This window comes from Nonomuraea sp. 3-1Str (assembly GCF_031570565.1).
Taxonomy (GTDB): domain Bacteria; phylum Actinomycetota; class Actinomycetes; order Streptosporangiales; family Streptosporangiaceae; genus Nonomuraea.
On the sequence record NZ_JALHBK010000002.1, the window covers coordinates 280,447 to 656,177 of the forward strand.

The window sequence follows — 375,731 nt, forward strand, 5'->3', positions numbered from 1 at the left end:
GTACACCGCGCGGCTCGGCGAGGGGCGCGCTGCTGCCGCCCTGCCAGGTGGGCACGGTGAGCCGGTCGTCCGGCACGACGACGACGGGAGCGGCGGCGTAGCGCTGCGGGCCCCGGTCGGGGGAGCCGCTGGTGGTCGCGAGCACCTGGCCGAGCGCGGCGATCAGGGCGGCGCCGAGGGCCAGCGCGGCGAAGGTGCCGGCGAACGAGACCCACCGCGTCCGCAGGGTGGCCAGGGCGATCCTCAGCACGACGCCTCCAGTTGCAGCATGCGGGTGGCGACGAGTTCGGCCGTGGGATCGGCCAGCTCGCCGTACACGCGCCCGTCCGTCAGGAACACCACCCGGTCGGCGTACGAGGCGGCGACCGGGTCGTGCGTGACCATCACGATGGTCTGCGCGTGCCGGTCCACCAGCGTGCGCAGGAGCTGGAGCACCTCCCGGCTGGTGTTGGCGTCGAGGGCGCCGGTCGGCTCGTCGGCGAACAGCACGGCGGGCCTGGTGACCAGGGCCCGCGCGATCGCGACGCGCTGCTGCTGGCCGCCCGACATCTCGGCGGGCCGGTGCCCGGCGCGGCCGGCCAGGCCGACGGCCGCCAGGCTCTGCCGTACGAGCTCGGGGTCGGGGCGGCGGCCGGCCAGGCGCAGCGGGAGGCCGACGTTCTGCTCGGCGGTGAGCGACGGCAGCAGGTTGAACGCCTGGAAGACGAACCCGATCCGGTCGCGCCGCAGCAGCGTGAGCTGCTTGTCGGTGAGCCGGGCCAGGTCACGGCCGTCGACCGTCACCTGTCCGGACGTGGGGCGGTCCAACCCGGCGGCGCACTGCAGCATCGTCGACTTGCCCGAGCCGGACGGCCCCATCACGGCCGTGAACGTACCGGTCCTGAAGCCGATCGTCACGTCGTCGAGCGCGGTGACGCCGTGCGCGTACTGCTTGGTGACCGAGGTCAGATCGACCCCTTGCATGAAATCCACGATGCGAACGCTATGGGCGCCCCACGAGGCGGGGTACCGGACGAGTGACTAGGATTCCGCAGGTGCTTGAGGGACGCGCCCACGACCAGGCGAGGCTGGACACGCTGCTCAGCGGGGCCCGTGAGGGCCGCAGCGCCGTGCTGGTGATCCGCGGGGAGCCGGGCATCGGCAAGACCTCGCTCCTCGCCTACGCGGGCGAGCGGGCCCGGGACATGGCCGTACTGCGCGGCACCGGCATCGAGACCGAGGCGGAGATCCCGTTCTCCTCGCTGCACCTGCTGCTGCGCCCCGTCCTGGCCCGCGTGGACACGCTGCCGGAGCGGCAGGCGGCGGCGCTGAGCGGCGCCCTCGGCATCGGGCCCGCCGGCCGGGACGACGAGTTCCTGGTCGGCCTGGCCGTGCTGTCCCTGCTGTCGGACCTGGCCGACGACGGCCCCCTGCTGTGTCTCGTGGACGACGCGCACTGGCTGGACAGGGCCTCGGCGGCGGCGCTGCGGTTCGCGGCTCACCGCCTGCACGCGGAGGGGGTCGTGCTGCTGTTCGGCGCCCGTGACGGCTTCGACGCCGCGGGGCTGCCCGAGCATCTGCTCGGCGGCCTGGACAGGGAGAGCTCCGAGCGGCTGCTGACAGGGCGTGCGCCCGGTCTCGCCGCTCCCATGCGCGAGCGGATCATCGAGGAGAGCGGCGGCAACCCTCTCGCCCTGCTCGAACTCCAGGAGAGCGCGCCCGCCCAGGGTCCCCTTCCGCTGCCGCGCCGCATCCAGGAGGCGTACGCCGCGCGCATCGCCCGGCTGCCGGCGGACGCCGCGACCGTGCTCGTGCTGGCCGCGGTCGAGGACGGCGGGGAGCTGCCCGTCATCGTGCGGGCCGCCGCGGAGCTCGGCGTCGCCCCGGCGGCCCTCGACACGGCGGAGCGGTCCGGGCTGATCAGGATCGACGGTGCCCACGTGACGTTCGCCCACCCGCTCATGCGCGCCGCCGCGTTCCGGCACGGCACGTACGCCGCGCGGCTGGAGATGCACCGCGTCCTCGCGCGGCTCCTCGGCGGCCGGCCGGACCGGCAGGCGTGGCACCTGGCCGCGGCGGCGACGGGCCCGGACGAGACGGCCGCGCTGGCGCTGGAGCAGGCCGCGGAGCGGGCCAGGGAGCGCAGCGGCAACGCGGGCGCGTCCGCCGCGCTGGAGCGCGCCGCCGAGCTGACGGAGGAGACGGCCGTACGGGCACGCCGGTTGACCTCCGCGGCGGTCGCGGCGGCGGACGCCGGCCAGCCGGGCCGGGCGAAGGACCTGATCGACCGGGCCGGCCACCTGCTGACGGATCCCCGGTCGCTCGCCCGGCTGTCCGAGCTGCGCGCCCGCGTCGCCTTCGACGAGGGGGCGCCCCACCTGGCCCACGACCTGCTCCTGTCGGGCGCGGACCTGATCGTCGGGCAGAGGGTGACCGGGCGGAGGGCCGCCGGGGACGCGGTGACGGGAGACACGGCCACCGGAGAGATGGCCGCCGGAGACGCGGCCGATGGAGACATGGCCGATGGAGGGGGGATCGCCGCGGCCGATCGGGTCATGGCCGGGCTGATGCTCATCGACGCCGCCCGCAACGCCTGGCAGCTCAGCGACCCCGGCCGGGTCGCGGAGGCGGCCGGCCGGTTGCACGCGCTCGGCCTCCAGCCGGAGGACGGTCTCGGCCCCGCCGTGGACGCCGTCACGGGCGCGGCCGAGTTCCTGGCCAAGGGACCGGCCGGGGCCCTGGCCACCATGCGCGGCCTGGTCGCCGACGGCGGCCGGATCCGTGAGGGAGCGCACGCGCTGCGCGTCAACGCCGCCTTCGTCGCCGGCCTGGTCGGCGACTTCCAGGCCGGCCGTGACATCTCCGCGGCCGTCGCCGCCGAGTGCCGGGCGCGCGGCGACATCGGCAAGCTCCCGCTGGCCCTCCTGACGCTCACGGCCTGCGACCTCTACCTCGGCCGGTTCAACGACGCCGTAGCCGGCGCCGCCGAAGGGCTGCGGCTGGCCGCCGACACCGGCCAGCCGAACCGGGCCGGCTACCTCGAAGGCATGCTCGCCTGGATCGCCGCCGTACGGGGCGAGGACGCCGAGTGCTCCAGGCTGGCGACCCGGTGCCTCGACCGGTTCGAGGCCAACCGGATCGCCAACGGGCCCGCCTGGGCCGAATGGGCGCTGGCCCTGCTGGAGCTCGGCCGGGGCCGTTTCGCCGAGGCGCTGGACCGGCTCGACGCCGCCCTGGAGGGGCCGGTGCGCCACCAGATCCAGGCGGTGTACTTCGCACCCGACCAGATCGAGGCGGCCGTACGGCTGGGCGCCCCGGCGGGCGAGCCGTTGCGGCGGTTCGAGGAGTGGGCGGACGCCGCGGGCCACGACTGGGCCGGCGGGGTGCTCCACCGCTGTCGCGCCCTGCTCGAACCCGACTGGGACACCGCGCACGAGCACTTCCGCGCCGCCGTACGGCTGCACGCCGACAGCGGCCGCCCGTGGGAGGCCGCGCGGACCCGCCTGGCCTTCGGGGAGCGGCTGCGCAGGGAGCGGCACAAGGGCAGCGCCCGGCCGCACCTGCGTGCGGCGCTGGAGACGTTCGAGCGGCTGGGAGCCCGGCCGTGGGCCGAGCGCGCCCGGACGGAGCTGCGGGCCGCGGGAGACACCAGCGCTCCGGCCGGGCATGACGAGGCCGTCTCCGCGCTGTCACCGCAGGAGCTGCAGATCGTCCGGCTGGCGGCGGCCGGGCTGACGAACCGGGAGATCGGGGCGCAGCTCTTCCTCAGCCCCAAGACGGTCAGCTACCACCTCTACCGGGCCTTCCCCAAGCTCAACGTGGCCAGCCGCGCCCAGCTCGCCGGCCTCGACCTGTCCTGACCGGTGTGACGCACCAGACAGGCCGGACAGGAATCCTGGCTGATCAACGCGGTGCTGCACAGGAGGAGAGCAGTTCGAAGGGAGCAGGCCATGTCCATTCTGATCGCCTATGACGGTTCGGCCGACTCGCGTTCCGCGATCGAGTTCGCGGCCAAGCATCTGGCCCCCGAGCCCGTCGTCGTCGTGACCGTATGGGAGCCGTTGCTGGTGCAGCTCAGGAGGTATCCGCTGGCGGACCTCGCGGCGGTCACGGACGGCACCGACGAGTGGCGCGAGCTGGCCGAGCGGCACGCCGAGGAGGGCGCCGACCTGGTGCGGGCCTCCGGGATCACCGAGGTGACCCACCGGGCCGTGGCCGATCGGGAGTCGATCTGGAAGACGATCGTGGACGTGGCCGACGAGCTGGACGCCTCGCTGATCGTCACCGGCTCGCGCGGCCTGTCGGAGACCCGTTCGGTGCTGCTGGGCAGCGTCTCCAACCACGTGCTGCACCACGCGCGCCGGCCGACGCTGATCGTCCCGCCGCCCGCGAAGGACGGCGGCCGCTAGCCGGCCTGTCACGCAATGCCGGCCGGACGACCGGTCCGGCCGCTGATACCCATCCCGTCTCGATACTCAGGGCATTCGATCACTGACTGAGAATAGTCTCGGTGCTCGATCGGGCAGCACGAAGCATCCCGCCTCTCGCGGGAGGGCGGTCAGATACAGCACTCTCCCGCGGGGGACGTCTTGGCCGCGGCGGGCCCGGCATGGATCAGGTGGGTGTCGATGCGCCTGGCGCCCGGCCCCTCCTCGCCCAGCCGGTCGTACGGGTTGGCCAGGGCGCACCGGTCGAGCGACAGGCAGCCGCAGCCGATGCAGTCGGTCAGGTCGTCGCGCAGCCGCTGGAGCTGCTCGATGCGGTCCTCCAGCTCGCCGCGCCAGGCGGCCGACAGCCGGGCCCAGTCCCCGCGCGTGGGGGTGCGCTCCTCCGGCAGCTCGCCGAGCGCGTCCCTGATCGTCTTGAGCGGGATGCCGATGCGCTGGGCCAGCCGGATGAAGGCCACCCGGCGGAGCGTGTCGCGGGTGTAGCGGCGCTGGTTGCCGGCGGTGCGGCGGCTGGTGATGAGCCCCTTGGTCTCGTAGAAGTGCAGTGCCGACACGGCGACTCCGCTGCGCTCGGCGAGCTGCCCGACGGTCAGCTCCTTGGTGTTCCACGGGGCCCTGGTCATACCTGGACTATAGTTCAGGATCGCTCGGCCGCTCGAGGAGCGTCTCCAGCACCTCGACCGGCCGGGCGCTCATTCCCAGCGGAACAGGCGCACGGCCAGCCAGCCGAAGACCAGCACGCCGGCCGCCATCACCGCCAGGTGCAGCGGCTGCGGCCAGTCGCCCGCCCAGGTGGCGCGCATGGCCTGGGCGAACGGGCCGGCCACCGAGAAGTCGCTGAAGACGCGCAGCGCGCCCGGCATGAACTCGCGCGGGATCCACATGCCCGCCACGAACATCAGCGGGAACATCACCACCGACCCGATCCCGGAAGCGGCCTTCCCGGTGCGCGCCAGCGCGGCGATCACCAGCCCCATGGCCATCAGCGCGGCCGTGCCCAGCAGGAAGACCAGCACGAACCCGACCGGCTGCCGGGGCATGGCCGTCCCCAGCACGAGCCGGCCGAGCACGATGACCAGGGCGGTGGACACGGCGCCGACGGCCACGTTGATGAGGAGCTGGCCGGCCAGCATCCGCGCGGGGTGGACGGGCGTGGTCGACATCCGCCGCAGCACGCCCCGTTCGCGGTACGTGGTCAGCACGGTGGGCAGCACCGTGAACGCCAGCGTGAGCATCGCCAGCAGCGTCATCATGGCCGGCAAGTGGGTGTCGGTGATCCGCTGCCCGCCGAGCGCGGGGTCGGCCTTGCCCATGTCGGGGATGCTGCCCAGCACCAGCAGCAGCCCGACCGGCAGCACGATGGAGAACAGCATGGCCGGCCACTCGCGCAGGTAGAGCTTCGTCTCGACGGCGAGGATCTTCCTCATGACAGTGTCCTTCCGGTGAGGGCGAGGAACGCGTCGTCGAGCGTGGACTGCTCGATGCGCAGGTCGGTGGGCACGATCCGGTGCTCGGCGAGCGCGAGCGTGACAGCGGGCGCCAGGTCGCCGACGCCGGTGACCTCCAGGTGATCGCCGCTGCCGGTGACCGAACGCACCTCGGGCAGCGCCAGCAGCAGCGCGTGGTCCACGGGCGCCGACGGCCGGAACCTGAGCCGCTGCTCCCCGCCCGCCTGGGCGACGAGCGCGGCCGGGGTGCCGGTGGCCACGACGCGGCCCCGGTCGATGAGGGTGAGCCGGTCGCAGAGCCGTTCGGCCTCCTCCATGAAGTGGGTGACCAGCACGATCGTGACGCCCGAGTCGCGCACCTGCTCCACCAGCTCCCAGGTGTCGCGGCGGGCCTGCGGGTCGAGACCGGTGGTGAGCTCGTCGAGCACGGCCACGCGCGGCCGGCCGACCAGGGCCAGGGCGACCGACAGCCGCTGGCGCTGCCCGCCGGAGAGCTTGCCGAACGCGGTGTCGCGCTTGTCGTGGAGCCCGACCCGGCGCATCAGCTCCTCCCAGTCGGCGGGGTGCGGGTAGAAGGAGGCGTACAGGTCCAGGGCCTCCCAGACCTTGATCTTCTCCGGCAGCGCGGCGCTCTGGAGCTGCGCTCCGAGCACGCGGCGCAGCTCGTCGCGGTCGTGGTGCGGGTCGAGCCCGGCCACCCGTACGGTGCCGGAGTCGGGCACCCGCAGACCGGCGACGCACTCGACGGTGGTCGTCTTGCCGGCGCCGTTGGGTCCGAGGATGCCGAAGATCTCTCCCTCGGCCACCTCGAACGACACGTCCTCCACCGCCACGTGACGGGGGTAGCTCTTGCGGAGGTTTCTCACCTCGATGACCTTCATGCCTCGACGGTAGGAATCGGGGCCGGTGGCGGGAATCGGGTTGGGTGCCCGGTAACGGTGTACCTAGGTACAGTGCGAGTGCTGTCGTTGTTCGCGCACACTGGTGACATGCTCCGACGACTGACCGGGACGGCCCGGGTGTCCGCGCTGCTCGGAATGATCATCGTCCAGATCGGCATCCTGCTGTTCGCGTTGCCGGCGGTGATCATGACGTTCACGCTGGGGCTGGTCTTCCTCTACCCGCCGGCCGTGCGCATGGTGCGGGGGACGGCGGAGGAGACCCGGCGCCGGATCGGCGCCTGGTCCGGGATCCGGATCGCCTCGCCGTACCTCCCGGAGCCGCCGCCGCCGCAGCCTCTGACGGACGGGATGTACCGTCACGAGCGGACGCTGTACAAGTCGCCCCGCGTCCCCGCCTGGAACGCCCGGTGGAAGTGGCTGACCACCGACCCGGCGAGCTGGCGCGACCTGCTGTGGCTGGGCCTGGACCCGCTGATCAAGATCGCTCTGCTGCCGATGCTGCTCGTGACGCCCACCAGGGGCCTGCGGGTGTACGGCCAGTGGTGCGCCCTGCTGCTGTCCCCCACCCGCACGAGCCTGCTGCGCGGTCAGCTCACCCACCTCCACCAGTCACGCAGCATCGCCGCGGACTCCCAGGCGGCCGAGATGCGGCGCATCGAGCGCGACCTGCACGACGGCACCCAGGCCAGGCTCATCGCGATCGGCATGACCCTGGGCGCGGCCGAGGAGCTGATGGACTCGGACCCGGCCGCGGCGAAGGCGCTGATGACCAAGGCCCGCGACGCCTCCGCCGACACGCTGACCGAGCTGCGGCGGCTCATCCGCGGCATCCACCCCCCGGTGCTGGCGGAGCGGGGGCTCGCCGACGCCGTGCGCGCCCTCGCGATGGACACCGCGCTGCGGGTGGAGGTGGAGGTGGACCTGCCGCACCGGCCGGAGCCTCCGGTGGAGGCCGCGGCCTACTTCGCGGTCAGCGAGCTGCTGGCCAACGCCGCCCGGCACGGCGACGCCCGCTCGGCGAGCGTGGACATCAGCTCCGACGGGTCGGCCCTGCGCATCACGGTCACGGACGACGGCCTGGGCGGCGCGGACCAGGCCAAGGGCAGCGGCCTGCGCGGGATCGAGCGGCGGCTGGCCGCCTTCGACGGCGTGATGGCGATCAACAGCCCGCCGGGCGGCCCGACGGGCGTCATGATGGTGCTGCCCAAGGTGCTCCCGGTCCACTGGGCGGAGGGCAACAAGCTGCCGCGCTGGAAGACCGCCGTGGTGGCGCTGTGCTGGTCGCTGGCCTGGTGTCCGCTGTTCCCGCAGGGGATGGTCGCCGCCGTGTTCAAGACCTTCGCGTTCCCCGAGAAGTCGTGGTTCCTCGCCCTGTACGCCCCCGAGCCCCTCCAGTGGCCGGTCATCCTCTTCATGATCGCTCTGGGTCTCGGCATGTACGCGACCGCCATCGCGATCCCCGCCAAGCACAACCGGGACCGCTGGATGGCCGAGGCGCCGCGCCGGCTGGGGATGTGCTGATGGGCGACCGGGTGCTGATCGCCGAGGACCTCTACCTGCTCAGGGACGGGCTGGTCCACCTGCTCCAGGCTCACGGGTTCACCGTCGTGGCCGCAGTGGAGAGCGGTCCCGAGCTGCTGAAGGGGCTGGTCGAGCTGCGGCCCGACGTGTCGGTCGTGGACGTGCGGCTGCCGCCGACGTTCACGGACGAGGGGCTCCAGGCGGCGCTGGAGGCCCGCCGGCAGGTGCCTGGCCTGCCGATCCTCGTGCTGTCGCAGCACGTCGAGCAGCTCTACGCCCGCGAGCTGCTGGCCGACGGCTCCGGCGCGATCGGCTACCTGCTGAAGGACCGGGTGCTGAACGCCGGGCAGTTCGTCGACGCCGTGCGCCGGGTGGCCGGTGGCGGCACGGCCATGGACCCCGAGGTCATCGCCAAGCTGCTGGCCAGCAACGCCCGGAACGAGCCGCTGGCCGCGCTGACGCCGCGCGAGCGGCAGGTGTTGGAGGCCATGGCCGAGGGCCGCTCCAACGCCGCCATCTCGCAGCGGCTCTACCTGAGCGAGAGCGCGGTGGCCAAGCACACCGCGAGCATCTTCGCCAAGCTGGGTCTGGCCCCCTCCGACGACGACAATCGCAGGGTGCTCGCAGTGCTCGCCTACCTCAACAGCCGCTGACTCCCGCCTGGTCGACAAGCTGCACGGGATTGTCGGTGGGACCGGCTACCTTCATAGGAGGCAGGCGAGCGAAAGGGCCGAATCAGGTGAAAATCCGGGTTAACCGCGATCTTCTGGCGGATGCCGTGGCATGGGCCGCCCGGGTCCTCCCCAACCGGCCCGTGATGCCCGTGCTCTCCGGCTTGCTGCTGGTGGCCGGCGAGGAGCTGAGCCTGTCCGCGTTCGACTACGACGTCTCCGCCCAGGCGCGGATCGACGCCGATGTGGCCGAAGCCGGCGGCGTGCTCATTCCCGGCCGGCTGCTGGCCGAGATCACTCGCAGCCTGCCCGGCGACGAGGTGCAGATCGTCACCGAGGGCGCCGAGGCGGTTCTGACCTGCGGCAGCGCCGAGTTCGGCCTGATCACGATGCCGGTCGAGGACTTCCCGACCATGCCGACGATGCCGCCCGCCATCGGAGCCGTCGGCGGCGGCGTGTTCGCCTCGGCGGTCGGCCAGGCCGCGCCCGCCTCCAGCCGTGACGACACCCTGCCGATGCTCACCGGCATCCGGGTCGACATCGACGGCGAGACGGTCACGATGGCCGCCACCGACCGCTACCGGATCGCGGCCCGCGAGTTCGGCTGGCGGCCCGTGCGGCCCGACATCGCCGTCTCGGCCATGGTGCCCGCGCGGGTGCTGGTCGAGGTGGCCAGGTCGCTGCGCGGCGGCGAGGTGCAGATCGCGATGGGCGACGGGGTGGCCGGCTTCGAGAGCGTCGGACGCAGCACCACGGTGCGGCTGCTCGACGAGCAGTTCATCGACTACCGCACCCGGCTCGCCTCCGACTGGTCGATCCGGGCCGACGTGCGGGTGGGCCCGTTCGTCGACGCCATCAAGCGGGTCGCCCTGGTGGCCGAGCGCAACACCGCGATCCGGCTGTCGTTCACCCAGGGGCAGGTGACGCTCCAGGCGGGCGGCGGCGACATCGGGCGCGGCATCGAGGTGCTGGAGTGCGAGCTGCGGGGCGACGACATCGAGATCGCCTTCCAGTCGCAGTTCCTCCTCGACGGCCTGACCGGCATCGAGACGGAGCTGGCCCGCCTCAACATGGAGTCCCCGACGCGGCCGGCGCTGATCCAGGACGTGCCCGGAGACGCCGACCCCGCCTTCCGCTACCTCGTGATGTCCCTGCGCCTCGGCGCCTGATCCCGCCCCGGCGCCGCCGGGGAGCGGGGCGTCACTGCGGTCTGCGGGCCGACTGCCGGTCGGCGACCAGCTTGAAGACGCGCTTGAACTCCGCGTACGCCTCCTCGCCCACGGTCGAGGCCAGCTCGGCCTCGATGGCGGCCATGGCGGCGTCCGACTTGGCCATCTCGTCCAGCCCCTTGGCCGTGGGCACGATCAACTTGGCCCGGCGGTCGGCCGGGTCGGGCTGCCGCTCGACGTAGCCAAGCTCGACCAGTTCGTCCACCAGCGTGCCGATGACCTGCTTGTGCTGCCCCGACTGCGTGGCCAGGTCGGTGGCCCGGCTGCCCTCCTCGTCGAGGTAGGCCAGCACCGCGCCGTGCCGCGGCCGGAGCTCCCGATGTCCCTGCTCGGCGACCGCCCCGAACAGCTCCCGCTGCACCGAGAACAGCGTCCGCCCGGCCAGGATGCCGAGGTCGGGGTTGTCCTGCTTGCGCTGGCTCCTACGCACCGCCACGCCTCCATTTGGTCACTAATCTTGATAGTCACTGAATTTTACTATATGGTCGTCCTCATGACCACAACGATGGAACTCACCCGGTTCCGCGTGGCTCCGGACAACGCCGAGCGGCTCCTCGCCGCCCGTCCCGGAATGCTCGCGGACTTCCGCGCCGACCGCGCGGGCTTCCTCGGCGCACGCCTGGTGCGCCTGCCCCGTGACGAGTGGCTCGACATCGTCGAGTGGCGCTCGCCCGAGGACCGCGCCGCCTCCGCCGCCAAGGGCGGCAACCTGCCCGGCATCCGGGCCTTCTTCGAGTTGATCGACGAGCTGGTGTCCGCCGAAGACGGCACCACGGAAGGAAGCGAGGGCTGACCATGACGATCCTCATCACCGGAGCCACCGGCACCGTCTCCGGCGCCGTGCTCGACGCGCTGCCCGGCAAGGACGGGGTGCGGGTGCTGGTACGAGACCCGGCCAAGGCGCCGGCCGGGTACGAGGTGGCCGTCGGCGACCTCGACGACCCGGCGACGCTCGGCGACGCGTTCGACGGCGTGGAGACGCTCTGGCTGCTCACCGCGATGGGCCCGCAGGCGCCGCACGCCAGCATGAATGCGCTCTGGGCGGCCCGCCGGGCGGGGGTGCGACACGTGGTCCGGATGTCGGCGATCGGCGCAGCGCACGACGCGCCCACACGCAACGGCCGCCTGCACGCCCTGTCCGACGTCGAGCTCCAGGCGTCCGGCCTCGGCTGGACCATCATCCGCCCGGCCTTCTTCATGCAGAACCTGTTCGGCTCCGTCACCGGGGACACCCTGTACGGCGCCACCGGGCACGGCCGGTTCGGCCTCATCGACGTGAGGGACATCGGCGAGTTCGCCGCCACCCTGCTGACCGACCCCCGACCGCACACAGGCAAGGTCTACACCCTCACCGGCCCGGCCAGCATCTCCCTGGCCGAGGCGGCGGAGGCGCTCGGCGAGGTGTACGGCCGTCCGATCGCCTACCAGCCGGTGGCGCCGGAGCAGGCCCACGCCGCCATGCTGGAAGCGGGACTGCCCGCCTGGAACGCCGCGGTCAACACGGAGTACATGCGGGCCTACGCGGACGGGTGGGGCGACTACACGACCCCGGACTACCGCGAGGTGACGGGCAAGGACGCCCACACCTTCACGGACTTCGCCAGGGCTCACGCGGACCAGCTTCTGTCCGGCCAGGGATGACACCGGAGGAGCAACGGGGCAAGGCGCGGACGGAGGCCATGGCCCACATGACGCGCGTGTCGGCGACCGGCCCCGTGCGGGCTCAGCGGCCGTATCCCTGGAGGCCCCCAGCCCCGTACGGCGACTGGGGCCTGCCAGGCTGTGCCGTAACAGCAGGAAAAAGGGGTTACGCGTCCGTCAGGGCGATGAGGATGTGCTCCATGCAGGCGTGGCTGGCGCGCTCGGCGGCGGTCGCGTCGCCGGCCGCGATGGCGCGGGCGATCGCGTCGTGCGGGATGTAGCTCTTGTTGAGCGACGTGCCCGCGGCGGTGATGCTGGCTCGCAGCGCGGCCGAGAAGTCCTCGAACAGGTCGATCAGCACGAGGTTGTGCGTGGCGTGCGCGACGGCCATGTGGAAGGCCAGGTCGGCCTCCACGAAGAAGTCGGGGTCGTCGAGGTCCCAGGCCCGCTCCCGCTCGGCGAGAGCGGCCTCGATGCGCAGGATGTCCTCGTCGGTGCGCCTGGTGGCGGCCAACCGCGCCGACTCGACCTCCAGGGCGCGCCGCACCTCCAGGATCTCCAGCTGCTCCGCCTGCCGGAGGCGGCGGAGCATGGCGCCGGAGAGCTCGCTCGTCGCGCGGACGTAGGTGCCGTCCCCCTGACGGCACTCCAGGAGTCCCGCGTGAGTCAGCGCGCGTACGGCCTCGCGAACGGTGTTGCGCCCCACCCCGAGTTGCTCGGCGAGCACCGTCTCGGTCGGGATCTTGCCGTTCATCCGCCACGACCCTGATGTGATCTGCTCCTTGAGCTGATCGATCACCTGGTCCACGAGCGAAGCCCGCTGCGCCGTACGCAGACTCACAGTCCGCCTCCTCCGGGGAAACCAATCATCCTATGAGTCAATGACTGGTAGACCCTAATTATTCCAGACCCAAGAACACAAATCTGGAACTCCCGGGAGGCGTTTTCCGATCAGCCGGAGACCGCGGCGTTAACCGGCAGACCCGCCAGCGCGGAGCGAACCCCGGCCGCTTCCAGCGCCTTACGATACGCGGCGGTCTGCTGCGCCCGGCCACCGGCCCGGCCGTACAGGTCGCCCAGCTCGCGCCAGCAACGGGCCGCCTGACGGTCGGAGCCGAACATGGGCCCGCTGAGCGACTGCAGCAGGTCCCGAGCCGTGGCGAGGTGCCCCATGGCGTCGCCGCCCAGGTCGAGCGCCACGGTCGCGAGCACCAGCCGCGCCTCGGCCGGAGTGGTGCGCGACGCGTCGGGCGCCGCCTCCAGTGCCGCGGTCGCCAGCTCACCGGCACGTGCCAGGTCGCCGGCGCGCAGCCGGACCCGGGCGTGCGCGATCAGCGCCTCGCTGCGCTCCCGGCCGGTGCCCGGGGCCGTCGCGAACGCCTTGGCCGCGGCCTCCACCAGCCGCTCGGCCTCGGCGACCGGCGTACCGGCGAGCCGGGCCCAGTGCACGGCCACCCGGGCGAGCTGGAGCGCGAGCCGCGCCGAACGGCCCGCCGTGATGGCGTCGTCGGCCAGCCGCACCGCCAGCGCCGAGTCGTCGCCCGCCGCGGCGGAGACACTCGCCTGCCACAGAGCGTCGATCTCAGCGGAACGGTCCACCACGTCAGGAACGCCGTTGACGTCGAGCACCCGGCGCACGTAGGCGAGCTCGGCGGAGCCGCTCTCCATCTCCTCGCGCGCCTCGACGATCGCCGCGGCGAGGTCGATGGCGATCTCACCCTGCGTGATCTCCAGCCGCTCCGCCTGCCGCAGCGCGTGGGCGGCGAGATCGCGGGCCCGCAGCCGGTCACCGGCGTGCTGGTAGCAGCGGCTCAGCGCCACGGCCAGCGGCAGATCGGCCAGCCGCTCCGGGTGGGCCGAGGCCTCCCTGCGCAGCCGCTCGAACGCCTCGACGGCCTGACCCAGCCGGCCCTGCGCCTCCAGCGCGCGCGCCCGGCCGAAGCGGGCGTGCGCCGTGAGCATGGCGTTCTCCTCGTCGGCGGCCTTCACGATCTCCGTGAAGCGCTCCGCCGCGAGGGCCGCGTCGCCGTGCTGCAACTCCAGCTCGGCGTGGCGCAGCCCCAGCTCGGTGTCGATGCGCTGGCGAGGCTCGATGCCGTGCAGCAAGAACTCGGTGGTACATCCCAGCCGCTCCGCCAGGAGCCGGGCCACCACCGGAGTCGGAGTGCGCTTACCCGACTCGATGAGGGAGACATAACTGTCAGACAGGTCGGGCCCGGCCAGCTGGGCCTGGGACATCCGCCTGTTCAGCCGCAGTCCACGGACGCGGTCACCGATGGTTCCCTGACTCGGCATCTCATCTCTCAAGGCGGGGAAGGGTCAACAACACGCAATGATTGCATGAAGTAGCCGAATCTGGTATCCCCAGGTGAAGAAATCCCTGCCCCGGGATTTAATCGTCCCCGCCGTCCTTGCTCGGGAAAAGCATCTGGCACACCTCGAGGTACAGCGTCTCGGGGTAAGGAATGTACTCGACAGTGGACAGTGCCTGATCCTGGCCGGCGGACTCAAGGATGAACTCGCCGTAGCCGAGCATGCGCCCCAGCAGGGATCGCTTGAAGCTCATGTCGGTGACCTTGGACAGGGGCATCATCGCGACCTTGCGCGTGACCAGGCCGGTGGTCGACAACATCCGCTTGGAAGTCACCACAAAGTAATCGACTGACCACTCCGCGACTTTCCATACAAAACGGATCAGTAGCAACAGCCAGAGCCACCAGACGACCACGAGAGCCGTGCCGCCCCCCGAGTCGCCGAAGAACTTGCTGAGCAGTCCGGCGATGATCAGGCCGCCGAAGACCTCGGCGACGGGGCGGAGCAGCACGGCCGGGTGACGCCGCACCATGATGACCTGTTGTTCGTCGGGGAGCAGGTAACGGTTGACCGACGACGGGGCCGAGTCCCCGTGGGTCACAAGTCTCATGCCAGGTTGTTCACGAATTGCGCCAGGGAGTCAGCCGCGTTGACCACCGAGTCGAAGGCACCTTTGACCGCCGTCGCCGCGTCGGTCGGTCGTGCCAACAGGTAGTACGCCGCAAAACCTATCCCGCCGTATGAGAGGACTTTTTTGACCTGCACTGTGGCCTCCGTACCCTTACCCACTGCACCCGCCGTATACATTACCCACCCGGCAGCCCGGGTAAAGGTAGGTTCACGGCTTAGCTGAGATCTTGCTTAGCCGCGCTCGCTCGCCACGAGCGCGAGGACGTGAAGATGCTTGCGCGCGATCCGCTCCACGAGGCTCGGATGCGCGTAGCCGGTGACTTCCAGCGCGCCGTAGTGCGCCGCTTCCACGCAACGCGTTACGGTGGTCGCCGAGTGGACGCCGGCGAATTCGTCACGCAGCGTGATCTCGACATCCGCGTACGGAGTCGGGACGTCCGCGTACGGACTCGGATCCGCCTCGGTGTGCTCGCTCACGAGAGCACCCCTGCCAACTCGTTCATCGCGCCCCCTCGCGCCCATGCGGAAGTTGCCTTCTTCTCGCTACGTACCCATGCAACCACAGTATGTAACGAAGAGACCACTCCGCGTGACGGAAGGGTGATTTCTCGGTCCGGTCCGACCGACTCGGCCGGTCCCGGAGTGATCAGGTCAGACGACGCCGTACAGCCGGTCGCCCGCGTCGCCCAGACCCGGCACGATGTAGCCGTTCTCGTTGAGCCGCTCGTCCAGCGCCGCGGTGACCACCCGGATCGGCTTGCCCGAGCCGGCGAACACCTCGTCCATGTGCGCCAGCCCCTCCGGCGCCGCCAGCAGGCAGATCGCCGTGACGTCCTCCGCGCCGCGGTCGAACAGGAACTGCACGGCCGCCGCCAGCGTGCCGCCGGTGGCCAGCATCGGGTCCACCACGTAGCACTGCCGGCCGGACAGGTCGTCGGGCAGCCTCGTGGCGTACGTCTCGGCCTGCAGGGTCGACTCGTTGCGGATCATGCCGAGGAAGCCCACCTCGGCCGTGGGCAGCAGCCGCGTCATGCCGTCGAGCATGCCCAGCCCGGCCCGCAGGATCGGGACCACCAGGGGGTAGGGCTTCGCCATCCGGACGCCGTGGGCCTCGGCCACGGGAGTCCGCACCGTCACGTCCGCCACGCGGACGTCGCGGGTCGCCTCGTACGCCAGAAGTGTGACCAACTCGTCCGCGAGCCTGCGGAACGTGGGAGAGTCAGTGCGGACATCGCGCAACGTGGTGAGCTTGTGGGCCACGAGCGGATGGTCGACGACGAGGGTTTCCATAACGGATAACGCTATCTTGTGTGGGACGTACCGGCACGTCGTGCCTCGGTTTGACCACGATTTGGTCGGAGCGGCACACGGGTGCCGGTGGCGTCTGGAACGATTGGGAGCCCGTACGGGCCGCATCGGGTGGGGTGGACGATGACAGACGAGGACGCGTTCGACTTCGCCATCGTGGTCTATCGCGAGGACGAATGCTGGGACGCCGAGATGCTGCCGGTGGCGCTCACGTCGGACCTGCACGGTCTGATCAAGGCCATTCGCCAGCAGCCGAGCGAGAGCGGCACCATCGGCCTGGTCGCGGTGGGTGACGAGTTCTTCGTGGCGTTGCGGGTGCTGGGGGAGCGCGTCGACGTGTTCCTCTCCGACATCGCCGCCTCCTGGGACTTCCCCCTGGCCCGCCAGGTGCTGGAGTACCTCGACGTGCCGGTCCCCGACGAGGACGAGCTGGACGAGATCCTCCAGGACGAGGAGGTCGCGCTCCCCGCGGGAGATCTGTCGATCTTCGCCGATCTGGGTCTGGACGAGATGGAGCTGGGCATCCTGTCGGGTGACATTGACCTGCTGCCCGAGGACGTGCTGTCGAGCATCGCCGCGCGGCTCGGCTTCTCCGAGCCGTTCGAGCGCGCCATCGAATCCGTCTTCGGCTGACCCCTGGAGCTTGCACACATGGCCAACACGTTCGCCGCGGCTTTCGTCAGGACCCCGGACGGCTGGAGCGGGGCCGAGGTCGACCTGAGCGAGGCCGAGATCGTCGACGACTTCGGCGACGCCGTGACCGAGGCGCTCAGCCTGTCCGGTGACGAGATGGCGCTGCTCTGCGTCGAGGTCGAGGACGAGTGGTTCGCCATCGTGCGCTACCTCGGCGACGAGGAGCCGCGGGTGTTCCTCTCCGACGCCCACGCGATCGCGCCGGGCAGCCTCGGCGAGCTGTTCGCCGAGTTCGCGGGCGTGAGCGTCGACAAGGAGAGCAACGCGCTGGGCGTACGGCCGGCGGGCGACTTCGAGCTGCTGAGAGACCTCGGCCTGAGCTCGGAGGAGTTGCTGGAGCTCAGCATGGAGGAGGGCGTGCTGCCGGCCGACATCCTGTCCGTGATCGCCGAGCGGCTGTCGTTCGCCGACGAGCTCGACCGGCTGCGGTGACCCCGCGCGGGACGCGGTGACGTCCGGGTACGACGGGGCGATGCGGCTGGCGCTGGCCGAGGCCGCGAGCGCCGGCGCGCGCGGCGAGGTTCCCGTGGGCGCGGTCGTCCTCGGTCCGGCCGGTCGCGCAGTCCCTGGCGGCTCAGGCGGGACGGGTGACTTGGGCGGGTCGGGTGGCTTGGGCGGGCCGGGTGGCGCGGTGCTGGCCGCCGCCGGGAACGACCGCGAGTCCGCGTCCGACCCCACCGCGCACGCGGAGATCCTCGCGCTGCGCGAGGCCGCGCGCGTCCGCGGCGGCTGGCGGCTGGACGGCTGCACCCTCGTGGTCACCCTGGAGCCCTGCACGATGTGCGCGGGCGCCGCGGTGCTCGCCCGGGTCGACCGGATCGTCTACGGCGCGGTGGACGAGAAGGGCGGCGCCGTGGGCTCCCTCTGGGACGTCGTCCGGGACCGCCGGCTCAACCACCGGCCGGAGGTCGTCATGGGTGTGATGGCCGAGGAGTGCGCCGGCGTCCTTTCCGAGTTCTTCGCCACTCGGCGGATCCGGTAAGCTCGTCCGCGGTGGTGTCGCCTAGTGGCCGAGGGCGCACGCCTCGAAAGCGTGTGATGGGGCAACTCATCCGTGGGTTCAAATCCCACCACCACCGCCGCCGATCGGGCCCCTGACCAGTTCAGGGGCCCGACGCGTTTTCCGGCTTCGGAGGTCAGGCGGGCAGGTCCAGCACTCTGGCGTGCAGGATGGAGCGCTGGTGCAGCGCGGCCCGCAGCGCCCGGTGCAGACCGTCCTCCAGGTAGAGCTCGCCCTGCCACTGCACCACGTGCGGGAACAGGTCGCCGTAGAAGGTGGAGTCGGCGGCGAGCAGGGAGTGCAGGTCCAGCATCGCCTTCGTGGTGATCAGGGAGTCGAGCCGGACCTGGCGCGGCGGGATCTGGGCCCACTCTCGGTGGGTCAGACCATGTTCGGGATAGGGGCGTCCGTCGCCGACCAGCTTGAAGATCACCCCCCCGATTTTAGGAGAGATTCAGCCTCGTTGTGCTGTTTGCGAGAATTATCGGTGCCGGCGGGCCCGCGACGACCCGGGCCGGGACCTCCGCTCAGCCGAGCTGACCAGCGGCGCACGACTTCGGCTGACCCGAGCCGTATCCCTGCTTGAAGGCGTTGACGCGCTGCTCCGAGGAGCCGTGCGTGAACGAGTCGGGATCGACCCGGCCCTGCGTGCGCTGCTGGATCCGATCGTCGCCCACCGCGGCCGCCGCGTCCAGCGCCTCGGCGATGTCCGTGTCGGTGAACGGCTTGTCGTAGAAGCCGGTGTCGATGGCGTTCTTGGCCCACACGCCCGCGTAGCAGTCGGCCTGCAACTCCGTGGCCACCGAGCCGCCGCCCTCCAGCGCGCCGGTCAGGTTCTGCACGTGGTGCCCGTACTCGTGGGCGATCACGTACGCCTGGGCGAACGGGCCGCCCTTGGCGCCGAACCGGCTGTGCAGGTCGTCGAAAAAGCTCAGGTCGAGGTAGACCCGCTGGTCGCCGGGGCAGTAGAAGGGGCCGACAGACGAGTCCGCCGCGCCGCACGCCGTGCGGACGCCGCCCGAGTACAGGATGGTCTTGGCGGACCGGTAACCCGAGACCTCGTCCTTCCAGTAGTCCTGGATGCTGTTGACCACGCCGATCACCCGGCACTTCTCCGACTGGTCGGCGTCCTTGCCGGTCTTGCACTCCTGCGAGAGGTTCGAGGCCGGCTGCCGCTGGGCGGGCTCTCCGCCGCCGCCACCTCCGCCGGCGTTGTTCAGCAGGAACACCACGACCGCCACGATCAGGGTGACGATGCCGCCGCCACCCAGGACCATCCCGCCGGGGAACCCCCCGCCCCCGCCACCACCGCCGCTGCCGCCGACGTCCTCCACCTGGGAGGAATCGAGATTGACGTCGTCTCGGAAGTCCATCGCCAACGTCCCTTCTCCATGCGCCCGCATGCCGCGTGCTCGGTGTGCCCGCATGACAGCTTCCCGAAAGGGGGCGGGAGATTCCACGCCGGGTGGCGGTCTCGTGGTCGGGACGCTCGGGCAGGCCCCCGAATTCTCCGTGGACACGTCCGATAATCTCGGGAAATGACCGCAGGCTTGATCGGGATCGCGCTCGTGTCCCTCGGCATGGTTCTCACGCCCGGACCGAACATGATCTACCTTGTGTCCCGTTCCATCACCCAGGGCCGCAAGGCGGGCCTGATCTCCCTCACCGGCGTCGCGCTGGGCTTCACGATCTACCTGACCGCCACGTGCCTGGGCCTGACCGCGATCTTCGCGTACGTGCCCGCCGCGTACACGGCGCTCAAGCTGGGCGGCGCCGCGTACCTGCTCTGGCTCGCCTGGAACGCCGTCAAGCCGGGCGGCACCTCGGCCTTCGAGCCGCGCGAGCTGCCGGTCGAGCCGCCGCGCAAGCTGTTCGCCATGGGTCTGCTGACCTGCCTGCTCAACCCCAAGATCGCAATCCTGTACCTGTCGCTGCTGCCGCAGTTCATCGACCAGGACATGGGCCACGTCCTGCTCCAGAGCCTCGCGCTCGGGTCGGTGCAGATCGCCATCGGCACGCTGGTCAACGGCATCATCGCGGTCAGCGCGGGCAGCCTGGCCGTGTTCCTGGCCCGCCGGCCGCTGTGGCTGCGCGTCCAGCGGTACTTCATGGGCGCCGTGCTCGGCGGCATCGCCATCCGCCTGGCCACCGACCGGTCGAAGGTGCTGCTGACGGCCTGACCCGCCTGCGGGTCAGGCGGGGGTCCTCGCCGGGACGGGCTCGGCGAGCCCCCGCGCCCGGCGGCGCTCCGGCAGCAGGGCCAGCAGTCCCAGTACGGCCAGCGCCGCGCCCAGCCAGAGCGGGGCCCGCAGGCCGTACGCGTCGATGGCCAGGCCGCCGGCCGAGGAGCCGATGACCACGCCCAGCGTGATGAACGACGAGTGGATCGTGTTGACCAGCGGTCCCGCGTTCCCGGCGCGCTGGACGCGGGTGACCATGGCCGGGTTCATGGTGACGCCGACCAGGCCGACGCCCAGCATGAAGACCAGCGCCGCCGCGCTCACGTGGGCCAGCAGCGCGAACCCGGTCAGGAACGCCGCGTTCAGCGCCAGGCCGTACACCTGGACCGCGATCGTGTGCCGGTCGGCGAGGCGTCCGACGACGTGGTTGCCGGCCACCGTCGCGGCGCCGTACGCGACGAGCAGGTACGGGACGCTCCCGGTGGAGAAGCCGGCCAGGCCGGTGAGGATCGGGTTGAGGTAGCTGAACGCGGAGAACGTGGCGCCGATGATCAGCGTGCTGGTGATGAGCGCCAGCAGCAGGCGGCGGCTGCGGAACACCGCCGTCTGCCCGCGCAGGCCGTCGCCGTCGCCCTCGGCGCGTTCGAGACGCGGCACGCCCGCGAGCGTGGCCGGCGCGGCGACCAGCGTGAGCACGCCGACGGCCCAGAACGCCGCCCGCCAGCCGAACCGCTCGCCGATCATCGTGGACAGCGGAAGACCGAGCAGGGTGCCGACCATGAGCCCGTTCATCACCACGGCGATGGCCCGGCCGCGCACCTCGGGCCGCGCCATCCGCACGGCCAGGGAGACGGTGACGCCGAAGAACGCCTGGGAGGCGACGCCGGTGATGATCCGCGCCGCCATCATGACCGGGTAGGACGGGGCCACGGCGGCCAGCAGGTTGCCCGCGAGGAAGACGGCGAACAACGTCATCAGGGCGGCCCTGGGTCGCAGCCGCGTCACGGCCACGGTCATGAACGGCCCGCCGACGGCCATGGCGACCGCGAAGGCGGTGATGAGGTACCCGATCTGGGGGATGGTGGCGCCGAGGCCCCGCGCCATCTGGGGCATCAGCCCGGCGACGGCGAACTCGCTGGTGACCATGGCGAAGATGCCGAAGGCCAGGACGTACACGGATCTGGGCAAGGAGTGCTCCTCGGGTTTTGCATCGAGCGGTGCAGAATCTGGGCATGGCAGGCATGGCAGGCATGGGAACGGGACGGCGGGCCGGTGACCCGCCGGATGCAGGACAGTCGGATCAGGGCAGGGTGAGGGCGTCCATCGCGGTCTCGGCGAGGGACTCCAGGGTGGCCCGGTCGGCTCCTCCCTGGGCGGCGACGCGGATGCCGGCGGTCACGGCGTTGAGGTAACGGGCCAGCGAGGCCGAGTCGCGGGCGGAGCGGACGTCGCCGTCGCGCCGCCCGGCCTCGACGGCCGCGCGCAACGACTCCAGGCGGATGGTCGCGTCGCGTTCGAGGAGCCCGGCTATCTCGGGGTCGCGTCCCCGGAACTCCACGGTCGTGTTCACGCCGAGGCAGCCGATGCTGGGCGCGTCGCCCCGGTACGTGAACTCGTCGTCGATGATCTTGGCGAACAGGGCGCGGATCCGCTCGACGGCGGGGCGGTCACCGCTCTCCAGGATCTCCAGCTGGGCGGCCGTCATGGCCTCGGTGTAGCGGGCCAGCGCCCGCCTGAACAGCTCGTGCTTGCTGGTGAACGCGTTGTAGACGCTGCTGCGGTCGAGTCCCGTGGCCTCGCACAGGTCGCGCGTGGAGGTGCCCTCGTACCCGTGCCGCCAGAAGGCGCGCATCGCCTGGTCGAGCACCCGGTCCTCGTCGAAGGTTCGCGGTCGGGCCATGCGCCGAAGCTACACGTTTTGCGGCGCTTGGTGCAAAATTCCACCACATGCTCTGTCGCCACGTCAGAATTCCTACTTCTTTGATAATCTCGGCCCATGGCAGAGGACTACAGCATTGGCGAAGGGCCCTCGACCCGGGTGAGTCTCTCCTTGCCCGAAGGGACGGCCGAGGCGATCCGCCGTCGCGTCGGGAAGCGGGAGTTCTCCTCGTTCATCACCGCAGCGGTTGAGCGCGAGCTGCGCGGTCAGATCCTGGACGAGTATCTGACCGACTACGAACGACGTAACGGGCCTGTGCCGGCCTCCGATCGGGACCAGGCTCGTCAGGTCTTCGACGATGTGTTCGCCGAGGAGGAGGATTGGCGCGCCGCGGGCTGATGCGCCAGGGCACCCTCGTTCTCGACTGCGAGGGATTGTCGGGCTTCGTCAACGATCAGCCGCCTGTCGTCGCTCTGGTCGCGGAGGCGCGCAGCCGCGGCATGGAGGTAGTGACCAGTTCACTCACCCTCGTCGAAGCGACTCACCGCCGGACGAACCAGGCTCGGCTCGCCTGGCTCTTGTCCGGCATGCGAATCGTCCACGTGGGCGAGGAGGAAGCGAGAGCCGCGTCCACGATGCTGGTCGCGGCGGGGCTCCATGGTCACAAGTACGCGATCGACGCCGTAGTCGCGGAGATGGCCGTACGGCAACAGCGGCCGGTTGTCATGCTCACGTCTGACATCGACGACATGGCGAGGTTCTGCGGCGACCGGGTGCGGCTCGTCGCCGTCTAGATCTTGAGCAGCCACGCCGGGGCAGACCACTCGACGCCCTCGTCACGAGCGGATGCCGAGTCCGGTGGCCGGAATCTTCCCGACCCGGGACGGAGCTTCGCGCGTTGACCTTGACGCCCAGGTCAGCCTTTAGCGTCACGTCCACTCACCTGCGGACAGAGGGGACACTCATGGGCGACATCTCGGGCAGCCTGGCAGGCAAGGGCGTGGTCATCACCGGAGGCGGCACGGGGATCGGCCGCGCCACGGCTCATCGGTTCGCCGCCGAAGGCGCGCAGGTGCTCGTCGTCGGCCGCACCGCGGCGCGCCTGGAGGAGACCGCAGCCGCTCACTCCTCGATCAGTGTCTTCGCCGCTGACGGCGCGGCGGTCGATGGGCCCGAGCGGATCGTCGAGGCGGCGGTGCAGCGGCTGGGCCGGATCGATGTCCTGGTCAACAATGCCGCGATCACTCGGCCGGCCGCGCTCGGGACGATCGATCGCCGTACCGCCGAAGAGCAGATCGCCACCAACCTGCTCACTCCCATCTTCCTGACCCAGGCCGCCCTGCCGCACCTGGCCTCCGCGAAGGGGACGATCGTGAACGTGTCGTCCAACCCGCCCTGGGGCGGCTGGCCGGACAACTCGGTCTACGGCTCCACCAAGGTCGCCCTCGACTTCCTGACGGCCACCTGGGCGGTCGAGCTCGCCCCCAAGGGCGTGCGGGTCGTGTCCGTGGCGCCCGGCATCACCGCCACACCCGTGCTGGCGCACGCCGGGTTCACCGAGGAGCAGATCGCCGCCGCAGGCAAGGGACTCGTCGGACGCATCCCGCTCGGCCGCGTGGCCCAGCCCGGCGAGATCGCCTGGTGGATCGTGAACGTGGCGCGGCCCGAGGCCGGCTACCTCACCGGCACGGTGGTTCGCGTCGACGGCGGCCTCTCCGTGGCAGCGGGGCAGCAGGCATAAGCTGGGACAGTGCTGATCGGGGAGCTGGCGCGAGCGAGCGGCGTCACCGTCCGGGCCTTGCGCTATTACGAGCAGCAGGGTCTGCTGCAGCCGGAACGGACCTCCAACGGCTACCGGCAGTACGACGGCAGAGCGGTGACCAAGGTCCGCAACATCCGGCTCCTGCTGTCGAACGGCTTCACCGCTCAGGACGTACGAAACTTCTTGCCCTGCCTGGACGATGGCGATGTCTCGCTGGGACCGGCCTGCCCGCCCGGTGTGGAAGCGGTGAGCAGGAAGGTCGCGGTTCTGGACGAGCGGATCGCGGAGCTGAGCGCCGTACGAGACCGGCTCGTGGAGGCCCTGATCGGCAACGCGACACCGCAGCAACCCGGCACCATCGCTAGCCACCCCGCCTACAGCCGCCCCGTTCACGATTAGAAACTCGAGGCCGCCGGTCTACGCGGAGGAGCACGTCTTCGCGACGTTCGTCACGGGGGTTGCTCATCCTCGGCGTGCCGGAGCGCACGGGCATGGCGGGCGCGGTAGCGGCATGTGAGAGGCGGCATCCGGTGGACCGTGGCCCCTGAAGAGCCGACCGAGACCCAAAGCCAGAGGGGTCATGCCGTTGATCACGGCATGACCCCTCTGAGCTGGCGGAGGATGGGGGATTTGAACCCCCGAAAGGTTGCCCTTTACACGCTTTCCAAGCGTGCGCCCTCGGCCACTAGGCGAATCCTCCGCCGACGAGCTTACCGGACTTCCGGCGGTGCGGAGACCACGATTTCACAGGTGGATTTCGCTGCAGCGAGCACTGCCGTATCCCGCTAGACTGTCCAAGGACCCCTCGCGCGGCGTCATCCTGTGAACCTCCCCAGGGCCGGAAGGCAGCAAGGATAAGCGGGCTCTGGCGGGTGTGCGAGGGGTTCTCTTCGTTTGGGCCCCTCGCAGGCGGGATGGTCGCATGAGCCTTGCGCTTTATCGCAAGTACCGACCCGGGACCTTCGCCGAGGTCAAGGGACAGGAGCACGTCACCGATCCGCTGCGGCAGGCGTTGCGCACGGGGCGCATCAACCACGCTTACCTGTTCAGCGGCCCCCGGGGATGCGGCAAGACGTCCAGCGCCCGCATCCTGGCCCGCTCCCTCAACTGTGAGAAGGGCCCCACGCCCGACCCCTGCGGCGTCTGCGAGTCCTGCGTCGCGCTGGCCCCCACCGGCCCCGGCCACCTCGACGTCATCGAGATCGACGCGGCCTCCCACGGCGGCGTGGACGACGCGCGCGACCTGCGCGAGCGGGCCTTCTTCGCCCCGGTCTCCGCCCGCTACAAGATCTACATCATCGACGAGGCGCACATGGTGACCCGCGAGGGTTTCAACGCGCTGCTCAAGCTCGTCGAGGAGCCCCCGCCGCACCTGAAGTTCATCTTCGCGACGACGGAGCCCGAGAAGGTCATCGGCACCATCAAGTCGCGCACCCACCACTACCCGTTCCGGCTGATGCCTCCGGCCACGCTGCGCGCGCTGCTGGAGGAGATCCTCAGCTCCGAGAGCGTCCCCTACGAGCCCAACGCCCTGCCGCTGGTCGTGCGGGCCGGCGCGGGCTCCGCGCGTGACTCGCTGTCGATCCTCGACCAGCTCCTCGCGGGCGCCGACGACGACGGCATCACGTACGCCAAGGCCGTCTCCCTGCTCGGCTACACCGACGGCGACCTGCTCGACGAGGTCGTCAACGCGTTCGCCGCCCGCGACGGCGCCCGGGTCTTCCACACGGTCAACCGCGTCATCGAGGGCGGCCACGACCCGCGCCGCTTCGCCTCCGACCTGCTGGAGCGCTTCCGCGACCTGGTCATCCTGGCCAACGTCCCCGAGGCGGCCTCCAGCGGCCTGCTCGACCGACCCGCCGACGAGCTGGAGCGCCTGGTTCAGCAGGCCGCCTCGATGGGGCCCGCCGAGCTGACGCGGGCGGCCGAGGTGTTCAACGCGGGGCTGACGGAGATGCGCGGCGCGACCGCGCCCCGGCTGCTGCTGGAGCTGATGTGCGCGCGCGTCCTGCTGCCCGGTGCCGCGCAGGGCGAGGAAGCGCTGCTCGCGCGGCTCGAACGTCTGGAGCGCGGCGGGGCGGTCGCCGCGATGGTCACCCGCTCGGGAGCATCGGCCATGGCGGGTACGGGTCCGACCGCCGGCGGAGCGCCCGGACCCGGTGTCGCAGCCGCTCCTGCCGTTCCCGTCGCCCAGGTCGCCCAGCCGGTCCAGCACGTTCAGCCCGTCCAGGCCGTTCCGGTCCGTGAGGCGTCCGGCGCCGGCGGCCAGGCCGCCGAGGCTGCGGGGGGCCAGGCGGCGGGCGCGCCGCGAGCCGCGCAGGAGGACGACGGCTGGCCCGAGCCCGCCCGTCCCGGCGCCCCGGCGCAGAGCGGTTCAGGGTACGCGCAAGGCGCCCAAGGACTCGGGCAGGGCACTCACGGTCAGGCGCAGGACGTGCCCGGCCACGCTTCGGCTGGTCAGGCCGGTCAGGCTGGTCAGGCCGGTGGAGCCACCGCCGGAGGGTCGGGGCTGGGGCTCATGCAACAGCAGTGGCCCGCCGTGCTCGCGGCGCTCAAGCAGCGCAGCATCGTCGTCTGGGCCAACGTCAGCACCAACGCGCAGGTCGTCGGCGTCGAGGGCAACCTCGTCACGCTCGGCTTCAGCCAGGTCGGCGCGATGAAGAACTTCACCGGCGGCGGCAAGGACGCGGTCGTGGCCGCCGCGCTGGGCGACGTCCTCGGCAACACGTGGCGGGTGGAGGCCGTGGTCGGCGGCTCCCCGGTCTCGGCCGGACCGCGGGCGACACAGGGCGGACCTCCGCCGGGCCCGGCGAGGCCGCAGTCCCAGTCGGTGCCGCAGCAGTCCGCCACCCAGACATCCCAGGCGCCCGGGGGTGCCGCAGCGCACGCGCCGTCCGGCCGTACGGGCTCGCACGGCTCGTCCCACGACGGGACCGGTGCCCAGGAGGCGGGCGAGCCAGGCGCCCCGGCCCACCCGGGCAGCGGGCCGCAACCTGGTGGTCAGACGGGCCAGGGATCTCCGGGCGGTCATGGAGTCGAGGACGGTCAGGCAGCTCAGGCCGGTCATGGAGTTGAGCCCGGCCAGGGACCACAGGGCGGCCAGGGACCACAGGGCGGTCAAGGACCTCAGGGTGGTCAGGGACCTCAGGGTGGTCAGGGACTTCAGGGTGGTCAGGGACCTCAGGGGGGTCAGGCGTCCGCCGGCGGCAGGCCGACGACCGACGAGTCGTGGCCCGACGCTCCGGATGATCCCGGACTCGGCTCACCGCCGTCCCCCGACCCCACGCAGACCAGCCCCGGCAGGGGCGGCGCGTCGTGGGACGCGGGGGAGCCGGGCTCGCAGGGAGGCGCCCTGGCGGCGGCCGGCCTGGCGAGCGGAGGCACGGCGAACGGGGGTCCGGCAGGCCCCGGGGCGGTCGGCCCTGGGCTGGCCGCCGCCCGGTCCGCCGCCAAGGCCGCCGCCCAGGCGGGCCCCCGCGCTCCGGGCTCCCGCGCCTCGGTCTCCCGCCCAGCGGCCACGTCCGCCTGGCCTGAGACGGTGCCGGGCCGTGGCAGGGCGTTCGACTCCGACGAGGTCGACCCCCTGAACGACGCCAACGCCGACGTGGACGAGCTGAGCGGCATGGCCCTGCTCCAACGCGAGCTGGGCGCCACGGTCATCGGCGAGCTCGACCAAACCTGACGGTAAGGCGGAGAACACCCCGCCGCCCCGCCCCGCACTGCCTTGGCCTGCCCGGTCTCGTCGGGCTGGAGCGGCTCGGGAGTCGAGCAGGGCCGGTGGCCTGGCTGTCGGGCTTCTGCGCCGCACGTGCGTGGGTGTCGGGCTTCTGCGCGGATCTACCCGGCTGTCGGGCTTCTGTGCCGGACCTGCGCGGGTGTCGGGACTCTGCGCTGACCTGCCCGGGTGTGGGCTTCTGCGCTGGTACGGGCCGCGTGTCGGGCGTGTGCGCCGGGACGGGCCTGAGGGGGCTGCTCGGGTGGAGGCGTCGGGGCCCGTGGGACTGGGCGGGCGACGGCCTCAAGGGGGCGGTCCGCGAAGGGGCGGTCCGCGAGGAAGACGCGGGGGTGTCGAGAGAGGCGGGAGGGTGGCTGGGCAGGGTCAGCAGGTGTAGAGGCGGGCTCGGGCCGCTGCGGCGCGGTGGTCGGTGAAGGGTAAGGACTCCGCCAGTCGTTCGAGGATCTGCAGGTCGTCCCGGCCGTTGGCCGTCTGGGCGTAGGTCCACAGGTCGTCCGGCGAGCCGTGCAGCAGCAGGCAGGCGCGCACCTGGACCTCCAGCTCGTCGCGTTCGCGGCGGATCTCCGGCGACTCCGAGCGCGGCAGCAGCGGCCCGTTGTACGTGCGTGCCAGGGCCGCCGGGTTGTTGGCCGCCAGCAGGTGTCTCAGCTCCAGGAAGTCCGCCTCCACGGAGGAGGTGAGCCGGTACGGCTTGGCGCCGATGGTGCCGCGGAGCTGGGCGCGCAGCCGGTGGATCTCGGCCCGGATGGTGACCGGGTTGCCCGCGTCGCCGTACAGGTGGAAGGAGAGCTGCTCGGCGCTGAGGCCGCGCGGGTGGAGCGCGAGCAGGGCGAGGATCTCGGCGTGGCGGAGGGAGAGCGGCAGGCGGCGGTCGCTCACCGTGGCCGTCGGGACTCCCTCGCCGAGGAAGCCGAGGCGGAGCGGTGGCGGCGCGGGGGTCGTCGTGGCCGTCGTCGTGGCCGCCGTTGTGGCCCGTACCAGGTAGCCGCCGCAGAACGGCTCCATCGTCGCCACCCTGCCGTCGCGCAGCAGCAGGCGCTCGCCTCCGTTCGGGAGCTGCACGCGGTAGCCGAGGGCGCCGCCCGGGTCGCCGGCGATGACGCGGCCGGTGGCCGACAGCAGGACGGCGGGGCGGCCGCGCAGCGCCTCGTACCGGCGCAGGAGGCGCTCGTCGCGTTCGTACATGCGCAGCGCGAGCTCCGACTCGGCGAGCCGCGCGGCGGCGCCGACCAGGGCGGCGGTGGCCGGGTGCAGGCTGAGCGCGGTGCCGCTGACGTCGACGCAGCCGAGCAGCTCGCCCGAGTCGGGGTCGAGGATGGGGGCGGCGCTGCACGACCAGATGTGCAGCAGGCGCAGCAGGTGCTCGGCGGAGTAGACGTTGACCGGGCGCCTGACCCTCAGGGCGGTGCCGATGCCGTTGGTGCCCATGCGCTCCTCGGACCAGCCGTGGCCGTCGGTCAGGCCGATGGTGTCGGCGCGGCGCATGACGCCCGGGTTGCCGTCGCGCCACAGCACCCGGCCCTCCCTGTCGGTGATGACCACGACGTGCTGCGACTCGTCGGCCGTCCGCGCGAGCGTCTCGGTGAGCAGGGGGAGCACGGGGCGCAGGGGGTGGGATTCGCGCAGGTCGCCGAGGCGGGACAGGTCGAGGGCGAGCGGGGCGGGGCCGTCCTCCGGGTCCACGCCGGCCTGGATGGAGCGGCGCCAGGAGGCGGAGATGAGCCCGCGTGTCCCGTCGCTCGCCGCGCCCCCGCTGCCGGACCTGCTCCCGTCGCTCGGCGCACCCCCGCTGCCGGCCCGGCCCCCGTCGCTCGCAGCGCTCCCGTGAGCTCCGGGGGCGCCCCCGGAGGCTGCGGTGGCCGCGGCGGTCCCGGTGGTCGAGGTGGGCGTCGCGGGCCTGTCCGGGACCGCCGTGGTGGGCTCGGTCCTCCTGCGCCCGTCACGCGGTCGAGCGTCACCCGGCACGGCGTCACCCAGGTCGGCGTCACCCAGCAGGGAGTCACTCAGTGCGGCGTCGTGGGCGGCGTGCAGGCGGCGGGAGTACGCGTCGCGGTGGGCGTAACTCATCGGCCACTCCAAGTAGTCGACCCGTATGGCGAGCATCCGCGTTCAGGGTGGCCGGCGCAAGTGCTTCGACGGATCGCGCACAGTGATGACCCGATCGCAACGTGTGTGCAACGTGAGGAAGTCTACGGTCGGTCCTCGAACGCCGGCTCGGCGCGGCTGCTCCGGCCGGCGTGCCGGCCGGGTCTCGGACACTGGAGGGGGGCCGGGACCCGGCCGAACAAAACCCCCCGAGGGCGAAACACTGGTAAGCCCCCAGTACATGACGGGCCCCAAACACCGTAGGCTCGTGGCAGTCAAGAACGCGGAGCCACGAGGAGCGCACGACGGTGAACCCAGGGGATGTCAACCTGCAGCAGCTGCTGGAGCAGGCTCAGCTCATGCAGCAGCAGCTTGTGAGCGCCCAGCAGGAGCTCAACGACGCGCAGATCGAGGGCTCGGCCGGGGGCGGCCTGGTCACGGCGGTCGTCAACGGCTCGGGAGAGCTGCTGGAGCTGAAGATCAATCCGAGTGTCGTCGACACCGGCGACCCGCAGGACACGGCCGACACCATCGCCGACCTGGTGATCGCAGCCGTCCGCGACGCGGTCCGGGCGGCGGCCGACCTGCAGCAGGAGAAGCTCGGGCCGCTCGCGCAGGGGCTCGGCGGCGGCGGTCTCGGTCAGTTGCCAGGGTTCTAGACCATGTACGAAGGCGTCGTCCAGAACCTCATCGACGAGCTCGGGCTGCTGCCGGGGGTCGGGCCGAAGAGCGCGCAGCGCATCGCGTTCCACCTGCTGGCGGCAGATCCGGCCGACGTCAAGCGGCTGGCGCACGCTCTGTTGGAGGTCAAGGAGAAAGCCCGGTTCTGCCGGGTCTGCGGCAACGTGGCGTCCGAGGAGGAATGCCGCATCTGCCGCGACCCGCGCCGCGACACCCACGTGATCTGCGTGGTGGAGGAGTCGAAGGACGTCGTCGCGATCGAGAAGACGCGCGAGTTCCGCGGCACCTACCACGTGCTCGGCGGAGCGATCAGCCCGATCGACGGCATCGGGCCCGACGATCTGCGCATCCGCGAGCTCATGACGCGCCTGGCCGACGGCCGGGTCACGGAGCTGATCCTCGCCACGGACCCCAACCTGGAGGGCGAGGCGACGGCGACCTACCTGGCCAGGCTGGTCAAGCCGATGGGCATGAAGGTGACACGATTGGCCAGCGGCCTGCCCGTGGGCGGTGACCTGGAGTACGCCGACGAGGTGACGCTGGGCCGGGCGTTCGAAGGACGGAGGCTGTTGGATGTCTGACCAGTGGAGCGCGCTGGCCGAGGAGATCGCGGCGCACGCGCAGAACTACGTGGACGGCCTGACCAGGGTCGCGGGCGGCGAGGGCGGCGACGCGATCTGGTCGCTGTTGCTGGTCGAGGTGGCCCAGATGAGTCTGGCGGGAGCCAAGCTCGGCGCGAACGAGGACGTGATCCTCTCGGGGAACAACGAGCCCCCGCTGAGCGAGGACCCGGACATCGACGGCGTCCGCACCGCGCTGGCCGAGCGGCTGGGGGCGGTGGACGACTACGCCGAGGTGTTCGACCCGTACAAGGACACCAACGTCACGCCGTACCGGCTGTCCGACGACCTGACCGCGGTCGCCGCCGACCTGATCCACGGGCTGCGCCACTACCAGGCGGGCCGGCCGCACGAGGCGCTGTGGTGGTGGCAGTACTCCTACTTCAACACCTGGGGCAACCACGCGGGCGCGGCCATGAGGGCCCTCCAGGCGCTGGCCGCCCACTCCCGTCTCGACGTCGCGGAGGAGACCACGGCGGTCTGATCCGGTAGTCCACGGAGAGGACCTGGGCGTCCCACATAGTGGTATGAGCCAGCGGCCGCATGAGAAGCCCCCAGTAGACTGACAGCTCACAGTCCGAATCGGGAGACTCTCGTGGCGCTCGTTGTGCAAAAGTACGGTGGTTCGTCCGTCGCCGACGCGTCCTGCATCAAGCGGGTCGCGCAGCGGATCGTCGCGACGAAAAAAGCCGGCAACGACGTCGTCGTCATCGTCTCAGCGATGGGCGACACGACGGACGAGCTGCTCGACCTGGCCGAGCAGGTGTCGCCGCTGCCCCCGGGCCGCGAGCTCGACATGCTGCTGACCTCCGGCGAGCGCATCTCGATGGCCCTGCTGGCGATGGCGATCGCCAACCTGGGCCACGAGGCGCGGTCGTTCACGGGCTCGCAGGCGGGCGTGATCACCGACTCCACGCACGGCAAGGCGCGCATCATCGACGTGACGCCGAGCCGCATCCGCGAGGCGCTCGACCTCGGCCACATCGCGATCGTGGCCGGGTTCCAGGGCGTCTCGCAGGACACCAAGGACATCACCACGCTGGGCCGGGGCGGCTCCGACACGACCGCGGTGGCGCTCGCGGCGGCTCTGCAGGCCGACGTGTGCGAGATCTACACCGACGTGGACGGCATCTTCACCGCCGACCCGCGCATCGTGCCCCCGGCACGCAAGATCCCCAGGATCTCGTACGACGAGATGATGGAGATGGCGGCCTGCGGGGCCAAGATCCTCCACCTGCGGTGCGTCGAGTACGCGCGCCGGTTCGACCTGCCGATCCACGTCCGCAGTTCGTTCAGCACCAAGGAAGGCACCTGGGTCGTCTCCGACCCTTACACCGAAGGAACCGAGATGGAGCAGCCGATCATCTCCGGCGTCGCGCACGACCGGAGCGAGGCCAAGATCACCGTTGTCGGGGTGCCCGACAAGGTCGGCGAGGCTGCCGCGATCTTCAAAACTCTGGCCGACGCCGAGATCAACATTGACATGATCGTGCAGAACGTCTCGGCCGCGGCGACGGGCCGCACCGACATCTCCTTCACGCTGCCCACGGCCGACAGCTCGACCGCGTTGACGGCGCTGAAGAAGATCCAGGGTGACATCGCCTACGAGTCGCTGCTGTTCGACGACCAGATCGGCAAGGTTTCGCTGATCGGCGCGGGCATGCGGTCGCACCCCGGCGTCACCGCGACGTTCTTCGCGGCGCTCGCCGACGCGGGGGTCAACATCGAGATGATCTCCACCTCGGAGATCCGCATCTCAGTGGTCGTCGGGCAGGACGGCGTCGACGCGGCCGTGGCGGCCGCGCACAGCGCCTTCGACCTCGACGCCGACCAGGTCGAAGCCGTGGTGTACGGAGGTACCGGACGATGAGCAGGCCCAACCTCGCCCTGATCGGCGCCACCGGCGCCGTGGGAACCGTCATGCGCGACATCGTGTCGACCCGTGACGACATCTGGGGCGAGATCCGTCTCGTCGCCTCCCCGCGCTCCGCGGGCAAGACGCTGAAGGTGCGCGGCGAGGACGTCGTCGTCCAGGCCCTCGCGCCCGAGGTGTTCGACGGCATCGACATCGCCATCTTCGACGTCCCGGACGAGGTGGCGGCCGAGTGGGTGCCGATCGCGGCCCAGCGCGGCGCCATCGCGATCGACAAGTCCGGCACGTTCCGCATGGAGCCGGACGTCCCGCTGGTCGTGCCCGAGGTCAACCCGCAGGACGCGCGTCAGCGCCCCCGGGGCATCATCTCCACGCCCAACTGCACCACGCTGTCGATGATGGCGGCCATGGGCGCCCTGCACGCCGAGTACGGCCTGCAGGAGCTCGTCGTCGCGTCGTACCAGGCGGTCTCGGGCGCGGGCGTGGTGGGCCCGGCCCGGCTGTACGACGAGGTCGAGGCGCTGGCCGGCGACCGCTCCATCGGCCAGACGGCCGGCGACGTGCGCAAGGTCCTGGCCAACAAGCTGCCCGGCGACTCGCCGTTCCCGGCGCCCATCGCGTTCAACGTGGTGCCGTGGGCGGGCTCGCTGAAGGACGGCGGCTGGGCCTCCGAGGAGATCAAGCTCCGCAACGAGTCCCGCAAGATCCTCGGCATCCCCGGCCTCAAGGTCTCCGCGACCTGCGTCAGGGTGCCCGTGGTGACCACGCACTCGCTGGCCGTCCACGCCCGCTTCGAGCGGGAGATCACGGTCGCCGACGCCCACCGGGTGCTGGAGGCGGCGCCGACCGTGGTGCTCATGGACGACCCGGCCAACGGGGTCTACCCGACGCCGCTGGACGTGGTCGGCAACGACCCCACCTATGTGGGGCGGATCCGGCAGGCGATCGACTTCCCCAACACGCTCGACCTGTTCGTGTGCGGCGACAACCTGCGCAAGGGCGCCGCCCTCAACGCGGCGGAGATCGCCGAGCTGGTCGCGCGCGAGCTGTAGGGCCTGCTCCGCTCGTCGGGCCGCGGCTTCTGGCCGCGGCCCGTCGAGGTTTTCTGGGGCTCCTCACACCCGTTCGTGGGCGTGGCGCACAGGGCCGTGGGCGTGTGCTGCCGCGGGCCGTGGGCGTGTGTGCGGTGCCGGCTCTTCGGATGGCGCTGCGCGTGCGGGCTCAGTACGCGTGCAGGCTCAGTACGCATGCACGCTCAGTACGCGTACCGGTGCGGTGGCGCGTGTGTACCAGTGGGTGGCGCGGTGGCGCCCGATGCTGGCGTGGTGGCCCGGATTCTGCCGGGCGGGGGACGTTCGTCGGTGTGACCGGATGCAAGGCGTCCCCTGGTCGCGCGGTGGAGCCGTCAGCGGAACAGGATGTCCCAGTGGTCCGGCTCGTCGGCGAAGATGGTGCCGGCCTCCGAGCGGTACAGAGGCGAGCCGTCGCCCCGGGTCTCGGTGCGCGGGTAGTGGTCGGTGATGTACCGGTCGATGCAGCGGTTGTGTGCGATGTCGAGCTTGTAGCCGGCGCCGTGGCTGTAGCGGCCGGGCGCGTGGCCCACCTCGGTGCCGCCGGTCACCGTGATCCGGCAGTCGCTCTCCTCCTTGAGCTCGATGATCCGGCTGATCGTCCCGGTTCGGACGGACTCCAGCGACGTACAGGTGAAGACCTGCCGGTTCGTGCAGTGTCCGGAGGACTTGTAGCGCATCCCCGCCTCCTCCAGGAAGCCGGCGGCGAGGTCGTGCGACATCCGCACCATCGGCGCGTTGCGGGCGCGGACCTGCTCCAGGTCCGGCGTCTGCGATGCCCGGTGCTTGGCGGAGCCCCGTCGCGGGAGGATGACGGAGTACGACCTGATGATCACTGGCGGTGTCATCCGCTGCTCCCCGTCACGTGTCATGGGAGCGGCCGCAGCAGCGGACGCCAGCGCGATTATGGAGATCTCAATGCCGAGGAACGCGGCCAGCAGAGGCCGCACTCTTCCACGTATCCACATGTCGGTGCCTTTTCGCGGAAATAGCCCTTCCGCCTGAAAACATCAATCCCATGCTTCACACCGGATAACTCCCGTCGCTCAGGGATTTTGCCTTGTGGCGGCGATCACCGTGCGGCTCCATGACCTGACCCGGTACGAACCCGTAAAGTGACCAGCGTGTCCGAAGCCCGAAACCGAGGATCGGAGAGCACCCGAGAGGTCATCGTCGAGACGGCATTGCGACTGTTCCGGGAGCGCGGCTTCGACGCGACGACCATGCGCGCCATCGCGACCGAGGCCGGGGTGTCCGTGGGTAACGCCTACTACTACTTCGAGAGCAAGGAGGCGTTGATCCAGGCGTACTACGACCGCGCCCAGACCGAGCACGAGGTCGCCTGCCGCGAGCTGCTCGACACGGAGACCTCCTTCGCCGCGCGGCTCAGCGGCGTGCTGCGCGAGTGGGTGCGCGTGTCGGAGCCGTACCACGAGTTCGCGGTGAAGTTCTTCAAGCACGCGGCGGAGCCCACCAACCCGCTGAGCCCGTTCAGCGCGCAGACCTCGCCGGCGCGTGAGGCGTCGATCGCCATCTACCGGCAGGTCGTCGAGGGCTCGCGCGACCGCATGAACCAGGACCTGCGCGAGGAGCTGCCCGAGCTGCTGTGGCTGCTGTCGATGGGCATGGTGCTGTTCTGGGTGCATGACACCTCGCCGGGCTGTGAGCGCACGTACCGGCTGATCGACGTGACCGTGCCGCTGGTGGACCGGCTGGTGGGGCTGTCGCACCTGCCGGGGCTGCGGGGGATCACCAAGGACTTCATCGCGGCGGTGCACGAGCTGCGGGCGTGAGCCTCTCCGCGACGGCATACCGCCCGGTTGGTATGGTCGCCGGAACACGGATGCCGAGCCGGAGGCCGCGATGACGGAGCAGACCACTCAGCACACGACGGGGCACACGACCGGGCAGACCACCCAGCAGAGCTGGGGCATGACCCTTCCCTTCCAGGATCGCTCGCTGGCGGACTCGCGCGAGCTGGTCGAGGGGCTGCCCGCCCTCGGCTACACCGATGTCTGGTCGGCCGAGGTGAGCGGGGTGGACGGGTTCGTGCCGCTGGCGCTGACCGCGCAGTGGGCGCCCCAGGTGCGGCTGGGCACGGCGATCGTGCCCGTCTCGACGCGCGGGCCGGGCCTGCTGGCCATGTCCGCCGCCACGCTGGCCGACCTGGCTCCCGGCCGGTTCGTGCTCGGCATCGGGTCGTCCTCGCCGGCGATCGTCGAGCGCTGGAACGCGGGCACGTTCACCAAGCCGTACGCCCGGACCCGGGACACCCTGCGCTTCCTCAGGAGGGCGCTGGCGGGCGAGAAGGTGACCGAGACGTACGAGACGTTCGAGATCAGCGGGTTCAAGCTGGAGCGAGCACCCGTGGAGCCGCCCAGGATCGTGCTGGCGGCGCTGCGGCCCCGCATGCTGGGGCTGGCGGCCGAGGAGGCGGACGGGGCCATCACGAACTGGCTCTCGCCCGAGGACGTGCAGAAGGTGCGCGCCGAGATCGGGCCGGACACGGAGCTGATCGCGCGGCTGTTCGTGTGCGTGAGCGAGGACGCGGACCGGGTGCGGGCGCTGGCTCGCCGGATGCTCGCCGCGTATCTGACCGTGCCGGTGTACGCGGCCTTCCACGAGTGGCTGGGGCGTGGCGAGGTGCTGCGGCCCATGCGGGAGGCATGGGCGGTGGGCGACCGGCAGGCGGCGCTCAAGGCCATCCCCGACGAGGTGGTGGACGCGCTGGTGGTGCACGGGGACGCGGCGACGTGCCGGGCCCGGATCCGCGAGTACGTGGCCAACGGGCTGGACACGCCCGTCCTCGCGCCCGTCCCCGGCGGTGAGGTGCCGCTGGAGCAGGCCGTACGGGATCTCGCCCCCACCGCCTGACCTCCCGGGGAACTCCGGGCGCCGGCTAACGCGTTATGTCGTGAGAGGCCGGGGTAGAGGGGGCGCATGATGGCGAAAGCAGCACGGGCCGCAGCGGCCTGGCGGGTGTACCGGGACGTCAAGAAGCCCGGCACCCCCGGCGTGATGGCGCGCCTGCGGGCGATCCCGCGACTGATCGGCGCGGTGATGAGCGGCCGGTACGCGGGCATGGGCAAGGGCAAGCTGGCCATGATGGGCCTCGGCGTGCTCTACCTGATCTCCCCGATCGATCTCGTGCCGGACTTCCTCGTCCTGATCGGCGTCGCGGACGACTTCGGGGTCTTCCTCTGGCTGATGGCGTCCCTGCTCGGCGAGAGCGGCCGCTACCTCGACCACGAGCGCAAGGTCGTGCACGGCACGCTCGACGCCTAGACGAGCGGGTCCCGAGCCGTCTAGATCTCCTCCATGCGGAGCCAGGCGCGTGACGGCAGCGGGTGTCCGAACAGCCGGGCCGCGTTGCCGTACGCGACCCTGGCGATGTCGGCGGGTGGCAGCGCTCCCAAACTGCGCGCGACGGACTTCTGCGTGTCGGGCCAGGTCGAGTCGGAGTGCGGGTAGCCGCTCTCCTGGAGCACGTGGTCGAGCCCGACCGCCAGCCGTACCCCCGACAGCGCGTGGTCGTTCAGCGTGCCGAAGAAGAAGTTGCGGCGCAGCACCTCGCTGGGCTTGAGGCCGCCGTCCCACTGCGCCTCGCCCGCCACGGGGTGGTCGAGCGCGTAGTCGGCCCGCTCGGCGAGCAGCGGCAGCCAGCCCACGCCGCCCTCGACGATGAGGACGCGCAGGTCGGGGAAGCGCAGCGGGACGCCGGACCACAGCCAGTCGGCGCAGGCGAACATCGCGCTCGTCGGGATCAGCGTGGTGATGGCCTCGATGGGCGTGTCGGGCGAGGGCACGGGCGACCAGCTCGACGCCCCGGTGTGCAGGGCGACGACCGTGCCGGTCTCCTCGCAGGCGGCGAAGAACGGGTCCCAGTGGCCGCTGTGGATCGACGGCAGCCGCAGCCGCGTCGGGAACTCGGGGAACACCACGGCCTTGAACCCGCGCGAGGCGTTGGCCCGGATCTCCTTGGCGGCGACGTCGGGGTCCGGCAGCCAGGGCAGCTGCAGGCCGATGATCCGCTCGGGGTAGGTGCCGGCCCAGACGTCGATGTGCCAGTCGTTCCACGCGCGGACGAGGGCGAGGCCGAGCTCCTGGTCGCGGGTCTTGGCGAACGGCATGCCGGCCTGGTTGGCCAGCATGCCGGGGAAGCACAGGGCCGCCCAGACACCGGCCAGGTCCATGTCCTCGATGCGCGCCTCGATGTCGTGGCAGCCGGGGCGCATGCTCTCGAAGCGGATGGGGTCCAGGGTCCACTGCTCGCGGGGGAGGCCGGCGCCGACGTCCATACCCGCGCACGGGTAGGTGGCGCCGCCGTAGCGCCAGACCTGGTGACCGGCCTCCGTCTCCACGACCTTGGGCGCGACTTCGGCATATTTCTCCGCGAGCCGGCCCTCGAAGAGGTCAGGGGGCTCGATCAGGTGATCGTCGGCGGAGATGATCACATAGTCGCGCCGCCTCGGATCCGGATCGGGGAGCAGCGGCGTAGTCACGCAGGTAACCGTACGACGGCGGGATAACGTCGAACAAGCTGCGACGTCTCCGTTGGATATCCACCGCGGCTCCGCCGGACGCCCGGCACGGCTCGGTCCCCGAGGCCCGGGACCGCCTGGAGGGGGATGACGGACGATCCCGGACCGTGCGGGGTCCGCTCCGTGAGGGTGCCGCTCACGCGAACCCCGGTGCGCCCCCTACCCACCGGAGATCGACTCAGTCCGGCTCGCCGGGCCGGCCGCGGGATCGTCCGGGGAGCCGGCGCCTTCGCGGCTCCTCAGGTCGGCCGCCTCGCGCCGGATCAGCAGGATCCAGCCGCCGATGGCCACGCCGATGAACAGCCACCACTGCACGCCGTAGGCCAGGTTGAGGCCGCCTCCGGCGCCCACGTCCGGCTCGGGGACAGGCTCGGGCGCGGGGTCGGTGGCCGGTTTCTGCTGCGTGAGCTCGACGTATCCGTCCACCAGCCGGTACGGCAGGCCCTTGCCGATCGAGGCCGCGTTGATGAGCAGGACCTGGCCGGGCGGCAGGCCGGGGCGGTCCCTGATGCCGCTGGACTCCTCGGTCTCGCTCAGCCGTAGCCGTCCGGTGACAGTTACCTGACCTGCCGGTGGCGGGGGCACGTCCGGCGGGGTGTCGGCGGTCGCGCCGGCCTTCACCCAGCCGCGGTTGACGATCACGGCCCGGCCGTCGCCCAGCACCAGGGGCGTGAGCACGTAGAAGCCCGCCCGGCCGTCCTGGGGGCGCCGGCGCACCGCCAGCCCGTGGGTGGCGTCATAGGTGCCGGCCGCGGTCACGGTGCGGTAGCGGTCGGACTCCTTGACGGCCTGGCCGGCCAGGCTCTCCAGGGGCACCGGAGCGGCCTCGAGGTTGGCGGTGACCTGGTGGCTGTTGGCCGAGCGCTCCTCGAACCGTCCGAACTGCCAGCGTCCCAGGAACACGAAGGCGGGGATCACGAGCAGCACCACGACGTGGAGCGCGACCCAGCGGGGCGTCAGCAGGAACCGGTACACCCTTCAAGGGTAGGCACCGCCCCCTGTGCCTCCTCACCTGCCTGGCCTCGCCTCGCGCGACGCGACGGGGGCGCACCGTACCCCATCCGCCGTGGCGCGGGCGTGACCTTATCGCAATCTGGTCGAAACCCTTACCGAAAGCCAGTTGATCGCGTACGGTCGTGATTCGTGCCGCGCGGCCCGCACGGGAACCGCGGACTCCCCTCAGCCGAGCCCCCCGAGAGGCCCTCCAGCAGCCCCATGACCGTGCTTGCCGCGCCCCCCGAAGGGCACGTGTTCGAGCTGCCCAAGCTCGCCGCCCTGCTCCGCCACGCCGTTCCGCGGGTGGTCGAGGGCATGATCCTCCCGGTCGCCGTCTTCTACGTGGGTCTGGTCGTCTCCGGGTTCGCCGGCGGCGTGGTGGTGGCCGTGGCGTGGGTGTACGGCGGAGTGCTCTACCGGCTCGTCCGGGGCAGGAGCGTGCCGGGCGCGGTGCTGCTGGCCGCCGGCATGGTGACCGTGCGGGCGGTGCTGGCGTTGCTGGCGGACAGCCCGGTGCTGTTCTTCCTCCAGCCGACCCTGGGCGTGTTCTGCGCGAGCGCGGGCTTCCTGGGGACCGCGCGGGTGCGCAGGCCGCTGGCCCGGCGGGTGGCGGAGGACCTCGTGCCGCTGCCGGCGCATGTGATGGAGGAGCCGGTCATGCGGCGCTTCTTCACGCGTCAGTCGCTCGTCTGGGGCTGCGCCCAGCTCGGCAACGCGACGCTGAGCCTGTGGCTGCTGCTGAGCCAGACGATCGAGACGTACCTGCTCGTCCGGACGTCGGCGGTCGCGGTGCTGCTGTCGGGGGCGGCGCTGCTGACGCTGCTGGACTTCCGTCGCTGCCTGCGCGCCCTCCGCTCCACCTCCTGAGCCGCGAAGGCCGCTCCACCTCCTGAGCCGCGAACGGCCGCTTCACCTCATGAGTCGCCGAGGCCGCACGGCTAGGCCGTCCGGAGGCGGGTCCCCGGGCCGGGCAGGGCGGTGACCTGGCGGGGGCCCTCGACGTCGTGACCCTCCTCGCAGCGCAGGTGCAGCTCGATCGCGGCGCCGCAGTCGCGGTGCGTCAGCAGGACCGGGGGGCCGGCGGCGTCGGTGGGGTACTTGTCGCCCCAGTGCATGAGCGCCACCAGCAGCGGATAGAGGTCGCGGCCCTTGTCGGTCAGCCGGTACTCGTCGCGCTGGCGCTGGCCGGGCTCGCGGTACGGCTCCTTCCGCAACAGGCCCTCCTCGACCAGCCGGGCGAGCCGGGCGCTCAGGACTTGACGGGGTGCGCCGGTGGCGGCCTGCATGTCGGCGAAACGGCGTACCCCTCGGAACGCCTCACGCAGCACCAGGAACGTCCATTTCTCCCCGACGACTTCCAGGGTGCGCTCGATGGAGCAGTTTTCAACCCGGAAAGGCAGGATCATGCGTCATATCATACCTGAGTTCAATTGACAGACTCAGACGTCACGCGGGAAGCTGAGTCCATGTTGGGAACTCAGATCCGTCCCGCCCGCCCCGACGACGTGGAGCGGATCGGGCGCTTCCTGTCCGGGCTCTCGCTGCAGACCCGGACGCTGCGCTTCTTCACCGGCTTCAGCCGGCCGGCCGCGAGCATGGTGCGCACGCTCCTCGCGCTGGACGAGCGGCGGGACGCCCTGGTGGCCACGCTCGACGGCGAGATCGTCGGCCACGCCATGAGCTACCGGGGCGGCACGGCCGACGTGGAGATCGCCGTGGTGGTGACCGACCAGTGGCAGGGCCTCGGGCTCGGGCCGCGGCTGATCGACACGCTGCTGCTCAGGGCCGCCGTACGCGGCGCGACGACGGTCGGGATGGACGTCCTCGGGGAGAACCGGCGGGCGCTGAGGATGATCCGCCGGCAGTGGCCCGACGCCACGATGAAGGTCGCTTCCGGGTCCGTCGAGGTGACGGCTATGATCAATCGGACGCCCGTATTTGCGGAATAACGTTCTGGTGCCTCACCATTGACAACGTGAAGAGTGCCAAGAACGGACGCGACGGGCGTACCCGGATCATCGAGGGAGCCCTGCGCCGATTCAGCCAGGACGGGGTCTCGGCCACCACGCTGGCCAGCCTCCGCGAGGAGAGCGGCGTCAGCGTCGGCAGCTTCTACCACCACTTCGCCAGCAAGGAGCACGTCTTCGGCGTGCTGTACGCCGAGATCCTGGAGGCCTACCAGGAGGCGTTCATCGCCGAGCTGGAGAAGCACGAGTCGGCCCGCGACGGCATCGAGGCCGTCGTCGCCCTCCACATGCGCTGGGCGGGCGAGCACCCCGAGCGTGCCAGGCTCCTCGTGAGCGAGCGCCCGCCGCGCAAGCACGAGCCGGGCGGCGCCGAGGTCGCCGAGCAGCGCAGGGGCTTCTTCCGCCGCGTCTCCGACTGGTGGCGGCCGCACATGCACAACGGCCTGCTCCAGCCCGTGCACCCGACCATGTGCTACGTCCTGTGGCTCGGCCCGGCGCAGGAGATGTGCCGGCTGTGGTTCGCCGGCGCTCACACGCCGACGGACGAGGAGATCAGGGGGCTGGGCGAGGCCGCCTGGCAGAGCCTGCGCCAGCGCGCCGAGAGCTGATCGGGCAGGGAGCGCAGCAGACCTCAGGCGACCTGGCGGACCCGGGTGGCCACCCGCCAGCACGCCTTGTCGAGTGAGATGTCGAGCCGCAGGTCGCCGCGCTGCCTGCGCAGGCCGGGCACCCGCACGCGGGCGTGCACGTCGTACCGCCCCCTGTGCGGGTAGCCGAAGCCGAGCTCGCCGGGCAGCACCCGGAGGTCGTCGCGGTTGCCGCAGCGCGGGCAGGTCCACGACACCAGGTCCAGGCCGCGGTTGTAGTCGGAGCAGGCGCGGAAGTACTCGTCCGGCACGAACCGGGACTCGCAGGCCAGGCACGGGATGAGCATGGGTTCCGCTCCTCTTTCGAACGGCGAGCTGGGTCCCTAAGAGATATCGCGCCCGGCTTGTCCCGCGCTTGCAGAACGCTTGGGTATCTCGGTCACAGTACGGTCACTGTGGGTATCGGATCATGCGCGGGCCTTTGCGATGAAAGGATGGACCCTGTGGAACTGGCACGACTGCGCGACCACCTGCTGGAGAACGGCTACACGATCGACGGCGTCCGCGACCGCCTGGGTGACGTGGCGGCCTCGGCGCTGGCGCGTGAGGAGCTGGTGCCGGCGCTGCGCGCGACGGCGGACGGCGATCCGCTGGGCACGTTGATCAGGCTGTGGTGGCTCGGTGTGCCGGTTCCGGCCGACCGGCTGCCGGCGGTGGTGCGCGAGTGCGGGCTGGTCGGCGCGGACGGCGGCGCCGGCGACGGCATGGTGCGGGCCGAGGTGCATCTCCAGCCGTGGGAGACCGGCGGTTACGTGGTCTCCGACCGCAAGGTGCGCCCCGGCGACCCGGCCCTGCGCCCCGGCCACGTGGTGGGCGCGGGCGGCGCCTCGGCGAACCTCGCCCAGCTCGCCACCCGCCGCCCCGTGGGCCGGGCCCTGGATCTCGGCACGGGCTGCGGCGTGCAGGTGCTGCACCTGGCGGACCGGGCCGGGGAGATCACCGCCACGGACGTCAACCCGCGCGCCGTCGAGCTGGCGCGGCTCAGCTGGGAGCTGTCGGGGATCACGGGGGTGGACGCCCGCACGGGGTCGATGTTCGAGCCGGTCGAGGACGAGCTGTTCGACCTGGTCGTGTCCAACCCGCCGTTCGTCATCTCGCCCGGCGGCCACCTGACGTACCGCGAGACGGGCGGCGACGGCGACGACTTCTGCCGCGACCTCGTACGGCGGGCGCCCCGCCACCTCAGCCCCGGCGGACAGGCGCACTTCCTGGCCAACTGGATGCACGTCGAGGGCGATGACTGGCGCGACCGCGTGGGCGGCTGGCTGGCGGGCACCGGCTGCGACGCCTGGGTGGTGGAGCGCGACGTCCAGGACCCCGCCGAGTACGTCGAGCTGTGGCTGCGCGACGCGGCCGAGCAGGGCACCCCCGGCTACACGGAGCACTACGACCGCTGGCTGTCGTGGTTCGACGAGCGGAAGGTGGAGGCGGTCGGCTTCGGCTGGATCTCCATGCGCAACTCCGGCACGCTCGACCCCGTCGTACGCCTGGAGCGGCTCACCCACCAGGTCTCGCTGCCGGTGGGCGACTACGTCGACCGCGTGCTCGACGCCATCGCGACGGCCCACCGCGTCGAGGACCTCCAGACGGCGCGGCTGCGCACGGCCGAGGGACTGCTGGACGAGCGCGTCGGACTGCCCGGGGCCGAGGACCCGATGCGGATCGTGCTGCGCCAGACGGACGGCCTGCGCCGCAGCAGGGAGGTCGGCACGGTGGAGGCGGCGCTGGCCGGGGTGTGCGACGGGGACCTGGCGCTGGGCCCGCTGCTCAACGTGATCGCCGAGCTGGTCGGCGACGGCCAGGTGCTGGGCGCCGACGCCCTTCGCCCCCTCATCGCCGAGGGCTACTTCACGCTTTGACTCCGCGAGTCACAACGGCGTTGACCGGTGTGGCAATCCGGTGTTGATCCGATGTTGAGCCCTCGGGTGGAGGCTCTGGAGCACGACACCGGCCCCGGGGGGTTCGAGGCCGGTGCCGGGTCCGGCCGGTCGTCTGTGTGAGGCGGCTGGCCGTCGCGCGGAGCAACCCGACATCCGGGCCCCCTGGCGACGCGCGGCGACCGAGATGGCCGGCCGGGCTGCACCACTCCTCAGACGAACGGTCACGGGGGCTCGTGACTCCCTAAGGACAGCCTTGATCAACCATGTGTGGATGACACGACTGGACGACACGCTGTACTCAGGACTCGACGAGGGGCCCCTCGACGGCCTCGACCACGGAGGCGGGGGCGGCGGAGTCCAGGAGGACCTTGAGGTCTCCGGCCTCGGGAGCGCCGAGCCTGGAGAAGATGTCGAAGGCCTGCCGTAGGCAGTCGGTGCTGCGCGTGGTGCTGCCCAGGCCCTTGAGCGCCTTGCCCAGCACGGCCAGCGAAAGCGCCTCGCCGTACGGGTGGCCGATCTCCCGCGACACGACCAGCGCCTGCTCGGCGTGGCGCACGGCCTCCGGGTAGCGCTTGGCGGCGATGAAGGTCTCGGCCAGCCGCGAGCACACCCGCTGCTCCCACACGCGCTGCTTGCTCGCCCGGAAGAACGCCAGGCACTCGGCGTGGTGGTGGACGGCCTCGGTGAGGCGGCCGACGCGGGACAGCACGATGCCGAGGTGGTAGCGGGCACGGGCGGTGCCGGCCCCGCTGCCGATCTCCGTGAAGATCGCCAGGCCCTTCTCGGCGGCGGCGATCGCGTCCTCCGGCCGGTTGAGGCCGAGATGGTCGCGCGCGGAGTAGCTGAGCACCAGCGCCTCGCCGGCGGGCACGCCGCTCTCCCGGTACCAGCGCATGGCCGAGTCGAACCACGACAGGGCCTCGGTGTGGCGCCGCTGCCGCCCGACGACGACGGCGAGCGCGTTCTTGACCTCGCCCGTGACGATCTTCTCGCCGCGCTCCACGGACAGCTCGTGGACCGTCCTGAACTGCTCCTCGGCCTCCGTCAGCCGGTTGCCGGCGAACAGCACCCGGCCGAGCACGTAGCGGGAGCGCAGCTCGCTGCCGGCGTCGCCGATGCGCAGCGCCGCGGCCAGGACCGCCCGGGTGCCGTGGTCGAACTCGCGGGTGTGGGTGCCCGACTCCATCAGCGGCTCCATGGCCACCAGCAGGTCGGCCGCGGGCAGCAGCTCCTCGGCGGTACGCGAGTCGGACGCCGCCTGGTTGATCGCGGCGAACAGCGAGTCACCCTCGGCGATCAGCCAGGCCACGGCCTCGTCGGCCGCCCCGAACGCCCGGCCCGTGCCGACCACGACGAGGTTGTCGGCGATCATGCTGCCCTCGTAGGCCAGCCGGTGCGCCGACTGGGCCGAGGCCAGGTAGAAGCCGAGCAGCCGGCGCAGCGCCAGCGTCTTGGCCTGCTGCCGCTCGGTCCTGTCGAGGATGCGCCGGGCGAACAGCTTCAGCAGGTCGTGGAAGCGGTAGCGGCCCGGCGCGGGCGCCTCCAGCAGGCTGGCGTCGACCAGCGACTCCAGCAGGTCCTCGGCCTCGAACGGGCTCAGCGACAGCACCGCGGCGGCGGCGCCGGCGGAGATGTCGGGGCCGTTGGGCAGCGACAGCAGCCGGAACGCGCGCTGCTGGGCGGGGTCGAGCTGGCCGTAGCCGAGGGCGAACGTGGCCTCCACGGCGAGGTTGCCGACGCGGAGCTCGTCGAGGCGGCGCTGCTCGTCGGCGAGCCGGGGCACGAGCGAGGCGACCGTCCAGGACGGCCGGGCGGCCAGCCGCGCCGCGACGATCCGCACGGCCAGGGGCAGGAACCCGCACGCGGCCACCACGTCCATGGCCGCCCCGTGCTCGGCGGCGACCCGCTCCGGCCCGGCCACGGACGCGAACAGCGACAGCGCCTCGTCCGGCTCCATCACGTCGAGGTCGAACAGCCGCGCCCCCGGCAGGTCGGCCAGCTTGACCCGGCTGGTGACGATGGCGGCGCAGCCGGGGGAGCCCGGCAACAGCGGGATGACCTGCTCGGCGTCTCGGGCGTTGTCGAGCAGGACGAGGATGCGGCGGTCGGCCAGCAGCGACCGGAACAGCGCCGACCGCTCGGCCGGCACCTCGGGGATCACGTCGGGCGGGATGCCGAGCGCCCGCAGGAACGCGCCCAGAGCCGACTCGGGCGCGGTCGCCTCGCCGGTGTAGCCGCGCAGGTCGGCGTAGAGCTGTCCGTCGGGGAAGAGGTCGTCGGCGGCGTGGGCCACGTGGACGGCCAGCGTGGTCTTGCCGACGCCGCCGATGCCGCAGATCACGGCCACCGGCACGCCTTCGGCCGTGTGCGACGAGAGCGCGCCCGTGTGCGATCCGAGCATCGTGCGCAGCCGCCTGGAGATCTCCTTGCGGCCGGTGAAGTCGCTCACCGTGGCCGGGAGCTGCGCCGGGCGGGGCAGCTCGTGGACCGGCTCCTCCTCGCGCGGCTCCGGCTCCTCCGCGGGCTCCGGGGCGACCGTGACGGCCGGCTGAGCGGCGGCGGCGAGCGACGGGTCGGCGGCCAGGATGCGCTGGTGCAGCGCGGACAGGTCGGGGCCGGGCTCGATGCCCAGCTCGTCGATCAGGGCATGGCGGGGCTCGGGGGAGACGGCCCGCGCGGCGCCCCGCCGCCCGCCCCGGTACAGCGCCAGCATGAGCTGGGCCCGCAGCCGCTCGCGCAGCGGGTGGTCGGCGGTCAGCGCGATCAGCTCGGACACCACGTCGGCGTGGCGGCCCAGCTCCAGGTCCACGTCCATGAGCGTCTCGATGGCGCTCAGCCGGCACTCGACGAGGCGGTCGCGCTGGTGCTCGGCGTAGGGGCCGACGGCGCCGGCCAGCGGCTCGCCCTCGAACAGGGCGAGGGCGGCGCGCAGCGCCCCGGCCGCGGCGGAGGGCCGCCCGGTCTTGCGGGCCGCCTCCGCCTCCTGCAGGCCGCGCTCGAAGCGGACGAGATCGAGCGCGCCGTCGGACAGGCGCAGCGCGTAGCCGCGTCCCACCGAGGTGAGGATCTCGGGGCGCGACCGGGCGGGCCGGTCGGGTTCGAGGACCGTGCGCAGCCGGGAGACGTACGTGCGCAGGGCGCCGAGGGCTCTGGGCGGCGAGTCGTCCCCCCAGACGGCGTCGATCATCTCGGCAGGGGTGACCGCGCGACCCTCGCGGAGGAGCAGCATGCCGAGAATGGACCGCTGCAGGGGCGTGCCCAGGTCGAGTTCCTCGCCATCACGCCACGCGCGCACGGGACCGAGCACGGCGAACCGTAGGCCGCCTTCGACGCTCTGACCAGCCATGCCGTATGTCTCCAGGGCAATGGAACGATTTGTTACCAAATCATAGAGCGAACCTTGCCTGACACATAGGCATGCCCCTCTGCCGGGAAAACTTCCGGCGCATCGCGATCTTCGCCGAAAGGGGCTCTAGCGGGATTCTCTTCGTATTTTCGGGTTAAGGCGTTGATTCGGTGTTGATCGGGCGTTGAGTACCGGAGCGGATGCTGAGCAGCAAGCGAGGCATGGCCCCGGAACGAAGCGGGGGCGGTCATGCCTCCCGGAACGGAATACGGGCCCCGCCCTGATCACCCGGGCGGGGCCTTGGCGGACATGGTTTCTACGCGGCCTCCACCAGCCCGAGTCTTCGCGCCAGCCGTTCACGGACGGCCGGCCACTCGGAGTGGAGGATCGAATAGAACGCCGTATCTCGGACCGTGTCGTCGGCGCCCCGGCTTTCCGCTCGCCGCACCCCGTCGAAGTGTGCGCCGAGAGCCTCGATGGCGGCCCTGGATCGGACGTTGCGTACGTCAGCCTTGAGCGTGATGCGGTGGACGTTCCAGGTCTCGAAGGCGTGTGAGAGCAGCAGGAACTTGCTCTCCCGGTTGACACCCGTGCCCTGGGCTGAGGCGCCCAGCCAGGTGTAGCCGATGTCCGCCACGGACGGGACCTCGCCCACCACGCTCTGTGCGCCCGGAGGCCAGGGCATGGGGCCCTGCCAGTACTCCAGGTTCATGAGACGGGTGGCACCGATCAGGCGATCGGTGTGCAGCCACCGGATGGCGAAGGGCAGCGTGCGGCCCTCCGCCTGCTCAGCCAGCGCGGCCTCCACGTAGGAGACCATCTCGTCCCGGCCGTTCGGGACGCGAGTGAAGGCATAGGTGGAGCGGTCTTCACTCGCCGCGGCGACGAGGTCGTCGATCGCCGCGGGGCTGAGAGGTTCCAGGCGCACGAGGCGCCCGGACAGGGTGACAAGAGCGGGCATGAGCACATGATGAGGGCTGACCGGGCCCGTTGTGACCAGGCCGCGAGCACCTTCTTCGGCGGGTTTCGGGCAACATGGTGTTTGCCCAGGTCAGCGGGGGGATTCCGGGTTTCGGACGGGCCCGCTGGGCGAAGATTTCGCCTAACCGTGACATGCGGTCGGCACAAGCGCCGGCCGTCGTTCACGCGCCGCCTCCGGGCGGCCCTTCGCGAGCCCCGACAGGCCGTCCGAGAGCTGGTCCAGGGCGGCCGAGATCCACGGCAGCGTGACGGGGTTCGCGGCGTCCAGGGCGGCCAGCCGCTGCTCGGCCGTCTCGCCGTACAGGAGGCTGACCGCGACGCGCACGCGGGCGGCGGAGGGGTCGTCGCCGAACGCGTGACCGGGCAGGACGCCGATGCCGTGCTCGTCCAGCAGCAGGCGGGTGACGGCGGCCGAGCCGCCGAGGCGGAGGTGACCGAGGTCCGGGTAGAGGTAGAAGCCGCCCTGCGGCTCCGGCGTCCGGGCGCCGACCGCGGCGAAGCGGGCGTGGACCGCCCGCGCGACCGCGCCGTGCAGGCGGCGGCTCAGCGCGACGCGTTCGGCCAGCTCGGGCGGCTCGGTGAACGCCCAGGCCGCCGCCTGCTGCACCGGCGCGGCCGGTGAGGACCAGATCTCGCTGGCCACCGCGAGCAGCCTCTCGCGCAGGTCGTGCGCGTTCTCGGGCAGCCGCGTCACGCCGATCCGCCAGCCGCCCAGCGCGAGGCTCTTGCTCAGCCCGGTGGTCACGACCGTGCGCTCGGGCGCGAGGTCGGCGGGTGAGGTGTAGGGCGGGGCGGGGTCGTGCATCAGATCGCGGTAGATCTCGTCGGAGATGATCACGAGGTCCAGCTCGCGGGCCACGTCCACCAGACGGCCGATGGTCTCGACGGTGGCGAGGCGGCCGGTCGGGTTGTCCGGCAGCGTCACGAGGAGGGAGCTCACGGTACGGCCCCGCGCGCGGGCGTGGCGGACCGCCTCTGCGACCCGGCCGGGGTCCGGCACGCCGCCCTCGCCGGCGGGCGGGGGCACCAGGATGGACCGGGAGCCGACGAGGTCCGCCTGCGCGGCGTAGCTGACCCAGCTCGGCGCGGGCAGGACGATGTCGCCGCCGATCGCGAGGAGCAGCGCGTACAGGAGGGGCTTGCTGCCCGGTCCGCAGACGACCAGGTCGGGGTCGGTGGGGAGTTCGCGCCGGGCCCAGTAGCCCGCCGCGGCGGCGCGCAGCTCGGGGGCGCCCGCGACGGGGCCGTAGCCGTTGCGGCCGGACGCGGCGACCAGCCGGTCGCGCAGCGCCGGGTGGACGGGCAGACCTGCCTCCCCGAAAGCCAGGTGCAGCACGCGCTCCCCGGCGCGCCGTCTTCGCTCGATGTCCTCGTTGGCCGCCAGTGTGGCGGAGAGGGTGATGCTCATGTTTGTCACGTTCCCAGCCTGCTTAAAGTATTGCATCAGGACAAGCGAGGCTTTTTGTGGGTAGGCGAAAGAAGGTCCGATGCTCGATTTGCGGCGATTGACGTTGATCTGCGAGTTCGCTCGACGGGGCAGCATCGCCGCCACCGCCGCGTCGCTCGGCTACAGCCCGTCGGCGGTCTCGCAGCAACTCGTCGCCCTGGAGCGCGAGACCGGCACGGCCCTGCTCGACCGGACCGCGCGCAGCGCCGAGCTGACCGACGCGGGCCGCCGGCTCGTGGCGCACGCCGAGCGCATCCTGTCCATGGTGGAGGAGGCGGAGTCGGACCTGTCCGCGCACGCGGGCACGCCCTCGGGGCGGGTCGTGGTGACGGCCTTCCCGACGGGTGCCGTGGCGTTCGCGCCCGCGCTCGCCCGCTCGCTGCGCCGCCACACCGAGCTGACCCTCCGGCTCCGGCAGAGCCGCTCCGGCCGGGGCATGCGCGAGGTGCAGTCGGGCGAGGTGGACATCGCGCTGGTCGACGACTGGTACGGCCGCGCGCGCGACAGCGAGCACCTGCGCGTCTTCCCGCTGCTGCGCGACCCGCTCGTGCTGGTGGTGCCGCGCAAGCACCGGCTGGCCGACCCGGACGTGCCGATCGACCTGCGCGAGCTGCGCGACGAGCCGTGGATGGCCACCCCGGACGGCGAGCCGTCGCGGCTGGCCGTGGACCGGCTCCTCTCCGACGTGGGCGGCACGCGGCCGACGCCGTGGGAGTTCGAGGGGCTGGGCGCGATCCTGTCGCTGGTGGCCAAGGGGCTGGGCATCGCCGCCGTGCCGGCGCTCGCGCTCGCGGCGGGGGTACGGGGGGTGGCCGTGCGCCAGTTCCCGGGCGACCCGGTGGGGCGGGAGATCCACGCGGTCGCCCGCGGGTCGAGCGTCCACCGGCCGTCGGTGTCGGTGACGCTGCGGGCCGTGCACGTGGCGGCCCGCTACATCGCCGCCGACCTGGACCCGATACGGCTCGCCGACCGGTAGCGTGTGCGGCTATGCCGCCGACGTACGACATCGAGCGCCTCCTGCTCTCCCAGCCCAGCGTCAGCACGGTGGCCGGAGTGGACGAGGTGGGCCGGGGCGCCTGGGCCGGGCCCGTGACCGTCTGCGCGGTCGTCACCGACCTGTCCGAGCCGCCCGCCGGGCTGACCGACTCCAAGCAGCTCACGGCCGCCCGGCGCGAGGCGCTGGCCGCCGAGCTGCCGTCGTGGGCCGCGGGCATCGGCTACGGCGAGGCCACGCACGAGGAGATCGACGCGCTGGGCATGACCGAGGCGCTGCGCCGGGCCGCCCGCCGCGCCCTCGACGCCCTCCCGGTACGGCCGGGGGCGGTCATCCTCGACGGCTCCCACGACTACATCGGCCCGCCCTGGCCGGTGCGCCTGGAGGTCAGGGGCGACGCGGCCAGCGTCTCGGTGGCCGCCGCGTCCGTGCTGGCCAAGGTGCGGCGCGACGCGCACATGGCGACGCTCGGCTACGACGACTACGGCTTCGCCGACAACGCCGGCTACCCCTCGCCCGTGCACCAGGAGGCGCTGGCCCGGCTCGGACCCACCGAGCACCACCGCGTGTCCTGGTCCTACCTCGACGACCTGCCGCAGTGGCGCCACCTCAAGCGCCACCGCGATCCGGCGGCGAGCGAGGGCCAGGTCAGCCTGTTCGGATAGGGGAGGTCCGGTGCGCGTCGGCGTCTTCCTGGTGGCGGCCGGTTTCCCCGGGCGGGACCCGGGGCGGGTGCTGGCCGACACGGTCGAGCTGGTGGTGGCGGCCGAGGAGGCCGGGTTCGACGACGCCTGGATCGCCGAGCACCACTTCATGACGTACGGGGTGTGCCCGTCGGCGACGACGCTGGCCGCCGTGGCCGTCGGGCGCACCTCGCGGATCGGCATCGGCACCGCGGTGAGCGTGCTGTCCACCTGGCATCCCGTGGCGCTGGCCGAGCAGGCGGCCATGCTGCACCACCTGTCGGGCGGCCGGTTCACGCTGGGGGTCGGGCGGGGCGGGCCGTGGGTGGACCTGGAGGTGTTCGGGACCGGGCCGGAGCGGTTCGAGCGCGGTTTCGGGGAGTCGCTGGACCTGCTCGTACGGGCGCTGTCGGGCGGCCGGGTGTCGGCCGAGGGGGAGTTCTTCCGGTTCCGGGAGGTGGCCATGGTGCCCGCGGCGACGCTGCGGCCGGTGGTGGCCTGCACGTCGGAGGCGACGCTGGCGCTGGCCGCCGAACGGGGGCTGCCGATGCTGCTCGGGATGCACGTGGACGACCGGGAGAAGGCCGCCGCCGTGGCCGCGTACGACGCCCTGCGTGAGCACCGGCCGGGGGAGGCCGGGCATGTGGCGGCGGCCGTGGGGCATGTGGCGGACTCGACGCGGCAGGCCGTCCGGGAGCTCAGGGAGGCGATGCCGCGCTGGCTGGAGCCCGGCCTGGCCGGCTACCTGCCGGTGGACGAGCGGCCCAGGCCCCGCCGGGACGTGGCCGCGTACGCCGGCTTCCTGACCCGGGTGCATCCGGTCGGGTCGGCGGACCGGTGCGTGGAGGCGATCCTCGGCACGGCCGAGGCCACGGGGGTGCGGCGGCTGATCCTCATGGTCGAGGGGATCGGCGACCACCGGCGGGCCGTGGAGAACGTCCGCCGCCTGGGCGCCGAGGTGCTGCCCCGCGTCCGGGCGGCGACCCTGTGATCCCGCTAGGCCACGCGCCCGCCGTCGATCCCGCCGGGCCCCGCGCCCGCCGTCGTCGTGCGGGCGGGCGCGCGGCCGGTGCGCCGGTCAGCAGTCGACCAGCTCGGGCTTCTGGTTGAGGATCTGCGCGCGAGGCGTGACGAACGCGCTCAGCGCCTCGGTCGCCGCCGGGTCGAAGACCGCGACCCGGTGGCAGTTCTGGAACGCGAGCCGTACCCCGAAGTGGCGCTCCAGCGCGCCGCGCATGGCGTCGCTCGCCAGGCACCGCAGGAGCTGGCCGCGCGCCTCCTCCGACGGAGGGGGCACCTCGTTGTCGGCGAACTCGGCTCCGTCGCGCTCCCGCTGCTGGACCAGCTCGCTGATCACCGACCACGCGTAGGGCAGGGAGTCGCGGACGCACGCGACGAACGCCGCGTCCTCGATCTCGCCGGTCCTGGCCTGGTCGAGCAGGTCGTTCGGAACGGTCAGCGACATGCTGTCTCCTCTCGAAGGGGATCGAACCGACGCTATGAGCCGTCGGCGTGGGACTCCAGATGGCTGGAGGGGGACACTCGTGTGCTCACCGGCGGCCGTAGGTGAACCCCGGGTCGATCTGCAGGGACAGGTCGAGGCCGGTGCGCGCGTCGGCCCAGGCACGGGCGTTGCGCAGGTGGAACTCCTCGGCCTGGCGGCCGAACGTCGTCCAGTCCTTCTCCTGCGCGTCCACGTGCTTGAGCAGCGTGGCGAGCGTGTCGGAGTTGGCCGGCTCCAGGTCGTCGAGGGCCAGCGGCCGGCCCTGCTCCATGGCGCGGACGGCGGCCGAGTGCTCCATCCAGGCCACGAGGTCCTCGCCCACCTCCGCGCGCAGGAAGTCGACGTCGGCCGGCCCGTGGACCTTGTTGCCGACGACGGCCACGCGGACGCCGAACCCGGCGGCGTGCTCGGCGTACTGCCGGTGGACGCCCACGCCCTGCCGCGTCGGCTCGGCCACGAGGAACGTCAGGTCGAACCGGGTGAACAGTCCCGAGGCGAAGGAGTCGGCCCCGGCCGTCATGTCCACCACGACGTACTCGCCGGGCCCGTCGACCAGGTGGTTGAGCAGCAGCTCCACCGCGCCCACCTTGGAGTGGTAGCAGGCGACGCCCAGGTCCTCCTCGCCGAACGAGCCGGTGGCCAGCAGCCTGACGCCGTCGGGCGTCGTCACCGCGTACGGCGAGGCGGCGAGGTCGTCGAAGCCGAGCAGCCGGGACCCGCGTCCCGGCGGCGTCGTCTTGACCATGGCCTCGGCCGACGGGATGCGGGGGTTGTCGCCGCGCAGGTGCTCCTTGATCTCGGGGAGGCGGGCGCCGAGCGGCTCGGGCCGCTCCTCCGCGCCGAGGACCAGGGCCAGGTGCTGGTTGATGTCGGCGTCGATGGCGACCACCGGGCCGCCCTGGCTCGCCACGTGCCGCGCGAACAGCGCCGACATCGTGGTCTTGCCGCTGCCGCCCTTGCCGACGAAGGCCACCCTCACGATAGCTCCAGATGATGATGAAAACCGTTGTCGTTTTCGATGGCGCCCATCATGCCACACTGACCCCATGCGCGACGACGAATTGGCGCGAGCCGTGCGGCTGCGGGAAGAGGGCAGCCGTGAGGAGGCCCGCGAGCTGCTTCTCGGCCTGGCGGAGCGGCACCCGGAGGACGCCGAGGTGGCCTACCAGACGGCGTGGGTCCACGACGTGCTCGGCCTGGAGAAGGAGGCGGCGCCCTTCTACGAGCGCGCGCTGGCGGGCGAGGGGCTCAAGCCCGAGGACCGGCTGGGCGCGTTCACCGGCTACGGCAGCACGCTCAGGGTGCTCGGGCGGTACGACGAGGCGCTGGCGGCGTTCCGGCGCGGGCTGGCCGAGTTCCCGGAGGACCCGGGGCTGCGGACGTTCATGTCCATGGCGCTGTACAACGCCGGCCGGGCGCGCGAGGCGGTGTCCACGCTGCTCAAGGTGCTGGCCGGCACCGAGGCGGCCGGCCAGTACCAGCGGGCGGTCACCTACTACGCCGACCACCTGGACGAGACGGTCTGACCGCCCGTCCGGGCCGGGCTCGTCCTAGTGGCAGGCGGTGTCCAGCGCGATCGGCCGGTCGTAGCCCTGGACGGTCGCGCCGGCCCTGGGCTGTCCCGGGGCGCGCACGGCGGGCCGGTCGGCCAGCGCCTTGGCGACCTTGGTCCGGATGAGGCTCCAGTCGGGGGCGGCGGTGTTGATCAGCGGGGGCACGAAGCTCAGGCTCCTGATCCGCGCGTGCTTCACCCGGTCCGACAGCTCGATGAACGGCGGCAGCAGGTTCTGCGGGACGTCGGTGGAGATGGCGCGCTTGGTCGCCGCGGCCAGCTTCTCGAAGCTGTTGAGCACGGTCACCGGGTCGGCCTGCTTGGCGACGGCGTAGAGCAGGCACTTCTGGCGTCCCATGCGCACGTAGTCGTCGCTGTCGGTACGGGAGCGGCCGAACCACAGCGCCTCCTGGCCGGAGAGCTTGCGGGTGCCGGCGGACAGGAGCCCCTCGCGGTACTTGCCGTACACGATGGGCTGCTTGATGGTGACCTTCACCCCGCCCATGGCGTCGATGATCTGGGCGAAGCCCTTCATGTCGACCATCGCGTAGTAGGTCACCGGGATGCCGAGGATGTCGCTGACGGTCCGCTTGAGCAGGTCGGGTCCGCGCTGGCCGCGGCGCACGCCGGGCACCGTCTCCGGGTAGTCCTCGGCGTACTGGAAGACCTCGTTGAGCAGGCCGGGCGTGTCGGGGCCGTCGCCGGTGAAGCCCTGCGGGAAGCGCCGGCGGGCCGGGCCGCGCGGCATCTGGACGTGCTCCAGGTTGCGCGGCAGGCCGAACAGGGTGGTGTTGCCGGTCGCGGTGTCGACACTGGCCACGGTCATGCTGTCGGTCCGCACGCCGGGACGGCCGGGCGCGGAGTCGGCGCCGATGAGCAGGACGTTGATCCGCGCGGCCCCGTTCCACGGGTCGTCGGCGACGATCGGGGTCATGTCGGCCGTGAAGATCGAGTCAACCACGTCGTGTGACACGTAGGCGAGCCGGGCCGCGTACGCGGTGGGCACCAGGACGAGCGCGCACAGCCCGGCGGTGATGGCCGCGGTGAGGCCGCGCCCCACGGCGTTGGACCGGCGGGGCCGGACGAGCACGAACGACCGGACGATCACGGCCGACCAGGCGAGGGCGAGCGCGGCCAGCGCGACCGAGAAGACCGTGAGCCAGAGGGGCTGCACGGCCAGGGCCAGCACCTTGGTGCCGAAGGCGGTCACCGCGGTGATGATCACGGCCAGCACCAGCACGTGCGTCACCATGAGCGCGAAGCCGGTCTTACGGCGATCCGTGGCGACATGTGCCACGCCCCACAGGAGTGCCGATCCCAGGGTCAGCGCGATCGCCGCACCGGGACCGAAGTCACGGTCTCTGCTCGTCATCCCTGGTCAACCCCCTGTTTTGCGCAGCTGTCCTCCACGTTAGTGATGGTTTGATGTCGAATAAGGGCGGCTTAGGGGAAGTGTCGTACCAATTCCCGGTCAACTGATACTTGCGATATAACGTGAGTATGAGACGTGGACGCTACGGGTTCGACGCCCCGATGGCCCTGCTCGGTCTCGTGGCCGGGGCCGTCATCCTGCTCGTCCTGGCGGTGACGTCCTTCGGCCAGGACGTCCCGGCGGCCGGGATCGCCTTCCTCCTCGGCGGTCTCTACACGCTGGCCAGCGCGGCCAGCTACCTCTACACGACCCGGCGCGGCAAGTTCGCCGTGTGGGCGGCCGAGCTGGAGCGGCTCAAGGGCGACGAGCGGCTGCTCGACCTCGGCTGCGGGCGGGGCGCGGTGCTGCTGCTCGCCGCGCGGCGGCTGCCCGAGGGCCGGGCCACCGGCGTGGACCTGTGGCGCTCGCGCGACCAGTTGGGCAACGACGAGAGCGTCACCCGGGCCAACGCCGAGGCCGAGGGCGTCTCGGTCGACCTCGTCACCGGCGACATGCGCGAGCTGACGTTCGACGACGAGTCGTTCGACGTGGTGGTGTCGAGCCTGGCCATCCACAACATCCCGGACGCCGCGGGCCGGGAGAAGGCCGTCCGGGAGGCGCACCGCGTGCTGCGGCCCGGCGGGCTCATGCTGGTCGCGGACTTCCAGCACACGCCCGCCTACGAGGACACGCTGCGCGAGCTCGGCGTCGTGGACGTCCGCCGGCGCGACCTGGGCTGGCGATTCTGGTACGGCGGGCCGTGGTTCAGGACCTGGATGCTGGAGGCCCGAAAGCCCCGCACCGTCGGGTGAGGCGACGTTTGCGATCCGCCGCCCGGGTACCAGGTTCTCTTCATGAGGGACGTGGATACCGGCACAATCACCACCAAGGTGCCTGCACGGCTGGACCGGCTGCCGTGGTCACGCTGGCACTGGATGATCGTCATCGGACTCGGCACCGTCTGGATCCTCGACGGCCTCGAAGTCACCATCGTCGGAAACCTGTCGGCCCAGCTCGCCAAGCCCGGCAGCGGCATCGACATCACCCAGGGCCAGGTGGCCGGGACCGCCGCCGCCCTGTACGTGGCCGGAGCCTGTCTGGGTGCCCTGTTCTTCGGCTGGCTGACCGACAAGTACGGGCGTAAGAAGCTGTTCATCATCACGCTCGTCGTGTACCTGGTGGCGACGGCGATGACGGCCTTCTCCTTCAACGCCTGGTGGTTCTTCCTCTTCAGGTTCATGACCGGATTCGGCATCGGCGGCGAGTACGCGGCCATCAACTCGGCCATCGACGAGCTCATCCCGAGCCGCCACCGGGGCCGCATCGACATCATCATCAACGGCAGCTACTGGCTCGGCGCGGCGGGCGGCGCCCTGCTGACCGTGCCGCTGCTCAACGACCTGCCGGTCAACATCGGCTGGCGGGTCGCCTTCGGCCTCGGCGTGGTGCTCGGCCTGGCCATCCTGCTCGTACGCCGGCACGTGCCGGAGAGCCCGCGCTGGCTGTTCATCCACGGCCGGGGCAAGGAGGCCGAGCAGCTCGTCGGCGAGATCGAGGAGCAGGTGGGCGGCGACCTGCCGGAGCCGAAGAGCTCGGTCACCATCCACCAGCGCAAGTCGATCGGCTTCGGCCGGATCGCGCACACCATGGTGGCGCTCTACCCCAAGCGCACGATCCTCGGGCTGTCGCTGTTCATCGGGCAGGCGTTCCTCTACAACGCCATCACTTTCGGGTACGCGCAGATCCTGTCCACGTTCTACAAGATCGACACGCACACCGGGTACTACTTCGCCGTGATCGCGGTCGGCAACTTCCTCGGCCCGCTGCTGCTCGGGAAGCTGTTCGACACGGTCGGCCGGGTGCCGATGATTTCGGCGACGTACATCGGCTCGGGCCTGCTGCTGCTCGGCACCGCGTGGCTGTTCAGCCAGGGCATGCTCACCGCCGTCACGCTGACCGCCTGCTGGTGCGCGGTGCTGTTCGTCGCCTCGGCGGGCGCCAGCTCGGCCTACCTGACGGTCAGCGAGATCTTCCCCATGGAGACCAGGGCGATGGCGATCGCGTTCTTCTTCGCGATCGGCACCGCGGCGGGCGGCATCGCCGGTCCGCTGGTCTTCGCCGGGCTGGTCTCCACCGGCGTGCCGGGCGACACGGCGCTGGCGTTCAGCATCGGCGCCGTCATCATGATCGCCGCGGGGATCGTGGAGCTGTTCCTCGGGGTCAAGGCCGAGCAGAAGGGCCTGGAGGAGATCGCCGCGCCGCTCACGGCAGCTTCGGTGGACACGGCCGCATGACCCTCAGCACCTGCGTGCTGTCGGACAGGTAGAGGTGCGGCACGTCGACGAACACCCGCATCGGACCGCAGTCCAGGCCGAGGCTCCGCGCGACCCCGGTCTGGACGTCCGACAGCGGCACGTAGTTCAGGTAGCTGGTGAACGCGTTCTGCGACCGGAACGCCGCCGTCATCACCAGCCCGCCGTCGCGGATCCGGAAGGCCAGCCCGCTCAGGCACGGCACCGAGTCGTACGGCTCACCCGGCCCGGTCAGCGAGATCCAGGCGCTCTTGCTGTACGGCTTGGTGCGCAGCAGGTCCACGGCCCACCCGAGCTGTCCCCGGATCCGGGCCCCGTAGCTGTACTTGAACGGGGACACGACCGTGTCCTGGGTGAACTTGCGGCAGTAGAGCGCGAGCCGGTCGGCGTCGCCGTACCTCTCCAGCAGCGGGTCGTCCCGCCGCACCTGCGCCATCTCGAAGAGCACGGGCGGCCCCTCCATGACGGGGCCGCGGTCGTCGTCGCCGAGCGCGCCCTCCGTCCACACGTGGCGCATCATCCAGATCCACGCCTCCCCACATGACGCCCACATCGCAGGGCCGGGCATTCAGGTCTCCACGTTCGGGAACTCGTACGGATTGCGGGGCAGGCGGCGCCGCCTCGTGACGTTGCAGCGCACGTAGTAGACCGAGTAGTGGACCAGCGCCACCAGCGCGATGCTGGTGCTCAGCAGCACCGCATCGGGCGCCTGGCCGCTGAGGCCGGTGACGCCGACCACCAGGTAGGCGCTGTCGGCGACGGCCAGCATCATGACGTTGATCCCCGGCCAGGCGAGCGGCGCGAACGTCTCCGGGTAGCGCGGGTCCACCGGCAGGTTCGGCGACCAGGCCAACTCGTCCTTGAGCCGGGTCGCGTACAGGAGGCGGAAGTTGTTGATCGCCCGCGCGGTGCGGGCGTGCGCGTCGACCGCCTCGATCAGCCGCAGGAACGGCAGCCCGGTCAGCAGCCCGAACGCCGTCACCAGGGCGAACAGGTACCACGGCACGGTGTGCCAGGAGGTGAGGGCGCGCGGGTCCACCACCTTGGCGCTGATGAGCGCGATGGTCGCCAGGAAGGGGCCGGACAGCAGGCTCATCCCGAGTCTGGTCATCTTCAGCCGCTCGTCCTTGGCGGCGAGGTGGACGGCGTAGATGCCGGTGAAGTCGACTGCGGCGAGTTGGAGGAACTGGGTCGCAGACAGCTCCTCCTCCGGCGTCATGCGAGGGGGCGTCTTCCGCATGAGGTGCTCCTGTAGAGGGCCAGCTGCCTCCAGTATGAGCACAATTTCGGGGATCTGTCGGGTTATTCCTTCCAATCATTCCAACAAATCGCAGCCGACGCTCGTCGACCCGACGATCTCGCCCACCTGCCGGAGGTACGCGGTCGGCAGGCCGTACAGCAGGGCCGCGGCCTCGCCGTGGCGCAGCACCGGGAGCGCGGCGACCGCGTCGGCGGCCAGCCCGCGGCAGTACTCCAGCGTGAGCTCCACCATCCCCGCCGTCCGCAGTTCCCGGATCACCTCCTCCACCTGCTCGCCGGTCAGCTTCCCGCCCAGCGACCCGGTCGCCCCGGCGTCCCGGGTCAGCAGCAGCGGCAGCGTGTAGACGCCGTGGCGCAGGTCCTGGCCCGCCGGCTTGCCCAGCAGGCCGCTCGGCGCGGTCAGGTCGAGCAGGTCGTCGAGGATCTGGAAGATCAGCCCGAACCGCTCCCCGTACGCCGCCATCCCGGCCCGCTCCTCGGCGGTGGCCCGCGCGCAGATCGCCGCCACCAGACATCCGGCGCGGAACAGCGCGGCCGTCTTGCCGCGGATCGAGGCCAGCGCCGCCTCGACGGTGCGGTCGGGGTCGTACAGGGAGGTCGTCTCCAGGTACTGCCCCTCGGCCAGCTCCACCACGGTCGCGGCCAGCACCTCGGCCACCGGCCGGGACACCGCGGTGATCGCCGCCAGCCCCGCCCTGGCCAGCATGAAGTCGCCGATGACCAGCGCCTTGCCGTCGCCCAGCTCGGCGTTGAGCGTGCGCGCGCCGCGCCGCTCGGTCGCGCCGTCCATGAGGTCGTCATGGACCAGCGATCCGGCGTGTATCAGCTCCACGCAGGCGGCGGCCGTGACGACCCGGCGGTTGGGCGTCCGGCCCAGGGCCAGCGCGGTGGCCAGGGTCAGCGCCGGCCGCAGCCGCTTGCCGCCGGCGCTGATGATCCGGCCGGCGCCCGCGTTGATGCCCGGCAGCGCGGAGGAGCCGCCGAGCCGGCCGATCCGGTCCTCGACGTCGCGCAGGCCCCGGGCGATGGCGGGGGAGCCGATGAGCTGATCCATGCGCCCAGCCTGCCTGGTGCTCGCTGAGCCGTCCCTGAGAGACGCTGAGAGGAGCCTCAGGCCGCTCGGCGACACGGGGGTGGAGTCTGACACCGTGTCAGGCTGTACGCCTGTTCTCGTGACGACGGCTACGGAGGAGGAACGCATGGGCATCGCCGAGCGGGTCGACGGGTTGCTGGCGGCCGGGAAGGCGCCGGGCCTGCACGGGCTCGTCGTGGTCCGGGACGGGCGGGTGGTCCTGGAGCGGTACGGCGACGGGGAGGACTTCCGGCTGGGCGAGCCGCTGGGGCACGTGAGGTTCGGGCCGGACGTGCTGCACGACGTCCGGTCCGTGACCAAGAGCGTGGTCGCCCTCCTGTACGGCATGGCCCTGGGCGACGGCCTGGTGCCCGGTCCCGGCGAGCCGCTGCTGCCGGCCTTCCCCGCGTACGCGGACCTGGCGGAGGGCAGGGAGGGCCTCACGGTGGAACACGCGCTGACCATGACCCTCGGCCTGGACTGGAACGAGAACGTGCCGTACACCAGCACCGCCAACAGCGAGCTGGCCATGGAGGCGGCGCCCGACCGCTACCGGTACGTCCTGGAGCGTCCCGTCGTGGAGGAGCCCGGGAAGCGGTGGCACTACTGCGGCGGGGCGTCCGCGCTGCTCGGCGGACTCATCGCCGACGGGGCGGGCGTGCCGCTGGAGGAGTTCGCGCGGGAGCGGCTGTTCGGGCCGCTCGGGATGCCGTTCGAGTGGACCGCCAACCGCGGGGTCGTGCTCGCCGCCGCCGGGCTGCGGCTGCGCCCGCGCGACCTGGCCGGGCTGGGGTCGCTGGTGCTCGACGGCGGGCGCGGGCTGGTGCCGGAGTGGTGGATCGGCGAGATGCTGCGGCCCCGGGTCGAGATCTCGGAGGGGTTCGCCTACGGGTACCAGTGGTACGTGAGCCCGGGGCGGTGGGTGGGCGCGACCGGCAACGGCGGCCAGCGGATCGTGGTGGTCCCCGAGCGGCGGCTGGTGGTGGCCCTCACTGCCGGCGAGTACGACGCCGCCGAGCAGTCGAGCGCCGCGGTGGCGCTGGAGGAGGTGCTCAGGGAGGACTGACACCGGCTCACGGACCGACACCCGCCTCACAGACTGACACCGCCTCACAGAGGGAGGCGGCCGATCGCGGCGCGGAACGCGGCCACGGCCGCCCCGATCGCCGGGTGGCCGCCGTACCCTCTGCGGAAGGCCGCCAGCGTGCGGCGGCTCAGCGGCAGCTCGGTGAGCGTCACGCCCGGCGGCGGGGCGAGCGCGGCCAGGCGCGGCACCAGCGCGACGCCCTGCCCGGCCGCCGCGAACGCGAGGACCGTGTCGAAGTCATCCACCTGGTGACGCACCCGCGGCTCGAACCCCGCCGCCTGGCAGGCCCGGATCGTCATGGCGTGGCAGAGCGTGCCGGGCTTGCCGGTGATCCACGGCTCGTCGCGGGCCTCGGCGAGCGCCGTCCGGCCGGTCAGGTACATGGACTCGGCGAACAGCGGCTCCGTGGCCAGCGCGGGGTCCGCCTCCGGCGGCACGAAGTCGTACTCGTGGACCAGGGCGACGTCCAGCTCGCCCGCCCGCAGCGCGCCGGAGACGTCGGCGGGGTCGATCTCCGACACCATCGGCTCCAGCGCCGGGCAGGCGCGGGCCAGCTCGGCGAGCGCGGCGGGCATCAGCGCGCGGGCCGCCGTCGGGAACGCGCCGATCCGCACGGGCCCCGACGGCTCGCCCCGGACGGCCGCCAGCGCCGCCGACGCGCGCTCCAGCTCCTCCAGTACGGCCTGTGCGTGCTCCACCAGCAGGCGACCCGCCGGGGTCAGCGTGACGGCGCGGCCGGTCCGCCGCAGCAGCGGCACGCCCGCCTCCCGCTCCAGCGCGCTGAGCTGCTGCGACACCGCCGACGGGGTGAACATGACGGCTTCGGCGACGGCGGCGATCGTGCCGCGCCTGGCCAGCTCCCGAAGCAGGCGCAGCTTCCGAGGGTCGAGCATCAGTCCAGCTTAGGCTCAACCGCACGAATCCGAACTGGACCTGACGTACGCGCCCGGGCCAGGCTCGAAGCATGCTGAAGGGAATCCACGTACCGCTCGTCACGCCGTTCGCCTCCACCGGGGAGGTGGCCGCCGGGGCGCTGGACAAGCTCGCCCGCCGCGTGCTCGACGAGGGCGCGTCCGGCCTGGTGGCGCTCGGCACCACCGGTGAGGTCGCGGCGCTGACGCCGGCCGAGCGCGCACAGGTGGTCGAGGTGTGCGCCGAGGTCTGCCGGGAGCGCGGGGCGCCGCTGACCGTGGGCGTCAACGGCAACGACACCCGCTCGGTGCTCGCAGCGCTGGAGGAGCTGCCGCCGGACGTCACGGCCGCGCTGGTGACCGTTCCGTACTTCCTGCGCCCCTCCGAGCGGGGCGTCGTCGCGCACTTCGAGGCGCTGGCCGACGGGACGCCCGTGCCGCTGGTGATCTACCACATCCCCTACCGCACCGGTCAGGCCGTGGGCGCCGCCACGCTGCGCCGTCTGGGCGGGCACCCGATGATCGCGGGGGTGAAGTACGCGACCGGCGGCGTGGACCAGGACGTCCTGGACCTGCTGGGCGACCTGCCCGACGGCTTCGACGTGCTGGGTGGCGACGACGCGGTCATCTCACCGCTGCTCGCCGCGGGCGCCTCCGGCGGCATCATGGCCTCGGCGAACCTCGCCCCCGCGGACTTCGCCGACCTCGCCGCGGCCTGGAGCGCGGGCGACGTGGCGCGGGCACGGGACCTCGGCCGTCGCCTGACCCGGCTGTCGGCCGCCCTGTTCGCCGAGCCGAACCCGGTCGTCACCAAGGGCGTCCTGCACGCCCAGGGCCTCATCCCGACACCCGACGTCCGACTGCCCCTGCTGCCCGCGAGCGAGCCCTCGATCACGACGGCCCTGACCCTGCTGGGCTGAGAGCTGGTTACCCTCGGACGGATGATCACGAACCGCCCCACGGCGCGCGTCATCCTCGCCGCCCCCGGCGACCGCGTGCTGCTGTTCCGCTTCGTCCCACCCGACCCCTGGCCACGCGAGCCCGCATGGCACCTGCCCGGAGGCGGGATCGAGCCAGGCGAATCGGTGGCGGACGCGGCTCGCCGAGAGGTTCACGAGGAGACCGGCTTCGTCCTCGGGCCCGAAGACCTGGGCGAGCCGGTGGCCATCAACGCGGGACAGTGGTCCGTCCAGGGAAGCCACTACTACACCGTGCACACGTACTTCTTCGCCCGGGTCCCGACGGCGGAAGTTCGCGGAACCGGAGACGACGGGTTCGGGCACCGATGGTGGACCCCGGCCGAGCTCGGCGCGACCACGGAGCGGGTCTTCCCACCCGGGCTGGCCGTGCTGCTGAAAGACCTGCTCCGAGGAGTCCGGCCCGAGCGGCCCGTCGCTCTCGACTGGTGAGGACGGCCGGGTGACCGGTTCGCCGGTGCGCGTCCGGAGCTGCCCGGAGCATGTTTCACGTAAAACATCGCTTGACCTCAAGCGCGGTTGAGGCGGCACGCTCGGCGCATGAGTCAGGCAACGATGAGAGCAGCGGCGTTCGCGACCCCCGGCGGCCCCGAGGTGCTCCAGGTCATGGAGGTGCCCCTGCCCGAGCCCGGGCCCGGGCAGGTGCGGGTACGGGTGCGGGCGGCGGGCGTGCAGCCGTTCGACACGGCGGTCCGTCGGGGCTGGACCCCTCCGGGCGTCACCGGCGGGCTGCCGCGCGTGCCCGGCAATGAGTTCGCGGGTGTCGTGGACGAGGTGGGCGAGGGTGCGTCAGGTGTCGAGCCGGGGACCGAGGTGCTCGGGTTCTCGTTGCTCAACGCGTACGCGGAGTACGTCGTCGTGCCGGCCGCCCACGTGACCCCCAAGCCCGGCGGGGTCCCGTGGGAGGTGGCGGGCGCGCTGACCGCGGCCGTGCAGACGGCGGAGCTGGCGCTGGACGGGCTCGCGGTGGGCGAGGGCGACACGCTGCTCGTCCACGGCGCGGCCGGCGCGGTGGGCACGGCGGCGGTGCAGATCGCCCGGTGGCGGGGGGCCACGGTGATCGGCACGGCCCGCGAGGAGAACCACGAGCACCTGCGCGCCCTCGGGGCCGTTCCCGTCGTGTACGGCGACGGCCTGGCGGACCGGGTCCGCGCGCTCGCGCCCGGCGGCGTGGACGCGGCCCTCGACGGGGCCGGCGGGGTGGCGGTGGACGTCTCGCTGGAGCTGGTCAAGGATCGCGCCCGCGTCCTCACGCTGGTCGAGCACGGCAAGGCCGCCGAGCTGGGCATCAAGGTGACGCGGGGTGAGCGCACGGCCGAGCGCCTCGGCCGGTACGCGGCGGAGTACGCCTCGGGCCGGCTGCTCTTCCCGATCCGGCGGACGTACCGGCTGGAGGAGGCGGCGGACGCGCACCGGGAGATCGAGACCGGCCACGGCCGCGGCAAGATCGCCCTCATCGTCGGCTGATCCCCGGCAGGGGCCGGTCAGCCGGTGGGCCTGTGCCGCTGGTTGAACCGGCCCACCTTCGCGCGGTTGCCGCAGCCCTCCATGGAGCACCAGCGGCGGCTGCCGTTCTTGCTCACGTCGAGGAACCACAGGATGCAGTCGGGGTGCGCGCACCTGCGCACCCGCGACGGCCGCTCGCCCATCATCCGCACGAACGCCGCCGCCGCCGTCCACGCCGGCAGCCAGGCCGGCTCGTCCACGACGACCAGCTCGCCCGGCTCGCCGTCACGCATCACCGGCCGGACCGCGCCATGGCCGAGCACGTCGTTCAGGCCCGTGTGGCCGCGCCCTTCGAGCGCGTCCCGTACGGCCTCGCGGGCCGGCACGAGCCGGTCGCGCACCGCCTCCAGATCGGAGTCCGGGCCGGCGGCCATCGCGTGGTCGGACAGCCAGGCACGAACCCCGTCGAGGTCGTCGAGCTGGTCGGCCCGCACGCCGTGCTCCACCCACACCGTGTTGACCAGGTCCAACGCCACGGGCTCCCCGCGAAGCGGGCGGACTCTCACTTGGCTAACCTCTCAAATCGGTTTGACCGGTTATCTTTCGCCATGCTATCACTTAACCGGTCAAAGCGATTTAGCCGGTTGGCGGCCTCCCCCGTCCTCTCGGCCGCCACGTCTGGAGCCTCGATGCCCCACCGCCCGCGCAAGCGCCGCCACGCCGACCATCCCGCCGGCCCGTCCCACCCGGCCCCGTCACCCGACCACCCGGCGGCCAACCCGGGCCGCGTACGGGGGACGGCACCGGTGGACGTCCGGCGCCCCCTCCATCCCGGCGACGCGACGGCCCCCGAGGCGGCGGACCTCAAGGGCGGCCCACGACCGCTCGCCGGGCCGTCGTCCCCCGGCTCGCGCGGGGAGCGGACCGGTGGACACCGGGGCCTCCTGGCCCTCCGCCCGATCGTGTCGGGGGCTCCCGCCCGGGTGCCGGTCCGGACGGTGGTGACGGCGACCGGGGCGGCGCTCGCGGCGCTGCTCGTGCTCGCCGGTGTGGCCAGAGTGAGCGGGCTGGCGCTGTTCGCGCTGCCGTTCGTGGCCAGCGCCGCCATCGTGGCCCTGGCCCCGGCCGCGCCGTTCGCGCAGCCCCGCAGCGTCGTCCTCGGGCACGCGGGCGCGACCGTGGTGGCTCTGGCCGTGACCGCGGTGGGCGGGCCGTCGATCTGGACGGCGGCCGTCGCCGCGGCGCTCACCACGGCTCCGATGCTGCTGCTGCGCGCCCCGCACCCGCCGGCCGCCGCCACCGCAGCCCTCATCGGCCTCACCGCGCCCGCCCCGTGGTACCTGCTGACCCCGGTGGCCGTGGCCAGCGCCGTCGTGATCGCCAGCGGCGTGCTGCTCGGCCGGCTGCTGCCCGCCCACCGGTACCCGGCCTACTGGCTGTGACGGTTAGACGCGCTCGCGCACGGCCCGGGCGATGGCGAGCTGCACCTCGTTCATCCGGCCGGAGCCGTCCTGGACGTCCCAGATCGTGTTCTGCAGGGCCCGGCCGAGCGTCCAGCGGGCCGCCCGCGGCCGGTCCAGCCCGAGCAGGTCCGTCATCAGGTCGAAGCGCCTCAACACCGCCCGCCGCACGTCTCCTGACGCCACGACCTCGTCCCACCGGTTGTGGAGCGCGGGCATGAGGTCGAACCCGGGGTCGCCCGCGAGCGGCTTCGGGTCGATGGCCAGCCACGGCTCGCGGTCGCCGGCGAGCACGTTGTCGTAGTGCAGGTCCCAGTGGAGCAGCCGGTCGCCCGGCTCGCCCGCCACCTCGGCGACGGCCGCCGCGCAGGTGTCCACCCATTCCCGGTCGCCGTCGCGGCCCAGCCCGTCCACGGTCGCGGGCACGTCGTCCAGCATGCCGCGGGCGATGTCGCCCAGCCGCCGCGTCCCCGGCGGCGCGGGCAGGGCCACCAGCCGCCCGAGCAGTCCCGTCAGGATCCGCAGCGCCTCCATGTCGTCGGGCACGGACGAGAGCGACCGGTCCGCGTCGAGCCGTTCGAGCAGGAGCGTGCCCGTGCCCGGGTCGTCCTCCAGCAGCCGTACGACGCCGCGCCCGGCCCAGGCGCGCAGGCCGGGACCCTCGCCGGCGTTCTCGTCGGTCACCGGCTGGAGCTTGAGCGCGGCCCGCGTGCCGTCGGCGCGCACCACGGGCAGCACCAGCGAGACCATGCCGTGCCACGGCCCGCCGTCGAGGCGCAGCTGCCACTCCTCCAGGTAGCGCTCGGCCAGCGCGGGCAGCCCCGCCGACCAGGCCCGCCCGGCCTCACCGTCGAGCTGCACGTGCCGCGCGGTCAGCGCCGCCGGCACCACGATCTCCATCGTGGGAGATCTCAGTAGTGCCAGGGGTACGGCGACCAGTCGGGCGCCCGCTTCTCCAGGAACGAGTCGCGCCCCTCGGCCGCCTCGTCCGTCATGTACGCGAGCCGGGTCGCCTCGCCCGCGAAGACCTGCTGCCCCACGAGCCCGTCGTCGATCATGTTGAAGGCGAACTTCAGCATCCGCTGCGCCGTCGGCGACTTGCCGTTGATCTTGCGGGCCCACTCGAGGGCCGTGGCCTCCAGCTCGGCGTGCGGCACCACGGCGTTGACCATGCCCATCCGGTGCGCGTCGGCCGCCGAGTAGGTGTCGCCGAGGAAGAAGATCTCGCGGGCGAACTTCTGGCCCACCTGCCGGGCCAGGTACGCCGAGCCGAAGCCGCCGTCGAAGCTGGCCACGTCGGCGTCGGTCTGCTTGAAGCGGGCGTGCTCCTCGCTGGCCAGTGTGAGATCGCTCACGACGTGCAGGCTGTGCCCGCCGCCGGCCGCCCAGCCGGGGACCACGCAGATCACGATCTTCGGCATGAACCGGATGAGCCGTTGCACCTCCAGGATGTGCAGGCGGCCCGTGGAGGGTGAGCCGTCGGCGTACTGGTAGCCGTGCTTGCCCCTGATGCGCTGGTCGCCGCCCGAGCAGAACGCCCAGCCGCCGTCCTTGGGCGACGGGCCGTTGCCGGTGAGCAGGACGCAGCCGACGTCGGCGGTCTGCCGGGCGTGGTCGAGCGCGCGGTGGAGCTCGTCGACCGTCTGCGGCCGGAAGGCGTTGCGCACCTCCGGGCGGTTGAACGCGACGCGGACCGTGCCCTGGTCGACCGCCCGGTGGTAGGTGATGTCGGTGAAGTCGAATCCCTCGACCGCCTGCCACGCCTTGGGATCGAACAGCTCGGAGACCATGCGCCAGAGCCTAACCGAACCCCTTCGCGCCGCCCCGATCAGGTGAGCTCGTCAGGTGACCTCGGCTCGCAGCTCCGCCAGCAGCTCACCCTGGTCGGCGAGCATGTCGGTGAGGATGCGCCGGGCGGTGTCGAGGAGCTGGGACAGCTCGGGGGTCGCGAGTGTGTAGACGACCGTGCTGCCCTCGCGGATGGCGCTCACGATCCCGGCCCTGCGCAGCACCGCGAGCTGCTGGGACAGGCTCGACGCCTCGATGTCGATCTGGGCCAGGAGATCCCTTACGGGGAGCGGTCCTTCCTGCAGCAGCTCCAGCACTCGGACGCGAGCGGGGTGGCCGAGAGTGCGGAAGAAGTCGGCCTTGGCCTGGTAGACCTCCACGTGCATAGTGACAGACTAATCCAGTTCACTTGCATAATTCTTCAAGTCGTAACGTTGTTGGCTAGGATGACAGCGGGGACTAGGGAGTTGCCATGGGCCGAGGAAGAGCCAAGGCGAAGCAGACAAAGGTCGCTCGCCAGCTGAAGTACACCAGCCACACCATCGACTACGACCGGCTGCGCGAGGAGCTCGGCGTCGACTCGAGGCGTGACGACTTGCATCCGGTGACGTCGTCCGAGCAGGAGTCCGAGCCCGCCCGTTGAGGCGGGTCCGGGCTGCTCAGTCGCGGCGGGTCACGAGGTGTGCGCACGGGCACGGGCCCGCGCGGTGACGCGGGCGTGCCTGGCCGGCGCGAGCGTGACGTTCTTGAGCCGCCTGGCCTCCGGGGCCGGATCGGTCACCGACAGGTCCAGGCGGCGCAGCACCTCGCGGATGACGACGCGCATCTCCAGCAGGGCGAGCTGCGCCCCGACGCAGAACCTCCTGCCGCCGCCGAACGGCATCCACGACCGCGTGTGCTGGTGTCCGCCGAGGAAACGCTCGGGTCTGAACTCCTCGGGCTCGTCCCAGGCCGCCGGGTCGTGGTGCACGAGCGGGATGCCGGGTCCGGCGTACCATCCGGCGGGCACCTCGTAGCCGCCCAGTCGTAGCGGGGCGTCGAGCACCCTCGGCGCCTCGTACACCACCGGCCGCACGCGCAGGACCTCCTTGACGACCGCGTCGAGGTACTCCTCGTCGTCCGGCAGGCGCTCCAGCACCGCGGGCAGGCGCAGCAGGCGCTCGAAGGCCCAGGCGAGGCCGGTGGCCGTCGTCTCGTGCCCGGCGAGCAGCATGGTGATCAGCTCGTCGCGGATCTCCGCGTCGCCCAGCTCCGTCTCCAGGAGGCGGCCGAGCACGTCGGTGCCGCCGGGTTCGGCGCGCCGGCGGGCGATCTCGTCGTACAGGATCGCGTCGACGGCGGCCCGCAGCCGGAGGAACCGCCCGTACGGGAGGAACGGCACGCGCCCCATGGCGGGCCGCAGCCGGGGCGGCGCCATCGCGACCGTCATCGAGCTGCTCACGTGCAGCAGCTCGGGCAGCAGCCGCCGCAGCCGGTCCAGGCGCGCGGCGTCGCGGATGCCGAAGACCAGCCGCAGGATCACCTCCAGCGTGATCTCCTGCATGCGCCCGCGCAGCGTGAACGGCCGGCCGAGCGGCCAGGCGGCGATGCGCTCGGCGGCGATCTCGGTGATCTCGTCGTGGTAGCCCGCCACCTGCCTGGCGCGCAGCGGCGGGGTCAGCAGCTTACGGTGGGACCACCAGGGGTCGCCGTCCAGTGTGAGCACCGAGTGGGCGCCGACCAGGGGTTCGAGGAAGTCACGCCGGGCCTCGCCGGCCCGCCCGCCGCCGAGGTCGGTCCGGTAGACCTGCTCGGCCAGCTCCCCGGTGGCGACGTACACCTCGGGCGGGAAGCCGAGGTAGCGCGCGGTGAAGACCGGGCCGTGGCGGCGATGGCAGCTCTCGAAGAACCCCACGGGGTCGGCCATGAACCAGGCGGTCTGGGCGGCGGCCGGGAGCCGGGGTCCGGGTGGGATCATGTCGCACCTCCATGTACATATACGTACGTCATAGACGCTCGTATACATCAGTAGCATGGATCCCGTGTCACGAACAGGGGCCGGCGGATACCGGGAACGACTGCTGGCCGCCGCGGTGAGCTGCCTGCGCGACAAGGGCTACGCCCGCACGACCGCCCGCGACCTGGTCGCGGCGTCCGGCACCAACCTCGCGTCCATCGGCTACCACTTCGGCGGCAAGGACGCGCTGCTCAACGAGGCCATCATCGGCTGCTTCGAGCAGTGGACCGACCGGGTCGAGGAGGCGATCTTCGGCGCCGAGGCGGGCACGCCGCGCGAGGTGCTGGAGCGCGCCATGGTCGCCCTGGTCGACGTGTTCGAGGAGCTGCGGCCCCAGCTCGTGGTGTGCGTGGAGGGGTACCCGGCGGCGCTACGGGAGGGCGCGCTGCGGGAGAAGCTGGCGGGGGCCTACGCGCGGGCCCGCCAGGCGGGCGTGGACATGCTGCGGCGGGCGGGCGCGGCGGGCGCCGCCACGCCCGCCGGGTCGCCGGTCCCGCCGGAGGTGCTGGTGTCCGTGCTCATCGCGGTCTCCGACGGCCTCATGCTCCAGTGGCTGCTCGACCCGGAGAGCACGCCCGACGCCCGCCAGGTCGTGGACGCGCTCGCCGCCCTGTCCGCGTTCGCGAGCTGAGGCGACCTGCCGTGGTGCGGGCCGAGCCGCGCCGGGGTCATGTCCGGGTGGCGGTGTGGGCGAGGATGGCGCCGGCCAGTTCGTCGTGCGTCTCGGGCGGGAGGGTGTGCCCCATGCCCTCGACCATGAGCAGCCGCGCCCCGGGGATCCGCTCCGCGATGATCGCGCCGTGCCCCGGCTTGGCCGGCTCGTGCGTGCCCTCGACGACCAGCGTCGGCGCCTTCACCTGGTGCAGCACGCCCTCCGGCTCGAAGTCGGGCTTGGCGGCGAAGGCCAGCCGGTGGTTCGCGGCGGCGGCGAGGTCGCGCGCCCGCTCGTGGACGCGCTCCTGGAGCCGCCGCTCGGCGTCCTCGTCGAACGGCAGCGCGGTGCCGTGCAGCACCCGCGCCTCCTCGATCATCGCGTCGATCCGCTCGCGCCGGCCCTCGGGCGGCGGGCTCGCGATCACCTTCCGGTAGTGATCGACGAACTCGGGCCTGGGCGGCGGCAGGCTGCCCTCCGGCTGCGGCTCGCCCATGAGCGCCCGCATGATCACCTCGCCCTCGTGCCCGCCGAGCGGGGAGGAGCCGATCACGGTGAGCGTCCTGACCCGCTCCGGGTGCCGGACGGCGATGAGCTGGCCGAGCAGGCCGCCCGCCGAATGGCCGACGAGGTGCGCGCTGTCCAGGCCGTACGCGTCCATGACCCGCAGCACGTCGTCGGTGACGTCCTCCCACGTGTACGGGTGCTCGGCGAAGTCGAAGGTGGACGAGCGGCCCGTGTCGCGGTGGTCGTAGCGGATCACCCGCCGGCCGCCGGCCGCGAGCCGGCCCACGAACGCGTCGGGCCACAGGACCCCCTGCGTCATCGAGCCCATGATGAGCAGGATCGGCGTGTGTGCCGGGTCGCCGAACTCCTCGGTGTGGAGCTGGACGCCGTCGATGTCGATCAGGTTCGTTTGCATGCCGCAACTCTGCCGGGCCGGGGCCCGTACGCCTTCCGTAGGACTACTGGGCTTCACAGCAGCCGGGCCAGCTCAGTACGTGAGGTGATGCCGAGCTTCGGATACACCTTGTACAGGTGGTACTCGACGGTGCGCGGGCTGAGGAAGAGCTGGGCGGCCACCTCCTTGCTGGACGCGCCGGCCGCCACCAGCCGCGCGATGCGCAGCTCCTGCGGCGTGAGCGCCGCGAGCGCGTCGCTCTGCGGCCGGGCCGCCGTCTCGCCCGCCGCCCGCAGCTCGCCGTGCGCCCGCCGCGCCCACGGCTCGGCGCCCAGCCGCTGGAACGTCTCCCTCGCCGCCCGCAGGTGCGCCCGCGCCTGTCCGGGCCGTTGGGTCCGGCGCAGCCGCTCGCCGTACAGCAGGGCCGTGCGCGCCCCCTCGAACGGCTCCCCGTGCAGCCGCAGCGCCTCCTCGAACAGCTCGTCGCCGCCCCCGGCCAGGGCGCGGCACCGGGCGAGCAGCGCCCTGGACTCGGGGGTCGTCGCGCCGGCCGCCCACCGCTCCAGCCCCTCGACCGCCTCGCGCGCCGCGTCCGGATCGCCCGCCGCCACGGCCGCCTCCACCCGGTCCGGGGTCGAGCGCCACACCACGGTCGGGTGCCCCGCGCCCGGCCCCGCCGTGGTGATCGACACGAACCGGGCGTGCGCGGCCTCGAACCTGCCGAGCCCGAGATCCAGCATGGCCAGCGCGTACGAGGCGACGGCCGCCCGCAGGCCGACCCGGTGCGGGATCGCGATGGCCAGCGCCTCGGCGGCGTACCGCCGGCAGGTCTCCTCCTCGCCGCGCAGGGCGGCCACGACGGCGAGGTTCGCCAGGTGGGCGCCGACCGAGTTCGTGTAGCCGGCCTCCTGGGCCAGGGCCAGGCCCTCCTCGGCGATGGCGGCGCTCTCCGCCAGCCGGCCCCTGATGCGCTCGGCCGTCGAGACGAACTCCAGCACGACCGGGAGCTGCCCCGCGATGCCCGACATCCTGGCCACGGCGCCCGCCCGGCCGGCCAGCTCGGCCGACACGTCCGCCTCGCCGAGGTAGCTGGCCGCCGCGCACGCCCACAGGAACTCGGCGGCCTCCCGCAGCTCCCCGGTACGGGCCAGCGCCGCCCGCAGCAGCTCCTTGCCGTCGCCGCCGCCGGGGTCGAGCATGGCGCCGATGCCCGCCACGGTGTCGCGCAGGAAGCCCCTGGGGTGGGCCCGTGCCCGGCGCCCCAGCTCCACGATGGCGTCCACGTCGCCCACGTAGCTCGCCGCCTCGGACGCGTCGGCCAGCGCCTCCAGCGAGTCGCCGGCGCCCAGGATGCGCACGGCCTCGGCCGCGTCGCCCCCGTTCAGCTCGAACCGGCCCCGCAACCGCGCGATCTCCCCGACCAGCCCCGCCACCGTCCGCAGCCCGCCCTGGGATGCGGGGCGCCCGGTCTCGTCGTACGGGGTGCCGCCGGGGTCCGTGGGATGACCGGGCAGGGTTTCGGCGAGTTCGCGGGCCTCCGCCAGGTGGGTCTCGGCCTGTCCCGGGCGGCCGGCGAGCCAGGCGGCCGTGGCGGCCTCCACCAGGCGCTCGGCGCGGCGGCCGGGGTCGGGGGTGAGCTCGGCGGACCGGGCCAGGGCGGTGGCCGCGTCGCCGTACCCGCCGCGCGCCCGTGCCCGCCCGGCCGACGCGGCCAGGGCGGCGGCCACCTCCTCGTCCGGCGCCAGGGCGACGGCGGCCAGGTGCCACGCTCGCCTGTCACCCTCGACCAGCCCCGCGAGGACCGCGTGCGCCTGCCGCAGCCGCGCCGAGCCGGCCCACGCGTGGACCGCCGACCGGACCAGCGGATGCCGGAACCGCACCCGCGTGCCCTCCACCGCCACCAGACCGGCCGCCTCCGCCTCCACCAATCCGTTCCCGGGCCCGTCCCCGGGCCCGTTCCCGGGCCCGTCCCCGGGCCCGTTCCCGGGCCCGTTCCCGGGCCCGTTCCCGGGGTCGTTCCCGGGGTCCGGGAGGGTGCCGTTCAGACGGAACGAGGCGCGCAGGACGACGTCGAGATCGCTCTCCAGCGAGGCGGCCAGCAGCACCAGGCGGGCCGCCTCGCCCAGCCCCGCCACCTGGTCGCCGAAGAGCTGCTCGCCTCCCGGCAGCGGGTCCGGGAGCGGCGCGCGTCCCGCGAGCTGCCCCGCCGTCAGCCGCGCCGCCGTCTCCCTCAGCACGAGCGGGTTGCCGCCCGACAGCGCCACCAGCCGATCCCGTACGACCGGTGCCACCTCGGCGCCGGACCCGAGCGTCACGGCCACCCGCGACCCGAGCAGGTCGCCCGCGCTGGCCGCGTCGAGCCCGCCCACTCGCAGCTCCGGCACCCCTTTCACGGGCATGTCACCCCGTACGGCCAGCAGCATCGCCACGCCCTCGGTGCGCAGTCGCCGGGCCGCGAACAGCAACGCGTCCGCCGACGCCCGGTCGAGCCACTGCACGTCGTCCACCAGGCACAGCAGCCCGTCCGGTACGGCCGCCTCGGCCAGCAGCGACAGCACCCCGGCCGACACCAGGAACCGGTCCGAGCTGGGCGCGGCCAGACCGAGCGCCCCGGCGACCGCGTCGCGCTGCGGCCCGGGGAGCGCGTCCAGCAGGCCGGTCACGGGCCGCAGGAGCTGGTGCAGCGCGGCGAACGCGAGGTCCGCCTCCGGCTCCACCCCACCGGCCCGCAGCACCCGCATGGCGCCGTCTCCCGAGGAGGCTTCTCCCAGCGAGGCGGCCAGGGACAGGAGGGCGGACTTGCCGACCCCGGCCTCGCCGCGCAGCACCAGGGCCCCGCCCTCCCCGGCGGCGGCCGAGGCGAGGAGGCCGGTGATCGCGGTGGTCTCCGAGACTCTGCCGTACAGCATGAGAAAGGACTGTATACGGCGATATGTCGGACTCTGAGTCACGCCCGCAGGATCTCGGACCGGGGCGACGGCACGCGGATGAGCGAGGCGTTCTGCCGCCCGTTCAGGGTGGCCAGCGCCGGCACCCGGTCGAACAGCCGGAAGACGAACGGCGGCGCGGTCGTCCCCTTGGCCAGCCGGGCCGCCGCCGCGCGCTCGGCGCGCCGCTGACTCCGCTGCTCCCTGTCCGTCGGCGGGCGGCGGACGGCCTCCACCTCGCGGCAGGCCGCGTCCAGCGCGGCGGCCGGCGAGGCGGGGTCGAGCAGGCAGGGCAGGAGTGCGTTGGCGGTGGCCGCGGCGTCGGCGATGGCGAGGTTGATGCCGTTCCCCCCGACCGGGGAGATCACGTGGGCGGCGTCGCCGATGAGCAGCAGCCCCGGGCGGTACCAGGTGTCGACCGTGGTGATCCGCACCGGGAGCAGCGTGAGCTGGTTGACGTCGGTCAGCGAGAAGAGCCGGTCGCGCAGCCACGGCAGCTCCCGCGTGAACGCCTCCACGACGGCCCCGACGCCCCTCTCCCGGACGCGGCCGTGGCCGCCCGCGGCGATCAGGTATCCGAGCTGCCAGCTCGTGTCCTGGTTCAGCACGGCCAGCAGGGCGCCGGGGGCGGTGACCAGTTGCAGGCCCGACAGGGGCGGGTCCTCCGGCGTCCTCGGCACCGCGTACCACAGCACGTCGAGGCCGGCGCCCAGCTCGGTCGCCGTGAAGCCGCCGAGGCCGCGCAGCTTCGAGTTGCGGCCGTCGGCGGCCACCACCACGCGGGCCCGCAGCTCGCGCGTGACGCCGCCCTCCGTGTACGCGACCCCGTTCACCCGGCCGCCGTCCCCGTCGCGCAGGAGCCGGCCGACACGGGCCCCCATCCGCAGCTCGAACCCGGGATAGGCGGCGGCCTTCTCCGCCATGAACGGGAGGAACCGGGCCTGGGGGATGAGGGCGTAGTAGGGGTAGCGGCGGCTGGCGCGGCGGTAGTCGGCCAGGACGTAGGCGCGGCCCCCGGCCCGCCAGACGAACTCCCCGGCCACGGTGTGGGGCAGCGTCTCCAGCATCTCGTCGGCCAGCCCGAGCGTGTGCAGGTAGTCGAGAACCGCGGGCGCGATCGAGTCGCCGCGGAAGCGGCGGTTGAAGTCGCCGTGCGACTCCAGCAGCGTCACCCGCGCCCCGCCGCGCGCCAGCAGGTACGCGAGCACCACGCCCCCCGGCCCGCCTCCGACGACGACACAGCCGGTGTCGTACGCCTCGCCGGCCCGGGGCCGCCCACCGCCATGGTCTGTGGTCATGGCCACCTCCTGCCCCCGCCTTCGGCGGCCATGAGGCGCTCGGTTGCACCCCGGCCGGACGGGTCAGGTGGCGGCGCAGGTGTCGTGGGTGGCGTCGAAGCCCGCGATCGCCTCCGTGTCGTCCGGCGGCAGCGGCTTCAGACCCTTCCAGTCGTCGCCGATGACGAGGATCAGCCGGCTCGTCCTGGCCTTGGGCACGGAGCGCGGCGTCACGGCCGGCAGGTCCTTGCTCAGTGTGGGGACACTGGTCTCGCCGCTCGGCGAGTAGAAGACCGAGGTCTTCGGGTACGGCTTGCGGGCCGTGTCGCCGACCTTGGTGATGTGGTAGCCGCGCTGTTCGAGGGCGGCGGCGACCTGGGTGCCGAGGCCGCCGCGGTACGTGCCGTTGCGCAGCTCGATCTGGACCTTGGAGCGGGCCACCTTGGTCTGGCCGCCCTTGACGCCCTCCGGGCTGCGGTCCTTGGCCACGATCTGGAACAGCCTGGCGGCCTGCGGCTGCACCCATTCGACCCGGCCGGGCTGGGTCAGCGAGTAGTGCCAGGGCGTGGTGATGAAGCGGATCTTCCCGGCGTTCAGCCCCTGAAGGTTGGTCGCCAGATCCTTCATCACGGACGGGGTGAGGCCGGGGTCGGTGGTGACGGCCTTGGTGCCCGCGTCGAGGAACCCGAGCAGCTTGGCCGGGTCGGTCAGGGTCTGGCCGCTCATCACCTTCTTGACCATCGAGGCGATGAACATCTGCTGCCGCTGGATCCGGCCGATGTCGGAGCCGTCGCCGAGGCTGTAGCGGGCGCGCACGTAGCCGAGCGCCTGCTCGCCGTTGAGGCTCTGGCGGCCGGCGGGCAGGTGGAGCAGGGCCTTCTTGTCGTTCACGGCCTGGGGCAGGCACACCTCGACGCCCCCGATGGCGTCCACCATGCCCTTGAACCCCGTGAAGTCCACCTTGACGAAGTGGTCGATGTGGATGCCGGTGAGCGACTCGACGGTCCGCCACGTGCAGGCGATGCCGCCGGAGTTGAACGACTCGTTGATCATGCCGAGGTGGGCCTGCTGGCCGGGCAGGCCGCCCTTGGCGCGGCAGGCGGGGAGCTGGACCAGCGAGTCGCGGGGGAAGCTGACGACCATCGCGTTGTTCCGGTCGGACGACAGGTGGGCGAGCATGATGGTGTCGGTGCGCTCGCCGGCCACGCGGCCGTACTTGGCGTTCTTGCCGTTGCGCTGGTCGGAGCCGACGATCAGCACGTTGAGCGCCGTGCCCGCGACCTTGGGCGGGCGGGTCGGGCCGAGGTCCTCGGAGCTCACGTCGGTGTGCTTGACGTTGCCGGTCAGCCGGGCGTACACGGCGACCGCGCCGCCCGCGATCAGGAGGACGACCGTGACGGCGACCACCAGGACCCACCGCGTCCAGCGTCGCCGGCCGCGCCGGGACGTGCCGGTCGGGGGGGACGGCGGCGCGTCGACAAGCCCGCTGCTCACATGACTCCCAAAGACGGGGCCGAGGGGGACCGCCCGTGGCCAGAGCCTGGTGGCGCAGATGTTCGGCCGGTTGAACCACGCCGAGTGTACTTATCTCGCGTATGGGGGACGTAAGGATGGCGAAATATCCGGTTGGCCGGACTTGATGGTCAGTCCGGCAGCGGCACCCGGAGCGACAGGGCGCCGCGCAGGTCCAGCCAGGCGCTGCCGGGGCCGCGCACCACCCGCAGCACGACCTCCTCGCACCCCGGGCAGCGGCCCACCAGTCCCGGCTCGGGGCCGTACACGTGCAGCGCGGCGATCGGCCCCGCCAGGCCGCAGCTCGCGCACCGGCCGGTCGCCGCGGTGACGTCCACGGCGAACAGCTCGGCTAGCGGGCCGGCCAGCGCGTTCCCGTCGAGGTGTTCAGCGGTCATGCCTGTCCCCTGATGGTCCGGTCAGCCTGGTGTGAGGCCGAGGTGTCTGGTGTCCGGTCAGCCCCCGGTGGGGCCGAAGCGTTCGGTGCGGATGCGCTCGGGGGCGTGGCCGAGCGCGAGCAGCAGGTCGGCGGCGGCCTCCACGAACCCCGTCGGGCCGCACACGTAGCAGTCGGGCTCGAAGGAGGAGGGCCAGCCGCCCTCGGCGAGGTCGTCCAGCATGACGCGCCCGGCCGGCCGGGGCCAGGGGACGGGCGTGGAGCGCGTGTACAGGAAGGTCACGTCGACGCCGGGCTCGGGCCGGCGCAGCTCCTCGGCGTAGTAGCGGCTGCCGGGCCCGCGCAGCGAGTACAGCAGCCGGAACGGCACGCGGCTGCCCACACGGCGGCGCTCGCGGAGCATCGCCATCAGCGGCACGATGCCGGACCCGCCGGCGACCAGCAGCACCGGCGCGGCGCTCTCCGGCCGCCACACGAACCACCCGCCGACCGGCCCGCGCAGCTCAACCTCGTCGCCGATCTCCATGATCTCGGTCAGGTACGGCGAGACCTCCCCGCCGGGCACGCTCTCGACGGTCAGCTCGACCGTCCCACCGTCGGAGGGCGCGGCCAGGGAGTAGCTGCGCTGTGTGCTGTAACCGTCGTCGGCCGTCAGCCGCACGTCCACGTGCTGGCCCGCGAGGTGGCCGGACCACCCGGGCACCTCGAAGCGCAGCGTGCGGGCGCTGGGCGTCTCGTCGCGGACCTCGGTCAGCCGGGCGGGCCGCCAGCTCACGCGGCGGGTCGCCGGCCGCCCCACTAGTCGCCCTCGTAGCGCTGCTCGCGCCACGGGTCACCGTAGTTGTGGTAGCCGGCCGTCTCCCAGAAGCCGGGCCAGTCCTCGTTCACCAGCCGGATGCCGCGCACCCACTTGGCCGACTTCCAGAAGTACAGGTGAGGCACCAGCAGCCGGGCCGGACCGCCGTGGACGGGCGCCAGCTCCTCGCCGTCGAAGGTGTGGACGATCCACGCCTTGCCGTCGAGCAGGTCCTCGACCGGCAGGTTGGTGGTGTAGCCGCCGTACGAGTGGACCAGCGCGTACTCGGCGGCGCTCTCCACGTTCTCGAAGAGCACGTCGAGCGAGACGCCCTCCCACTGGGTGCCGAGCTTGGTCCACTTGGTGACGCAGTGGATGTCGACGGTCGGCCGCTCGCCGGGCAGCGCCATGAGCTCCTGCCACGACCAGCGGTGGGTCTCGCCGGCCTCGGTGTCGATGGTGAACTCCCACCGGTCGAGCGGCACCCGCGGCGTCGGCCCGGCCGACAGCACGGGGAAGTCCTCGACGAGGTACTGGCCGGGCGGCAGCCGGTCGCCGCCCTCTCTGGGGCGGCCGCGAAAGCCGCGCGAGACGATGGCCACGGGGCCTCCTTCAGCGACACCTGTCCCGCCATTCCATCACGGCACCATTCCATGATCCCCATGGGGCACGTAGCCTGGCAGGAGGGGCCGTCGTCATCCGGGGAGCCGCATCTTGAGCGACCGCAAGCCGTACGGAGTGAACTTCGAGTCGTGGATCGACCGGCAGATCCGCGAGGCGGAGGAGCGGGGCGAGTTCGACGACCTGCCGGGCAAGGGCAAGCCGCTGTCCGACCTCGACAAGCCGCACGACGACATGTGGTGGATCAAGCAGAAGCTGCGCAGCGAGGGCCTGTCCATGCCGCTGCCGCCGACGCTCGCCCTGCGCAAGGACGCCGAGGAGGCGCTGGCCGAGGCGCGCGCCGCCCGCTCCGAGCGCGAGGCGCGGCAGATCGTCGAGGAGATCAACGCGAGGATCCGCGAGGCCATCCGCACCGGCCTGTCCGGCCCGCCGCTCAACCTGCTGCCGTTCGACGTGGAGCGCGTCGTCGCGGAGTGGCGCGCCTCCCACTGAACGCGCGTCTCACCGAACGCGCGTCCCACCGAACGCGTCTCCCACCGAACGCGCCTCCGACCGAACGCGCCTCCCGCTGTGCGCGTTGTGTATGGACCCGCCGGGGGACGGCGCTCACAATCAGGCCATGAGCGATGGTGCCGTTACTGATGGGGGCACGGGCGGGCACGTGGGCGCGCGGGCGCCGCGCCGGGAGGACGCCCGGCTGCTGACCGGCCGGGCCAGGTACGCCGGCAACGTGCGGCTGCCCGGGACGGCCCACGCCGTCGTCGTGCGCAGCCCCGTCGCGCACGGGCGGCTGACCGGGTGCGACGCCAAGGCCGCGTGGACGGTCGAGGGCGTGCTCGACGTCATCACGCCCGCCGACGCCGTCGACGTGCGGCTGCCGTGCGTGACGCTCGCCGCCGGGCAGCGCGACACCTCCTACCCGGTCCTGGAGGAGACCATCCGGTACGTGGGCCAGCCGCTCGCCGTGGTCGTCGCCGAGACGCCCGAGGCCGCCGCCGACGCCGCCGCGCTGCTGGACCTCGACCTGCACGAGCTGCCCCCGGTCGTCGGCGTGGAGCGGGCGATGGAGCCGGACGCCCCTCTCCTCCACCCCGACTGGGGCTCCAACGTGCTCACCGACTCGGTCCTCGGCGACGCGGACTGCGAGGAGGCCATCGCCGGCGCCGAGCACGTGGTGGAGCTGGCCTTCCGGTACGGCAGGGCGTCGCCGTACCCGATGGAGCCGCGCGCGCTCGTCGCCACGTTCATCGACGGGGAGCTGACCATCCGCATCTCGACGCAGGCGCCGCACCACGTGCGCGACCACGCCGCCGACGCGCTCGGGCTCACCCACGACCGGGTGCGCGTCGTCAGCGGCGACACCGGCGGCGGGTTCGGCGGCAAGGAGCACATCTACCCCGACGAGACGCTGGTCTGCCTGGCCGCGATGCGTCTGGGCGGCCGGCCCGTGCGCTGGACGGAGTCGCCCGGCGACCGGCTGGTCGCCACCCTGCCCGCCCGGGCCGCCGTCCACCGGGCGCGGCTGGCGCTGGACGCCGACGGCCGGTTCGTGGCGCTGCACGCCGACGTCGTCGGCGACCTCGGGGCGCACCCGTCGAACGTCGGCATCTCGCCGTTCGCGGTGACCGCCATCATGCTGCCCGGCCCGTACCGCTTCGACCGGGCAGGGGTACGGCTGCGCGGCGTCGTCACGACGACCACGCCGACCGGCTCGTACCGGGGCTTCGGCCAGCCGGAGGCGACGTACACGCGGGAGCGGCTGATCGACGAGGCGGCGCGGCGGCTCGGGCTCGACCCGGTGGAGCTGCGGCTGCGCAACCTGCTGGGGCCGGAGGAGCTGCCGTGCGTGACGCGGATCTGGCAGCCGTACGACTCGGGCGACTACCCGCGCGCCCTGCGCACGCTCAGGGACATGGTCAGGGTGTTCCCCGGCGGCGACGGGCGCCGGCGGGGCGTCGGGTTCTCGTGCCACGTGGAGGCGACCGGGCTGGGGCCGTCGCAGGACATGAAGGCCGCGGGGCAGCAGGTCGGCGGGTACGAGATCGCGGTGCTGCGCATGGAGCCGGACGCCTCGGTCGTCGTCGCCTCCGGCCTGGCCGCGATCGGGCAGGGCATCGAGACGACGCTGGCCCAGCTCGCCGCCGACCGGATGGGCGTCGATCCCGGCCGGGTCCGGGTGGTGCTGGGCGACACCGCGGCGACGCCCTACTCGCCGATCGGCTCCATCGCCAGCCGGGCGCTCGCCGTCGGCGGGGGAGCGCTGGTCCAGGCCGCGGCCCGGCTGCGCGACAAGATCCTGACCATCGCCGCGCACCGGCTGGAGGCCGCGCCGGAGGACCTGGAGATCACCGACGGGGCCGTACGGGTGAAGGGCGACCCGCGCGCCTCGCTGACGCTGCGGGAGGTCGCCACGTCGGCGTGGCGCGGCTGGGACCTGCCCGAGGGCGCGTCGCCCGGCCTGGAGGAGCGGGCCGTCTACGACCCGGCCGCCTACACCTACGCCTACGGCGCCCACGCCGCGGCCGTCGCCGTGGACCCGGAGACCGGGGCGGTCGAGGTGGAGGGCTACTGGGCGGTCAACGACGCCGGTGTGCTGGTGAACCCGGCGATCGTCGAGGGCCAGCTCAGCGGCGGCATCGCGCAGGGCATCGGCATGGCCCTGACCGAGGAGGTCGTCCACACCGCCGACGGCCAGCCGGTCATCGACTACCTGCTGCCCACGACCAGGGAGGTGCCCGCGATCGAGCTGGCGACGCTGGTGACGCCCTCGCCCATCACGCCCGGGGGCATGAAGGGCGTCGGCGAGGCCGGCACCATCGGGCCGCCCGCCGCCATCGGCAACGCGGTCGCCGCCGCCCTGCCGGAGGTCGCCGGCGAGATCACGGTCACGCCGCTGACGCCCGAGCGGTTGTGGAGGCTGCTGACGCATGCCCGCACGCCCACCGGGTAGCCGTAGCCGAATGGACTTCGCGGACTGGTTCCTCACCCAGGACGAACGCGACAACCCGGCCACCCGGCTGGGCGCCTGGACGACGGGCAACCTGGTGCGCCCCCTCATCCACGGGGCGACCTACTTCGCCGAGCTCAAGACGTGCCTGGACAGCGTGCGGGCGCACGATCTGGTGCTGTTCGCCGACTGGCGCGGCGACCCCGACGAGCGGCTCGCCGACGGCGGACCGCAGATCTCCGAGGCGCTGTCGGGGGCGGCCGCCAGGGGAGCGCTGGTCAACGGGCTGATCTGGCGCTCGCACCTGGACGCGCTGCGCTTCAGCGCCGAGGAGAACCGGCACCTCGGCGAGAAGATCGAGGCGGCCGGCGGCCAGGCCGTGCTCGACACCCGGGTACGGCCCGGCGGCGCGCACCACCAGAAGTTCGTCGTCATCCGGCGACGCGACGACCCTGACCACGATGTGACGTTCGTCGGCGGCGTCGACCTGTGCCACAGCCGCCGCGACGACGCCGCCCACCACGGCGACCCGCAGGCCGCGCCCATGCCCGACGTGTACGGCGACAGCCCGCCGTGGCACGACGTGCAGGTGGCGATCCACGGGCCGGCGGTCGCGGAGGTGGAGACCGTGTTCCGCGAGCGGTGGGAGGACCCGGCCCCGGAGACGCGGCAGCCGTTCAGGAGGCTGCGCGACCATCTGGAGCGGATGGACGACGTGCCCGCGCTGCCGCCGCCGGGCCCGGCTCCCGGACCGGCGGGGACGCACGCCGTGCAGCTGCTGCGCACCTACCCCTACCGGCGCCGCCCGTACCCGTTCGCCCCGCGCGGCGAGCGGAGCGTGGCCCGCGCCTACCAGAAGGTCCTGCGCAGGGCCCGCTCGCTCGTGTACCTGGAGGACCAGTACCTGTGGTCCACCGAGGTGATCGAGCCGTTCGCGGAGGCGCTGGAGCGCGAGGAAGAACTCCGCATGATCATCGTGGTGCCGCGCCATCCCGACCAGGACGGCTGGCTGGCCGGCCCGGCCAGCCTCATCGGCCGCAGCGAGGCGCTGCGCCGGCTGAAGCAGGCGGGCGGCGACCGGGTCGCGGTGTACGACCTGGAGAACCACGCGGGCACCCCGGTCTACGTCCACGCCAAGGTCTGCGTGGTGGACGACGTGTGGGCGTCGGTCGGGTCCGACAACGTCAACCTGCGGTCGTGGACGTACGACTCGGAGCTGAGCTGCGCGGTCGTGGACGAGGAGCCCGACCCCCGCCCGCCCGCCGGTGGCCGCCGGTTCGCCCGGGAGCTGCGGCTCACGCTGGCCGCCGAGCACCTGGACCGCGACCCGGACGACGTGGACGACCTGTGCGACCCGAAGGCGGCCTTCGAGGCGCTGGCGGAGTCGGCGCGGCGCCTGGACGCCTGGCACCGGGACGGGCGCCGGGGCCCGCGTCCGCCCGGCCGCCTGCGGCCGCACCCGGCTCCGGAGCTGGGGCGGGTGCGCAAGCTGCTGGCCATGCCGCTGTACCGGGTCGCGGTCGACCCGGACGGCCGTCCCTCGGACATGCGCCGCTCCCGCCGCTTCTGACCGCCTCGTCCGTCAGGCGGGACGGGCGGACGCGGCACTGTCCAGGACGGCCTGGAGCTGCGCCGGCTCGGAGGTGCCTCCGGCGGCGAGGACGACGCCGTGGCGGTCCGTGACGACCGCGTACGGCGGCCACGGGATGTCGTTGCGCTCGTACACGTCCGGGTCCACCACCCGGGGCAGCCCGTCCAGCCCGTCGGCCCCGTCCTTGGGCGCCGCGGTGACCAGGACGACCTCCATCCGGGCGGCCATGGCCACGAAGTGGGGGAGCATCGTGGTGCACAGCCCGCACCCGGGCGAGACCAGCGCGTACAGGACCCGGTCCGAGGCCCGCTCCGGCGCCCCTTCCAGCGCGAACGGCGTGCCGGGCCGCGGCCCGTGCTCGGTGCGTCCCGTGGTGTAGGTACGACCGGACGTATCGGTACGCCCGCCGGACGAGCCGTGACGTCCGGCACCGGGCAGCAGGATCGGGAGCACGAACGCGAGCCCGAGCAGCGCGGCGGCCACCGCCACCTGAGCCGGAGCGAACGGCGACGGCCCCGCCGCGACCGCCATGAGCGCCAGCGCCAGGAGCACCCCCGTCCGCACCATCGTCCCGGGCCCGACCAGGTCGCGGCCGCCGAAGCAGCCGCAGCCGACCCGCAGGCCGCGCCGCAGCACCGAGCCCATCGCCGCGAGGAACACCGCGAACAGCAGCGCCGCGACCACGGCCCCCAGCCGGCGCAGGCCCGGCGCCAGCAGCAGCCCCGCGGCCGCCACCTCGACGGCCAGCACGGTCACCGCCGCGGGCAGGGCCAACGGAGCGGGCAGCACCCGGTAGCCGTCGATGGCCGCCGCGAACCCGCGCACGTCGCGGACCTTGCCGAGGGCCGCCCCCAGCAGCACCGCCGCCACCGCCAGGTACGCGGACGCGAGGACGATCACGGCACCCCCTGGTAGGCGGACGCCTGCAACTCGTAGAGGTCGGCGTAGAGCCCGTCGCGCGCCATCAGCTCCTCGTGTGTGCCGTGCTCGGCCACGCGCCCGTGATCGAGCACGTAGACCCGGTCGGCGTAGCGGACGCTGGCCAGCCGGTGGGTGATGAGCACGATCGTACGGCCGTCGGCGTGCTTCCTGATCCGCTCGAACAGGGCGTGCTCGGCCCGCGCGTCCAGCGCCGAGGTGGGCTCGTCGAAGATGACCAGCGCCGCGTCGCGGTAGAAGCCGCGCGCCACGGCGATGCGCTGCCACTGCCCGCCCGACAGGTCGTGCCCCCCGCGGAAGCGGCGGTCGAGCAGGGCGTCGTACCCGTCCGGCAGCGCGGCCACCACCTCGTGCGCGCCCGACGCCTCCGCGGCGGCGGCCAGCCGGTGCTCGTCCACGGGCTCACCCATGACGATGTTCTCCCGGACGGTGAGCGGCCAGCGCGTGTGGTCCTGGGCGATCACGGAGACGTGCCGGCGCAGCGTGTCGGCGTCGAGCGTGCCGAGGTCGGCGCCGTCCCAGCGGATCGCGCCCTGGTCCGGCCGGTAGAGCCCGGCCAGGAGCTTGGCCAGCGTGGTCTTGCCCGAGCCGTTCTCGCCGACGAGGGCGACGACCTCGCCGCGGTTCACGGTCACGCTGACGCCCGACAGCGCGGGGCGGTCGGCTCCCGGGTAGGTGAAGGTCACGTCGTCGGCGGTCAGCCGGCGGAACGGCGCGGGCGGGAGTGCGCCGTCCGTGCGGGCGACGCGATCCTCGGCCAGCTCGCGGAAGGCCAGGTAGTCGCCGAAGTACAGGCCGGCCTCGTACAGCCGGTTCATGGCCTGGACCAGGCCCGTCAGCGAGCCCTGGCCGGTCCTGACGGCGAGCACGGCCGCCCCGGCCACTGCCAGCGGGACGATCCCGGCCGCGAGCAGCCCGCCGAGGGCCGCGTACACGCCGGCCGTGGCGACCCCGGTCAGCAGGTCGCCGGCCGCCTTGGCGGCGGTGCGCCGGCGGGCCACGTCGAGCTGCACCTCCTGCTCCAGGTCCGCCACCTTGGCGTACTGGCCGAGCAGGAAGTCGCGCAGCCCGTAGGCCCGCACCTCGGCGGCGGGTAACCGCTCGGCCATCAGGTCGGACAGCATGAACTTGCGCCGCCGCGCGGCGGAGAGCCGGTAGAACCCCTGGTAGCCGAGGCGGGCGGCGCGTACGGCCGCCCAGCCGGCGGGCACGGCCGTGACCAGCAGCAGCGGCATGAGAACCGGGTGCAGCAGGCCGAGCGCGGCGGCGGAGGCCAGCACGCCGACGGCGGCGGTGAGCACGGCGATGGCCGTCTCGACCACGGTCGCGCTGTCGGGCACGCCGCTGTCGCGGGCGCGCCGCATCCCGTTGTGGAAGTCGTGGTCGTCGAACGCGGTGAGGTCGACGCGGGTGGTCAGCTCGAACAGCCTGGTCTCCGCGAGCCGTTCGACCAGCGGCTTCAGCCGGGCCTGCGCCCAGCCCGCGCCCGTCAGCAGCGCGCCGCGCAGCCCGGCCGCGGCGGCGACGAGCACCAGTGAGGGCAGCGCGGCCCGCACCCGCTCGGGGGTGGGCCCGGCGGCGAACAGGGAGGCGAGCACGTCGGAGGTCGCCACCAGGCCGAAGACCGTGAACACGCCGGCCGCGAGGCTGCCCGCCACGGCCACCGCCGTGTCTCGGCGGCTCGCCTGCCAGGCCAGCCGCAGCGCGGCGGCGACGAGCGAGGGGAGGCGGCGGGCGATGGTGCCGAGCGTCGTGGTCAGGAGGTGCTCGTCGTGGCTCTCCCAGTAGGCGACCACCAGCCCGGACCTGTCGTCCGGGACGTCGGGCCCCCGCCTGCGCCACAGCCTCACGCGGGGAGGCCCTCTCGTGACAGCCGGCACGGCGGAGTTCCCCGAATCACGGAGTCAATCTAAGTGACCATCGCGGCAGTGTAAAGGACGAAGTAAATGCCTTTTTGGCAATCCGCGATGCCTCTGGACATGCGTCCGGATATCTGCCCATAATGCGACCGTTTGTGCGTCGCCTTGGTCGTGAACGCGATTCTCGACGGCGCACAGGGCACGGGAAAAGGCGCTTACCAGCGTCATCCCGAGGCTCAGATCCCTACAGCGGCCGTCCATCGACGGCCAAGGAAGGAGCCCCCATGTCCGTGCTGGCCCTTGAGCCCCGCGACGCAGGCGTCATCGAGTTCGAAGACCTCATGGTCGACTTCGAAGGTGAGCTGGGCAAGCTGCTCCACGGCCCCCAGGCCTGCGTCAACACCTGCAAGCGCACGGTCTGCAGCAGCTTCCCCTGCTGCCCGTCCATCGTGTAGCTCCATCCGGTAACCCGCTCGCGGCCACGCGGGGACGCGTGGCCGTGCAAAGCGCTGTGGAAAGGCCATCGGCGCAGTTCCGGTGGCCTTTTCTTTCATCGGCATAAGCGCTCCGCGATCGAAGGGTCACGATGGACGTAAATGTGCGCGACCGCCTTACCCGATTTGCCGATTCGTATGGTAGGGAAATCTACGAGGACGACACGTGGATCAGCGTTCACGACCCTGAGGCGGAAACCCCGGTCCAAGGCTGGAAGCTCCACGTCTCGGCACGTCCCGGAACCCTCGCCGACACCCTCGACCGGGCCCTGCCCGTCCTCGCCGCCGCCGGGTGCGCCTTCAAGGTGGCCCGCTCGGCGCACACGCTCATGGAGCTCAACTCGGGCGACCTCGACCCCGGCGCCGTGGGCAAGGCCATGACGGTCTACCCGGCGCAGAACGCGGTGGTGGAGATCGGGCACGCCCTCGCGAGCGCGCTCGCCGGGATGGCCGCGCCGCGCATCGTCAGCGACCGGCGGATCCGCAGCGACGCGCCGGTCTACTACCGGTACGCGCCCTTCGCCCCGCAGTACCGCGTGGACGACAACGGGGACTTCGAGCTGGTGGTGGTCGGGCCGGACGGGGAGCGGCTGCCGGGGGCGGCGGGCCCGGAGTACTCCTGCCCGCCGTGGACCACCGACCCGTTCCGGCCCGGCGACCCCTCACCCGCCGGCGAGGCCGGTTCCGGCTCGTCCGCCGCGGAGGCCGGCTCCGGAGGCAGGCTGATCGGCGGGCGATACCGCGTGACCTCCGGCGTCGTGCGCGGCCCCCGGGGCAACGTCTACCGGGCCACCGACGCGGCCGGCCGGCCCGTCGTGGTCAAGGAGGCCCGCGCGTACGTCGGCGAGAACACCCAGGGCTGGGACCTGCGGATGTACCTGCGCAACGAGCTGCGCGTCCTCCAGGCACTCAAGGGCGTGCCCGGCGTGCCCGAGCCGATCGACCACTTCCGCCACGGCGACGACGAGTTCCTCGTCATGACCGACGCGGGCAGCCGCGACCTCAACCGGTTCGTGGCCGAGAACGGCCTGTTCACCGACCGGCCCGCCGGGGCCGGGCCATGGGACCGCGACCTCGGCGCGCTGGCCGCGCGCCTGCTGGAGGTGCTGGACGCCGTGCACGCGCGCGGGGTGGTGGTCCGGGACCTGTCGCCCAAGAACGTCGTGCTGGGCGAGGACGGCCGCTGCACGCTCATCGACTTCGGCAACAGCCGGTACGACGGCCTCCAGCTCCCGGGCTGGAGCCGCGGCTACAGCGTGCCCGACCAGCACACCGACCGGGAGTCCGGGCCCGCCGACGACTACTTCTCGCTCGGCGCCACCCTGTTCTTCGCCACCACCGGCATGAACCCCGTCATGATCGACCCCGACCCGGTCCGCAACCTGGAGCGCACGCTGATGTGCCTCGCGCGGATGTCCCCCGGCGCTCCAGGGGGCGTGCGCGGCCTGCTGCCGTCGCTGCTCAGCCTGGACCCGGAGGAGCGCACCGAGGCCGCCGCGGCGCTGAGGTCGGGCCTGGGCGGGGCGTCCGCGTTCCCCGCCCGGACGCGGCCCGTGCCGCCGAGGCTGACCGGAGACCTGCTGGCGAGCGTCCTCGACCACACGACCCGCGAGTGCGTCGCCTTCGCCGAGCGCCTCATGGCCGCCCCCGGGGCCGCGCGCCGGGCGAGCCCGCCGGTCACGAACGTCTACGGCGGCTGCGCCGGCGTCGGCATGGAGCTGCTGCACCACCCCGAGGCCAAGGCCGTCGCCGCCGACCCGGCCCGCCGGACGGCCCGCGTCATGCCGCCCGCCGCGCTCCCCCCGTCCCTGTACTTCGGCCGCACCGGGCCGGCGCTGTTCCTGCCCGCCGCCCGGCTGCCCGCCGTGCCGGAGCTGGCCGTGCCCGAGCCGGTCACGCTCGACGGCCCCCAGCGCGCCGACCAGGCGCACGGCGTCGCCGGCATCGGAGCCGGCCACCTGGCGCTGGCCGCGATCGGCGACGACCCCCGGCATCTGAAGGTCGCCGCGGAGTGCGCCAGGCGCCTGCTCGCCGGGGAGGTCACCGCGCCCGAGGAGGACGTGCCGCCGCCGCCCGGGTCGGGGGTGGCCGTGGACGCCGCGTTCGCCCACGGCGAGGCCGGCTGCGCGGACTTCCTGCTCTCCTACCACGAGGCCACCGGCGACCCGGCGGCCGGCGAGGCGGCCAGGGAGCGGTTCGCGGGCCTGGCCGTACGGGCCGAGGCCATGCTGGCCGAGCTGGCGGGGCCGGAGGCGCGGCCGATGGGCGCGTCCTGGTGCCAGGGCGTGTCGGGCATCGCGAGCGCGCTGGCGCACGCCGCGGCGGCGTACGGCGACGACGGCTACCTGGCGCTGGCCGAACGCGGCGCGCTGGCCGGGCTGACGGTCGCCCCGCAGGCGTGGGTGGTCTCGCAGTGCTGCGGCCTGGCCGGCATGGGCGAGGCGCTGATCGACCTGGCCCTGGTCACGGGCGACGACCGCCACTGGCGCGGGGCGGAGCAGATCGCCGAGCTCATGCTGGTGCGCGCCGGAGGAGAGCCGGAGCGGCCGGTGTTCCCGGGCAACGACCTGGACAAGGCCGGGTACACCTGGGCCACGGGGACCGCCGGGGTGCTGTCGTTCCTGCGCCGGCTGGACCGCCGCTCGGGCACGCGCCTGTGGACGGCCGCCTGGCGCCTGCCCGGGTAGGGGCCCGGCGGCCTACGCCCTGGTCGCGTGGTACAGGCCGTTGACGGCCAGGGCGTAGCCGTACACGCCGAAGCCGACCACGATGCCGCGCGCGACCGGCGACAGGTACGAGTGGTGCCGGAACTCCTCGCGCCGGTGGACGTTCGAGATGTGCACCTCCACCACGGGCAGCTCGGCGCCCTCGATGGCGTCGTGCAGCGCGACCGAGGTGTGGGTGTAGGCGCCGGCGTTGAGGACGGCGCCGATGCACCGGCCCGCCTTGACCTCCGCGCCGGCCTCCTGGATCCAGTCGACCAGCTGCCCCTCGTGGTTGGACTGCCGGAAGACCGTGTCGAGGCCGAGCTTGCCGGCCTCCTGCCGGCACAGCTCCTCCACGTCGGCGAGCGTGGCCGATCCGTAGATCTCCGGCCTGCGGGTGCCGAGGAGGTTGAGGTTGGGGCCGTTGAGAATCAGAACCGAGGTCACAGCGGGAGACTAACCCGAGGGGTGAACCGGTGGGGCGAGGGGCGCGTACCTGGGAACGAGCCCGAACTCCCGAACCCACCGATCCCCGAGGAGCGAGCATGCCCCAGAAGCGCGTCGTGGCCGTCCTGGCCGTGCTGGGTGTCCAGCTCGTCGCCGGATGCGCAGCCGCCTCCCAGGCCCAGCCCGCCCCGCCCGCCGCGATGGCCGGGGCGGCGACGCAGGACGGCCACGCGGAGGCCGACGTCTCGTTCTCGCAGGAGATGATCACGCACCACCGGCTGACGATCCGGCTGGCCGCGCTGGCGCCGGACCGCAGCGACACGGCGTACGTGCGCGACCTCGCCGGGAAGCTGGTCGCCGCCGAGCAGAAGGACATCACGCAGATGACGTCGTGGCTGCGCTCGTGGAAGGCCGAGGTGCCGGACGAGAGCCACGCCGGTCATGACATGCCGGGTATGGAGTCGGGCACGAACATGGCCGGGATGGTGTCGGCCGACGACCTGGCGGCGCTGAAGAAGCTGTCCGGGCCCGCGTTCGACCGGGCGTGGCTGAAGGCGCTGGCCGACCACTTGGACGCCGGCGTGAAGATGGCCGAGGTGGCACAGGCCCTCGGCAAGCACGCGCCCACGGTCAAGCTCGCTCGCAGGCTCGTCGAGGAGCAGCGCGAGGAGGTCGCCGCCCTCAGGCAGCACCTCGCCTGACCGGAAGGGTCGCGGGGGTGGCAGATCTTGCCGCCCGCTCGACCGAGCCGCAGGTCAGCACCATGCCCGCCACCTGTGAGGTGGCGCAATCCGGCTGTTATCCCATCTTCCCTACCTGATTGATAGGTTAAACGGGAAATGAGGAGCGAGCCGGGAGGAGAGGCATGGACCGGCCGGTGGCCGCACCCGACACCCGACGACGCCGCGCCGACCGCGCCAGGCAGGTGGCCGACCTGCTGCGCCGGCAGATCGTGCACGGCAACCTGCCACGCGGCCGGCTCCCCCTGGAAGGGGTGCTGGCCCGCGAGTTCGGCATCTCGCGCAACACCGTGCGCGAGGCCCTGGACCTGCTGCGCGAGGAGGGCCTGGTCGAGCGCTGCCCCGGCGTGGGCACGACCGTCGCGGCCGAGAAGTACCCGCACGGCCTGCACCAGCTCCTCGGCCTGGCCGAGACCCTGCACGAGCACGGCGAGGTGACCAACGCGGTCCGCACGATGAGTCTCATCGAGCCGCCCGCCCCCGTCAGCCACCGGCTCGGCCTGCCGCCCGGCGAGCAGGTCGTCTACCTGGAGCGGCTGCGCAGCCTCAACGGCCTGCCGCTCTCCCTCGACCTGACCTACCTCGTACGGGACGTGGGCGAGCCGCTGTTCGACGCCGACCTCGTCCACAACGACATCTTCGTGCTGCTCGAACAGGTCGCCGGGCAGCCCCTCGGCATGGCGGAGCTGACCGTCGAGGCGGTCAACGCCGACACCCACACCGCCGCCGCCCTCGGCGCCCCGCGCGGGGCCGCCCTGCTCATGGTGGAGCGGCTCACCCACCTGTCCGACGGCCGCCCGGTGGACCTGGAGTTCGTCCGGTTCCGGGGCGACCGGCTGACCATGCGCGGCCATCTGCGCCGCGAGCACCCCATCCCCCCGGGCGTCCCCCCAGGCGCCCTCCCGGGCATCCCATCGGGCATCCCATCAGGCGAGGAGTGACAGGCATGGCCCTGGTCAACCAGCGGGTCGAGGTCCCCGTGACCGTCGACGAGGCGCTCTGCATCGACGGCTGCACGCTCTGCGTCGAGGCGTGCCCGCTCGACTCGCTCGCGATCAGCGACGAGACCGGCAAGGCGTACATGCACGTGGACGAGTGCTGGTACTGCGGCCCCTGCGCCGCTCGCTGCCCCGTGGACGCCATCACCATCGACATCCCCTACCTGCTGCGATGAAGGGACCCGACATGCGCAAGGCTCTGGCCGCCGCGCTGGTGCTCGCCCTGGCCGGCTGCTCGGTGTCCCAGGCGGCGGGCGGCGGCGACGGGAAGGTCAAGGTCGTCGTCGGCTACCAGTCCAAGACCATCAACACGGTGACCGCCGGGACGCTGCTGCGCTCGCTCGGCTACCTGGAGAAGCGGCTCGGCGACCGCTACACGGTCGAGTGGCAGGACTACGACACCGGCGCCCCCATCACCGCCAAGATGGTCGCCGGAAAGATCGACATAGGCTCGATGGGCGACTACCCGCTGCTCATCAACGCCTCCCGCACCCAGGCCGTCGAGACGGCCCGCACCGAGCTGGTCTCCGTCACCGGCTACAACCTGCGCGGCGGCCTCAACATGGTGGTCGTGCCGCCCGGGTCGAAGGCGAGGACGCTGACCGACCTGAAGGGCGCGAAGATCTCCGCCAGCGTCGGCTCCGCCGGCCACGGCACGCTGGTCCAGGCGCTGGAGAAGGCCGGCCTCGACCCCGCCAAGGACGTCGAGGTGGTCAACCACCAACCGGCCGTCGGCGCCGCCCAGCTCGAATCGGGCGGTGTGCAGGGGTACGCCCAGTTCGTCGCCTGGCCGGGGCTGCTGGTCTTCCAGGGCAAGGGCCGGCTGGTCTACGACGGCTCGGCGCTCGACGTGCCGACCTTCCACGGCGTCGTGCTGCGCCAGGCGTACGCCAAGGAGCACCCCGACGTGGTGAAGGCGTTCCTCCAGGCGCAGATCGACGCCACCCGCTACCTGCACGAGCACCCCCTGGCCGCCGCCGAGTCGGTCGCGAAGGTCACGGGGCTGCCGCCCGAGGTCGTCTACCTCTACAACGGCCCGGGCGGCATCTCCACCTTCGACGTCACGCTCAAGCAGCCGCTCCAGGCCGCGCACGAGCACGACGTGGCCTACCTCAAGCGGATCAGCCCCGACTTCGGGGGCGTGAACGTCTCCTCCTTCGTCGACGACCGCTACCTGCGTGAGGCGTACGGGCCGTCGTACGACTCCGACCGGGCCTCGACGGTGAACCAGGCCCGCGTCACCGGCACCGACGCCGCCTGCGGCGGGACCGTGTCCGACCCCGCCACCGCCTCGGAGCTCTGGCTGGCAGGGGAGAGCGCGACCCACCCGGCGGAGACGCCGACGTGCCTGCTGCGCCAGATCGCGACGGCCAAGGGCGCCGTGCGGGCCGCCTACGTGCCGGACACCACGACCGGGACCCGGTGGTTCGCCGACAAGTCGATCTGGCTGCGCGACCGTACCGCCCTTGAGAAGGCCCGGCTGCTGCCCTTCACCACCCAGGACGGCGCGGACGCCTACCGCGAGCGCCACCCGAAGGCCGAGCCGGTCACGTACGAGCAGGCGGTCCAGGCGGCCAAGGGCGGGGGTGACGCCTGATGAGTGCCGAGACCGACCTCAAGACCCAGCCGGTGACCCCCTCCGAGCCCCTGTCGACCGGTCCCGTGTCGGCGGGCGTGAGCGGTGGGGCGGCGGCTCCGCGTGAGCGGCGCGGGCGGCGCGGGGCGGCGTGGGCCGTCAGGGCGGCGTCGCTGCTGGCCGCCGCCGCTCTGTGGCAGGTCCTCACCGCCAACGACGTGCGGCTGTGGCTGCGGTTCGACCGGCTGCCCACGCTGGTCGAGATCGGCCGGCAGGCCGCCCGCCAGCTCACCACCCAGCTCTACTACCTGGACCTGCTGCAGAGCCTGGTCAGGATCCTCACCGGGTTCGGGCTCGCCGCCGTGGCGGGCGTCGCCGTGGGGATCGTGGTGGCCAGGTCCCGGCGGAGCGGGTACGTGCTGCTGCCGCTGCTCGAAGCGGTGCGGCCGATCCCGGCCATCGCGCTGGTGCCCGTGGCGATCCTGCTCTTCCCGGCGGATGAGCAGGGGATCGTGTTCATCACGTTCGCCGCCGCCTTCTTCCCGATCATGGTGAGCACCCGGCACGCCGCGCGGGCGCTGCCGACGCTGTGGGAGGACGCGGTCAGGACCCTCGGCGGCGGGCGGCGGCACGTGCTGTGGCACGTGGTGCTGCCCGGCATCCTGCCCGGGGTGTTCGGCGGGCTGTCGGTCGGCATGGGCGTGGCGTGGATCTGCGTCATCTCGGCCGAGATGATCTCCGGCGAGTTCGGCGTCGGCTACCGGACGTGGAGCTCGTACACGATCGTCGACTACCCGGCCGTGATCGTCGGCATGATCACCATCGGGCTGCTGGGCTGGCTCACCTCGGCGGGGGTCGAGCTGGTCGGCCGGCGGGTCACCCGCTGGCTGCCCCGCGCGGAAGGGAGCGGCGCATGAGCGCGACGACAGCGGAGACCGCAGGGGAGATCGTCCAGGTAGGGCTCGGGTTCACGCTCGACGGGTTGTCCCTGGGATACGGCGGCGGCCTGGTGCTGCGTGATGTGGACCTGGAGGTGCGGCCCGGCGAGGTGCTCGTCATCGTGGGAGCGTCCGGGTCGGGCAAGTCCACGCTGCTGCGGGCACTGGCCGGGCTGCTCAGGCCGTACGACGGGAAGATCGTCGCAGGTGACGCCGCGTCGACCGGCCACGGAGACGCCGGCCACCGTGACGCCGACCACCGTGACGCCGACCACCGTGATGCCCACCACCGTGATGCCCACCACCGTGATGCCCACCACCGGGCCATGGTGTTCCAGGACGACGCGCTGCTCCCGTGGCGCAGCGTGCGGCGCAACGTCGAGCTGCCGCTGCGGCTGCGCGGGGTGCCCCGGCGCGAGCGCCGCCCCGCCGCCGACCGGTGGCTTGCGCGGGTCGGCCTGGCCGGGTTCGAGGAGCGGCTGCCGCGTGAGCTGTCCGGCGGGATGCGCCAGCGCGTTCAGCTCGCCCGCGCCCTGGTCGCCGCGCCGCGCGCCGTCCTGATGGACGAGCCGTTCGGCGCGCTCGACGCCCAGACCCGCGCCGGGATGCAGCGCCTCCTGCTGGACGTGCTGCGCGACACCCGGGCCACCGTCGTCTTCGTCACCCACGACGTGGACGAGGCGCTGCTGCTCGCCGACCGCGTCGTGGTGCTCGGGCGGGGCGGCGTCCGCTCGCTGATCGACGTGCCCACGCCGCGCGAGCCCGCCGCCGACCGCGGCGCGCTGCGCGCCAGGATCCTGGAGGAGCTGTAGATGGACGTCCCCGCGATCGAGGACCGCCTGCACCTGGAGTGCGAGGTGCTGGTCGTCGGCGGCGGCACCGCCGGCACGATGGCCGCGATCACCGCCGCCGAGCGCGGCGCCCGCGTGCTGCTGCTGGAGAAGGCGCACGTACGGCACAGCGGCGCCCTGGCCATGGGCATGGACGGCGTCAACAACGCGGTCATCCCCGGCAAGGCCACGCCGGAGGACTACGTCGCCGAGATCACCCGGGCCAACGACGGCGTCGTCAACCAGAAGACGATCTACCAGACCGCCACCCGGGGCCACGCCATGGTGCGCCGCCTCGAACGGTACGGCGTGAAGTTCGAGAAGGACGAGCACGGCGAGTACGCGGTGCGCAAGGTGCACCGCTCGGGCAGCTACGTGCTGCCCATGCCCGAGGGCAAGGACGTCAAGAAGGTCCTCTACCGGGTGCTGCGCCACCGCGACCTGCGCGAGCGGGTGCGCATCGAGAACCGGGTCATGCCCGTGAGGGTGCTCACCGAGGGCGGCCGGGCCGTGGGGATCGCCGGGTTCGACACCCGTTCCGGGCGGTTCGTCACGGTGTCGGCCGGGGCGGTCATCCTCGCCACCGGCGCGTGCGGCAGGCTCGGGCTGCCCGCCAGCGGCTACCTGTACGGGACGTACGAGAACCCGACGAACGCCGGCGACGGCTACGCCATGGCCTACCACGCGGGCGCCGAGCTGAGCGGCATCGAGTGCTTCCAGATCAACCCGCTGATCAAGGACTACAACGGCCCGGCCTGCGCGTACGTGGCCAACCCGTTCGGCGGCTACCAGGTCAACAACCGCGGCGAGCGGTTCGTCGACTCCGACTACTGGTCGGGGCAGATGATGTCCGAGGTGGCCGCCGAGATCGCCTCCGCGCGCGGCCCCATCTACCTCAAGCTCACGCACCTGCCCGAGGAGACGATCGCGGCGGTGGAGGGCATCCTGCACTCGACCGAGCGGCCCACCCGTGGCACGTTCCACGCGGGGCGCGGCCACGACTACCGCACGCACGACGTGGAGATGCACATCTCCGAGATCGGGCTCTGCGGCGGGCACTCCGCGTCGGGCGTGTGGGTGGACGAGCACGGTGCGACGACCGTGCCCGGCCTGTACGCGGTGGGCGACCTGGCGTGCGTGCCGCACAACTACATGATCGGCGCGTTCGTCTTCGGCGACCTGGCCGGCGCCCACGCCACCGAGCACCGGGCCGCCCCCGGCGGTGCGCCGCCCGAGGACCAGGTGGCCGCCGCGCACGAGCTGGTCTACCGCCCGCTGCGCAACCCCGACGGCCCGCCGCACGCCCAGGTGGAGTACAAGCTGCGCCGCTTCGTCAACGACTACGTCGCCCCGCCAAAGACCGGCGCGAAGCTGGAGATCGCCCTGGAGTCGTTCGAGCGGATGCGCGGCGAGATCGCCGCGATGGGCGCGCGCACCCCGCACGAGCTGATGCGCTGCGCCGAGGTGGACTTCATCCGCGACTGCGCCGAGATGGCCGCCCGCGCCTCGATCACCCGCACCGAGAGCCGCTGGGGCCTCTACCACGAGCGTGCCGACCAGCCGCGGCGCGACGACGGGGAGTGGCTGTTCCACCTGAACCTGCGCCGCCGGGCCGACGGCGCCATGGAGTTCGTCAAGCGGCCGGTGGAGCCGTACCTGGTGCCGGTCGAGGGGTTCGAGCCGGTCGCCGCCGAGCCGGTGCTGCTCGGGGCGCACACCTCCACGGCGGTGCGGCGGGCCCCCGCGCACGGCCGCGCCGAGCGGGCCTCGGTCGGCCGCTCGCCCCGCATCCTGGAGCTGCACCGGCTGGCGGAGGAGCAGCCCACGGTCGAGCGCCTCACCCCGTACCTCGACGACCCCGACCCCAAGGTGCGGCGCGCCGCCATCGCCACCCTCACCGAGACCGTGCCCGCGGGCACGGGGGCGGCCCTCGTGGCCGCTCTGGGTGACGCGCACGGCACGGTACGGCGGGCCGCCGCCCCCCGCCTGCGGGGGCTGGTCGGGGTGCTGCCCGCCACGCCCGAGCTGGGGACGGCCCTGACCGCGAGGTTGTCCGGCGCGGACGCGCTCGTGCGTGCCACGGTGCTGGACGTGCTGCGGAGCCTGCGGCTCGGCGGCCGCGAGGTGTTCGAGGCGGGGCTGGGCGACGCCGACCACCGGGTGCGCATCGAGGCCGTCCGGGGGCTCGTGTCGCTGGACGAGACCGACGTGCTCGCCGCCGCCGTGGCCGACCCGTCCCGGGAGGTGCGGGTGTGGGCGGCCAAGGGCATCGGGCTCGTCGGCAAGCCGTCGGCCGCCCTGGAGACGCTGGCCGAGGATGCGGACCCGCTGGTCAGAGCGGCGGCGCTGGAGTCGTCGGGCACGGTCGGCACGCCGCTGGAGGCCCTCGCCGTACGAGGGCTGGCCGACCCGGCATGGGAGGTGCGGGTGGGCGCGGCGCGCTGCCTCGCGGCGGCGGGCCCCGAGACGGCGGCGGCCCCGCTCATCGTGGCGCTGTCGGACGCCAACCTCGACGTGCGCAAGGCGGCCGTGCTGGCGCTGACCCGCTGGGCGGAGCGGGCCGAGGTGGCCGCCGCGCTGCGTGACGCCCTCACCGACGCCGACGCCGACGTCCGCGCCTACGCCCGCCGAGCCCTGACGCCGTGATCAGGCTTTCCGGCACTCGGTGCGGAAGCCGCCGGCCGGCCGGTTTCGCAGCCCCGTCGCGGTGAGGACGGCGTTGCCCCGCGGGGGATGCGCGGGACGGGAGGCGGGCGGAGGCACCCCAGTCCTCCACCCGCCGTTCGCCGATCCCGTCAGCGGCCTCGATCATGCGCTATATTTCCTATGAAAGCAATAGGAATTGTTGGAATGGTCAAGGGGTCTTGATCTCGACACCAATGAAGGGCGAATCTTCATGAATCTCCCGGTCCGGACGCCTACCCTCGTGCCCATGCTGATCGAAGACGGGAGCGCCCCGGCCGTGGAGGCACTGATCCCCGCCCCGGAGCGCTCGGTGGCCGCGGTCGTGCCCGAGTCGTCCGGAGCCGGGCACTGGGTGGGCGCGCCCAGCGCGGTCGCCCACGACGGAGTGATCCACCTGGCGTACCGGTTGCGCCGGCCCATCGGGGAGGGGCGCGGCCACGCCGTCGTCGTGGCCCGCTCCACCGACGGCGAGCGGTTCGAGCCGCTGCTGACGATCACGCGTGCGGAGATGGACGCCGAGTCCCTGGAGCGTCCCACGCTCGTCCGCCTGCCCGGCGGGCGCTGGCGCCTCTACCTGAGCTGCGCCACGTACGGGACCAAGCACTGGCGCGTCGAGGTCCTCGAAGCGGACGACCCCGGCTCCTTCGACCCGGCCGCGCGTGCCACCGTCCTGCCCGGCGACCCCAAGACGGGCGTCAAGGACCCGGTCATCGTCCGGCGGGGCGGCACCTGGCACCTGTGGGCCTCCTGCCACCCGCTGGCCGACCCCGACGAGGCCGACCAGATGGTCACCGACTACGCGACCAGTGACGACGGCCTGTCCTGGACGTGGCAGGGCACGGCCCTGAGCGGCCGCCCCGGCACGTGGGACTCGCGCGGCACCCGGGTGAGCGCCGTGCGCTTCACCCCGGCCGGCGTGCTGGCCTTCTACGACGGCCGGGCGAGCGCCGCCGAGAACTATGAGGAGCGCACCGGGATCGCGACCGGGACGGACCCGGCGGCGCTGACGCCCCTGGGCGACGCCCCGGCCGCCTCGTCCCCGCACGGGGGCGGCGGGCTGCGCTACCTGGACGTGGTGGACCTGCCGGAGGGCGGGGTGCGCCTGTACTACGAGTACACCTGCGCCGACGGCAGCCACGAGCTGCGCACCGAGCTCCGCCCCGCCTGAGCGCCGCCCCGGCCCACGCCTCGCATGAGCCCGCGCCTCGTCGTCGGGGCGCGGGCGGGGACGGCGAGTGGGTCAGCCCTGCTTCGGGCGGCCGTTGCGGGCCTGTCGCTGGCCCGGCGGGCGGGCGCCCACCAGGCCGCCGGAGCGCTCCCGTGGCTGCAGCCAGTCGCTGAAGTCCGCCCCCGTGACCTGTTGCAGCAGCTCGACGTCCTTGGCGAAGTACGGGATCAGCGCCCGCCGCTGCTCCCAGGTGAGCGGCCGGCGAGACTTGCCGCGACGCTGGATCAGGTGCTCCAGGCGGCCGTTCAGCGCCCGCTCCAGCCCGTGCGGCAGGAAGCGCGCCGTGCGGGTCGCCGCCGCCAGCAGGCGGTGCCGCCCGTCCTGCTCGGGGTGGGCCGTGACGTTCTCGCGGGGCACCTCGGTGACCAGGCCCCGCTCGACCCCGAGGAAGCCGGTGATCCGGTCGAGGGTCTCGGCGGGCCGGTCGACGAGGTCGCGGTAACGGAAGACGAGGACCTGGTCGCGGGGGAAGAGGGTGTAGAGGTGCGCGAGCTGCTCGCCGTACCGGCCGAGGCCGACGTAGTGCCAGAAGTGCGCCCACCCGGCCGCGATCCGGCGGCGCTCGTCGGCGCAGGCGCGCACCACGTCGCCGACGGGTTCGAGCCCGGCCGACCACAGGTGCGTCCAGTTGGAGTGGGCCCGCTCGACGGGGTCGCGCAGGATGGCGATCAGCTTCGCGTGCGGGACGAGGGCATGGATGCGCCGCTGCGCGTCCAGGTCGTACAGGTAGAACGGGGTGGCCTCCCCGAGCAGGGCGCCGGGCGGCGCGCCGGCGAAGAGGGCTTCGTAGTCGGCTCTGCGCCAGACGTGCTCCCGGTAGGTGGGCGCGTCGCCGGGGCCGCCGCGGGTGGGGGGCGGTCCGTCGGTCAGGAAGAACTTCGGCTCCTTCACGTGCGGCAGGTGGAGTCCGGGGTGCTGCTGGAGCGCGGCGTGCAGGGCCGTGGTGCCGGCCTTGGGGGCGCCGATCACCAGGAAGTGGGGCAGCGGCATCGTCCTCGTCCTTCCTTCTCTCCATGCTCCGTCAATCCTTATTTTCCTACCAAATGTGTGGGATAATCTAGTCATGAGTCTGGACAGGACCCGCTCACCGAGCGCCCGCGCGGAATCCCCACTGACCGCCGCGATCCTGGCCGGCAGGTGGATCAGGTCGGCGGCGGTGGACGACGCGCAGGGCCGGCACTGGCGGGCGAACCCCGATCTCCGCGGCCGGCCGGCGGCCACCCCCGAGGAGCCCTGGTCGTTGTACTCCGGCGGCGCGGGCATCGTGCTGTTCTTCCTGGAGCTCGCCGCCGCCACCGGCCACGAGGCGTACCTCGACGACGCCCGGGCCGGAGCCCGCCGCCTGGCCGCCACCTGGCGTGACCAGGGCGACCTTTCTCTCTACCATGGCCTGACCGGCGTCATGATCGCACTCATGGAGGCCGGCTGGGCTCTCGGCGACGCCGGTTTCGAGTCCGAGGCCAGGGCCATCGCCGACCTGATCGTCAGCAGGGGGCGCACGGCCGACGGCGAGGCCGGCTGGTCGCCCGACCCGGCGCAGCGCGGCGACGGCGGCATCGTGCTCGGCCTGCTGAGGGCCGGGGCCCACCTGGGCGTGCCGGCCTACGAGGAGTTCGCCGTCGAGGCCGGTCTGCGCATCGCGCGGCTGCCCGTGCCGGGCCACCTGTTCGGCGACTGCGCCGACCTGCCGGTGGACGCGGTGACGCCGGGCTTCCTCGCCGGTACGGCCGGCACGGCGTTCCTGCTCGCCCGCCTGTACGGCGTCAGCGGCGACGACCGCTTCCTGCGCGCGGCGCGCAGCGGGGCGGACTTCGTGCGCGAGGTCAGCATCGTGAGCGGTGACTCCGCGGTGGTGCCCCACCACGTGCCGCACGCCCGCGGCCTGCACTACCTGGGCTTCTGCTCCGGCTCGGCCGGGGTGGCGCGGATGTTCTACGAGCTGCACCAGGTGGCCGGCGACCCGGGCGACCTCGACTGGGTGGAGCGCCTGGCGCGGGGCATCACGAGCAGCGGCGTGCCGTACCGGCAGACCGAGGGCTACTGGAACGTGGCCTGCCAGTGCTGCGGCGCGGCCGGGCTGATCGAGCTGTTCGTCGGGCTGTGGGCGGCGACCGGGCGCGTGGCCCACCTGGACTTCGCCCGCACGCTGGCCGGCAACCTCATCGGCCGGGCCAGCGACCACGACGGTCACGGCTACCGGTGGTACCAGGCGTACCGGCGGCTGCGGCCGGAGGAGGTCAGCGCGGACACCGGTTACATGGTCGGCGCGGCCGGCATCGGCGCCGCGCTGCTCCACCTCGACGCCGCGGGCCAGGCCGCCCGGGCACGCCGGGTGATCCTGCTGCCCGACAACCCGTTCCCCGCCATCCCGCTGCCGCCCACCGCCCTGGCCCCGCCCGGCTGACACGCATCCGTGTCGAGGCCCATCCGTGTGCCTATTTCCGACTGTTCCTACTGGTTTTACATGTGAGGAGCCTCTGATGACCGCGACCACGGACGCGCCCGCCTACGCCAGTGTGGCCGATCTTGAGACCCACGGCCCGTACGGCCCCGGCCGCCTGCACACCTCCCCGATGTGGAACCGCCCGATCTACCCCTTCCAGGACCGGGTGACCGCCGACGGCTCCAGCGGCTACCGGGCCGAGCCCGGCCGCTATCACCTCTACGTCGCCTGGGTCTGCCCTTGGGCGCAGCGCGCCGCGATCGCGCGGAAGCTGGCCGGGCTGGAGGACGTGGTGTCGCTGTCGTACGTGGACGACGACCGCGACGGCCGCGGCTGGGCCTTCCGCGAGCGCCGCGGCCCCGACCCGGTCAACGGCTTCACGCTGCTGGAGCAGGCATACGAGGCCACGGAGCCGGGCTACCGCGGCCACATCTCCGTGCCCGTGCTCTGGGACCGGCGTACCGGCCGGATCGTCAGCAACCACTTCCCGGACATCACCCTCGACCTCGGCACCCAGTTCCGGGAGTGGGCCGACCCGTCCGTGGACCTCTACCCCGAGGACCGGCGGGAGGAGATCGACGCGCTCAACGAGGAGATCCTCCAGGAGGTCAACCACGCGCCCGGCAGGGTGGCCGCCGCCGGGACGCAGGACGAGTACGAGGAGTCGCGCCACCGCGCGGTCGCCGCGCTGGAGCGCCTGGAGGAGCGGCTGGCGACGCGGCGGTTCCTGCTCGGCGACCGGATCACCGAGGCGGACGTGCGGCTGTGGCCGACGCTGGCCCGGTTCGACCTCCTCCACAACCCGCAGGCGCGGATCAGCGAGCGGGCCCTGACCGACTTCCCTGCCCTGTGGGGGTACGCCCGCGACCTCTACCAGCGGCCCGCCTTCCGGGAGACGACCGACTTCGCCACGATCCGCACGAGCCCGTCCGGAGGGGACGGGCTCGTGCGGACCGCCGTCGAGCCGGTGGAGGCTGACTGGGGCGCCCCGCACGACCGCGACCGCCTGGCCGCCTCCTGATCGGTTGTTACCCTTTGCTGCGCGCGCCGGGGCGTACCGGCGCGCCTCCCCTGGAGGAGTCCTCCGTGACCACGACCAGACCCGCCCACGACGCCGCCGGCGCGCACGGCTCGGGCGAGCCGGAGGAGTTCCCCGGCGACGTCCACTGGTACGACCTGCCCGACGACGACGCCGAGCCCGACGAGGGGCCCGGGGTCCCGTAGCGGCGAACCCGACGCCCTGACGCAGGGCCGTCTCAGCATGCGGGCGTGCCTAATGCCTATAAAACAGGTAGGTTAATATGGATTAGGCGCCGGGCTGGGACCCGGCGGCCTGTCCCCCTGTTCCCCGAAGGGCATTCGCATGTCATCGTCCACACCCCGCCCGGTCCTCGCGTCCCTCGCCGCCGCCGTCGCCGCCTGCCTGCTCAGCGCCTGTGGCGGCGGCGGGGCCCCGGCCGCCGGCGCCGCCGCGGCGGCCGGCAAGCCGGTGTACGGGGGGACGCTGACGTACCTCGAACACCAGGCGCCGACCTGCCTCTACCTGCCGGCGGCCGGCTTCTATCCGAACGGCGGCGTGCTCAACCAGCTCACCGACAAGCTCACCTGGCAGAACCCGGAGACGCTGGAGATCGAGCCGTGGATCGCCACCTCGTGGGAGGTGAACAAGGACGCCACGCAGTACACCTTCCACCTGCGTGACGGCGTGACCTTCAGCGACGGCACGCCGCTCGACGCCGACGCCGTCGCGGCCAACTTCGACGTGTACGGCAAGGGCGACCCCGCGCTCAAGCTGCCCGTCGCCGAGTTCGTCAACAACTACGAGCGCAGCGAGGTCCTCGACAGGAAGACCGTGCGCTTCCACTTCGGCAAGCCCTCGCCCGGCTTCCTCCAGGGCACCTCCGTCATCGGCGCCGGCCTGGTGTCGAAGAAGACGATCTCCCTGCCGTACGAGGAGCAGTGCCAGCTCAAGAACGTCGTCGGCTCCGGCCCGTTCACGCTCGCCGGTCAGGTCGTGGACAAGGAGATCGACCTGGCCGCCCGCAAGGACTACGACTGGGCGCCCAAGTCCAGCGCCCACCAGGGCCGCGCGTACCTCGACCAGATCAAGATCATTGTGACGCCCGAGGACAACGTCCGCGTCGGCGCGCTCACCTCCGGCCAGGCCGACTACGTCCGCTACGTGCAGGCGTACGACGAGCAGACCGTCAAGGACGCCGGGTTCACCATCCGCGCCGAGCCCACCCGGGGCGTCAACAACGGCCTCTACCTGCGTCCGGCCAACAGCATCCTGCGGGACATCAAGGTCCGGAGAGCGCTCCAGAAGGGCACGAACGCCAAGGAGGTCGTCGACACCCTCTTCACCGCGAGCTATCCGGTCGCGACGTCGGTCCTCAGCCACCTCGCGCAGGGCTACGTCGACCTGTCCAAGGAGCTGGCCTACGACCCCGACGCCGCGGCGAAGCTGCTCGACGAGGCCGGCTGGGCGAAGGGCGCCGACGGCGTCCGCGAGAAGGACGGCAGGAAGCTCCAGCTCGGCGTCTTCGTCTCCGGCCCCCAGCCGCTGTCGAAGCAGACCCTCGAGCTCGTCGGCCAGCAGTGGGCCAAGCTCGGCGTGAAGCTGGAGATCCGGCCCGCCGACGCCGGCACGCAGGCCGTGGACATCAAGAACGCGGAGAAGACCGCCATCGCGCACAGCATGGTCGGCCGCGCCGACCAGGACGTCATCAAGAGCCACTTCCACACGAAGAACCGCGACGTCATCCTGTCGAACGACAAGACGCTCGACCGGCTGCTGGAGGAGGAGGCGGCCCTCGCCGACGTGGCCAAGCGCAACGCCAAGGTCGCCGAGATCCAGCGCTACGTGATCGACCAGGCGTACGCCATCCCGCTGTTCGAGGAGCCGCAGGTGTACGGCGTGGCGCCGAACGTCCACGGCGTCGCCTTCGAGGCGGTGGCCCGGCCGAGCTTCTACTCGGTCTGGAAGTCATGAGCGGATCCGCCAGGTACCTCCTGTCGCGGGCGGGGCAGGCGGCGCTCGTCCTGTGGGCCGCCTTCACCGCCGGCTATGTGCTCCTCCAGCTCCTGCCCGGTGACGCGATCCTCATCAAGTTCCAGAACCCGGAGCTCGGCCTGTCACCCGAGCAGATCGCCGAGATCCGCGCCTACTACGGCACGAACGGCCCCGGCGCCTACCTGCACACGCTGATCGGCTTCCTGCGGGCGGACTTCGGCTACTCGATCGACACCGGGACGCCCGTGGCCGAGCGGCTGGCCGAGGGCCTGCCGGCCACCGCGAGGCTGGCGGGCTCGGCGTTCGCGCTGGCCGTGCTGATCGCCGTGGCCGTCGCGTTCGCCTCCTGCCACGCCCGGCTCGGCTGGATCCGGGGGGCGCTCCAGGCGGTGCCGTCGCTGTTCATCTCGGTCCCGGCGTTCTGGCTCGGCATCGTGCTCATCCAGGTGTTCTCGTTCCGGCTGCGGCTGGTGCCGGTGATCGGCGGCAGCGAGGCGCAGCAGCTCCTGCTGCCGGTGCTCACGCTCGCCGTGCCGATCTCGGCGCCCATCGCGCAGATCCTCGCGCGCAGCCTCGACCAGGTGCGGGCCCAGGCGTTCGTGCCCGTCGTCGCCGCCAAGGGGGCCTCGCCCGGGTGGATCCTGTGGCGGCACGTGGCGCGCAACGCCCTCCCGCCCACCCTCACCGTGGCGGGGCTGACGTTCGGCGAGCTCATCGCCGGGTCGGTGGTCACCGAGACGGTCTTCGGCCGCAACGGCGTGGGCCGGCTCACCGAGCAGGCGGTCAACGCCCAGGACACGCCGGTGCTGCTGGCCGTCGTCGTGCTCGCCGCGACGGTGTTCGTGCTCGTCAACCTGGTCGTGGACCTGCTGTACCCGGTGCTCGACCCGAGACTGAGGAGGGCCGTCGCATGAGGCCCGGCCTGATCCTTTCGTGGGCGCTGGTCGTGCTGGTCGCCCTGTGGGCGCTCGCGCCCGGCCTGTTCACCGGGTACGACCCGATCGCCGGGGTCCCGGCGGAGAAGCTGACCGCACCCGGCCCCGGCCACCTGTTCGGCACCGACGCCGTGGGCCGTGACGTGTTCGCCCGGGTGGTGCACGGCGCCGTCCACTCGCTGTCCGGCGCGTTCGTCGCCGTCGCGGTCGGCCTGGTGCTCGGCACGCTGCTCGGCCTGCTCGCCGGCTCGGCCGGCGGGGCGCTGGACGAGGTCGTCATGCGGGTCGTGGACGTGCTGCTCTCCGTGCCGGGGCTGCTCCTCGCGCTCACGGTGATCATCCTGCTCGGGCCCGGCACGGTCAACGTGGCGATCGCCGTGGGAGTGGGATCCGTCGCCTCGTTCGCCCGCCTGGCGCGCTCGGAGGTGGTGCGGGTACGGCGTACCGACTACGTGGAGGCGGCGTTCGGCAGCGGCGGCCGGTTCCTCGCGGTGCTGTGGCGGCACGTGCTGCCCAACTCGCTCGTCCCGGTCGTCGCGCTGGCCGCCCTCCAGTTCGGCGTCGCGATCCTGGCCATCTCCACGCTCGGGTTCCTCGGGTACGGCGCGGAGCCCCCCACGCCGGAGTGGGGACTGCTCATCGCCGAGGGGCGCAACTACCTGGCCACGGCGTGGTGGCTCACCACACTGCCGGGAACGGTGGTGGTGGCGGTCGTGCTCGCGGCCAGCCGGATCAGCCGGTCCATCGGGAGGGAGAGCGGATGAGCCTGCTGGAGGTCCGCGACCTCACCGTGTCGTACACGCGGAAGGGACGCCGGGGACGGGCACAGCCCCGCCCGGCGGTCCGCGGGGTGTCGTTCACCGTGGACCCCGGCGAGGTGGTCGCCGTCGTCGGGGAGTCGGGCTCGGGCAAGACCACCACGGCCCAGGCCGTCATCGGCCTGCTCCCGCCGAACGGGCGGGTGGAGAGCGGCGGCATCCTGCTCGGCGGCACCGACATCGCCGGCTGGTCGCAGCGCCGCCTCCAGGCGGTGCGCGGCGCCCAGATCGGCCTGGTGCCGCAGGACCCGGCCAACTCCCTCAACCCGGTCAAGCCCGTCGGCGCCCAGATCGGCGAGGCGCTGCGCATCCACCGGCGCGGCGACCGGCGCACGATCGCCCGCCGGGTCGTCGAGCTGCTGGAGCGGGTCGGGCTGCCCGATCCGGAGGTGCGCGCCCGGCAGTACCCGCACGAGCTGTCGGGCGGCATGCGGCAGCGGGTGCTGATCGCCATCGCCGTGGCGCTCGAACCCCGGCTCATCATCGCCGACGAGCCCACCAGCGCCCTGGACGTGACCGTGCAGCGGCGCATCCTCGACCTGATCGACGACCTGCGCGCCGAGTCGGGCACGGCGGTGCTGCTCGTCACCCACGACCTGGGCGTGGCCATGGACCGCTCCGACCGGCTGGTCGTGATGAAGGACGGGCGGATCGAGGAGCGGGGCGCCACCCGCACCGTGCTCGGGGCGCCCCGGGCCGCGTACACGGCCCGGCCGCTGCGGGACGCGCCGGCGCTGAGAGCACCGGATTTCCTCGTCGCGGACGGGCCGCGCGAGCCGGCCATCGTGGTGCGCGACCTGGTCAAGGAGTTCCGCTCCGGCGGGCGGCCGTTCCGCGCCGTGGACGAGGTCTCCTTCGAGGTGCCGCGGGGCACCACGCACGCACTGGTCGGCGAGTCCGGTTCGGGCAAGACCACCACCGCCCGCATGGTCATGCGGCTGGCCGAGCCCACCTCCGGCTCGGTGGCCATCGGCGGCGTCGAGACGGCCGGGCTGCGCGGCGCGCGGCTGCGGGCGCTGCGCCGGGACGTCCAGCTCGTCTACCAGAACCCGTACGGCTCGCTCGACCCCCGGCAGAGCATCGCCGACATCGTCGAGGAGCCGCTGCGCAACTTCGGCCTCGGCGACCGGCGGGCCCGCCGCGACCGGGTGCGCGACCTGCTCGACCGGGTCGCGCTGCCCGCCGACGTGCTCGGCCGCCGGGCCGGGGAGCTGTCCGGCGGGCAGCGCCAGCGCGTCGCCATCGCCCGCGCGCTCGCGCCGGACCCCCAGGTGGTGGTGCTCGACGAGGCGGTCTCGGCCCTGGACGTCAGCGTCCAGGCGCAGATCCTCGACCTGCTCGGCGACCTGCAACGCGACCTCGGACTCACCTACCTGTTCATCTCGCACGACCTGGCGGTGGTGCGGCAGATCTCGCACACCGTCTCCGTCATGAGCAAAGGACGCATCGTGGAAACCGGAACGACCCGGCGGCTCTTCGAGAACCCGAGCCACGCCTACACCCGCGCGCTGCTGGCCGCCGTGCCGGGCACGGCCGCCCAGGAGGCGGCCCGATGACAGAGCACCCGGTCACCGGCCGCCGGCTCGGATTCTTCACCCGCCTCCTCGACGACGCGCCGCCCGCCGAGCGCTACCGCCTGGCCGCCGAGCAGATCGCGCACGCGGAGCGCCACGGCTTCGACACGGCGTGGGTCGCGCAGCACCACTTCAGCGCGACCGAGGGCGGCCTGCCCGCCCCGCTCGTCCTCCTGGCCCACGTCGCAGCCAAGACCAGCCGCATCCGGCTCGGCACCGGCATCATCACGCTGCCCCTGGAGCACCCGGTACGCGTGGCCGAGGACACCGCCGTGCTCGACCAGCTCTCCGGCGGGCGGCTGGAGGTGGGCGTGGGCAGCGGCGGCACTCCGTCGTCGTTCGCCGCCTTCGGCCGCGAGAGCGCCGAACGCGCCGCCCTGTACGCCGAACACCTCGCCGTGCTGGTCAACGCCTGGTCGGGCGGCGACCTCGGCGGCGGCAATCGGCTCTACCCGGCGGCCCCCCGGCTGCTCGGGGCCGTGTGGGAGGCCACGTTCTCGGTCGGCGGGGGCGAGCGGGCCGGGCGGGCGGGCAACGGGCTCATGCTGTCGCGCACGCAGCCGCGGCCCAAGGACGCGCCCGGCCTGACGCTGGCCGAGATCCAGCGGCCCATCGTGGACGCCTACTACGAGCACCTGCCGGCCGGGGCGGCACCCAGGATCATGGCCTCCCGCACGGCGTTCGTGGCCGACACGCGGGAGGAGGCGCTGCGGTACGCGGAGACGGGCCTGGCGCGGGCCGTACGGCACTTCGAGCTGAGCGGCTTCCCCGTGCCGGCGGACGGCGGGATCGAGCGGCTCATCGCGGCGTTCGACGTCCACGTGGGCACGCCCGACGACGTGATCGCGAGCCTGCGCGCCGATCCCACGCTCGACCGGGTCACCGACCTGGTCTTCCAGGTCCACTCCGTCGATCCGCCGCACCCGCGCATCCTGCGCTCCATCGAGCTGCTCGCGACCGAGGTCGCGCCCGCCCTCGGCTGGGCGCCCCCCTCCCCGGACGGGCTCTCACCGGCGAACACGTCCCCGTCCCCGTCCCTTCACCGAAGGAACTGAGTACGCCATGAGCACCGACATCATCGACCGGCTGGCGGGCATCGAGCCCGGCTCCCCGCTCGACCGGCTCCGGCGCCGCCGCCCGGACGCCCGCGACCACGCCCAGCGCGGCTACCTCGCCCTCTTCCCCGAGTCCCCGGCCCCAGTCTCGGCTCCCGCCCCAGTCTCGGCCCCGGCCCCGGCCTCAGCCTCAGCCCCGGACACCGGCACGGGGGAGGTGAGCCGGGTGGAGCGGCACGCGGTGGCGGCGTTCGTCGCGGGGCTGCACCAGGACGCCCCGGCGGTCGAGCACTACGCCGGGCTGCTCGCGGCCGACGCCCCCGAGCTGGCGGCGGCCGTGGCGGCCGAGGTCGAGGCAGCCACCACCACCGGACCGTACGGCATCTACCCCGAGGGCCCGCTGGCGGGCGAGAGCGTCCCCGGCCCCGTCCACCGGGTCGGCGACCGCACCGCGCTCGGTGAGCGGCTCGCCGCCGCTCTTGAGCACGCGCACCTCCTCGTGTTCCGGCCGCGCGAGGCGGACAGGGAGGCGCTGCGGGCGCTGGCCCGCGCGGGCTGGAGCACGACCGGGATCGTGACCCTCTCGCAGCTCGTCTCGTTCCTGACCTTCCAGATCCGGGTCGCCACCGGCCTGCGCCTGCTCGGCGCCACCACGCAGACCTCGCACGAGTACCAGGAGGCCCGTCCTTGACCGCCGCACCACTCGCCTTCACCACGGACCGGCTCGGCTGGGAGCCGTGGCTGGAGCCGCTCGCCGAGGCCGAGCTGACCGACGCCCACCGCGAGGCGCTGATCGACCAGGCGCGCGTCGACTCGCCGTACTTCCGCCTGCTCGCCCGCGACCCCGCCGTCCTGCACGCGCGCACCAAGACCGACCTCGACATCTTCCACAACGCCGACGGCGGACTGCCGCGCGCCGAGCGGGAGCTGGCGGCCACCGCGACCTCGCGCCACAACGGCTGCGTCTTCTGCGCCTCCGTGCACGCCCGCTTCGCCGCCCACTGGTCCAAGCGGCCCGACGACGTCGAGCGGCTGCTGGACGAGGGGGTCGGGGCGGAGCAGGACCGGGTGTGGCGGGCGGTCGTGGACGCGTCCGTGGCGCTCGCCGCCACCCCGTCGGCGCTCACCGGCGGGCACCTCGACGCGTTGCGCGCCGCCGGTCTGGACGACCTGGCGATCAGCGACGTGCTGCACGCGGCGGCGTTCTTCAACTGGGCCAACCGGCTCATGCTGTCCCTCGGCGAGCCGACCGCCCCACCCGCGCCGACCGGCCCGAACGGCCCGAACGGCTCGAAAGGCCCAAGCGGTCCGAACGGCTCGAACGGCTCCAACAGCTCGAACAAGGAGTAGGTCATGACCCATCTCGAACTGGACCACCTGGTCTACGCCGTGCCCGACCTGCTCGCCGGCGTGAAGGAGTTCGCCGAGCGCACCGGCGTGCAGCCGGTCCCCGGCGGCAGCCACCCGGGCGGCACCGCCAATCACCTCGTCGGGCTCGGCCCCGGCGCGTACCTGGAGATCATCGGCCCCGACCCGGCCGCCGGCCCGGGCGCGCGGCCCCGGGCGTTCGGGCTGGAGACGCTCACCGAGCCCCGGCTGACCGCGTGGGCGGTGCGCGGCGACGACCTGGAGGCACGCGTACGGCGGGCGCGCGAGCGCGGCTACGACCCGGGGAAGGTCGAGCCGCTCTCCCGGGTCCGGCCGGACGGGGTCAGGCTCGACTGGGTGCTCACCCGCCGGGACGACCCGGCGGCGGTGCGGCTGGTGCCGTTCCTCATCGACTGGGGCGACGCGCCGCACCCGGCCGCCTCGGGACTGCCGCAGCTCGCCCTGGTGTCGTTCACCGCGTCCCACCCGGACCCGGAGTCCGTACGGGCGGACCTGGCGGCGCTGGAGGCCGGGCTGGAGGTCACCGAGGGCCCGGAGCCGGCGCTGCGCGCCCACCTCGACACCCCGCGCGGCCCAGTGACCCTCACCTGACCGCCCCTCCCGGAAAGACCACCCCTCCGGAAAGACAACCCGGAAAGACCACCCCTCCGGAAAGACCGCCCGCCCTGGAAAGCAGGACATCTCCCGCAATGACCACTCTTCGCGAATACCTGTCCCACAAGCGCGAGGCGCTGCTGGCCCGGCGCGCCGCGCCGTCGGGCGGCCCCGTGCCGCTGCACGCCCACGTCACCGCCGAGGGCCGCAGCGGCGTGCGCCGCATCAGGATCAGAGACTTCCAGATCATCAGCGACAGCGGCCCCGACCTGGCGGGTTACAGCCTCGGTCCGGGCTCGCCGGAGCTCCAGGCCGGCGTGCTGGGAAGCTGCGTCACCCACATCTTCCTCATCAAGGCGGCGGAGCTGGAGATCCCGCTCGACTCGCTCGAAGTCGACGTCCAGGCCCAGTACGACCCGCGCGCCCAGGCGCCGGACGCCACGGGCATCCCCGTCCACCCGTACGACTTCCGGTACGAGGTGCGCCTGTCCTCGCCCGCGCCGGACGAGGAGCTGGCCCGGCTGCACGCCGAGGTGGAGCGGGTCTGCCCGATCCTCAACCTGATCAGGAACCCGGTGGCGATCAGCGGCTCCCTCACCCGGGTGGAGGCAGCCGCCTGACCGGCCAGGGCCGGACGGCCGGGAGGGCAGCGGCGCCCGTCACCTGGGCACAGGCGACCAACCGATCAGGAATCAAGAAGCGCCGGGCATGGGGCTCTCCGTAGCGTTGTCTCCACGGGGATCACCCCCGAAGAACGAAGGAGACAAGGCATGAAGGCGCACGTCAGTTCCATCCTCCTCGCCGTCCGGGACATGGACCGGGCCAAGCAGTTCTACACGGAGGGGCTCGGCTGGAAGATCAAGAACGACTACGGCATCTCGGTGTTCTTCGAGTCGGACGGAGCCTCGCCCGTCGGCTTCTACGGCCGTGAGGGCCTGGCCGACCAGGTGGGCACGAGCCCGGAAGGCAGCGGCTTCAGCGGGCTGGTGCTCACGTACGTCGTCCGCAGTGAGGCGCGGGTCGACGAGATCATCGCGGAGGCCGAGAAGGCCGGCGCCACGATCCTCAAGCCCGCCGGCGCCCTGCCGTGGGGCGGGTACGGCGGCTCCTTCGCGGACCCGGACGGCTACGTCTGGAGCCTCGGCTACAGCGCCCAGGGAGCGGACCAGCCCTACGCCGAGTAGCCGATCCCTCGGCCTCGAAGGCAGGGGTCATGACATTCCGCCTCGTCAACATGGGTCCTCACACCTTGACCGGGAGGCAGGTCATACCGGGGCACATCCGGATGTCACCACAGTGGCACCCGGCGTGATTGAAAGGCTTCGGACGCGGGAGAATGGTCGTGCCGGCATGGTCGCGCCGCGCATCGTCGTCGTGAGCATTCCCGTGATGTCACCGCCCCCCGCAGGGTCGGCGTCCCCGTCGATCCGCTTGTTGCTGGTCGAGGATCACGACATGGTGGCCGAGGCGATCGGCCTGGCCCTGGGACAGACGGACGGGGTGGAGGTCGTGGGGCGGTCCGCGTCGATCGCGGCGGCGGTGGCCGACACGGCGCGGTTCAAGCCGGACGTGGTGCTGCTGGACCGGCGGCTGCCGGACGGCGACGGGATCTCCGCGATCGGCCGGCTCATGGCCGCCGCTCCGGAGGCGCGGGTGCTGATCCTGACGGGCGAGGCGTCCGCGTCGGCCGCCACCCGGGTGGCCGAGGCCGGCGGGGTGGGCCTCGTGCTGAAGTCGTCGGCGCTGCACGAGCTGGAGGCGGCGGTGCGGCAGGTGGCCGAGGGCGGGGTGGCGTTCGCGCCGGAGTTGCTGGCCGGCGTGCTGGACCGGCTCACCGGCAGGATCCGGCTCGCGGGGGCGGGGCTGACGGCGCGGGAGCGGGAGACGCTGCTCCTGCTGGCCGAGGGGGCGAGCACGGCGCAGATCAGCGAGCGGCTCGGCGTGGCGCACAACACCGCCCGCAACCACATCCAGCGCGTCCTGGAGAAGCTGGGCGCGGGCTCCAAGCTGGAGGCGGTCGCGATCGCCCGTCGCGAGGGCCTCATCGACTGACGCAGATGCACTACTCGGGACGCCGCGACTGCACCAGACCAGATGGAGCCGGTGACTCTCGTGACACCGGCGTACACCGGCGATCCTGAGAGGATGGGTACAGAGGGTTCGGTGTATGCGGTTGAGCACCATCTGACGCAAGAGCTCGACAGCATCACGACGGCCCGCGACCTGACCCGGCGGGCGCTGGCCGAGAGCGGATACACCGGCCTGCACGACGACGCGCTCCTGGTCGTCTCCGAGCTGGTGACCAACGCGCTGGTGCACGGCGCCGGCGCGCCGGTGCTCCACCTGGTCGTCGGCCTCTCCCGGGTGCGCATCGAGGTCCGCGACTCCAGTCCCCGGCTGCCCGAGCCGCGCGAGCCGGGGCCGAGGAGCGGTTGGGGCCTCAACGTCATCGAGCGCCTGTCCATCCGCTGGGGGTCCATTCCCCAAGGGGACGGCAAGGTCGTCTGGTGCGAGCTGGCCGCCGTTCCCGCCCCCGTCTGGGCCAACTGACATCTGGGCGTGCGAAGCTGCACTATGCCCGAGTCAAGCCCCCCCGAGATCACCCAGACCGACTACCGGCTGCTGGTGCAGAACATCGTCGACTACGCGATCTTCATGCTGGATCCGCGAGGCCGGATCGTGAGCTGGAACGCGGGCGCGGAGCGGATCAAGGGGTACCGGGCGGAAGAGATCATCGGGCGTCACTTCTCGGTGTTCTACCCGCCTGAGGACGTGGCGGCGGGCAAGCCGGCTCATGGGCTGGTGGTGGCCGCGGCGGAGGGGCGGCTGGAGGACGAGGGCTGGCGGGTGCGGGCCGACGGCACGCGGTTCTGGGCGAACGTGGTGATCACGGCGCTGTACGACGACACCGGCGAGCTGCGCGGGTTCGGCAAGGTGACCCGCGACATGACCGAGCGGCGCATCGCCGAGCGGGCCCTGCGGGAGAGCGAGGAGCGCTTCAGGCTGATCGTTCAGAACGTCGTCGACTACGCGATCTTCATGCTGGACCCGCAGGGCCGGATCGTGAGCTGGAACGCGGGCGCGGAGCGGATCAAGGGGTACCGGGCGGAAGAGATCATCGGGCGTCACTTCTCGGCCTTCTACCCGCCTGAGGACGTGGCGGCGGGCAAGCCGGCCCGTGAGCTGGTGGTGGCCGCGGCGGAGGGGCGGCTGGAGGACGAGGGCTGGCGGGTGCGGGCCGACGGCACCCGGTTCTGGGCGAACGTGGTGATCACGGCGCTGTACGACGACACCGGCGAGCTGCGCGGGTTCGGCAAGGTGACCCGCGACATGACCGAGCGGCGCACCGCCGAGCGGGCCCTGGACGAGCGCAGCAGGCTGCTGACCCACCTCGTCCACGCGCAGGAGATGGAGCGGCGCCGCATCGCCTGGGACGTGCACGACGACACGATCCAGTCGATGGTGGCCGTCGGGATGCGCCTGCAACTGCTCGCCGACCAGTTGGAGGGTGAGCACGCCGTGGGGGCCCTGCAGCTCAACGAGACCGTGTCGGCGGCCGTCCACCGGCTGCGCGACCTCACCTTCCGCCTCCGGCCGCCCGGCCTCGACCGGGACGGGCTGGTCGAGGGGCTGACCTCGTACCTGGACCAGGTGGTGACCGGCGCCGGGCTGACGTACTCGTTGCGGCACGAGCTCGACCGGGAGCCACCCGCCGAGACAGCGATCACGATATTTCGGATATGTCAGGAGGCGCTGAATAATGTCCGCAAGCACGCACAGGCGAAGGCGGTGACCGTGTCCCTGGCCTCCAGCGGCCACGGCGTGCTGACGCGGGTGGCCGACGACGGCGTCGGCGTCAGTGACCCCGCCGGCCTCCTCGCCGTGCCCGACCACTTCGGCCTCATCGAGATGCGCGAGCGCGCCGAGATGGCGGGCGGCTGGTGGAGCATCCGCGGCCGGCCGGACGACGGCACGACGGTCGAGTTCTGGGTGCCCGCACTGGCCTCGGGCGGTGAGGACGGTCGCGTATGACCGGGCGGGACGGTCGTACGCCGGCGGGCGCGCGGCTGACCGTGCTCATCGGCGACGACGAGCCCATGATCCGTGACGTGCTCAGTGAGGTGCTCCAGGCCGAGCCCGACCTCAGTGTCGTCGCGCTCGCCCAGGACGCCGAGGAGGCCATCGCCCTGGCCGAGCGCCACACGCCCCGCGTCGCCATCCTCGACGTGCGGATGCCCGGCGGCGGCGCCCACGCGGCCCGGGTGATCCGCGACCGCTGCCCGGGCACGCGCGTCATGGCGTTCTCCGCCTACGGCGACTCCGGCGCCGTCGAGGAGATGCGCCGGGCAGGCGTCACCGAGTACCTCCTCAAGGGCCTGCCCAACATCGACATCGTGGCGGCCGTGCGCCGCGTCGCGGCGGACCGCTGAAGCCCCGCCACGGGGGCGGATCGCCCGCGCGCCGCGACCTGTCGTGTCCGGCCTGTCGTGCCGGGGCGGCCGGTCCGGGCCGCCGCCCGGCGACACGCGCCGCTGTCACGGGCAGCCTCGGAGGGTCCGTGGGGGATTTGGACATGAGATATCCCTGTCGTACCTTGGTGAGCGGAGGGGAGTACCCGAAACCGTCAGGGTCGTCAATACGGCGAGCCCCGAGGCCCGCCCGGTCCTGACGCCGTCTCGCGCGCGAGAGCCGTGGGAGGGCGGGGAGACCTCCGGCCGACGACATCGGACCGGAGGTATCTCGTTGGACGTCCCCTTCTGGGCCTGGCCTGCCGTGCTGGGCGTGATCGCCGTCATGCTGGCGATCGACCTGTTCTCCCATCGGCGTGCGCACGCGGTCGGCGTGCGCGAGGCCGCGTTCTGGTCGACGATCTGGATCGCGCTCGGCCTGGCCTTCGGCGCCGTGATCTGGTGGCTGTGGGGAGCCGAGCTCGCCGGGCAGTACTACGCCGGCTACCTCATCGAGAAGTCGCTGGCGGTCGACAACGTCTTCGTCTTCGCGATCATCTTCAGCTACTTCGCGGTCCCGGCGCGCTACCAGCACCGCGTGCTGTTCTTCGGGGTGCTGGGCGCGCTGGTGTTCCGCGGCGTGTTCATCGCCGCCGGGTCCGTGCTCATCGCCAGCTTCTCGTGGGTCCTGTACGTGTTCGGCGCCTTCCTGGTGCTGACCGGGATCCGGATGGCCCGTCACCGGGACGAGAGCATCGATCCGGGCAGCAGCAGGACGCTGCGCCTGTTCCGCAGGCTGATCCCCGTCACCGACGACTACCACGGTCAGCGGTTCCTGGTGCGCCGGAGCGGCCGCTGGGTGGCCACGCCGCTGCTGGCGGTGCTCGTGCTGGTCGAGGTCAGCGACATCGTCTTCGCGGTGGACTCGATCCCGGCCGTCTTCGCGGTCACCTCGGAGCCGTTCCTCGTCTTCACCTCCAACGCCTTCGCCATCCTCGGCCTGCGGGCGATGTACTTCATGCTCGCCGGCCTGATGCACCGGTTCGCCTACCTCAAGCTGGGCCTGGCGCTGGTGCTGGTCTGGGTGGGCGTGAAGATGCTGCTCCTGGAGGTGTACAAGATTCCGACGGCTCTCTCGCTGGGGGTGGTCGCCGCGATCCTCGTCACCGCGGTCACGGCGAGCTTGCTGCGCTCCCGCGGTCAGGACAAGGGTCAGGAGGAGCGGGAGGAGGCGGTCAGCGAGGCTGTGGAAAGGTGATCGGCTCGCCGCTCATCATGCGCTCGAACGTCTGCCGCATCGAGTCGGCGTCGTTGAGGTGCGGGAACGGCTCCGCGGGCGCCTCGACGCCGAGGAAGCCGCACAGCGGCTCCCACCCCTCGCGCACGTCGAACACGAGCAGGCGCTTCGCGGGCACGTCCGCCTTGACGGCGGCCACGTGCCGCTCGAACGCCTCGACGGCGTACTCCTCGTCGGGTACGCCCTGCCCGAAGCTCCAGCCGGGGCCGAAGTACGACCGCCCGATGGCCTCCAGGACCGGCCCCATCCGGCCCATGCCGGTGAGCATCGCGCGTACGGGCTCAGGAAGCTCCTCGAACGGCTGGCCGTTCATGGTCGCCGCGGCGGCCCCGGGACCGGACAGGAGCATGTTGATGCTCGGATACCAGGAGCGCGGGTCGCGGACGGTCAGCACCACCTTCGCGTCGGGATAGACCTCGGCCAGCTCGCGCCAGTAGTGGCTGGCCGGCCAGTCCTGCGCCGACCGGTACCCTCCCGCGAACACCCGGTCCCACCCTTCCCGGTCGCGGACCTCGCCGGCCGTGACCGAGTGCCACCGGTCCACGTGGTCGGGATGGGTCATGACCTCGAACATGTGATAGCACGGGCCGAAGCCGAGGCGCTCCAGCGCCGCCTTCATCGAGGTCGTCCCGGTACGCGGCAGACCCGCGCCGATGACTTCGAGCATGTCCCTCTCCCTCACCGTGGTCGTCGGCATGACGACCTCACGCTAGGTCGGCGCCCGCCAGAATTCAACGCCCGTAGATTTTCGGCCGACCTGAAACTTTCAACCACCGGGCACCCCGCGCCGACCCCGCCGAACAGGACAAACACCCGCGATCTCCCCGGCCGCCGCATGGCCGGGACGGGCACGTTCCTACAGCTCAGAGCACCCACGTTGATACCTTGCCCCCGATCGCGCGCCCCCCGCCGGCACGCCTCCCGCGATCCCCCCACCGGCTCATTCGGAACCCGAAAGGCCACCACCGTGAAGTTGCTCCCGCGCCCGCTCCGCGGACGTGCCGCCCTCGCGATCGGCGCCGTCGCCGCGCTCACCCTCGGAGGAGTGGCGGTCACCCCCGCCGTCACCGCCGCCGCCACCACCGGCTGCGCCGTCACCTACACGGCCAGCACCTGGCAGGGCGGCTTCAGCGCCAACATCTCCATCAAGAACCTCGGCGACCCCGTCAACGGCTGGACCCTCGGCTTCACCTTCCCGGACTCCGGCCAGAAGGTCGTCCAGGGCTGGTCGGCCACGTACGGACAGAACGGCGCCGCCGTGACCGCGCGCAGCCTGAGCTACAACGGCTCGCTCGCCACCAACGCCTCGACCACCATCGGCTTCAACGGGAGCTGGACGGGCGCCAACCCGGCGCCCACCTCGTTCACGCTCAACGGCGTCACCTGCACCGGCTCCACGACCCCCGGCCCGACCCCCACCGTGACCCCGACCGTCCCGCCGCCCACGGACGGCACCCCCGTCGGCATCAACGGGCAACTGCGCGTCTGCGGCGTCAACCTCTGCAACCAGTACAACAAGCCCATCCAGTTACGCGGGATGAGCACGCACGGCCTGCAGTGGTTCGCCAAGTGCTACAACACCGCCTCCCTCGACGCGCTGGCCAACGACTGGAAGGCCGACCTGCTCCGGATCTCCATGTACGTCCAGGAGGACGGCTACGAGACCAACCCGCCGGCCTTCACCGCCCAGGTCAACAACCTCGTCGACATGGCCGAGGCGCGCGGGATGTACGCCCTGATCGACTTCCACACGCTGACGCCCGGCGACCCCATGTACAACCTCGACCGCGCCAAGACGTTCTTCGCCGCCGTCTCCACCCGCAACGCCGCCAAGAAGAACGTCATCTACGAGATCGCCAACGAGCCCAACGGCGTGAGCTGGTCGACCATCAAGAGCTACGCCGAGCAGGTCATCCCCGTCATCCGCGCCAACGACCCGGACGCCGTCGTCGTGGTCGGCACCCGCGGCTGGTCGTCGCTGGGCGTGTCGGAGGGCGGCAACGAGAGCGAGGTCGTCAACAACCCGGTCAACGCCGCCAACGTCATGTACACCTTCCACTTCTACGCCGCCTCCCACGGGGACTCCTACCGGGCGGCGGTCAGCCGGGCAGCCACCCGCATCCCGCTGTTCGTCACGGAGTTCGGCACGGTCACCTACACCGGCGGTGGCACGGTGGACCTCGCCAGCACCACGACCTGGCTGAACCTGCTGGACCAGTACAAGATCAGCTACGCCGACTGGACGTACTCCGACGCCGACGAGAGCAGCGCCGCCTTCAAGCCGGGCACCTGCTCCGGCAACACGTACGCGGGCACGGCCGTCCTGACGCAGTCGGGCACGTACATGCGTGACCGCATCCGCACCCCGGACGCCTTCCCGACCGGCTGACCCCGCGGCCGCGAACGGGCCCGCGGAGACTCGGCTACGCGCCGAGAGCCGTCTCCGGCGGGCCCGTGTGGCCGACGCGGCGATACCACTCGTTGGCCAGCATCTGGGCGCGTGCCTGCTCGGGCAGGCCGGTCAGCAGGGTCATCGACGCGCCGCGTCCCACCTCCGACGCGTGCGCGTGCATGGCCTCCCACTTGCGCTCGGCCCATCGGCCGACGTCGAGCCGCGTGGTGACCTGGTCGTCCGGGACGCCCGGGAGCGTCTGGCCCGGCTCCGGGTCCGTCCCGAACACCGACCGCCAGTGCGACACCACGACGGAGCGCGGAACGGTGGACAGGTAGAGGGCCCGGGGCCGCCACGGCTCGCCCGTGCCGGGGTGGAGCTGGTCGTACCCGGCCGCCTCCACCGCGGCCATGGTGACCCGGTGCGCGTGGACATGGTCGGGATGCCCGTAGGAGCCGTACGCGTCGTAGGTGAGCACCACGTCCGGCCTGAACCGCCTGATGTGCCCGACGACCCGTCCCACCGCCTCGTCGAACGGCACGTCCAGGAACCGCGGGGCGCCGGGAGCCGACTCGGGCTTGTTCGCGTCGGCGTAGCCCAGCAGCCTCGGCTCGCCCGCGCCGAGGACGCCGAGCGAGCGCTCCAGCTCCCCGGCCCGCACGGTCCCCTCGGCCCAGGTGCACGTGACGACGGCCGTCCTGGCGCCCTCGTCGGCGTACCTGGCCAGCGTGCCGCCGGTCCAGATGGCCTCGTCGTCGGGATGGGCATGGACGCACAGCACTCCGAAGCCCGCCACGGCACCCTCCTTGATGATCACGGGCGGCCATCGTAGCGCCGGGACTCAGCGGAGGCGGGCGATCAGGGGAGCGTGGACCACTGACAGGCGCGTTCGAGCGTGCCGTAGGGCGGGAACTGGTCGACGAGCTGGGTGATGACCAGCAGCCGGGCCATGATGCCGTGCACGCCGATCAGGCGTAGCCCGCCGCCGCGGGCCTCGGCCTGGCGCTGGCAGTTGATGAGCTGCCAGAGCCCGCTGGAGTCGCAGAAGCTCAGCCCGGCCATGTCCACCACGATCCTGGGCCGCTCGGCGGACAGCGGCTCGCCGAGGGCATCGGCCAGCAGGTGCTGCGTGCTCATGTCGAGCTCGCCCGTCAGGTGGACCACCGCGACATCGCCGTGCCGCTCCGTCCCGATCGCAAGGCGTGTCATGTCGCCGCCTCTCCGTCGCTGCGTCGATGCCGTCGCCGTCGCGACGGGCACCAGCGGGGATCCTGTCCAGCGTATCCGCACGTCCGAGCCGCGCTCCAGGTCGTGGCCCAACTGAGACGGTCGCCGCCCTGGAACTTCAGCATTTCGGTACGTTTGGCGACATGTCACTCGCCCCAGCCACCCCCTCCGAGGCGATCCGGCCGGTGACCCGCAGGCTCGCCTGGCTGGACGCGCTGCGTGGCGTCGGCGCGCTGGCCGTGGTGGGTGAGCACCTGCTCACCTGGTCCATGCCGTGGCTGCGGCCCACGCAGTTCAACCTCGGCGTCTACGGCGTGCTGGTCTTCTTCATGGTGAGCGGGTACATCATCCCGGTCTCGCTGGAGCGCGGCGGCGACGTGCGGGCCTTCTGGATCGGCCGCTTCTTCCGGCTCTACCCGCTCTACCTCGCCGTCCTGGGGCTGATGCTGGCCCTGTCATGGTGGATTCCGGTCCGCCAGGAGGTGCCGCGCGAGCCGCACGCGGCCGCCGCCCACGCCACGATGCTGCTGGACGTGGTCGGTGTCGGCGGCGTCGTCAACACCATGTGGACGCTGTCGTACGAGATGGTCTTCTACCTGGTGGTCGCCGCTCTGTTCGCCACCGGGGCGCACGCGGGCCGTGGCCTGATCGCGGTGGCGCTGGGCGCGGCGGCGCTGGTGGCCGGCGTCACCATGTCCTCGGCGCCGCTGTCGGGAGCGTGGCCGGCGTGGATCTCGCTCGGCGTGTTCGCCGCCGGCATGGCGTGCGTGCTCACGGGGCGGCTGTCCACGCTCGCCTCCTGCGTCCTGGGGGTGATGGGGCTGGCGCTGCCGCTGCTGAGCAGCCGGGTGCCGTGGTTCGGGCTGGCGATGCTGGCGGTGATGTTCGCCGGCACCGCGATCCACCGGTGGGAGCGCGGCTCGGGCTCCCTGTGGCCGGTCGCGCTCACCCTGGCCGCCGTGGCCGCCGTCCCGATCTGGGCGATCAGCGCCGGCTGGTGGTGGGTGCGACCGGACGTGTGGATCACCACGATCGCCCTGGCCGCCGCCACCTTCGCCGGCGGCATGGCGTTACGCGCCCGCCGCCTGCCCGGCCCCCTGACCTGGCTCGGGGGCATCAGCTACTCGCTCTACCTGACGCATCTCCCGATCCTCCTCGTGATGATGGAGATCCTGGGGGAGCGGCGCTGGTCCCCCCTGCCGCACCAACTGGCCACCGTGGCGGCCGCCCTGCTCCTGATCCTGCCGGCCAGCCGCCTCACCCATCGCCTCATCGAGCAGCCCATGCAGCGTCTCGGCCGGCGCCTGGCACGCGGGGGCTCGTCAGAGCCGGCCCGCTGAGGATTCGAGCGGGCCGGCCCCGTCGAAGATCTCCTCGCGGGCGGCGACCGCGGACAGGTCGTCGGGCTGCAGCTCCGCCGACATCTCGGCGTGCACCGTCGTCCGGTAGCGGTCCGTCTCCCGCCTGATGTCCTCCTCGTCCCAGCCGAGCACGGGCGCGATGAGCTCCGCCACCTCGGACGCGACGCCGATGCCCCGGTCACGCTCCTCGATGGAGATGCGGGTACGGCGCACCAGCACGTCCTCCAGGTGCAACGCGCCCTCGTGGGTGACCGCGTACACCGCCTCCGCCCGGAGGTAGTCCGCCGCCCCGGTCAGGGGCTCGCCGAGCGAGGCGTCCGCCTCGATCAGCTCGATGAGGTCCTCGACGGCCGAGCCGTAGCGCCCGAGCAGGTGCTCGACGCGGGCGACGTCGATGCCGGCGCGCGCGGCGAGCCGGGTGCGGCCGTTCCGCAGCGCCTCGTACCCCTCCGCCCCCAGGAGCGGCAGCCGGTCCGTCACCGACGGCGGCACGGCCGCGTCCAGCTCCCGTACGGCCACGTCCACGGCGTCCTTGGCCATGACCCGGTAGGTGGTGTACTTCCCGCCGGCGATGACGACGAGGCCGGGCGCGGGCCGGGCGACCGTGTGCTCCCTGGACAGCTTGGCGGTGTCGGAGGCGTCCCCGGCCAGCAGCGGCCGCAGGCCCGTGTACACGCCGTCGATGTCCTCGTGCGTGAGCGGCGTGCCCAGCACCTGGTTGACGTGGTCGAGCAGGTAGTCGATGTCGGCCCGGCTGGCCACGGGACGGCCCTTGTCGAGGTTCCAGTCGGTGTCGGTGGTGCCGATGATCCAGTGCCGTCCCCACGGGATGGTGAACAGCACGCTCTTCTCCGTACGGAGGATCAGGCCGGTGTGGAGGGTGATCCGGTCGCGCGGAACGGTGATGTGGACGCCCTTGGACGCCCGGACGCGCAGGCCGCCCTCGTTGCCCGCCAGCTGGGCGGTCTCGTCGGTCCAGACGCCGGTGGCGTTGATCACCTGGCGGGCGCGCACGACGATCTCGCGGTCGCTCTCCAGGTCGCGCACCCGGGCGCCGGTGACCCGAGCCCCGTCGCGCTCCAGCGCCGTCATGCGCGTCCGGGTCGCGACGGCCGCCCCGTACCCGGCGGCGGTGCGCGCCAGCGTCATCGCGAACCGCGCGTCGTCGACCTGCGCGTCGTAGTACTGCACCGCGCCGATGAGCGCCTCCGGGTGCAGGGAGGGCGCGGCGGCCAGCGCGCGGCGCCGGCTCATGTGGCGGTGGCGGGGCAGGACGTGCCCGCCGTCGAGCATGTCGTAGAGGGCGATCCCCGCGCCGACGTAGAACCGCTCCCACAGCCGGTGCCGCAGCGGGAACAGGAACGGCACCGGGCGCACCAGGTGGGGCGCGAGCCTGGTCAGCAACAGGCCGCGTTCCTTGAGGGCCTCCCTGACCAGCTTGAAGTCGAGCTGCTCCAGGTAGCGCAGACCGCCGTGGACGAGCTTGCTCGACCGGCTCGACGTGCCCGCCGCCCAGTCCTGGGCCTCCACGAGCGCGACGGAAAGGCCACGGGACACCGCGTCGAGCGCCGCGCCGGCGCCCACGACGCCGCCGCCCACGACCAGGACGTCGAACTCGTCGTCGCCCATCCGTCGCAGCGTCTCCGCGCGGTACGCCGGTCCCAGCGGTACAGATGTCACAGTAAAGCTCCTCATCTCAGAGAATCGTGCGGGCCCGGGGCCGCGGCCCCGCATGGGCGTGCGGGACCACGGTCCGGGCGGTCGTGCGGCTCAGCCGACGTCGACCCAGTCGAGGGTGCGGGTGACGGCCTTCTTCCAGGTGGCGTAGCCCGCGTCGCGCTGCTCCTGCGACCAGGTGGGCTCCCAGCGGCGGTCTTCCTGCCAGTTCTGCTTGAGCTCCTCGGTGGACTTCCAGAAGCCCACGGCGAGCCCGGCGGCGTAGGCGGCGCCGAGCGCGGTCGTCTCCGCCACCACGGGCTTGGAGACGGGGACGCCGAGGACGTCGGCCTGGATCTGCATGCACAGGTCGTTGGCGGTGACGCCGCCGTCCACCCGCAGCACGTCGAGGGTGACGCCGGAGTCCTGGCGCATCGCCTCGACCACGTCCCGGCTCTGGTAGCAGATGGACTCCAGGGTGGCCCGGGCGATGTGCGCGTTGTTGTTGTAGCGCGACAGGCCGACGATCGCGCCGCGGGCGTCGGAGCGCCAGTACGGGGCGAACAGGCCGGAGAAGGCGGGCACGAAGTACACCCCGCCGTTGTCCTCGACCTGCCGGGCCAGGGACTCGCTCTGCTCGGCGCCCGAGATGATGCCGAGCTGGTCGCGCAGCCACTGGACGGCCGAGCCGGTCACCGCGATGGAGCCCTCCAGCGCGTACACCGGAGCCTCCTGGCCGAACTGGTAGCACACCGTGGTGAGCAGCCCGTGCTTGGAGTGGACCGGGGTGGTGCCGGTGTTGAGCAGCAGGAAGTTGCCGGTGCCGTAGGTGTTCTTGGCCTCGCCGACCCCGAAGCAGACCTGCCCCACGGTGGCGGCCTGCTGGTCGCCGAGGACGCCGCCGAGCGTGATCTCAGCGCGCAGCGGGCCGTCGGCGCGGGTGTGCCCGAACCCCTCGGCGTGGGAGGAGGGCACGATCTTCGGCAGCATCTGCCGCGGGATGCCGAAGAACGACAGCAGCTCGTCGTCCCAGTCGAGGGTCTCGAGGTTCATGAGCATGGTGCGGCTGGCGTTGGTCACGTCGGTGACGTGCCGCCCGCCGTCGGTGCCGCCGGTCAGGTTCCACAGCAGCCACGTGTCGGTGGTGCCGAAGATCGCCTCGCCGGCCTCGGCCGCCTCGCGCACCCCTTCGACGTTCTCCAGGATCCACTGGATCTTGCCGCCGGCGAAGTACGTCGCGGGCGGCAGACCGGCCTTGGCGCGGATGACGTCGCCCCTGCCGTCGCGGTCCAGCGCCGAGGCGATCCTGTCCGTGCGGGTGTCCTGCCAGACGATGGCGTTGTAGTACGGCCGGCCGGTGGCGCGGTTCCACACCACGGAGGTCTCGCGCTGGTTGGTGATGCCGAGCGCGGCCAGGTCGGAGGCCACGAGATTCGCCTTGGTGAGCGTGGTCTCGATCACCGCCCGGGTGCGCTCCCAGATCTCCGTGGGGTTGTGCTCGACCCAGCCGGCGCGCGGCAGGATCTGCTCGTGTTCGAGCTGGTGGCGGGCGATCTCGTTGCCGCCGTGATCGAAGATCATGAAGCGGGTGCTCGTCGTTCCCTGGTCGACGGCTCCGACGAAGTCCGGCATGGAATCGTGCCTCCTCAACGGGATGGGGTGGTGGTCAGGCGTTCTCGAACGAGTCCTTCTCCGGAACCCGGCCGGGCTCGGGGCCCTCCGCGATCGGCAGGAACCGTCCCACCAGGAGCTGGTAGAGGCCGGCGCCGAGCAGACCGCCGATGATGGGGCCCACGATGGGCACCCAGAAATAGAGCTGCCCGTACTGGTCTCGCCAAGCCGTGTGATACCCGGTGATGAACGACGCCAGACGTGGCCCCAGGTCGCGGGCCGGGTTGATGGCGTACCCGGCGTTGGTGCCCCAGGCCATGCCGATGGCGACGACGATCAGGCCGATGATGAACGGCGCGAGGTTGGCGAGCGGCGGGGTGCTGTGGACGTCGGTGACGGCCAGGATCAGGAACAGCAGGATCGCGGTGCCGATCACCTGGTCGCGGAAGGCGCCCCAGGTCCCGACCGGAAGCACGCCGTTGCCGGGCAGGGTGGAGAAGACGCCCTGCGTCTTGACGGTGTGGCCGGGATCGACCTTGGCCAGCACCTCGGCGTAGTTGAAGCGGACGATGAGTGCTGCCACGAACGCCCCCGCGATCTGTGCCAGCGCGAACGGCGCCACCTTCCGCCATTCGAAGCCCTTGAACACGGCCATGGCGATGGTGACGGCCGGGTTGAGGTGCGCGCCGCTGATCCGCGCCGCGACGTAGACGCCCAGGGTCACGCCGAGCCCCCAGGCCCACGCGATGCTGTCGTGGTCCCCGAAGCCGCCCGCGACGACCTGGGCCACCACACCGACGCCGAACAGGATGAGGATCAGGGTGCCCGCGAACTCGGCGGCCAGCTCGCCGAGCATGCTACGGGCCTTCAACCGTTCCGCCATGTCTCCTCCTCGAAGTGCCCGGCCACATCGCCGTCCTCGGGCAGGAACGGATGCCGCCGAAGGCATGAAGTCCGGTGAGGCGACCACCACCTCACGGATGACTTGGAAGCTAAGTGAGGAAAACCACAGCGTCAACGACATGGTGCCGACAATGTCGAACACTAGTCAGCTATGACATGCGGGATTATGGTCTGATGCTATGGGGCAGCGCACATCGCGCCCTGTATGAGGTGATATGTGTAATTTTTTTCTTGACCCGTGCCGACATTGTCGAACGTCGGCCGCAGAGGGCTAGGCTCGATGCCGTGCCTGGTCCAGTGCAGTCCATCCAGCGAGGAGCCGCCATCCTCCGCCTCCTCGCGCGCAGCTCGGGAAGACTCGGCGTGGGAGAGATCGCCACCTCGCTCGGTCTGCCCCGCGGCACCGCCCACGGCCTGCTCCGCACCCTGCAACTGGTCGGCTTCGTGGAGCAGGACGGGGCGACGGGCAAGTACCAGCTCGGCGCGGCCCTGCTCCACCTCGGCACGAGCTACCTGGACGTCAACGAGCTCCGCTCACGCGCGATCAACTGGGCGGACGCGCTCGCGGCGCGGAGCTGCGAATCCGTCAAGATCGGCACCGTCCTCGACGGCCAGGTCCTCGTGGTGCACCACGTCTTCCGTCCCGACGACACCCTGCAGACCCTCGACGTCGGCTCGCTGATGCCGATGCACGCCACCGCCCTGGGAAAGGTGCTGCTGGCCTTCGACTCCGGCGCGAGCGCCGCCCTCGGCAACGGACCGCTGGAGGCGTACACCCGCCGGACCATCGTCGCCCCCCGGGATCTGGCCCGGAGCCTGGCGGGCATCCGCGAGGTCGGGTGGGCCTCGCAGGTGGAGGAGATGGCCGTCGGCGAGGCCGCCATCGCCGCTCCCATCCGCGGTCACGGCGGACTCGTCGTCGGAGCCATCGGGATCTCGGGCGCCGTCGAACGGATATGCGACGCCAAAGGCCAGCCCAACACCGTCCTGGTGACGTTCGTGCGCGACGCCGCACGCGCGGTCTCCCGGGACCTCGGTGCCTCGCGCTGGTGACACCTAACTCATACATACCGAGGTGAACGCCATGGCCGCGCGCTACGTAATGTCCATCGACCAAGGTACGACGTCGACCCGGTGCATCATCTTCGACCAGCAGGGACGCCTGGTGTCGGTGACCCAGCGCGAGCATCGCCAGCACTTCCCGCACCCCGGGTGGGTGGAGCACGACGCCGTCGAGATCTGGCGCAACCTGGAGCGCATCGCCCCCGCGGCGCTCCGGCAGGCGGGGGTCGGCCTGGACCAGCTCGCGGCCGTCGGCATCGCGAACCAGCGGGAGACCACCCTCCTGTGGGACCGGAGCACCGGCCTGCCCCTCCATCGGGCGATCGTGTGGCAGGACACCCGGACGAACGCGCTGGTCGACGACCTGGCCGCCCGTCCCGACTCCTCGATGGTGCAGAAACGCTGCGGCCTGCCGCTGGCCACCTACTTCTCCGCCCCGCGCGTGCGCTGGCTGCTCGACGAGACCCCCGGGCTGAGGGAGCGCGCCGAGCGGGGCGAGGTGCTGTTCGGCACCATGGAGACCTGGCTCATCTGGAACCTCACCGGCGGCCCCGACGGCGGCCTGCACCTCACCGACGTCACCAACGCCAGCCGCACCCTGCTGATGGACCTGACCACGCTGGAGTGGGACGACGACCTGCTCGACTTCTTCGGCGTCCCGCGCGCCATGCTGCCGCAGATCCGGCCCTCGACCGAGACGTACGGGGTGGCCAGCCGCATCCTGCCCGGCGTCCGCATCGGCGCCGCGCTGGGCGACCAGCAGGCGGCGCTGTTCGGCCAGACCTGCTTCGCGCCGGGCGAGGCGAAGTGCACCTACGGCACCGGCGGCTTCCTGCTGCTCAACACCGGCGACGAGCCGGTCCGCTCCACCCACGGGCTGCTCACGACCGTCGGCTACCAGGTCGGCGCCGAGCCGGCGGTGTACGCCCTGGAGGCGCCGATCGCCGTCACGGGCGCGCTGGTGCAGTGGTTCCGCGACGGCCTCGGCCTGATCAACAGCGCTCCGGAGATCGAGACGCTGGCCAAGACGGTGGACGACAACGGCGGGTGCTACATCGTGCCGGCGTTCGCCGGGCTGTTCGCCCCGCACTGGCGGAGCGAGGCCCGCGGCGTCATCGTCGGCCTCACGTCCTACATCACCAAGGGGCACCTCGCGCGGGCGGTCCTGGAGGCCACCGCCTGGCAGACCCGCGAGGTCGTCGACGCCATGAACGCGGACTCCGGGCTCGACCTGCGCGGTCTCAAGGTCGATGGCGGCATGACCGCCGACAACCTCCTCATGCAGTACATCGCCGACGTCCTGGACGTCCCGGTCGTCCGCCCCATGGTGGCCGAGACCGTCTCACTCGGGGCCGCGTACGCCGCCGGGCTGGCCGTCGGCTACTGGCCCGACCTGGAGGGCCTGCGCCGCAACTGGCACCGCGCCGCCCAGTGGCTGCCGGCCATGGACCCGAAGCGCCGCGACGAGGAGTACGACAACTGGCGCCGGGCCGTGGAGCGGACGTTCGGCTGGATGCGCCCGCACCACTGACGCCCGGTCACCCGGCCTGCTCACCCGGCCTGCTCACCCGGCCTGCTCACCCGGCCTGCTCACCTGGCGGGCGCCTCCTGGAGCGGGAAGTGGCAGGCGGCCGCGTGCAGCGGCTCGCCCAGGGACGGCTCCAGCGGCGGCACGTCCTGGGCGCAGACGTCCTCCGCCTTCCAGCAGCGGGTCCGGAACCGGCACCCCGACGGCGGGTCGAGCGGGGAGGGCACCTCGCCCTTGAGCAGGATCCGCTCCCGCCGCGCCCCCTGGCTGACGTCGAGCACCGGCGCCGCGGACATCAGCGCGGCGGTGTAGGGATGGCGGGGCCGGTCGAAGACCTGCTCCGTCGGGCCGGTCTCGACGATCTTGCCGAGGTACATGACCGTGACGCGGTCCGCGACGTGGCGGACCACGGACAGGTCGTGGGAGATGAAGACGTACGACACCCCGAGCCGGGCCTGGAGGTCGGTGAGGAGGTTGAGCACCTGCGCCTGGACCGACAGGTCCAGCGCCGACACCGGCTCGTCGCACACGATGACGTCCGGTTCGAGCGCCAGCGCGCGAGCGATCCCGAGCCGCTGGCGCTGGCCTCCGGAGAACTCCTGCGGATAACGGCGCGCGTCGCCGGCCCGCAGCCCCACCATGTCGAGCAGCTCGGCCACCCGCTTGCCGCGCTCCTTGACCGGCACCAGGTCACGGTGCGTGCGCCACGGCTCACCGACGATGTCCTCGGCGCACAGCCGGGCGTTCAGCGACGCGAACGGATCCTGGAAGACCATCTGCACCCGGCGCCGCCACTTCAGCAGCTCCTTGCCGCGCAGCGCGAACGGGTCCACGCCCTCGAACCGGACGGTGCCCTGGTCAGGGCGTTCCAGCATGAGCAGCACCCGGGCGAGGGTCGACTTGCCGCAGCCGGACTCCCCGACCAGGCCCAGCGTCTCGCCGTGCCCGAGCCGCAGGTCCACCCCGTCGAGCGCGCGCAGCCGGTTGCGGCCGGAGGCGCCGCGGGCCACGTGGAAGGACTTGCTGACCCCTGTCACCTCCAGCAGGGGAACGGCCGTCTCCTTCGCCGCGAGGGTGGGCGTGGCGGGCTCAGTCATCGGTCAGCTCCCTCCAGTGGTGGCACGCCGACAGACGGCCGGGGCCGGTCTCGACGAGGACAGGGCGCTGCTCCGCGCACACGTCGCCGGCCATCGGGCAGCGCGCGCGGAAGGCGCATCCCGAGGGCACGGAGTGCAGGTCGGGCGGGCTGCCCGGGATGGACTTCAGGGTGGTGCCGCGCGCCACCTCGGCCGGCACCGAGTCCAGCAGGCCGCGGGTGTAGGGGTGGCGGGGGCTGGAGAAGACGTCCGCCACCCGGCCGGTCTCGACGACGGCGCCCGCGTACATGACGGCCACGTGGTCGGCCTGCTCGGCCACCACCGCGAGGTCATGGGTGATCAGGATCAGCGCCGTCTGCTGCTCGGTGCGCAGCTCACGCAGCAGCTCCATGATCTGGGCCTGCACGGTGACGTCGAGGGCGGTGGTGGGCTCGTCGGCCAGCAGTACCTTGGGGTGGAGGGCCACCGCCAGCGCGATGAGCAGCCGCTGGCGCATGCCGCCGGAGAACTGGTGCGGATAGGCGCTCACGCGGGCGCCCGGCTCGGGGATGCCGACCCGTTCCATCAGCTCGACGGCCCGCTGCCGCGCCGCGCGGCGCGACAGGCCCTGGTGGATCCGGAACGGCTCGGCGAGCTGGGCGCCGACCGTCTGCACGGGGTTCAGCGCGGTCAGCGCGTCCTGGAACACGATGGACAGGCCGGGACCGGCCAGCTTGCGGCGCTGTGCCGGCGACAGGGTGAGGATGTCGGTCCCGTCCAGGCGCACGGCGCCGCCGGCGACGTGCGCCACCGGGTCGAGGAGGCCGACGATGGCCTGCGCCGTCATGCTCTTGCCGCAGCCCGACTCGCCCAGGAGCGCCAGCGTCTCGCCGGAGCGGACGGAGAAGCTGACCTCGCGCACGGCGCGGACCGTCCCGGCGGGGGTCCTGATGTCGACGGCCAGCTCGTCGACCTCCAGCACCGGCCGTCCCGGCTTCGCGGCGGCGATCGCCGTGCCGTTCGACTCGCTCACGCCCGCACCTCCTTGATCTTGCGCCGGGAGCGGGGCAGGGTGAGCCGCCACCGCTGTCCGGGGTCCATGGCCAGCCGCGCCCACGAGGCGAGGACGGTCGCCGAGACGGTGGTCACCACGATGGCGAGACCGGGGAAGACGGCGATCCACCAGGCGCTCTGGAGGACCTGCCGGCCCTGGGCGACCATCAGGCCCCAGCTCATGTCCGGCGGCTGGATGCCGATGCCGAGGAAGCTCAGCGACGATTCGGTCAGCATCACGAAACAGAAGTCCAGGGTCGCGACGGTGAACAGGGTCGGCAGCACGGTCGGCGCCACGTGCCGGCCGATGATGGCCCAGCTGCCGGTGCCGAAGGTCCGCGCCGCGTCGACGAACAGCCTGCTCTGCAGCTCGGCCGACTCCGCCCGCGCGGCCCGCAGGTAGATCGGGATCCGGGCGACGGCCAGGACCAGGACGATGTTCATGGCACTGGGCGAGAAGACGTACAGCACGACCACGGCCAGCAGCAGCGAGGGGAAGCTGAGGATGACGTCGGCGATCCGCATGGAGACGTTCTCGCGCCGGCCGCGGTGGTAACCGGCCCACATGCCCCAGACCGACCCGATGACCAGCGAGATCAGGACGGCCGGGACCGAGACGGAGAGCGTCGTGCGGCTGGCCACGATGAGCCGGGCCAGCACGCTGCGCCCGAGCGAGTCGCTGCCGAGCAGGAACGCGAAGCCGTCGTCGAGGCTGAAGGGCGGCCGGTTGACCGCCCGCAGGTTCTGCCGGGTGGCAAGGTCGCCGAGCAGGATCGGCCCGATGAGGGCGCAGGCGGCCACGACCAGCAGGATCACCACCGCCACGCAGGCGAACCGGTCCCGCAGCAGCAGCCGCCACCAGGTGACCCGCCGGACGGCGGCGGGCCCCGCGGCGGGGGTCTCGCCGGGCCGCTCCGGCCCGGCCTGAGTCGTGGACATGAGGTCTCCGTTGGTCATGTCGTCACGCCCTGGCGGACACGGGAGTCCAGGGTCGCGTAGCAGGCGTCGATGACGATGTTGAGCGCGAAGATCGTGAGCGCGGTCACCAGGACCGCGGCCTGCAGCACCGCGAAGTCACGCTGCAGGATCGAGGTGATCATCAGCTTGCCGATGCCCGGCCAGCCGAAGATCGTCTCGACGACCACGGCCCCGTTGACCAGCCCGACCGTGAGGTCTCCGGCCACGGTCAGCGCCGGAGGCGCGGCGTTGCGCAGCGCGTGGCCGAACACCACCCGGATCTCGCCCGCGCCCTTGCTCCGCGCCACCTTGATGTACGGCGCGGACAGCGCGGTGACCATCGCCCCGCGCACCACCTGCACGAGCACGCCGAACGGCCGGATCAGCAGGGTGAGCACAGGCAGCACCCACGCCGGCGCGCCCTCCGTGCCCGAGGTGGGCAGCCAGCCGAGGGCCACGGCGAAGACCAGGACGCCCATGATGGCGAACCAGAAGTCCGGCATGCTCGCCGCGGTGGTCGAGGTGAAGCTGGCGACCCGGTCCGCGACGGAGTTGGGACGGTAGGCCGCCCAGCTCCCGACGACGACGGCGCCCAGGATCGCCAGGATCATGGTCGCCCCCGCGAGCTGGAGCGTCGCCGGGAACGCCCGCAGCACGGCCTCGGCCGCCGGCTGCGCGGTCCGCAGCGACTCGCCGAAGTCCAGCCGTACGACCTGGCCCAGGTACTCGCCGAACTGGACGAGCAGCGGCTGGTCGAACCCGTGCCGGGCGGAGAACTCGGCCCGCATCTCCGGCGTGGCGCTGAGCGGCAGGTAGAGGTTCGCCGGGTCGCCGGTGAGACGCGCCAGGCAGAACACCCCGAGGACCACGATGACCAGCGGGATCGCGCTGGAGACGATGCGACGCCGCAGGAAGGTCAGCACACGCGTTCCTCTCAGCCGGCCGGGTGCATGTCGGCGAGGCGCATCTCGTCGTTCGTGGCCGCGTTGGGCTTGTAGGAGACCTTGGGCGACAGGGCGAGGATGCCGGTCATGTGCGCCATGACCGCGTCCCGCACGACCTCCTTGTTCTGGTACTCCAGCGCCTTGGCGAACGCCGCCTGGCGCTCCTCCGCGGAGGCCTGCTCGGCAGTGTTGATCAGGTTGTCCAGCTCGGCGGTGCCGTAGCTGCTCTGGGCGCCCTTGCTGCCGTAGATCTGGCCCATCGTGAAGGCCGCGTCACCGGCCTGGTTGCCGTGCTGGGCCTGGAGCAGGGTGGGGCCGGGGTCCTTGGGGAACGGGCGCAGCAGGTACTCCAGCCAGGCGTTCACGTCGAGCATCTCGATCTTCACCGACAGCCCGGCCTCGATCAGCGAGTTCTGCACGACCTCCATCGCCTCGGCGGCCTTGGGGTAGATCCCGTTCCGGCCAATGATCTTGATGGGGGTGTCCGTGGGGACGCCGGCCGCCTTGGCCTCCGCGATCAGCTTCTTGGCCTGGGCCATGTCGTACGGCCACGGCTGGATGGCGGTGCTGTGTCCGGTCACGCCTTCGGGGACGAGCTGTCCCGCCGGCTTGCCCAGCCCGGCGAAGACCGAGGCGACGAGGCCGCTCCGGTCGATGGCGTAGTTGATCGCCTGGCGTACGCGGATGTCGTTCAGCGGCGGCCTGGTGGCGTCGATGCGCAGGTAGGAGGTCTCGTTGTTGGGGAACTGCACGGCCGAGTCGCCGGCGCCGTCCTCCGGGGCGAGGCCGATGGCCACGTCCGCCTCGTCGCTCTTGACCATGGCCGCGCGGATGCTGCCCTCGGTACGCCAGACGTACTCGGCGGCGGCGAACTCGGGCGCCTTGCCCCAGTAGCCGGCGAACCGCTCCAGGCGGAGGCTGCGGCCGGTGTCCCACTTCGCGAGCTTGAACGGGCCGGTGCCGACGGGCTCGCGGACCTTGCCGGTCGTGCTCGTGGTGGTCGGCACGACCTCGACGAACGACAGCCGCAGCGGCAGGATCGGGTCGGGCTTGGCGGTCTTGACCTTGAGCGTCGCGTCGTCCACGGCCGTCGCCGTGAGCTTGATGCCGCCGAAGACGTAGCCGTTCACGTTGCAGTCGATCTTGGAGCCGAGGGTGCGGTCGATGGAGAAGGCCGCCGCCTTGGCGTCGAACGCGGTGCCGTCGTGGAACTTCACGCCCTTGCGCAGGGTGAAGGTCCACTCGGTCGGCGAGTCCTGCTTCCACTCCGTGGCCAGCGCCGGCTGGAGCGCCCCGGTGCTGGGGTCGCGCTCGGTGAGCGCCTCGGTGATGTTGGCCCGGGTGACGCGCCCGGTGGCGGTGAGGGAGGCGTCACACGGCTCCAGCGTCGGGGGCTCCTCGGGCAGCACGATGCGGACGGTGGCCGCCGCCGCTCCGGACGAGGGCTCCGGGTCGCTGTTCGCGACCGAGCAGGCGCCGGCCGACAGGATCGTGCCCAGTGCCAGGAGGGCTGAGGCCGCCTGACGGCGGTGAGGGGTGTTGAACACGCGCGGTGTTGTGGTCATGGTTCCTCCGAAAACGCCTGCTGCCGGGTACCGGGCAGGCGACGTGCTATGCGACGGGCGTCGCGCTGAGGGCGGCGAGCCCGCGGTCGATGATGCGGGCGAGCTGCTCGCGGTGCTGCGGGGTGACCTGGGCCAGCGGCGCGCGGACGGGTCCCGCGGAGCGGCCGCGGATCTCCAGCCCGGCCTTGACCAGGGAGACGGCGTAGCCGGGAGTGGTCTGGCGCAGCTCGGCGAGGGGGGCGTAGAACTCGCGCAGCAGGAGGTCCTGGGTCGCCTCGTCGCCCTTCTCGAACGCCTGGAAGAACGCGACGGCGACCTCCGGGAGGAACGCCAGCACCGCCGAGGAGTAGGCGCGGGCGCCGAGACCGACATAGGAGCGGGCGAACACCTCGGCGGTGGGCATGCCGTTGAGCAGGGGGAGGCGTCCGCCGGTGGCGACCTGGATGAGCTGGAGCAGCTCCATGTCGCCGTGCCCGTCCTTCAGCGCGACGATGTTGTCCACCTCGGCGAGCTCGGCCACCGCCTCGGGCGAGAAGATCGCGGTGCCGCGCTGGTAGAGGATCACGTCCAGGTCCGTGGCGGCGGCCACCTCGCGGTAGTGGGACACGAGCCCGGCCTGCGGCCCGACCTGGAGGTACGGCGGAAGCGCGAGCACGCCGTCGGCCCCGGCGGCCTGCGCGGCACGGGCGAACTCGGCGGCCGTCCGGGTGCCGCCGCCGACGCCGGCGAGCACGGGGGTGGCGCCGGCGACGTGCTCGACGGCCGCGCTGACCACCGCCTGGTGCTCGGTGGCGGTCAGGGATGCCAGCTCACCGGTCCCGCAGGCGACGAAGATCGCACCCGGCTTCGTGTCGAGCACGTCGGTCAGGTGGGATCTGAAACGGGACAGGTCCACGTCCCCCGACTCCGTGAACGGAGTGACGGGGAAGGCGAGCAGACCGGTCAGCGTGGCGGCGACCCGCGGGACGGTGGAGGACATCAACGGCTACCTCTTGTCTACATATGGAGACCGCATCTATATTTGTAGCCGAGACATTAAGTTGGTGTTTCCATAAACGTCAAGAGGGGTGTAGATGGGGATCATGTCCCCCAATGCATCGACCGGCCCCCCCGAGACCGGAGGAGGCGTCCGCAGCGTCAAATCGGCCGAGCGGACCATCGCCGTGCTCGAATACCTCAGCTCCGCCAAGGAGGCGTGCTCGCTGCGCGACGTGTCCACCGCGCTGGGCATGCCCCGGGCCAGCGGTTACGCGCTCCTCACCACCCTGGTCAACACGGGATGGCTGGAGACCGACGGCGTCGGCCGTTACCAGATCGGCATCCGAGCGCTGCGCGCCGGGGCGGCGTACGTCGAGCGGGACGACGTCGTCCAGCGGGCGCAGCCGGTGATGAACGAGCTGAACGCCGAGCTCGACGAGACCGTGCACCTGGCACGCCTCGACGGATCCGAGGTCGTCTACCTGGCCACCAACATCTCCCGGCACTCCCTGGCCGTCGTCTCCCGGCCCGGCCGGCGGCTGCCGTCATGGGCGACCGGCCTCGGCAAGGCCATCCTCGCCGAGCGTCCCTGGGAGGAGGTGGACGAGCTCCTGCCGGAGACCCTGGAGCCGCGCACCACCCACACGATCACCGACCGGGCGGCGCTGTGCGGCGAGCTCCAGGAGATCCGGCGCCGCGGCTACGCCGTGGACGAGCAGGAGTCCACCATCGGCCTGCGCTGCTTCGCCGTCGCGCTGCACTTCGGCTCCGCCGTCCCCAACGAGGCTCTGAGCTGCTCCATCCCCCTCGTCCGCCTCAGCCCGGAGCGGGAGGAGGTGATCGTGGCCTCCCTGCTCCGTGCCCGGACGCGCATCACCAGCTGATCGCTGGTCGCGGCGCCCCTGCTGAGCGTCGCCTCCGGGGCCGGTGGGGGCGGATCCAGCCGGTCCCGGAGGGGACGCGGACCTAGTCGGCGGCGGTGAGTCCTTCGGCGATCTTTTTCAGCTCGCGGTCGACGGCCTCGGGGCCGTCGAGCTTCTTGACGTACATCGGGCTGAACATGATCTCGGCCCGCCGCCGCTCGCCCATGTTCAGGAAGAGCGTGGGGGTACCCTTCCCGCCGTCCTCGCCGACCCCCTGGACGACCGTGTAGCCCGTCCGGTCGCCGACGGTCACCTCTTCGCCCTCGCCCTCGTCACGGTGCGCCTTCACCCGGTCGTCGATCTCCTGGACGGCCTGGTCCTCGTACACGTAGATCTGGACGCAGTAGAAGCCGTTCTTGTCGCCGTCGTAGTTCCACGAGGTCGTGTACGCGTCACCGTTGTCCACGGACCAGTGGGACCACTGCAGGCCGTCGGGCAGGTACCCCACCTTGACACGCCCGAACGCCTTCCCGTCGCCCAGGTCACCGAGGCTCGGGGGCTCGGACGGCGCGGGCGGGGTGTCGTCGATGGCGGGCTCGGCCGGCGCCTCCGAGGCCGAGGCCGTTTCGTGGGCGGCGGGCGCCTGCGTGGCGCCCGGGGCCACCGTCAGGTAGAGGGGCGCCGCCGCGGCGACGGCCAGCGACGTGGCCACCGCCGCGATCCTGCCCCGTCCCCGTCTCCGCCGGGAGGACCGCATGACCCGCCAGGCGAGGTCCGGTGCGGCGTGCAGTTTCGCGGTCTCGTCCGCCATGATCTGGCGGAGCTGGTCCTCAAGCGCGGGCATTGCCGATCACTCCTTCCATGGATTCCTCGCCAAGCGCCGTACGGAGCTTGGCCAGTGCCTTCGACGCCTGACTCTTGACCGTGCCGACCGAGCAGCCGAGCACCTCCGCGGCCTGCGCCTCGCTGAGGTCCTCCCAGTAGCGCAGGACGACCACCGCGCGCTGCCGGGGAGGCAGGTCGCGCAGCGCGTCCATGAGCACGTGGCGCAGGTCGACGTCGGCCGAGCGCGCCGGCGTCTCCGGCAGGACGCGCGTCGGGATGATGCTCAGGATCTTCCGGCGGCGGGCCCGGCTGATGGCGGTGTTGACGATGACGCGGCGTACGTAGGGCTCGGGGCTGTCGGCCCGTACCCGGTCCCAGTTCTTGTAGGTGCGCTCCAGCGCCGTCTGGAGGAGATCCTCTGCCTCCGTCTCGTTTCCGCAGGCGAGATAGGCCACTCGCAGCAGACTCGTGGCTCTCGCGGCCACGAACTCGCCGAAACTGTGCTCCGCGCCGCTCACGGCTGTCTGTCCCGTTTCACGCCTCCTAATACGCCTCGGTGGCCCTGACCGTTGCCCTCCGCCTCGGGCAACCTCCGAGAGGGCCCAGGCGTATTGAGGTTCGTCACTTCTGATCTCTGGAGGAACGCATGAAGTTCGCGACCGCACCGGTCCGTCGGCTGATCGCCCTCAGCGCCGGCCTGGCCGCGCTGGGCGCCGCCGCCCTGGTGGGCCTGCCCGGCCCCGCCAGGGCACCGGAGATGCGACTCACGGCCGCCACGTCGGCTCCCCCTGGAGGGGCTTACTGGCACAGGAAGGTGCTGTGGAAGGAGACGCATCAGCGCCAACTGGGCAGCGCAGGGAACCGCTACTCGGTGGTGGAGCAGGGGCTCCTCGAGCGGTGGACGGCTCCCGACGGCAGATCCTGGGTGGGGTCCAGGACGCTGGGGACGTATCCGCAGAGCGCGGCGGACCGGAAGGCGTGGCGCCGCGACGGCTCGCCGGCCAGGTGGGCCCGTGCGGCAGACGGTCAGACCGTGTCGCTGTCCACCCAACCGGGCAAGGGCCACGTGAGCCCCGAACGGGGAGACAACACCTTCAACCTGGCGGGGCAGAAGCTGACGTACGACGAGGTCCAGCGACTGCCCGCGGACCCGAACAGGTTGAAGTCCTGGCTCGCCGAGGCCGCACGAGCCGCACGGGAGATGAACGTGGACATGTCCGTCACCGAGGCGCTGCCCGAGCTGCTCTACCTGATTCCGGCGCCCAAGGAGGTGCGCGCCGCGGCCTACCAGGCCCTGCTGACGACGCCCGGCGTCAAGTCCCGGGGCAAGGCGACGGACGGCATGGGCAGAGCCGGTGCGGCCCTCTCGTACGGCTACCCGGACACTGTCGAGAAGGGCAAGACCATGGGGCTCAGAACCGACCTGATCGTCGACACCGGCACGATGCTGCTGCTGTCGAAGGCTCACACGACTTTGATCGACGGCAAGCCGTTCCCGGACAAGACCAGCACCGAGACCGTGCTCCAGGCCGGCTGGACCGACGCCCAGCCGGCAGTGCCCAGCGTGCCGTAACACGCGGGGAGAGGGGGAGCGCCTATCCCTTGAGCCCGCCGGCCAGCAGGTCGGCGCGCCAGAAGCGCTGCAGGACCAGGACGAGAACGATCAGCGGGACGACCGACACGGCCGAGCCCATGATGACCAGCGAGTACAGGTCGCCGTCGCCCGCGCCCTTGCCCAGGAACGTGTACAGGCCGAGAGTGATCGGGTATTTGTCCTGGTCCGACAGCATGATGAACGGCAGCAGGAAGTTGTTCCAGATGCCGACGAACTGCAACAGGAACACCGTCACCAGCCCCTGCGTCATCATGGGCAGCACGATGTGGCCGAAGATGCGGACCTCGCCGGCCCCGTCCAGGCGTGCCGCCTCCAGCGTGCTCTGCGGGACCGCGGCATTGGCGAAGACCCGGCACAGGAAGATGCCGAACGGGTTGATGATGACCGGCAGGAGCACCGACCAGTAGGTCCCGGCCAGGCCCACACCGGCCAGCAGCAGGTACTGCGGGACGGCCAGGACGATGCCGGGCACCAGCACGCCGGCCAGGATCACGGAGAACAGCACCTCGCGGCCGCGGAAGCGGAACTTGGCCAGGGCGTAACCCGCCATGGCCGACACCAGGGTCGACAGGATCGCGCCCACGCCGGCGTACAGCAGCGAGTTGAGCCCCCACTGCCAGAACTGGCCGTCGCCATACTCGCTGAGGTTGGCGAGGTTGTCGGCGAATCCGCTGCCGGGCGCGAAGGAGAAGGTGGTGAACAGCTCGCGCGGGGTCTTGGAGGCGGCGGTGACCACCCAGAGCACGGGGGTCAGGCAGTACAGCGCGCCGAGCAGCAGGACGATCAGCGGCAGCCGCGGCCGCCTGCGGGCGGCGGGGCGGTGGCGGTGGTCGAACTGGCGGTCGCCGGTGCGGGGCGAGGTCTGCAGGGCGGCGCTCATGCGTTGTCCCCGAAGGTCCTGCGCTGGAAGAAGCGCAGCAGGAGCAGCGAGAGGACGAGGATGCCCAGGGCGAGCACGACGGAGGCGGCGGCGGCCCCGCCGAGATTGTCGTTCATGAACGCCTCCTGGTAGATCTTCATCAGCGGCACCCAGGTGGAGGAGATGGTGGTCGTCATCGGGCGCAGCGTGGCGGGTTCGCTGTACAGCTGCAGGGTGCCGATCACGGAGAACAGGCCGGTGAGCACGAGGGCGGGGGCCACCAGTGGGATCTTGATGCGCCAGGCGATCTGCAGCTCACTGGCTCCGTCGATCCGGGCCGCCTCGTAGATGGAGGTGGGGATGGCCCGCAGCGACGTGAAGATGATGATCATGTTGAAGCCGACGCCGGACCACAGCGCGATGTTGGCCAGCGAGAAGTACAGGGCGGGGAAGCCGAAGAAGTCCAGCGGCCCGGCGTGCAGCCGCTCGGCGAGGTAGGTGAGCGGGCTGGTGCTGGGCAGGTAGAGGAAGCCCCACAGGAGGCTGGCGATCACACCGGGCACCGCGTACGGCAGGAAGATCGCGGTTCGGGTGAAGCCGCGCGCCCGCACCCGGGGGGTGTCGAGCAGCAGCGCGAACAGCAGGGCCAGGCCCAGCACGCTGGGGATGGCGATGACGCCGTAGAGCAGGACCCGGCCGAGCCCGGCGACGTACCCCGGGTCGCCGAGCGCGGCGAGGTAGTTGTCGAAGCCGACGAAGGTCTGCACGCGCCGCCCGAACGCGCCACCGCCTTCGACGCGGAAGCCGCGGAAGCTCAGATAGATCGCGTAACCGATCGGGACGATCAGGAACAGGGTGAAGAGCACGATCGCCGGCGTGGCGAACAGCCATGGGGTGGCGACGGCGCGGATACGCGTGCGCCGTCCGGTCGGTGCGGGGGCCGTGGAGCCAGTGGCGGCCGGGGCGGCCGAGGTGGAGGTGGCGGGCATGAGGCGTCCAGGGTGGGTCGAGAGGCCGACGCTGCGGGCCCGGCCGGTCGCCGGGCCCGCGAACGGCTACTTGGTCACGGTATAGCCAGACTTCTGCAGGTCAGCGACGACGGCCTGCTGCGTGGCCTTGTACACCTCGCGGAAGGAGGTCTTGTTGAGCGCGGCGGTGTTCAGGGCGTCGCCGAAGGCGGTCTGCGCCACGTTGACGTTGGGTCCCCAGGTCACCGGGATGGTCGTGTTCTTGATCACCTGATCGGCGACCTGGTAGAAGTCCTTCTGCTGCGGCATCAGCCGCGGCGGCTCGTGGGTCAGCGTCGCCTGGCGTCCCGCGTTGCCGCCGGGGAAGATGTCGAGGCCGAGCGTCAGCTTGGAGCCCTCGTCGGACGCGCCGAGCCAGGCGGCGAAGGCCGCGGCCTCCTTGGCGTGCTTGGACTTGGCCGGCACCAGATACGTGGAGCCGCCCAGGAACGGGACGGCCGGGTCGCCGGGCGTCCACTGCGGCAGCGGCGCGGACTCCCACTTGCCGGAGGTGTCCGGCGCCACCGAGTGGATCACGTTGGGCGCCCACGCGGCGGCGGCCCAGCTCAGAATCCTGCCGTCGTTGACCTGCGCGTTCCATTCGGGGGTGAGCAGGGGCTCGACCTTGACCAGGTCGCGCTTCACCAGGTCCTCCCAGAAGTCGGCGGTCTTCAGCGACGCCTCGCCGTCGATGCCGACCTTCCAGGCGTCGCCGTCGTTGCTCCACCACCGGGCGCCGGCCTGGGCTGCCTGGGCGGCGAAGAACTCGATCTGGTTGGCCGCGAAGCTGGCGATGTAGACCTTGGGGTCCTTCTTGTGGATCTGCTCGGCGGCCTTGGCGTACTCGGCCCAGGTGGTGGGCACCTTGGCGCCGTACTTGGCGAACAGGTCCTTGCGGTAGGTGAACATCATCGGCCCGATGTCCTGGGGCACGCCGTAGACCTGGTTGTTGAAGGTGGTCAGGGCCCAGATGTTGGGCTCGATGCCGGACTTGGCGCCGGCCACGTCGGCGGTGATGTCCTTGACGGCTCCGGCCACCACCAGGGCGGGCAGACCTCGGTACTCCACCTGCACCACGTCGGGGGTGTCGCCGGCCTGGTCGGCGGCCAGCAGCTTGGAGGCGGTGTCGGCGGTCCCGCCGACCTCCGACAGCTTGATCGTGACGTTCGGGTGTTCCTGGTGGTACTTGTCGGCGATCGCCGTGGCGCGCGGATCGTTGCCCTTGAGGTTCCAGGTCCAGACCTGCAGCGTGACCGGTCCGTCGGCGGCCGCGGTGCCCGAGGAGGCGCCCGAGGAGGAGGTGTCGCCGGACGAGCAGGCGGTCAGCGACGCCGCCAGGGCGACCGTCAGGGCGGCGGCCGGCATCATCCCGCGGCGGCGGCGACGGGGCGGCGGGAGGGTCGGTGGGGTCATGACGGTCTCCTCGGACAGGTGGTGCATCACGGCGGGATGCCGGGTTCGTGCGTTGGGATCTAACCTGATGTTAACGTTGTCATCCTGTCAAGCCCCTGCTCGTAACAGAGCCGACATCGCTTCGGAGCTCACCCCCGTGCTCACCTTCCGCAACCCGGTCCTGCCCGGCTGCTATCCGGACCCGTCGATCTGCCGAGCCGGCGAGGACTTCTACCTGGTCACCTCTTCGTTCGCCTACTATCCGGGCATTCCCCTCTTCCACAGCCGTGACCTGGTCCGTTGGCGTCAGCTCACGCACGTGCTGAACCGGCCGGGTTGCCCCTCCCTGGAGGGGCTGGACGTCTCCGACGGCGTCTGGGCGCCGACCATCCGCCACCACGACGGCACGTTCTACGTGGTCTCCACCGTGGCGAGCGGACGGCGGGGGAGCCTCACCTTCGTCGTCACCGCCGACGACCCCGCCGGGCCGTGGTCTGACCCCGTCCCGCTGGAGGCCGAAGGCATCGACCCGTCGCTGTTCTTCGACGACGACGGCCGCTGCTGGTTCACCGCCTGCCGGGACGCCGCCCAGCCGAACGGCGGCGGCCCCGGCGAGCTGTGGATGCGCGAGCTCGACCTGCGGACCCTCGAACTCGTCGGGCCCACCCACGTGCTCTGGCACGGCGCCGTACGCGGGGCGTGGGTGGAGGCGCCGCACCTGTACAAACGCGACGGCGTGTACTACCTGATCGCCGCCGAAGGGGGCACCGAAGGCAATCACAGCGTCACCGCGGCGCGCTCCGGCGTCGTCACCGGTCCCTACGTCACCGATCCGCGCAGCCCGCTGCTGACGCACCGGCATCGCGGCCCGGACGAGCCCATCCACAACGTCGGCCACGCGGACCTGGTGGACACCCCCGACGGTGAGACGTGGGCGGTGACGCTCGGCGTCCGGCCGATCGAGGGCACCCACACGCTGGGCCGGGAGGTGTTCCTGGTGCCCGTCGCGTGGGGCCCCCACGGGCCCGTCTTCGCCCCGGAGTCGGGCGGGGTGCGGCTGTCGGAGCGGTTGCCGTCGATCGCCTCCGGCGGGCCGGAGGGGGACGACGCCGGGGTGGCGGGCCGGGTGACCTTCGACGAGCCGGTGCTGGGTCTGGAGTGGAACAGCCTCCGCGGCCCGGTCGGCGACCGCGTCAGACCCTCGGCCGGCGGGCAGGGGCTGGACCTGGACCTCGCTGCCGAGCCGCTCAGCTCCACCGGCGTACCGGCCTTCGTCGGCCGGCGCCAGCAGCACGTCCGCTTCCACGCGCGGACCCGGATCAGCTTCACCGCCACCCATCCGGCGGAGGAGGCCGGTGTGGCCGTCTTCCAGAGCCAGGACCGCTACGCCACGCTCGCCCTCACGGTGGACGCCGGGGGAAGAGCGCAGGCGGTGCTGACGGTCCGGGACGCGGGCACCAGCACCCGCCTGGCCTCGGTGCCGGTGTCGGCAGGCGAGGCGGTGCTGGCCGTCGACGGAGACGAGGCCGGCTACACCTTCCGCCTCAAGGAGCCCGGCGCCGGCCAGTGGACCGACCTGGCCGGTGTCGAGCGGCCCTTCTTCAGCACCGAGCGCGCGGGCGGGTTCGTGGGGGTCTTCCTGGGGCTCTACGCCACCGGTAACGGACAGGCCGGTCACGGCCGGGCGCACGTCCACTGGTTCGACTACCGGCCCGCCGGCTCCGACGGCCCCGCGTGACGGAGCCGTCGGGGCAGAGCGGCTAGCGCTGGGGCCGGGGCGGCGCGGTGCTGCGCCGGACCACGAGCTCGGGAGCGATCCGCTCGCTCATGGCCGGCTCGCCGCGCATCATCCGCAGCAGTTGCTCGATCGAGCGCTGTCCGAGACCGACGAAGTCCTGACGGACCGTGGTCAGCGCGGGCACCAGGTAGGCGGCCCCGGCGGTGTCGTCGAACCCGACGAGCGAGACGTCCGCCGGAACCTTGACGCCGAGCTCGGCGAAGGCCGCCAGCACGCCCATGGCCATCTGGTCGTTGCCGGCGAAGATCGCCGTCGGAAGCTCGTGCTCCGGACGGGTGACGAGGTAATGGGCGAGCCGATAGCCGCTGTTGCCGGTGAAGTCGCCTTCGAGCAGCTCTCCGCCGGCTCCCGGCATGTCGTCCAGCGCGGCCCGCCAGCCGTCCACGCGGGCCCGCGCGTCGAAGGTGCGCAACGCCCCGGTCAGGTGGACGACATGGCGATGCCCCTGCTCCAGCAGGTGCCGCACGGCCAGCCGCGCGCCCAGCTCCTGGTCGAGCTCGACGAAGCCGAGCTCCGGGTTGGGCACGTTGCCGGACATGACCACCGTCATCGGCACGCCGGTGACGATGTCGGCCAGCGCGTCCGCCACCAGGGGCCGGTCCGCGATGACGGCGATGGCCTCCACCGACTGGTCGGTGAGCCGTTGCAGCGTCTCGGCCAGGTCCGTGGTGCTGCCGCCCTGCCAGCTGGCCAGGTTGACCCAGTACCCGGCCAGCTGCGCGGCGGTCTGCACGCCGCGCAGGATCCTGGGCAGCTCGAACAACTCGGCCCCGGCGAGGACCACGCCGATCGTCGAGGAGCGGCGGCTCTTGAGCGCGCGGGCGACGCTGTTGCGGCGGTAGCCGAGCTTCTCGATGGCGGCCTCGACCCGGGCGCGGGTCTCCGGCCGGACGGAGGGGTGGTCGTTGAGGACCCGGGATACGGTGACGTGTGACACGCCGGCCTCGCGTGCCACATCCACCATGCCTGGTGCCCGGTTCATGTCCTTCGTTTCCCGCGCCTCCACCGCGGCGTGCTCGCCTGGCGGTGCTGACTCGATCGTGCCACATCCGCCGGGCGTCTCACGCCGCCTCCGAGCCTCAGGCAGGCGCGTCCGCCGAAAAGGATGCCGGCCGGATGTGAAGAACGGGCGGACGGCTCCGACCTTCCCGTGAAGGCGGCGCCGGACGGGCGCCGCGGACGCAGGAGGCAGCGAGATGACCAAGGTCACGTGCGACATGGCGATGTCCCTCGACGGCTTCGTGGCCGGGCCGCACCAGAGCATGGAGAACCCGCTCGGCGAGGGAGCGGGCGAGCGCCTGCACCAGTGGATGTTCGACGAGCCCGAGCGGCACGCCGCGGAGATCGAGGGCATCACCGCGGCCGGGGCCTTCATCATGGGCCGCAACATGTTCGGCCCCGGCCGCGGCGCCTGGGACCTGGACTGGAACGGCTGGTGGGGCGACGAGCCGCCCTACCACGCGCCGGTCTTCGTCCTCACCCACCACCCGCGCGAGCGGGTGACGATGAAGGGCGGCACCACGTTCACCTTCGTCACCGGCGGGATCGAGGCGGCGCTGGCCCAGGCGCGCGAGGCCGCCGGCGACCGTGACGTCGCCATCGCGGGCGGCGCCGCGACGGTGAACCAGTTCCTGGCGGCGGGGCTCATCGACGAGCTGCGCCTGCACGTCGCGCCCGTGATCCTCGGCGGAGGCGAGCGGCTGCTCCGCGACGTCGGCGACCTCACCCTCGAACCCCTCGGCGCCCCCTCGGGCACCGGCCTCGTCACCCACCTGACGTACCGGGTGGTCCGGTAGAGGGACCGCACGTCGTGGAGGGCCTCATCGCAGGCCCGGAGCCGACGTCGCGCCTGCCCGGCCGTCCGGGAGAGCCGGCTCGGCGTCCGGCCGGGCCTTGGCCGGCAGGAGCTTGCCCAGGGTGACGAACAGCAGGACCAGACCCACGGTGAGCAGGATGTGACCCAGCCCGGCGATCAGCGCGATGGCATCGCCGCTGGGACGTCCCAGCACCGTCAAGGTCCCGTGGAGGGTCATCATGGCCATGCTCAGCACCAGGCCGGCGTTGTAGATCCAGAAGAACCAGCCGAACAGCCGGCTGGAGGTCAGCGCGAACTGCTTCTCCAGTATCAGGACGATGAGGAACACCAGCATGCCGAGCGCGAACGCATGCGTGTGGACGACGCTGAGCTGCGTGTCGCCGGTGAAGTCGTTCAGCTTGGTGAGCTCGCGGTAGTAGAAGCCGCTGACCAGGCCGATGATCATGTAGAGGTGGGCGGTGTTGAGGATCTTTCGCATGTGTCACGTCCTTCAAGGCGTGCCGATGGGGCACATCAACTGTGCGGACCCGGCCGATCCCGCATCAATGACGGGTTCGGCAACGTCCCATGACCCGTGGCTCAAAGATCCCGGAGCCGCTCCGGCGCGCGGGCCCGCTGACGACGGCGGAGGTGCTCGTGGGCGCGCAGCAGGGTGGGCACGAGGGCGTACACCACCACGGGGACCACGATCGCGGTGAGCACCAGAGTGCGCAGGGGCAGCGGGAGCGAGGCCAGGGCCGAGCCGATCAGCAGCTGGACCAGCATGATCATCGAGTAGACGGACAGCCAGGTGAGCAGTGCGCGCCGGTGGACGGAGGGGGCGGAGAGCATGGTCGATCCCTTTCCAGAGCAGGTTCCAACTGGATAGTTGGAGTCTGGCAGACGGATCCCCAACTGTCGAGTTGGAATTCTGGCTATGCTGACGGCCATGGCGTGGAACACGGAACGGACGCGGCAGCTCCTGCTGGACGCGGCGGTGCAGGAGTTCGCCGAGCACGGCCCCGCGGGCGCCAGGCTCGACCGGGTGGCGAGCACCGCGGGCGTCAACAAGGAGCGCATCTACCAGTACTTCGGCAACAAGGAGCAGTTGTTCGCCGCCGTGCTGACCTCGGCGTTGGAGCGGCTGGCCGAGGCGGTGCCGATGGACGACCGGCTGGCGGCCGACCTGCCGGAGTACGCCGGCCGGGTGTACGACTACCACCGCGAGCATCCGCAGCTCATCCGCCTGCTGCACTGGGAGGGCCTGCACTGCGGCGACGGCCCGGTCGCGGCGGGGGAGCAGCGCGGCGCCCACTACGCCGCCAAGCTGGCCGCGCTGGCCGCGGCCCAGAAGAGGGGCGCTCTGAGCGCGGAGTTCGCGCCCAGGGAGCTGCTCTACGCGGTGATCGCGCTGGCCGGATGGTGGTACGCCACTCCGCAGCTCGCCCGGCTCATCATGGCGGAAAGTCCTGGGAGTGCCCGGGAGACCCTCGTCCGCGTCGTCGCCAAGCTGGTCGGCTAGCCCCTTGGACTCGCGCCGCCGGCATATGTCGTCGCCTCCGTCACGAGCACGACCGTCACGGGACGATCGTGCCCGGTTCGCCGTCGCATCGGGTCTCAGCGCTCGTCGACGACCTGGCCGTTCAGGGCGGTGCCGTCCTTGGTGAGCGCCATGGTCAGCGGCGCCTCCGGGAAGGTGGGGATGGCGGCGAGCGCGGCGCCCATCTGCGCGCCGGTCTCCCAGTGCCAGGTGTCGGTGTAGCTGCCGTCCTCAAGGCGGATCAGCACGGCGTGGGTGAGCCCGGTGTGGCCCTCCCGGACGGTCGCGATCAGCGAGCTGCGGCGGGCCAGGAACTCCTCCAGGTCGGCCTCGGCGACGGAGTAGCGGTGCGAGCGGACGACGGACATGTCGGTGTCTCCTTCTGGATGTAGGGGGTGGGGGTTACCAGCTGCCGGCGACCTGCCGGATCGGGGCGTTCAGGCGGTTGAAGAGGTTGGTGACGGCGGTCATCAGCAGGATCGAGGCGAGCTGCTGCTCGTCGAAGTGGTCGGCGGCGTCGTTCCAGACCTCGTCGGAGACGGCGTCGGTGTGGTCCGCCAGCCGGGTCGAGGCCTCGGCCAGCGCCAGCGCGGCCCGCTCGGCGTCCGTGTAGTACGGAGCCTCGCGCCAGGCGGCGACCAGCCCGATGCGATCGTCGCTCGCGCCGAGCTTGCGCAGGTTCTTCAGGCCGGCGTCCACGCAGAAGCTGCAGCCGTTGATCTGGCTGACCCGCAGGTGGATCATCTCCATGAGCTCCTGGGGCAGACCCTGCGACTGGGCGGCCTTCATCAACTCCATGATCGGCTTCATCGCGGCGGGGATGACCGTGGCGGGGTTCTTCATCCGGGCTTCCATCGTGTTCCTCCGTGGCTTTGTCAGTGCGGGTTCGTGCTCGGTTCGTGTGAGACCAGAGTGGCTGCCCGGATTGATACATTCGCTATGCGCGCACGATGCGAAGGTGATGGGGGGACGATGCTGCGCTTCACCCTTCTCGGCCCCGTCCAGATGATCGTGGACGGCGCGCCGCTGACGGGCATCGCCCCACGTCACCGGGCTGTGCTGGCCTACCTCCTGCTCAACGCCGGCCGGGTGATCAGCATCGAGCGGCTGATCGACGCGATGTGGGGTTACGACCGGCCCGACACCGCCCGGTCGCAGATCCACGCCTCGATCACCGCGATCCGCAAGGTGCTGCGTGCCGCGGGAGCCGTACAGCTCCTGGAGACGCGTGCCGGCGGCTACGTCGCGCAACCGGAGGCCGGGCAGGTGGACGCGCAGGAGTTCACCGAGCTGGTGGCCGCCGGCGAGCTGCGCGCGGCCCTGGATCTGTGGAGCGGCGAGGCGCTGGAGGACGTGCACGCGCATTACGTCACCGGCGTCCGCGAGCTCTGGAACGACCGGCGGCTGTCGGCGTACGAGCGCCTGGTGGAGGGCGAGCTGGCCGCCGGGCGGCACGGCGACCTGCTCGACGAGCTCGCCGCCCAGGTGACCGCCGAGCCGCTCCGCGAGAAGCTCAACGGCCACCTCGTCATGGCCCTGCACCGGGCGGGACGGCAGGCCGACGCCCTGGCCGCGGCGCGTGCCTACCGGACGGCTCTCGCGGACGAGCAGGGGCTGGACCCCGGGCGCGCCTTCACCGAGCTGGAGCGGGCGGTCCTGGCGGACGATCCGGCCCTGCGGCCGGCCGGCGCGCCGCCGGTCGGCTCCGGGCCGCCGCGTCGCTCCACCTTCCTGCCCTACGACATTCCCGATTTCTCCGGAAGGTCCGCCGAGCTGGCGCGGCTCGTGGACGACTACCGCGGGCCGGCGGTCGTCACGATCGACGGCATGGCCGGGATCGGCAAGACCACGCTCGCCGTCCACGTGGCCCACCGGCTGGCCGCCCACTATCCGGACGGCCGGCTGTTCATCGACCTCCAGGCCCACACCGCGGGCCGGGAGCCGGTCGACGCCGCCGCCGCGCTGGAGGCCCTCCTCCGCCAGCTCGGGGTGCCCGCCGACCGCATCCCGGTCACGCTGGTCGAGCGGAGCGCCCTCTGGCGCGCCGAGCTGGCCGATCGCCGCGTGCTGGCCGTCCTGGACAACGCCTTCGACGCCGAGCACGTACGTCCCCTGCTGCCGGGACACTCCGACACCCTCGTCCTGGTCACCAGCAGGCGGCGGCTCGTCGACCTGGACGGCGCCCACGCCCTGTCGGTCGACGTGCTGGGTGAGGAGGACGCCGTCGAGCTGTTCGAGCGCATCGTGGGCGAACGCGCTCACCACGAGCCGGACGCCGTACGCGAGGTGCTGCGGCTGTGCGGGCACCTCCCGCTGGCCATCCGCATCTCGGCCGCCCGCCTCCAGCACCGCCCGCGCTGGACCGTGTCCTACCTGGCGGACCGGCTGCGGGACCATCGCCGGCTCCTGGACGGGGTGTCGGCGGCCTTCATCCTCTCCTACGAGCAGCTCCACGAGGCCGAGCAGCGCATGTTCCGCCTGCTCGGGCTGGTGCCGGGGCGCGACATCGACCCGTACGGCGCGGCCGCGCTGGCCGGGATCTCGGAGGAGGAGGCGGAGGAGCTGCTCGAAGCCCTCCTCGACGCCCACATGCTCCTGCAGCTCGAACCGGGCCGATACACCTTCCACGACCTGCTCCGCGAGCACGCGCGCTCGATCGCCGAGGACGACGGCGCCGTCCTGCGGCTGCTCACCTACTACCTGCACCGCTCCCGCGCGGCGGTGGACCGGCTGTTCCCGGACAGCCTCAGCCAGCGGGAGGGCATCCCCCAGCCGGACTCCCCGATCGCCCCCGGCCGCGACGCCGCGGAGGCGATCGCCTGGCTAGACGCCGAGCGCTCCAACATCATCGCGACCGCCGTCCACGGACCCGAGATCTGCCTGGGCATGCTCGCCCTGGCGATGCGCCCCTACCTCGACCGGCAGGCGCACCACGACGACGCGATCACCCTCCACACCCTGTCGCTTCAGCGCAGCCGCAAGCTGGGCCGCCGCGAGTTCGAGGCGCGAGCGCTCACCGACCTGGCGTGGACGTACTGGCGGCTCGGCGAGTACGAGCGCGCGGAGGAGCACGCCCGCCAGGCGCTCGACGCCTGCGAGGACGCGTACGAACGGGCCAGGGCCCTGCTCACGCTGGGCAACGTGGCCCGGCGCCGGCGGCAGGACGCGCAGGCGCAGCAGTACCTCAAGCAGGCGCTCGACCTCACTCGGATCGGCAACGACACCTGGGGCGAGGCCCACGTGCTCGGCATCCTCGCCCTCGTCCTGGACCGCGCCGGCCGTCCGGAGGAGGCCCGGCGCCATCTCGACCTCGCGCTGGCGCTCCACCGCAAGGTCGCCAACCCGGCCGGGGCGGCGGTGACCCTCAACCATCTCGGCGTCGTCCTCCGGCATCAGGGCGAGCTCGCCCAGGCACGCACCCGCCACGAGCAGGCCGCGGCCCTCTACCGCAGGCTCGGCAACACCGCCGACGAGGCGGCCGCGCTCAACGGGCTGGCCGAGGCGGCGGGCGACCCGGCCCGGGCGGTCGAGGAGCACACGGCCGCGCTCGCGCTCGCCGACCGGACCCGCAACCGGCCGGAGCAGGCGCGTGCTCACGACGGGCTGGCGCGCGCCCACCTCGCGCTCGGGCACGCGGAGCAGGCTCGCGAGCACGGCCGGCTGGCTCTCGGCCTTTACGGGGAGCTCGGCGTTCCGGAGGCCGAGGAGGTCCGCGCCTTCCTGGAGGAGGCCGTCCGCACCGCGTGATCGAGCCGTCGGCGCCGGCGGCGACCCTGCGCGGCCGGCGCGCGGTCACCTCCGGGCCGGATCAGGCCCAGGGGCGGGGGAAGGTGCCGCCGTCCAACCGGTCGCCCGCGGCGAGCCCGAGAGGGTCGGTCACGATGTGCTCGCCCCCGCTGTAGCGGGTCGCCTCGTCCATGTAGATGGTGACGTGCGCGAGCCGGGCCTGGTCGGTGCGGTTGGGCAGCGCCATGTGGCCGGTGTAGCCGCTGTGGAAGGTGCAGTCGCCGGCGCGGAGCGGCACGGTGACGCGGGGGATCCAGCGCAGCGACGGGTCCATCGTGAACAGGTCCTCCTCGTGGTGGAGGTCCTGCGGGCGCAGGCCGGTGCGATCCTGGGTGCCCGGCAGGAAGGTCATGCAGCCGCGCTCCGGCGGAACGTCGACCAGCGCGATCCATGCCGACAGCGGGAGCCGGTCACCCGCATGAGGCCAGTACGGCCGATCCTGGTGGAACTCGGTCGCGGCGTTGTTGTGCGGCTCCTTGACCAGCATCTGGTCGTGCCAGAGCCGCAGCGAGAACCCGGCGAGCTGCTCGGCGATCCGGCCGAGCCGCGGGTGGAACGTGAGCTCGCGCAGCGTGCGGTCGCGTTGCCAGACGTTGACCAGCTGGCTGAAGACGCCCTGCTTCTCCAGACTCTCCGCGCGATGCGCCTCCAGGAACGCCTCGGCGCTCGCCCGGAAGCGCTCCACCTCGCCCGGGTCGAGGACGCCTCGTACTCGTACGAAACCGGATTCGCGGTATGCCGTCACAAGCTCGTCCGACACCCGGCCGTCGGCGTCGACGTCGCTGCCGGACTGCTCGATCGTGGTCGTGTCCATCAATGACCTCCATGGTCCTGCCGTTGGGCTACCGCAAGCGTCGCCGTTGGGTGCCGCCATGGGCTAGGCCGATCCCGACGAGCAGTCGTACGATCCCGACATGCCTGCCACGCTGCACGAGCACGCGCTGTTCGCCGGGAGCCCGGTCCTGGGCGGCGTTCACCAGGTGGATCTCGACATCGAGTCGCACGCGCACGACTTCCTCGAGATCGCGGTGATCGGCAGCGGTCACGGCCGGCACGTGACCAGCCAGGGCGAGCACCCGCTGCGGCGCGGGCAGGTCATCGTGCTCCGCCCCGGCGCCTGGCACGGCTTCCGGGACTGCAGCGACCTGACCGTCGCCAACTGCTGCCTGTCCGCCCAGGCGCTACGAGCCGAGCTGGCGGCCCTGTACGACATCCCGATGCTGCGCCGGATGCTGTGGACCGATCCGGTGGCATCCGGCACGCACGGCGTCGCGGTCACGGCCGTCGATCCGGCCGCCGCCGAGGAGACCATCACGGAGATCAGCCTGCTCGAACGGGACCTCGCAGGCGCTGAGAGCCGGCCGGGCCGCGTGCTGGGCCGGCTGGTCACCGTGCTCGGCATCCTGGCCGACGGCCGGGACCCCGGACGGAAGACTGCCGAGCCCGTCGTCCACCCCGCCGTCGCCGCCACCGTCGCCCGCCTGGAGGCCGATCCGGCCCGGCCGTGGCGGCTGGACGATCTCGCCCGGGCGGTCAACCTGGATCCCGCCTATCTGGGCCGGCTGTTCGGACGGTACGTCGGGTTGACGCCGCTGGGCTTCCTGGCTCGGCTGCGGGCCGAGCGCGCCGCCACGTTACTGACGCACTCGACCCTGCCGGCCGCCCGGGTCGGCGCCGCCGTCGGCTGGGACGACCCGACGTACTTCGCCCGCCGCTTCCGGACGCTGGTCGGACTGACGCCCTCCGAGTACCGGCGCCACAGCCGGGCAGCCGCCGCACAGGCGGCCCCGGCGGTGTGGCCGGTGAGCGGCTGGTGAGCGTGGCCGGTCAGCGTGCCGGTGAGCGGCTGGTGAGCGTGTGGTGAGCCGCCCACGCCACGGTTGACCCATGGCCGGGTCCGCACCGAGGACCGGCCCCGCATCTGAGGAGCTGACATGGGTTTCCTGGCAGGCAAGACGGCGCTGGTCACGGGTGGTTCGCGGGGCATCGGCCGGGCGGTGGCGCTGCGGCTGGCCGCCGAGGGCGCCGAGGTCGCCGTCCACTACGGCGGCAACGAGGAGGCGGCCGAGCAGACCGTGGCCCGTATCGAGGAGGCAGGAGGCCGCGCGTTCGCCGTCCGGGCCCGCTTCGGCGAGGACGGCGAGGTGGACCGGCTCTTCGAGGGCCTGACCGCGGGGCTGGCGGGGCGCGGCCTGGACATCGTGGTCAACAACGCGGGCATCGGCTCCGGCAACCCGATCGCGCGGGTCACGCCGCAAGAGCTGGACATGCTGCTGGCGATCAACGTCACCACGCCGTTCTTCGTGATCCAGCGGGCCCTGCCGCTGCTGAACGACGGCGGCCGCATCGTCAACATGGGCTCGACCGCCAGCCGCTTCGCGGTCTCCACGCAGATCGGCTACACCATCACCAAGGCCGCGCTGGAGTCGATGGCCCCCTCGCTGGCCAACGAGCTGGGCCGGCGCGGCATCACGGTGAACACGGTCGCGCCCGGCGCGGTGCGCACCGACATGACCGCGGGTTACACCTCCATCCCCGAGGTGGTCGCCGGACTGGAGGCGATCACCGCACTCGGACGGCTCGGCGAGCCGGAGGACGTCGCCGACGTCGTCGCCTTCCTGGCCGGGCCGCAGGGCCGCTGGGTGACCGGCCAGACCATCGACGTCTCCGGCGGAACCTACCTCGGCCCCATCGCCTGACCCTTCCCGAGCGGGCGCGCTGCGGAAAGAAGCTGTCAGCTCATCTCCCCAGGCAGCTCAGCGCCTGCATCGCCGCGCGCTCTGTGCGTGCGATATCGCCCAGGACGTCGCCCGCCTGTACGAGGTACTGCGCATCGCCCGCTTCACCGGCTTTCGCGATCAGTGCCGCGGCTTCCGTCCACAGGCTTGCCGCCTCGGTGTACAGCCCGTGGCCGGTGCGCAGGTGGCTGCTGTCGAGGAGTTGGACGCACTCGCCGAGGAAGTCTCGGTAGAGGTTACGGAACAGGGCGCCGCCGGTGCCGGCCTTCTCCATCAGGAGGGCGGCCTGCGGCAGGTCCCGCTGCGGGTCGTCGGCCCGCTGGAGCCACGTGCGTACGAGCTTGCCGGCCTTGTCGATCCCACGGTGACCCAGGTTGGCGATGGGCGGGTCGAGGAAGGCGTCGGCGCAGGCGGTGATGGCAGGAATGACCTGGTCCCGCGGGGAAGGCAGGCTCGTCGGAGCGGTGAGGGTGAAGGACCGGTGCTTGGCCGTCATCGGGCCGCGCGCGGCCCTGGCCAGGGCGAGGCTGGTCAGGCTGGTGGACACCGCTCCGCCTTGCTGGTCGGTGTCCACCAGGTAGGCGTCGTGGTCGTCGTAGCCGTACATGGCGACGACATGACCGCCGAAGTGCACCTTCGACCCGAAGTAGTCCAGGTGGTAGCTGTCGAGCTGCAGCCCGACGGGGTGGCCGGCGTCGATGGGGGCCGCCACGTTCTCCCATGCCCTGCGAGGGGAGGCGGTCTCCCGGACCACGAGCTCCAGCCCGAGCCTGGTGGCCAGGTTTCTGGTGAGGTCGAAAGGCTTGACCCGTCCGCCGAGGAAGGGGAAGTCCATGCCCTTGCTGTCCCAGTAGACGAAGGACAGGCCGGAGCCCAGGCCGAAGAGCATGGGCTCGGACAGATCGACTCCTTGGTGCCGCAGCAGCACCCCCAGAGCCGTCGTCTCGCAGTGCTGCGTACCGCGGGCATCGACATCTCTCACCTTCGTCATGCCATGCTCTCCTCAACGGGGATGATCAGCCGGGTCGTCAGGGTGATGGTCCGGGCATCGCGTGCCTGTGCGGGCGCACGCCAACATGGTGGACTCTCCCGCGGTGGGAGAGTCCACCGCTGTACCGAGGGGCCGGGCCGGGGCCGCTGGCGACGAAGCGGGCGTCGCCGCCGGGAAGGTCACTCCCGTCGCGCCGCCGCCTTCTCCAGAGACTCCCGTGACCAGGTGATCCGCCCGGCACGCAGGTCCTCGACGACCCCGCGCAGCCACCGGGCCTCGGCCGCCGTCACCTCGCGCAGGTACTCGATCTCCAGCACCGCGATCCGCGGCAGGTCGTCCTCGGCCGTCAGCATCTCCTCCAGCCCGGCCAGCGTCTTCGCGACCGCCCGCTCGCGCCGCTCCAGCGCCTCGGCCAGGTCGTCGGGCGCGAGCAGGAGCGCGGTGGCCAATGCCGCCGGGAACTGCGGGAACTCCTGTCTTGGGGCGCTCAGCATCTCGTCGAGCCAGCGGTACAGCGTCCGGCCGCCCTCGTCGGTGATCTCGTAGACCGTGCGCTCCGGGTACTGCTGGTCGCGGCCGGTCTCGCGGACCTGGATCAGGCCGCCCTCCTGCAGCCGGTCGATCGTGCGGTAGAGGCTCGCCCGCTGGCCCACGTTCACCACCACGTCCTTGCCCCACTGTTTGAGCAGGCGCTGGATGCCGTACGGGTGCAGCGGCTGTTGGCGCAGCAGGGCGAGCACTGTGAGGGCGAGCGGAGAACCGCGGTCAAGAGCCATGGCCTGATGTTATCCCCAGCGTTACTAGTTGACGCGTAACTAGTGTCGCTGTAACTATAAACACCATGAGAGAAACCCCCGTACTGATCGTCGGCGGCGGGTACGCCGGCCTCGCCTCCGCGCTTTTCCTCGCCCACCAGGGCGTTCCCTGCCTGCTCGCCGACCGCCACAGCGGTGTCTCACTCTTCGGCCGCGCCAGAGGCATCAACACCCGCACGCTGGAGATCTACCGCCCGCTGGGCCTGGACCAGCTCATCAAGGACGCGGGCCGCCCCTTCGACGGCGACGCCGGCGTCGCCAGGTGCGCGAGCCTGGCGGACGACTGGCAGTGGATCTTCGACGAGGAATTCCCCCGCGCGCTGCCCGAGCTCACCGCGGGCGAGTTCTGCCTGGCCGACCAGAGCACGGTCGAGCCGATCCTGATCGAGGCCGCCCGGAGCAAGGGCGCCGAGCTGCGGTTCGGCACCCGCTGCGAGTCGATCACGGCCGACGCCGGCGGCGTCACCGCCGAACTGCGCGACCTGGCCACCGGCGAGCCGCACACGGTCCGGGCGCAGTACGTCATAGCCGCCGACGGCTACCACAGCGGCATCAGGGAGCAGCTCGGCATCGCCCGCCCCGGCCTGCGCGAGCTGCGGCACTATGTCACGTTCGTCATCCGCGCCGACCTGTCGGGCATCCTCACCAGGCGCGCCTTGTTCTGGATCATCGGTGACCCCGGCACCGGCGCCATGGGAGCCTTCACCACGCACGCTCTCCGCGATCACTGGGGCCTGTCCCTCGCGTACGACCCGCGCACCGAATCGCCCGCCGACTTCACCGACGAGCGCTGCCTCGCCGCCGCGAAGCGGCTCATCGGCCGCGACGTGCCTGTGGAGGTGGTGAGCAAGGCGTCATGGACGGAGGCCGTCGGCGTCGCCGACCGCTTCCGCTCCGGCCGCGTCTTCCTGGTCGGCGACGCCGCCCACGTGTGGCCGCCCGCCCAGGCGATGGGCGCGAACTCGGCGGTCCAGGACGCGCACAACCTGGCCTGGAAGCTGGCCGCCGTGCTCGAAGGGCGGGCCTCCGACGCGCTGCTCGACACCTACGAGGCCGAGCGCCGTCCCGTCGCCCTGGAGCTCGCCGACCTGACCGTGCGCAGCCAGGCCGCCCGCTTCGGCCCCACCCCCGAGGAGGACCCGGTCGACCCGGTGATCTGCATCCTCGGCCAGCGCTACACCTCCGCCGCCATGATCGGCCCCGGACCCGGCCCGGTGTTCGGCGACGAGGTCGAGCCGAAGGCCCGGCCCGGTGTCCGCGCCCCGCACCTCTGGCTCGACCGTGACGGGCGGCGCATCGGCGTCCACGACCTGTTCCATGACGCCTTCACGTTGCTGTGCGGGCCCGGCGGCGAGGCATGGGCGCGCGCCGCGCAGAAGGTGGACGGCGTACGTGCCCACCGCGTCGGCCCCCGGGCGACCGATGCCGAGCTGACGGACGTCGAGAACCGCTGGGCGGAGCGCTACGGCAGGGCCGCCGTCCTGGTCCGCCCCGACGGCTACGTCGCCTGGCTCGCCGACGGCGAACCGGATGCGGAGCGGCTGGCCGACGCACTACGGCGTGTCCAGATCACCGCCTAGAGGCCGGCCGGCGCACGGACGGCAAAGCGAACGGATCGACGACCACTGCGAACCCGCTCTGCACGTTTAACCCCTGGCGCCGCGTGCAGAGGGCAGGACGGCGGAGGCCGGAATGACCACAGGGAGCGGGGTTCGAGTGGCCGATCAGGACAGCGGGCTCAGGCTGTGTCAGGTGGTGCTCGACTGCACCGATGCCAGGGCCTTGGCGGAGTTCTACCGGTCCCTGCTGGGCCTGGTCTACCGGCCCGGCGATGAGCCGCCGGAACCGACGGGCGATGACGAGCGGGGCCGCGACTGGCTGGTGCTGAGGACCCCGGACGGCGCTCCCCAGCTGGCCTTCCAGCAGGTCGACGAGCTGCCGGAAGCGACATGGCCACAGGGCCGGGTGCCGCAGCAGTCGCACCTGGACCTGACCGTGACATCGGTCGAGGAGCTGCGGGCACAACATGAACGCGTCCTGCGCCTCGGCGGCCGGCTCCTGCTGGACCGTATCGACGACGCCGAGGAGCCCCTGCGTGTGTACGCCGACCTGGCTGGACACCCCTTCTGCATCTTCGTTTCCAGGCGCGGGCACCCTTGAGGATCGCTGACGACCTCTGATCGCGCGTGGCGTCAGCGAGATGTCCTCGGGCCGCCCCCGTTTCCGGGTCGCGGGGGCTACGGTGCCAGCACGATCCTGCCGAAGACCTCACCCGCGTCCATCTTCTGGTGCGCCAGCACGGCTCCGTCCAGTGGCAGCAGCTCGTGCACCACCGTTTCGATCTCGCCGCGACCGGCTGCGGCGAACTGCTCGCCGCGCACCGCACCCCGATCGGCCGGGCTGACGGTGGCCGCGCTGAACGTGGCGAAGGACATCGACTTCTGGAACGCCGCCATGATCTTCATGCCGAAGTCCGCGGGCGGCAGACCTGCGACAGCGCCCACGGCCACCATGCGGCCGTTCGGGTTGAGCCGGTCGAGGAACGACGGCATGTGCTCACCGGCCACAACGTCGATGATGACGTCATAGCCCGCGGGAGCCCCCTCCCCGCCGTCGCCGGAGCGGTCCAGCACATGGGTCGCGCCGAGACGGCGCAGCCGCTCGCCGCGCTCGGCCGACGATGTCGTGACCGCCACCGCGGCGGCACCACCGCGAGCGGCGAGCTGTACCGTCATGATCCCGATGCTGCCGGCCGCGCCACGCACCAAGACCGTCTCCCCGGGAGCGAAACGGGCGTGGCGCAGCCCGAAGTGGGCCACCACACCGGAACTGCCGAGCGTCACAGCGTCGACGGCGGACAGGCCACCGGGCAGGGGAAGGATCTCCTCGACCGGCGCGACGGCCTGTTCGGCGTAGCCTCCGCCGGTGCCGGTGAAGCCCCACACCCGCCGGCCGATCCACGACGCGTCGACGCCGTCACCGACGGCAGTCACGGTGCCCGCCACCTCGCCACCGGGGATGTGGCCCTCCTTGAAGCCGTAGGCGGCCAGAGCCCCGCTTCGGATCACGGTGTCGACACCCCCGACGCCCACCGCCTCGGTGGCGATCAGCACCTGCCCGGCAGCGGGTACGGGAACCGGCAGGTCGACAACGGCCAGACCTTCAGGAACTCCGTACGTCCGGATGGCGATTGCCTTCAATGTCGTCTCCATGTTCTCGGACCGCTCACGCGCGATCCTTCACCACATCCGCCACCGATCGCCGCCTGGCGGGAAGGGGCTGGTCGAGCTCCTACGTCCTGGACGTTAACGGACGCCCCCGTCCGTTTAGGTAAAGTGAGAGTGGTGGCCGACCATTTGCCTCATACCCGTCGTTCCGACGCGCTGGACAATCGCGAACGCATCCTCGACGCGGCCCGGGCGCTGTTCTCCGCCGGCGGCCTGGACGTGCCGATGCGGGAGATCGCGCGGCGTGCCGGGGTGGGACCCGCCACCTTGTACCGTCACTTCCCGACCAAGCAGCTGCTGGTCGCCGATGCCTTCGCGGACCAGCTGCACGCATGCCGCGCCATTGTCGACGAGGGGTGCGCGGACCCTGATCCGTGGCGTGGCCTGTGCCTGGTGATCGAGAAGATCTGTGAGCTGCACGCCCGCGATCGGGGCTTCACCGAAGCCTTCCTGTCGACCTTCCCAGGGGTGACCGATGTCGCCGCGGGCCGTGAGTACACGGTGCGAGCAGTCGCCGAGCTGGCCCAGCGAGCCAAGAAAGCGGGACGTCTGCGGCCCGACTTCGTCCTGGACGACCTGATTCTCATACTCATGGCCAACAAGGGGATCCACGCCACATCGGCCGCCACCCAGGTCTCGGCCTCCCGACGCTTCGCCGGGTTGGTGATCCAGGCGTTCGAAGCCTGCCCTCAGCACGCGCCACTACCACCGGCGGCACGACTGGCATCCACAGCACCGCACGGCTTGCCGCGGTAATGCCGGAGAGGCTTTCGACGGTCAGGGGTCCGATGTTCCGGGTATTACTTCTCGGCCGTGCCGGGTTGCCCCTTGACGGACTCCTGATAGATGTCCGCGTAGGTGGGCGAGTCCTTCACCAGGTCGTCGCAGAAGGCGGCGACGTCGGTGCCGATGAGCTCCAGAACCCCCTTGCCGGCCGCGACGCCCTCCTCGAAGAAGTCGACGATCCCGGAGAGCAGGGTCCCGTCATGCAAGTCGATCGGCCCTACCTTGAAGAAGTACCTCTGGATCTCCTTGTAGACGATCTGGTAGTCGGGCGGGAGCGCCTTGACCCGCGCCATGTGCGCCCGCCACTGCTTCTTGCCCTCGATGATGTCCTGGATGCCCACGTCAGCCTCCTAGCCGGCCCAATTTCCTTGCGACGTTCCTGTTCAGCTGCTCGCGCCACCGGTCGCGATAGCTCCGAGCCCCTTCTCCGCCGGCCAGCGCCGCGCAGAAACCCTGGATGTCGTCACCCAGCACCTCGTGAATGCTCTGCCCCTCGGACGCCGTCTCTTCGAGCAGCCCCAGAGCACCGTCGAGAATTGGCATCAGGTTGCGGCCGGTGAAGTCCGAGTAGAGAGAAAGATGACCCTTGATCTCTTCCCACGCCGCCCGGTAGTCGGCCGGCAATGCCTGGGCCCGGGCTTCGAACGCCTTCCATTCCCTGGTGAGATCGCTGCCGGTTATGGTCTCCCAGAAGTTCATCTGCCGCCCTCCTTGAGCCTGTCGATCCGTGATGTGATGTAATCCCATTTCGCCCAGAACGTCGCGAGTTCTTTGCGCCCGGCGTCGTTGAGCGCATAGAACTTGCGCGGCGGACCCAGTCCGGACGGTCGTTTCGTCACCTGGACGAGCCCGTTCTTCTCCAGTCTCAGCAGGATGGTGTAAACCGTCCCTTCGACGACGTCGGCGAAGCCGAGTTCGTTCAGCCGGCGCGTGATGGCGTACCCGTAGGTCTCCTCGCTGCCGATGATTTCGAGCACGCAGCCCTCAAGCGTGCCCTTCAGCATCTCCGTCAGGTCGTGCATCGTGGGTCCTCTTCGGTTCTCCTGGTACTTCGTAGTACCGAGTATGGGGGCCGCAGGCGAGCAGCCACGACGGTGGCGGGTGGCCCGTACGCCGGCTCGCCTGTCATGGGTTCGTGGTCACACGTCCCAGGTGACCGGGAGGCTCTTGACCCCGTAGATGTCCGCGGTCTCCGGGCGCAGGGCGACCTCTTCGGCCGGTACGGCCAGGCGCAGCGTGGGGAAGCGGTTGACCAGTGCGGGGAACGCGACGCGCATCTCGACGCGGGCCAGTTGCTGGCCCAGGCACTGGTGGATGCCGTGGCTGAAGGCCAGGTGGCCGCCGTCCTGCCGCCGGAGGTCGAGGACGTGGGGGTTGGAGAAGCGTTCAGGGTCGCGGTTGGCGGTGTGGAGGGACAGGATGACCGTGGTGCCGGCCGTGATGGTGTGGCCGCCCAGTTCGACGTCCTCCAGCGCGACCCGGTGGAACTGCTTGGCGACGGTCAGGTACCGCAGCAGCTCCTCCACGGCCGGGTCGGTGAGCGCCGGGTCGGCGCGCAGCGCGGCCAGCTGCTCCGGGTTCTGCAGCAGGGCGAAGGTGCCCAGCGCCAGCATGTTCGCGGTGGTGTCGAACCCGGCCGACAGCAGGATCAGGGCCATCCCCTGCAGCTCCTCGTCGGTCAGGTCGCTGTCGAGCAGGTCGCTGAGCACGTCGTCGGTGGGGTGGGCGCGCTTGGCCACCACCAGCTGGGCGAGGTACTGCTGGGTCGCGGTGTAGGCCGCGAACAGCTCCTCGTCGCCGACCTCCCCGCCGAGGAACTTGTCGATGTTGTCCTGGAAGAAGCCCCGGTCCTCGTCCGGCACCCCCAGCAGCTCGCAGATCACGATGGCGGGGATGGGCTTGGCGAACGCGGTCACCAGGTCTGCCGTCGGCCCGGCCTTCTCCATGGCGTCCAGGTGGTCGGCGGTGATCTGCTCGACGCGCTCGGTGAGCAGCCGCATCCGCCGTACGGTGAACTTGCCCACCAGCGGTTTGCGATAGCGGCTGTGCTGGGGCTCGTCCATGAGGAGGAACTCGCCGGGCGGCGCCGGAGGCACCTCGATGCCGCCGTAGTCGATGGTCGGGTGGTGGCTCATGAGCTCCCTGCGGGAGCTGAACCGAGGATCGGCCAGGACCGACCGGACCAGGTCGTAGCCGGTGACCAGCCAGCCCTGGTGCCCGTCGGGGAAGGGGAAGCGGCTGATCGGGCTCTGCTCGCGGGCCTCGATCAGCTCCTTGGGCGGATCGAACGGACAGCCGGACTGACGCGCGGTCGGCATCGTCGGGAGGGTGTGGGGGGAGTCGGTCATGAGCTTTCCTTCTCTCGCGATAAGGCGTGTTGTGTGGAGCTCGAAGGGCACGTCGTGAGGAGGGCCGCCACGCCGACCGGGATCAAGACGGCCCCCGCCGGTGCGGCCTAGGAGATCTTGCGACGGTAGGTGTTCATGGCGAAGCCGTACGCGACGACGAGGATGCCGACGCACCAGGCCAGGGCGATCCAGATGTCGGTGCCGACCGGCTGCTGGGCGAACAGGGCACGGACGGCGTTGACGACAGAGGTCACCGGCTGGTGCTCGGCGAAGACGCGCAGCGGGCCGGGCATGGTCTCGGTGGGGACGAACGCCGAGCTGAGAAAGGGCAGGAAGATGAGCGGGTAGGAGAACGCGCTCGCGCCTTCCATGGTCTTGGCGGTGAGACCGGGGATGACGGCGATCCACGTCAGGGCCAGGGTGAACAGGATCAGGATGCCGGCGACCGAGAGCCACGCCAGCACTCCCGCCCCCGAGCGGAATCCCATGAGCAGGGCGACGAGCACGACGACCACGAGCGAGATCAGATTGGCCACGAGCGAGGTCAGCACGTGCGCCCACAGCACCGACGACCGCGCGGTCGGCATGGACTGGAACCGCTCGAAAATGCCGCCCTTCATGTCCATGAACAGCCGGTACGCCGTGTAGGCGATGCCCGAGGCGACTGTGATGAGCAGGATGCCGGGCAGCTGATAGTTCACGTACGACACCGAGCCGGTGTTGATCGCGCCGCCGAACACGTACACGAACATCAGCATCATGGCGATCGGCATGATCGCGGTCGTGATGATGGTGTCGGGGCTGCGCGTGATGTGGCGCAGGGACCGTCCCAGCAGGACGGCGGTGTCGCCGAAGAAGTGCTTGCTCATCGTGGTTCCTTACGCGTTCGTAGCGGCGTGGCGGTGCTTGCTGTCGGCGCCGACGAGGGCGAGGAAGACGTCCTCGAGGGTCGGCTGCTTCTCGACGTATTCGACCTTGGCGGGCGGCAGCAGCTGCTTGAGCTCGGCCAGGGTGCCGTTCACGATGATCCGGCCCTCGTGCAGGATCGCGATCCGGTCGGCGAGTTGCTCGGCCTCGTCCAGGTACTGCGTGGTGAGCAGCACCGTCGTCCCCTGAGCGGCGAGCTCCTTGACGGCCTGCCACACCTCGATACGCGCCTGGGGGTCGAGCCCGGTCGTCGGCTCGTCGAGGAAGACGACCGGTGGGTTCCCGATGAGGCTCATCGCGATGTCGAGGCGGCGGCGCATGCCACCCGAATACGTCCCCACCTTCCGCGCGCCCGCCTCGGTCAGCGAGAAACGCTCCAGCAGGTCATCGGCGATCTTGCCCGGGTTCTTGAGATGCCGCAGCCGGGCGACCAGCACCAGGTTCTCCCGCCCGCTGAGGAGCTCATCGACGGCCGCGAACTGCCCCGTCAGGCTGATCGACTCCCGCACGTTCGCCGGTTGCGTGGCGACGTCGAAGCCGTTGACCCTGGCCGTGCCCGCGTCGGCCTTGAGCAGCGTGGACAGGATCTTCACGGCCGTGGTCTTGCCCGCTCCGTTGGAGCCGAGGAGGGCGAAGATGCTGCCCCGGGTCACGGTGAAGTCCACGCCGCGCAGCACCCGCAGATCCTTGTACGACTTCTCCAGGCCATGCACCTGGATGGCCGGGGCGTGCTGTGTCGTCATCAGTCCGTCCTGTCTTGTCGTCCGGTGTCTTCGCCGACGGCGCGCGCGATGGCGCCGGTGAATCGGTTGCGCTCGCGGGTCCTGTACTGGCCGAGGGGGTGGTTGGCCATGAACGTCTCGACGAGCTCACGGGTCTTCGCCGAAGAGCTACTCGGTGTTGCTGACTACTGGTACAAAGTAACACTGACTACCGCTATCTAGCAACACTGAATAGCTGGGCAATGATTCGCGATCGCCTGTGTGGGTGCGGGTGACCTGATCGCTGTTCGTGAGTGCGGAACGGTGTGAACCGGTGTCCGTTGGGTGCCGTGGCCACGGTCGCGCTCGTGGCGGCCGTCGTGTCGTCCAACGCCTCGCCTGGCAGTGGGCGAAGACTCGCCGTGCGGAAGACGGCGCGATGCCGAGCGGGGTGGCCATAGCCAAGCAGTTCGGGCGCTCTCACCGATGGGGGCTCAACGCTCCGGCTCGCCGTACCTGCCAGGGGCAAACTCCTGGACCCTCCCCTCGCGGACCGCCTGGTGCAGGGCGGCGCGGAAGCGGCCCGGTCCCCACCTGCGGCCGTGGACGTGCTCGGCGAGCGTGTCGCGATCCGCAGGGCCGTGGTGTTCCAGCGCGTGAGCCACCTCGTCGATCTCCCGATCGAGGGCTTCCTCGGCGATGGCAGCGTGCCGGCTGGCCGTCCCACTGGTGCCGATCGCGCCTGGCGAGTACAGCCTGGTCCCGGGACCTGGGCGGAAGCGTCGGGCCCCGGCGCTCTCCAGAGCCCTTCGGCGCTTGCTGCGCAGGAGAGTCCGCTCCCTGTGCTCCGCCGCCTCGCGCCTGCTCTCCATGCTCAAGCCATACTCGCGCTCGGCCCGGAGCAGGGACTCGCGCTCGGCGGGCTCCATCTGTTCTTCCTCCGCCGTCAGCGGGCGGGCGATGTTCTCCAGCGACTGCTGCTCGGCCCGGACGCCGAACAGCAACTCGGCGATGCCGCCGATGGCCATGGCCGCCGCTCCGATAAGGAACCCGAGCGCCACCAGGCTCACGTTGCCACTGTGGATGAACTGGCCGAACAGGGCCGGCCCAGTGACGCCGCCGATGGCGGTGCCGATCGCGAAGAACAGGGCGATGGCCAGGGCCCGGGTCTCCATCGGGAAGACCTCGCTCACCGTGAGGTAGGCGGAGCTCGCGCCCGCCGAGGCCACGAAGAAGGTCAGCGCGATCAGGGTCATGAACGAGCCTGTGGTCAGCGCCTTGTTCATGAGCAGCACGGCGATCAGGGCGGTCAGGGCGGCGGAGACCAGATAGGTGCCGGCGATCATCGGAATGCGGCCGACGGTGTCGAACCAGCGCCCCATGACAAGGGGACCGAGGAAGTTCCCCAGCGCGAAAACGGCCATGAAGTACGGGACGTTCCCGGACGTCACGCCGAAGAAGCCGTTCAGCAACGTCCCGAGATCGAATGTGACGGCGTTGTACAGGAACGCCTGGCCGACGAAGAGAGCCAGGCCCAGGATCATCCGGCGCGGATAGCGCTCCATGGCCACCCGGGTGATCTCGCGGAAGGGGATTGCCTTACGCTGCCGGACGGTGATCGCAGAGCCAGGAGGCGGAAGCTCCTGATGGGTCTCCGCGCGGACCTCGGCCTCGATCCGGTTCACGATCCGTTCGGCCTCCTCGGCGTGCCCGTGGATGAACAGCCAGCGCGGACTCTCCGGGAGGTGTCGGCGAGTGACCATGATCGCGAGCCCGATGACGCCGCCAATGGCGAAGGCCAGCCGCCAGCCGAGGCTCGGCGAGAACAGCGGGCTGAGAAAGGCGAGCGCGGCGACGCTGCCGATGGCGGCGCCCACCCAGTAGCTGCCGTTGATGGCGAGGTCCACCCGGCCGCGGTTGCGCGCCGGGATGAGCTCGTCGATGGCCGAGTTGATCGCGGCGTACTCGCCGCCGATGCCCATCCCGGTCAGGAAGCGCATGAGGAACAGGTACCAGGGCTGGACGGCGAAGGCGGTGGCCACAGTGGCGGCCATGTAAATCCCGAGCGTGACCATGAACATCCTCTTGCGGCCGAGACGGTCGGTCAGCTGGCCGAACAGGAGAGCTCCGATACACGCTCCGGCGACGTAAATGGCCGCAGCGGTGCCGATGTCGGCGGGGTTCACCACGATGCCGCTGCCACGTTCGATCATGCGGGAGGCGACCGCGCCGACGATCGTCACCTCCAGTCCGTCGAGGATCCACACGGTTCCGAGCCCGAGGACGACCTTCCAGTGGAATCTGGCCCATGGCATGCGGTCGAGGCGGGCGGGGATATCGGTTCGAACGGTGCCAAGCCGCGCTGTGGTCATGGTCAAGGCTCCTTCACCTAACACCGACGGATGGCGGATCAGCGCAGCCCCGGCCGTGCTGCGCTGTACGGTGGGTTACATGCTCCGCTGTCGGGTTCTCGGGCATCGGTTCCGGTTCACCAGCGAACAGGAGACGATGAGCTGGCGGTGCCAGCGAGGCTGCGAGGCAGGCGGCGCCAGACGATACGCCTCCGCCGAGGATGCCCGCCGCTACGCCGAGGCCTTCGACAAAGAGGACCGGGAGGATCTCGGCAGGCGAGCCCCCCTGGTGGGACTCATGCCGCTCCGGCTCATCCGCGCCCTGCGCCGACGGCGAAAGACTGACCGCTAGGGCAGCACCGAAGCCAGGTCCCTCGGCATGCTGGATTTCACGTCCTCCCACTCGCCATCGGTAATGTGCTTCCTGAGCGCCTGCAAAACCGTCTTGACGAGATCATCGGTATTTTCGTGGAATTCGAAGTTCACCCCGCTTGACACGCGGTCGAGGAACTCCTCACGGTTGACCTTCACCGGAACCGCGCCCGGGCGCCAGCCGTCGTAATAAAGACCACGGATCAGCAGCGGCAGTTGGGCGGCGAGGTGCGCGCTCTCCTCGACGGACAGCCGGTCGCGGAGCGCGTGAAGCACCGCCCGGAGGGCGGCGTAGGATCGGTTCCGCTGCTCAGCAGACCAACCGTGCGCCTCTTCGATCTCACGCAGGACCCGGTTCGTCTTGTCCACGGTCCGGTTGAACGGCGCATAACCGGTCTCCGCCATCTCGTCCATCCCTTCGCGTTCTCTTGTGGCACTACAACCTTGGCTCCAGTCGTCGCCGGACCACATCCCCAAGCCATGTAGTGGACCGAGCGCAAAAGATCTCCACAGGCAAGGGATTCGCCGCTCCTGCGCTGGAAAGCGCTCGATTGGAGGGAACGAGATGCGGGGTCGCGAACGGGAATGGCGCCAGGTCGAGGGGCTGCTTCGCACGCTGCGACAAGGCGGGACCGGCACGCTACTCGTAGACGGTGAACCCGGGGCGGGCAAGAGCAGGCTGCTGCACGAAGCCGCCGGTGTCGCTCCCCACCACGGCATCGGCCTGATCCGCGGCGGCGTGGAAGAATGGGGCGAACTCGTTTCGTGCGGCTTCCTGCTGCAGTCCCTCGATCTCCCGTTCGAGGCGCGGTCCGTCGGCTCACCGACGCACCTGCTGGACCGCCTGACGAAGGCCTTCGAAGAGCGGGCCAGAGCGCCGGTGCTGGCCGTGTTCGACGACCTGCACCGGGCCGAACCGGCGACGCTGAAGATTGTCCGCGCCCTACACGACCGGCTGACGACCCGGCCCGTCGGCTGGTTGCTGAGCGGCTCGACCGCCGAGAACGACGGCCGCGCCGCCTCCCTGTTCGGTTTCCTGGAGCGGAACGGCGCCGCGCGGGTGAAGCTCGCGCCGCTCTCGCCGGAGGCCGTCACGGAGCTGGCAACGGACCTGCTCGGGAGGGCGCCCGATCCGACGACGAGTGTGCTGGTGGCCGGTGCCGGGGGCAATCCTCTGCTGATCATCGAATTGCTCGCCGGCCTGCGCGACGAAGGCCGCCTCGACGCGTCCCGTGGTGCCATGTCTCATGCCCATGTGCCCGTCCGGCTGCGAGGGGTGGTGCGACGCTGGACCGACACCCTGAGCGGGCAGGCCCGAAGCCTGGTGGAGACCGCCGCCGTGCTCGGCGGGCCGCTGCCGATCGAGCAGGCCGCGTCGCTGCTCGGCACCACGCCGGCCGGGTTGCTCTCCGCCATCGAGGAAGTCACGGCGGCGGGCATTCTCGACGTCACCGGGCGTGGGCTCGCCTTCCGCTACGAGCTGGTCGCGAGCGTCACCGCCACATCGGTTCCTCCGCCAGTACGGGATGCACTGCTGAGCCAGTTCGGCGCTCTCACAGACCTGGAACCGGCGGGCGGCCGTTTCACCACTTCGGCCGCTGCCGTCCACGCGGCGGTCACCGGTGGACGGCTGGAGGAGGCCGAGAACATGGTCCAGGAACGTCTCGTCGACAATCGCTTCGCACAGAACGTGGCGGAACTACGATGCCTGCTGTCGGACATCATGTACCGGACCGGCAGGGACGACGAGGCGATCCACGAGGCCGACAGTGTGCTGGCCCTCCCGGCCCGCTGGCATCACGTGCGCGACCGCGCGGTCGTGGTGAGGCTGTATGCCATGACCCGCCAGCATGACGACTACGTAGGTGCATACGCGAATGACATCATCGAGGGCGAATCCGGGGACGGTCCAACAGTCAGGGTCGCCGCGCTGACCGCCCTCGCCACGATCGAGCGGGACGAGGGCAGGCTCTCGAACGCCTTTGCGCTGGCCGAGGACGCCTGGCGGCTGGCCAGCAAGGACCGGCCGAGCGAACGCCGCTACGAATCCTGTCTCACCATCGCGGCGATGCTCATCGATGTGCGCCGCCTCGACGAGGCGCGGGCAATGCTCCAGCAGGCACGCACGGAAATGCTCGTTCATGACCATCTGGCCTGGGCGGCGGACGTCGCGGCATTGGAGGCTCGCGCCCAGTTCGCCGCAGGCCGGTTCGACGGTGCGGTCACCGCAGGGAAGATAGCTCTGAGCCTCGCCGCCGTTCACAACATGCCGCTGGCCGCCGAGGTGGCCAGCGGCGTGCTCGCCGCCGTCGCTCTCCGGCGGGGCGACCTGCGAGAAGCAATGCGACGTCTCGCGGCCCCCGCCGAGGGATCGAGCGAAGCACACGCGCGGCACGCCCTGCTGGCAGCCCAGGTCACCGAGGCGTCTGACGGCCCCCGGAGCGCGATGACCTTGCTCACGGCTCTCTCCCGCCCGCTCCAGCTGTTTTCGCTGCTCGCCATGGATTCGACGGTGAGCGCGTGGATGGTGCGGGTCGCCATGGGCGCGGGAGACCGTTCAACGGCCGAGTCCATCGTCACCACGGCGGAGGCCCTCAGTCGCGCCAGCTTGGGCCTCCCGATGTTGGCCGCGTCCGCCGCGCACGCCCGGGGCCTGCTCGATGGCGATCGCGAGGCTCTCTCCCTCGCTGCCGAGCAGATCGAGGACAAATGGGCGCAGGCCTCGGCCGAGGAGGATCTCGGCATGGTGCTGAAGGCCCTCGGGGAGCAGCAGGAGGCGGTCACCAGTTTGGACCGAGCCTTGGCGATCTACGATGACATCGGATCCACCAGGGACGCGGCACGCGTCCGCCGGAGGTTGCGCGACTTGGGGGTGCGCCGCCGCCACTGGCACCACACTCAGCGGCCCGCCTCCGGCTGGGGCAGCCTCACGGAAACCGAGCATGCCGTCGCGCTGCTCGCCGTCGAGGGATGGACCAACCGGCAGATCGCCGAGCAGATGTTCCTCAGCGTCCATACGGTCGCGTTCCATCTGCGGCATGTCTACCGCAAGCTGAGCATCGGCTCCCGTGTCGAGCTCACACGCCTCGCGGTGGAGCAGGAACGTGTCAGCCCCGACCGGTCGCACGATGAGAGGCAAAGCTGAGCCGCCGAAACTACACGTGTGGGGGATGTGACCGCCCAGCGCGCCGACAAGGGTCAGAGCAGTAAGTCCTGAGCCCGAACCCCCCAATCCCAGTAGGGGGACCGATGGCATTGCTGGCAATGCGCCGCAGGGGCGGCGTCTTTCCGACGGCGTGCTGACCATCACCGTTCCGAAGGCGGCGGCTGCCAAGCCCCGGCACATCGAGGTGGCCGCCTGATGCGGGGAGAGGAGGAGCCATGACCGTCGCGCCGGCCGGTTCCGTCACCGCCAACAAGGAACGGCTCGCCAGTTACCAGACGTACCAGGAGGCGCAGAAGACCGTCGACTATCTGTCGGATCACGGGTTCCCCGTACACGGAACGCTGATCGTGGGCGTGGGCCTGCGCTCGATGGAGCATGTCCTCGCGCGCATGACTCATCTCCGCGCGGCCGGCTGGGGCGCGCTGAGCGGAGCCTGGTTCGGCCTGCTCGTCGGCCTGTTCTTCGGGATCTTCTCGACCATGGCCGAGTCCCTGGTCGCCCTGATCCTGTGGGGCGCGGTCGCTGGGGCGATCTTCGGCGTTATCGCGCACGCGGCGCACGGCGGACGGCGGGACTTCGTCTCCGAGACCGGCCTGGTGGCCGACAAGTACGAGGTCCTCGTCGACTCCGAACACGCGGCCAGGGCCCATGAGCTCATTGGGAAGGCGAACGAGCAATGGCGAAAGCAGTAGGCATCGACCTAGGAACCACGAACTCGGTGATCGCCGCTACCGAGGACGGTCACCCCACCGTGCTCCCCAACGCGGAAGGGTCACGCACGACCCCGTCCGTGGTGGCGTTCACCCCTGAGGGTGAACGCCTGGTGGGCCAGCTCGCGCGACGCCAGGCCATACTGAACCCGAAGGGAACGATCTACTCATCCAAACGGTTCATCGGCCGTCGTTACGACGAGGTCGAGAGCGAGATCCACGCTGTCTCGTTCGACGTCGTCGAAGGGCCGCAGGGAGACGTCCGCTTCCAGGTCGGCGAAAAGCAGTACGCGCCGGAGGAGGTCTCGGCGCTCATCCTGCGCAAGCTGGCCGCTGACGCGGCGAAGTATCTCGGCGAGAAAGTGACCGAGGCGGTCATCACCGTACCGGCGTACTTCAACGACGCCCAACGCCAGGCCACCAAGGACGCGGGGCGCATCGCCGGCCTCGAGGTCCTGCGGATCATCAACGAGCCGACCGCCGCCGCCCTGGCGTACGGGCTGGACAAGAAGTCCAACGAGACCGTGCTGGTCTTCGACCTGGGCGGCGGTACGTTCGACGTCAGCATCCTGGACATCGGCGAGGGGGTCGTCGAGGTCCGCGCCACCTCCGGCGACGGGCACCTCGGCGGCGACGACTTCGACCGCAGGATCGTCGATCATCTGGCTGACGAGTTCCAGCGAGAGCAGGGCATCGACCTGCGCAAGGACCCGCAGGCGCTGCAGCGCCTCTTCGAGGCGGCCGAGAAGGCCAAGGTCGAGCTGTCGTCGGTGACCCAGACCACGGTCAGCCTGCCGTTCATCACGGCGGACGCCTCCGGACCCAAGCACCTCAACACCACGCTCATGCGGTCCACCTTCGAGCAGATCACCGCCGACCTCGTCGAACGCTGCATCCATCCCGTCGAGCAGGCGATGGAGGACGCCAAGCTCAGGCCCGCGGACATCGACGAGGTCATCCTCGTCGGCGGATCCACGCGGATCCCCGCCGTCCAGAGCCTCGTCCGCAGGCTCACCGGGGGCAAGGACCCCAACATGACGGTGAATCCGGACGAGGTGGTCGCCATCGGAGCGGCGATCCAGGCGAGCATCATCAAGGGCGAGGTGCAGGACGTCGTGCTGCTCGACGTCACGCCGCTCTCACTCGGTGTCGAGACCCTCGGCGGGCTCATGACCAAGGTCATCGAGCGCAACACCACCATCCCGGCCCGCCGGACCGAGACGTTCTCCACGGCGGAGGACAACCAGAGCGCCGTGGACATCGTGATTCTGCAGGGTGAGCGGGAGCGCGCCGCCGACAACCGGGTGCTCGGGCGCTTCCGGCTGGAGAACATCCGGCCCGCGCCACGAGGGGTGCCGCAGATCGAGGTGACCTTCGACATCGACGCCAACGGCATACTCAACGTTTCCGCCCGGGACAAGGACACCGGGGCCGAGCAGCGGATCACCATCAGTGAGAGCTCCAACCTGGGCAAGTCGGAGATCGAGCGGATGGTCGCGGACGCCGAGCAGCACCGTGACGAGGACACTCGGCTCCGGGAGACCATCGACGCGCGGAACGAGCTGGACTCGGTCGCCTACCAGGTGGAGCGCCGGCTACAGGAGCTCGGGGACGGCGTACCCGTGCACGAGAAGGCACGTGCGGAGCAGCTCGTCGGGGACGCCCGCCAGGCGCTCAAGGAAGAGGCGCCGATCGACCGGCTGCGGGCGCTCAGCGCCGAGCTCCAGCAGGTGTACCAGGGACTCGGCGCCAGTGTCCGGCCGGATACGCCTGAGGTGCCGCCTGATGTCCGGGCGGAAGGCGCCCCCGGCGCCGACGACGACGTGATCGACGCGGAGTTCACCACCTCGGAGCCCGATTGACATGCACGAGAACGTACCCGAGGGCCGGAGGGAGCCCCCTGAGGAGGCCGCCGCCGCGTCCGCGGAGACGGACGCCAAACTCGTGGAGCTGGAGGACCGATGGCTGCGCGCCGTCGCCGACCTGGACAACCTCCGCAAGCGGATCGCCCGCGACAACGAGCGGCTGCGGGCCGAGGAACGCGCCAGGGTCGCCGCCGCGTGGCTGCCCGTCCTGGACAATCTCGAGCTCGCGCTGAGCCATGCGGGCGACGGCGACGGCGACGCGAAGGCGGTGCTCGACGGCGTGCGAGCGGTGCGCGATCAGGCCGTCTCCGTCCTGGCCAGCCTGGGCTACCCGCGATACGACGAGACGGGCGTGATGTTCGATCCGGCGCGCCACGAGGCGGTGGCAGCCGTCGAACGGACCGATGTCGAGCCTGGCACCGTCGTGGAGGTGCTGCGGCCCGGCTATGGCGAGGGCGAGCGGCAGCTGCGGCCCGCAAGAGTCGCCGTCGCGAAGAAGGCGGAGTGATGGCCGCACGGCGGGACTTCTACGAGGTACTCGGCGTGGACAGGAATGCCGACGCCGACGAGATCCAGCGCGCCTATCGCAAGCTCGTGCGCGCCTACCACCCGGACGTCAACAAAGATCCGGGGGCAGAGGACAAGTTCAAAGAGATCTCGGAGGCCTATGCTGTGCTTTCCGACCCCGAGCAGCGTCGCCGCTACGACGCCTTCGGCCACGACTTCCGCCAGGTCCCGCCCGACGTGGACCCCGCGGACTACGCTCGCGCCCGCGCAGGCACGCGCGCCGGATCGGGTGGCACATGGCGGTCGGCGCCTGACCAGGGCGTTGATTTCGGCGCGGACCTTGACCTGGACGACCTGCTCAGCGGCATGTTCGGCGGCCGTGGCAGGCGACGCTGGGGCCCTGTGCCGGGCGCAGACCAGGAGGCGCAGCTCACGCTGACCGTCGAGGAGGCCTACCGCGGCGGCCGTCGCACCATCACACTCCCCGATGGCAGGCGGCTGGACGTCACGATCCCGCCCGGGGTCACGAACGGGCAGCGCATCAGGCTCGCCGGGCAGGGCGGGCGCGGAAGCGATGGAGCGCCGGCAGGCGATCTGCACCTGATCGTGCGGATCGCCGACCATCCCCGGTATCGCGTGGAGGGCCGCGACATCCACACCACCCTGCCGCTCGCTCCCTGGGAGGCGGCACTGGGAGCCACGGTGCCCATCGACACGCCAGGCGGCGAGGCGAAGGTGACAGTGCCACCGGGCACGTCCAGCGGCCGTCGCCTGCGCTTGCGAGGGCGCGGCATGCGCAACCCGAGTGGCCCCGCGGGCGACTTCTTCGCCGAAGTCCAGATCATGGTGCCGGCCAAGCTCACCGACACGGAGCGACGCCTGTTCGAACAGCTCGCCTCCGCATCGCGGTTCGACCCGAGGAGGCGCTCGTGATCTACGCACTCGTACGCCCGTCCCGGCTGGACCTCGACTCCTACGCGCGGGCCACGGGGCTGCACCCGGAGATCGTCCGTCGGTTGGTGACCCTCGGACTGCTGGAGCCCGACAGGGACGCCAGAGGGGAGCTGTGTTTCGCCCCCTCCAAGGTCACGGCGGCCGCCCGCATTCAGCGGCTGCACGAGGGCCTGTCCATCAACTACGCCGCGATCGGTGTGGTGATCGACCTCCTCGATCGGATCGCGGAGCTCGAGGCCGCCCTGCGCGGCCCTTTGCCACGACGCTAGGGAGACTTGGAGTGGACCCGAACAGGATGACGCAGAAGACGCAGGAGGCCCTGCACGACGCCCAGACCAAGGCGCTGCGGCACGGTCACACCGAAGTCGACGGGGAGCATCTCCTGCTGGCCCTGCTTGACCAGCCCGAGGGGCTGGCGCCCCGGCTGCTGCAACAGGCGGGTGCCGACACGCAGCTTCTTCGCGCCGATCTGGAAGCGGAGCTGGCGCACCGGCCCAAGGTCAGCGGCCCGGGCGCCGCGCCCGGCCAGGTGTTCCTCACCCAGCGCCTGGCCCGGCTGCTCGACGCCGCGGACCGGGAGGCCGGGCGGCTCAAGGATGAGTACGTCTCGGTCGAACACCTGCTGCTGGCCCTGATCGAGGAGGGCTCCGCGACCGAGGCGGGGCGGCTGCTGCACGGCCAGGGTGTGACCAGGGACCGGTTCCTGCAGGCGCTCACCGCCGTCCGGGGCAACCAGCGGGTCACCTCGGACATGCCCGAGGTCGCCTACGAGGCGCTGGAGAAGTACGGGCGCGACCTGGTCGCCGACGCCCGCGCGGACAAGCTCGACCCCGTGATCGGCCGCGACACGGAGATCCGCCGCGTGATCCAGATCCTGTCCCGCAAGACCAAGAACAACCCCGTGCTGATCGGCGACCCCGGCGTCGGCAAGACGGCCGTGGTCGAAGGACTCGCCCAGCGGATCACCCGCGGCGACGTCCCGGAGGGGCTGCGCGACAAGACCATCTTCAGCCTGGACATGGGCTCGCTCGTCGCGGGAGCCAAGTACCGCGGAGAGTTCGAGGAACGCCTCAAGGCCGTGCTGAGCGAGGTGAAGGCGGCTGAGGGCCAGATCCTGCTGTTCGTCGACGAGCTTCACACGGTGGTCGGCGCCGGGGCGACCGAGGGCGCCATGGACGCGGGCAACATGCTCAAACCGATGCTCGCGCGCGGCGAGTTGCACATGATCGGCGCGACCACGGTGCAGGAGTATCGCCAGCACATCGAGAAGGACGCCGCCCTGGAGCGGCGGTTCCAGCCGGTACTGATCGACGAGCCCTCGGCCGAGGACGCTGTTTCGATCCTGCGCGGCCTGCGCGAGCGGCTGGAGGTCTTCCACGGCGTGAAGATCCAGGACAGCGCGCTCGTCGCCGCGGTGACGCTCAGCCACCGCTACATCGCCGACCGGTTCCTGCCGGACAAGGCCATCGACCTGGTCGACGAGGCGTGTGCGATGCTCCGCACCGAGATCGACTCCATGCCGGCCGAGCTCGACGCGCTCACCAGGAAGGTGATGCGGCTGGAGATCGAGGAGGCCGCGCTGGCCAAGGAGGACGACCCCGCGAGCCGGTCCCGCCTGGAAGAGCTGCGCAAGGAGCTGGCCGCCACGCGTGCCGAGGCCGAGGCGATGCGGGCGCAGTGGGAGGCCGAGCGGTCGGCCCTGCGCAAGGTGCAGAGCCTGCGGCAGGAGCTGGAGAGCGTGCGGCGGGAGGCCGAACAGGCCGAACGCGCCTATGACCTCAACCGTGCCGCCGAGCTCCGCCACGGCCGGATCCCCGAACTGGAACGCCGGCTTCGCGCCGAGGAGGAGCGGCTCGAATCCCGGCAGAACAGCCACCGGCTGCTGCGCGAGGTCGTCACGGAGGACGAGATCGCGTCCATCGTCTCCCGCTGGACCGGCATCCCCGTGACCCGGCTGAAGGAGGGGGAGCGGGACAAACTGCTCAAGCTCGATCAAATCCTGCACGAACGTGTCATCGGGCAGGAGGAGGCCGTGCGGCTCGTGGCCGACGCCGTCATCCGCGCTCGCTCCGGCGTCAAGGATCCTCGGCGCCCCATCGGATCGTTCCTGTTCCTCGGACCCACCGGGGTCGGCAAGACCGAGCTCGCGAAGTCACTCGCGGAGGCCCTGTTCGACACCGAGGACAACATGGTGCGCATCGACATGAGCGAGTACCAGGAACGCCACACGGTCAGCCGGCTCGTCGGTGCTCCTCCGGGCTACATCGGTTATGAGGAGGGCGGTCAGCTCACGGAGGCGGTGCGGCGCAAGCCGTACTCGGTGGTGCTGTTCGACGAGATCGAGAAGGCACACATGGACGTGTTCAACACGTTGCTGCAGGTCATGGACGACGGGCGGCTGACCGACGCGCAGGGCCGCACGGTCGACTTCCGCAACACCGTGGTCATCATGACCTCCAACATCGGCTCCCAGCACCTGCTGGACGGGGTCACCGCCGACGGGGAGATCAAGCCCCAGGCACGCGAGAGCGTGATGGGGGAGCTGCGCATGCACTTCCGGCCCGAATTCCTCAACCGGGTCGATGACATCGTGCTGTTCAAGCCGCTGACCGAGGCCGAGATCGAGCGCATCGTGGACCTGATGTTCGCCGACATCAGAAGCCGCCTGGCCAGCCGCCGGCTCACCCTGGAGGTCACCGAGGACGCACGCCGGCTCATCGCCAACCAGGGCTACGACCCCGTCTACGGTGCCCGGCCACTGCGTCGGTTCATCGCCCGCGAGGTGGAGACCAGGATCGGACGCGCGCTGCTCGCCGGCGACGTGCCCGACGGGTCGACCATCACGGTCGGCGCCGACAAGGGTGAGCTGAACGTCACCTTCTATCCGCCCAGGACCTGAGATGCGCACCGTGAACTGCCCCAACTGCGGCAGACCCAACAGGGTCCCGGACGCCTACCGAGGCAAGCCCCTGTGCGGGGTGTGCCACCGGCCGCTGCCGTGGATCGCCGAGGCTGACGACAACACCTTCGCCGAGGTCGCCGAGCGCGCCGACCTTCCCGTCCTGGTCGACTTCTGGGCGCAGTGGTGCGGGCCTTGCCGGATGGTCACCCCGGCACTCGAACAGCTCGCCCGCGAGATGGCGGGACGGCTCAAACTCGTCAAAGTCGACGTGGACGGCTCTCCGGCCCTCGCCCGCCGATACACGATCACGGCCGTCCCGACACTCATGGTGCTGCACGAGGGCCGCGTCGTGGCGCAACGCGCGGGCGCGGCGCCGGCGCCGCAGTTGCGCGAGTGGGTCGAAGACGCAGTGCGAGCTCCGTCATGACAGAGCACTCCAGCGTGGAAACACCGGACCTGTGCGGGGCCTATCCCCGGCTGGACGAGGGGCAGATCGCCAAGTTGTCCCTGCACGGCGAGCGGCGGTCCGTGTCGCCGGGCGACATCCTCTACCGGGAGGGCGAGCCTACCCCCGAGTTCATCGTGATCCTGCGGGGCAAGGTGGCCATGGTCGAGGGGGACGGTGCGAAACAGCGGACGATCGCAGTCCACGGCCATGGGCGTTTCCTCGGCGAGCTCGGCCTCCTCACCGGCCAGGCCGCATTCGTCACTGCGGTCGTGCGGGAGCCCGGCGAGGTGCTGGCCGTGCCGGCCGACGAGGTGCGGACGCTCGTGGCGGGCGACCCGGCGCTCGGTGACCTCATCCTGCGGGCCTACCTGACCCGCCGCTCCCTGCTGATCGGTCTGGACGTCGGGTTCCGCATCATCGGCTCCCGATACTCACCCGATGCCCGGCGGCTTGTCGAATTCGCCGCACGCAACAGGATCCCTCACCGGTGGATCGACCTGGAGGAGGACGAAGCCGCGGACGCGCTCCTGCGCGAGCTGCGCATCTCCCCGTACGACACCCCGGTGGTGATCTGGCACGGCGACCAGGTGCTCCGCAACCCGACCCCGGCCGAACTGGCGAAGACCATCGGCCTGCCCGCCCCTGCGTCGAGCGACGCCGTATGCGATGTGATCGTCGTAGGCGCGGGACCCGCAGGCCTGACCGCCGGCGTGTACGCGGCCTCTGAGGGCCTGACAACCGTCGTGCTCGATGCCGTAGCTGCGGGCGGGCAGGCGGGCACCTCGTCCCGCATTGAGAACTATCTCGGCTTTCCCACTGGCATCTCGGGCGCCGAGCTCGCCGAGCGTGCCGTCATCCAGGCAGGCAAATTCGGCGCCCACCTGACCGTCCCCGCCGAGGTGGGCAGCCTGGAACCGCGTGAGGGCCACTACGGCGTCATCGTGGAGGGCGAGTGCGCCGCGAGGGCCCACGCCGTGATCATCGCCACCGGCGCCCGCTATCGGAAGCTCGACGTTCCCCACCTGGAAAAATTCGAAGGATCCGGCGTCTACTACGCGGCGACACCGTTTGAGCTGCGCATGTGCCGGCGATCGCCCGTGGTCATCGTCGGCGGCGGGAACTCTGCCGGCCAGGCGGCGCTTTACCTGGCCAGGAACGCCTCCTCGGTATGCATGCTCGTGCGCGGCGGCGACGTACGCGCGAGCATGTCCCGCTACCTCGTCGACGAGATCGACCGAGCTCCCAGCATCGAAATCAGGTACTACACCGAGGTACGCGAACTACTCGGAGATCGCACACTACGGGCCGTCCGCGCGCAGAACACGCGGACAGGAGAACTCCTGGAGATCCGGACCAACGCGCTGTTCACCTTCATCGGAGCCGACCCGCACACTGCATGGCTCAAGGGAACTCTCCCGCTGGACGACCGCGGCTTCGTCCTCACGGGCCAGGGCACGTCGCCTTGGGGCGCCCTTCCCCTGGAAACAGGGCACCTGGGCGTATTCGCCGTCGGCGACGTTCGCAGCGGCTCCGTCAAACGAGTCGCCTCCGCGGTCGGTGAAGGCGCGATGGCGGTCCGCATGGTGCACGAAAGATTCACTGCCACAGGGAATCAACAGGAAAGACGGTGATCCACATGCCCGTGATCGCAGTTTCCAGGTTCGAGCACTTCTTTCGCGCCGCCGCGGGACTCGACGTGGACAAGGCCGACCTCAAGCGCTACAGCGACTTCGTCAACCGCAAACTGTACGACATGCTCGTCGTCGCCGAGGCCGCCGCGAAGTCGAACGCGCGGGACATCATCCAGCCCTGGGACCTGCCCATCACCAAAGGACTGCAGGAGAGCATGCACGACTTCCGGGACCTGGACGAGGAACTGGACCTGGCCTCGATCCTGGCGGAGCTCGCGGCGCTGCCTCCGCTCGATCTGTCGCTCAGCGAAGATACCGAGGCCCGGCTGCCTGCCGTGTCGGGTGGGCTCTCCGTGGCGCTCGCCAGGGCGATCAGAGTCATAGAGCCCGCTCGCAAGAGCCCGGCGAGCGAGGAGTGGACACGCACCATCCGTGTCTTCGACCTGCTGCTATGACGAGATTCGGCCTGTTGCTGGTGCCTCGCCGGCGGCCACCTCGATCGGGTTCCGTACCGCAGTGACAGCGAGCATGCGGAGATGCGCGGTGAAGGGGTGGCGTCGGGCCGTCCCGTGACAATCTGGTGCAGGTGGGGGCAATGGAGGGGCGTCGCGGACAGCGAGTACTTTCCTTGCGGCGGGTTTTGATGTGCGTCCTGCTCGGCGCCGTGGCCGGCGGAGGCGTCGCACTCCTCGGCGCCCCTGAACTGTTCTTCTTCGTCACCTGGGATGTGGCGGTTTCCCTCGTCCTGGCGTGGGTGTGGCAGATCAGCTGGTGGCAGGACCACGAGGGGACCAAGCGCATCGCCGAAGAGGAAGGCGGGACGCACACCACCGACACGGGCATCCTGATCGGCGCGGTGGCCAGTCTCGCGGCCGTCGTGGCCGCGCTCCTCCGCCCGAGCAGTGATCAGGATCCGGTCGCCGTGATCGAGGTGATCTTGAGCTTGGTGACCGTGGCCCTGTCCTGGGCTTTGACGAACACCGTTTTCGCCCTCAAGTACGCACGCTTGTACTACGTCGACGATGACGGAGGCATCGACTTCCAGCAGGAGCAGCCGCCGAGCTACAGCGACTTCGCCTACACGGCGTTCACCGTGGGGATGGCTTACGGAGTATCGGACAATGTGCTGGCCAGCACCCGCATCCGGAAGGTCGCCTTCGGGCACGCCCTGCTTTCCTACCTTTTCGGCACCGTCGTTATCGCGGTGTCCGTCGGTCTCATCGCCAATCTGGGGCAGCGGTGAGCCCGTGTCCGCCTTCCCGACCCAACCGCGCCCGCCGACGCCTGAGCCAGGACGCGTGCCGAGCGCCTGAGGGTCATCCACAGCGGCATCCAACGGTAGGTCGCCGAGCGCTCTGGTCCGGCCGGGCGCTGGCCTCAGGGCGGGAACTACGCGTCCTTCTCGTCCTGCCAGCCGCCGGGTTCGGGATGGTAGCCGTAAGCGGCGGCCCGCACCGTGTCCTCGTCCTCCAGCCCGGAGCCGATCGCGCCGCCGACGGTGGCCAGCGAGCTGATGATCCAGGCCAGGATCAGGTAGTCGGTGAAATCGACCGGCCGCTGCAAGATCTGTTCCAGCACGGATGTGTCGATCAGCAGCGCCGCGGCGAGTATCGTTCCGGCGAACAGCACCAGATAGGACACCGCTGCGGCCAGGGTGAGGGTGAGAATCGTGCCCACGTTGAACAGCCGGGCCAGCTCAGCCGGTGTCTCCCGGTCCGGTTTCTCCCACAGGTCGTGCGCAACGATCAGCCAGACCACCAACGCGGTCAGCCCGAGAAGCATGATCACGGCGAGGCGGAGTCCGCCGAGCGCATCGCCCATCTGCCAGATGGTGTTGGTGGTGAGCGCGAACGCGGCCGTACCAAAGGCGCCGACCAGCAATTTGGACAAGCCCAGCAGGGCGCGCCCCGGGCGGTTGGCCCGGACCATTCCGGTCAGCAGCCGCACCCGGCCGATCAGCCGCGAGGCGACGTAGCCCAGTTCCCCGGCATCAACCTCGCCGACCACCCGGTGAATGGCGGCAATCCGGCCGGCCAGCTCAGCCGGTGCCCCGCCGGCCGGCGGTACCCGCTCCTCGGAAGCGTCACTGAGTAGCCGGCCCACGAGATCCGGAACGGCTGCGCGGACCGCTCGCAACTGGCGCAGCCCCAGCGAGGGCAAGGACACCATCGCGACTCGGCGCCGGGCGGACGTCTGCGCGACCAGCGGCACCCGCTCGATGTGCAGCGGCAGGTCGGTCAGGCAGATCGCGACGTCCCACCGGGCGTCGGCACGCCGGTTGGCAAGATCGTCGAGTAGCGCCTCAACGCCGCCATCGCGGCGGGGAGCCACGTCGCCCCAGCCTTCCCGGACGGTCCACCGCACGTCCGGGTCCACCCGCTCGGTGAGCAGGTCGGGCAGATCGGCGGTGAGCCGCGCAACCACCTGCGCCGGATAGTCCGGCGGGGTCGCCACGAGCCCGACGACGATCTCCGGCCGATGCTGTTCACTGGTGGCCATTGGTGCTCCTCGCCGGTAGCCGGGCGGAGTCCCGGGACTCACTACCCGCAGTCGCGCGCCACATGCGCCCTTGTATCGGGTGTGTCCGGCTTGGACCAGCAGCCCCGTTGCGCCAAGTGCACGGCCGTGCGCAGGGTCTCCTCAGCGGTGCCGGTTCCTTCGCCGTCACCGGCCGGGCTGGCGCTGGGCAGCGCTCGCACGTGGTCAGAGGCCCGCCACCGCACCCGATCCCGGAATCTGTCGGTCTGCCCCTCCCTCAGTTCCGGGCGCCGCCCGCACGAGGACCGGAGGATCTGAAGGAGGCGCGGTAGGACTGCGGCGTGACCCCGACGACACGCTTGAAGCGCTCGCGGAAGGCGGTGGCCGAGCTGAACCCGGACTGCGCCGCGACCCGTTCCACGCCGTGGTCGGTGCTCTCCAGCAGGAACTGCGCCCGGCGCACCCGGGCCCGCAGCAGCCACTGCAGCGGCGTGGTGCCGGTCTGCTCACGGAAGCGGCGGCTGAACGTACGCTCGCTCAGCCCACTGCGCGCGGCCAGATCCGCCAGCGTGATCTCCTGGGCGAGGTGCTCCTCGATCCACGCCAGCACTGGCTCCAGCAGCGAGCCCCGGGGCACCGGCGGCAGGGCGTGCGAGACGAACTGCGCCTGCCCGCCCTCCCGTTCCAGCGGCACCACCGACAGCCGGGCGGAGTCGGCGGCCACGGCCGAGCCGAAGTCGCGGCGGATGAGGTGCAGGCACAGGTCCAGCCCCGCCGCCGCCCCGGCCGAGGTGAGGATCTGGCCGTTGTCGACGTACAGCACGTCCGGCCGCACGTCGATCAGCGGGTACGCCTCAGCCAGCCGCCGCGCCGCCGTCCAGTGGGTGGTGGCGCTCAGCCCGTCCAGCAGGCCGGCCGCGGCGAGGGTGAAGGCGCCAACGCAGATGGAGGCGATCCTGGTGCCGCCGGCCGCCGCCGCGCGCAGGGCCGCGAGCACCTCCGGGTCGGGCGGCGCGGCCGGTTCCGAGCGGCCCGGCACGATGACGGTGTCGGCCTCGCGCAGCGCCTCCAGCCCGTACGGGGCGACGATCGTGAACGCCTCGCTGGTCACCTGCGGCGTCCGCGCGCACACCCGGACCCGGTACGGGCGGCGCCCGTCGGCGAGGGCGGCCCGCCCGAACACCTCGACCGGCGTGGCCAGGTCGGCCGGCACCACGTGGTCCTGGGCCAAGACGGCGATCGTGTGCATGACGGACACCGTAGCGGCCACTGCCCCGCCCGAAGCAGTACGTCGGGAACCGCCCAGACCCCCGCCGGAAGCAGCGCGTCGGGACCGCCGGCCCCCAGTCGAAGCCGCGTTGTCGAGGGGGACGGCCCGGACGCCCCGCCCGGGCCTTCGTGGCCGGCCGGGCGGTGCCGAAGGTGAGAGCCGACGCCTACGAGAGGGCCGGTGGCGGGAACCCGTGGGAAATTGTCGATTCAGCCCATGGGGCGGCGGGGGCGGTCGTCCTAGTCTGGCGCCGCCCCCTCTCCTTCCCTTCACGTTTCGCAGAACGGTACGCCGCCTCTCATGTCCATCCTCATGCCGATCCTGATCGGCCTGATCGCCGTCACCCTCATCTCCCTGATCCCCGAGCCGCACCGGCGCACGGTCAACGCCGTGATCGTGGCCGGCGCGGGCGCCGCCTACCTCAGCGGCGGCGGGCTCGGTTACGCGGAGTTCGTGCTGCCGATCGTCATGACGTACGTCGCCTACCGGGGGCTGACCAGCTATGCCTGGATCGGCGTCGGCTGGCTGCTGCACACCGTGTGGGACGTCATCCACCACCTCAAGGGCGCCCCGATCCTTCCCTTCGCCGAGCACTCCTCGTTCGGCTGCGCCATCTGCGACCCGGTGATCGCGCTGTGGTGCTTCGCGGGCGGGCCCTCCGTCATCGGCTGGATCCGCGCCCGCTTCTCCCGCGAACCCACGACCTCAGCCACCTCCGGTACTCAGGCCACCCCCGGTACGAATGCCACGTCCAGTACGAATGCCACGTCCGCCGGGCCGTCCGCTGCCGGGTAGGCCATCCTGACCCGCGGCTACCATCGACAGGTAGGAGATCGACGGGACACCGGCCTCGGCCCCTTGCGGTTGCCGACGGGCGCGCCGGCAAGACGACCCTGCTTTCACGGCCGCGCTGCCTGACGCAAGCCGTAAGCCCGTCCTGCGCCGCCGCGATGAGAACAACCAGCCGTGGCTCACCCAGAAGGACGCGCAGAAGGCCCTGCGCGACGCCCTCGGCAAGGTGGACAAGGGCAAGTTCGTCCAGCCGAGTAAGCAGACCCTGGGTGCGTACCTCGACGTGTGGGTGGCCGGGCTCAGGCTCGAACCCTCCACCTTGGCGAGCTACCAGAAGAACATCCGCCTCCACCTCAAGCCATACGATCTCGGCAAGACACCGACGAGGGGGGACTTGAACCGTTTGCCTATCTCCTCGACAGTCGGCCGGATCCGTGGTTGTGCCTGTGATAAGCGCATCTCGATGCCTCCTGCGACTAGCGCACGAAGCGCCGTCCCCGGGACTGCACGAGGCCGAGGCAATCAAGCGGCAGATGGCCGAATGCGATCGGAAGCTGGCTCGCCACCGCGCGGCTCTGGAGGCCGGCGCCGACCCGGTGCTCATCGCAAGCTGGATGGGTGAGGAACAAGGTCGAGAGACTGAGCTGCAACACAGGCTCACCCGGCTCCCCGTCGCCCGGTCCCGTCTCTTGGACCGCGACAGCCTGGCCGTGTCCCTGCGCAGTCTGGGGAGCCTCGTGGAGGTCCTGGTGAGAGCGGACCCAACCCGGAAAGCCAAGATCTACGCCAGTCTCGGCCTGGAGCTGGTCTACCACCCCTCACAACACAAAGTCCTGGTCGCCGTCTCCAGCGACCAGGACCATATGGGGTACCAGTCTGTGTCCGAGGGGGGACTTGAACCCCCATGCCCCGCAAAGGGCACTAGCACCTCAAGCTAGCGCGTCTGCCTATTCCGCCACCCGGACTTGGTGCCTGCACGTGGGACCGTCATCCCGCGTCGGCTCAGTAAGGTTAGCAAACTCTGAGGGGTGCGTGATACCGCGAATCCCCGAGAGCGGATGGCGCGGCGTCCGATGGCCTGCGCCGGCCCGGGTGACGCGGTTCCAGACAGTCTGTCGCGGCGGGCTTCCTTGGCCGCGTACACGTTCAGGCCCTGGTCGCGTACACGTGCGAGCCGTCCGTCGCTCAGGGGCGTAGCCAGGGTCCGCCTCCTGCGGAGCCGCCCCGCTGCCCACCCCGCCTTCCTGCCGTAGCTACCGGCCTCGCCCGGCCGGCCGCCTCCGCGCCAGCCCCGTCTCATCCCAGCCTCCGCCCCGCCTCCGTCTCCGTCTCGGTCTCCGTCCCATGGGAGGGAACTGCGGGTCATTCGGGGGAGCGCGATGGTCCCAGAGTCCGAAGCTTGACTGATTCATGGGTCTCCGGTGAAAACAGCTTGCGATCACCTTGGGTGCTGCTACGGTTACGCATCGTTGAGGGGTGAGTCCAGGGACCGGCCTCACGACGTGAGGTCGGTTCCGGATATGGGGAGGTCACGTGACACGCACGCCGGTGCGACGACTGAGGGCGATGGCCCGGGTCGTGCTCCGCGTGTCCGTGTCCGTGCCCGTGGCCGTTCCGGCAGGCGAGGCGATCACCGAGCGGGCGCACCGGATGGCGCGGTTCGCGGCCGGTGCCCGCCGGGTGGTCGCGCGGGCGGCAGTCGCAGGTGGCGTGATCGCCGCCGGCTGGTTGCTCGCCGTCCTGTTCGGGACGCTTCTCTCCGCCGCTCCGGCCGCCGCGAGCACCGGGACGGCGGACTCCACCGCCACCGGCGCGACCACGACGGCCGCGACAGTGGCAATGACAGAGGCGCTGCCAGAAGCAGCCACGGGAACCAGTGGCTCCCACTCCGTCACCCCCGACGCCGTCACCGGGTCCTTCACGGACGGTTTCCCCACGGACGACGGCGCAGTCTCGGCGGCGGACAACGCCGAGGCGATGGCAGGGCGCACGGTCGACGGGCTGACCAGCCAGTCCGACCCCGGCCTGCCGCCTCCCTCCACCGCGAGCAAGATCCTGGGCACCGACGGACTGGTGCCGGGCGGCGGTGGCGGCCCGTTCGGGCCAGGTATGGGGGACGTCGCGAGGTCATTCCTCGACCCGCGGCCCGAGGCTGGACGCGCCGTCGTGGCGCGCGTGCTTCCCCCCGTCGTCCGCACAGCGGCGGACGACCCTTCTTTCTCACCTGACTGATCCCCGCCGTTGATGCCGGTCCTCACGGGCCGGCGGCGGAGCGCGGCCATGGCCCGCACCCGCCCGGGGCCCACCTGGCCCCACTCGCCATCGGGCCGCACGGCCCGCACCCGTCACGAAGGCGCGAGGCCGGCCGAAGAGGCCGGACGGCCGCTCACGCGACGGGCCGGCGAGAGGCGGGAGTCGTGGTTCGCGTGCGCGACGGGTCGGCGAGGGACGGGAGCCGCGGTTCCCGTCCACGACGGGCCGGGCCCGCCGGCGACAGGCCGGCGGCGCAGTAAGCCCGCTCTCACGAATCGGTGGGGCATGAGCCCCTCCGCCGGCGGGCGACACGTCAGTCATCACTGGTTCGCGGTCGCGAGGTCCCGCTGTACGGCGACGCGTCACGCTCCCGTACGGCCTCGCCGCCCGCGAACCGTCAGGCGCAATTCATTCCCCCCAGAAGTCATAGGAGCATTCATCATGCGTACGTGGGCGAAGGCTTCCACACCCGCGGCTCTGCTCGCGGTCGCGGTCATGTCGTTCGGCAGCGGCACCGCCCTGGCCGACACCTCCGGCGACCACTCCATCGGCGGCGGCAACCAGGTCAACCTGCCCGTCACCCTGCCGATCGACATCAGCGGCAACTCCGTCGCCGCGGTCGGCGAGTCCCACGCGGTCTCCCAGGGCGGCGCGTCGGTGGAGAACACCGGCCGCTCCAGCATCCCGGGCAAGACGTCCGGCGACTCCAGCATCCTCGGCGGCAACCAGATCAACGCGCCGATCACCGCCCCGGTCAACGCCTGCGGCAACGCCGTCTCCCTGTTCGGCAGGTCCGACGCCGGCTGCAAGGGCGGCGCCACGGTCAAGAACAACGGGCGCGGCGGCCCCGGCGGCAACCGTACCTCCGGTGACCACAGCATCCTCGGCGGCAACCAGGTGACGGCGCCCATCACCGCGCCGATCAACGCCTGCGGCAACGCGGTGGCCGTCTTCGGTGAGGCGACCGCCGGATGCAAGGGCGGCGCGTCGGTCAAGAACACCGGCCGCGGCACCGGCACCGGCCGCAACACCACCTCCGGGCGCAACTCCGTGCTCGGCGGCAACCAGGTCCTGGCGCCCGTCAGCGCCCCGATCAACGTCTGCGGCAACGCCGTCGCGGTGGTGGGCGAGGCGTTCGCGGGCTGCAAGGGCGGCTCGTCGGTCACGACCGGGCGGCCGGGCGGGCACCCCGGCGGCGGTTACGGCCGCGGCCACGGCGGGCACGGCGGATCGGGCTCCTCCGGCAACGACACCGACGGGCGGTTCGGCGCCGGCAGCGGCAACCAGGTCATCGCCCCGATCAGCCTGCCCATCACCGCCTGCGGCAACGCCGTGGGCAACGCGCCCGCCGGGTGCAAGGGCGGCGCGTCCGTGGAGAACACCGGCCGCGGGACGGGCGCCGGTGGCAACACCACCTCCGGGCGTTCGGGCGTGCTGAGCGGCAACCAGGTGGTCGCGCCGATCACCGCTCCGATCAACGTGTGCGGCAACGCGGTCGCCGTGCTCGGCGGGGCCTTCGCCGGGTGCAAGGGCGGCGCGTCGGTGAAGAACGACGGCGGCCGGGGCGCGGGCGGCAACCGCACTTCCGGGCGTTCGGGCGTGCTCAGCGGCAACCAGGTGGTCGCGCCGATCACCGCTCCCATCAACGCCTGCGGCAACGCCGTCGCGGCCCTCGGCCTGGCCGAGGCGCACTGCAAGGGCGGCGCCAGCGTCTCGCCGCAGCAGGGCTCCGGCGCGGGTGGCAACACCACTTCCGGGCGTTCGGGCGTGCTGGCCGGAAACCAGGTGGTCGCGCCGATCACCGCTCCGGTCAACGTGTGCGGCAACGCGGTCGCCGTCCTGGGCGACGCGGCCGCCGGGTGCCTCGGCGGGGCGCACGTCGGCAAGCCGGCCGACAACGGCCACGGCGGACACCCCGGCCACCCCGGCCACGGCGGCTCCGTCCGTCACCCGTACGCGGCTCCCGGCGCACAGGGCGGCGGGATGCTGCCCGCCCTCCCCGCCGTCGGCGGCCTTCAGGGCGCCGGGGACGTGACGCGTCAGATGCAGGGCGCCGGCAACCTCCCGGTCGTGGGTGACATGTCCGACTCGCTGGGCCTGCCGGTCCTGCCGTCGCTGCCGGGCCTGCCCGACCGCCCGGCCCGGCCCGCCGTGCAGCCGGTCAAGCCCGCCAAGCCCGCCAAGCCGGTCAAGCGCGCCAAGCACGCCAAGGAGGTCGCGTCCAACGCCTCCGCCGCGTCCGGCCCGCTGTCCGCGGTCGCCCCGGCGACCTCGCTGGTCGCGGCCACGCCGGTCGGTGGCGCCGCCACCTCGGCCGCGCGCTCCCTCCCGGTCGGCGACATCGGCCTGATGAGCGCCGCGCGGCCCGCCGGGGTCACGGGGATGAGCTTCGGCGCCCTGGTCGCGCTGCTGATGGGCGGGATGTGCGCCGCCTCGGCGACGCTGTTCGCGGCCACCCGCCGCTTCCGCCTCGGCCGGAAGTAAGCGCCCCGCTGCTTCCGCCTCGGCCGGGAGTGAGCGCTCCGCCGCTCCCGCTCCGGCCGGGCACAAACGACCCGCCGCTCCCCTTCGGCGGGAAGTGAGCGCCCGGCGTGAAGTGCCGGAGGTGGGCGGTCCCCGCGCGGGCCTCGACCTGGGGTACGTGGCCGATCTCACCACATGTCCCGGGGCTCTCACTCCACGGTAAGGGCATCCGGATCGGCAGCCGCAAGCACAGAAGAAGAAGAGGTACGGTCAGGCCCCCACGCCATGGGCGGCCGGACCGAAAACCCCGCCCGTCTCCGCACCCAGGAGGCGGGCGGGTCCACAGACGCTTTGCCCGTCTCGGGGGCGCGGCCCGGGACGGGCAAAGCCATGTGCGCGTCCGGACGGGCGCGTACCAGGAGAGGTGGGCGTACGTTGAGAAAAGTCACAGAGTGCGGCGGACCCGCATGACCTTGCGGCGCAGCCGCACCTGCCGGCTCCCGTCGGGGTGCAGGCGCACCCGCGAGAGCTCCCACTGGCCGTACTCCGCGTGCTCGGTCAGCAGCTGACGTGCGGCTTCGCGGGAGAGATCGCGCGGAATGAAGATATCCATGTAGGAGTAGTCGAGCACAACGATTAGTCTCCAGGGTGAGTCAGGGCGCGGTGCCGCTCGTTGGGCCTTATTCTGCGTGCTTGTGGGTGGACCCGAAAGCTAGTGGGTAGCCCCGGGGGAAGGAAAATTCCGCGAGTCGGGTTACCTTTCAGATCTGTGCCGGCTCCCGGCAGGGGGAATTGCAAGCGAACAGCGAGGTAGGAAGCAGCGTGCCAGCCAACAACGGCAGCGCCGGCGGAACACGCCTGGTGATCGTCGAGTCGCCCGCCAAGGCGAAGACGATCGCCGGGTACCTCGGGCGCGGCTACATCGTCGAGTCCAGCATCGGCCACATCCGCGACCTGCCGGAGAAGGCCGTCGACATCCCCGAGAAGTTGAAGGGGGAGCCGTGGGCACGCCTGGGTGTGAACGTCGATCATGGGTTTGAGCCGCTGTACGTCGTGAACCCCGACAAGCGGGCGCAGGTCAACAAGCTGAAGCAGCTGCTGCGTGACGCCGACGAGCTGTTCCTCGCCACTGACGAGGACCGCGAGGGCGAGGCCATCGCCTGGCACCTGCGTGAGGTCCTGAAGCCCGAGGTGCCGGTCCACCGCATGGTGTTCCACGAGATCACCCCGCAGGCGATCCGCGACGCGGTCTCCAACCCCCGCGACCTCAACCTGCGCCTCGTCGACGCCCAGGAGACCCGGCGCATCCTCGACCGCCTCTACGGCTACGAGGTCAGCCCGGTCCTGTGGAAGAAGGTCAAGCCCCGCCTGTCCGCCGGGCGCGTGCAGTCGGTCGCGACGCGGCTGGTCGTGGAGCGCGAGCGGGAGCGGCTGGCGTTCACGCCCGCCCACTACTGGGACCTGCAGGCGCTGTTCGACAGCAACAAGCCCGAGGAGCGTCCGCGTGACTTCACCGCGACGCTGACGGGGGTCGACGGCAGGCGGGTGGCGCAGGGCCGCGACTTCGCCAGCACGGGCACCCTCAAGTCGTCCGAGGTGCTGCACCTGTCGGAGGCCGCCGCCGGTGAGCTGGCGGCCCGGCTTCAGGGCGCCTCGTTCGCGGTCCGTTCCGTCGAGCGCCGGCCGTACACCCGCAAGCCGTACGCGCCGTTCCGGACGACCACTCTGCAGCAGGAGGCCAGCCGGAAGCTGGGCTTCTCCGCCAAGTACACGATGCAGGTCGCCCAGCGGCTGTACGAGCAGGGCTTCATCACGTACATGCGTACCGACAGCATCACGCTGTCGGAGACGGCGATCGCCGCGGCGCGCTCGCAGGCGATCAAGCTGTACGGCTCGGCGTACGTGCCCGACAAGCCGCGCGTCTACACCAGCAAGGTCAAGAGCGCGCAGGAGGCGCACGAGGCGATCCGGCCCTCGGGCGAGGAGTTCCGCACGCCGGGCGAGACCGGGCTGTCGGGCGACATGTTCCGGCTGTACGAGCTGATCTGGCAGCGCACCGTGTCGTCCCAGATGAAGGACGCGGTGGGCGAGTCGATCTCGGTGAAGGTCGGCGGCCGTTCGTCGTCGGGCGAGAACGTCGAGTTCAGCGCCTCCGGCCGGACGATCACGTTCTACGGCTTCCTGAAGGCGTACGTGGAGGGGGCCGACGACCCGTCGACCGACCGCGACGACTCCGAGAAGCGGCTGCCCAACCTGGCCGAGGGCGACGCGCTGGGCCTGTCGCGGCTGGACGTCGCCGGCCACTCCACCAAGCCGCCGGCCCGTTACACCGAGGCGTCGCTGGTCAAGGAGCTGGAGGACCGCGAGATCGGGCGGCCGTCCACGTACGCCTCGATCATCGGCACGATCCTCGACCGCGGCTACGTGTTCAAGAAGGGGACGGCGCTGGTGCCGTCGTTCCTGGCGTTCGCCGTGGTCAACCTGCTGGAGCAGCACTTCGGCAACCTCGTCGACTACGACTTCACCGCCGAGATGGAGAAGGTCCTCGACGACATCGCCAACGACCGGGCCGAGCGGGTGCCGGAGCTGCGGCGCTTCTACTACGGCCACGAGGGCGACGCGGGCCTGAAGGAGATGGTCACCGACCTCGGCGACATCGACGCCAAGGAGATCAGCTCCTTCCCCATCCGGGGCACCGACATCGTCATCCGGGTCGGCCGCTACGGCCCGTACCTCGACCGCGACGGCGCCCGCGTCAACGTGCCCGAGGACATGACCCCCGACGAGCTGACCGCCGAGAAGGCCGAGGAGCTGTTCTCGCGGCCGACAGGCGACCGGGAGCTGGGGCAGGACCCGGTGACCGGGCACCTGATCGTGGCCAAGGACGGGCGGTTCGGGCCGTACGTCACGGAGGTGCTGCCCGCTCCGCAGGAGGAGGAGGGCGCGCCGAAGCGGCGCACCAAGAAGGCCGACGCGGCCAAGCCGCGCACGAGCTCCCTGTTCAAGACCATGTCGCTCGACACGGTGACGCTGGAGGACGCGCTCAGGCTGCTGTCGATCCCCCGGGTGGTCGGCGAGCTGGAGGGCGAAGAGGTCGTCGCGTTCAACGGCAAGTTCGGCCCGTACCTGAAGAAGGGCACCGACTCGCGGTCGCTGGCGTCCGAGGACGACCTGCTGACGGTCACGATCGAGCAGGCCAAGGAGCTGTTCGCGCAGCCCAAGCAGCGCGGCAGGGGCCGGGCGGCCGCCGCGGCGCCGCTGCGGGAGCTGGGCGACGACCCCAACTCCAAGAAGCCCGTGGTGGTCAAGGAGGGCCGGTTCGGTCCGTACGTGACCGACGGCGAGACCAACGCGTCGCTGCGCAAGGGCGACACGGTCGAGGACATCACGATCGACCGGGCCGCCGAGCTGCTGGCCGAGCGGCGTGAGCGGGCCCCGGCGCCGAAGAAGACGACGGCCCGCAAGCCCGCCGCGAAGAAGCCCGCGGCGGCGAAGAGCACGACGGCCAAGAGCGCCACGTCCAAGACCACAGCGTCCAAGAGCACGACGGCCAAGAGCACCACGGCCAAGACCACGACGGCCAAGAAGTCCGCGGCCAAGCCCTGAGAGTCCGCTCCTCGCTGAGAGGGCTCTCAGGCCGGACACCGCCCGGGGGCGGCGCTGCTCGTAGCATGACGGCGTGGTCTTGGGCTTCGTCTTCATGATGGTCGTGGCGGTCGCCGCCGTGCATGTGTACCTGTGGCATCGGCTGGTGCGCTCCACCACCCGCCGTGGGCGGCTGCGCTGGGTGCTGACCTGGGTGCTGGCCGGGCTCGGCGTCCTGGTGGTGGTGACGTTCGCGGGCACGCGGCTGGGGGTGGGGCACTGGCTGGCCTGGCCGGGGTACCTGTGGCTGGCGGTCATGTTCTACCTGCTGGTGTTCCTGGTCGTGCTGGAGGTGCCGCGCGCGGTCGCGTGGGCGCTCATACGGCGTGGCGGGAATCGGGCGGACGCCGGGGCGCGGGTACCGGAGACGGTCCCGGCCGGCGCGCCCGTTCCCGGCTCAGCTCCTGACGCCGCCCCGGTCGTCGAGTCCGGCTCTGACGCCGTACCGGCCGGCGGGTCCGCGCAGGCGACCGACATGAGCCGGCGGCTGTTCCTCGGGCGGGCGACCGTCGCCGTCGCGGGCGTGGGCGCGCTGGGCACGGTCGGGTACGGCGTGAGCAGCGCGCTGGGCGACCCCGTCATCGAGCCGGTCAAGGTCACGCTGCCCCACCTCGACTCGCGGCTGAGCGGCCTGCGGTTCGCCGTGGTCAGCGACATCCACCTGGGGCCGCTCACGGGCCGGGGCCACACCGAGCGGATCGTCCGGATGATCAACTCCCTGCGTCCCGACGTGGTCGCGATCGTCGGCGACCTGGTGGACGGCACGGTGGCCGAGCTGGGGCCGCTGGCGAGGCCCCTGCGCGATCTGGAGTCCAGGTACGGGGCCTTCTTCGTGACGGGCAACCACGAGTACTACACCTCCAAGGGCCCGGCCGAGTGGATCGAGGAGCTGGACCACCTGGGCGTGCGGTCGCTCCGTAACGAGCGGGTGGAGATCCGCCACCAGGGCGGCGTGCTCGACCTCGCCGGGGTCAACGACATCAACGGCGCGACCATGGACGACGGCCCCGACTTCGCCAAGGCGCTCGGCGGGCGCGACACGAGCCGGTCCACGGTCCTGCTCGCCCACCAGCCCGTCCAGGTGACCGAGGCCGCCCGGCACGGCGTGGACCTGCAGCTCTCGGGGCACACGCACGGCGGCCAGATCGCGCCGTTCAACCTGGTCGTGCCCCTGCAGCAGCCGGTCGTCTCGGGGCTCGCGACGGTGGACGGGGTGCAGGTGTACGTGACGCGGGGCGCCGGGTTCTGGGGGCCGCCGGTACGGGTGGGAGCGCCTCCGGAGATCACGCTGCTGGAGCTGCGATCGTGACTTTCCGCGATCCTCTGGTCACCGGAGCCGTCCTGGCGTAGTATCCGTCGGGATACCCAGGAGGTGGCGATGACGTCCACACCGGCCGGGAGCGTGTTCGAGCGGGGCGGCGTCCCTGACGTCACGTTCTGGGCGCAGCGCGGTGGTTGGCTGTTCAAGCAGGCCAGACACGCCGCGAGCATGAAGCAGGCGGCGCTGGCCAGCGCCAGCGGCACGTCACGGACGACGCTGTCGGCGTACGAGCACGGCCGCAAGTCGCCGACGCTGGAGACGGCCGGGCGGATTCTCGACGCCGCCGGGTTCCGGCTGGCGCTGGAGCCCAAGGTCGAGTTCACCCGGGGCGTCGCCGCCGACGGCAGGCCGTTTCACGTGCCGAGCCGGTTGCCGCGGTTACCGCCGTCACGGGCGCTGGCCAGGGTTACCGTGCTGGGGCGCGCGTACGATCTCGCCGACCGCGGGCAGCGCCGGGAGGCGTACGCCGCGCTGCTCGGGGCAGGCGGTCCGGAGGACCTGCTGGCGCACGTCGACGGGGTGCTGCTCGTCGAGCTCTGGGACGAGCTGCCCCTGCCCGACGCCGTGCGCTCGGCCTGGCTGCCCCTGGTACGAGAGGCCCGGGGCGAGCCGGGGTCAAAGTCGTAGGCCGTGAACCATCGGAGAGCAGCGGGACGGGGGGCCACAATGGCTGTTTCGGGGGCCCGTTCGCGGCCCGAAACCTGCGCGCCGCCCTGCCGACGTAATACTCTCAGCGGCGAGCCACCGGGCCTACCCGGCCCGTCTCACGCCTTCCCCGTCCCGGCGAGCACCTGGATACGCTGACATCATGACCGCCCCTGGCCGACGCCGACCCGCCAACGTGCTGGCAAACGCACCGTTCCGCCGGCTGTGGACGGCCATGTCGGTGTGCAGCCTGGGCGACTGGCTCAACATCCTGGCCCTCACCGCCCTGGCCGGCAATCTCACCCGGGGCGACGACTACCGCGTCCAGTCGCTGGCCATCGGCGGTGTGTTCATCGCCAAGATGCTGCCGGCCGTCCTGCTCGGCCCGCTCGCCGGGGCCTTCGCCGACCGGTTCGACCGGCGGCTGACGATGTTCGTCTCCGACCTGGCGCGCTTCGCCGTGGTGCTGTCGATCCCGCTGATCGGCAGCTACCAGTGGATCATCGCCGCGACCCTGCTCGTGGAGTGCGTCAACCTGTTCTGGGTGCCGGCCAAGGAGGCCACGGTCCCCAACCTGGTGCCCAAGGACCAGTTGGAGGCGGCCAACCGGCTCAACCTCCTGGTCACCTACGGCAGCGCGCCCGTCGCGGCCCTGCTGTTCGCGGCGCTGTCGGTGGCGGGCGACATGCTGCGCAGCCTCGTGCCGCCGCTGTCCGGAGTGGACCCGACGAGCGTGGCCCTCGTCCTCAACGCCCTGGCGTACCTGGTGTCGGCGTTCCTGATCTTCACGCTGCGCGACATCCCGCGGCGCGACGGCGCGATCTCCACCCCGTCGGTGCTCAAGCAGGTCGTCGAGGGCTGGCGGTTCGTCGGCGGCGACCGGCTGGTGCGCGGGCTGATCATCGGCATGCTCGGCGCGTTCGCGGCGGGCGGCGCGGTCGTGGGCGTCGCGAAGATCTACGTGGTGGCGCTCGGCGGCGGCGACGCGGCCTACGGCGTCGTCTTCGGGGCGGTCTTCGTCGGCATGGCGCTCGGCATGTTCTTCGGGCTGCGGCTGCTGAGCGGGCTGTCCAGGCGGCGGCTGTTCGGGCTGGCCATCACGGTGGCGGGCCTGGTGCTGGTCGCGATCGCGCTGGTCCACAACCTCGCGATCGTGGTCATGCTGACCGTGGCGCTGGGGGCGTGCGCGGGCATCGCCTGGATCATCGGCTACACGCTGATCGGCCTGGAGGTCGAGGACGCGCTGCGCGGCCGCACGTTCTCGTTCCTGCAGTCCACGGCGCGGGTGACGCTGCTGCTCGTGGTGGCCGCGGCCAACCCGCTGGCGGCCCTGTTCGGCGAGCACCGCCTCGACGCGGGGGAGCTGTCCTACCGGTTCGACGGGTCCAACCTGGTGCTGCTGCTCGGCGGGGCGCTGGCCGTGGCCGTAGGCATCCTGGCGCTGCGCCACATGGACGACCGCAAGGGCGTGCCGCTGTCGGAGGACCTGATCGCCGCGGTTCGCGGCGAGCGGTTCCGCTCCGAGGGGGCCGAGGACATGCCCGGGCTGTTCGTCGCGTTCGAGGGCGGCGAGGGCTCGGGCAAGACCACCCAGTCGCGCATGATCGCGATCTGGCTGCGCGACCAGGGCTACGACGTCGTGCAGACGCGCGAGCCGGGCTCCACCAAGGTCGGCATGCGGCTGCGGGCGATCCTGCTCGACGCGGCCGAGCGTGGCCTGTCGCCGCGCGCCGAGGCGCTGTTGTACGCGGCGGACCGGGCCGAGCACGTCGAGAAGGTCATCCGGCCGGCCCTGCAGCGGGGCGCGATCGTGGTCTGCGACCGCTACGTCGACTCGTCGCTGGCCTACCAGGGCGCCGGCCGCTCGCTCGACCGGCAGGACGTGGCCAAGGTCAACGCCTGGGCCACCGGCGCGCTGGTGCCGCACCTGACCGTGCTCATCGACACGCCGCCCTCCGTCGGGCTGACCCGGCTGGGCGGCGCGGCCGACCGCATCGAGTCCGAGCCGCTGGACTTCCACGAGCGGGTCCGCAAGGAGTTCCGGGCGCTGGCCGCCGCCGACCCCGGGCGCTACTTCGTGGTGGACGGCACGCTTCCGCCCGAGCAGATCACCCGCGCCATCCAGGATCGCGTCCACGAGATCCTGCCCGACCCGGTGCCCCATGAGGCCGAGGACGTGACGGGCACGATGCCGGCCATCCGCGACTAGCCTTTGTCCGTGACAGTTTCCACCGGCGTCTTCGCCGACCTCGTCGGGCAGGACCAGGCCGTGGCCGTGCTCTCGCGGGCCGCCGCGGCGGCGGGCGAGGCGGTCGGCGGCGGGCGGGGCGCGGGCATGACGCACGCGTGGCTGTTCACCGGCCCGCCCGGCGCGGGCAGGGAGGACGCGGCGCGCGCGTTCGCGGCGGCGCTGCTGTGCCCCGACGGCGGCTGCGGCCACTGCGACCAGTGCCACCAGGTGCTGATCGGCTCCCACCCCGACCTGGAGTCCGTGCGCCCCGCCGGGTTGTCCTACAGCGTGAAGCAGACGCGGGAGCTGATCCTGCGGGCCGCCGGCGCGCCCACGCAGGGCAGGTGGCGGGTGATCCTGTTCGACGACGCCGACCGGGCCACCGAGTCCGCCGCGAACGCCCTGCTCAAGGCCATCGAGGAGCCGCCGCCGCGTACGGTGTGGCTGCTGTGCGCCCCGGCCCCCGACGACATGATGATCACCATCCGGTCGCGCTGCCGCCTGGTCACGCTGACGACTCCCGGCACCGAGGCGGTCGCGCACGTGCTGGCGACGCGCGACAGCGTGCCGTGGGAGACGGCCCGGTTCGCCGCCCGCGCCGCCCAGGGCCACATCAGCCGGGCCCGCGCCCTCGCCCTGGACGAGAACGTCCGCAGGCGGCGCGAGGCCGTGCTCGGCATCCCCCGGTCGCTCACGGGCGTGGGGGAGTGCGTGTCGGCCGCCGAGCGCCTGGTCAAGACCGCGGAGGAGGAGGCCGCGGCGGCCACGGCGACGCTCAACGAGGCCGAGACGACCGACCTGCGGCGCCTGTACGGCGAGGGGTCCACGGGCAAGGGGCTCAACCGGGGCCTGGTGCGGGGCGGCGCTGGCGCGCTGAAGGAGCTGGAGGACCGGCAGAAGTCGCGGGCCACGCGCATCAAACGCGACTCGCTGGACGCCGCGCTGCTGGAGCTGGTGTCGTTCTACCGTGACGTGCTGGCCATGCAGTTCGGGGCGACGGTGGAGCTGGCCAACGACGACATCCGCTTCGACCTGGACCGCACGGCGCGGGAGTCGACACCGGAGGAGACGCTGCGGCGCATCGGCGCGATCATGCGCTGCCGGGAGCGGCTGGAGGCCGCCGTCAACCCGCAGATCGCCATCGAGGCGATGATGCTGTCCCTCCGCGGAGCGTAAGATCACTATCTTCTACGGCACGGCCAAGTTGCCCCACCCGCCGTCGTGGATCGCCGTCTGTCACGGCCGGTCGTGAAGGCTCACGGGCTGCGCGCCGTGACGAGCGCATAGCCGGCCGTCTTCTTCGGTTGGCGTCCACGTGGGCTCTGGCCGGCGGTTCTGCCGGCACAGCGAGGCCCACGATCGCGGGACGGGTGGCGGCTCTCGGCCGAACTCTTGAGGAGGCATGGTGAACAGCCCTGTGGAAGACCGCCCGCGCGAGGCGTTCCTCGAAGCTGGAGCCGAGTCGGAGGCCGGTGCGCTGAGGCCGCTCGTCGTGCCGGACGGCCGGTGGATGCGCATGGCCATGAGGCTGGCAGTGGTCGCGGCGGCGGTCGTGGTCGCCGGGGCGGGGACCGTGTGGGACGTCACGGCCTCCCACGCCGACGAAAGAGCGGCTGTGGCGACTGCTCGGACACGGGTTCCCGTACGGGCCGATGTGTTGGTGTTCCTCTGCACGGGACGGGAGAAGGACCACGAGCTCTGTCATCGGCGGGCCGCCACCGAGGAGCAGAAGAAGGCTCTGGCCGCGTCCCTGCGCGAGGTGCCCGGAGTCGCCAAGGTGACCTTCGAGGACCGCAGAACCGCCTATAAGCGCTTCCGCACGGCGTTCGCCGGCCAGTCGGACATCGTCTCCAAGGTCCGGGCGGCGGACGTACCGGAGTCGTACCAGGTAACGGTGCTCCCCGGTACGAAACTGGAGAAGGTGGTGGCAGCGGCGAAGAGGACGCCGGGCGTGGCTCTGGTTTCCGATCGGACCATGACCGACGGCTACAACCCGGCCCGCTTCAAGGGGGCGGACGACGTCACGGTGTTCCTCTGCGGGGCCTCGTCCCCGGAGTCCTCGTGCAGGAAATACGAGAGAAGCAAGACCTTGAAGCGCGGCAAGGGCATCACCGCCGATGACAGGAAGAAGCTCGGGCGTGAGATCAAGGCGATGCCCGAGGTCAAGAAGGTCGACTTCGAGGACCAAGCCGAGGCGTACGCCGGTTTCCGGAAGGAATTCGCCGACAACAAGGCTCTTCTGGCCGCCACGAGCGCGAGTGACATGCCTGAGTCGTTCCGGATCCAGCTCAAATCCGATACCGACTCCTCCAAGGTGGCCGCCACTCTGGAGAAGCGGCCGGGTGTCGCCCAGGTGATGGACATGAGGTGCTTCGCCGCCGGCACCAGACTCTCGTCGGACCACGGGATCGAGCGAGAAGGCATCTGCGGCTGAACACCTCGTCTCATCACCACGAGCGGGCCCGCGCACGTGGTGGGGCAACGGAACGCCGCACCGCCCCGAGGCTTCTACGGCACGGCCAAGTCGCCCCACCCGCCGTCGTGGGTGGCCGTCTGTCATGGCCGGTCGTGAAGGCTCACGGGCTGCGCGCCGTGACGAGCGCATAGCCGGCCGTCTTCTTCGGTGTTCGATGCCCCTCGCGCCCACGTGAAGATCGTCCTCAGTGCCCCGTACGAGGGATCGCCCGGCGCGAACATTCCGGCACCCCGATCACCGTGCGCGGCAACGGGATCGGAGGCCCGAGCAGCAAACGAGCCCCCCATGCGTCTCTGTGATGTGGAAGTCGAACTGCTCTCCCAACGGGAGGCCCGGACCCGGGACCGCGTCGATGTCGCGGCGATCTTCGCCGAGCATCACGTGGGCCTCGTACGGCTGGCCCTGATCATGGTCGGTGACCAGGCGACCGCCGAAGACGTCGTCCAGGACGCCTTCGCCCGCACTCACGCGGGGCGATCCCGGCTGCGCGACCCCGACAAGGCGCTGGTCTACGTCAGATCGGCGGTGCTCAACGGGTGCCGGTCGGTGCTGCGCAGACGCGCCACGGTGTTCCGGCGTGCCGTGCCGTACGAACCGCCGGTCTGGTCGGCGGAGAGCGCCGCCCTGGTCGGCGAGGAGCGCCGCCAGGTGCTGGTGGCCCTGACCGCGCTGCCGCCCAGGCAGCGCGAGGCGCTGACGTTGCGCTACTACCTCGACCTCACCGACCAGGAGATCGCCGAGACCATGGGGATCAGCGGCGGTACGGCGAGGTCCACGATCGCGCGAGGGCTGGCGGCTCTCGGCCGAGCTCTTGAGGAGGCATCATGAACAGCCCTGTGGAAGACCGCCTGCGCGAGGCACTCACCGAGGCGGGGGCCAAGGTCGACACCGGCGCGCTGCGGCCGCTGGTGGTGCCGGATCGGCGCCGGTTCCGGGTGGACGTGCGGCTGGCCGCCGCGGCGGCGGCGGTCGTGGTCGCGGGGGCGGCGACCGTCGCGGGGTTCACGGTCTCGGGTGCCGGGAAAGAGGTGAGCGTGGCGTCCGCCCGGGCGCAGGCTCCTGACCAGGCCGATGTGTCGGTGTTCCTGTGCACGGGGCTGGAGTTGGACAAGAAGGCATGCCAGGGGCGCGCCGCCACCGAGCAGCAGACGAAGGCCCTGGCCGAGTCGCTGAGCAGGCTTCCCGGGGTCGCGAGTGTCTTCTTCGAGGACCGCAGGAGCGCCTATGAGCGCTTCCGCAAGGCGTTCGCCGACCGACCGGACATCGTCGCCAAGGTGAAGGCGGACGACGTGCCAGAGTCCTACCGGATCACGCTCGAACCGGGTTCGAAGCCGCAGCCGGTGTCCGCTGCGGCCAAGGATATGCCCGGCGTGGCGCTGGTCTCCGATCGGACCATGACGGAGGATGCCGCGGCCTTGCGCAACAAGCCGGTGGACATCTCGGTGTTCCTCTGCGTTGGCTCATCCGACCTGCCCTCCTGCAAGAGCTATGAGGCGAGCCGTAAGACCTCGAAGCACGGCAAGGGCATCACCGCCGAGGACACGGACAAGCTGGCGCGCGAGATCAGCGCGATGCCCGGGGTCCAGAAGGTCATCTTCGAGGATCAGCGGCAGGCATACGAGCAATTCAAGAAGGCGTTCGCCCGCAACAAGGCCCTTCTCGCCGCCACGGAGGTCACGGACATGCCCATGTCGTTCCGCGTCAGCCTGACAACCGGGACCGATTCCGCCAAGGTGGCCGCCACCCTGCGGACACGGCCGGGTGTCGCACAGGTGGTCGACCAGAAATGCAACCTCGCCCAGTTCATGCTCATGGCGGACCACGGTATTTCGCGAACGCTCACGAACACCTGCGGCTGACACCCTCACCACGAGCGGGCTCGCGCACGTAGTGTGGCAACCGAAGGCCGTAAGACCCCCGAGGCCGTCAGGAGGCGAGCTGCAGCCCATGGGCATGATCATGGCCGTGAGCTTCACACGCTACGGGAGGCTCTACTACCTCGATCCGGGTGGGCACACGCCCAAGGTGGGCGACAAGGTGCTGGTGCCCACCGACGCGGGTCCCGAGGTGGCCGAGTGCGTGTGGGCGCCGCAGTACGTGAGCGAGGACATCGACGGATTGCCGGTGTGCGCGGGCGTCGCGGGGGAGGAGCAGCTCACCCGCGACGAGACCAACAAACGCCGCCGGGCCGAGACGCGCAGCGTGGCCAAACGGCTGATCAAGCGGCACGCGCTGCCGATGAAGGTCGTGGGCGTCGACTACCTCGACGAGGACAACGTCTTCACGGTCTACTTCTCGGCCCCGCACCGGGTCGACTTCCGCGCGCTCGTCCGCGACCTGGCCCGCAACCTGCGGGCCAGGGTGGAGCTGCGGCAGATCGGCCCGCGCGACGAGGCGCGTCTGCAGGGCGGGATCGGCCCCTGCGGTCGCGACCTGTGCTGTGCCACGTTCCTCAAGGACTTCGAGCCGGTGTCGGTGCGCATGGCCAAGGACCAGGACCTCCCGGTCAACCCGTTGCGCATCGCGGGGGCGTGCGGCCGGCTGATGTGCTGCCTGAAGTACGAGCACCCGCTGTACATGGAGACCCGGCAGCGGATGCCCCGGGTCGGCAGCCGGGTCAGCACTCCGCAGGGCGAGGGAAGCGTGGTGGGGCACAACGTTCCGTCCGACACGGTGACGGTCCGCCTCGACGACGGGGGCCGCCGCTGCGCCTGCCCGTCGGCCTCGGTCTGCTCACCCCGTCAGCAGCACGAGAAGATGTACAGCCCGGAGCCGGGCACGCCCGCTCAGGAACCGTGACCACACCAGGGCCGTGCTCGGTACACACACGGACCTCAGGCAAGAGGGGAAGGGGAGGCCCGGGCGCAGCGCGACGGCGGCCATGTCGGGCGTAAGATCGCCACCCATGTGGTCCCGTGCCCTGGCCGTTCTCGCCGCGGTCGCGCTCCTGGCCACCGGCTGCACCCGGGAGGAGCGGCCGGGGCCGGGGAGCGGCGGCCTGGCCTGGTCCGGCTGCGGTGACGGGTTCCAGTGCGCGAAGCTCGCGGTGCCGCTCGACCACGCTGACCCGGGCGGTGAGCGGATCCGGATCAGCGTCATCCGGCTGCCCGCCACCGGCGACCGTATCGGGTCACTGGTGCTCAACCCGGGCGGACCCGGCGGATCCGGGGTGGACTACGCCAGGGCGGCGCAGTCCGTGGTGAGCGCCGACGTACGGGCGAGATTCGACATCGTCGGGTTCGACCCGCGCGGCGTGGGGGCGTCCGCGCCGATCGAGTGCCTGGACGACGACCGCCTCGACGCGTTCCTGGCGCTGGACGCCACCCCGGACGACGCGGCGGAGGAGGCGGCCCTGGAGCGCGGGTCGCGGGAGTTCGCCGAGGGTTGCCGGGCCGGGGCGGGCAAGCTGCTCCAGCATGTGGGCACGGTGGACGCGGCCCGCGACATGGAGGCGCTGCGCGAGGCGCTGGGCGACGAGAAGCTGACGTACCTCGGCAAGTCCTACGGCACGTTCCTGGGGGCGGTGTACGCGGACCTGTTCCCGGGGCGGGTGCGGGCGCTGGTCCTGGACGGGGCGGTGGATCCCGCCCTGTCGAGGTTCCGGTTCAACACCGACCAGGCGGCCGGGTTCGAGGGCGCCTTCCGGGCGTACGTGGACGACTGCCTCTCCCGCGGCGACTGCCCGTTCCGGAGCCGCGACGCCGACGGCGCCCTCGACGAGCTCACGGCGCTGCTCCGCCGTACGGACAGGCGGCCCCTGCCCGGAGGCGACCGTGAGGTCACCGAGACGCTGGCCCTGCTCGGCGCGCTGACGCCGCTCTACAACCGCGGTAGCTGGCCCACGCTCACCGAGACGCTCACCCAGGCGATGAAGGGCGACGGCACGATGCTGCTCCAGAACGCCGACCTGCTCCTCGGCAGGGGACCCGACGGTTATTCGAACCAGACCGAGGCCAACATGGCCGTCAACTGCATCGACGGCGCGTACCCGAAGGACGTCGCCTCCTACGCGAAGGCCGCCGCCGGCCTGGCCCGGACGGCGCCCCGCTTCGGCCCGTACATCGCCTGGAGCTCCCTGCCCTGCGCGTACTGGCCGGCCCGCCCCACCTTCCAGAACCACCCGCTCGTGGCCAAGGGCGCACCGCCGATCCTGGTCGTCGGCACCGAACGCGACCCGGCCACCCCTTACGCCTGGGCCAGGTCCCTGGCCGGCGAGCTGCAGTCGGGGGTCCTGCTCACGTACGAAGGGGACGGGCACACGGCCTACTTCAGCGGGGACACGTGCGTGGACACGGCCGTGGACCGCTACCTGATCACCGGCGCGCCTCCGAAGGACGGCACCACGTGCCCGTAGCGGGCGGGGGAACGGCGCAAGATCGCGGGCCGGGCGGGAGCGAATACCCCTCGGGCTCCTGTAGACTTCTTCACGCTGCACGGCACGCCGCCTTAGCTCAGTCGGCCAGAGCACTTCACTCGTAATGAAGGGGTCTGGGGTTCGAATCCCCAAGGCGGCTCCCAGGTCAAAGGCCCTCCCGGTTCGTCCGAGAGGGCCCTTTGTGTGGGCGGACAGCAGCGAAGTACAGCTACGGGTTCTCACCGTCGAGGCTGGCGTTGAGCTGGTCGAGGAGCCTTGCGGGTCTCTGCGCCGGCGATCTGGGTGTAGACGGCTGCCCGGTCTCTTGTGGGCGGACGGTCCGTGCGTCAGGCCCAGTAGTCGCGCTCGGGCAGTCGCATCCACACGTCGGGTGAGCCAAGGATTGGCCGGGCGTCGGCCAGGCGCAAGTCCGCGCCGGCACAGCAGTAGGCCACGGCGCGGAAGTGATAGAGGCAGGTGGCGAGGACCTCCTTGGCGGGGTCGTCCGGGGAGACACGGCCTCCGCCGAGATGCGTGTCCCAGGCTTCGAGGGCGCCGTCCCGGGCGACGCGTCCCTGGTTGCCGCTCTTGGGGTTGGCGAACATGGCGTCCCGGGTTGGCCCGAGGACTTCCCCACGGCGCAGGCCCAGGACGAGCATGAGGACCCAGGCCGCGTACAGAGGCTTTTCCACGGCCCACAGATCCTCGAAGAAGGCCCGAGCGTCATCGACGCTCCTCGCCATGTCTGGCAGCCATTTCGGGGCTAAGTGGGCCTGCGATGGCAGATCGCCTACCTGTCAGGTAATCGCCCTGCCTACCAAGGGCGTGTCAGGATCGTGAGCGCACCGAACACGACTCCACCGGGAGGACACCATGCCGGCCTACGTCATCGCCCACCTGCAGGAGGCAGCCCCGCACCCGGAGATCGCCGAGTACATCGAACGGCTCCCCAGCACCTTCGAGCCGTACGGCGGCCGCTACCTCGTCCACGCCACCCAACACGAGGTGAAGGAGGGCAACTGGCCCGGACATGTCGTGATGCTCGGCTTCCCAGGGATCGCCGAGGCACGGGCATGGTGGGACTCTCCCGCGTACCGGGAGATCGCGCCGCTGCGCTCGCGGCACATCGAGACCGACCTCATCCTGGTCGACGGCGTGCCCGAGAACTACGTCCCGACGGCGGCCGTCACTGCGATACGGGAGGCGGCGGCCCTGCCCGCGTAGGTCAGCGTCTGGGATGACAATGGCCATCTCTACGTCAGTGGCTGAGGTAGAGATCGTCGCGCCGAGACTGGGACCGCCATCGACTTGATCATGGTCGGGCTCTACTGGCTGTCACCAAGCGAAGAGGAACGCTTTGCCCGCTCGACCAGACAAATGGAGACACTCGCCCGCCCACTGCGGTACTCGTTGCAGAAGGCCGCAACAAGGGGCTCTCACTGACAGCCGTCCTGCAGCGTCTTCGCGAAGACGTCAGCTGCAGCAGGCTCTGCCGAGCGGATCACGTGGGCGTAGACGCGCAGGGTGATCGCGGGGTCGGTGTGGCCGAGGTGAGCCGCGACGGCGCGGACGGGGACGGCCGGCCAGGAGCAGCAGGGTCGCGTGGACGCGGCGCAGGTCGTGCAGGCGGATCATCGGTAGTGGGTCGGTGGCGGTCCCGTTGTGGGCCTCGATGAGCTTGCGTGGCAGGCCGGTGACGGTCGTGGGGTAGATCGGGCCGCCTCAAGCCGTTGTGAACACCGTGTCGTCATTGCCCTTCCAGGAGTCGCCGACGCGGGTCTTGTCGGCTTCCTGCGCCTTCTGATGCTCGCGGAGTACGAGCGCTGGTGTAGACGGCCAGGTGGAACCGGCCCCGTAACGTTCGAAGCCTGCTACCGGCGGCACATCGACGCTGTCAGGCGGTGTTCGACTCGGCGCACACATACCGCCCGGGCAAGGGCAGCGAGATCGCGTGGCTGTACGGCGTCGCGCGCAACAACGCCGCCGGGAACTCGCCCGGGATTACGTGTCCGTCTGAGAAGCGGCTGACGTGGGGGCGCATGTTCTGCGCTCCCAGCAGCCCCACTGGCCGATGATGTTGTGCTCGGTCCAGGGGATCTGTGCCGGCGTGAGCGCCTTGGACGGGCGGCGTTCCTTGCCGCGCGGGCTTCCGCTCGCCCGGAGGCGGGATGACGTGGACGCGGCACCTGCTCTGTACCGCTCGCATCAGCGGCAAGGCACGCCCGAGCAGTTCGCTCGTACGCAGCGGCCGGGCGAGCGGGCAACCACGCTCGCCCGGCAACGCTCTTCGTCATGACCGGGTGAGGGGTCGGGTCTCCACTGCGCCGGTGACCGCGAGGTGGCGGCGGCGGCTCGGCATCATCATGGTCGGGTGGTAGATGCTCCAGGCCGCGCTGGCGCAGATCATCTCCTTGATGCGGGCGGCGGTCCGGCCCGTGAAGACGGTGGACGTGACCTGGTCGTCGGGGGTCACGCGCTGGATGATTCCATCGCGGCGTCCGAGGCTGATGCACTGCACGGAGTAGCCGATCGTGGTCTCGGGAACCTTGCGACCGGTCAGGCGCGCGGCGATGACGTCGGCTGCCAGCCACGCCATCGGGTTCGCCGAGGCGCAGGACATGCGCAGCGGCTTGCCACCTGCTCCTTCGGCGAGCGCGGCGTCGCCGACGGCGTACACGTCGGGGTGCGAGACCGACCGCATGCCGGCGTCGACGACGATCCGGCCTGTGTCGGACACCTCAAGGGTGGTGGCGGCCGCGATCGGGTGCACGCTGAAACCCGCGGTCCACACGGTCACCTGGGCCCGGATCTTTCGGTCCGCACCGGTGACCACGCCGTCCGCTTCGACGCGCGTGATGTCGGCATGGTCGTGGACCGTGATGCCGAGCCGGTCCAAGGCGCCGCGCAAGTGGTGCTGGGCCTTGTCGCTGAGCCAGCCGCCGACGCGGCCGCGGGCGGCGATCGCGACCTCAAGGTCCGGGTGGGCTTCGGCGATCTCGGTGGCTGCCTCGATGCCGGTCAGGCCGCCGCCCACGATCAGCACGGTCTCACCGGGCTTCGCCTCGCTCAGGCGCGCCCGCAGTCGGAGAGCGGCCTGCTTGCCGGCCACGTTGTGGGCGTGCTCCGCGACACCAGGGACGCCGTGTTCGGCGCCGGTGCTGCCCAGGGCGTACACGAGGGTGTCATAGGCGAGGGTCTCACCGCCGAGGTCGACGGTCTTGCCTTCCACATCGACAGCGGTGACCCGCGCGGTCCGGAGCTGTACGCCGGTGCCCGCGCAGAGGTCGCGCAGGGGGCGAGGCCGCAGATCCTGCCCGCTCGCGAGCTGGTGCATGCGCACCCTTTCGACGAACTCCGGGTCGCCGTTGACCAGGATGATCTCGACGTCGTCGCGGTGCAGCCGCTTGGCGAGGCGGCCGGCGGCGTTGGCTCCGGCGTACCCGGCTCCCAGGACGACGATGCGGTGCTTCATGGCTGGCTCCTATCTGGTTGCTTGCACCTCCTGAACCGGACAGGCGCGCGATCCCTGACAGGTAATAAGTGTGATCTGGGTCACCAATGCGCCACCTGCGCGCGATGAGGTCCAGCGGCCGCCCACTGGCGCGCGATGCGCTGAAGCTTGTCGGGGTTGACCTGGATGTGGACCGAGGCGAGGCCGTCGGGGGTCGCATCGAGGCAGAGCACCCCGATGACCTGCTCGTCGACCTCGACCAGCACGGCAGGACCGCCGTTGACGACGACGGCGTAGAAGGCGGGACTGCCACTGACCAGGGCGCGCTTGGCATCGCTCGGCTGGAACAGAGCACGCAGGTACTTCGCGATGTCCATCGCTCCGAGGACCGGGGTCCTGCGGGCATGAACCTTGCCGCCGCCGTCGGCCATGCTGACCGCGTCGTCGGTGAGCAGCCGGATCAGTGGCTTGGTGTCGCCGCTGAGGGCCGCGGCGAGAAACTCCTCGACGATCCTCCGGGCGGCGCCCGCGTCGATCTCCGTGCGGGATCGTTCGACCGCCAGATGCTGCCTGGCGCGCCGGTAGATCTGCTGGCAGTTCGACTCGGTGATGTCCAGAATCTCGCTGATCTCGCGGTGCCCGTACCCGAACGCCTCGCGCAGCACATACACCACGCGCTCATTGGGGGACAGGCGCTCCATCAGGGTGAGCATCGCCATGGAGACCGACTCACGCTGCTCGAAAGTGTCGGCGGGGCCGAGCATCCGATCGCCGTCCAGCACCGGCTCAGGGAGCCACTGCCCCACGTAGGTCTCCCGCCTGGCCCGCGCCGAGGTGAGCTGGTTGAGGCAGAGATTGGTGAGCACCTTCGTCAGCCACGCTTCTGGCGTCTCGATCCGTTCCCGGTCAGCCGCATGCCAGCGCAGGTACGTGTCCTGCACCGCGTCCTCCGCATCACCGGCCGATCCCAGCAGCCGGTAGGCGATCGCCTCCAAACGGCCCCTTGAGCTCTCGAACAGATCGGCCTCGTGCATGCGGAGCGACATTGCCCCATGATCGGGCATAAGCGCAGGCCGCGTCCACATTTGTCCACCGTGATCCGGTGACGGCGGGCGGTCCCGGTGTCGGACAGGCGGCGGGCGGCGTCCAGCACGATCCGCGCGTGATCCCGGAGGAGTACCGCGCCGGAGTCGTCTTGGCCAAGGGCAGGGTCGGGCCCCGAGTAGGCGCCGGGTGACGCGGGGCCGCGGTATTTTCCGCGGGTCACTCAACCATCCGGCGGGCTGCCGTGTCCTTGGAGGCTGGAGGTACGAGTGGACGACCCGACGTTTGAGAGTTTCGCGGCGCAGCGGCTGCCGGCGCTCTATCGCTACGCCATGGTCCTGACCCAGAACAGGCACGACGCCGAGGACCTGGTGCAGGAGGCGCTCACCCGTACCGGTCTCCGGTGGCACGCGATCAGGCGCAAGGACGACCCGGAAGGGTACGTCCGCACGGCCATGGTCCGCATCATGGCCAATCGCTGGCGGCGGCCGAAGCGCGAGGTGAGCATGGCGGCCCCGCCCGAGGCCATGGCGGAGGACCTGGAGCTGCAGCGCCTCCTTGACGACGACGGCCTGCGCTCCAGGGTCGCCGCGTTACCTCCGCGCATGCGAGCCGTACTGGTGCTGCGTTACGTCGAGGCCCGTGGTGACGAGGAGATCGCCCGGTTGCTCGGCTGCAGCCGCGGGACCGTCAAGAGCCAGGCGTCGCGGGGGCTCGCCAGACTGCGTGAGGCCGTCAAGACCGAGGAGGTAGAGCATGGATGACCTGGAGCGCCGCCTCGCCGCGCTGCTCAGCGAGCCGTCCGCGGACGATCCGCCGCCCGGCCTGGCCGATCGGATCCATCGGGCCGTGGCCACGCGCCGCAGGAACAGGCGGGCGCTGGTGCTGGCCGCCGCGGCCGGGGCGACGGCCGTGCTGGTCGCCGTGCCCCTGGCCGTACGCGGCGGGAACGGTGACGCCACGGCGACGGCGAAGCTGAGCCCGGCGCCCGCATCGACCCCGGCGTCGATCAGTGGCCGGGCCGCCTCCTCCGAGCCGACCGTGACCATGACGCCGACTCCGGACCAGGTGAACCTCACCGCCCCTGCCGGCGTCCTCCTCGAAAGGGCCCTGCGTGAGCTCATGAACGTGACCAGCGTCGTGGACGTCGGGGGCCGTACTGAGCGGGGCGAGCGGTTCGTGCCCGCGGCGCTGGGCAGCGACGGGACGGTCCTCGGCTCGACGCCCGACGGGCAGGTGGCGGAGGTGGGCGCGAGTGGCGGCACGCCCAGGGAGCTCGGCATCGCGGCGCGGTCGGGGCTGGGGACGGCCACGGGCTTCCGTACCTGGACGGAGGGCTCGGCGGCCGACCAGCGGTGCCGCACGGCGGACGGGACCACGCGCACGATCAGCCCGCAGGGCACGGACCCCCGCGCGCAGGTCTGGGTGGACGGCGGCGTGATCGTCGGCAGCGACGTCATGCGGCAGCCCTGGGTGGCCAAGGGCTGCGCGGGGGTGGGCACGGTCGTCAGGGACGGGAACCCGGCGAGCGGAGAGGCTGTGGCGTTCTCCTACCCCTACCTGTTCACCGCCGAGGCGGCGAACGACAAGGTGCTGCGCATCGTCGACGTCGAGACGGGGAGGGTGGCGGCCGAGCATCCGCTGCCGGAGGGGGTCCGCGCGCAGAGCATGGCCGAGCCGGACCAGGAGTGGTACGCGGCGGCGTCCGGGAAGTGGTTCGCCTGGGTGGCCGGCGACACGCTGCGGTGGGTGCCGCGTGACTCCTGGGGGCCGGTGTCAGAGCTGCCCGGAGTTCCGACGCCGGAGAAGGGCGTTTCACCGTGGATGACGGCGGGCAACCGGCTCGTCACGTACAACACCGGGGCCTACTCGTTCCTGCTCGACCCGGTCACCGGCCGGCGTTACAAGAGCCCGGACGTCATGCTGGCGGCGGGCGAGTGGCTGCTGTGGAGGAACGGCGACGGCTACCGCCTGGCCAACCTCCGTTGAGGTCTCCCACGGGCGTCCTGCTGCTGCTCGTCGCGACCCCGTCGGCCGTGAACCTGGCCGGCGGGGGACCCACCTGGATCTGGACGCCGTCGCTGCCCGCCCCCCTGCTGCGCCTGGTCGCGGAGGCGGGGCTGCTCGACGCCTGGCTGGTCGCCGACCTGCTCGCCGCCGTGGGGATACTCGGCGGGCTCGCGGTGGCGGCCACGGCCGCGCGGGACCTGGTCGTGGCCGCGACGCTGCTCGCCCTGGTGGCCGCCGTCAGCCTCGCCGCCGCGGCGGCGGCCGGGGCCTGGCTCCCCCTGGTGTACGCCCTCGCCTACACGGCCGGGCTCATGCTGGTGCTGCGGGCCGGCAACCACCGGCGAGGCGGGTAGCAGTCCGGGAACGCGAGAACCCGGGATCAACGCGACGACCCCCGGCCGCCGAAGCGGGCCGGGGGTCGTCGCGTGCCGTTCGAGACGGATCAGCCGGTGAAGCCGATGGTGGTGTAATCCAGCGACTGGTAGCCCTTGGCGCCCCAGTTCGCCAGGGTCTTCTTGGTCGCCTGGATGTCGGGGCGCTGGTACAGCGGGATCGTGTGCACCATGTCCCAGATCAGCTTGTCGGCGGCGTTGCCCTTCTCGATGGCCTTGGCCGGGTCCATCTCGCCCACGGCGGCGTCGATGGCGGCGTCGAGGGCCGGGTCACTGCCCTTCGGGAAGTTGCTCTCGGAGCCGGTCTTGTAGATCTGCGGCAGGGAGCCGATGGGCAGCGGCGTGCCGATCCACGAGAACGGAACCAGGTCGAAGTCGCCCTTGATGATGTAGTCGGTGAAGAACTTGTCATCGGGGACCGGGCGGATCGTCAGCTTGATCCCGGCCTCCTTGAGCATGGCCTGGGTGAGCTCGCCCTCCGTCTTGGCGTACGGCAGGCCCGCCGGGACGGTGAAGCTCAGCGCGAACTCCTTGCCGTCCTTCTTGCGGTAGTCGCCCTCCTGCTTCCAGCCGGCCGCGTCGAGCAGCTGCTTGGCCTTGTCCAGGTTGTACTTGCCGAGGTCGCCGGAGTTGTCGACGTAGCCCTTGTGGTTGTTCATGAAGACGTGGTTGCCGAGCGTCTGCAGCGGCCAGTCCATGTCCTTGAGGTCGGACTGGGTGATCACGTCACGGTTGATCGCGTACGCGACGGCCTGGCGGACCGACTTGTCCTTCAGGAACGGGCTCTGGTTGTTGACCGTGATGTGCCGCCAGTTCGGGCTGAGCGCCTTGCGGATGTCCACGTTCGGGACTTCCTTGGCCCGCTTGAGGTCGGCGGGGCTGCCCGGCGGGATCTCCACGCCGTCGAGCTCGCCGTTGGCGAAGGCGTTGACCTGCGCGGCGGGCGTCTCGATGGTGCGGAAAATGATCTTTTCGAGTTTGGGCTTCCTGCCCCACCACTTGTCGTCGCGGACGACGGTGAGGGTCTTGGTGCCCTCGTCGATCTTCTCGACCTTGAAGGGCCCGCCGGTGACCGGGATCTTCTGCAGGTAGTTCTTCTCCTCGGCCTCCGGCGTCTCGTTGGCCGAGGCGGGGTAGAGGTGTGGTCCGCGCGAGAGCAGGCCCTTCCAGTCCGGGTACTGCTTGGCGAAGGTCATGACGGCGACCTTGTCCGAGGAGCCCTTGGTGACGGACTCGATCCGGTCCCAGCCGTCGGTGGAGGCCGGCTTGTACTTCTTGTTCTTGCCGTTGTTGGCCTTCCACATGGCCTCGACGTCCTTCCACCCCATCGGGGTGCCGTCGGACCACGTGGCCTTCTCGTTGAAGGTCCAGGTGACGACCTGCTTGCCGGAGGACGTGTCCAGCTTTACGTCGCTCAGGTAGTCCGGGTTCGGCGTGAAGTTCGCCTCGGAGTCGGACACCATCGGCTGTGGCATGATCGTATCGAGCATGTCGGTGGTGTCGATCTGGTTGCCGTCGACGTGGCTGCCGTTCCACTGGCTCGGCCACTGTCCGACCGCGAGGGTCAGGGTGCCGCCGTCCTTGACCTGCTCGTAGGGAACCGGGTTGATGCTGATGGCCGGGGTCTCGGCCATCTGCTTCTGAGCTTGCTGCGACTGCTCGGCGTTCGGCTTCTTGGCGTCGCCGCCGCTGCCGCCGCCGCAGGCCGCGACGGCCATGGCGAGGAGCGCAAGTCCCGCTGCCGCCCGGTATCCAACCTTCACTGTTCCTCCTGGTGTTCCGAGGCCGTGATGACCTCGATCTCCTCCGCGAAATGGCAGGCGGCGCCGTGATCCTTGGCGCTCGCGAGCCGGGCAACCGAGGGCTCCTCGTCCACACACCGCCGCTGCTCCGCCTCGCTCAGGCGGGCGAACTTCGGGCAGCGGGTGCGGAACCGGCATCCCGACGGGGGATCGGCCGGGCTGGGCAGGTCGCCTTCGAGCAGGATCCGCTTGCGGCTGCGCTCCAACTCGGGGTCGGGCAGCGGGATCGCCGAGAGCAGCGCCTGCGTGTAGGGGTGGGCGGGCCGGTCGTAGACGTTCTCGACGGCGCCGATCTCGGCGATCCGTCCCAGGTACATGACCGCGACCCGGTCGGCGAGGTGCCGCACCACGGCCAGGTCGTGCGCCACGAACAGGTACGACAGCCCGAGCCGGTTCTTCAGCTCCTCCAGCAGGTTGATGACGCCGGCCTGGATGGAGACGTCGAGCGCGGAGACCGGCTCGTCCAGCACGATGAGCTTCGGCTCCAGCGCGAGGGCGCGGGCGATGCCGATGCGCTGCCGCTGACCGCCGGAGAACTGCTGCGGGTAGCGCTGGGCGTGGTCGGGCGCCAGCCCGACGAGCTCCAGCAGCTCCGCGACGCGCTGCGACACGTTCTTGCGCCCGTGGGCGCGCAGCGGCTCGGCGATGATGTCGCCGACCGGCATGCGCGGATCGAGCGCGGCCATCGGGTCCTGGAAGACGATCTGGAGGTCGCCGCGGAGCGCCTTGCGCGCGGACTTGTCCAGCGTCGAGCTGTCCTTGCCCAGGACGACGACCCGGCCGCGCTGCGGGGCCTCCAGCTGCATGATCTGCTGCAGAGTGGTCGTCTTGCCGCAGCCCGACTCGCCGACCAGGGCCAGCGTCTCGCCCTCGGCGATGTCGAAGCTGATGCCGTCCACGGCGTGGACGGTGCCGACACGGCGCTTGAACACCGCGCCCTTCATCAGCGGGTAGTGCCGGATGAGGTCGTCGAGCTCCAGGACGGTCGCGCGCTGCTCGCGCGGCACCCGCGCCACGTCGCTCGGCGGGATGACCGGCACGGGGAAGACGTCGGCGCCGGTCATGCCCTTGTGCTCGATCTCGCGCGAGCGGATGCAGGCCACGTGCCGCCCGCCGCCGATCGCGGTGAGCGGCGGCTCCTCGTCGTCGCACGCGTCGATGTGCATGGGGCAGCGCGGCGCGAACGGGCAGCCGGGCGGCAGCGCCGCCGGCGAGGGCGGGTTGCCCTCGATGGGGACGAGCGTGTCCTGCTCGCCGTCGACACGGGGGATCGACGCGAGCAGGCCCATCGTGTACGGCATGCGCGGCCGGTAGTAGATGTCGTCCACGAGGCCCTGCTCGACGGGCCGGCCCGCGTACATGACGAGCACCCGGTCGGCCATGCCCGCGATGACGCCCAGGTCGTGGGTGATCATCACGATGCCGGCGCCCGTCTCGGCCTGGGCGGTCTTGAGCACCTCCAGGACCTGCGCCTGGATCGTGACGTCGAGGGCCGTGGTGGGCTCGTCGCAGATGAGCAGGTCGGGGTCGTTGGCGATGGCCATGGCGATCATCGCGCGCTGCCGCATGCCGCCGGAGAACTCGTGCGGGAACGCCTTGGCCCGCACGGCCGGATGCGGGATGCCGACCAGGTCGAGCAGCTCGACGGCGCGCTTGGTGGCCTTGTCCTTGCCCAGCTTCTGGTGGACCCGGACGGCCTCGGCGATCTGGTCGCCGATCGTGTAGACGGGGGTGAACGCCGAGAGCGGGTCCTGGAAGATCATGCTGATGGCCTTGCCGCGGACCCGGGTCAGCTCGCCCTCGCCCATGCCGAGCAGCTCCTGGCCGTGCAGCTTGACCGAGCCGCTGACGACGGCGTTCTGCGGCAGCAGGCCCATGACGGCCAGCGAGGTCACGGACTTGCCGGAGCCGGACTCGCCGACGATGCCGAGCACCTCGCCGCGGGCGACGTCGTAGCTGACGCCGCGCACGGCCTGGATCTCGCCGGGGAAGGTGACGGTGAGGTCGCGGACCTCCAAGATGCTCATGAGTTGCTCCCGGGATCGAGCGCGTCGCGCAGTCCGTCGCCGATCAGGTTGATGCTGAGCACCAGGAGCACCAGCAGGCCGGCGGGGAAGGCGAACAGCCAGGGGTAGCCGGTGGCGTTGCGGGCGCCCTCGGCGATGAGGGTGCCGAGCGACACGTCGGGCGGCTGGATGCCGAAGCCGAAGAACGACAGGGCGGCCTCACCGATGACGGCGCCGCTGACGTTGAGCGTGGCGTCGATGATCAGCAGGGACGACAGGTTGGGCACGATGTGCCGCAGGATGATCTTCCAGCGGGGGATGCCCATGTAGAGCGCGGCCTGGACGTACTCCCGCTCGCGCAGTGAGAGCGTCATGCTGCGCACGACCCTGGAGGTGATCATCCAGGCGAACGCCGCCAGCAGCACCACGAACCAGAGCCACGAGGCGCCCCGGAGCCGGGGGGAGATGATGGCGATGATGAGGAAGCTGGGCAGGACGAGGAGCAGGTCCACGCCCCACATCAGCACCTTGTCCAGCCAGCCACCGAAATATCCGGCGAAGGCGCCGACCAGCGCGGCCAGGCCCGTGGCGAACAGCGCGACCAGCAGGCCGATGACGATCGACTTCTGCATGCCGCGCAGCGTCACCGCGTACATGTCCTGGCCGATCGAGGTGGTGCCCCACCAGTGGTCGGACGAGGGCCCGGACATGAAGGCCAGGAAGTCCTTGTCCGTCCAGTCGTAGGCGCCGACGAAGGGGCCGAGGTAGGCCAGCGCGATGAGCAGGATCAGGGCGATGCCGCCATAGCGGGCCTGCCGATTGCGCAGGAGCCGCCGGAGTACGACCTTGGAACGCACCTAGCTCACCCGCACCCGAGGATCGAGGGCCGCCACCAGCAGGTCCGACAGGAACGCGGCGAACAGCACGCAGACCGCGGTGAACAGACTCACCGCGGCGACGGAGTTGACGTCGTTCTGGTTGATCGCGTCGATCAGCCAGGCGCCCATGCCGTGCCAGGAGAAGATCTTCTCGGTGAAGATCGCCCCGGTGAGCATGGTGCCGAACGCGAACGCGAAGTACGTGGCCGACGGGATCAGCGCGGTCCGCAGCGCGTGCTTGAACAGCGCCGTCCTGCGCCTCAGCCCCTTGGCCATGGCCGTGCGGACGAAGTCCTGGTTCAGCACGTCGAGCATCATGTTGCGCTGGATGCGGCTGTAGAAGGCGACCGAGCCGAGCGTGAGCGAGATGGTCGGCAGGATCAGGTGGTTCAGCCGGTTGAGGAACAGGTCCAGGCCCGCCAGCCTCGGGTTGTACTCGCCGGTGTACTCGATCAGCGTGAAGCCGAGCCCGCGGTTCAGGCTGTACGTGGCGATCGCCAGCAGCGTGGCCAGCAGGAACACCGGGATCGCCATGACCACGAACGAGCTGACGCCGATGGCCCGGTCGCTGAATCTGTACTGCCGCACGGCGGAGTAGGCCCCCACCCCGACCCCCAGCGCGAACCCGAGCAGCGTGCCGATGAGCAGCAGCCGCAGGCTCACCATGATCCGGCGGCCCATTTCCTCGTTGACCGAGCCGCCGTTCCAGGTCTTGCCGAAGTCGCCGGTCACGACGCCTCCGGCCCAGGTCAGGTACCGCTCGAAGACCGGGGTCTTGTCGTTGAGGTTGTAGGCGTCGAGGGTCGCGTCGATGACCTCCTCGGCGACCGGGGGCTGGCGGCCCTCGTACGCGCCACGAGGGTTCATGGTCGTGGCGGCGAGCATGTACGCCAGACTGGCCGCCAGGGCAATCAAGATCAGATTGGTTGCCAGCCGGCGGAGCAGGAACTTGCCCATTTCCCTCCGTACGCCGTGCACGGGGGTCGAAGTCCGAGCCGGAGGGCCCCCGCAACGAAAAGCTGTCGTGCGCCACTGGGCCCACTAGATGTGGGGACGACACGCAAGCCGCAGAATATCCACGCAAACCTCGCAGTTAGCAAAACGTCGGCATAACAGTCAGGTCACTACACAAAGTCGCGACATGATCTCTCTGCGCCGGGAAGCGCCGTGAGCTGCGGCGAAGCGCCGTTTGGTGGTTTTTTCCGCGGCCCGCGAGGGAGGCAAGTGTCACAAAATCCGGACAAACCTGACGGCGACGCAGAGTAAGCGGAACGTTAACGAACGCCTACCTTGCCAGGCTGTGAGGACGCACGGTCAGGCCAGATGGCGATCGCGGGCGTCGAGGAGCGTCGCCATGTGCTCCTGTGCCCAGGAGCACATCGCCGCCATCGGCTCCAGCACGGTACGGCCGAACGGGGTCAGCTCGTACTCGACGCGGGGCGGGATCTCGGCGTACGCGGTGCGCGTGACGAGCCCGTCGCGCTCCATCGCCCGCAGCGTCGCGGTCAGCACCTTGGGCGTGATGCCGCGCAGCGGCACCTGCAGCTCGGAGAAGCGGCGGGGGCCGTCCTCCAGGCATCGGATGATCTTACCGGTCCACTTGTCGCCGATCTGGATCAGCGGCGTGACGTTCGCGCACTGGGCGAACATGTCCGGATGGAGGGTGTCGGTCACTTTGCCGAGCGTACGTAACTATCGTTGCGGGAACCAAGGGGGCGGCCGTTAACGTCCGCACAGTGCCGATGACCCCATCGGCCGGTGCGAACGGAGAGTGCCATGGGCGAGATCGTCGTGTTCGGCGCGGGTGGCCGCGCGGGGCGGGCCACGGTGGCCGAGGCGGCCGGTCGGGGCCATCGGGTCACCGCGGTGGTCCGCGACCCGGCCCGCCACCCCGACCTCGGCGGTGACGGTGTGACGGTGGTCGCCGGCGACGTCACCCGTGCGGAGGATGTCGCGCGGCTGGCGGCGGGCCACGACGCGGCCGTGAACGCCGCGATACGCCTCGACGTGCCGTCGGTGGAGTTCCTCCCGGCCGCGACCGCCGCGCTGATCGACGGCCTGACCCGGGCCGGAGTGAAGCGGGTGGTGCTGGTCGGCATCGGCACCACGCTGGAGAGCGCCCCCGGCGTGCTGGTCCATGACGTGCCCGGCTTCCCGGCGGAGCACCGGGCATTCTCGCTCGGCCACCTCGCCGCGGTGGAGGCGCTGCGCGATGCGGACGCCGCCCTCGACTGGGTGGTGCTCGCCCCGCCGCCCACCATGCTGGACCCCGACGCCCCGCGCACCGGGCAGTACCGGATCGGCGGCTCGGCGGTGCTCCCCGACGCGGGTGAGCGGCTGTTCGCGTACGCCGATCTGGCGGTGGCGCTGGTCGACGAGGTCGAGAACCCCCGGTACCACCGCGCGCTGACGGCCGTCGGTCACTGAAGAGCCCGTGCGAAGGCCCGGACGTCCTCGACCAGGAGGTCCGGCGCCTGAAGGGACGCGAAGTGACCGCCCCGGTCGTACTCGGTCCACCTGACGATCGCGTACTGCCGCTCGGCGAGCGTGCGGATGGTGCTGTCGCCGGGGAAGAGCGCGACGGCGGTCGGCGCCTCCGGGCGCGGGCCGCCGCCGAAGGCCGCGCCGGCCTCCTTGTAGAGGCGCATCGACGACCCGGCGGTGCGGGTCAGCCAGAACGTGGTGACGTTCGTCAGGATCGCGTCGCGGTCGACCGGGGTCTGCACGGCGCGGGAGGGGTCGTAGTCGACGAACCATTCGAGGTTCCAGGCGAGCAGGCCGAGGGGCGAGTCGGTGAGGGCGTAGGCGAGGGTCTGCGGCCGGGTCGACTGGATGGTGGCGTACCCGGACCGCTCGCGCCACTTCTCGGCGGTGGCCCGGGCCTTGGCCAGCTCCTCCTGGGTGAGTCCGGACGTTCCAGGGGCGGGCGTGGAGGCGGTCACCATGGCGTTGAGGTGGACGCCCATGACGTGCTCGGGCGCGACCCTGGCCACCTCGGGGGAGATCAGGGACCCGAAGTCGCCGCCCTGCACGATGTAGCGGTCATAGCCGAGCCGGCGCATCAGCTCGGCCCAGGCGCGGGCGATCCGGGTGACGTCCCAGCCGCGCTCGCGGGTGGGGCCGGAGAAGCCGAAGCCGGGCAGGGAGGGCAGCACCAGGTGGAAGGCGGGCGCGCCGCCCTCTCCGGGTTCGGTCAGCGGGCGGACGATGTCCAGGAAGTCGGCGACGGTGCTCGGCCAGCCGTGGGTGACGAGCAGCGGCACGGCGTTCGGCTCGGGGGAGCGTACGTGGGCGAAGTGGACGTTCTGCCCGTCGATTTCGGTGGTGTACTGCGGCAGCTCGTTCAGCCGCCGCTCCTGCCTCCGCCAGTCGTACCCGTCACGCCAGTACCCGGCCAGCTCCCGCAGGTGGCCGGGGGCGACGCCGTAGTCCCAGCCGGCGTCCGGGAGCTCGTCGGGCCAGCGGGCCGCGTCGAGCCGGCGCGCGAGCTCGTCGAGGGCGGACTGGGGGACGTCGATGCGGAACGGCGTCAGGTCGTGGTTCATGGCGCCGAGGTTAGGAGGGAACGCGGCTGATTTTCTTCCGCATTGCGCGCGTACCGCGGACGGGCCTTGTCACCGGCTGACGGTGATGGTCAACTCTTAGGAAGCTTTACTTATTTATTCCCCGTTCCCAGGGAGCGCACAGATGAGGAGCCTTGCCTCGGCGCTCGCCCCGCTGCTCGCCGCGCTCGTCGTGCTGGGCCCCGCGGGCTGCGGGAGCGCGCCACCCGCCGGTGATCCGGTGAACGCCCAGGACGTGATGTTCACGCAGATGATGATCCCGCATCACCGGCAGGGCATCGAGATCGCCAGGCTGGGTGCCGCCCGCGGCCGGACGCCGGAGCTGCGCACGCTGGCGTCGGCCGTCGCGGCCACGCAGCAGGACGAGGTCGAGATGATGCTGCGCTGGCTGCACGCCTGGGAGCAGCCGCTCGCCGCGCCCTCCGGGGCGCACGACCATCACGGCGGGCTGCCCGAGACCGACCGCCGGCAGATCGCGGCGCTGGAGAGGTCGCACGCGTTCGAGCGGGACTTCCTCGCCCTGCTCATCGCCCACCAGGACGACGCGGTCCGGATGGCCGGGGTGGAGGTGGCCGGTGGGGCGGACCCCGAGGTCAAGCGCTGGGCCGAGCGGGTGCGCGAGTCCCGCCGGGCCCAGATCGCCCAGATGAGGGACCTGCTCCGCCGCTGACCCGGTTCGCGAAGTCACGGGGTGGGTACGAAGCGAAAATCCTCATAGACTCCAGTGCCGTTAAGTGATTAGATCACTTGATATGTCCGAGGTTGTGCGGCCGACCCTGTCCGACGCTCTGACCGAGCGCATGCTGGAGCTCATCCACACCGGCGGGCTCCGGCCGGGCGACCGGCTGCCTTCGACCAGGGAGCTGTCCCAGCGCTTCGCCGTCACCACCCCGACACTGCGTGAGGCGCTTCGCAGGCTTGAGGCCACCGGGGCCGTCGAGATGCGGCACGGCTCCGGCATCTACGTCGGAGCCGACATCGAGCGGGTCGTCCTGCCCAACCCCAACATGCGCGAGCTGGACGGCGAGCAGCTCGTGGAGCTGCTCGGCGCCCGCGTGGTCATCGAGCCGCCGCTGGCCGCCATGGCGGCCCGGCGCGCGGCGAGCGGTCGCGGCGGCCAGCTGGCCGTGCTGGAGCGCGTGCTGGACGAGGCCGCCCGGCATCTGCGCGGTGAGGACGCCGAGCTGCACGAGACCAACATGACCTTCCACCGGGCGACCGCGCGGCTGGCCGGCAACAGCGTGCTGCACGAGGTCGTCGACTCGCTGCTCACGGTCCACGGGGCCGAGCAGCGGGCGATCCTGCAGATCTTCGACGACCGCCGCCGGGACTACGAGGAGCACCGGGCGATCCTGGAGGCCATCGTCGCCGGCGACGCCGCGGCGGCCGAGGAGCGCATGCGGGCCCACCTCGTCGACGTCAAGACCGTAGTTGAGCAGAGGTTGCACCACCCCCCCAAGTGAAACAAGGAGGCCGGGGCATGATCCGGTCACGCATGGCCACGCTCGGCGTAGCCGCCCTCTTCCTCGCCGCCTGTGGCGGCACCGGCGCCGGGACCCAGCAGAAGAAGACCGAGCTGACGCTGTACAACGACAAGGGCGCCTGGAGCAAGTACTTCGACGAGATGGGCGCGCTGTCGAAGCAGAAGATCGGCCTGGGCATGAAGCCGACGGGCTACACCGACTCGGCGCAGTACCAGGCGTTCATCAAGGCGTCGTTCCGCACCAACGTCAAGCCGGACCTGTTCACCTGGCAGACCGGGGGGATGCTGGAGGAGATCGTCAAGCAGAAGCAGGTGGCCGACACCACGGCCGTCTGGCAGGAGGCGATCAAGGCCGGCGACCTGTCGCAGGACCTCGCGCCGTACTACACGATCGGCGGCAAGCAGTACTGCGTGCCGATGAACGTCGCCTACTGGGGGATGTTCTACAACAAGAAGCTCTTCGACCAGCACGGCCTCAAGCCGCCGACCACGTGGGACGAGCTGGTCGGTGCCGCCGCCACGCTGAAGAAGGCCGGGGTCACGCCCTTTTACCACACCAGCGTGCTGTTCTCCTTCGTCTGGTTCGAGCAGCTCATGGCCGGCAGCGACCCCGACCTGTACGACCGCCTGTCCACCGGCAAGGCCAAGTACACCGACCCCGGTGTGGTCCAGGTGATGGAGAAGTGGAAGCAGCTCATCGACGCCGGATACTTCGTGAACCCCGGTGACAAGACGGACCCGGGCGACGTGATGAAGAACGGCAAGGCCGCGATGATCTCGTTCGGCACCTGGTTCAACACCAGCATGACCCAGCGGAGCATGAAGGCGGGCACCGACTACGGCTTCTTCGTGATCCCCAACGTCAACCCCTCCCTCCCCAAGACCTCCGTGATCTTCGAGAGCGGCCCGCTCTGCTCGCTGACCAAGGCCGCCGACCCCGACGCCAGCACGAAGTACCTCAGGTGGTGGACCACCGCCGAGGCCCAGCAGAAGTGGGCCGGCAGCCGCGGCGACGTGAGCGCCAACCCCAAGGTCGTGATCGACGACGAGGCGCTCGGGCAGATCACCAAGGACGCGGGCAGCGGCAAGTACCGCCTGGTCAACCGCTACTTCGAGGCCACGCCGCCGCCCGTCCTGACCGCCGCCCTCGACGGCTTCGGCAAGTTCGTCACCGAGCCCGGCACCTACAAGGAGGTGCTGGAGACGATCCAGAAGGAGGCCGACGAGTACTGGAGCACCCACCAGTGACCACCCGTGCTCCCATTCTCGGGCGGTTCCGGCACGGGTACGTGGCGCCCGCGGCCCTGCTGGTCGCGGGGCTGCTCTACGCCCCGTTCGTGTGGACCGCGTACCTGAGCCTCACCCGCTACGACGGCCTGGCGCCGCCCGAGTGGGTCGGCGCGGCCAACTTCGCCAAGCTCTTCGACGACCCCGCGCTGCTGACCTCGCTGCGCAACACGCTGCTGTGGGTGCTCGGCACGATGGTGCTGCCGGTCGGCCTCGGCCTGCTGGTGGCCGTCCTGTCCCACGACATCAGGGGCGGCGCGTGGTACCGGGTGCCGTTCATGCTCCCGTACGCGCTCAGCGGCGCCGGGCTCGCCCTGGTGTGGAGCCCGATCCTGTCCCACGGCGGCGTCGCCAACCTGCTGCTCGGCGTGGACACGGCGTTCCTGCAGCAGGCGCCGGCCAATACGCTGGCCATGCTGCTGGTGTGGACCTGGCAGCAGCTCGGCGTCAACACCTTGCTGTTCGTGGTGGGCCTCCAGTCGATCCCCAAGGAGCCGATCGAGGCGGCCCGGCTCGACGGAGCGTCGGGATGGCGGCTGTTCCGGCACATCACCTGGCCGCTGATGCGGCCGCTGACCGCCGTGGTCGTGGGGCTGGCGCTGGTGGCGAGCCTGAAGACGTTCGACATCGTCTGGGTGATGACCCAGGGCGGGCCCGGGCGCAACTCCGAGACGCTCGCGGTGACCATGTACAAGGAGACGTTCGTGGCCAGCGACTACGGCTACGGCTCCGCGGTGGCGGTCATGCTGACCGTCGTCACCGGCCTGGCCTCGTACCTCTACCTGAAAAGGCAGGTCCGATGATCCGGCGGGCGGTGCTCATCGTGCTGGGGCTGATCTGGCTGGGCCCCACGTACCTGCTGCTGGTCAACGCCTCCCGCCCGGCCGCGTCGTACGACCCGGCGACGGCCTGGGCGCCGCCGGGCGACTTCGCGCTGTTCGCCAACTTCGCGGCCGCGCTCGACAAGGCGGACCTGGGCGCGAGCCTGGCCAGCACCGCGCTCTACAGCGTGGTGTCGCCGCTGCTCGGCGTCGTCATCGGGGCGCTGGCCGGGTACACCATCGTGGTGCTCCGGTTGCGTCACGGGTTCTGGTGGTTCCTGCTCATCTTCGGTGGAACGGTGTTCCCGTCGCAGATGCTGCTGGTGCCGCTCTTCGTCGGCTACAGCGACGCCGGCCTGTACGACAGCCGGGCCGGCATGATCCTCATCTACACGGCCATCAACGTCCCCCTGGCCGCGTTCGTGCTGCGCAACTACTACAGCGGCGTGGCGTTCTCGATCTTCGAGGCCGCCCGGATGGACGGCGCGTCCACCTTCCGCATCTTCTGGCGCGTCTACCTGCCGATCTCGACCAGCGCGCTCGCCGCCGTGTTCATCCTCGAGTTCACCTTCATCTGGAACGATCTGATCTTCGGTCTGACCCTGTCCACGACCGAGAGCGTGCGGCCCGTGATGACCGCGCTCGCCGGCCTGATGACGGACGTCTACGCGGGCACCCCCGTGCCCGTGGGGCTGGCCGCGGGCCTCATGTGCTCGCTGCCGACGGTCGTGCTGTTCCTCGCCACCCAGCGCCTCTTCGCCCGAGGCCTGTCCCTAGGGAGTGTCTGAATTGACCAGCCGGTTGCTGCAGCGGAGCCTGGGCTCCCCGGACTACGACGGGATCAGGCAGGCGCTGCGCAACGACACCTCGACCCCCGTCATCGAGCTGCGGGGGCTGGAGGTGCGGGTCGCGGTCCTGCCGCTGTTCACGCACGACGGCCGCCAGGCGGTCCGGGTGTCGAGCACGCGGCCGTTGACGCACGTGCTGGTCGGGGCCGACAGCGCCACCGGCTCCGACGTCACGCTGCTCGTGCCCGAGGTGTCCGCGCCGCGCACGTTCACGCTGGAGTCGCGCGACGACGAGGGGCTCGTCGGGTCCGCGCTGATCACCGTGACGCCGCAGCGCAAGTGGAGCGTGTTCGTCGTCCACCACTCCCACCTGGACATCGGCTACACCGACCCGCAGGGCACGGTGCTCCGCCACCATCTCGAATACCTGGACGCGGCGGTCCGCCTGGCCGGCGAGACCGCCTCCTGGCCCGACGACGCGAAGTTCCGCTGGACGGTCGAGTCGTCGATGCCGGCGCTGAAGTGGCTCGCCGCCCGGCCCGCCGAGCAGGTCGAGGCGTTCGCCGCGCTGGCCCGCGAGGGGATCATCGAGGTGACCGCCCTGCCGTTCCAGCTCCACACCGAGGCGTGCTCGACCGAGGAGCTCTACCGGCAGCTCCGCTTCACCTCCGAGCTGCACGACCGGTACGGCTTCGCCACGCGCTCGGCCATGCACACCGACGTCCCCGGCGCCGTCGTCGGCCTGGTCGACGCGCTCAACGCGGCGGGGGTGCGCTACCTCGCCGCGGCCCACAACTGGGCCGGGCGGTCCGTGCCGTACCTGCACGGCGGCGACAAGCTGACCCGGCCGTTCCGGTGGCGGGCGCCCAGCGGCAACGAGCTGCTGGTCTGGTTCACCGACACCCCCCACGGCATGGCCTACATGGAGGGCAACACGGTCGGGCTGACCGACTCCTACGAGCTGGCCGACGACCTGCTGCCGCGCTACCTGGCCGCGCTGGCCTCGCGCGGGTACCCGTACGGGCCGGGCACGTTCGGCTGGCAGGGGCCGGACGCGCCCCGGGAGCCGTACGAGCTGGACGTGCTGCACCTGCGCGTGCAGGGCGCGCACGCCGACAACGCCGGCCCGTCGATCGTGCCCGCCGCGATCGCCCGGACCTGGAACGAGAACTGGGCGTACCCGCGCCTGCGCTCGGCCGTCAACAGCGACTTCTTCGAGCACGTCGAGGAGCGCTACCTCGACCGGCTGGCCGTCCACGAGGGCGACTGGACCGACTGGTGGGCCGACGGGCTCGGCTCGGGCGCGCGCCCGCTCGGCTACGTGCGGCGGGCGCAGTCGGCGCTGCGCGCCGCCGAGACCCTGCACACGCTCGCCGGGGCGGACGCCACCGCGAGCATCGACGAGGCGTACGACAAGGTGGCGCTGTTCAACGAGCACACCTGGGGCGCCGCGAACCCGTGGGAGGACGCCGAGGAGGCGGGCGACTCCGGCGGCCTGCAGTGGACCCGCAAGTCGTCGGGCGCCTACGACGCCCAGGACGACGCGGCCGACCTGCTGCACGCCGCCGTCCGCCGCTTCGGCGCGGCCCTGTCCGGCGAGGGCGACCTCCCGGACGGCACCCTGGCGTCGTTCGCGGTGTTCAACCCGGCGACGCGGGCCCGCACCGACCTCGTCCGGGCGTTCCTGCCGCGCGACGTGGTCGCGGCCGACGTGCCGATCGCGCTGGTGGACTCCCGGACCGGCGAGACGCTCGCCCACCACGAGGAGTACGTCCACCCCGACGACTGGCCCACCCGGCCGATCGGGCGGCACCTGCACGCGGTGGTGCCCGACGTCCCCGGCCACGGCTACGCCCGGATCGACGTGGTCAGGAGCGAGAGCCAGGCGGCCGAGCCGGTCGAGCCCGACCTGGGCGGGGTCATCGAGAACGAGTTCTACCGGGTGACGTACGACCTCCGCGAGGGCTACATCGGCTCGATCTTCGACAAGGTCGCCGGCCGGGAGCTGGTCAACCGGGACGCGGCGGCCGGGTTCGGCCAGTACGTCTACGACCGCTACGCCACCGCCCCGCACTTCAACCACCTGTCCGGGCACGTGGGCGCGCACGACCGCACCCTGCTCGGCGACCGTGCCATCGGCCGGAACGCCACCGTCGTCAAGGCCCAGCGCACCGCCGTGACCGAGCGGCTGGTCGTGGAGCTCCAGGGCAAGGGCGTGGATTGGCTGCGCACCACGATCGAGCTGCACCGCGGCGTCCCCCGGCTGGACCTGACCTACCAGCTCGCCAAGCAGGGCACCCCGGCGAAGGAGGCGGTCTTCCTGGCCTTCCCGTTCGCCGCCGGCAAGGCGACCGCCTGGGAGCTGACCGGCGGCGTCGGCGGGCCGGACGTGCCGCAGGTGCCCGGCTCGGCCGCGTACATGCTGCCCATCCGGCACTGGATCGCCTTCGACGACCCCGAGCTGACCGTCGCCTGGGCCACGCTGGAGGCGCCGCTGGTGCAGCTCGGCACCATCCACATGCCGTACGCGCCGTTCCCGCCGACGCTGGAGCAGGAGGACGGCACGGTGTACTCCTGGGCGCTCAACAACATCTGGGACACCAACTTCCCGGCGCAGCAGCAGGGCGAGACCACGTTCCGCTACGCGGTCATGTCCGAGGCGGGCGCCGAGGGCAGGCGGCTGGGCGCGCTCGCGGCCGCCGGGCTGACCGAGCCGTTCGCGGGCGTGCTGGTCACCGGCCCGTCGGGCGACACCGTCCGGTCGTACGCGTCGGTGGACCATCCCGACGTGCTGGTCACCTCGATCGGGCAGGCGGGGGCCGAGCGGGTCGTCCGGCTCCAGTCGCTGGCCGCCGAGCCGGTCGAGGTCACGCTCACCCTGCCCGGGCTGCGCTCCGCCCGGGTCAGCGCCGGGCTGGAGCGCGGGCGCGAACCCGCCGAGGTGGCGGGCGAATCGGTCAAGGTACGGCTGCCCGCGTGCGGGGTGGCCGCGGTCTGGGGGACGTGCGCGTGAAGATCGTTGACATCCGGGCCACCACGGTCGCCGTACCGCTGGAGGCGCCGCTGCGGCACAGCAACGGCGCCCACTGGGGGCGGTTCGTCCGGACGCTCGTCGAGGTCGAGGCCGACGACGGGCTCGTCGGCCTGGGCGAGATGGGCGGGGGAGGCGAGAGCGCCGAGGCGGCCTTCCGGGCGCTCCTGCCGTACCTGAAGGGTCACGACCCCTTCCGGCTCGAAGCGCTCCGCTTCAAGATCGCTAATCCGACGGCGTCGCTCTACAACAACCGCACCCAGCTCCTCGCCGCCATCGAGTTCGCCTGCCTCGACCTCGTCGGGCAGCGGCTCGGCGTGCCGGTCAGCGAGCTGCTGGGCGGCCGCATCCGCGACGCCGTGCCGTTCGCGTCGTACCTGTTCTTCCGGTACGCGGCCGAGGGACACCCCGAGATCCGCACGCCCGGCCAGCTCGTCGCGCACGCGCGGGACCTGAAGGAGGCGCACGGGTTCACCGTCCACAAGCTCAAGGGCGGCGTGTTCCCGCCGGACCACGAGCTGGAGTGCTACCGGGCGCTGGCCGACGCCTTCCCCGGCGACCGGCTGCGCTACGACCCCAACGCGGTGCTGTCGCTGGCCGAGGGGCTGCGCTTCGGCCGGGCCATCGAGGGGCTGGACAACGACTACCTGGAGGACCCCGTCTGGGGCCTGGAGGGGCTGCGGGCCGTGCGCGAGCAGGTCCGGGTGCCGCTCGCCACGAACACCGTCGTCGTCAACTTCGAGCAGCTCGCCTCCAACGTGCTGCGCCGCGCCGCCGACGTGGTCCTGCTCGACACCACCTTCTGGGGCGGCATCCGGCCGTGCGTGAAGGCGGCCGGGGTGTGCGAGACGTTCCAGCTCGGCATCGCCGTCCACTCCTCCGGCGAGCTGGGCGTCCAGCTCGCCACCATGCTGCACCTCGGCGCGGTGCTGCCCAACCTCACGTACGCGGCCGACGCCCACTACCACCAGCTCCGCGACGACGTCATCGAGGGCGGCCCGCTGCCCTACGCGGACGGCGCCATCGCGGTGCCCACCGGGCCGGGGCTCGGCGTGCGGCTGGACCGGGAGAAGGTGCAGCGCTACGCCGAGCTCTACCGCGAGCTGGGCGGCTACCCCTACGACCGGGACCCGGGCCGGCCCGGCTGGTACGCCCAGGTGCCCAACGACCGCTTCGCCGACCCGGACGTCTCCCTGGAGGTCCCCCTCTAGCCTCTCTCTCCCACGGCTGTCTCCCTTGCATGAATCGGCATGTCATAGCGGGCCGTGTGCTGCAGATAACGCTAAGTTACCGATCAAGGAGACTCACCTTCGAGGTCCTCGGGGAGACAGCTGTGGGGACGATCACTCGCGTGGCCGGTGCCCTGGCCGCGGCCACGACGTTCACCCTCGCGCTGCCGGCGGCGTCCGCGCTGGCGGGCCCGGACGGAGGCTGCGGCAAGGGGGTGGTGTGCCTGTACGCGTACTACGGCTACAACTACGACGGGGCCTACCCGCGCGACCTGTGGCGCGACTTCGCAGCCGACGAGCCGTACCTCGGTGACGACCTGTGGTCCGAGGGCAAGAAGGGGCTGGAGAGCGGGCGGCGGGTGGACGACGACAGCAGCTCCGTCAAGAACCACGCCGGCTGCGACGTCGTCCTCTGGCAGAACCCCTTCTACACCGGCGCCCACAGCATGTTCGCGGACGGCCGCGCCGACCCCTTCCTGGGCGGCAGCGAGGTCGGCAACAACACCGCGAGCTCCCTCAGCATCTGGTGCGTGTGACCGGATGGGGCGGGGCCGGTTTCCGGATCGGGCCTCCGGAGACCGGCCGCCGCGGACCCTCCCGCGCCCCGGCGGCCCTCGGCGCGCTCCTGAGCGCCGTGGCCTGCACGACCGTGGCCTGCGCCGCCCCACCGCCGCCACCCGGTGTGCCCGTGGTGGATCGGCCGGTCACGGATGAGCCGGTCGCGGGCGCTGACGGGCCGGCGAACCCGGTGACCGGGGTCGCCGACCTCGTGCTGCCGTTCGACGCCTACCGCCCCACGCCGGGCCAGCGAGCCCTGATGGCGCGCGCCCGCGCCGCGCTCCTCGCCCGCTGCATGCACCGCCGTGGTCACGCCGTCTCACCGCCCCGCCCGGACGCCGCCGCCGTCGCCGCCGCGGACCCGGGCAACAGCCGCCGGTACGGCGTCGCGGACCCCGGCCGGGCCCGCCGCCGCGGCTACCACCTGCCCCCCTCCGCGCCGTCCCGGACGGCCTGGGACTCCGGCCTGAGCCGCTCCGCCCGCCGCGACCTCGACGGCGCCCCCGGCCACCCGGGCTGCGCCGAGCGCGCCACGGCCCGGCTGTCCGGGCCCGCCACGGCGAACCCCGCCACGGCGGACGCCGGACCCGCGGACTGGCAGTGGCTGGCCGTCCAGGACGCGCGGACGGTCGAGCAGGCCGCCCGGCACCCCGCCGTCATCGAGGCAGCCGCCCGCTGGAGGGCCTGCATGGAGCGCGCCGGCCATCCCTACCCGTCACCGGAGGCGGCCATCGCCGACCCCCGCTGGGACCTGCGCTCCGACGCCGTCACGGCGCCGGAGCGGCGGACCGCCACGGCCGACACGGCCTGCAAGTGGTCCTCGGGGCTGGTGAGCGCCTGGTACGCCGCCGACGCCGCGGCGCAGCGCGCCGTCATCGCGGCCGAGCCCGCCCGGTTCGCGGCCCTCCGCGACGACCTGCGCGCCCGCCTGGCCCTCGCCGCCGGCCCGGCCGGCGCGGTCTTAGAACGCTGACGCCCGCGCCGCCGGGGCGGCGGCGCGCGGGCGTGGTCAGTCAGGAAGGGCGGCCGGGTTCCGCGCCAGCAGGCCGCCGTCCACCCGGTGCTCCGCGCCGGTGATGAACGACGAACGGGGGCTCGCCAGGAACGCCACCAGCTCGGCCACCTCCTCAGCCCGCGCCACCCGGCCGAGAGGGTGGGCGCGGCCCCACTGGGCCACCTGCTCCTCCTGCGACAGCGGTCCACGCCACAGGTCGGCCGCCCAGCGCAGCATCGGCGTGTCCACCGAGCCGGGGCACACCACGTTCGCCCGGATGCCGTCGGCCGCGTGGTCGAGCGCCATCGCCCTGGTCAGGCCGTTCAGGGCGGCCTTGCTCGCGGTGTAGGCGGCCACCTGCGCCTGCGAGGCGAACGCCTGCACCGACGACATCACCACGATCGACCCGCCGCCGCGCGCCCGCAGCCGGGGGACGGCCGCCTTGCAGGTGAGGTAGACGCCCTTGAGGTTGATGTCCAGGACCTCGTCCCAGACGTCCTCCGGGGTGTCCTCGACCGTGCCGTACCTCTGCACGCCCGCGCACGTCACCACGATGTCCAGCCCGCCGTACCTGGCGACCGCCAGGTCCACCAGGTCGCGCATGTCGCCGGCCCGGCGCACGTCGGCGACGACGCCCGTCACGTGCTCGGTGTCGAGTGCCGCGTCCTTGTCCGCGCCGCAGAACACCACGGACGCGCCACCGTCGGCCAGCCGGTCCACCACCGCGCGCCCGATTCCCATCGAGCCGCCGGTGACCAGGGCCACCTTCCCGTTGAACTCGCTCACGCGAGGACCTCCACCCGCATCGTCAGCGTTCTCGTCTCACGTGGTCCCAGGGTGAGCGCCGTGCCGTTGGCCACGGCCCGCTCCAGCCCGTCGGTCGGCATGCCGGCGAACGGCTCTAGCCCGACGGTGTAGGCGCGTCCCCACCAGGGGTAGCCGGCCGACGCGCCGACCTCCTGCCACATCCACAGGTACGGCAGGACCTCCGCGTCCCATTCGACGCGCAGCCCCACCTCGCCGGCGATCTCGTACCATCCTTCGGCGAACCCCGTCAGGTACACGATGTCGCTGGGCGCCCCGCGCTCCGGCACCACGCTCAGGTCGGTCTCGCCGCCGCCGTCGGCCGGCACGACCGGCCACGTCCACGGCCCTCCCGGCTTGACCCGGCGTCCGAGGGGGTTGATGGCGCTGTCGTGCGGGATCACGGTGACGCCGTCCGGCAGCCGGATCCGCGCGCCCGGCCGCAGGAACGGCCGGCCGTACACGATGTGCTGTCCCCACATCGCGTGCAGCTCCACGTCGGACTCGTTGGTCACGCGTCCCTCGGTCTCCAGCGCGGCCGTCCCGGCCCGCAGCCGGAACGTCTTCTCCACCAGGTACGGCAGGCGCCGGGTCCGCACGCTCAGCCGTACCGCGACCTCCTCCTCGGAGTCGGCCGTGATCTCGCAGTCCCAGGGCAGGCCGGCCACCTCGCCGTGCTGGGCCAGCCGCGCCCCCCGGTACTCGCAGGGCGCGCCGCCGTTGGGGAAGACCTCCTGCCATCCGCCCTCGTAGTGGTCGACGAACTGGGCGACGTCGTCGGCGGCACCCTGGAGGTGGTGGGCCGGGTCGCGCAGGCCCTGCGGCGAGAGCCAGACGAAGTCGGTGTCGGTGGGCTTGTGCAGGAACTCCACCACGTCACCGCCCTTGCCGGGCACCACGGTCACGCGGAGCCGCTCGTTCTCCAGCACGACCGCCCGCAGCCCGTCGAGGGTGACGGACCGCAGGCGCGCCGCCCAGTTGCGTCTCACCCGAAGCTCACGTCGATGAAGCGGGGCCGGTAGATCGACGAGTCGCGGTAGTGGTCGGTGTTCACGAAGCTGTTGACGTTGTAGGACACGACCAGTCCCTTACCCGAGACCTCGGGGTGGGCGTGGGCGTTGTAGGTGAAGATGTTCCCGCCGGTCTCGGGTGTCGTGTAGACGTGCTGCTTGCCGGTGAACGGCCCGACCGGCGAGCACGAGGAGTAGGCCACGATGTTCGCGCTCAGCGCCTCGGTCGTGTCGTGGGTGATGAGCACGTAGCCGTCGCCGACCTTGGTGACGCTGTACTCGTTGGCCACGCCGCTCATGACGCGGGCCGAGTCGCTCTCGTCGGCCGACCAGGTGCCGTCGGCCTTCAGGTACTCCCAGGCGCCGAGCAGGCTCTGCCCCTTGACCCGGGCGACGTGCATGTACTTGGGCGAGCCGAGGTCCTCCACCCCGTAGACGTAGGTGTAGCCGCCGTCCTTGAGGGTGGCCGAGGCCCACGCGACCCCGTGCCCGGAGGGCAGGTCGTGGACGCTGAGCGGCCGGTCCAGCCGGCCGGGGGCGAACCTGGCGACCACGTTGCGGTGCCAGCGCCAGTCCCACGCGCCGGTGCCGTAGCGCTCGTACTCCTGGTAGGTCACCTCGACGACGCCCCCGGCCAGGGTGGCGTCACCGGCCCAGTACCAGTGCTTGTCGTCGCGTGGCGGCATCACCGCGACGGGCTTGTCGGGGGTGCCGGCGTGGATCGTGGACAGCCGGCCGCCGTTCTCGACGGCGAAGCTGTTGTTGAGGAAGACGGTGGTGCCGCCCTCCTCGACCACCGGGGGCCGGGAGCCGTCGGAGTTGATCCTGCCGAGGAACGTGTCGGAGAAGATCCACAGCTCGCGCCCGCTGGGCAGGCGCAGCGAGTAGGTGCCGTCGGCGCCGGTCCAGTCGTCGAGCCGGCTGTTGTCGTTGCCGTACGCGGTGAACAGGCTCGTCAGCCGGGCGTCGATCGAGGCGCCCTTGACGGACGGCGCGCACGCGGCGGCGGCGCCGAGCGGGGCGGCGGACCGCTCGGCGGAGACCGTCGGCACCGGTTTCGGCGGTGCGGCCGTGGCCTGGGAGGGCAGTGCGGTGAGGCCGAGGATCGTGGCGGCCAGGGGGACAAGGGCAGTGCGGAATCGCGTCATGGCACGTCCTTAGGGGGATTCCCTACAGTTCTAGTCATTAGATCACTTGCTGTCCAGACCCATGGTGAAGATCCGCTACTGTCGCATCTTCACGCTGTGCGGTCCGTCCAGCCGGAGGAACGACCCCCCGATGTCCCCAGCCACGGCTCGCCGGGCACGGCTCGACTCACGTCTCGGCGCGGTCGTCCTGGCCGCCGTGCCGACCCTCGTGCTCGCCCTGCCCCGCGAACCGTTCGGCTGGTTCGCGTACCGGCCGGTGGTGACGAGCGTCGCCGCCGCGGTCGCGGGGGAGGCCGTCGTCTGGGCGGACATGCTGTTGCCGGTGGCGCTGGCCCTGCTGGTGCTGTGGGCGCCCGCGTGGACCCGCCTGCTCGGGCTCCCGCTCACGCTGCTCGTCATCGCGGCCGACGTGGTGATCCCGCTGCGCTACCCGTGGACCCCCTCCCATCCGAGCCGGGGGATCGAACTCGCGGCCCTGGCCGCCGCGGCGGTCCTCCTCGCCGTCGCCCGGCCCGGGACCGGTGCGGCGGGTCGCAGAGCCGCGGCCGGATGGACGGTCGCGCTCGTCGTCGCGCTGTGGCCGGTGCTCCGGATGCGCCTCGCGCTCGCCGACCCGGCCACCCGGTGCGGCGAGTACGTCCACGCGACGACGGCGATCGACGACCTGTCCTTCTTCAAGATGCTGGCCATGGGCACCTTCGGCGTGAACGTCTGCCTGCTCGCCGTCACCGCGGTCGCCGCCGCGGGTCTCGGCACGCGTGGAGCCCGGGTGCTGGCCCTCGTCACCGTGGCGGGGCTGACGTTCCTCGTCCAGCCGATCACCGGCTACGGGTTCCCGGCGACCTGCCTGCTCGACCTGAGCCGCTGGCCGTACCTGGTCGCGGCCCTGTTCCTCCTGCTCGCGTGCGTCCCGGGACCGGTGCGGCGGCTTCGTCCGTGACCGGTGCGGCGGATATGAAGCGGACATGCCCTTCGCGTATGAAGGGGACATGCCCTTCGCGACGGGGAGGCGGCCCGAGCGGCTGACCGTGATCCTGGTCCTGCTGACGGGGGTCACGGGCGTGGTCGAGGCGGTGAGCTTCCTCGGGCTCGGTCACGTGTTCACCGCGGTGATGACCGGAAACGTGCTGTTCGCCGGGTTCGGCCTGGCGGGCGGCTCCATTCAGGCGGCCGGGCCGCTCGCGGCCCTCGCGGCGTTCGCGGCCGGCGCCGGCGGCGGGCACTGGATGCACGGCGTGCTGCTCAGGTGGCGTGGGCGGCGGTGGCTGGCGTTCGCCCTCGCCGGCGAGGGTGTGCTCATCCTGGTGGCGGCGCTGCTCGCGCTGCTCCTGAGCGACCGCCTGGGGCAGGATCCGCAGCGCTTCGCCGTCATCGTCCCCCTGGCCCTGGCGATGGGCTCGCGCAACGCCACGGTGCTGCGGGTGGCGGCCCACGACCTGCCGACGACCGTGGTGACCCGGTCGCTGGCGGGGCTGTTCATGCTGTCGTCGCTGGAGACCGCGGGCCGGCGCTTCGCCACGGTCGCCGCGACCTTCGCCGGCGCCGTCCTGGGCACGCTGCTGCTGGGCGTGCATCCGGCCGTCCCCCTGCTGGTCGCCGCCGCCGTCGAGGTGGCAGCCGGCGCCATCTGCCCTCCCGCGAAGGCCTGACTCCTCTTCTCACGGCGTGAAGAGGCGGTTCAGGTGGGCCGTCAGCAGGCCCACGGCCTCCTGCCCGTCGTACTGCCCGGCCAGCACGCTGGACTGGAGCCCCGTCACCAGGGCGAGCGCGATGGCCGCCGCGACCTTCGGATCCGCGCTCCCGGCGACCTGGCCGGCCTCCTGGGCCTCCCGGATCTGGCGGGCCACCAGGTCGCGCAGCGCGTTCGCGTACGTCAGGCCGTCGGGGGCGAGCTCCGGCCGGGTCAGCGTGAGCGTGTAGTGGGCCTGGTAAGCCAGCACGATCCGCCGGCTCTCGTCGTCGGTGGGGATGAGCGCCGTCAGCGCGCCGTACAGGAACGTGCGCGGTGTCATCGGCTCGCCGAGCGCCGCCACGGCCCGGGTCACCCGCTGCGCGATCAGCCCGCCCAGATGGGTGAGCACGCCGCGCAGCAGCTCCTCCTTGGTGTGGAAGTAGTACTGCACCAGCCGCAGCGAGACGCCGGCCTCGGCCGCCACCTCCCGCATGCTGGCCGCCTCCAGGCCGCGCGACGCGGCGATCCGGACCACCGCCGCGGCGATCTGGCTCCGGCGCTCCTCGTGGTCTACTCGCTTCGGCATTTTTTCATGATACACATGTATCAACAAAGACCGTCGAATGGAGTGAACGATGGCAGATCGCCCTCGGATCGGCCGGTTCCGCAACGAGAAGGCGGAGGAGCGCTACTTCGCCGGCTACGACGCGGCCATCCGCGACTGGCCGGCGCCGCTGGAGCAGCTCGACGTCCCCACCGCCTACGGCACCACCCGCCTCTACCGCACCGGCGTGGCGGACGGCCTGCCGGTGGTCTTCCTGCCCGGCCACGGCGGCAACTCGCTGGGCTGGATCCACACCAGCGGCCCGGTCGGCGCCGCCCATCCCGTCTACCTCGTGGACCCGGTCGGAGCGGCCGGGCGCAGCGTCCAGACCCGGCCCTTCGACGGCCCCGGCGACCTGACCGGCTGGCTCGCCGAGGTCCTCGACGGCATCGGTGCGCCCGCCGCGTACCTCGTGGGCTTCTCCTACGGCGGCTGGCAGGCGCTGCACGCGGCCATCCGCATGCCCGAGCGGGTGGCCGGGACGACGCTGCTCGACCCGGCCGCCTTCAGGGTGGCCGGCCTGCGCCACTACGCCTGGGGCTTCGCCTGCGGGCTCGGCCTCCACGCGCCGCCGTGGATCAGGCGACCCCTGGCCCGCCTGATCCACACCGACTCGATCAACCGGGCGGACGAGCTGCTCATGGTCGCCATCTCGGGCGCGTACCTGTACGAGCAGGGGCTGCCCCCGATGGTGCCCCTGACGGACGAGGAGCTGGCCGCCGTCACCGTGCCCAGCCGGTTCGTGTTCGGCGCGCACAGCACCATGCAGGACTCGGCCGCTGAGGCCCGGCGGCTGGCCCGGCTCGTCCCGTCCGCCGAGGTGGAGCTGGTGCCCGGCAGCGGGCACTCGGTCGCGTTCGACGTGCCCGACCTCGTCAACGCGCGCATCCTGGAGCACGCGGGCCGCGTGGCCCGTCAGATCGCAGGTGGGGAGAGGGCCGCGCCGCTCCGGGACCTGGGAGAGGTCTGACCTCGTCCGGTCACCGAGTCGGCTGCGTGGTCCGGCTCGGGGCGAACGGGCGAGGCCGTGGCAGCGGAAATCGAAGTGTCCGGGAGGCCGGCCGGCGGGTACCCTGCGCGAGGACCTAGGAAGGGAATCGCAGTGGGCCACGTGGAGATCGGGCATCTGACGTACGTCCTGCCGGACGGGCGGCCGCTGCTCAACGACGTGTCCTTCCGCGTCGGCGAGGGCGTCAAGGCCGCGCTCGTCGGCCCCAACGGCGCCGGCAAGACCACCCTGCTGCGGATCGTCGCCGGAGACCTCCAGCCCGTCGAGGGCGGCGTGACGAGCTCCGGCGGACTCGGCGTGATGCGCCAGTTCGTGGGCAGCGTGAGGGACGGCAGCACCGTCCACGACCTGCTGCTCAGCGTCGCGCCGCCGGCGGTGCGCCAGGCCGCCGAGCGGCTGGAGGCGGCCGAGCTGGTCATGATGGAGCGCGAGGACGAGAAGACGCAGATCCGCTACGCGCAGGCCATCACCGACTACACCGACGCGGGCGGCTACGACATCGAGGTCCTCTGGGACACCTGCACCGTCGCCGCGCTCGGCGTCCCGTACGACGACGTGAAGTACCGCGACGTGTCGACCCTGTCGGGCGGCGAGCAGAAGCGGCTCGTCCTGGAGGCGCTGCTGCGGGGCCCCGACCAGACGCTGCTGCTGGACGAGCCCGACAACTACCTCGACGTGCCCGGCAAGGAGTGGCTGGAGCGGCAGCTCAGGGAGACCCCCAAGACGGTCCTCCTGGTCAGCCACGACCGCCAGCTCCTCGCCAACGCCGCCGACCGCATCGTCACCGTCGAGGCCGGCAACATCTGGATCCACGGCGGCGGCTTCGCCACCTACGGCGAGGCGCGCAAGGCCCGCAACGAGCGCCTCGACGAGCTGCGCAGGCGCTGGGACGAGGAGCACGCCAAGCTCAAGGCCCTGGTCAACATGCTGAAGAACAAGGCCCGCTACAACGACGGCATGGCCGCCCCCTACCACGCGGCCCAGACGCGGCTGCGCAGGTTCGTGGAGGCGGGGCCGCCCGAGGTGCCGCCCGCCGAGCAGAACATCAGCATGCGGCTCAAGGGCGGCCGCACCGGCAAGCGGGCGGTGATCTGCGAGGGGCTGGAGCTGACCGGCCTGATGCGGCCGTTCGACCTGGAGGTCTGGTACGGCGAGCGCGTCGCGGTCCTCGGCTCCAACGGCTCGGGCAAGTCCCACTTCCTGCGGCTGCTCGCGGGCGAGCCGGTACGGCACGCCGGCACGGGCCGGCTCGGCGCCCGTGTCGTACCCGGCCACTTCGCCCAGACCCACGCCCGGCCCGACCTGCTCGGCCGCCCGCCGGTCGAGATCGTCATGACCGAGCACGCCAAGGACAAGAGTCAGGCCATGAAGGCGCTGGCCCGCTACGAGCTGGCCGGGATGGTCGCCGAGCAGCGCTTCGACACGCTCTCCGGCGGCCAGCAGGCGCGGCTGCAGATCCTGCTGCTGGAGCTGTCCGGCGCCACACTGCTGCTGCTCGACGAGCCGACCGACAACCTCGACCTGGCCAGTGCCGAGGCGCTCCAGGCGGGGCTCGACGCCTTCGACGGCACGGTTCTCGCGGTCACCCACGACCGCTGGTTCGCCGCCGACTTCGACCGTTTCCTGGTCTTCGGCTCCGACGGGACCGTCTACGAGTCGCCACACCCGGTATGGGACGAGACCAGGGTCGTGCGGGCGCGTTAAAGAGTTGGTACGGCAGGCGCGTGTCCCCTGCCAGCCGTACCCATGAAGCGGCTATCACGGCAAAGTGATCCCGCGTAGCCGAACCGTCAGCCTTCTCGCACTCGGGGCGATCTGCCTCGCCGGGTGTTCGACAGAGGTCTCCTCAGAACCCAAGCTCAAGCCGCTCACGCTCAAGGAGCAGGTGTCGCACGTCTCGAAGTCGTCCGACGGGTACGTCGTCAACTGGGCGGGAGTCCTCGCCAACGACAACCCGTGGCACTTCGGCGAGCACGTGGTCGCCACGATCGTCGGCCGGGACGCCGCCGGGCATGAGGTGGTCAGGATGGACCAGCCGCTCGACGCCGTGCCGCCCAACGGTGACCTGGCCTTCACCGGCCACGCCAACGCCGAGCACAAGCCGGCGAAGGTCTCCATCGAGTACCGGCCCGCCCAGTGGCGGATCGCCGCCCGCGTCCCGTCGGCCTTCCGGCCGTTCCCGGTGACGCGGATCCAGACCCTGCCGCAGAAGGACGGCTCGGTGGTGATCACCGGTTACGTGGGCAACCCGTACCGGCTCCCGGCGGGCAGCCTGGTGGTCAACGCGCTGCTGCGCGGCCGGGACGGCAAGCTGCTCGGGGGAGGCAGCACGTTCGTCGACGACGTCAAGCCGGGCCGCTCGCCGCGCTTCGTGCTGACCGTGGAGGGGCTGCCCGACAAGAGCACGGTGACCGAGGCCGAGGTGACGGCCCGCACGTGGGGCTCGACGGCGCGGCCGTACGAGGAGCTGGCACTGGGCGGCGCGGTGCCGCTGCACACGATCAAGCCGTCCATGCCGCCGTTCGCCGTGGACCGGGGCAGCTCGGTCGATACCGAGCACAAGGAGTGATCGCCGCCGCGTCCGTCTCCTCCCGGGACGCGGCAGGCGGGTAATACGAAATTTACTCTAAAAAGGCTAATGAATACTTCTGACAGGGCAATTCCGGTGCCGTTCTGACGGCCAAGGTGAACGAGCGACGCCGTACGCGCCGAAAGGGTAGAACTACAAGTTACTAATCCATTACATTCGGTCATATGAATGACCGCGTCCTGGTCGAAGCGCTCCGCGCCGGAGACCCGGATGCCCTCGCCGCGCTCTACGACGCGTACGCCGAGGGCATCTATAGATACTGCTGGTCCCTTCTTCCGCACTCCGACAGCGCGCAGGTGGCGCTCCGCGACACCCTGATCTCGGCCGCGGCGCACGCCGGCTCCCTTTCCGATCCGGGGCGGCTGCGGACGTGGCTCTACGCGCTGGCCCACGCCGAGTGCCTGCGCCGGCGGCTGGCCGCCCACCGGCCCGCCGCCGGCGACTCCGCTACGGGACCTGTGACGGGGTCTGCGACGGGCCCTTGGACGGGCCCTGAGGCATGGCCCGAGGCGCTCGTTCCTGTCGCCGGTCCGCCGGTCGAGGAGCTCTTCGCGCCCGGCCCGCCCGGCCCGCCCGGCGACCCCGCCGACGCCGACCTGCGCGTCATGGCGGCCAACGCGGTCCGCGACCTGCCCCTCGCCGACCGGGCGGTGCTGGAGCTGACGACCCGGCACGGTCTGACGCTGCCCGAGGTGGCCGCGGTGCTCGGCGTGCGCCCGCGCCAGGTCGAGGCCGCTCACGCGCAGGCCCGCGAGCGGCTCCGGGACGCGATCACGGCCGAGGTCCTGGCCCGCAAGGGACCCTACGACTGCGCCAGACGGGCCCGGATCCTGACCGGGTTCGCCGGTGAGCTGACGCCCGAGATGCGCGACCAGCTCGTCCGGCACCTGCCCCGGTGCGAGACCTGCGCGCCGCACCGCACCCGCCCGGTGTCGGAGGCCAAGGTCTTCGACCTGGTGCCGCCGGTGCCGCTGCCCGACGCGCTCCGGGTCAGGGTGCTGAGCTGCTTCGCCGACCCCGAGCTGCTGCCGTACCGGCGTTACGTCGCGAGGCGATCGGGGGGACTCGGCCCCGACGGGTTTCCCGTACCCGGTGACAGGCGGCCTCGCCGGTGGCCTCAGGCGGTGGCTGGCACGCTGGCGGCGGTCGCGTCCATGGTGGCGATAGCTGCCGTCTTCCACCAGTTCGACGGCGACCTGCATCGGCAGGGCGGCGGCACACCCGTCGCCCTGCCCGCGACGGCCGAGCCGCCCGGCGCCCGGCTGCCGTGGGGCCCCGCGCCGGGCGACCCCGCGGTCGACGTCGAGCCCATCGTCGAGCCGATCGTGGACTCGCGGGCGACGTTCCCGTACGGGATGTTCCACTCGGTCACGCCGGTCGCGCCGCCGCCGACCGCGGGCGCCGTCCCCACCCAGGGCTCCCTGCCGGGCACCACCGCCGCCACCCACGCGCCCGCGACGCCCCCGTCGTCCCCGGTCCGCCCGCCCGGCACCCCGGGCACCCCCGGCGGCCCCGTCACGCCGCCGGGCGTCCCGGGCACCCCGGGGACCCCGGCGAATCCGGGTAATCCCGGCACTCCAAGCAACCCAGGCACTCCGGGCACCCCCGGTGACCCGAGCGACGGAGGGCCCAGAGAGCACCAGAGCCACGGCCCCGGCGCCACCCCCTGCCCCCCGGGGCATCCCACCGGGAAGCCCACCGGGAAGCCGGCCCCCACCCCGGTGCCCGCTCCCACCCCGCCCCCCGCCCCCACCCCGGTCCCGACCGCCGAGCAGCCCCCCACGCCGTCCCTCACGGCCGCCCCCTGAGAACGTTCGTGCAGGCCTACCAGCTCCGCGAGGACCCGCACCTCGGCTGCCGGGTCTGCCCGCTGCCCGTCCGTCCGGAGCTGGCCGACCTGGTGACCAGGAGCCACCGGACGGCCTGGCCCACCTGGCTCGACCGGGGGCCGCGCATGCTCCGCGACGTCCTGGAGCTCTGCCGCCTGCGCACCGCCCGCGGCCTGGCCGTCCTGTCCTGGCTGGCCGCCGACCAGCCGCAGGACGAGCTCGACTGGTTCTGGGCCTCCCGCAGGCTGACCGGCCCGCGGCAGGAGCGCATGTACGCGGCCGCCGCCGATGTGCCCGACCCGGTGCTCGCCCTGGTGCTGGCCAACTGGACGTGGGCGCTCGGCAGCCTCCACGGCGGCCGGATCACCGCCCCGTACCTGGCCGGAGCCGCGTACCCCAGTGACGGCTTCCAGGCCGCCGACGCCACCATGACGCTCTACCAGACCTACGACCGGCACCCCGAGACACGCCCGGCGATCACCGCGGCCTGGGCGGCGGCCCGGGTCGGCGCGGACTGGTGCCAGGCCGCCGCCCTGCGCGCCCGCTACGGCACCCAGACGCCCGTCTTCACCTACCCGCGCGGCGCGCCCCCGCCACCGCTCGGCGTCCGCCCCTGGATGCAGCGCCTGTTCCGCCTCGGCTGAACACGCTCCGTGAGTTACGTGTGTGCGCAGAGTAACCTCTGGGAAAGGTGGTGCGTAATGCCACCAAAGAGGAGGGGAAACCATGCGCTCCGTCAGGGCGGGCCTCGCCGCCTGCCTGGTCGTCGCCCTGTGCCCACCGGCCGGCCCGGCCGCCGCGCTCTCCGCGCCGGCCCGCCTCTCCGCTCATTCCGGCGCGCCGGTCGCCGCCGCGCGCCCGCCGTCCACGCGGCAGGTCCACCGCGCCCGCCGGGCCGTACGGCAGCGCAGCAAGGAGCTCGGTGTCGCCAGCGCCGCCCTCGTCCACGCCCGCTCACGCCTCGACGAGCTGACCGCGAGCGTCGAGCGGCTGGTGGAGGCGTACAACGGCGAGATGGTCCGGATGCGCCAGGCGAACCAGGCGTACGACGAGGCGCGGGCGCGACTCGCCTCGGCCGACGCGGAGGTCGAGTCGGGACGGCGGGCCGTCGCCGTGCTCGCCGCCGAGAGCTACGGCGGCTTCGACCTGAGCAGGCCCCTGCTCCTCCTGATGAGCGACACCGGCGACTACGACGGCTACCTGCACCGGGCCAGCGTGCTGGAGGAGATCAGCGGCGAGCGCGCCCTCGTGCTCGACCGGATGCGCGACGCCCAGGCGGTCGCCGGCATCATGCGCGCCCAGGCCGCCGACGCCTACGCCGAGCAGCAGGCGGCGTCACGGCGCGCCGAGCAGGCCAAGATCGCGGCCGACCGGGCCGTGGCCCGGCAGCGTGAGGAGACCAGAAGCCTGCGCCGGGAGCTCCACGGGCTGGAGCGCCGGGTCGACGCGGCCCGGAGCAGGGCCGACCGGCTGGCCAGGGAGCGCGAGGCGGCCCGCCAGGCCCGGCTCGCCGGCCTCAGCGGCGGCCTGGTCGCCAAGGGCTCGGCCGGCGGCGACCTGGCCGCCAACTGGGCGCTCACCCAGCTCGGCAAGCCGTACGTCTGGGCGGCCGCGGGGCCGTCGACCTACGACTGCTCCGGCCTGACCATGCGGGCCTGGGAGCAGGTGGGAGTGCGGCTGGACCACTGGACGGGCACCCAGTGGACCTCCGGACCGCACGTCCCGCTCGACCAGCTCCACCGCGGCGACCTGCTGTTCTTCGGCTACGAGAGCGAAGATCCCGGCACCATCCACCACGTGGGCATCTACGTGGGCGACGGCATGATGGTCCACGCCCCGCAGACCGGCGACGTGGTCCGGGTCGCCTCGATGTGGCGGCCGGACCTGGTGGGCGCCACCAGGCCGGCCTGAGGAATCAGTGAGCGTGGCCCTCTTCGCGCGCCCGCTCGAAGGAGCGCTTGATCTCGACCTCGGCCTCCATGCGGCCGACCCAGTTGGCGCCCTCGACCGACTTGCCGGGCTCCAGGTCCTTGTAGACCTCGAAGAAGTGCTGGATCTCCAGCCGGTCGAACTCGGGCACGTGATGGATGTCGCGGATGTGCTCCATGCGCGGGTCGGTGGACGGGACGCAGAGGACCTTGTCGTCACCGCCCTTCTCGTCGGTCATCCGGAACATGCCGACGGCGCGGCAGGTGATGTAGCAGCCCGGGAACGTCGGCTCCTGCAGCAGCACCAGCGCGTCGAGCGGGTCGCCGTCCTCGCCGAGCGTGTGCTCGATGAAGCCGTAGTCGGCGGGGTACTGCGTGGAGGTGAACAGGAGCCGGTCAAGCCTGATCTTCCCGGTCTCGTGGTCCACTTCATACTTGTTCCGTTGTCCCTTGGGAATCTCAACGACAACGTCGAACTCCACCGCGGTTCCTCCGCTCACACCCCCCGGCACCCCCGGGTGGGCGTTAATGTCTCGTAGGCGAACACCAGGAGAGAGGTCAGGGACGTGGCGCGGCACGAGCGGTGGGTGATGCTGACCACGCTCGCCCTGCTCCAGGTCCTGACGATCGTCATCGGCGTCTACGCCGTGACGAGCGACCTGAACCTGGACGCCCTGACGAGGCAGTCGTCACCGGACGAGCCGACGGCGTCTCCTGAGGGGTCTCCCGCCGCCCCCGTGGTCACCGCGGGCCCGGTACTGCCCGGGCTGCCGGCGAGGGCCGGAGACGGACCTCTCCCGACTAAGAGTACTTTGACCCGCCAGCTCACCGACGCGCTGGGGGACAAACAGCTGGGGGCCCGGGTGGGCGCCGTCGTCCTGGACGCGGCCACCGGGGAGCGCATCTTCGCCGCCGGCGCGGACACGGGCATCACCCCCGCCTCCACCACGAAGCTGGTCACCAGCACCGCCGCGCTCGCCGCGCTCGGTCCCGACGCCCGCCTGGCCACGCGCGTCGTGCAGGGCGCGTCGCCCGGCGCGGTCGTGCTGGTCGGCGGCGGCGACCCCACGCTGGCGGGCCCCTCGGCCAGGCCGGGCTCCTACCCCAGGCAGGCGTCGCTGGCCACGCTCGCCGCGCGCACCGCCGCCGCGCTCAAGGCCAAGGGCGTCACCAAGGTCACGCTCTCGTACGACGCGTCGCTCTACACCGGCTCGGGCGTCTGCTCCTGCTGGAAGCCGAACTACATCCCCGACGGCGAGGTCGCGCCCGTGTCCGCGCTGGCGATGGACGAGGGCCGCCGCACCCCCAGCCAGTCCACGCCGCGCGTCTCCGACCCGCCGCGCTACGCCGCCGCCGCGTTCGCCCGGCTCCTCGGCCGCCAGGGCATCGGCGTGGCGCGGTCCGTACGCCCGGCCAAGGCCGCCGCCGGCGCGGCCGAGCTGGCCCGCGTCGAGTCGCCGCCTCTCTACGCCCTGGTCGAGCACACCCTGACCTTCAGCGACGACGACCTGGCCGAGGCGCTGGCCCGCCAGGTGGCGATCAAGGAGGGGCAGCCCGCCTCCTTCGAGGGCGGCGCCGCCGCGACCCTGCAGGTGCTCAAGCGGCTCGGCCTCTCGAACGGCGTCCAGATCCGCGACGGCAGCGGCCTGTCGCCGTTCAACCGCATCAGCGCCGACGCGCTGGCCCGCGTCATCGCCACCGCGAGCGGCGCCACCCACCCGGAGCTGCGCGCGATCGCCTCCGGCATGCCGGTCGCCGGCTTCTCCGGCACGCTCGGCAACGGCAGGCGCTTCACCGAGGCCGACAGCAGAGGCCAGGTCGGGCTGGTCCGCGCCAAGACGGGCACGCTCAACAACGTCAACACGCTGGCGGGGATGGCGACCACCAAGGACGGCCGGCTCGTCACGTTCGCCTTCATGGCCGACCGCGTCCCCCTCAACGCCGAGCCGGTCCTCGACCGCCTCGCCGCCATCGTCTCCCGTTCCTGACGCCGAAATGGTCGCTCCTCAGTCCGGACACCGGCGCTTCTTCGCGGGTTGGGAGAGGACCACGTACGGTGGACGGTATGCAGGTGATCGACTGGGATCTGGCCGTCTCGACCGGCACGCGCCTGGTGCGCCCCGGTCCCCAAGTGACCCGTGAGGAGGCCAGGCAGGCCGTCACCGAGCTCCGTACTCTCTCGCGGGAGGCCGAGGGCCACGTGCGGGAGTTCACCAAGATCCACGCCGACGCCGCGCCGCAGACGGCGACCGTCGTGGACCGGCCCGGCTGGATCAGGGCCAACGTCGAGGGCTTCCGCGTCGTGCTGGAGCCGCTCACCCAGCGGATCGGCGGCGGCGCCAATCCGCCGCCACCCATCGTCGCTGCCGTGGGCTCCCGCATCACCGGCGTCGAGGTGGGCGCCGTGCTGGCCTTCCTCGCCTCGCGGGTGCTGGGCCAGTACGAGCTGTTCCTGCCGCCGGACCCGTCGGGCCGGGAGCCGGCGGGCCGCCTGACGCTGGTGGCGCCCAACATCGTCCACGCCGAGCGGGAGATGAACGTCGACCCGCACGACTTCCGCCTGTGGGTGTGCCTGCACGAGGAGACGCACCGGGTGCAGTTCACCGGCGTGCCCTGGCTGCGCGAGTACATCCGCTCGCAGATGACCGAGTTCCTGCTCGCCTCCGACCTCGATCTCACCACGGTCCTCGAACGGCTGCGCAGTGCGGCCGACACCGTGGCCGACGTGGTGCGGGGCGGCGAGGGCAACCTCATCGATGTCATCCAGACGCCTGCCCAGAAGGAGATCCTCGACCGGCTGACGGCCGTGATGACGCTGGTGGAGGGGCACGGCGACTATGTGATGGACGCCGTGGGCCCCTCCGTGGTGCCGTCGGTGGCCGACATCCGGGCCAAGTTCGCCCAGCGGCGAGAGGGGGGCTCCAAGCTCGACCGGACGATCCGCCGCCTGCTCGGCATCGAGCTCAAGATGAAGCAGTACGCCGAGGGCTCGGCGTTCGTGCGCACGGTGGTGGGCAAGGTGGGCATGGACGGGTTCAACCGGATCTGGACCTCTCCCGAGACGCTGCCGACGACGCAGGAGATCTCCGACCCGGACGCCTGGATCCGCCGCGTCATCGGCGCTCCGGCGCTCCCGGCCTGACCGAGCCGTCTCCGGTGGGTCCGCATCCGGCCGTGGCCGACGTCCGGCGGGCCGTGCGGGAGGCCCTGGCCGGCCTGCCGCCGGACGGGCCGGTGCTCGTGGCGTGCAGCGGCGGCGCCGACTCGCTGGCGCTGGCCGCCGCGCTCGGCTTCGTCGCGCCCCGGGCCGGTCTGGAGGCCGGGCTGCTCACGGTGGACCACGGGCTGCAGGCGGGCTCGGCCGAGCGGGCCGGGGAGGTCGCCGCCCTCGCCGGGTCGCTGGGGCTGGGCGTGGCCGAGGTCCTCACCGTCGAGGTGGGGACCGAGGGCGGGCCGGAGGCCGCCGCCCGGGACGCCCGCTACCGGGCCCTGGCCGGGGCCGCCGACCGGCTCGGCGCGCAGGCCGTGCTCCTGGGGCACACCCGTGACGACCAGGCCGAGACCGTGCTGCTCGGGCTGGCCAGGGGGAGCGGGCTGCGGTCGATCTCGGGGATGGCCGCGCGCAGCGGCCGTTACCTCAGGCCGTTGCTGGAGATCCCCCGCGCGACGACGGTCGCCGCGTGCCGCGCACTCGGGCTCAGCCCGTGGGACGATCCCCACAACGCCGACCCTCGCTTCACCCGGGTGCGGGTGCGCGCCCGGGTCCTGCCGCTGCTGGAGTCGGAGCTCGGGCCGGGGGTGGCCGAGGCGCTCGCCCGGACCGCCGCGCTGGCCCGGGAGGACGCCGACGCCCTCGATCTGTGGGCCGGGAAGGCTTATCAGGATTGCGCTCTTAGCGATATCGGCGGATCTGTGACCCTGTCCGTCCCGGCGCTGGAAGCCCTCCCGGGGGCGGTGCGCGGGCGGGTGCTGCGCCGCGCTGCGGTCGCCGCCGGGACGCCCGCTGGAGCGCTGTCGGCGACGCACGTACGCGCCGTGGAACGCCTGGTCACGCACTGGCGCGGGCAGAAGCCGGTGGACCTGCCCGGGGGTCGGGCCGCGGTGAGGCGGTATGGCACCCTGATACTCGCCATCAGTCCCATCCCGTAAGGAACCACAGGTGGACGCTGCCGACATGGGCCAGGACCTGGAGAAAGTCCTCATTCCGGAGGACGAGCTCCAGGCGAAGATCAAAGAGCTCGCCGAGCGGATCGACCAGGACTACGCGGGCAAGGACGTGCTGCTCGTAGGGGTGCTCAAGGGCGCCGTCATGGTGATGGCCGACCTGGCCAGGGCGTTGCACGTGCCCGTGCAGATGGACTGGATGGCGGTGTCGTCCTACGGCGCGGGCACCAGGTCATCGGGTGTCGTACGGGTGCTGAAGGACCTGGACACCGACATCATGGGCCGCCACGTGCTGATCGTCGAGGACATCATCGACTCCGGCCTGACCCTCCACTGGCTGCTGGAGAACCTGAAGTCGCGCGATCCCGCGTCGCTGGAGATCTGCGCCGCGCTGCGCAAGCCCGACGCGGTCAAGGTGCCGATCGACGTGAAGTACGTGGGTTTCGACATTCCCAACGAGTTCGTCATCGGATATGGCCTCGACTACGCGGAGCGTTACCGCAATCTGCCCTTCATCGGGACGCTCGCTCCCCATGTTTACGAGTAGCAATCCGATGAGCCGCCGGGAACACCACCCGACCTGACGTACGTTGGTAGGGCAAGACCGGTGTAGCGGGCGGTCCCTCCGCGCGCTGTGCCGGTGTACCTTCTGACTCCTGAAGGGTGACCGCGTGTCCTCTTCGGGTAGTCGGAAGAATCTCGCGGTGTCGGATGCCGCGGCCCCGGGACCTGTTCCGGGGTTCAAGGCCATGGTCAGGAAGGGACGGGCCCGCAAGGGGTTCCGCATCGGATGGATCTCAAGCGATTTACACGTGGGCCACTGCTGTGGATCCTGGGCATCGTCGTGCTACTCCTGCTCGTCACCCAGCTCTGGAGCGGCGGCGGAAACTTCAAGCAGGCCGACACGTCCACGGTCCTTCAGCAGATTCGCGCCGGAAATGTTAGTAACGCGAAGATTGTCGATAAAGACCAGCGGATCGAGCTGACGCTCTTCAGCCCGATCACGGTCCGGCCGGGCGACACCCCGACCAAGACGATCCAGTCTGACTGGGTGGGCGGCTACGGCCCCAAACTGACCGAGGAGCTGCAGGCCCAGGTTCAGGCCGGCAAGACCAAGAGCTACACCACCGAGGTGCCGCAGGAGAACTTCCTCGTCAGCATCCTGGTGAGCTTCCTGCCGCTCGTCATCATCGTCCTCATCTTCCTGTTCGTCATGAACCAGATGCAGGGCGGCGGCTCGCGGGTGATGAGCTTCGGCAAGTCCAAGGCCAAGCTGATCACCAAGGACACCCCGAAGACCACCTTCGCCGACGTCGCGGGAGCCGACGAGGCCATCGAGGAGCTCCAGGAGATCAAGGAGTTCCTGCAGGCCCCGGCCAAGTTCCAGGCGATCGGCGCCAAGATCCCCAAGGGCGTGCTGCTGTACGGCCCGCCCGGCACCGGCAAGACCCTGCTGGCCCGCGCGGTCGCGGGCGAGGCCGGGGTGCCGTTCTACTCGATCTCCGGCTCCGACTTCGTCGAGATGTTCGTCGGCGTCGGCGCCTCGCGGGTCCGTGACCTGTTCGAGCAGGCCAAGGCCAACGCCCCGTCGATCATCTTCATCGACGAGATCGACGCCGTCGGCCGCCACCGCGGCGCCGGCCTGGGCGGCGGTCACGACGAGCGCGAGCAGACCCTCAACCAGCTGCTCGTCGAGATGGACGGCTTCGACGTCAAGGGCGGCGTGATCCTCATCGCCGCGACGAACCGGCCCGACATCCTCGACCCGGCGCTGCTGCGCCCGGGCCGCTTCGACCGCCAGGTCACCGTCGACCGGCCCGACCTGGAGGGCCGCAAGGGCATCCTGCGGGTCCACGGCCGCGGCAAGCCGTTCGCGCCGGACGTCGACCTCGACGTCATCGCCCGCCGCACGCCGGGCTTCACCGGCGCCGACCTGGCCAACGTGATCAACGAGGCCGCGCTGCTCACCGCACGCGCCGACCAGAAGCTGATCACGATGGAGGTCCTCGAAGAGGCGATCGACCGCGTCATGGCAGGGCCCGAGCGCAAGACCCGGGTCATGTCCGACAAGGAAAAGAAGATGATCGCCTACCACGAGGGCGGTCACGCGCTGGTGGCGCACGCGCTGCCGAACTCCGACCCGGTTCACAAGATCACGATCTTGTCCCGGGGCCGCGCGCTCGGTTACACGATGACGCTGCCCATGGAGGACAAGTTCCTCGCCACCCGCTCCGAGATGATGGACCAGCTCGCGATGCTGCTCGGCGGCCGCGCGGCGGAGGAGCTCGTGTTCCACGAGCCCACCACCGGCGCCTCCAACGACATCGAGAAGGCCACGGCCGTCGCCCGGCGCATGGTGACCGAGTACGGCATGAGCGAGCAGCTCGGCGCCCGCAAGTTCGGCACCGGGCAGGCCGAGGTGTTCCTGGGCCGCGAGATGGGCCACGAGCGCGACTACTCCGAGAAGATCGCTTCGACGATCGACGAGGAGGTCCGCCGCATGATCGAGACGGCGCACGACCAGGCGTGGGACATCCTGGTCGAGTACCGCGACGTGCTCGACAACCTCGTGCTGGAGCTGATGGAGAAGGAGACGCTCTCCCGCGACCAGGTGCTCCAGATCTTCGCGCCGGTCGTGGTCAGGGCGCACCGCCCCTCCTACGCCGGCTACGGCAAGCGGCTCCCGTCCGACCGCCCGCCCATCCTGACCCCGAAGGAGCAGTCGGCCAACGGCTCGCTCACCCCGGGCCACCAGGACGCGCTGCCCTCGGGAGACGGTGCGTGAAGTCGCACGACGTAGACCTGGGCCGGATCGAGAAGGCCGTCCGCGAGATCCTCTACGCCATCGGCGAGGACCCGGACCGTGACGGCCTGCTCGACACCCCGGCCCGGGTCGCCCGGGCCTACGCCGAGCAGTTCTCGGGCCTGGGCCAGACCCCCGAGGACGTGCTGAACAAGGTCTTCGACGTCGACCACGACGAGATGGTGCTGGTCAAGGACATCGAGGTCTACTCCACCTGCGAGCACCACCTGGTGCCGTTCCACGGCTTCGCCCACGTGGGCTACATCCCGAACGACCGCGGGCAGGTGACGGGCCTGTCCAAGCTGGCGCGCCTGGTCGACGTGTACGCCCGGCGCCCGCAGGTGCAGGAGCGGATGACGTCGCAGATCGCGGACGCGCTGATGCGGGTGCTGGAGCCGCGCGGGGTGATCGTGGTGGTGGAGTGCGAGCACCTGTGCATGACGATGCGAGGGGTGCGCAAGCCGGGCGCCAAGACCGTCACCTCGGCGGTCCGCGGCGACTTCCGCACCAGCGACAAGACCCGCGCGGAGGCGATGGCGCTCATCCTCGGCCGCCTCTGACGCGGCGAGGACGAGTCAGTCTCTGTTACGGCGAAGCCACCTGGGCCCCAGTCGCCGTACGTGGCTGAGGGCCTCCAGGGAGACGCCCGCTGAGCCCGCACGTGGCCGGCCGCCGCTACGCGCGCGACGCCGGCCACGGCCTCCCTCACGCCGGCCACGGCCTCCCTCACGGCGGCCCGGTTCCCTTACGGCCGCCAGGTTCCCTCAGGCCCCTCTTGGTGACCTGGGCCGCCTCACCCGACCCCCCCCGAAGGTGGCTCCTCCAGCCGAGGCCGCCCACGGTTATCTCCGGCCGCCCGGCACCACCTCCCGCAAGCCCTCGACCGGTGGCATGTCCGCCCGGCGAGACAGACGTTCTCGTCACCTCCGCCGGGTGCCCGAGAGGTGTGTCGTGGCCGTGGGGGCTTGCCGGGAGGGGCGTAAAAAGGGGCCAAAAACGAGAGGACCGGCGGCAAGTGGGCCTGGGTGGGATTCGTTATCCACAATGGGGTACCCATGACATCAACAGGTCTGGGCAAGCGCCTAGGCTTGGGCCATGACAAGCGGGCCGACAAGCGTGCCAGGACTGGCAGCAGAGGAGCGGTGCCTCGTCATGGGCGTGGTCAACGTGACGCCCGACTCCTTCTCCGACGGCGGTCTGTGGTTCGACGAGGAGGTGGCCATCCGGCACGGGCTGGAGCTGGTCGAGGAGGGGGCCGACATCGTCGACGTGGGCGGTGAGTCGACCCGGCCCGGCGCGGCGCGGGTGTCCCTGGAGGAGGAGCTGGCGCGGGTGGTGCCGGTCATCAGGGAGCTCAGTGCCCGGGGCGTGGCCGTCAGCGTCGACACGATGCGGGCCGAGGTCGCCAGGGCGGCCGTGGAGGCCGGGGCGCGCCTCGTCAACGACGTGAGCGGCGGTCTGGCCGACCCCGAGATGCCGCGCGTGGTGGCCGACACCGGCGTCCCCTACGTGGTGATGCACTGGCGCGGCCACAGCGCCGACATGCAGAGCAGGGCCGTCTACTCCGACGTGGTGACCGAGGTGCGCGAGGAGCTCGCCAAGCGGGTGGACCTGGTGCTGGCCGAGGGCGTGTCGGAGGAGCAGGTCGTGCTCGACCCCGGCCTCGGCTTCGCGAAGAACGCCGCCCACAACTGGGCGGTGCTGGCCGGCATGCCGCGCCTGGCAGAGCTGGGCTTTCCGCTGCTCATCGGCGCCTCGCGCAAGAGGTTCCTGGGGCGGCTGCTCGCCGGTGACGACGGCGCCCCGCGCCCGTTCAGCCGTAGTGACGACGCCACGGTGGCCGTGACGGCGCTGGCCGCACGCGCCGGCGCCTGGTGCGTCAGGGTTCACAAGGTGGCGCCCAACGCCGACGCCGTCCGCGTGGCAGCCGCATGGGAGAGAGCCGGAGCCGATACATGAGCGTCGACACTGCCGCCATCGAGACCGTCAACCAGGACTTCTACACCGCGATCGAGGACGCCGACCTCGACCGGATGACGGAGATCTGGGCCGAGGACTCCGCGGAGGAGCAGGTCAGCTGCGTCCACCCGGGTTGGTCGCTGCTGACGGGGCGGTCCGAGGTGCTGCGCTCCTGGGCGCTCATCATGGCCAACACCACCTACATCCAGTTCGTGCTGACCGACGTGAGCACGACCGTGCTGGGTGACGTGGCGGTCCTCACGTGCGTGGAGAACATCCTCACGGCCGGCGACGAAGGTGAGTCGAGCTTCGCCGCGGGCAAGGTTGTGGCGAGCAACGTCTATGTCCGTACCTCTCAGGGCTGGCGGCTGTGGATGCACCACGGCTCGCCGGTGCTCCAGGGTGATGACGACGAGGAGGAGGACGGCGAGCTTGAGCGCTGACCGGATCGCGCTGAAGGGCCTGCGCGCCCGGGGGCGGCACGGGGTGCTGCCCGCCGAGCGGGAGCTGGGGCAGGAGTTCGTGGTCGACGCGACGCTGTTCCTGGACACCCGGCCCGCCGCGGCGGCCGACGACCTCACCCTCACGGTCCACTACGGCGAGCTGGCCCAGGCGCTGGTCAAGGTCGTGGAGGGCGAGCCGGTGCAACTGATCGAGACACTGGCGCAGCGCCTGGCCGACGTGTGCCTGGCCGATGACCGGGTGCGCACGGTCGAGGTGAGCGTGCACAAGCCGGCCGCGCCGATCCCCGCGCCCTTCGACGATGTGATCGTGACGATCGAGCGGAGTCGCCCATGAGATGTGTCCTCTCCCTCGGCAGCAACCTCGGCCGGCGCTTCGACACGTTGCAGGGGGCCGTCGACACGCTGTTCGACGCTCCGGGGCTGGAGTTCGTCGCGGCGTCACCGGTGTACGAGACCGATCCGGTGGGCGGTCCGCCGGGCCAGCGCCCGTACCTCAACGCGGTCGTGATCGCCGAGACGTCGCTGCCGCCGCGCGCGCTGCTGGAGCGGGCGCAGAGCGTCGAGAACGCCTTCGGGCGGGAGCGGCTGGAGCGGTGGGGCCCCCGCACACTGGACATCGATCTCGTCGTGGTGGGCGAGACGGTCTCCGACGAGCCCGACCTGACGCTGCCGCATCCGCGGGCCCACGAGCGGGCGTTCGTGCTGGTGCCGTGGTGGCGGGCCGACCCCGAGGCCGTGCTGCCCGGTCACGGCGCGGTGGCCGACCTGCTCTCGGACGTCGATCAGCGGGGCGTGCGGTTGCGCGACGAGCTCAAGCTGCAGAGGCCCGATTGAGGCCGACCCGTCCCGGCGTGCTCGTCGGTCTCGTCGTCGTCGTCGCCCTGCTCACCTGGATGGTGGTCAGGCAGTTCTATGCCGAGCTGCCCATCGTGCCGTGGACCGCGATCCCCACCGTGCTGCTGCTGGCCCTCGGCGAGGCGTACAGCGCGTGGATGACCAAGGCCCGCATCGACCACAAGCCGGGCACCAAGCCGGTCGAGCCTCTGGCGGTGGCGAGGTTGGTCGCCCTGGCCAAGGCGTCGTCCTACGCCGGCGCGGTGTTCGGCGGGGTGTTCGCCGGGTTCGCGCTGCACACGGTCCAGCTCCTGACGCGGGAGACGCCGCGCACGGAGTTCTTCATCGCGACGGGTTCGTTCCTGGCGTTCGTCGCGCTGATCGGCGCGGCCCTGTTCCTGGAGCACTCCTGCCGCATCCCGGACGGCCCGGAGGATCAGAGCCCGAGGTAGAGCCCGAGGGCGTGCCCCACTTCGCCCATCTCGTCCCTGCCCAGGTAGGAGACCGGCTCGCCGTGGACGAACGAGGTGTCGATCGTGCGGATCTGGTCCACGAGGAGGCGGGTCCGGCGTCCGCCGAACTCCACTTCCGGCCTGAAGACCGAAGGCTGCGCGCTGGTGGAGGCCGGGATGACGGTGGCGACGGTCCATGACATCCCGGCCGGGCTGATCACGAGGCCGAAGCGCCGCCCTCGCTGCTCATGGCCTCTCTTGGCGTCACCCAGATCGACACGGTAGATCGCGCCGCGGATCACCAGGCGTCCTCTTCGACGGACAGGTCCTCGCCGGCGAGTCGTTCCGCGTCGGCGCGTGCCTGCTGGAGCCAGACCTCCCGCTCCAGGAGGCGGAGGGCGCGACGGATCACGTCGCTGGTCCGCTCGCCCTCTTCCATGGCGGCCTTGATGATGCGTTCGTCCTCAGGGGTGGCCCGGAAGCCGATGTTGGTCACGCCTCAAGAATGCCGCCGTGTTGAACTTTTGTCGTGCGATTGTTCGGCGCGGGGACGGCGGTTGTAGAGGAGGAGGACCGGGAGGGTGCAGACCAGCGGTCCCAGGATGGCGATGGGGCGTTCCAGCCACCACTTGAGGTCCGGCGGCACCTTGGCGCCCAGCGTCCCGAACAGCCACCACGACACCCCCAGCGCGATCGCCATCCCGGTGGTGTGGAAGAGGAACAGCGGCAGCGCGAAGCGGTTGATCGTGGCGTTGACGTGCCGCCAGCCCGGCCGCTCCAGCACCCGCTCCATCGACGGCCGCAGCACCTCGACCAGTCCGATCTGGAAGATCAGCAGGGCGACGATGACGAACGTGGGCGGCGCCATGTTCGACCACTTGTCGCCCGGCACGCCGACCATGGATCCGGGGTAGATGCCGGAGTAGACCAGGCCGAACAGGGCGAACAGCCCGGTCCACAGCACGCCCACGTCGTAGCGGCGGGGCAGGATGACGATCCGGTCGTAGAAGAACCCGGCCTGGTGGGCGAGCCCCCAGACCACGATCATGTTGAGCCAGCCCGCCCACTCCACGCCGTACCGGAAGCGGACCACGTCCACGATCAGCGCGGCGCCGCCGAGCCAGATCAGCGCCAGCACGTCGTAGCGCCGGTGCAGCCACAGCGCCACCGGCAGCAGCGCGATGAGCACCAGGTAGACGCCGAGGAACCACAGCGGGCTGAGCACGAGCAGCACGACCCGCCACATCCAGTCGACGCCGAACGCCCACGTCACGACGGCGCCGGCGACCGCCCACACGCCGGACAGGACCAGCGCCGGGACGGCCAGCGCGCGGATGCGCCGCCACACGAACGCCCCGATGCCGACGCCGCGCTGCCTGGCCCGGTTCCAGGACAGCAGGTGGACGTGCCCGCCGATGTAGAAGAACAGCGGCAGCACCTGGAGCAGCCAGGTCAGGATCCACAGCCCCGAGGTGAACCCGAGCGGGCTGGTGGGCTCCGGTCCGCCGGGCTCCCACTGCAGGATCGTGAACGCCCAATGCCACAGCACGACGACGATGAGACTGAGCGCGCGCAGGAAGTCGACGTACTTGTCGCGGGGAGCGGCCGGGGGAGCCGGGGATTCGGGGGTGGTCACTTGTCGATGTCGCCCACGACGAAGAACATCGAGCCGAGGATGGCCACCATGTCGGCCACGAGCTGGCCGGGCAGCATCTCGCGCAGCACCTGGATGTTGTTGTACGAGGCGGAGCGGAGCTTGAGCCGCCACGGCGTCTTGTCGCCCTTGGAGACGAGGTAGTAGCCGTTGATGCCCAGGGGATTCTCCGTCCAGGCGTACGTGTGGCCCTCGGGGACCTTCAGCACCTTGGGCAGGCGCTGGTTGATGGGGCCGGGCGGCAGCGAGCGGAGCCGCTCCACGCAGGCGTCGGCCAGGTCGAGGGAGACCTTGAGCTGCTCCAGCAGCACCTCGAAACGGGAGTGGCAGTCGCCCGCGCCACGCGTGACGACCTTCACGGGCAGCTCGGGGTAGGCAAGGTACGGCTGGTCGCGCCGCAGGTCGAAGTCCACGCCGGAGGCGCGGGCGATGGGGCCGCTGACGCCGTACTGCATGATCTGCTCGCGTCCGAGCACGCCCACGCCCTTGGTGCGGGCCAGGAAGATCTCGTTGCCGAGGATGAGGTCCTCGATGTCGGGGACGCGGCGCCGGGTCTCGGCCACCGCCTCCGACACCCGGTCGAGCCATCCGTACGGGAGCTCCTCCTTGAGGCCGCCGACCCGGTTGAACATGTAGTGCATGCGGCCGCCGGAGATCTCCTCCATGACGCCCTGGATGCGTTCGCGCTCGTTGAAGGCGTAGAAGACGGGGGTGATCGCGCCGAGCTCCAGCGGATAGGAGCCGAGGAACATCAGGTGGCTGAGCACCCGGTTGAGCTCGGCCAGCAGCGTGCGGGCCCAGACGGCGCGGACGGGCGGCTCCATGCCGAGCAGGCGCTCGGCCGCGATGACCACGCCCAGCTCGTTGGCGAAGCCGGACAGCCAGTCGTGCCGGTTGGCCAGCATGATGACCTGCCGGAAATCGCGGACCTCGAACAGCTTCTCGGCGCCCCGGTGCATGTAGCCGATGATCGGCTCGGCCGTGGCGATGCGCTCGCCGTCCAGGGTGAGGCGCAGCCGCAGGACGCCATGGGTCGACGGGTGCTGCGGGCCGATGTTGAGGATCATGTCCTCGGTCGCCAGCTCCTTCGCGCCCGCGCCGATGCCGACCACGCGTTCCGTCATAGGGCCCATGCTGCCACCGGTCGCCGTGGTGATCCAGCGCGGGGTGGACGGCCCCGTCCGGTCGGGGTCGGTCAAGGAACGGTATGGACGCGCATCGCCAAACCGGACGGCGGGGAGATATAGCAGCAAATGGGGGGAGAATCACCATGAAGAGAGTGATGTTCGATCTGGCCGCGCTCATTGTGCGGATCGTGATCGGCGTGATCTTCGTGGCTCACGGATTGCAGAAGTGGCAGGGTGGTCTGGGGGCCGTGTCGAAGATGATGGGCCAGAGCGGAGTGCCGCTGCCGCAGCTCGCCGCCGCGTTCACGGCCACCGTGGAGACCGTGGGGGGCATCCTGCTGATCATCGGCCTGCTGGTGCGGCCGGCGGCGGTGGCGCTGCTCGTCGTGCTCGGCGGCGCCTTCGTGTTCGTCCACCGCGGGCATGGGATCCTGAGCTCCAGCGGGGGCTGGGAGCTCGTCGGGGCACTGGGGTCGGTGTGCCTGCTGCTTCTCGTGCTGGGAGGCGGGCGGGCGAGCGTCGACCAGGTGCTCACCCACTGGTACCGGCGCAAGGCCGAGCACCGTCACGCCGCGCAGGAGACGGCCGGCGCGTCCGCAGGAGCCGCGCCTGCCGCACCCACCAGGGCGGCGCCTGTCCCGCCTGCCGAATCCCAGCCCGCGCCGCCGACGCAGCCCATGCCCAGGAGCACGCCCGCGGAGGACACGACGGCGCCCCGGCAGCACCCTCCGGACGACGGCTCACACCGGCCCGGCAACCTCAGCGACCAGGACATGAGCGACCTTGACGCGCTCTTCAACGACGAGCACCGCAAGCCACCCAACCGGTGACGGTCAGGCGGGGCGGCGGGCGGCGAGGTCGCGCAGGGCGCCGACGAGGCGGTCCACGTGCTCCTCGGTCGTCCCGATGCCGATCGAGGCCCGCACCGCCGAAGCCGTGCCGTCCTCGCAGCCGCCATCGGTCTCTCCCAGCAGGTGCCGGACGAACGGGTGCGCGCAGAACTTGCCGTCGCGCACCCCGATGCCGTAGTCACCCGACAGGGCCTCGGCGACCTCGCGCGCAGTGAGCCCGTCCACGGTGAACGACACGATGCCCACGCGCGGGTGGTCCGGCCCCCACAGCGACAGCTCCCGTACGCCCTCGATGGAGGCGAGTCCGGTGCGCAGCCGCGCGATCAGCCGCTCCTCCTCGCGCACCAGCGCCGTCCAGCCCGTGGCGGTGAGTGCGTCGCAGGCGGCGGCCAGCGCGATGGCGCCCAGCACGTTCGGTGTGCCGGCCTCGTGGCGCGGCTCGGGGTCGTCGTGCCACTCGGTGATCCCGTCCTCGCCCGGCGCGACGGACCGCACGGCTCCGCCGCCCTTCAGGTACGGCTCGCCCGCGGCCAGCCAGTCGCGGCGCCCGATCAGCACCCCGGCCCCGAACGGCGCGTACAGCTTGTGGCCCGAGAAGGCCACGTAGTCGAGGTCAAGTGCCGTCAGGTTGAGCCGACGGTGCGGCACGAGCTGGGCGGCGTCCACGAGGATGCGCGCCCCGTGGCGGTGCGCGATGTGCGCCAGCGCCGCGATCGGCCACAGCTCGCCGGTGACGTTCGACGCGGCGGTCACCACGAGCAGCTTGGGCCCGTCCACGGCGGCCAGCGCCTCGTCGGCCGCGCGGACGGCCTCACCGGGGAACGCGGGCGCGGCGAGCCGCACGACCCTCTTCCACGGCAGCAGCGAGGCGTGGTGCTCGGTGTCGAACACGACAGTCGTGGTGCCGGCGGGCAGGCAGCCGGCCAGCAGGTTCGTGGCGTCCGTGGTGTTGCGCGTGAAGATGACCGCGTCGTCGGGACGGGCGCCGGCGAAGGCGCGGACCGTGTGGCGCGCCTGCTCGTACCGGGCGGTGGTGAGCTGGGAGGCGTAGCCGGCGCCGCGGTGGACGCTGGAGTAGGCCGGGAGCGCGGCGGTGACCGCGGCGCTGACCGGCTCCAGACAGGGAGCACTGGCGGCGTAGTCCAGGTTGGCGTACCCCACGAGCCGCCCGCCCCTGACCGGCACCTCCAGATCGGCGCCGAGCACGGCCGGGATCGGCCGGTGGCCACGCGGATGCGACGTACCGGCGGACGCGCCGGCGGTGGACTGGGCGGGGGCGGAGCCGAAGATGCTCAACGTGGACAAGGCGAACCTCCTGCAAGGCCATCGGACCCCTGGAGCAGCCTCGGAGCCCGCGCTTGCCCGCCACACCTCGTGACGGACCAGGTCTTCACCCGGGGCACCCCGCCGCGGACGCGAGGGTTGCCGGCCAGCTAGCCGGGGCTTCGTGCTGGCACTCATGACCTACGTCCGAACTATAACCGACAGTCCCCGATGAATCGCAACCTCGCGAACTTCCTCGGCACCCGACTCGTTGGACCTGGGAAACCGGCCGTCCCCGACCGAAATGTGGAGGTAAGCAGATGCTGGATTGGGTGACCGACCCTCAGATCTGGATAGGGTTCTTCACCCTTGTCGCTCTGGAGATCGTCCTAGGCATCGACAACATCATCTTCATCTCCATCCTGGCCGGCAAGCTGCCGCCCGAGCAGCGTGACAGGGCCCGCGTGCTCGGTCTCGGGGCGGCCCTGGTCAGCCGGCTGCTCCTGCTGCTGGCGCTGTCGTGGGTGGTTCGGCTGACGGCCCCGCTGTTCGAGGTTTTCGGCCAGGAGATATCCGGGCGCGACCTGATCCTGCTGCTGGGCGGGCTGTTCCTGCTCGCCAAGAGCGTCACCGAGATCGGGCACAGCATGGAGCTGAAGGAGGAGGACGGCAAGAAGCGCGTGGCCACCTCGTTCGTCTCGGTCATCCTGCAGATCATGGTGCTCGACGTGGTGTTCTCGCTGGACTCGGTCATCACCGCCGTCGGCATGGTGGACGAGCTGGGCGTCATGATCGCGGCCGTCATCGTGGCGGTGCTGGTGATGCTGTTCGCCTCGGGACCGATCAGCAGGTTCGTGGACCTGCACCCGAGCATCAAGATGCTGGCCCTGGCGTTCCTCGTGCTGATCGGGGTGGTCCTCGTCGCCGAGGGGCTCGGTCAGCACATCCCGAAGGGCTACATCTACTTCGCCATGGCCTTCTCCGTCATCGTGGAGCTCCTGAACATCAGGATGCGCGGCCGCCACTCCAAGCAGCTCGCCACCTCGGAGGAGCCTCCTAAGATGCAGTAGTGCGCTTTGACCCCCGGAATCCGGATTTCGTCGCCCACCCGTACGGCGTCTACGACGAGCTGCGCCGTACGGACCCGGTGACCTACTACGAGCCCACCGACCAGTGGCTGATCTCCCGGCACGCCGACGTGAACGCCCTGCTCAGGGATCGTCGCCTGGGCCGGACCTACCTTCACGTGGCGACGCACGAGGAGTTCGGCAGGACGCCCGAGCCGGACTTCCAGGAGCCGTTCTGGAGGGTCAGCCGGAACGGCATGCTCGAAGTCGAGCCGCCGCTGCACACCCGGCTGCGGCGGCTCGTGTCCAAGGCGTTCACGCCGCGCATGGTGGAGTCGCTGCGGCCCCGCGTGCGGGCGGTCGCAGGGGGCCTGGTGGACGCGTTCGTGGAGAAGGGCGGCGGCGACCTCATCGCCGAGGTCGCCGAGCCGCTGCCGGTGACGGTCATCGCGGAGATGCTGGGCATCCCCGAGTCGGACCGTCACCTGCTGCGCCCCTGGTCGGCCGACATGTGCGGCATGTACGAGCTCAACCCCACGCCGGAGGCGCAGCACGCGGCGGTGCGCGCGGCCGAGGAGTTCGAGGGCTACCTCAAGGCGCTGGCCCGCGAGCGCGCCGCCGACCCCGGCGACGACCTGATCAGCGCGCTGGCCGGCATCGACGAGCTGACCGAGGACGAGCTGGCCGGCACCTGCGTGCTCCTGCTCAACGCCGGCCACGAGGCCACCGTGAACGGCACGGGCAACGGCTGGTGGTCGCTGTTCCGGCACCCGGACCAGCTCGCCCGGCTGCGCGCGGACCGGTCCCTGCTGCCCACGGCGGTCGAGGAGCTGCTGCGCTACGACACGCCGCTCCAGCTCTTCGAGCGCTGGGTGCTGGAGGACATCGAGGTCCACGGCACGCGCATCCCGCGCGGGTCGGAGGTGGCGCTGCTGTTCGGCTCGGCCAACCGGGACCCTGACGTGTTCGACGACCCGGACCGGCTGGACCTGGGACGGGCCGACAACCCGCACATCTCGTTCGGCGCGGGCATCCACTTCTGCCTGGGGGCTCCGCTGGCCCGCATCGAGATGGTGGAGTCGTTCGGCGCGCTGCTGGACCGCACGACCGAGCTGGAGCTGGTCAGCGAGCCGTCCTGGAAGCCCGGGTACGTCATCCGGGGGCTGCGCTCCCTGGACCTCCGCGCCGCCTGAGCCTTCCCCTCCCGGGGACGTGCGGACGACCCGGTCAGCGGCGCTGGGCGAGCCAGCCGAAGCCGCCGAGCCCTCCGGGATCGATCAGCTCGGCCTCCTCCGAGGCGCGCGCCAGCGCCCGGAGGTAGGCGCGCGGATCACGCCGCGCGAGGTCCATCGGCGGACGTGTCCCAGTGATCCCCAATGCCCGCAACGCGGCGCGTTGTGTGGACAAGGTTGTGGATATCGCGCCGGCCCGCAGGCCGGCCTCGGCGCACGCGTCGAGCGCGACGTGCGCGGTGATGTCGCAGGTGCCGTCGGGGATGGGGGCCACGGCGGCGCCGTCGCGGTAGCCGGTCAGCGTCCCCCGGGGCGGACGGTTATCCACAGGGTGTGCATAATCCACGGCCACCGCCAGACCCCCGGCGAGGCGTCCGACGACCGCCGCCCAAGCGGCGTCGCGCGGGTGGCCGATCTCGGCCCGCCACCCCACGCACGGCAGCGGCCACCAGCGTGCCAGCCACGCCTCGTCCTCGGGGCTCACGGGGCCGCCCAGCCGCTCCTCGCCGGTACGGGTGTCCACCATGACCAGCCGCGTCCCCTCCGACGTCCGCTCGGCCACGTCCACCGGGATGTTGTCGAGCCACTCGTTGGCGATCGCCACGCCCGTGATGACGTCCGGCAGGGCAGGGGTCCAGGTGACCGTGAGCGGCAGACCGTGGGGCCTGGGGGAGAGGTCGACGGCTGTGACCCGCAGCCGCCGGCGCAGCGACGGGTCCGCCGCTTCCAGCACGTGCCGCACCAGCAGGCCCTCGCCGGCCCCGATGTCGACGAGGTCGAGGACGGGCGGGTGGCCCAGCCCGGCGTCGGTCTCCGTCAGCAGCGCGAGAACCGCGTCGGCGAAGGCGGGGGTGGCGCTGACCGAGGTGCGGAAGTGACGCGAAGGGCGCTCGCGGAGGTAGAAGCCGTCCTCGCCGTAGAGCGCGCGCTCCGTCGCCGCACGCCAGGTGAGCCACATGACTGGACTATCTCATGATCCAGCCATGACACGGACGGTCATCGTCGCGCTACCGTTTGTCACCGCCTTGCGCTAACCTTTGCCCGTCGCCAGGGCAGTCGTACACGTCCGCGACACGTTCGCGGCGGGTCACGGCGTGCCGCCGGGCGCGGCCGGCACGGAGGAGGGGTCGGAAGCGCGTGGCGGCGCCGGGTGGCGCGGAGCTCGGGCGGCCAATGGCGGCCTGCCCGAGCTCCAGTTCCCCGGCCGGCCAGTCGGCGGATGGGCGGCCAGGAGCGCGCACCTCCAAGGGGCTCGCACACCGGCGCGGGTGCCGGGTCCGGTCGGTGATCCGGCGCCCGTGACCGTGCGGGTGGACCCTCTCCTCATCTCTTCCGACAGGAAGTACGCCTCCTTTTGCTTCCCTTGTCCCATTTGTCGCTAACTCAACATGCGGCAAAACCCCGATCACGTAGGCAGTCCCGCACGGCCGTTACGCTGGGCGGCAGGCCATCAGGTCGACAGGGGTGGGAACGCATGAACGCAGGCGATCGCCCGGCACGGCTGGCCGTGGGCGTGCTGGGGGCAGGAAAGGTGGGCTCCGCGCTCGGCGCCGCGCTCGCGCACGCCGGGCACCGGATCGTCGCCGCCAGCGGGGTCTCCGACACCTCGCAGCGCTGGGCCGCCGAGCGGCTGGGGCTCACCCCGTCGCCGCCCGACGAGGTCGTCGCCGCCGGCGAGCTGATCCTGCTCACGGTGCCCGACGACACGCTGCCCGACCTCGTGGCCGGCCTCGCCCAGGCGGGCGTCGACCTGCGCGGCAAGCTGCTCGTCCACACCAGCGGCGCGTACGGGCTGTCCGTGCTGGAGCCGGCCTCCCGGGCCGGCGCGCTGCCGCTCGCGCTGCATCCCGTGATGACGTTCACCGGCCGCGACGACGACCTCAGCCGCATCACCGGCTGCTCGTTCGGCGTGACCGCGCCCGACACGCTCCGGCCCATCGCGGAGGCGCTGGTCATCGAGATGGGCGGCGAGCCTGTCTGGATCGCCGACGCCGACCGGCCCCTCTACCACGCGGCCCTGGCCGGAGCCGCCAACCACATGGTCACGCTCATCGCCGAGTCGTCGGAGCTGCTCGGGCGCATCGGCGTCGACCACCCGGGCAGGATGCTCGGGCCGCTGCTCGGAGCGGCCCTCGACAACGTGCTCCGGCTCGGCATCTCCGGCCTGACCGGGCCGGTCGTGCGCGGCGACGCGGGCACCGTGCGCCGGCACGTCGACGCGCTCATCCTGGCGGCGCCCGAGGCCGCCGACGCCTACGTCGCGCTGGCCAGGCTCACCGCCGACCGCGCACTCGCCGCCGGACTGCTGAAGCCCGAGGAGGCCGAGCGCCTGCTCGACGCGCTCGGAGGGAACATATGGACCTGATCGTCGCCAGGGACCGCCTCGACCTGGTCAAGGCCCGGAGCGACTGGGACGGCGGGGCGAGCGTGGCCCTGGTGCCGACCATGGGCGCGCTGCACGCGGGGCACCGCTCGCTGATCCGGGAGGCCAGGGCGAGGGCGGACCGGGTCGTGGTCAGCATCTTCGTCAATCCGCTCCAGTTCGGCCCTAACGAGGATTTTTCGCGTTATCCCCGTACATTCGATGCCGACCTGGAGGTGTGCCGGGCCGAGGGCGCCGCCGTGGTGTTCGCGCCGTCCGTCGAGTCCATGTACGACCCCGAGCGCCAGGTCGGGGTCTCGTCGGGGGCCATGGGCGAGGTCGTCGAGGGCGCCAGCCGGCCCGGTCACTTCGACGGCATGCTCACCGTCGTGCTCAAGCTGTTCAACCTCGTCCAGCCCGACCTCGCCGTCTTCGGGCAGAAGGACGCCCAGCAGCTCGCCCTCATCCGGCGGATGGTGCGCGACCTCGACGTGCCGGTCGAGATCGTGGGCGCGCCGACGGTCCGCGAGCCCGACGGCCTGGCTCTGTCCAGCCGCAACCGCTACCTGTCGGCCGTCGAGCGGGGCTCGGCGCTGGCCCTGTCCCGGGCGCTGCGGGCGGGCGCCGCCGAGACCGCGCCGTCGAAGGTGCTCGCGGCCGCGCGGGCCGTGCTCGACGCCGCCGCCTCCGAGCTCGCGCTGGACTATGTCGTCCTGGTGGACCCGGCCACGTTCACCCCCGTGGACGAGTCGTACACCGGCGAGGCCGTGCTCGCCGTGGCCGCCAAGGTCGGGAACACCCGCCTGATCGACAACCTGATTCTCACGCTCGACCCCCTTGAGGATCAGATCACCGACTCGTAGCGTCATGGGATGACCGACGACGAGCTACGGGACGAACTTCTACGCCGGACGCGCGTCGACCGGGAGGCGCGTGACCCCCGCCACGCCTCCGACCCCGGCTGGGCCGACCGGTGCGCCGCCGTGGACGAGGACAACACGGTGTGGCTCATGTCCGTGGTCAGCAGCCAGGGCTGGCCGCTGATCTCGCAGGTGGGCGAGGACGCCGCGCGGGCGGCCTGTCTCCTCGCTGAGCAGGCCGACGCCGCGCCCGAGCTGCAACGCCGCTTCCGCGCCGCCATGGCCGACGCCGCCGGACGCGGCGAGGCGCAGCCCGGCCAGCTGGCCGGGCTGGAGGACCGGGTACGGGCGAACCGGCGACCCTGAACGACGCCCCCGGAAGGGGTACCCCCGTGGGCGGCGCATCGACGGGGAGGGATTATCGTCATTCTGACGAAAGCACCTCGAACGAGGAGACCCCATGAGTACCCCGCCGATTCCCCTGCGGTTGACGGCTCCGGCTCCCGGTTGGGAGGTCGAGGCGGACGTGGTCGTCGTCGGCTCCGGCGTCGCCGGCCTCACCGTGGCCCTGCGCCACACCGAGCTCGACCCCGCCGCCAAGGTCCTCGTCGTCACCAAGGACGTCCTGTCCTCCGGCTCCACCCGGTGGGCGCAGGGCGGCATCGCGGCCGTGCTCGATCCCGCCGACACCCCCGAGGAGCACCTGAGCGACACCCTGCTGGCCGGCGTCGGCCTGTGCGACGCGCGGGCCGTCCGGACGCTCGTGACCGAGGGCCCCGGCGCGCTGCGGCGCCTGATGGGGCGCGGTGCGCGGTTCGACCGCACCCCGGACGGCGAGCTCCAGCTCACCCGCGAGGGCGGCCACCGGCGCGACCGCATCGTCCACGCGGGCGGCGACGCCACCGGAGCCGAGGTGCAGCGGGCCCTGGCCGAGGCGGTCCGCGCCGCCTCGATCGAGATCATCGAGCACGCCCTGGTGCTGGACCTGATCAAGGACGCCCGGGGGCGCGCCGCCGGGTTGACGTTGCACGTCATGGGCGAGGGCGCGCGCGACGGGGTGGGCGCTGTGCGGGCCCGGGCCGTGGTGCTGGCCACCGGCGGCATGGGCCAGGTGTACGCGGCCACGACGAACCCCGCCGTCTCCACGGGCGACGGCGTGGCGCTCGCGCTCCGGGCCGGGGCCGTCCTCCGCGACCTGGAGTTCGTCCAGTTCCACCCGACGGTGCTCTGGCTCGGCGAGGGCTCGACGGGCCAGCAGCCGCTGATCTCCGAGGCGGTGCGCGGGGAGGGGGCGTTCCTGGTCGACCACGAGGGCAACGCGTTCATGCGGGGCGTCCACGAGCTGGCCGACCTGGCGCCGCGCGACGTCGTCGCCAAGGCCATCACGCGGACGATGCGCGAGACGGGCCGCGACCACGTGTACCTGGACGGCCGGCACTTCGGCGCGGACAAGTGGGCCACGCGCTTCCCCACCATCTACGCGCTCTGCCGTGAGCACGGGATCGACCCGGTCACCGAGCTGATCCCCGTCGCCCCGGCGGCGCACTACGCCAGCGGCGGCGTCCGTACGGACCTGTCAGGCCGTACGTCCATCGAGGGCCTGTACGCGTGCGGCGAGGTGGCCTGCACGGGCGTGCACGGCGCGAACCGGCTGGCCTCCAACTCGCTGCTGGAGGGCCTGGTCTTCGCCGAGCGCATCGCCGAGGACGTCCACGCCGCCTCCCGCGCCCGCCGGACCGCCGCCGACCCGGCAGAGGGAAGCGGCGCCGACCCGGGCGGGCTGGTGGACCCGCGGGTGCGGGCGCGGATCCAGGCGCACATGAGCCGTGGCTCCGGCGTGCTGCGGGAGCGCGAGGCGCTGGCCGCCACGGCGCGGGCGCTGCGCGACGCCCGCTGGACCCCGGTCCAGGTGGCTCCCTGCACCGAGTCGTGGGAGGCCACGAACCTGCTCACGGTCGCCAGCGCGCTCACCGCCGCCGCCGCGGCCCGGCTGGAGACGCGCGGGTCCCACTGGCGTGAGGACTTCCCCGAGCGGGACGACGACGAATGGCTGGGCCACCTGGACGTGACCCTGACCGAGGAGGGCCTGAGGATGACCTACACCCCGCACGCCGACGGGCTGCCGCCGCGCCTGGCGCAGGAGCTGGGCGCCGCCGGGCTCGACCCCGCCGAGGTGGACGCGCTGATCGGCCGGGCGCTGGCCGAGGACCTCCAGGAGGCCGGCGACGTGACGAGCCTGGCGACGATCCCGGCGGGGGCCCGCGCCGTGGCCGACGTGGTGGCCCGCGCCGACGGCGTCGTGGCCGGCCTGGCCGCCGCCGAGGCCGTGTTCGTACGGCTGGGCGCCACCCGCGCGGAGCGGCGGGCCAAGGACGGCGAGCGGGTGCGCGCGGGCGACGTGCTGATGACCGTGGAGGGCTCGACGAGGGGCCTGCTGACGGCGGAGCGCACCGCGCTGAACCTGCTCACCCACCTGTCCGGGATCGCCACGCTCACCGCGAGGTGGGTGGAGGCGGTCAGCGGCACCCGGGCGCGCGTGCGTGACAGCCGCAAGACGCTGCCGGGCCTGCGCGCGCTGGAGAAGTACGCGGTGCGCTGCGGCGGCGGCGTCAACCACCGGATGTCCCTCTCGGACGCCGCCCTGATCAAGGACAACCACGTGGTGGCCGCGGGCGGGGTCGCCGAGGCGTTCCGTGCGGTCCGCGAGAGGTACCCGGACCTGCCGATCGAGGTGGAGGTGGACCGCCTGGACCAGCTCGGCCCCGTGCTGCAGGAGGGGGCCGAGGAGATCCTGCTGGACAACTTCACTGTCGAAGAGATCGCCATTGCCGTACAAATGGTTCAAAATCGTACGAGCATGGCCCAAAATCGGACGAGCACGGAAAACCCGGCGAGAAGGAACGATCTGGTGAAGCTGGAGGCGAGCGGCGGCCTGACGTTGGATTCGGCGCGTCCTGTGGCCGAAACTGGCGTCGACTACCTTGCGGTGGGAGCGCTCACCCATTCGGCGCCGGCCCTGGACATCGCACTGGACCTACGGGGGTAAACGGATGCTGCTCACGATCGACGTCGGCAACACGCACACGGTGCTCGGTCTGTTCGAGGGCGATGAGGTCATCGAGCACTGGCGGCTCGCCACCGACGCGCGCCGCACCGCCGACGAGATCGCGGTCGTCCTGCAGGGGCTGCTCGCCCAGTCGCCCCTGCTGAAGGGCGCCGACGTGAGCGGCATCGCGATCTGCTCCACGGTCCCGAGCGTGCTCAACGAGATGCGCGAGATGTGCCGCCGCTACTACGGCGACGTGACCGCGGTGATCGTGGAGCCCGGCGTGCGCACGGGCGTGCCGGTGCGCATGGACAACCCCAAGGAGGTCGGCAGCGACCGCATCGTCAACGCGCTCGCGGCCATCGACCAGTACGGCGGCCCGTGCATCATCGTCGACTTCGGCACCGCGACCTCGTTCGACGCGGTGTCGGCCAAGGGCGAGTACGTGGGAGCCGTCACCGCCCCCGGCATCGAGATCTCCGTGGACGCGCTCGCGGCGGCCGGCGCCCAGCTCCACAAGGTCGAGCTGGTCCGCCCCCGGTCGGTCATCGCCAAGAACACCGTCGAGGCCCTGCAGGCCGGCATCATCTACGGCTTCGCCGGCCAGGTGGACGGCATCGTCGAGCGGATGGTCGCCGAGCTGGCCGACGACCCCGACGACGTGACCGTGGTCGCCACCGGCGGGCACGCGGCGCTCGTGGTCAGCGAGTCCCGCTCCATCGACGTGCACGAGCCCTGGCTGACGCTCATCGGCCTGCGGCTCATCTACAACCGCAACACCAGCTGACACCCCCCGAACACGGACGAGCGGCCCCCGCTCGGGAAGGGGGCCGCTCGGGACGGAGGCGGGCGACGGCTACTCGCTCTCGGCGGTGTAGATGTACTCCCAGGGACCGCACTTCGTCGGGTACGAGCCGTGCTGGCCGGTCTGGCAGACCTTCACCCGCACGCTGGTGGCGTCCTCGGTCTCGAAGTGGAACCTCTTGTAGCCGGGGAAGCCGCAGTACTTCTTGCTGTAGACCTGGGACCACTCGTGGTCGAAGTCGCTCGCCTCGAACTTCACGTACGCGCACTTGCCGCCTCGTCGTAGTCACGGTCGTCCAGGTCGAACAGCCGGCCCCGGACGTCGACGGAGTTGGACTCCTGCTCGTCGTCCCAGTCGACGCTGATCCGGCCGTCGGCCTTGGCGAGGTGCTGGCGCGAGAACACCGGGCCCCAGGAGTCGCTGTCGTAGTGGGCCGCCGAGGACGCGGAGGACGCGGTCGCGGTGGTGGCTCCGGCGGCCGTCGGCAGCGCCAGCGCCAGGGCGGTGGTCGCAGCGGCGGCCAGGACACCGGTCGCGATCTGCTTGATCATGATCTCTCCTTGAGCTCTCTCCCTGGGCCGGCTCCCTGCCGAACCCCCCTGAGCTCTTGGGTCATGGGTAACGCGGAGGTCTTGCGGGGGCGTTGCGATGACCCTGCAACGAACCGACGAGCCCTTGCAGTTCGCCATATCCCCTACTCTTTGATGCTGTGAGCGACGAACTTCCCGAGCAGATGCGCATCCGGAGGGAGAAGCTCGACCGCCTTCGCAGCGAAGGCGTCGACCCCTACCCGGTGAGCTTCCCGCGCACGGCGACCAACGCCGAGGTCAGAGCGACACACGAGGGCCTGGAGCCCGACACCGCGACCGGTGAGCAGGTCGCGGTCGCGGGCCGCGTCATGCTCAACCGGATCGGTGGGAAACTCTGCTTCGCCACGCTCCGCGACGGCACCGGCGACCTGCAGGTCATGATCTCCCTCGACCGGGTGGGCGAGGAGTCCCTGGCAGCCTGGAAGCGCGACGTCGACCTGGGCGACCACGTGGGCGTGATCGGCGAGGTCATCACCTCCCGGCGTGGTGAGCTGTCGATCATGGCCGAGAGCTGGCAGATCACCTCCAAGTGCCTGCGCCCGCTCCCGGAGAAGCACATCGGCCTCACCGACCCGGAGGCGCGGGTCCGCCAGCGCTACGTCGACCTCATCGTCAACGACGAGGCGCGGGAGATGGCCCGCATCCGCAGCGCCACCGTGCGCGCGGTGCGCGACTTCTGGCACGAGGAGGGCTACCTCGAGGTCGAGACGCCCATGCTCCAGCCGATCCACGGCGGCGCGACGGCCCGGCCGTTCAAGACCCACATCAACGCCTACGGCATGGAGCTCTACCTTCGCATCGCGATCGAGCTCTACCTCAAGCGGCTCGTCGTCGGCGGCATCGAGAAGGTCTTCGAGATCAACCGCAACTTCCGCAACGAGGGCGCGGACTCCACGCACAACCCCGAGTTCACCATGCTCGAGGCGTACGGCACCTACCTCGACTACAACGACATGGCCGACCTGACCCAGCGGATGTACCAGAAGGCCGTGGTCGCCGCGCTGGGCACCTCGGTGGTCGTGCACGACGGCGTCGAGGTGGACCTGGGCATCCCTGAATGGCCGCGCGTCACGCTGTACGGCGCCGTGTCGGAGGCGGTGGGCGAGGAGATCACCACCGAGACGCCGATCGAGCGCCTGCGCGACCTGGCGGACAAGCACGACGTCCACCACGACCCCAAGTGGGGTCCCGGCAAGCTGGTCCAGGAGCTGTTCGAGGCGCTCGTGGAGCACACGCTCATCCAGCCGACGTTCGTCATGGACTACCCGCTGGAGACCTCGCCGCTGACCCGGCAGCACCGCGACAACCCGCTGCTGACGGAGAAGTGGGACCTCATCGGGTTCGGCACGGAGCTGGGCACCGCCTACTCCGAGCTCATCGACCCGGTCGAGCAGCGCCGCCGCCTGGTCGAGCAGTCGCTGCTGGCGGCGGGCGGCGACCCGGAGGCCATGCAGCTCGACGAGGACTTCCTGCAGGCCCTGGAGTACGCGATGCCGCCCACCGGCGGCATGGGCGCCGGCATCGACCGGATGATCATGGCGTTCACCGGCAAGAACATCCGCGAGACGATCCTCTTCCCGCTCGTCAAGCCGGCCCACTGAGCCCCGGCCGTGCCGCCGCACCCGTGGCGGCACGGCGAAGGGCCCTGAGAACGGGTCATGCGCAATTGCGGGATCGTGCCGGACTAAATGCGCCGGTGGGCGCCCGCGTCAGGATTCCCGGTGAGGGCCTGTAAGGGCCGCTGTGATCGCGCAGCGTGCCCCGAAGTGCCGACACTCGCCGAGTCCCCCACATACGACGGATCAAGTCAATGACGGCCGTCAAGTGCCACGGATATCGCGCTTGACGGCCTTTCCCGTATGCGTTTAACGTCTGCGGAGCGAACAGCTTTGCACGGGCCGACGACGACTCCGAGACTGCTGTTGGGGGGAGGGCTCCCGATGGATGTGCTCACCGATCAGGTTGAGCTTAGCCACGCCGATCTAGCCTTGCTGGCGGAGCTTGCCAGGGGAGTCACCGTCGATCGGGTGGGCAGGCGCCTCGACATCAGCGGGCGCACCGTGCGCCGCCGGCTGCGCGGCATCTGCGACCGCATCGGGGTCGCCACGGCCATCGAGGCAGTCGCCTGGGCCGCCCGCCGCCAGCTCATCTGAGCCGCCCGTCGAGATTCAGTCGGCGACGCGGACGGCGCCCACGAACGGCCGGTTGGCCAGCGACGCCACCCTGACGACGTCACCCGTGCGCGGCGCGTGGACCATCATGTTGCCGCCGATGTAGATGCCGACGTGGTGCAGGTCGCCGTAGAAGAAGACCAGGTCGCCCGGCCGCAGCTCGTCCCTGGAGATGTGCCGGCCGGCGGTCCACTGGCTGCCGGTGTAGTGCGGCAGCGAGATGCCGACCCGCTGGTAGGCGGCCATGACGAGGCCGGAGCAGTCGTACGAGCTCGGCCCCTCGGCACCCCAGACGTACGGCTTGAGCTGCTGTGTGAGCGCCCACCTGGCCGCCTCGGCGGCCTTGCCGGCGCCCGAGATCGGCAGGGCGACGCGGACTGCCGGCGTGCCCGGGCGGCCCGCCTCGCCGATCGCCCGCCTGAACAGGTTGCTCTCCACCTTGGCGACCAGCTTCACGATCTTGTCGCGCTTCGTGTCGAGGTCGGTGACGAGCTTCTCCACCTCGTCGATGTGGGCCTTCGCCTCGGACTGGGCCCGCTTGGCCGTCTCCATGGCCTGGACGACCTGGTTGACCTCGTCGCCGGCCTCCTGGGCCAGCGCGTAGGTGGTGGCGGCCCGGTTGAGGAACGCGCCGGGGTCGCCGTCGTCCATCAGGGCGATGGCGCGGCTGAAGCCGCCGGTCATGTACTCCTGCTGGGCCAGCAGCCTCGTCTTGGCGCGCTTGGCGTCGAGGTCGGCCTGGCTGGTCGCCAGGACCTTCCTGGCCTGCTCGGCGGTCTTGCGGGCGGTCTTGAGCTTCTCGCGCGAGCCGTTGTACTGCTCGCTGAGGGTCTCGATCTCGGTGTGCATCGCCTCGACCCGCTTGGACAGCTCCTTCAGGGAGGGCTCGGGGTCGGCGGCGGCGGACCCGGGCGGGAACGCGAACGCCAGCGCCACGACGGCGGCGCTCAGGACGGCGAAACGGCGCAGGAGCGCCTGTTTCGGAGGGCGGGCATCCAGGCCCGCTCTCGTCCTTCCGCGACGGCGCGTGCGCTTCACCGACCAGCTCCTCTCTTCGACGCCTACCGGGTTAGCTGACGGGTTCGGGCCGGAGCAGCCCTACCGAGCGTGATGCTCGGATTCACCCCATGTGGTGGCACTGAGAGCTCGCCACCGGCGGGTCCCCGGCTCCCCCTGCGGGGATTGGGCGCGTCTCCGCGCGGGGGTCGCGCGGGTGACATCGTCGCTGGACATTAGTGCACCTCGGGTTCGTGCTCAACCAGAACTGCCAACTCTGTAGAGGTATCGCTACCGAAGGGTCACGAGTGGACGACGCGTCACCCGATGCCGGTCCGACTTTATGTCTACTTTGCCATGCCTTGAGCAGTACGTTGCCCGAAGGGAGCGCACGGTAGTGACATGTCGGATGCCGTAGGCGGAGCGGATTTTGGTACGAGCCGTAATGGGATCTGTACTCTGGATGCCCATGGAACAGGTCGCCGAAGTCACCGTGCCTGACACCGAGATCGTGGTGCGCCGCGCCCGCACGTCGGATGTCAGGACGATCAGGCGCCTGGTCGACACCTACGCCGGTGCCGGTCCTCGCCTTCTGGAGAAGGCCACGGTCACCCTGTACGAGGACGTGCAGGAGTTCTGGGTCGCCGAGCGCGGCGGCCAGGTCGTCGGCTGTGGCGCCCTCCACGTGCTCTGGGAGGATCTGGCCGAGATCCGGACCGTCGCCGTGGACCCCGCCTTCCGCGGGCTGGGCATCGGCCACCGGATCGTCGCCGCGCTGACCCGCACGGCGGTGGATCTCGGGCTCAGCCGGGTGTTCTGCCTGACGTTCGAGGTGGACTTCTTCGCCCGCCACGGGTTCCGCCCGATCCAGGGCACCCCGGTCTCCCCGGAGGTCTACGCCGAGCTGCTGGCCTCGTACGACGAGGGTGTGGCGGAGTTCCTCGACCTTGAGCACGTCAAGCCCAACACCCTGGGCAACACCCGCATGCTGCTCCATCTGACATCCGGTGACGCCGACCTTGACCGCCGAGAAAGGTGATTGTTGATACCTATGTCGATACGTTGGGCAGCACAGGCATGTGTCCTGACATGTGCTACATGCACTCTCGAAGCGAGGTGACACGGTGAGCACCGGACAGCCGCCGTATCCACAGGACGAATCCGGCGAGAACGCTGCCGGGAATCCCGAGTACGGACAACACACTCCGAACCGTCCCCACGGTGAGGCCGACCCCGACGCGACGGTGGTGGGTTACCGCGCCGAGGACTACGGTCAGCCCGGCTACGGCCAGCCCCAGCAGGGCTACGGCCAGCCCGGCCAGCCCGGTCAGCCCGGCCAGCCGCAGTACGGCCAGCCGGGCTACGGGCAGCAGGGCCAGTCCCAGCCGGGCTACGGCCAGCCGCAGCAGGGCTACGGGCCCCAGGGGCAGTCGCAGCCCGGCTACGGCCAGCCCCAGCAGGGCTACGGCCAGCCGCAGCAGGGCTATGGGCAGCCTGGCCAGCAGCAGTACGGTCAGCAGCAGCCCTCCCAACCCGACTACGGGCAGCAGCAGTACGGCCAGCAGCCGCCCTCGGGTCAGCAGTACGGCCAGCCCGGCTACGCGCCCCCGCCGCAGCAGGGCTACCAGCAGCAGGGCTACGGCCAGCCAGGCCAGCAGCAGTACGGGCAGCAGCCGCCCTCCCAGCCCGGCTACGGCCAGCCGCAGCAGGGCTACGGGCCCCAGGGTCAGTCGCAGCCCGGCTATGGCCAGCCCCAGCAGGGCTACGGCCAGCAGGGCTACGGCCAGCCCGGTTACGGTGAGCCCGGGTACGGGCAGCCGCAGCAGGGCTACGGCCCGGGGCAGCAGTACGGCCAGCCCGGCTACGGTCAGCCGGGATACGGCCAGCCCTACGGCCAGCCGGTGGGCGTGCAGCCTCCGGGCGCCCCGGCGCCGCTCGCCGAGTGGTGGCAGCGGCTGGTGGCCCGGCTCATCGACTGGGTGATCTTCTTCGTGGTGGGCCTGATCGTCTCGGGCATCCTCGTGGCGCTCCTCGCGGTCAGCTACGACTGGTCCACCGGCAGTTCGTCCGGCCTGCTCAGCGGAACGGCGGTCGGCATCCTGGTCGGCCTCATCCTGACCGCCCTGTACGTCGGCTACGAATTCCTCATGACCAAGATGAGGGGCCAGACCCTCGGCAAGATGGTCATGGGCATCAAGATCGCTCCTGTCGGCGGCCCCGTGCCGCAGGGCGGCCTGCCCACCGACGTCGCGCTCAAGCGGGCCGGCGTGACATGGGGCGGCTATATTCTCGCCGCCTTCCCCATCCCGCTCTCGTCGTTCATCGGCTGGCTTCTGGTGGCCGTGAACGGCGCGTCGCAACTCTGGGACAAGCCGCTGCAGCAGACGTTCGCCGACAAGGTGGCCGGCACCGTGGTGGTCAAGATCAAGTAATCGCGAACCCCAGCAGAGGCCGGCTCCGTGCCGGCCTCTGTTTTGTACCCGGGTACGTGAGGGACCGGGCCGTGGCAATATGAGGCCACGAGTTCGGCGCCGAGGTGGGTTATGGCGTGTGCGCGGCCGGGCGGGACGCCTGCTGAATGGTGGGAACGGCTTGCCGCGCGCCTCATTGAGGGCTTCGTGTTCGGGGTGTTCTATTACATTCTGTTCATCGTCCTATGGGCCGCCTTCCGGACTGTCGGCGTGTCCGAGGCGACGGCCGGCCGCCTGCCCGGGGTGGTGGCCTGGTTCCTGGCCGGGCTGGGATATACCGCCTATGAGTGGGTGGCTCTTTCCGGCGCCGGCCGGACGTTCGGCAAGGCGATCATGAAGATTCGGGTGACGCCGCGCGACCTTCCGCGGGCCGCACTGCTGAAACGCGCCCTGGTGTATCCCGGCCCGGTCATGCTGATGGGTATTCCGCTGGTCAATCTGCTGGGCGGAATCTACGTGTTCGCCGTGGGGATGATCATCTTGATCGACAAGCCACTGCAGCGTGGGCCGCATGACCGGCTGGCCGGAACGTTCGTCGTCAAAGATCTTGGTTGAGGGTTCGTACCTGCGGCGATGCCATTCAGCAAAATTTTCCCTTGATCCGGTAAGGAGCCTGGAGAGACTGGCATTAGGCTATGGGGCAACCAGGGCGGCCCGATGTCGGTGGCCCTGTCAGGCGTGGAGCGCTCGCGTACCGCTATGGTCGTGAGCGGATGCCTGAGACCTGGAGCGGCATGAGGCCCGCTCATGCTCCCCGCGCCCGTGGTGCATAAAGGGAGCCCCCTGAAACCCCCGTCCGCTGTGGAGGCGAGGACGAATGCAAGCCGTTACAGACGTATTGTCGGCGCTCATCCCCCCGGTGGTGGTCGGCGGCGCCTTCATCTTTGGCGTCGTGAAGTTGGTGCGGTCGGAGGCGGCCGGGCGCAGGTCAAACCGGCCGGATGAGGCCGAGAACGGCAACTGATCCACACTGAGCGGCTAGTCAGCCGAATCTCCGCACCTCTGAATTGTCTTAGCGCCTTTCCGGGTATATGTTTGGGCCAGCGAATGAAACAATGCTCCGGGAAAGGATTGCGTAGATGGCCAAGCAGATCCAGGAGATTCTCATCGATGACCTCGATGGGGGCGAGGCCAATGAGACGGTCAGCTTCGCCATTGACGGCTCCTCCTATGAGATTGACCTCAGCGACCTGAACGCCAAGAAGCTCCGGGACGCCCTCTCGCCTTTCGTTCAGCACGCTCGCCGGTCAGGCGCCGTGTCGACGCGGCGGCGCGGGCGCGGCGGCCAGCGGGCGATGAGCCGCGAGAAGAGCTCGGAGATCCGTCAGTGGGCGAAGGCTCATGGCCTGCCGGTCAGTGAGCGTGGCCGTATCGCCTCCACCGTCGTCGAGCAGTACGAGCGGGCCCACTGAGCGACCGCGGACCATGCGCTTATGGCGCTCGCCCAGGACCCCGGCGAACGCCATAAGCGCATGATCATTTCTGTGCTTCTCAAATACTGGACGTCCCGCGCCCTAATGGATCTTGGTATCGCCGGGTGAGCCGGTATTTGGGGCCTGACCCCCGTTCTCCTTCCCGTCGCCGAATGCCGCCGGCGTAAGCCCTTTTGCCCGGGCGCTCTCCGGACGCCGTTTCTTCGCCGTGGCCCGTCCCATCCGCCCGGGCCGTCCTCCCGCGCAAATCCCGCCCGCCCGCCCGGCCGCCTGGTGACAGGCCCGGCGGGCGGTCTTCCGGCCCTCGGTAACCGGGCTGACCAGACCATGGATTTCACCGCCGGCAGGCCTGTTCATGAACGATTGGCGGGCCTTTGACGCGGCACGTAGGATGTTGACGCAGGGGTTTCGGACACGGCTCACGTCATGTGCGGGCGACGGCCACTCCCGGGCCGGTTACCACACGGCGTCCGGCGTCGTCCGATGACAAGGTGATCGGACGACCGTCCGCGCGGATCCATCCCCTGCAGGAGCGGCGAATTGGAGTCGCTTCCCCGAGTCCCCTAAACATCGTTCGCTTGCGGCGTATCGGGAACATGTCACCCCCGAACGGTAGTTGGATAGAGGGTGAACGCCCTGCTCTCGGGGAACGTCTCTGCTATAGAGCGTGTCAGCGGCAGTGGGCACGGTTCGCCGAGCCAGGGCTAGCATGCGGGATGACGGGACCGGACTAAACCGGCCTGACTGACCGCTCTGTGAGGAGCGACGAGATGTTCGAGAGGTTCACCGACCGAGCGAGGCGGGTTGTCGTCCTGGCGCAAGAAGAAGCCAGGATGCTCAACCACAACTACATCGGCACTGAGCACATTCTTCTTGGTTTGATCCACGAAGGAGAAGGCGTAGCCGCCAAGGCTCTGGAGAGCCTGGGCATCAGCCTTGAAGGAGTGCGCCAGCAGGTCGAGGAGATCATCGGCCAGGGCCAGTCGGCTCCGTCGGGGCACATTCCGTTCACCCCGCGGGCCAAGAAGGTTCTTGAGCTGTCGCTCCGTGAGGCTCTGCAGCTGGGCCACAACTACATCGGCACCGAGCACATCCTGCTCGGGCTCATCCGCGAGGGTGAGGGTGTGGCGGCTCAGGTGCTGGTCAAGCTTGGAGCCGATCTCAACCGTGTCAGGCAGCAGGTCATCCAGTTGCTCCACGGCTACCAGGGCAAGGAGCCGGCCGCCGCGGGCGGTCCGCAGGAGTCGGCCCCGTCGACCTCCCTGGTGCTCGACCAGTTCGGCCGCAACCTGACCCAGGCCGCCCGCGAGGGCAAGCTGGATCCGGTCATCGGCCGTGAGAAGGAGATCGAGCGGGTCATGCAGGTCCTCTCCCGGAGGACCAAGAACAACCCCGTTCTCATCGGCGAGCCCGGCGTCGGCAAGACCGCCGTCGTCGAGGGCCTGTCGCAGAAGATCGTCAGGGGCGAGGTGCCCGAGACGCTGAAGGACAAGCAGCTCTACACGCTTGACCTCGGTGCCCTGGTCGCCGGCTCGCGCTACCGCGGTGACTTCGAGGAGCGCCTGAAGAAGGTGCTCAAGGAGATCCGCACGCGCGGCGACATCATCCTGTTCATCGACGAGCTGCACACGCTCGTGGGTGCGGGCGCCGCCGAGGGCGCGATCGACGCCGCCAGCATCCTCAAGCCGATGCTGGCCCGCGGCGAGCTGCAGACCATCGGTGCCACGACCCTCGACGAGTACCGCAAGTACCTCGAGAAGGACGCGGCGCTGGAGCGGCGCTTCCAGCCGATCCAGGTGGCCGAGCCCTCGCTCAGCCACACGATCGAGATCCTCAAGGGTCTGCGCGACCGCTACGAGGCGCACCACCGGGTGTCCATCACCGATGGCGCGCTGGTGGCCGCCGCGCAGCTGGCCGACCGCTACATCAGCGACCGCTACCTTCCCGACAAGGCGATCGACCTCATCGACGAGGCCGGCTCGCGGATGCGCATCCGCCGGATGACCGCTCCGCCGGACCTGCGCGAGTACGACGAGAAGATCGCCAACGTCCGCCGCGACAAGGAGTCCGCGATCGACGCGCAGGACTTCGAGAAGGCGGCTGCCCTCCGCGACCAGGAGAAGCAGCTCCAGCTCAAGCGTGAGCGGCGCGAGAAGGAGTGGAAGGCCGGCGACATGGACGTCGTCGCCGAGGTCACCGAGGAGCTCATCGCCGAGGTCCTCGCCACGGCCACCGGCATCCCGGTCTTCAAGCTGACCGAGGAGGAGTCGCAGCGCCTGCTCCGCATGGAGGACGAGCTCCACAAGCGGATCATCGGCCAGGACGACGCCATCAAGGGCCTGTCGCGGTCCATCCGGCGTACCCGCGCCGGTCTGAAGGACCCGCGGCGTCCCGGCGGCTCGTTCATCTTCGCCGGCCCGTCCGGCGTCGGTAAGACCGAGCTGTCCAAGGCTCTGGCGGAGTTCCTGTTCGGCGACGAGGACGCGCTGATCAGCCTGGACATGTCGGAGTTCATGGAGAAGCACACCGTCTCGCGGCTGTTCGGCTCGCCTCCCGGCTACGTCGGGTACGAGGAGGGCGGTCAGCTCACCGAGAAGGTGCGGCGCAAGCCGTTCTCCGTGGTCCTGTTCGACGAGATCGAGAAGGCCCACCCCGACATCTTCAACTCGCTGCTGCAGATCCTGGAGGACGGTCGCCTGACCGACGCCCAGGGCCGCGTGGTGGACTTCAAGAACACGGTCATCATCATGACCACCAACCTCGGCACCCGGGACATCTCCAAGGGCATCGGGGTCGGGTTCGCCAAGTCCAACGACACCGAGTCCAACTACGAGCGGATGAAGGGCAAGGTCCAGGAGGAGCTCAAGCAGCACTTCCGGCCCGAGTTCCTCAACCGTGTCGACGACATCGTGGTCTTCCACCAGCTGACGCCGCTCGAGATCATCCAGATCGTGGATCTGATGCTCGCGCAGGTCGAGGCCCGGCTGAAGGACCGCGACATGGGGCTCGAGGTCTCGCCCGAGGCCAAGCAGCTGCTGGCCGACCGCGGTTACGACCCGGTCATGGGCGCCCGTCCGCTGCGGCGCACCATCCAGCGCGAGCTGGAGGACTCGCTGTCGGAGAAGATCCTGTACGGCGAGCTCCGTCCGGGGCAGGTCATCAAGGTGGCCATCGAGGGCGAGGGCGACAACGCGAAGTTCACCTTCGTGGGTGAGAACGCGCCGACCCACGTTCCGGACTCGGCCGCCGCGATCGCCGGTTCGATCCAGAACTGACGCCCCCAGGGGCGCACCGAAGCCCCCGTGTGACTCGCTCACACGGGGGCTTCTCCTTTTTCCCGGCCGTCTCCCGGTCGGCTGCCCCCTTTCCGGCTGCCCCCTTTCTGGCTGTCTGCTTCTCCGGCCGTCTCTGGCGGAGTCTCGCGCGGCGGCCGACTCTGCGGGCCCTGTCCCGCCGGTCAGGCGCGGCGCCCGGAGCTGCGGCGCGGCTGTTTCACGGCTCGTTGCGGAATTGTTGGCCCGAAAGTGTGCCCGCGACGCCGAGTAGTACTACTGTGTGTAGAGCAGCACCAAGTCCCCCCCAAGTAAGCCGCAAGATCGTTTGCCTAGGGTGGGACTGCTCCCTGGGGAGTACGAGGCAGTCAACCCAGGGCGGACGCGCGCGTCATCCGGAGCAGGCATGCTCGGCAGGGTCCGCGCGCCCCCTGACCGGGTGATGCCAACGATCAATGCCAAGCCGTGGAGGAAACCGATGCGCCTGCGTCACGACGACGGAACGCTCGTGCACCTCGCCTACAACGCGGGCATCCACCCCGCCGAGGACCTGGAGAACCTGATCGCCCACCTGACCCGCTACGCGGTGCCGGTGCGCAAGCGGTTGGGTGTCGAGCGGATGGGCATCGGTCTGTGGCTGTCGCCGAGCGTGGCCGACCACCTCACGGCCGACCGCATCGAGCTCGTCCGGCTGCGCCGTTCCCTGGAGGAGCGCGGCCTGGAGGTCGTGAGCCTGAACGGAACGGGCGGCCGCAACCAGGAGGTCCCCGGCCCTGACTGGGCCAAGCCCGAGCGCTACCGCTACACGATGGCGCTGGCAAAGATCCTCGCCTTTCTGCTGCCGGAGGACGTCCGGTTCGGCAGCATCTCCACCATCCCGATCGGCTGGCGGCGCGACTGGCCGGCCGACCTGCACTCCATCGCCACGCGCCGCCTGGAGCGGCTGGCCCGCGAGCTGCGCGGCATCTACAGCGTCACCGGCAAGACCATCCGCGTCGGCTTCGAGCCGTGGCCGGGCTGCGTCCTGGAGACGACCGAGCAGGCGCTGGAGCGGGTGTGCGGCATCGACTCCGAGCACCTGGGAGTCTGCCTCGACGCCTGCCACCTGGCCTGCGGCTCCGAGGAGGCCGGGGCGGCGCTGCGCGGCCTGGCCGCCGCCGGGGCGCCGGTGGTCAAGCTCGGGCACGTGCACAACCACACGGGTGAGACGCCCAGCACGGGCGCGGTCCTGCACGACACGCTCACGGCCATGCTGTCGGGCGCGGTCAGCGGCAGCGCCCACATCGAGGTGGAGACCCACAACCTCGCGGTCCCCGGCCGCGCCAAGGGCCCGGGCGCGCTGGTGTCGATGCTGGCGCAGGAGCTCGACTGGGCCCGCACGAACCTCACGGGCCTGGGCCTCCAGCTCGCCGCCTGACGTCGCGGCTCGCGGCTCGCCGCGAGGACGTCAGAGGGAGCCGAACCAGCCCGGCATGTCCAGGCGGAACATGTCGGGCGGCGTGACCTTCCGCAGGTCCGCCTCCAGCGCCCGCAGGCGCTCCTCTCCCAGCTCCGCGGCCCATCGCGCCCGCAGGTCGGCGAAGATGCGCGCCGAGCGGGCGAGGACGTCCACCCCGTACGGCGTGAGGCGGATGATCTTACGCCGGGTGTCGTCCGGGTCCACGGTGCGCTCCACGTAGCCGATGCGTTCGAGCGTCTCGACGGTCTTGCCCGCGGCCTGCTTGGAGACGCCGAGGAGACGGCCGAGCTCCACGGCGGTGGTGCCGCCGGCGCCGATGGCCTGCAGGACGAACCCGTGCAGGGGCCGGGCATGCGGATGCCCCTGCCTGGCCAGCTCGGCGTGCAGCTCGTCGATGAGCACCCTGAAGCCCAACAGCAGGCGCAGGGGAAGCTCGAAGCCCGGGACATCACTTGACACGATAGACAACCTGGTTAACTATATGGACAACGACATTGTCTATCTTAGTGGAGTGACCGATGGCTGTCATTCGTGACGCGCAGGCCCGCCGATCCGAGACGCCGGGCGGCGTGATGACCACGCTGGCCTCGCCCACGCAGGGGGACGCCACGCGGTCGGTCTGGCGCGTGGACGCCAAGCCGGGCGCCGAGGGACCGGTGCACGACTTCGACGTCGAGCAGGTGTGGACGTGGCTGTCCGGGGCGGCGACGGTGGAGCTGGGGGAGGAGACGTTCGGCGTGGAGGCCGGGGACACGGTGGTGATGCCCCCGCACACGCGTCGGCGGGTCCTGGCCGGCGCCGCCGAGGGCTATGCCGCGATCGTCACGGCGGCGGCCGGCGCCCGCGCCATCACAGCCGACGGCGCCGACTTCGGCGTCCCCCCGTGGATCGCCTGAGCCCCGGCCCGTTCCGTACGCGTGAGCCCCGGCCCTTTCCGTCCGCCTGAGCGCCGGGCCTTCCCGTACGCCTGGGCCCCTGTGCCTGGCCGCCTGGGACGCCCGATTCGCCGGCGGGACGGGGAGGTCAGGTGTGGGGGAGGCGGTAGGTGCCGTCGTCGAGGTGCTCGGCCAGGCCGTCGGCGATGAGGCCGTCCAGGGCGCGTTCGCGCTGCACCGCGTCGTCCCACACCGCGTCCAGCGCCTCCTTCGGCACCGGGCCGTGCGCCGCGCGCAGCACCGCGAGCAGGCGGCCCCGGCACTGCCGGTCCGTGCCCGCGTACGTCTGCCCCTTGCGGGGCGGCCCCGCGTGCGGCGGCTTGCCGGTCAGCCGCCAGGCGCAGACCTGTGTGATCGGGCAGTCGGCGCAGCGGGGGCCGCGGGCCGTGCACACCAGCGCCCCCAGCTCCATGACCGCCACCCCCCACCGGGCCGCCCCCAGCTCGGGCAGGAGCGCCTCGGCCAGCCGCCGCTCGGCCGCCGACGTGGCCACCGGCGGGTACTCCTCGCCCCGCACGGCCCGGGCGAACACGCGGCGTACGTTGGTGTCCAGGACCGCGTGGCGGCCCCCGTACGCGAAGCTGGCGACCGCGGCGGCGGTGTACTCGCCGATGCCCGGCAGTGACAGCAGCGTGGCGTGGTCGGACGGCACCTCGCCGCCGTGCTCCTCGGTGATGGCGCGGGCGCAGGCGTGCAGCCGCAGCGCACGGCGTGGATAGCCCAGCCTGCCCCAGTGGCGCACGGCCTCGCCCGGTGGCTCGGCGGCCAGGGCCTCGGGGGTGGGCCAGCGCTCCATCCACTCGTGCCATATCGGCAGCACGCGTACGACCGGGGTCTGCTGGAGCATGATCTCGCTGACGAGCACGCCCCAGGGGGTGGCGTCGGCGGCGCGCCACGGGAGATCCCGGGCGTTGGACTCGTACCATTCCAGAATGGGTACGTGCAGGAGGTTCGGCTCAACCACGCGCCCCAGCGTATGCCGAGACTGAACCCATCGGCGTGTCGTCACGCTTCGTAGCCGTACCATTACCATGCTGTGTGCATGGACCCGGAAACGATGCGTGGCGACGGCGGCGACGGTGGCGGTGACGTCTACTGGCGGCGGCGGATGAGCGTGCTCATCGCGGTGCTGGTGGTCGTCGCCGTGGTGGCATGGGCGTGCTCCAGCGGCTCCAGCGGGCCGCAGCGCACTTCCAGCGCCGAGTCCTCCGCGAGCGCCTCGCCTTCAGTCGACCCCCTGCTGGCCGGATTGCGCACCCTCGCGCTCGGCACGGCCACCCCGACACCCCAGCCGAGTCCCGGCATGACCACCCCGTCGGCGTCAGCGGCGGCGGGGGCGGGGGCGAACAAGCCGGACCGGCCGGGACAGCTGTGCGCCGAGGGCGACCTGGTGCTGAGCCTGCAGGGCAAGCAGGACGTCTACACCGGTAGCGCGTGGCCCAACTTCCTGGTCACGCTGGTCAACACCGGCCCCGCCATGTGCCGCGCCGACGTGGGGCCGCGCGCCCTGGAGATCCGCATCACCTCGGGCGAGGACCGCATCTGGTCCACGGCCGACTGCGTGAGCGGGCCCGCCGCCGAGGTGCGGGAGCTGGAGCGCGGCATCCCGTACGTCCGCACCCTCGACTGGGACCGGCGCCGCTCCAGCGAGGACTGCCGGACCACGCCGGCCGCGGCCTTGCCGGGCACGTACGTGGCGGTGGCGCGCATGGGGAAGCTGCGAAGCCCCAAGGGGGTCTTCCACCTCAGGTGACCGAAGGCGGGGTAGCGAAGGCGGGATCTCGCAGGTGGGTGGGCGAACGCTGGAGGGGGCCGGGCGTGTCAGACGTAGCGTTCGAGGATGGACGACTCGGCCAGGCGGGACAGGCCCTCGCGGACGCTGCGGGCCCGTGACTCGCCGACGCCTCCGACGGCCTGCAGGTCGTCGATGCTGGCCGCGAGCAGCTTCTGCAGCCCGCCGAAGTGGTTGACCAGGCGGTCGACCACCGTGGCCGGCAGCCGGGGGACCTTGGCCAGCAGGCGGAAGCCGCGCGGGCTGACCGGCGTGTCGAGCGTCTCGCCGCCGTCGTGGCCGAGGATGCGGGACACCGCCGGCAGGTCGAGCAGCGCGCTGCCGGACAGCTCGTCGAGGTCGTGCATGGCCTCCGACAGGTGCCGGGTGCGCCGCCCCGACGGGGCCGGGAGGTAGTCGCGCACGACCAGCTCCCGCTCGGAGTCGACGCCGGCCACCAGCTCGTCGAGCTGGAGCGACAGCAGCCGGCCGTCGGTGCCCAGCTCGACCACGTAGCCCTTGATCTCGTCGGAGATGCGCCGGACCATCTCCAGCCGCTGGGCGACGGCGGCCACGTCGCGAACGGTCACCAGGTCCTCGATCTCCAGGGCCGACAGCGTGCCGGACACCTCGTCGAGGCGGTGCTTGTAGCGCTCCAGGGTGGCCAGGGCCTGATTGGCCTTGGACAGGATCGCCGCCGACTCCTCCAGGACGTAGCGGATGCCGTCGAGGTAGAGGGCGATGATCCGCATCGACTTGCTGATCGCGATGATCGGCAGGCCGGTCTGCCGGGCCACGCGCTGGGCGGTGCGGTGGCGGGTGCCGGACTCGTCGGTGGGGATGGCCGGGTCGGGGACGAGGTGGACCGCGGCGCGCACGATCTTCTGGTCGCCGCTCACCACGATCGCGCCGTCCATCTTGGCCAGCTCGCGCAGGCGGGTGGCGGAGAACTCAACGTCGAGCTCGAAGCCGCCGCTGCAGAGCTGATCGACCTCGCGGTTGTAGCCGAGCACGATCAACCCGCCGGTCTGCCCGCGCAGGATCCGCTCCAAGCCGTCGCGCAGCGGTGTGCCCGGGGCCACCGCGGCCAGGGCTTCGCGACGGCGGTCGTCCAGACTCCTGTCGTTTGGCACCAGACCCCCGTGTCGAAATAGTCAAGTCCAGCTTAGCGGCGCTATGTGACGTGTGTGAGAGCGTCCCAGACGTTCTCCGCCTCCACCACCTCGAATCCGGGGGCGAACGTGACCGGCCCGACGGGCACGAGAGAGCGCTGCCCGTCGCGCTTCCGCCCGCCTTCTTCGAGGGAGCCCGCGGGTACCAGGCCCCGGCGGAAGCCCAGCCTGGCGGCCTCGCTGAGCCGCCGCCGCACGTCCTTGACCGGCCGCAGCTCGCCCGCGAGACCCACCTCGCCCATGGCGACGAGCCCCGCCGGGAGCGGCTTGTCGCCGGCGGCGCTGGCCACGGCGAGCATCACGGACAGATCGACGGCCGGGTCGGCCAGCTTGATGCCGCCCACGGTGGCGGTGAACACGTCGCAGCCGCCGAGCTTGGCGTTGAGGCGGCGCTCCAGCACGGCGAGGACCATCTGCACGCGGTAGGTGTCGAGGCCGGAGGAGGTGCGCCGGGGCTGCTGCGCCTCGGTGCGGGCGACCAGGGCCTGCACCTCGGCCGGCAGCGGGCGGGTGCCCTCGACGGTCACGGTCACGCAGGTGCCCGGCACCGGCCTGCTGCGCCGGGAGACGAACAGCCCGCTGGGGTCGGTGATGCCCTCGATGCCGCGCTCGTGCAGGTCGAAGCAGCCGACCTCGTCGGTCGGGCCGAACCGGTTCTTGATCGCGCGGACCATGCGCAGCCTGGAGTGGCGGTCGCCCTCGAAGTTGAGGACGACGTCGACCAGGTGCTCCAGGGTGCGGGGGCCGGCAATGGAGCCGTCCTTGGTGACGTGGCCCACGAGGACGGTCGCCATGTTGCGCTCCTTGGCCAGGCGCACGAGGTTGGCGGCGACCTCGCGGACCTGGGTGACCCCGCCGGGCACGCCCGTGGTCTGGGCGGAGCCGACGGTCTGCACCGAGTCGACCACGAGCAGCCTGGGCTGGACCTTCTCGACGTGGGCCACCAGGGCCGACAGCTCGGTCTCGGCGGCGAGGTAGAGCTGGTCGCGGATGGCGCCGATGCGGTCGCCGCGCAGGCGGACCTGCGCGGCCGACTCCTCGCCGGTGACGTAGAGGACGGTGTCGCGCTCGGCCATCCGGGCGGCGGCCTCCAGCAGCAGCGTGGACTTGCCGATGCCCGGCTCGCCGGCCAGCAGGATCACCGCGCCGGGCACCAGGCCGCCGCCGAGCACCCGGTCGAGCTCGCTCACCCCGGTGGTGCGGGCGGCCGCCACCTCGGCCTTGACGTGGCCGATCGGCATCGCGGGGGCGGTGGTGGCGCCGGCTTGGACGACGTGGACGCCGGCGCGGGCGCCCTCCTCGTCGACCGTGCCCCACGCCTGGCACTCGCCGCACCGGCCCACCCACTTGGTGGTGCGCCAGCCGCATTCGGCGCAGCGGTATCCGGGCTTGGGGGCAGTCTTGGCCATGCGGAGCAGGCTAGCGGCCCCCACCGACATTCGCGGGCAGGCGGACCGTCACGCCAGGCCGAGGTCGTTGACCAGCATGCGCTTGGGGCGGGCGCCGATGACCTGCCGCACCGGCTCGCCGTTCTCGAACAGCAGCAGCGTGGGCAGGCTGAGCACGCCGTACCGGTTCATGATGTCGGGGTTCTCGTCGGTGTTGAGCTTGCCGATGGTCAGGCCGTACTCGGCCTCGATCTGCTCCAGCACCGGCGCGACCATGCGGCACGGCCCGCACCACTCGGCCCAGAAGTCGACCAGGACGGGCTTGTCGCTGCTCAGTACCTGCTCGTCGAAGTTCTCGGTGGTCAGGGTGATCATTTCTCTCCTCGGGTGATGCAGCCGGAGCAGGACTCGCCGAGCTGGGCCGCGACCTCGGCGCGGCGGGCGAGCAGGGTGCGGATGTCGTCGTCGATCTGGGCCAGTTTGCGGCGGTAGACCTCGGCGGACTCCTGGCAGGAGCCGCCCGTGGCGTGGCCGGCGCGCAGACAGTCGACGAACGGCCGGGTGTCCTCCAGCGTGAAGCCGACCGACAGCAGCGTGCGGATCTCCGACACCAGGCGGACGTCGTCCTCGGCGTACTCGCGGTAGCCGTTGACGCTCCGCCGGGAGGTGATCAGCCCGTTCTGCTCGTAGTAGCGGAGCGAGCGGGTGCTCGCACCGGTACGTCCGGCCAGCTCTCCGATGCGCATGATGACACGGTAAACGTTGACGCCGGTGTCAAGGTCAAGGGGTCGAGGTCGAGAGGTCGAGGCCAGGGGTCAGAACAGGCGCCAGCGCAGCACGTTGGGGTAGGCCAGCTCCACGCCGGGCGTCTCCGCGATCGCCTGCTCGGCCACGGCCGGGGCGAACTCGATGCGCAGCACCGCCTCCAGGTCCGCCCGCCGCTGGAACACCATGCGCAGGTCGAGCTCCTGCCGCTGCCAGCCGTGCCGCGTCCAGAACGCCTCCACCTCCCGCGCCGAGTACGCCGGAACCGTGCGCGAGAACCAGCGGCCGAACGCCCCGCGGCCCGCGTCGAGGTCGATGACGAAGGCCGCGCCGCCGCGCCGCACCACCCGGGAGAGCTCCCGCAGCCCCGGCTCGCAGCCCGGGCCGAAGAAGTACGCCCACCGCGCGATGGCCACGTCCACCGACATGTCCGGCAGCGGCAGGTCCTGCGCGGTGGCGGCGTGCACCTCCACGCCGGGCAGCCCGGCGCAGCGGCGGCGGGCCAGCGTCACCAGGTCGCCGTGCGGCTCGACCCCGATCACCCGGGCCGCCGCGGCCGACAGGCCGGGCAGGTGGTAGCCGGTGCCGCAGCCGATGTCGAGCACGGTCGCGCCGTCCCACGGCCGGATCGCCCGCATGGCCGTCTCGGCCGCGCCGTCGGGGTCCACGGCGCGGTTCTCCAGCTCGTACAGGTGCGGGGTGTTCCAGATGTTGGGGCTGGGAATGGCTCCTTTTGCGATCCGGGGCATGACCCAACCGTAGGGGGCGCGCGCCAGAATCCCGTCACCGGCTTAGGCTGGCAACGTGGCTGATGTCATCCGCGTGCCCAATGCGAAGATCGCATTGTCCACCGCCTCGGTATATCCGGAACGCACTCCTGACGCGTTCGAGCTCGCCGCGCGCCTGGGCTACGACGGCGTCGAGATCATGGTCGGCGCCGATCCCGTGAGCCAGGACATCGACGTGATCGAGCGGCTGTCGGACCACTATCACGTGCCCGTGCTGGCCATCCACGCCCCGTGCCTGCTGGTCACGCAGCGCGTGTGGGGGCGCGACCCGTGGGCCAAGCTGGTCAGGGCCCGGCAGGCGGCCGAGCGGCTCGGCGCGTCGGCGGTCGTGGTGCATCCGCCGTTCCGCTGGCAGCGCGAGTACGCCCGCGACTTCGAGACCGGGCTCGCCCGCATGCGCGACGAGACCGACGTGGTCTTCGCGGTGGAGAACATGTTCCCGCTGCGCGCCAGGAACAACGACGTCGTCCCGTACTCCCCGGACTGGAACCCGATCGACTACGACTTCCCGCACGTCACGCTGGACCTGTCGCACACGGCCGTGTCGGGCTCCGACGCGATGGAGATGGCCACGAAGCTCGGCGACCGCCTGGCGCACCTGCACCTGGCCGACGGCCTGGGCGTGACGAACAAGGACGAGCACCTGGTGCCGGGGCGCGGCAGCCAGCCGTGCGCGCCGATCCTGGAGCGGCTGGCGGGCAACGGCTACACCGGGCTGGTGGTGCTGGAGATCAACACGCGCAAGGCGTCCAGCCGCACGGAGCGGATCGACGACCTCGCCGAGGCACTGGCGTTCGCCCGCCTCCATCTCGCGGCCTCGGCATGACGGTCAGGAGGGGCCCCGGTCGCAGACCGGGCTCGGCCGACACCCGGGGCGAGATCCTGGCGGCGGCCCGGCGGGTGTTCGCCGAGAAGGGGTTCGACAAGGCGACCGTGCGCGGCATCGCCCGCGAGGCGGAGGTCGATCCCGCGCTCGTGCACCACTACTTCGACACCAAGGAGGGCATGTTCGCGGCGGCGATGCGGCTGCCGCTGACACCCGAGCAGGTGGTGCCGTTGCTGCTCGAAGGCCCTCGCGAGGAGATCGGGGAGCGGCTGGTCCGGTTGATCCTCACGGTGACCGCCACGCCGGAGACCCGGGAGCCGCTGATCGCCATCATCCGCTCGGCGATGACGCACGAGCACGCCGTGACGATGTTCCGGGAGTTCGTCACGAACGCGCTGCTGTTCAAGGTGGCCGACACGCTGGGGGTTCCGCACCTGCGGATCGAGGCGGCGTTCGCGCAGATGTTCGGCGTGCTGATGGCCCGTTACGTGCTCAAGCTGGAGCCGATGGCCGGGGCCGACCCGGAGGAGCTGGTGGAGCTGTTGGCGCCGACGATCCAGCGTTACTTCACAGCGTAGAGCATTGTTCTGTAACGGCCCGTGGCCGTAGGGTGGGTCGCGTTACCCCAGAAATGTTACCGATGGGTAGGATTCTGGGGACAGCCTGGTCGTCGCGTGCTCGACCGGCGCTCGTACGCTGGCAGCCAACGTCGTCTGTGGGAGGACCCGTGCTCTGGGTAGCCATCATCGGACTCGTCATGACCGTCCTGGCGGTGGCCGTGGCGGGCCGTCGGGCGCTGTTCCTCTACAAGCTCGCCACCGTGGGTCCGCCCGCCCCCGAACGCGTCGAGTACGCCAAGGCGCACGCGGGCGAGGAGATCAAGGCGCAGCTCGTCGAGGTGTTCGGTCAGAAGAAGCTGCTGAAGTGGACGCCGTCCGGCGTCGCGCACTTCTTCGTGATGTGGGCGTTCTTCATCCTGCTGACCGTCTACATCGAGGCGTACGGCGCGATCGTGCAGGGCGCGATCACCGGCCGCCCCGACTTCCACATCCCGCTCATCGGCCAGTGGGCGGTGCTCGGGTTCCTGCAGGACTTCATCGCGGTGGCGTGTCTCCTGGGCCTGGTGGCGTTCGCCGTCATCCGGATCAAGAACTCGCCCAAGGCACTGGGACGCGGCTCGCGCTTCTCCGGCTCGCACCTGAGCGGGGCGTGGCTCGTCCTGTTCATGATCTTCAACATCATCTGGACGCTGTTCCTGGCCCGCGGCGCGTCGGCGGCCAACGGCAACTTCCCCTACTCCTCGGGCGCCTTCGTCTCGCTGGGCCTGGGGAACGTGCTGCCGGACAGCGCGCTGCTGGAGGAGATCGCGCTGCTCCTGCACATCGGCTTCATGCTGGTGTTCCTGGTGATCGTGGTCAACTCCAAGCACCTGCACATCTTCACCGCGCCGCTCAACGTGCTGTTCTCCCGCCGCCCCGACGGCCTGGGCGGCGCGCCGGAGCTGCGCGTGGACGGCAAGCCGGTGGACTTCGAGGACGAGGACCTCGACCCCGAACGGCTGGGCCGCGGCAAGATCGACGACACCACCTGGAAGGGCTTCCTCGACTTCTACTCCTGCACCGAGTGCGGGCGCTGCCAGTCGCAGTGCCCGGCGTGGAACACCGACAAGCCGCTGTCGCCGAAGATGCTCATCCTGGACCAGCGTGACCACGCCTTCAAGGTGGCCCCGTACCTGCTGGCCGGGGCCTCCACCGAGCACGCCGACACCGACGTGCTCGCGCTGCTGGAGAAGCCGCTGGTCGGCGAGGACGGCGTCATCCACCCCGACGTGCTGTGGTCGTGCACCAACTGCGGCGCCTGCGTCGAGCAGTGCCCGGTGGACATCGAGCACATCGACCACATCCTCGACATGCGCCGCTACCAGGTGATGGTGGAGTCGTCGTTCCCGTCCGAGGCGGGCGTGATGGTGAAGAACCTGGAGAACAAGGGCAACCCGTGGGGCATGTCCGAGATGAAGCGGGCCGACTGGATCGGGGAGCTGGACTTCGAGGTCGAGGTCGTCGACGAGAAGATGCCCGAGGACGCCGAGTACCTGTTCTGGGTGGGCTGCGCCGGAGCCCTGGAGGACCGGGCCAAGAAGACCACCAAGGCGGTCGCGGAGCTGCTGCACATCGCGGGCGTCAAGTTCGCCGTGCTCGGCCCCATGGAGGCGTGCAGCGGCGACCCGGCCCGGCGCCTCGGCATGGAGTACCTGTTCAACATGCTGGCCCAGCAGAACATCGAGACGCTCAACGAGGCCGGCGTCAAGAAGATCGTCGCCACCTGCCCGCACTGCTTCAACACCCTGGCCAACGAGTACCCGCAGCTCGGCGGCACGTACGAGGTCGTGCACCACACGCAGCTGCTGGCCAAGCTCGTGGACGAGGGCAAGCTGACCCCGATCACCCCGATCGAGGAGAAGATCACCTACCACGACCCGTGCTTCCTCGGCCGCCACAACAAGGTCTACTCCCAGCCCCGCGACATCATGTCCAAGGTGCCCGGCGTGCAGACCCAGGAGATGCACCGCCACAAGGACCGCGGCTTCTGCTGCGGCGCCGGCGGCGCGCGCATGTGGATGGAGGAGCGCATCGGCAAGCGCATCAACACCGAGCGCGTGGACGAGGCGCTGACCACGAATCCCGACACCGTCTCCACCGCGTGCCCGTTCTGCATGGTGATGCTCGGTGACGCGATCAACGAGAAGAAGAACAACGGAGAGGCCAAGGAGTCGCTGGAAGTCGTGGACGTCGCCCAGCTCTTGATCAAATCCGTGAAAACCCCTACCTGACACCGGAAAGTCGGACTCCTTCACAGGTAATGTGGAGGAGTTCCGCATGTCAGGGGACACCCCCGGAAGAAATCCGCCATCCACATAACGGGAAAATCACGGTAACCTCAACGTCGCATGGCTTCATTCGACGGGGAGGGGGCTCGCGATGCGCGTCGTGGTCACAGACGCGGAAGTCACGCTCGCCGATGTGCTCTCCCTCCGCCTGGCCATGGAGGAGTCCCTGAGCGACGGGACGGAGCTCGTCCTCAGGCACCGGACGACGGGGGTCGAACGTGAGGTCCTGCTCGGCACGCCGGGGGCGCGCGCCGGGGAGGCCAGCCTGGCGGTCTCGCTGGCGCCGCTCATGCTGACGGCCGGGCGCTGGGACGCCTACCTGCGGCGCGACGGCAAGCGCGTGCGGCTGCGCAGCGTCGATCCGGGCTTCTCGCTGGACCACCTCGACACGTACGCGCTGTGCAAACGGACCCTCGCCTACCGCTCCTACCGGACGCGCAACGGTTACCTCGCGCTGAAGATCGCCGACGCCGAGCCGATCGCGGAGGTGCGCTCGATCTGGTTCAGGGAGGGCCGCTTCGAGGTGATGGGCCTGCTGGCCTTCACCGGGCTGGAGGACGACGACGCCCGCCACGAGGCCAGGCTCGCCCTTCAGCGCAGGCAGTCCGGCGATCAGATGCGGCGCACCTCGGCGACCGTGCAGGGCGTGCGTTTCCACGCCGCGTTCTCCCTGGTGGACGTGCTCGCGGCCGATCCCGACGGGGCCGGCACCTGGGAGCCCTCGCTGGAGGTGGAGGGCGTGGCCACGCCGCTGAAGCTCGGCTCGCGGCTCGACGACGTCGACGGCAAACGCCGCCGCCTGCACTACCCGTCGGCCCGGATCGACGGGGTCCCCATCCGCCCCTGCTACACCGCCGACGACGAGCTGCGGATCGAGGTGGGCGGGTGAGGATCACCCTGCTGGTCTCCTCCGCGTACGGCATGCGCGGCGACGTGCGCTCCACCCTCAACCTCGCCACCGCGCTGTCCGAACGCCACGACGTCGAGGTGATCAGCGTCAGGCGGCACAAGGACCGGCCGTTCTTCCCCGTCGGGCCGGACGTGGTCATGCGCTCGGTGATCGACGCCAGGCCGGGCGGCAGGCGTCTCCTGCCGCGCGGGCAGGTGCGCGCGGAGGTCGCGCTCTGGCGGCTGCTGCGCAGCATCAAGTCCGACGTGCTGATCACGACGCGGCCGGCGCTCGGCGTCCAGGCCGCCCGGCACGCCCCGCGCGAGCTGCTCAAGATCGCCCGCGAGTGGGGCCGGCCGGCCGTTCCGGGACCGGTCAAGCGGTTCTACCCCCGGCTGCACGCGGTCGCCACCGCCACCGACACGGCCGGTGAGGAGTGGACCCGGCTGCTCGAAGGGTCTCCCGCCGTCCACACCGTGCCCGACGCGCTGCCGGCCGGCCCGTGGCCGCGCTCGCGCATGGACAACCGCATCGTCGCCGCCGGCGGGCGGTGGGTCCCGGTCAAGGGGTACGACCGGCTGATCAGGGCGTTCGCCACCGTGGCGGACAAGCGGCCCGACTGGCGGCTGCGGCTGTACGGCGGCGGCCCCGAGGAGCGGCGGCTGCGCGCGCTGGTGCGCGACCTCGACCTGCACAACCACGTCTACTTCATGGGCGTCACCCCTGACCTCGCGGGGGAGTTCGCCAAGGCGTCGATCGTGGCCAACACCTCCCGCAACGGCGACCTCGGGATGACCGTGCTGGAGGCCATGGGCTGCGGGGTGCCCGTGGTGGCCTTCGAGGGCTCGCGGGGGCCGATGGAGTTCGTGGCGACCGGCTACAACGGGGTGCTGGTGCCGGCGGACGACGGCGACGCCGGGCTGGAGATGTTCGCGGCCGCGCTGCTCGCCCTCATCGACGAGGAACGCAGGCGCCGGTCGCTGGCCGCCGGGGCGCTGGACACCGCCCTGCGCCACTCGGCCGCCGAGGTGGCCGTGCAGTGGGAGAAGTTGATCGCGGACCTCAGATGACCGACAGGGATACGGATATCGTGGTGACCATGCACGGCTACACCGGTGACAAGCAGGCATATCTGACGCGGCTCAGGCGCATCGAGGGACAGATCAGGGGCCTGCAGCGGATGGTCGACGACGACGCGTACTGCATCGACGTGCTCACGCAGGTCTCGGCGGCGACCCGGGCGCTCCAGGCGGTGGCGCTGGGTCTGCTGGAGGACCACCTCGCTCACTGTGTGGCCGACGCCATCAACAGCGGCGGTCCCGAGGCCGAGGCGAAGGTCAAGGAGGCGTCGGCGGCGATCGCGCGACTCGTCCGTTCGTAGGAGGGTGGCCGGCGCGACTGACTAGTCATGTCGTGGGAGGTGAGCCACCCTCCGCATCACCGTCCCGGACCCCTCAGGAGTCCGGGACCATGTCATGGTGATCGTTCGTCAATGACTCGCTGAAGTCCGCAATCCGAGCGCGTCGTCGAGCTCATCCAAGGTCAGCCGCCGCTCGCTGATGGCAACAGCGGTGAGTACCTCGGCGTAGAGCGCAATCTCGTCCAACGCGACACGGTCGTGGACCCGAGAGTCCAGGTCGTCGTGCCCCACCGCGTCGTCCTTCCTTCCGCAGCCCACACCCTCTACGAGGTTACGGCCGGGGCCCTTCGGGCGACATGGCCCATCGGAGTCATTCCTTTGCGCGCCGCCGGGGCCCCACGAGGGTCATTTCCCCAATCAGAGATCACAATTCAGCGAATGGCTGGTGCTTGGCGTCTTAGAACGATATAGGCGAGGTAAGAGAGAAATATCGGTATTAGTGGGTTTAGGAAGGAAGATCATCGCGTTCGTGGACGATCCTGCGCACCAGCGCGGCCTGTCCGGCGAACCCGCGCTCCGGCACTCTTGCCCCCGACACGGCCTGCCATGCCAGCCCCGCCGCGTAGGCCGCCCCCAGCACGCCCGCCGCGGTGGCCCGATCGGGCGGCTCGATCTCGAAGCCCGACGTGACGCGCTGGCGCGGCATCCGTGACAGCACCCGCCTCGCCACCGCCGCCGCCAGCCGCCCGGAGCGCGTCCCCTCTCCGCCGTTCGTCATGGGGCCGCTCCGATCGCCCGCTCCCGTGTCACCGGTCCTGCGCGCGTCCTGCCCACCGGTTCTGCGCGCGTCCTGCCCACCGGTCCTGTGCGGGTCCTGCGCGCCTGATCTGCGCGGGTCCTGCGCGCCGGATCCGGGCGTGTCCTCGCCGCCGGTACGGCTGAGGCGGCCGGACCGGCTGAAGCGGCCCGAGCCGGTGCTCGCCGGCCCGCCCGGCGTCCACGCGCCGGTTTCGTCGGCGGGGGTCCAGGCGCCGGTGGGGTCCCCGGCTTCGTCCGGTCCGTCCCGCCTCCCGCCGGGGCCGCCCGGGGACCATGCTCCCGTGGTGTCCGGCGGGTGCGGCGGGGCCCAGGCGCCCGTGGGGGTGCCCAGGGCGCCGGGAGGGCCCGGGAGCGGCTGGGAGGGGCCCAGGACCGCGAAGCCGTCCGGATGCGTCGTCTCCGCCGCCGACGTGCCCGTGAGCCCCGCGCCGGCCAGCTCCTCGTACGCGTGCCGCAGCCGATGGTCCAGCCGCCCCGGCAGCAGTCCCCGGGAGTCGGACAGGTCGGCCAGCAGCGTGGCGGCCGCGCGGGCCGGGTCGCGGGTGAAGGACAGCGCCTCCATCAGGTCGTACACCGTGTGCGCGAAGTGCGCCTCCGGGTCCGTCTCCGGCAGGATCGCCCGCGCCAGCCGGGCCGGGCAGCGGTCGAGCCACGCCAGCCGTACCGACTCGTCGGAGCGCAGCGCGGCGCGGTCGTCGAGGCCGGGCCGTGACAGCGCCGGCTCCACCATCGTGAGCAGTGCCAGAGCGCGCGGCCGGAAGCGCGTGTCGGACAGCAGGATCTGCGCCGTGTCGGCCATGATCGCCGTCAGCCGGAGCGCCTCGCGCGAGCGGCCCGCCCGCAGCCGCTCGGCCACGAGCCGGATCAGGTGCAGCAGCGGCGGCGCCGGCAGCCAGCGCACCCACTCGTCGCCGGGCAGGGGCCGGCGCAGGTACTCGCCGAAGATGGTCAGCAGCCGCTCGTTGCCGTCGAAGGCCGGCGCGTACGCGCACCACATCACCGTGCCCCAGACGGCCGCGACCGTGCTCGGCACGTCACCGGCGAGGATCTCGTCGAACGCCGTCAGCGGGAAGTCCTTCTCCGACCGGCGCCCGGCCGCCCGTACGAGCACCCGGACCTGCTCCGTGAGATGGTCGGGCACGTCCGGTCCGACGAAGGCCTGCGTGGAGCCCGGCTCGGCGGCGAAGTCCGGCCCGCGGGGGATCACCCGGGCGGGCAGCACCGCGGCGGCGTGCCCGGCCGGCCGCACCCGCGCTCCCCGCGGCGGCGGAGCCGGGTGCCAGCGGCCGTCGGCCGGGTCGTGCAGGTGCCAGCGCGCGTGCGCCCCGAACAGCCACCGGTCGCCGTCGGGCGTCACCAGCGTCCGCGAGGCGATCGCCTCCGCGCGCACGGGTACGGGAAGGTCCTGCCAGCGGGGGTCCGCGACCATCGCGCGGACGTCCGCTTCCGTGGCGGCGAACGCATCCCAGGGGCGCACGGCGGCCATCGTACTTGCCGTCCGGGGATCATCGACCGCCCATACACGGCAGAATGTCCCCCTATGAGGTTGAAGAGGACTGTGATAGTGGTGGTGGCGATGGGACTCGCGGGATGCGGGTCGACCACCGCGGCGCAGCCCTCCCCGACCGGCCCCGGCGTGCTCGACGTGGCCAGGGCCGCTCCGCCCGAGCCCGGAGGCGAGGTGGGCGGTGCGTCCACCGAGTTCGCCGCGGCCGCCGACCTGGCCGCCTGGGCCAAGCTGAGCGACACCGAGAAGGACGTCGACCGCATCGCCAAGCTCGACGTGAACACCACGGCCAAGGGCTCGCTTTACCTGGAGCCCAAGACCTCGACGTGGTTCGACGGCTTCCGCGGCCCGTTCGTGTACCAGGAGCTGGCCGGCGACATCGTCATGTACGCCCGGGTCAAGGTCGAGGGCAAGAAGGGCGCCAAGCCGAAGCGGAAGTTCTCGCTCGGCGGGCTGATGGCCCGGGTGCCCGGCACGTACGACAAGCCGACCTGGGTGTCGGTGACCACGGGCACCGCCGAGAAGAGCGGCCAGGTCGAGGCGAAGTACACGCTGAACGGCGGATCCAAGCCGCTGGAGGTCCCCGTCAAGGCGGGCTGGGTCGATCTCGTCCTGGCCAGGGCCGGCCGGCTCGCCGCGGCGTTGTACCGGGAGGAGGGCGGTGCCTGGAAGGTCGCCCGGCGCTGGCCGTCGGAGCTGCCCGAGGTGCTCCAGTGGGGCCTCACCGCGTACACCGACTGGGACAGCTACGCGGCGCTCAAGAAGGACGTGGCGAAGGGCAACGCCAAGCAGATCGACGGCCTGCCCGACCTGAAGCTGACCGTCGACTTCGTCCACTTCCTGCGCCCCGAGCTGCCGGAGTACGCCGACCCGCTCAACACCGCGTCGGTGTCGGACGCGGCGCTGATCAAGACGTTGACGCCTGCCGGTGCCTGACCGCCTTGGCCATGTAGTTGTCGGGCGTGCGGGCGAAGGAGGCACGGTCGTCGTCGGTGAGCTCGCGGACCACGCGGCCCGGCACTCCCGCGACGAGCACGCCGGCCGGGATGCGCTTGCCCGGGCCGATCACGGCCCCGGCCGCGACGAGGGTGCCGGCGCCGATGCGGGCGCCGCCGAGCACGATCGCGCCGATGCCGACGAGCGCGCCGCTCTCCACGTGGGCGCCGTGGACCATGGCCTTGTGACCCAGGCTCACGCGCGGCTCCAGGATCGCCGGCTGGCCCGCGTCGGCGTGCAGGCAGCACAGGTCCTGGACGTTGCACTCCTCGGCGATCTCGATCCGCTCGTCGTCCCCGCGCAGGACCGAGCCGTACCAGATGCTGGACGCGCGTCCGACGCGCACCCGTCCGACGACGACGGCACCAGGCGCTATGTACGCCTCGGGGTGAATGTCGGGGACGGCCCCGCCGTCCAGCGCTGCGATGTACACCCGGCCCATCGTAATTCCCGCTCCACGTCAGGCGTTCCGCTTGCGGACGTGGGCAGATGGCAGGAGAGTCGTTTCCTGACGTCTCGCTGCCAGACCCTCACAACCCGCAGTTTTCCCCCGGCTCACGCAAACCTTTAGGTAACCCCCATGACAAACCAGCACGAGAGCATTCCCGATCTGATGCAAGAGGACACCTTCGAGGTCGTGATGCGCGGCTACAACCGCCGTCAGGTCCACGACTACATGACGCGCACCCGCAACCAGATACGGGATCTCGAGGAACGGCTGGCCAGGGCGATCGAGCAGGCCGAGCAGGGCCGTGTCGAGCTGGCCGAGGCCAGGCGGCGCATGGTCGAGGCGCCGCAGAGCTACGAGGACCTCAGCCCCCGGCTCGCGCAGATCCTCAAGCTGGGCGAGGAGGAGGCCGCCGCCAAGCGGGCCGACGCCGAGGCCGAGTCCACCCGGCTGCGTGAGCAGGCCGCGGAGGAGGCCGAGCGGCTCGTGTCGTCGGCCCGCGCGACCGCCGACGAGATCCTGACCTCCGCCCAGGCCGAGGCCGAGCGGCGGGTGACCGACGCCACGGCGGCGGCCGAGGGCATGCTGGCGCAGGCCGGCTCCGACGCCGAGGAGCAGCTCACCCCCGCCCGCACGGAGGCCGACGAGACCCTGCGGTCCGCGCGGGCCGAGGCCGAGCGGCTGGTCACGGGCGCCGAGCAGGAGGCGGCCCGGCTGCTGGAGTCGGCGAGCGCCGAGGCCGACCGGACCCTGGCCGCCGCCCGCGGCGAGGCCGAGTCGACGCTCGCGGACGCCAACCGGCGCGTGGCCGCGCTGGACGAGCACGCGGGCCGGCGCGTCGAGTACCTCACCAACACGCACTCCGAGGTCGTGCGCCGGCTCAGCGAGATCGGCTCGGTGCTGGGGGACCTGATGCGGACCGAGAGCGCGGCCGGAGCGCTGGTTCTGGAGCAGGCGGGCCCGGCGCGCGAGCCGGCCCCGGCGCCGGAGGAGCCGCGCGAGCCCGCGCCGGTCGAGTCCGCGCCGGTCGGGCAGGCGCCGGTCGAGCACGCGCCGGTCGGGCAGGCGCCGGCCCAGCAGGAGCCGGAGGCGGTCGGTCCGCTGCTCGGCGCCCCGCGGGAGCCCGTGGACCAGGACGACGTCCGCGTCATCGTGCAGGATGACGAGCCGCGACCGGGAACGCCGAACGCGCCCCGGGTCTCCGACGACACCGACGTGAACCTGGGCCGTTTGTCCGACCTGCGCCAGTAAGACAGAGGCCGGTAAGACAGACGCCGGTAAGCCGTGCGCGGCCCTGAGGTCGCGGCCATGAAGAGCGGAAGCCTCCGCCCCCGATCGGGTCGGAGGCTTCCGCGCACATGGCCCCGTTGGTGGCCCGGTGCCGGGGCCGCCGAGACGCTGGACCCGGCACCGGGCTGCTCGTGTGCGCCCCCCGGCCGGTGTGCGGCCGGGGCGCGCGTCAGAAGGTCGCGGGCCCGGCGCGCCGCCCCGGGTCCCCGGCCGCGCCCTGCGGGTCACCGGCCCTGATCTCCTGCTCCCGGATCCGCTCGCGCAGGTCGTCCGGGTCGTCCGCGTCGATGGTCATCGCGCATCCGGCGTCGCGCTGCGCGTCGCTGAGTGGCTGGTGGCGTGTCGCCCACCAGCGGCCCGCGTCGCTCCGCCAGATGGTCCAGTGGGAGAACTCCCGGGCGATGTCGGCGAGGTGCCGGTCAAAGGACATGCGCGTCATCCCTCCGGGGCCTCCTGCGAGGTTCCATCTCCTTGAAGGGTGCGCGTGTTCTCTAGAGAAGTAAATGATCGCAAAGGACAGGTGAACCTATCGCTCGACAACCTGGTTCGCCCTAGGCGTCGAAGTCGTACTGGAGTACGTAGGCGGCGGAGTCCAGGACCATCTCGTTGTACTCGACCGGCACGCCGCTCGACGTGTACGCCGTGCGGGCGATCACGATCACGGGTGTGCCGGCCGGCAGGCCCAGCAGCTCGCTCTCCCTCGGCGCGGGCATGCGGGCCCGGATCTCCTCGGTGAAGTGCGCCGGCGCGAGCCCGAGGTCGCGCAGCCTGGCGTAGACGCCGCCCGCCCCGGTGTCGGCCAGCGTGATGGCGCTGCCCTCGACCGCCCGCGCGGGGAAGTACGAGGTGGCGAGCTGCACCGGCCGCCCGTCGACCGAGTAGCGCCGCCGCCTGATCCACGTCTGGCGGCTGTCCAGCACCTCGGCCACGTCCTCGGGCGCCTCCTCGTTGAGCACCTCCACCTCGTCCACGGTGAACGGCCGGCCGCGCACGTCGGCGTCCCAGATGGAGTGCCCCTCACCCCACTGGTCACGCGCCAGGCGGCGCGAGCCGTGCCTGCGTATCGGCTTGAACAGGCGCACATAGACCCCCGACCCTCGTTTGGGGACGGCCAGACCTTCGTTGATGAGGACGGCCAGCGCCTGCCTCGCGGTGGCACGGGCGATCGAGTAGTCGGCCATCAGCGCGTTCTCGCCCGGTAGCCGGTCCCCGTCTCTCAGCTCGCCGGCGAGGATCCGGGAGCGGAGGCCGTCGGCGATGCGGCGGTAGATGGGGAGATCGTGGGGTACCGGGGATTCAGACACGTTTGATACCACCCTCTGTCACCAACCGGGTTTGGCGTCTCCAGAGAACTTGCCCCGTCTTGTCCACGATCGCACAGATACGCAGGTTGGTCGCGTGCTTCTTTTGAGCGGATCGTGCCCATGTGGCGAGCCGAAACCGGTTTCCGCCGCCCTTTATCGGGGAACCGTGCGCGTCGTTATCCGGGTGGCCCACCAGCGGCGAGTAACCAGCGCGGCCAGCACGGCGCCCGTGGTGTTGAGGAGAACGTCGTCGATCGACGAGTAGCGGCCGAGCCGCAGAACGTACTGGAGGGCCTCGACCGTGACCGAGGCGGCGGCCCCGGCGGCGGCCACCCGCGCCGTGGAGGCGAAGCGCGGCCCGCGCACGGGCAGCAGCGCGCCCAGCGCGGCGAAGACCAGCAGGTTGCCTCCGACCTGCGTCAACACCGCGCCCGGCGGCGCGCCGGCGAGAGTGACGAGGTCGGTGAACGGGACGAGACTGACTCCTTCCTGACCGGTGGCCGGGGTGAGGACCATCCACAGCCAGGGAAGCGTGCCGGTCAGGATGCCGACGTCGGCGAGGGCGGTGCGGGCGGGCGCGGGGTGGCCGGCGCGGGCGCGGCGCCGGGCCAGGAGGTACGTCAGGGCCGCTGCCAGCGGAAGCGCCAGAACCCCAGCGATGACGATATTTCCCCACAGCTCCCAAGTCCGCCCCACCAGCCCATCATGAGGGCCGGACCGGGGGTACGAGAACCTGTCCTCCAGGACAGCCCCGGCACGGCGTCAGGAGACGGGCAGATGGGTGCCGAGGAAGTCGAGGGCGATGCGCCACGCGCGCTCGGCCGCCTCCGGGTGGTGGAACATCGGCGACTCGCTGTTGTGGAAGGCGTGCCCCGCCTCCTCGTCCACGTACACCCGCACGTTCGGCCGCCCCTGCGCCGCCTCCTCGACCTTCGCCACCTGCTCGCGCGGGATGTACGGGTCGCTGCCGCCGAAGACCAGCAGCAGCGGCGAGGAGATCCGCTCCATCAGCCCGGTCGCCTCCGGCACGGCGGAGCCGTAGAAGGACAGGACGGCGTCGAGCTCCGTCTGCGTGGCGAGCATGAAGTCCACCGACCCGCCCAGGCAGAACCCGAGTGCCCCGAGCCCGCCCGTCACCTCGGGCAGCCCGCGCAGGTGGACGAGTGTCAGCGCGCAGTCGGCGACACCCTGCGGCAGGTCGAAGCCGGAGGCCAGCTCGATCGACGCCGCGGTCCCCTCCGGGGTGTGCTCGCCGACCCAGCCGGGCCGCAGGCGCCAGAACAGGTCGGGCGCCGCCACCACGTAGCCGCGCCCGGCGAGCTCCTCGGCGACCTTGGCGATGTACGGTCCGACGCCGTAGATCTCCTGGACCAGGAGGATCCCCGGCCCGCTGCCGCCCTCGGGCAGCCAGACGTGGACGTCGAACGAGCCGTCGTGGGCGGTCACCTGGTCGATGCGCTTGTCCATGCTCCCCAGGATGGCGCATCACGGACGAGAGCCGCGTGAAATGACCGCTGCCGCGCGGCCCCCGGCGGTGCGAAGCTGGCAGATGGCAGTCGACGCGGACAGGACGGTGCGGCATGCAGGACGAATGGTCGGACGCGGTGGACACCCGGTCGGACGCGGTGGACCCCTGGTCGGCGGCGGACCCCTGGTCGGACGCGGTGGACATCCGGGCGCAGGCGGCCGAGCGGCTGGCCGAGGCCGCCCGCTCGGGCAAGCCGTGCCCGCCGGTCAGGGATCTCATCGGCACAGTGGACGACGCCTACGCCGTCCAGGAGATCGGCACCCGGCGGGCGCTGGGGGAGGGCCGGCGGCTCGTCGGACGGAAGGCGGGGCTGACCAACGCGCTCATGCGGGAGCGGTTCGGCGCTCGCGAGTGCTCCCACGGCGCCCTGTTCGCCGACATGGCCCTCCCCGAGGGGGTGCCGGTGCCGGTGGAGCGGTTCCTCCAGCCGATGGCGGAGGCCGAGGTCGCCCTGGTGCTGGGCCATGACCTGGTGGGCGGGCCGTTCACGGTGGCGGAGGTGATCCGGGCGGTGGACTTCGCGCTGCCCGCGATCGAGATCGCCGACTCGCGCGTGGCCGGCTGGGACATCACGCCGGTCGACACGATCGCGGACAACGCCTCCGGTGGCGCGTTCGTACTGGGCGGCGCCCCCGTGCCGCTGTCCGGGCTCGACCTGCGGACGGCGGCGATGACGATGACCCGGGCGGGCACGCAGGTGTCGGCCGGCTCGGGCGCGGACTGCCTGGGCCACCCGCTCAACGCGGCCGCCTGGGTCGCCGGGGCGCTGGGCCGCACCGACCGGCCGCTGCGCGCCGGCGACGTCGTGCTGACCGGCGCGCTGGGGCCGGTGGTCCCGGTGGCGCCCGGCGACGTGTTCGAGGCGTGGATCGAGGGCCTGGGGTCCGTGTGCGCGGTGTTCGCCGCGTGAGAGCGGCCGCCGCGGCGGCGGTGGTGCTGCTGCTGGCCGGGTGCGGCGCCTCGCCGGCCATGCAGGTGCGGCACGACCCCGTGGTCAAGGTGGGCGCGATCGTCTCCCGGACCGGTGTGTACGCGAAGCTGGGCAAGGACATGGAGACCGCCATGCGCCTCTACCTGGACGCCCATGACGGCATGCTGGGCGGCCGGCCGGCGCGGCTGCTGGTCGCCGATGACTCGGGCAGCCCCGACCAGGGGCGGCAGCAGGCCCGGCGGCTGGTGTCGGGCGAGGGCGTGAGCGTGGTGACCGGCCTGGTCGCCTCCCCGGTGGCGGTCGAGGTGGTGCGCGAGGTGGCGGGCACCCCGGTGGTGATCGCCAACGCGGGCGCGGACGAGCTGGGCGGCCCGGGGGTGTTCCGGGTGTCGTTCACCAACCGGGAGCAGGGCGAGGCGGCCGGCAGGTACGCGGCCCGCAGCCACGGCCGGGTGCGGGTGGTGGCGATGGCGTCCGACTACTCCGGGGGCGTCCAGACCCTCGACGGCTTCGCCGAGGGATACGGGGCCGAGCCGCTCAAGCGCGTGCTCACGCCGTTCGGCGGGGCCACCGATCTCGGGCCGTACCTGGGGCGGATCCCGGCGGACGCCCAGCTGCTGTACGCCTTCTACGCCGGGGCCGAGGCCGTCTCCTTCGCCAGGACGTACAAGCAGCTCGGCTACGACCGGAAGGTGGAGCTGCTGGCCTGCCAGCAGCTCACCGACGAGGACGTGATGGCGGCCGTCGGCGCCGACGGCGAGGGGACGACCAGCGTGGGCCTCTACTCACCGGCGCTGGCCAACCCGGCCAACACCGCGTTCGTGGCCAGGTGGCGGGCGGCGACCCGGCGTGACCCCTCGACGGTGGCCGTGCAGGGCTGGGACGCCATGCGGCTGATCGACCTGGCCGTGTCGGAGGGCGGGGCGGAGAGCGGCGACCTGACGCGAGCGCTCGGCCGGGTGCGGGAGGTGGACAGCCCGCGGGGCACGTTCCGGCTCGATCCGGTGACGCACAGCCCGGTGCAGACGTGGTACGCCCTGCGGTACGAGAACGGGGTCAACCGGGTCATCGCCACCATTCCGCCCACGGGCTGACGGGAGGGGTCGCTCGCCCGAGGGGGCGAGGCCGGTTCCCTCGTGAGAGGGAGCCGGAAGATCGCCGGTCTCGGCGATCCGGTGGGAGCGCGTGATCGACAGGATGGAGCCATCAAGGAGAACCCCTTCCGACCTGGAGATACGCCTTCATGAACCGCACCCGCCTCGCCGCCGCCGCACTCGCCGTCGCCGCCCTCACGACCGTCGCCGCCGGCCCGGCCGCACTGGCCGCCCCCACCGCGGTGACCGCGACGGCCACGGCCGCGGGGCTGCCGCCGATCAACGAGGCGGCGCTCAAGGCGAGCATCGCCGGCCTTCCCGCGGCCGACGCCACCGCCGCCGAGGTCCGCGTCAGCGGCTCCCGGGGCTCCTGGAAGGGCGTCACCGGCGTGACTGACCTGCGTACCAAGCGGCCCGCCCGCGAGGGCGCGCGGTTCCGCGCCGGGAGCGTCACGAAGATCTTCACCACGGCGGTCGTGCTCCAGCTCGTCGCCGAGGGGAAGCTCTCGCTCGACGGCACCGTCCAGGAGTACCTGCCCGGCCTCCTCCCGGCGGCCTACCCGGCGATCAGCGTCGCCGAGCTCCTGAACCACACCAGCGGGCTGCCGTCGCCGAAGGTGCCGGGCGACCTGGCGTGGGTCTACAAGACCCGGTTCCAGCAGTGGACCCCGGAGGAGTACGTCGCCAAGGCCGTGGAGAACCCGATCGAGTTCGCTCCCGGCACCCGGCAGCACTACCTGAACACCAACACGTTCGTCGCCGGCATGCTCATCGAGAAGGTCACGGGCCGCTCGTACGAGCACGAGGTCACCACGAGAATCCTGCGCCCGGTCGGCATGCGCGACAGCTACCTGCCCGGCGACTCGGTCAAGATCAAGGGCCGGCACAACCACGGCTACCAGGCGGTGCCCAAGGGCTTCCCCGACTCTTTCGCGTACGGCGACGCGTACCTGGTGGACATGACCGACATGAGCGTCACCTCCACCTGGGCCTCGGGCGACCTCATCTCCACGACCGCCGACCTGGAGAAGTTCGTCAAGGCCCTGTTCTCCGGCAAGGTCGTGCCGGCGGCGCAGCTGGAGCCGATGTTCACGGTCCCCGACGTCAAGCTGTACGGCACGGACAAGCCCGCCGTCTACACCTCCGGCCTGTCGCGGATCGAGCTGCCGGGCGGCATCGTGGCCTTCGGCAAGACCGGCGCGCGCTACGGCTCCTCCACCGGCGTGGGCGCCACCCGCGACCTGAGCCGCACCCTGGTCTACTCGGTCAACTCCACCGACGCCAAGGCGCAGGGCCAGAACGAGCGCGGGCTGGGCGTCGCGCTGGCCGCCTTCGCCAAGTAGGACCCGCACCCGCGCACCAGGCCGGTCCCGGACGGGACCGGCCTCGCCGCTATGCCCGCTCGTCCAGGGCCTTGATCGCCCGCTTGGTGGCGATGGCCCGGTAGCTCTCCTCGACCCAGTCGAGGAGGACCTCGGTCTCCGGCAGCTCGGCCATGAACGGGACCGTCACCCAGCCGGCCTTGCCCAGCCCGTAGCCGCTGGGCCTGGCGCCCTCGACGGTCAGCGCATGGCCGTGCGCCTCCGACAGCAGCTTCACCCCGAAGGTCGGCGCCCACTTCTCCGTCGCCTCGTCCAGGCCGAGGAAGAGGAAGACCTTCTTGCCGACCTTGACGACGGTCTCGCCCCACGGGTGGTCCTCGCGGGTCTCGGGCAGGCCGAGCGCGAAGTCCCGCAGCTCGTCGCGCACCCGGGACCACGCAGCCGGGTCGTTCATGTCGTCCTCCTCCTGAAGTCGGCCAGCCTGGCGTCGATGGCGTCGCGGATCCGGTCGCGTGCCTCGGTCCGGGGGACGCCCGTCATCAGCAGCTTGTCGTAGTCGGTGTCGAGGTGGCGGATCGACGCGACCACGGCGAGCGTGATCGCGTTCGCGTCGAGTGCCCTGGCCGCCGCCGTGCGGCCCACCCGCCCGCTGCCGCGCAGGGCGGCGTGCGCGGCGATCTCCTCGGCCCGCTCGGCGGGGCAGCCCGGGAACAGGGTCCGGATCTCGGCCGCCATCCGGGCCCGGAAGTCGTCGTCCTGCTCGGCCCGGCGCTCCCTGTCGCGCTCGCGGCGGCGCAGCCGGGCCTCCTCGTCGGCCAGGCAGCGCTCCTCGGCCAGCGTCAGCGCCCGCTCCTCCACCAGCAGGCCCCTGCGCTGGTAGACCTTGCGCCGGCGGTTGTACTCGACGACCACGGCCGCCAGGCCGCTCTCCTGCTTGGCCCGCCGGCTGAGCGCCGCGTCACCCGACGGCAGGAACACCAGATGGTCCATGTCCGCGCACGTCAGGCAGTGCGGCCGGTCGTCCTCCATGATCAGGTACGGCCCGGTGTCGCCGCACGAGGCGCACGTCCACGGCTGCTGCGGCACGACGACCGTCAGGTCGGGCGCCTTGCTCTGGCGCTCGGCGAGCCGCCGCACCCGGGCCTCGCTCAGCTCCGGCGACACCCAGTGGACGCGGAACGCCTCCTGCGGATGGTCGCCGGCCGTGAACCGCAGCTCGCGCCGGTCACGGCTGCCGGACACGTACGACGCCTCCACCGGGCGCAGCCCCTGCCCCTCGGCCCAGTCGCGCAGCAGCGCGGCGGCGGCGAGCAGCCGGTCGTCGTCGACCGCCGCCAGCTCGGCCAGCGTGGCGGCCCGGCCCTGCCGCCAGGTGTCGACGTGCCGCGAGTGCAGCCACCGCAGTCCGGTGACCACGTCCACGAACGTCACGTACTTCCGGTTGGTCAGGGCGATCCCGGCCGCCTCGGCGACCCGGCGGGACAGGTTCGGCTTGCTCACGCACCCAGTGTGCCGCCTCTTTGACCTCCGATCGGCTTCGCTTGGGCCGATCCCGGCAAGGATGCAGGCGGATCCGGCGCGCCGGATCGGCCATCTCCGGAGACTCTTCGCGCCTCCGGTAAGTTCTGGCATCGCGGAGGGGATCGTGCGCCTGTTCTGGCCGGCCGTTCTCGTGCTCGCCACGTCGTGCGGAGTCGCCGACAGCGGGCTGCCGGTGGTGACCGGCGCGTTCGGGGCCGAGCCGGCCGTCGCCATCCCGGACGGCGCGCCGGGGCGCCTGCCGCGCGTGGCCGTGCTCTCCGCCGGGCAGGGCCGCCGCACGGCCCCTGGCGACGTCGTGCTCGCGGACGTGTCCGTACGCCTGTGGTCGGACGGCAGCAGGCAGGCCGGCACGTACGAGGCCCGGCAGCCCGTCTCGGTCGTCTTCGACGGCCGCACGGTTCCCCCGACCTGGCATGAGGCGCTCATGGACCGGCCGGCCGGCAGCCGCGTCGTGCTCGTCAGCCCCGCGGCCGAGGCCGCCGGGCCGGGCGTGCCGCTCGACGGCGTCGATCCGGAGGCGGTGGTGGTCGTGGTCTTCGACGTCCTCGGCGGCTACCCGCCGGACGCGCGCCGGGTGGGCCGGCCGCTGCCGACCGTGCCCGCCGGCCTGCCGCTGGACAGGGCCAGCACGCTCATCGACGGCTCCGGCCCGGAGATCCGCGAGGGGGCGAGGCTGGTGGTGCAGTACCTGGCGATGCGGGTGCCCGGGCGCCGGATCGTCGACTCGTCCTTCCGGCGCGGCGGGCCGAGCGCCGTCACGCTCGCGCCCGGGTCGGCGCCTTCCGCCTGGCTGGCCGGGCTCGTGGGCGGGCACGTGGGCGCCCGCATGGCCGTGCCCGAGCCCGGACCCGGCGGGGCGGACGGAGGCCGGACCGTGTACGTCATCGACATCATCGACGCCCTCCAGCCGCTCTGACCCGTACCGCTGAGGGGGGACGAAGGGCGGCGGCCCGGTGTCCAAGAGGACGCCGGGCCGCCGGGAGGGGGGAAGGAAATGGCTTGGATCAGCCGCAGTGCTCGAACGAGCTCGTGTACGTGGAGGTGCCCACCGAGCCGCCCCACTTGACGCACTTGTCCGCCGCGGCGGCCGCGACCGGACCCGCGTAGTAGGTGAACTGGCCCGTGTCGGTCTTCCGCGCGGCGCCCTGCACCTCCAGGAAGGCGCTGGTCGCGCTGGCCTTGCCGATCGAGGTCTTCTTGATCGTGGCCACGCAGTTCTTGCCGGCCGAGGTGCTGTAGAGCAGGTAGACCGTGCCGTTGGTGCCCAGGGCCTGCGAGTCGATGACCTTGTAGCCGGTGCCGCAGACCTCCTCGGCGGTGTGCGGGTTGGTGGTCCCGCCGCCGCCGGTGCCGCCGGTCACGTAGCTCATGTACTTGGTCCAGTTCCAGTGCGAGCCCGGGTCGGTGTGGTCGGAGCCGGGCACCTCGACGTGGCCGATGATGTGGGTGCGGTCCTTGGGGATGCCGTACCGGTCGGCGATGTTGCGGGTCAGCGCGGCCGAGCCCCGGTACATCTGGTCGGTGAACCAGGACGCGTCGCTGATGTAGCCCTCGTGCTCGATGCCGATGGAGCGCTGGTTGTAGCTGCTGTTCCCCGCGTGCCACGCGCGGTTCTTCTCCCGCACCATCTGCGTGACCTGGCCGTCGGACGAGCGCACCACGTAGTGGGCCGACACCTTGGCCGCCGGGTTCTGGAACCACGAGATGGAGCCGGCGTAGGAGCCCTGCGTCACGTGGATGATGATGCGGTCGATCTTGTTGCTGGTCGGCCGGTTGGAGACCGCGTAGTTGGAGGTGCTGGCCGCCTTCCACACCGCGCCGGGGTAGTCGGTGGCCGAGGCGAGCGTGCGGGGCGCGTCGTCGGCGTACTTCCCGCGCTCCGGCGTCACCTGGGCGGCCTCGGTCTGCACGCCCGCCGCGTCGATGCCGGAGGCGAGGGCCTCGTAGACGGCGTCGGCGTAGATGCGCGCCGTGGTGTCGTCGGCCAGGTTGCCGTACGCGGCCACCGCGCCGTACCACTTGGCGGGGTCCTTGCGGGCGGTGGCGTCCAGCCCGAGCGCGTCGGCCTTGGCGCGCAGCACGGCGGCGCCGCCCAGGACGTTGGACGCGTCGTCGGTCTTCAGCTTGGCGACGGGGATGGAGGTGAGCTTGGCCGCCTCCTCCAGAGCCTTGGTCTGGGGGTTGCTGACCAGGTGCATCACGCCGTAGCCGCCGCTGGCGCTCGGCTCGCCGTCGTGGCCGTCGAGGTGGGTCTCGGCGTAGCCCAGGGCGACCAGCAGGTCACGGGGTATCTCGTAGGCGCCGGCGGCCTTGGTGAAGGCATCGCCGAGGGGAGTGGCCGCGACGGAGGCGGTCGCGGAGTTGGTCGCGGTGGCGGCGTAGGCCACCTGCTGGCCGGACAGGGCGATAAGTCCGGCGATCACAAAAGTTGTAGTTTTCATCATCCGCAATGTTCAGAGGGACTGTTGTAAGTCGTGCTTCCGGCCTTGCCGCCCCACTTGACGCACTGGGGGCGGCCGTCGCCGGGTACGCAAAGTCGCTGGAGTCACCCATCCGGCTCCGGCCGCACGGGAACGGCGGTTGGAAACCCGGTGCCGTCCCACGCTGACTGAGCGCGAGAAACACGTGATCAGCGCTCCGTCAGGCTTCATCGGGTGATCCTTTCTGCTGGGATCTCTGAGACAAGCGTCGGCATATGGCGCACAAGAAACGTCCAGACCCGGTACAAAGAGCTGTCACGCCTCCATAAGGAGCAGATGCGGTCATGACGGTCACTTTCCATGTGCTAGGACCGCTGGAGCTCCGGACATCGGGTCTGCCGGTCCGGATCTCCGGCAAGAAGCCACGCCTGCTGCTGGCCACGTTGTTGCTGGAAGCGGGCGGGGTCGTCGGCGCCGACCAGCTGGTCGAGGTGCTCTGGCCGGAGCGCCCGCCCCGCTCCGCGCAGGCCAACCTGCGCACCTACGTCAGCTCTCTCCGGACCGACTTGGGCGAGGCCGGCGGATGCCTGCGGGGCAACGGCTCCGGCTACGCCATCGACGTGCCGGACGACGCGCTGGACCTCCTGGTGTTCGAGGAGCTGGTGGGCCAGACCCGCTACGAGGAGGCGCTGTCCCTGTGGCGCGGCGCCCCGCTCGCCGACCTGCCGGGCAGCCCGCTCTGGGACCGCCGCCTCGACCCCCTCCACGAGCTGCGCCTGCGCGCCGCCGAAGAGCTGATCAGCCGGAGGATGGATCAGGGCGACCACACCGGCGCGGTCACCGAGCTGCGCGGCCTGCTCGCCGAGCACCCGTACCGGGAGGATCTGTGGGGGCGATTACTGCTCGCCCTGCACCGGGGCGGCAGGAAGGCCGAGGCGCTGCGCGCCTACGCCACGGTGCGGCAGCTCCTCGTCGACGAGCTCGGCGTCGAGCCCGGCACCGGTCTGCGGTCCGCGTACGAGTCGATCCTCGCCGACGAGCCGCCGCCCGCCGCGCCCCGCCAGCTCCCGCCCGACGTCCCCGACTTCACCGGCCGGGCCGACGCCCTCGCCGCGCTGGCCGAGCCGTTCCAGGTCGCCGTGGTCTCCGGGCCGCCCGGAGCGGGCAAGACCGCGCTGGCCGTGCACGCCGCGCACACCCTGCGCGAGGGTTTCCCCGCAGGACAGCTCTACCTCGCCCTCGACGGCCGGGAGCCGGCCGACCTCCTCGCCGAGGCGCTGCGGGCGCTCGGCACCGACACGCCCCCGCCCACGCTGCACGAGCGCTCCGCGCTCTTCCGCTCGCTGCTCGCCGATCGGCCCATGCTCGTCCTGCTGGACGACGCCCTCGACGCCTCACAGGTACGGCCGCTGCTGCCGGGCAACGACTCCACGGTCATCGTCACCAGCAGGCGGCGCATCACCGAGCTGCCCGGCACCCGGCACGTGGACCTCGGCGAGCTGCCGGCCGACGAGGCGTTCGAGCTCCTCGCCCGGATCGTCGGCGGCGACAGGGTGGCCCGCGAGCAGGAGGACGCCCGCGCCATCGTCGAGGCGTGCGGCCGGCTGCCCCTGGCCGTGCGCAGCGCCGGCGCCAGGCTCGCCGGCCGGCCCGGCTGGTCCCTCGCCGTGCTGCGGCAGCGGCTGGAGGACGACCGGCTCAACGAGCTGCAGGAGGTCCGCGTCCGCCTCGACCGCAGCTACCGCGACCTGCCCGACGAGGCCGCGCGCACGCTCGGCACGTTCGGCCGGCTCGGCGCCCTCGCGCAGCCCGGCTGGGTGGTCGACGCGGCGCTCGACCGGCATCGCGCCGACGATGTGACCGATCTCCTCGTCGACGTGAACCTGCTGGAGCTCGTCGGCACCGACCCCGTCGGCCAGCCGCGCTACCGCGTGCCCGACCTCATCCGCCGCCACGCCCTCGAACGGACCCCCGATCGCGACGCCCTGGCCCGCGTGCTCGCCGCCTGGACCGCGACCACCGAGCACGCCATGGCCCGGCTGCCCACCACCGTCTTCAGCCTCATCGCGCCCCGGACCCCGCGCTGGCGCCTGCCCGAGCAGACCCTGAACCGGCTGACGTCCAACCCGCTGGGCTGGTTCGAGGCCGAGCACGACTCGCTCGTCGCCGCCGTCGGCGTGGCCGCCGAGGCCGGGCTCGCCGAGTCGGCGTGGGGCCTGGCCGCCGCCATGGTCCCGTACCTGGACCTGCACTGCCGGCTCGACACCTGGCAACGCACCCACGGCGTCGCCCTGGAGGCCGCCCGCGCCAACGGCGACACGTACGGAGAGGCCGCCATGCTGCGCGGGCTCGCCCAGGTCGCCCTCTACCAGGACCGCTACGAGGAGGCGGTCGACGGGTTCGTCCGCTCCCGGCAGCTCTTCCACGAGGTCGGTGACGTGCGGGCCGAGGCCACCACGATCTGCGGGCTCGGCGCGGTCAGCCAGTTCCGCGGCCTGCCGGCGCAGTCGCTCGGCCACTTCAAGCGCGCCCTGGCCATGTTCCTGGCCGCCGGCGACCCCCAGGGCGAGGCGCTCGCCCGGCAGGCCATCGGCCGGGTCTGCCTCAAGTCCGGCGACCTGACCCAGGCGTCCGAGTCGCTGAACCAGGCCATGCGGCTGGCCCAGGAGCTGGGCGACTCCCACCGCGAGGGCTGCGTGTGCCTCCAGATGGGGCAGCTGCACGAGGCCGTGTCCTTCCACCACCACGCGCTGGACATCTTCGAGTCGCTCGGCGACCGGCACTGCGGGGCGTACGCCCTGCAGAGCCTGGCCCGGCTCCAGGTGCGCCGCGGCGAGCTCGCCCCCGCCTCCGCCGGCCTCGAACGCTCCCTCGGGGTCTTCCAGGAGCTGGGGGACCGCAGCGGCGAGGCGTCGACCACGCAGCTCCTGGGCGAGCTGCACCGCACGGCCGGCCGTACGGGGCTGGCGCTCGACTACCTCAAGCACGCCAGCGACCTGCGCCGCCGGCTGCCCGTCTAGCCGTCCCGCGCTTCCGCCGCCGCGCGCCTGACTGAACTCGGCCGTTTCGGCGCCTCCGGGGCGGCCGGCTCCTAGGTGATCGTCATGAACCGGGAACGATGCGGCGGACCAGTCGTCTGAGGCGGGATCGCTGCGGGATCCCGCGGAGGGCGTCGAGCGCCTCGGCCGCCGAGGGGCGCTTGGCCGGCGAGTGGTCGAGCATCCGCCGCACCACGTCCGGCACCTCCGGGCCCAGGGCGTCGGGACCCGCCGGCAGCCCGCCCGTGAGGAGCTGGTAGGCGATCACGCCGGCCGCGTAGACGTCGGAGGCGGCCGTCATGCGGTCGGGCTGGTCCTGGCACTCGGGCGCCACGTAGTGGCCGTCGAGCACGTTGGTCAGCTCGTGCGCCACCGTGAAGTTGCGCGGGCCGGGCTTGGAGTAGTCGAAGCCGGTCAGCACGGCGTGACCGTCGTCGGTGACGAGCACGCACGCGGGGCTCAGCGCGCGGTGGATGACGCCGTGGGCGTGCGCGTGCGCCAGGCCGCTCAGCAGGTCCTGGATCACGAACGGCGACCCGGCGCCCCGGCCCGGGCTCAGGTGCAGCGCCTCGCCGTGGACGTCGTCGAGCACCAGCACGAACCGGCTCTCGTCGTCGATGGCGAAGAAGTCGCGCGAGCGGACCACGCAGGGGTGGGGCGGGATCCGGGCCAGCGACTGGTAGGCGTTGGCGATGCGCTGCCGCTCGGCGGCCCGCGCGGCCTCGTCGGCGAGGGGATCGGCCTGGTAGACGCGCAGCAGCACGGTCTCGCTGCCGGGCAACGTCGCGTTGAACGCGCGGTACTCGGTGACCCTGGTGTCGCCGCCGAGCTGCTCCTCGACCTCCCAGTTGCCGTACCTGGGGGGCGCGGTGCTCCGCCGTACGGTCTGGTGGAGCGCGTCGAGGATCGCGCTCAGGTACGGCCGGGCGTCGGGGCTGCACCCGCGCTTGACCCGCGACGCGTCGGCCAGCATCGGCACCAGGCCGTTCAGGTCGGTGACGTGGGCCGCGTCGCGCCCGGTGGGATCGATCAGCTCAGCGTCGGGCGAGGTGAGCACCACGAGGCTGTCGACGTAGACACGTTCGAGCTGGGTGGCGCGGGAGACCAGCAGGCCCTTGAGCGCTCGCGCGGTGCCCCTCAGCTTCGTCACCGGCGAGCCGTACGCCTCCCGGCGCGGCGGGAACCACCGCGGGCCCGACACCTGGATGCGGCCACGGGTGCCCTTGACGTCGACGACCACCAGGGAGTGGCCGGTCAGGACCAGCAGGTCCACCTCGAACACGTCCTCGCCGCGGGGCACCTCGACGTTGTGGAGCAGCAGCCAGTCGGCCGGGCCCTGGTCGCGCAGATAGGCGATCACGCGCCGCTCCGCGTCGTTGACCGGACGTCCCCCGCCGACGATCTGTGCCATGCACATATCCTCGCACGCATACGGATTGACAGGCTGTTGTCCGGCCCGAGCCGCTGCCCGTGGCCGGCGTCGCCCGTGTGCTGGGCATGACCCGGCAGGGGAGTGCAGCGGATCGCGGACCTGCTGGTGGAGAAGGGCCTCGCGAGCGCCTGGCGGCTCGACTGGGCGAAGCGGACACGCCGGACTGCCCGCGGACATTGCGCCACCTGTCCGCCGTTCTCGACGAGTTGTCCTCCTGAGCGAATGGTGCGCTCAAGTTTTGGATGATCGTGCTTAAACAACGATGTCCCGGAGCCGTGCCATTCTGTATATGCCGGTGATTCGCGCGTGCCGCGGAAAGCGTGTGTGCCAAGAAAACGAGGCGGCTCCTTGACCGCCAGGAGGCGTTCTTGGGTTGCGGCACCCGCCCGGTGCCGGGATCGTTATTGACGGCACCTTCACCGCCCTGCACAAACGACTATGGCGCTGGTGATTTCCGCGCCGATCAATGGAGGAAACAAACATGATCCGTCGTATTCTCGCCGGTGCTGCCATCGCGGGCATCGCGCTCGGTTTCTCCGCCGCCGCCGCCTCGGCCGACTCCAACCCGTACAACAGCGGCCAGAGCTGGCTGAGCCAGTGGAGCGCCCTGAACAACGCCACCGTGCTGAACGGCGTGCTCAACGACTCCGTCAAGGACGTGAACGTGCTCAACATCGGCCAGCTCGACCAGGTCGACGTCGCGGTCCTCAACAACGGCTGACGCACTGTCGCGAGGCGCCGGCCCGCGGTTCCCTCGCCAGCCCTCCGGCTCCGCGCCGGTCGGCCGGCGGCCGCCATCCCCGCGCGACCCAGCGCCCTCGACAACGCCCGTGGCTCCCCACGGGACCACACGATCCAACCGATACACGGGATCCACCCGGCCCACCGAACCAGCCAGGCCGGTCGAGCCGGTCAGTCCGGTCGAGCCCGCCGCGCCTGACGCGCCGGCTGGGCCTGATGTGCCGACGGCCCGGGACGTACGCTTCCAAGCGGCACGCCCCGGGCCGCCGCCGCCCGCTACGCCACACCTACCCCCCATCCGCATTCCCCCGCGACCACTCTCCCCGCGCCGGTCCTCCCCGCACCGACCACCCTCCCCGCGCCGGGCTCCTCCCTGCGCCGGTCCCTCCCCGCACCGGTCCCTTCCACTTCAGGGCTCCCACCCCTGCGCCTCATGGGCCGCTTGCTGCAGGTCTGGTTCGTCCGTCCTTCTGCGCCTTCGGCCGCGCCCTTCGGTCTGCGCGTCTCTGGTCTGCGCCACCTCGCCTGGGCTCCTCAGGTCTGCACGCCATACGTCTGTGCGCCCTCGGACGCGCGTCTCCCGGGCAAACTCCGCTTCTCCCGAGTCGTGACGCCCCTTGCTTCCGGCCGCCCTCGGGCCCGGCGTCATCCCGGTCCGTCGGCGTCATCCCGGTCCGCTCGGCTGTGTCCTGGAGCGCCGCTTCCTGCAGCGCTGCGTTCCGTTTCGCGCCGTCGCGTCGCATGCCTTCCGACCCTTCGTGGCGGCCCGCATCCTCATGCCACGCGCCGTGACGCTTCCCGGGCCACCCCTTGCCCACCGCCTCCTCCGAGCCGGCCCGAAACGGCCGGCGGGTGTCGCCGAGGTGGTGGCGGCCGGCCGAGGTGACCAAGGTGGCTGGTCGAGGTCGCTGAGGACCGGGCGCACGGCCGGCGCCGCACCAGTACCCCGAGAGACGGATCGCGCCGGCCTGGGCGTCAGGACAAATCGGTTGGGGCATATCAAGATAAGCCCGTCAATAACGCCTCATAGCAATCCGTTGAACCCCGAATATCGGGGCATATCCGGGCGACGCATAATCAAGCGCCAAGCAATTGAGGGTTGCATTTGACTTGGGCTTAGCGAATTCGAGTTGCGGTGAACCGCCATGGCGCGGGATCGTTATCCGGCCTCTTCCAGTCCTGTGAGAGAGCGATTCAGATGAAGCGCATCCCCTTCCGCGCTGATTCCCACGAAGGAGAACTCGAAATGATGCGTCGCATTCTCGTCGGTGCAGCCCTCGCCGGTGCCGTCTTCGGCCTCTCAACCGTGAGCGCCTACGCGGACAGCGGCACCAGCACGTACTGCACCCCCAAGCCGACCGTCGCGACCGACTGCGCCCCCAAGCCGGTCATCGCGCTTCCCTGCGCCACGAAGGTCGTCACGACCACCACCACCACGCAGTGCACCAGCTGCACGACGCAGTGCACCACCAACCACACCACGAGCTCCACGGCCACGAGCTCCACGGCCACGAGCTCCACCGCCACCAGCTCGACCAGCTACGTGCCGGCCGGCGTGGCGAACACCGGCACCCAGGTCGCCAGCCAGTGGGCCGCGGCCAACGACCTCGTTCTGCTGAACGACGTGGCCAACGACTCGGTCAAGAACATCAACGTTCTGAACGTCGGCCAGCTGCACAAGGTCAACGTCGGCGTGCTGAACAACCACCAGGCGTCGTCCACCTCCGTGCTCGCCCCCTGCTGAACCACGGGGAACCAGGGGTAAGCACGGGTAAGCACGGCTGGGCACGGTAAGGCCCGTCCCCTCCGGCCGGATGTATGTGCTTCGTGCTCGCATGATCGGGGGCCCGCGTTCTCAGACGGCCTGGGGCCGGCCGGCGCCCGTGTGGGGCCACCCCGAGTGGCTCGTACGCGAAGAGACTCGAAGGCGGGGAGCGCCGGCCGGATGGCGGCGGTGCTCGCCGGGATCGAGACGACGGGTGCCGGTGGGACAGTGCACTCCCAGGTGAACCCGGGCCGGTAGCTGCGCGGTCACGAGCACGAAGCCGTTGACGACCGACGGTCGTAGGAGCCGGGATTCGCGAGCCAGCAGGGCGACGGCGACGACGACCGACAGGGTCGGGCCTGCGTGATTCGCTGAGGAGGCCGTCATGAAGCCGTCCTCAGAAGAGTCGGTGCTCAGAGAAATGGCGTGATCCGCCGGCAGGCGTGGGCGGGAGATGGCGACCTGGTACAGGGAGCCCACGCCCCAGCCGGCGGACATCGCCGTGAAACGGCACAGGTCACTCGCCGTGAAACGGCACAGGTCACTCGCCGTGAAACGGCACAGGTCACTCGCCGTGAGACAGGCACAGGTGACTCGCCGTGAGACGGGAACACTTCAGGCGCCGTGGAACGGGTAGACAGCAGAGGACGGACCCGCAGAGCTCCGGGTCCGCTCATACCCCACAGGCATACCGCCTCTTTATCATGGATATCACTTAACGAAAGACATTTCGTGTAATCTGGTTCCGGATCGGCGGAGACGCGACGCCGGTCCGTCCCCCTGTGCGCAGGGGCCGGACACGACCCCCACGCTCAAGGAGATGGGGGTGCGCGGCCGATGAGCGGTGACACGGACATGAGCGAGCGGTTGCTGTACGCGGACCGGCTCGTCCGGATCTCCCTGCGAGGACCCGCACGGGATCCGCGGAAGACACCCCACCATCTCGGCTTCCCGCTCGGGACAGCGGACCCTCTGCTCGCCGTCGTCGGCGAGATCGACGTGAGCAACTGCGAGGCGCTGTCCCGGGTGCTGGCCGGCTGCCGCGTCGCCGGCGGGCACGTGACCGTCGACACCAGCCGCATCACCTTCATCGACCTGGCGGGCCTGCGGGCGCTGCTCATGCCGGCGCTGCCCGCGTCGCAGCGCTGGGTGCGCCTGCGCAACGTCACGCCGTACCAGCAGCGGCTGCTGCGCCTGATCGGCTGGTTCTACGAGCTGAACCCCGAGCCGGACAGCGCCACGCCGCAGACCGCGCCCTGAGCGCACTAGACCGCCGAGCCCCACATCATCGCGGCCGAGGTGCCGAGGCCCGTGGGCCCGGCCAGCCGCCACCGGGGCGGCTGGTGGTGGCGGCGCAGGGAGCCCTCGTCGTAGCGGCGGCAGTCGCGATGCCACACGAGGATGCCCGACATCCAGTTCTCCAGGTCCCTCACATACCCGCGCAGCACCTCACGCGCCTCCTCGCCCAGCTCGGCGTCGTCGTACAGCACCGGCAGCTCGTGCTCGGCGACGTGCTGGAACTGCCGCATCCGGGAATTGACGAGGTCGGCGGCGATGCCGAGCGCCTCGGGGTAGCCGCAGCCGAAGAAGGTCTCCGTGACCAGGACGACGTTGTGCGTCTCGCCCTCGAACTCGATCTCCTTCTGGTACGAGAACACGTCGTTGAGCAGCGCCGCGTAGTCCATGGCGGAGTTCTCCAGCGACCGCATCGGCCCGCTCGTGTAGATCTCCGGCGGCACCCGGTCGCCGTGGGCCAGGCGGCACAGGCTCATCGTGAGCTCCGAGCCGAACGTCATCCGCCGCATCTCCACGTAGTCGACGGGGTCGGGCACCCGGTTGGCGATCTGGTTGGCCAGCTCCCACAGCCAGCTCTGGACCATGTCCTCGATGGCCCCGCGGAACCTGCGGCGCGCCGGCGGCCGCATCGGCCCGGCCGTGCGGGCCCACAGGTCGGCCAGGCTGCGTTCGAGCGCGTTCACCGGCTCCGTGAGCGGCGGCCCGTCGAGCGGCATGAACGCCGACAGCCGCTCGACGCACACCTTGGCGGCGGGCAGGTTGCGGGTGCGGCCGAACACGACGGGGAAGTAGTCGTCGCCGTAGGTGCCCCAGGCCAGCCAGGCCGACGACAGGTCGAGCTGCTCGGGTGAGGCGTCGGGGTGGATGCCCGCCGCGCACAGCGGCAGGTCGTAGTCGACCAGCTTGTCCGCGTCCCACACGGCCGAGCCGACCACGCCCGGCTGCGCTTCGAGGATGCCCATCTCGCGCGCCCAGGTCACGACGTTGACCCGGGCGGAGCCGAGGTGGGGCGACAGGCGGGGCTCGAACGGCATGGCGAGCTCGGGGATCACCGACGGCCCGACCCGCCGGTGGGGGACATGCGCGTGCGAGCGGAACCGTTTGGCGCCGAGGATGTCGACGACCGAGCGCATGCCGAGCCCGGCGCCGCGGGAGGCACGCTGGTTCATGTAGCGGCTGGAGCGCATGTGCCACTCGTGGCCGCCCGACTGCCAGTCCTGCAGTCCCTTGACGTACGCGAGCACGCCGGCGCAGGACAACGGGTCGAGGCCGTGCTCCACGAACATCGGGCCCAGCTCGGTGGCGACCGTGTGCTCGAACTGCTGGAGCCGCGAGGTGAGCAGGTCGTTGACCGCGTCGGCGGCCTCCTGGGTGGTGCAGCCGAGGAACGTCTCCAGCACCAGCACGCCGTTGCTCAGCTCGCCCTCCTCCTCGACCTCCCGCTGGTAGGAGAACAGGTCGTTGCGCAGGTGGACGCCGTCCGAGAACGCGTCGCGCAGCACCCTCATGGGCCGGGAGGCCGCGACGACCGCCGGGACCTCGGCCCCCACCGCGTGCTCGACCAGGCCGGCCGACCAGGGCGCGCCGCCGACCTTGCGGCGCATCTCGATGTACTCGACCGGGTTGGGCACCCGCCCGATGTTGATGTTGGACAGCTCCCAGAGCGACTCGTTCAGCAGGTTGCGGGTGCTCTCGGCGAACCGCTCGCGCCACTGCGGCGAGCGGCTGGGCACCGTGCGGGCCCACAGGTCGGCCAGGCCGGCCTCCACCGGGTTGGCCGGCTCGGGCAGGCCGTCGGAGAGGTCCAGCGGCATGAACGCGGCCAGCCGGTCGAGGTGCTCCTTGCCGGCCCGGCGGTCGCCGGTGCGCTTGAACAGCTCCAGGAAGTGGTCGTCGAAGAAGAACACCCACACGTACCAGTCGGTGATCAGGCTGAGCTCGGGCCCGTCGCAGTCAGGATGGGTGTAGGCGCACAGCAGGGCGTAGTCGTGGGCGTCGAGGTCGCGCTGCTCCCAGACGCCGGATCCCTCCAGCATGCCCATGGAGCGCGCCCACTGCCGGGAGTGGTGACGGGCCTCCTCCAGGTGCGGGTTGAGCCGGGCGGGATACGGCAGGTAGAAGTCCGGCAGCTCGAACGGCTGGTCGGTCATGGGGTCACTCCGTTCTGGCTCGTGAACCTCTGCTCGTGAACCTCGACGTCGGTGAGCATGCCGAGCGCGTCGGGCACCAGGACGGCGGCCGAGTAATGGGCGCTGACCAGATAGGAGGAGATGGCCCGGTCGTCGATGCCGGTGCACCGGACGCTCAGCCCGGGCAGGCGCTCGCCCGGCAGGCCGGTCTGCCGCAGCCCCACCACGCCCTGGTCGTCCTCCCCGGTGCGGAAGGCGAGGATCGCGGTCGTGCCCGCCTGGCTGACGGGCAGCTTGTCGCAGGGCAGGATCGGCACCCCGCGCCAGGCCGGCAGCGTCCGCCCCTCGACGGTGACCGGCTCGGGGTGGACACCGAGGTGGTTGCACTGCCGCCCGAACGCGGCGATCGCCCGGGGGTGGGCGAGGAGGTAACGCGTCTTCTTGCGGCGGCTGAGCAGCTCGTCGAGGTCGCCGGGGGTGGGCGGGCCGCCGCGCGTGGGGATCCGCTGGCGGGGGTCCACGTTGTGCAGCAGCCCGAAGCCCGGGTCGTTGACCAGCGCGCGCTCCTGCGCCTCCAGGACCGTCTCGATGGTCAGCCGGAGCTGCTGCTCGGTCTGGTCCATCGGCTCGCTGTACAGGTCGGCGACCCGGGTGTGGACCCGGAGCACGGCCTGGGAGACGCTCAGCTCGTACTCGCGCGGGCCGGGGTCGTAGTCGGCGAACGTGCCCGGCAGGACCGGCTCACCCCGATGACCGGCGGCCACGGCGATGGCCGCCTCGCCGTGCTTGTTGTGCGGCCTGGCCAGGTCGGCGCGGTGCCGGTCGAGCCGCTCCCGCAGCGACGGCGACCGGGCGGCCAGCGCCTCGAACGCCTCCCACGGCAGGTACAGCACCGTGCACGGCGTGCGGGCCGTCAGCGTGTACGGCCAGCGGGCGTCGGGCCCGGACCGCTCGAACCCGGCGTGGTCGCCGGCCGCCAGCGTCGCCCGGACGAGGTCGTCGCCGTACGGGCCGGGCTGGAGCCGGGCGGCCTTGCCGGACGCGAGCAGCACCAGGCCGCCGGCGGGCTCGCCGGCCCGCGCGATCGACTCGCCCGGCGCGTACTCGCGCTGCTCGAACAGGCCGGCGAGCCTCTCCAGGACGGAGGCGTCGCCGAGCCCGCTCAGCGGCGGCAGCTCGGCCAGGCTCGGCGGGATCACCCTGACCCGCGCCCCCTCGTGGGTGAAGCCCACCCGGCCGCCGCCCACGGGATAGGTGAGCCGGCGGTTGACCCGGTAGACGGCGCCGGCCACCTCCACCCAGGGCAGGACCCGCGTCAGCCAGCGAGGTGTGATCTCGCGGGTCTGCGGCGGTGTCTTGGTCGTCGTGGCCAGCAGCCGCGCCGCCTGCGTGTCGAGGCTCTGGCGCTCTGCTTCCCGATGCTGCTCCGTCAAACCGGCACCCATCCCTCGACCTGCCTGATGACCTGACTGATGACCTGACTGATGACCCGACCGATGACCTGCTAGTGCTCGTGCCCGAGCTCGACGTCCTCCAGGACGGCGAGCGAGTCGGGCACCAGGACGGCGGCGGAGTAGTAGGCGGTGACGAGGTAGGAGATGACGGCCTTCTCGTTGATGTTCATGAAGCGGACCGACAGGCCCGGCTGGTACTCGTCCGGGATGCCGGTCTGGTGCAGGCCGACGACCCCCTGGCTCTCCTGGCCGGTGCGCATGAGCATGATCGAGGTGGTGCGGGTGTCGGTCACCGGGATCTTGTTGCACGGGAAGATGGGAACGCCGCGCCAGGCCGGCACCCGGTGCCCGCCGACCTCGGCGGCCTGCGGGTACAGGCCGCGCTTGGAGCACTCCCTGCCGAACGCGGCGATGGCCTGCGGATGGGCGAGGAAGAAGGCCGGCTCCTTCCACACCTTGGCGAGCAGCTCGTCGAGGTCGTCGGGGGTGGGCGCGCCGGCGCGGGTGCGGATGCGCTGGGAGAAGTCGGCGTTGTGCAGCAGGCCGAAGCCGCGGTTGTTGACCAGCTCGTGCTCCTGGCGCTCGCGCAGCGCCTCGATGGTGAGCCGCAGCTGCTGGTCGAGCTGGCTCATCGGCTGGTTGTACAGGTCGGAGACGCGGGTGTGGACGCGCAGGATGGTCTGGGCCACGCTCAGCTCGTACTCGCGCGGGGCGAGGTCGTAGTCGACGAACGTGCCGGGCAGCGTCGGCTCGCCGGTGTGGCCGGACGACATGTCGATCGCGGCCTCGCCGTAGTCGTTGCGGGAGCGGCTCTCGACGTCGCGGATGGCCGCGAGGTGCTCGCGCAGCTCGGGCGACTGGTCGTAGATCTGCTGGAAGTCGTGCTGGGAGAGCACGAGCACGGTGCAGGTGGTGGCGGCCTTGGCGGTGAAGGGGAAGCGGCCCGCCTCGGTCAGCAGCTGCTCGCCGAGGTGGTCGCCGTCGGCCAGCACGCCGAGGGCCTGCTCGTCGCCGTAGGCGCCGTGGCCGCTCTTGGTGACCCGGCCGTGGGCGATCAGCACGAGCTGGTCGACGGGGCTGCCCTCGGTGACGATCGCCTGGCCGGTTTCGTACTCGCGCTGGCTGAACCGGGCGGCCAGCGCCTCCAGCACCTCCATGTCGCCGAAGCCGCGCAGCGGCGCCAGCTCGGTGAGCTCGGCCGGGATGACCCGCACCTCGGCGCCCGTCGTCGTGAAGGTGATGCGCCCGTCGCCCAAGGTGTAGGTGAGCCGGCGGTTCACCCGGAAGACGCCGCCGGAGGTCTGCACCCAGGGGAGCAGCTTCAGCAGCCAGCGGGAGGTGATCTCCTGCATCTGGGGGACGGTCTTGGTGGTCGTCGCCAGATTACGGGCGGCCTCGGTGCTGAGGCTGAGCTGCTGGTTCTGCCCGTTGGGAGCGGCCGACTCGGGTGATTCGGTCATACTGCACCACCAATCTTCATGGGTGACGACGCCGGAGAACCGGCTTCGGGGGGATGGAACGTTCCAGATCCGGGCGGGGCGGCCCCGCGAGGCCGCCGGACGCTACCGGTCGCGGTGCGCGAGCTGCCCGGCCAGGACGGCCAGGGCCTCGCGCGCCTCAATGGTCATGGGGGCGGCCCGCAGCTCGGCGTCGGCCTCCCGGACCCGCTCGACGATCATGTCCTCGACCTCGGCGAGCGCGCCGGTGGCGACGATGATCTGCCGCAGCTCGTCGGCCTGCTCCTCGGTCAGCTCAGGGTGGCCGTGCCAGGTGCGCAGGTAGGCGCGCTGGGCCGGCGTGGCCCGCTGCACGGCGTGCGCGAACAGCACGGTGTGCTTGCCGTCGCGCAGGTCGTCGAGCGCCGACTTGCCCGTCTCCGCGGAGGAGCCGAACGTGCCGAGCACGTCGTCGCGGAGCTGGAACGCCTCGCCGAGCGGCAGGCCGAAGCGGGAGTAGGACTCCAGCAGCTCGGGCGGCGCGCCCGCGAGCGCGCCGCCGATCTGCATCGGGCGCTCCACGGTGTACTTGGCCGTCTTGTAGCGGATCACGGTGAGGGTCTCGGGGACGGTGGCGCCGGAGCGCAGCTGGGCCAGGATGTCGAGGTACTGGCCGCTGATGACCTCGCTGCGCATGGCGTCGAACAGGTGGTGGGCCACGCGCAGCCGGCCGGGCTCCACCCCGCACGACGACAGCAGCGCGTCGGCCCAGGCCAGGCTGAGCGTGCCGAGCAGGATGCCGCCCGCCTGGCCGAAGGTCTCGGCGCCGGGACCGGAGTGGAGCTGGGACAGGCGCCGGTGGACGGTCGCGTGGCCGCGGCGCAGCTCGCTGCCGTCCATGATGTCGTCGTGGATGAGCAGGCCGGCGTGGCACAGCTCCAGCGCCGCCGCGGCGCTGATGATCTCGTCGCAGTCGTCGCCGCCGGCCCCGCGCCAGCCCCAGTAGCACAGCTGGGGTCGCACCCTCTTGCCGCCGCTGAGGATGAAGTCGGTCAGCAGCTCGTACGCCGCGACCACGTCGGGGTCGGACACCGGTGCCCGCCACGCTTCGAGGAAGCCGGTCAAGCGCTGGTCAACGCGTGGTCCGACAAGGTTGTGAGTGAAGCCGACTGTCATTACTGAAGGCCCCTTCCGCCAAGGCCACACTACATGTAGTTATTCATCGAACACGGAGTGTGTAAAGGGACTCCTGCGGCTCCAGGTGGGCCGCAACTCGGCCGTGAACCCGTCAGAGCGCTCTGAGCTGGGAGAACTCGGGCGACACGCTGCGCGCATGACTACAGAGCGCGACCGAAAGGTGTCTACTTGTAATTACACGCAGTGCGTTTCCAAACAAGTGGGGATTCCATGTCCATGCGCCGCTCACATCTGAGCCTGCTCCTCGCCGCTTTGGCCGTAACCGCATCCGCCGGTTGCGGTGGCGGCGCCACCGATTCCGCGGCCTCCAGCGAGGCGTCGTCGTCCGCGTCAGCTCCGGCCGCGCAGGCCTCCGGCCAGGACCGGGCCTGGATGCGGAAGATCCACATGGGCGGTCTGGCCGAGATCCACGCGGCCAGGCTGGCCCAGGACAAGGGCTCGACGGAGGTGGTCAAGTCGCTCGGCGGCACGTTCGTCAAGGACTACGACAGCCTGGACGACCAGCTCGTGCACGCCGCCGAGAGGCACGGCGTCCACCTGCCCGCCGAGCTGTCCACCGCCGAGCAGAAGAAGGCCGCCGCGCTGGAGGAGGCCGCGCGCGCCCGGTTCGACAGCCGCTTCCTCAAGGCGACGGCCCAGGCGCACAAGCAGGCCATCACCGCCACCAAGCGGGAGATCAAGAAGGGCTCCGCCCCCGAGATCGTCTCGCTGGCCAGGACCACGCTCCCGTCCCTGGAGAGCCACATGGCCATGCTGCGCGAGGTCGACGGCTCCTGACCCCGGGGCCGTCGCACGGCGGCTTCCGGCCGGAGCACGGGCCGCGTCCGGCCGGAGCCGTTTGGCGCCGGTGGTGAGGGTATGAGGCGCCGGTCGGCATCGTCGGCGGCGCGGAGCCGCCCGGCCGCCGGGCCGGTCCGGCGGCGCCGGCCGCCACGAGCACGACACCGGCGGGAGGAGCAGCCATGAAGGCCGTCACCTGGCACGGCAAGCGGGACGTGCGGGTCGAGGAGGTCGCCGATCCGGCGATCAAGGAGCCGACCGACGCGGTGATCAAGATCACCACCACCGCCATCTGCGGTTCCGACCTGCACCTGTACGAGGTCCTCGGGCCGTTCATGACCCAGGGCGACATTCTCGGGCACGAGCCGATGGGCGTGGTCGAGGAGGTGGGCGCCGACGTCGAGCACATCAGGCCGGGCGACCGCGTGGTCGTGCCGTTCAACATCTCCTGCGGCCGCTGCCAGATGTGCGGCCTGAAGCTGTACGCCCAGTGCGAGACGACCCAGGTACGCGAGCACGGCATGGGCGCGGCGCTGTTCGGCTACACCAAGCTGTACGGGCAGGTGCCCGGCGGGCAGGCGGAGTACCTCCGGGTGCCGCAGGCCCACTTCGGCCCGATCAAGGTGCCGGAGGGCCCCGCCGACGAGCGGTTCGTCTACCTGTCGGACGTGCTGCCCACCGCCTGGCAGGCCGTGGAGTACGCGGAGGTGCCCGAGGGCGGCAGCGTCACCGTCTTCGGCCTCGGGCCGATCGGGCAGATGTGCGCCCGCATCGCGCGCCACCGGGGCTACCGGGTGATCGCGGTGGACGGGGTGCCGGAGCGGCTGGAGATGGCGCGCCGCCACGGCGTCGAGGTGATCGACTCGCGCCATGCGGACGACGTGCCCGACGCGGTGCGCGGGCTGACGGCCGGGCGCGGCACCGACTCCGTCATCGACGCCGTCGGCATGGAGGCGCACGGCTCGCCCGGCGCCAAGCTGGCGCAGACGCTCACCGGTCTCCTGCCGGACAAGGTGGCCGCGCCGCTCATGACGCAGGCGGGCGTCGATCGCCTGGCCGCGCTCAACCAGGCCATCGACTCCGTGCGGCGCTGCGGGGTCATCTCGATCATCGGCGTCTACGGCGGCATGGCCGATCCGCTGCCCATGCTCCGCCTGTTCGACAAGGGCGTCACGCTACGGATGGGGCAGGCCCACGTCAGGCGCTGGATCGACGACCTGATGCCGCTGGTCACCGACGACGCCGACCCCCTCGGCGTGATGGACCTGGCCACCCACCGGCTGCCGCTGGAGCAGGCGCCGCACGCCTACGAGATCTTCCAGAAGAAGCAGGACGGCGCCATCAAGGTGCTGCTCCAGCCGTAGGGTTTCGGCCCCTGGCCGGGGGGCAGCCGGAGCGGCATGAGAGTGGTGGTGGTAGGGGCGACCGGCAATGTGGGCACCAGCGTGGTGGAGGCGCTGCGGGCCGACGACCGGGTGAGGTCGATCGTGGGCGTGGCCCGCAGGGCGCCCGGGTGGCGTCCCGAGGGTGTCGAGTGGCGGCGGGCCGACGTGGTGACCGACGACCTGGCGCCGGTCTTCGAGGGCGCCGACGCGGTCGTCCACCTGGAGTGGCTGTTCCAGCCGACCAGGGACGCCACCGTGACGTGGCGGGCCAACGTGCTGGGCAGCATGCGGATCTTCCGCGCCGTGGCCGAGGCGGGGGTCCCCGCCCTGGTGTACGCCTCCTCGGTGGGCGCCTACTCGCCGGGGCCCAAGGACCGGCCGGTGGACGAGAGCTGGCCCACGCACGGCTGGCCGGGCGCCGCGTACGGGCGGGAGAAGGCGTATGTCGAGCGGGTGCTGGACGTCTTCGAGCACGACCATCCCGACATCCGCGTGGTGCGGATGCGGCCCGGCTTCATCTTCAAGCGGGAGTCCGCCACGGAGCAGCGCCGCCTGTTCGGCGGGCCGTTCGTGCCGCGTCGGCTGGTACGGCCGGGGCTGATCCCGTTCGTGCCCGACATGCCGGGGCTGCGGCTGCAGGCCCTGCACGCGGACGACGCCGCGCAGGCGTACCGGCTGGCCGTCACCCGGGAGGTCAGCGGCCCGTTCAACCTGGCCGCCGAGCCGGTGCTCGACCCGCAGGACCTGGCCCGGCTGCTCGGCACCCGGACGATGACGGTCGCGCCGTGGCTGGCCCGGACGGCGATGGCGGCGGGCTGGCACCTGCGGCTGCTGCCGGCCGCGCCGGGACTGTTCGAGATGCTGCTGCAGATCCCACTCATGGACGTGACCCGGGCGCGGGAGGTGCTCGGCTGGACGCCCGCGCGCTCGTCGGCCGAGGCGGTGCGGGAGGTCGTCGAGGGCATGCACGAGGGCGCCGGGATGGACACCGCGCCCCTGGCGCCGGACGAGGGACCGGCCGGGCGGCTCAAGGAGACCACGACCGGGGTCGGCGGACGCCCCTAGCCGGGGAGGCGGACGGCTCAGGCCGCGCCGGTGCTCGTGCCGTCGCCGCTGACCGGGCGGTACGGGGGCTCCGGCGGGGTGAGGACGGCGGTCAGCGCGTCCTCGACCGTCGCGTGGACGGGCAGATGGTCGCCGACGCGGGTGATCGCGATCAGCCGGGCCGGCATGGACTGCAACGCCGCCAGGCGGACGCCGCCGCCGTGGTCCTCCGCGTACAGGTAGGCGTTGAGCAGGGTGCGCAGGCCCGCGCTGTCCATGAAGCGCACCTCGGCCAGGTCGAACACGAGATGCTCGCCGGGCCCCCGGCGCGAGGCGGCGATGAACGACTCCAGGCGGGCGGCGTTGGTGGAGTCGATCTCACCGCCCACGGAGATGACGGTGGCGCCGGGAAGGTGCTCGCAGGCGAGGTCGAGCCGGGACATCAGGGAATCCGCCGACCGGAGGGCCGTCCGAGGGAGGTCACCATGAGTGAACGATATCCCCTCCGCCCGCTCCGAGATGTTCGCGCTCCGGCCTCCCGGCCGGAGCGTGTCAGGCGCCGGCCGTGATGGCGGCCTTGGCCTGGTCGGCGTCGGGGTAGAGGTGGAAGGCCTGCGACAGCCCGGTCATGTGGAAGACGCGTTCCAGCCGGCTGGTCAGGCCGGCCAGCGCGATCGACCCGCCGCGCTCCAGGGTGAGCTTGCGGAAGACCAGGAAGAGGCGGATGCCGGTCGAGTCGCAGAAGTCCAGCCCGCTCAGGTCGAGCACGAGGTGGCGGTCCTCGGGCCGGAGGGTGCTCTCCATGTCGGCCCGTAGCTGAGCCGCGCTGATGTAGTCGAGCTCACCGACCAGAGCCAGGACGCACGTGCCCGTGGTGGGGTCGGCCGAGATCTGCGTCAACTGAACGGGTGTGGTCACCGTGAGTGCCTTTTCACGCTCGGAGGAACGGTCATGGACAGGATGGCCGTGTCGTCGGTCAGGCCGGGCCCGAACGCGGACAGAGTCTCCTCCAGCCGCGTCACCACGGCCTGGGCGGGCTGTCCGGCCAGGGTCGCGGCCAGGTTTCGCAGGCGGTCCTCACCGTACATGTGCCCGGCCGGTGTGCGGGCCTCGGTGAGGCCGTCGGTGTAGAGGAGCAGGCCGTCGCCGGGGCCGAGGGCGGTGCCGGCCACGGCGAAGCGGGCCTCCGGCAGCAGCCCGACGAGCATGCCGCCGTGGGTGTGCAGGGCCTCCACGGAGCCGTCGGCGCGGACGACCAGCGCCGGGGGATGGCCGCCCCCCGCGACGTTGACGGTCACGCCCTCGCCGGTGGGAGTGAGCACCCCGTACAGGACCGTGCAGTAGCACGGGTCGGCGCCCAGGAACTCGTCCATCAGCACCATGTTGAGGTTGGCCAGCACCGCCTCCGGGTCGCCCGCGTAGACGGCGGCGGCGCGCAGGGTATGTCGGGCCAGGGCCGTGACCACGGCGGCGTCGGCGCCCTTGCCGCACACGTCGCCGAGGAAGAACGCCCAGTTGTCCTCGTCCAGGCGGAAGACGTCGAAGAAGTCGCCGCCCACCTGGTCGGCGGAGGCCACGTGGTAGTGCGTGGCGATGTCCAGCCCCGGCACCTTCGGAGGGGAGGGCGGGAGCAGCACCTTGCGCAGCGTGGAGGTCAGCAGCTCCAGCCGCCCGCGCTCCGCCTCGGCCTGCTGGCGCAGCCGGCGTTCGAGCGTGACCGCGGAGCGGGCGGACAGGCGCGTCTCCAGCTGGCTCGCCACCAGAGCGGCCAGGTCGGCCAGGGAGCTCAGTGCGGCCTCGGTGACCTCGCGCGGCTTGACGTCCATCACGTTGACGGTACCCAGGCGGTGGCCGTCGGTCGTCACGATCGGCGCGGCGGCGTAGAACCGCACGCCCGGCTCGCCCCGTACCAGCGGGTGGTCGCCCGCGAGCGGGTCGTCGAGAGTGTCGCTCACCACGTACGGGTCCGAGCGCAGGATCGCCGACGTGCACAGGCCGGGATCGCGCCCCAGCTCGTGGAGGCCGTCCGGCAGGCCGGTCTGGGCCTTGACCCAGACGCGGTCCGTGTCCACGAACGTCACCGAGGCGATCGGCGTGTCCAGGACGCGGGCCGCGAGCGCGACGACACGATCGAACGCCCCCTCAGGCTGCGTGTCGAGAATCTGGCAGCGGCGCAGAGCTTCGAGCCGCGTGGTCTCGACATCGGGGTCGGTCAACGTTGCCGTCATGTACTCGCGTCACCGTTTTCTCTTTCGAGGACGCACGAAGTTTACTTGTCAACCTGCGCTACTTCCGCCCTATCGATAACAAACCCCCCAAGGAGTCACGCTCCCCAAAAGATCGGGCGTGAAGACGGATCGCCGTTTCGACGGAGTACCGGTGTAACCCCGATGAAGGGACACCAGCCGGATGACCGCTCCCTCCGGAGTGCCCGTGAGAATCGACGACGCCGCGCTCATCGAGCAGTCGCGGCGGCGCCCCGACGCCTTCGCGGTGCTCTACGACCGCTACTTCGGAGATGTCTACCGGTACGTCGCCGGGCGGGTCGGCCCGCAGGTCGCCGACGATCTCGCCGCGGAGACCTTCCTCGTGGCCTACGGCAAGCGCCGCTCGTACGACCCGGGGCGCGGGGTCGTGCGCGCCTGGCTCTTCGGGATCGCCACCAACCTCGTGGCCGAGCACCGCAGGAAGGAGATGCGCAGGCTGGAGGCGTTGCAGCGGGTGCCGGTCGAGGGCGGTGCGGACGGCGGACACGAGGACCGGGTGGCCGCGCGCCTCCTCGCGGCGGGCTCGCGGGGGCGGCTCGCGGCGGAGCTGGGGCGGCTGCCCGACCGCGACCGGGACGTGCTGCTCCTCGTCGCACTCGCGGACCTCAGCTACGAGGAGGTCGCGCAAACCCTGGACATCCCGCCCGGCACCGTCGGCTCCAGGCTGAACCGGGTGCGCAAGAGACTGCGCGCGGCCCTCGGCGGTGCCGCCCCCGCGATCGGAGAAACCGATGCCTGATCTGAACGGCCACCCGTTCCCCGGCCTGCCGGACGACCGGGACGATCTCGACGCGGTGCGCGCGCTGCTCGGCACGCCCGAGCCGTCGCTGGACACCGTCATGGAGGGGCGGACGCGCCTGCTCGCCGCCCTGGCGCGCGATTCCGCCGACGCCGACGCCGACGCCGGGACGGACGCCTCCGCCGCCGGGGCGCAGGACAGGGGGCCCGCCGAGCCGCGGATCGTCCACGACGGGCTCGTTCCGAGGGCCCCGGGACGCACCGCCGGCCGCCGGTCCCGTACGGCCGGACGCGTCGGAGGACGGCTGGCCGCCGCGGGGGCGGGGCTCGCCGTGGCGGCGACGATCCTGGTGGCGGCGACCGTGGCCGCACCCGGCGGCCCGGTCATCGGGGCCCGTCCGGGCACGCCCCCCTCGGCCGCGAGCACGGCGAGGGACACGCCGGTCGCGTCTCCGGCGGGTACGGCGGATGCGCGCGAGGTGCTGCTCGCCGCCGCCGACGCGGTGGCCGGGGCGCCCGCCGCGGGCGCCTACTGGCGGACGACGACGGTGACCTGGTGGCGGCTGCCCGACAAGACGAGGGGCTACGTCTTCGAACTGGGCCTTGAGGAGGACCAGTGGCTGGCGCGGCGCCCGGGCGACAAGAGCTGGAAGGTCAGCCGGTATCTCGGCGCCAAGCCGGTCACCCCCGCCGACGAGGCCGCCTGGCGCGCGGCGGGATCACCCGGCTCGTGGCGCGCCACGACCGGTGAGGCGGTCGAGGCGGCTCCCGGACAACCGCACGTCTCCGAGCTGCGCGGCAAGTGGAAGGGGTCGGGCGGCGACCTGGTGAAAGGCCTCGCGACCTGGGAGGAGCTGGCCGCGATCCCCGCCGGACCGGCGAAGCTGCGTGAGTACCTGGAGGCGGGCATCCGCGAGCGGACGGCCTCGCCCACCGAGTCGGGCGATCAGCTGCGCGACGGCGTCGTGCGGATCGTGTGCGCCCGGGTGGCGACGTCGCCCGAGGTGCGCGCGTCGGCCTACCGGCTGCTCGCGTCCATGCCGGGGCTGCGGGCCGAGGGGGAGGTCACCGATGTGCTGGGGCGCAGGGGCCAGGCGGTCGTCTACCGCATGGGGGCAGGGGAGGAGCGGCTGGTGGTGGACACGAGGACCGGCCTCCCCCTGGGGAGGGACTGGACGCCTGACGCCCCTGCGGACGGCGATCCGACCGTGCTCCGGCAGAGAACCGCGTACCGGAACCTCGGCTGGACCGGCGAGCGCCCCGACCTGCCCGCCGCCAAGGGCTGACGAGGGAGGTTTCCGGAGCCGGGCCCGGGATAGTTGCCTGGCCATGAGCACTCTGGAGTCGCCTTCGCGCGAGCAGGAGCCGCCGACGCGGTGCCCCCGGACAGGCGCCGAGGTGTCGGCGTCTCCTGTCCTGGGTGTGGACGACACCCCGGCACTCCGGCTCAACCCGTACACGTTCATCGCCGAGCGGGCCGGGGAGCTCGGCACCGACGTCTTCGACACGCGGCTGCTGCTGCGGCCGACCACATGCATGACCGGAGCCGAGGCGGCGAAGGTCTTCTACGACGAGCGGCGCTTCGTCCGGCACGGTGCGGCGCCGCGGCGGCTGCTGCTGACGCTGTTCGGCCGGGGCGGGGTGCAGTCGCTGGACGGCGGGGCGCACCGCTCGCGCAAGGCGATGTTCATGTCGCTCATGACGCCGGAGGCCCGGGAGCGGCTGCGCGGGCTGGCCGAGGCGGCCTGGGGCGAGCGGATCGAGCATTGGGCGCGCAGGCCGAGCGTCACGCTGTTCGACGAGGTCAGTGAGCTGTTGTGCGAGGTGGCGTGCGCGTGGACGGGTGTCCGGCTCGACCGCCGGAGCATCCCGCACGCGACCGCGCGGCTCCTTGCGATGATCGACGCGCCCGCCGCCGCGGGCCCGCGTTACCTGCGGGGCCGCACGGCCCGGATCAGGGCCGAGAAGGCCATCGCCGAGCTGGTCAAGCGGGTGCGCGAGCGGCCCGAGCGGTTCGCGGGGACCGCGCTGGAGACGGTCGCGCTGCACCGCGACCCGGACGGCGCGCTGCTCGACCCGCGTGTCGCCGCCGTGGAGGTGCTGAACCTGCTGCGGCCGATCGTGGCCGTCGGCCGGTTCGTCACGTTCGCCGCCCTGGCCCTGCACGCCAACCCGGACTGCCGGGAACGGCTGCGGTCCGGCGACGACGCCTACCTGGAGTACTTCGTCCAGGAGGTGCGCAGGTTCTACCCGTTCTTCCCGATGGTCGCCGCGAAGGTGGCCGAGCCGTTCGAGTGGCGCGGCCACCGCTTCCCGAAGGGCCGGCGCGTCCTGCTCGACCTGCACGGCATCGACCACGACCCGCGGCTGTGGGACCGGCCGGAGGAGTTCCATCCCGAGCGGTTCGCCGAGTGGGACGGCGGCGCCTTCGACTTCGTGCCGCAGGGCGGCGGCGACCCGTACGGCGGCCACCGCTGTCCCGGCGAGTGGATCACCATCGACCTGATGAAGGTGGCGGTGACCGCGCTCACCCGCCGCATGTCGTACGGCGTCGTGCCGGAGCAGGACCTGAGCATCCCGCGCTGGCGCGCGCCCGCGCTGCCCGTCAGCGGCTTCGTCATCGACCGCGTGATACCAGGGGAGCCGGCCGAGTGATGCCCGGCGAGCCGGGTCAGCGGGTCCAGTAGGTGTCGTTGATGGGCTCGTGCGCCATCAGCTCGCTGAACAGGTCCTCCCACAGCGGCATGACCGCCTCGGGCGCGTAGCCGCGGGCGGTGCGGGCCGCGCGCTCGCCGATCCGCAGCCGCAGCTCACGGTCGCCCATGAGGCGGTCGAGCGCCGCGGCCAGCGCGCCGGTGTCCTCCGGCGGCACGAGCAGCCCGTCCACGCCGGGCGTGACCACGTCGCCCGGACCGGTCGGGCAGTCGAACGCCGCGACCGGCAGCGCGTGCCCCATGGCCTCGATCATCACCATCGGCAGCCCCTCGAAGCGGGAGGACAGCGCGTAGATCGAGGCGTCGGCCAGCTCCTCGTCCATCCGGCTGGTGCGGCCCATGAGCCTGACCCGCCCGGACAGGCCCTCGCTCTCGATGAGCTGCGCGAGCCGCTCCTTCTTCGGCCCGGAGCCGAAGATCCGCAGCCGCCACTCCGGGTGCCGTCGCGCCGCCTGCCCGAACGCGGGGATGAGCAGGTCGAACCCCTTCTGCCGGACCAGCCGGCCGGCCGCGACCACGACAGGGTGCTCCTGCGACGACGTCCGGCCCGCCGGGTGGACCGCGTTGGGGATGCGCACGATCGGCGTGCGCGGCAGCAGCTCCCGGTAGGCGAGCTGGTTGCTCCGGGTCAGCACCACCACGGCGTCGAAACGGTCGTAGTGGCGGGCGATGTCGGCGCGCACCGGCTCCGGGTAGGCGCGGAGGTTCATGTGGTCCTGCGCCACGAGGACGACGCCCTTGGGCGCGCGGCGGGCGGCGATGAGGTTCAACGCGGGACGCGTGGTGACGAGGATGCCGTCGTGGAGCCCGGAGACGTGGTCGATGACCGCCTTCTCCACCCGCTCCGTGAAGTACTCGGCGGCGAACTCGCCGCGCGGCACCAGCTTGCCGCGCAGCCGCCGCCACACCTTGCGGCCCAGCGAGTCGGCCGGCACCTCCGCCCGCTGGTCCACCAGCGGGACCAGCCGGACCCGGGGGTCGAGGGCGAACTGGGGGTTGTCGCGGCGGCGCACCACGCTGACGATCTCCACCTCGTGACCGAGGGCGGCCATCGCGCCGGCCTGGTTGAACACCGTCCGGATGGTCCCGCCCACCCCGTAGGCGTGCAGCAGCATGTAGCGGATCTTCACAGGTATCCCCAGTCGCGGCACATGGGTCTCAACGGCTCGGGGACGTCCTCGGGGGCGGGCAGGTTGCGGCCCGGCTGGACGGTGCCCGAGCGGATCTTGTCCTGCCAGTCGCCCAGGCCCTTGCTGATCACGCCGGGCGTGCCGTACGAGAGCATCTCGGGCGCCCACGGCACGTCCAGGAACGCGCAGATCGCCCTGGTCTCCCGCTCCGGGTCGGCGGTCAGGTCCTCGTAACGGACGGTCAGGCCGGCGAGCCCCTTGCGGGCCCGGCGGACCGCCTTCATGTAGCGCAGCGCGTCGGCCGCGGCCTCCTCCGGGGTGCGTTTCCCGGCGCCCGCCTCGTACCAGGAGGAGGCGATGGAGGCGGGGTGACGCAGCAGGAAGACGAAGCGCGCGTCCGGCCAGCAGGTGGCGATCCGCTGGTAGGCGAAGGCGTTGGCGGGAGTCTTGTCCACGATGTACCGCTTGCCGCTGCGGGCCAGCTCCCGGTGCAGCACCCGGTCCCACAGCAGGTGCTCCAGGTCGGCCTGGTTGTGGCCGAGCTCCTCCATCGCCCTGCGCGCCAGCGAGGTGCCGTAGCCGACGCTCAGCCGCCGCACGTGCAGCTCGTGCGGCGCGCGCAGCAGGGGGTGCGCGTCGAGCATCGCGCGCAGCAGGGTGGAGCCCGACCTGACGGGGGACAGAATGAACACGGGCGCCGTCAGCAACCGGTCGTGCGCGGGGTCCGCGGGGGGCCGGGGAGTCTCCGGGGACGTCTCCGCCGCACCGTCGGACGGGCCGTCCGACGGGCCGTCCGGTCGTGCGGCACTGACGCGTTCGAACCGGACGCCGGCATACCTCCTGAGCGCCTCGTTGAGCCTTCGCTGCCATGTCATGCCGTTGAAGGCTACCCAGCGTTCCTGGCAATTCCCTGGCAACGCCCCTAGTCAACGGCATGACGGCGGTGGCGGAAGGCATGGGGAGAACCCGGCGGGCCGGTTCGGGTGAGTAGGGATGACGACCCTCACCGTGCAAGGGCCTCACCTTGCACAGGCGAGGCTTGAACCGAGCGGAGCCACGTTTGACCCCCGACACGGAGAGCCGCCAGATGGCCGACCATCTCGACGACGCGGAGCTCGTCCGGCGCTCCCGCGACGATCCGGAGGCGTTCGCGGCGCTGTTCGACCGCCACGCGCCGGAGTTGCACCGCTACGTCCTGCGCCGGTTGGGCGACGCCCTGGCCGACGACATCGTCGCCGACACGTTCCTGGACGCCTTCCGGCAGCGCGCCCGCTACGACCTGACCCGCCTGGACGCCCGGCCCTGGCTGTACGGCATCGCGGCCAACCTCATCGGCAAGCACCGCCGTAGCGAGGTCAGGTTCTACCGGGCGCTGGCCCGGTCGGGCGTGGACGAGGTCGCCGAGTCGTACGCCGACCGGGTGGAGGCCCGGGTCACGGCCTCGGCCGCGCAGCGTGAGCTGGCGGGGGCGCTCGCGGCGCTGCCGGCGGCCGAGCGGGACGTGCTGCTGCTGGTCGCCTGGGCCGACCTCAGCTACGACGAGACCGCCGCCGCGCTGGGCGTCCCCGTGGGGACGGTGCGCTCGCGGCTGCACCGGGCCAGGAAGAGGACGCGGGCCGCGCTCGGCGGCGACCCCACCGCCATCGAGGAGGAGCTGGACCGTGGATGACCTGGACACACTGCGCGAGCTGCGCTCCGACGCCCCGGCGGGAGACGCGGGACGTCTCGCGCCCGCCCGCGCCCGCCTGCTCGCTGAGGCGCGTGGCGAGCCGGAGTCCGCGTCCCGCCGGGCCTTCCGGCCACGGCTGGGCTTGCGATCACGGTCCGTGCCGAGGGTGCGGCCCATGCTGGTCGCCGCGGTCGCGTGCATGGTGGCGGCCGTGGCCGTCGTCGTCGTGCAACGCCAGGGACCCTCCCGCCCGGCGGAGCCGCCGAGGTACGAGAGCCCGTCGGTGGTGCTCGAACAGGCGGCGCTCGTCGCCTCTACCCGTTCCACCCGCTCCACCGGCTCGTTGCCGCGGCCCGACCAGTGGCAGTACCGCAGAACCATGTCCACCGGCCACGGCGAGGAGCCCGGCAAGGGCACGGTCATGGAGAGCTGGACCCGCTACGACGGAACCCAGACGGCGGGCTTCGACCCGTGGGGACGGCTGCGCGTCGAGAACCAGGAGCCCGACCCCGGCGACGACGACCTGACGCCGCAGGAGTACCACCGCAAGCTGCGCGCGCTCCCGACAGACCCGGCCGAGCTGCTGGCCCGGGTCCGGGGCGACGAGCACTGGCAGCGGCTGCCCACGGAGGAGGCGGGGCAGGAGGACCCGGACGCGCGGGCGTTCCGGGTGCTGTCGCTCTACCTGCAGCAGCAGGCGTTCATGCCGCCGAAGCTGGAGGCCGCGATGTACCGGGCGCTGGCCCTGATCCCCGGCGTCGGGGTGCAGGCGGACGTCCTGGACGGCGCCGGGCGCAAGGGGCTGGGCGTCTTCCGGGACGACCCGCACTGGGCCGCCCGGCAGTACCTGATCCTGCAGCCCGGCACGTACCGGTACCTGGGCGACCGGATGCTGTGGCTGCGGGACGAGCGGGCGGGCGGAGACCTGATCCGCTCCGCCGGGCAGTCGGACGCCTGGGCCGAGCTGGTGTCCGGCATCGTGGACCGCCCGGGTGAGCGTCCGTAGACGCGGAACTGGCTCTCGGGTTCGGACCGTGACTGGATCTACAGGACGGTCACGGCCTGCCGGTAGCGTCCTGTGCATCCCTGTGAAAGGAAACCGGTCATGATCGTGATCGCGCATCTCAGTGACACCCATCTCGACGGGACCGCGCGTGCCGCCGAGCGCACCCGCAAGGTCGCCGAGTTCGTGGACCGCCTGCCGTACGAGCTGGACGCGGTGCTGGTCACCGGCGACATCGCCGACCACGGGCGGGCGGAGGAGTACGAGGAGGCGCGCAAGCTGCTGGACCTGCGTCACCCCACGTTCCTCTGCCCGGGCAACCACGACGACCGGGCCGAGTTCCGCCGGGTGCTGCTCGGCGAGCCGCCCACGACCGGCCCCGTGAACCAGGTGCACCGGACCGCGGGGGCCGTCTACGCGCTGTGCGACTCGACCATCCCCGGGGAGGACGGCGGCCTGCTGGCCGGAGAGACACTCGACTGGCTCGAAGGCGTGCTCGACGAGGCCGACGCGCCGGTGTTCGTCGCCTTCCACCACCAGCCGATCCCGCTGCGCCACGCCGTGGCCGACACCATGGGCCTGGCCGAGCCGGACCGGCTGGCCGCCCTGGTGTCCCGGCATCCCAGGGTCGCGGCCGTCCTGTGCGGGCACTGCCACATGGCGGTCGCCTCGACCTTCGCGGGGCGCCCCCTGCGGGCCGCGCCGGGCGTCGCCTCCGCCCTCGTGCTGCCGTGGGAGGAGGGCGCGGACGCCATGGCGACCTGCGTCGACTACGACGCCCCCGTGTCGCTGGCCTTCCACGTGCTCGACGACGACGGAGTGCTCACCACCCACTACCGCGCCCTCGCCTGACTCGCCCGGTCCTGACGGGCCCGGTCCTGATGAGCCCTGTCCTTACGGGTAGGTCTTTGGCGCGATCACGTGTATGTACGGTGCGCGACGGCGCCCCTACGTTCGAGTCATGTGCGATCTGAACCCACGGGAAAGCCGTGACGTCCTGGAGTCCCTGAGCGAGATCCGCGCACTGGCCGACCAGCTGGCCGCGCACTCCACGGCCATCCAGGAGACCGCCTACATGGACCACGCCAACCTCGCCACGCTGCTGACGGCGCTGCGCGACCGCGCCGACACGGCCAGGGAGTGGGTGGAGGCCAAGCCCCGTCAGCACGCCGGGCACCAGGGCCACTGAGTCACGACCGGAGTCTCCAGGCGTGCCGGTTCCGGCTGGGCGGCGGGGCCCGGCCGGAACCGGCCCTTCTCCCGAGGCCCGTGATCCAACCCCTGGTCCAGCCGTGGTTCAGCAGCTCCTCATGGCGCGCGTGTGCGAGTGGACTTTCCTCGCCTTTCCCGTTCTCATGATCTCACCGGTCGATTCGGTGCGTGTTCGCGGGAGCGAGGGGAAAGCCCATGGGACCTCGGCGTCCGGCGAGGCTCAGGCCTCGGTGGGCCGGTCGTAGCCTTCGGACCCGCCGTAGACCTTGCGGTGCGGGTCCTGCTCCGGCTGGTTGGCCGGGTCGGTGGGGGACGGGTCGAACTCCTCGGCGAAGTCCGCGTCGTCGTACACCTCGGGATTCTCCCGCCGGTCGGCGAGCGGCCGCTCGTCGGGCTGCGACATGGCTCCTCCTGCGATCGGATGGACCGCCCCTGGCCGGGGACCGGCGGGCGGCGGACATCGGGTCCCTGCCCGCGATGGGCGCGCTCATGTCGGCGAACGAGCCGGAAGCCACACGGGACGGCCGGTTACGGCCCTTCCTCGTTCGTGAATCCGGTCATTCATCTCGCTGTGGGGGAGCCATATGCGCGTATCCATCATCACCAGAGTCACCGCCGTCGTCGCGGCCCTCGCCCTGCCCGTGGCCGCGACCGGCCCGGCGCAGGCCAAGGGGCTGGACGACTCCTTCGCCGGACTGCTGACCAGGCAGGTCACGGGGGCGAACGTGCGCAAGCACCTGGACGCGCTCCAGGCCATCGCCGACGCCAACGGCGGCACCCGGGCCGCGGGCACGCCCGGCTACGCCGCCTCCCGCGACTACGTGGCGGGCAAGCTGCGCAAGGCCGGCTACCGGGTCACGCTCGACCCCGTCCACTTCGTCGAGAGCTGGACCCAGAACGGCCCGCCGACCCTGGAGCTGACCGCTCCCGACCCGCGGACGTACACCCCGGACGAGGACTTCTTCACCTTCCAGCCGTCACCCGCCGGCGAGGTCACCGCGCAGGTCCAGGGGGTGGACCTGACGCTGCCGCCGACGCCCGCGCCCACCTCCACCAGCGGCTGTGAGTCCTCCGACTTCGACGGGTTCGTGGCCGGCCGGATCGCGCTCATCCAGCGCGGCACGTGCGCGTTCGCCACCAAGATCCGCAACGCCGGGTCCGCCGGGGCGTCCGGCGTCATCGTCTTCAACGAGGGCCAGCCGGGTCGCACCGACGCGTTCCCGCTGGACATCGGCGAGTGGCGGGCCGGCGTGCCCATGGTCTTCGCCGACTTCGCGGTCGGCCAGGCGCTGGCCGCCGCTCCCGGCGCGACCGTCCACCTCAAGGTGGACGCCACGCTCAAGCTCGGCACCGACCACAACGTGATCGCGGAGACGCGCCTCGGCGACCCGCGGAACGTCGTCATGGCCGGCGCCCACCTCGACAGCGTGACGGCCGGGCCGGGCATCAACGACAACGGCTCCGGCAGCGCGGCCATCCTGGAGACCGCTCTGCGGATGGCCCACTACCCGGTCCGCAACAAGGTGCGCTTCGGGTTCTGGGCGGCCGAGGAGATCGGCCTGCTCGGCTCCGAGCAGTACGTGGAGGGACTGACGGACGAGCAGCGCGACCGGATCCGGCTGTACCTGAACTTCGACATGGTCGCCTCGCCCAACTACGCCTACAAGCTGTACGACGGCGACGACTCCGACGCCGAGGGCTCGCCGGCGGGCCCGCCCGGCTCGGCGCAGATCGAGCAGCAGCTCGAAGCCTTCTACGACGCCCGGAGTCTCGGTCACGTGGGCACCGACTTCGACGGGCGCTCCGACTACGGGCCGTTCATCGCGGCGGGTATCCCGTCGGGTGGGATCTTCACGGGCGCCGAGGACATCAAGACGGCCGAGGAGGCCGCCGTGTTCGGCGGCACGGCCGGGGTCGCCTACGACGCCTGCTACCACCAGGCGTGCGACAGCACGGCCAACATCGACGCGACCGCGCTCGACGTCAACGCCGACGCGATCGCCGACTCGACCATCAGGTACGCCTTCAACCTGAGCTCGATCCCGGAGCGCGGCGACACCGCGGGGGCGTCCCGCCTCGCCGCGCGCACCACGCACTGATCGCGGGCCCACCCACCACGGGCCGGAGGGCGGTCGCCGGGAGGGCGGCCGCCCTCCGTTCGCGTGCAAGCGGGGGTCCCACGCATAGCGGGGCGGGGGACGTGGCGTCTGAGAGGGTGACATCCACATCTCTTGGAGGTGACCGTGGACCCCGCAGACGAGCGAGGTTTCCGCGAGTTCGTTTCCGCCCGCTCGCCCGCGCTCATGCGCCTCGGCTACCTGATCACCGGCGGTGACCAGTACGCGGCCGAGGACCTGGTGCAGAGCGCGCTGGCGAAGCTGGCGTCCCGGTGGCGGCGGGTCGAGGCGCCCGAGGCGTACGTCAGGCAGATCATGTACCGCCAGCACATCAGCTGGTGGCGCACGACGGCCCGCCGCGGCGAGGTCGTCCAGGCCGTGCCGCCCGAGCTGCCCGGCGAGGACCGCACCCACCAGAGCGAGCTGCGCATGGTGCTGCGCGGCGCGCTGGCCCGGCTGACCGCGCGGCAACGCACCGTGCTCGTGCTCCGCTACTTCGAGGACCTGCCGGACCATCAGGTCGCCCGGGAGCTCGGCTGCTCCGTCGGCACGGTCCGCAGCACCGCCCACCGATCCCTCGCCCGGCTGCGCGAGATCGCCCCCGAGCTCGCCGAGGAACTGGAGGCCGTCCGATGACCCGACTGCTGCGCGACACCCTGGAGGACTGGGCCGGCGAGGCCCGGGTGCCGCACGACCTGGCCGACCGGGCGCTCGGAGGCCGGCGCAGGAGGTGGGTACTCCCGGCCGGCGTGGGCGTGCTGGCCGCGGGGGTGGCGGTCGCCGTCACCGTCGCCGTGTCCGGGCTGGGCGTGGACCACCGGCAGGCCCCTGTACGACCGGCGACGGGCGTCACGCTCCCGGCGCGGCCGTCGCCCGCGCCCACGGACGTGCGGACGGACATCGGGAACCGGCCGCCACGCAAGCTCATCGCGGCCGGGAGCGTGGCGGTCTCCGCCTACTGGACCTCCGTGATGGAGAAGCTGCCCGGGAACGAGGAGCGGCTGCGGCGCACCTGGTGGCTGTACGACCCCAAGACGGACGGCTACGAGAAGACCTCCTGGGCCTGGGTCGACGTCGCTCCTGGACTCCAGACCGCCGCCGCGATCCAGGGTGACGGGCTCGGCAGGCGGATCGTCGTCCTCGACACGAACACACGCGAGGTTTTGTCCTCCATCGGCCTGGAGCACGACGCCGGCTCGGTCGTCTGGTCACCCGATGGCACGAAGCTGCTGGTCACGACGTACTCGGCCTATCCCGACCTGTGGCAGAAAACTGAGGACTCCCTGGTACAGAAGCGCAACCAGGGCCTCCGTACCGGTTACTACGTCATCGACGTCGCCACGGGCGAGAAGGAGTACCACGAGCTGCCCTCCCTGAACGATCTCGAGCGTGGCGAACCCGGCAACGCCAACCCCCGCCAGGACTTCGGCTGGAGCCTGGACGGCTCGCTGGTCTGGGGGCCCACCACCACCACGCCGGACCGCGTCTTCTACACCCAGGACGGCGAGCGCCACGAGCCCCCGCACAGCGACCGGTACATCCGCCAGACCGGCAGGTCCGCCGTGTCTCCCGACGGGAGGCTGGTGCTCGGCCGCGACGGGCTGCCCACGAAGATCACCGAGGTCGCGACCGGGGCCGTCGCCGGCCGGCAGAAGGTGCTCCGGCTTCTCGCCTGGGCCGATGACGACAACGTGATCGCGCTGGGCTGCGCCGGGGAGTGCGACGACGAGTTCGACAACGGGCTCGTGCTCGTCAGCGTGGACGGCAGCAGGACCACGCAGCTCGCCGCCACCGGCAAGAGCGAGGGTGCGGGCTCCTGGCGCTGGGTTCTCACACCCCGCTGACCTGGCCACACGTTCTCCACAGGCTTGGACGCCGCGTTCCAGGGCACTCGGAAGGTCGTCTTCGGGCGATGTGAGGAGGATCCGGTGACCACTGTGGAGAACGCCGGGCGTCAGGCCCAGGCGATGGCGCGGCGGGCGGCCGACCATCCGATGCTCGACCGGCTCGCCAGGATCGGCCTGGCCTGCCGCGGCATCCTGTACGCCCTGATCGGAGTGCTGGCGGTGCAGATCGCCCTCGGCCATGGAGGCAAGCAGGCCGACAAGGGCGGCGCGATGACCACGATCGCGAGCCTGCCGTTCGGCGCGGTGCTGCTGTGGGTGATGGTCGTCGGCTTCGCCGGACTGGCCCTGTGGCAGGCGTCGGAGGCGCTGTTCGGCGGGCTCAAGGCGAAGGACCGCGTCGAGGCGGCGTTCCGCACCGCCGTGTACGTGCTGATCGTCGGCTCCCTGCTGACCCTGCTGCTGGCCGGGCGGGCCTCGTCGGACGACAAGAAGTCGCAGGACGTGACCGGCAAGCTGCTCGACCTGCCGGGCGGGCAGTTCATCGTGGGGCTGATCGGGCTCGGCATCATCGGGCTCGGCGTCTACTGGATGTACCAGGGATGGAAGAAGAAGTTCCGCAAGGAGCTGGACCAGAGCCGCATGTCACCCACGGCCCGCAAGGCGATGGACCGGCTCGGCACCGCCGGCTACCTGGCGCGCGGCGCCATCGCCGCCCTCGCGGGCGTCTTCGTGGTGCAGGCGGCCATCACCTACGACCCCGACAAGGCCGGCGGCATCGACGCCACCCTGCGGGCCTTCGCCGACACCCCGGTGGGGCCGTGGCTGCTGATGGTGGTGGCCGTCGGGCTGCTGCTGTTCGCGGGCTACTGCTTCGGCGAGTCGCGCTGGCGCCGCACCTGACGCGCCGTCCGCCGTTCGGGACCCCCGGCCGGGCCGGGGGTCCCGGCCGTACGCGGATCTCTCCCGGTGAAACGGTCAATCGACGGCCGGGACCGGCCGCGTCGCCGTGCTCCCTGTCAGCCGGTGGATCCGCCGGTCGCCGCCCCAGCGGGTGATCGCCTCCTCGTCGGCGAAGGCCAGCGCGCGCATCATGTTGCCGGCGTAGGAGGTCAGGATCGTGCGCCGCAACCGCCGCCGCTGCGGCGCCGTCAGCCGGTCGGTGCCGGCCTCAACCGGGTCGCCGTAGTGCGGCGCGTAGGACACGCCCCGAAGCCGGTACGGCTCAGCAGCGTCCGCAGCGTCTCGGGCGCGTAGAACATCAGGTGGTTCTTGGTGAAGCCGCTCCACGCCGGGCCGTGCGTCTTCAGCAGCAGCGACCGGGCGTTGACCGTCAGCACGAGCAGCACGCCCCCCGGCGCCAGCAGCCGCCTGAACTCCGTGAAGTCCGACAACGGCCTCGGCAGGTGCGCGAGCACCGACCAGAGTGTGATCACGTCGAAGCCGCCCTCCGCGACCTCCGGCACGTCCCGCGGCGCACCGAAGTACGCCCGCGCCCGGGTCAGCCGCGCGTTCGCCTGCTCCACCGAGTCGGGCGACAGGTCCACGCCGTACGCCTCGAAGCCGCGCTGCTCGGCCAGTTCGAGGAACAGCCCGGCGCCGCAGCCGAAGTCGAGCAGCCGCCGGCCGCGCCCGTCGCTGAACACCGGGGCGAACGTGTCCATGGTCAGCCGGTAGCGGCGCTGCCGGTTGGCCGCGTACGCGCCGCTCAGGAAGCCGCTGTAGCCGGTGGCGTACAGGTCGCCCAGGTGCTCGGGGCGGATGTTCGGGTTGCGGTAGAGGAAGCCGCACGAGGGGCAGCGGACCACGTGGTAGCTCCACCCGTCGCCGTTGGCCGGCTCGAACAGCGGCTGCTGGCGCGACTCCCCGCACATCGTGCAGGTGACGAACTCCTCGATGTCGCCGAGCGGCATGCCCGCCGCGTAGTCCGCGAGCGGCACCACCGGGGCGCGCCGCAGCCGCCACTGCCATCGGGCCTCGCGCACCAGGCGTTCGCCGGGACGGACGTAGGCACGCTGGGGCAAGGGCACGCGATCGTAGCGGGAACCGTAGACCATCCGGCTGATCAGCCGACGCGCGGAAACCATGGCAACACCTCTGATAAAGAGCGGAATGCCGGGGATTTGCCCCTGTCTGTGAGCGGCTATTCCCTCGCGCTGGTCAAGAGGGCGCCCCGACGGCCGCGGGTGGTGCGCGGGGCTCTCAGGCCGATGGAAGGGAGGTGGCGCCGTGGGCGAGGCCCTGCCGCTCGGCCCAGGCGTCGAGCGTCCTGATGGCGGCGTGGTCGGGGCCGCCGGCGGGGGCGCTCATGAGCACGATCGCCTGGGCGCCGTCGTCCACGCAGGTGAGGACCTGCCAGTCCACGCTGAACCGGCCCGCCACCGGGTGGTCCAGCCGGCTGCTCCCCGAGGTGCGCGTGGTCACCAGGTGCTGGGTCCACCAGGTGCGGAAGTCCTGGTCGCGCAGGGACAGCTCGCCCACCAGCTCCCGCAGACGGGGCGCGTCGCAGGCCACCCCCGCCGCCAGCCGCAGCGCGGACACGGCCTCCTGGGCGCGTTCGCGCCAGTCGACGAGCATCGCCCGGACGTGGGGGTCGAGGAACGTCATCCGCACGTAGTTGCGGTGCCGGGGCTCCATGGCGGCCAGGTCGCCGAGCAGCGCGGCGGCCAGCCGGTTCCAGGCGAGGATGTCGAAGTAGCGGCCCATGACCAGGGCCGGGGTGTCGGCGAGGTTGGCGAGCAGGCGCTCCACCTGGGGGCTCACCCGGGCCGTCGGGCCGCCGCGCCGCTCGACGGCGTCGTCGGGGTGCGCGAGCTGGATGAGGTGGCGCTGCTGGTCGTCGTTGAGCAGCAGGGCGCGGCCGATGGCGTGCAGCACCGGGCGGGAGGCGGTGCGCACGCGGCCCTGCTCCAGGCGCGTGTAGTAGTCGATGCTGATGCCGGCGAGCTGGGCCACCTCTTCCCGGCGCAGACCCGGCACGCGTCGCGGGTGGCCGGTCTCCGGCAGGCCCACGTCCGCCGCGGTGATCAGGGATCGCCGCGTGCTCAGGAAGTCGCCCAGCTGCCCTCTCGGGCTCGCGTCCGGTGCTTGCATCACCGGGATTATGGCATCTATACGGAGCTTTCACCGGGGAAAACCGTTCCTCGGAACGCCGCATCCTTCCTGGTCAGCGCGGTAACCGTCAAGCTTTGACATGGAGGGGGGAGGGGGCCGGCCGCCGCTGACCGGGAGGGATTCTGTGGCGGCCGGCCCCTTTCGTTCTGCCTTGCCCCGGTTCGCGGCCGCTCGGGTTCACAGGTGGGCGGTGGCGCGGAAGGCCGGCTGCGAGGGCCCGTACGCGGCCGCCTCGTACGGGCCGTCCGTGACGGGGCGGCCCAGCAGGATCTGCGCGGGCACCGCCCTGAACAGCGCGGCCCCCCGCACCGCGGGCGCGAGCGTCAGCGCGAACAGCGCGCCCACGGCGGTGTTGAACAGCACGAACGTCGTCGTGCCGCTGCCCAGGCCGAGGAGCTGCGGCAGCCCGCCGTCGAAGCCGGGGATCCCCGCGATGATCCACCCGTAGAGCGGGAACGTCAGACCGGCGATCGCCCCCGCCCACCAGACGGTGGTGACGACGAAGGAGACGATGGCGAACGGCAGCGCCAGGATGCCGTACAGCAGGTCCATCCAGGTCTGGGCGCTCGTCAACGGGTTCAGCGTCCGCCGCCACCAGCCGGCCCCCACCGGCGGCCGGGCGTACACGGGACGGGTGACGGGCCGGCGCAGGACGTCGGCGAGGGCCGCGCGCTCGCTGTCGGCGACGTTGCGCGCCAGGAGGGCGGTGGCGGCGAGCACCAGCAGGCCGACGACGGCGACCGCGCTGCCCAGCCCGGCCGCGACACCGGTCACGACCAGGGCGAACGAGGCGAGAGCGGTCGGCAGGCCCAGGAGCGTGTAGCGGGTGTCGGAGGCGATGCGATGCCGGAGGGTCGTCATGAGGAGAACGCTACGGACGCGGACGGCCCGGAACGATGCCGCCCGCAGGCCGGTCCGGGGTAGGGACAGCCCTACCGTCGCCGCTCGGACGGCGCGCGCCTCACCTCCGTTCGACGCGTGGCCGCGGGCGGCGCCGCCAGGCGAGGAGCCAGAAGCCCTCCGCGGCCGCGTCCAGCAGGTACGTGGGCGAAATGCGACCCTTCGGCACGTACACCAGGTCGACGGCCAGCAGCGTGGCAGCCGTGGCCCGGCCGACGCGGCGCGCCTGCTCGGCCCCCGCCACGGTCGAGGCGCCCCGGAGCTGGGTCCAGCCGACGCCGACCAGCAGCCCGGCCACCGTACGGACCAGCCAGCGGTCGGTCTTCGGCCCGAAGACCCGCTCGAAGCTCGGCATGTGCAGCAGCGGCCAGAGCCCGCCCACCACGTTGAACAGCCCGTGCGCCCGGGCCAGCGCCACCGTGCCCCGGTCGGGGACGGCGGCGGCCCCGAGCACCACGGGCCCGGTCTCGGCCCCGAGGGCGGGCCCGCTCGCCCCGGGTGCCTCACCGCGGGCCGGGGCGCGCGTACCGGGCGGGAAGGTCATTTCTTCGCCTGCCGGATGACGTCGCGGATGCGGTCCATCATCGCGGTGGGCGTCCCGACCAGGAGGTTCTTGGTGGCCGACTCGACGCCCGGATGCGGATGGGTGGGCGCCATCGCCTCGGCGGCCTTGACCCCGGCGGACATCGCGCGGCGCTCGGCGGGGCTGGTCTCGGCCCGCAGCTTGGCGAACTCGTAGCGCTCCTCGCTGCGGGCGTGCGCGGTGACGGCGGCGCGCAGCACCGCGAGCCTCTCCAGGAAGTCGGGGGCGTCGGGCCCGTCCTTGTCCATCTGCTGGAGCAGCTCCTTGGCCTCGCGCTCCTCGGCCAGCCGCTCGTCGACGACGCCCTCGCCCCCGTCGATGACCTTGCGGGCGTACGGGTGGACGATCTCCTCCTCGGCCGTCTCGTGCACGGCGAGGAGGCGCACCAGGCGGGTGAAGGCCTCGCCCCGCTCCTGCGGGCCCGCCGCCTCGACCTCGTCGAACATGTCCCTGATCATGGCGTGCTGGGCCAGCAGCAGATCGATGACGTCCGTCTCCTCCATCGTCTCCGGCCGGTGCGAGCTGTCGGGCATGACGGTCTCCTCTCGACTACGCCGCCGCCTACCCCGGGCGGCGCGCGTCACGCGCGTCATGACCCTTTCCGGGAGCTTCGCCGACCTCCGTGAAAGTTTCACGGACAGATCCAGGTGGGGCGGGAAGTCTCGCCGTTCGTGGCCGCTTTTCGTTGACATCTGGCCGCCGGCTCCCACAATCCTGCTTGGGAGCGCTCCCACATCGGGCTCCATATCCGGCTCCCATACCGCGCTCCCGTCGAAGCCAGGAGGTGAGGCCGTCCCGCTGAACCGTGTGACCGTTCCATGACACCATCCCGCCCGGATGGCAGGGACGCGGCCGGCCTTGAGACCTCCCCCCTCTCCGCCGGCCGCGTTCTCCACGTCATGACCCGCCCCGTGGTCAGCGAGCCCGTGGTCAGCCGGCCCGTGGTCAGCGAGCGGTCTCCCGCTCGAACCGGTCGCGCGCCGCGTCGATCACCCCCTCGTCCGCGAACTCCTCGAACGCCTCCTCGTGCCAGCGCTCCGGGATGATCTCCCTGACCCGGTCCGGATAGCCCGGGCCCGGCTCGGGGACCCTGACCCATGGCGCGTCACCCAGCCGTACCGCGATCGGGCCCGAGGCGCGGACCGACATGGCCCAGTTCGTGCCCGCACCGGTGATCGCGCACATGTGCCGGGCGTAGACCCACCGCACCTCGGCCACCGTCCGGGCGGCCGGCGGGTCGAAGCCGAACGGCTCCACCGCGCACACCACCCGACCGGCGTTCTCACCGAAGTCGTGGCCGTGCTCGTGATGCTCGGCGGGTGTCGCCTGTTCGAGCAGGGCCGTCACCCGGGCCGCGAGCCGCCGCTCCAGGTCGTGCCGGTCAGCCTGCTGCACGCCCAGGACCACGGCCACCCCGGCCAGCAGGAGGAGGGCCGCGGCGATCGCCGCCACGACCCCCTTCCGCCGGGACAGGGTCACGGTCCCCGCCCCGGGCCGGTCGTCGCCTAGGGGCTCGTGCACGTCAGCGCGGGAGCCGGATCGGGGGCGGTGCCGGTCGCGTTGAACCCGAACGTGGTGCTGGCGTTCGCCGCGAGCTGCGCGTTGTGGGGCGCGTTCTTGACCGTCACGTTGGGCGGCTGCGAGGAGAGCACGCCGTTCCATGGTGATCCGTCGAAGCCCTGGCCTCCGCTGTACGCCCACCGGACCGTCCAGCCGTTCAGCGGCGTGGAGCCCGGGTTGCGCACGGTCACCTCGCCCTGGAAGTGGCCCGCCCAGCCGGGCGTGGCGATGGTGCGCCAGGTGGCGGAGCAGCTTCCGGAGGAGGTCGGGGTCACGGTCGGGGTGGCCGTGGAGGTGACGGTCGGGGTCGTGCCGGGCGACTGGCCGTTCGGGCCGACGCCGGTGACCTCGCCCTTGCCGCCGTCGAAGACCACGTCGGAGCAGCTGTAGAAGTTCTCCTGGCTGTCGGAGCGGATCCAGTGGATGTACAGGATGTGCCGGCCGCTCTTGCCCGACGGGAGCTGGACGTTCCAGTAGTAGTAGTTGAGCGCGCCCGTCCCGCCGGACTGCGGCGGGTTGGCGGCGCTGCCGAACGACTCCAGGTCGGACCACTTGAGCGGCCCGTCGGGGTTCCAGCCGTTCTTGGTGATGTAGTAGACGAACGAGCCGGGGTGCGCCGCCCAGTTGCTGTGCCGGATCTGGATGGTCGCGCCCGAGGTCAGGTGGGTGACGGGCCAGTCGGAGCGGACCGCGTTGTAGGCGGTGAAGTCGTACGGGCCGCCCGTGCCGCCGCTGCAGAGCTGGCCGTCGGGGATGAACCCCGTCGTGCGGCCGGCGCCGTCGGAGCGCAGCACCGCGAACCAGTTGTAGAGCGGGGTCGAGCCGCTCTGCGCGACCGCCGCCGCGCAGGCCGGGTTGTAGGGGATGATCTGCCCGTTGTCGCGCAGGCCGTCCTGCCAGCACAGGAACGTGCGCGCGCCGGGGAACATCGTGACGCCGTGGGCCTGTGCCTGCTGCGGCGACAACGCCACCAGCAGGCTCGTCACCAGGGCCACGGCCATCGCGGCCACCAGGGCCGCCGACCGGATCGGTCTCATGGAGGAGTCCCTTGTTCGAGCGAAAGGGGAATCCGTCCACGACCCGCCCCGCCCGGCAGCACCCGTGTGCAGGCATTGAAACACGGCGCCCGGAGCCCGGCAACGCGCGATGAAACTTTCAGCCGGCTCGGCGCCTCATGCCCGGCTGTAGCGGGCGTCGCGGGCGGCGGCGGCCAGCGCGGCGGCGCGGGCCGCCTCCGTCGGCGTGAACGGCAGGCCGGGACGCCGCAGCAGCAGGGCGCGCTCCGGGTGGACGGAGACCACCATCGTGCTGTTCAGCTCGCCGTCCTCGTCCACGGTCTCGCCCGGACGGCGCCACTCGACGTCGGGCGCGCGCAGCAGCTCGCCCATCGCCTGGGGGAGCTGCTCGGGGTCGTCGTGGACGCGGCGGGCCAGCAGCAGGCCCTGGATGCCCGGGTCGGTCAGGTCCTTGACGTGGGCGGGCACGACCAGCACGTCCAGGCCGCCGGCCTCCGACAGCGCGGCGCGCACGGCGTCCGGCTCCAGGCCCGTGGGCGCCTCGACGACGAACTCGTCCAGGGCGTCGCAGCCCGCCGGCGTGATGGCGCTGCTGCCCGTGGGGGCGATGTGCAGGGAGAGGATGTTGCAGCCCAGGCGACCGAACGCGCCCGCGACCTCCGCGAGGCGGCCGGGCCGCTCGACCACGCGCATCCGGACCCGCCACAGCGTCATGGTCGTCCCGGCACCGCCCGGAGGCGGTGTGACCGGCCGCCCTCCGCCGCCGGGCCGGCCTCCGCCCCTTCCGCCGGTCCCCGGGCGCCCGCCTCCGGAGGGCGGGCCGCCGTGGAGTCTCCTGTGGATGGCCGAGCCGAGGACCAGCGCGGCGCCGAGCCCGACCAGCACGACCGGCCCGGGGTCGGTGTGCCCCAGGAGCGTGGCGAGCAGGTGGGCCAGGCCGACCGCCAGGAACAGCACGGCGACCTCGACGGCCTCCCGCCGCCAGGAGCGCGCGTGGTGCCGGCGGCCGGGTTCGGGACGCGGGTGGATCGCCTTCGGTGCATCGCTCATGGCCGCCAGTCTCACCACCGGCTGTTACGCGGCCACGATCCGTGGCATTGCGGCGGCATTAAACCGGGCGCACGAGGTGTCCCCCGTGTGACGGCTCGCGTTTCCCGCGCGTCCGTCAGGCCGCCGCCGGCGGGTCGCCGGGGCGCCACATCGGCCAGAACGTCGAGCCGTCCGGCAGCGCGAACGGCTCGCGTGGCCGGTACCCGTGCCGCAGGTACAGGGCGCGGCTGCGCGGGCTGCTCGCCTCCAGGTACGTGGGCAGCCCGCCGAGCTCGGCGTGGTGGTGGCGCAGCAGGGCGGTGCCGAGCCCCTGGCCCTGCCGTGACGGATGGACCGCCAGGAACGCCAGGTGGTGGTGCGGCTCGTCCGGGTGGTGCTTGTCGAACAGCGAGTCCAGCAGCCGGAACCGGGGCAGCCACGGCCCGGTGGCCTCCGCCAGCCGGCGCTCGTACCCGGGCGGCTCGGGCACCGGGCCCGTGCGCGGGAACCAGACGGCGGCGGCCGGCGCGTCGTCGATCACGTCGATCCGGCCGTGCCGGGCGGCGTGCTCGACGAGGATCAGGAAGTCGGCGGTCATGATCTCGTGCCGGCCGGCGGGCTCGGGCACGAGGTACGCCACGGCGTCGAGAGGGGCGAACGCCGTCGCGATCAGCTCCGCGACGCGCGGCACGTCGGCGGCGCCGGCGCGGCGGATGACGCGGGACCAGGGTCGTGCGGGCATGGCAGGGGTCTCCTCGCGGATCAGCGGGCGATGTCGTGGAGGGTCGCGGCCTTGGCTCCCAGCCCGACCCGGGAGTAGACGGCCGGCTGTCCGCTGCGCAGCACCAGGGCCCACAGCAGGCCCACCACGGCCGCGCCCGCGTACACGCCGGGCAGGATCCAGGCCAGCGGGTCGCCGTCCGGCACGCCGAGGACCGTCGAGAAGTTGGTGACCGCCAGGTACACCATGACGGCCAGCGCCGCGGCGGCCGGGACGGGCGCGACCAGCCGGCGCCAGACGTCCTCGCCGCTCGGCTGCCGGGAGAAGAAGGCGATGACGGCGACGGAGGTGGCGAAGACCAGGAGGAGCACCCCGAAGCCGCCGAAGGAGCCGCCGTAGAAGAAGAGCTGGACCAGCGGGTCCAGGCCCAGTGCCGCGTACCCGACGATCACGAGGAAGCCCAGCGTGCTCTGCGCGATCGAGCCGGCCTTGGGCGCCCCGGTGCGCGGCCGGGTGCGGCCGAACACGGCGGGCAGCACGCGCTCGCGGCCGAGGGCGAAGAAGTAACGGGCCGTGGTGTTGTGGAAGGAGATCATCGCCGCGAACAGGCTGGTGACGAAGAGCACCCGGGCGAGGTCCACCACGGTGGCGCCGAGGTGCGTCGCGGCGATGGTGAAGATCGTCTCGGCGCCGTCGCGGCGGGCGACCGCGACGATGGCGGAAGGGCCGGTGGCGACCGTCATCGCCCAGGCGGACAGGGCGTAGATGCCGGCGATGACGGCGACCGAGGTGTACGTGGCGGTCGGCACCGTCCGGCGGGGATCGCGGCTCTCCTCGGAGAAGACCACGGCCGACTCGAACCCGACGAAGCCCAGCGTGGCCGTGATCAGCAGCGCGCCCACCCCGGGCACGAACAGCGCGCCCGGCGACAGGGTCTCCAGCGAGAGCCCGGCCGGGGCCGGCCCGGCGAGGTCGGCCACGTCGAACAGCAGGATCACCGCGACCTCGGCGGTGAGCAGGACGGCGAGCAGCCGGCCGTTGATGTCGATCCGCATCACCCCGAGGACCGCGACCAGCGCCCACGCCACCAGCGACAGCACCCACCAGGGCGGCGAGACGCCCGTCCACCGCTCGACGAGGGGGGTGGCCGCCGCGCCGAACGCCCCGTACAGGCCCACCTGGAGCGCGTTGTAGGCGATCAGCGCGACCCAGGCCGCGGCGATGCCGGCCGGACGGCCGAGGCCCCGGCTGATGTAGGTGTAGAAGGCTCCGGCGTTGGCCATGTGCCGGGCCATGGCGACGTACCCGACGGCGAAGACGGCGAGCACGGCTCCCACGGCGAGGAAGGCGACGGGCAGGCCGGTGATGCCGGTGACGGCGTAGGCGGTGGTGACCACGCCGGCGACCACGGTCAGCGGAGCGGCGGCCGACAGCACGAAGTACACGACGGACGGGGCGCCGAGCCGGTCGGCGGCCAGGGCGCCGGCGATGGGGTCCGGGCGGGTGGTCGAGGGGGCGACGGGCATCCGATACCTCTCTGGGGGTTCAGCGGGGGGTCAGGTGCGGTAGGTGAGGACGGCGTCGCCGACGGCCGCGCTGACGTGGCGGCTGAGGTCGCTCAGGGGCTGCGGCATGGCCGCGAGGACGGCGGTCAGGTGGCGGTGCGCTTCGGGCCGGTGGCCGGTGTCCTCGACGACGGTGTCGGTCATGCCGCAGGCGTCCACGAGTGCGGCCAGCAGCATGTCGTACGGATTCAGCGGCCGGCGGCGGACCAGTGAGAGGCGCAGCCGGGTGGACGGCCAGACGGCCGGCCCGAACTCCGTGGCGAAATACCGATTCTGTTTGTGTTTCAACAATTTAGGAGTCACGCATTCCAGCAGCCCGATACCCAGCAGCCGGCCGGTCACGTCGGGGAGGGAACGCTGCGCGAGGTACGCCAGCCAGGTACGCACATCGGTGTGCTGGGGCGAATTAGCGATATCGGCGAGGATGCCGTCGGCGACGCGTTCGCGGAGCGGCAGGCGGTCGAGAAGCTGGAGCCGCGCGCCGCGCACCGTGACCCGGTTCTCCAGCACCAGCTCCCCGAGCAGGGCTCCGGCCAGGCCCAATGTCAGCCCCTGGAGGTAGAGGCGCGGCTTGCCTGTGCCCGTCGTGTCCCACACGATGAGGAAGAAATCATCCGCCAGCAACCGGGTTCTCCCGCCGAGAGAGCATTGACGGGGGGCGAACAGAGTGCGTTCCCAGGAGGGACGGCTGGATCGGTTCGCTCACTATCGCCCTTAATGGATGGCCGGTTTAGGAAAGCGCCCGCGGGTGGCGCGGAAATGTTTATCAAGAACGCCATCTCCGCGGCTAGGCCCCGCTAACCGACACACCCGCGTAGCGGATGCATTAATGCTCTATATGACGATTTATCCGCCTTAATCAAGATCGTCACCTTGGCCTCTGGCGTCCCAGGAGCCCCCGGGCTCAGCCCTTGAGGAACGCGGTCAGGGCGGCGGCCAGCTCGGCGGGGGCCTCCTCGGCCATGTGGTGACCGGAGTCGACGCCGTGGCCGCGCAGGTCGTCCGCCCAGTCACGCCACAGGGCGAGCGGGTCGCCGTAGAGGTCCTCCAGGTCGTCGCGGACGGACCACAGGACCAGGGCGGGGCAGCGCAGCCGGGCGCCGGCGGCCCGGTCGGCCTCCTCGTCACGCCGGTCGACGGTCAGGCCGGCGCGGTAGTCCTCCAGCATGCCCCGCACGACGCGGGGGTCGCGGGTGGCCCGGCGGAACTCCGCGTGGTTGGCGTGTCCCATGGCATCGGGGTCGCCGTCGTACCAGGCGTCGGGGTCGGCGTTGATGACGCGTTCGGGGATGCCGGGCTGGGCGAAGAAGAACCAGTGCCAGTAGAGGGCGGCGAACCTCGCCGTCATGCGGGACAGGTGCTCGGTGATCGGTACGCAGTCGAGCAGGGCCACGCGCGTGACCGCCGCGGGGTGTCGGGGCAGGCGACCGTGAATCCCGCCCCGACCAGGCGAGGGGCGACGCGGTGCCACGTGGCGGAGGTGCGGGGATGGCCGTGCAGCAGCACCACGGGTGGCCCCTGGCCCGCGTGCCGGAAGAAGACGGGCACCTCGCCGTCGAGCCGCACCTCGTCGTCACGGAATCCTTCGATCATCAGCGGCACCTGTCCGCCGCGCCACCGGCCGAACCCGCCCCACGGCCGCGTCAGAGGGCGGCGCCGCCGTCCACCACCAGGTCGTGGCCGACCGCGAAGCCGGCCTCCGGCGAGGCGATCCAGAGGATCGCGCCCGCCGCCTCCTCCAGAGTGCCGACCCGTCCGGCGGGGAGCGCGTCGCGCATCCGCTCCGCGCGGTCCGCCTCCGTCTCACCCGGGCGCATCGACATCGTCGTGTCGTGCGCTCCCGGGCTGACGACGTTGATCCGGATCCCCTGCCGGATGTACTCCAGGGCCGCCGTGCGCGTCAGCGCGGCCACGGCCGCCTTGCTCGCCCCGTACGCCCCCAGGCCGGGGAGGCGCTGGTGGGCGCCGATCTGCGAGGCGATGTTGACGATGACCCCGCCGCCGGCCGTGAGCATGTGGGCGATCTCGTACTTCATGGACAGCATGACGCCCGTGGTGTTGACCGCGAAGGTGAAGGCCCAGTCGTCCTCGTCGATCTCGGCTGCCTGCCCCGCCGTGAAGACCCCGGCGTTGTTGACGGCGACGTCCAGCGACCCGTACGTCGCGACGGTCCCGGCCACCAGCCGCTGCACGTCCGCGGCGCGGGTCACGTCGGCCGTGATCGCGGCGGCCCGGCCGCCGGCCTCCTCGGCCAGCTTCACGGTCTGCTCCAGCGGCTCCCTGCTCCGGCCGGCGACCACGACGCGTGCTCCCTCGCGGGCGAAGGCGAGCGCGGTGGCCCGGCCGATGCCGGAGCCGCCGCCGGTGACGAGCGCGACCTTATCTGCGAACCTCATGACGATCCTCTCGGTTGTGGGTGTTCTCGTCGCGCGGGCTGCGGCCGGCGAAGCCGGTCAGCGCCGCGGTCAGGATGAAGAGCAGTGCGGTGGCGGCCAGCGCGAAGCCGTATCCGTGGGTGACGGCGGCCGGATCCCGATGCGGGCCGGTGCGTGCCGCGGCGAGGGCCGCCAGCGCCGCCAGCCCGACGGTCGGCCCCACCTCCATCGCGGTGTTGACCAGCCCGGCCCCGAGCCCGTCCTGGCGGGCGGGCACGCCGTCGAGCGCCGTCACGGTCGCCCCCGACAGCGCCAGCCCGGAGGCGACCGGGAAGAGCAGCAGCCCGGCGAGCACCACTCCGGCGTACGGGGTGCCCGGCTCGATCAGGCTGAGCAGCCCCATGGAGAGCGCCCCGAGTCCGAGCCCGCACACGGTCACCGCGCGGGCGCCGAGGCGCCCGATGAGCCGTCCCGACACCGGCCCCATGGCCAGCACCAGCAGGTACGGGGCGAACGCGGCGCTGGTCTGCAACGGTGTCAGGCCGCGTATCTGCTGGAGCCAGAGCGTCAGGAAGAACGTGGTGGTCGCGCTGGCGGCGGCCGTGACGAGGACGGCGACCAGCGCCGCGGACCGGCGGGGCGAGGCCAGGAAGCCCAGGGGGAGCAGCGGTTCGGCCGCGCGGAGCTCCACGGCGGCGAACGCCGCCAGCAGCAGCCCGCCGGCGCCCGCCACGATCGGCGCGGCGTACAGCAGTCCGAAGCTCAGCGTCACCATGCCCGCGGTCGCCAGGACCGCTCCGGGCACGTCGAGCCGCGGCGCCCGGCCGGAGGTCCCGCCGGCAGCCCGGTCCGGGAGCAGCCGGGCGGCGGCCATGACGGCGGCCGAGGCCGCGATCGGGATGGCGAACGCCCATCGCCATGACACCAGGGCGGCGATCACACCGGACAGCAGGCTGCCCGCCGTCGCGCCGGTCACCGACAGCGTCCCCCACACGGCCATCGCCCGTGGCCGGCGCTCCTCCTGCACCACCTGCCGGACCAGCGCCATGGCCGCCGGAGCCGTGATCGCGGCCCCCACGCCCTGGGCGAACCGCGCCAGGAGCAGGACGAGGTGCCCGGGCGCCAGCGCGGCCGCGGCCGAGGCGACCCCGAACACGGCCACGCCGGTCAGGAACGCGCGGCGGTGCCCGTACAGGTCGCCAAGCCTTCCCCCGAGCAGGAGCAGGCCGCTGAACGACAGCCCGTAGGCCGAGTTGAGCAGCGCCAGGTCGGCCGGATCCAGGCCGAGCTCACGCTGGATGGACGGGAGCGGGACGACGAGGAGCGTGATCGACGCGATGAGGACGACTTGAGAGCCGGCGAGCACGATGAACGCCGGACCAACCGAACTAGACCGTTCGTTCCAGATAGAGGGCATGGCAAGGTCTTCCTCGTCTTCCAGAGGGGAGGCTTCAGAGCAGGCTGAGGGCGTGGGCCGCCGCGTCGCGCATCCGCGCCGGGTCGGCCGACGCCTTGCCCATGACGCGCATCCCCTGCAGCAGCACCATGAGGAACCTGGCCAGCGCCCGCGGGTCCCGGTCCGGGGCGAGCTCGCCCTGCGCCCTGGCCCGGATGAGCGCCGAGGTCAGGGCCGTCTCCAGGCCCTCCCAGTTGCGGTCGACGAACCGGGACACCTCCTCGTCGCGCGGCATCAGCTCGGCCGCCGCGTTGACGATCATGCAGCCGCGTTTGCCCTCGTCGCTGGACGACTGCCGGGCGTACATCTCGACCAGCTGCCGGACGGCCGGCAGCGCCGGGCCGGGTTGGGACAGCATCTCGATCGGCGACGGGCTCTGCGCGTCCAGGTAGCGCTGGAGCGCCTTCATGTAGAGCTCGTGCTTGCCGCCGAACGTCGCGTACAGGCTGGCCCGGCCGATGCCCAGCCGCTCGACCAGGTCGGCCATCGAGGTGCTCTCGTAGCCCCGCTCCCAGAACAGCTCCAGTGCCGCGTCGAGCGCCGCGCTGGGGTCGAACTCCTTGCTCCTGGCCATGCTCGAACCCTAGCCCTTACTGGAACGATCGGTCAATTCAGGTGATGTCAACGCGCGGACCGCCCTTGTCCCGGACGAAGAAGAACGTTTTAATACACCCTGGCGCGGCCACGCGTCCCCGAACGCCGTCCCCGCGAGGAGCCCCCCTGTGATCGTCTACGGCGGCGACTGGAACCCCGAGCAGTGGTCCGAGGAGACCTGGGCCGAGGACGTCGCCCTCATGCGCGAGGCCGGGGTGAACCGGGTCAGCGTCGGCATCTTCTCGTGGGCGTTCCTGGAGCCGGAGGAGGGCAGGTTCGACTTCGGCCTGCTCGACAAGGTCATGGACCTGCTCCACGCCAACGGCGTGCAGGCGTGCCTGGCCACCCCGACGGCCGCCCCGCCCCCGTGGTTCGGCCACACCTATCCCGAGGCGCTGCCCGTCGACGCCGACGGCCGCAGGCTGTACCACGGCAGCAGGCAGGGCTTCTGCCCCAGCTCGCCGATCTACAAGGAGCGGGCGCTGCGCATCGCCGAGCAGGTGGCCCGGCGCTACCGCGACCACCCGGCGCTGGCCATGTGGCACATCCACAACGAGTACGGCTGCCACAACGCCCGCTGCCACTGCGACGCCTCCGCCGCCGCCTTCCGCGTCTGGCTGCGCGGGCGCTACGGCACCCTCGACGCGCTCAACGACGCCTGGGGCACCGCCTTCTGGTCGCAGCGCTACAGCGACTGGGAGCAGATCCTGCCGCCCCGGGCGACCCCCACGTTCACCAACCCCGGCCAGCAGCTCGACTTCCGCCGGTTCAGCTCCGACGCGCTGCTCGACCTCTTCCGGGCCGAGCGCGACCTGCTCGCCGGCATCACCCCCGGCGTCCCCGCCACCACCAACCTCATGGCCGGGATGCACTGGGAGATGGACTACTGGTCGTTCGCCCCCGAGGTGGACCCCGTCGCCACGGACCACTACCTCATCGGCGAGGACCCCCACATCCACCTCGCGTTCTCCGCCGACTTCGCCCGCTCGCTGAGCGGCGGCCGCCCGTGGCTGCTCATGGAGCACTCCACCAGCGGCGTCAACTGGCAGGGATACAACCGCGCCAAGCGGCCCGGCGAGATGCTGCGCAACTCCGTCCAGCACCTCGCCAGGGGAGCGGACGCCATCATGTTCTTCCAGTGGCGGGCCTCCCGGGCCGGCGCCGAGAAGTGGCACTCGGGGATGGTCCCGCACACGGGCACCGACACGAAGATCTGGCGCGAGGTGACCGCCCTCGGCGCGCTGCTCAAGGACCTGGCCGAGGTGGAGGGCAGCACGGTCACCGCCGACGCCGCCGTCCTGCTCGACTACGCCAGCGTCTGGGCGGAGGACCACCCGGCCCAGCCGACCGCCGACCACGACCCGGTCGAGGTGATCCGCCAGTGGTACGGCGCACTCTGGAAGGCCGGCGTCACCTGCGACGTCGCCCACCCGGAGGGCGACCTGTCCGCGTACAAACTGCTCGTCGTGCCCGCCCTCTACCTGATCAGCGACCGGGGCGCGGCCAACATCGAGCGGTTCGCGGCGGCCGGCGGCACCGTCCTCGTCGGCCCGTACAGCGGGATCGTGGACGAGCACGACCGGGTGCGGCTGGGCGGCTACCCGGGGGCGTTCCGCGACCTGCTCGGGGTGACGGTCGAGGAGTTCTTCCCGCTCGCCGCCGGCGAGTCGGTGACGCTCGCGGGCGGAGGCGCCGGCACGGTGTGGAGCGAGCTCGCGCGCGCCACCACCGCGAAGGTCCTCGACGTCCACACCAGCGGGGAGCCCGCCTGGACCCGCAACGCGTGGGGCGACGGCACGGCCCACTACCTGACCACGCTGCCCGACGGCGACCTGCTGGGCCGCGTGGTGGCCGAGGTCTGCGCGGACGCCGGGGTCGGCACCACGTCCCATCCGGGTGTCGAGCTCGTACGGCGGGCGCACCCGGACGGCCGGTCGTACCTGTTCGCCATCAACCACACGGAGGCCGGCGCGACGGTGCCGGCCACCGGCGTCACGCTCCCCGGCGGCCTGCCGGTGGACGGCGCGCTCACGGTCCCCGCGGGGGAAGTGCGCGTCGTCCGCGAGGCTCCGCCCGCCTGACCGTGCGGTGCCTCCCGCTCGACCGTTTCCTGACCTGACTACGTAGGTACTGGCGTCTAGGTACCGAAATAGGGATTTATCCCGTGGCTCTGTTGCCGTGCGCCGGGCAAGCTGAGTGCTTAGACATTGGCTCAACCGAAGGAGAGAGGTACGAGCCATGTGCCAGCACCAGCCGCCGTGTCCACCGGCGGACGACCCGAGTCACGACGCGGCCCGCCTGGTCGCCTTCCATCCCGAGCAGGGATGGGGCCTCCTCTGCAACGGCGTGGTGATCTTCGAGGACACGGGGGAGCTGCTGCCGGACGGCCGGAGCATCTCCACGGGCCCCGTGTGCTGTGGAACGGCCGCCTGAGGCGGCGCGTGGAACGGCCGCCTCAGGCGGCGGAGCGCGAAAGGAACAGGTATCCCGTGCGCAGGATCCAGATCCGCAAGTCCAAGAAGCCGAGCACCGGAGACCCCGGCCCCGACCTGCGGACTCCATCCGGACGCCGCCTGCCGTACTGACCGGGCGCGCCGCCCCGCGGATGAGCGCCGTGGGGGACGCCTCAGCCCGAGCCGCCGTCGTGCTCGTTCATCCAGACCGCCACCTGGGCCCGCGAGCGGAAACCGAGCTTGCTCATGATGTGCTCGATGTGACTTTCCGCGGTGCGCTGCGAGATCACCAAAGCCGAGGCGATCTCCTTGTTGGTCAGGCCCCGGGTGACGAGCCGGGCGATCTCCATCTCCCTCCGGGTGAGGGGTGCGGACCCTCCCTTGGAGGCGGGGCGCTCGCCGCCGCCGCCGGTGGGCTCGCCGACGCGTTCGTCCCTCTGGAGCGCGTAGTCGAGCGCGTCGTCGTACGACAGCCGGGCGCCCTCCTCGAAGGCCGCCTCGAAGGCGGACCGGCCGAGCGCCTCCCGGGCGAGGCGCTCGCAGTCGTCGTGGTAGCGGGCCAGGTGGCCGTAGCCGGACAGCGGCGCGCCGATCGCCTCCCACACCGCCCGTAGGGCGCCCAGCAGCCGCGCCGCCCGCTCGTGGTGCTGCTCGGTGGCGGCGATCCAGGCCAGCACCTCCAGGTTCATCCCGGCGCCGAGCGGGTCGCCGACCGCGCGGTTGAAGGTCAGGCTCTGCGTCTCCAGCTCGAAGGCCCGCCGCGGGTCGCCCTGCCGCCACACGTCCACGCCGAGCGCCATCATCATGTACGCCTTGTGCCAGCCCTCCCCGTGCGCGTCGGCCAGGGCGAGGCACTCGTCGCCCATCGCGATGGCACGCGCGGAGTCGCCGCGGAAGGAGTGCGCCAGGGAGAGCCGGATGAGGGCCAGCGTGGTGCCCACCGGGTCACCCGTGGCGCGGTGCCGGGCCAGGGCCTGCTCGTAGAGCTCGATGGCCGTGTCCGTGTCGCCCTCGTACATGGCGACCATCCCGGAGTACAGCGAGACGTAGGCGAGCACGCCCTCCAGCTCCAGCCGCTCGCCCAGCGTCTGGCTCTCCTTCAGCAGCGCCGCGGCGGCCGGGACGTCGGCCTGGATGATGGCCAGCCAGCTTCCGGCCCACAGCGCCCGCGCCCGCGTCTCGGGGCTCCCGGCGCCGGCGGCGAGCGCGCGGTCCAGCCAGCGGCGGCCCTCGCCCAGGTAGTAGCCGGTGATCCAGTGGTAGAGGAGGTCGGCGGCCATCTCCAGGCAGGCCCCGGCCTCCTCGGCGTTGTCGAGGCAGCCTTGGAGCGCGGCGTGCAGGTTGGCGTGCTCGTGGCGCAGCCGGGTGAACCACGACACCTGCGACGGCCCGAACAGCTCCGCCCGTGCCTGGGCGGCGAGCTCCCGGTAGTAGGCGCGGTGCCGCCGCTGCAGCTCGGCGTCCTCTCCCTGGGCGGCGAGCCGTTCGAGACCGTACTGGCGGATGATCTCCAGCAGCCGGTAGCGGACCCGCGAGCCGTTCTCCTCCCTGATCAGGATCGACTTGGCGACCAGCCCGCACACGAGGTCCAGCACCTCCTCGCGGTCGATGCCGGCGCCGGAGCAGACGGCCTCGGCGCCCTCCAGGTCGAGGCCGCCCGCGAAGACCGACGCGCGCGCCCACAGCAGCCGCTCCTTCTCCGAGCACAGCGCGTAGCTCCAGTCGATGAGGGCGCGCAGCGTCTGGTGGCGTGGCGCCTCGGCCGGCGACCCGGCGGTGAGCAGCCGGAACCGGTCGTCCAGCCGGTCGAGGAGCTGCCGGACCGACAGGGCGCGCAGCCGGACGGCGGCCAGCTCGATGCCGAGCGGCAGGCCGTCGAGCCGGTGGCAGATCTGCAGGACGACGTCGCGGTTGTCCTCGGTGAGGGCGAACGACGGCAGGACGGCCATGGCCCGCTCGGTGAACAGGCGCACGGCGTCGGAGCGCGCCAGCGACTCGATGGACAGCTCCGACCCGTCGGTGTCCGGCACGGACAGCGTCGGGACCGGCATGATCCGCTCACCCGCGAAGCCCATCGCCTCGCGGCTGGTGGCCAGGATGTGCAGCCGGGGCGCGGCGCGCAGCAGCTCCTCGGCGAGGACGGCGCACGCGCGGACCAGGTGCTCGCAGTTGTCCAGGATGATCAGCGCGTGCTTGTCGCGCAGGTGGTCGGCGAGAATCCGCAGCGGGGGATCGGCGCTCTGGCGGCGGATCTCCAGCGCCTCGACCACGACCTGCGCCAGCAGGTCGGGGTTCTCCAGGGAGCCCAGCTCCACGAACCACACGCCGCCGCGGAAGTCGCGGGCCACGTCGAGCCCGACCCGCAGGGCGAGCCGGGTCTTGCCGACGCCGCCCACCCCGGTGAGCGTCACGGTCCGTGACGTGGACAGGAGTCGCTTGACCTCGGCCACCTCGTGCCGACGCCCTACGAAGCTGGTCACCTCGGCGGGCAGCCTGACGTACTGCTGCCGCCTGGACTCGTTCATCGCCAGCATCATGAATGCCCCGCCGGCCCGGGCCACCGGGTATCACCCGGGCCTTCACTTCAGGTTATGCGCTGGTCACCGCCGGTGGGAAGCCGGGGAGGGCCCGCCCGGGGGCGGGCCCGCTCATCCCTTGAGGCCGCTGGCGAAGCCCTTGATGACGTACCGCTGGAGCAGCAGGAACGCGACGACGATCGGCAGCGCCCCGAGCACCAGGCCGGCGAAGACCAGGCCGTGGTCGGAGACGTACTGGCCGACGAAGGCGAAGACGCTCACCGGGATCGTCTCGAATCCCGACCCGCCCAGGTACAGCAGCGGGGTGAAGAAGTCGTTCCAGATGAACACGGCGTTGAGGATCAGCACCGTGCCCGTGATGGGCCGCAGCAGCGGGAAGACCACCTTGGTGAAGGCGGTGAAGTGGGAGGCGCCGTCGATCTGGGCGGCGTGGGCGTAGTCGCGCGGCAGAGCCCGGATGAAGCCCGTGTAGAGGAACACGGTGAACGGGAGCTGGATCCCCGTGTAGAAGATGATCATCCCGGTGTGGGAGCCGATCAGCCCGAGGTCGGTCACGAGCTGGTAGAGCGGGATCATGCCGAGCTGGAACGGCAGCACGATGCCGAGCAGGAACAGCACGTACAAGCCGTAGCCCATCCGGCTCTTGGCGCGGGCCAGGTAGTAGGCCGCGAACGAGCCGAGCGCCACCAGCGCGACGAGGCTGACCACGGTGATCACCGTGCTGTTGACCAGCGACGGGCCGAGCGCGGCGGCGGTCCACGCCTTGCCGAAGTTGTCCAGTGTGGGCGGCGAGGGCAGCGACAGCGGGGTGTGCGAGATCTGCGCCGGGTCCTTCAGCGACAGCGTGATCAGCGCGTACACCGGGAAGAGGAACGCCACGGCCACCGCGACCATGACGATCTCCAGGAGAAACGTCCGCTTCACTGGGCCACCTCACGGTTGCGGAGATAGTAGAGCTGCACCATCGACACGGCCGCCACGAACAGCGCCAGCACCAGCGCGATCGCCGTGCTGTAGCCGAACTTGCCGAAGACGAACGCCTGCTTGTACAGGACCGTCGAGAGCGTCTCGGTGGCGTAGCCGGGGCCGCCGTTCGTGGCCGCGAAGACCTGGTCGAACAGCTTGAGCCCGCCGATCGTCGACAGCATCAGGTTGATGGTCAGCGACGGCGCCAGCAGCGGCCAGGTGACGTAGCGGAAGCGCTGCCACGTCCCCGCGCCGTCGATCATCGCCGCCTCGTGCAGCTCCGGCGGGATCCCCTCCAGCCCCGCCAGGAAGATGACCATCGAGTAGCCGGCGTACTGCCACACCACGGTGCCGGCGATGGACCACAGCGCCAGCGACGGGTTGCCGAGCCAGTCGATGTGGGTGCCGAGCAGGCCGTTGAGGCCCGCCGTCGGATCCGGGTTGTAGATGTACTTCCACAGGAAGGCCACCATGACCGGGCTGACCACGACGGGGGCGAAGAACACCACCCGCAGGACGGCACGGCTCTTCAGCTTGACGTGCACGCCGAGCGCGAGGAGCAGCCCCACGCCGTTCTGCACCGCGACGATGGTCACGGTCAGCAGCAGCGTGTTGCCGATCGAGCCCATGGCCTGGTCGTCGTGGAACATGGCCGTCAGGTTGGCCAGCCCGACGAAGGACTTCTCCTCGCCGATGCCGCTCCAGTCGGTGAAGGCGTAGAACATGCCGGCCAGGCTCGGGTACAGCACGACGGCGGCGTACACGAGCAGGGCCGGCAGGGCGAAGATCCACGAAGGGGTGAGCGAGCTGAACCTCCCCCACGGCCGGCGGGCCGTGGAGGGGAGGCTCCGGGCGACGTCCGTGGTCACTTGGCGTACGCCTCGTCCATCTTCTTGAGAGCGTCGTCGATCTTCGTCTTGCCGGCCAGCAGCTCCTGGACGACCGCGAAGTGCACGGGCTGCACCTCGGCGTTCGGCCAGCGCTGGTCCATGAACGGCACCGCGCGGTCCTTGGTGAACGGCAGGAACGACTGCACGGCCGGGTCGATGGTGGAGCTGGAGTCCTGGGTGAGCGGGATGGCGGAGATGGCCTTGGCCCAGCGGTTGATGCTCTCCTGCTTGCCGAGGAAGTCGATGAACGCCTTGGCCTCGGCCGCGTTCTTGCCCTTGGCGGCGGCGCCCAGGCCGACCACCACGCCGGCGGGGATCCACACCTGGTCGGCGGAGTCGGCGCCCGGCACGGGGAACATCGACAGGTCGTCGGGCGTGGCGGCGGCCTTGCGGAAGTCGGGCAGCACGGCGGAGACCTGGATGGCCATGGCCGCCTTGCCGGTGGCCACCATCGAGGTCTGCTGCTCGAACGTGGTGCCGTTGGGGTTGTCGTTGAAGAAGCCGCGCTTCTGCAGCTCCAGGTACATCTCCATGGCGTCGCGCCAGCCCGACTGGGCGAAGCTGGCCTGCCCGGCGAGCTGCTTGTCGTCGAAGGTGGGGTCCTTGGCGTACACGGTGGAGGGCACCAGCGCGTACGTGATGAGCTGGGTGACCCACGGCGTCTGGGCGCCGAGCGCGATCGGGGTGATCCCGGCCTTCTTCAGCTTGTCGCACACGGAGAGGAACTCGGTCCACGTGGTGGGCGGCGCCTCGATGCCGGCCTTCGCGAACGCCTTCTTGTTGTAGACGGCGCCGATGACCGAGGAGCCGGCCGAGTACATGTAGGTCTTGCCGTCCATCTGGAAGGCCGGCTTGAACCCGGTCGGGATGGTCTGGGTCCACGCCTGGTCGGACAGGTCGGCGAGCAGGCCGGCCTTGGCGATCTGGCTCATCGACATGGCGCTGCCGTTGCCCGGGTAGACGACGTGCAGGTCGGGGGCGTTGCCGGCGCCGAGCTGCGTACGGACCGAGGTCTGCACCTGGTCGGTCGGCGCGAAGGAGGTGGACAGGGAGACGCTGGGCTTGGCCTGCTTGTAGGCGGCGACCAGCTCGTCCATGGGCGCCTTCTGGTCGGCGACGCCGACGAACCTGAGCTGGGTGGCGGCGGGCCGGCCGCCCTGCGCGGTGGTGGCCTCCGGCTTGGTGGAGCAGGCGGTGGCCGCGGCGGCCGCTGCGAGCCCGCCCATCATGCGGAAGAACTGGGCGCGGCTCATGCGGGCTTCGCGTAGGTCGGTCATGGGGTCTCCTCCGTACAACTCCCACGCGGCGGGGGGTGGGGTGGCATGCGAACGTTTTAATTGGGAGGGTCGTTGATGCGCTGCGGTTACGGGCGGCATCGGGGGGTGGCGTTAAATCTAACGCTAAAACGTGTGAACTTGTGATGTTGCGTGGAGACTATGAGGCACTCCCCGAGGTGTCAAGGGTGTGAGAGATTGAGTCGCCGTAACAAACAGACATGGGCATCGAGGCATGGGAGCGCAGCAGGTGAAGTCGCGTCCACGCGCGGCCAGCGGGGCCAGCAGACGCCAGGCGATGGCCGAGCATGTCATGCGCCAGGGCTCGGTCTCGATGGCGGAGCTCGCCGAGACCTTCGAGGTGAGCGTGATGACCGTCCACCGTGACCTGGACGTGCTGGAGACCCAGGGCATGGTGCGCAAGTTCCGGGGCGGGGCCAGCGCCCAGGCGACCAGCGTGTTCGAGAGCAACATCGCCTACCGCAAGACCGCCCAGACCGCGGAGAAGGAGGCGATCGCCCGGCATGTCGTGGGACTGATCGAGCCGGGCAGCTCCGTCATGTTCGACGACTCCACGACCGCGCTGGCCGTCGCCCGGCACCTGAGCGAGGTCACCCCGCTGACCGTGGTGACCAACTTCCTGGAGGCCATCCGGCTGCTGGCGCCCGTGCCCGGCATCCGGCTGATGGCGCTCGGCGGCGAGTACTACCCGACGCACGACTCGTTCCTCGGGGTGGCCTGCGTCGACGCGGTCGAGGCGATGAACACCGACACTGTCGTGGTCTCCACCTCGGCCGTGTCCGACCGGCACGCCTTCCACCAGGAGCAGGAGATCGTGCTGGTCAAGCGGGCCATGCTGGCCTCCGGCACGCGCTGCGTCCTCGCGGTGGACCACACCAAGCTCGACCGGGTGGCCCTGCACCGGGTGGCCCCGCTGGAGGCGTTCGACGTCATCGTGGTCGACTCCCGCGCCCCCGCCGAGGCGATCCAGCGGCTGCGCGACCAGCACCACCGGGTGGACGTCGCCGAGGTCACCGAGCCGTAGCGCCCCCGTGCGCCCGCGTCACCAGGCGACGGGCAGCGCGGTCAGCCCGTACACGACGTGGAAGGAGCGGAAGGAGGGCCCCGGCTCGGCCAGGCGCAGGCCGGGGAACCGGCGCAGCAGCGCCGGGAACGCGATCCGCATCTCCATGCGGGCCAGCGGCGCGCCCAGGCAGTGGTGGACGCCGTGGCCGAAGGCCACGTGGCCGGGCGCCCCGCGCGTGATGTCCAGCGCGTCCGGGTCGGGCAGCAGCTCCGGATCGCGGTTGGCGGTCGGCAGCGCGCAGATCACCATCTCCCCGGCCCGGATCGCGTGGCCGGCGATCTCGGTGTCCACGGCCGCCACCTTGCTGGTGCCGGAGTGGACGATGCTGAGCCAGCGCAGCAGCTCCTCCACCGCGGCATCGGCCCGCTCGGGGTCCTCGCGCAGCATGCGGAGCTGGTCCGGGTGGCGCAGCAGCGCCAGCGTGCCGAGGGAGAGCATGTTGGAGGTCGTCTCGTGGCCGGCGAACAGCAGCAGGCTGCCGATGCCGGTCAGTTCGGCCGCCGTCACCTCGCCGCCGTGCTCGCGCACCAGCATGCCCAGCAGCTCCTCGCCGGGGTCGGCCATGATCCGCGCGACCAGCTCGGACATGTAGGCGCGTGACTCCAGCTGGAGCTCGATGCGCTTCTCGACGGGCACCGACACGTCCAGCATCCGGCTGGTGCGGTGCTGGAAGCCCTCGCGGTCGGCGTAGGGGACGCCCAGCAGCTCGCAGATCACCAGTGACGGGATCGGCAGCGCGAACGCCTGCACCAGGTCGGCCGGCGGTCCGGCCTTCTCCATCGCGTCCAGATGCTCCTCGACGATGCTCGTCACGCGTGGCTCCAGGCGGCGCATCCGGCGGAGCGTGAACTCGGGCGTCAGGAGCCGCCGCAGCCGCGTGTGCTCCGGAGGGTCGTGGGCGAGCAGGTTGCCCGCCCGCAGGACGGCCAGCTCCTCGTCGCTGACCGGCGGCGCGCCGGGCAGCCGGGCCAGGCCGAGCTGGGACAGCGGGAAGCGCTCGGCGTCGCCCAGGACCGCGCGCACGTCGGCGTGGCGGGTGACCAGCCACGCCTCGACGCCGAACGGCGTGGTGACCCGCCTGACGCCCTCGTCGTCGCGCAGCGCGCCCAGCTCGGGGATGGGGTCGAACCCGTCCCGACGCATGTGCAGCGGCATCATCGAGGTGTCCGTCATGTGTCCCCCCGGGTGACCGGTGATCCTGACCGCTCCTGACCGCTCCTGACCATGACGGTACCAACGCCTCGCCCACTTGCAAGATCCACGCGCGAACCCGATTCTCGCGATGCCTCTGACCTGCGACGATCTTGCCGGATGGGGGTATGGGGATGGGCGTACGCTGAGTTCTGTCGGCCGGTGACGAGGAAGGGGACCCCGCCGCCGGATTGTGGAGCAGTCATGACGTCACGGGGAACGGACGGCTGGACCGCCGGCGGATTGCCGGCCGAGTTGACCAGCTTCGTGGGCCGCCGGCAGGACATCGCCGAGGTCAAGCGCCTACTGGCCGGCTCCAGGCTGGTGACCCTCGCCGGCGTGGGCGGGGTCGGCAAGAGCCGGCTGGCCCTGCGGGTCGCCGCCGAGGTGCGGCGCGCGTTCCGCGACGGTGTGTGCCTGGTCGAGCTGGCCGCGCTGGAGAGCTCCGGGGTGCTGGTCCAGGCGGTGATCGAGAACCTGCGGATCGTGGACCACTCCTCCCGGGAGCCGATGGACGTGCTCGCCGACCATCTGCGCGACCGTCAGATCCTCATGGTCCTGGACAACTGCGAGCACCTGCTGCACGAGTGCGCGGTGCTCGCCGCCACACTCGTACGCGCCGCGCCCGGCCTGCGCATCCTCGCCACCAGCAGGCAGGCGCTCGGCGCCCCCGGCGAGCAGACCATGGTGGTCCCGGCGCTGCCGGTGCCCGGGATGAACGGGCAGCGGCCCGGCGGGGAGCCGCCCGAGCGGTCCGACGCGATGCGGCTGTTCGCCGAGCGCGCCCGGGCCGTCGTGCCCGACTTCGAGATCACCGACGCGAACCGGGAGACCGTCACCCGCATCTGCCGGGGCCTGGACGGAATCCCGCTGGCCATCGAGCTGGCGGCCGTGCGGCTGCGCGTCATCTCCGCCGAGCAGCTCCTCTCCCGGCTGGAGGACCGCTTCGGGCTGCTCACGACGGGCTCGCGGGCGCGGCTGCCGCGGCAGCAGACGCTGAGGGCGCTCATCGACTGGAGCCACGCCCTGTGCACCGAGCAGGAGAGGCTGCTGTGGGCGCGTCTGTCGGTCTTCTCCGGCAGCCTCGACCTGGAGGCCGCGGAGTACGTCTGCGCCGGTGACGGCATCGCCGCCGAGGAGATCGTCGACGTGGTCATCGGCCTGGTGGAGAAGTCCATCCTGCTGCGCGAGGAGCACGGCTCCATGGTGCGCTTCCGGCTGATGGAGACGATCCGCCAGTACGGCCGCGACCAGCTGCGCGAGTCCGGCGAGGAGGGGGAGCTGCGACGCCGGCACCGCGTCTGGTACCACGACCTCGCGACGCGGATGCACCAGGCGTGGTTCGGCCCCGACCAGGTGACCTGGTATCGGCTCATGCGCCTGGAGCACGACAACGTCCGCTCCGCGCTGGACTACTGCGTGTCCACGCCGGGGGAGGCCGAGGCGGGCATGACCCTGGCCGCCGCGCTGCGCTACTACTGGATCGCCGCCGACTCGCCGCGCGAGGGGCGCGGCTGGCTCGACCGGCTGCTCGCCGTCGACGCCGCCCCGGTGCGGGCGCGCGCACGGGCGCTGTGCGTCGACGCGCGGCTCGCGGTGCTGCAGAGCGACTTCGGCGTGGCTGTCGGCCTGCTGGCCGAATGCCGCGAGCTGAACCGCGAGCTCGGCGACGACGGGATCACGGGAGCCGCCGCCTACGTCGGGGGACTCGCGGCGGTCCTCCAGAGCGAGCTGCCCGAGGCCCTGGACCTGCTCGGTGAGGCGCTGGAATGCGGCCGGGCCACCGGTGACCAGATGCTCGTGGCCAACTCGCTCATCTACCTCGGGACGGCCCGGTCGCTGCTGGGCCGCGCGGACGAGGCGGTGGACAGCTTCGAGGAGTGCCTGCGCCTGTGCGAGACGCGCCGGGAGCGCTGGTTCCGCTCCTACACCCTGTGGACGTACGGGATAGAGGTGTGGAAGCAGGGCGACACGCGGCGCGCGGTGGAGATGGAGCGCGAGGCCATCAGGCTCAAGGAGCCGTTCAAGGACCCTCTGGGCATCGCGCTGTGCGCCGAGGCCCTGGCCTGGATGGCGGCCGGAGAGGGCGACGGGCGGCGGGCCGCGACGCTGCTCGGCGCGCTGGAGGAGATGCGGCGGGCGTTCGGCGGGCCGCTGTTCGGTCACCTGTCCGACTACCACGACGCGTGCGTGAAGGCGGCGCGGGCGGCCATCGGCGACCGCAGGTTCGAGACGGCCTTCCGCAAGGGAGCCACGATGACCCCCGCCCAGGTGATCGCCTACGCGCTGCGGGCCGACAGGAGCACCGGCGAGCGCCCGCGCGACTCCTCGCCGCTGACCAGGCGCGAGATGGAGATCGCCCGGCTCGTCGCCCGGGGCATGAGCAACAAGGCGATAGCGGCCTCCCTGGTGATCGCCCAGCGTACGGCCGAGGGACACGTCGAGAAGATCCTCAGCAAGCTCGGCTTCAGCTCGCGCGTGCAGATCGCGGCCTGGATCGGCCAGCAGGACCTGTCCGTGGACGAGCCGTGGTCAGGAGGTGCGTCATGAGACCGTTCACGGACGGTGACCATGCCCGGCCAGGCCCCGTCAAGGAGGTGTCGAGCTTCGTCGGCCGCAGGAGCGAGCTGGCCGCCGCGCGCAGGATCCTGGTCAGGGCCCGGCTCCTGACGCTGACCGGCACGGGCGGGGTGGGCAAGACCCGGCTGGCTCGGCGGATCTGCGAGAGCCTGCGCGCCGCGTACAAGGACGGCGTCCAGGTGGTCGAGCTCGGCACCCTGGAGACCGGCGACCTGCTGGGGCCGACCGTCGCCGCCGCCCTGGGGCTGCGCGACCAGGGGCCCGACCCCACGGCGCTGCTGGTAGACTACCTGTCGGACAAGCGCATGCTGCTCATCCTCGACAACTGCGAGCACCTGCTGCCCGACTGCGCCGAGCTGGTGGACCGGATCCTGCGCGGCGCGCCCCGCATGCGGGTGCTGGTGACCAGCCGGCAGATCCTCGGCGTGTACGGCGAGCAGGTCCTCGCGGTGCCGTCGCTGCCCGTGCCCGACCCCGGCAGCCCGGCCCGGGAGATCGCCCGCCACGACTCGGTGCGGCTCTTCACGGACCGTGCCGCCAGCGTGCAGCCGGGGTTCGCCGTGGACGCGCGCAACGCGGCCACCGTGGCGCGGCTCGCCCAGCGCCTCGAAGGCATCCCGCTGGCCATCGAGCTGGCCGCCGTGCGGCTGCGCACGCTGCGGCTCGACGGGCTGATGCGGGAGCTGGACGACTTCCTGGAGGTCCCCGTCGCGGGGAGCGCCGTCACGCTCCCGCGCCACCGCACGCTCCGCGCGACCATGGACTGGAGCTACCGGCTGTGCTCGCCGCCGGAGCAGCGGCTCTGGGCCCGGCTGTCGATGTTCCCCGGAAGCGTCGACCTGGACACCGCCGAGGCGGTCTGCGCGGGCGACGGCATCGCCTCCGCCGAGGTGTTCGATTTGATCGCGGGGCTGGTGGACAAGTCCGTCCTGGTCAGCGAGTACTCCGAGGGTGGGACGCGGTACCGGATGCTGGAGTGCATCCGGGGCTACGGTGGCGAGCGGCTCCAGCCGGAAGAGAGCCGGGCGCTGCGGCTGCGCTACATCGGCCACTACCGCGACCTGGTGAGCGGCCACCGGGTCGACGAGCTCGTCCCCGAGCAGCTCGACCGCTACCTGCTGCTCCAGCGCGAGCAGCCCAACGTGCGCGCCGCCCTGGAGCTGTGCCTGGGCGAGCCGGACACGGCCGTCGTGGGCCTGGGGACGGCCTCGACGATGTGGTCGTTCAGCCTGCCCACGGGCTCGCTGACCGAGGGGCGGTACTGGCTGGAGCGCGGCCTGGACCTCGCGCCAGCCCCCAGCCACGCCCGCGCCACGGCGCTGTGGGTCGACGGCATGCTGGCCCTCCGCCAGGGCGACGTGGCCGGGGCCATGCCCCGGCTGGAGGAGAGCCACGCGTTCGCGCTGAGCACCGGGGACGAGCGGCTCCTGCCGTACGTCATCCGCATCTCGGGGCTCGCCGCGTACGTCGCCGGGGACGTACGGCGCGGGCTGGAGCTGCTGGAGGAGTCACTCGTCCTGCACCGCGCCATGGACGACGTGGCCGGAGTGGCGCTCGACCTCTACTTCGCGGCCACCTACGGCTCGGTCCACGACCCGGGACGGGCCGCCGCGCACGGGGAGGAACTGCTGGCGCTGTGCGAGGAGCGGCGGGCGGCCGTGTCCCGCGGCTACGCCCAGCTCTCCCTGGGCATTGCCGCCTGGAGCCTGGGCGACCGGGATCGCGCCGAGTCGCTGGTGCGGGAGTCCGCCGCGTTCACGGCGCACATCAACGACCGGTGGTGCCTGACCCAGTGCCTGGAGGTGCTGGCGTGGATCGCCGGGGCGGGCGGCGACCACGCGCGAGCCGCCTGGGTGCTGGGTGCCGCGCACGCGCTGTGGCAGGCGGTGGACTCCTCGCCGACCCGGCTCTGGTACCACGCCGTCTGGCACGAGAGCTGCGCGGACCAGGCCCGCCGGGCGCTCGGGGACCGGGACTTCACCGCCGCCTTCCGCGACGGCGCCCGGCACAGCCTCGACCACACCGTTCTCGACAGGATCGACTCCGGGTCCCGCGCCTGAGCATGCCGTCCGAACCGGGGGTGCGGAACGGCGCGCACCTCCCCATGGGACAGGACGGTCCGGCGAAGAGGCGCGGGGTCATTCGTCGGCTGGATCCGACGGCTCCACGGTCGGTGCGATCTGCAGTGGTGTCGCGGCCCCGCCGGCGATCTCCCGCCCCTGATTCAGGGTGTAGTCGAGCTGCCTGGCCAGGAGCGGGAGGGTCGCCGGTGGTAGATAACCATCAGCGCCGGCGTTGAGCAGCCGTCGGACGGGGCCGTAGTACTGAACTCCGAGTTCGTGGTCCTCGATCTCGGTGACGATGACGCGAGCTTTCGGGAACATCGATCGGAGCGCTGCGATCAACTGCGGGCTGCCTGGAGGTACCAGCAGCACATCGGTCGTCGCGGGAGCCGCGTGCATGTCGAGCACCACGTAGTCGGCCCCGAGCTGGGTGGAGAGCGCGACCCGAGCCGCGGTGGACAGCTCCATCGCGGTGGCCACGACTGTCACACTCTCGTAGTCGATCGGTGCTTCGTCGTCGGCCTCGTCCGGCGCGTCGCGATCGACGATGGCGCCCTGGACCACGTCGATGGTGCTGGAGATCGTCGCGATCGACGCCCCGTCACGCGTGAGGACCAGGTCCTCGCCAGGATCGAGGGCGTCGATGAGCGCCACGACGTCCTCGGGAAGGCGGGTCACGTCGATGCGCCGCGTGGAGCGCGGGGCGCGTTTGCGGGTCACCATGCCTGGGAGACGCTCACGGCTGCGAGGCGTCCTGCGTCATGCGGTCGCCTGCCCCCAAGGTGTCGCCCAACCAGATGATCACATGAGTCCCTTCCGACGCCGTGCTCCTGTTGGATGCCACCGCACGTTCGTTGGTTCGCGGCCGCGCCGGAGTTTCTCTCATCGGACGACGAGGTCGCGTCGGGAGCCTCCTCTCATCCGCCACCGCTCTGCGCACCTTCCAGGTCCGCGCCCATCGACGGCGGGGAGGCTCAGGCGTTCCGGGACGCGGTGACCGCCATCGTCGTGTACTGCATGGTGAAGCCGCCTCCGGCCGCGTCGACGGCGGCTCCGACGGCCTCCAGCACCTCGGCCAGCTTGTCCGGCGGGAGCCGGGTGAGTCCGCCGGTGGTGGGCAGCAGGTCGAGCCATTCGTGGCGGGTGTAGTGCCGCTCCCAGTCGAATCGCCACTGCTCCGGCTCGCCGAACGCGGCGGCCTGCCGGATGCCGTCGGCGAACGTGGCGAACATCTGCCGGTAGATCTCCCGGCCCGGTCTCGGCGGGCCGGCGCTGAACGGCGAGTCGGGCACCACCTGCCGCAGTACGGCGGCGAACGCCTCCGCGATCGGGGCCGGAGGGTCGTACGCGTGGGCGAACACCGCCAGCAGGCCGCCGGGGCGCAGCACCTGAGCCGCCTTGGCCACGCCCGCGACCGGGTCCACCCAGTGCCAGGACTGCCCGGCGACGACCGCGTCGAACGTGCGCCCGGCGGCATCCCAGTCCTCGAACGTCGCGACCTCGACCTCGACCCCGGTCCGGCGGGCGAACTCGGCCATCCGCGCGTCCGGCTCGATGCCCAGCACCTTGCAGCCGGCCGCCTGGAACTGCCGGGCTTCGATGCCGGTGCCGCAGCCGACGTCGGCGATGTCGGGACCGGGGCAGGCGGCGATGATCCGTTGCACGAGGGCGTCGGGATAGGGGGGCCGGGCCCGGTCGTAGCGTTCGGTGTCGGTCCCGAACGATTCGGCCATCTGCCTGGCCTGGTGGGAAGACTGCTTCGAAGGCAGGGAGGGCTCCCGCGGTAGAGTGGGCATGCGCCCACCATAGTGGGCGACCGCCCACTCGACAACCGGATAGCGTTTCGCGTAGAGCGAAGGTCGGATGTAGGGGAGAACAGGCGATGCCGACGGGAGTGGCCCTCCGAGACGTGCGGCAGCAGTTGTTCGCCGCCGCCGAGCGCGTCCTGCTCCGGGACGGGGCGAACGGGCTGACCAGCCGAGCCGTCACGGAGGAGGCGGGCGTCGCCAAAGGCGTCCTCCATCGGCACTTCGAGGACTTCGACGACTTCCTGGTCGAGCTGGTGCAGGAACGCATCGCCCGGCTCGACGGCCTGGCCGCGGACCTGCGCGGCTCGGCCGGGACCGGCACCGTCGCCGCCCACCTCACTGCGGCGCTGATCCAGCTGTTCGACCCGGTCACCGTGTCGGTCGTCAGTCTCATCATCTTCCGGGACGAACTGCGCGCCCGGTTGCGCCAGGTCCGGCCCGTGCCCGGTGTCCCGGTGCTGACGCAGGCCGCCGGTGTGATCGGCGCCTACCTCGGAGACGAGTGCGAGATGGGGCGCATCGCCGCGGACGCCGACGTGGACGCGCTCGCGCTCTGCCTGATCGGGAGCGCGCACATGCTGTTCGCCGACCGGGAGCAGGGTCCGCCGGACTCCGAGGCGGTGGGCAAGGTCGTGAACGCGGTCATCGCCGACGTCGTGCAGAGACGCCTGCTCTGACGTGCCGCTTGACCCCGACCGCGGTTGAGTTCCCAGACTCGCCGGCGGCGGACGGCGCGGCCGAGGCGCTGCACGCGAGGTGCCCTGCACGCCCGCGGTTCGGGCCGCACTACCCGGTTCTCGCGCTGTGAGCTGGGCGATCATTTTGGGTCTTGACGGCGCTTTTGATATCGCAAACACTCAGGGCGCCGCGCCCCAGCGCGTTGATCACCTGTATCGCGACAAGATCCCCTATGCACCGCTCAGAAATGTTAGCGCTAACCAATCAAAGGCTAGGTTCTACCCCCCAGGAGCCCTGCATGAGACGCCTGCGAACCACGATCCTCGGCGCGGTGGCCGCGCTGGGGCTGGTCGTCGCATCCGCGGCACCCGCCCCCGCCGCCGCACCCATCACCACCTCCATCTACACCGCAGACCCGGCCGCCCTGGTGGTCGGCGACACCATGTACCTCTACACCGGCCACGACGAGGCCCCCACGGGCGGCACGAACTTCGTCATGCGCGACTGGCACGTGTTCACCTCAGGGGACGCGACCACCTGGACCGACCAGGGCGCCAAGCTGAAACTTTCAGACTTCCCCTGGGCCGGCGCCGACGCGTGGGCCGGCGAGGTCGAGCCGAAGGGCGGCAAGTACTACTGGTACGCCCCCGTCAACGGCAACGGCGCCGGCTGGATGGACATCGGCGTCGCCGTCGGCGACAGCCCCCTCGGCCCGTTCCGCGACGCCAAGGGCGGCCCGCTGATCAGCGACAGCACCCCCAACTCCTCGCCGCTCAACATCGACCCCACCGTCTTCACCGACGACGACGGCCAGTCCTACATCTACTGGGGCTCCTACTACGGCCTGCGTGCCGCCAAGCTCAAGCCCGACATGATCAACCTGGACGGCTCGGTCATCACCCCGCAGGGCGTCTCGAACTTCTGGGAGGCGCCCTGGATGTTCAAGCGCAACGGCACCTACTACCTCGCCTACGCGGCCAACGACTCCGGCTGCGCCGCCTCCGGCTACGCCTGCATCCGCTACGCCACCGCGAGCAGCCCGCTCGGCCCGTGGACCCATCGCGGGGTGGTGCTCGACCAGGTCACCTCGACCACCAACCACCCGGCGATCATCGAGTTCAAGGGCCAGTGGTACATGGTCTACCACAACGCGAGCAGCCCGGGCGGCGGCAACTTCCGCCGCTCGGTGACGCTCGACAAGCTCTACTGGAACGCCGACGGCACCATGCAGAAGGTCGTCCAGACGACCGGGCCCGGCGGCGGTCCCGGCGGCCCGCCGACCGGCACCAACCTGGCCCTGAGCGCGACGCCGTCCACCTCGTACGTCTCCTCGTGGGAGACCCTCGGCGCCGTCAACGACGGGTACGTGCCGACCGGCTCGGCCGACCACAGCCACGGCGCCTACGGCAACTGGGACCACCAGGGCACCGAGTGGCTGGAGTACCGCTGGAACAGCGTGCAGTCGATCAGCAAGATCGCGACCTACTGGTTCGACGACGACCTCGGCATCGACCTGCCCGCCTCCTGCAAGGTGCAGTACTGGAACGGCACCGCGTACGTGGACGTACCGGGACAGTCGGCCTGCGGGACGGCCGCCAACACCTACAACGTGACGTCCTTCCCCGCCGTCTCGACGACGCGGCTGCGGCTGAGCATCACCTCGAAGTCCGGCTACTCGACCGGCGTCCTGGAATGGATGGCCCTGTGATGAACGGCTCTGTGATGAGGCGCGTCGTCCGGCGGGGCCTGACCGCCCTGCTGCTCGTCGCGGGCGTGCTCGTGGCCGGGGCCCCGGCCCGGGCGGCGCAGACGATCGGGTTCCCCACCTTCAGCGGCCCGGCCGTACCGGCGGCGCCGGTCTCGTACACGCCGGGCAACATGATGCAGTCCATCTACGACGCCGAGAGCTCCGGCACCGACTTCTGGATGGACCGGCTGCTCGCCCGGCCCGGCAACGACCCGGCCGGCACCTGGCTGATGTCGCGCGGCCGGGCCCTGTTCATGAAGACCCACACGCCGGGCACGCTCGGCTTCGCCGGCCAGGTCGCGTACTGGGAGAGCATCAGCGACAACAACGCCTACACCGTCGCCATCACCCCGGGCACCTTCACCGAGCAGGTCAACTCCCGCTGGCAGGCGCCGAGCCACTGGAAGAGCGTCCACACCAGCGGCTCGATCACGGTCAACCAGACGAAGTTCATCACCGAGAACAACGTCGCCGTGACCAACCTGTCGATCACGAACAACGGCTCCGGCTCGGCCACCCTCCAGCTCCGGGCCACCTCGCCGTACGCCACGTCCGGCAGCGGCAGCGAGCTGACCGGGCAGGTCAACGCCAAGAACAACCTGACCACGATCTACCCCAGGCTCACCGGTGACGGGTTCACCGTCTCCAGCGGCGGCCTGAACCGGTCCGTGACCGTCGCGGCCGGCGCCACCGTGACCGCCAAGCTGGTCATGGGCTTCGTCACCAACGAGATCCCCGAGTCGCGCACCGAGTACGACGCGTACGCCGGTTACTCGAACGCCACGGCCTTCGCCACCCACGTGCGGGCCTACAACCGGTGGTGGGCGCAGAACGTGCCCTACATCGACGTGCCGGAGCCGGCCATCAAGAAGAACATCTACTACCGCTGGTGGCTGATGCGCTTCAACAACCTCGACGCCGACATCCCGGGGCAGACGTTCCAGTTCCCCACCTCCACCGAGGGCGTGCTCGGCTACAACAACGCGATCGCGCTCACCCAGCCGATGCACATCGACGACCTCAAGTACCTGCGCGACCCGAAGTACTCCTACGGCGACTGGCTCAGCGTCGGCCAGGTGTCGAAGAACGGCCGCTTCGTCGACAACCCGGGCGACCCCGAGAACTGGTCCAACAGCTACACCCAGTACATCGCCGAGGCGGCGTGGCGCAGCTACCAGATCCACGGCGGTCAGCCCGCCATCGCGGCCAACCTGGCCCGCTACGCCGAAGGCGACGTCAAGGGACAGCTCGCCTACTACGACCACGACAACAACAAGCTCATCGAGTACGACTGGGGCGCCCTGACCGGCAACGACGCCGACGCCGTCTCCTTCCACTGGAAGAGCGGCAACATGGACCGGGCCGAGTCGGCCTACCAGTACAGCGGCGCGCTGGCCGCGGCCCAGGCGTACGAGGCGATCGGCAACACCGCCAAGGCCACCGAGATGCGGACCCTGGCCACGCAGATCCAGAACGCCATCGTCAACGTGCTGTGGAACCCGAACCGGCAGCTCTTCGAGCACCGGCTGAAGTCGACCAACGAATGGGTGCCGTGGAAGGAGATCAACAACTACTACCCGTTCGCGGTCGGCGCGATCCCCAACACCGCCACGTACAAGCAGGCCCTGCGCCTGTACGACGACCCGGCCCAGTACCCGATCTTCCCCTTCTACACGGCCAACCAGGTGGACAAGAAGGCAGCGGCCGACGCCGGCCAGCCGGGGTCGAACAACTTCTCCACCATCAACTCGACCGTGCAGTTCAGGCTGTACTCATCGGTGCTGCGCAACTATCCCAACTCGTGGATGACGGCGAACGACTACAAGAAGCTGCTCTACTGGAACGCCTGGGCGCAGTACGTCAACGGCAACACCCAGTGGCCGGACGCCAACGAGTTCTGGGCCGACTGGAACGGCTCCGCGATCACGTACCGGTCGTGGATCCACCACAACATCCTCGGCAGCAGCAACTGGACCGTGATCGAGGACGTGGCCGGCCTGCGGCCGCGCAACGACGCCAAGGTGGAGCTCTCGCCCATCAACATCGGCTGGTCCCACTTCACCGTCAACAACCTGCGCTACCGCAACGCCGACCTGACCATCGTCTGGGACGACCCGTCCGACGGCGTCGTGCGCTACCCGGGCGTGCCGGAGGGCTACTCGATCTACGTCAACGGCAACCGCGCCGCGACGGTCAACTCGCTGGTGCCCTTCACCTGGGACCCGGCCACCGGTGACGTGACCACCAGCGGCACCGTCTCCTACCACGTGGCGGTGGCGGGTCTGCAGTCGCCCACGCAGGTGACGCAGACCGGCGCCCGCATGGTGGACATGCTGGCCAAGGCGGGCGTGGACCTGACGGCCGACCTGACCAACCTGGCCACCGGCGCCACCGCGAGCGCCTCCTACACGGGCTCGGGCAGCACGGTCGCGGGCGCCGTCGACGGCTACCCGATCAACGAGCCGTTCTGGGGGGCGGGCGGCTCGCCCAACAGCCAGGACTGGTACGAGCTGAACTTCGGCGCGGCCCGCACCTTCAACGAGGTGCGCCTGTACTTCAAGGACAGCCGCCCCGCGAGCACCACCTACCGGGCGCCATCGGCGTACGACATCCAGTACTACAACGGCAGCGCGTGGGTCAGCGTGCCGAGCCAGGCCAAGAGCCCGGCGACGCCGCAGGCCAACTACAACGTGGTGAAGTTCGGCGCGGTCAACGCCCAGCGGGTGCGGGTGCTCGCCACCAACGCCTCCGGCGCGAAGACGGGCCTGACCGAGATCAAGGTGTTCAACCGGGGCGGCACACAGGAGCCGCCCGCGGGCAACCTGGCCGCCTCGGCGACCCCGACGGCCTCGTACACCTCGTCGTGGGAGAACGTCAACGCCGTGAACGACGGCGTGGACCCGCCCTCCTCCAACGACACCGTCAACCCCCGCTGGGGCTGCTGGCCGGAGACCGGGCAGCAGTGGGTGGACCTGACGTGGTCGTCGGCGAAGACCCTGAACAAGGCGCAGGTGTACTTCTTCGACGACGACGACGGCATCGACATGCCGGCGTCGTGGAAGCTGCAGTACTGGAACGGCAGCGCGTACGCGGACGTGCCCGGCGCGAGCGCGTACACGCTGACCAAGAACGCCTACAACACCGTCACGTTCACCGCCACGGGCACCACCAGGCTGCGGGTGCTGCTCACCGGCAACGGCTCCAGCTCGGTCGGCCTCCTTGAGGTCAAGGCGTTCGGACCGTGAGCCGTGCCCGCGGCTGACATGGTCACGTGACACCCCGCCCGGCACGGGCCGCCCCGCACGGCGGCGCGTGCCGGGCGGCCCCACATCCGGCGGCACCCAACCCCCGCCCTGGAGGCGCGATGAAACGCCTGGCCCTCTTACCGCTCCTGCTGGTGAGTGCCTTCCTCCTACCGGTCGAGGCCGCGTACGCGGAGACGAACCTCGCCACGTCCGCCACCCCGAGCGCGTCGTACACCTCGTCCTGGGAGAGCGTGGCCGCGCTCAACGACGGCATCGACCCGCCCCGCTCCAACGACACGGTCAACCGCCGCTGGGGCACCTGGCCCAACACCGGCTCCCAGTGGGCCGAGCTGACCTGGAGCGGGTCGCAGACCCTCCGGGCGGCCGAGATCTACTTCTTCGACGACGGCGGCGGCGTGCGCGTCCCCGCCTCCTGGAAGCTCCAGTACTGGACCGGCGGCGCCTACGCCGACGTCCCGAACGCGAGCGGCTACCCCGTCAGGACGGACGCCTACAACAAGGTCACCTTCGGCCAGGTCAGCACCACCCGGCTGCGCGTGGTGCTGCAGAGCGGCCAGGGCTCCGTCGGGCTGCTGGAGGTCAAGGCATACGCCAACGACCCGTCGGGCGGCGGCACCCCGAGCGCCTGGAACCCGCCGGCCAACCTGGTCACGCCGCTCAACGAGGTCTGGCAGCACCAGGAGAGCACGTACAACGACCTGTACGGCTTCCGTAACTACGGCTGGGACCAGGTGATGGCCAACAAGGGCTCCATCAACTACTGCGTCCGCTGGGACTCCACGGCGACGGTGACGGCGGCCCAGCGGGACCAGATCCATGCCGCGCTGGCCCGTCAGTTCAAGAAGTGGATGGACGTGATGGCCGGGCACAACGGCTGGCCGTACGGCACGGTGCCGGTGAAGGTCGTCGGCTGGGCGGTGCGCGACC

358 protein-coding genes, 4 tRNA genes, 1 other RNA gene, 2 pseudogenes and 2 riboswitches (1 of these 367 running past the window's edge) are annotated in these 375,731 nt (G+C 71.7%); of the genes and pseudogenes, 204 read left to right on the forward strand and 161 right to left on the reverse strand.

Annotated features, from left to right (window positions below):
• Nucleotides 1–250: the start of an FtsX-like permease family protein gene (locus tag MTP10_RS05025; RefSeq protein WP_310707802.1), read on the reverse strand. It extends 2,189 nt beyond the left edge of the window; the window shows 250 of its 2,439 coding nt (coding positions 1–250); the start codon lies at nt 248–250; the stop codon falls past the left edge of the window.
• Nucleotides 244–963: an ABC transporter ATP-binding protein gene (locus MTP10_RS05030; RefSeq protein WP_310708160.1), complete on the reverse strand. Its 720-nt coding sequence runs from the start codon at nt 961–963 to the stop codon at nt 244–246. The genes MTP10_RS05025 and MTP10_RS05030 overlap by 7 nt, the downstream gene beginning before the upstream one ends.
• A gap of 71 nt (nt 964–1,034) precedes the next feature.
• Between MTP10_RS05030 and MTP10_RS05035 the strand changes: the two genes are divergently transcribed.
• Nucleotides 1,035–3,839 (forward strand): LuxR C-terminal-related transcriptional regulator, encoded by a 2,805-nt coding sequence (locus tag MTP10_RS05035; protein WP_310707803.1) that lies wholly within the window; start codon nt 1,035–1,037, stop codon nt 3,837–3,839.
• 90 nt (nt 3,840–3,929) lie between these two features.
• Nucleotides 3,930–4,388 carry a universal stress protein gene (locus MTP10_RS05040; RefSeq protein ID WP_310707804.1) on the forward strand — a complete coding sequence of 153 codons (459 nt, stop codon included), beginning with the start codon at nt 3,930–3,932 and terminating at the stop codon, nt 4,386–4,388.
• Between the two features lie 149 nt (nt 4,389–4,537).
• Here MTP10_RS05040 and soxR read toward each other — a convergent pair whose 3' ends face one another.
• The 3 genes from soxR to MTP10_RS05055 form a co-directional block, all read right to left on the reverse strand.
• Complete coding sequence (soxR, locus tag MTP10_RS05045; RefSeq protein ID WP_310707805.1) at nt 4,538–5,050, reverse strand: redox-sensitive transcriptional activator SoxR; 513 nt, start codon at nt 5,048–5,050, stop codon at nt 4,538–4,540.
• Nucleotides 5,051–5,119: 69 nt separating this feature from the next.
• Nucleotides 5,120–5,854, reverse strand: coding sequence for an ABC transporter permease (locus MTP10_RS05050; RefSeq protein ID WP_310707806.1), 735 nt, complete (start codon nt 5,852–5,854; stop codon nt 5,120–5,122).
• The gene (locus MTP10_RS05055; RefSeq protein ID WP_310707807.1) at nt 5,851–6,756 is read right to left on the reverse strand and encodes an ABC transporter ATP-binding protein; all 906 of its coding nucleotides are present in this window, start codon (nt 6,754–6,756) and stop codon (nt 5,851–5,853) included. The genes MTP10_RS05050 and MTP10_RS05055 overlap by 4 nt, the downstream gene beginning before the upstream one ends.
• Before the next feature lie 108 nt (nt 6,757–6,864).
• On the opposite strand from MTP10_RS05055, the gene MTP10_RS05060 reads away from it, so the two are divergent.
• The 3 genes from MTP10_RS05060 (at nt 6,865) to dnaN (ending at nt 10,138) form a co-directional block, all read left to right on the forward strand.
• Nucleotides 6,865–8,298, forward strand: coding sequence for a sensor histidine kinase (locus MTP10_RS05060; protein ID WP_310707808.1), 1,434 nt, complete (start codon nt 6,865–6,867; stop codon nt 8,296–8,298).
• On the forward strand, nt 8,298–8,951 hold the full coding sequence (locus tag MTP10_RS05065) for a response regulator transcription factor (protein ID WP_310707809.1): 654 nt from the start codon (nt 8,298–8,300) through the stop codon (nt 8,949–8,951). The genes MTP10_RS05060 and MTP10_RS05065 overlap by 1 nt, the downstream gene beginning before the upstream one ends.
• Nucleotides 8,952–9,037: 86 nt before the next feature.
• Nucleotides 9,038–10,138 carry a DNA polymerase III subunit beta gene (gene dnaN / locus MTP10_RS05070; protein ID WP_310707810.1) on the forward strand — a complete coding sequence of 367 codons (1,101 nt, stop codon included), beginning with the start codon at nt 9,038–9,040 and terminating at the stop codon, nt 10,136–10,138.
• 31 nt (nt 10,139–10,169) lie between these two features.
• On the opposite strand, the gene MTP10_RS05075 is transcribed toward dnaN, so the two are convergent.
• A complete protein-coding gene (locus tag MTP10_RS05075) occupies nt 10,170–10,634 on the reverse strand; it encodes a MarR family winged helix-turn-helix transcriptional regulator (protein ID WP_310707811.1) in 465 nt (154 codons plus the stop codon).
• Between the two features lie 57 nt (nt 10,635–10,691).
• Here MTP10_RS05075 and MTP10_RS05080 point away from each other — a divergent pair, with 57 nt between their 5' ends.
• Together MTP10_RS05080 and MTP10_RS05085 are read left to right on the forward strand one after the other, a co-directional pair.
• Nucleotides 10,692–10,991, forward strand: a complete 300-nt coding sequence (locus tag MTP10_RS05080) for an antibiotic biosynthesis monooxygenase (RefSeq protein WP_310707812.1) — start codon at nt 10,692–10,694, stop codon at nt 10,989–10,991.
• A 2-nt stretch (nt 10,992–10,993) separates the two neighbouring features.
• Nucleotides 10,994–11,839: an SDR family oxidoreductase gene (locus MTP10_RS05085; protein ID WP_310707813.1), complete on the forward strand. Its 846-nt coding sequence runs from the start codon at nt 10,994–10,996 to the stop codon at nt 11,837–11,839.
• Between the two features lie 166 nt (nt 11,840–12,005).
• Here MTP10_RS05085 and MTP10_RS05090 read toward each other — a convergent pair whose 3' ends face one another.
• The 6 genes from MTP10_RS05090 to upp form a co-directional block, all read right to left on the reverse strand.
• Entirely contained in the window at nt 12,006–12,680 is a 675-nt protein-coding gene (locus MTP10_RS05090) for a FadR/GntR family transcriptional regulator (protein WP_310707814.1), read from the reverse strand.
• A 110-nt stretch (nt 12,681–12,790) separates the two neighbouring features.
• Nucleotides 12,791–14,134 (reverse strand): helix-turn-helix domain-containing protein, encoded by a 1,344-nt coding sequence (locus tag MTP10_RS05095; protein ID WP_310707815.1) that lies wholly within the window; start codon nt 14,132–14,134, stop codon nt 12,791–12,793.
• Between the two features lie 97 nt (nt 14,135–14,231).
• Entirely contained in the window at nt 14,232–14,762 is a 531-nt protein-coding gene (locus MTP10_RS05100; protein WP_310707816.1) for a PH domain-containing protein, read from the reverse strand.
• Complete coding sequence (locus MTP10_RS05105; protein ID WP_310707817.1) at nt 14,759–14,917, reverse strand: hypothetical protein; 159 nt, start codon at nt 14,915–14,917, stop codon at nt 14,759–14,761. The genes MTP10_RS05100 and MTP10_RS05105 overlap by 4 nt, the downstream gene beginning before the upstream one ends.
• 96 nt (nt 14,918–15,013) lie before the next feature.
• Nucleotides 15,014–15,259 (reverse strand): hypothetical protein, encoded by a 246-nt coding sequence (locus MTP10_RS05110; RefSeq protein WP_310707818.1) that lies wholly within the window; start codon nt 15,257–15,259, stop codon nt 15,014–15,016.
• A gap of 174 nt (nt 15,260–15,433) precedes the next feature.
• Nucleotides 15,434–16,072, reverse strand: coding sequence for a uracil phosphoribosyltransferase (gene upp / locus MTP10_RS05115; RefSeq protein WP_310707819.1), 639 nt, complete (start codon nt 16,070–16,072; stop codon nt 15,434–15,436).
• A 141-nt stretch (nt 16,073–16,213) separates the two neighbouring features.
• Between upp and MTP10_RS05120 the strand changes: the two genes are divergently transcribed.
• The 4 genes from MTP10_RS05120 (at nt 16,214) to MTP10_RS05135 (ending at nt 17,862) form a co-directional block, all read left to right on the forward strand.
• A complete protein-coding gene (locus MTP10_RS05120) occupies nt 16,214–16,723 on the forward strand; it encodes a tRNA adenosine deaminase-associated protein (RefSeq protein ID WP_310707820.1) in 510 nt (169 codons plus the stop codon).
• 18 nt (nt 16,724–16,741) lie between these two features.
• Nucleotides 16,742–17,215, forward strand: coding sequence for a tRNA adenosine deaminase-associated protein (locus MTP10_RS05125; protein WP_310707821.1), 474 nt, complete (start codon nt 16,742–16,744; stop codon nt 17,213–17,215).
• 40 nt (nt 17,216–17,255) lie between these two features.
• Nucleotides 17,256–17,765: a nucleoside deaminase gene (locus tag MTP10_RS05130; RefSeq protein ID WP_310708161.1), complete on the forward strand. Its 510-nt coding sequence runs from the start codon at nt 17,256–17,258 to the stop codon at nt 17,763–17,765.
• 10 nt (nt 17,766–17,775) lie between these two features.
• A tRNA-Ser gene (locus MTP10_RS05135) sits at nt 17,776–17,862 on the forward strand.
• A gap of 57 nt (nt 17,863–17,919) precedes the next feature.
• Here the strand turns inward: MTP10_RS05135 and MTP10_RS05140 are convergent.
• Nucleotides 17,920–18,216, reverse strand: a complete 297-nt coding sequence (locus tag MTP10_RS05140) for a type II toxin-antitoxin system VapB family antitoxin (protein ID WP_310707822.1) — start codon at nt 18,214–18,216, stop codon at nt 17,920–17,922.
• A gap of 94 nt (nt 18,217–18,310) precedes the next feature.
• Nucleotides 18,311–19,156, reverse strand: a complete 846-nt coding sequence (locus MTP10_RS05145; RefSeq protein ID WP_310707823.1) for a neutral zinc metallopeptidase — start codon at nt 19,154–19,156, stop codon at nt 18,311–18,313.
• 165 nt (nt 19,157–19,321) lie between these two features.
• On the opposite strand from MTP10_RS05145, the gene MTP10_RS05150 reads away from it, so the two are divergent.
• The gene (locus MTP10_RS05150) at nt 19,322–19,963 is read left to right on the forward strand and encodes a LysE family translocator (protein ID WP_310707824.1); all 642 of its coding nucleotides are present in this window, start codon (nt 19,322–19,324) and stop codon (nt 19,961–19,963) included.
• 12 nt (nt 19,964–19,975) lie between these two features.
• Here the strand turns inward: MTP10_RS05150 and MTP10_RS05155 are convergent, their stop codons facing one another.
• Together MTP10_RS05155 and MTP10_RS05160 are read right to left on the reverse strand one after the other, a co-directional pair.
• A complete protein-coding gene (locus tag MTP10_RS05155) occupies nt 19,976–21,151 on the reverse strand; it encodes an MFS transporter (RefSeq protein WP_310707825.1) in 1,176 nt (391 codons plus the stop codon).
• Between the two features lie 112 nt (nt 21,152–21,263).
• Entirely contained in the window at nt 21,264–21,863 is a 600-nt protein-coding gene (locus MTP10_RS05160) for a TetR/AcrR family transcriptional regulator (RefSeq protein WP_310707826.1), read from the reverse strand.
• Nucleotides 21,864–21,959: 96 nt separating this feature from the next.
• On the opposite strand from MTP10_RS05160, the gene MTP10_RS05165 reads away from it, so the two are divergent.
• The 4 genes from MTP10_RS05165 (at nt 21,960) to MTP10_RS05180 (ending at nt 24,003) form a co-directional block, all read left to right on the forward strand.
• Nucleotides 21,960–22,241, forward strand: coding sequence for a hypothetical protein (locus MTP10_RS05165; protein WP_310707827.1), 282 nt, complete (start codon nt 21,960–21,962; stop codon nt 22,239–22,241).
• Nucleotides 22,223–22,636, forward strand: coding sequence for a DNA-binding protein (locus tag MTP10_RS05170; protein ID WP_310707828.1), 414 nt, complete (start codon nt 22,223–22,225; stop codon nt 22,634–22,636). The genes MTP10_RS05165 and MTP10_RS05170 overlap by 19 nt, the downstream gene beginning before the upstream one ends.
• Before the next feature lie 170 nt (nt 22,637–22,806).
• Nucleotides 22,807–23,583 (forward strand): SDR family oxidoreductase, encoded by a 777-nt coding sequence (locus MTP10_RS05175; protein WP_310707829.1) that lies wholly within the window; start codon nt 22,807–22,809, stop codon nt 23,581–23,583.
• A gap of 9 nt (nt 23,584–23,592) precedes the next feature.
• Nucleotides 23,593–24,003: a MerR family transcriptional regulator gene (locus tag MTP10_RS05180; protein ID WP_310707830.1), complete on the forward strand. Its 411-nt coding sequence runs from the start codon at nt 23,593–23,595 to the stop codon at nt 24,001–24,003.
• A 213-nt stretch (nt 24,004–24,216) separates the two neighbouring features.
• Here the strand turns inward: MTP10_RS05180 and MTP10_RS05185 are convergent.
• A tRNA-Ser gene (locus MTP10_RS05185) sits at nt 24,217–24,304 on the reverse strand.
• 96 nt (nt 24,305–24,400) lie between these two features.
• Here MTP10_RS05185 and ffs point away from each other — a divergent pair.
• Together ffs and MTP10_RS05195 are read left to right on the forward strand one after the other, a co-directional pair.
• An RNA gene (gene ffs, locus MTP10_RS05190) (signal recognition particle sRNA small type) lies at nt 24,401–24,496 on the forward strand.
• A 30-nt stretch (nt 24,497–24,526) separates the two neighbouring features.
• Complete coding sequence (locus MTP10_RS05195; RefSeq protein ID WP_310707831.1) at nt 24,527–27,286, forward strand: DNA polymerase III subunit gamma and tau; 2,760 nt, start codon at nt 24,527–24,529, stop codon at nt 27,284–27,286.
• A gap of 417 nt (nt 27,287–27,703) precedes the next feature.
• On the opposite strand, the gene MTP10_RS05200 is transcribed toward MTP10_RS05195, so the two are convergent.
• Entirely contained in the window at nt 27,704–29,443 is a 1,740-nt protein-coding gene (locus tag MTP10_RS05200; RefSeq protein WP_310707832.1) for a GAF domain-containing protein, read from the reverse strand.
• A 290-nt stretch (nt 29,444–29,733) separates the two neighbouring features.
• Between MTP10_RS05200 and MTP10_RS05205 the strand changes: the two genes are divergently transcribed.
• The 5 genes from MTP10_RS05205 (at nt 29,734) to MTP10_RS05225 (ending at nt 33,651) form a co-directional block, all read left to right on the forward strand.
• The gene (locus MTP10_RS05205; RefSeq protein WP_310707833.1) at nt 29,734–30,084 is read left to right on the forward strand and encodes a YbaB/EbfC family nucleoid-associated protein; all 351 of its coding nucleotides are present in this window, start codon (nt 29,734–29,736) and stop codon (nt 30,082–30,084) included.
• 3 nt (nt 30,085–30,087) lie between these two features.
• Nucleotides 30,088–30,687: a recombination mediator RecR gene (recR, locus tag MTP10_RS05210; protein WP_175590161.1), complete on the forward strand. Its 600-nt coding sequence runs from the start codon at nt 30,088–30,090 to the stop codon at nt 30,685–30,687.
• A complete protein-coding gene (locus MTP10_RS05215) occupies nt 30,680–31,210 on the forward strand; it encodes a DUF5063 domain-containing protein (protein ID WP_310707834.1) in 531 nt (176 codons plus the stop codon). The genes recR and MTP10_RS05215 overlap by 8 nt, the downstream gene beginning before the upstream one ends.
• Nucleotides 31,211–31,321: 111 nt before the next feature.
• Nucleotides 31,322–32,596: an aspartate kinase gene (locus MTP10_RS05220; RefSeq protein ID WP_310707835.1), complete on the forward strand. Its 1,275-nt coding sequence runs from the start codon at nt 31,322–31,324 to the stop codon at nt 32,594–32,596.
• On the forward strand, nt 32,593–33,651 hold the full coding sequence (locus tag MTP10_RS05225) for an aspartate-semialdehyde dehydrogenase (RefSeq protein WP_310707836.1): 1,059 nt from the start codon (nt 32,593–32,595) through the stop codon (nt 33,649–33,651). The genes MTP10_RS05220 and MTP10_RS05225 overlap by 4 nt, the downstream gene beginning before the upstream one ends.
• A gap of 353 nt (nt 33,652–34,004) precedes the next feature.
• Here MTP10_RS05225 and MTP10_RS05230 read toward each other — a convergent pair whose 3' ends face one another.
• On the reverse strand, nt 34,005–34,517 hold the full coding sequence (locus MTP10_RS05230; RefSeq protein WP_310707837.1) for a hypothetical protein: 513 nt from the start codon (nt 34,515–34,517) through the stop codon (nt 34,005–34,007).
• Nucleotides 34,518–34,793: 276 nt separating this feature from the next.
• Between MTP10_RS05230 and MTP10_RS05235 the strand changes: the two genes are divergently transcribed.
• The 3 genes from MTP10_RS05235 (at nt 34,794) to MTP10_RS05245 (ending at nt 36,954) form a co-directional block, all read left to right on the forward strand.
• Nucleotides 34,794–35,462 (forward strand): TetR family transcriptional regulator, encoded by a 669-nt coding sequence (locus MTP10_RS05235; RefSeq protein WP_310707838.1) that lies wholly within the window; start codon nt 34,794–34,796, stop codon nt 35,460–35,462.
• Nucleotides 35,463–35,601: 139 nt separating this feature from the next.
• A complete protein-coding gene (locus tag MTP10_RS05240; protein ID WP_397334424.1) occupies nt 35,602–36,543 on the forward strand; it encodes an LLM class F420-dependent oxidoreductase in 942 nt (313 codons plus the stop codon).
• A 66-nt stretch (nt 36,544–36,609) separates the two neighbouring features.
• A complete protein-coding gene (locus MTP10_RS05245; protein WP_310707840.1) occupies nt 36,610–36,954 on the forward strand; it encodes a YkvA family protein in 345 nt (114 codons plus the stop codon).
• A 20-nt stretch (nt 36,955–36,974) separates the two neighbouring features.
• Here the strand turns inward: MTP10_RS05245 and MTP10_RS05250 are convergent, their stop codons facing one another.
• A complete protein-coding gene (locus tag MTP10_RS05250; RefSeq protein WP_310707841.1) occupies nt 36,975–38,171 on the reverse strand; it encodes an amidohydrolase family protein in 1,197 nt (398 codons plus the stop codon).
• A gap of 198 nt (nt 38,172–38,369) precedes the next feature.
• Nucleotides 38,370–39,185: an SURF1 family protein gene (locus MTP10_RS05255; protein WP_310707842.1), complete on the reverse strand. Its 816-nt coding sequence runs from the start codon at nt 39,183–39,185 to the stop codon at nt 38,370–38,372.
• Nucleotides 39,186–39,425: 240 nt separating this feature from the next.
• Here MTP10_RS05255 and MTP10_RS05260 point away from each other — a divergent pair, with 240 nt between their 5' ends.
• Complete coding sequence (locus tag MTP10_RS05260; RefSeq protein WP_310707843.1) at nt 39,426–40,073, forward strand: VC0807 family protein; 648 nt, start codon at nt 39,426–39,428, stop codon at nt 40,071–40,073.
• 71 nt (nt 40,074–40,144) lie between these two features.
• Here the strand turns inward: MTP10_RS05260 and MTP10_RS05265 are convergent, their stop codons facing one another.
• Nucleotides 40,145–40,612, reverse strand: a complete 468-nt coding sequence (locus tag MTP10_RS05265) for a helix-turn-helix domain-containing protein (protein ID WP_310707844.1) — start codon at nt 40,610–40,612, stop codon at nt 40,145–40,147.
• 60 nt (nt 40,613–40,672) lie between these two features.
• Here MTP10_RS05265 and MTP10_RS05270 point away from each other — a divergent pair, with 60 nt between their 5' ends.
• On the forward strand, nt 40,673–41,155 hold the full coding sequence (locus MTP10_RS05270; protein WP_310707845.1) for a GNAT family N-acetyltransferase: 483 nt from the start codon (nt 40,673–40,675) through the stop codon (nt 41,153–41,155).
• 26 nt (nt 41,156–41,181) lie between these two features.
• Nucleotides 41,182–41,781 (forward strand): TetR/AcrR family transcriptional regulator, encoded by a 600-nt coding sequence (locus MTP10_RS05275; RefSeq protein ID WP_310707846.1) that lies wholly within the window; start codon nt 41,182–41,184, stop codon nt 41,779–41,781.
• Between the two features lie 23 nt (nt 41,782–41,804).
• Here MTP10_RS05275 and MTP10_RS05280 read toward each other — a convergent pair whose 3' ends face one another.
• The gene (locus MTP10_RS05280) at nt 41,805–42,107 is read right to left on the reverse strand and encodes a hypothetical protein (protein ID WP_310707847.1); all 303 of its coding nucleotides are present in this window, start codon (nt 42,105–42,107) and stop codon (nt 41,805–41,807) included.
• 147 nt (nt 42,108–42,254) lie between these two features.
• Here MTP10_RS05280 and MTP10_RS05285 point away from each other — a divergent pair, with 147 nt between their 5' ends.
• Nucleotides 42,255–43,679 (forward strand): methyltransferase, encoded by a 1,425-nt coding sequence (locus tag MTP10_RS05285; protein WP_310707848.1) that lies wholly within the window; start codon nt 42,255–42,257, stop codon nt 43,677–43,679.
• A 319-nt stretch (nt 43,680–43,998) separates the two neighbouring features.
• Here the strand turns inward: MTP10_RS05285 and MTP10_RS05290 are convergent, their stop codons facing one another.
• The 3 genes from MTP10_RS05290 to MTP10_RS05300 all read right to left on the reverse strand — a co-directional run bounded on the left by MTP10_RS05290 (nt 43,999) and on the right by MTP10_RS05300 (nt 49,435).
• Nucleotides 43,999–47,046, reverse strand: a complete 3,048-nt coding sequence (locus tag MTP10_RS05290; protein WP_310707849.1) for a BTAD domain-containing putative transcriptional regulator — start codon at nt 47,044–47,046, stop codon at nt 43,999–44,001.
• 316 nt (nt 47,047–47,362) lie between these two features.
• The gene (locus tag MTP10_RS05295) at nt 47,363–48,007 is read right to left on the reverse strand and encodes a GNAT family protein (protein ID WP_310707850.1); all 645 of its coding nucleotides are present in this window, start codon (nt 48,005–48,007) and stop codon (nt 47,363–47,365) included.
• Nucleotides 48,008–48,148: 141 nt separating this feature from the next.
• Entirely contained in the window at nt 48,149–49,435 is a 1,287-nt protein-coding gene (locus MTP10_RS05300) for a pyridoxal phosphate-dependent aminotransferase (protein WP_310707851.1), read from the reverse strand.
• A 79-nt stretch (nt 49,436–49,514) separates the two neighbouring features.
• On the opposite strand from MTP10_RS05300, the gene MTP10_RS05305 reads away from it, so the two are divergent.
• From MTP10_RS05305 to MTP10_RS05315, 3 genes are read left to right on the forward strand one after another with little or no spacing between them, the layout of a single operon-like run.
• Nucleotides 49,515–50,450, forward strand: coding sequence for a LysR family transcriptional regulator (locus MTP10_RS05305; RefSeq protein ID WP_310707852.1), 936 nt, complete (start codon nt 49,515–49,517; stop codon nt 50,448–50,450).
• Nucleotides 50,451–50,461: 11 nt separating this feature from the next.
• Nucleotides 50,462–51,133: a ribonuclease HII gene (locus tag MTP10_RS05310; protein ID WP_310707853.1), complete on the forward strand. Its 672-nt coding sequence runs from the start codon at nt 50,462–50,464 to the stop codon at nt 51,131–51,133.
• A gap of 10 nt (nt 51,134–51,143) precedes the next feature.
• Nucleotides 51,144–52,142 (forward strand): LLM class flavin-dependent oxidoreductase, encoded by a 999-nt coding sequence (locus tag MTP10_RS05315; RefSeq protein WP_310707854.1) that lies wholly within the window; start codon nt 51,144–51,146, stop codon nt 52,140–52,142.
• An 87-nt stretch (nt 52,143–52,229) separates the two neighbouring features.
• On the opposite strand, the gene MTP10_RS05320 is transcribed toward MTP10_RS05315, so the two are convergent.
• Together MTP10_RS05320 and MTP10_RS05325 are read right to left on the reverse strand one after the other, a co-directional pair.
• Nucleotides 52,230–52,616, reverse strand: a complete 387-nt coding sequence (locus MTP10_RS05320) for an SCO5389 family protein (RefSeq protein WP_310707855.1) — start codon at nt 52,614–52,616, stop codon at nt 52,230–52,232.
• 85 nt (nt 52,617–52,701) lie between these two features.
• Nucleotides 52,702–53,634, reverse strand: a complete 933-nt coding sequence (locus MTP10_RS05325) for an ATP-binding protein (RefSeq protein ID WP_310707856.1) — start codon at nt 53,632–53,634, stop codon at nt 52,702–52,704.
• 67 nt (nt 53,635–53,701) lie between these two features.
• Here MTP10_RS05325 and MTP10_RS05330 point away from each other — a divergent pair, with 67 nt between their 5' ends.
• Nucleotides 53,702–54,181 carry a tetratricopeptide repeat protein gene (locus MTP10_RS05330; protein ID WP_310707857.1) on the forward strand — a complete coding sequence of 160 codons (480 nt, stop codon included), beginning with the start codon at nt 53,702–53,704 and terminating at the stop codon, nt 54,179–54,181.
• 24 nt (nt 54,182–54,205) lie between these two features.
• Here the strand turns inward: MTP10_RS05330 and MTP10_RS05335 are convergent, their stop codons facing one another.
• Nucleotides 54,206–55,579 carry an LCP family protein gene (locus MTP10_RS05335; protein ID WP_310707858.1) on the reverse strand — a complete coding sequence of 458 codons (1,374 nt, stop codon included), beginning with the start codon at nt 55,577–55,579 and terminating at the stop codon, nt 54,206–54,208.
• A gap of 128 nt (nt 55,580–55,707) precedes the next feature.
• Here MTP10_RS05335 and MTP10_RS05340 point away from each other — a divergent pair, with 128 nt between their 5' ends.
• Both MTP10_RS05340 and MTP10_RS05345 read left to right on the forward strand, forming a co-directional pair.
• Nucleotides 55,708–56,430, forward strand: a complete 723-nt coding sequence (locus MTP10_RS05340) for a class I SAM-dependent methyltransferase (protein ID WP_310707859.1) — start codon at nt 55,708–55,710, stop codon at nt 56,428–56,430.
• A 42-nt stretch (nt 56,431–56,472) separates the two neighbouring features.
• A complete protein-coding gene (locus MTP10_RS05345) occupies nt 56,473–57,912 on the forward strand; it encodes an MFS transporter (protein WP_310707860.1) in 1,440 nt (479 codons plus the stop codon).
• Here the strand turns inward: MTP10_RS05345 and MTP10_RS05350 are convergent.
• The 3 genes from MTP10_RS05350 to MTP10_RS05360 form a co-directional block, all read right to left on the reverse strand.
• The gene (locus MTP10_RS05350) at nt 57,881–58,450 is read right to left on the reverse strand and encodes a hypothetical protein (RefSeq protein WP_310707861.1); all 570 of its coding nucleotides are present in this window, start codon (nt 58,448–58,450) and stop codon (nt 57,881–57,883) included. The genes MTP10_RS05345 and MTP10_RS05350 overlap by 32 nt on opposite strands.
• Nucleotides 58,451–58,498: 48 nt before the next feature.
• Nucleotides 58,499–59,170, reverse strand: coding sequence for a hypothetical protein (locus MTP10_RS05355; RefSeq protein WP_310707862.1), 672 nt, complete (start codon nt 59,168–59,170; stop codon nt 58,499–58,501).
• Nucleotides 59,171–59,245: 75 nt separating this feature from the next.
• Nucleotides 59,246–60,244 (reverse strand): polyprenyl synthetase family protein, encoded by a 999-nt coding sequence (locus tag MTP10_RS05360; protein WP_310707863.1) that lies wholly within the window; start codon nt 60,242–60,244, stop codon nt 59,246–59,248.
• A 118-nt stretch (nt 60,245–60,362) separates the two neighbouring features.
• Between MTP10_RS05360 and MTP10_RS05365 the strand changes: the two genes are divergently transcribed.
• Nucleotides 60,363–61,328: a serine hydrolase gene (locus MTP10_RS05365; protein ID WP_310707864.1), complete on the forward strand. Its 966-nt coding sequence runs from the start codon at nt 60,363–60,365 to the stop codon at nt 61,326–61,328.
• A gap of 44 nt (nt 61,329–61,372) precedes the next feature.
• On the opposite strand, the gene MTP10_RS05370 is transcribed toward MTP10_RS05365, so the two are convergent.
• Nucleotides 61,373–62,242, reverse strand: a complete 870-nt coding sequence (locus MTP10_RS05370) for a LysR substrate-binding domain-containing protein (protein WP_310707865.1) — start codon at nt 62,240–62,242, stop codon at nt 61,373–61,375.
• A 71-nt stretch (nt 62,243–62,313) separates the two neighbouring features.
• Here MTP10_RS05370 and dapA point away from each other — a divergent pair, with 71 nt between their 5' ends.
• The 3 genes from dapA to MTP10_RS05385 all read left to right on the forward strand — a co-directional run bounded on the left by dapA (nt 62,314) and on the right by MTP10_RS05385 (nt 64,704).
• A complete protein-coding gene (gene dapA / locus MTP10_RS05375; protein ID WP_310707866.1) occupies nt 62,314–63,180 on the forward strand; it encodes a 4-hydroxy-tetrahydrodipicolinate synthase in 867 nt (288 codons plus the stop codon).
• A 21-nt stretch (nt 63,181–63,201) separates the two neighbouring features.
• Nucleotides 63,202–63,669, forward strand: coding sequence for an NUDIX domain-containing protein (locus MTP10_RS05380; protein ID WP_310707867.1), 468 nt, complete (start codon nt 63,202–63,204; stop codon nt 63,667–63,669).
• A 123-nt stretch (nt 63,670–63,792) separates the two neighbouring features.
• Nucleotides 63,793–64,704: an NADP-dependent oxidoreductase gene (locus MTP10_RS05385; RefSeq protein WP_310708162.1), complete on the forward strand. Its 912-nt coding sequence runs from the start codon at nt 63,793–63,795 to the stop codon at nt 64,702–64,704.
• A 17-nt stretch (nt 64,705–64,721) separates the two neighbouring features.
• Here MTP10_RS05385 and MTP10_RS05390 read toward each other — a convergent pair whose 3' ends face one another.
• A complete protein-coding gene (locus MTP10_RS05390; protein WP_310707868.1) occupies nt 64,722–65,219 on the reverse strand; it encodes a CGNR zinc finger domain-containing protein in 498 nt (165 codons plus the stop codon).
• A gap of 153 nt (nt 65,220–65,372) precedes the next feature.
• On the opposite strand from MTP10_RS05390, the gene MTP10_RS05395 reads away from it, so the two are divergent.
• Nucleotides 65,373–66,125, forward strand: a complete 753-nt coding sequence (locus tag MTP10_RS05395; RefSeq protein ID WP_310707869.1) for an HPP family protein — start codon at nt 65,373–65,375, stop codon at nt 66,123–66,125.
• Nucleotides 66,126–66,128: 3 nt separating this feature from the next.
• Here the strand turns inward: MTP10_RS05395 and MTP10_RS05400 are convergent, their stop codons facing one another.
• From MTP10_RS05400 to MTP10_RS05410, 3 genes are read right to left on the reverse strand one after another with little or no spacing between them, the layout of a single operon-like run.
• Nucleotides 66,129–67,043 (reverse strand): aminoglycoside phosphotransferase family protein, encoded by a 915-nt coding sequence (locus MTP10_RS05400; RefSeq protein ID WP_310707870.1) that lies wholly within the window; start codon nt 67,041–67,043, stop codon nt 66,129–66,131.
• A gap of 11 nt (nt 67,044–67,054) precedes the next feature.
• Nucleotides 67,055–67,933, reverse strand: coding sequence for a 1,4-dihydroxy-2-naphthoyl-CoA synthase (locus MTP10_RS05405; protein WP_310707871.1), 879 nt, complete (start codon nt 67,931–67,933; stop codon nt 67,055–67,057).
• A gap of 51 nt (nt 67,934–67,984) precedes the next feature.
• Nucleotides 67,985–68,317, reverse strand: a complete 333-nt coding sequence (locus tag MTP10_RS05410; protein ID WP_310707872.1) for a metalloregulator ArsR/SmtB family transcription factor — start codon at nt 68,315–68,317, stop codon at nt 67,985–67,987.
• 86 nt (nt 68,318–68,403) lie between these two features.
• On the opposite strand from MTP10_RS05410, the gene MTP10_RS05415 reads away from it, so the two are divergent.
• Nucleotides 68,404–68,574, forward strand: coding sequence for a DUF3073 domain-containing protein (locus MTP10_RS05415; protein ID WP_310707873.1), 171 nt, complete (start codon nt 68,404–68,406; stop codon nt 68,572–68,574).
• A gap of 30 nt (nt 68,575–68,604) precedes the next feature.
• On the opposite strand, the gene MTP10_RS05420 is transcribed toward MTP10_RS05415, so the two are convergent.
• Nucleotides 68,605–69,888, reverse strand: a complete 1,284-nt coding sequence (locus tag MTP10_RS05420) for a cytochrome P450 (RefSeq protein WP_310707874.1) — start codon at nt 69,886–69,888, stop codon at nt 68,605–68,607.
• Between the two features lie 64 nt (nt 69,889–69,952).
• Here MTP10_RS05420 and MTP10_RS05425 point away from each other — a divergent pair, with 64 nt between their 5' ends.
• Entirely contained in the window at nt 69,953–70,558 is a 606-nt protein-coding gene (locus MTP10_RS05425; RefSeq protein ID WP_310707875.1) for a TetR family transcriptional regulator, read from the forward strand.
• Nucleotides 70,559–70,595: 37 nt separating this feature from the next.
• Here MTP10_RS05425 and MTP10_RS05430 read toward each other — a convergent pair whose 3' ends face one another.
• From MTP10_RS05430 to MTP10_RS05460, 7 genes are all read right to left on the reverse strand, one after another.
• The gene (locus MTP10_RS05430; protein ID WP_310707876.1) at nt 70,596–71,501 is read right to left on the reverse strand and encodes an alpha/beta fold hydrolase; all 906 of its coding nucleotides are present in this window, start codon (nt 71,499–71,501) and stop codon (nt 70,596–70,598) included.
• A gap of 53 nt (nt 71,502–71,554) precedes the next feature.
• Nucleotides 71,555–74,389: a LuxR C-terminal-related transcriptional regulator gene (locus MTP10_RS05435; RefSeq protein ID WP_310707877.1), complete on the reverse strand. Its 2,835-nt coding sequence runs from the start codon at nt 74,387–74,389 to the stop codon at nt 71,555–71,557.
• Between the two features lie 38 nt (nt 74,390–74,427).
• A complete protein-coding gene (locus MTP10_RS05440) occupies nt 74,428–75,705 on the reverse strand; it encodes an FAD-dependent monooxygenase (RefSeq protein ID WP_310707878.1) in 1,278 nt (425 codons plus the stop codon).
• Nucleotides 75,706–75,768: 63 nt separating this feature from the next.
• Nucleotides 75,769–77,178, reverse strand: a complete 1,410-nt coding sequence (locus MTP10_RS05445; RefSeq protein ID WP_310707879.1) for an LCP family protein — start codon at nt 77,176–77,178, stop codon at nt 75,769–75,771.
• A gap of 149 nt (nt 77,179–77,327) precedes the next feature.
• Nucleotides 77,328–77,594, reverse strand: coding sequence for a DUF6510 family protein (locus MTP10_RS05450; RefSeq protein ID WP_310707880.1), 267 nt, complete (start codon nt 77,592–77,594; stop codon nt 77,328–77,330).
• A 57-nt stretch (nt 77,595–77,651) separates the two neighbouring features.
• Nucleotides 77,652–78,368, reverse strand: coding sequence for a ferredoxin reductase (locus MTP10_RS05455; RefSeq protein WP_310707881.1), 717 nt, complete (start codon nt 78,366–78,368; stop codon nt 77,652–77,654).
• A gap of 23 nt (nt 78,369–78,391) precedes the next feature.
• On the reverse strand, nt 78,392–78,991 hold the full coding sequence (locus MTP10_RS05460; RefSeq protein WP_310707882.1) for a sulfite oxidase-like oxidoreductase: 600 nt from the start codon (nt 78,989–78,991) through the stop codon (nt 78,392–78,394).
• A 112-nt stretch (nt 78,992–79,103) separates the two neighbouring features.
• Here MTP10_RS05460 and MTP10_RS05465 point away from each other — a divergent pair, with 112 nt between their 5' ends.
• From MTP10_RS05465 to MTP10_RS05475, 3 genes are all read left to right on the forward strand, one after another.
• Nucleotides 79,104–79,502 (forward strand): DUF1992 domain-containing protein, encoded by a 399-nt coding sequence (locus MTP10_RS05465; RefSeq protein WP_310707883.1) that lies wholly within the window; start codon nt 79,104–79,106, stop codon nt 79,500–79,502.
• Between the two features lie 127 nt (nt 79,503–79,629).
• Nucleotides 79,630–81,960 carry a xanthine dehydrogenase family protein molybdopterin-binding subunit gene (locus tag MTP10_RS05470; RefSeq protein ID WP_310707884.1) on the forward strand — a complete coding sequence of 777 codons (2,331 nt, stop codon included), beginning with the start codon at nt 79,630–79,632 and terminating at the stop codon, nt 81,958–81,960.
• A 10-nt stretch (nt 81,961–81,970) separates the two neighbouring features.
• A complete protein-coding gene (locus MTP10_RS05475; RefSeq protein WP_310707885.1) occupies nt 81,971–83,527 on the forward strand; it encodes a phospholipase D-like domain-containing protein in 1,557 nt (518 codons plus the stop codon).
• Between the two features lie 12 nt (nt 83,528–83,539).
• Here the strand turns inward: MTP10_RS05475 and MTP10_RS05480 are convergent, their stop codons facing one another.
• Both MTP10_RS05480 and MTP10_RS05485 read right to left on the reverse strand, forming a co-directional pair.
• Nucleotides 83,540–84,448 (reverse strand): MauE/DoxX family redox-associated membrane protein, encoded by a 909-nt coding sequence (locus MTP10_RS05480; RefSeq protein WP_310707886.1) that lies wholly within the window; start codon nt 84,446–84,448, stop codon nt 83,540–83,542.
• Nucleotides 84,445–86,337: an ABC transporter ATP-binding protein gene (locus tag MTP10_RS05485; RefSeq protein ID WP_310707887.1), complete on the reverse strand. Its 1,893-nt coding sequence runs from the start codon at nt 86,335–86,337 to the stop codon at nt 84,445–84,447. The genes MTP10_RS05480 and MTP10_RS05485 overlap by 4 nt, the downstream gene beginning before the upstream one ends.
• A gap of 293 nt (nt 86,338–86,630) precedes the next feature.
• Between MTP10_RS05485 and MTP10_RS05490 the strand changes: the two genes are divergently transcribed.
• Nucleotides 86,631–86,801: a hypothetical protein gene (locus MTP10_RS05490; RefSeq protein WP_310707888.1), complete on the forward strand. Its 171-nt coding sequence runs from the start codon at nt 86,631–86,633 to the stop codon at nt 86,799–86,801.
• A gap of 143 nt (nt 86,802–86,944) precedes the next feature.
• The gene (gene lanL, locus MTP10_RS05495; protein WP_310707889.1) at nt 86,945–89,527 is read left to right on the forward strand and encodes a class IV lanthionine synthetase LanL; all 2,583 of its coding nucleotides are present in this window, start codon (nt 86,945–86,947) and stop codon (nt 89,525–89,527) included.
• Between the two features lie 12 nt (nt 89,528–89,539).
• Here lanL and aroQ read toward each other — a convergent pair whose 3' ends face one another.
• Nucleotides 89,540–89,992 carry a type II 3-dehydroquinate dehydratase gene (gene aroQ, locus MTP10_RS05500; protein WP_310707890.1) on the reverse strand — a complete coding sequence of 151 codons (453 nt, stop codon included), beginning with the start codon at nt 89,990–89,992 and terminating at the stop codon, nt 89,540–89,542.
• Between the two features lie 98 nt (nt 89,993–90,090).
• Between aroQ and MTP10_RS05505 the strand changes: the two genes are divergently transcribed.
• From MTP10_RS05505 to MTP10_RS05540, 8 genes are all read left to right on the forward strand, one after another.
• Nucleotides 90,091–90,693, forward strand: coding sequence for a DUF305 domain-containing protein (locus MTP10_RS05505; protein ID WP_310707891.1), 603 nt, complete (start codon nt 90,091–90,093; stop codon nt 90,691–90,693).
• A 164-nt stretch (nt 90,694–90,857) separates the two neighbouring features.
• A complete protein-coding gene (locus MTP10_RS05510) occupies nt 90,858–91,673 on the forward strand; it encodes a GntR family transcriptional regulator (RefSeq protein WP_310707892.1) in 816 nt (271 codons plus the stop codon).
• A 5-nt stretch (nt 91,674–91,678) separates the two neighbouring features.
• Complete coding sequence (locus MTP10_RS05515; RefSeq protein ID WP_310707893.1) at nt 91,679–91,906, forward strand: 4Fe-4S dicluster domain-containing protein; 228 nt, start codon at nt 91,679–91,681, stop codon at nt 91,904–91,906.
• A gap of 11 nt (nt 91,907–91,917) precedes the next feature.
• Nucleotides 91,918–93,327 carry an ABC transporter substrate-binding protein gene (locus MTP10_RS05520; protein WP_310707894.1) on the forward strand — a complete coding sequence of 470 codons (1,410 nt, stop codon included), beginning with the start codon at nt 91,918–91,920 and terminating at the stop codon, nt 93,325–93,327.
• A complete protein-coding gene (locus MTP10_RS05525) occupies nt 93,327–94,223 on the forward strand; it encodes an ABC transporter permease (protein ID WP_310707895.1) in 897 nt (298 codons plus the stop codon). Before MTP10_RS05520 ends, MTP10_RS05525 begins: the two co-directional genes overlap by 1 nt.
• Nucleotides 94,220–95,056, forward strand: coding sequence for an ATP-binding cassette domain-containing protein (locus tag MTP10_RS05530; protein ID WP_310707896.1), 837 nt, complete (start codon nt 94,220–94,222; stop codon nt 95,054–95,056). The genes MTP10_RS05525 and MTP10_RS05530 overlap by 4 nt, the downstream gene beginning before the upstream one ends.
• Nucleotides 95,057–97,720, forward strand: a complete 2,664-nt coding sequence (locus MTP10_RS05535) for a fumarate reductase/succinate dehydrogenase flavoprotein subunit (RefSeq protein ID WP_310707897.1) — start codon at nt 95,057–95,059, stop codon at nt 97,718–97,720.
• 286 nt (nt 97,721–98,006) lie between these two features.
• Nucleotides 98,007–98,927 carry a hypothetical protein gene (locus MTP10_RS05540; protein ID WP_310707898.1) on the forward strand — a complete coding sequence of 307 codons (921 nt, stop codon included), beginning with the start codon at nt 98,007–98,009 and terminating at the stop codon, nt 98,925–98,927.
• Between the two features lie 72 nt (nt 98,928–98,999).
• Here MTP10_RS05540 and MTP10_RS05545 read toward each other — a convergent pair whose 3' ends face one another.
• Nucleotides 99,000–99,977, reverse strand: a complete 978-nt coding sequence (locus MTP10_RS05545) for a sulfotransferase (protein ID WP_310707899.1) — start codon at nt 99,975–99,977, stop codon at nt 99,000–99,002.
• Nucleotides 99,978–100,050: 73 nt separating this feature from the next.
• Here MTP10_RS05545 and MTP10_RS05550 point away from each other — a divergent pair, with 73 nt between their 5' ends.
• From MTP10_RS05550 to MTP10_RS05635, 18 genes are all read left to right on the forward strand, one after another.
• Nucleotides 100,051–101,391, forward strand: coding sequence for a lanthionine synthetase LanC family protein (locus tag MTP10_RS05550; RefSeq protein ID WP_310707900.1), 1,341 nt, complete (start codon nt 100,051–100,053; stop codon nt 101,389–101,391).
• A gap of 76 nt (nt 101,392–101,467) precedes the next feature.
• On the forward strand, nt 101,468–102,451 hold the full coding sequence (locus MTP10_RS05555) for a glutathione S-transferase C-terminal domain-containing protein (protein ID WP_310707901.1): 984 nt from the start codon (nt 101,468–101,470) through the stop codon (nt 102,449–102,451).
• A 65-nt stretch (nt 102,452–102,516) separates the two neighbouring features.
• Entirely contained in the window at nt 102,517–102,654 is a 138-nt protein-coding gene (locus MTP10_RS05560) for a hypothetical protein (protein WP_310707902.1), read from the forward strand.
• A gap of 139 nt (nt 102,655–102,793) precedes the next feature.
• The gene (locus tag MTP10_RS05565) at nt 102,794–104,422 is read left to right on the forward strand and encodes a TIGR04028 family ABC transporter substrate-binding protein (protein ID WP_310707903.1); all 1,629 of its coding nucleotides are present in this window, start codon (nt 102,794–102,796) and stop codon (nt 104,420–104,422) included.
• The gene (locus MTP10_RS05570) at nt 104,419–105,357 is read left to right on the forward strand and encodes an ABC transporter permease (protein ID WP_310707904.1); all 939 of its coding nucleotides are present in this window, start codon (nt 104,419–104,421) and stop codon (nt 105,355–105,357) included. The genes MTP10_RS05565 and MTP10_RS05570 overlap by 4 nt, the downstream gene beginning before the upstream one ends.
• On the forward strand, nt 105,354–106,142 hold the full coding sequence (locus MTP10_RS05575; protein WP_310707905.1) for an ABC transporter permease: 789 nt from the start codon (nt 105,354–105,356) through the stop codon (nt 106,140–106,142). Before MTP10_RS05570 ends, MTP10_RS05575 begins: the two co-directional genes overlap by 4 nt.
• Nucleotides 106,139–107,752, forward strand: coding sequence for an ABC transporter ATP-binding protein (locus MTP10_RS05580; protein WP_310707906.1), 1,614 nt, complete (start codon nt 106,139–106,141; stop codon nt 107,750–107,752). Before MTP10_RS05575 ends, MTP10_RS05580 begins: the two co-directional genes overlap by 4 nt.
• Nucleotides 107,749–108,825 carry a putative FMN-dependent luciferase-like monooxygenase gene (locus tag MTP10_RS05585; RefSeq protein WP_310707907.1) on the forward strand — a complete coding sequence of 359 codons (1,077 nt, stop codon included), beginning with the start codon at nt 107,749–107,751 and terminating at the stop codon, nt 108,823–108,825. Before MTP10_RS05580 ends, MTP10_RS05585 begins: the two co-directional genes overlap by 4 nt.
• A 7-nt stretch (nt 108,826–108,832) precedes the next feature.
• Nucleotides 108,833–109,516, forward strand: coding sequence for a CMD domain protein (locus MTP10_RS05590; RefSeq protein ID WP_310707908.1), 684 nt, complete (start codon nt 108,833–108,835; stop codon nt 109,514–109,516).
• Complete coding sequence (locus MTP10_RS05595; protein WP_310707909.1) at nt 109,513–110,175, forward strand: alkylhydroperoxidase domain protein; 663 nt, start codon at nt 109,513–109,515, stop codon at nt 110,173–110,175. Before MTP10_RS05590 ends, MTP10_RS05595 begins: the two co-directional genes overlap by 4 nt.
• A gap of 3 nt (nt 110,176–110,178) precedes the next feature.
• Entirely contained in the window at nt 110,179–110,805 is a 627-nt protein-coding gene (locus MTP10_RS05600) for a VOC family protein (RefSeq protein ID WP_310707910.1), read from the forward strand.
• Nucleotides 110,806–110,903: 98 nt separating this feature from the next.
• Nucleotides 110,904–111,428, forward strand: coding sequence for an OsmC family protein (locus tag MTP10_RS05605; protein WP_310707911.1), 525 nt, complete (start codon nt 110,904–110,906; stop codon nt 111,426–111,428).
• A 150-nt stretch (nt 111,429–111,578) separates the two neighbouring features.
• Nucleotides 111,579–111,992, forward strand: a complete 414-nt coding sequence (locus tag MTP10_RS05610; RefSeq protein ID WP_310707912.1) for a VOC family protein — start codon at nt 111,579–111,581, stop codon at nt 111,990–111,992.
• A gap of 205 nt (nt 111,993–112,197) precedes the next feature.
• Nucleotides 112,198–112,860 carry a response regulator transcription factor gene (locus tag MTP10_RS05615; RefSeq protein ID WP_310707913.1) on the forward strand — a complete coding sequence of 221 codons (663 nt, stop codon included), beginning with the start codon at nt 112,198–112,200 and terminating at the stop codon, nt 112,858–112,860.
• A gap of 111 nt (nt 112,861–112,971) precedes the next feature.
• Nucleotides 112,972–113,358 (forward strand): ATP-binding protein, encoded by a 387-nt coding sequence (locus MTP10_RS05620; protein ID WP_310707914.1) that lies wholly within the window; start codon nt 112,972–112,974, stop codon nt 113,356–113,358.
• A 24-nt stretch (nt 113,359–113,382) separates the two neighbouring features.
• Nucleotides 113,383–114,840 (forward strand): PAS domain S-box protein, encoded by a 1,458-nt coding sequence (locus tag MTP10_RS05625; protein ID WP_310707915.1) that lies wholly within the window; start codon nt 113,383–113,385, stop codon nt 114,838–114,840.
• On the forward strand, nt 114,837–115,238 hold the full coding sequence (locus tag MTP10_RS05630; protein WP_310707916.1) for a response regulator transcription factor: 402 nt from the start codon (nt 114,837–114,839) through the stop codon (nt 115,236–115,238). The genes MTP10_RS05625 and MTP10_RS05630 overlap by 4 nt, the downstream gene beginning before the upstream one ends.
• Nucleotides 115,239–115,551: 313 nt before the next feature.
• Nucleotides 115,552–116,514: a TerC family protein gene (locus tag MTP10_RS05635; RefSeq protein ID WP_310707917.1), complete on the forward strand. Its 963-nt coding sequence runs from the start codon at nt 115,552–115,554 to the stop codon at nt 116,512–116,514.
• Here MTP10_RS05635 and MTP10_RS05640 read toward each other — a convergent pair.
• A complete protein-coding gene (locus tag MTP10_RS05640) occupies nt 116,492–117,220 on the reverse strand; it encodes a sulfotransferase (RefSeq protein ID WP_310707918.1) in 729 nt (242 codons plus the stop codon). The two genes, MTP10_RS05635 and MTP10_RS05640, sit on opposite strands and share 23 nt — an antisense overlap.
• 300 nt (nt 117,221–117,520) lie before the next feature.
• Here MTP10_RS05640 and MTP10_RS05645 point away from each other — a divergent pair, with 300 nt between their 5' ends.
• A complete protein-coding gene (locus tag MTP10_RS05645) occupies nt 117,521–118,942 on the forward strand; it encodes a cellulase family glycosylhydrolase (RefSeq protein WP_310707919.1) in 1,422 nt (473 codons plus the stop codon).
• 34 nt (nt 118,943–118,976) lie between these two features.
• Here the strand turns inward: MTP10_RS05645 and MTP10_RS05650 are convergent, their stop codons facing one another.
• Nucleotides 118,977–119,762 carry a PIG-L family deacetylase gene (locus MTP10_RS05650; protein ID WP_310707920.1) on the reverse strand — a complete coding sequence of 262 codons (786 nt, stop codon included), beginning with the start codon at nt 119,760–119,762 and terminating at the stop codon, nt 118,977–118,979.
• A 41-nt stretch (nt 119,763–119,803) separates the two neighbouring features.
• Complete coding sequence (locus MTP10_RS05655) at nt 119,804–120,154, reverse strand: STAS domain-containing protein (protein ID WP_310707921.1); 351 nt, start codon at nt 120,152–120,154, stop codon at nt 119,804–119,806.
• Nucleotides 120,155–120,315: 161 nt separating this feature from the next.
• On the opposite strand from MTP10_RS05655, the gene MTP10_RS05660 reads away from it, so the two are divergent.
• Nucleotides 120,316–121,512 carry an acyltransferase gene (locus MTP10_RS05660; RefSeq protein WP_310707922.1) on the forward strand — a complete coding sequence of 399 codons (1,197 nt, stop codon included), beginning with the start codon at nt 120,316–120,318 and terminating at the stop codon, nt 121,510–121,512.
• On the opposite strand, the gene MTP10_RS05665 is transcribed toward MTP10_RS05660, so the two are convergent.
• The 3 genes from MTP10_RS05665 to MTP10_RS05675 all read right to left on the reverse strand — a co-directional run bounded on the left by MTP10_RS05665 (nt 121,495) and on the right by MTP10_RS05675 (nt 125,683).
• Nucleotides 121,495–123,228: a glycerol-3-phosphate dehydrogenase/oxidase gene (locus tag MTP10_RS05665; protein ID WP_397334418.1), complete on the reverse strand. Its 1,734-nt coding sequence runs from the start codon at nt 123,226–123,228 to the stop codon at nt 121,495–121,497. The two genes, MTP10_RS05660 and MTP10_RS05665, sit on opposite strands and share 18 nt — an antisense overlap.
• 75 nt (nt 123,229–123,303) lie before the next feature.
• Nucleotides 123,304–124,821 carry a glycerol kinase GlpK gene (gene glpK, locus MTP10_RS05670; RefSeq protein ID WP_310707923.1) on the reverse strand — a complete coding sequence of 506 codons (1,518 nt, stop codon included), beginning with the start codon at nt 124,819–124,821 and terminating at the stop codon, nt 123,304–123,306.
• Nucleotides 124,822–124,855: 34 nt separating this feature from the next.
• Nucleotides 124,856–125,683 carry an MIP/aquaporin family protein gene (locus MTP10_RS05675; RefSeq protein WP_310707924.1) on the reverse strand — a complete coding sequence of 276 codons (828 nt, stop codon included), beginning with the start codon at nt 125,681–125,683 and terminating at the stop codon, nt 124,856–124,858.
• Between the two features lie 305 nt (nt 125,684–125,988).
• Here MTP10_RS05675 and MTP10_RS05680 point away from each other — a divergent pair, with 305 nt between their 5' ends.
• Nucleotides 125,989–126,756, forward strand: coding sequence for an IclR family transcriptional regulator (locus tag MTP10_RS05680; protein ID WP_310707925.1), 768 nt, complete (start codon nt 125,989–125,991; stop codon nt 126,754–126,756).
• A 31-nt stretch (nt 126,757–126,787) separates the two neighbouring features.
• Nucleotides 126,788–128,296 carry a glycerol kinase GlpK gene (gene glpK, locus MTP10_RS05685; protein ID WP_310707926.1) on the forward strand — a complete coding sequence of 503 codons (1,509 nt, stop codon included), beginning with the start codon at nt 126,788–126,790 and terminating at the stop codon, nt 128,294–128,296.
• Between the two features lie 59 nt (nt 128,297–128,355).
• Here glpK (MTP10_RS05685) and MTP10_RS05690 read toward each other — a convergent pair whose 3' ends face one another.
• Genes MTP10_RS05690 through MTP10_RS05715 form a run of 6 tightly spaced genes read right to left on the reverse strand, consistent with a single transcriptional unit; the run spans nt 128,356 to nt 134,867 of the window.
• On the reverse strand, nt 128,356–129,390 hold the full coding sequence (locus MTP10_RS05690; RefSeq protein ID WP_310707927.1) for an oligopeptide/dipeptide ABC transporter ATP-binding protein: 1,035 nt from the start codon (nt 129,388–129,390) through the stop codon (nt 128,356–128,358).
• A complete protein-coding gene (locus tag MTP10_RS05695) occupies nt 129,383–130,402 on the reverse strand; it encodes an ABC transporter ATP-binding protein (protein WP_310707928.1) in 1,020 nt (339 codons plus the stop codon). The genes MTP10_RS05690 and MTP10_RS05695 overlap by 8 nt, the downstream gene beginning before the upstream one ends.
• Complete coding sequence (locus MTP10_RS05700; protein WP_310707929.1) at nt 130,399–131,361, reverse strand: ABC transporter permease; 963 nt, start codon at nt 131,359–131,361, stop codon at nt 130,399–130,401. Before MTP10_RS05700 ends, MTP10_RS05695 begins: the two co-directional genes overlap by 4 nt.
• 14 nt (nt 131,362–131,375) lie before the next feature.
• The gene (locus MTP10_RS05705; RefSeq protein ID WP_310707930.1) at nt 131,376–132,302 is read right to left on the reverse strand and encodes an ABC transporter permease; all 927 of its coding nucleotides are present in this window, start codon (nt 132,300–132,302) and stop codon (nt 131,376–131,378) included.
• An 11-nt stretch (nt 132,303–132,313) separates the two neighbouring features.
• Nucleotides 132,314–133,888: an ABC transporter substrate-binding protein gene (locus MTP10_RS05710; RefSeq protein ID WP_310707931.1), complete on the reverse strand. Its 1,575-nt coding sequence runs from the start codon at nt 133,886–133,888 to the stop codon at nt 132,314–132,316.
• Between the two features lie 46 nt (nt 133,889–133,934).
• Complete coding sequence (locus MTP10_RS05715) at nt 133,935–134,867, reverse strand: 5-dehydro-4-deoxyglucarate dehydratase (RefSeq protein ID WP_310707932.1); 933 nt, start codon at nt 134,865–134,867, stop codon at nt 133,935–133,937.
• Between the two features lie 103 nt (nt 134,868–134,970).
• On the opposite strand from MTP10_RS05715, the gene MTP10_RS05720 reads away from it, so the two are divergent.
• Nucleotides 134,971–135,750 (forward strand): IclR family transcriptional regulator, encoded by a 780-nt coding sequence (locus MTP10_RS05720; RefSeq protein ID WP_310707933.1) that lies wholly within the window; start codon nt 134,971–134,973, stop codon nt 135,748–135,750.
• Nucleotides 135,751–135,832: 82 nt separating this feature from the next.
• On the opposite strand, the gene MTP10_RS05725 is transcribed toward MTP10_RS05720, so the two are convergent.
• Both MTP10_RS05725 and MTP10_RS05730 read right to left on the reverse strand, forming a co-directional pair.
• Nucleotides 135,833–136,573: a hypothetical protein gene (locus MTP10_RS05725; RefSeq protein WP_310707934.1), complete on the reverse strand. Its 741-nt coding sequence runs from the start codon at nt 136,571–136,573 to the stop codon at nt 135,833–135,835.
• Nucleotides 136,560–137,072, reverse strand: a complete 513-nt coding sequence (locus MTP10_RS05730; protein ID WP_310707935.1) for a SigE family RNA polymerase sigma factor — start codon at nt 137,070–137,072, stop codon at nt 136,560–136,562. The genes MTP10_RS05725 and MTP10_RS05730 overlap by 14 nt, the downstream gene beginning before the upstream one ends.
• Before the next feature lie 128 nt (nt 137,073–137,200).
• Between MTP10_RS05730 and MTP10_RS05735 the strand changes: the two genes are divergently transcribed.
• The gene (locus MTP10_RS05735) at nt 137,201–138,127 is read left to right on the forward strand and encodes a hypothetical protein (RefSeq protein ID WP_310707936.1); all 927 of its coding nucleotides are present in this window, start codon (nt 137,201–137,203) and stop codon (nt 138,125–138,127) included.
• A gap of 22 nt (nt 138,128–138,149) precedes the next feature.
• Here MTP10_RS05735 and MTP10_RS05740 read toward each other — a convergent pair whose 3' ends face one another.
• From MTP10_RS05740 to MTP10_RS05750, 3 genes are all read right to left on the reverse strand, one after another.
• Nucleotides 138,150–139,049 carry a carbohydrate ABC transporter permease gene (locus MTP10_RS05740; protein ID WP_310707937.1) on the reverse strand — a complete coding sequence of 300 codons (900 nt, stop codon included), beginning with the start codon at nt 139,047–139,049 and terminating at the stop codon, nt 138,150–138,152.
• Nucleotides 139,046–140,017, reverse strand: coding sequence for a sugar ABC transporter permease (locus MTP10_RS05745; RefSeq protein WP_310707938.1), 972 nt, complete (start codon nt 140,015–140,017; stop codon nt 139,046–139,048). Before MTP10_RS05745 ends, MTP10_RS05740 begins: the two co-directional genes overlap by 4 nt.
• Before the next feature lie 66 nt (nt 140,018–140,083).
• Entirely contained in the window at nt 140,084–141,448 is a 1,365-nt protein-coding gene (locus MTP10_RS05750) for an extracellular solute-binding protein (RefSeq protein WP_310707939.1), read from the reverse strand.
• Nucleotides 141,449–141,584: 136 nt separating this feature from the next.
• On the opposite strand from MTP10_RS05750, the gene MTP10_RS05755 reads away from it, so the two are divergent.
• Nucleotides 141,585–143,165, forward strand: a complete 1,581-nt coding sequence (locus MTP10_RS05755) for a glycoside hydrolase family 43 protein (protein WP_310707940.1) — start codon at nt 141,585–141,587, stop codon at nt 143,163–143,165.
• A gap of 22 nt (nt 143,166–143,187) precedes the next feature.
• Here the strand turns inward: MTP10_RS05755 and MTP10_RS05760 are convergent, their stop codons facing one another.
• Complete coding sequence (locus MTP10_RS05760; protein ID WP_310707941.1) at nt 143,188–144,207, reverse strand: LacI family DNA-binding transcriptional regulator; 1,020 nt, start codon at nt 144,205–144,207, stop codon at nt 143,188–143,190.
• Nucleotides 144,208–144,421: 214 nt separating this feature from the next.
• Between MTP10_RS05760 and MTP10_RS05765 the strand changes: the two genes are divergently transcribed.
• On the forward strand, nt 144,422–145,021 hold the full coding sequence (locus MTP10_RS05765) for a dihydrofolate reductase family protein (RefSeq protein ID WP_310707942.1): 600 nt from the start codon (nt 144,422–144,424) through the stop codon (nt 145,019–145,021).
• Between the two features lie 24 nt (nt 145,022–145,045).
• On the opposite strand, the gene MTP10_RS05770 is transcribed toward MTP10_RS05765, so the two are convergent.
• Together MTP10_RS05770 and MTP10_RS05775 are read right to left on the reverse strand one after the other, a co-directional pair.
• Nucleotides 145,046–145,519 carry a DUF2871 domain-containing protein gene (locus MTP10_RS05770; RefSeq protein WP_310707943.1) on the reverse strand — a complete coding sequence of 158 codons (474 nt, stop codon included), beginning with the start codon at nt 145,517–145,519 and terminating at the stop codon, nt 145,046–145,048.
• Between the two features lie 101 nt (nt 145,520–145,620).
• Complete coding sequence (locus MTP10_RS05775) at nt 145,621–145,872, reverse strand: hypothetical protein (protein ID WP_310707944.1); 252 nt, start codon at nt 145,870–145,872, stop codon at nt 145,621–145,623.
• 97 nt (nt 145,873–145,969) lie between these two features.
• On the opposite strand from MTP10_RS05775, the gene MTP10_RS05780 reads away from it, so the two are divergent.
• Nucleotides 145,970–146,542, forward strand: coding sequence for a TetR family transcriptional regulator (locus MTP10_RS05780; protein WP_310707945.1), 573 nt, complete (start codon nt 145,970–145,972; stop codon nt 146,540–146,542).
• Nucleotides 146,543–146,637: 95 nt separating this feature from the next.
• Here MTP10_RS05780 and MTP10_RS05785 read toward each other — a convergent pair whose 3' ends face one another.
• Both MTP10_RS05785 and MTP10_RS05790 read right to left on the reverse strand, forming a co-directional pair.
• Nucleotides 146,638–146,928, reverse strand: a complete 291-nt coding sequence (locus MTP10_RS05785) for a hypothetical protein (protein ID WP_310707946.1) — start codon at nt 146,926–146,928, stop codon at nt 146,638–146,640.
• Nucleotides 146,929–146,962: 34 nt separating this feature from the next.
• Nucleotides 146,963–147,415, reverse strand: coding sequence for a carboxymuconolactone decarboxylase family protein (locus tag MTP10_RS05790; protein ID WP_310707947.1), 453 nt, complete (start codon nt 147,413–147,415; stop codon nt 146,963–146,965).
• A gap of 117 nt (nt 147,416–147,532) precedes the next feature.
• Between MTP10_RS05790 and MTP10_RS05795 the strand changes: the two genes are divergently transcribed.
• Nucleotides 147,533–150,307, forward strand: coding sequence for a BTAD domain-containing putative transcriptional regulator (locus tag MTP10_RS05795; RefSeq protein WP_310707948.1), 2,775 nt, complete (start codon nt 147,533–147,535; stop codon nt 150,305–150,307).
• A 61-nt stretch (nt 150,308–150,368) separates the two neighbouring features.
• Here the strand turns inward: MTP10_RS05795 and MTP10_RS05800 are convergent, their stop codons facing one another.
• Nucleotides 150,369–151,160, reverse strand: a complete 792-nt coding sequence (locus MTP10_RS05800) for a phytanoyl-CoA dioxygenase family protein (RefSeq protein ID WP_310707949.1) — start codon at nt 151,158–151,160, stop codon at nt 150,369–150,371.
• A 100-nt stretch (nt 151,161–151,260) separates the two neighbouring features.
• Between MTP10_RS05800 and MTP10_RS05805 the strand changes: the two genes are divergently transcribed.
• The gene (locus MTP10_RS05805) at nt 151,261–152,163 is read left to right on the forward strand and encodes an AraC family transcriptional regulator (RefSeq protein WP_310707950.1); all 903 of its coding nucleotides are present in this window, start codon (nt 151,261–151,263) and stop codon (nt 152,161–152,163) included.
• 117 nt (nt 152,164–152,280) lie between these two features.
• Nucleotides 152,281–153,045, forward strand: coding sequence for an SDR family oxidoreductase (locus MTP10_RS05810; protein ID WP_310707951.1), 765 nt, complete (start codon nt 152,281–152,283; stop codon nt 153,043–153,045).
• Nucleotides 153,046–153,085: 40 nt separating this feature from the next.
• Here the strand turns inward: MTP10_RS05810 and MTP10_RS05815 are convergent, their stop codons facing one another.
• Both MTP10_RS05815 and MTP10_RS05820 read right to left on the reverse strand, forming a co-directional pair.
• Complete coding sequence (locus MTP10_RS05815; protein ID WP_310707952.1) at nt 153,086–154,075, reverse strand: BtrH N-terminal domain-containing protein; 990 nt, start codon at nt 154,073–154,075, stop codon at nt 153,086–153,088.
• Nucleotides 154,076–154,254: 179 nt separating this feature from the next.
• Nucleotides 154,255–154,851, reverse strand: coding sequence for a PadR family transcriptional regulator (locus tag MTP10_RS05820; RefSeq protein ID WP_310707953.1), 597 nt, complete (start codon nt 154,849–154,851; stop codon nt 154,255–154,257).
• Nucleotides 154,852–154,916: 65 nt separating this feature from the next.
• On the opposite strand from MTP10_RS05820, the gene MTP10_RS05825 reads away from it, so the two are divergent.
• Together MTP10_RS05825 and MTP10_RS05830 are read left to right on the forward strand one after the other, a co-directional pair.
• Nucleotides 154,917–156,470 carry an FAD-dependent monooxygenase gene (locus MTP10_RS05825; RefSeq protein WP_310707954.1) on the forward strand — a complete coding sequence of 518 codons (1,554 nt, stop codon included), beginning with the start codon at nt 154,917–154,919 and terminating at the stop codon, nt 156,468–156,470.
• A gap of 136 nt (nt 156,471–156,606) precedes the next feature.
• Nucleotides 156,607–157,050, forward strand: a complete 444-nt coding sequence (locus MTP10_RS05830; RefSeq protein ID WP_310707955.1) for a VOC family protein — start codon at nt 156,607–156,609, stop codon at nt 157,048–157,050.
• A 77-nt stretch (nt 157,051–157,127) separates the two neighbouring features.
• Here the strand turns inward: MTP10_RS05830 and MTP10_RS05835 are convergent, their stop codons facing one another.
• Nucleotides 157,128–158,102, reverse strand: a complete 975-nt coding sequence (locus MTP10_RS05835) for a zinc-binding dehydrogenase (protein ID WP_310707956.1) — start codon at nt 158,100–158,102, stop codon at nt 157,128–157,130.
• 132 nt (nt 158,103–158,234) lie between these two features.
• Between MTP10_RS05835 and MTP10_RS05840 the strand changes: the two genes are divergently transcribed.
• Entirely contained in the window at nt 158,235–158,873 is a 639-nt protein-coding gene (locus tag MTP10_RS05840; protein WP_310707957.1) for a helix-turn-helix domain-containing protein, read from the forward strand.
• A 44-nt stretch (nt 158,874–158,917) separates the two neighbouring features.
• Here MTP10_RS05840 and MTP10_RS05845 read toward each other — a convergent pair whose 3' ends face one another.
• The 8 genes from MTP10_RS05845 to MTP10_RS05880 form a co-directional block, all read right to left on the reverse strand.
• Nucleotides 158,918–159,244: a DUF1048 domain-containing protein gene (locus MTP10_RS05845; protein ID WP_310707958.1), complete on the reverse strand. Its 327-nt coding sequence runs from the start codon at nt 159,242–159,244 to the stop codon at nt 158,918–158,920.
• 1 nt (nt 159,245) lies between these two features.
• Entirely contained in the window at nt 159,246–159,602 is a 357-nt protein-coding gene (locus tag MTP10_RS05850) for a DUF1048 domain-containing protein (RefSeq protein ID WP_310707959.1), read from the reverse strand.
• Nucleotides 159,599–159,925, reverse strand: a complete 327-nt coding sequence (locus MTP10_RS05855) for a PadR family transcriptional regulator (RefSeq protein ID WP_310707960.1) — start codon at nt 159,923–159,925, stop codon at nt 159,599–159,601. Before MTP10_RS05855 ends, MTP10_RS05850 begins: the two co-directional genes overlap by 4 nt.
• A gap of 117 nt (nt 159,926–160,042) precedes the next feature.
• Complete coding sequence (locus tag MTP10_RS05860) at nt 160,043–161,251, reverse strand: cytochrome P450 (protein ID WP_310707961.1); 1,209 nt, start codon at nt 161,249–161,251, stop codon at nt 160,043–160,045.
• Nucleotides 161,252–161,358: 107 nt separating this feature from the next.
• A complete protein-coding gene (locus MTP10_RS05865; protein WP_310707962.1) occupies nt 161,359–162,120 on the reverse strand; it encodes an ABC transporter permease in 762 nt (253 codons plus the stop codon).
• Nucleotides 162,121–162,129: 9 nt separating this feature from the next.
• A complete protein-coding gene (locus MTP10_RS05870) occupies nt 162,130–162,921 on the reverse strand; it encodes an ATP-binding cassette domain-containing protein (RefSeq protein WP_310707963.1) in 792 nt (263 codons plus the stop codon).
• Between the two features lie 452 nt (nt 162,922–163,373).
• The gene (locus tag MTP10_RS05875) at nt 163,374–165,251 is read right to left on the reverse strand and encodes an MFS transporter (protein WP_310707964.1); all 1,878 of its coding nucleotides are present in this window, start codon (nt 165,249–165,251) and stop codon (nt 163,374–163,376) included.
• Between the two features lie 327 nt (nt 165,252–165,578).
• Entirely contained in the window at nt 165,579–166,016 is a 438-nt protein-coding gene (locus tag MTP10_RS05880) for a DUF2267 domain-containing protein (RefSeq protein ID WP_310707965.1), read from the reverse strand.
• Between the two features lie 151 nt (nt 166,017–166,167).
• Here MTP10_RS05880 and MTP10_RS05885 point away from each other — a divergent pair, with 151 nt between their 5' ends.
• The 11 genes from MTP10_RS05885 (at nt 166,168) to MTP10_RS05935 (ending at nt 179,028) form a co-directional block, all read left to right on the forward strand.
• The gene (locus MTP10_RS05885; protein ID WP_310707966.1) at nt 166,168–168,747 is read left to right on the forward strand and encodes an AAA family ATPase; all 2,580 of its coding nucleotides are present in this window, start codon (nt 166,168–166,170) and stop codon (nt 168,745–168,747) included.
• A gap of 236 nt (nt 168,748–168,983) precedes the next feature.
• Nucleotides 168,984–169,460, forward strand: a complete 477-nt coding sequence (locus tag MTP10_RS05890; RefSeq protein ID WP_310707967.1) for a general stress protein — start codon at nt 168,984–168,986, stop codon at nt 169,458–169,460.
• Complete coding sequence (gene dnaK / locus MTP10_RS05895) at nt 169,445–171,340, forward strand: molecular chaperone DnaK (protein WP_397334419.1); 1,896 nt, start codon at nt 169,445–169,447, stop codon at nt 171,338–171,340. Before MTP10_RS05890 ends, dnaK begins: the two co-directional genes overlap by 16 nt.
• Before the next feature lies 1 nt (nt 171,341).
• Nucleotides 171,342–171,851 carry a nucleotide exchange factor GrpE gene (locus MTP10_RS05900; protein WP_310707969.1) on the forward strand — a complete coding sequence of 170 codons (510 nt, stop codon included), beginning with the start codon at nt 171,342–171,344 and terminating at the stop codon, nt 171,849–171,851.
• Entirely contained in the window at nt 171,851–172,783 is a 933-nt protein-coding gene (locus MTP10_RS05905) for a DnaJ C-terminal domain-containing protein (protein ID WP_310707970.1), read from the forward strand. The genes MTP10_RS05900 and MTP10_RS05905 overlap by 1 nt, the downstream gene beginning before the upstream one ends.
• Nucleotides 172,780–173,073, forward strand: coding sequence for a chaperone modulator CbpM (locus tag MTP10_RS05910; RefSeq protein WP_310707971.1), 294 nt, complete (start codon nt 172,780–172,782; stop codon nt 173,071–173,073). Before MTP10_RS05905 ends, MTP10_RS05910 begins: the two co-directional genes overlap by 4 nt.
• Before the next feature lie 26 nt (nt 173,074–173,099).
• Nucleotides 173,100–175,703: an ATP-dependent chaperone ClpB gene (clpB, locus tag MTP10_RS05915; RefSeq protein ID WP_397334425.1), complete on the forward strand. Its 2,604-nt coding sequence runs from the start codon at nt 173,100–173,102 to the stop codon at nt 175,701–175,703.
• Nucleotide 175,704: 1 nt separating this feature from the next.
• Entirely contained in the window at nt 175,705–176,133 is a 429-nt protein-coding gene (trxA, locus tag MTP10_RS05920) for a thioredoxin (RefSeq protein ID WP_310707973.1), read from the forward strand.
• Entirely contained in the window at nt 176,130–177,785 is a 1,656-nt protein-coding gene (locus MTP10_RS05925) for an FAD-dependent oxidoreductase (protein ID WP_310707974.1), read from the forward strand. Before trxA (MTP10_RS05920) ends, MTP10_RS05925 begins: the two co-directional genes overlap by 4 nt.
• 5 nt (nt 177,786–177,790) lie before the next feature.
• Nucleotides 177,791–178,240 carry a DUF1931 family protein gene (locus MTP10_RS05930; protein WP_310708164.1) on the forward strand — a complete coding sequence of 150 codons (450 nt, stop codon included), beginning with the start codon at nt 177,791–177,793 and terminating at the stop codon, nt 178,238–178,240.
• A gap of 188 nt (nt 178,241–178,428) precedes the next feature.
• On the forward strand, nt 178,429–179,028 hold the full coding sequence (locus MTP10_RS05935; RefSeq protein WP_310707975.1) for a DUF1345 domain-containing protein: 600 nt from the start codon (nt 178,429–178,431) through the stop codon (nt 179,026–179,028).
• A 146-nt stretch (nt 179,029–179,174) separates the two neighbouring features.
• Here the strand turns inward: MTP10_RS05935 and MTP10_RS05940 are convergent, their stop codons facing one another.
• Together MTP10_RS05940 and MTP10_RS05945 are read right to left on the reverse strand one after the other, a co-directional pair.
• Entirely contained in the window at nt 179,175–180,284 is a 1,110-nt protein-coding gene (locus tag MTP10_RS05940) for a hypothetical protein (protein WP_310707976.1), read from the reverse strand.
• Between the two features lie 256 nt (nt 180,285–180,540).
• Entirely contained in the window at nt 180,541–181,512 is a 972-nt protein-coding gene (locus MTP10_RS05945; RefSeq protein ID WP_310707977.1) for a helix-turn-helix domain-containing protein, read from the reverse strand.
• Nucleotides 181,513–181,833: 321 nt separating this feature from the next.
• Between MTP10_RS05945 and MTP10_RS05950 the strand changes: the two genes are divergently transcribed.
• Nucleotides 181,834–182,328: a DUF6010 family protein gene (locus MTP10_RS05950; protein WP_310707978.1), complete on the forward strand. Its 495-nt coding sequence runs from the start codon at nt 181,834–181,836 to the stop codon at nt 182,326–182,328.
• Between the two features lie 876 nt (nt 182,329–183,204).
• Here the strand turns inward: MTP10_RS05950 and MTP10_RS05955 are convergent.
• Nucleotides 183,205–183,290: transfer RNA gene (locus tag MTP10_RS05955), tRNA-Leu, on the reverse strand.
• Nucleotides 183,291–183,858: 568 nt separating this feature from the next.
• Between MTP10_RS05955 and MTP10_RS05960 the strand changes: the two genes are divergently transcribed.
• Complete coding sequence (locus MTP10_RS05960; protein ID WP_310707979.1) at nt 183,859–184,557, forward strand: hypothetical protein; 699 nt, start codon at nt 183,859–183,861, stop codon at nt 184,555–184,557.
• A 462-nt stretch (nt 184,558–185,019) separates the two neighbouring features.
• Nucleotides 185,020–187,062: a chaplin family protein gene (locus tag MTP10_RS05965; RefSeq protein WP_310707980.1), complete on the forward strand. Its 2,043-nt coding sequence runs from the start codon at nt 185,020–185,022 to the stop codon at nt 187,060–187,062.
• A 424-nt stretch (nt 187,063–187,486) separates the two neighbouring features.
• Here MTP10_RS05965 and MTP10_RS05970 read toward each other — a convergent pair whose 3' ends face one another.
• On the reverse strand, nt 187,487–187,654 hold the full coding sequence (locus tag MTP10_RS05970) for a DUF5703 family protein (RefSeq protein ID WP_397334426.1): 168 nt from the start codon (nt 187,652–187,654) through the stop codon (nt 187,487–187,489).
• Between the two features lie 209 nt (nt 187,655–187,863).
• On the opposite strand from MTP10_RS05970, the gene topA reads away from it, so the two are divergent.
• The 11 genes from topA (at nt 187,864) to MTP10_RS06025 (ending at nt 201,872) form a co-directional block, all read left to right on the forward strand.
• The gene (gene topA, locus MTP10_RS05975) at nt 187,864–190,647 is read left to right on the forward strand and encodes a type I DNA topoisomerase (RefSeq protein WP_310707982.1); all 2,784 of its coding nucleotides are present in this window, start codon (nt 187,864–187,866) and stop codon (nt 190,645–190,647) included.
• A gap of 73 nt (nt 190,648–190,720) precedes the next feature.
• Nucleotides 190,721–191,995 carry a metallophosphoesterase gene (locus tag MTP10_RS05980; protein ID WP_310707983.1) on the forward strand — a complete coding sequence of 425 codons (1,275 nt, stop codon included), beginning with the start codon at nt 190,721–190,723 and terminating at the stop codon, nt 191,993–191,995.
• A gap of 69 nt (nt 191,996–192,064) precedes the next feature.
• Nucleotides 192,065–192,634, forward strand: a complete 570-nt coding sequence (locus tag MTP10_RS05985) for a helix-turn-helix transcriptional regulator (protein ID WP_310707984.1) — start codon at nt 192,065–192,067, stop codon at nt 192,632–192,634.
• Nucleotides 192,635–192,815: 181 nt separating this feature from the next.
• The gene (tmk, locus tag MTP10_RS05990; protein WP_310707985.1) at nt 192,816–194,861 is read left to right on the forward strand and encodes a dTMP kinase; all 2,046 of its coding nucleotides are present in this window, start codon (nt 192,816–192,818) and stop codon (nt 194,859–194,861) included.
• Nucleotides 194,862–194,870: 9 nt separating this feature from the next.
• Complete coding sequence (locus MTP10_RS05995; protein WP_310707986.1) at nt 194,871–196,058, forward strand: DNA polymerase III subunit delta'; 1,188 nt, start codon at nt 194,871–194,873, stop codon at nt 196,056–196,058.
• A 346-nt stretch (nt 196,059–196,404) separates the two neighbouring features.
• On the forward strand, nt 196,405–197,316 hold the full coding sequence (locus MTP10_RS06000) for a permease-like cell division protein FtsX (RefSeq protein ID WP_310707987.1): 912 nt from the start codon (nt 196,405–196,407) through the stop codon (nt 197,314–197,316).
• Between the two features lie 327 nt (nt 197,317–197,643).
• Nucleotides 197,644–198,186: a SigE family RNA polymerase sigma factor gene (locus MTP10_RS06005; RefSeq protein WP_310707988.1), complete on the forward strand. Its 543-nt coding sequence runs from the start codon at nt 197,644–197,646 to the stop codon at nt 198,184–198,186.
• Nucleotides 198,183–199,217 (forward strand): permease-like cell division protein FtsX, encoded by a 1,035-nt coding sequence (locus MTP10_RS06010; protein WP_310707989.1) that lies wholly within the window; start codon nt 198,183–198,185, stop codon nt 199,215–199,217. The genes MTP10_RS06005 and MTP10_RS06010 overlap by 4 nt, the downstream gene beginning before the upstream one ends.
• A gap of 100 nt (nt 199,218–199,317) precedes the next feature.
• Complete coding sequence (locus MTP10_RS06015) at nt 199,318–200,157, forward strand: stage 0 sporulation family protein (protein WP_397334427.1); 840 nt, start codon at nt 199,318–199,320, stop codon at nt 200,155–200,157.
• 106 nt (nt 200,158–200,263) lie between these two features.
• Nucleotides 200,264–201,712, forward strand: coding sequence for an alpha/beta hydrolase (locus MTP10_RS06020; protein WP_310707990.1), 1,449 nt, complete (start codon nt 200,264–200,266; stop codon nt 201,710–201,712).
• A gap of 86 nt (nt 201,713–201,798) precedes the next feature.
• Nucleotides 201,799–201,872, forward strand: a tRNA-Thr gene (locus MTP10_RS06025).
• Nucleotides 201,873–202,059: 187 nt separating this feature from the next.
• On the opposite strand, the gene MTP10_RS06030 is transcribed toward MTP10_RS06025, so the two are convergent.
• On the reverse strand, nt 202,060–202,404 hold the full coding sequence (locus MTP10_RS06030) for a hypothetical protein (RefSeq protein ID WP_310707991.1): 345 nt from the start codon (nt 202,402–202,404) through the stop codon (nt 202,060–202,062).
• A gap of 181 nt (nt 202,405–202,585) precedes the next feature.
• On the opposite strand from MTP10_RS06030, the gene MTP10_RS06035 reads away from it, so the two are divergent.
• Nucleotides 202,586–202,936, forward strand: coding sequence for a DUF1330 domain-containing protein (locus MTP10_RS06035; protein WP_310707992.1), 351 nt, complete (start codon nt 202,586–202,588; stop codon nt 202,934–202,936).
• A gap of 1,066 nt (nt 202,937–204,002) precedes the next feature.
• Here the strand turns inward: MTP10_RS06035 and MTP10_RS06040 are convergent.
• The gene (locus MTP10_RS06040; protein ID WP_310707993.1) at nt 204,003–205,184 is read right to left on the reverse strand and encodes an FAD-dependent oxidoreductase; all 1,182 of its coding nucleotides are present in this window, start codon (nt 205,182–205,184) and stop codon (nt 204,003–204,005) included.
• Between the two features lie 80 nt (nt 205,185–205,264).
• A complete protein-coding gene (locus tag MTP10_RS06045) occupies nt 205,265–206,197 on the reverse strand; it encodes an RNA polymerase sigma-70 factor (RefSeq protein ID WP_310707994.1) in 933 nt (310 codons plus the stop codon).
• Between the two features lie 279 nt (nt 206,198–206,476).
• On the opposite strand from MTP10_RS06045, the gene MTP10_RS06050 reads away from it, so the two are divergent.
• Genes MTP10_RS06050 through MTP10_RS06060 form a run of 3 tightly spaced genes read left to right on the forward strand, consistent with a single transcriptional unit; the run spans nt 206,477 to nt 208,570 of the window.
• A complete protein-coding gene (locus MTP10_RS06050) occupies nt 206,477–206,971 on the forward strand; it encodes a SigE family RNA polymerase sigma factor (RefSeq protein WP_310707995.1) in 495 nt (164 codons plus the stop codon).
• The gene (locus MTP10_RS06055; RefSeq protein ID WP_310707996.1) at nt 206,964–208,196 is read left to right on the forward strand and encodes a hypothetical protein; all 1,233 of its coding nucleotides are present in this window, start codon (nt 206,964–206,966) and stop codon (nt 208,194–208,196) included. Before MTP10_RS06050 ends, MTP10_RS06055 begins: the two co-directional genes overlap by 8 nt.
• Nucleotides 208,193–208,570 carry a hypothetical protein gene (locus MTP10_RS06060; RefSeq protein WP_310707997.1) on the forward strand — a complete coding sequence of 126 codons (378 nt, stop codon included), beginning with the start codon at nt 208,193–208,195 and terminating at the stop codon, nt 208,568–208,570. The genes MTP10_RS06055 and MTP10_RS06060 overlap by 4 nt, the downstream gene beginning before the upstream one ends.
• Before the next feature lie 89 nt (nt 208,571–208,659).
• Here MTP10_RS06060 and MTP10_RS06065 read toward each other — a convergent pair whose 3' ends face one another.
• The 5 genes from MTP10_RS06065 to MTP10_RS06085 all read right to left on the reverse strand — a co-directional run bounded on the left by MTP10_RS06065 (nt 208,660) and on the right by MTP10_RS06085 (nt 214,969).
• The gene (locus tag MTP10_RS06065) at nt 208,660–210,372 is read right to left on the reverse strand and encodes an ABC transporter family substrate-binding protein (RefSeq protein WP_310707998.1); all 1,713 of its coding nucleotides are present in this window, start codon (nt 210,370–210,372) and stop codon (nt 208,660–208,662) included.
• Complete coding sequence (locus MTP10_RS06070) at nt 210,369–212,438, reverse strand: ABC transporter ATP-binding protein (protein WP_310707999.1); 2,070 nt, start codon at nt 212,436–212,438, stop codon at nt 210,369–210,371. The genes MTP10_RS06065 and MTP10_RS06070 overlap by 4 nt, the downstream gene beginning before the upstream one ends.
• Nucleotides 212,435–213,274, reverse strand: a complete 840-nt coding sequence (locus MTP10_RS06075) for an ABC transporter permease (RefSeq protein ID WP_310708000.1) — start codon at nt 213,272–213,274, stop codon at nt 212,435–212,437. Before MTP10_RS06075 ends, MTP10_RS06070 begins: the two co-directional genes overlap by 4 nt.
• A complete protein-coding gene (locus MTP10_RS06080) occupies nt 213,275–214,252 on the reverse strand; it encodes an ABC transporter permease (RefSeq protein WP_310708001.1) in 978 nt (325 codons plus the stop codon).
• Between the two features lie 357 nt (nt 214,253–214,609).
• The gene (locus MTP10_RS06085; protein WP_310708002.1) at nt 214,610–214,969 is read right to left on the reverse strand and encodes a helix-turn-helix domain-containing protein; all 360 of its coding nucleotides are present in this window, start codon (nt 214,967–214,969) and stop codon (nt 214,610–214,612) included.
• 102 nt (nt 214,970–215,071) lie between these two features.
• On the opposite strand from MTP10_RS06085, the gene MTP10_RS06090 reads away from it, so the two are divergent.
• Nucleotides 215,072–215,722, forward strand: a complete 651-nt coding sequence (locus MTP10_RS06090; RefSeq protein WP_310708003.1) for an NAD(P)H-binding protein — start codon at nt 215,072–215,074, stop codon at nt 215,720–215,722.
• Here the strand turns inward: MTP10_RS06090 and MTP10_RS06095 are convergent.
• A complete protein-coding gene (locus MTP10_RS06095; RefSeq protein WP_310708004.1) occupies nt 215,716–216,840 on the reverse strand; it encodes an epoxide hydrolase in 1,125 nt (374 codons plus the stop codon). The genes MTP10_RS06090 and MTP10_RS06095 overlap by 7 nt on opposite strands.
• Nucleotides 216,841–216,982: 142 nt before the next feature.
• On the opposite strand from MTP10_RS06095, the gene MTP10_RS06100 reads away from it, so the two are divergent.
• From MTP10_RS06100 to MTP10_RS06140, 9 genes are all read left to right on the forward strand, one after another.
• Nucleotides 216,983–217,528 (forward strand): DUF305 domain-containing protein, encoded by a 546-nt coding sequence (locus MTP10_RS06100; RefSeq protein ID WP_310708005.1) that lies wholly within the window; start codon nt 216,983–216,985, stop codon nt 217,526–217,528.
• Between the two features lie 82 nt (nt 217,529–217,610).
• Nucleotides 217,611–218,321, forward strand: coding sequence for an FCD domain-containing protein (locus MTP10_RS06105; RefSeq protein ID WP_310708006.1), 711 nt, complete (start codon nt 217,611–217,613; stop codon nt 218,319–218,321).
• Between the two features lie 17 nt (nt 218,322–218,338).
• Nucleotides 218,339–219,589: an extracellular solute-binding protein gene (locus tag MTP10_RS06110; protein WP_310708007.1), complete on the forward strand. Its 1,251-nt coding sequence runs from the start codon at nt 218,339–218,341 to the stop codon at nt 219,587–219,589.
• Nucleotides 219,586–220,431: a sugar ABC transporter permease gene (locus tag MTP10_RS06115; RefSeq protein ID WP_310708008.1), complete on the forward strand. Its 846-nt coding sequence runs from the start codon at nt 219,586–219,588 to the stop codon at nt 220,429–220,431. The genes MTP10_RS06110 and MTP10_RS06115 overlap by 4 nt, the downstream gene beginning before the upstream one ends.
• A complete protein-coding gene (locus MTP10_RS06120) occupies nt 220,428–221,237 on the forward strand; it encodes a carbohydrate ABC transporter permease (RefSeq protein ID WP_310708009.1) in 810 nt (269 codons plus the stop codon). Before MTP10_RS06115 ends, MTP10_RS06120 begins: the two co-directional genes overlap by 4 nt.
• Before the next feature lies 1 nt (nt 221,238).
• Complete coding sequence (locus MTP10_RS06125) at nt 221,239–224,250, forward strand: hypothetical protein (protein WP_397334420.1); 3,012 nt, start codon at nt 221,239–221,241, stop codon at nt 224,248–224,250.
• Nucleotides 224,247–225,479, forward strand: coding sequence for an enolase C-terminal domain-like protein (locus tag MTP10_RS06130; protein ID WP_310708011.1), 1,233 nt, complete (start codon nt 224,247–224,249; stop codon nt 225,477–225,479). The genes MTP10_RS06125 and MTP10_RS06130 overlap by 4 nt, the downstream gene beginning before the upstream one ends.
• A gap of 122 nt (nt 225,480–225,601) precedes the next feature.
• Nucleotides 225,602–226,033, forward strand: a complete 432-nt coding sequence (locus MTP10_RS06135) for a hypothetical protein (RefSeq protein ID WP_310708012.1) — start codon at nt 225,602–225,604, stop codon at nt 226,031–226,033.
• Nucleotides 226,030–227,028, forward strand: a complete 999-nt coding sequence (locus tag MTP10_RS06140) for a hypothetical protein (protein WP_310708013.1) — start codon at nt 226,030–226,032, stop codon at nt 227,026–227,028. Before MTP10_RS06135 ends, MTP10_RS06140 begins: the two co-directional genes overlap by 4 nt.
• Before the next feature lie 36 nt (nt 227,029–227,064).
• On the opposite strand, the gene MTP10_RS06145 is transcribed toward MTP10_RS06140, so the two are convergent.
• From MTP10_RS06145 to MTP10_RS06155, 3 genes are read right to left on the reverse strand one after another with little or no spacing between them, the layout of a single operon-like run.
• Complete coding sequence (locus MTP10_RS06145; RefSeq protein ID WP_310708014.1) at nt 227,065–227,835, reverse strand: SDR family oxidoreductase; 771 nt, start codon at nt 227,833–227,835, stop codon at nt 227,065–227,067.
• Entirely contained in the window at nt 227,832–228,842 is a 1,011-nt protein-coding gene (locus tag MTP10_RS06150) for a DUF4432 family protein (RefSeq protein ID WP_310708015.1), read from the reverse strand. Before MTP10_RS06150 ends, MTP10_RS06145 begins: the two co-directional genes overlap by 4 nt.
• Complete coding sequence (locus MTP10_RS06155; RefSeq protein WP_310708016.1) at nt 228,839–230,011, reverse strand: DUF4185 domain-containing protein; 1,173 nt, start codon at nt 230,009–230,011, stop codon at nt 228,839–228,841. The genes MTP10_RS06150 and MTP10_RS06155 overlap by 4 nt, the downstream gene beginning before the upstream one ends.
• A 130-nt stretch (nt 230,012–230,141) precedes the next feature.
• Here MTP10_RS06155 and MTP10_RS06160 point away from each other — a divergent pair, with 130 nt between their 5' ends.
• Nucleotides 230,142–230,951 (forward strand): hypothetical protein, encoded by an 810-nt coding sequence (locus MTP10_RS06160; protein WP_310708017.1) that lies wholly within the window; start codon nt 230,142–230,144, stop codon nt 230,949–230,951.
• Nucleotides 230,952–231,000: 49 nt separating this feature from the next.
• On the forward strand, nt 231,001–231,660 hold the full coding sequence (locus tag MTP10_RS06165; RefSeq protein ID WP_310708018.1) for a YoaK family protein: 660 nt from the start codon (nt 231,001–231,003) through the stop codon (nt 231,658–231,660).
• Nucleotides 231,661–231,669: 9 nt separating this feature from the next.
• Here the strand turns inward: MTP10_RS06165 and MTP10_RS06170 are convergent, their stop codons facing one another.
• Nucleotides 231,670–232,269, reverse strand: coding sequence for a TetR/AcrR family transcriptional regulator (locus MTP10_RS06170; RefSeq protein ID WP_310708019.1), 600 nt, complete (start codon nt 232,267–232,269; stop codon nt 231,670–231,672).
• A gap of 49 nt (nt 232,270–232,318) precedes the next feature.
• Here MTP10_RS06170 and MTP10_RS06175 point away from each other — a divergent pair, with 49 nt between their 5' ends.
• The 6 genes from MTP10_RS06175 to MTP10_RS06200 all read left to right on the forward strand — a co-directional run bounded on the left by MTP10_RS06175 (nt 232,319) and on the right by MTP10_RS06200 (nt 239,626).
• The gene (locus MTP10_RS06175; protein ID WP_310708020.1) at nt 232,319–233,257 is read left to right on the forward strand and encodes an alpha/beta fold hydrolase; all 939 of its coding nucleotides are present in this window, start codon (nt 232,319–232,321) and stop codon (nt 233,255–233,257) included.
• A gap of 132 nt (nt 233,258–233,389) precedes the next feature.
• The gene (locus MTP10_RS06180; RefSeq protein WP_310708021.1) at nt 233,390–235,000 is read left to right on the forward strand and encodes an ATP-binding cassette domain-containing protein; all 1,611 of its coding nucleotides are present in this window, start codon (nt 233,390–233,392) and stop codon (nt 234,998–235,000) included.
• A 181-nt stretch (nt 235,001–235,181) separates the two neighbouring features.
• The gene (locus MTP10_RS06185) at nt 235,182–235,865 is read left to right on the forward strand and encodes a hypothetical protein (protein ID WP_310708022.1); all 684 of its coding nucleotides are present in this window, start codon (nt 235,182–235,184) and stop codon (nt 235,863–235,865) included.
• A 185-nt stretch (nt 235,866–236,050) separates the two neighbouring features.
• Nucleotides 236,051–237,694 carry a sigma factor-like helix-turn-helix DNA-binding protein gene (locus MTP10_RS06190; protein WP_310708023.1) on the forward strand — a complete coding sequence of 548 codons (1,644 nt, stop codon included), beginning with the start codon at nt 236,051–236,053 and terminating at the stop codon, nt 237,692–237,694.
• 8 nt (nt 237,695–237,702) lie between these two features.
• The gene (locus MTP10_RS06195; RefSeq protein WP_310708024.1) at nt 237,703–238,359 is read left to right on the forward strand and encodes a hypothetical protein; all 657 of its coding nucleotides are present in this window, start codon (nt 237,703–237,705) and stop codon (nt 238,357–238,359) included.
• Between the two features lie 82 nt (nt 238,360–238,441).
• Entirely contained in the window at nt 238,442–239,626 is a 1,185-nt protein-coding gene (locus tag MTP10_RS06200; protein WP_310708025.1) for an NlpC/P60 family protein, read from the forward strand.
• Nucleotides 239,627–239,630: 4 nt separating this feature from the next.
• On the opposite strand, the gene MTP10_RS06205 is transcribed toward MTP10_RS06200, so the two are convergent.
• The gene (locus MTP10_RS06205; RefSeq protein WP_310708026.1) at nt 239,631–240,125 is read right to left on the reverse strand and encodes an inorganic diphosphatase; all 495 of its coding nucleotides are present in this window, start codon (nt 240,123–240,125) and stop codon (nt 239,631–239,633) included.
• Between the two features lie 84 nt (nt 240,126–240,209).
• Here MTP10_RS06205 and dacB point away from each other — a divergent pair, with 84 nt between their 5' ends.
• From dacB to MTP10_RS06260, 11 genes are all read left to right on the forward strand, one after another.
• Nucleotides 240,210–241,631, forward strand: a complete 1,422-nt coding sequence (gene dacB, locus MTP10_RS06210) for a D-alanyl-D-alanine carboxypeptidase/D-alanyl-D-alanine-endopeptidase (RefSeq protein ID WP_310708027.1) — start codon at nt 240,210–240,212, stop codon at nt 241,629–241,631.
• 77 nt (nt 241,632–241,708) lie between these two features.
• Nucleotides 241,709–242,785, forward strand: coding sequence for a zinc-dependent metalloprotease (locus tag MTP10_RS06215; protein ID WP_310708028.1), 1,077 nt, complete (start codon nt 241,709–241,711; stop codon nt 242,783–242,785).
• A gap of 14 nt (nt 242,786–242,799) precedes the next feature.
• A complete protein-coding gene (gene tilS, locus MTP10_RS06220) occupies nt 242,800–243,792 on the forward strand; it encodes a tRNA lysidine(34) synthetase TilS (RefSeq protein ID WP_310708029.1) in 993 nt (330 codons plus the stop codon).
• A gap of 10 nt (nt 243,793–243,802) precedes the next feature.
• A complete protein-coding gene (gene hpt, locus MTP10_RS06225; RefSeq protein ID WP_310708030.1) occupies nt 243,803–244,354 on the forward strand; it encodes a hypoxanthine phosphoribosyltransferase in 552 nt (183 codons plus the stop codon).
• A gap of 243 nt (nt 244,355–244,597) precedes the next feature.
• A complete protein-coding gene (gene ftsH / locus MTP10_RS06230; protein WP_310708031.1) occupies nt 244,598–246,592 on the forward strand; it encodes an ATP-dependent zinc metalloprotease FtsH in 1,995 nt (664 codons plus the stop codon).
• Complete coding sequence (gene folE, locus MTP10_RS06235) at nt 246,589–247,170, forward strand: GTP cyclohydrolase I FolE (RefSeq protein ID WP_310708032.1); 582 nt, start codon at nt 246,589–246,591, stop codon at nt 247,168–247,170. The genes ftsH and folE overlap by 4 nt, the downstream gene beginning before the upstream one ends.
• Before the next feature lie 592 nt (nt 247,171–247,762).
• Nucleotides 247,763–248,569: a dihydropteroate synthase gene (gene folP / locus MTP10_RS06240; RefSeq protein ID WP_397201717.1), complete on the forward strand. Its 807-nt coding sequence runs from the start codon at nt 247,763–247,765 to the stop codon at nt 248,567–248,569.
• Nucleotides 248,566–249,012, forward strand: a complete 447-nt coding sequence (locus MTP10_RS06245; RefSeq protein ID WP_310708034.1) for a nuclear transport factor 2 family protein — start codon at nt 248,566–248,568, stop codon at nt 249,010–249,012. The genes folP and MTP10_RS06245 overlap by 4 nt, the downstream gene beginning before the upstream one ends.
• Nucleotides 248,975–249,367: a dihydroneopterin aldolase gene (gene folB / locus MTP10_RS06250; RefSeq protein ID WP_310708035.1), complete on the forward strand. Its 393-nt coding sequence runs from the start codon at nt 248,975–248,977 to the stop codon at nt 249,365–249,367. Before MTP10_RS06245 ends, folB begins: the two co-directional genes overlap by 38 nt.
• Nucleotides 249,364–249,867 carry a 2-amino-4-hydroxy-6-hydroxymethyldihydropteridine diphosphokinase gene (gene folK, locus MTP10_RS06255; RefSeq protein WP_310708036.1) on the forward strand — a complete coding sequence of 168 codons (504 nt, stop codon included), beginning with the start codon at nt 249,364–249,366 and terminating at the stop codon, nt 249,865–249,867. Before folB ends, folK begins: the two co-directional genes overlap by 4 nt.
• 17 nt (nt 249,868–249,884) lie before the next feature.
• Nucleotides 249,885–250,319: a DUF3180 domain-containing protein gene (locus MTP10_RS06260; RefSeq protein ID WP_310708037.1), complete on the forward strand. Its 435-nt coding sequence runs from the start codon at nt 249,885–249,887 to the stop codon at nt 250,317–250,319.
• Here MTP10_RS06260 and MTP10_RS06265 read toward each other — a convergent pair.
• The 4 genes from MTP10_RS06265 to MTP10_RS06280 are packed head-to-tail and all read right to left on the reverse strand — an operon-like array spanning nt 250,304 to nt 253,097.
• On the reverse strand, nt 250,304–250,621 hold the full coding sequence (locus MTP10_RS06265) for a type II toxin-antitoxin system PemK/MazF family toxin (protein WP_310708038.1): 318 nt from the start codon (nt 250,619–250,621) through the stop codon (nt 250,304–250,306). The two genes, MTP10_RS06260 and MTP10_RS06265, sit on opposite strands and share 16 nt — an antisense overlap.
• Nucleotides 250,618–250,815, reverse strand: coding sequence for a hypothetical protein (locus MTP10_RS06270; protein ID WP_310708039.1), 198 nt, complete (start codon nt 250,813–250,815; stop codon nt 250,618–250,620). The genes MTP10_RS06265 and MTP10_RS06270 overlap by 4 nt, the downstream gene beginning before the upstream one ends.
• A 3-nt stretch (nt 250,816–250,818) precedes the next feature.
• Nucleotides 250,819–251,955, reverse strand: a complete 1,137-nt coding sequence (locus MTP10_RS06275) for an acyltransferase (protein ID WP_310708040.1) — start codon at nt 251,953–251,955, stop codon at nt 250,819–250,821.
• Nucleotides 251,952–253,097: an NADH-quinone oxidoreductase subunit D gene (locus tag MTP10_RS06280; RefSeq protein ID WP_310708041.1), complete on the reverse strand. Its 1,146-nt coding sequence runs from the start codon at nt 253,095–253,097 to the stop codon at nt 251,952–251,954. Before MTP10_RS06280 ends, MTP10_RS06275 begins: the two co-directional genes overlap by 4 nt.
• Nucleotides 253,098–253,243: 146 nt before the next feature.
• Here MTP10_RS06280 and MTP10_RS06285 point away from each other — a divergent pair, with 146 nt between their 5' ends.
• Nucleotides 253,244–253,930 (forward strand): DoxX family protein, encoded by a 687-nt coding sequence (locus MTP10_RS06285; protein ID WP_310708042.1) that lies wholly within the window; start codon nt 253,244–253,246, stop codon nt 253,928–253,930.
• A 3-nt stretch (nt 253,931–253,933) separates the two neighbouring features.
• Here MTP10_RS06285 and MTP10_RS06290 read toward each other — a convergent pair whose 3' ends face one another.
• Nucleotides 253,934–255,256: an aminotransferase class V-fold PLP-dependent enzyme gene (locus MTP10_RS06290; RefSeq protein WP_397334422.1), complete on the reverse strand. Its 1,323-nt coding sequence runs from the start codon at nt 255,254–255,256 to the stop codon at nt 253,934–253,936.
• Between the two features lie 44 nt (nt 255,257–255,300).
• Nucleotides 255,301–255,416: riboswitch (SAM riboswitch) on the reverse strand.
• Nucleotides 255,417–255,546: 130 nt separating this feature from the next.
• On the opposite strand from MTP10_RS06290, the gene MTP10_RS06295 reads away from it, so the two are divergent.
• Nucleotides 255,547–256,284, forward strand: a complete 738-nt coding sequence (locus tag MTP10_RS06295; RefSeq protein ID WP_310708043.1) for a TerC family protein — start codon at nt 255,547–255,549, stop codon at nt 256,282–256,284.
• Entirely contained in the window at nt 256,284–257,474 is a 1,191-nt protein-coding gene (locus MTP10_RS06300; protein WP_310708044.1) for a cytochrome P450, read from the forward strand. The genes MTP10_RS06295 and MTP10_RS06300 overlap by 1 nt, the downstream gene beginning before the upstream one ends.
• A 34-nt stretch (nt 257,475–257,508) precedes the next feature.
• Here the strand turns inward: MTP10_RS06300 and MTP10_RS06305 are convergent, their stop codons facing one another.
• Nucleotides 257,509–258,471 carry an SAM-dependent methyltransferase gene (locus MTP10_RS06305; RefSeq protein ID WP_310708045.1) on the reverse strand — a complete coding sequence of 321 codons (963 nt, stop codon included), beginning with the start codon at nt 258,469–258,471 and terminating at the stop codon, nt 257,509–257,511.
• A 516-nt stretch (nt 258,472–258,987) separates the two neighbouring features.
• Between MTP10_RS06305 and MTP10_RS06310 the strand changes: the two genes are divergently transcribed.
• The 5 genes from MTP10_RS06310 (at nt 258,988) to MTP10_RS06330 (ending at nt 264,568) form a co-directional block, all read left to right on the forward strand.
• Nucleotides 258,988–259,878: a DUF2520 domain-containing protein gene (locus MTP10_RS06310; RefSeq protein WP_310708046.1), complete on the forward strand. Its 891-nt coding sequence runs from the start codon at nt 258,988–258,990 to the stop codon at nt 259,876–259,878.
• Nucleotides 259,869–260,738 (forward strand): pantoate--beta-alanine ligase, encoded by an 870-nt coding sequence (panC, locus tag MTP10_RS06315; protein ID WP_310708047.1) that lies wholly within the window; start codon nt 259,869–259,871, stop codon nt 260,736–260,738. Before MTP10_RS06310 ends, panC begins: the two co-directional genes overlap by 10 nt.
• 9 nt (nt 260,739–260,747) lie before the next feature.
• Entirely contained in the window at nt 260,748–261,101 is a 354-nt protein-coding gene (locus tag MTP10_RS06320) for a hypothetical protein (RefSeq protein WP_310708048.1), read from the forward strand.
• Between the two features lie 94 nt (nt 261,102–261,195).
• Nucleotides 261,196–263,781 (forward strand): L-aspartate oxidase, encoded by a 2,586-nt coding sequence (locus tag MTP10_RS06325; protein ID WP_310708049.1) that lies wholly within the window; start codon nt 261,196–261,198, stop codon nt 263,779–263,781.
• 4 nt (nt 263,782–263,785) lie between these two features.
• Nucleotides 263,786–264,568, forward strand: coding sequence for a type III pantothenate kinase (locus MTP10_RS06330; protein ID WP_310708050.1), 783 nt, complete (start codon nt 263,786–263,788; stop codon nt 264,566–264,568).
• A 69-nt stretch (nt 264,569–264,637) separates the two neighbouring features.
• Here the strand turns inward: MTP10_RS06330 and MTP10_RS06335 are convergent, their stop codons facing one another.
• Together MTP10_RS06335 and MTP10_RS06340 are read right to left on the reverse strand one after the other, a co-directional pair.
• Nucleotides 264,638–264,844, reverse strand: a complete 207-nt coding sequence (locus MTP10_RS06335) for a hypothetical protein (protein WP_310708051.1) — start codon at nt 264,842–264,844, stop codon at nt 264,638–264,640.
• Nucleotides 264,841–265,137 carry a hypothetical protein gene (locus MTP10_RS06340; RefSeq protein WP_310708052.1) on the reverse strand — a complete coding sequence of 99 codons (297 nt, stop codon included), beginning with the start codon at nt 265,135–265,137 and terminating at the stop codon, nt 264,841–264,843. Before MTP10_RS06340 ends, MTP10_RS06335 begins: the two co-directional genes overlap by 4 nt.
• 158 nt (nt 265,138–265,295) lie before the next feature.
• On the opposite strand from MTP10_RS06340, the gene lysX reads away from it, so the two are divergent.
• Both lysX and MTP10_RS06350 read left to right on the forward strand, forming a co-directional pair.
• Nucleotides 265,296–266,777, forward strand: a complete 1,482-nt coding sequence (lysX, locus tag MTP10_RS06345) for a bifunctional lysylphosphatidylglycerol synthetase/lysine--tRNA ligase LysX (protein WP_310708053.1) — start codon at nt 265,296–265,298, stop codon at nt 266,775–266,777.
• A 339-nt stretch (nt 266,778–267,116) separates the two neighbouring features.
• Complete coding sequence (locus MTP10_RS06350; protein WP_310708054.1) at nt 267,117–267,329, forward strand: LuxR C-terminal-related transcriptional regulator; 213 nt, start codon at nt 267,117–267,119, stop codon at nt 267,327–267,329.
• Nucleotides 267,330–267,344: 15 nt separating this feature from the next.
• On the opposite strand, the gene MTP10_RS06355 is transcribed toward MTP10_RS06350, so the two are convergent.
• Nucleotides 267,345–268,385, reverse strand: coding sequence for an NlpC/P60 family protein (locus tag MTP10_RS06355; protein ID WP_310708055.1), 1,041 nt, complete (start codon nt 268,383–268,385; stop codon nt 267,345–267,347).
• A gap of 5 nt (nt 268,386–268,390) precedes the next feature.
• Nucleotides 268,391–268,546, reverse strand: a riboswitch (cyclic di-AMP (ydaO/yuaA leader).
• A 266-nt stretch (nt 268,547–268,812) separates the two neighbouring features.
• Here MTP10_RS06355 and MTP10_RS06360 point away from each other — a divergent pair.
• The 6 genes from MTP10_RS06360 to MTP10_RS06385 all read left to right on the forward strand — a co-directional run bounded on the left by MTP10_RS06360 (nt 268,813) and on the right by MTP10_RS06385 (nt 276,936).
• Complete coding sequence (locus MTP10_RS06360) at nt 268,813–269,382, forward strand: amino-acid N-acetyltransferase (RefSeq protein WP_310708056.1); 570 nt, start codon at nt 268,813–268,815, stop codon at nt 269,380–269,382.
• Between the two features lie 85 nt (nt 269,383–269,467).
• Nucleotides 269,468–270,775 (forward strand): RDD family protein, encoded by a 1,308-nt coding sequence (locus MTP10_RS06365; protein WP_310708057.1) that lies wholly within the window; start codon nt 269,468–269,470, stop codon nt 270,773–270,775.
• A 111-nt stretch (nt 270,776–270,886) separates the two neighbouring features.
• Complete coding sequence (locus MTP10_RS06370; RefSeq protein ID WP_310708058.1) at nt 270,887–271,369, forward strand: RDD family protein; 483 nt, start codon at nt 270,887–270,889, stop codon at nt 271,367–271,369.
• Between the two features lie 524 nt (nt 271,370–271,893).
• Nucleotides 271,894–272,226 carry an Lsr2 family protein gene (locus MTP10_RS06375; RefSeq protein ID WP_310708059.1) on the forward strand — a complete coding sequence of 111 codons (333 nt, stop codon included), beginning with the start codon at nt 271,894–271,896 and terminating at the stop codon, nt 272,224–272,226.
• 791 nt (nt 272,227–273,017) lie between these two features.
• A complete protein-coding gene (locus MTP10_RS06380) occupies nt 273,018–275,522 on the forward strand; it encodes an ATP-dependent Clp protease ATP-binding subunit (RefSeq protein ID WP_310708060.1) in 2,505 nt (834 codons plus the stop codon).
• Between the two features lie 475 nt (nt 275,523–275,997).
• On the forward strand, nt 275,998–276,936 hold the full coding sequence (locus tag MTP10_RS06385; RefSeq protein ID WP_310708061.1) for a TIM barrel protein: 939 nt from the start codon (nt 275,998–276,000) through the stop codon (nt 276,934–276,936).
• 30 nt (nt 276,937–276,966) lie between these two features.
• Here MTP10_RS06385 and MTP10_RS06390 read toward each other — a convergent pair whose 3' ends face one another.
• Nucleotides 276,967–277,437, reverse strand: a complete 471-nt coding sequence (locus MTP10_RS06390; protein WP_310708062.1) for a MarR family winged helix-turn-helix transcriptional regulator — start codon at nt 277,435–277,437, stop codon at nt 276,967–276,969.
• Nucleotides 277,438–277,496: 59 nt separating this feature from the next.
• Between MTP10_RS06390 and MTP10_RS06395 the strand changes: the two genes are divergently transcribed.
• Entirely contained in the window at nt 277,497–277,874 is a 378-nt protein-coding gene (locus MTP10_RS06395) for a cupin domain-containing protein (protein ID WP_310708063.1), read from the forward strand.
• A gap of 127 nt (nt 277,875–278,001) precedes the next feature.
• Here MTP10_RS06395 and MTP10_RS06400 read toward each other — a convergent pair whose 3' ends face one another.
• The gene (locus MTP10_RS06400; protein WP_310708064.1) at nt 278,002–278,877 is read right to left on the reverse strand and encodes an A/G-specific adenine glycosylase; all 876 of its coding nucleotides are present in this window, start codon (nt 278,875–278,877) and stop codon (nt 278,002–278,004) included.
• A 78-nt stretch (nt 278,878–278,955) separates the two neighbouring features.
• Here MTP10_RS06400 and MTP10_RS06405 point away from each other — a divergent pair, with 78 nt between their 5' ends.
• The gene (locus MTP10_RS06405; RefSeq protein WP_310708065.1) at nt 278,956–279,666 is read left to right on the forward strand and encodes a hypothetical protein; all 711 of its coding nucleotides are present in this window, start codon (nt 278,956–278,958) and stop codon (nt 279,664–279,666) included.
• A 68-nt stretch (nt 279,667–279,734) separates the two neighbouring features.
• Here the strand turns inward: MTP10_RS06405 and disA are convergent, their stop codons facing one another.
• The 5 genes from disA to MTP10_RS06430 form a co-directional block, all read right to left on the reverse strand.
• A complete protein-coding gene (disA, locus tag MTP10_RS06410; RefSeq protein ID WP_310708066.1) occupies nt 279,735–280,817 on the reverse strand; it encodes a DNA integrity scanning diadenylate cyclase DisA in 1,083 nt (360 codons plus the stop codon).
• Between the two features lie 41 nt (nt 280,818–280,858).
• Nucleotides 280,859–282,265, reverse strand: coding sequence for a DNA repair protein RadA (radA, locus tag MTP10_RS06415; protein ID WP_310708067.1), 1,407 nt, complete (start codon nt 282,263–282,265; stop codon nt 280,859–280,861).
• 48 nt (nt 282,266–282,313) lie between these two features.
• Complete coding sequence (gene trxA / locus MTP10_RS06420; protein WP_310708068.1) at nt 282,314–282,619, reverse strand: thioredoxin; 306 nt, start codon at nt 282,617–282,619, stop codon at nt 282,314–282,316.
• On the reverse strand, nt 282,616–282,990 hold the full coding sequence (locus tag MTP10_RS06425) for a MerR family transcriptional regulator (RefSeq protein ID WP_310708069.1): 375 nt from the start codon (nt 282,988–282,990) through the stop codon (nt 282,616–282,618). The genes trxA (MTP10_RS06420) and MTP10_RS06425 overlap by 4 nt, the downstream gene beginning before the upstream one ends.
• Nucleotides 282,991–283,059: 69 nt before the next feature.
• Nucleotides 283,060–283,758, reverse strand: coding sequence for a class I SAM-dependent methyltransferase (locus MTP10_RS06430; protein WP_310708070.1), 699 nt, complete (start codon nt 283,756–283,758; stop codon nt 283,060–283,062).
• 55 nt (nt 283,759–283,813) lie between these two features.
• Between MTP10_RS06430 and MTP10_RS06435 the strand changes: the two genes are divergently transcribed.
• The 6 genes from MTP10_RS06435 (at nt 283,814) to MTP10_RS06460 (ending at nt 289,780) form a co-directional block, all read left to right on the forward strand.
• The gene (locus MTP10_RS06435; RefSeq protein WP_310708071.1) at nt 283,814–284,623 is read left to right on the forward strand and encodes a sugar phosphate isomerase/epimerase; all 810 of its coding nucleotides are present in this window, start codon (nt 283,814–283,816) and stop codon (nt 284,621–284,623) included.
• Complete coding sequence (locus MTP10_RS06440; RefSeq protein WP_310708072.1) at nt 284,620–285,201, forward strand: TetR family transcriptional regulator; 582 nt, start codon at nt 284,620–284,622, stop codon at nt 285,199–285,201. Before MTP10_RS06435 ends, MTP10_RS06440 begins: the two co-directional genes overlap by 4 nt.
• 149 nt (nt 285,202–285,350) lie before the next feature.
• The gene (locus MTP10_RS06445; RefSeq protein ID WP_310708073.1) at nt 285,351–287,453 is read left to right on the forward strand and encodes a (Fe-S)-binding protein; all 2,103 of its coding nucleotides are present in this window, start codon (nt 285,351–285,353) and stop codon (nt 287,451–287,453) included.
• 148 nt (nt 287,454–287,601) lie between these two features.
• Nucleotides 287,602–288,399 (forward strand): hypothetical protein, encoded by a 798-nt coding sequence (locus MTP10_RS06450; RefSeq protein ID WP_310708074.1) that lies wholly within the window; start codon nt 287,602–287,604, stop codon nt 288,397–288,399.
• Entirely contained in the window at nt 288,396–289,469 is a 1,074-nt protein-coding gene (locus tag MTP10_RS06455) for a glycosyltransferase (RefSeq protein ID WP_310708075.1), read from the forward strand. Before MTP10_RS06450 ends, MTP10_RS06455 begins: the two co-directional genes overlap by 4 nt.
• Before the next feature lie 29 nt (nt 289,470–289,498).
• The gene (locus MTP10_RS06460) at nt 289,499–289,780 is read left to right on the forward strand and encodes a metal-sensitive transcriptional regulator (protein WP_310708167.1); all 282 of its coding nucleotides are present in this window, start codon (nt 289,499–289,501) and stop codon (nt 289,778–289,780) included.
• A gap of 108 nt (nt 289,781–289,888) precedes the next feature.
• Here the strand turns inward: MTP10_RS06460 and MTP10_RS06465 are convergent, their stop codons facing one another.
• The gene (locus MTP10_RS06465) at nt 289,889–290,050 is read right to left on the reverse strand and encodes a hypothetical protein (RefSeq protein ID WP_181019825.1); all 162 of its coding nucleotides are present in this window, start codon (nt 290,048–290,050) and stop codon (nt 289,889–289,891) included.
• A 214-nt stretch (nt 290,051–290,264) separates the two neighbouring features.
• Complete coding sequence (locus MTP10_RS06470; RefSeq protein WP_310708076.1) at nt 290,265–292,055, reverse strand: hypothetical protein; 1,791 nt, start codon at nt 292,053–292,055, stop codon at nt 290,265–290,267.
• Between the two features lie 63 nt (nt 292,056–292,118).
• Here MTP10_RS06470 and MTP10_RS06475 point away from each other — a divergent pair, with 63 nt between their 5' ends.
• Nucleotides 292,119–293,021: a hypothetical protein gene (locus MTP10_RS06475; protein WP_310708077.1), complete on the forward strand. Its 903-nt coding sequence runs from the start codon at nt 292,119–292,121 to the stop codon at nt 293,019–293,021.
• On the opposite strand, the gene MTP10_RS06480 is transcribed toward MTP10_RS06475, so the two are convergent.
• Nucleotides 292,993–293,514 (reverse strand): gamma carbonic anhydrase family protein, encoded by a 522-nt coding sequence (locus MTP10_RS06480; RefSeq protein WP_310708078.1) that lies wholly within the window; start codon nt 293,512–293,514, stop codon nt 292,993–292,995. The genes MTP10_RS06475 and MTP10_RS06480 overlap by 29 nt on opposite strands.
• A gap of 147 nt (nt 293,515–293,661) precedes the next feature.
• On the opposite strand from MTP10_RS06480, the gene MTP10_RS06485 reads away from it, so the two are divergent.
• Entirely contained in the window at nt 293,662–294,780 is a 1,119-nt protein-coding gene (locus MTP10_RS06485) for a hypothetical protein (protein WP_310708079.1), read from the forward strand.
• Nucleotides 294,781–294,988: 208 nt separating this feature from the next.
• Here the strand turns inward: MTP10_RS06485 and MTP10_RS06490 are convergent, their stop codons facing one another.
• The 4 genes from MTP10_RS06490 to MTP10_RS06505 all read right to left on the reverse strand — a co-directional run bounded on the left by MTP10_RS06490 (nt 294,989) and on the right by MTP10_RS06505 (nt 297,590).
• The gene (locus MTP10_RS06490) at nt 294,989–295,249 is read right to left on the reverse strand and encodes a hypothetical protein (RefSeq protein ID WP_310708080.1); all 261 of its coding nucleotides are present in this window, start codon (nt 295,247–295,249) and stop codon (nt 294,989–294,991) included.
• Between the two features lie 121 nt (nt 295,250–295,370).
• Nucleotides 295,371–296,123 carry a GntR family transcriptional regulator gene (locus tag MTP10_RS06495; RefSeq protein ID WP_310708081.1) on the reverse strand — a complete coding sequence of 251 codons (753 nt, stop codon included), beginning with the start codon at nt 296,121–296,123 and terminating at the stop codon, nt 295,371–295,373.
• Between the two features lie 153 nt (nt 296,124–296,276).
• Nucleotides 296,277–296,819, reverse strand: coding sequence for a VanZ family protein (locus tag MTP10_RS06500; protein ID WP_310708082.1), 543 nt, complete (start codon nt 296,817–296,819; stop codon nt 296,277–296,279).
• 66 nt (nt 296,820–296,885) lie between these two features.
• Nucleotides 296,886–297,590, reverse strand: a complete 705-nt coding sequence (locus tag MTP10_RS06505) for a dienelactone hydrolase family protein (protein ID WP_310708083.1) — start codon at nt 297,588–297,590, stop codon at nt 296,886–296,888.
• A 113-nt stretch (nt 297,591–297,703) separates the two neighbouring features.
• On the opposite strand from MTP10_RS06505, the gene MTP10_RS06510 reads away from it, so the two are divergent.
• The 3 genes from MTP10_RS06510 (at nt 297,704) to MTP10_RS06520 (ending at nt 301,019) form a co-directional block, all read left to right on the forward strand.
• A complete protein-coding gene (locus MTP10_RS06510; protein ID WP_310708084.1) occupies nt 297,704–298,561 on the forward strand; it encodes a fumarylacetoacetate hydrolase family protein in 858 nt (285 codons plus the stop codon).
• Nucleotides 298,558–299,676 carry an ABC transporter substrate-binding protein gene (locus MTP10_RS06515; protein WP_310708085.1) on the forward strand — a complete coding sequence of 373 codons (1,119 nt, stop codon included), beginning with the start codon at nt 298,558–298,560 and terminating at the stop codon, nt 299,674–299,676. Before MTP10_RS06510 ends, MTP10_RS06515 begins: the two co-directional genes overlap by 4 nt.
• Before the next feature lie 149 nt (nt 299,677–299,825).
• Entirely contained in the window at nt 299,826–301,019 is a 1,194-nt protein-coding gene (locus MTP10_RS06520) for a serine hydrolase domain-containing protein (RefSeq protein WP_310708086.1), read from the forward strand.
• Nucleotides 301,020–301,068: 49 nt separating this feature from the next.
• Here MTP10_RS06520 and MTP10_RS06525 read toward each other — a convergent pair whose 3' ends face one another.
• Both MTP10_RS06525 and MTP10_RS06530 read right to left on the reverse strand, forming a co-directional pair.
• Nucleotides 301,069–301,452, reverse strand: a complete 384-nt coding sequence (locus MTP10_RS06525; protein ID WP_310708087.1) for an MmcQ/YjbR family DNA-binding protein — start codon at nt 301,450–301,452, stop codon at nt 301,069–301,071.
• Complete coding sequence (locus tag MTP10_RS06530) at nt 301,449–302,498, reverse strand: DUF2293 domain-containing protein (RefSeq protein ID WP_310708088.1); 1,050 nt, start codon at nt 302,496–302,498, stop codon at nt 301,449–301,451. The genes MTP10_RS06525 and MTP10_RS06530 overlap by 4 nt, the downstream gene beginning before the upstream one ends.
• A 145-nt stretch (nt 302,499–302,643) precedes the next feature.
• On the opposite strand from MTP10_RS06530, the gene MTP10_RS06535 reads away from it, so the two are divergent.
• Nucleotides 302,644–303,456, forward strand: coding sequence for a hypothetical protein (locus tag MTP10_RS06535; protein WP_310708089.1), 813 nt, complete (start codon nt 302,644–302,646; stop codon nt 303,454–303,456).
• An 88-nt stretch (nt 303,457–303,544) separates the two neighbouring features.
• Here MTP10_RS06535 and MTP10_RS06540 read toward each other — a convergent pair whose 3' ends face one another.
• The gene (locus tag MTP10_RS06540; RefSeq protein WP_310708090.1) at nt 303,545–304,963 is read right to left on the reverse strand and encodes a peptidoglycan recognition family protein; all 1,419 of its coding nucleotides are present in this window, start codon (nt 304,961–304,963) and stop codon (nt 303,545–303,547) included.
• 341 nt (nt 304,964–305,304) lie between these two features.
• Between MTP10_RS06540 and MTP10_RS06545 the strand changes: the two genes are divergently transcribed.
• A complete protein-coding gene (locus MTP10_RS06545; protein ID WP_310708091.1) occupies nt 305,305–307,980 on the forward strand; it encodes a BTAD domain-containing putative transcriptional regulator in 2,676 nt (891 codons plus the stop codon).
• Nucleotides 307,981–308,062: 82 nt separating this feature from the next.
• Here MTP10_RS06545 and MTP10_RS06550 read toward each other — a convergent pair whose 3' ends face one another.
• A complete protein-coding gene (locus MTP10_RS06550; protein ID WP_310708092.1) occupies nt 308,063–309,409 on the reverse strand; it encodes a methylation-associated defense system protein kinase MAD6 in 1,347 nt (448 codons plus the stop codon).
• A 502-nt stretch (nt 309,410–309,911) separates the two neighbouring features.
• Here MTP10_RS06550 and MTP10_RS06555 point away from each other — a divergent pair.
• The 3 genes from MTP10_RS06555 (at nt 309,912) to MTP10_RS06565 (ending at nt 313,196) form a co-directional block, all read left to right on the forward strand.
• On the forward strand, nt 309,912–310,151 hold the full coding sequence (locus tag MTP10_RS06555; protein ID WP_310708093.1) for a hypothetical protein: 240 nt from the start codon (nt 309,912–309,914) through the stop codon (nt 310,149–310,151).
• Nucleotides 310,152–311,417: 1,266 nt separating this feature from the next.
• On the forward strand, nt 311,418–311,915 hold the full coding sequence (locus tag MTP10_RS06560; RefSeq protein WP_310708094.1) for a hypothetical protein: 498 nt from the start codon (nt 311,418–311,420) through the stop codon (nt 311,913–311,915).
• Between the two features lie 858 nt (nt 311,916–312,773).
• Nucleotides 312,774–313,196 (forward strand): STAS domain-containing protein, encoded by a 423-nt coding sequence (locus tag MTP10_RS06565; RefSeq protein WP_310708095.1) that lies wholly within the window; start codon nt 312,774–312,776, stop codon nt 313,194–313,196.
• Nucleotides 313,197–313,201: 5 nt separating this feature from the next.
• Here the strand turns inward: MTP10_RS06565 and MTP10_RS06570 are convergent, their stop codons facing one another.
• The 4 genes from MTP10_RS06570 to MTP10_RS06585 form a co-directional block, all read right to left on the reverse strand.
• Entirely contained in the window at nt 313,202–315,382 is a 2,181-nt protein-coding gene (locus MTP10_RS06570; RefSeq protein ID WP_310708096.1) for a terpene synthase family protein, read from the reverse strand.
• Entirely contained in the window at nt 315,379–316,794 is a 1,416-nt protein-coding gene (locus MTP10_RS06575; protein WP_310708097.1) for a family 2B encapsulin nanocompartment shell protein, read from the reverse strand. The genes MTP10_RS06570 and MTP10_RS06575 overlap by 4 nt, the downstream gene beginning before the upstream one ends.
• A gap of 71 nt (nt 316,795–316,865) precedes the next feature.
• Nucleotides 316,866–318,275, reverse strand: a complete 1,410-nt coding sequence (locus MTP10_RS06580; protein WP_310708098.1) for a family 2B encapsulin nanocompartment shell protein — start codon at nt 318,273–318,275, stop codon at nt 316,866–316,868.
• Between the two features lie 102 nt (nt 318,276–318,377).
• Nucleotides 318,378–319,343: a polyprenyl synthetase family protein gene (locus MTP10_RS06585; protein WP_310708099.1), complete on the reverse strand. Its 966-nt coding sequence runs from the start codon at nt 319,341–319,343 to the stop codon at nt 318,378–318,380.
• Nucleotides 319,344–319,664: 321 nt separating this feature from the next.
• On the opposite strand from MTP10_RS06585, the gene MTP10_RS06590 reads away from it, so the two are divergent.
• The 3 genes from MTP10_RS06590 to MTP10_RS06600 all read left to right on the forward strand — a co-directional run bounded on the left by MTP10_RS06590 (nt 319,665) and on the right by MTP10_RS06600 (nt 322,678).
• On the forward strand, nt 319,665–320,225 hold the full coding sequence (locus MTP10_RS06590) for a DUF4142 domain-containing protein (protein WP_310708100.1): 561 nt from the start codon (nt 319,665–319,667) through the stop codon (nt 320,223–320,225).
• A 185-nt stretch (nt 320,226–320,410) separates the two neighbouring features.
• On the forward strand, nt 320,411–321,592 hold the full coding sequence (locus MTP10_RS06595) for a zinc-dependent alcohol dehydrogenase (protein WP_310708101.1): 1,182 nt from the start codon (nt 320,411–320,413) through the stop codon (nt 321,590–321,592).
• A 36-nt stretch (nt 321,593–321,628) separates the two neighbouring features.
• Nucleotides 321,629–322,678 carry an NAD-dependent epimerase/dehydratase family protein gene (locus MTP10_RS06600; RefSeq protein WP_310708102.1) on the forward strand — a complete coding sequence of 350 codons (1,050 nt, stop codon included), beginning with the start codon at nt 321,629–321,631 and terminating at the stop codon, nt 322,676–322,678.
• 17 nt (nt 322,679–322,695) lie between these two features.
• Here MTP10_RS06600 and MTP10_RS06605 read toward each other — a convergent pair whose 3' ends face one another.
• The 3 genes from MTP10_RS06605 to MTP10_RS06615 form a co-directional block, all read right to left on the reverse strand.
• Entirely contained in the window at nt 322,696–323,100 is a 405-nt protein-coding gene (locus MTP10_RS06605) for an STAS domain-containing protein (RefSeq protein ID WP_310708103.1), read from the reverse strand.
• Nucleotides 323,101–323,209: 109 nt separating this feature from the next.
• Complete coding sequence (locus MTP10_RS06610) at nt 323,210–323,575, reverse strand: STAS domain-containing protein (RefSeq protein ID WP_310708104.1); 366 nt, start codon at nt 323,573–323,575, stop codon at nt 323,210–323,212.
• On the reverse strand, nt 323,572–324,885 hold the full coding sequence (locus MTP10_RS06615) for a SpoIIE family protein phosphatase (protein ID WP_310708105.1): 1,314 nt from the start codon (nt 324,883–324,885) through the stop codon (nt 323,572–323,574). Before MTP10_RS06615 ends, MTP10_RS06610 begins: the two co-directional genes overlap by 4 nt.
• Nucleotides 324,886–325,090: 205 nt before the next feature.
• On the opposite strand from MTP10_RS06615, the gene MTP10_RS06620 reads away from it, so the two are divergent.
• The 3 genes from MTP10_RS06620 to MTP10_RS06630 are packed head-to-tail and all read left to right on the forward strand — an operon-like array spanning nt 325,091 to nt 328,317.
• Complete coding sequence (locus tag MTP10_RS06620; RefSeq protein ID WP_310708106.1) at nt 325,091–325,663, forward strand: RNA polymerase sigma factor; 573 nt, start codon at nt 325,091–325,093, stop codon at nt 325,661–325,663.
• The gene (locus tag MTP10_RS06625; RefSeq protein WP_310708107.1) at nt 325,656–326,948 is read left to right on the forward strand and encodes a hypothetical protein; all 1,293 of its coding nucleotides are present in this window, start codon (nt 325,656–325,658) and stop codon (nt 326,946–326,948) included. Before MTP10_RS06620 ends, MTP10_RS06625 begins: the two co-directional genes overlap by 8 nt.
• Nucleotides 326,949–326,991: 43 nt before the next feature.
• Nucleotides 326,992–328,317, forward strand: a complete 1,326-nt coding sequence (locus MTP10_RS06630; RefSeq protein ID WP_310708108.1) for a cytochrome P450 — start codon at nt 326,992–326,994, stop codon at nt 328,315–328,317.
• A gap of 16 nt (nt 328,318–328,333) precedes the next feature.
• On the opposite strand, the gene MTP10_RS06635 is transcribed toward MTP10_RS06630, so the two are convergent.
• A complete protein-coding gene (locus MTP10_RS06635; protein WP_310708109.1) occupies nt 328,334–329,506 on the reverse strand; it encodes a glycosyltransferase family 4 protein in 1,173 nt (390 codons plus the stop codon).
• Nucleotides 329,503–330,381 carry a sulfotransferase gene (locus MTP10_RS06640; RefSeq protein ID WP_310708110.1) on the reverse strand — a complete coding sequence of 293 codons (879 nt, stop codon included), beginning with the start codon at nt 330,379–330,381 and terminating at the stop codon, nt 329,503–329,505. Before MTP10_RS06640 ends, MTP10_RS06635 begins: the two co-directional genes overlap by 4 nt.
• 212 nt (nt 330,382–330,593) lie before the next feature.
• Here MTP10_RS06640 and MTP10_RS06645 point away from each other — a divergent pair, with 212 nt between their 5' ends.
• The 4 genes from MTP10_RS06645 to MTP10_RS06660 all read left to right on the forward strand — a co-directional run bounded on the left by MTP10_RS06645 (nt 330,594) and on the right by MTP10_RS06660 (nt 333,367).
• Nucleotides 330,594–331,175 (forward strand): RNA polymerase sigma factor, encoded by a 582-nt coding sequence (locus tag MTP10_RS06645; RefSeq protein WP_310708168.1) that lies wholly within the window; start codon nt 330,594–330,596, stop codon nt 331,173–331,175.
• The gene (locus MTP10_RS06650; RefSeq protein WP_310708111.1) at nt 331,168–332,181 is read left to right on the forward strand and encodes a CU044_5270 family protein; all 1,014 of its coding nucleotides are present in this window, start codon (nt 331,168–331,170) and stop codon (nt 332,179–332,181) included. Before MTP10_RS06645 ends, MTP10_RS06650 begins: the two co-directional genes overlap by 8 nt.
• A 99-nt stretch (nt 332,182–332,280) precedes the next feature.
• A complete protein-coding gene (locus tag MTP10_RS06655) occupies nt 332,281–333,030 on the forward strand; it encodes a metallophosphoesterase (protein WP_310708112.1) in 750 nt (249 codons plus the stop codon).
• Nucleotides 333,031–333,139: 109 nt separating this feature from the next.
• The gene (locus tag MTP10_RS06660; RefSeq protein ID WP_310708113.1) at nt 333,140–333,367 is read left to right on the forward strand and encodes a hypothetical protein; all 228 of its coding nucleotides are present in this window, start codon (nt 333,140–333,142) and stop codon (nt 333,365–333,367) included.
• 243 nt (nt 333,368–333,610) lie between these two features.
• Here the strand turns inward: MTP10_RS06660 and MTP10_RS06665 are convergent, their stop codons facing one another.
• Entirely contained in the window at nt 333,611–333,793 is a 183-nt protein-coding gene (locus tag MTP10_RS06665; RefSeq protein WP_310708114.1) for a hypothetical protein, read from the reverse strand.
• Between the two features lie 181 nt (nt 333,794–333,974).
• Between MTP10_RS06665 and MTP10_RS06670 the strand changes: the two genes are divergently transcribed.
• The 4 genes from MTP10_RS06670 (at nt 333,975) to MTP10_RS06685 (ending at nt 338,254) form a co-directional block, all read left to right on the forward strand.
• Nucleotides 333,975–335,489, forward strand: coding sequence for a M28 family metallopeptidase (locus MTP10_RS06670; RefSeq protein WP_310708115.1), 1,515 nt, complete (start codon nt 333,975–333,977; stop codon nt 335,487–335,489).
• A 144-nt stretch (nt 335,490–335,633) separates the two neighbouring features.
• Nucleotides 335,634–336,143, forward strand: a complete 510-nt coding sequence (locus tag MTP10_RS06675) for a SigE family RNA polymerase sigma factor (protein ID WP_310708116.1) — start codon at nt 335,634–335,636, stop codon at nt 336,141–336,143.
• On the forward strand, nt 336,140–337,351 hold the full coding sequence (locus MTP10_RS06680; protein WP_310708117.1) for a hypothetical protein: 1,212 nt from the start codon (nt 336,140–336,142) through the stop codon (nt 337,349–337,351). The genes MTP10_RS06675 and MTP10_RS06680 overlap by 4 nt, the downstream gene beginning before the upstream one ends.
• 84 nt (nt 337,352–337,435) lie before the next feature.
• Complete coding sequence (locus tag MTP10_RS06685; RefSeq protein WP_310708118.1) at nt 337,436–338,254, forward strand: DUF1206 domain-containing protein; 819 nt, start codon at nt 337,436–337,438, stop codon at nt 338,252–338,254.
• Nucleotides 338,255–338,329: 75 nt separating this feature from the next.
• Here the strand turns inward: MTP10_RS06685 and MTP10_RS06690 are convergent, their stop codons facing one another.
• The 16 genes and pseudogenes from MTP10_RS06690 to MTP10_RS06770 form a co-directional block, all read right to left on the reverse strand.
• A complete protein-coding gene (locus MTP10_RS06690) occupies nt 338,330–338,557 on the reverse strand; it encodes a hypothetical protein (protein WP_310708119.1) in 228 nt (75 codons plus the stop codon).
• Nucleotides 338,503–339,438, reverse strand: a complete 936-nt coding sequence (locus MTP10_RS06695) for a class I SAM-dependent methyltransferase (RefSeq protein ID WP_310708120.1) — start codon at nt 339,436–339,438, stop codon at nt 338,503–338,505. The genes MTP10_RS06690 and MTP10_RS06695 overlap by 55 nt, the downstream gene beginning before the upstream one ends.
• A gap of 115 nt (nt 339,439–339,553) precedes the next feature.
• On the reverse strand, nt 339,554–340,444 hold the full coding sequence (locus MTP10_RS06700) for a helix-turn-helix transcriptional regulator (protein ID WP_310708121.1): 891 nt from the start codon (nt 340,442–340,444) through the stop codon (nt 339,554–339,556).
• 198 nt (nt 340,445–340,642) lie between these two features.
• Nucleotides 340,643–341,326 carry a sensor domain-containing protein gene (locus MTP10_RS06705; RefSeq protein ID WP_310708122.1) on the reverse strand — a complete coding sequence of 228 codons (684 nt, stop codon included), beginning with the start codon at nt 341,324–341,326 and terminating at the stop codon, nt 340,643–340,645.
• Nucleotides 341,327–341,426: 100 nt separating this feature from the next.
• A complete protein-coding gene (locus MTP10_RS06710; protein ID WP_310708123.1) occupies nt 341,427–341,909 on the reverse strand; it encodes a hypothetical protein in 483 nt (160 codons plus the stop codon).
• A complete protein-coding gene (locus MTP10_RS06715) occupies nt 341,906–342,481 on the reverse strand; it encodes a hemerythrin domain-containing protein (protein WP_310708124.1) in 576 nt (191 codons plus the stop codon). The genes MTP10_RS06710 and MTP10_RS06715 overlap by 4 nt, the downstream gene beginning before the upstream one ends.
• A 412-nt stretch (nt 342,482–342,893) precedes the next feature.
• Nucleotides 342,894–343,469 (reverse strand): hypothetical protein, encoded by a 576-nt coding sequence (locus MTP10_RS06720; protein WP_310708125.1) that lies wholly within the window; start codon nt 343,467–343,469, stop codon nt 342,894–342,896.
• Entirely contained in the window at nt 343,454–344,545 is a 1,092-nt protein-coding gene (locus MTP10_RS06725; protein WP_310708126.1) for a lytic polysaccharide monooxygenase, read from the reverse strand. The genes MTP10_RS06720 and MTP10_RS06725 overlap by 16 nt, the downstream gene beginning before the upstream one ends.
• Nucleotides 344,546–344,680: 135 nt before the next feature.
• Nucleotides 344,681–345,574 (reverse strand): ACT domain-containing protein, encoded by an 894-nt coding sequence (locus MTP10_RS06730; protein WP_310708127.1) that lies wholly within the window; start codon nt 345,572–345,574, stop codon nt 344,681–344,683.
• 115 nt (nt 345,575–345,689) lie between these two features.
• On the reverse strand, nt 345,690–346,295 hold the full coding sequence (locus MTP10_RS06735) for a GNAT family N-acetyltransferase (protein WP_310708128.1): 606 nt from the start codon (nt 346,293–346,295) through the stop codon (nt 345,690–345,692).
• A gap of 20 nt (nt 346,296–346,315) precedes the next feature.
• Complete coding sequence (locus MTP10_RS06740; protein WP_310708129.1) at nt 346,316–347,800, reverse strand: APC family permease; 1,485 nt, start codon at nt 347,798–347,800, stop codon at nt 346,316–346,318.
• A 30-nt stretch (nt 347,801–347,830) separates the two neighbouring features.
• Nucleotides 347,831–348,463 (reverse strand): GPP34 family phosphoprotein, encoded by a 633-nt coding sequence (locus MTP10_RS06745; RefSeq protein ID WP_310708130.1) that lies wholly within the window; start codon nt 348,461–348,463, stop codon nt 347,831–347,833.
• Nucleotides 348,464–348,743: 280 nt separating this feature from the next.
• Nucleotides 348,744–349,432, reverse strand: a pseudogene (locus MTP10_RS06750) (alpha/beta fold hydrolase).
• 50 nt (nt 349,433–349,482) lie between these two features.
• A complete protein-coding gene (locus MTP10_RS06760; protein ID WP_310708133.1) occupies nt 349,483–350,235 on the reverse strand; it encodes a glucose 1-dehydrogenase in 753 nt (250 codons plus the stop codon).
• Complete coding sequence (locus MTP10_RS06765) at nt 350,219–351,580, reverse strand: MFS transporter (RefSeq protein ID WP_310708134.1); 1,362 nt, start codon at nt 351,578–351,580, stop codon at nt 350,219–350,221. The genes MTP10_RS06760 and MTP10_RS06765 overlap by 17 nt, the downstream gene beginning before the upstream one ends.
• A gap of 85 nt (nt 351,581–351,665) precedes the next feature.
• Complete coding sequence (locus MTP10_RS06770; protein WP_310708135.1) at nt 351,666–352,244, reverse strand: TetR family transcriptional regulator C-terminal domain-containing protein; 579 nt, start codon at nt 352,242–352,244, stop codon at nt 351,666–351,668.
• A 148-nt stretch (nt 352,245–352,392) separates the two neighbouring features.
• On the opposite strand from MTP10_RS06770, the gene MTP10_RS06775 reads away from it, so the two are divergent.
• Together MTP10_RS06775 and MTP10_RS06780 are read left to right on the forward strand one after the other, a co-directional pair.
• Complete coding sequence (locus tag MTP10_RS06775) at nt 352,393–354,345, forward strand: beta-galactosidase (RefSeq protein ID WP_310708136.1); 1,953 nt, start codon at nt 352,393–352,395, stop codon at nt 354,343–354,345.
• A 157-nt stretch (nt 354,346–354,502) separates the two neighbouring features.
• A complete protein-coding gene (locus MTP10_RS06780; protein WP_310708137.1) occupies nt 354,503–354,697 on the forward strand; it encodes a DUF5999 family protein in 195 nt (64 codons plus the stop codon).
• 193 nt (nt 354,698–354,890) lie between these two features.
• On the opposite strand, the gene MTP10_RS06785 is transcribed toward MTP10_RS06780, so the two are convergent.
• The 4 genes from MTP10_RS06785 to MTP10_RS06800 form a co-directional block, all read right to left on the reverse strand.
• Entirely contained in the window at nt 354,891–357,242 is a 2,352-nt protein-coding gene (locus tag MTP10_RS06785; protein WP_310708138.1) for a LuxR C-terminal-related transcriptional regulator, read from the reverse strand.
• 123 nt (nt 357,243–357,365) lie between these two features.
• Entirely contained in the window at nt 357,366–358,178 is an 813-nt protein-coding gene (locus MTP10_RS06790) for a carbohydrate ABC transporter permease (protein WP_310708139.1), read from the reverse strand.
• A complete protein-coding gene (locus tag MTP10_RS06795; protein WP_310708140.1) occupies nt 358,175–359,089 on the reverse strand; it encodes a sugar ABC transporter permease in 915 nt (304 codons plus the stop codon). Before MTP10_RS06795 ends, MTP10_RS06790 begins: the two co-directional genes overlap by 4 nt.
• A complete protein-coding gene (locus tag MTP10_RS06800) occupies nt 359,086–360,387 on the reverse strand; it encodes an extracellular solute-binding protein (protein ID WP_310708141.1) in 1,302 nt (433 codons plus the stop codon). Before MTP10_RS06800 ends, MTP10_RS06795 begins: the two co-directional genes overlap by 4 nt.
• 295 nt (nt 360,388–360,682) lie before the next feature.
• Between MTP10_RS06800 and MTP10_RS06805 the strand changes: the two genes are divergently transcribed.
• A complete protein-coding gene (locus MTP10_RS06805) occupies nt 360,683–361,429 on the forward strand; it encodes a DeoR/GlpR family DNA-binding transcription regulator (protein WP_310708142.1) in 747 nt (248 codons plus the stop codon).
• An 18-nt stretch (nt 361,430–361,447) separates the two neighbouring features.
• On the opposite strand, the gene MTP10_RS06810 is transcribed toward MTP10_RS06805, so the two are convergent.
• Nucleotides 361,448–362,644 carry a cytochrome P450 gene (locus MTP10_RS06810; protein ID WP_310708143.1) on the reverse strand — a complete coding sequence of 399 codons (1,197 nt, stop codon included), beginning with the start codon at nt 362,642–362,644 and terminating at the stop codon, nt 361,448–361,450.
• A gap of 222 nt (nt 362,645–362,866) precedes the next feature.
• Between MTP10_RS06810 and MTP10_RS06815 the strand changes: the two genes are divergently transcribed.
• Together MTP10_RS06815 and MTP10_RS06820 are read left to right on the forward strand one after the other, a co-directional pair.
• Complete coding sequence (locus MTP10_RS06815) at nt 362,867–365,212, forward strand: LuxR C-terminal-related transcriptional regulator (RefSeq protein WP_310708144.1); 2,346 nt, start codon at nt 362,867–362,869, stop codon at nt 365,210–365,212.
• Nucleotides 365,209–367,302: an AAA family ATPase gene (locus MTP10_RS06820; RefSeq protein ID WP_310708145.1), complete on the forward strand. Its 2,094-nt coding sequence runs from the start codon at nt 365,209–365,211 to the stop codon at nt 367,300–367,302. Before MTP10_RS06815 ends, MTP10_RS06820 begins: the two co-directional genes overlap by 4 nt.
• A 78-nt stretch (nt 367,303–367,380) precedes the next feature.
• Here the strand turns inward: MTP10_RS06820 and MTP10_RS06825 are convergent, their stop codons facing one another.
• Nucleotides 367,381–367,959 (reverse strand): hypothetical protein, encoded by a 579-nt coding sequence (locus tag MTP10_RS06825; protein WP_310708146.1) that lies wholly within the window; start codon nt 367,957–367,959, stop codon nt 367,381–367,383.
• A 320-nt stretch (nt 367,960–368,279) separates the two neighbouring features.
• Nucleotides 368,280–369,101: a class I SAM-dependent methyltransferase gene (locus MTP10_RS06830; protein ID WP_310708147.1), complete on the reverse strand. Its 822-nt coding sequence runs from the start codon at nt 369,099–369,101 to the stop codon at nt 368,280–368,282.
• 86 nt (nt 369,102–369,187) lie between these two features.
• Here MTP10_RS06830 and MTP10_RS06835 point away from each other — a divergent pair, with 86 nt between their 5' ends.
• The 4 genes and pseudogenes from MTP10_RS06835 to MTP10_RS06850 all read left to right on the forward strand — a co-directional run.
• Nucleotides 369,188–369,790 (forward strand): TetR/AcrR family transcriptional regulator, encoded by a 603-nt coding sequence (locus tag MTP10_RS06835; protein ID WP_310708148.1) that lies wholly within the window; start codon nt 369,188–369,190, stop codon nt 369,788–369,790.
• Between the two features lie 299 nt (nt 369,791–370,089).
• Nucleotides 370,090–371,499, forward strand: a complete 1,410-nt coding sequence (locus tag MTP10_RS06840) for a glycoside hydrolase family 43 protein (protein WP_310708149.1) — start codon at nt 370,090–370,092, stop codon at nt 371,497–371,499.
• Entirely contained in the window at nt 371,499–374,783 is a 3,285-nt protein-coding gene (locus tag MTP10_RS06845; RefSeq protein ID WP_310708150.1) for a discoidin domain-containing protein, read from the forward strand. The genes MTP10_RS06840 and MTP10_RS06845 overlap by 1 nt, the downstream gene beginning before the upstream one ends.
• Before the next feature lie 119 nt (nt 374,784–374,902).
• Nucleotides 374,903–375,731, forward strand: a pseudogene (locus MTP10_RS06850) (hypothetical protein); the annotation flags it as partial.

Excerpts from the sequence above, each read along its gene's own strand:
- MTP10_RS05030 (WP_310708160.1), bottom strand. The coding sequence starts at position 963 with ATGCAAGGGGTCGATCTGACCTCGGTCACCAAGCAGTACGCGCACGGC.
- MTP10_RS05040 (WP_310707804.1), top strand. The coding sequence starts at position 3,930 with ATGTCCATTCTGATCGCCTATGACGGTTCGGCCGACTCGCGTTCCGCG.
- soxR (WP_310707805.1), bottom strand. The coding sequence starts at position 5,050 with ATGACCAGGGCCCCGTGGAACACCAAGGAGCTGACCGTCGGGCAGCTC.
- MTP10_RS05050 (WP_310707806.1), bottom strand. The coding sequence starts at position 5,854 with ATGAGGAAGATCCTCGCCGTCGAGACGAAGCTCTACCTGCGCGAGTGG.
- MTP10_RS05055 (WP_310707807.1), bottom strand. The coding sequence starts at position 6,756 with ATGAAGGTCATCGAGGTGAGAAACCTCCGCAAGAGCTACCCCCGTCAC.
- MTP10_RS05060 (WP_310707808.1), top strand. The coding sequence starts at position 6,865 with ATGCTCCGACGACTGACCGGGACGGCCCGGGTGTCCGCGCTGCTCGGA.
- MTP10_RS05065 (WP_310707809.1), top strand. The coding sequence starts at position 8,298 with ATGGGCGACCGGGTGCTGATCGCCGAGGACCTCTACCTGCTCAGGGAC.
- MTP10_RS05080 (WP_310707812.1), top strand. The coding sequence starts at position 10,692 with ATGACCACAACGATGGAACTCACCCGGTTCCGCGTGGCTCCGGACAAC.
- MTP10_RS05085 (WP_310707813.1), top strand. The coding sequence starts at position 10,994 with ATGACGATCCTCATCACCGGAGCCACCGGCACCGTCTCCGGCGCCGTG.
- MTP10_RS05095 (WP_310707815.1), bottom strand. The coding sequence starts at position 14,134 with ATGCCGAGTCAGGGAACCATCGGTGACCGCGTCCGTGGACTGCGGCTG.
- MTP10_RS05100 (WP_310707816.1), bottom strand. The coding sequence starts at position 14,762 with ATGAGACTTGTGACCCACGGGGACTCGGCCCCGTCGTCGGTCAACCGT.
- upp (WP_310707819.1), bottom strand. The coding sequence starts at position 16,072 with ATGGAAACCCTCGTCGTCGACCATCCGCTCGTGGCCCACAAGCTCACC.
- MTP10_RS05120 (WP_310707820.1), top strand. The coding sequence starts at position 16,214 with ATGACAGACGAGGACGCGTTCGACTTCGCCATCGTGGTCTATCGCGAG.
- MTP10_RS05125 (WP_310707821.1), top strand. The coding sequence starts at position 16,742 with ATGGCCAACACGTTCGCCGCGGCTTTCGTCAGGACCCCGGACGGCTGG.
- MTP10_RS05130 (WP_310708161.1), top strand. The coding sequence starts at position 17,256 with ATGCGGCTGGCGCTGGCCGAGGCCGCGAGCGCCGGCGCGCGCGGCGAG.
- MTP10_RS05145 (WP_310707823.1), bottom strand. The coding sequence starts at position 19,156 with ATGGACTTCCGAGACGACGTCAATCTCGATTCCTCCCAGGTGGAGGAC.
- MTP10_RS05150 (WP_310707824.1), top strand. The coding sequence starts at position 19,322 with ATGACCGCAGGCTTGATCGGGATCGCGCTCGTGTCCCTCGGCATGGTT.
- MTP10_RS05160 (WP_310707826.1), bottom strand. The coding sequence starts at position 21,863 with ATGGCCCGACCGCGAACCTTCGACGAGGACCGGGTGCTCGACCAGGCG.
- MTP10_RS05165 (WP_310707827.1), top strand. The coding sequence starts at position 21,960 with ATGGCAGAGGACTACAGCATTGGCGAAGGGCCCTCGACCCGGGTGAGT.
- MTP10_RS05175 (WP_310707829.1), top strand. The coding sequence starts at position 22,807 with ATGGGCGACATCTCGGGCAGCCTGGCAGGCAAGGGCGTGGTCATCACC.
- MTP10_RS05195 (WP_310707831.1), top strand. The coding sequence starts at position 24,527 with ATGAGCCTTGCGCTTTATCGCAAGTACCGACCCGGGACCTTCGCCGAG.
- MTP10_RS05200 (WP_310707832.1), bottom strand. The coding sequence starts at position 29,443 with ATGCTCGCCATACGGGTCGACTACTTGGAGTGGCCGATGAGTTACGCC.
- recR (WP_175590161.1), top strand. The coding sequence starts at position 30,088 with ATGTACGAAGGCGTCGTCCAGAACCTCATCGACGAGCTCGGGCTGCTG.
- MTP10_RS05215 (WP_310707834.1), top strand. The coding sequence starts at position 30,680 with ATGTCTGACCAGTGGAGCGCGCTGGCCGAGGAGATCGCGGCGCACGCG.
- MTP10_RS05225 (WP_310707836.1), top strand. The coding sequence starts at position 32,593 with ATGAGCAGGCCCAACCTCGCCCTGATCGGCGCCACCGGCGCCGTGGGA.
- MTP10_RS05230 (WP_310707837.1), bottom strand. The coding sequence starts at position 34,517 with ATGACACCGCCAGTGATCATCAGGTCGTACTCCGTCATCCTCCCGCGA.
- MTP10_RS05240 (WP_397334424.1), top strand. The coding sequence starts at position 35,602 with ATGACCCTTCCCTTCCAGGATCGCTCGCTGGCGGACTCGCGCGAGCTG.
- MTP10_RS05245 (WP_310707840.1), top strand. The coding sequence starts at position 36,610 with ATGATGGCGAAAGCAGCACGGGCCGCAGCGGCCTGGCGGGTGTACCGG.
- MTP10_RS05260 (WP_310707843.1), top strand. The coding sequence starts at position 39,426 with ATGACCGTGCTTGCCGCGCCCCCCGAAGGGCACGTGTTCGAGCTGCCC.
- MTP10_RS05265 (WP_310707844.1), bottom strand. The coding sequence starts at position 40,612 with ATGATCCTGCCTTTCCGGGTTGAAAACTGCTCCATCGAGCGCACCCTG.
- MTP10_RS05270 (WP_310707845.1), top strand. The coding sequence starts at position 40,673 with ATGTTGGGAACTCAGATCCGTCCCGCCCGCCCCGACGACGTGGAGCGG.
- MTP10_RS05280 (WP_310707847.1), bottom strand. The coding sequence starts at position 42,107 with ATGCTCATCCCGTGCCTGGCCTGCGAGTCCCGGTTCGTGCCGGACGAG.
- MTP10_RS05285 (WP_310707848.1), top strand. The coding sequence starts at position 42,255 with ATGGACCCTGTGGAACTGGCACGACTGCGCGACCACCTGCTGGAGAAC.
- MTP10_RS05290 (WP_310707849.1), bottom strand. The coding sequence starts at position 47,046 with ATGGCTGGTCAGAGCGTCGAAGGCGGCCTACGGTTCGCCGTGCTCGGT.
- MTP10_RS05295 (WP_310707850.1), bottom strand. The coding sequence starts at position 48,007 with ATGCCCGCTCTTGTCACCCTGTCCGGGCGCCTCGTGCGCCTGGAACCT.
- MTP10_RS05300 (WP_310707851.1), bottom strand. The coding sequence starts at position 49,435 with ATGAGCATCACCCTCTCCGCCACACTGGCGGCCAACGAGGACATCGAG.
- MTP10_RS05305 (WP_310707852.1), top strand. The coding sequence starts at position 49,515 with ATGCTCGATTTGCGGCGATTGACGTTGATCTGCGAGTTCGCTCGACGG.
- MTP10_RS05310 (WP_310707853.1), top strand. The coding sequence starts at position 50,462 with ATGCCGCCGACGTACGACATCGAGCGCCTCCTGCTCTCCCAGCCCAGC.
- MTP10_RS05320 (WP_310707855.1), bottom strand. The coding sequence starts at position 52,616 with ATGTCGCTGACCGTTCCGAACGACCTGCTCGACCAGGCCAGGACCGGC.
- MTP10_RS05330 (WP_310707857.1), top strand. The coding sequence starts at position 53,702 with ATGCGCGACGACGAATTGGCGCGAGCCGTGCGGCTGCGGGAAGAGGGC.
- MTP10_RS05335 (WP_310707858.1), bottom strand. The coding sequence starts at position 55,579 with ATGACGAGCAGAGACCGTGACTTCGGTCCCGGTGCGGCGATCGCGCTG.
- MTP10_RS05340 (WP_310707859.1), top strand. The coding sequence starts at position 55,708 with ATGAGACGTGGACGCTACGGGTTCGACGCCCCGATGGCCCTGCTCGGT.
- MTP10_RS05345 (WP_310707860.1), top strand. The coding sequence starts at position 56,473 with ATGAGGGACGTGGATACCGGCACAATCACCACCAAGGTGCCTGCACGG.
- MTP10_RS05350 (WP_310707861.1), bottom strand. The coding sequence starts at position 58,450 with ATGATGCGCCACGTGTGGACGGAGGGCGCGCTCGGCGACGACGACCGC.
- MTP10_RS05355 (WP_310707862.1), bottom strand. The coding sequence starts at position 59,170 with ATGCGGAAGACGCCCCCTCGCATGACGCCGGAGGAGGAGCTGTCTGCG.
- MTP10_RS05360 (WP_310707863.1), bottom strand. The coding sequence starts at position 60,244 with ATGGATCAGCTCATCGGCTCCCCCGCCATCGCCCGGGGCCTGCGCGAC.
- MTP10_RS05370 (WP_310707865.1), bottom strand. The coding sequence starts at position 62,242 with ATGCTCGACCCTCGGAAGCTGCGCCTGCTTCGGGAGCTGGCCAGGCGC.
- dapA (WP_310707866.1), top strand. The coding sequence starts at position 62,314 with ATGCTGAAGGGAATCCACGTACCGCTCGTCACGCCGTTCGCCTCCACC.
- MTP10_RS05380 (WP_310707867.1), top strand. The coding sequence starts at position 63,202 with ATGATCACGAACCGCCCCACGGCGCGCGTCATCCTCGCCGCCCCCGGC.
- MTP10_RS05385 (WP_310708162.1), top strand. The coding sequence starts at position 63,793 with ATGAGAGCAGCGGCGTTCGCGACCCCCGGCGGCCCCGAGGTGCTCCAG.
- MTP10_RS05395 (WP_310707869.1), top strand. The coding sequence starts at position 65,373 with ATGCCCCACCGCCCGCGCAAGCGCCGCCACGCCGACCATCCCGCCGGC.
- MTP10_RS05400 (WP_310707870.1), bottom strand. The coding sequence starts at position 67,043 with ATGGAGATCGTGGTGCCGGCGGCGCTGACCGCGCGGCACGTGCAGCTC.
- MTP10_RS05405 (WP_310707871.1), bottom strand. The coding sequence starts at position 67,933 with ATGGTCTCCGAGCTGTTCGATCCCAAGGCGTGGCAGGCGGTCGAGGGA.
- MTP10_RS05410 (WP_310707872.1), bottom strand. The coding sequence starts at position 68,317 with ATGCACGTGGAGGTCTACCAGGCCAAGGCCGACTTCTTCCGCACTCTC.
- MTP10_RS05415 (WP_310707873.1), top strand. The coding sequence starts at position 68,404 with ATGGGCCGAGGAAGAGCCAAGGCGAAGCAGACAAAGGTCGCTCGCCAG.
- MTP10_RS05420 (WP_310707874.1), bottom strand. The coding sequence starts at position 69,888 with ATGATCCCACCCGGACCCCGGCTCCCGGCCGCCGCCCAGACCGCCTGG.
- MTP10_RS05430 (WP_310707876.1), bottom strand. The coding sequence starts at position 71,501 with ATGCAAACGAACCTGATCGACATCGACGGCGTCCAGCTCCACACCGAG.
- MTP10_RS05435 (WP_310707877.1), bottom strand. The coding sequence starts at position 74,389 with ATGCTGTACGGCAGAGTCTCGGAGACCACCGCGATCACCGGCCTCCTC.
- MTP10_RS05440 (WP_310707878.1), bottom strand. The coding sequence starts at position 75,705 with ATGACCACAGACCATGGCGGTGGGCGGCCCCGGGCCGGCGAGGCGTAC.
- MTP10_RS05450 (WP_310707880.1), bottom strand. The coding sequence starts at position 77,594 with ATGACCGCTGAACACCTCGACGGGAACGCGCTGGCCGGCCCGCTAGCC.
- MTP10_RS05470 (WP_310707884.1), top strand. The coding sequence starts at position 79,630 with ATGAGCGATGGTGCCGTTACTGATGGGGGCACGGGCGGGCACGTGGGC.
- MTP10_RS05475 (WP_310707885.1), top strand. The coding sequence starts at position 81,971 with ATGGACTTCGCGGACTGGTTCCTCACCCAGGACGAACGCGACAACCCG.
- MTP10_RS05490 (WP_310707888.1), top strand. The coding sequence starts at position 86,631 with ATGTCCGTGCTGGCCCTTGAGCCCCGCGACGCAGGCGTCATCGAGTTC.
- MTP10_RS05505 (WP_310707891.1), top strand. The coding sequence starts at position 90,091 with ATGCCCCAGAAGCGCGTCGTGGCCGTCCTGGCCGTGCTGGGTGTCCAG.
- MTP10_RS05510 (WP_310707892.1), top strand. The coding sequence starts at position 90,858 with ATGGACCGGCCGGTGGCCGCACCCGACACCCGACGACGCCGCGCCGAC.
- MTP10_RS05515 (WP_310707893.1), top strand. The coding sequence starts at position 91,679 with ATGGCCCTGGTCAACCAGCGGGTCGAGGTCCCCGTGACCGTCGACGAG.
- MTP10_RS05520 (WP_310707894.1), top strand. The coding sequence starts at position 91,918 with ATGCGCAAGGCTCTGGCCGCCGCGCTGGTGCTCGCCCTGGCCGGCTGC.
- MTP10_RS05525 (WP_310707895.1), top strand. The coding sequence starts at position 93,327 with ATGAGTGCCGAGACCGACCTCAAGACCCAGCCGGTGACCCCCTCCGAG.
- MTP10_RS05530 (WP_310707896.1), top strand. The coding sequence starts at position 94,220 with ATGAGCGCGACGACAGCGGAGACCGCAGGGGAGATCGTCCAGGTAGGG.
- MTP10_RS05535 (WP_310707897.1), top strand. The coding sequence starts at position 95,057 with ATGGACGTCCCCGCGATCGAGGACCGCCTGCACCTGGAGTGCGAGGTG.
- MTP10_RS05540 (WP_310707898.1), top strand. The coding sequence starts at position 98,007 with ATGCTGATCGAAGACGGGAGCGCCCCGGCCGTGGAGGCACTGATCCCC.
- MTP10_RS05545 (WP_310707899.1), bottom strand. The coding sequence starts at position 99,977 with ATGCCGCTGCCCCACTTCCTGGTGATCGGCGCCCCCAAGGCCGGCACC.
- MTP10_RS05550 (WP_310707900.1), top strand. The coding sequence starts at position 100,051 with ATGAGTCTGGACAGGACCCGCTCACCGAGCGCCCGCGCGGAATCCCCA.
- MTP10_RS05555 (WP_310707901.1), top strand. The coding sequence starts at position 101,468 with ATGACCGCGACCACGGACGCGCCCGCCTACGCCAGTGTGGCCGATCTT.
- MTP10_RS05565 (WP_310707903.1), top strand. The coding sequence starts at position 102,794 with ATGTCATCGTCCACACCCCGCCCGGTCCTCGCGTCCCTCGCCGCCGCC.
- MTP10_RS05570 (WP_310707904.1), top strand. The coding sequence starts at position 104,419 with ATGAGCGGATCCGCCAGGTACCTCCTGTCGCGGGCGGGGCAGGCGGCG.
- MTP10_RS05575 (WP_310707905.1), top strand. The coding sequence starts at position 105,354 with ATGAGGCCCGGCCTGATCCTTTCGTGGGCGCTGGTCGTGCTGGTCGCC.
- MTP10_RS05580 (WP_310707906.1), top strand. The coding sequence starts at position 106,139 with ATGAGCCTGCTGGAGGTCCGCGACCTCACCGTGTCGTACACGCGGAAG.
- MTP10_RS05585 (WP_310707907.1), top strand. The coding sequence starts at position 107,749 with ATGACAGAGCACCCGGTCACCGGCCGCCGGCTCGGATTCTTCACCCGC.
- MTP10_RS05590 (WP_310707908.1), top strand. The coding sequence starts at position 108,833 with ATGAGCACCGACATCATCGACCGGCTGGCGGGCATCGAGCCCGGCTCC.
- MTP10_RS05600 (WP_310707910.1), top strand. The coding sequence starts at position 110,179 with ATGACCCATCTCGAACTGGACCACCTGGTCTACGCCGTGCCCGACCTG.
- MTP10_RS05605 (WP_310707911.1), top strand. The coding sequence starts at position 110,904 with ATGACCACTCTTCGCGAATACCTGTCCCACAAGCGCGAGGCGCTGCTG.
- MTP10_RS05610 (WP_310707912.1), top strand. The coding sequence starts at position 111,579 with ATGAAGGCGCACGTCAGTTCCATCCTCCTCGCCGTCCGGGACATGGAC.
- MTP10_RS05615 (WP_310707913.1), top strand. The coding sequence starts at position 112,198 with ATGTCACCGCCCCCCGCAGGGTCGGCGTCCCCGTCGATCCGCTTGTTG.
- MTP10_RS05625 (WP_310707915.1), top strand. The coding sequence starts at position 113,383 with ATGCCCGAGTCAAGCCCCCCCGAGATCACCCAGACCGACTACCGGCTG.
- MTP10_RS05630 (WP_310707916.1), top strand. The coding sequence starts at position 114,837 with ATGACCGGGCGGGACGGTCGTACGCCGGCGGGCGCGCGGCTGACCGTG.
- MTP10_RS05640 (WP_310707918.1), bottom strand. The coding sequence starts at position 117,220 with ATGCTCGAAGTCATCGGCGCGGGTCTGCCGCGTACCGGGACGACCTCG.
- MTP10_RS05655 (WP_310707921.1), bottom strand. The coding sequence starts at position 120,154 with ATGACACGCCTTGCGATCGGGACGGAGCGGCACGGCGATGTCGCGGTG.
- MTP10_RS05660 (WP_310707922.1), top strand. The coding sequence starts at position 120,316 with ATGTCACTCGCCCCAGCCACCCCCTCCGAGGCGATCCGGCCGGTGACC.
- MTP10_RS05665 (WP_397334418.1), bottom strand. The coding sequence starts at position 123,228 with ATGAGGAGCTTTACTGTGACATCTGTACCGCTGGGACCGGCGTACCGC.
- glpK (WP_310707923.1), bottom strand. The coding sequence starts at position 124,821 with ATGCCGGACTTCGTCGGAGCCGTCGACCAGGGAACGACGAGCACCCGC.
- MTP10_RS05675 (WP_310707924.1), bottom strand. The coding sequence starts at position 125,683 with ATGGCGGAACGGTTGAAGGCCCGTAGCATGCTCGGCGAGCTGGCCGCC.
- glpK (WP_310707926.1), top strand. The coding sequence starts at position 126,788 with ATGGCCGCGCGCTACGTAATGTCCATCGACCAAGGTACGACGTCGACC.
- MTP10_RS05690 (WP_310707927.1), bottom strand. The coding sequence starts at position 129,390 with ATGACTGAGCCCGCCACGCCCACCCTCGCGGCGAAGGAGACGGCCGTT.
- MTP10_RS05700 (WP_310707929.1), bottom strand. The coding sequence starts at position 131,361 with ATGTCCACGACTCAGGCCGGGCCGGAGCGGCCCGGCGAGACCCCCGCC.
- MTP10_RS05710 (WP_310707931.1), bottom strand. The coding sequence starts at position 133,888 with ATGACCACAACACCGCGCGTGTTCAACACCCCTCACCGCCGTCAGGCG.
- MTP10_RS05715 (WP_310707932.1), bottom strand. The coding sequence starts at position 134,867 with ATGTCCTCCACCGTCCCGCGGGTCGCCGCCACGCTGACCGGTCTGCTC.
- MTP10_RS05720 (WP_310707933.1), top strand. The coding sequence starts at position 134,971 with ATGTCCCCCAATGCATCGACCGGCCCCCCCGAGACCGGAGGAGGCGTC.
- MTP10_RS05725 (WP_310707934.1), bottom strand. The coding sequence starts at position 136,573 with ATGCCCGCGCTTGAGGACCAGCTCCGCCAGATCATGGCGGACGAGACC.
- MTP10_RS05735 (WP_310707936.1), top strand. The coding sequence starts at position 137,201 with ATGAAGTTCGCGACCGCACCGGTCCGTCGGCTGATCGCCCTCAGCGCC.
- MTP10_RS05740 (WP_310707937.1), bottom strand. The coding sequence starts at position 139,049 with ATGAGCGCCGCCCTGCAGACCTCGCCCCGCACCGGCGACCGCCAGTTC.
- MTP10_RS05745 (WP_310707938.1), bottom strand. The coding sequence starts at position 140,017 with ATGCCCGCCACCTCCACCTCGGCCGCCCCGGCCGCCACTGGCTCCACG.
- MTP10_RS05750 (WP_310707939.1), bottom strand. The coding sequence starts at position 141,448 with ATGACCCCACCGACCCTCCCGCCGCCCCGTCGCCGCCGCCGCGGGATG.
- MTP10_RS05760 (WP_310707941.1), bottom strand. The coding sequence starts at position 144,207 with ATGAACCGGGCACCAGGCATGGTGGATGTGGCACGCGAGGCCGGCGTG.
- MTP10_RS05765 (WP_310707942.1), top strand. The coding sequence starts at position 144,422 with ATGACCAAGGTCACGTGCGACATGGCGATGTCCCTCGACGGCTTCGTG.
- MTP10_RS05770 (WP_310707943.1), bottom strand. The coding sequence starts at position 145,519 with ATGCGAAAGATCCTCAACACCGCCCACCTCTACATGATCATCGGCCTG.
- MTP10_RS05775 (WP_310707944.1), bottom strand. The coding sequence starts at position 145,872 with ATGCTCTCCGCCCCCTCCGTCCACCGGCGCGCACTGCTCACCTGGCTG.
- MTP10_RS05780 (WP_310707945.1), top strand. The coding sequence starts at position 145,970 with ATGGCGTGGAACACGGAACGGACGCGGCAGCTCCTGCTGGACGCGGCG.
- MTP10_RS05785 (WP_310707946.1), bottom strand. The coding sequence starts at position 146,928 with ATGTCCGTCGTCCGCTCGCACCGCTACTCCGTCGCCGAGGCCGACCTG.
- MTP10_RS05790 (WP_310707947.1), bottom strand. The coding sequence starts at position 147,415 with ATGGAAGCCCGGATGAAGAACCCCGCCACGGTCATCCCCGCCGCGATG.
- MTP10_RS05795 (WP_310707948.1), top strand. The coding sequence starts at position 147,533 with ATGCTGCGCTTCACCCTTCTCGGCCCCGTCCAGATGATCGTGGACGGC.
- MTP10_RS05800 (WP_310707949.1), bottom strand. The coding sequence starts at position 151,160 with ATGGACACGACCACGATCGAGCAGTCCGGCAGCGACGTCGACGCCGAC.
- MTP10_RS05805 (WP_310707950.1), top strand. The coding sequence starts at position 151,261 with ATGCCTGCCACGCTGCACGAGCACGCGCTGTTCGCCGGGAGCCCGGTC.
- MTP10_RS05810 (WP_310707951.1), top strand. The coding sequence starts at position 152,281 with ATGGGTTTCCTGGCAGGCAAGACGGCGCTGGTCACGGGTGGTTCGCGG.
- MTP10_RS05815 (WP_310707952.1), bottom strand. The coding sequence starts at position 154,075 with ATGACGAAGGTGAGAGATGTCGATGCCCGCGGTACGCAGCACTGCGAG.
- MTP10_RS05820 (WP_310707953.1), bottom strand. The coding sequence starts at position 154,851 with ATGGCTCTTGACCGCGGTTCTCCGCTCGCCCTCACAGTGCTCGCCCTG.
- MTP10_RS05825 (WP_310707954.1), top strand. The coding sequence starts at position 154,917 with ATGAGAGAAACCCCCGTACTGATCGTCGGCGGCGGGTACGCCGGCCTC.
- MTP10_RS05835 (WP_310707956.1), bottom strand. The coding sequence starts at position 158,102 with ATGGAGACGACATTGAAGGCAATCGCCATCCGGACGTACGGAGTTCCT.
- MTP10_RS05850 (WP_310707959.1), bottom strand. The coding sequence starts at position 159,602 with ATGAACTTCTGGGAGACCATAACCGGCAGCGATCTCACCAGGGAATGG.
- MTP10_RS05855 (WP_310707960.1), bottom strand. The coding sequence starts at position 159,925 with ATGCACGACCTGACGGAGATGCTGAAGGGCACGCTTGAGGGCTGCGTG.
- MTP10_RS05860 (WP_310707961.1), bottom strand. The coding sequence starts at position 161,251 with ATGACCGACTCCCCCCACACCCTCCCGACGATGCCGACCGCGCGTCAG.
- MTP10_RS05865 (WP_310707962.1), bottom strand. The coding sequence starts at position 162,120 with ATGAGCAAGCACTTCTTCGGCGACACCGCCGTCCTGCTGGGACGGTCC.
- MTP10_RS05870 (WP_310707963.1), bottom strand. The coding sequence starts at position 162,921 with ATGACGACACAGCACGCCCCGGCCATCCAGGTGCATGGCCTGGAGAAG.
- MTP10_RS05875 (WP_310707964.1), bottom strand. The coding sequence starts at position 165,251 with ATGACCACAGCGCGGCTTGGCACCGTTCGAACCGATATCCCCGCCCGC.
- MTP10_RS05880 (WP_310707965.1), bottom strand. The coding sequence starts at position 166,016 with ATGGACGAGATGGCGGAGACCGGTTATGCGCCGTTCAACCGGACCGTG.
- MTP10_RS05885 (WP_310707966.1), top strand. The coding sequence starts at position 166,168 with ATGCGGGGTCGCGAACGGGAATGGCGCCAGGTCGAGGGGCTGCTTCGC.
- MTP10_RS05890 (WP_310707967.1), top strand. The coding sequence starts at position 168,984 with ATGACCGTCGCGCCGGCCGGTTCCGTCACCGCCAACAAGGAACGGCTC.
- dnaK (WP_397334419.1), top strand. The coding sequence starts at position 169,445 with ATGGCGAAAGCAGTAGGCATCGACCTAGGAACCACGAACTCGGTGATC.
- MTP10_RS05900 (WP_310707969.1), top strand. The coding sequence starts at position 171,342 with ATGCACGAGAACGTACCCGAGGGCCGGAGGGAGCCCCCTGAGGAGGCC.
- MTP10_RS05905 (WP_310707970.1), top strand. The coding sequence starts at position 171,851 with ATGGCCGCACGGCGGGACTTCTACGAGGTACTCGGCGTGGACAGGAAT.
- clpB (WP_397334425.1), top strand. The coding sequence starts at position 173,100 with ATGACGCAGAAGACGCAGGAGGCCCTGCACGACGCCCAGACCAAGGCG.
- trxA (WP_310707973.1), top strand. The coding sequence starts at position 175,705 with ATGCGCACCGTGAACTGCCCCAACTGCGGCAGACCCAACAGGGTCCCG.
- MTP10_RS05925 (WP_310707974.1), top strand. The coding sequence starts at position 176,130 with ATGACAGAGCACTCCAGCGTGGAAACACCGGACCTGTGCGGGGCCTAT.
- MTP10_RS05930 (WP_310708164.1), top strand. The coding sequence starts at position 177,791 with ATGCCCGTGATCGCAGTTTCCAGGTTCGAGCACTTCTTTCGCGCCGCC.
- MTP10_RS05935 (WP_310707975.1), top strand. The coding sequence starts at position 178,429 with ATGTGCGTCCTGCTCGGCGCCGTGGCCGGCGGAGGCGTCGCACTCCTC.
- MTP10_RS05940 (WP_310707976.1), bottom strand. The coding sequence starts at position 180,284 with ATGGCCACCAGTGAACAGCATCGGCCGGAGATCGTCGTCGGGCTCGTG.
- MTP10_RS05945 (WP_310707977.1), bottom strand. The coding sequence starts at position 181,512 with ATGCACACGATCGCCGTCTTGGCCCAGGACCACGTGGTGCCGGCCGAC.
- MTP10_RS05950 (WP_310707978.1), top strand. The coding sequence starts at position 181,834 with ATGTCCATCCTCATGCCGATCCTGATCGGCCTGATCGCCGTCACCCTC.
- MTP10_RS05965 (WP_310707980.1), top strand. The coding sequence starts at position 185,020 with ATGCGTACGTGGGCGAAGGCTTCCACACCCGCGGCTCTGCTCGCGGTC.
- MTP10_RS05970 (WP_397334426.1), bottom strand. The coding sequence starts at position 187,654 with ATGGATATCTTCATTCCGCGCGATCTCTCCCGCGAAGCCGCACGTCAG.
- MTP10_RS05985 (WP_310707984.1), top strand. The coding sequence starts at position 192,065 with ATGACGTCCACACCGGCCGGGAGCGTGTTCGAGCGGGGCGGCGTCCCT.
- tmk (WP_310707985.1), top strand. The coding sequence starts at position 192,816 with ATGACCGCCCCTGGCCGACGCCGACCCGCCAACGTGCTGGCAAACGCA.
- MTP10_RS06000 (WP_310707987.1), top strand. The coding sequence starts at position 196,405 with ATGAGGCTGGCAGTGGTCGCGGCGGCGGTCGTGGTCGCCGGGGCGGGG.
- MTP10_RS06005 (WP_310707988.1), top strand. The coding sequence starts at position 197,644 with ATGCGTCTCTGTGATGTGGAAGTCGAACTGCTCTCCCAACGGGAGGCC.
- MTP10_RS06010 (WP_310707989.1), top strand. The coding sequence starts at position 198,183 with ATGAACAGCCCTGTGGAAGACCGCCTGCGCGAGGCACTCACCGAGGCG.
- MTP10_RS06015 (WP_397334427.1), top strand. The coding sequence starts at position 199,318 with ATGGCCGTGAGCTTCACACGCTACGGGAGGCTCTACTACCTCGATCCG.
- MTP10_RS06020 (WP_310707990.1), top strand. The coding sequence starts at position 200,264 with ATGTGGTCCCGTGCCCTGGCCGTTCTCGCCGCGGTCGCGCTCCTGGCC.
- MTP10_RS06035 (WP_310707992.1), top strand. The coding sequence starts at position 202,586 with ATGCCGGCCTACGTCATCGCCCACCTGCAGGAGGCAGCCCCGCACCCG.
- MTP10_RS06040 (WP_310707993.1), bottom strand. The coding sequence starts at position 205,184 with ATGAAGCACCGCATCGTCGTCCTGGGAGCCGGGTACGCCGGAGCCAAC.
- MTP10_RS06045 (WP_310707994.1), bottom strand. The coding sequence starts at position 206,197 with ATGCACGAGGCCGATCTGTTCGAGAGCTCAAGGGGCCGTTTGGAGGCG.
- MTP10_RS06055 (WP_310707996.1), top strand. The coding sequence starts at position 206,964 with ATGGATGACCTGGAGCGCCGCCTCGCCGCGCTGCTCAGCGAGCCGTCC.
- MTP10_RS06070 (WP_310707999.1), bottom strand. The coding sequence starts at position 212,438 with ATGAGCATCTTGGAGGTCCGCGACCTCACCGTCACCTTCCCCGGCGAG.
- MTP10_RS06080 (WP_310708001.1), bottom strand. The coding sequence starts at position 214,252 with ATGGGCAAGTTCCTGCTCCGCCGGCTGGCAACCAATCTGATCTTGATT.
- MTP10_RS06090 (WP_310708003.1), top strand. The coding sequence starts at position 215,072 with ATGGGCGAGATCGTCGTGTTCGGCGCGGGTGGCCGCGCGGGGCGGGCC.
- MTP10_RS06095 (WP_310708004.1), bottom strand. The coding sequence starts at position 216,840 with ATGAACCACGACCTGACGCCGTTCCGCATCGACGTCCCCCAGTCCGCC.
- MTP10_RS06100 (WP_310708005.1), top strand. The coding sequence starts at position 216,983 with ATGAGGAGCCTTGCCTCGGCGCTCGCCCCGCTGCTCGCCGCGCTCGTC.
- MTP10_RS06105 (WP_310708006.1), top strand. The coding sequence starts at position 217,611 with ATGTCCGAGGTTGTGCGGCCGACCCTGTCCGACGCTCTGACCGAGCGC.
- MTP10_RS06110 (WP_310708007.1), top strand. The coding sequence starts at position 218,339 with ATGATCCGGTCACGCATGGCCACGCTCGGCGTAGCCGCCCTCTTCCTC.
- MTP10_RS06120 (WP_310708009.1), top strand. The coding sequence starts at position 220,428 with ATGATCCGGCGGGCGGTGCTCATCGTGCTGGGGCTGATCTGGCTGGGC.
- MTP10_RS06155 (WP_310708016.1), bottom strand. The coding sequence starts at position 230,011 with ATGACGCGATTCCGCACTGCCCTTGTCCCCCTGGCCGCCACGATCCTC.
- MTP10_RS06160 (WP_310708017.1), top strand. The coding sequence starts at position 230,142 with ATGTCCCCAGCCACGGCTCGCCGGGCACGGCTCGACTCACGTCTCGGC.
- MTP10_RS06165 (WP_310708018.1), top strand. The coding sequence starts at position 231,001 with ATGCCCTTCGCGACGGGGAGGCGGCCCGAGCGGCTGACCGTGATCCTG.
- MTP10_RS06170 (WP_310708019.1), bottom strand. The coding sequence starts at position 232,269 with ATGCCGAAGCGAGTAGACCACGAGGAGCGCCGGAGCCAGATCGCCGCG.
- MTP10_RS06175 (WP_310708020.1), top strand. The coding sequence starts at position 232,319 with ATGGCAGATCGCCCTCGGATCGGCCGGTTCCGCAACGAGAAGGCGGAG.
- MTP10_RS06190 (WP_310708023.1), top strand. The coding sequence starts at position 236,051 with ATGAATGACCGCGTCCTGGTCGAAGCGCTCCGCGCCGGAGACCCGGAT.
- MTP10_RS06200 (WP_310708025.1), top strand. The coding sequence starts at position 238,442 with ATGCGCTCCGTCAGGGCGGGCCTCGCCGCCTGCCTGGTCGTCGCCCTG.
- MTP10_RS06215 (WP_310708028.1), top strand. The coding sequence starts at position 241,709 with ATGCAGGTGATCGACTGGGATCTGGCCGTCTCGACCGGCACGCGCCTG.
- ftsH (WP_310708031.1), top strand. The coding sequence starts at position 244,598 with ATGGATCTCAAGCGATTTACACGTGGGCCACTGCTGTGGATCCTGGGC.
- folP (WP_397201717.1), top strand. The coding sequence starts at position 247,763 with ATGGGCGTGGTCAACGTGACGCCCGACTCCTTCTCCGACGGCGGTCTG.
- MTP10_RS06245 (WP_310708034.1), top strand. The coding sequence starts at position 248,566 with ATGAGCGTCGACACTGCCGCCATCGAGACCGTCAACCAGGACTTCTAC.
- folB (WP_310708035.1), top strand. The coding sequence starts at position 248,975 with ATGACGACGAGGAGGAGGACGGCGAGCTTGAGCGCTGACCGGATCGCG.
- folK (WP_310708036.1), top strand. The coding sequence starts at position 249,364 with ATGAGATGTGTCCTCTCCCTCGGCAGCAACCTCGGCCGGCGCTTCGAC.
- MTP10_RS06280 (WP_310708041.1), bottom strand. The coding sequence starts at position 253,097 with ATGACGGAACGCGTGGTCGGCATCGGCGCGGGCGCGAAGGAGCTGGCG.
- MTP10_RS06285 (WP_310708042.1), top strand. The coding sequence starts at position 253,244 with ATGAAGAGAGTGATGTTCGATCTGGCCGCGCTCATTGTGCGGATCGTG.
- MTP10_RS06305 (WP_310708045.1), bottom strand. The coding sequence starts at position 258,471 with ATGTGGCTCACCTGGCGTGCGGCGACGGAGCGCGCGCTCTACGGCGAG.
- MTP10_RS06310 (WP_310708046.1), top strand. The coding sequence starts at position 258,988 with ATGAACGCAGGCGATCGCCCGGCACGGCTGGCCGTGGGCGTGCTGGGG.
- panC (WP_310708047.1), top strand. The coding sequence starts at position 259,869 with ATGGACCTGATCGTCGCCAGGGACCGCCTCGACCTGGTCAAGGCCCGG.
- MTP10_RS06320 (WP_310708048.1), top strand. The coding sequence starts at position 260,748 with ATGACCGACGACGAGCTACGGGACGAACTTCTACGCCGGACGCGCGTC.
- MTP10_RS06325 (WP_310708049.1), top strand. The coding sequence starts at position 261,196 with ATGAGTACCCCGCCGATTCCCCTGCGGTTGACGGCTCCGGCTCCCGGT.
- MTP10_RS06330 (WP_310708050.1), top strand. The coding sequence starts at position 263,786 with ATGCTGCTCACGATCGACGTCGGCAACACGCACACGGTGCTCGGTCTG.
- MTP10_RS06340 (WP_310708052.1), bottom strand. The coding sequence starts at position 265,137 with ATGATCAAGCAGATCGCGACCGGTGTCCTGGCCGCCGCTGCGACCACC.
- MTP10_RS06350 (WP_310708054.1), top strand. The coding sequence starts at position 267,117 with ATGGATGTGCTCACCGATCAGGTTGAGCTTAGCCACGCCGATCTAGCC.
- MTP10_RS06360 (WP_310708056.1), top strand. The coding sequence starts at position 268,813 with ATGGAACAGGTCGCCGAAGTCACCGTGCCTGACACCGAGATCGTGGTG.
- MTP10_RS06370 (WP_310708058.1), top strand. The coding sequence starts at position 270,887 with ATGGCGTGTGCGCGGCCGGGCGGGACGCCTGCTGAATGGTGGGAACGG.
- MTP10_RS06375 (WP_310708059.1), top strand. The coding sequence starts at position 271,894 with ATGGCCAAGCAGATCCAGGAGATTCTCATCGATGACCTCGATGGGGGC.
- MTP10_RS06380 (WP_310708060.1), top strand. The coding sequence starts at position 273,018 with ATGTTCGAGAGGTTCACCGACCGAGCGAGGCGGGTTGTCGTCCTGGCG.
- MTP10_RS06385 (WP_310708061.1), top strand. The coding sequence starts at position 275,998 with ATGCGCCTGCGTCACGACGACGGAACGCTCGTGCACCTCGCCTACAAC.
- MTP10_RS06395 (WP_310708063.1), top strand. The coding sequence starts at position 277,497 with ATGGCTGTCATTCGTGACGCGCAGGCCCGCCGATCCGAGACGCCGGGC.
- MTP10_RS06405 (WP_310708065.1), top strand. The coding sequence starts at position 278,956 with ATGGACCCGGAAACGATGCGTGGCGACGGCGGCGACGGTGGCGGTGAC.
- radA (WP_310708067.1), bottom strand. The coding sequence starts at position 282,265 with ATGGCCAAGACTGCCCCCAAGCCCGGATACCGCTGCGCCGAATGCGGC.
- trxA (WP_310708068.1), bottom strand. The coding sequence starts at position 282,619 with ATGATCACCCTGACCACCGAGAACTTCGACGAGCAGGTACTGAGCAGC.
- MTP10_RS06425 (WP_310708069.1), bottom strand. The coding sequence starts at position 282,990 with ATGCGCATCGGAGAGCTGGCCGGACGTACCGGTGCGAGCACCCGCTCG.
- MTP10_RS06430 (WP_310708070.1), bottom strand. The coding sequence starts at position 283,758 with ATGCCCCGGATCGCAAAAGGAGCCATTCCCAGCCCCAACATCTGGAAC.
- MTP10_RS06440 (WP_310708072.1), top strand. The coding sequence starts at position 284,620 with ATGACGGTCAGGAGGGGCCCCGGTCGCAGACCGGGCTCGGCCGACACC.
- MTP10_RS06450 (WP_310708074.1), top strand. The coding sequence starts at position 287,602 with ATGCGCGTCGTGGTCACAGACGCGGAAGTCACGCTCGCCGATGTGCTC.
- MTP10_RS06460 (WP_310708167.1), top strand. The coding sequence starts at position 289,499 with ATGCACGGCTACACCGGTGACAAGCAGGCATATCTGACGCGGCTCAGG.
- MTP10_RS06475 (WP_310708077.1), top strand. The coding sequence starts at position 292,119 with ATGAGGTTGAAGAGGACTGTGATAGTGGTGGTGGCGATGGGACTCGCG.
- MTP10_RS06485 (WP_310708079.1), top strand. The coding sequence starts at position 293,662 with ATGACAAACCAGCACGAGAGCATTCCCGATCTGATGCAAGAGGACACC.
- MTP10_RS06490 (WP_310708080.1), bottom strand. The coding sequence starts at position 295,249 with ATGTCCTTTGACCGGCACCTCGCCGACATCGCCCGGGAGTTCTCCCAC.
- MTP10_RS06505 (WP_310708083.1), bottom strand. The coding sequence starts at position 297,590 with ATGGACAAGCGCATCGACCAGGTGACCGCCCACGACGGCTCGTTCGAC.
- MTP10_RS06510 (WP_310708084.1), top strand. The coding sequence starts at position 297,704 with ATGCAGGACGAATGGTCGGACGCGGTGGACACCCGGTCGGACGCGGTG.
- MTP10_RS06520 (WP_310708086.1), top strand. The coding sequence starts at position 299,826 with ATGAACCGCACCCGCCTCGCCGCCGCCGCACTCGCCGTCGCCGCCCTC.
- MTP10_RS06525 (WP_310708087.1), bottom strand. The coding sequence starts at position 301,452 with ATGAACGACCCGGCTGCGTGGTCCCGGGTGCGCGACGAGCTGCGGGAC.
- MTP10_RS06545 (WP_310708091.1), top strand. The coding sequence starts at position 305,305 with ATGACGGTCACTTTCCATGTGCTAGGACCGCTGGAGCTCCGGACATCG.
- MTP10_RS06550 (WP_310708092.1), bottom strand. The coding sequence starts at position 309,409 with ATGGCACAGATCGTCGGCGGGGGACGTCCGGTCAACGACGCGGAGCGG.
- MTP10_RS06555 (WP_310708093.1), top strand. The coding sequence starts at position 309,912 with ATGATCCGTCGTATTCTCGCCGGTGCTGCCATCGCGGGCATCGCGCTC.
- MTP10_RS06560 (WP_310708094.1), top strand. The coding sequence starts at position 311,418 with ATGATGCGTCGCATTCTCGTCGGTGCAGCCCTCGCCGGTGCCGTCTTC.
- MTP10_RS06565 (WP_310708095.1), top strand. The coding sequence starts at position 312,774 with ATGAGCGGTGACACGGACATGAGCGAGCGGTTGCTGTACGCGGACCGG.
- MTP10_RS06570 (WP_310708096.1), bottom strand. The coding sequence starts at position 315,382 with ATGACCGACCAGCCGTTCGAGCTGCCGGACTTCTACCTGCCGTATCCC.
- MTP10_RS06580 (WP_310708098.1), bottom strand. The coding sequence starts at position 318,275 with ATGACCGAATCACCCGAGTCGGCCGCTCCCAACGGGCAGAACCAGCAG.
- MTP10_RS06590 (WP_310708100.1), top strand. The coding sequence starts at position 319,665 with ATGCGCCGCTCACATCTGAGCCTGCTCCTCGCCGCTTTGGCCGTAACC.
- MTP10_RS06595 (WP_310708101.1), top strand. The coding sequence starts at position 320,411 with ATGAAGGCCGTCACCTGGCACGGCAAGCGGGACGTGCGGGTCGAGGAG.
- MTP10_RS06600 (WP_310708102.1), top strand. The coding sequence starts at position 321,629 with ATGAGAGTGGTGGTGGTAGGGGCGACCGGCAATGTGGGCACCAGCGTG.
- MTP10_RS06605 (WP_310708103.1), bottom strand. The coding sequence starts at position 323,100 with ATGTCCCGGCTCGACCTCGCCTGCGAGCACCTTCCCGGCGCCACCGTC.
- MTP10_RS06615 (WP_310708105.1), bottom strand. The coding sequence starts at position 324,885 with ATGACGGCAACGTTGACCGACCCCGATGTCGAGACCACGCGGCTCGAA.
- MTP10_RS06625 (WP_310708107.1), top strand. The coding sequence starts at position 325,656 with ATGCCTGATCTGAACGGCCACCCGTTCCCCGGCCTGCCGGACGACCGG.
- MTP10_RS06630 (WP_310708108.1), top strand. The coding sequence starts at position 326,992 with ATGAGCACTCTGGAGTCGCCTTCGCGCGAGCAGGAGCCGCCGACGCGG.
- MTP10_RS06640 (WP_310708110.1), bottom strand. The coding sequence starts at position 330,381 with ATGACATGGCAGCGAAGGCTCAACGAGGCGCTCAGGAGGTATGCCGGC.
- MTP10_RS06645 (WP_310708168.1), top strand. The coding sequence starts at position 330,594 with ATGGCCGACCATCTCGACGACGCGGAGCTCGTCCGGCGCTCCCGCGAC.
- MTP10_RS06655 (WP_310708112.1), top strand. The coding sequence starts at position 332,281 with ATGATCGTGATCGCGCATCTCAGTGACACCCATCTCGACGGGACCGCG.
- MTP10_RS06660 (WP_310708113.1), top strand. The coding sequence starts at position 333,140 with ATGTGCGATCTGAACCCACGGGAAAGCCGTGACGTCCTGGAGTCCCTG.
- MTP10_RS06665 (WP_310708114.1), bottom strand. The coding sequence starts at position 333,793 with ATGTCGCAGCCCGACGAGCGGCCGCTCGCCGACCGGCGGGAGAATCCC.
- MTP10_RS06670 (WP_310708115.1), top strand. The coding sequence starts at position 333,975 with ATGCGCGTATCCATCATCACCAGAGTCACCGCCGTCGTCGCGGCCCTC.
- MTP10_RS06680 (WP_310708117.1), top strand. The coding sequence starts at position 336,140 with ATGACCCGACTGCTGCGCGACACCCTGGAGGACTGGGCCGGCGAGGCC.
- MTP10_RS06695 (WP_310708120.1), bottom strand. The coding sequence starts at position 339,438 with ATGGTTTCCGCGCGTCGGCTGATCAGCCGGATGGTCTACGGTTCCCGC.
- MTP10_RS06700 (WP_310708121.1), bottom strand. The coding sequence starts at position 340,444 with ATGCAAGCACCGGACGCGAGCCCGAGAGGGCAGCTGGGCGACTTCCTG.
- MTP10_RS06705 (WP_310708122.1), bottom strand. The coding sequence starts at position 341,326 with ATGACGACCCTCCGGCATCGCATCGCCTCCGACACCCGCTACACGCTC.
- MTP10_RS06710 (WP_310708123.1), bottom strand. The coding sequence starts at position 341,909 with ATGACCTTCCCGCCCGGTACGCGCGCCCCGGCCCGCGGTGAGGCACCC.
- MTP10_RS06715 (WP_310708124.1), bottom strand. The coding sequence starts at position 342,481 with ATGCCCGACAGCTCGCACCGGCCGGAGACGATGGAGGAGACGGACGTC.
- MTP10_RS06725 (WP_310708126.1), bottom strand. The coding sequence starts at position 344,545 with ATGAGACCGATCCGGTCGGCGGCCCTGGTGGCCGCGATGGCCGTGGCC.
- MTP10_RS06730 (WP_310708127.1), bottom strand. The coding sequence starts at position 345,574 with ATGAGCGATGCACCGAAGGCGATCCACCCGCGTCCCGAACCCGGCCGC.
- MTP10_RS06735 (WP_310708128.1), bottom strand. The coding sequence starts at position 346,295 with ATGCCCGCACGACCCTGGTCCCGCGTCATCCGCCGCGCCGGCGCCGCC.
- MTP10_RS06740 (WP_310708129.1), bottom strand. The coding sequence starts at position 347,800 with ATGCCCGTCGCCCCCTCGACCACCCGCCCGGACCCCATCGCCGGCGCC.
- MTP10_RS06760 (WP_310708133.1), bottom strand. The coding sequence starts at position 350,235 with ATGAGGTTCGCAGATAAGGTCGCGCTCGTCACCGGCGGCGGCTCCGGC.
- MTP10_RS06770 (WP_310708135.1), bottom strand. The coding sequence starts at position 352,244 with ATGGCCAGGAGCAAGGAGTTCGACCCCAGCGCGGCGCTCGACGCGGCA.
- MTP10_RS06780 (WP_310708137.1), top strand. The coding sequence starts at position 354,503 with ATGTGCCAGCACCAGCCGCCGTGTCCACCGGCGGACGACCCGAGTCAC.
- MTP10_RS06785 (WP_310708138.1), bottom strand. The coding sequence starts at position 357,242 with ATGAACGAGTCCAGGCGGCAGCAGTACGTCAGGCTGCCCGCCGAGGTG.
- MTP10_RS06800 (WP_310708141.1), bottom strand. The coding sequence starts at position 360,387 with ATGACCGACCTACGCGAAGCCCGCATGAGCCGCGCCCAGTTCTTCCGC.
- MTP10_RS06805 (WP_310708142.1), top strand. The coding sequence starts at position 360,683 with ATGGCCGAGCATGTCATGCGCCAGGGCTCGGTCTCGATGGCGGAGCTC.
- MTP10_RS06810 (WP_310708143.1), bottom strand. The coding sequence starts at position 362,644 with ATGACGGACACCTCGATGATGCCGCTGCACATGCGTCGGGACGGGTTC.
- MTP10_RS06815 (WP_310708144.1), top strand. The coding sequence starts at position 362,867 with ATGACGTCACGGGGAACGGACGGCTGGACCGCCGGCGGATTGCCGGCC.
- MTP10_RS06820 (WP_310708145.1), top strand. The coding sequence starts at position 365,209 with ATGAGACCGTTCACGGACGGTGACCATGCCCGGCCAGGCCCCGTCAAG.
- MTP10_RS06830 (WP_310708147.1), bottom strand. The coding sequence starts at position 369,101 with ATGCCCACTCTACCGCGGGAGCCCTCCCTGCCTTCGAAGCAGTCTTCC.
- MTP10_RS06835 (WP_310708148.1), top strand. The coding sequence starts at position 369,188 with ATGCCGACGGGAGTGGCCCTCCGAGACGTGCGGCAGCAGTTGTTCGCC.
- MTP10_RS06840 (WP_310708149.1), top strand. The coding sequence starts at position 370,090 with ATGAGACGCCTGCGAACCACGATCCTCGGCGCGGTGGCCGCGCTGGGG.
- MTP10_RS06845 (WP_310708150.1), top strand. The coding sequence starts at position 371,499 with ATGAACGGCTCTGTGATGAGGCGCGTCGTCCGGCGGGGCCTGACCGCC.